The sequence below is a fragment of the Amycolatopsis sp. NBC_00345 genome (assembly GCF_036116635.1).
Classification (GTDB): Bacteria; Actinomycetota; Actinomycetes; order Mycobacteriales; family Pseudonocardiaceae; genus Amycolatopsis.
Genome location: NZ_CP107995.1, coordinates 3,884,730 through 4,346,102 on the forward strand (window position 1 = coordinate 3,884,730; position 461,373 = coordinate 4,346,102).

The window sequence follows — 461,373 nt, forward strand, 5'->3', positions numbered from 1 at the left end:
GCGAAACGGGGTCCGCCGAACTGGTCTGTGCTCCGGCGACGAGCGCGATGGCGGCCAGCCCCACCGCCCCCGCGGTGGCGGCGGCCGCCACCGCCGTTTTCCTGTTCCTTCTAGGGTGCCTCACGATGGTCCTTCCGGGTATCAACGATGATACGAACGGCGCCCGCCCCGTTCACGGAAAATGCGGGCGAATCCACGAAGGTAGTGCCGAAGTGATCGCTACCGATCAGTAAACTAACGATCCTGAACAAAGCGTTCAACACCTGACCGGCCGAATCCGGACGCCGGGCCGAAACTTGTCACCTCCGTGCACGTTCCCGGCGGAATTCCTGACATACCCGCGGTCAGGACCTGCCGGGCCTGGTCCGGCGGCTGCTGACGGGGGTGACAAGAAATACCCCGTCACCCCGCACGCGGATGGCAACACAGTTCACCGGAACAGCTGTTCCTTGCCCGGATCGGAACGCGAAGCTTAGCCTTCCGGCCATGAACCGATTGCACAATGCGGTGCGCGTTTCCGTGGTGGCCGCGCTCCTGTCGTGTTTACCGTGTGCCGTCCTCGGCTGCAGCTCCCCGACCCAGGCGTCGCCGGGCCGGCACGCCGACCCGGCCGCCGTCCGGTGGGCCGACACCGTCTGCGGCGGCGTCGCCGCGGGATCGGCGAAGCTCGGCACTCCCCCGGCCCTCGGCAACGCGAACCCGGCCTCGGACCGGGACGCCATGGTCGGTTTCCTCGACCGCCTGACCGCGGCACTGGACGACATGGGCCACGGCCTCACTGCCGCCGGCCAGCCGCCGGTGGCGAACGCCAAGTCCACTGTGGACAAGGCGCTGTCCTCGCTGCGGGAGAGCCGGAACAAGGTGGTGACGGTCCGGACGCAGATGTCCCAGGCGAAGGTGACCGACCAGGCCGGGCTGCGCCAGGCGGTCTCCGCGGCCGACACCACCATGAGCGGCCTGTCCGATCCGGGCGGGCCGGTCAAGGACCTCAAGGCCGACCCCGATCTGCAGCTCGCCTTCGACGAGTCCACAGTGTGCCAGCGCGTCTACGGGACGACGTCGTGAAGCGCCGGCTGCTGACCGTCCTGCTGGCACTGACCCTGGCTCCGGTGCTCGCCGCCACCTCGGCGACGGTGGCCGCCGGAGCCTCGGCGAGCGCACCCGCGGACGGGACCGGCCCGTCCGACGACTCGTTCTACGTGCCGCCGTCCCCGCTGCCCGAGGGCAAGCCCGGCGACGTGATCCGCTGGCGGCCCTCGGTGGCCGGGCCGCGCAAGGATTCCGTCAACGCCTGGCAGGTGATGTACCTGTCCACCAACGCGCTGGGGAAGCCGGACGCGGTGACCGGCACGGTGCTGGTGCCGAAGAACGCCGACCCGGCCACCGCGCCCATCGTCGCGTTCGCCCCCGGCACGCACGGGCCCGCGTTCTCCTGCGCGCCGTCGTCGATGATCGACGCGGGCGCCTTCTACGAACAGCCCGGGCTGGACGACCTGCTCGATTCCGGTTACGCCGTCGCGGTCACCGATTACGAGGGCTATCAGCCGGATCCGGTGACGACGTACGTGGTCGGCCGCTCGGAGGGCCCCGCGGTGATCGACTCCGTCCGGGCCGCGCAGCGCCTGAGCGCCGCGCACCTTTCCGGGAGCGCGAAAGTCGTGTTCCGCGGGTATTCCCAGGGCGGCGGCGCGGCCGCGTGGGCCGGTCAGCTCCAGCCCTCCTACGCGCCCGAGCTGGACCTCGTCGGGGTCGCCGCCGGCGGGGTGCCCGCGGACCTGGTCCAGGTGACGCTGCAGCTCGACGGGAAGTTCGGGTTCGGCGTGTTCGCCTACGCCCTGCTCGGCCTCGACCAGGCCTACCCCGAGCTGAAGCTGGATTCGTTCCTGAGCGACAACGGGCGGGCGAAGCTGGCCGAGATGAAGAAGAGCGCCTGCACGTTCGAACTGCTCACCACTTACGCGAACCAGAAGATCGCGGACTACACCACGAGCCCGGGCTACATCAAGCAGCCCTGGGTGACCCGGCTGAACGAGAACAAGCTCGGGGCCGACCCGATCAAGGTGCCGCTCTTCCTCTACCACGCGACCGCCGACCAGCTCGTGCAGTTCGACCAGGCCGACACCCTGCACCAGGCCTACTGTGCCGCGCACGTCCAGGAAACCTGGAAGACCTACGACACCGACCACATCACCCTGATCTACACGGGCAACGCCGACGTGCTCGCCTTCATCAAGGACCGCGTCGCCGGCAAGCCCGCCACCTCGAACTGCTGAGGCGGCCATGGCCCGGCCGGCGGAGCTGTACCGGTTCGCGACCGTGGGGCTCGCCGCCTACGGCGTCACCACGGCGACCTATTACCTGTTGAACCTCACCGTGCTCTGGCGGTTCCCGGTGGTCGCGCTGGCCGCCGCCACGCTCCTGTCCACGGCGTTCTCCTACCTGCTCTCGCGGCGATGGTCCTTCGCGGACCGTCGCCGCGGGCGCGGTGGACGGGAGGCCGCGCTGTTCGCGGCGGTCAACGCGGTGGCGTGGACGCTCGGGCTGGTGCCGGAGCTCCTGGCCCGGCACGTGCTGCACCTCGAAGTGCCGTACGTCAGCCATTTCGCGCAGCAGACCGCCGACCTGGTGGCCGGGCTGGTGCTCGGCACCGCGGCGGGCACGGTCTTCCGCTGGTGGGGCTACCGCCGCTGGGTGTTCCCCGGCGCCGTGCCCGCGGCGGGCCCGGACCGTCCTCAAACCACGGACGGGCCGGTCAGATCGACAGCGCTCAGATCGACAGCGCTTTTTCCGCCAGCAAGGACAGTTCCAGCCGCAGCCGTTCGTCCGGATCGTCGAGCCGATCGCCGAACAGCTCGCCGAGCTTCTTGAGCCGGCCCCGGACCGTCTGCGGGTGCAGGTCCAGCATCCGGCCAAGTTCCGGGGCGCTGCCCCGGGTCCGGACCAGGGCCAGCAGGGTATCGGCCAGCTGCTCGCGCCGGTGGCCCCGTACCCCCGCCAGCGGGGCCAGCGTCTTCTCCGCGAGCTGGGCGACCAGGAACTCGTCCGCCAGCAGCAGGAGCTTCGTGACGTGCTCCCGGCACCACACCACCGGGCCGGTGCCGCCGAGCAGGCCGCGCTCCGCCAGCTCGGCCGCGCGCAGGGCGATCCGGTAGGACTCCGCGGCGTCGGCGAAGCGCACACACGGCCCCACCGCGGCGATCCAGCCCGCGGGCAAGCGGTCGAACCCGGCCAGATCGGCGTCCGGGTCCGCGCTCAGCAGAACCGGCGACGGGCCGTCCGGATCGGCCAGCACGTGCTCGGGGATCAGGTCCGCCGGGAAGTCCGGGGCGCCGGCCCCGGCGCGGAACGCGACCGCGGCGACCCGGTCCGGGAGCGCCAGCCCCGCGACCGCGGCGAAACCGTCCACATCGGCCGGAACGCGGCCGTCGACCAGCGCGCGCAGGAGCGCGCGGTTGCGCTTGCCGTCGCCGGCCGCGGCCAGCTCGGCCGCGGTGTACCCCTCGGCGACCGCGGCCATCGACGTCTCCACATCGGCGAACATCCCCTCGGCCAGCAGGTACAGCACGTCCGCGGAAAACCCGTGTTCCCGTGCGGTGTCGGCGATCCGGCGCCAGGCGACCCGGTTCGTGACGCGCACCGCGGCCTGGACCGCCTCACGGGTCAGCCCGCGCTGGCACGCGAGACGGCCACGGCAGCGGAAGTCGGCGAGCCGTTCGGCGTGGCGCATGTCCTCGGAGCCGACCCGGTCGACGTCCCGCTCGATCGCCCGGCGCACGGACTCGACGGCCTCCGCGCGGTCCGCGCCGTGCACCCACTTTCCGGAGTATTCCGGGACTTCCCGTTCCAGGCCCTCGACGCACGCGAGCGCGATCTCCGGGATCCGGAGCCGCACGGCCGCACCGAGCTCGGGGGGAAGCTTCGACCACACGGAAAGACCTGACACGACCGAACTCTCCCCGCTCGATAATCGGCACCACGAGATAATCGCGCCCGCCGCCGCAGGCAAAAGCGGAACAGGCGGGAGCTTAGGACGTATTTCCTTTCCCGTCAAAGCACGCGCCGGCCATCGCCCCGCCGGGGAATCGGGTGCGCCGCGGGTTCGGCACTGGCGATAAGCTCGCCTCCCCCGCGTCTTCGCCGAAGGGAAGGTTTCGTGGTCGAGTACCGCAGTTTCCGTCTGCTCGCCGCAGTGCCGCGTGACTTCGGCGTGGCGCTCAGGCCGCACATCGCCTCCACTGTGGCCGCCATGATCCAGGAGGTGCGGGGCACGGTCCCGGACTACGCCCAGCCGTTGCGGGGCGTCTTCGGCAAGGTGCTCCTGGGGAGTGTCGAGTACGCCGTGCAGCACTGCGTCGACTCCATGGGGACGCCGGACCAGCCGCACGAGCACTGGGTCGAGTTCTTCCGCCGCCGCGGCCGGCTCGAGTTCACCGAGGGCCGCAACCTCGACGCACTGCAGGACAGCGCCACCATCGGGGCCAGGGTGGCGTGGCGGTCCATGCACCCGGCGGTGGTGCAGGCGGGCGTCGACCCCGACATCGTGTCCATCACCGCCGAAGCGATCTTCGCCTACGTGGACGAGCTGTGCGCCACGGCGATCGAGGGCTACCAGCGCGCGCAGGCGGAGGCCGAGGGCACCGTCCCGGTACGGCGCCGCCGCCTGCTCGAGCTGATCGCCAAGGCCCCCGAAGGCTCCGCGCGCAGCATCGCCGAGCTGGCCGGCGGCGCCGGGTGGCCGCTGCCCGAAACCGCGGCCATGGTGGCGCTGGAACGCCGGCCCGGCGCGGCGGAGTTCCCCGTGGACCTGCTCGGTGACGGCGTGCTGGCCGAGCTGGACGGTCCCGAGCCGCACCTGCTCAGCAGCGACCCGGACACCGACCTCGCCCCCCTGGCGGACCGGCTGGACGGCTGGCGCGCGGCGGTGTCCCCCGTCGTCCCGCTCGCCGACGCGCCGGCGGCGTTGCGCACCGCCCGGCGGGCGCTGCGGCTGTCCACGGCCGCGGTGCCGGGCCCGATCATCTGGTGCCGGGACCACCTCGCGACCCTCTGGCTGCTCGCCGAGGACTTCCTGGCGGCGGAGCTGGCCCGGCGCAGCCTCGACCCGTTCGCCTCGCTCGGGGAGAAGCAGCGCGAGCGGCTCAGCGAGACACTGCTGGTCTGGCTGGAGTCCCGCGGCAGCGCGCCGGAGATCGCGTCACAGCTCGGAGTGCACCCGCACACCGTGCGCAACCGACTCCGGCAGCTGGAAAACCTGTTCGGCGACCGGCTGCGCGACGCGGACGACCGGCTGGGCATCCAGCTCGCGTTGCGCGCCCAGCGGCTCATGCAGGCGCAGCTGCACGGCGACGACGAAAGCGGATGACGAGTAGCTAGTTCTCCCCCAGGGAAGGGGTTTCGCGGCCGTCCACTGTCACCGGCGCGCACGTTTCCGGATTTTTCCTTGGCGAGCAAGGAAACGGGGGCATCGCGGCTTACCGTGGTCGGGTGAGAAAGGCTGCCGATGCCCCGTGACGCTTTCCCCCTGATCCTGCACGGACGCCGGATCCAGGTCCGCGAGTACCGTCCCGCCGAATGCCGGCCCGACGAGGCGATCGTGCTGCTGCACGGGATCGCCGGCTGCGCGCAGACCTGGACACCGGTCCTGCGGCGGCTCGAAGAACGCGGGTTCCCGCACCGAGTACTGGCCATCGACCTGCCCGGGCACGGCGGCTCGGATTCACCGCGCGCCGACTACGGCCTCGGCACGATGGCGTCGGCCGTGCGAGACGTGCTCGCCCTGTCCGGCGTGCGGCACGCGACCTTGGTCGGCCACTCGCTCGGCGGCGGGATCGCGCTGCAGTTCGCCTACCAGTTCCCGCACCTGTGCGACCGGCTGATGCTGGTGAGCAGCGCCGGCCTCGGCCGTGAGGTCAGCTTCGTCCTGCGCGCGGCGACGCTGCCCGGGGCGCGGCTCACCCTGGCCCTCACCGTGAACCGCGGCACGCTCGCGGCCGCCCGGGCCGCCGCCCGGCTGGCCCGCGGCCTCGGCGGGAGCCTGTCTCCGGAGAGCCGCGAACTGGTCCGGCACCTGAGCTCGCTCGCCGACCCCGGCCGGCGCCGCGCGTTCCTCTCGATCGCCCGCGGTCTGCTCGATCTGCGCGGGCAACGCGGCAGTGCGCTGGAGAAGCTGTACCTCGCCGAGGGCGTGCCGACCCGGATCCTCTGGGGGGCGCGGGATCCGCTGATCCCCGTCGCGCACGGGCGCCAAGCCGCCGATCTCTTTCCGGAAATCGAGCTGACCATTTTGGAAAACGCGAAGCATTTTCCACATGTGATCGATCCAGACCGGTTCTGCACCGTGCTGACGGAGCTCGTCGACCACACCTCACCCGCGCGACTCGACGTATACGACGTCGCCGAGCGCCTGGTGGCCGCCGGCGAGCGGAAAGACCCGGGAGGAAAGTTGTCATAACCGCGCCATGCCGTTACGGCAGAAGTATCACTCATGATCACCGAGCGCCACCCGATCGGGTGTAGTCCAGATGGAGGACGCCCACAGCGGACCCGATGCTGTTGACAGTGCCGTTCGCTCGAATTTATGTTTCCCAGGCCCCGAAATCCGCATCGGTTTCCTCGGTGAAGAGGCCGACTTCGTTGTCATTGAGGACATCAGCCATGACCTACGTGGACAGTGGTCTCACGGCCGCCAGGACCCGGCCGGGACCCGGGCACGACGGCGGGATCCCCCCGGTTCCGTCCGCGCCCCGGCCGTCGATGGCGGTCGGCGTCACCGCCCCGAACCCACGCCGGCCCACGTCGTTCTCCGACGGCGCGGCCCTGCCCGGGAACGACGCGGCCCGGTTGTGGGCCGCACTCCCCCGCGAGCTGGCGATCCGGTTCAAGCCCCGGGTCAACCCGCTCGCCAGGGCGATCCTGCGGGAGGTCCAGCGGGCGGTGCCCGAGTACCGCAGGCCGCTCGAGGGCGGCTTCGGCCGGGTGATCACACAGGGTGTCCGGCAGTCGATCCTGCAGTGCCTCGAAAGTGTCGGCACGCCCGCCACCGCAGCCGGGCCCGCCGAGGCGTGGGCCGCAGTGTTCCGCAACCTCGGGAAGATCGAGTTCCAGGAGGGGCGCAGCCTCGACTGCCTGCAGACCGCCTACCGGGTGGGCGGGCAGGTGGCCTGGCAGCACATCTCCGACTTCGCCAGGGCGACCGGGCTGTCCGCGGACGCGCTGTGCATCGGCGCGGAGGCGACTTTCGCCTACGTCAACGAAATCTCCGCGCTGTCGATCGAGGGCTACACCGCCGCCCGTGACCGCGCCTCGGGCACCCGGGTCCGGCGGCGGCACCGGCTGCTGGAGCTGCTGCTGTCCGACCCGCCGCCGGCCCCGGGGGCGGTCGCGGCGCAGGCCGTCGCCGCCGAGTGGGCGCTCCCCGCCGAAGTCGCGGTGGTCGCGCTGGAGGCCCGGCCCGGCCGGGCCCAGGACGTCCCGCCCGACCTGCACCCGGACGTGCTCACCGTGCTCGACGGCGACGAGCCCTGCCTGGTCACCGGCGCCCCGCAACGGGACCTGCGAGACCTCGGCGCGCTCTTCCCCGGCCGCCGGGCCGTCGTGGGCCCCACCGTCCCGACCGCCGACGCGGCCCGCTCGCTGCAGTGGGCCCAGCGCACCCTGCGCCTGGTCCAGCGCGGCGTCCTGCCCGACGCGCAGCTCACCCTGTGCGCCGATCACCTGTCCACGCTGTGGCTGCTCGCCGACCAGTTCCTCATCCGCGAGCTGTGCGCCAAGAGCCTCGAACCGTTCGCCGGCCTGACGCCGAAACAACGCGCGCGGCTGGGCGAGACCCTGCTGGTCTGGCTCCAGACCCGGGGCGGCAGCGCGCCGGAAATCGGGAAACGGCTCAAGGTGCACCCCCAGACGGTGCGCTACCGCATGCGGCAGATCGTCGAGCTGTTCGGGGACCGCCTCGAGAACCCGGACGACCGGCTCGACCTGGAGATCGCGTTGCGCGCCCAGGCTCTGTTGGATTCCTGAAAGCGGCTGGATTCTTGACTCTGTTGGATTCTTGACTCTGTTGGATTCTTGACTCTGTTGGATTCTTGAGCGGGTGGCGCGTCACACGGCGGACATGCCGGTGACGCGCCACTTTCCCGCTTCCCGCTCGGCGGTGACGCTCAGCTGGGCGGCGCCGGTGTTCTGGCTGCCGTCACCGCGGACCCCGGTCTGGTCGAGGAACACCAGCGCCGCGGCGTGGTCGCCGTCGAGCAGCTTGATCCCCGACGCGACGGCCCGCGACGTCACCACCAGCTTCTGCCCGACGGCGAGCTGGCGCACCTGCCCGAACAGCTTGTCGTACTGACCCCGCGCCGCGCCGCTGAGCACCGCCTCGGCCGCCTGCTGGCTCTGGCCGGAATCGTCGTAGCGGTAAGAGAAAACGGTGCCGAGGGCGGCGCTGATCCCCTTGGCCGCGTCGGCGGTGCCGGCGGCGTCGACCAGCGCGGAGTTCTCCGCCGCCGCGGCGCGGACCCGGTGTGCCTCGGTGAAGCCCCAGCCCGCCGTTCCGGCCAGGACCACGACGAGCGCCGCGGGCAGCACCCGGCCGGCCCAGCGCCGTTTCACCCGGGAACCCTTGTCCGGCAACGGGATTTCGGGTTCGGTTTCGAGCGGCGACTGCGGCTCGTCGGCGAGACTGCGGACGGGGGCGGCGGCACGGATCCGCAGCCGCCCGGCCACTCGGGCAGGCCGCTTCGCCGGCTTTTTCGACTGGGCCTTTTTAGACTGCGGCTTTTTCGACTGCACTGTCATCCTGGTCATGAGTTCTCCTCCACCGGGACCTGGTCGAGCCCGGCCACCAGCCAGCCTCCGGGGCCTCGGGTCAGGTCGGCCTTGAACCGGTTGTGCTTCTCGACGGCCTGGCCGCCTTCGGGCGTGACGACCAGCTCGACCGAGACGATCAGCTCGGCGGTGCCGCCGGCCGCGTCCAGTCCGGTCACCGCGCCGTCGGTGACCGTGCCGGTGGTGACGGTCTTCGCCTGGGCGACGCGGTCGAGGTTGGCCTGCCGGCCCTGGGCCAGCTCGTCGTGCAACGGGCCACCGCTCACGTCGAGCCAGTGCTGGTACCCGGCCGCGGCCTGCCGGTAGTCCAGCGAGGTCAGCCCGGCGACCGCCGTCCGCCCCGCCTGCAGGGCCGAGTCCCGGGCACTGGCGCGAGTCATCCCGTCGTCGTGCGCCGCCTGCCACCAGTCGACCCCGCCCCAGGCCGCGGCCACGGCCGCCACGGCCACCGCCGCGTGCGGGAGCCACCTGAGACTCTTGACGGCGGGCATCTTGACTGCTGGGATCCTCACGGTCGTCCTCCCGGTGCGTTCTGCGAGCCGCGGACGTTCGTCGGGTCGCCCTCGGGCAGCGCGCACCTCGCGGAGGTGTTCAGCGGCCGCGTCGAGGTGTCGAGCCCGTTGCGGTAGGTGGTCCCGTATCCCGTGGTGCACGGCGGCGGGTCGAAGAAGTTCAGCGACAGCCCGACGTGCACCCCGTCCGGCCGCGCGACGGAGCCGGCGGCCGCGACCGCCTTCGGCGCGGTGACCAGCAGCTGCCGCACGCCGTCCTGGCGGCTGTCCAGGACCTGGGCGGTGGTGAGCAGGTTCGCCAGCATGATCCCGAGTCCCGGCCCGGATTCGCGGATGAGGTCCGCGACCTGGTCCGCGGCGGCCGGCACGGCGGGGATCAGCTTCCGGAGGTCACCGTCCGACTGTTTCATCGCCGCGGCCAGGAGTTCCGCGTTCGTGCCGAACTCGCGGATCGCGTCCGCCTGCTGCACCTGGGTGTCCAGCACCGTGCCGGCGTCGGTGATCAGCCGGGTCAGCGGCTCGACGTGCGCGCTCGCCGTCTGCACGAACTCGATCCCCCGGCCGACCAGCTCGTCGAGGGCGGGACCGGCGCCGGACGTCGCGTTGTACAGCTCGTCGACCACGGTGCGCAGGGCCGGTTTCGGCACCGAGTCCGCGAATGAGTCCACAGTGGACAGAACCGAGTCCACCGGCAGCGGGATCTCGGTGTCCTTCTGGACGATGACCGAGCCGTCGTGCAGTGCCGGGCCGCCGTCGACCCGGGGCCGGAGGTCGACGTACTGCTCGCCGACCGCCGAGCGGTCCGCGACGACCGCCTCGGTGTCCGCGGGCACCGGCGCCGTGCCGGAGTCGATGCGCAGGTCGGCCTCCATCCCCGCGGCGGTCAGCCGCAGGTCGCCGACCCGGCCCACCGGCACGCCGCGGTAGGTGACCTCCGCGTTGCTGAAGATCCCGCCGCCGGAGCTGAACTGCGCGGTCACGGTGTAACCGCGGTCGAGGAACACCTTGTCCAGGCCCGCGTAGGTGGCGCCGACGTACGCGGTGCCGGTGATCGCCAGCACCCCGAAGGCCACTACCTGGGCCCGGACCAGCCGGGAGAGCATCAGTTCCCCTTCCGGACGAAGGTGTTGAGGTAGTCGCCCCGGATGGTGTCCAGCGCGGCGTCGGGGAACGGGAAGGTGAACAGCATCTCCATCGCCTTGGGCAGCGCGTCGCCGGAGTCGGCGAGCCGGCGCAGCAGCGGCGCCAGCGCCTTCAGGTCGGCCACCAGGTCGTCCTTGCTCTGGTTGACGGTGCCGACGGCCACCGAGGTCAGGCCGTCGAGGGAGTCGAGCATGCCGGTCAGCGCGGCCTTCTGGTCGTCGAGCACCTTGATCCCGGGGGTGAGGCCGGTGAGCGTGGTGGTGATGTCCTCGCGATGGGCGTCCAGCGTGGCGGAGAGCTTCTGCACGCTGTCGAGCGCGCGGGTGATCTCGCCGCGCTGCTGGTCCAGCCCGGTCATCAGGGTGTTCAGGCTGGACAGCAGGCTGCGGGCGGCGGACTCCTTCCCGCCCAGCGCCAGGTTGAGCTGGTGGCTGATGTTCTGCACCTGGGCCACGCCGCCGCCGTTGAGCAGGAGCGACAGCGCGCCGAAGACCTCTTCGATCTGCGGGGTCAGGCTGGACCGGTCCAGCGGGATGACGGCGCCGTCCGCCAGCCGCCCGGTCGGCGTCGCGTCGGCCGGCGGGGCCAGCTCGACGAACTTCTCGCCGAGGATGCTCGCCTGCCGCAGCCGGGCGACCGCGTTGGCGGGAAGGGTGACGTCGTTGTTGATGGTGAGGACGACCACCGCGCTGCGGCCGTCCGGCGCCAGGTCGATCCGGGTCACCTTCCCGACCGCGACGTCGTTCACCTTGACCCCGGACTGCGGGACCAGGTCGAGCACGTCGGTGAAACTCGCGGTCACGTGCATCGGGTTCGCGCCCAGCGCGGCGCCGCCGGGCAGCGGGAGGTCGTAGACGTTGAACCCGCCGCTGCAGCCGGTGGTCGCGAGCACGAGCGAGAGAACGGCGATCCACCGTGTTGCCCGGTTGACTCGGGTTGCCCGTTTTTGGGCCACGAGTTTCATTTCTGCCCCGGGAATTCGAGGAGGTTGCCGCGGCCGTCGAGGGTTCCGGTCGCCGGGTCGTACGCACCGAGCAGGTTCGTCAGCGCGTTCGGCGCGGCGCTCAGCGCTTCGGCCAGCGACTGCTTCTGGTCGGAGAGCACCTTCGTCACGTCGGCCAGCTTGTCCACATCGGACTGGACCTTGCCCCGGTTGTCCTTGATGAACCCCTGCACCATGCCGAGCGCCTGGGTCAGCTCGTCGAGCGCGGCGGGGAACTGGTCCCGCTGGTCGGCGAGCACCTTGCTGATCGACGCCAGCTGCCCGGCCGCCTGCTTCACCTGGTCGTCGTTGGACGCCAGCATGGCGGTGAACTTGCCGATGTCGTCCACCGTGCCGAACAGGTCGTCCTTCGAGTCGCCGGCGGTGCGGGCGAGGTCGCCGAGGTTCTTGATCGCCTGGCCGACGAGCTTCCCGTTGCCGTCGAGGTAGGCGGCCGACGTGGTGAGCAGGTCGCTGACCGCGCCGTCCTTGTTCGCCCCGTTCGGGCCCAGCGCGCCCATCAGCTGTTTCAGGCTGGCCATGAGCTGGTCCACCTCGACCGGGGTCGCGGTCCGCTGCCGCGGGATCTCCGCGCCGGTGAACAGCGGGCCGCCGGTGTAGGGCGGGGTGAGCTGCACGTAGCGGTCGGCGACCAGGCTCGGGGTGATCACCGCGGCCCCGGCGTCGGCGGGCAGCTGCAGGCCGGGCCGGACCTTCATGGTCACCTTCACCTGGGTGCCCTGCGGCTGCACCGCGGTCACCGAGCCGACGGGCACCCCGAGCACCCGGACGTCGGAATTCGGGTAGATGCCGACCGCGGCGGCGAAGTACGCCGTCACGACCCGGTCCGACGGAGCGGTGACGAGCGGCCACACGCCGCACACGATCAGCGCGGCGGCCACGCCGAGGGCGAGCCGTCGGCGCAGGGTCCGGCGACGGGCCCCGGCCCCGAGATCGGCCAGCTCACCCTGCTCCAGATCAACCTGTTCTGAATCAGCGACGTGACGCGACATCAGCGTCCTCCGTTCGGTGGCGGCGCGCAGCTGCCCGGGGTGGTCCCGTCCGGGATGAGCCCGCACAGGTAGGTGTCGATCCAGTGGCCGTTGCCGAGCGCGTTGCCGAGCAGCCGGTAGAACGGCCCGGCCAGGCGCAGGCTGTCCTCGAGCTTCGCCTGGTTCTGCTGCAGCACCCCGGCGACGCGGTCGAGCTGGTCGAGCGCCGGGCCCAGCGTCTTCTGGTTGTCCGCCACCAGCCCGCGCAGCTGCGTCGACAGGCTCCGGATCCCGGTGAACAGCTTCGAGATCGAGTCCTTGCGGGCGTTCAGCTGCGTCAGCAGGGTGTTGCCGTCCCTGATCAGCGAGCCGATCTGGCCGGACCGGTCCGCGAGTGTCTTCGAGATGGCCTGGGTGTTCTGGAACAGCTTCACCAGCTCGTCGTCCCGGGAGGCCAGAGTCTGCGACAGCGCGGCCACGCCGGTGAACGCCGCGCGCACGTCCGCCGGAGCGGAAGCGCCGATGGTCCCCGACAGCGCCCGGAAAGCCTGCGCCAGCTGGTCGGTGTTGATCGAGCCGAGGGTGCTGCCCAGGTCGTTGAACACGGTCGTGACGTCGTAGGGCGAGCTGGTGCGCTCCAGCGGGATCGGCTTGCCCGGGTCCAGCTCGGTGCCGCCGACCGGGTCGAGCACCAGGTTCTTCTGCCCCAGCAGCGTTTTGATCTTGATCGCGGCGGTGGTGCGGTCGCCGACCCAGGTGTCCTGGACGCGGAACCGCACGTCCACGTGGTCCCCGGCCAGGTCGACGCCGGTCACCTCGCCGACCTTGACCCCGGCGACGCGGACCTCGTCCCCGGAGCGGAGCCCGGCCGCCTCGTGGAACTCCGCCTGGTACGTGGTGCCCCCGCCGATCAGCGGCAGGTCGCCGGAGAAGAAGGTGAGCAGGCCGATCACGATCATCACGGCCGCGGTCACCAGGCCGACCTTCATCGGGCTGCGGGAGCGGAACGGCTTGATCCGCGGCGCCCGGGAGACACGGTGGCCCCCGGAGTCCCGCCGGAGTTTCCGCAGCGGGTTCATCGGCACCTCTCAGCGGTCACGGGGATGCCCGGCGGCGGGCCGCCCGGGGCGGGCTTGGCGTCGGTCCGCACCGCGCAGAGGTAGAAGTTGGCCCAGGAGCCGTAGGAGAACAAAGTGCCGATGCGGTCGTACTTCGCCGGCAGGTTGTCGATGAACTTCTGGAACACCGGGGTGTTGTCGGCGAGGTTGCGGGACAGGTCGCCCAGCGCGGTGATGCTGTCGGCCAGCGGTTTGCGGCCCTGCTCCAGCAGCCCGGCCGTCGCGTTGCTCAGGTCGCCGAGGCCGCCGACCGCGCGCCCGATCGGGCCGGCGTCCGCGGCCAGGCCGCTGACCAGCCGCGAAGTCGTGTCGACCAGCGCGTCGAACTGGTCGCCCTGGGCGTTCACCGTGTCCAGCACCGAATTCAGGTTGCCGATCACCTGCCCGATCACCTGGTCCTTGCCGGCCAGGGTCGAGGTGAGCGACGCGGTGTGCTGCAGCAGGCTCTCGACGGTGCCGCCTTCCCCTTGCAGCACCTGGACGAGCTCGAACGACAGCTGGTTCACGTCGTCCGGGGAGAGGGCCTGGAACAAGGGCTTGAAGCCGTTGAACAACGTGGTGAGGTCGAGGGCGGGGGTGGTCCGTTCCAGCGGGATCTGCGCCCCGTCGGGCAACGGCGCCGGAGCCGGGGCTGGCCCAGGATCCACCGCGAGGTAACGCTGGCCGACCAGGTTGCGGTACCGGATGGTGATCGTGGTCGCCGCGGTCGGCCGGTGCGCGCGGTCCACCGAGAAGCCCACCTCCGCGACCCGCTGGTCGACGACCCGGATGGAGTCGACCTGGCCGATCCGGACCCCGGCCATGCGCACCTCGTCACCGGCGTTGACCGACGTCGCGTCGGTGAACCGCGCGGTGTAGCCCACGGCGTCCGGGGCCCCGCTGTTGGCGATGGTGACCGCGAGCAGCCCCGTCGCGAGGGCAGTCACGGCGAAGAAGATCAGTCCCTTGACCGCCGGCGCGAGCACACTCCTCATCGGACGGTCACCTCCGTCCCCCGCAGCGCGGGTCCGATCAGCACACTGCTCCAGCCGGGCACGTCGCCCAGCTGGGGACGGAGCAGTTCGGTCACGAGCGCGCGTTCACCGGCCGAGTTAGCCGGTCCGAGATCGCCGCCGTCATCTCCGGCTGCCCCGCCGGCTGCCACTCCGGCCGTCGCACCGCCGCCGCCTCCGCCGTAACACCGGGGTCCCCCGGTCGCGGTGAAGGACGGGGTGTCCCGCCCGGGCACGTACTTCTCCCGCGGGTCCTGGACGGTGAGCACGACGTGCAGCCCCGGCTCGCCGGTACCGGCCCCGAGTGCCTTCTCCATCAACGGTTTCAGCCGGTTCACCGCGTCGAAGAGGCAGGGGAACTCCGGCGAGTACTGGGAAAGCAGTTCCAGCGAGGACCGGCTCTCCGCGGACACCCCGATCAGGTTGTCCTTGTTCTTCCGGAGGAAGTCGCCCAGGTTCTGCGACGCGCCGGTGGCGCTGGCGAACAGGGAGCGCAGCCCGTCCTGGTCGTCGACGATCGTCTTCGAGGTCGTCGACAGGTCGGCCAGCGCGTGCAGGATGTCCGGCGCGGCCGTGGTGTAGACGTCGGAGGCGGCGGCCAGCCCGCTGAGGTCCTGCTGCAGCCGCGGGAGCAGCGGGTTCACCTGGGCGAGCAGGTTCTGCAGCTTGACGATGCTGTCCCCGAGGGGTTTGCCGCGGTTGTCCAGCGCCTGGGAGATGGCGCCGAGCGAGCTGTTGAGCTTCTGCGGCTGGACCGCGCGCAGCAGCGGCAGCAGGTCGTCGAGGACCCGTTCCACCTCGATCGCGTTGGAGGAGTTGTCCTGCGCGATCACGTCGCCCGCCCGCAGGTTCCCCTGGCCGGTCTGCGGCAGCACGAGGTCGACGTAGCGCTGGCCGAACAGGGTTTTCGGCAGCAGCCGGGCCGAGACGTTCCGGGGCAGCGCGCCGATCTTCGCCGGGTCCAGCGCGAGGTCGATCTCGGCGCCCGCCGGCGTGCTCCGCACTTCGCGGACCTCGCCGAACGGCACTCCGCGCACCTTGACCTCGGCCGTCGGCGAGAGCTGGCTGCCCGCCCGGTCGGTCTCCAGGCGGACCAGGTCGGAGTGGTCGAAGTCCTTGTCGTAGATCGCCACGGTCAGCCAGCCGAGCAGGGCGAGCACGACCAGGAAGGCGGCCCCGGCCAGTTGCGTGCCGAGCCGGTTCACCCGGACACCTTCACCGTGACCGTGGCGCCCCAGATCGCCAGCGACAGGAACAGGTCCAGCACGCTGATCAGCACGATCGAGGTGCGCACGGCGCGGCCGACTGCGATGCCGACGCCGGCCGGGCCGCCGCTGGCGCGGTAGCCGTAGAAGCAGTGGGTGAGGATCACCGCGACGCTGAACACCAGCACCTTCCCGAAGGACCACAACACGTCCTCGGGGGGTAGGAAGAGGGTGAAGTAGTGGTCGTAGGTGCCGCCGGACTGGCCGAAGAACACCACCGTGGTCACCCGCGAGCCGAGGTAGGAGATGAGCAGCCCCACCACGTACAGCGGGATGATCGCGACGAACCCGGCGATGATCCGGGTGGTCACGAGGTACGGCAGGCTCCGCACGGCCATCACCTCGAGCGCGTCGATCTCCTCGGAGATCCGCATCGCGCCCAGCTGCGCGGTGAACCCGCTGCCCACTGTGGACGAAAGGGCGAGTCCCGCGGCCAGCGGGGCGATCTCCCGGGTGTTGAAGTACGCGGTGAGGAAGCCGGTCATCGCGGAGATGTTGATCTGCTTCAGCGCGCTGAAGCCCTGCAGCCCGACGGTCACCCCGGTGAACACGCACAACCCGACCATGACCCCGACCGTGCCGCCGATCACCGCGAGCGCCCCGCTGCCGAAGGTCACCTCGGCCAGCAACCGCACGACCTCCCGGAAGTACCGGGTGAGGGCGACCGGGATCGCGGCGAGCGCGCGAATGTAGAACAGCAGCTGATCGCCGAGCGCGAACAGCCGTTCGCCCGGCTTGCCGAGAACACTGCGCAGGTCGGTCACTCAGGAACCCTTCGCCGGGACCAGCTGCAGGTACAGCGCGGTCAGCATGGTGTTGACGAAGAACAGCAGCAGGAACGTGATGACCACCGACTGGTTGACGACGTCGCCGACGCCCTTCGGCCCGCCCTTGGGGTTCAGCCCGCGGTACGAGGCGACCACGCCGGCGAGGTAGCCGAAGAGCACCGCCTTCACCGTGCTGACGATCAGGTCCGGCAGCTGGGCGAGGGCGTTGAAGCTCGACAGGTACGCGCCGGGGGTGCCGCCCTGCACGACCACCGCGAAGAAGTAACCGCCGACCACGCCGACGACGCTGACCAAACCGTTGAGCAGCACCGAAACACACACCGCCGCCTGCACCCGGGGGACGAGGAGCCGCTGCACCGGCGAGACGCCGAGCACCTCCATCGCGTCGATCTCCTCGCGGATGGTGCGGGCGCCGAGGTCCGCGCAGATCGCGCTGCCGCCGGCGCCGGCGATGATCAGGGTGGTCACGATCGGGCTGGCCTGCTGGACCACCACGAGCACCCCGGCCGCGCCGTTGAACTGCTCGGCGCCGATCTGGCTGGTCAGCGACCCGAGCTGCAGGGAGATGACCGCGCCGAACGGGATCGAGACGAGGATCGCCGGGGTGATGGAGACACTGGCGATGAACCAGAACTGCAGGACGAATTCCCGTACCTGGTAAGGACGGCGGCCCATCGCGACGAGCACGTCGAGGGCGAGCGCGCACATCCGGCCGAACTCGCGCAGCCCGTTCGCCGCCCGGCGCGGGACCTCGGTCAGCAGCGTGGTCATGTCCCGCACCCGTTCGGCGGCGCGCCGTTGCCGACGCAGCGCAGCACGAGGTCGGTCACCAGGGTGTTGCCCGGCCCGGAGACCAGCCCGCTGAACAGCCGGCTGAAGTCCTCGTGCCCGGTGCACCCGGCTAACGCCGGCATGGCGAACGTGGTCGACACCTTCGTCGGCTGCGCCGGGAACGCCAGTGGCAGCAGTCCCTTGATCTCCACCCGGGCCGGCTCGGCCGTGCGGCAGTCCGGGCCGACGTCGAGCGGGCGCCCGTCCACCCGGAGGTCCGACAGCTTCACGAAGACCGAGTTGACCACGTCGGTGTCCGCGCAGATGTCGGTCTGCACCGGGGCGCAGTCTCCCGTCCGTCCGGTGTGGACGGTCACGGTCCCGGTGGCGTCGCCGCTGGGCGTCAGCTCGACTGTGGCGGTGGCGGGCATGAAGCGGAAGGTGACGAAATAGCTCGAAGCCACCGGGACGCTCAGTTTTCCGGTGATCGGCACCGTGCCGTTCAGCCCGAGCAGCGCGCCGTCGAAGCGGCCGGGCGGGAAGCTGATGTCGGAGCCGAGTTTCGCGACCCGGCTGGTGGTCGGCTGCGCGTCGTCCCCGACGATGAAGCCGAACGGGAAGCGGATCCCGTCGGCCGGCGCCGCGGCCTGGGCGGCCGGGGGTGAGGCCGGTGGGCCAGGTGGGCTGCCGCCCGGCGCGGCGGCCGCCGGCCCCAGGACGAACGCGGTCGCGGCCACCGGCAGGAGCAGCGACAGCAGCGCGCGTGACCGCCTGAGCATGGATGGGTGCCTCGTTTCGCTTCGTCGCGGGAGAGCCGGTCCGGTCAAGCTACCCAGCATTTCCCTGCCCGGACAGGGAAATCGCGGCGCACCACGGCTGCGGGCAGTTCTTTGTCACGCGCGCGAACAGCGGCCCCGGCGAAAGTGTCACCCGTGGACGGACCGGCGTGAACGCCCCTTGTCCGGGTCTTTGCCGGTGGTTACGTTTCCGGTCGGGGGTTTTCCGTTCCGGGAAGGAGCGATCGTGAACCTGCCCGCCATCACCGTGTCCGGGCTGACGAAGACCTACGGCCCGGTCACCGCGCTCGACGGGATCACCCTGGAGGTCGCGCGGGGCTCGGTGCTCGCCGTCCTCGGCCACAATGGAGCCGGGAAGACGACGCTGGTCGGGATTCTCAGCACCCGGATCCACCCGGATTCGGGCACGGCGCGGGTCTGCGGGTATGACGTGGTGCACGACGGCGCCGCGGTGCGCCGCCGGATCGGGGTGACCGGGCAGTCCGCCTCCGTGGACGAGGCCCTGTCCGGGCGGGCCAACCTGGTGCTGATCGCCCGGCTGCTCGGCGCGTCCGCGGCGCAGGCCCGGCGGCGCGCGGCCGAGCTGCTGGCGGCGTTCGACCTCGGCCAGCTGGCGGAACGGCCGGCCCGGACCTATTCCGGTGGGCTGCGCCGCCGGCTCGACCTGGCGATGAGCCTGGTCGGCGCCCCGGACGTGGTGTTCCTCGACGAGCCGACGACCGGCCTGGACCCGGTCAGCCGGGCGGCGCTGTGGTCGGCGCTCGAAGACCTCGCAGGGCGCGGCACGACCATCGTGCTCACCACGCAGTACCTGGAAGAAGCGGACCGGCTGGCCGACCAGGTGGTGGTCCTCGGCCTGGGCCAGGTGACGGTGTCCGGCACCCCCGCCCGCCTGAAGGCCCAGCTGGGCGAGCGGATGGCGACCCTCACCTTCGGCACCGACCTGGTGCTGCGGCGCGGGGTCTCGGCGCTGAACCGGCTAGGCGTACACGCCGAGGTCGACGGCCTGGCGCTGAAGCTGCCACTCGCCGGGCGCGCGGACCTCCCGGTGATCGTGCGCGCGCTCGACACAGCCGGCGCGCCGCTACGCGACCTCATCGTCACCGAACCCACACTCGACGACGTTTACCTTTCCCTGCACCGGAAGGCGGCATCGTGACCCGGCCGGACACCGGCGACCTCTCCCGGGGACGACGGTCACCCTTCCCGGCGCGGGAGGGCGACATCGTGACCCGGCCCGACACCGGCGACCGCACCGCCGCCGTCACCGCTCCCCGGAGCGACGACGTCCACTCCTCCCGGCGCGGGAGGGCGGCATGGTGACCCAGCCGGACACCGGCGACCGCACCGCCGCCGCCGCCGTTCCCCGGAGCGGCAACGCCCACCCCTCCCGGCGCGGGAGGGCGGCATGGTGACCCGGCCAGACACCGGCGACCCCACCGCCGCCGCCATTCCCCGGGGCGACGACGCTAGCCCCTCCCAACACGGGAGGGCGGCATCGTGACCCAGCCAGACACCGGCAACCGCACCGCTGTCACCGTTCCCGGGGACTGGCCCGGCAGCAGCTTCGGCACCCAGGTCCGGGTCCTGACCGCACGTTCGCTGCGCGCGGCCTTCGCCGACCGGCGGCTGGTGTTCTTCGGCCTGCTCCAGCCGGTGGTGCTGCTGGTGCTGTTCAGCCAGGTGTTCAGCGGCGTCGGCGCGTTGCCCGGGGTGGCCGCCTACCGCGGCTACGTCAACTTCCTCGTGCCGGCGACGCTGGTCACCATCGCCACGACCACCGCGATGAGCTCCGGCGCGGGACTGCTGGCGGAGATCTACAGTGGATTCACCGGGCGCCTGCGGTGCCTGCCGATCACCCTGTTCGCCGTCCTGGCCGCCCGGACGCTGGCCGACACCGCGCGGCTGGCCGTCCAGCTGGTGGTCACGGTGCTCGCCAGCATGGTGTTCCTCGATTTCCGCCCGGCTGGCGGAGTCAGCGGGACGGCCGCGGCGCTCGCGCTGACCCTGGTGGTGGGCTGGTGCCTGAGCTGGGTGTTCATCGCCATCGCGACCTGGCTGCGCAAGGCCGAAACCCTGCAGGCGGCGTCGTTCGTGGTGATGTTCCCGCTGATGTTCTCCTCCAGCGCCTACATGCCGGTGGACACCATGCCGGCCTGGGTGCGTGTGGTCTCCGCGGCGAATCCCCTCACCTACGCGATCGATGCCACCCGCGCCCTCGCGCTGGGACGCCCGGCCGGCTGGGCGGTCCTGGTCGCACTCCTCATCGCCGCCACGGCCGCGACGGCGGGCGGGCTGATCGCCACCCGCACTTTCCGCGCACCCGCCTGACTCCAGTGGCCCACGGTCGGTGGCCCAGCGCAACCCCGCCCTCAACGGTCCGTGAAGGCCTCCTTCACCGCGTCCCACGCGGGTACAACAAATCTCACCTCAGGCAGTCAACGGACGGGTTGGACAACCGCAGCTCAGAAACCATCAGCGATCGGAGGTTCGCCATCCTGGGTGAGGCACAGACAGACTTCACAGCAATGTGCGTTCGGGCCAGTCTGGCGTTCACGCGCTCAGTTTCCCACACCGTCTTTCGAGGCATTTCCCGACACCGTTCAAGGACAGGTTGTGGATGACATTCACATTCCCGCGCCGAGAATCCTGCACCGCTGCTGATCCGGTGCCCTTTTTGTAGTCATCCATGGCCAGCAACCTAAGCCGGAAGGCAGCTAAAAGCATGTCTCACGTGGCGAGTTTACGGAGTTCATGTAGCAGGTAGAGCCGACTCCGAGGGTGCGGAAGGCGATGAAGTGCTCGACCTTGCGTTCGTAGCGCTGCGTCAAGCGCTGGCATCCGGCGAACTCGGCATGGTTCGTTCGATCGCCCCGTGGCGGTTTCCGAGTCCCTGGCCGGATTTGGCGCCTTTGCGGGCGATGCGGACCTTGATGCCGCGGCCGCGGACCCAGAACCGCAGGCCGGACTGGCGGCACCGCGGGTAACCCGGAACAGCCTCGGCCTCCTTATGTACACAGTGGACACTCCGATCAGGTTTGGCGGTGGTTGCATCTGATGATTGCTTTGATATTACAGGATTTCCTCGCTCCGTTGCGAGGTTTCGGATGCACCCGTTCGAGTGATGTATCGAACTGGTGTTCGAGGTATTGTCGTCTGCATGGGGATACCAGACCAGGTGCCGGAGTGGCGCCTTTCCGAGGAAGAACTGACCGCTGAACTTCTCACCACAGAGCGGGAATTGTGCCGCGTGTATGCGCGGATGCTGTCGTTGGTTGGCGAGGTGGATCAGCGTGGTGTGGCTGCGGGTAAGGGTTTTCGCAGTACTCAGGTGATGTTGGTGCGGTCGTTGCGGGTTTCGCCGAAGGAAGCCAACGCGCGAGTCACCCAAGCGACCGCGGTCCTGCCGGTGATGCGGAACGCCCTAGCCACTGGCGACATCAACCGCGAACATGCCCACGAGATCGCGTACGTCCTCACCCGCGCCCCGGATTCCGTCACCCCAGAGGAGCTGGCAGCCAACGAAATCACTCTGGTCGAGCTGGCCCATGAAGCTCCGCCCACGACTCTGCGCAAGGTAGGCCAGCGAATCCAGGCCTACTGGGACTTCGACAGCGTGGACCCCGACAAGCGGGAACAAGACCTGGCACGACCCCTCCGAGAGTTCCGCTACACCCGGACCCGGGATGGCCGGATGAAGTACACCGGCGAATTCGATCCTGATACTGCGACCCTCGCCGAGCAGCTCTTCACCGTGCTCGCGAAACCAGACCCTGCCGACTCCTTCGGTAACCCGGACCCGCGTACCCGGGCACAGCGCCAGGGCGACGCTGTCGCCGCGGTGTTCGATCTCGCCGCCCGCGCCCCAGACCTGCCCGTGAAAGCCGGTGAACGAGCCGTTGCCACCATCACCATCGAATTGAAGGACTTGGAGCGCCGGGCCGGAACCGTGATGCTCGACGGACATGACCCGATGACCGTCTCCCAGCTGCGTCGTTTGTGCTGTGACGCGAAAGTCCTCCCGGCGGTGCTCAACGGCGCTGGTGAAGTGCTGGACCTGGGCCGCGCCGTCCGGACCGCGACCCCCGCTCAACGACGGGCTTTGGCTGTGCGGGACAAGGGATGCACTGCCCCTTGGTGCACGAGAGGCCCGAAATGGACCACGCCACACCACATCGAGTACTGGACCAACCCTCACGGCGGCCCCGGCGGTCCGACGGACATCGGGAACATGGCGTTGATGTGCGACCGCGACCACCTCCTCGCCCACCACGGTGGCTGGGACATCCGGCTCCGCAACGGAGTGGTCGAGTGGATCCCGCCTGCGTGGCTGGACCCGCAACGAAGACCCCGCCGCAACACCGCCCACAACCCACCCCACACCCGCGCCGCCTGACCAGGCGGGCCACGTAAGCAGAGGGACTGTGACGCGAATGGTATTTCCGGCAGCGGTTGTCAGCAGGCACCGGATACCGGCGCCTGACTCTGCGCTACGAACGCAAAGCCGAGCACTTCCTCGCCTTCCTCATCGTCGGAGCCCCCTCACCTGCTACAAGAACTCCGCAAACACACCACGTGAGACAAGGCGGTTAAGGAGGCCTTCACGGACTTCAGGGAGCGGCGAGAGCCTCAAGATGGTCGGCGGCCAGCTCGGCGCCCCCGGCCGTGCGGAAGGACTCGGCGATTCCCCGCGCCGCGGCGCGGTATCGCGGACGGCCGAGCACCGCCGTCACCGCCGCCATGATGTCCGTGGCCCCGGCCCGGTCGAACCGGAGCCGGAGCCCCGCCCCCGCGGCCACCACCTGGTCGGCCAGGATCGACTGGTCGTCGCGGATCGGGGCGACGACCAGGGGCAGCCCGGCCGCCAGCGTTTCGCACACGGTGTTGTGGCCGCCGTGGCAGACCACCGCGGCCGCCTTCCCCAGTACCGCGGTCTGCGGAATCCGTTCCAGTGCAAGGATTCCTTCGGCTCCGATGGCACCACTCGGATCCACCACCAGCCCTTGGACCGCGGGCAGTGCCGACAGCGCCTCCGCGCTTTCGAGCAGGAACCGTCGCCCCGCCGGCGCGTTCGCCGTGCCGAGGGTCACCACCACCAGCGGGCGCCCGTCCAGCTGTTCCCAGGGGAACGGCAACTCCGGCGCCGTGGCCGGGACCGGGCCGACGTAACGCACGGCCGTGCCCGCCTTCGCCGCCGGCTGTCCCGCCAGCGCCCGTGTCGTGAACGCCAGCACCAACTGCGGCGAGAACCGCAGGTCCCCGATCTCGACGCCGTGGCGTTTACGCAGACGTGTCTGCAGCCCGTCGGCCCAGCTCCCGATCTTCGGCATCACCGCGAGTGGGTCGCCGAGTTCGGCCGAGGTGGACGCCGAAGTCGCCCACGGCAGCCCGGCCCGGGCCGCCACCAGCGCACCCGCGAACGCCTGCTGGTCCGCCACCACCACGTCCGGACCGAACTCCGAGACGGCGGCGGCGACCCCCGGCACCATGGCGTCGGCCAGCGGCACCAGGTACTCCTCCCACAGGTGCTTGAGAGCCGCGAACCCACGCAACCCGGCCGGCCTCCGCTCCACCGCGAACGGCGCCGAATCCCCCGCCGACAGCACCGGCAGCACTGGCAGCGGCGGCAGCACCGGCGCGCCGGCCGCCACCGGCACCCCGGTCAACGCCGGCACCCCGGTCAACGCCGACAACTCCGGCTCCGGCCCGCACCACGCCACCGTGTGCCCTCGACCCACCAACGCGGCAGCGACCCCGCGCAGCGGCGCGACGTGCCCGGCGAGCGGGGGCACGACCAGCAGGAACCTCATGCCGCGTGCCGGGCGATCCAGGTCAGCACCAGCTCCCGGACCGCGCGGTGCCGCTCCACGAGCACGGAGTGCCCCTGCCCCTCGAACACGTGCAGCTCCCCTCGGGGCAGCACCGACGTGAGCGCCTCCAGGTCGTCGGCCTGGTAGCCGTGGCTGCCGAGGATCGAGAGCACCGGGCACTCGATCGCGGCCACCTGTTCCGCGGTCAGCAACGGGCCGAGCGGCACCTCCTCGGCCATGGTGGTCGCCATCATCCGCTCGGCCGCCATCCGCGCGAGCCGCCGGTGGTGGGCGCCGAAGTTCGCCTCGATCCAGGCGAAGCTCTCCTCCCGCCGCAGGAAGTCCACTGTGTACCCGAGGATGCTGCCCATCTTCTCCGCCCAGCCCTCGGTGGCGGGCTCCGACTCGATGCACACGATGCTGCGCACGAGCTCCGGGTTCGCCGCGGCGAAGCTGTAGGCCAGCGTGCCGCCGAAGCTGTTGCCCACCAGGTGCACCGGCCGCTCGATCCGCAGCTCGCTCAGCAGGCCGCCGAGGTCGGCCACGAAGTCGGACAGCCGGTAGCCGGTCGCCGGGCGCTCGGTCCGGCCGTGCCCGCGCAGGTCGTAGCTGATCACGTCGATGCCCGCGGCCGCGATCGGCGGCGCCAGGGTCAGGTGGAAGCTCGCCAGGCTGTCGGTGCCCATCCCGTGCAGGAACACCACGGTCTCGGTGCCGCCCGCGGTGAGCAGCTGCACGTTGGTGCGCAGCCCGTTGACCGTCATCGTGGGCACGGACCACCACTCCGCTGCGCGACGAACCGGGCCAGGTCGCCCACGGTCAGGCCGATCACCTCGTCGAGTTCCTTCTCCGCCAGGTATTCGGCGAGGTTCACCTCCGGCCCGAAGTGCTCCGCGAGGATGCCGGCGAAGGTGACCAGGTCGATGCTCTCCAGGCCGAGGTCCTCGTGGAAGGTCGTCTCCGGGGTGATGGCGAAGCCGAGGACCCGTGGGTCGCCGGCCAGCTCGCCGAGCAGCCCGGCGACCACCTCGAAAACCGCGGGGGCGACGAAACCGGCGGGTGCGCGGTCGATGGTCATGACGTGCTCCTGTCCTTGACGTGCCAGGCCACGACGTGGCCTGGAATGGCTGCGCCGGGGCCGTCCCGGCGCAGGGTGATCGACGGGCTGCCCTCGGCGCGTTCGAGGGCGAGCGCGGCCGCGACGTTCCCGTCCCGGGCGAGGGCGACCTCCAGTTCGGGCAGCAGACGGCCGTGCCGGCCCGAGACCGAGCCGTCGTCGTGCACGTGGATCTCGGCCGGGAACAGCGGTTCGTCCAGCCGGGAGCGCACCGCGTCCTTGACCGCGATCCGCTCCAGCAGCCACGCCCCGCGGCGGCGCGATTCACACGCCGCGAACGCCACGCGCTCCTCGGCGTCGAGGTACATGCCGGCGTAGATGTCGCGGGCCGCCACCGTCGGCCAGCGGTCGGCCACCCAGACCCAGCCCTCGTCGTGCCGCTGCGACAACAGGTTCCGCTCGGGGAAGGCGTGCACCTGGTGCGCGGGACGGTCACACGGGAACCGCACGTCGGCCCACTTCCCGATCCGGGCCAGGACGCGGCCGTCCCGCACCAGCTCGGCGTCCATCTCCACCAGGTCGGCGTCGACGCGCCGGATCCGCACCAGGCAGCCGACCCTGACCCCGGGCCCGGGTTCCGGGCCGTACCAGGTGATCCGGCCGATCGAACGCGGGAACGCCAGCAGGCCGTCCGCCTGCCCGGCCATCAGCCAGCAGCCGAGCAGCTGCCCCACGTTGTCGAGCAGGCCGCCGGGCGCCGGCGGCACCACCAGCTCGCCGCGGATGTGCCGCTCCCCCAGCGCGTCGATCCGGGCCAGTCCCTGATACGCCGGGCCGTGGAACATCTCCCGCAGCCGGTAGATCTCGGCGGCGGGCAGCGGTGGCGGTTCCTCGGGCCCGGGCGGCGCGGCCGGTGCGGGCGCGGCGGGGAAGCTCGTGCCCAGCAGGACGCTCGCGCGAGCGTATGGTCCGATGTGGACGGTCACCAGGTCGCCCGTGCGGCTGGTGGTGACCGGGACCCGCTGGGCCGGCTCGGCGATCAGCCACCGGGAGAAGACGGCGTCACGCACCTCGATCGCCCGGCGGCCCGGGACGGCCCGTTCGGCCGTGCGGCAGGCCAGCTCGACCAGCGCCGTCGCGGGCACGACCGGGCGGAAGTCGGACTCGTCGGGCCAGCCGTCCCGCTGGCGGAAGAACCGGTGGTCACGCAGGTGGGGCATGGCCGCGAGCGAAACGTCCACTGTGGATTTCAAGGGGCCGGCCGCAGCGGCGATCACCTCCGCCGCGGTCTGCCGGGTCTCCTCCAGCAACGCGGTGAACTCGCCCGCGATCACGGCCGGGACCCCGGCGGGCAGCTGCGGCTCGGTTTTTCCCGCCCGGTCGAGCACACCGCGCGCGGCGTCCCCGAGCCGTAACAGGCCGGGGCCCGTGTTCAGCCGGATCCGCCGGGGCTCCAGCGCGGCGAAGTCGGGCTCGGCGCCCTCGGCCCACAGGGCGGTCGCGACCCGCCGCAGCTGGTCGAGCCCGGGCCGGGTCGTCGACGCGGCGGCGGCGACCAGGTGCGGCCGCTCCCCCAGCGTGTCGGTGACGAAGGAGCTGAGCTGCCCCGCCCCGACCTGGACGAAGGCGCGGAAACCCGCTTCGTACAGCCGTTCCGTCAGCTGGCGGAACCGGACCCGTTCGAGCAGGTGGGCCAGGTACAGCTCGCGCACCCCGTCCGGGTCGGCCGGGTAGGTCCGCGCCGTCGTGGCCGACCAGACCGGGATCTCCGGCGCTTCCAGCCGGAGGTCGCGCACGAGCCGGGTGAACGGTTCCAGGTGCGCCAGCAGGAACGGCGAGTGGAACCCGGACCGGAAGGACAGCACCCGGGTGACGATCCCGTCGGCCCGGCAGGACTCGGCGAACCTGGCCACGGTGCGCGGCGGCCCGCACACGACCGTCTGCCGGGTGGCGTTCTCGTGGGAGATCACCAGTTCCGCCGGGAGCAGGTCGGCGACGCGCCCGGCGGAGCAGCCGAGCACGAGGTAGTCCACCTCCGGCAGCTCGAACCCGTCCGGCCAGTAGCGGCTCAGCAGCTCGCCGAGCGGCGCGCCGGTGTACATCCCGGCGTCCTGCATCGCGGTCCACTCGCCGACGCTGTGCCCGGCCAGCGCGTCGGGCCGGATCGCGATCCGGCGCAGCGCGGCGCCCAGCACCAGGCCGGTCTCGGTCACGCTGGTCGCCCGGTCGAGCACCGTCCCGTCCGACCACCGGGGCCGGTCCAGCCCGAAGCGGCGCGCCACGTCGTCGCAGCGTGGTTCGGCGGCGTCTTCGAGCCCCGGGTAGAGGAACACCGTGCGGCCGGCCGGAAGCAGCGGGTCCACACTGCACCAGATGTCACCGATGCCGTGCCACGGCTTTCCGGTCCGCCCGGCCTCGGCCACCACCCGCCGGGCCATCGCCAGCTTCCGCTCGCTGGGCCCGGCGATGCCGATCCGGCAGCGTCCGGTGCCCGGCTCGTCCCCCGCGCGGTCGAGCCGGGCCAGCAGCCCGGCCGGTGAGTCCGCGGCCAGCCGCAGCACCCGTTCCGGCTCGTCGACCCGGGCCCGGCGCCGGGCGGCCTGGTCGGCGCCGGCCAGGACGACGTGGGCGTTGACCCCGCCGAAGCCGAACGCGTTGACCGCCGCCACTCGAGGCAGTCCCACCCACGGCCGGGCCTCGGCCAGCACCTCGAAGCGGGTGTCTTCCAGCAACGGGTGCGGCTCGTCGCAGTTCAGGGTGGGCGGCAGGACTCCGTGGTACAGCGCCAAAGCCGCCTTGACGAGCCCCGCGGCCCCGGCCGTCGGCATGGTGTGCCCGATCATGGACTTGACCGAGCCGAGCACCGCCCGCGGCCCGTCGGCCGGGCCGAACATCTCGGCCAGCGTCGTCAGCTCCACCGCGTCCCCGGCCGGCGTGCCCGTGCCGTGGGCCTCCAGCAAGCCGATCTCCGACGGGTCCGCGCCGCGCCAGGCCTGCCGCAGCGCCCGGACCTGGCCCGCGGTCGCGGGGCTGAGCAGCCCGGCGACCCGGCCGTCGCTCGACGTGCCGCTGCCGCGGACGACCGCGTACACCCGGTCCCCGTCGCGGCGGGCGTCCTCGAGCCGTTTCAGCACCACGATCGCGGTGCCCTCCCCGATCAGCATCCCGTCGGCATGCCGGGAGAACGGGCTGATCCGCTGGCTCGGCGACAACGCGCCGAGCTGGGTGAACAGCGACCACAGCGTGTCGTCGTGGGTGTGGTGGACGCCGCCGGCGAGCACCACGTCGCAGCGGTCGCGCACCAGCTCGCCGATCGCGTGGTCCACCGCCACCAGCGACGAAGCGCACGCCGCGTCCACGGTGTAAGCCGGGCCGCCGAGGTCCAGCCGGTTCGCCACCCGGGAGGCGGCCAGGTTGGGCACCAGCCCCGCCGCGGCCTCGGGCCGGAACTTCCCGAGTGGTTCGAGCAGGGCGGCCCGCACCTGCTCCATCAGCTCCGGGCCGGCCGAGGGGGCCAGGCCCGCGAGCACGCCGGTGATCTCGCGGACGGTGCGCACCCGCTGGTCGAACGCGCGCAGGCCGGGCGAAAGGTACCCGCCCCGCCCGAGCACGACGCCGACCCGCGCCCGGTCCCCGAGCCGTCCCGGCCCGCCGAGGTCGTCGATCGCGGCGGCGGCCACGGCGAGCGCGGCGATCTGGTCGGGCTCGGTGTTCGGCACGGCCGCGGGCAGCACGCCGAGTTCCGCGGGGTCGAACTCCAGGCTGTCGGTGACGAAGCCGCCCCGCAGACCGTGGGTCCGGTCGGGCGCGGCCCCGTCGCGGCCGTGGAAACCGGGGTCACGGCGGTCGGCCGGGATCTCGGTGATCGCGTCGGCGCCCGTCTCGACGTTGCGCCAGAACTGGTCGATCGTGGCGGCACCGGGCAGCAGCACCCCCATGCCGACGATCGCGACGCCCGGCGGATTCACCACAGCGATGCCGTGTAGAGAACCGCGCCGGCGGTGCCGTACGCGAGTTCGCGCAGCAGCGCGGCGGTCGCCTGCGCGGGGTCCAGCAGCTGGATCTCCCGCTCCTGGTAGTGCCGCGCCAGCTCCGGCGTCACCATCCCGGGGTGGTCGCCGACCGGTGCCCACGGTCCCCAGTGGACGGTCACGGCCCGCCCGGGCCACCGGCCGGCCATGGCCTCGAGGGCGTCGTTCGCCGCCGCGTAGTCCGTCTGCCCGCGGTTGCCGAGGACGGCGGAGATGCTGCCGAAGAAGACGACGAAGCCCGGCTTCGCACCGGTCCCGGCCAGCGCGTCGAACACGGCCTTCGCGCCGTCCACTTTGGTCTCGAAGACTTTTCGGAAGGAGGTTATGTCCTTGTCCTGCATGAGTTTGTCGTCGAGGATCCCGGCGGCGTGGACCACCCCGTCGAGCCGCCCGTGCCGGCTCAGCACGTCGCCGACCACGGCCCGTACCGCCTCCGGGTCGCGGGCGTCGATGGCCCGGTAACCCGGTTGGCCCCCGGCGGCGCGGATCGCGTCCACGGTCCGGCTGATCTCCTGCTGGGCGGTCGCGGTCCGGATCCGGCGCTCGATTTCCCGGACCGGGACGCCTTGGCCGGCCAGGATTGAGCGCAGGGCGGTGGGGTCTGTGGGTTCGGCGGGACCGGTGGGTTCGGCGGGCCATGGCGTGCGCCCCACCAGCTCGACCCGGCATCCCGAAGCGGCCAGGGCGACCGCGGTGTGCGCGGCGATCCCGCGTGCGCCGCCGACCATGAGCACCACCGACTCCGGTCCGAGGCCGAGCGCGGCCAGCTCGCCGCCGTCCGGTCCGGCCCCGGAGTAGGCCACCGGGCCGAGTTCTTCGGCACGGGGCACGAAGGTGTAGCGGCCTTCCCGCTCGTGTGCCACCACTGGCGGGCCGGCGCTGAGGGCTTCGTCGAGCAGTGCCTTGGGCACGTCCTGGGTCACCTCGACCAGCCGGGTCACCCCGGCCCGTTCGAGCGCGGCCGCCCGGACGAGCCCGCGCAGCCCGGCGGCCGCCGTCGTCCCGGGCGCCGCGGCGATCAGCACCGTGCCGGAACTGGCCTTGAGCACCTCGAACACCTCGGGGGCGATCGGCTGGTCCGAGTCCTGGAGCGCGGACAGGGAGACGGTCAGTTCTGCCTCGCTGGTATCCGCTTTCCGGCCGGGGCCGTCGGCGGCCACCTCGCCGCCGGCCTCGGTGAACAGTGTCCGGACTGCCTCGGCGAGTTCCTCCTGACCGGGCTCGTACCGCACGGCCACGGTCTTGCCCCGTACCCCGTCGGTGCCGGGCTCAAGCGGAGTCGGCGTCCGCCCGATCAGGTACCGCACCGGGGCGGCGCCGGCGGGAGCGAGCAGCTCCTCCAGGTGCGAGGCGAGTGCCTGGGCCGTCCGGTCACGGCTGAGCCGGTCGGTCCGGTCGTCGGCGGGAAGGCCGAGCGAGGACAGCAGGGTGCCGGCGATTTCCGTACGTTTGATCGAGTCGATGGACAGGTCAGCCTCGAGGTCGAGGTCCGCGGTGATCATCTCCTGCGGGTAGCCGGTGCGGTCGCTGATCACGCCGAGCACGGTGGACAGCACGTCCCGCGGTTCCGGCGGGGTCGCTGACGCGGATTCCCCTTCGCTGGAAGGAATCTGCCGGTCCGGGGCGACCGTGCCGATGGCGGTGGGGTTACCGGGGACAGCGGAGTCAGAGAGGTTGGCCGGGTTGGCGGGTGCGATGGTGCTGGCGGGTGCGAGCGGGTTGGCGGGTGCGAGGGGGTTGGCGGGAATCATGACGTTGGCGGGGACTGTGACATGGGCGGTGGCGGTGGCACCGAGGTACCCGAGCATCACCTCACGCTGAGCCGCGACCAGTTCGCGGGTGGTGCGCAGGAAGTCCACGATCGCGCCGGCCCGGCCGTCGACCGGCTGGCCCCACTGGGCCGGCTGGGCGGCTTGGGGCAGTTGGGCCGATTGAGCTGACAGGACCGGCTGGGCCGGGTGAGTCAGATGGGCCGACTGGACCGGCTGGCCTGACAGGACCGGCTGGGCCGGGTGAGCTGGCAGAACAGGCTGGGCCAGCTGGGCCGACTGAGCAAACTGGGCCGGTTGAGCTGGCTGAGCCCACTGGACCGGTTGGGTTGATTGGGCGGGCAGGCCGGGCTGGGCCGCCGGAGCGGTCCGGATCCGCCGGGCCGGCTGCAGGGCCGGTTCGGCGCTGCCGGGGGCACGGACCGAGCGCCCGTCCACGGCCCAGGCGGTGGCCGACGGCACCGGTCGTTCGCGGCCTTCGGTGAGTGGGCTGCTGTCGACCGCTACGCCGGCCTCGGCCAGCCGGGCCACCGCGGTCAGGAAACCGCGCAGGTCAGGTCCGCACGCGACGGCGGTGTGCGGGCGGTCGCCCAGGATCTCCGCGGTCAGGCGGGTCAGGACCCGGCCGGGGCCGACTTCCACGAAAGTGCGCGCGCCGGCCGCGTACATGTCCTCGATCTGCTCGGCGAACCGCACCGGTGCCGCGAGCTGCGCGGCCAGCTCGGCGCGGACGTCACCGTCATAGGGCCGCGCGGTGCGATTCGCCCACACCGGCAGCCGCGGGTCCGAAATGGACTCCGCCGCCAGCCGGACGGCGAACTGCTCGCTCGCCGCGGCGACGAGCGGGCTGTGGAACGCGCAGGCCACCGGCAGTCGCTTGGCCGCGATGCCATGTTCGCGCAACCGTCGCACCGTGCCGTCGACCGCGGTCACTGGGCCGGACAGCACCACTTGCTTTGGGCCGTTGTTGTTGGCCACCACCACGTCCGGGCCGAGCAGGTCCGGGGTGAGCGCGGCGAGCGGGGCCGCCACGGCGGCCATCCCGCCCGGCTCAGCGGATTCGGCCGCCTCGGCCATCAGCTGGCCGCGGGCCCGGCTCAAGCGGAGCAGAGCGTCGAAGTCGAACGCACCGGCGGCCGACAACGCGACCAGCTCCCCATAACTGTGCCCGGCCAGGAGATCCGGGCGGACACCCAGCCGGCCGAGCAACGTCGCGACGGCGATCTCGACCAGCCCGAGCGCCGGCTGCGCGAAACGGGTGTCCATCAGCTCGTCTTCCTGGCCCTGCAAGGCTTCCCGGTCGAACGCGCGGGGCGGGAAGGCCACCGCCGCCACGTCCGGGGCCAGCCGCAGCCCCTCGGCCAGCTCGGGGAAGTGGACGAACAGCTCACCGAGCATGCCGGGGCGCTGACTGCCCTGGCCGGGGAAGAGGAACGCCACCTTGCCGGGGTCGGCCCCCGCACTCGAGCTCGAGCCAGCCGCGCGCAAACCCTGTCCAACGCCCACAAGCCCACCCGACCCAATCCCCGCGCGCCTGCCCGGGCCAACGTCCGCGCTCCGGATCGCCGCAACCAGCTCTTCCGCCTCGCCGGCCCAGTCGCGGACGCCGTGGCCGCGGTCCGGCGCGACCGGGCCCGCGGCGAGCACCGCGTGGTAGTTCGTGCCGCCGAAGCCGAACGCGCTCACCCCGGCGAGCCGGGCGGGCGACGGCCACGGGCGGGCCGCGGTGGTGAAGGAGAACGGGCTGGTGGCCGGGTCCCATTCGGCGTTCGGGCGGTCCAGGTGCAGCGTCGGCGGGACCACCTCGTGCCACAGCGCGAGCGTCGCCTTGATCAGCCCCGCCATTCCCGCGGCGCACTTCGTGTGCCCGATCTGGCTCTTGACCGAACCGAGCGCACACGCGCCGGGCTCGGCTCCGGCCTCCGTGAAAAAGCCGGTCAGCGTCCGCAGCTCGGTCGCGTCGCCGACCACGGTGCCGGTGCCGTGCGCCTCCACCAGACCCACGTCGGCGGGCGAAACCCGGGCGTCGTGGTAGGCGCGGGAGAGGGCTCGTTGCTGACCTTCCGGCCGGGGCGCGGTGAGCCCGAGCGCCCGGCCGTCGCTCGCGGCGCCCACGCCCTTCACCACGGCGTAGACCCGGTCGCCGTCCCGCTGCGCGTCGGACAGTCGCTTCAACACCAGGCACGCCACGCCCTCGCCGAGCGCGATGCCGTCGGCCGCCGCGTCGAACGGGCGGCAGCGGCCGGTCGGCGAGAGCGCGCCGGCCGAGGTGAACATCAGGTAGTCGTGGACGCCGTTGTGGAGGTCGACCGCGCCGCACAGCACCAGCGAGCTGGTTCCCGCCCGCAGGTCCTTCACGGCCAGGTCGAGCGCGGCGAGCGAAGAGCCACAGGCGGCGTCCACGGTGTAGTTCGCGCCTCCGAGGTCGAGGCGGTTGGCGATCCGGCCGGAGATCACGTTCGCGAGCGTGCCCGGGAAAGTGTCCTCGGTCGGCGACGGCAACTGGGCCAGCAGCTCGGCCGGCACCTCGTCGAAGTACCCCTCCAGCAGCGAACGCACGGTACCCGCGTTGGACAGGTCGCCACCGGCCTCCGCGCCGAACACGACACTGGTGTGCTCACGGTCGAACGGGCGGTCGGCGTACCCGGCATCAGCCAGCGCGCGGGCGGCGATCTCGAGGGACACCAGCTGCGCGGGATCGATGCTGCTCATCGCCTTCGGCGGGATGCCGAACCGCAGCGGGTCGACCATTATTTCCGGCAGGAAGCCGCCCCACTTCGAGGTCGACTGTCCGAAGTAGACCTCCGGATCCCACCGTTCGGACCGGACCTCGGTGACGGAGTCCGTCCCCCGCAGCACGTTCGACCAGAACGCGGCCAGGTCCGGGGCCGCGGGGAACGCACCGGCCATGCCGATGATCGCCACATCACGGCCCGAGTCCGAGTCCGCGGCTGCAGCCACCTCCGCACGACCCGAGCCTGCGACGCCGTCCGCCTCGGAACGCGCGAATCCCGTCGCCTCCTCGGTAACCGACCGGTGCAACGCGGCGATCGTCGTCCGCTCAGTCCGCAAGACCGCCACCTGCCCCGCCATGAAGAGCCCTTCCTCCAGCTGACGCTCCGCGTCAACTTCACTCAGCTCCGAGCCGTCACGCACGATCCCCTTGCTGGCGATCCGCAGCCGTCCGGTGTTCAGCTCCTCCAGCCGTGACCACGCTTCCTGCGGCGGGATATCGCGCAGGCCGGCCTTCACCGACTCGAACTCCGCGGTGTAAGGGCTCGGCAGGCAGCGCGTCACGTGCCCGGGCGCGGTCTCCAGCGTCACCGTGCGCGAAGCGGCCAGCGCCTGGTCCTGGAACAGGCTGGTGATCGCCCCGTGCTCAACCGCTTCCCCGGTGAACAGGTAAGCGGTCCCCATCAGCACCCCCACCCCGGATCCGGCCGCGGCGAGCGGCTGCGCCATCGCGGCGACCATCGCGGCCGAGCGCGCGTCATGCACGCCCCCGGCGAACAGCACCTCGACGTCACCGGCGTCGCCGAGCACCGCCAGCTGCCGTTCCCACAGCTCGAAGCTGGACGACGGCCCGACGTGGCCACCGCATTCCGCGCCCTCGAAGACAAACCGGCGGACTCCGGCGTCGAGGTACTGCCGGAGCAGGATCGGTGACGGCACGTGCAGGAACGTCGCGATGCCCTCGGCCTCGAGCGACTTCGCCTGCCCCGGTTTGCCGCCGGCCACGAGCACACACCGCGGCCGGGCCCGCCGTACCGCGTCGAGCTGCGCGGCCCGCAACTCGTCCGGGACGAACCCGAGCAGGCCGGCGCCCCAAGGACGATCGCCGAGCCGGGCGGCGGTGCGCGTCAGCAGTTCCGTCGTCCCGGCCCCGCTCGCCATGGCGACGGCGACAAACGGGAACCCGCCCTCCTCCGCGACCGCCGCGGCGAAACCGGGCTGGTCGCTCACCCTGGTCATCGGGCCCTGCACCACCGGCAACGCGCTGCCGAGCGTCCGGAGCAGCCGGGCCCCCTGGTCGAGCGGCCGGGCCTCGGGCAGCTCGGCGCCGACGATCCGCCGTACCCCATCTTCGGTCGCGGCCGCGAGGACCACTCCGGCCGCGCCACCGGCGAGCGCACCCGCCGCGGTCCGCGAGCCCGGCACCCAGCCCCACACCGGAACCTCGAACGTGCGCAGAAGCTGTTGCAGCAGAACGAAACTGCTGAACTCACCGGCCCGGGCCACGAGTCCCACCGCCCCGCCCGCCACGGCCTCGGCCGCGACCCGCGGGTCGTCGACCTCGGCCAGCACGGGCCGGTCGCCGCGCCACGGGGCCGAGGTGCGCACCACGAAGGCCGCCCCCGATCCGGGCGGCAGCTCGTCGTCCGTCCGCACCCCGTAGGGCACCTTCACCCGGGCCGCGACCACGCGCAACGCCGCGGGGTCGGCACCGTCGAGGATCCCGAGCCCACCTCCGCGCGCGACCGCGGCGACGGTGCCGGGGTCGCCGATACCGAGGCACCGGGCCCGGCGGGCGTGCGGCGGCGAAACCAGCACCTTCATCGACGACCTCCTGCATCTGGCGAACGGGTTTCCCAGGAATAACGCATCCACGGCGAAAAGCGCAATACCGCGGCACCGAATTGTCTATTCAGTGTCCGGGACCGCCGGACGCCGAGCGCCAATGGTAGGGTCAGAAAGCCTTAAGCACCGCCAGAAGACCCACCTGACCAGCAGTTTTATCACGCTCATCGCAGTCACGGAAAAGGTTTTGATCACCAGCGTGACAATTCCTGGAAATAATGGAGGACATCGTGGAACTGACCGGACGGGTCATCGCCCTGACCGGTGCCGCGGACGGGATCGGGGCCGCCATGGCCCGCCGGTTCGCCGCCGAGGGAGCCGCCGGAGTCGTGGTGTCCGATGTCGACGCCGAAGGGGCGCGGCGGGTGGCGGCGGAGATCACCGCCCACGGGGGCCGGGCCGTCGCGGTCACCGCCGACGCGTCGTCCAAAAAGGACATCCGGATGATCGTCGACACGGCCAGGGCGGCGTTCGGGCCGCTGGACCTGTTCTGCGCGAACGCCGGAGTGGCCTTCGGCACCGGCGTCCACGCGGCCGAGACGCAGTGGGCCCGGTCGTGGGAGGTCAACGTGATGCAGCACGTCCACGCGGCGCAGGTGGTGCTCCCGGAGATGCTCGCGCGCGGTGACGGCTACCTGCTGTTCACCGCCTCCGGCGCCGGGCTGGTCGGCGCCCCCGGCGACGCGCCCTACACGGTCACCAAGCACGCCGTGATCGGGCTCGCCGAATGGCTCGCCACCACGTACCGGCCGCGCGGGGTCCGGGTCAGCGCCCTGTGCCCGCTCGGGGTCCGGACGGCGATGCTCGAACCCGGGATCGCCGCCCGGCACCCGACCGCGCTGGCCATCGCCGCGGCCGCCCCACTCCTCGAACCGGAGGAGGTCGCCGCCGCCGCGGCCCGGGGCATCGCGGCGGACGAGTTCCTGATCCTGCCGCACGAATCAGTACGCCACGACTTCGCCCGCAAGGCGGCCGCACCCGACGCGTGGATCGCGCGTTCGGCGAGCTGGGAAGGCTGAACCATGGAGTACCGCACGCTCGGCGCCAGCGGCCTCGCGGTGAGCGAGATCGCCTACGGCAACTGGCTGACCCACCAGGAGACCGGCTGCGTCGCGGCCGCGCTGGACGCCGGGGTCACGACCTTCCACACGGCGGCCGCGTGGGGTGGTGGCGCGGCCGAAGAGGCGTACGGCAAGGCGTTCTCCGGCCTCCGCCGCGACGACCTGGTGCTGTGCACCGGCGTGTTCTGGCCCGACGGCCCCGGGCCGAACGACGCCGGCCTGAGCCGCAAGCACCTGTACACGTCGCTGGCGTCGTCGCTGCGACGGCTGCGCACCGACCACGTCGACGTCTACCAGCTGATGCGTTTCGACCACCGCACGCCGCTGGCCGAAACGTTCCTCGCCCTGTCCGATCTCGTGCGGCAGGGCAAGATCCGCTACGTCGGGACGGCGGAGTGGACCGCCACCCAGCTCCTGGACGCGCACGCCGAGGCCGAGCGCTTCAATGTTCCGCTCATCTCGAACCAGCCCCACTACTCGATGCTGTGGCGGGTGGCCGATTCCCAGGTCATCCCCACCTGCGACCGGATCGGGATCGGGCAGTTCGCCTCGATCCCGCTCGCGCAGGGAGTCCTCACCGGCAAGTACCACGGCGCCACCGTCCCGCCCGGCTCCCGCGCGGAGGGCCTGGCCCCGGTCCGGCCCGTCCTGCTGCCGGACCTGCTCGAACGCGTCGGCCTGCTCCGCGGCGTCGCGGACGACGCGGGGATCACCATGGCCCAGCTCGCGCTGGGCTGGGCGCTGCAGAACCCGAGTGTCTCCGCGGTGGTCACCGGCGCCCGGACGCCGGACCAGATCAGGGAAAACGCGAAGGCGAGCGGCACCGTGCTCGACCTCGACACGCTCACCCGCGTCGACGAACTGCTCGGCAGCTTCATCCAGAGCGACCCGCGGCTGGTCTGGTCGCCGCCCTCACCGTGAACGCCGGTTTCACAGCCCGCGCAGCAACACCCGGAGACGGCCGTCCACCGGGTCGGGAACCAGGCTCCCGTCCACGGCGAACACCTCACGGAAGACCTGGCGTGTCAGCACTTCCGCCGGCGGGCCCGCGGCGGCGATCCGGCCGTTTTTGAGCGCGACGATCGTCGTCGCGTACTGGGCGGCGAGGTCGAGGGTGTGCAGGGCGGCGACCACTGTGACCCCGAGCGAGGCCACCAGGCTGAGCGCGGAGATCTGGTGCTGCGGGTCGAGGTGGTTCGTCGGCTCGTCCAGGACCAGCAGCTCGGGTTGCTGCGCGAGCGCCCGCGCCAGCAGCACGCGCTGGCGTTCCCCGCCCGACAGAGTCGACAGTGGACGGACGGCCAGCTCCTCGCAACCCGTGCGGCGCAAAGCGGCGGTGACGATCTCCTCGTCCTGCGCGCTGAGGCGGTCGAACCCGCCGAGGTGCGGGTAACGGCCGAGCCGGACCGCCTCGCGCGCGGTGAAGTCGTGACCGCCGTCCTGGTCCTGGCCGAGCACGCCGACCCGGCGGGCGATCGCCCGGTGCTTCGCCGTCCACACGTCGGCGCCGTCGAGCACCACCCGGCCCGCGGCGGGCGCGAGCGCGCGGTAGACGGTTTTGAGCACAGTGGACTTGCCACTGCCGTTGGGGCCCACGACGGCGACGAACTCACCCGGGGCGATCGTCAGGGTGACGTCCCGGACCGCGGGCAGCTCGGTATAGCCGGCGGTGACCCCTTCGAAGACCAGCTTCACGACACGCCCCCTTCACGCCAGGCCGACAGCGCCGCGCCGCAGGATGACCAGGAACAGCGGCACCCCGACGGCCGCGGTGAGGATGCCGATCGGCAGCTCGGTCGGGGCGAGCACCAGCCGCGCGGCGGTGTCGGACCAGACCACCAGCAACGCGCCCAGCAGCACGCAGACCGGCAGGGCCCGGCGGTGGTCGGCGCCGACGAGCAGCCGGGTCAGGTTCGGCACGATCAGCCCGACGAAACCGATGCTGCCGGACACCGCCACCACCGTGCCGGTCAGCAGCGCGACGATGACCAGCAGGACGGCGCGGGCCCGCCCGGCGTCGAGGCCGAGGGCCGCCGCGCCGTCGTCGCCGAGGACCAGCAGGTTCAGCCGTCCCGCCCGGAGTGCCGCCGCGACGGTGAGGACCAGCACGACCGCCGAGCAGGTCAGCGCGAGCGGCCACTGCGCGCCGGCCAGGCTGCCGAGGATCCAGAACAGGATCCGCTGCTGCGCGCCGACGTCCTGCGTGCGCAGCAACAGGAACGAGATCACCCCGGCCAGCAGCTGCCCGGTCGCGACGCCGGTCATCACCATCCGGCCGGGCTGGATCCGGCCGTGCACCCGGGAGAAGCCGAACACCAGCAACGCGGTGGCGACCGCGCCGCCGAACGCGGCCAGCGGCAGCGTCAGCAGCCCGGCCACCCCCGCGCCCGCGGTAGTGAGCACGAGGACCGCCCCGGCACCGGCCCCGGAGGTGAGGCCGAGGATGTACGGCTCCCCCAGCGGGTTGCGCACCATCGCCTGGGTCAGCAGCCCCGCGACCGACAGCCCGACGCCGACGAAGATCCCTTGCAGGACACGGGGAGCACGCAGGTTCCACACGATGAAGTCGTCCGGTCCGGCCTCGGCGCGGCCGGTGAGGTGACCGGCCACAATGGACGTCACCTGGCCCGGGGCGATGGACACCGGCCCGAGGCCGATCGCGACCAGCGCCGAAACGACCAGTACCGCGGTGAGCCCGGCCATGAGCAGGCCGAGAGGAATGCGCCCGAGCAGACCGCCGGCGCGCTCCCGGACACCACTCACGCCGCGGGTTTCCGCAGCGCCGCGGCGATCATGGCGACGGCGTCGCCGTTGAGCACGCTGGGCGAGAGCAGGATGCTCTGCGGGACCACGGCAAACCGGCCTTCTTTCACCGCCGTGGTGCCGGCGAGCACCGGGCTGCTGCGAATCGACGCGAGCAGTTCCTCGTCGCTGCCCGGCGAAAACCCCGACACGACCACGATCGCCTGCGGATCCCGGGTGACGACCTCCTCCGCGCTGAGACTGGCGAAGTCCTGCCCCGAATCCTGCGCGATGTTGCGGCCGCCGGCCAGGGTGATGATGCCGTTGGCGAGCCCAGTCCCGCCCTGCGCCGTCACCGGCTGCCCTGCCGCAGGAGGCGTGGACAGGGCCAGCGTCCGCACCGGCGTCGCGTTCCCGGGCTTGCCGAGCGACGATGTCAGCTGAGTGACCAGCTCGTCCCCGCGCTGCTCGACGCCGAAGACCTTCGCGACCTGATGGATGAAGGTGGTCGTCGCGGACAGATCCTGCACCGGCCCCGCACCGCTTTTGCAGGCTACTAAGGACTGTGCGCCGGCCTTCGCGAGCTGCTCGACCGTCGGCGTGCCGTCGAACCCGCCGAAACTGTAGCCGGAGATACCGACGACCAGATCCGGTTTCGCGGCGATCACCGCCTCGGCGTTGCCCTGTCCCTGGTCGAGCACCGGGATCGCCGACAGCTTCGCCCGCTCGTTCCCGCCGAAGGCCTTGAAGAAGTCCGGGGCGGCGGTGCCGACGATCCGGTCGGACACCCCCAGCCGTTCCAGGATCGCCGCCGCGCCACCGTCCATGGTGACCACGCGCTTCGGCGGTGTGGCCGGCTGCGGCGGAGCCGGGCAGGGCGGCGGCGCCGGGTGCCCACCAGCTTTTGCCGAAGCCGAACTCGATGCCGAATCCGACGCTGCGGCCGGCTGCCCCGGATCGGCGGACCCGCACCCGGAAAGTCCACACAGGACGCACAGGGCCACGATCAGCCAGGGCAGCGTTCTCACCGGGTTTCTCCTCCAGGTCACGGATCCGTTCACCAGCAGAAGTCGTTGGCCGGGGCGGCCCGGTTCCCCGGAATCGCCGAAGTGTCCCGTGACTCACGTCACCGTGGTCCTCCTGGAACCCACCCGATCGAGTGGACGACTCCTTCTCACGGGCTCGACGACGCACCAAGCCCGCCCGCTGACGAAAGGCCGACCACCGATGTGCGGAATCACCGGCTGGGTGTCCTACCACCACGACGCCCGGGAACACGCGGCCACGCTCGAAGCCATGACGGCCACCTTGGCCGCCCGCGGGCCCGACGCGTCGGGCACCTGGCTCGGCCGTTCGGCGGCGCTGGGCCACCGCCGGCTCGCGGTGCTCGACCTCGACGGCGGCGCCCAGCCGATGGCCGCCGGCGACGAGGTCGTGCTCAGCTACAGCGGCGAGGTGTACAACCACCATGAGCTGCGCCGTGAACTCCGCCGCCGCGGCCACGAGTTCCGCACTCGCAGCGACACCGAGGTCGTCCTGCGCGCCTACCAGGAATGGGGCGCCGGTCTCGCGTCCCGGCTGGAGGGCATGTTCGCCTTCGCCGTCTGGGATGGGCCGAACGAGCGCCTCGTGCTGGTCCGCGACCGGCTCGGCGTGAAACCCCTGTACTGGGCGGAAATCCCCGGCGGTATCGCGTTCGCCTCCGAGCCCAAGGCCCTCTTCGCCCACCCCGCGCTGACCGCGAGGGTCGACGCCGACGGCCTGCGCGAGGCCTACAGCCTGTTGTTCTCCACCGGCCCCACGCTCTGGCAGGGCGTGCGGGAGGTCCAGCCCGGCGGGATCGTCACCCACGACCGCGGCGGCCACACCGAGACCGTTTACTGGCGGCTGGAAGCGCATCCACACGACGACGACCGCGAAGCCACGATCGAACGGGTGCGCGACCTGGTCGGTCAGGCCGCGCTGAGCCAGCGGGAAGCCGACGTTCCGTTGTGCAGCCTGCTTTCCGGCGGCCTCGACTCCAGCGTCGTCACCGCCCTGATCTCACGCTCGATGGGCCCGGAGAGGCTCCGCTCCTACGCCGTGGACTACAGCGACCAGGCGGAACAGTTCACCGGCGACGTCCTGCGCACCGGCCACGACACGCCGTACGCCATCGAGGCCGGCGCGTTCATCGGCACCGAGCACCACACCGTCGTCCTCGACCCGCTGGCCCTGCTCGATCCCGGGAACCGGGCCGCGGTGGTGGCGGCGCGGGACTCCCCCATCGGCGTCGGCGACATGGACACCTCGCTCTACCTGCTCTTCGGCGAGATCCGGCAGCACTCCACCGTGGCGCTCTCCGGGGAGGCCGCAGACGAGGTCTTCGGCGGCTATCCCTGGTTCCACAGCCCGAAAGCGCTGGCCGCTCAGACTTTCCCGTGGCTGCTGGTGACCGGCGACGAGGCCGCGGTGCCGCTGCACCCCGACGTCGCCAAAACGCTGGACATCACCACGTTCCGCGAAGACACCTACCGCGGCGCCCTCGCCGCAGTCCCGCACCTCGACGGCGAAACACCCGTCGAGCATCGGCAACGCGAGCTGCAGCACCTCTCCCTGACCCGCTGGCTGCGGCAGCTGCTGCACCGCAAGGACCGGCTCAGCATGGCCCAGGGGCTCGAGGTCCGGGTGCCCTACTGCGACCACCGCCTGGTCGAGTACGCCTTCAGCGCGCCATGGGCGTTCCAGAGCTTCGACGGCCGTGAGAAGAGCCTGCTGCGCGCGGCCGGCACGGGTCTCGTCCCGGAATCCGTGCTCACCCGGCCGAAAAACCACTACCCGGCCACCCATCACCCCGGTTACACCCGCGGCCTGCAGGCCCTCGCCGCCGAGGCGCTCGGCGACGGGCAGGTTCGGTCGCTGGTCGACGAAACCCGCCTCAAACCGCTCCTGGCCGGCCCGCTGGAGTGGGGCCAGCGGCTGCGCCTCGAACGCGTCGTCGACCTCGCCCTCTGGCTGGACCACCACCACCCCGCGATCACGCTGTGAACCCCGGCGAAGGAACTGCCATGCCCGAAGAACCCGTCGCCCTCTACGGCGCGGAGTACAAACGCGACCCGTACCCGCTGTACGAGCGGATGCGGGCCGAGCGCCCGGTCCACCGCGTCGAATTCCCCAGCGGGGTCAATGCCTGGCTGGTCACCGGTTACGACGCCGCGCACGCGACGCTGAACGACCGGCGCCTCGGGAAGAACCACGCGCTGGGCAACGACGGCTGGCGGGCGCTGGCGTCGATCATGCCCGAGCCCCAGCACTCCCAGCTGCAGGTGCACCTGTTGCACCAGGACCCGCCGAAGCACACCGTCATGCGGCGGCTCGTCCTCGACAGCTTCGCGCCGCGACGCGTCGAGGCACTGCGGCCGCGGTTCCAGGAGATCGCCGACGCCCTCATCGCCGAGTTTCCCCCTGGCGACCGGATCGACCTGGTCCCGCGCTTCGCCGCGAAGTTCCCGTTCCTGGTGCTGGCCGAGGTGATCGGACTGCCGCCCGAGCTGGCCCGGGAATTCCGGCGGGACTGGGGCAAGGTCGTCGCCCCGGTCGGTCCCCAGGACCCCGGACGGCCGGAGTACGAGGCACTGCTGCACGGGCTGCAGGCCTACATCGCCGAAGTGGTTGCGGCCAAACGGGAATCCGGCGGCGACGACCTGCTGGCCACCCTGGTCACCGCGCAGGCCGAAGGGGCGCTGAGCACCGAAGAACTCGACTCGATGATCTTCCAGCTCCTGGTCGCCGGGCAGGACCCGGTCACCAACCAGCTCACCACGGCACTGGTCGCGCTGCTGCGCCGGCCCGGCCACCTCGACCGGCTCCGGGCCGAGCCCGCCCTGCTGCCCCAGGCGGTCGAAGAACTCCTCCGCCACGACAGCGCGTTCGAACTCACCACCTGGCGGTTCCTCGCCGAGGACGCCGAACTGCACGGCCGCCGCATCCCGGCCGGCGACTCGATCATCGTCTCCCTCTGCGCCGCCAACCGCGATCCCCGGCAGTTCGCGAACGCCGACGGGCTCGACTTCGACCGCGCCCCGAACCCGCACCTCGCCTTCGGCCACGGCGTCCACTTCTGCCCCGGCGCCGCCCTCGCCCGCGCCGAGCTGCAGATCGCCCTCGGCACCCTGCTGGCCCGGCTGCCCGGGCTCCGGCTCGCCGTCGACGAGGCCGAGCTGAGCTGGATCCCCGCCGTGCTCGGCCGGGGCGTCACCAGCCTGCCCGTCACCACCACCCGCTGACCACCCCCGGAGCCGATCTTGCTCAGCACCACCCGGTCCGCGGAACGGATCGCCGAAGACGTCCTGCGCCTCCTGCTGCCCCATCGCCGCGGGCCGCGCACCGACGACACCGCAGTGTCGTTCGACACCACAGCGTTCGACACCACAGCGTTCGCCCCGCAGCTCGGCCAGCTCGGCGGGTTCATCCGCGCCGGCCTGCCGATCCTGTTCACCCTGCCCGGATTCCCTTGCAAGTCACCGAATCCGGCGAAAGTCCTCGGCGTCCTGCCCGACGAAGGCGAACGGCTTTCCCTGCGGTTCCTCAACGCGCTCTGCGCCCAGGTCCAGCAGCTCCACCCGCCGGGCGCACGGCTGCTGATCTGCTCCGACGGCCACGTCTTCGGCGACCTGATCGACGTCCCGGACGACCACATCGACGCCTACGCCGCCGAGATCCGCGCGATCATCCACCGTGAACGGCTGGGGAACCTCACCACATTCGATCTCAGAGACGTGTTCGGTGAGCTGTCCTGCGCCGAAAAGCGCCGCCGCGTCGACGAGCTGTACGCGCCCACGCTCGCGGACCTCCGCGCCCAGGTCCGCGGCGACGAGCACACGCTGCGGCTCTACCGCGGCGTCACCAGGTTCCTGTTCGAGGACAGCGCCGGTTTCGAGGGCAGCCGGTCGGCGCGGCAACGGTCCTGCCGCGTCCGTGCCTACGGTGTCCTGCGGCGCAGCACCGCCTGGGGCCGGCTGATCGCCGAACACCACCCGGGCTCGGTCCGGCTGTCCATCCACCCGCAGCCCGCCGGCTCGGCCAAGTTCGGCATCCGGCTGCTCGACACGCCCGACCTGTGGACCACGCCGTGGCACTCGTGTGTGCTCCGGCACCGCGACGGGACCGCCGAGCTGCTCCCCCGGGCCCGCGCGGAGCAGCTCGGCACCGTGGTGCGGCGGGACGGGCGCGCGGACCACGTCGCCGCCCTCGGCTGAATCCGTCAGTCCTGCACCTCCCCGGCGCTGCCGAACGACCGCAGCCGCAAACTGTTGGACACCACCAGAACCGAGGACAGGGACATCGCCGCCCCGGCGATCAGCGGGTTGAGCAAACCGAGCGCGGCCAGGGGCAGCGCGGCCACGTTGTAGCCGAACGCCCAGGCCAGGTTCCCCCGGATGATCCGCATCGTGCCGGTGGCGAGCCGGATGGCGTCGGGGACGACCCGAAGGTCCTCGCGGACCAGGACCAGGTCGGCCGAACGCAGCGCGATGTCGCTGCCGTGCGCCATCGCCATGCCGAGGTCGGCGGTGGCCAGCGCCGGTCCGTCGTTGACGCCGTCACCGACCATCGCCACGCGGGCGCCCGCCGCCCGCATCGCCTCCACCTCGCGGGCTTTCTCCGCGGGCAGGACGCCGGCCCGGACCTCGTCCACGCCGATCTCGGCGCCGACCGCGCGGGCCGCGACCTCGTGGTCACCGGTCAGCAGCACGGTCCGCAGGCCCAGTTCCCGCAACGCGGTCACCGCCGCACGGGCGGACGGCTTCACCACGTCGCGGACCACAACCACCCCGGCTACCTCCCCATCAACGGCCACGAGCACGGGGACGGCGCCCTCGGCGTGCGCGGCGTCGACCTGGGTGGTCGCCTCGGCGGGCAGCTCGATCGCGCGCTCGCCGAACAGCCGCGCGCTGCCGACGACGACCTCGTGCCCGTCCACCTCGCCTTGTGCCCCAAGACCCGGCAACGCCTGGAACGCCGTCACTTCCGGCAGTTCGGCCACCTCGGCCCGCGCTCCGGCCACCACCGCGGCGGCGATCGCGTGCTCGGAACCGGCTTCGACGGCCCCCGCGAACCACAGCACCTCCCCGGCGGTCCGGGCGGCGACCGGGTGGCAGCCGGTGACGGTCATCCGGCCGGTGGTCACGGTGCCGGTCTTGTCCAGCACCACGGTGTCCACCCGGCGGCTCGCCTCCAGCGCGTCCGGCCCCTTGATCAGGATGCCCAGCTGCGCGCCCCGGCCGACGCCGGCCATCAGCGCGGTCGGCGTGGCCAGGCCCAGCGCGCACGGGCAGGCGATGATCAGCACCGACACCGCGGCCGTGAACGCGTCCCGCAGCGGATGCCCGGTCAGCAGCCAGCCGGCCAGGGTCAGCGCCGACAGCACGAGCACCACCGGCACGAACACCGCGCAGATCCGGTCGACCAGCCGTTGCACCGAGGCCTTGCGGGCCTGGGCGCGTTCGGCCAACGCGGTCATCTGCGCGAGCTGGGTGTGCGCGCCGACCGCCGTCGCGCGTACGACGAGCCGTCCGTCACGGTTCACCGACGCGCCGATCACCCGGTCGCCCACGCCCGTCTCGGCCGGCACCGGTTCTCCGGTGACCGCTGAGACATCCACGGTGGACTGTCCACTCTCGACGATTCCGTCGGCGGCGATGGCCTCGCCCGGCTTCACCACGAACAGGTCCCCGACCGCCAGCTCGCCGACCGGAACCAGGTGCTCGGCCCCGTCCCGCAGCACCCGGACCTCCTTCGCGGCCAGCGCGTCGAGCGCCGCGAGCAGGCCCGCCGCGCCCCGTCGTGACCGGCTCTCGAAGTACCGGCCCGCCAGGAGGAACGTCGTCACGCCGGCGGCGACGTCGAGGTAAACCGCGTCCGCACCCGGCGCGGTCGGCCCGAACCCGACCCAGTAGCCCGGTTCGTGGCCGCCGAACAGCGTGGCCCAGGCCGACCAGGCGAACGAGGCCAGCACCCCCAGCGACACCAGAGTGTCCATACTGGACGAACGGTGCCGCAGGTTGCGCAGCGCGGCGCGGTGGAACGGCAGCGCCGCCCAGAACACCACCGGCACGGCGAGCGCGAGGCAGAGCAGCTGCCAGCCGGGGAACCGCAGCGACGGCACCAGCGCCAGCGTGATCGACAGGTCTCCGAGCGGGACCGCCAGCACCGCGGCCACGATCAGCCGCCGGCGCAGGTCGCGCACCCAGACCGTGGTGAGGTCTTCGTCGTCCTCACCGCGGAGCCGGGCGCCGTAGCCGGCCTTGCGGACGCGTTCGAGCAGCACGTCGTCACCGAGCTCGGCCGGGGCCTGGACGGTGGCGCGCTCGGTCGCGTAGTTGACCGAGGCGCGGACGCCGTCGAGCTTGTTCAGGGTGCGCTCGACCCGGGCGGAACAGGCCGCGCAGGTCATCCCCGACACGGCCAGCTCGATCGTACGGACGTCCCGGTGGGCCGGGGGTGCGGTGGTCATGGGAGATCTCCCTGGGTTGACCGGACACTGTGGACGGTTGTGGAAGAAGAACAGGACAGCGGCGGACTCATCGGCGGCGCGTCGCGAGCTCGGCCAGCATCGCGTTGTAGGCGTCGAACTCGCCTTCGCCGTTGCGGTCGCTGCGGCGGGCGCGGCGCTCGTCGTCGCGTGCCCACTGCACCAGGAGCGCGACCACCATGACGACCATCGGCACTTCCCCGCTGGCCCAGGCGATGCCGCCGCCGAGGCGCTGGTCCGCGAGCAGGTCTCCGACCCACGGCAGCGCGAGGTAGTGGTAGTAGGTGTAGGCGATCACCGTCTGCTTGCTCATCAGGATCACGCCGAAAAACGCGTGGAACGGCATCACCGCGAACAGCATGCCCAGCCGCGCCAGGTGCGGGATGCGGCGCGGCGTCCGGTCGGCGCCGACCGCGACCCAGGCGAACAGGTAGCCGGTCACCAGGAAGTGGATCTTCATCAGCTGGTGCGACCAGTGGTAGAGCATCGCCTCACCGAACAGGCCGGAGAAGTACAACGCGTAGAACGACCCGGTGAACAGCACGGCCGCCACCGCCGGGTGCGCGAAGAACCGCGTCACCGGCGCGTGCAGCAGCGAGATCAGCCACTCACGCGCCCCGGGAACGTCGCCGTGCGCACCGGCCGGCAGGGCCCGCAGCGCCAGCGTGACGGGGCCGCCCAGCACCAGCAGCACGGGGGCGAACATGTTCAGCGCCATGTGCGTGATCATGTGCAGGCTGAACGTGCCCGGCGCGTAGACGCCGAAGCCGGACGACGTCGCCACCAGCACCACCGCCCAGCCCGCAAGCCACGCCACGGTCCGGCCCGTGGACCAGGCGTCGCCCCGTCGCCGCAGCCGCCGGACCCCGAGCAGGTAGGCGAGCACGGCGGCCAGCGCGGCCGGGCCGAAGAGCAGGTCGGGCCGCCAGTCCAGGGCCAGCCGGGCGAACGTGGGCGGGAGGTCGAGGCCGTAGCCCAGGATGGTCTCCTGCACCGTCGCCGGGTGGTTCACGAACGACGGCGGGAAGAGCACCGTCAGCGCGGCCGAGCCGCCGGTCGCGAGGCCCACCAGCACCAGCTCGGCGAGCAGCGTCCGGATCGGCGACCGGCCCGGCCGCCGGCGGGCCAGCACCACTCCCACGCCCGCGAACAGCACCAGCTCGACGGCCAGGAGCAAACCGTAACGGCTGGCCACTCCGTCCGGGCGGACGGCGACGAATCCCGCCACCGCACCGGAAACGCCGACCACGGCGAAACATCCCGCGGAGAGCCGGTGATATCGGCGCAGCACCAACGCGGACGGGCTCGGCGTGCGTCTGAGATAAACCAGGAACGCGACCAGCGCCCCCAGCCAGGCACTCGCCGCCGGCACGTGCCAGAACAGCGCGTTGGACGCCAGGTCGTGCCCGGCCCCGGTCGACGCGTGCCCCGCGGTGATCGGGGGCAGCAGTCCCACCGCCGCCGTGATCGCGGCCGCGACCGTGGTGCGCCAGGCCATCGCCTGCCACGACAGCACGGTGGCCACCGCGGCCGCCACCACGACGCACAGCCACGCCTTGGGCTCCTCGGCCGCGTCGACCGTCGCCGCCAGTACCGCCGGCCGTAACATCTGGGCCAGCGGCAGTCCCGCGGCGACCGCGGCGGAGAACGGCACCGCGACCACCGCCGCGGCCAGCCAGACGGCCGCGCAGCCCGCGCCGAGCCGGGTCGCCGCGTAAGCGTCGGCCGACAGCGACCCGCCGCGCCGCCCGGCCGCCACGAACGCCGAGAACACCAGCGCGCCACAGCATCCGGCCCCCGCGGCGTCCGCCACGAACCGGACGACCGCGAACCCGTACGTGGTCAGCGGCCCGGGATCGGCGTTGCCCACGGGCGCGTAGACGTCTCCCGCCGTGGCGACCACGAGCAGGAGCAGGGCGAGCCCGGCCACCACGGCCACCACGGCCACCGCCCGGATCCGTTGAGGTTTCACCCCGGAGGAGTCGGACAGCGTGGCGGCGAAGTTCCCGGTACGTGATCTACGCCTCTTCGGCCGGCCGCCGCGGGAGGACGCCGCCATGGAACGGCACTGTCCACAACGGACAGGGTCACATGGCGCTGTTGGTCTCGCCTTGCGCGCGCAGGAGGTCTTCGCGGGCCCGCGAGACCCGCGACCGGACGGTGCCGACCGGGCAGCCGCACACCTCGGCGGCGTCGGCGTAGGAGAGCCCGAGGAACTGGGTGAGCACGATCGCCTCGCGGCGGTCCTCGTCGAGGCCCGCGAGCAGCACGCCGAGTTCGACCACGTCCTCGAAGCCCGCCGACCGGCCCCGCGCGGTGTGGTCCTCGGCCGCGCGCTGCCAGTCCGCCGCGCCGGAGATCCGCGGCCGCACCGAAGCGGACCTGATCTGGTCGACGACGACCCGGCGCGCGATGGACAGCAGCCAGGTCCGTGAGCTCGACCGCCCGGCGAACCGGCGCAACGAGCCGAACGCCCGCAGGTACGTCTCCTGCGTGAGGTCGTCGGCCTCGGCCGGGCTCGTGCGGTGGGCCAGGAACCGCCAGACGTCGGCCTGGGTGGCCCGCACCCAGCGTTCCAGTGCGGCCTGGTCGCCGCGGGCAGCAGTCAGCGCGAGCGCCGTGATGCGCTCGTCCTCGTCGCCGTCCCTGCCGCTGGACACGCGCTCACGGTAATGCACGAGGGGCGCGGGAACTCCAGAGGGCGTCCGGGCGACTATGTAGTCGTGAGTTGTGAAATCTTCCGCGAAGCGCTGTCGGCCCGGCTGGACTCCGAGCCCGGCCCGCTGCCCGGGGACCAGGTCGACGCGCACCTGGCCACCTGCTCGGCGTGCCGCGGCTGGTACGCGCGCGGCGAGGCGCTGCGCCGCGCCATGCTGGTCCGCGCCGCCCCCGCGGTGCCCGACCTCACCGCGTCGATCCTGGCGCAGGCGCCGCCGCTGTCCCGGGAGAAATGGGGCCTGCGCGTGGCGCTCGGCCTGGTCGGGCTGGTGCAGGGCGGCCTGGCGTTCGCGCAGCTGCTGGGCATGGACACCGGCATGCACGGCGGCGCCATGACCGGGCACCTGATCAACGAGAGCGCGGCCTGGAACCTCGCCGTCGGCATCGGCCTGCTGTGGGCCGCCCTGCGCACCCGCGCCGCGGCCGGGCAGCTGCCGATGATCGCGGGCTTCGTGCTCGTCCTCACGGTCGTCACCACGTCGGACCTGATCGGCGGCCAGGTGACGGCCGGCCGGGTGCTCACCCACGTGTTCCTCTTCGTCGGCCTCGGCCTGCTGTTCGCGGTCCACCGGCAGCACCGGGCACGCCAGGAACCAGGCCCGGGCCTCGGCGACGAACTGGACACCGGCGCGGACACCCAGGTGCTGCCGGGCCGCGGCTCCCTCGGCCTGGCCCGGCCACCCGCCCGGCGGGGCCGGAACCAGCAGCGGCCGGCTGGGCGGCATCACGCCGCTTGAGCATTGCGCGGTGTGTGCATTGCGCCGCCTGTGCGTCGTGCCGCGGCCGAGCGCAGTGGCCGCTTTCGCCTGAGCCGCGCTCAGCCTCCGAGCACAGCTGGACGGGGTGTGTGAGCGGATCGCGGGCCGGTTCGCGCGGTCGGAACCGCGTAATCGGGCGCGGGAGTGTGTGTCCGGGCTGGTCGCGGTCTGGAGCGGAAGAATGGCTGGACGCTGGCCGAACAGGCCGGCGAAGTGTCACCGGACGGGATGCAGCGCCTGCCGCGCTGGGCGGGGCTGGGACATCGACGAGGTCCGCGACGACGTCCACCCGGGACGCGGCCGTGCCCACGGTGGACCTGCCGGCAGATCCGGGGTGATGATCAGGACTTGGTGGTGATTTCCACGAGAGTAGTGGGCGCGTGCTGAGGGTCGGCGCCTTCACCGAACGGCGCGTACCCCTCGGGTTCGAGGGTGTGGTCCTCGGTTTTCCCGTTGCTGGTCAGCCGCATCCCCACCGCGTGGGAGCCGGCTTTGCCGAGATACACCTTGGGGATTTCCACGGTCAACCAGCCCCCGGGCGCCGTGGAACGGAAGCAAATGGTGCCGAGCTCACGGGAATGGACTTCGATCAGGTCCCCGCCGCAGTCGGCGAGCATGATTTTCCCGTTTCCCTGGAGCAGTTTCACGTGCTTCTCGGCGAGGATCTGGTCCCGCCCGGGGTAGCTGTAGTCCTCGACCAGCGCCGAGGGCTGGTCCGAGGCAGCGTCGCCAGGGGCTGCGGCCCGCGCGGCCGGCCCGCCGTTCGCGACGCCCGTGCCGACGGCGGCGACCACGGCAGCTATCACGCTCGCCCCGATCCACACGGCGGCACTCCTCGCACCCCGTGCGCGCGCCACGCTCTTCCCCATTTCTTCCCCCACCGTCTATCTCACTACGGACAAGAGGTCCGTAGTTCCGAGAATCAATTCTCGGTCGTCGCGTTTCGGCTGATCCCCCATCGGATTCTTCCTCACGTTAGCGTCCGGCCGACATTCGGGTCAATGCGACACAGGACACACTTCGACATAATCCACCGTTGCGGGAAAAACTCCTTCTCAAGCTTGAACCATTCGGCTTACCGCAGTTGACCATTCGGCTCATCAGACTTGGCCGCCCGTGATTTCCAGGTGTACGTTCTGCATGCCTGAATGTATTTCATCAGCCGCGGTCGCGGCACTTTCTGGGTTCTATGTTGACGCTCCGTTCCCGGTCCGGGAGCGGTGTGGGGTGCGCACGGCCTGTGCGCGGACGCGAGGAGGGGCGCGTGGACACCTGGGGACACAGCGCGGGGAACAAGCGTGGCCGGAGACGGTTCCGGCCGCTCGCGGCGGCCGCACTCGCCGCCGCGGCGGTGATCGGCGGGTGGCAGATACCCGCTGAAGCCGTCGCGGCGCCGTACCTCGCGGACCGGGCGCAGGAGACGGTTTCGGTCCGGGGCTCGGCGGCCGCAGGTCTGGCCGGCACACCGGATCCGGCGGGAGCGCCGGTGTCGCAGCGGGAGCAGCTGGCTCGTGCCTGGCGGGCCGGCGGAGAGCAGGTCCGCGAGCGCGCCGGGGGTGCGTTGATCGGCAGCGACGCCGACGTGTCGGCGTTTCTGCAGCAGGACCTCGCCGCCGCGCAGCAGATCGACGACGAGCTGCAGGTCTCGCGGATGCTCGCCCATGGTGGCCCGTCGATCAAGGATGCCGCGGTCAAGGCGCTCGACGGCGGGCCCGCGGCGGTGCGCGCGTTCCTCGCCTCCGGATGGGCGACGCCGTACCAGTCGGACACGGAGATCCAGGTGTCCCGATTGCTCGCGTCCGGCGGGCCCGGGGTGAAAGAGGCCGCGACCAGGGCGCTCGACGCGCACTCGTACGCGGCGTTGGAGGACTTCCTCCGGCACGGGCAGTTCGCGGCCCGTGAGGACGACGACCGGGTCCGGGCCACGCAGATCATGGCCGCCGGCGGTCCGGAGGTGAAGGCCGCCGCGCAGCGGGCGTTCGACGACGGGTCGTATGCGGCGATCACCGAGTTCCTCACCCGCGACCAGTTCGTCGCCGCGGACCGGGACAAGCAGACCCAGACCGTCGCCGGCCTGGCCGAGGTCGCGAAACAGGCCCAGCTCCAGGCAGCTGCGGAGACCGCCGCCGCGAAGGCCTCGTCCGAACGGGCTGTGCAGGCCGCCGCGATGGCCAGAGAAGCCGCCGAGCGCGCCGCGCGGGAAGCCGACGCCGCGCAGGGCGATGCGGGTCGTGCGGCCGGTGCGGCATCGCGGGCAGCGGACGCCGCGGAAGGAGCCGCGTCCGCCTCCGCGCAGGCGGTGTCTGCGGCCCAGACCGCGCACTCCGCGGCGATGGCCGCAGTCGCCGCAGCGCAGCGCGCCGCTTCCGCCGCGGTGATGGCCGGGGACGCGGCCGCTGCGGCATACCGGGCGGCGAACGACGCCCGCGCCCACGCAGGTGAAGCGGAGACCGCTCGCAAGGCGGCGCAAGGCGCGCGGGACGCCGCACAGGGCGCACGCACCGCGGCTGAAGCGGCCGGGCATGCGGTGGAAGCCATCCAGGGCGCGCTCGGCGCCGCCAACTCCGCGGCTTCAGCTGCGGGCGATGCGGCGGCGGCGGCTGACGCAGCCGCTCGCGCCGGCAACGCGGCCGGGGCCGCAGGGAAGGAATCCGCCCGGGCACGGGCCGAGGCCGCGACTGCGCGGGCCGCGGCGGCGCGGGCGAACCGGGCCGCGAACTCGGCCCAGCGGCTGGCCAACGCCGCCGCCGAGGACGCGGGCGAAGCACGGTCGGCGGCGGCCAGCGCGGCCGTGCACGCCGACGCCGCCGCGCAGGCCGCGGACGAGGCCGCCCAGCACGCCGGGGAAGCCGACCACGCCGCCGAGGACGCGGCCCGGCACGCGGAAGCGGCGAAGAATGCCGCCGACGCCGCGTCGGGTGCGGCCGAGCAGGTGAAGAAGGTCGTGGCCATCGCGCGGCAGACCGAGGACGAGCAGCTCGCGATCCGCGCCGAGCAGGGCCGCGCCGACGCGCAGAAAGCCGCCGCGGACCTGCGCGCCCATCCCCAGTCCGACCCTGGAGTCGAAGACGCCCTCCCGGCCGAGTCGACGCGCGACGCCGACGTCCGGGGCTGGCTCGCGACCGCCCGCGACACCGGCACGTCCGCCGGGGACGCAGTGACCGCAGCGCGCAAGGCCGCGCTGCGGCTGGCGGAGAAGAGCAGCCCGTGGACGAACCGAGCCGCCTTCGCCGCTCTCGGCGGCACCGACGCCCAAGTCCGCGCCTGGGCCGCCACTGGCGTCGACACCGCAGCGGATCAGGACGACCGCGTCACCGTCGTGGCGATGGCAGTCCGCGGACCCGCCGCGCTCACCACCGCCGCCCAGGACACGCTCAAGGACGACCACGCCACCGTCCTGGGATTCCTGGCGAACCCGGACTACCCGGGCCGCAAGCAGGACGACGAGATCCAGGTCGCCCGCCTGCTGCACGACGCACGCCCGGCCATGAAGGACGCCGCGACCAAAGCTCTCGACGGCGGGCAGGCCGCGGTGACGGAGTTCCTGCAGCACGGCCAGTACCGTGCCCGCGAACTCGACGACGACCTGCAGACCACCCAGGTCATGTCCGCAGGCGGCCCCGAAGTCAAAGCTGACGCGCAGACCGCGCTCGACGGCACCCCGCAGATGCGCCACGACTTCCTCGCCACCGGACAACACCGCGCCCGGCTGCGTGACCAGGCCCGCGACGCCCACCGCGCGAGCATCGACCGGCTCGTCGCCGACGCGGCCCAGTCCGCCGCTTTGGCACAGCAGCAGGCCGCCGAAGCCGCCCAAGCCGCCGCCATCGCCCGCCAAGCCGCCGAGGAAGCCGCTGGATACGCCAAGCAGGCAGGCCTGGCCGCCGACCGGGCACGGGGCTACGCCAACGACGCGGCCCGCTCCGCCGACGCGGCCAACGCGTCCGCAGCCGCAGCCGCCGAATCCGCCCGGGTCGCGCGCAACGCCGCCAACCAGGCCGCCGCCGACGCCAAGACCGCCGACCACGCCGCCCAGCAGGCCGCGGCATCCGCCGCCCAGGCACGGGCATCGGCCAACGATGCCGCAGCTGACGCCGCCCGAGCCCACCGCGCCGCGCTCGACGCCGGGAAGGACGCCGCCGACGCCCAGAAGGCTGCCAACGAAGCAACCCAGGCCTTCCTCGACAAGTACCGTGCCGAGCAAATCGCCCACGCCGCACAAGGCAACACCAACACCGGCGGCCTGCCCGAGGGCTTCGGCGGCAAAGGCGGCCAGGCCGACTACGCCAACGGCACCCGCATCGTCGTGGTCGGCTCCACCTGCTACCTCAACGGCGTCCAACTGCCCGGGCACCTCGGCACCGGCAACTGTGACAGCCTCGCTCACGACTTCGATATCTGGCTCAGTGACCGGAACTTCAACTGGGACGAACTCGGTAAACTGCCCAACGCCGGCGTAGCCCTCCTGTCCGAATACTGCAGCTATCACCCCGACGCCTGCGGCCCCGAGCTGCGCGCGCTGCTGCCCCGATGGAACCTCCCCTTCACCTTCCCCCCGGGCCTCCCCGACGAACTCCGAAACAACCTGCACCGCCTCATCTTCGGTGACAGCAACAGCCTGGCCGAAGCCATCAGCGACCTCCTCGGCGAGACCGGCAACCTCGCCGACATCGCCCGCACCCGCGTCGGCCAGGTCCACAACTTCGTCACCAAGGACGGGAACCTGATCGGGAAGGAGAGCGCGCCGGGAGTCCAGATCGTCAGTCCCGACGACATCAGCCGACTGCGAGAACAGCTGACCAACCAGTTCGGACCACCTGACCGCGTACAGGAAGCAAAGGGGTGGCGAGAAACGTGGTACATGGGCGATGGTAAGAAGAACGTGACCTGGCGTGACTACTCCCGCACAGGCGGCGCGACCGTCGACTTCAACCAGTTCGAACCAGGCGACAATCTCGGCAGGTTGAAGCGTTGGCACTACGAGAACTAGCGAACGAACAGGGGACGAGGATGTCGATCGCCGAGACGACGCCGGAAGCGCGAGACGAGCTGGCGCGGCTGCAGGGACGCCTCGATCTGGGGTATGCCGGGCCCGGGCACATCGTTCGCGAGATCCTGCCCGGCGGCTATCCGGCCTACGTGCGGATCCTGCATCCGTTCGTGAACATGAGCAACGGGACGGACACGCGCACCTGGGCCAGCATGGCAGCCCAGATCGGCCTCACGCTCCACGGGGAGACGTACCACGGAACACTTGCCCGGGCCGACGTCACCGAAGGGCCCCGCCAGTGGCTGGCCGAGACCGGCCGCCTCCGTCTTCCTGTTCAGAACGCGCTGGCCAGTGTCCTGGCCGAGGTATCGGGTACCTCGGATGTCTACTTCGGATACATCCTCTCCGCTCAACTGCCCGGGTGGGACGAACCCATCGTCGCTACCGCACCACTGGACGGGCTCGAGGACCTGCAGCGCCGCCTCGACGACGAGGCCGATACCCAAGACGGCCCGGAATACTGGTGGCCCCGGGACCACGCCTGGGTCGTCTGCTCCGACTACGACCTGACCTCTACCTACGTGGCGTGCAGCGAGGACGTCGCGCAGGCGATCGTCGCGCATCCGGATATCGAGGCGTTGTACGTGACACCCGAGATGCGTATCGACTCCGCGTCGGACAGGTCGTGATCAATCAGGAAGCTCCAGATCGTGTACGCCTGCCAGGCCAAGGGGACGACCAGGACGCACACACAGTGCAGGCCACCATCACCGTCAAGGGCGCTCCCAGCCAGGTCTCTGCTAAATCGCAACCACGCACTGAATACAAGAAATGGAATACTTGTGCCCGGGAGACTATTAAACATCAGACGTACCGCGGGTGCGTTGTCTATAATCACAGCCGCACTGCTCACCGCATCCCCGGCATACGCACTCTCCGGAGGCGACGAAGTCACCGGTAAAACACAGCCATTCTTGGCACAGATCCAGATCGGGAACCCCGGAGATACGAACGCCAGATCCTGCTCCGGCGCTCTAGTAGCGCCGCAGTGGGTGGTCACCGCCGCTAGTTGCTTCGGCGGCACCGCTGCCAACGGGTACCAGGTGACCACGGGCAGCCCCGCGGCCCAGGCCACGCTGCCCGGCAAGCTCGGGGTCGCGATCACGCGCGTCGTCTCCCACGGCGATCGCGATGTCGCACTCGCCAGGCTCGCCTACAAGATGACATCTGTTGCACCCGCCACCCTGGGGAGCACAGCGCCCACCACCGGCGACTCCGTCAGCGCCTCAGGATACGGGCGCACCGCGACCGACTGGGTCCCCAATCTCCCCCGCTCAAGCGCCTTCTCCGCCGCAGTCGACAGTGACACGACCCTGTCGTTGGCAGGCGCCCAGGACACCTGCAAAGGCGACGCCGGCGGGCCGGTTCTGCGCGCCACCGCGACCGGCACCGAACTGATAGGGGTCAACAGCACTTCCTGGCAGCACGGCTGCCTCGGCGAAACAACCACCCGCCAGGGCAGCGAAGAAGCCCGCACCGACAACATCAGCGACTGGATTCGCTACCAGGTCGACCCGGTCAACTCATGGGCATTCCTACCGGGTTCCGGACCGTTCTTTCCGCACAGTAAGACAGTCACCTCTCGCGCAGCGACAGGCGTCGGCCATTCAGCCTCACTCACCGGCCAGCACGCCACTGACATCGTCGGGCGCCGCATCTCCGACAACGCTCTTGTCGCGTACCAGAACAACGGGAACACCACGGTCGACGACCACTCGCTGAAGGCCGGCGTGGTCATCGGAACCGGTTGGGACGTATACACCATGTTCCAGCAGACCGACATCAACGGCGACGGGGTTTCCGATGTCATCGCCCGAGGAACCGACGGCACGTTGTACGCCTACCTCGGCACCGGGAAGCTCAACGGGACCAGCACTTTCAATTCTCGCTTCATCGTCGGTCGCGGTTGGAACACCTACGACTCGGTCTTCGCCGCGGACACCAACGGCGACGGGAAGGCAGAACTGTTCGGCGTCAAAACCGACGACGTGGACCCGACTCAGCTCAGCATGTGGGGTTACACCAACACCGGGACCGTCAATGGGACCTCGACCTGGCAGCCTGGGGTGAAGGTGGCCACCGGAGAAAAAGAGGTCGTGCCCAGTGGGTTCGCCGACTTCACCGGTGATGGTAAGGCGGATCTCTTCCTGGAGACCAACTACGCCAACGGCGTCAACGATCTCGCCGTTCTGGACCAGTACGCCAACGGTGTCGACACCTCAGGAGCGCCGAAGCAGCCGGTCACCTACCGCGTTGGTTCAGGATGGACGCCGCAGCAGTTGCTCACCATCGGCGACATCAACGGTGACGGCCACCCCGACCTCATCGGCACGGCGACGGACGGCACTCTCAACAGCTACGTCCACACCGGAACCTTCGTCCGGGACTCAGGCCACGGTGCCGGCACCTTCGGCGCACCGATTCTCACCGGCCGAGCATGGAACGTATTCGACATCATCACCTGACATTCCGCTTGAGTCACTCCCCTCCGGTGAGCCCCCGGTCTGCTTACCGCGGACCGGGGACTCACACGAGAAGTTGGCAGGTCAGGGCAGGTGATCTGTGGCGTACTTCACGCGGTAGAGTGCACTTTGAAGCGGTGATCAATAGCTACTCTACGTCTCCCTCTCGGCTACACATTGTCAGTTATGTCAGCTGTGCGCGGGTACTGCCCACCGGACTTGGGGAACTCACATGTCGTCCACGATCGCAACGGAGTCGGCTGACTCGCAGCCGGACGCTGTTGAGGCGTCGCCGCGTCGCAAGCCCGTCCTCATCGCGTCTGTGGTCCTGACCGCCGTTTTCCTTGTCGGCGCCTGGGCAGCCTGGTTCTTCACCATCGATGACGCATTCATCAGCTTCCGCTACGCGAAGAACCTCGCCGACGGACACGGTCCGGTATGGAATCTGACCGGACAGCCGGTCGAAGGGTTCACCGACTTCGGCTGGGTCGTCTGGAACAGCGTCGGCTCACTGCTCGGTATCGCACTGCCGTTGTTTTCGAAATTGACAGCTTTGGTGTTCGGCGCCGCGACGTTGGCGATGCTCGTGTCCGCGGGTAAACGCCACGCCGGGCTGGGCGGTGCTGTGGTCGCGGGCAGCGCGTTCGTGCTCTTCGTGCCTACTTACTTCCACATCTCCAGCGGCTTGGAGACAACCGCCTTCGCGGCGGTCCTGCTGCGCATCGCCATCCTCGGCCTCCGTGTCCTGGACAGGCAACGCGTCCGCGACTGGGAGCTGCCTCTTCTGGTCCTGCTCATCGGCACACTGCGCCCCGAAGGGGTACTGGCCGCGCTCCCGGCCTTTGCGGTATGGGTGTGGCACGAACGCCGTCGTGTACCACCGCGGTGGTACACGACAGGCGCAGTACTGATCGGCGCCGGCTACTTCCTCTGGCGCTGGCGGTTCTACGGCCAACTCCTGCCCAACACCTTCTACATCAAATTCGGCGACCTCGACTCCGGCCGGCTCTGGACGGTCCACACCGCGGAGATCTTCCTACCGCTGATCCTGCTGACCCTCGCGTTGATCATCCGCCGCACCACCCGATCCGCGGGCCTCCTGCTCAGCAGCACGGTTGCGGTCACCTACGCCACCTACGCCGTGTCCGGCCCGACAATGGACTACCTCGACCGGTTCGCCGACCACGCATTCCCCGTTCTCTGCCTCGGCGCGGGTCTCGCGATGAAAGGCCTCGTACCCCGGGCCATTGCCGCGGCCGCCGGTGTCGTCGCGGTCGCCTGGGTCGCGATCGCCGGGGCGACCGCGGCCGACCTGCCACTGATCTCCAACTACGGCCCCGACCTTCAGCGCGCCCACGTTCCGATCGGCAAGGGTCTCGCGCTGGCCGACGTGCCACCCGCCGATCGCACCCTCGCTGTCAGCGATGCCGGTGCGATTCCGTACTACAGCGGCTGGAACGCGATCGACTACATCGGCCTCAACGACGCCGCCATCTCCCACGGCGCCGACCCGACCGCCGTCGTCACCGCCGCCCATCCCACAGTCGTCATCGTCACGGCCCCGAGCAGCACCATCCAAACCTCACGGTATGGCCTGCGCAACTTCGAGGCCACCGCCGGCTACCAAGAAGTCGTGTCCGTACCAGCACGCGACGGTTACTGGGAAAACGTGTTCGTCCTCCCCGCTTACGCGGACACCGTGCGCACCAACGTCGACACCGAGATCGCCAAGGCGCGAGAAGCGAACGACCCGGGTCAGCTGGAAGACACCATCCCCCGCTGGCTTTCACGACTTCAGCACGAACTCTTCGGCTAGACGCGCTGACGCTCAACTGAGCCTCACTCAGCCGCCGAGCGCGGTGGCCGCTTTCGCCTGATTGGTGCGAAAAGTGTCCAAATAGGACTGCGCCTGGGCGCCGGGCTTGGTGCCCTTGGCGAAGGCCTTCATGTTGCCCGGCCCGGTGTTGTAGCCCAGCGCGAGCAGTTCCGTGGTGCGGTAGGCACCGTGGGCCGAGGGGAGCTGGGCGGCCAGGTCGTGCAGGTACCAGGCCTCGGCCTGGATCGCCAGGTCCGGGTCGTCCGGGAGCTGGTCCCAGGACCGCCCGGCGAAGGGACGGCCGTGCTTGGTCTGGTCGAACGTCGCCTGGTGCATGTTCGCCACCCCGAACGCGGCGTCCGGCTTGATCTTCTGCCAGGCCCGTTCCAGCTGCGGATCGTGCGGCTTGTACGACTCGTTGTAGAGGATCGCCATCACCAGCTGCGGGTCGACGCCGGCCTCCTTGGCCCGGGCCCGGACCTGGGCGGCGTACCGCGACGGGTCCGGGTTCGTCATCGAGGACTCTGAGGAGCCGGCCGAAGAACTCGGCGCGCCGGCCGAAGAACTGGGCGCGGCGCCACCACCGGTTCCCGGGCTCGCGGTGCACCCGGCCAGCACCGGCACAGCCAGCACCGGCACGAGCACCCAGACCGCGAGCCACGACCGGTCACCACGACGCTGCTTCATCATTCCGCCTTCCGGCCGCTCACGCGGCGCCCACCCTGGGTGAGCGAGACTGTGCTTACTATGGGACATACCGATTCTGCGGACTTCGCGGCGGGGCCGAAGGAGATGAGATGTTCGGTTTCAGCCTGGATCACCTGATGGTCCTGTTGGTCGCCGGCCTGTTCGTCCTCGGGCCGGAGCGGCTGCCGGAGTCGGCCCGGTGGCTGGCGCAGGCCGTGCGCCGGGTCCGTGGTTTCGCCTCCGGCGCGCAGGAGCAGCTCCGGGCCGAGCTGGGGCCGGAGTTCCAGGAGCTGCGCAAGCCGCTGCAGGACCTGAAGGTGCTGCGGGAGTTCGACCCCCGGACCATGGTGAGCCGCTACCTGCTCGACGACACCGCCCCCGAGCGCCCGGCGGACGGTCAGGCCCTGGCCCCCACGGCGGTGTCCCCGCTGCGTCCCGGAGAACGGGCGCCGATCGATCCCGACGCCACCTGAGCCACGCCCGCAATCCGGGCCCGGCCGACAAGCCCAGGCCACGAACCCCGGCCGCTGAAGCCGCTGGTAGCCGGGTGCGGTGCCGACAGCGCGGCCGGACGCTCCGATGGATGTCAGTTGACGCACGGGATACCGCTGCCGTCGACGGTGCCGCCCTGCGGTCCGCTGCTCGCCGGCGGGTCCGGCGTGGCGGGCGGGGCCGAAGCGGTGGTGGACCCGCCGGAACCGGCATCGGCCCCGTGCGTCCCGAGCGCGGCCGGCAGGGTGAACCCGGTGCCGAGGGTGATCCGCACATGTCCTTGCGGGACACGGGAATTCGCGGCCACCGGCAGTCCGCCGAGCAGGGTGGCGGCGGTGTCGGCGTCGGCTTTCGCGCCGGGGCCGTAGGCGATCGACGACGCGGCGCCCGCGATGTTGGCCAGGTCGCCGGTGCGGAACCCGGACGGGGCCAGCGCCTGCGCCACCGTGGACGCCACCCCGCCGCGGCCGGTGGCGTTGCGGACGTCGATCGTCGCCGAAGCGTGTGGCGGCGGCGGGGCGGGCAGCCCGAACGCGGTGCGCACCGCGGCGCGGACCTGGTCGACGTCGACCTTGTTGACGTCCTGGCCGTCGACCTTCTGGTAACCCGCGATCGGCAGGGTGGAGAACTCCAGGTTGCCGCCCGTGAGGTTCTGCGCCTGGGTGGCGAAGGACAGGATGTCCCACCCGGCGGAGATCACCACGTCCTTCTGCGCGGTGTCGATCAGGTTCTGCAGCTTGGGCAGGTCGGTGAAGGTCCCGGCGCTGCGGAGCTTGTGCGCCACGGAGGCGAGGAACGCCTGCTGGCGGTGGGTGCGGTCGAGGTCGCCGTTGTCCAGCCCGTGGCGCTGCCGCACGAAGGACAGCGCCTGCGAGCCGTTGAGCGTCTGGTGCCCGGCGGGGAAGTCCGCGCCGGAGTAGCTGTCCTTGACCGGGTGGTTCAGGCACACCTCGACCCCGTCGAGCGCGGTGGCCAGGTCGTAGAACCCGGCCAGGTTGACCTCGGCGAACCGGTCGATCGGCACGTCCAGGAAACTGCGCACGGTCTCGAGGGTCTTCTTCCGCCCCGCCTCACGGCCCCGGTGCTCCAGCTCCGCCGGGTCCTTGACGCCCTGGGCCGCCAGGTCCTTCTCCGCGTAGAACTTCGCCAGCCCGTACGCCTCCTTGATCTTGGCGTGGGTGTAGCCGGGGATCCCGGTCACCGGGACGTAGTCGTCACGCGGGACCGACACCGCGCTGACCTTGCCGCCGCCGGCGGGGATGTGTATCAGGATCAGGGTGTTGGTGTTGTAGCCGCCCTCGGTGCCGTCGCCGGCGTGCAGCTGGTCGAGGATCTCCTTCGGCAGCTGGTTGCCGTCCTGGTCCTTGCGCGAGTCCAGCCCGATCAACAGGATGTTCAGCACCCCGCCGGCCGACTTCGGCGCGTCGGCGCCCAGCGCGTCCGACGTCTGCAGGCCGCCGACCAGGCTCGACAGCATCGTCGACGCGACACCGGTGCCCGCCAGCACGAGCGCCGCCACCACCGCCACCGCGGTCCGGCCCGCGATCAGCAGCGGACGCCGGCGCCGGCGGGCACGCACGACCGGGACCGGCTCGGTGACCGGCTCCCCGTCGCGGGGGTCCGCCGGACCGGGGCGGTGGGGCGAAGGCGGACGACCGGACGGCGGCATCCGATCCTGCTCGTAGGCCACGTCCACTCCATCCGCCCGGCGCCGTTCACCCCGGCGACAAACAACCAACCCGCTGACCTATCGACGCGCGGTTTCCCCCGCCCGTTGCCCGGCGGCCCCATGAAAGTGATCACAGCGCCGGGAAATCCCTCCGGCGAGGACTATCGACGGCGCGAGGTAAGGGCCCGGTAGGGTCTGCGCATGATCTTCACCGCGCCGCCCCTCGCCCCGACGAGCCTGGGGGTGGCGCCCCGGTGAGCGTCCATCCCGGTGGCGCGGGCAGCCCGTTCTGGGTGGAGCTGGCGACCGCCGACGTGGACCGGAGCAAACGGTTCTACCAGCTCCTGTTCGGCTGGGAATACCAGCACGTCAAGGATTCCCGCGGGCAGGACTACGTGCTGGCGCTGCTGGCCGGCGAGCCGGTCGCGGGGCTGCGGCCGCGCCCGGGCGCGATCCTGGACTGGACGCTCTACCTGGCCACCCCCGACCTGGCCTCCGCCTGCGCGCAGGCCGTCCGGCTGGGCGGCACCGTGCTGGAGACCCGCCCGGCCATCGTGCCCGGCGTCGGCGCCAAGCTGCTCATCGACGACCCGAGCGGGGCGACCGTCGGCCTCGTCCAGCCGGCCGTGGACTACGGGTTCACCGCCGGCGTGCCCGGATCGCTGGTGTGGATCGAGTTCGTCACCCGTCAGGCGACCGTCGCCGATCGCTTCTACAGCCACCTGTTCGGCTACACCCAGCGCCAGTTCGGTGACGGCAGCGCCGTCGACTACATGGTCTACTCCATCGGCCCGGACTCGGTGATCGGCCGGGTGCGGATGGCGCTCGACACCCCCGCGGACGTGCCGCCCCGCTGGATCGCGCACTTCGCCGTCGACCCCGAACTCGGCTTCGACCGGACGCTGCACCAGGCCCGCGGCGCGGGCGCCCGGCTCCGGTTCGCCCCCTACTCGTCCACTTTGGGCAAAGTCGCCGTGCTGTCCGACCCCACCGGCACGCGGTTCGCGATCATCGACCCGGCGCTCGCCTCGGACTGGGACTACCACTCCGCCGTCGATGACCCGTACGGCGACTGAGCCCGGGGTTACCCGCCGAACCACTCACGGATGGTGGCGCGGAGTGCCGCCGTGTCCGGCCGCGGCTCGCTCGATGCCCACGCCACAAAAGAATCCGGGCGGAGCAGGAGCGCGGTGACGTCGGTGTCCGCCTTGGCGCGCACCACTTCCAGACCGTCCACAGGCATACCGTCGACGTCCAGGTCGCCGCTTTCCGTCAGGTCGATCAGCAGTGGCCGGGCCCGCCGGACCAGCTCGCCGAGGCGGACCGTGCCGTCCGGGGTGTGCAGGTCGAGGTCCGGCGCGGGCCAGCCGGCCAGCGGGTGGGCGCCCTCGCCGACCGGGTAACGGACGTCCGCGCCCGCGACGAGGCCCGCGAGCGCCCGCACGACGCCGGGCTGGGTGAGCAGCTCGCCGAACAGCCCGCGCAGGCCGGTGACGTCCTCGCCGGGGGCCAGCAGCGCCGCCTGGGCCTGGGCGTACGTGATGGTCCGGTCCGCGATCGCGCGCCGCTCGGTCTCGTAGGTGTCGAGAACGTCGGTGTCCTTCGCAGCGGTGTCCTTGAGAGCGGTGCCCCGGAGCGCGGCCGCGAGCTTCCAGCCCAGGTTGATCGCGTCCTGCAGGCCGAGGTTGAGCCCGGTGCCACCGGCGGCGAAAACGTGCGCGGCATCGCCGACGAGGAACACCCGGCCGTCCCGGTACTTCTCCGCGACGCGCGTGTTGCCCCCGTTCATCCGGCGCAGCGCGTGCGGGCCGTCGCCGGGTGGCGGCCCGATCGGGACGTCGGCACCGAGCACGCGGTTGATGCTGGCGCGCATCTCGTCGAGAGTCATCGGCTCGACGTTCTCCGGCTCGTCCCACTCGACGGTCGCGACCAGCGGCGGGCGCCCGGGCAACGGCGCGTACGAGAACCCGCCACGCGCGGTCCGGACCGGCAGGAACGGCAGAACGGGCCCGTGGCCCGGCACGTTCAGCGCGCCGGTGGCCGGGTCGAGCCAGTCCGCCGGCACGGTGGCGTGCGCGCTGCGGCCGGTGCTCCGGTCGTATGTGACGCCGGGGAAGCCGATGCCCACGGCCTTGCGGACCGGGCTGTGCGCACTGTCGGCGCCGACGACGTACCGCGTGCGCAGCTCGTAGGCCTGCGAATCCGGGCCGCGGACGGTGAGCGTGACGCCGTCTTCGTCCTGGGTGAGGCCGGTGAACTCGTGGCCGCGGCGGATCTCGACGCCGAGTTCGAGGGCGCGTTCTTCCAGTACCTGCACGGTTTTCAGCTCCGGCACCGGCAGGTTGTAGATCGGGCTGTCGTCGAGGAGGCCGAGGTTGAGCGGCATCGCGGCGAACATGAAGTAGCCGTTGTTGGGCCGCGGCGGGCCGTCCTGGCCGCTGAGCGCCGCGAACAGCCCGCGCCGGTCGACCATCGGCACGACCTGGCCGACCAGTCCGTTCGACCGGGGTTCCGGGTTCGGCTCGGTGCGGCGCTCGAGCACCACCGGCCGGACGCCGCCGAGCGCGAGTTCACAGGCGGCCATCAGGCCGTTGGGCCCACCGCCGACGATCACCACGTCCATGGCTGTTCTCCTTTTCCGGGCAGGCCGGATAAGCCCGCCTTGGCGGGCACTGGGGGTGCTGGGTGCTGGGGTCAGCGCGGGTCGGGCGACCCGGCGCGGACCTGGTCGAAGACCTCGTGGAGCAGCGTGACGAGCGACCGGCCGGGATGCTGCGTCCAGTACGCCATCGCGGCGCCGAGCCCGGCCGCGACCACCGCGGCGACGACCTGCGGGTACAGGTCCTCGCCGGTGGTGCCGGTGCGGTCGGCGATGGCGGCGGTCAGCTCGTCCTGGGCCCGCGCGTGGGCGCGGAAAACCTCGTGCTGGATCGCGGGCTCGGCGAGCAGTTTCTGGAGCGCGGTGGCGTAACCGTCGTCGCGCGGCCCGGCTTCGGCCGCCTCGAACTGCGCGACGACGGCCACGACCAGCGCGTCCCAGAGCGGCTCCTCGGCCGGGCGTTCCCGCAGGACTTCGGCGATGCGCTGCCCACGCTCGACGTGCGTGGCGACGACCGCCTCGGCCTTGCTGGCGAAGTAGTTGCGGAAAGTGCGCTCGGAAACGTTCGCCGCGGCGGCGATGTCCTCCACCGACACGTTGTCCCAGCCCCGCTCCAGCGCGAGCCGGATCGTCGCGTGGCTCAGCGCGAGACGGGTCTCGCGCTTCTTGCGCTCCCGCAGCCCTTCTGAGGTCATGGAGACCACCGTAGCGAAACTTTCCGGAATTGCAAAGTTGCTAATCCGGAAAGTTTGACGCAGGGGTGGGGAGCGCCCTACCCCGCCTCCACCGGTCTGCCGGATGGGCCGTCGCGGTCCGGGCCGAAAGGCTGTCGAGCATGACCAAACCCTTGCGCCACAAGATCATCCCCGCGCTGACGGCCGCGACGTGCGCCGCCGCCCTGCTGTCCGTGCCCGCGGTCGCCGCCGCGGCGCCCGGCCGCGGCCCCCTGCTCAGCGCGGTCCCCGTGCAGAGCCTCGACCAGGCCGGGGTCCGGGCCACGCTCGACGCCACCCCGTTCGGCTCCGCCACCGCGCGGTACGGGGTCGACGCTTACCGCGTGACCTACCGGACGACCGATGTGCGCGACCGGCCGACCACCGCGAGCGGCCTGGTCGTGCTCCCCCGGACGACGAGCCCGCGCACCGCCGTGTACGAGCACGGCACCCGCAGCAACCGGGCCGACGTCGCCTCGGTGCAAGAGGACCTTCAGGACCGGCAGGCGGGACTGGTGCTCGGCGCGGCCGGGTACGTCGCCGTCCTGCCCGACTACCTCGGCCTCGGCACCGGGCCCGGTTTCCACCCGTACCTGGATTCCCGCACCGAGGCCTCGGCCACGCTCGACCTGCTGCGCGCGGCCAGGACCCTGACCGCGGACCGGGGAAAGCGGTTCGACCCGCGGGTCTTCGTGAGCGGGTTCTCCCAGGGCGGCCAGGCCGCGATGGCGGTCGGCGAAGCCCTGCAGGGCGACCCGGGCTCCGGTTTCCGGCTCGCCGCGCTGGCCCCGGTCAGCGGCCCCTACGACGCCCGCGGCGCCGAGCTGCCCGGCATCTTCGACGGCCGGGTCGCCCCGGACGTCGCGGTGTTCTACCTGTCCTACTGGACGGTCTCGATGAACCGGCTGTTCCCGTTGTACCGCAACGCTTCCGAGGTCTTCCGCGCGCCCTACGACCAGTACGCGGAGTCCCTTTTCGACGGATCGCACAGCGAGGAGGACATCTTCCCGCGGCTCGCCGCCACCCCGGCGGCGATGTTCACCGACAGCTACCTGAACCGGGTCCGGCACCTGTCCGGCCCCCTGCTCGACGCCGCCCGCGACAGCGACGGCACCTGCTCGGCCTGGCGGCCGCGCGTCCCGGTCCGGCTCTTCGCCAGCGCCGCCGACACCCAGGTGCCGATCGCCAACTCCCTGAACTGCCAACGGGATCTGCGGGCCCACGGCGTCGACGCGCCGCTCACCCGGCTCGGCTCCGCCGAGCACCTCGACACCCCCGGGGTCGCGCTGCCGCAGATCGTGCCCTGGTTCGACTCGCTGCCGGCCGGCCCGCGCTGACGGGCACCGGCGTCGCCCGGCGAGGTTTCAGCCTCCGGGGGCCGGGGTATTTCGACGCGGCACCAGGTCGGACTGACGAAGGGGCCGTGAACCACTCTTGAACAGCCTCGTCAGCCCGCGCCGCCGGTCCGGCGGCGCGCCGGCGCCACCACGGAGCCCCCCGTGACCGAGTTCGCCCTGACCGATACCGACGGGGAGCTGCTGCGCCGCGTGCGCTCGTGGGTGCGCGAACACCTCGCCGACCTGGACACGTTCGCCCTGACCGACGCCGTCCAGGTCGTCGACGAGCTGACCACCAACGCACTGAGCCACGGCCGCCCGCCCCAGTGCCTGCGCCTGCTGCGGCGCCCCGGCCGCGTCCGCGTCGAGGTCGACGACGGCGCCCTGGCCCGCGCCCGGCCCCGGGCGCCCAGCGTCACCGGCGGCCGCGGGCTGCTCCTCGTCGCCGCGCTCAGCGACGCCTGGGGCCAGTACGCCACCCCGACCGGGAAAACGGTGTGGGCCGAACTCCCGCTCACGGCTCCCGGCGAAGGAGGCTGACTCCCCCGGCCGCGCCAGACTGCTCGGCCGGGACCGACCACGAGAGCACACCGTGCCAAAGGGGACTTGATGACCGCCGACCCGGAAAGACGGGAGCCCGCCGCCACGGGCCTCGAACGCACCGCGCACGCCTACTGCCCCCGGTGTCATCCGGCCCCGCAGCCGGGTGAGGTCGTCATCGCGCTCTGCGGTGCCACCTACCCGTTCTGGGGCCGCCGCGACGCCCCGCTCAACACCTGCGACGCCTGCCGGGCGCTCGCCTCGGCAGCGGTCCTCGGCTGCGGCCACTCCGGCTGACACTGCTCCTGCCGACGCCGCTCCTGCTGACACCGTCCCGGCTGATACCGCACGCTCACCCGCCGATCGCGGCGCGGATGGTCGCCACCGCTTCGTCGATGTGCTCGCGGTGGGTGAGCGGGGACAGCACGCACAGCCGCAGCGTCAGGCGGCCGTCCAGCCGGGTGCTGGACAGGAAGACCCGCCCCGCGGACTGGATCCGGTCCAGCAGGGCCAGGTTCGCCGCGTCGTCGCCGTCGCGCAGGCGGAAGACCACAGTGGACAGTTCGGGCGGGTGCGGGACCTCCAGCGCCGGGTGCGTGGCCAGCTCGTCGTGCAGGTAGCAGGCCAGGTCCAGTTTTTCGTCCAGTGCCCGGCGGAAGGCGTCCAGCCCGTGCAGGTGCAGCGGCAGCCAGATCCGCAGCCCCCGGTGCTCCCGGGTCAGCTCGTAGCCGAGGTGGGCGTAGTCGGGCAGGGTGTCGCCGGCGGCGTCCGGCAGGTAGGCCGCGCGGTCGCCGGGGTAGGACGCGGTGAGCAGGCGGCGTTCGCGGACCAGCAGCGCGCCCGTGCCGTAGGGCAGGAACAGGCTCTTGTGCGGGTCCACGGTGATGGAGTCGGCGCGGCCGATGCCCTCGAGCCGGGCCCGGCCGCGGGTGGTGAGCTGGAAGAACCCGCCGTAACAGGCGTCGACGTGGAACCAGAGCCCGTGCTCGCGCGCGACGTCGGCGATCGCGCCGAGCGGGTCGACCGCGCCGGCGTTGGTGGTCCCCGCCGTGCCGACGACCAGGAACGGCCGGAGCCCGGCGGCGGTGTCCTCCTCGATCGCCGTGGCCAGCGCGACAGGGTCGAGCCGCCGCCCGTCCAAGGTCGGCACCAGCCGGACGGACCGCGCGGGGAACCCGGCGACATGCGCGGCCTTTGCGACGCAGTAGTGGGTCTGGTCGGACACGTAGAGCCGGGCGGTGCCGGGATCCGCGTCCGGGCCGAGCCGGTTCTCCCGGGCCGCCACCACCATCGACAGCATCGCCGCCGAGCCGCCGCTGGTGAGGATCCCAGTCGCGCCCTCGGGCAGCCCGAACAGCTCGCCCAGCCAGGTCAGCACCCCGTGTTCGAGCGCGACCAGGCCCGGCGCGAACTCGCCGATGGCGGTGAACCGGTTGAGCACCCGGGCCATCAGCTCCCCCACGGCCGAGCTGACCAGCCCGCCGCCGGGGACGTAGCCGAAGAACCGGGGGCTGGCCGTCTCGATCGCGGCGCCACCGGCCTTCAGCGCGAAGGACAGCACCTTGCCGACGTCGCCGGGGCTCTCGCCGGGCGGCTCGGCCACCAGGTCGACGATCTCGGGGGCGGCCGCCGTGCCGTCCACCGGCGCGTGCGGCAGCCCGTCGACGAACCCGGCGAGTTCAGTGGTTACTTGGTCGAGCAAAGAGCGGAAGTCGTGACCATTCGACTCAAGATGATCGAGCACGGCGGGGACGATAGCTGCTCGACTCCCGCATTTCCAGACCTCTTTTCCGGCCAGGACCGGAACAAGGCCGTGCCGGCCTCGCGAACGCCTCGGTCACGCCGACGACGGAGTGTGATGATGCGAGGGTTCTCCTTTCGGCCAAAGAGAACCTGACGGCCGATTGACCTTCACACACGGTGATCGACAAGCGGCCGGAACAACGGTCCGGCCCACAACTCCGGTCCCGTTCCCGCGCCGAGTCGCGGCGTTGTTTCCTTCGTTCACAGGAATGACCACGGACGTTCACAGGAATTACCGGAAAACCGGTGATCGAATTCTGCCCGAAAGACCCTCGGCGGGCAGGAGGCGGGTCAGGGTCCGGCTCAGGGTCATCCCTGATTTCCTCGGTAACCACTTGTTTGCGGCGCGCAAATACTGGACGGTGGTCCCATGCCCCACGAGTACGAGGACCTCGAACAGGTCATGTATCCCCTGGCCCGGCTCGGCCAGTCGATGCGCCGCGCGCAGACCCGGGCCATCGATCCGACCCGGCAGGCGATCCTGCAGCAGGCGGCGGCCAAGGGCCGGGTGCGGCCGTCCGAGCTGGCCGCGGAACTCGACCTGTACCCGTCGTCGATCACCCGGCAGACGCGGTCGCTGGAGGACGACGGGCTGATCGCGGTCGAGGCCGACCCGGCCGACCGGCGCTCCTGCCTGATCTCGCTCACCGAGCCCGGCTGGGACGAGGTCCGCCGGCTGACCCGGCAGGGCCTGGACCGGTTCGCCGAGTTCATGGCCGGCTGGGACGCCGAAGACGTGCGGACGCTCGGCCGCCTGCTCACCCGGCTCGAGGCCTCGGCGGACGCGGCCAAACGCCCGGCGAAGCGGCCGGGCGGACGGCCGTGGCAGCAGCGCGACGGGCAGGAGTGACATGCGCGTCCTGATCGCCGGCGCCGGGATCGGCGGACTGTGCCTCGCCCAGGGACTGCGTGCGGCCGGGGTGCGCGTGAGCGTGTTCGAGCGCGGCTGTGCTCTGGAAAACCGTGCCCTGGACAACCGGGGCCTCGAAGCCCGTGGCCAGGGCTACCGGATCCACATCGACGACCACGGCGGCGAGGCGTTGCGGCGCTGCCTGCCCGAGCACCTGTACCGCCTCTACCTGGCCACCTCCGCACGGCCGGGCGCGGGCCGGATCAGCACTCTGGGCACCGACCTGAGCGTGTTGTCCACCTTCGAGGCCGGGACCGGGAGCCCGCACAGCGCGGTGAACCGGCTGACCCTGCGGCAGATCCTGCTCGGCGGCCTCGGCGCGGATGTCCACTTCGGACACCAGGTGACCGCCGTCGAGCCGGACGCGGACGGCGTGCGGGTCCGCTTTGCCGGCGGCCGGGAGGATCGCGGGGACGTGCTGGTCGGCGCGGACGGGGTGAACTCCGTCGTACGGGCCGCGGTCGCGCCGGACAGCGCGCCGATCGACACCGGCTTGCGGTGTGTCTACGGCCGGACGCCGCTGGCCGCGCTGCCGGACCTGCCCGCCCGGTTCTTCGACGGGTTCACCGCGGTGGCCGGCGACACCGCGACGCTGGCGCTGGCCGCGTTCCGGGCGCGCACCCCGCCGGCGGACGCGGCCGCCGCCCTCGCGCCGGGCCTCGCGCTCACCCCGGTGCCGGACTACCTGATGTGGGCCGTCGTCGGCGCGGCGCCGCGCGAGCGGGAACCCGTTGCGCTGCACCGGTTCGCGCAGGGCGTGGTGCGCCGATGGCATCCCGAACTGGTGCGGATCGTGCGCGAGGCGGACGTGCCCGCGACGTTCCGCACGCCGATCCGGACGTCCCCGCCGGTCCCCCGCTGGCCGGCCGGGCGGGTCGCGGTGCTCGGCGACGCGATCCACGTGATGCCGCCCTCCGGCGGCGCCGGCGCGAACACCGCGCTAAGGGACGCGGCCCTGCTGACCGAGCGTCTGACCACAGTGGACCCGCGGGAAGCGATCGCCGCGTACGCCGACGAGATGCGGGAGTACGCCACCGCCGTCGTACACCGGAGTTACCTGGCCGCGGGACTGGCCCGCGGCCGCGAGTGAGGGGGAACCGATGAACCCGAGGATTCGCGCGCTGGCACCGTTCCTGCTGGACCTGGTGCTGCCGGTCGCGGCTTATTACCTGCTGCACAACGGGTTCGGGCTCAGCCCGTTCTGGGCGCTGGCCGTCGGCGGCCTGGCCACCATGGTGAACGCGGTGGTCACCACCGTGCGCCGGGGCCGGCTCGACGCGTTCGGCGGCCTGGTCGTGGTCGAGGTGGCGCTGTCGCTGGCGCTGCTGTTCGTCAGCGACGACCCGCGGGTGCTGCTGCTCAAACCGGCGTTCTACATCGCCGTCGGCGGCCTGTACGCGCTGGGGACCCTGGTCGTGGGCCGCCCGCTGGTCTACGAGTCCGGGAAACCGTTCGCCACCAAGGGAGAACCGCGGCTGGTGGCAGCCTACGAACGGTGCTGGGACACCTCCGCGCGGTTCCGCGCCGCGATCCGCTCGGTGACCGTGGTGTGGGGAGCCGGGTTCCTGCTGGACGCGGCGCTGCGGGCGGTCATCGTGTACCGCTTCCCGCCCGAGCGGGTGATGGACTCGCTGCTGCTTTCGCAGGCTCCGCTGCTGGCCGTGCTGGTGCTGGTGATCGTCTACACGCGACTCCGGATGCGCCGGGTCCGCCCGATCCTGCTGCGCGAACGCGACCGGCTGGCCGGCGCCTGCTGATGCTCACCGCTCAGCGGCCCGTTCGAGCGCGCGGCCGATCGCGCGCGCCCCGTCCGGGAACGCGCCGGGGTTCGGGCCCGCGTAGTTGAGCCGGATGAACTGCCCGGTCGGCTCGGCCGGGAACCATTCGCCGCCCGGCCCGATCACCACCCCGGCCGCGGTGCAGTCCGCCAGGAAGCGCCCGAGGTCCACGGTGTCCGGCAGGCGCACCCAGAGGTTCAGGCCGCCCTGGGGCAGCGCGTCCAGCCGGGCGCCGGGCGCGTGCTCGCCGAGGCTGGTGGCGAGGAGGTCCCGGCGCGCCTTGAGCTGGTGGCGGAGCCGGCGCAGGTGGGTCCGCCAGGCGGGCTGGGTGACGACGTCGAGCGCGACCGCCTGCAGCACCCCGCTGACGTACATCGATTCCGCCTGGGTGTCGGCGAGGATCCGCTTGCGCGCCGGGCCGCGGGCGATCAGCGCGGCCACCCGGACCGCCGGGGAGACGCTCTTGCTCAGCGAGCGGAGGTAGACCACGTGCCCGCCGTCGTCCAGCGCGGCGACCGGGCGCGGGTCGGCGGTGATGCCGAAGTCGTGCGCCGCGTCGTCCTCGATCAGGAACGCGCCGTGGTGCCGCACCACTTCCAGCACCCGGCCGGTCAGCTCGGGTGACCACAGCGCGCCGGTCGGGCTGGCGAAACTCGGCTGCGCGTAGAGGGCCCGCGCGCCGGACTGCTCGAACAACCGGGACAGCGCTTCGGGATCGGGGCCGCCGGGCCCGCTGGGCACCGGGACGAGGTCCACGCCGACCTGTGCGGCGGCCAGGATCGCGCCCCAGTACGTCGGCGACTCCACCAGCAACGGCCGCCCCGCCCCGGCGAGCGCGCGGAACGCGGTGCTCAGCCCGCCCTGGCTGCCGGGGATGACCACCACGTCGCCGGGGGTGACCGGCGACGTCCCGGCCGGGGTCGCCGACTCCAGCTCCGCCGCGAACCAGGCCTGCAGCGCCGGCAGCCCCGCCGTCGAGGGCCGGTCGACCGGTGAGTCGGAGCGGGCCGCGCGGGTGAACGCCGCGCGCACCAGGCGATCCGGCAGGAGCTCGCGGTCGGGATAGCCCGAGTGCAACGCGATCATGTCGTTCGAGACGGTCTGCAGCGCGGCGGGCTGGTCCGGGATCCGGTGGTTCGGCGAGCCGAGCGCGGCGGTCTGCCAGCCGTAGTCGTTCGGGCGCGCGGTCCGGGCGGCGCGGACGAACGTGCCCACGCCCGGGCGGCTCTCCACCACGCCGTGGGCGGCCAGGCGGCTCAACGCCTTCTGCACGGTCACCGGGCTGGCGCCGTATTGGGCGACCAATGCCCGCGTGGACGGCACCCGCGCGCCCGGCGGGGCCGTCGCGAGCCATTCGCGGAGTCCCGCGACAATCCGCGAGCTGCTATCGTCTGACATGAAGCTGGATAGTAGCGCTACTCAAAATGCGCCGACGGTGCTATCACGTGCCGGGCTCGGCTGGGGACTGCTGGGCGTCGCGGCGTTCTCTTTCACCGTGCCGTTCACCCGCGTCGCCGTGGCGGGCGGCGGGATGTCGCCGCTGTTCACCGGTTCGGCCCGCGCGGCCATCGCCGCGCTACTCGCCGCGGCCGCGCTGCTGATCACCCGGCAGCGCCCGCCCCGGGGCCGCCAGTGGGCCCGCACGGCGATCGTCGCGGGCGGGGTGGTGGTCGGTTTCCCGCTCCTCACGTCCTTCGCGCTCACCTCGGCGCCGGCCGGCCACAGCGCGGTCGTGATCGCGCTCCTGCCCGCCGCGACCGCGGTGACGGCGGTGCTCCGCGGGCGCGAACGGCCGCCGGTTTCGTTCTGGGTGATGGCGGCCGTGGGCGCGGCCGTGGCCATCGGGTTCGCCGCGGCGCAGGGCGGCGGGTTCGGCGGGCTGCACTGGTCCGACCTGCTGCTGTTCGGCGCGGTCCTCGCGGCCGCGATCGGCTACGCGGAGGGCGGGCTGCTGGCCCGTGAGCTGGGCGCCTGGCAGACCGTGTCCTGGGCGCTGGTGCTCGCGGCGCCGCTGATGGCCGGGCTCACCGCGGTCTCGATCGTCCAGCGGCCCCCGAGCGGCACCCCGGCCGGCTGGGCGGCGTTCGGCTACCTGGCGGTGGTGAGCATGTTCCTCGGCTTCTTCGCCTGGTACCGAGGGCTGGCGATCGGCCCGATGGCGCGGGTCAGCCAGGTCCAGCTCGTGCAGCCGGTGCTGACCATCAGCTGGGCCGCACTGCTGCTGCACGAACAGCTGGCCTGGCCGACCGTGCTCGGCGGCGTCGCCGTGGTCGTCTGCGCCGGGACCGCGGTGCGCGCCCGGGCCGGACGGGCGCGGTGAGACGTCCATAATGGACTCCGGCACTGGCCGCGGGCCCTTCGGGCAGATTTCACGGTCCGCCACGCCTTCCCCTCCCCCGGTGCGGCAGCATGATCGAAAAAGGAGTCACCCCATGAGCGAGCCGACGGCCGCACCGGGCACGTGGGCACTGGTCACGGGCTCGACCAGCGGGATCGGGCGGGCGACCGCCCTGACGCTCGCCGAGGACGGCTATTCCATCGTCGTCACCGGGCGGGACGCGGCCCGGGCGGCGGAGACCCGCAAGCTGATCGAGTCCGCCGGCGGCCGGGCCGTCGACCTCGTCGCCGACCTCAGCGACCCGGAGTCGGTACGCGGGCTGATCGCGCGGACGCGGGCCGCCATCGACGGGCCGCTCGACGTCCTGGTCAACAACGCCGGCGGCGGCGGATTCGCCCCCACGGAGTCGACGCCCGAGGAAATGTTCGACGCCGCCTTCACCACGCACGTCAAAGCGCCGTTCCTCCTGACCGGCGCGTTCGCCCCGGAGATGGCCGGCCGCGGCCGGGGGGCCATCGTCAACGTCGGCAGCCTCAGCACCACCATGGCCGCCTCGGGCACGAGCGCCTTCCAAGCCTCCAAGGCCGCGCTGAGCATGCTGACCAAGTCGTGGACCGCGGAGTACGGGCCCCGTGGCGTCCGCGTCAACTCGGTCGACCCGGGTTACGTGCTCACCCCGGTCAACGAGGCGATCCGCGACAGCTACGGCGGCTATCTCGCGTCCGTGCCCGCCGGCCGGGGCGGCCGGCCCGAAGAGGTCGCCGAGGCGATCCGCTTTCTCGTGTCACCACGGGCTTCCTACATCCAGGGTGTCGCCCTCACTGTCGACGGCGGCAAGACCTCCGTCGTCGCCATGTGAGCCGGGAAACCGTAACGCCACAAAACAAATCACCGAGTCGGTGACGCGGCGCCTTCGAACCGGGCGGAGGCGGCGCGCAGCGCGTCCAGTGCCGCGCGGACGCCGCCGTGGTCCTCTTCTCCCGCGCGGCAGACCGCGAGGATCGTGCGCGGCAGCACGGGGCGGGTGGTGAGGATCCGGACACCCTCGGGCACGGACTCGCGCGCCAGCCGCGGCACCAGCGCCGCCCCGGCGTTGCCCGCGACCAGCGCGAGCTGCGTCGGGTACCCGCCCACGGTGCAGCTGATCCGGGGGTCGAGGCCCTGCTTGCGCAGGACCTGCACCAGCCATTCGTAACAGCCGGTGCCCGCGGTCCAGGCGATCCACGGCACGTCGCCGACCTCGGCGAGGTCCACCGCGCGGCGGTGCGCGAGCCGGTGCCCGGCGGGCAGCGCGAGGTCCGCGACGTCGGAGAACAGCGTGATCTGGGTGGTTCCCGGCGGCAGCACGGTCGGCCGGTCCGCCCAGCTCTCCATGATCGCGAGGTCCAGGTCGCCCACCAGCACCTGCGGCAGCGTCTTTTCCGCCTCGCCCTCGCGCAACGTCACCTCCAGGCGCGGGTGCTGGGCGGCGAGCGTGGCCAGCGCCGGGGGCAGCAGCGCATGGACCGTGGTCGGGATCGCGCCGATCCGCAACGGCCCGAGCGCGTCCTCACGCAGCAGCTCCAGATCCGAGCGCGCCTCCGCGAGCTGGGCCAGCACCTTCTCCGCGTGCGCGGCCAGCACCTGGCCGGCGCGGGTCAGCCGGACGCCCCGGCCGCGCGGCTCCAGCAGCTCCTGCCCGGCCTCGCGTTCGAGCTTGGCGAGCTGCTGCGAGACGCCCGACGGCGTGACGTGCAGCGCCGCGGCCGCCGCGGCGACCGAGCCGTGCTGGGCGACGGCGTGCAGCGCCCGCATCCGATCAAGACTGAACACGGTAGTGATGCTACCGAATTTCGCTGAAGAACATTCGCTTGTCCTTGACAGTCCGGCCGCGCAGGCTGGAGGGGTGACCACGACCAGGCTCTCGCCGCGCCCTGCCCCGATCGGCCCGATCTCCGCGCTCACCGACCGGTTCGACCCGCGGCTGCTCGCCGCCGCGGGCGGTCTGTGCATCGCGCTGTCCTCGGTGTTCATCAAGGAGTCCGGGACCAGCGGGGCGACCAGCGCGTTCTGGCGCTGCCTGCTCTCGCTGCCGCTGCTCGCCGTGCTCGCCCGGTGGGAGCGGCGGCGCGCCGGCGCGCGGCCCAAGATCATGCTGCCGCTGCTGGCCGGCGGCGGCCTCGGCCTGGACTTCGTGCTGTGGGGCGAGGCGATCCCGCGCGTCGGGGCCGGGATCGCGACGGTGCTGCTGGCCGTCCAGGTGATCATCGTGCCGGCGCTGGCGTTCGCCTTCCTCGCCGAACGCCCCGGCCGCCGGTTCCTGCTCACCGTGCCGGTGCTGCTCGGCGGCATCGTGCTGGCGGGCGGGTTCATCGGCACCGCCGCCATCGGCGCGGACCCGCTGACCGGCGCGGTCGCGGCGCTGGTCGCCGGGGCCGGCTACGCCGCGTACCTGCTGCTGATCCGGCTCAGCAGCAGCCCGGGCACCCAGGTCCAGACCCTGTTGCTGGCAACGCTTTCGGCCGGCACCGTCGCGGTCGTGCTGGGGGTGCCGTTCCACCGGCTCGATCTGGCGCCCGGCTGGCCCGCGCTCGGCTGGCTCGCCTGCCTCGCCGTGGTCGGCCAGCTCGTCGGCTGGCTGCTCATCGCCGCGGCGCTGCCCCGGATGACCGCCACGCTCGGCGCGACGCTGATGCTGCTGCAGCCGATCGGCGCGGTGCTGTTCGGCATCGTGCTCCTCGGCGAGACGCCCAGCGTGCTGCAGCTGATCGGCTGCGCGGTGGTCCTTGCCGCCGTCTGCTTCGCCGGCGCGGGCCGCCGCGTTTCCCGGGAATGAGCGGGATTCACGCCGCCCAGACGGTGACGTCGAGGATCACGGCGTCCGCCGCGGTGTCGAGCAGGTGGAGGCGCAGCCCGGCGACGACCCCGTGGCCGAGGAAACACACGTCGCCACCGCCGGACGCGCTCACGTCGAGGACGTAACTGCTGGGCGCGGTGCCGTCTTGGCAGACCGACGGGGAGAGTTTGCTCGTCGCGGCCGAGAAGATCCCGGAGTCGGGCGGCGCGGTGTCCGCCGACAGCTTGCCCTGGCCGTCGTACCCGAGGTCGTACACCGCGGCCAGGCACTCCGCTTGTGGTTGGGGCGCGGGGCCGGCCTGCAGGGCGATGTCGGAGCCGTCGGGGAAGCGGCGGCAGACGGCGGCAAGGGCAGCGAAGTGTCACCGTTCCCGCCGCCGACCGGACCGGCCGGGGTGCTACCGCACGCGGCGAGCACCAGCGCCAGCAACGGCGCCGCGGCCAGTGCGACACGACGGCGGTTCACGACTGGTCCGGCCAGGACTGCTTTTCGGGGCTGCTCATACGGCGGTTCATACAGCGCAGTCGAACGGGTCCCCACCGCCGTTACCGCGAACGGACCAGGACGAACCCCATGGACGAACGCGTTTCAGGACCGCCGGCGCAGCCGCGACAGCAAACCCGGTGAACGGCGGGAGATCCGGCCGTCGACCGCGTCGGCCAGCAGGGTGGCGACCGTTTCGGCGGCGCAGGCCTTGTTCGCGCCGATACCACCGCTGGGGCCGCGCTTGATCCAGCCGACGACGTACGCGCCCGGCAGTCCTTCGACGCGGCCGGCGGAGTTCGGGATGGTGCCGGTGGCTTCGTCGAAAGGCAGGCCCGCCAACGGAATCCCGCGGTAGCCGACCGCGCGGACGACCTGCCCGGCGGCGATCTCCTCGGTTCCGGCAGCGGCGGTGACCCGGGTGCCGCGCACCTGCGCGTCACCGAGGATCTCCAGCGGCGCGGAGTGGAACCGGAGCACGATGCGACGCCGTCCGTGCGCGGGCGGCGCCGACCAGTCGACGGATTCCCGCGTGACGCCCTGGAGCAGGCTCGCCTTGTCGCCGGCCGTCGCGGCGTCGATGGCCTCGCCGGTACGCGGGTCGTGTGCGTCGACCACCAGCTCGACCTCGTCCTGCCCGGTCAGCGCGAGCAGCTCGGGCCGGGTGTACGCGGCGGCTTCCGGCCCGCGGCGCGCGAGCAGGACGACCTCCCGCACCTTGCTCGTCCGCAACCGCGCCAAGGCGGCCGGCGAGATCGAGGTGCCCGCCAGCGAGGCCGGGTCGGCGGTCAGGATCCTGGCCACGTCCAGCGCCACGTTTCCGTTGCCCACCACCAGGACCCGCTCGTCCGACAGGTCGAGCACGTCGGCCGCGACGTCGGGATGGCCGTTGTACCAGCGCACCACGGTGGTCGCGGCGACGCTGCCCGGCAGGTCCTCGCCGGGGATGCCGAGCGAGCGGGCGGCCGAGGCGCCGACCGCGTAGATCACCGCGTCGTGCCGCGCGGCCAGCTCCTCCGCGGTGACGTCCCGGCCCACCTCGACGCCCAGGCGCAGGCGCAGCCGCGGGTGGCTGTGGAAGCGCGCGAAGGTCTCGCCGATCTTCTTCGTCGACGGGTGGTCGGGCGCGACGCCGTAGCGCACGAGCCCGCCCGCGACCGGCAGGCGGTCGATCAGCGTGACCCGGGAATTGGTGTGCAGCAACAGGTCCTCGACCGCGTACATACCGGCCGGGCCGGTGCCGACCACCGCGACGTCCAGCGGCGCGAAGTCGCTCGGGATGCTGCGGCTGAACACCGGCGGGCCCCAGGCGTGGAAGTTCGGCGCCGGGTCGGCGGCCGCTTCACGGTCTTGCTCCGTGTAGTACGCGGCGTTGACCCCGGCGTAGGCCTTCAGCGGCGCGGTCAGGCTGTCCACCGGGAAGATCGCGTCGACCGGGCACGCGTCGGCGCACGCGCCGCAGTCGATGCAGGCGCGCGGGTCGACGTAGAGCATGTCGGTGGTGCCGAAGTCCGGCTCGTCCGGCGTCGGGTGGATGCAGTTGACCGGGCACACCGCGACGCACGAGGCGTCGTTGCAGCAGGTCTGCGTGATCGCGAAGGCCATGGCTCAGATCAGGTTCGCGCGCTGGTAGAACCAGGTTGCCGGCTTGGTGAGCAGCCCGGCCGAGCCGAGGAACTCCATCAGCCCGGCGCAGCTCGAGCGCATCATCGACTTGTGGTGCTCGTTCGCCTTCGCCAGGGGAATCGCGCGCTTGGCGTCCAGCCCGGCGTTGGCGTAAACGCCCCGGTTCACCATGCTGCCCACGATCACGTACGAGGCGATGGCCACCACCAGCGCGTTGAACTGGCGCCGAAGCCGGCCCGCCCCCTTCAGCCGCTCCCGGGTCTCCTCCCGGGCGAACTTCATGTGCCGCGACTCCTCGACGACGTGGATGTTGTTGATCGTGCGCACGAACGGCGCCACACGCTCGTCCCGCATCCAGTCCCGCTGCATCACGTCGAGGACCTCTTCGGCGACCAGGATCGCCGCGTACGCCGCTTCACCGACGGCGACGGCCTTGAACACGCGACCGGCCTCGACCACCAGCCGGCGCGGGCGGTACGCGGGCGCCCGCAGCTTCTCGGCGCCGCGCGCGAACATGATGGAGTGACGGCATTCGTCGGCGATCTCCGTGAGCGCCCACTGGAACGCGGGGTCGGTCGGGTCCTTCGCGTAGAAGTCCCGCAGGATCATCTGCTGCAGGATCATCTCGAACCAGATCCCGGTGCTCGCCACCGACGCCGCCTCCTGGCGGGTCAGCTCGCGCCGCTGCTCCTCGGCCATCTCGGCCCAGTAGGAGGTGCCGTACAGGGTGCTCCACTCGGGGCTCGCGCCGTGGCAGCCCACGTCCAGCGGCGTCTCCCAGTCGACCTCGGTCGCCGGGTCGTAGGACAACGTCGCCGACGACTCCAGCAGCCGCCGCGCCACCTCCTCGCGGCCGGACGGCGGCTCGTCGGCTCGATGCTGGGTGTCGACGCTGGTCATGGCTGGCTCCCCTGACGACGTACTTCCTGTTACTCCGGTTTACTGTTACCTAAGGTAACACAAACCCGCCGAGGTTCAAGAGGGCCCGGGGCCACGGGGTGGACAGGGAGAGCGCCGGTTGCCGATCATCGCCACCGACACCCACCAGGGAGCGTCTGCTCAGGACGGTCCACTCAGGACAGTTTGATCAGGACAGTTTGATCAAGACGCTGCCGCGCACTCCGCGCATACGCCCCACCACGTCACTTCGGCCTCCTCTACCCGGAAACCCGGTGCTTCAAGGGGGTCGAGGCACGGCGCGGCACCGACCGCGCACGGCACGTCCTGCATCCGGCCGCACACCCGGCAGACCAGGTGGTGGTGGTTGTCGTGCGTCTCCAGCTCGAACCGCGCGGGTGAGCCCGCCGGCTCCACCGACCGCAGCAGCCCGGCTGTGACGAGGTCTTCCAGCACGTTGTAGAGCCCTTGGCGCGACAGGCCGGCGCCGGCCCGCATGCCCTCGCCCCGGTCGTCCAGCGAGGCCGCGATCTCGGCCGCCGTCAGGTGCGGCCGCCGTCCAGTGGCCTCCAGCACCGCACGGCGGTGAGGGGTGTTGCGCAGTCCCCTCTCACGAAGCCGCGCACCGAAGTCCTCCATGTCCGCGAGGATACCGCCAGACTTGACTCAGTCAAAGGTGATGAGGAACGGCTCACACCCGGCCGAGCGCCACGACCGTCCCGTCATGCTTCTGACCAGCGCAAACACTCTGCTCGGCAGCCAGTCTTGAGTCATTATGAGAATTGACTAAGTCAAGTCTAGGGACTAGAAAGTTCCTCGTACCCAGCGCCACTTCACCGAGAGAGGAGCACCCGCGTGATCTGTCTCGACTGCGCCCGGCAGGACGAGGACCGGGCCGCCATCGGCTGCTGTGTCCACTGTGGAGCGGGCACCTGCCTGGCGCACGCGGCCGTGGAGCCGATCCCGCCCCAGAGCCCCGGTGTGCTGGTGCCGAGCCGGACCCGGCGCCGGGTCGAATGCCGCCTGTGCGGCGGTCCCCGGGCCGTGCCCGGGGTGAAAACCGGAAGAACCCTCGAGAGGAGCAGGACATGACCAAGACCCAGACCGCCACCACCGGTTTCGTCGCGTCGGCGGGGTTGAGCGACGCGCTGCAGCAGGTGCTCGTCGACCTCATCGCGGTGCAGCTGCAGGCGAAGAACGCCCACTGGAACGTCACGGGCGCGGGCTTCCGCAGCGTCCATCTCCTGCTGGACGAGGTCGTGGACGCCGTGAGCGGGTTCGCCGACGACGTCGCGGAGCGGATGCGCGCGCTGCACGCCACCCCGGACGGCCGCCCCGGCACCGTCGACGCCACCCGGCAGATCGGCGACCTGCCCGCGGGCGAGCAGCGGGTGCCCACGGTGCTCACCACGATGACCGAGCTGCTGGTCAACGCCGTCGAAGGCGTTCGCACCGTGCACGACGCCGTGGACGCCGAGGACCCCACCACGGCGGACCTGCTGCACACCGTGATCCAGGGGCTCGAGGAGAAGGCCTGGATGCTGCGCTCGGAGAACGAGGAGCACTGACCGCCGCCCCGGGCGGGCTAGCCGGACAGCTCTTCCGGGGTCTGCCGCCCTTCGATCACGGACCGCGCGACGGCGCCGAGTTCGACGCCACGGCTGCGCGCATAACGCCGCAGGATCGCGAACGCAGTGGTCACGTCGACGCCGAGCCGTTCGGCAAGGAAACCCTTCGCCTGCTCCACGACCACCCGGCTGCTGAGCGTTTCCTGCAGCTGCGCCGCCAGCGTCTCCTTGCGGCTGATGGAACGCTGCTGCAGTAGCCCGATCGTGGCGACGCCGGCGATGGTGCGCGCGATCCGGAGCCGGTCCGCCGGCAGCGGGCCGCCACGGGCGTGGAACAGGCAGAGCGCCCCGATGACGTCGCCGCGCAGTCGCATCGGCACGGCGTCGATTGCGGTGAACCGGGCCTCCGCCGCCGCGGTCGCGAACACCGGCCACCGCGTCCCCGTCCGCGCCAATCGGGGGACGCTGACGGTGGTTCCGGTGCGGAAAGCCGTGACGCACGGGCCTTCCCCGGAGCGCAGCTGGAGCATTTCCAGCCGACGCACCCGCTCGTCGGTGCCCACGATCAGCGGCGGCCACCCGGGTTCTCCGGGCAGCAGCACGCTGGCGGCGTCGACGTCGAGGATCTCGACGCACCGGTCCACCAGTTGCCGGAGGAAACCGGCGACCTCGAAGCCGTCGGCGAGGGTGTCCGCGATCCCGGCGACGGCTTCGAGCAGCCGGCCGCCGGGCGAGCCTGATTCCGTCAAAGGTCACGCCGTCCTTCACGAGGCGAAAAACCAGCGTTATCAACAAAACCGGGAAATCCGGCCGACCGGCACCGCCGAATGACGCAGACCCCGATCCGGCACCCGGAAGACCCCGTTCCCGGCGCGTTTCTTCGCCCGTTCCGGAATTGCCGGCGCCGGTTTCCGAAAAGCGCGGCGGATCGCCCCTCATCCCGGCCCGATACGCAGCCGCCCGCCCGATCCGCCGCGGATGCCGATCACCGGGCCGGGACGCCCACGAGGCTGTCCTGGAAGAACCCGGTCAGCTTCGTGACCGCGGGCGAGACGTACTCGTCCTTGTCGTAGAGGTCGACGTGGCTGGCGCCGTCGATCCGGAACAGCTCCTTCGGCGCCCCCGCCCGGGCCAGTGCGGCGGTGCTCATCGGCGCCGTGACCGCCTCGCTCCCGACGACCATCAGGACCGGGCGCGGCGCGATCAGCCCGATGAACCGGAAGGCGTCGAACTGCGCGATGCGGTCCACGCTGGACCAGGGCATGGCCTTCACCGAACGGGGGTGCTGCGCGCGGTCCGTGCAGTAGTACTCCCAGCCCTCGAACACGTGCTGCCCGCCCGCGCGGGCCTGCTCCTCGGACTCCGGGAAGATCGGGAACGCCGTCATCCCCTCCCCGCGGGCTTCGGCGGTGCGGGCTTCGGCCGCGGCGTCGAGCAGGCCCTGGAGGACCGCGGGGTCCTGCGTTCCGTCGGCACCGTCGCGGAACTGGGCGCCGATGTCGGCGGCGCTGACCGTCGCGACCGCCTTGATCCGGTGGTCGGTCGCCGCGGCGGGAACGGCGTAACCACCGGAGGCGCAGACGCCGAGCACGCCGATGCGGGCGGCGTCGACCTCGTCGCGCACGCTGAGGAACGACACCGCGGCCTTGATGTCCTCGATCCGGTGCGCGGGGTCTTCGAGCCCTCGCGGGGTTCCTTCGCTCTCGCCCTGGAAGGCGGCGTCGAACGCGAGCGTGACAAAACCCGCGCGGGACAGGCGTTCGGCGTACAGGCCGGACGCCTGCTCCTTGACGCCGCCGCCCGGGTGCCCGACGACGATCGCGGCGCGGGGCTCGGACGCCCTGTTGTCCCCGGAGTGGGCGCCGTCCGGGGTATAGAGGTGGCCGGCGAGCCGGAGGCCGGCGCTGTCGAAGGTGACTTCGGTCTTCACGTGCGCTCCCGAAAGGCTGGGGAATTCGGTCCCCACCAGCCTGCGGCGCGCGCGAACCGGGGGTAAGGACGAGTTCGTTCCGGGGGAATCCCCTGCCGGGGAAGAAACCTTCCCACCCAGCCACCCGCCTTCCCGCCGTACGATCACGGTCGTGAGCAGTGACCCGGGACCGGCGTCCGAGCTGGGCGAGTTCCTCAAGGCGCGCCGGGCTGCGTTGCGCCCGCGCGACGTCGGGCTGGACGGCACCGGCTCGCCGCGCCGGGTTCCCGGCCTGCGCCGCGAAGAGGTGGCCCAGCTGGCCGCCATGAGCGTGGACTACTACACCCGGCTGGAGCAGGGCCGGCTGCCCGCGTCCGCGGCCATCATCGCCGTGCTGGCCAAGGCCCTGCGGCTGGACGAGGACCAGCAGGCCTACGCCTACCAGCTGGCCGGGAAGACCCCGGCGGCCCCGCGCCGGCCGCGCGCGCAGCGGGTCACCCCGGCGATGCGGCGGCTGCTCGACCAGCTCGCCGGGACGCCGGCCATGGTGCTCGGCCGCCGGATGGACGTGCTCGCCTGGAACAGCGGCGCCGCCGCGCTGTACACCGACTTCGCCCGGTACCCGGAGCAGCACCGCAACTACGTGTGGCTCCTGTTCACCGACCCGGCCGTGCGGGCCCTGCACGCCGACTGGGAGCGCGCCGCCCGCACCGCCACCGCCACGTTGCGGATGGAGGCCGCCCGGCACCCCGGCGACCCGCGGCTGGCCACGCTCGTCGGCGAGCTTTCGGTGCGGGACGAGGACTTCCGGACCTGGTGGGCCGAGCACCGGGTGACCAGCACCGGCAACGGCACCAAGCACTACCGGCACCCGATCGCCGGCGAGCTGATCCTGGACTGCGACACTTGGGTCAGCCCCGAGGACGAGGACCAGCGCATCCTCATCCTCACCGCGGAGCCGGGAACGCCGTCGTACGACGGGCTGCGCTTCCTCGCCTCCTGGGCCGCCGAAGCGCCGACTCCCGGGAGAACTCCTTGACGACAGCAGTGGTGACCGGCGCGGCGAGCGGGATCGGGCGGGCACTGGCCCGGGCGCTGCACGACCGGGGCGCCGAGCTGATCCTGGCCGACATCGACGACGCCGCCCTCACCACGACCGCGGACGCGCTGGGCGCCCGCGCGGTCCCGGCCGACGTCTCGGACCCGTCCGCGATGACCGCGCTGGCCTCGGCAGCCGGCGAAGCCCGTCTGATCTGCCTCAACGCGGGTGTGGTGGGGCCGTCGCTGAGCGCACCGTGGGAGGTCCCGGCGGCGGAGTGGGACCGGGTGTTCGCGATCAACGTCGCGGGGGTGGTCAACGGGCTCCGCGCCTTCGTGCCCGGTCTGCTCGCCTCCGGTGAGCCGGCGCACGTGCTGGTCACGGCGTCGCTGGCCGGGCTCGCGGTGTTCCCCGGCGGTGGTGCGTACGGCCCGTCGAAGCACGCCGTCGCCGCCGTCGTCCAGCACGCGGCCATGGCGCTGGAAGGCACCGCGGTGCGGATCAGCATGATCTGCCCGGCCCTGGTCGCCACCGGGATGTCGGCCGAGGGAACCGACCCGGCCCTCGTCGCGGAAGAAGCCCTCCGCGCCGTGGACGACGGGGTGTTCGCCGTCGTCCCGGCGGAATGGCGCGGCGCCGTCGTGACCCAGGCGGAACGGCTCGCGGCCGGGCGGCCGCCGGTGCCGCCCGCGCCGGTGGGCTGAGCGGCTTCCCGGCGGCCCGCGGTCTGCCCGGTGTCAGGCGACGGTCACTCCGCCTTCGGTGGCGTCGGTGGAGCGGCTGAGTTCCGCCCAGGCGTCGAAGTCGTCCTGGACGCGTTGGCGCCCGGCGGTGACCAGGCGTAGCGCGTCCGAGCCGAGCAGGAGGTGCACGGGAGGCTTCTCCGCGTCCAGGATGGTGAGGATGGCGCCGGCCGCGCGATCGGGGTCGCCGATGCCCTGGCCCGCGAGGGCCCGGCGGCGGGTCCGGATCGGGTCGAACAGCGCGTCGTAGTCGGCGATGCCGCGTGGTGCGCGGACCAGTGACCGGCCGGCCCAGTCGGTTTTGAACGCGCCGGGAGCCACGGCGGTGACCCGCACGCCGAACTGGCCGACCTCTTGGGCGAGGGTGTCGGTGATGCCTTCCAGTGCGTGTTTGCTGCCTTCGTAGAACGCCAGTCCGGGGAAGGTGGTGTGCCCGCCCATCGAGGTGATGACGAAGATGTGGCCGCCGCGCCGTTCACGCATGCCGGGCAGCACCGCTTTCACGGTCGCCACCGTGCCGAACACGTTGACCTCGAACTGGCGGCGCAGATCGGCCATCGACGACTCTTCGAAGGTGCCTTCGAGCCCGTAGCCGGCGTTGGCCACGAGCACTTCGATCGGGCCCAGTTCCGCTTCGGCGGCCCGCACCGCAGGGTCGATCCGGTCCGCGTCGGACAGGTCGAGGACGAAGGCCCGGGCGCGATCGGGGTCCAGTGCCTCGAAGGCGGCCGCGTGCTGCTCGGAGCGCACGGTGCCCGCGACCCGGTGCCCGGCCGCCAGTGCTCGCCGGGCGATGGCCAGCCCGAGGCCGGTGCTGACGCCGGTGATCAGGAATGTCTTGCTCACTAGGGGTGTCCTCTCGTGGATGAGTGCCGGTGCGTGGGCACGGCGGCATCGGCCCCGCGGGTATGGCGGGGCCGGGTCTGGGTGGTGGTTTGCCCGGTGCGGGCGGTGGTCAGGACCCGGCGGCGGTGTCCCGGGCGGTCGCGGTGGCGGGTTCGCTGCCCCAGCTGGCCAGCAGTCGCAGGCGCTCCTGAGACGGCGAGCCGGACGGCGCGCTGTAGACGACGAGCGACTGGCCCGGGTCGGCGACCGCGGTGAAGATCTCGTACTGCAGTTCCAGGTCACCGGCGACCGGGTGGTGGAGGCGTTTGAGGCCGGTGCTGCGTTCCTGGACGCGGTGTTCCGACCACCACGCCGGGAACTCGGGCGAGCGCATCATCAGCTCGCCGATCAGGCCGGCGATGCGCTGGTTTCGCGGCTGGGCGGCGGCGGCCAGCCGCAACCCGTGCACGTAGTCGCGGGCGACGCGTTCCCAGTCGCACCACACCAGGCGGGCACGCGGGTCCAGCAGCGTCCAGCGCGCCATGCTGCGTTCCCGGCGCGGCAGCCCGGCCACATCGGGAAACAGCAACGCCCACAACGTGTTCCCGCCGACGACAGTGAGGTTCCGGTCGCTGACGAAAGCGGAAGCCAGCTCCATCGACTCCAGCACCTGCCGCAGCGCCGGTCGTAGCCGTGACGAATGCCCGGCCCGGTCCTCGTGCCCGGCGGTGGCGCCCGCGAGGGCGAACAGATGCCGCCGCTCGATGTCATCGAACCCCAGCGCGTCGCCGAGGGCATGCAGTACCTGTTCGGACGGCTGCCGGGCGCGGCCTTGTTCCAGCCGGGTGTAGTACTCGGTGCTCACCCCGGCCAGCTGCGCGACCTCACCGCGCCGCAGGCCGGCGACCCGGCGACCGCCGCCGAACTCGACCGGCAGGCCGATCTCCTCCGGTTTGAGCCCGGCCCGGCGGGCCCGCAGGAAGTCGCCCAAGTCGTTCTTGCCCATGCCCTGAGTCTGCTCCGCACCCCGCCGGCCGCCAAGGGCATAGCTGGCCCTGCCAGTACTACGCACCAGGTCGTGCGCGGCCGCGAGACTCGGTGAACTCGACGATTCAGCACCGCAGTACCCCGGCCGGCATCAGGCCATCCAGTCGCCGATCCGGTCCCACCACCGGTTGAGCTGGCGTTCGGCCATCCGGCGGGCGCTCAGATCTCCCGCGCACGCGGCGACCTCACGCATGAGCGCGATCTCGCCCGCCTCGTCGAGCCGGTGGCCGATCCGCCGGATCGCGACAGCGTTGGCCAGCGCCGCCTCCGGCGCCTCGTCCGAGGACACCAGGCGGTCCAGGTAGTTCTTGTCGCGCCGAAGGTTGCGCTGCCGTTCGTCCAGGGCGTCGTACTCGCGGTCGGCGGCAGCACAGAGCTCGACCAGACGCGACGCCGTGCCGAAGACATCGAGCGAGGTGTCCTCGTGCTCCGCGGCCGGCCCGGCTTCGAGGGCCGCCAGCCGATCAGGCGGGCAAGTGCGCCGCAGCAGGACGAGGGCGCTCCGGGTTTGCTCTGCCGTGAAACCCGACGCCACGAGACCGCGGGACAGCACGATGTTCAGCACCATCCGCAGTCCGGCGTCCGACAGCCGCCAGACGGTTGCCGCCGCGTCCTGCGCCACCTCGCGATCCAGGAGCAGGTCCGCGACGCGGTCAGGGACCAGCGCGGAATTGGTCACGAGGTGCGGTGAACGCAGGCACTCACCACGCACGGCGGAATCCGGGTGGTGCAGCAGCACGTAGCACCACATCGCCCGCATGAGGTCGTCGTCGCCGTTCACGTACTCGGCGAAGCCGTCGTCACCCGGGCGGACCGGCGGCATGGGCCGTTGCGCCAGGAACGCCTCGACATCGGGGTGGGCGGGCACTCTGACCGGTCCGCAGTCGTAGAGCTGACACGTCCACGAGCCGTCGAGCACGAGTTCGGCCGGCCGGCGGCCGTCGCCCGTCCTCTTACGCCAGAAGAACATTCGTATCGCCTCCGGCCGCCAAGGTAACGCGTGCCGCCGGCTCGGCCACCGTGGCCGGCAGGTTCAGGTCACGGCGATGAAGGAACCAAAGCCTCGTCCGGACGGCGGTCCGGCCGCCAGCCGCGCCAGGCGGTGTGGCGCAGGCGGCGCTCGCCGGGGGTGAACTGGCGGTAGACGACCTCGCCGACCAGGTTCGGCGTCACCCAGCGGGCGCCGCGGGCGCGGTCGCGCGGGACTTCGTTCGAGAACGGGCTTGTCTTGCGCTCCAACGGAGTCAGCTTCGCCTGGAGGTCGGCGAGGGTGTCCTGGGTGAAGCCGGTGCCGACGTCGCCGATGTAGAGCAGGTCGCCGGTGTCGCGGGCGTGCGCGCCGAGCAGCAGCGCGCCGATGGTGCCCTCGCGGTTGCCCTGGCCGGGACGCCAGCCGCCGACAACCACCTCCAGCGTCCGGACCAGCGGGTGCTTCAGCCAGTCCGGGCTGCGCCGGCCAGGGTGGTACTTCGACCGCCGGTCCTTGGCCACCAGCCCTTCGAGCCCGCGCTCCGCCGCGACATCCAGCAGGTCCCGCGGGCCGGTGCCGTCCGCCGCCAGGTCGGTGTGGGCGTAGGACGGCGTGATCGCGATCAGCCGGCGGTCCGGCGGTTCGAGGCCCTCGAGCACCTTCCGCCGCTCGTCGTAGGTCTCGCCGAGCAGCTTCTCGGTGCCGAGCTGCAGGACGTCGAAGGCGAAGTAGGCGACCGTGCGGCCGCTGGTGTCGTGGTTCTGCAGCAGCCCGAAGTCCGGCCGGCCGCGTTCGTCCAGCGCGACGATCTCCCCGTCCAGCACCGCGGGCCGGCCGCCGAGCGCGTCGCCGAAAGCGCCGGCCAGCTCGGGATAACGCGGGGTGAAGTCGATGCGGTTGCGGCTGGTGAGCACCGTGGTGCCGTCCGGCGCGACCCGCATGACGGCCCGGTAGCCGTCCCACTTCCACTCGTAGGCGTACTTCGGGTCGTCCGGCAGGCGGCCCCGGTCGGGGGTGGCCAGCATCGGCTCGATGCCGTCCGGCACCCGGTCACCACCGGCCATCGCGGGCTCCTTCCGCCGTCCCCACCGTAGATCGGACGGCCGTACCGCGCTTCCGCACGTGAAGGCTCCCGCGAATGGCCCAGCTTCACCTCGCGTGGTCATGGGTATTACGCAGGCGGACCCGTGTACAGACGAAGGAGCCGCGCCATGGAGCTGGCCGAAGCCACCGCCGTCGGACCACCTGCCGAACCGCGCACGGACTCGGTGATCGAGCAGGCCAGAGGCATCCTGATGGCCCGGCGCGACTGCACCGCCGCCGGTGCGCTCGCCGTCCTCCAGACCGCCGCGCACGACAGCGGCGCCACGGTCCACGCCGTCGCCGGAGCCCTCGTCGACGAGGTCGAGGCCCGCGCCCGGCACCGCCTGGACGACCTCGGCGCCGGGCTGGCCGGGGTCAGCCGCGCGCGGACTCCGGGATCGTGATCGGGGCGCCGGTCTTCTCCCGCACCTCGTCCGCCGAGACGCCGGGGGCGAGGTCCACCAGGCGCAGACCGTCCGGGGTGACGTCGAGGACGGCGAGGTCGGTGATGATCCGGTCGACCACCCCGGCCCCGGTCAGCGGCAGCGTGCAGGACCCGACGATCTTCGGGCTGCCGTCCTTGGCCACGTGATCGGTGAGCACGACGATCCGCTTTGTGCCCGCGACCAGGTCCATCGCGCCGCCCATGCCCTTGACCAGCGCGCCGGGCACGGTCCAGTTGGCGAGGTCGCCGTTGGCCGCGACCTGCAGCGCGCCGAGGACGGCGACGTCGACGTGGCCGCCGCGGATCATCGCGAACGACGTGGCGGAGTCGAAGAAGCTGCCGCCCGGCAGCACGGTGACCGTCTGCTTGCCGGCGTTGATCAGGTCCGCGTCCTCCTCGCCCTCGAACGGGAACGGGCCGAGGCCGAGGATGCCGTTCTCGCTCTGCAGGGTGACCCGGACGCCGTCCGGCAGGTGGTTGGCGACCAGGGTCGGGATCCCGATGCCCAGGTTGACGTAGTCGCCGTCGCGCAGCTCGCGCGCGGCGACGGCCGCCATCTCGTCACGGCTCCAGCCCATCGTCACGCCTCCGTTCCGGCGACGGGGCGCGGGCGCACCGTCAGCTTCTCGATCTCCTTGGCCCGGGCGCGGGCCGCCACCAGCCGGTTGACGTAGACGCCGGGGGTGATCACCAGGTCCGGGCCGACGTACTCGCCCTCGTCGAGCAGCACCTCCGTCTCGACCACGGTGACCTTGCCGCAGGTGGCGACGAGCGGGTTGAAGTTGCGCGCCGCGTACCGGTAGACGAGGTTGCCCGCGCGGTCCGCGGTGTGGGCGTGCACCAGCGCGACGTCGGCGATGATCGCGCGCTCCAGCACGTGGACCCGGCCGTCGAACTCCTCGTGCGGCTTGCCCTCGGCGACCGGCGTGCCCACGCCGGTGCGGGTGTAGAACGCCGCGACCCCGGCGCCGCCGGCGCGCATCCGCTCGGCGAGCGTGCCCTGCGGCGCGAACTCGACCTCCACCTCGCCGTCGAGGTACTGGCGCGCGAACAGCTTGTTCTCCCCCACGTAGGACGCGATCACCTTGCGCACCTGGTGGTTCTCCAGCAGCAGCCCGAGGCCGATGCCGTCCACGCCCATGTTGTTCGAGACGACCGTCAGGTCCCGCACGCCGGAGTCGCGGACCGCCTCGATCAGGTCGGACGGGATGCCGCACAGGCCGAAGCCGCCGACCGCCAGGGTGATGCCGTCCCGCAGCGCGCCGGCCAGCGCGTCGCGGGCGTCGTCGAACATTTGGGGCACGTTGTCTCCTTCAGGCGTCCACTGACCGGTCAACAGATCCGAGTCAAGTCCGCCCCAGCCGGGAGTTCAAGCTGGGGAAACGGTCTCGGGTCCATCTTTTCGGCAGGCGGACGCGAAATTCGCAGGTGTTCACTGAGTGGACATAGGATCCAGCGTATGTCTTCTCCCCACCGGCCGCCCCCGCACCTGATCGGCCGGGCGGCGGCCGTGCTGCGCGCGCTCTCGACCGGCGCGGACGCCGGCGTTTCGACCTCCGACGTCGCGCGGGCCACCGGCCTCGCCCGGCCCACCGCCCACCGGCTGCTCGTGGCGCTGCTCGACGAGGGCTTCGCCGACCGGGACCGCCGCAGCGGCCGCTGGCACCTGGGCCCGGAGCTGTACCTGCTCGGCGAGGCGGCCGCGGCGCGCTACGACGTGACGCAGCGCGCGCGGGAGAGCGTGCACCGGCTCGCCGCGGCCACCGGCGAGAGCGCGTTCTTCTCCGCCCGCCGCGGCGACGAAACGGTCTGCCTGCTGCGCGAGGACGGCGATTTCCCGATCCGCTCCTTCGTGCTCTACGAGGGCGCGCGGTTCCCGCTCGGCGTGGTCTCGGCGGGGCTCGTCGTGCTGGCCCTGCTCCCGGAGCGCGAGGTCGACGCTTACCTGGGCGGCACGGACCTCACCGCGCGCTGGGGCCCCGGGCACTCGGCCGACGCCGTGCGCGGCCGGATCGCCCAGACCCGCGAGCTGGGCTACGCCGTCAACCCCGGTCTGGTCGTCGAGGGCAGCTGGGGCATGGCCGCGGCGGTTTTCGACCCGGGCGGCGAACCGGCCTGGGCGCTGACGCTCACCGGCGTCGAGTCCCGCTTCCGCGCGGACCGGCGCCCGCAGCTGGGCGAACTGCTGCTGAAGGAGGCCCACGCGCTGACCACGACCCTGCGCCACGAGCCCCGGTCCTGACTCCTCGCCGCGTTCTGACGTGAAAACTTCAGGACTTGTCATTTCTGTCGTTTCCACTACATTGAGGCCGTGAACAGCTACGGCAGCCTCGCCCGGCTCGACCTGGCGGGCGAGACCTTCCTGGTGCACCGGCTGGACGCCGTGCCCGGCTCGGAACACTTGCCGCTGAGCCACAAGATCCTGCTGGAGAACCTGCTGCGCCACGAGGACGGGCGCACGGTGACGGCCGGGCAGATCGCCTCGCTCGTGCGCGGCCGCGTGGCCGGGGTGACCGACGTCCGTCGTCGGATTCTCGCCGTCACGCGTGTTTCTCCACGACACCAACGGAGTCCCGGTGCTGACGGACCTCGCCGCGCTGCGTGACGCCGTCGCGGAGGCGGGCGGCGACCCGGCCTCGGTGCGCCCGCGCATCCCCAGCCACCTGACCGTCGACCACTCCATCGCGACCGAGGTGTCCGGCCGCCCGGATGCCTTGCGCCGCAACGTCGAGATCGAGTACACGCGCAACGCGGAGCGGTTCCGCTTCCTCAAATGGGGCGAGCGGCTCGACGGCCTGCGCGTCGTCCCGCCCGGCACCGGGATCATGCACCAGGTCAACCTCGAGTACCTCGCCAGCGTGGTCGAGCGCCGCGACGGCTGGGCCTTCCCGGACACCTGCGCGGGCACCGACTCGCACACCACGATGGTGAACGCGCTGGGCGTGCTGGCCTGGGGCGTCGGCGGGGTCGAGGCGGAGGTCGCGCTGCTCGGGCAGCCGCTGAGCCTGGTCGTCCCGCCGGTCGTCGGCGTCGAGCTGACCGGCGCGCCCGGCCCCGGCGTCACCGCGACCGACCTGGTGCTCACCATCGCGGAAACGCTGCGGGCGCACGGAGTCGTCGGCAAGTTCGTCGAGTTCACCGGCCCGGCGGTGGCACGGCTCCCCCTCGCTCACCGCGCCACCATTTCCAACATGTGCCCGGAATTCGGCGCCACCGCGGCGATGTTCCCGATCGACGACGCGACGCTGGACTACCTGCGGCTCACCGGCCGCACACCTGAGCACGTGACCGCGGTCGAGACGTACGCCAAGGAGCAGGGACTCTGGCCCGAACCCGGCGTCAGCCTCAGCTACGACGAGCGGGTGCGGATCGACCTCTCCGCCGTCACCGCCTCGCTCGCCGGGCCGTCGCGGCCGCAGGACCGGGTCGCGCTCGCCGCCGTGCCGTCGAACGCCGCGGCGGCGATCTCCCGGATCGGGTCCACTTCGGACAGTACAGATGGCGCAGCCGAGATCCGCGACGGCGCGGTCGTCATCGCCGCGATCACCTCGTGCACCAACACCGCCAACCCGCACGTGATGGTCGCCGCCGGCCTGCTCGCGCGCAACGCCCGCGCCCGGGGCCTGACCACCAAGCCCTGGGTGAAGACGAGCCTCGCGCCGGGCTCGAAGACCGTCACCGAGTACCTGCGGCTGGCCGGGCTGGCCGAACCGCTCGACCAGCTCGGCTTCCAGCTGGTCGGCTACGGCTGCATGACCTGCATCGGCAACTCCGGGCCGCTGCTGCCCGACGTCGCCGCCGCCGTCGCCGAACGCGGTGTGGTCGCCGCGTCCGTGCTGTCGGGCAACCGGAACTTCGACGGCCGGATCAACAACGACGTCTCGCTCAACTACCTCGCCTCCCCGCCCCTGGTCGTCGCCTACGCGCTCGCCGGGTCGATCCGGCCCGACCTGACCACCGAGCCGCTCGGCACCGGCGCGGACGGCGAGCCGGTGTTCCTCGCCGACCTCTGGCCGGACGACGCGGAGGTCAACGCCGTCGTCGACGCCCGCCTCACCCCCGGGCTGTTCCGCGAGGCCTACGCGGACGTCTTCCGTGGTGACGAACGCTGGGCCGCCGTGCCCGCGGCCGGCGGCGACCGGTTCGACTGGCCGGCCGGATCGACCTACCTGCGCCGGCCGCCGTTCCTCGACGCCGTCGCGGAACCGGCGACCCCGCCTGGTGATCTCGCCGACGCCCGCGCCCTCCTGCTGCTCGGCGATTCGGTGACGACCGACCACATCAGCCCGGCCGGGCGCATCCCGGCCACGAGCTGCGCGGGCCGGTACCTGAACGGCCTCGGCGAGGCCGACCTGAACACCTACGCCTCCCGCCGCGGCAACTTCGAGGTGATGGTGCGCGGCGGTTTCGCCAACCCACGCTTGGAAAACCGGCTCGCGCCCGGGGAGCCCGGGACGCCCGACTTCACCCGCGACGGCCTCGTCGTCCCGGTGTACGAAGCCGCGCAGTCCTACGCCGCCGCCGGCACTCCCCTGCTGGTCATCGCGGGCCAGGAGTACGGGACCGGATCGTCGCGCGACTGGGCGGCCAAGGCCACCGCGCTGCTGAAGGTCAAGGCCGTGCTGGCCCGGTCGTTCGAGCGGATCCACCGGTCCAACCTGGTCCAGCTGGGCGTGCTGCCACTGCAGTTCGCCGACGGGCAGAGCGCCGAAACGCTCGGGCTGGACGGCACCGAGACGTTCGACCTGCTCGGTCTCGCCGAGGCTGTGGCCGATCCGGCGGCGCCGGTCACGGTCCGGGTCCGGCCGGTGGGGGCGCCTGCGTTCGAGTGCGATGTCCGCGCGCGGCTGGACACCCCGCAGGAGGCCCGGTATTACGCAGACGGCGGCGTGCTTCCCTACGTCGCCCGCCGGCTCCTGCGCGGCGAGCGTGGCTGAGGCGAACACCATCGGAAAGGATGCCCACGCATGAGCACCGCCCCCGAACCGGCGTCCGGCATCTTCACCGAGCCGGCCCCGGTTTTCTCTCCTGGGAGCCTGCGCGCCGCGCTCCGCGAGCACTGGCGGCTGGCCGGACCGGCGCTGAAGCCGCTCGACAGCGAACGCGACCTGAACGTGCTCGTCGACGGCCGGTTCGTGCTGAAGCTGTCCAACCCCGCCGAGCGCGCCGACGTGGTCGACATGGAGGTCCGCGCGCTGGACCACGTGCACGCCGTGGACCCCGGGCTGCCCGTGCCCGGTTCCGTCGCGACCAGGACCGGCGACGCGGTCACGCGGCTGGCCGACGACGCCGGCCGTGACTGCCTGGCCCGGCTGATCACCCTGCTGCCCGGCCGACCGCTCGAAGGCAAGCCGGTGGACGGCGGCCTCGCGGCGCAGGTCGGCGCGGCCGCGGCCCGGATATCTGTGGCGCTGCAAGGGTTCTTCCATCCCGCGGCGGGCCGCACCCTGATGTGGGACGTCCGGCGGACCCCCGAGGTGGTGGCCACGTCCGGGATCGGCACCGGCCGCCTGGGCGAGCTGGCCGCGCGGGTGTCACCGGCGCTCGACGCGACGGCCGCGCTGCCGTCCGGCGTCCAGCACGCCGACGTCACGCTCACCAACGTGCTGGCCGAGGCGGGCACCGTCACCGGCGTGATCGACTTCGGCGACATGCACCACACGGCCGCCGTCGCCGACCTGGCCGCCACGCTGGCCTCGGTACTGCGCCAGGCCGGGGAAACCTCGCTCTGGCCCCGGACCGAGGCCGTGCTCCGCGGTTACCAGCGGCACCGCGCGCTGGGCCCGGCCGAGGTCGCGGTGCTCGGCGAGCTGGTGATCGCCCGGCTGCTCACCACGCTGGCGGTGTCCGCGGCCCGGCGCGGGCCGCACCAGGACAACGCGCGCTACATCACGCAGTACGACCAGTCCAGCGAGCGGATGCTGAACCTGCTGGGCGCACTAACCCCGGACGAGCTGAGCGAACGGCTGGCGCGCCTGGCCGGGACCCGAGACCTCGCCGCCGCCGTCCCGGCCCACGAGCTGCCGGCCCGGCGCGCCGCGGCGATGGGCGGCGGGCTGTCCCCGCTCTTCTACCGGCGGCCGCTCGAACTGGTCCGCGGTGAGGGCGCCTGGCTGTACGCGCGCGATGGCACCCGGTACCTGGACGCGTACAACAACGTGGCCGTGGTCGGGCACGCCCATCCCGCCGTCACCCGGGCCGTCGGCGGGCAGCTGGCGGAGCTGAACACCCACTCGCGGTACCTGCACGGCGGCATCGTCGGCCTCGCCGAGCGGATCCTCGCGACCATGCCGCCGGGGCTGGACACCTGCCTGTTCACCACCTCGGGCACCGAGGCCAACGAACTCGCCTGGCGGCTGGCCACCGAGTACACCGGCGGCGACGCGGCGATCGTCGCCGAGCACGCGTACCACGGCTCGTCGAAGTGGATGGCGGACCTCAGCCCCAACGAGTGGCCGGCGGGCCACCGTCCGGACCGGGTGGCGACCTTCGCCGCACCCCGCGGCGCCGGAACCGTTGCCGCGCAACGAATCGCCACCGCGGCCGCGACCCTGCGCGACGCGGGCGGGCGCCCGGCACTGGTGCTCGCCGACTCGCAGTTCACCTCGGAGGGCATCCTCGACCCGCCGGCCGGGTTCGCCGCCGGGCTGGCCGACGGCGCCCACGCGGCCGGCGCGCTGTACCTGGCGGACGAGGTCCAGTCCGGGTACGGGCGCAGCGGCCCGCAGCTGTGGCGCTTCCGGCTCGCCGGGATCACCCCGGACCTGGTGACGCTGGGCAAGCCGATGGGCGCGGGCTACCCGATCGGCGCCGTGGTCACCCGGCGCGAAATCGCCGACACGCTGGCCCGCCGGTACGAGTACTTCTCCACCTTCGCCGCGACGCCGGCCGCCGCGGCCGCGGGCCACGCCGTCCTCGACGTGCTGGAGCTGACCGGCCTGCCGGCGCAAGCGGTCGAGACCGGCGCCCACCTGCGCCGGAGCCTGCGAGAGCTGGCCGAGGGCACGCCCGTACTCGGCGAGGTCCGCGGCACCGGGCTGCTCGCGGGTGTCGACGTGCTCCCCGGCGACGGGTCGACCTCGCGCGAGGTAGCCCGGTTCCTGCTCGACGGCCTGGTCGCCCGAGGCGTCCTCGCCGGCCTCACCGGACCTGGCGGCGACGTGCTGAAGGTGCGGCCGCCACTGGTCTGGGAGACCGGGCACGCCGACGAGTTCGTCCAGCGGCTTCACGAAGCCCTGCCACAGCAATGAAACCCGCTCCGTCCACAAAAGACGGCCCATTGCTCACCAGGTAACAGGCAGCTCGTACACCCCATACACCGATCCGTCATGCTTGAACGGGATGTCGGCAAGATCCCCGGCCAGCGCCAGCGTCGGGATGCGGCGGTAGAGCGTGCTGTACACGATCTGCAGCTCCAGCCGCGCGAGCTGCTGGCCGAGGCACTGGTGCACGCCGAAGCCGAACGCCACGTGGCGGTGGGCGTCGCGGGTGATGTCGAGGCGGTCCGGGTCGGGGAAGACGCTCGTGTCGCGGTTGGCGATGTCGTTGGCCAGGATCAGGCCCTCGCCGGCGCGCACGACCTCGCCGGCGATCTCGATGTCCTCGACCGCCACGCGCCGCCGCCCGTTGTGCGTGATGTTCAGGTAGCGCAACAGTTCCTCGGTGGCAGAGGCGACCAGCGCGGGATCGTCCGACTCGCGCAGCAGCGCCAGCTGGTCCGGGTGCTCCAGCAGCGCGAGCGTGCCGAGCGCGATCATGTTCGCGGTGGTCTCGTGGCCCGCGATGAGCAGCAGCACGCCCATCTGCGCCGCCTCGGCGCGAGTCAGCTCCCCCGCGGTGACCCGGGCGGCCAGCCCGGACAGCAGGTCGTCGGCGGGGTGGGCCTCCTTGTCGGCCACGAGCCGGTCGAGGTAACCGGTGAGCGCCTGGTGGCCCGCCATCCGCTCCTCGATGGTGGCGTCGCGCCGGATGATCACCTTGCTGTTGTCCTGGAAGAAATCGTGGTCGCCGTACGGGACCCCGAGCAGCTCGCAGATCACCAGCGAGGGCACCGGCAGCGCGAAGGCGTCGACCAGGTCCACCGGCCGGGGGCCGGCGAGCAGCCCGTCGATCAGGTCGTCGACGATCTTCTGGATGGCGGGGCGCATCGCCCCGACCCGCCGCATCGAGAACGGCGCGGTCACCATGCGGCGCAACCGGTTGTGCTCCGGGTCGTCCATCAGGATGAAGCTGATCCGGGAACCGCCGCCGCCCTTGGGCAACGGCGAGGGGCTCGGGTAGCCGGGCGTGTCGATGTCCGCGCTGACCCGCGGGTCGGACAGCAGCGCCCGCTGCTCGGCGTAGCGGGTCACCAGCCACGGGGTGCTGCCGTCCCAGAGGCGGACCCGCGTGAGCGCGGCCTCCTCCTGCTTGGCCCGCGCGGCGGGCGGCGGGTCGAACGGGCAGCCCGCCGCCCGCGTCATCGGGAAGTCCGGCACCTCGGCCGGGTTCGTCTCGACCGTACTGGTCATCGTGCGCTCCCAAGGGTGTTCGCGGTGAGGCCGTCGTGGACGGTGACGGGACGGGTCACGCGGTTTCGGCGACGGTGATCGCCGCCGCCGGGCAGACGTTCGCGGCCTCGCGGACCGTGGCGTGCAGCCCGGCGGCCGGCGACGCGTCGAGCAGGACCACGATGCCGTCGTCCTCCCGCTGGTCGAACACGTCCGGGGCGAGCAGCACACACGTGCCCGCGCCGCAGCACCGGTCTTCGTCGACGCTGATCTTCATTTTTGGTCCTCTCCTTCGGTTCTCCGCCGCCACGCCGTCACGGGCGGCCGCTGACCGGGGCCAGCCACAGGCCGGCCAGCGCGTTGATCAGGCCGGTGCCGGCGTCTTCCCAGCCACTGCGCGGGGTCGGGCCGCCTTCGGCGAGCGCGCGCTCGCGCTCGGCCCACATGTGCACCATCAGCTGGCGGGCCATGTCGGCGCGCTCGGCCCGCACCTCCGGCGGCAGGCCGGGCAGGCATTCGTTCAGGCCGCGCAGGATCCGCTGGATCGAGGGCACGCCGAGGGCCTCTTCGACCATGATCACGCGCAACGCCGGGTCGGTCATCACCTGCGCGCCGAACCGCGCGAACCAGGTCGGCGCCGGCAGCGTGGCCAGGTGGCCGGTGACCGGGCGCACCAGGCAGGCCACCCAGTCGCGGGCGGCGGCCGACTCGTCCAGCGCGTCGACCATCCGGACTCGCAGCACGTCGATCGGCCCGGCGTGCTTGCGCGCGATCGCCCGCACCAGGTCGGCCTTGGTGCCGAAGTGGTACCCGACCGCGGCGTTGTTGCCCTGCCCGGCGGCCTCGCTGATCTGCCGGTTCGAAACCGCATACACGCCGTGCTCCGCGAACAGCCGCTCGGCGGTCTCCAGGATCAGCTCACGCGTGGACCCGGAGCTTTCCGCGACCTTCAGGCGCACGGTCACCACCGCACCGGCAGCTCGCGTAACCCGCCGACGGCCAGGCCCTCGACGCGGCGCAGCTCCTCGGCCGGCACGGCCAGCTCAAGGGTGGGCAGCTTGCGCAGCAACACTTCCAGCACCACCTGCAGCTCGGTGCGCGCCAGCGCCTGGCCGAGGCACGAGTGGGCGCCGGCGCCGAAAGCCAGGTGGGGGTTGGGCGTGCGGCCGAGGTCCATCTCGTCCGCGCCGCCGAACGCCCGCTCGTCCCGGTTGGCCGCGGCCATGCTGCACATCACGGTGGTGCCGCGCGGCAGCACCGTCCCGGCGACCTCGGCCGGCTCGCTGAGGTAACGCGGCATGCCGATGCCGGGATTGGCGTCGAAGCGCAGCACCTCCTCGACGGCCGAGCGCACCAGCGACGGGTCCGCGACCAGCCGCTCCCAGCGGCCGCGCTCGGCCAGCAGCAGGCCCATCATCTTGCCGATCATGTTCGCCGTGGTCTCGTGCCCGGCGACGAGCAGCGCCTGCCCGGTCATCACCAGCAGCACGTCCGGCAGCGGCTCGCCGTCCTCGTCGGTCACCGCGATCAGCCCGCTCAGCAGGTCTTCGCCCGGCTCCGCGCGCTTGGCCTCGAGGTGCGCGGCCAGGTAGGCGGCGAACTCGGCCTGCGCCGCGTCCGTCTCCGCCTGCGTGTACCGGGTGAGGTTGAGCAGGTGGTCGGACCAGTGCGCGAACCGGTCGCGGTCGGCGTCGGGCACGCCCAGCAGGTCGCAGATCACCCATACCGGCAACGGGAAACCGACGCGCGCCTTGAGATCCGCCGGGCCACCGGCCGTCACCATCTCGTCGACCAGCCGCTCGGTCATCGCCGTGATCCCCGGGCGCAGCGCGGCCATCCGCTTGGCGGTGAACCACTTCGTGATCATCCGGCGCCAGCGCTGGTGCCCCTCGCCGGTCTGCGGCAGCGTGTTGGCCATCTCGCTGTTGAACACCCCGCCGGACTCGGAGTCGGTGAGCCGCGCGGCGTCGTCGGCGTTGAGCAGCCGGCCGAACCGGGTGTCCGAAAGCACCTGCTTGACGTCGTCGTAACGGGTGAGCAGGGACGCCTCGTCCCCGCTGGGCAGCCGCACCCGGGCGATCGGGCGCTCCTGCCGCAGCCGCGTCCACACCACGGGCGGCTCCAGCGCCGACGGGCCCGGGATCGGATAGCTCAGCGCCTGCTCGGACTGCCCCACCGTGTGTCCCCCTCAGTACCGGCCTCGACTTCATGATCAGTCAACCGGGCCTGCGTTCTTAAGTCAAGCAGTTGACTTAATACGACGGTGGGCCTCGCCTACCGGGCTCCCCACTCGCCGATGATGCGCAGCGTCCGCGAACGGCGCGTCTTCCGGCGGATTAGCCCCAGCACCAAAACGAAGGCCAGGATTCCGGCGCCGCCGAGCAGCCACGGCCAGCCGGCCCACGGGGTGTGGCCGTAGACCGTGACGATTTCGCTCTCCCCGGTCACCCTGGTGAGCTCGCGCGGAGTGGTGCCTTAGCCGGGCACCACAGGGAGGGCCGCTGATCGGCCGGCCGGTCACCGGCCGGGATCGGAATCCAGTTCACGCGACGGCGTCGAACTGACCGCCGGCAACGGAACCCCGCTGCCGAAAAGGGTGCGGCAGCAGTCCAGGAACGCTTCCGCGCGCCGGGTCAGGCGGGCGCCCGCGGCCCAGCCCAGGACCACGGGCGTGGTCGGCACGCGGTCGCGGATCGGGAGGGCGTGCACGGGCAGGCCTTCCACCGAGACGTCGACCGGCGGGCGCTGCACGGCGAGCGAATAGCCCAGCCCGCGCGCGACCATCGCGCGGGCCAGCTCGAAACTGCCCGCGCGGTGCGCCACCCGCATTTCGACGCCGGCCGCGTCGAACACCGACTGGAAGTACCGCGTGCTGGGCGGCACGTCGAGCAGGATCAGCGGCTCGCCCGCGAGATCGCGCAGCGCCACGGACTTCCGCCGGCCGAGGCGGTGCCCGGCGGGCAGCAGGACGGCGGGCGGCCGGTCGTGCAGCACGGCCACCTCGATGCCGGGCAGCAGGTCCTGCCGGTACAGGAAAGCCAGCTCGCACGTGCCGTCGAGCAGCCGCGCCTGCAGGTCCGGCAGGGTGCCCTCGACGAACTCCACCGCCACCCCGGGCTGTTCGGCGCGGAAGCCCGCGATCGCGGCGGGCAGGTGCAGTGCCGCGATCGGCGCGTAACAGCCGACGCGCAGCCGTCCCGCCGGCTCGCGGCCGAGGCGCCGGGCCCCCGCGGTCAGCTCGGTGACGGCGCCGAGCACCGACCGCGCCTCGGCGACGACCTGGCGGCCCGCGGGCGTCAGCGCGGTGCCGCGGCGCGGGCCGCGGATGACCAGCCCGGCGTCCAGCACCCGTTCCAGCTCCGCGACGCCCAGCGAAACGGCGGACTGCGAAACGTGGCAACGGGCCGCCGCGGCCGTCATCCCGCCGGTCTCCGCGATGGCGACCAGGTATTCGAGCTGCCGGAGCGAGACCGGGGGAAGACTCATGAGCCGAGCTTATGGGCCGGCCGAGTTTTCCGAACTGGACCAATGCGCCGGGCGCGTGCCAGTGTCGGTCGCGTGCCCCGAACCCACAGCCACCCCTTCGTCCCCTACTCGCCCCAACGCCTGTCGGACGGCGAAGGGCTGAGGCGTGGCCGGGAGCTGCACGAGCACCTGGACGCACGCCGTTCGGTGCGGTGGTTCTCCCCCGAGCCCGTGCCGTTGGCCGCGATCCAGACGGCGGTCCGCGTCGCCAACACGGCGCCGAGCGGCGCGCACCACCAGCCGTGGACCTTCGCCGCCACCAGGGATCCCGCGCTCAAACGCCAGGTGCGGGCGGGCGCCGAAGAAGAGGAGCGCCGGTTCTACCGCGAGCGCTCCGTCCCGCAATGGCACCACGCGCTCGCGCCGCTGGAAACCACTGAGGACAAGGAGTTCCTGGAAGTCGCGCCGTGGCTGGTGGTCGCCTTCGCGCAGAAGAGCACCCCGCTGCCGGACGGCGGGCTGCGCAAGAACTACTACGTCTCCGAGAGCGTCGGCATCGCCTGCGGCCTGTTCATCACGGCCCTGCACACGATGGGCCTGGCGACGCTGACCCACACACCCAGCCCGATGGCGTTCCTGACCGGGCTGTTCGGCCGCCCGGCCACCGAGCGGCCGTTCATCCTGTTCCCCGTCGGCCACCCCGCCGACGACTGCGAGGTGCCGGACCTGCGGCGCAAACCGCTGTCCGAAGCGCTGGTCGTCGTCGGCGAGGCGTGAGGCCGAGTCGTCGGGTCAGGCAGTCAGCGCCGCGAAACGCCGCAGCGTCTCCTCCTGGCCGAGGGCCTGGGTGATGGAGTGCAGGTCGGGGCTGCGGGTGGAGCCGGTGATCGCGATCCGGATGATCTGCGACGCCTCGCGGATGGAGCCGGGGAACGCGTCCGGGTCCTTCTTGAACTCCTTGGCGTTGCGGGCGAAACCGTGCTTGGCCGCGACGTCGCGGATCTGCTGGAACCACTCCTGGCCGTCGTCGAGCTGCCGGTAGTTCGCGACGAAGTCCGCGGCGACCGCGCGCACCACGTCCGGGGCGACCCCGAGCGCGGCGATGCGCTCGTCGTCCGGCCCGGTCACGGCCGCGTGCAGCTGCGGGAAGAAGAACCCGTAGACGGCGCGGAACTCGCCCCACCGCTTGAGGTCCTTGCGCGGGTTCTCCGCCCCGTCACGCTCGACGGCCAGCGCGCGCAGCGCCAGCTCCGGCTCGGCCTCCAGCACCGCGAGCAGCTCGGCGTCGAACTGCCCGGCCCAGGCGCGCACGGCGTCGAGGATGTCCTGGCCGGACAGCGTGGCGATGTGGTCGGCCGCGATGTCGTCGAGCTTGACCAGGTCGACCAGCGGGCCGGCGACGCCGCACTCCTCCAGGCGGATCGGCTCGGCCAGCGCCTGCTCCAGCGGCAGCTCCGCGAGCCGGCCGTTCGCCAGCCCGCGCAGGTAGTACAGGACGGCGTCGGCCGGGTAGCCGGCTTCGATGTAGAAATCGACCGAAGCTTCCGGGTCCTTGCGCTTGGACAGCTTGCGCTTGCTGCCGCCCTCCTGCTTCATCAGCGGGGCGATGTGCGCGTAGGTGATCGGCTCGAAGCCCAGCGCGTCGAACAGCTGCTGGTGCACCGGCACCGACGAGATCCACTCGTCGCCGCGGATGACCAGGTTGACGCGCATCAGGTGGTCGTCGACGGCGTGCGCGAAGTGGTAGGTCGGCAGCCGCGGGCTCTGCTCGGAGCTCTTGAGGATCACCACGTCGTTGCGGTTGGCCTCGGCCTCGATGGTGCCGCGGATGGCGTCGGTGAACCGGACCCGGGCGCCGGTGTCGTCGGGGGCGCGGAAGCGCACCACCCACGGCTCGCCGGCGTCGAGCTTGGCCTGCACGTCGGCCGGGCCGGCGTCGCGCCAGATCGCCCACGAGCCGTAGTAGCCGGTGGGCAGCTTGGTGGCCTGCTGGCGGGAGGTGATCGAGGCCAGCTCGTCCTTCGTGGCGAAGTCGATGTACGCGCGGCCCTCGCGCAGCAGGTGCCGCACGTAGCTGAGGTAGATCTCCTCGCGCGCCGACTGCTGGTACGGCCCGTAGTCGCCGCCGCGGGCGATGTCCTCGTCGGCGGCCAGGCCGAAGTAGGCGAAGCCGCGCTCGAACTGCTCCAGCGCGCCCTCGACCTCGCGCGACTGGTCGGTGTCCTCGACCCGCACCAGGTAACGGCCGTCGGAACGGCGCGCCACGTCCTGGTCGATGCCCGCGACGTAGATGCCGCCGATGTGCACGAACCCGGTCGGGGACGGGCCGAACCGGGTCACCTTGGCGCCGTCGGCCAGCTGCCGCGCCGGGTAGCGCCGCTCCCAGTGCTCGGGCTCGGGCAGGTCCGCGGGGAACAGGGCATCGATGACGGCTCGGTCCAGCATGGGCGTCGGCACTCCGGGCGGCTCTGGTCAGGCAGGGGCGGGGGAACCCCACCAGCCTATCGCCGCCGGTCGGCGGCGCTCCGGGCACCGTCGGCCGCTCCGGCGGGCCACGACCTGTCGCTCGCCCTCCGTTCGGCCGGGGCCCTGAAGGCCACCTTCAGGGTCCTATTTGCCCTCAAGGTGGCCTTCAGGGCACGTCCGGCTCACTGCGGCAGCGCGGTTTCCAGCGCGCGGATCACCTGGGTGATGTGCCGCCGGGTGGCCTGTTCGGCGGCCGCGGTGTCGCCGGAGCGCAGGGCGTCGAGGATTTCGCGGTGTTCGCCGAGGCTGGCCTCCGGGCGGCCGGGCACGGAGATGGTCACGTTCTGCCCGAGCTGCAGCTGCGCGCCGAGCAGGTCGGCGATCGCCAGCAGGCGGCGGTTCGGCGAGCCCTGCCAGATCAGCGCGTGGAACTCGCGGTCCAGCTCGGCGTAGCGGGTGACGTCGCCGTCGGCCAGCGCGGCGTGCTGGCCGTCGATCAGGTCGCCGAGCCGGGCCAGCAGCTCCGGCGGCCGGCTGCGGGCGAGGTCGCGGGCGGCGAGGGTGTCCACGGCGGAACGCAGCTCGTAGATGTCCCGCATGTCCGCCGCGGTCAGCTCGGCGACGAAGTACCCCGAGTGCGGACGGGAAACGAGGAAACCCTCGCGTTCCAGGATCGCCAGCGCAGCCTTCACCGGGGTCGGGGAGAAACCGAGCCGCTCGGACAGCGGGCGCACGGTGACGCGCTGGCCGGGCCGCAGCTCGCGCGTCAGCACCGCCTCGCGGACCGCCGCGTACGCCGCGCGGACCAGGCTGCCCGCTTCGGGAGGCCGGTCACTCACCTGTTCGCGTCCCCTCCCTCGTGATCAGATCCAATCCTGGCACGGCGGCCTCAGGCCGGCGGGATGGCGCCGTCCTTGGCCAGCAGCGGCGCGTCGACGTCGATCGTGTCGGGGTATTTGATCCCGGCGCCGGTGTTGAGCACCACGACCTCCTCGCTCCCGCCCAGCCAGCCGGACTCGCGCAGCTGGTCGACGGCGGCGAAGCAGGCGGCGCCTTCGGGACAGATGAACGTGCCCTCCAGCCCGGTGAGCCGGCGCTGCGCGGCGAGCAGGTCCTCGTCGGTGACGGCGACGGCGGTGCCGCCGGTCGCGTAGAGCGCGTCCAGGACCAGGAAGTCGCCGAGCGCCTTGGGCACGGTGATGCCGAAGGCGACCGTCCGGGCGTCCGGGAACGGCACGCTTTCGCGCGCGCCGCGGGCGAACGCCTCCACGATCGGCGCGCAGCCCGTGGCCTGCACCGCGACCAGGCGCGGCAGGTCGCCGGAGATCCAGCCCAGCTCCTTCAGCTCCAGCAGGGCCTTGTGGATCCCGATCAGGCCGACACCGCCGCCGGTCGGGTACAGCAGCACGTCCGGCATCCGCCAGCCGAGCTGCTCGGCGATCTCGTAGCCCATCGTCTTCTTGCCCTCGAGCCGGTAGGGCTCCTTGAGCGTGGAGACTTCCTGGTAGCCGCCCCGTTCGGCGACCGCGGCGGCGACGAGCTTGCCGGCGTCGCCGATCAGGCCGTCCACGCGGTACAGCTCGGCGCCGGCGGCCAGGCACTCCTTCATGGTGATCGCGGGCGCGTCGTCGGGCATCGCGATCAGGCTCTTCATTCCGGCCCGCGCGGCGTAGAGCGCCCAGGCCGCGCCCGCGTTGCCGTTCGTCGGCATCGCGACGCCGCGCACGCCCAGCTCCAGCGCCCGCGAGACGCCCACCGCGGCGCCGCGAGCCTTGAACGAGCCGGTCGGGACCAGCCCCTCGTCCTTCATCAGCAGCCGGGGCACGCCGGCCTGCTTGCCGTACGCGGGGGTCGGCAGCAGCGGCGTCATCCCCTCCCCGAGCGTCACCACGTGCTCGGGGAGCCGCACCGGCAGGACTTCGTGGTAGCGCCACAGGTTCGGCTCGCGCGTCGCGATTTCGGCGGGTGTCACGGTCTCGCGCACCCGCTCCAGGTCGTACCGCGCCAGCAGCGGCGCGCCCACCGCGGAGGTCCCGGCCACCCGGTCGGCCTCGGCGCGCTCCCCGGTCCGCGAGCACTCCAGATGACTGAGGAACGAGAACGTCATGCCGCCTCCAGGTCGGGAAAGTCCCGGACAGTTTGGATCCAAAACTCCCCCGAGGTCAACGGCGATCCACATCGTGGACGGCGACGGGCGGCGCGGTGCCCGTCGCCGAGGACGGCGGCGCGGCGAGCATCACCCCGGCCAGGAGCGCGATCCCACCCAGCCACAGCGCGAGCCGGACGAGCGATGAAACAGAGCAGATGATCCTCATGGACGGACTCCTCGTGGTATTCCCGCGAACCGTGAACGCCGCGGTTTCCGTTGACACAGAAGGGAATTCTCCCTATCACCAGGGTGCCCCGGCCGCCGGGGCGGAACAAGGAGTTTCCCGTTTCCGGAAACTGCGGGTCCGGGAAACGCGGTCCGCGCCAGGCTTTCGGCATCCCGTTTAGTCCACTTCGGACAGATAAGGAAGCGTTCCGCGGCTTCACCGGACCAAGTCGCGCTGAACTGACCGCGTTCACAACGCCAACCGCCCGCACCCCTCAGTCGCGCGACGCCAGCCAGATCCGGGCTTCCCCCAGCACAGCCGGGTCGAGGGTCACGCGGTACTCCGCCGCCTCGGCCCACCACCGGGCCGCCGCCACGCGGTCGCCCCGGGCCGCGGCGACGTTGCCGAGACCGAGCAGCGCCCGCGCCCGCTCGTAATCGCTGCCGGCCTGGTCCGCGATCTCGGCCGCGGCGGCGTACCCGCGCCCGGCATCGTCGGCCCGCCCGGCGCGGAAACACATCCAGGCCAAGCAGTTGGCCGACATCGCCTTGTCCACCGGGAGCTGGGCGAGGTCGTTCGCTTCCCCCGCCGAGGCAACAGCTTCGTCATGCCTTCCCAGCTCCGAGTACGCGTACGCGATCCCCCGCAGCGCGATCACGACGTTGCGGGTACGCCCGGTGCGGCGGTAGACCTCGAGCACCTGCCTCAGCTCGGCCAGCGCGGGCTCCGGCTCGCCGTCGTACAGCCGGGCCCAGGCGAGGCTGGACAACGCGTCGACCTCGCCGCGCTCGTCGTGCGCCTCGGCGAAACGCTCCTGGGCCAGCCGGTGGCAGCGGATCGCCTCGGCGGCGTCGCCGGACTCGACGTAGGCCATGCCCAGGTTGTTGAGGATCAGCCCGGTCGCGCCGGGGTCGTCCGCGGCCTCCAGCGCCCGCCGATGCGTGCGGATCCACGGCTCGAACAGCTTCTCGCGGAAGAAGAAACCGCGGAGCACGAACGCCAGCTGCCAGCAGCGGCTCTTCAGCCCGTGGTCCGCGGCCACCGCCACGAGGTCGGCCAGCACCGGCCACTGGGCACCGAGCCAGGCCAGTGCGCCGTCCGCGTCGGCGAAGGGCAGCCGCGATGGCCGTGCGGTGCCGGTCTCGGGCCGGAAACGGTGGGGCTCGGTCAGCTCGTCCGCGGCGAGGACGGTGCCCACGACGTGCTCGATCAGCCGCGCCACCGCCGCCGTGCGGTCGGCCTCCGCGATCTCCGGGAGCACGCGGCGCAGGGCGAACATCCGCATCAGGTCGTGCACCTCGACGTACCCGTCCTCGTCGCGGACCACGAGGTGCGCGTCGTGGAGCCGGTCGAGCAGCCGGTCCGCCTCACCCGCGCCGAGGCCGGCGAGCGCTTCGACGGACGCGCCCTCCGCCGCGGCGGCCGGGTGCAGCGCGAGCAGCCCGAACAGCTGCCGCTGGTCTTCGGGCAGCGCCGCGCAGGAAACGGCGAAGGCGGCCGCGACGCTGCGCTCCCCGTCGTCCAGCGCGCCGAGCCGGGTGTCCTCGTCGGCCAGGCGGTCGCGCAGCCGGGCGGCGGTCCAGCCGCCCGCGACGAACCGCGCGGCGGCGATGCGGACGGCGAGCGGGAGCCGTCCGCAGTAGTCGGCGATCTCCCCCGCGATGTCGTCACCGCCGCTGTCCCGGTCGCCGGCGATCGAACGCAGCAGGGCGACCGCGTCCCGCCGTGGCAGCACGTCGACCGGGAAGTGCCAGGCGTCGTCCAGCGCGGGGAGCCGCCCGCGGCTGGTCACGAGCACCCGCGAGGCGGTGCCGCCGGGGATGACGACGCGGACTTGGTCCGCGGTCCGCACGTTGTCGAGCACCAGCAGCACCCGGCGCTCACGCAGCTGGTCGCGCACCAGGTTCGCCAGGCCGTCCTCGTCCGCGGGCACCTGCGCGGGCGCGACGTCGAGCAGGCTCACCAGCCGGCGCAGGCCTTCGGCCGGGGAAAGCGCGTCGACGCCGGGCGTGTGGCCGCGGAAGTCGAAAAAGAGGCAGCCGTCGGGAAATGCGGGCAACGCGGCTCGCGCGGCGGCGACGGCCAGCGCGGTTTTGCCCGAGCCCGCCATTCCGTGCACCACGCCCACCCGCCCGTCCCCCGGGTCGCGCAGCAGCGCGGTCAATGCGGCCAGCTCGGCCTCGCGGCCGACGAAGAGCCGGCCGCCTGCTGGCAGTCCGACAATGCCGCCGGCGCTGCGGCGCGCGGCCGCGCGGTCGGTGACCAGCGCGAGCAGCTCGCCCTTGGCGTCGAGCGCCTGATCGCACGCCTTGGCCAATTCGTGGGTGACGCGCGATTTGCCCGTCTCCACCTTGCTCAGATATCCCTTGGTGAAATGAACAGCGGCCGCGAACGCGGTGAGTGAAATTCCAGCCGACATGCGGCGGCGCCTCAATTCTGTGCCAAAGTCAGCCATCTGATAATCATCCCGCATCCGGTGCCGGAAGTGAAGGTCGGCCGGCGGCCCGGGACCGCCGGCCTGGCACTGGTCAGCCGAGCAGCGAAAGCAGCTGGGCGATGAGGACGATGAGGTGCGTGTGCATCCGGCTTTCCTTTCTCGAGTGGACTCACGAAATCCCTGCGAAAAAGGGGTGAGCCGACTTGGTTCGCCGAAGGATTTCGACCACCCAAGCCTCACTCGGGAATAACCGGAAAGACAGGGGTTTCCCGTTGCCCAATAACAGGAAACGCCACTTACCGCCGATGACCTGCGTTGTTTCCTGATTCAGGAAACAGCCGGGAAACGGCTCCGCGGTCTCGTGGCGGGGAAGCCGCGTGAGTACACTCAGCGAGCATCGACCAGACGGGGGTGACGGCTTGGCTCAGGAGGCGGCCGGCGCGAAGATCGACGAGCTTTCAGCGGAGCTGAAGGCCCTTCGCAAAGGGCTGGGCATTCAGGCGAAGACCCTGCCCGAACACGTCGGCGACCGGCTTCGCCAAATCTGCGGCATCCAGGACGGGGACAGCCCCGGCACGATCCGCGACAAGGTGTCCGAAACGGTGCGGCGCCTGATCACGCGGCTTCCGGAGTCCCAACGGGAAGTGGCCCGGCTGGTCTTCGGCTTCGGCACCCCGGCCGGCCAGCGCTACACCGAACGGCTGGCGCGGCTCGGCACCGGCGCGGACCGCAACGTGCGCACCATGCAGCGGCGCGCCGACGACGTCGTCTACCTCATCGCCGAAACCGCGTACGCGGCCCCGGGCCGGCTGACCCAGGCGGGCCGCAAGGACCCGTGGCACACCTCGGCCCTGGCCGTGCGCCTGACTTTCGGCGAAGCCGGCGCGGAGGTGTTCGAAACGCGGCGGATCATCAGCCACGTCGATGGGCTGGAGGAGATCGAGCACTCGGTCTCGCTGGCCCGCCCGCTGCAACCGGGCCAGCCGCTGCCCACCCTCAAAGGCCTCGGCATCGACGTCGTCGCCGGCGGCGAAGTGCACTCCGTGCGGATGATCTCCTCCACCCGCGTGGCGTTCCGGCTGCGGCCCCCGCGACTTCTCGGCACGGGGGAACAACACGAGTTCTTCTTCCGGATCAGGGTCGACGAGTTCCCCTCGCCGTTCTACTGCTGCACTCCCGAGTACCCGTGCGAGAGCTTCGACCTCAACGTGCGCTTCGACCGCGGCCGTCCCCCGGCCAAGGTCTGGCGCATCGACGGCGAGTTCTCCAAGGACGCGGAAGACCCGCTGGCCCCGCGCAAACCGCTGTGGCCCGACAACGCGGGCGAGGTCCACACGAGTTTCCACGATCTGGAGCCGGCCCGGTCCTACGGGCTCGGCTGGCAGCCCGCGGTCTGACCCCGCCCCGCCCCCCGCCGGACCGCCGAGGGCCCGGGCGGCCTGCCCGTGCCCCGAAGACGCGCGGCGGTCCGGCGCCGTCCCCCCTCGCCGTGCCCGGATCATGCGCCTCCTCACCGGCCGACGGCCCCGGTCTCCAGCCTGCCGCATCACCCGGCCGAACGGAGCCCCGCGCGGCCTGACAAAACCACGACACTTCCGCCCGGGGATCTGACAAGCCGCGCGGCCGGTCCGGCGGCGGTTTCCGTGGGGCTGTTGGGGCTTGGGGCTAGTGGGGCCTGGAGAGCTGGTGGCGGAGGGCCTGCGACGGCGGCAGGTGGCGACGGCGGCGGCACCGGCGAGCTGCGCGATGTCGTCGGCGGGGGTGGCGGGCGGCCAGCGCAGCGGCGGCAGCAGCGGCAGCAGCGGCAGCGGCGGCGGCGGCGGCAGCGGCAGCGGCGGCGGCGGCGATGGCGGCGGCGGCGGCGATGGCGATGGCGATGGCGATGGCAGTAACGCAGCAGCGGCGAGCTGCGCAATGTTGTCGGCGGGGTCGGCGGGCGGACTGCGGCGGTGATGGCGGCAGCAGCGGCGGCACAGCGGTGGCGGCGGCAGCGGTAGCGGCGGCAGTGCGGCAGCGGCGAGCTGCACAACGTCGGCGGCGGGGTCGACGGGCGGCCAGCAGCGGCGGCAGCAGTGGTGGTGGCGGAGGCGGTGATGGCGGCCGCGATGCACACCGTCGTCGGCGGGGTCGGCGAGATCGGCAACAGCGAGATCAGCAACCCCGACGCGGAGCAAGCCCGGCTCAGCCGGCGAGCTGTACCTCGGCCCAGGTCGTCGAGCCGCGGGTGCCCCAGCTCGTGGCCACCTCGTCGACCAGCAGGCGGCCGAACGCGGCGTCCGCGGACAGCTCGGCGTCGGGGCGGGCGGCCGGGGCCACCCGTGAGACCTGCACCCGGAACCGCGACGAATCCCGTGAGAGCACCAGCGTGCCGAACTTGGCCCCGTCGCGCTCGGCGTCGGCGACCAGCTCGTCCACGAGCGAGACGACGTCGAGCACCACCTCGGGCGAAACGCCGGCGAGCATCGTGCTGATGGTCGCCGGGACCGCGGCGGAGGCCTCGGGCCCGGCCAGGATCGCGGACGAGGCCGGCTCGCTCGCGAAGGCAGGTTTCTCGGCCATCTTCGGCTCGCTTCCGGGGGTCTGGGAAAGGCGGAGCAGTAGTACCCACGGCGGCGCACTGACAAACAAGCCGCGGCAACCAAGCCGCGGCAACCAAGCAACGGCAACCAAGCGGCCCCGCCCCGCCACCCCCCGCCGTTTGTCCGTCAAGGCCTCCTTACCCGCGTCCTACGCGGGTAAGGAGGCCTTGACGGCGCACGCCCGTTTCCCGGCCGATTGGGCGAATCGGGTGACACGCGCCGCCGCGGGCAACCCGTTCCCGTGAGCGGCGCGTGTTCCGCGCACACCGAGGGACGCGACACCGAGGAACACTGGGGGATTCACCGATGATGAAAAGACGCCTGGGCACACTCGCCGCCGTACTGCTCGCGCTCGCCGCCGTGCCGGCCGCACCGGCGCTGGCCGGGACCGAGCCAGGGACCGGGCCAGGGACCGGGCCCGCGGCGTGCAGCTGGGACTTCGAGAAGATCGCGCCGCCGGACGGGTACCAGCCGCCGGACGTCAGGATCACCGGCACCGACAGCCACGGCAACTACTCCGGCACCGTGACCAACACCGCCACCAACAGCTTCCGGCTCGTGATCTGGACCGGCGGGCAGCCCCGGATCGTGCCCGAGATCGACGACTTCACCTTCCCGCAGATCGTCGGCGAGAACTCCGCCGGCACGGTGCTGCTGTCCGGCACCCAGCGCAGCACCTCGCGCAGCGGCGTGTTCCTCTACAACGCCGCCGGCGTGCTCACGTACCTGGCCGCCCCGCCCGGCTACCAGGCCAGCTACGCGGTAGCCCTCAACGAGCGCGGCGACGTGCTCGCCACCGGCCAGTCGGACAAGGACGGGCACGCGGTCACCCTGCTGTGGTCCACGCTCGCGGCCCGCCCGCAGGTCATCGACACCACCGTGGGACAGGGCATCGACCTCGACGACGACGGCACCGTGCTGCTGTACGACGGCAACAACAACCCCGGTCACCTCTGGCGCGGCGGCCAGGTCATTCCGCTCGGCGGGCCCGGCTTTCCCTTGCTGCTGGCCGGAATCCGCGGCGGTCACGTGATCGGCACCGAGATCGGCGCCTGGCCCGAGTCGCAGTCCGTGGTCTGGCACGCGCCCGGCGACGCCCGGCCGATCGAGGACGGCGGCACCGCCCAGGCGATCAACGCGAACGGCCTGATCGCCGGCAGCCGCGACACCCTCACCGGCCCGCCCGCCGTCTGGAGCGACACCACCCACCTGGCCGACCTGCCGCTGCCCGCCGGCTTCACCGATGACGACGACGTCTACGTCATCGGCGACGACAACACGATCTTCGGCCGCGTCAACGGCTACGGCCCGGTCCGCTGGACCTGCTCCCCGATCCACGCCTGAGCCGGTCGCCGCGCGTGACCCGTCGCGCCGCCGGTCACGCGCGGCGGGCCACGCCTGGTGAGGTCAGGCGCAGAGCCGGGTGAGCACCGCCCGCACGTCCGGGCGGCGGGCGGTGCCCCTCCGGGTCAAGGCGTAGACCTTGCGCGTGACCGGCGACGCTAGCGGGTGCAGGCTGACGTCGCCGTGCGCCTCCGGCAGCGCCATCCGCGGGACCAGCGCGGCCCCGGCGCCCGCGGCCACGAGCGCGGTGAGCACGGCGAAGTCGGTCGCCTCGGCGGCCACCTCCGGCACGAACCCGGCCGCGCCGCACGCGCGCTCGATCATGTCGTGACAGGAGAACTCCTTCGACGGCACCAGCCACGCACCCCGGCGAACCGCGCGAGCCGCACCTTCTGCCCCGGCGCGAGCCCCCGCTCGCGCGCCAGCTCCGGCGGCAGGGCGAGCAGCACGGGGTCGTCGGCGATCGGGTGCTCCTCGCAGCGGGCGGGCGACTCGCGGGGCAGCAACGTGTAACTGTGCACCAGCGCGACGTCCGCCTCCTGGCGCAGCAGCGTGCCGATCGCGAACTCCGGCTCCTGCTCCAGCAGCCGCAGCGCCACCCCGGGCACTTTGGTCCACAGTGGAGCCACGAGGGCCCTTGCGGCGGAAGGGAAGGCGACGATGCGCACGGTGCCGACGCCGTCCGCGCGCAGGGCCGCCAGCGCCGACTCCGCGGCGTCGAGGTCACTGAGGATCACGTCGGCGTGCGACACCAGCAGCTCGCCGGCCGCGGTCAGCGCCAGCCGGCGGCCGCGTTTCTCCAGCAGCGCCACGCCGGCCTCGCGCTCCAGCGCCGCGAGCTGCTGTGACACCGCGGGCCCGGTGAGCCGCAGTGCCTCGGCGGTCGCGGCCACCGTGCCGTGCTGCGCCAGCTCGTGCAGCAGCCGGAGACGGCGGACTTCAAGCATAAGCAGAGCTTCCTATTTGTCGTGGAAATACTAACTGGATCTACCACATTCTAACGCGCAGACTCGACCACGTGAACAAAGCGACATTCGCCCTCGGCGCGACCGTGGTGCTGTGGGCGTCGGCCTTCCCGGCGATCCGGGCCGGGCTCGACGGCTACGGCCCCTTCGGCCTTTCGTTCCTGCGGCTGGCGGTGGCGTCGGCCGCGCTGCTGGCCGCGGCGCCGTTCCTCGGCGTGCGGTTGCCGCGCGCGAAGGACCTCCCGCTGATCGCGGTGTGCGGGCTGACCGGCATGACGGCGTACCAGCTGCTGCTCAACTGGGGCGAGGTCCGGGTGCCGGCCGGGACGGCGAGCCTGCTGGTGGCCACCGCGCCGGTGTTCAGCGCGGTGCTCGCGGCCGCGTTCCTCGGCGAACGGCTGGGCGTGCGCAAGATCGCCGGCAGCGTCGTCGCGCTGGGCGGCTCCGCGCTGATCGCGCTCTCCGGCGGCGACGTCGGATACTCGACCGCCGCGTGGGTGCTCCTGGCCGCCGCGCTGGTGCAGGCCACGTACCACTTCGGCAGCAAACCGCTGCTGCGCCGGTATTCCGGCCTCGAAGTCGCCTGTTACGCCATGTGGACCGGCACGCTCTTCTCGCTCCCGCTGGCCCCGGCCGCCTTCCACGACCTCGCGTCGGCGCCGCCCGCGGCGGACGCGGCGGTGCTGTTCCTCGGACTGCTGCCGTCCGCGCTGGGTTTTGTGCTGTGGGGCTACGGCGTCGCCCGCAACACCGTCACCACGGCGACGGCCGCGCTCTACCTCGTGCCGGTCGTCGCCCTCGCGGTCGCCTACGTCTGGCTCGGCGAGGTCCCCGGGCCGGCCGAGCTGGCCGGCGGCGTGGTGAGCATCGGCGGCGTCGCGCTGATCGGGCTGCGCCGCCGGTCCCGGCCTGAAGTCCGTCAAGGCCTCCTTACCCGCGTCCGACGCGGGTAAGGAGGCCTTGACGGCGTCTCCCGCCGGGACCGGGCCGCGCGCACCGTAGCGGTTCCCACGGCGTCCACGCGTCTCGAAATGAGACTCCCGGAGGCGCGCGGGGGCGGTATACCGAGCTGTGTGCCACCGCGACGACCAGGCACACTCCGGATGCCCGACCAGGGAGCCCGCACATGACCACCCTCGATGCCAGTACCGAAAGCGTCCCCCGTGTCCCGGCCCAGCACACCGCCGAGGCCGCCCCAGCCGCGGCACCGGCGGCCGACCCGATGATGATCGGACTCCCCAGCTTCGTGGTGGGTTCGGTCGCGCTCGGCCTCGTCCTGATCGGGTACGTGCCCGCCTCGGCGGTCGGCGCGTCGCTCGCCGTCATCATCGCCGCGACGGGCATCGGCCTGCTGATCGCGGCCGGCTGGGCCGCCGCCGTCGGCCAGAGCGCCGTGGCCGGCGTGTTCGGCATCTTCTCGGGATTCTGGCTGAGCTACGCGCTGCTCGTGCTCGGCCTGACCCACAGCTGGTTCGGGATCGCCCCGGCCGCGGCCATCGACACCCAGGGCCTGTTCCTCATCTCGTGGCTGGTCGTCGTCGGCATGCTGACGCTGGCCACGCTGCGGCTGCCGGTGACGTACACGGTCCTGTTCGCGCTGATCGAGGTCGCGCTGGCACTGGTGCTGGCCGGCACGGTGAACGGCTCGGCGGGCACGCTGCAGGTCGGCGGCATCGTGGTGCTGGTGTTCGCCGCCGTCGGCGTCTACCTGTTCTTCGGCACGGCCTCGACGGCGACCGGCGGGTCCGCCCTGCCGCTCGGCCCGCCGCTGGTGCACTGACCCGATCCACCGGCGCCCCGGGACCGCGACCCCGGGGCGTTTCCCCGCGGCAGTGATCCCCGCCGCCCCTAGGATCCGGGGCATGACCGACGCCCGTGGATTCCAGGCCCTCTCCCCCACCTCACTCGCCGACGTGCTCGGCCGCGGGCAGGTGATGGACATCGGCATCCGTCCGCTGTGGTCACCGGTGCCGCGGGTCGCGGGCCCGGCGTACACGGTGCGCTGCCCGGCGGGTGACAACCTGATGCTGCACGCGGCGATCCACCGCGCCGCGCCGGGCTCGGTCATCGTCGTCGAGGCGGGCGACGTGGACTACGCGCTCGCCGGCGGCAACGTCTGCGCCGTCGCCCACCGCCGTGGCATCGCCGCCTTCGTGCTCGACGGCGTGATCCGCGACCTCGCCGAAGTCCGCGAGCTGGGCTTCCCCGTCTTCGCCCGCGGCGTGATCCCCGTCCCCGGCACCAAAGCCGCCGCCGTGCCCCTGAACGAGCCGGTCCGCTGCGGCGGCGTCACGGTGCACACCGGCGACATCGTGGTCGCCGACGAGGAGGGCGTCGTGGTCACCCCCGCCGCCCGCGCCGGGCAGGTGTTCGCCGACGCCTCCGCCAAGCAGGCCAAGGAAGAGGCCGAGACGCTGGACGACTGGGCGACAGCCCACCGCGACAAGGTCGAGAAGATCCTGCGCGAGCAGGGGTTCACCGGCTGACTCTCCGGCAGCGTTGCGCTCCGGGCAACGTTGGGCCGCTGGCCGCGCTGGGCCCCCGGCGCTGTCAGGCCCCGGCAACGTTGTGCCCCGGCGGTGTCGCACCTCCGGCGACGTTGGGCCATTCGGGCTAAGCTCCCCGCTGTCCGACGCCCGTCGTCCGCCCGATCCGCCGAGCAGGGAGCCCCGTGGCCACTCGCCCCGCCGTCCTCACGTTGTCGCGCTGGTGGCACGGGCTGATCGCCGCGGTGATCGCCGTGGCGCTGGTGATCCAGGTCGTGCTGGTGTTCCAGGGCGGCGCGGACGCGAACTCCGGCCAGACCGGCGAGGCCGCCGGCGTCGGGATCCGGCTGTGGCGGCTGTTCAGCTACTTCACCATCCAGAGCAACCTGATCCTGCTGGCCGCCGCGCTCGTGCTGGCCGCGCGGCCCGCGTTCGACGGCCGCGTCTGGCGGGTGGTGCGGCTCGACGCGCTGCTCGGCATCCTCATCACCGGCCTGGTGTACGCGATCGTGCTCGCGCCGCAGATCCACGTCACCGGCTGGGCGCTGGCCGCGACCATCGGCTTCCACTACGTCTCGCCGTGGGCCGCGGTCGCCGCGTGGCTGGTGCTCGGCCCGCGGCCCGGGGCAGGCGGCTGGGGCACGGTCGCCGCGGCATTCCTCTGGCCGGTGCTGTGGCTGGTCTACATCTTCGTGCAGGGCGCGTTCACGCACTGGTACCCGTACCCGTTCATGGACGTCACCGAAATCGGCTTCGGCGCGGCCCTGCGCAACGCGCTGCTGGTGGTCGTGGTCGCGCTGGTCTTCGCCGCGCTGGTGAAGCTGCTCGACCGAAAGCTGCCCGCCCTGACGCGTCGCCCGCGGGAGGACGCCGACCCGCCCGCCGGAACCCGGCTAGGGTCGGCGGCGGGGCACCCGGCCCGCGAAGGACGGAGCAGATGATGAGCAGGAACAAGCCCGGCGACCAGGAACCCGTCGACGCCGAGATCGTCGGGGAGACCACCACGCCCGCACCGGCCCTGCCCGCACCGGTGGCGCTGCCGGACCCGGACTACAGCGAAGGCGGCGTCCCGTCGTTCGACTCCGTCCGCGACCGCATCGAGAAGCGCTACGAGACTTCCGTGGGCGCCCAGGAGATCGCCGGCCTCGGCGGCAAGGAAGACCTCGCGTCGCTGGACAAGAAGATCGCCGACCGCGACAAGGCCGCGAAGGACAAGCTGGCCGAGATCCGCCGCGCGATGGGCCGCGAGTAGTCCCTTTCGCAGCACCGGGTCAACAGCGGGACAGCACCGGGTCAGCAGCGGGTCAGCCGGCCACGGGCATCCGCGCCCGGGATCGTGGTTGGATCACGGGTATGGCTTCCACCGTGCGTGTCCCCGGCCTCGTCCTGACCGAGCACGAGTTCCGGGTGCCCCTCGACCACAGCCGGCCGGACGGCGAGCGGATCACCGTGTTCGCCCGCGAGGTGGCCGACCCGGACGGCCTCGACCGCCCGTTCCTGGTGTTCCTGCAGGGCGGGCCGGGCCAGGAGGCGCCGCGGCCCGCCGGGTCGCCGCCGGCCTGGATCACCCGCGCCCTGCGTGACTACCGCGTGCTGCTGCTCGATCAGCGCGGCACCGGCCGGTCGACGCCCGTGGGCACGCTGCCGGGGAAAACGCCGGCCGAGCAGGCGGCGTACCTGACGCACTTCCGGGCCGACTCGATCGTGCGGGACGCCGAGCTGATCCGGGTCGAGCTGGGGGTGGACCAGTGGAGCGTGCTGGGCCAGTCGTTCGGCGGTTTCTGTGTGCTGAACTACCTTTCGCACGCGCCCGGCGGGCTGCGGGAGGCGTTCTTCACCGGCGGTGTGCCCCCGCTGCAGCCGGACACGGACGAGATCTACGCGGCCACCTTCGCCACGATCCTCGAGCGCAACCGCCGGTACTACGAGCGTTACCCGGCCGACCGCGAGCGCGTGCGCGCGCTGCACAAGCGGCTCGACGCGGGCGAGATCAAACTGCCCGACGGCACCCCGCTCACCTCGCGCCTGTTCCGGCTGCTGGGCAACGTGCTCGGCATGAGCGACGGCGCCGAGGCGCTGCACTACCTGCTGGAGCGGGACCCGGACTCCCCCGCGTTCGCGCACGACGTGGCGGCCGCATTGCCGTTCTCCGCGCGAAACCCGCTGTACGTCGTGGTCCACGAGGCCAGTTACGCCGACGGTGGCGCCACCCGCTGGTCCGCCGCCCGCGCCCGACCGGCCGTGTTCGACGAGGACGTGACGCTGTTCAGCGGTGAGCACGTGTACCCGTGGCTGCTCACGGACCTGCCCGGCCTGGCGCCGCTGCGCGAAGCGGCGGAGATCCTCGCCGAGCACGAGTGGCCCCGCCTGTACGACGCCGAAGCACTGCGAAACTGCGAAGTCCCTTGCGCCGCAGCCATTTACGCCGAGGACGCGTACGTGGACCGCGCCTTCTCCGAGCAGACCGCCCGCCTCATCCCGACCATGCGCCCCTGGCTGACGAACGAATACGAGCACAACGGCCTCCGCGCCGCGGGCGACGTGGTCCTCGGCCGGCTGATCGACCTGGTGCGGGGCCGCGCCTGAGTTCCATCGCTACCCGGAGGGCCGGTCAGCAGAGCGCTGGCGCACCACGGACCGCTGCTGGGCCGGGATACCGCTCCGGCTGAACGGGTCTTCGGTCACCTTGAGCCAGCTGCGCAGCCCAGCCGGGCTCCGCCGGGTGAGTTCCTCGTGCAGCGACAGCGCGTGGGTGCAGTGCTCGTGCCAGGTACTGGCGAGCGCGTCACTGGTGCGAGCCCGGCGCAGGTCCTGCCAAAGCAGGAGCTGGGCGTGGACGGAATGCCGGGCCGCCTCGTCGAGGGGCGCGGTGGCACCGGCCAGTGCGGCCGGGGTGCGGCCGTGGCAGGACGGGCACTCGCACACCCACAGGTGCTCGTGGTCGGGGGCGTCACGGAAGAGCCGTTCCAGCGTCTCGAGCCGGTGGTAGGTCAGCAGCGGACCGACGAACGCGGAGACGCCGGCGTGCCTCGGCGGGCCGGTTTCCCGCAGCGGGTAGATGTGGCGAAGACCGCTGTCGGCCCCGGTTGCCGCGGCGTGGGCGCCGTGACAGAGCGCCCCGAGCGCGGCAGCGTCCGAGCGGATTAGCAGCACCGGCACGCCCGCCGAATCCAGCAGGTTCAGGAACCCGCGTACTACGTATTGGGCGGCGAACGGGTCCGCCGGGTGCTCGATCCCGACGGCGACCGGCACGCCGTGCAGGGCGATCTGCGTGATCAGTCCTTCGAGGATTCCGGGGTAGCTGAACCACTCCGCGGCCAGCGGCAGCATCGCGACCACCGATGGCTTCTGTGCCTTGGCGGCCCGCAGGATCGTGCGCAGGCCGCGAAAGTCCCGGTAGGCGAGATAACCGGAGTCGGTGAGCGGGAGCAAACCCAGCTCCCGCTGCCGCCGGCACCAGGCGGGACGGATTCCGCGGCGACCGGCGACCCGCCGCCGTCCGGCGTACCGCGCGGCGTCACACAGGATGGGCCCGTCGAAACCGTTGCCCCGCAGCCGGCGCACGATGGGCTCGGGAGCGGGACCGGTGAGCACGAGCCCGGTGTCGTGTTCCTGGGCCACCGCCGCGGCGGCCACGGCCTGACCGGGCCGGCACTGGACCAGCAGCCGGCCGGAAATCCGTTCCAGGAGGAAATCCCGCATTGATCGACAGTGCGCCCCGCGCACGCGGCGTGTCACCGGTCGTCACGCGGATGCAGACCAACACCCGGCGGATGGCGCAAGGAGCCGTCGCGCAGCGCGCACGCTGAGGCGCCTGTGAGTGTTCGCCCCGCCTACGGATGAGCTTTCCCGTGCGATTCCCTACTTCTTCTGCGTTCCCCCGAGGGCTTGCAGCAGAGCAGTGCCGTCAGGCGAGCCGAGGCCGGTGCAAGCGTCCCAGCCGCCGGCGGCGGAGTAGGCGCCGTTGGTCCCGGTGGTGATGTCGCGGAAGCCGGGCTGGACGGCGCCCGCCTTCGCGCCGCCGTAGAGCTGGGTCTGGACTAGCCCGAACCGGCGTCCGGCCGACTGGGCGAGGCGGCAGAGCAGCGCGGCCCACAGCGGGGCGACCGCGCTGGTTCCGCCGATCACCGACTGCTGGCCGTCGACCAGGATCCGGTAGCCGGTCGCCGGGTCGGCGTTGCCCGCGACGTCGGGGACGCCCCGGCCGGTGCCGCCGCCGGCGCGCGCCGGCACGCCGGCCGAGGACTGGAACGCGGGGGGCGCGAAGGTGTCGCTGACCCCGCCGCCGGTCGAGCCGCCGCCGGAGGTGTTCCACACCGTTTCGGCCGTGATCGCGGTGGGCGGCGCCGCCTCGAGCCGGGTGCCGCCGCAGGCCAGGGCATGCGGGCTGGACGCCGGGAAGTCGACGTGCTGCGCGCTGTCGGACTGGCCGTCGGTGCTGCCGTTGTCACCGCTGGCGACGCACACCGTCACCCCGAGCGCGGCGGCGTCGGCGAAGGCCTGGTCCATCGCGGTCCGCGCTTGGCTGGTCCACGCGTCCTCCGACTGGCCCCAGCTGATGCTGACCGCGGTCGGCGTCGGGGTCGCGTGCACCGCGGTGCTCACGGCGTCGAGGAAACCCTGGTCGGTGTTCGGCGCGAAGTAGACGAGCTGGGTGGCCCGCGGGGCGAGCGCTCCGACGACCTCGATGTCGAGCATCACCTCACCGTCGGCCGACGAGGGGTCGCCGGTGGGCGCGTTCTTGGCGCCGTCGACCTCGACGGCGCTGACCTGCGGCGGGGTGATCTTGAGGCCGCCGAAGTAGGTGGTGAGGTCCTCGGGTTTGAAGCCGCCGCCCAGCTCGATGATCGCGACGGTCTGCCCGGTGCCGTCCGTGCCGTCCGGGAACGCGTAGAGCGTGCCCAGCTGATCCGGCGTGAACCCCTGGGCGTCCGCAGGCCCGGCGTGCAGGCGGAACTGGGCGCGCGCCTGGGGACGCTCGTCCAAGCCCAGCACCCCGACCACGACGTCCGCCAGCTCGGCGGGCAGGTGCAGGTCACCGGACCGGCCGCGGTGCTCGACGGCGGCACCGCCGGGGCTGGTGTACCGCACCAGGTTCAGCTCGGTCCCGAACACCGCCGCCATGGCCTGCGCCGGACCGCTGACGGAAACCCGCCGCGACCCGGCGTGCGTGCCCGTGATCGTGAGGCCCGCGCCGGTGAGCACCTCCCGCACGCGCTGGAGGTCGTCCTCGACCGCGCCGTACCGGTCGGCGAGCTCGTCCGGCGTGATGGTGTCAGGACCGGTCACCAGTTCCGGGTCGAGCTCGGCGCGCCGGCGGAGCAGCACCGTCGCGGTCACGGTGCTGCCCGGTTCGACCGGGCGGAGCACCTCGGCACCGGCCAGCACGGACCGGGCACTGCCGGGGAGGAGGACGGGCTGCGGTGCGTTCATCCCTGCATCGTCACCCCGCCCGGTGGTGGCCCCCAACCGCGAGACGGGTGACCCGGCCCAGTCCGTTACCGGGTCGATCTGGTAACGGACTCGGCGGCACACTGAGCCCATGGACTACGTCAGCCGGGTGCCCGCTCCGCCGCTCGACCGGTTCATCGACGACATCTACTGCCTGACCGGGGTGCCGCGCCAACGGCGGATGAACGTCCCGCCGATGCCGTCGGCGCACCTGTACGTCAACCTGGGCGAACCCGCCCGCCTGTGGGATTCCGACCCGTCGGTGCCGCCGGTGGTGCTGCCCGATGGCTGGTTCATGGGTGTGTGGACCCGGCGTTTCCGCTTCGAGTACCCCGCCCGGGTGCGGCTCGTCGGGGTGCACTTCAAGCCGTGGGGGATTTCGCCGTTCATCGGCCTGCCGGCAAGCGAACTGCGGGATCGATGGGTGCCGGTCGACGCCGTCTGGGGGCGGTCTTCGGACCGGATCCGCAACCAGGTCGGCGACACTGCGTCGGCGGCCGAGACACTGCGGGTAGTCGAGGCGGAACTGCGGTCACGACTGGCCGCGGCACCGTCGCGAGGTCTCGATCTGGTCCAGTACACCGCCGGGCGGCTGGCGACTTCCCACGGCACGGTCCCGGTCGCCGCGCTGACCGACGCCGCCGGGGTCAGCGCCAATCACCTGGCCGCGCAGTTCAAGGCTCACGTCGGGGTCACCCCGAAGCGGGTGGCGCGGATTTACCGCTTCGCGCGGGCGATCCTGTCCGTGGACACCCGGCGCCCGGTCGACTGGTCGGAGCTCGCGCACACCATGGGCTACTTCGACCTGGCCCACTTCAGCCGGGAGTTCAAGGACTTCACCGGCCACACCCCGACGGCGTACCTGGCCCTGCGGCGCCGATTCCCCGCCGAGCTGGAGTTCCCGCCGGACCGCGGCCCGATGCCCGCCGAGTGATTTCCTACAAGCGCGTCCGCCCCGGGACGACAAGGATCAGGGGCGAACGCGCAAGGAGACCCGAGGAGAACCAGTGGGCACGGTAATCATGCACAACGTGGTGTCGGTGGACGGTTTCATCGCCGATGTGAAGGACGACGTCGGGCCGCTCCACGAGTGGTACTTCAGCGGGGACACCCCGATCACCGGAGGCGGCGACGAGGAGTTCGATCATTCCGGGGCCGGAAACGCCATCAAGGTCTCCCGTGCGTCGGCGGGCTACGTCCGGTCGATGTGGGAGAAGGTCGGCGTGATCGTGATGGGCCGCCGCCTGTTCGACCTGGTGAACGGGTGGGAGGGCCGTCCGCCCACGGGCGACCACGTGGTCGTGGTGTCCCACCGGCCCAAGCCCGAGGGCTGGCACCCCGAGGCGTCGTACCATTTCGCCGGCACCGTCACGGCCGCGATCGCCAAGGCCCAGGAGCTCGCCGGGGAGCGGGCCATCGCGGTGAACGCCGGCGAGGTGGGCGGCCAGATCCTCGCCGCCGGCTTGGTGGACGAGGTGGCGATGGACGTGGTGCCGGTGGTGTTCGGGTCGGGCAAACGCTACTTCGGCGGCATCGACGGGCAGCTGCTGCTGGAGGATCCCCACGTGGTCGTCCAGGGCGACCGGGTGCTGCACCTGAAGTTCAACGTCCGCCGCTAGCCGGAGGCCGGTCCGGGGCTCACGGCTCTTCGGTCCACCGGTATCCGGCGAGGCGCATCCGCACCCCGTCCAGGACGAAGACGAGGCCGGCCAGCGTCATGAGCGCCGTTATGCCCAGCAGGACCCACCAGAGCGGGTCGTAGTCGGTGGCGAGCAGGTTCCCGGAGAAGCCGAGGCCGACGCAGCCCAGCACGAAGAAGAACAGCCCGTACAACAGGCGGTCCAGGGCACTGCGAAGGACGAGCACACCCCCGATTGTGCGGCCGCCCCGCGACCCGGTCCAGCTCCTTGTCACCAACCTGCCGCTAGACCACCAGCGAATGCACCGTCGTATAAGCGAACAACGCGCCGCCGACCCCCGCGGCGACGCTGACGACCACGTTCATCACCGCGGCGAAGTACGCCTTGCGCTCGGCCAGGCGGATCGTCTCGTAGCTGAACGTGCTGTACGTCGTCAGCGCGCCGCAGAACCCCGTGCCCGCGAAAGCGAGCACGGCGGACGGCAGGGCCGAGCCCGCGCCGGCCAGCGAGCCGAGGATGAGGCAGCCCACCAGGTTCACCGTGAAGGTGCCCCACGGGAACTCGGTCTCGTGGCGCGTTTGCACGGCGCGGTCGGTGAGGTAACGCAGCGGCGCGCCCAGCACGGCGCCCGCGAAGACCAGCAGCAGCGTCACGGCTCGACCGTCCTTTCCGGACGGACGGCGACGGCCCGGGTGAGCGCCATCCCCGCCAGCGCCGCGAGCAACGCGGCCACCACAGTGCCGCCGAGGTAGCCGAACGCGAGCTGCACCGACCCCGGCTGCAGCAGCCCGCGCGTTTCGACCGCATAGGTGGAAAACGTGGTGAACCCGCCCAGGATGCCGACGCCCAGGAACGGCCGCGCCAGCCGGTACACGGGGCGGATCTCGGTGATGACGACCATGAGCACGCCGATCAGGAAACACCCGGACACGTTGGTCACGAAGGTGCCCCACGGGAATTGGCCGGGCAGCGTCGGCAGCGCCGTGGCGAGACCGTACCGGGCCAGCGCGCCGAGGCCGCCGCCCAGCGCGATCGCCGCTAGCACCGGGCCCTGGTCCCGCAGGAACTCGCGGCGGTGGGATCGCACCCGGAGGTCTACGTCCGGGTCGATCGGCTCGGCCAGGTCACTCTGGTCGGCCGAGTCGCGCTGGTCAGCCGGGTCGGGCCGGTTGTTCTGATCGGGCCGGTTGTTTTGATCGGGCACAGCGTCTCCTACTCCGCTTCGGGCACAGTTCTCCCCGGTTCGAGTAGGGACTGTTGGCGGCGGTCGCCGCGGTTGTCCGGGAGACCCGGAACGGCGAGCCCCACCGCCGTGCCGGGGAGTCTACCGGCTCAGGACGCGGGGGCCCGCAGCGCGGTCAGCGCGGGCGCGAACATGGTGGTCTTGATCGCGCCGAGGGTGCCGCGGTCCTTGCCCGCCAGGTCGCGGACCACGCCCGTCGCCGTGTCGAGGAGGGTGGCCTCGTCCGCTGTCGCGTCGACCAGTCCCAGCTCACGGGCTTGCGGGCCGCCGAATCGCCGGCCCGTGGTCATCGACGCGACCGCGGCCGACGGCGTCAGCTTGCCCTGCAGCAGCGCCGCCATGCCGGGGGTGAACGGGATGTTGATGTCGGCTTCGGGGAAGCAGAAGTAGCCGCGGTCGGCGCGCATCACGCGGAAGTCGTGGGCCATGGCGAGCATCGCGCCGGCGCCGAAGGCGTGGCCGTTCACGGCGGCGACCGTGGGCACCGGCAGCTCCAGCACCCGCGCGAGCAGCTCCTGCACGGCCGCGACGTACGGGCCCGCCTCGTCGCCGTGGCTCATGAGCCAGTCGAGGTCGAGGCCGTTGGAGTAGAACTTCCCGCCGCCGACGGTGACGAGCGCCGCGGGCTCGGACCCGGCGACGACGGTGTCGAGCAGGGAAGTCGCCTGCTCCAGCCAATCCGGGGAGAACCGGTTCTCGCCATCGCCGAGGTTCAGGACGAAAACGGCTTCGTGACGGGACAGCTCGGGCATGAAAGGTCCTTTTCAGACGGTCGATATCAGACAGTGGTTTTCAGACAGTGGTTTTCAGACAGTGGGTGCTCGCCGCGGGCGGTCCGGCGGCGGCAAGGCGAGGACGGCGCGCACGGCAGCGGCCAGCCGCCGGCGCGCCTCGGGCCCCGCCGCGCCGTACGCGGCGAGGTCGCGTTTGAGCAGGGCCGTCGGCAGGTCGACGACGCAGGTGGTGATCACCTCGACGGCCGCGCCGTCGCCGCGCTGCCACAGCTCGCGCGCCAGGCGGACGAGGAGGCGGACGAGCCGTTTGTCGAGGGCGTGCAGGTCTTCGAGGACGTCCTCGGGCAGCTGCGGGCCGAGGATCCGATCGGGCGAAACGGTCAGCATCAGCCGCGCCGCCTCCGGCCGCCGCTCGGCAACAACGGCGGGCGTGTCCGCGGCGGCCACCACCGCGGCGACAGCGCGGGAATCCGCAGCGCCGGCGGGCCCCGTCACGACAGCGGCGCCAGCAGGCCCCGTCGCCGCGGCGGCGCCAGCCGCATCCGCAGCACCAGCAGGCAAGGCCGCAGCGCCTGGCACACCAGCCACCGCCCCGCCCACACCCAGTGCCCGGTCAACCAGCTGGGTCTGGACGTCGAGGAAGTACCCAGCCCCACGCAGCCACGCGCGCCCGATCAACGCGGGCAATGACCCGAAGCTGTGGTAGATCGTGCTGTTCGGCACCCCGGCCGCAACCGCCAGCCCCCGCACGGTCACCTCTTCAGGACCACGTTCGGCGATCAGCCGCTCGGCGACGTCGAGCAGCCGTTCGGGGTCGTGGATCCGAGGGCGGGGCACGAACCCGAGTGTAACGGAACAAGCGCTCCACAACCACCGGGCACCGCCACCCGGCCGACGCCGAGGGGCTGCGGATCCCGGCCACCGGCACGCCCGTCGTCACCCGCAGCGATCACCTTGACGCGGGGCCGTGCGCAGGAGGAATGTCGCATCCGACACCACCGTGGGGCGCCATTTCCGGCCGTATCCGGGCCGAATTGGCCTCGCCGCCAGCCCCGCTTCGGCCTTTCAGCGACGGAGGCGGTTCAGGTCATGCGGAAAACGGTGCCGATGGCCCTGTTGTGCGCTGCGATCAGCACAATCAGCACAATCGGGCTCACCACGAGTATCCCGGCCACCACGCCCGGACCAGGTCCCGTTTACCGGGACACGCATTACTCCTTCGCCGAGCGCGCGGCGGATCTCGTTTCCCGCATGACCCTCGAGGAAAAGGCCCGGCAGCTGAGCACGAACAGCGCGCCCGCCATTCCCCGGCTCGGCGTGCAGCAGTACACGTACTGGAACGAGGGCCAGCACGGCATCAACCGGCTCGGCGGGTCGACGAACCCGGTCACCCAGCCGGAGCAGGTGCACGCCACCAGCTTCCCGACGAACTTCGCCTCGAGCATGGCGTGGGACCCGGAGCTGGTCCGCCAGGAGACCACCGCGGTGTCCGACGAGGTCCGCGGCTTCCTCGACAAGTCCCTGTGGGGCACCAGCGCCAACAACCTCGGCCCGGACGTGAACGACTACGGCTCGCTGACCTACTGGGCCCCGACCGTGAACATGGACCGCGACCCGCGCTGGGGCCGCACCGACGAGGCGTTCGGCGAGGACCCGTTCCTGACCGGGCAGATCGCCGGCGCCTTCGTCAACGGCTACCAGGGCAACTCCGCCGACGGCACCCCGCAGAACGGCTATCTGAAGGTCGCCGCCACCGCGAAGCACTACGCGCTCAACGACGTCGAGCTCAACCGCACCGGCATCAGCTCCGACGCGAGCGACACCGACATCCGTGACTACTACACCGCGCAGTTCGCCGACCTGATCGAAAACGCGCACGTGTCCGGGCTGATGACGTCCTACAACGCGATCAACGGCACCCCGTCGGTCGCGGACACCTACACCGCCAACACGCTCGCGCAGCGCACCTACGGCTTCGGCGGCTACGTGACCTCCGACTGCGGCGCCGTCTCCACCACCTACCGCACCCCGCAGTCCGGCCACAACTGGGCGCCGCCGGGCTGGACCACCGACGGCAAGGACACCGCGGCCACCTGGACGAACACCACCACCGGCGCCAAGGTTTCCGGCCCGGCGGGCGGGCAGGCGTACGCGCTGCGCGCCGGGACCGCGCTCAACTGCCCCGGCGAGGAGAACTCCCTGCCGAACATCCAGGCGGCGATCGACGCCGGGGTGCTCAGCGAAGGCGTGCTCGACACGGCGCTGGTGCGCGTGTTCACCGTGCGGATGGCCACCGGCGAGTTCGACCCGGCCGGCAGCGTGCCGTACACGAAGATCACCAAGGACACCATCCAGAGCCCGGCGCACCAGGCCCTGGCGCAGCAGGTGGCCGACAACTCGCTGGTACTGCTGAAGAACGACCGCCAGGTGCTGCCGGTGAACCCGGCGAAGGTGAAGAACGTCGTGGTGCTCGGCGACCTCGCGAACAAGGTGACCCTCGGGGACTACTCGGGCGCGCCGGACGTGCAGGTCGGCGCCGTCGGCGGGCTGAAGGCCGCACTGCCGGGCGCGAACGTGGTGTTCGACGCCGCGGGCACGTCGACCTCGGCGACCGGACCGGCCGTGCTCAGCGACGCGACCAAGGCGGCCGTCAAGAGCGCCGACCTGGTGGTGGTCTTCGCCGGCACCGACGGCTCGGTCGCCAACGAGGGCCACGACCGCAGCACGCTCGCGCTGCCCGGCAACTATCGTTCGCTGATCACCCAGGCCGCCGCGGTCGGCAACCCGAACACCGCGCTCGTGGTGCAGTCCGGCGGCCCGGTGGTCCTGGACGACGTGCAGAGCAGCTTCCCGGCGATCGTCTTCTCCGGTTACAACGGCCAAGCACAGGGCGCCGCGCTCGCCGACGTCGTCACCGGGCGCCAGAACCCGGCCGGGCACCTGAACTTCACCTGGTACAAGGATGACGCGCAGCTGCCGCCGATGGGCGACTACGGCCTCACGCCGTCGGCGACCGGCGGGCTCGGCCGCACCTACCAGTACTTCACCGGCACGCCGAGTTACCCGTTCGGCTACGGCCTGAGCTACACGAGCTTCGGTTACTCCCCCGCGAAGATCGACAAGACCAGCGTGCCGGCCGACGGCACCGTGAACGTGTCGGTCACGGTCACCAACACCGGGAAGACGGCGGGCGCGTCGGTCGCGCAGCTGTACGCGGCCTCGCAGTTCACCGTGCCCGGGGTGGAGCTGCCGGGCAAGCGGCTCGCCGGGTTCCGCAAGACGCGGGTGCTCAAGCCCGGCGAATCCCAGTCCGTCACCATTCCCGTGCGGATCAGCGACCTCTCGCGCTGGGATCCGGGGCAGGGCAAGCAGGTCGTGGACGACGGGCAGTACCGGTTCCAGGTGGCGACCAGCTCGCAGGCCGTCGCGAGCACCGTGGCCACCACCGTCACCGGCACGATCACGCCGAAGGTCACCACGGTCACCGTGCAGCCGGAGGACGTCGTCTACCGGGCCGGGCAGACCTTCGACCTGACCGGCCGCAACCGGTGGATCACCGACGACACCGGGCAGCCGCACGCCGTCGCCGACCAGGTGGTGGCGGCCGTGCGCAACGACCAGTCCTTTGTGGACCTCAGTGGCGCGGCCGTCTCGTACGCCAGCAGCAACCCGGCCGTCGCGACCGTCGACGCGCACGGGCTGGTGCGGGCGGTGGGCGACGGCGTCGCGACCATCAAGGCGACCGTGGACGGGGTCACCGGCAGCGCGCCGATCGTGGTCGGGCACTCGCTGACCCTCGACGTCCCGCCGGTCACGCGGGCGGGCACGAGCGGCACCGCCACCACCACGTTCGCGAACGGCGGCACCACCCCGGTCACCGGCGTCACCCTCTCGCTGGCCGCGCCGTCCGGCTGGACCGCGACGGCGACGTCACCCACGACGTTCCCGCAGGTCGCGGGCGGCCAGACGGTGAAGACGACCTGGCAGCTCACCGCCCCGGCCTCGGCGCCACCCGGGACGTACGAGCTGTCCGCGCAGGCGAGCACGAGCGCGGGCACCCGCACGGACACCGGGCGCACCTCGGTGCCGTACGCCTCGCTCGCGGCCGCGTACAACAACACCGGCATCAGCGACGACAGCAACACCAAGGCGGGCAACCTCGACGGCGGCGGCCTGAGCTACTCCGCGCAGGCGCTCGCGGCGGCCGGGTTCCCGGCGGGCGGCACGGCGCAGCACGGCGGGATTTCCTTCGCCTGGCCGGGTCCGGGCCCCGACAACGTGCTGACGGCGGGCCAGTCCGTGCTGCTGTCCGGCTCCGGCACGAAGCTCGGCTTCCTCGGCACGGGCGACTCCGGCGCGCCGTCGGGCGGCGGCACCATCGTCTACACCGACGGCACGACGCAGCCGTACTCCCTCGGCTTCGACGACTGGTGGCAGTCGCAGAACCTGCCCGGCGAGGAAATCGCCGTGACGCTGCCCTACCTCAACAACGGCGGGGGCCAGCAGACGCAGAAGGTGAACATCTACTACGCCGCAGTACCACTGCAGGCGGGCAAGACCGTCTCGGTGGTGACGCTGCCGAACGTCACCGGAACCCTCACGCCCGGCTCCCCCAAGCTGCACGTCTTCTCGGCCGGGATCGGCTGACCGCACACGGCGACCACGTCGCACAGATGAGAAGCCGGCGGCTCCCGTCCCAGCCGGAACGGGAGCCGCTGTTTCCCTTGCCACTCCGGGTGTTGCCGGTCCGGCTCAGTGCGCCACGAAGACGCAGTTGTCGCCGCTGCGGTCCGGCACGTCCGGGTCGTCCAGCCACTGGCCGCCGGCGGCGAGGTAGCGGAAATGCAGCGTCGCGCCGGGGCGGACCTCCACCGCTGCCGAGCGGGTGCCGTTGGAGCGCTTCCGCAGCAGGTGCCGGCCGGGCAACCAGCCGTTGAAGTCACCGACGACGCTGACAGGTCCGGGCGGGGCTTCCTGCGGGAGGACGAAGGTGACCTTCCTCGCCCCGGTGCCGTCCCGGCCCAGGCTGGTCTTGATCACGCGCGCGATTCCTTTCATGGGGGGCGACTCGTCGGTGAGCCATTCCGGTTGACCCGGAAAGGGTTCCACGCCGCCGCGCGCGCCGGTGCGTGAACCGCGCTCCCGTCCGGGTGAACCGGGCCGAGGCACGGCGGCCGCGGACCGCCTTGACGGTCGTCCCCGCGAATCGTCGCTCCACATGCGACTCGACCGCGGGCCCGGCCGGGCCCGCGGTCAGCCGAACAACCCCGCCCGGACCGGGTTGCGCAGGGTGCCGAGCCCGTCGATCGTGATCGCCACCTCGTCGCCGGGCAGCAGCGTCACGTCGGGGCCGGGGACGGCCGACGTACCCGTCGCGAGGAGGACGCCGCGCGGGAAAACCTCGGCGCGGTACAGGTAAGCGGTCAGGTCCGTGAGCTTGCGGTGCAGGCGGGCGGTGGTCGTCTCGCCCGACCACAGGAGTGCGCCGCCGCGGTGGATCTCCACCGAGATCGCCAAACGGTACGGGTCCGGGACGCCCGTGGCGAGCACGATCCACGGGCCCGCCGCGCACGCGCCGTGGTACATCTTCGCCTGCGGCAGGTACAGCGGGTTGTCGCCTTCGATGCTGCGGGAGCTGACGTCGTTGACCACCGTGTAGCCGACGATCGCGCCCGCCGCGTTGCCGACGATGCCCAGCTCCGGTTCCGGCACGTCCCACGTCGAGTCCTCGCGCACGCCGATCGGGCGGCCCGGTCCCGCGACGCGCCAGCCGACGCTCTTGAAGAACAGCTCCGGCCGCTCCGCCTCGTACACCCGGGCGTAGAGGTCCGATGCCGTGCTCTCCTCCATCCGCGCCGCGCGCGACACCTCGTACGTCACGCCCGCCGCCCACACCTCGGTGTCGTCGTCCACGGGCGCCAGCAAGGAATCCGGGGCCGGGGCCGTCCGCGCCACGGCGGCCACCAGCGCGTCCAGCTCGGCGGCGGGCAGCGCCAGCAACGAGCCCAGCGTCGTGCCCGGCGGCAACGGCCCGGCGCCGGACTCGTCGGCCACCCACCAGCCCGACGTCGTCTTCATCAGCCGCGGCGCGGAAAGTACCGGGTTCATGGCCTGCCCTTCATGAGTCTCAGTGGGAACGGCCGTTAAGGCCTCCTTACCCGCGTCCGACGCGGGTAAGGAGGCCTTAACGGCAAGCGTCAGTGGGAATCGCGCGGCACGCCGGGGCCGCGGCTGCCGTGCAGGAAGTCGAAGTCCGCGCCCTGGTGCGCCTGCGTCACGTGCTCCGTGTACAGCCAGGTGTAGCCGCTCACGTACGGCGAGGCGGGCGGCTCCCACGCCTCGCGCCGCGCGGCCAGTTCCTCGTCGGAAACCCGCAGGGTCAGCGAGCGCGCCGGGGTGTCCAGCGTGATCAGGTCGCCGGTCCGCACCAGCGCCAGCGGGCCGCCGACCGCGGACTCCGGGCTCACGTGCAGCACCACCGTGCCGTAGCCGGTGCCGGACATCCGGCCGTCGCAGATCCGCACCATGTCCGTGACGCCCTGCTTGAGCAGCTTGGCCGGCAGCGGCACGTTCGCCACCTCCGGCATGCCCGGGTAGCCCTTCGGGCCGGCGCCGCGGATGACCAGCACCGTGTCCGGCGTGACGTCGAGGTCCGGGTCGTCGGCGGAGTGGTGGTAGTCCTCGGCGGTCTCGAACACCAGCGCCGGGCCGGTGTGCGTGAGCAGCTCCGGCGAGGCGGCGGACTGCTTGACCACCGCGCCGTCCGGGGCGAGGTTGCCGGTCAGCACCGCCGTGCCGGTGCCCGCGGGCTGGAACGGCTCGCTCACCGCCGTGATCACCTCGGTGTCCCAGCACTCGGCGCCGGAAACGTTGTCCGCCACCGGCCGGCCCGTCACGGTGATCGCGGTTTCGTGCAGCAGCCCGGCTTCGATCAGCTGCCGCATCACCACGGGCAGGCCTCCCGCGTAGCAGAAGTCCTCCATCAGGAACTTGCCCGAGGGCATCAGGTTCAGCAGCGTCGGCACGACCCGGCCCAGCTCGTCGAAGTCGGCCATCGCGAGCGGCACGCCCACCCGCCCGGCGATCGCCAGCAGGTGGATGATCGCGTTGGTCGAGCCGCCGATGGCCGCGTTGACCCGGATCGCGTTCTCGAACGCCGCCCGCGTCAGGATCTTCGACGGCCGCAGTTCCTCCTCGACCAGGGCGACGATCCGGCGGCCCGCGGCCTGCCCGGTCTCGAAGCGGCGCGCGTCCACCGCGGGCCAGGTGGCCGAGCCCGGCAGCTGCATGCCCAGCGCCTCGGCGAGGCACGCCATGGTGGACGCGGTGCCCATCGTCATGCAGTGCCCGTTGGAGCGGGCCATGCAGCCCTCGGCGAAGAAGCACTCCTCCTGCGTCATCCGCCCGGCTTTGAGCTCCTCCTCGAACTTCCACACGTGCGTGCCGGAGCCAACGTCCTGGCCGCGGTACTTGCCGTTGAGCATCGGGCCGCCGGTCACCATCACCGCGGGAAGGTCGACGCTCGCCGCGCCCATCAGCATCGCCGGCGTGGTCTTGTCACAGCCCGAGAGCAGCACGACGCCGTCGAGCGGATTGGCGCGGATCAGCTCCTCGACCTCCATCGCCATCAGGTTGCGGTAGAGCATCGCGGTGGGGCGCATGAGCGTCTCGCCGGTCGCCATGGTCGGGAAGGCCAGCGGGAAGCCGCCCGCCTGCCAGACCCCGCGTTTGACGGCCTCCGCGACGCGCCCGAGGTGCGCGTTGCACGGCGCCAGCTCCGAAGCGCTCGTCGCGATCCCGATCACCGGGCGGCCGTCGAACACCTCCGGCCCGAAACCCTGCGAACGCATCCAGGACCGGTAGATCATCCCGGCCCGGCCTGACTCGCCGAACCAAGCCGCACTGCGCTGTTCACCGATGCGCCTTTCACCCATGCCCACCACGGTAGGGGACCGCGCGGCTGAAAACTCGCTGAGAAGCCGGGCAAACGGGACACTCCTGGGGCCGTGCGCGCGTTGGACCGGATGAACGGCAACTTCGAGGAGTGTGTGCGATGAGCCTGATCGGAACGCTGGTCGGGTATGTCCTGACCCTGTTCATCCTGGTGCTCGTGGTGCGGATGGTGCTGGACTGGACGCGCCTGGTGACCACCGGCCCGGCCTGGCTCGGGCAGGCGCGCCGGCTCAGCCACCGCACCACCGAGCCGGTGATCGCGCCCGTGCGGCGGGTGCTGCGGCCGGTGCGGGCGGGCGGGATCGCGATCGACCTCGCGTTCACCGTGGTGTTCTTCGGGGCGCTGATCCTGCGGTCGATCGCCTTCGCGCTCTAGCCGGCTACCGGTGTTCCGGGTCGCTCCGGCTGCTCCCGGCGCCCGCCCCGACGCTCGACAACGGCTCGGTGCTGACCGCCTTCACGGCGCCGCGGCGCCGGGCGCGGAAGGCGGACACCGAGTCGTAACCCGCCATCAGGAAACGGTGCGCGGGCCGCTCCACCAGCCGGGTGAGGGCCCATCCGAGCAGCACGCCGGTGACGAGCATCGCGCCGGTCTGCACGGCGGTGCCGGCGCCCAGCGCGGCGAACCAGTGCAGCACCAGGTAACCGATCGCCTGGTGCGTCAGGAACACGCCGTAGGAGATCCCGGCGAACCACTGCACCGGCCGCCGCAGCCACTGCGGCACCACGCGGTCCCAGTCGGGCCCCGCCGCCACCAGCGAGACCACGGCGAAGCCGATGCCGACGCCGATCGTCGAGCCCCAGTCCACGGCCAGCCCGCCCGGCGTCCAGACCGCGCTGTGCAGCGCGTGCGCGACCAGGCAGACCGTCTCGAGCGCGAGGAAGTGCGCCGTCGAGATCCGTTTGGTGCACCACAGCCGGATCGCGACGCCGGCGACGAACAGGTGCCAGCGGTGGAAGCCGAACCCGTCGGCCACCGTGCGGTACCACTCCGGCGGCCCGCTGATCCGCCACGGCCACTGCGCGAGCGGCACGAGCAGCGCCAGCCACAGCAGCACGCGCAGCCGCGTGCCGTGCCCCCAACGGCTCCGGTACAGCAGCGCGGCGACGGTGAAGGCCATGAGCTGCAACGGAATCGTCCAGTGCGAGCCGTCGACGAACGGGAAGTCCGCGGGCTTCCAGTTCCACAGCATGAGCAGGTTCCCGACCAGGTCCCGCCACTCCGGCCGGAACCAGCCGGCCGGCGAGAGCAGCCGCAGGGCGGCGTAGATCACCACCACGGCGGCGAGGAACGGCGGCAGCAGCCGCGCGACGCGGCCCCACCAGTACCGGCCCAGCGGCCCGCGCCCGATCGTGACGCACGCGAAGTACGCCGAGATCACCAGCAGCAGGCTGGCCCCGACCTGGTACGGGAAGGTGAAGCCGCGGGCACCGAGCTCCGGGTGCACGACCACGCTCATGTACGTCGCGTGGTAGATCAGCACCAGCGTCACACAGCCGGCGCGGACGAGGTCCCAGCTGATCTTCCGGTTCGCCGCGCGCGGTGCGGCGAAGGAGTGGATCTCTGGCACGCCGCTCAGCGTATCCGGTCGGTCACTCAGGCGCCGAACCGGTCCGGATGACGGGAAGTCGTTGGCCCGTCCCGCTTCCTGGTACGGCTACCGGTCCGGGCGCCCGATCCGTGATAGTCGGTCCGGTGATGCGCGTTTTGCCCCAGACCGCCCCGCCCGAGGCCGAGCCCGCGGGCGCCTCCGTGCTGTACCGAGACGCCGAGGTGGCCCCGCTGCTGGGCTACCGGCCGCTGCTGCTGGACCTCGCCGTGCCCGCCGGCCCGCCGTCGGCTCCGGGCTGGCCCGTGGTCGCGTTCGTGCACGGCGGCGCGTTCGCCGTCGGCTCGCCCAAGCACGCCCCGCTCGGCCGGTATCTCGGCGAACGCCTGCTGGAAGCCGGTTTCGCCGTCGCGAAGGTCCACTTCAGACACAGCCGCGAGGCCGTGTACCCGGCGCAGCTGCACGACGTGAAGGCGGCGGTGCGCTGGCTCCGCCACCACGCGGGCACCCTGGCGCTCGACCCGGGACGGTTCAGCGCGTGGGGCCACGCGGCGGGCGGGCACCTGGCCGTGATGCTCGCGGTCACCGGGGACCGGCCGGACCTGGAGGGCGACATCGGCGTCACCGGCCCGAGCAGCGCCGTGCAGGCGGCGGTCGCGTGGAGCCCGCCGTCGGACTTCGCCCGGCTGCCGCCCCCGCCGCCCAGCTCGCCGTTCCACCGGACGGGTGAGGACCCGCACGCGTGGCTGCTGGGCGCCTCCCCCGCCGCGCACCCGGCGCTCGCCGCGGCGGCCAGCCCGCTCACCCACGTGACCGCGGCCGCCGCCCCGGTGCTGGTCGTGCACGGCACCGGCGACGACGGCGTCCCGATCGCGCAGAGCGAGGCGCTGGTCGCGGCCTACTGGCAGGCGGGCGCGGACGCCGAGTTCGCGTGGCTCGAGGACACCGGACACGTCTACGGCAACCGCACCCGCGCGGCGATGACCACGGCGGGCATCGAGTTCCTGCGCCGACGGCTCGGCCCGGCCTGAGCCCGGTTTCAGACGCTGGCGAGGTCCTCGCGCTCGACCGCGGTGCGGTAGAACGCGATCTTCATCCGGATGTGCTCCTGGTGCCCGCGCAGCCGGCCGATCTGGTCCTCGACCCGCTCCTCGTGCTCGCGCAGCACGGCGAGGCGCTCGGCGCGGGTGTCTTCGCCCTCGCGCAGGAGCGCGACGAACCGGAGCATCTCGGCGATCGGCATCTCGGTGTCGCGCAGGCAGCGCAGCAGGCGGAGGAACTCCAGGTCCTGGTCGGTGAAGCGGCGACGGCCGCCGGCCGTGCGGCCCACCTCGTGCAGCAGGCCGATCCGCTCGTAGTAACGGAGCGTGTCAATGGAGAACCCGGTTCTGGCGGTGACTTCGGCTGGTGAGTAGGAGTCCACCTACCCACCCTCGCACCTGGAGCGCACTCCAGGTCAAGCACCGGGTCGCCCGGAACTGCCCTGAAGGTGGCCTTCAGGGACGTAGGTGCCCTGAAGGTGGCCTTCAGGGCGTCCCACGCGGGTAAGGAGGCCTTGACGGACTTGACCCGGACCGCGCTCCGGGGTGTTCGCTCGAAGCCATGACTCGAACCATGACCGGGCTGGACGACCACCGGCCGCTGGGCCGCTCGGGCCTGCGCGTTTCGCCGCTGGCGCTGGGGGCGATGACCTTCGGCCACTTCGACCTCTGCTCCGACGACGCCACCTCCCGCAAGGTGTTCCGCACCTACCTCGAAGCGGGCGGCAACTACGTCGACACTGCCGACAACTACAGCGCCGGGCGCAGCGAGGAACTCGTCGGCGAGTTCCTGCGCGAGGTGCCCGACCGCGACGACCTCGTGCTCGCCACCAAGTACTCCGGCCCGCGGATCACCGCGGACGGGGTCGAGCACAACGTCGCCCGCCGCAGCAACGGGCGCAAGAACATGATCGCCTCGCTGGAGGCGTCGCTGCGCCGGCTCGGCGTCGACCACGTCGACCTGTACTGGCTGCACATCTGGGACGGCTACACCCCGGCCGAGGAGGTGGTGTCGGCGTTCGACGACCTGGTGCGCGCCGGCAAGGTCCGCGCGGCCGGGCTCAGCGACGTCCCCGCGTGGTACGCGACGAAGGCCGCGATGCTGGGCGGCCCGCCGATCACCGCGATGCAGCTGGAGTACTCGCTGGTGGAGCGCTCGATCGAGACCGAGCACGTGCCGCTGGCGCGGGAGTTCGGCATCGCGGTGCAGCCGTGGGGCGCGATCGGCGGCGGCTTCCTGTCCGGCAAGTACACCCGCGACGGCTCGGCCGGCGGCCGCCTCGCCGGCGAGGGGCACTCCGAGCGGCGCTGGGCGGTCCTCGACGTCGTCCGCGAGATCGCCGCGGCCGCGGGCTGCACCCCGGCCCAGGTCGCGATGCACTGGGTCACGCGGCAGCCGGCCATCGCGGGCACGCTCGTCGGCGCGCGGACGCCGGAGCAGCTCACGGACACCGTCGGCGCGCTGGCACTCGACCTGCCGACCGAGCAGCTGGACCGGCTGACCGAGGCCGGCGACCCCGAGCTTCCCTTCCCGCACAGCATCATCAAGCGCCACCGCGGCGGGGCGTAACCGGCGGTGGCGGGGATCGGGCCCGGCCCCCGCCACTGCGCGGGCCCCATGCGGCGAAGCGGGTCGCGACCATCGCCCCTTCAGCTGAGCGCCCTCCCGTGTCATCGTGAGACCACGAACAATTGGTCTGGACCTTAAGTCCGATGACGAGAGGAGCCACACGATGCGCGGTACCACGGTGTTGCCGGGGTCGCCCTGCCGGAGCCGGAGACCCGGGGAGCTGCCGATGCACCGGCTGGAGGTGCCGATGCCCAACGCGCTCCCGTTCGCCGTCGGCACGTTCGACGCCATGGGCCCGATGTCGCGCGCGTCCTTCCCGCACCGCCACACCTTCCACGAGATCGTCCACGTCACCGGCGGCTCGGGCACGCACGTCGTCGACCTCGCCCGCTGGGAGCTGCGCCCGCCGCACCTGTGCGTGCTCGGCCCCGGGCAGGTGCACCACTGGGAGAACGTGCGCGGGCTGTCCGGGTTCGTCGTCCTGTTCACCGAAGACTTCCTGCTGGACCATCCCGCCGACCGGGACCTGCTGCGCCGGCTGAGCGAGCGGCCGTGGCTGACGCTGGACGAGCCCGCCCACACCGCCACGGCCCGGCTGATCGCCGAGATCGAGAACGAATACCGTGGCGCCGCAACGGGTTCCGAGTCCGTCCTGCGGTCGCTGCTGCACGTTCTCGTCGTCCGCGCCGCCCGGCTGACGGACCCCGCCGGCACCGCGCCGCCCGCCCGCGCCGGCGGGGTCGCGGAGGCGTTCGCCCGGCTGGTGGACCGGATCGAGCCCGCGCTCTGGTCGGTCCGCGCGTACGCGGCCTGCATCGGCGTCACCCCGGGATACCTCACCGACGTGGTGAAGAACGCGACGGGCCGGACGCCGTCGGAGCTGATCCGGGAGACCCGTGCCCGTGAGGCGAAACGGCTGCTGGCCGGCACGGGCCTCACGGTGCGGCAGATCGCGGACCGCGTCGGCTTCGCCGATCCGGCGTACTTCTGCCGGTTCTTCCGCCGGGAAACGGGAATGAGCCCGGGCGACTTCCGCCGAGACGGCGACGTGCGCCGACTGGACCACCGGGCGGCCGCGCGGTAGTCAAGCCCGGCGCAGCAGCGCGAGCACCCCGTCCACCGCGCGGTCGAATTCGGCGGTGTCGCCGGCCGCCTTCGCGAGCACGTACCCGCCCTGCAGCACGGCGACGATGGTGGCCGCCGTCTCGGCCGGGGCCAGTTCCGGGCCGAACTCGCCGCGGTCGCGGCCCTCGGCGAGGACGCCGGCCAGCCGGTCGCGCAGCCAGCCGAAAGTCTCGCCGAGCGGCGCGTGCAGCACCGGGTCCGCCATCACGTCCGGGTCCTGCGTGAGCCGCCCGACGGGGCAGCCCTTCAGCACGTCGCGCTCGCGCCGCAGGTACGCCGTGATCCGCTCGACGGCAGTGCCCGGCGTGGCCAGCTGCCGCTCCGCCTCGGCGCGTAACTCCCCCGCGCTGCGCTCGATCGCCGCCCGCGCGAGGTCCGCCTTCCCGCTGAAATGATGGTACATGCTGCCCTGCCCGGCGCCGGCCCGCTCCTGGATCACCTTCGGGCTGGTGCCGACGTAACCCCGTTCCCAGAGCAGTTCCCGGGTGCTTTCGATGAGCCGTTCCGACGCGTCCACACCCAGACCGTACATACCAGTAGGTACAGGCACCAACCCTACTCGGTGACGTCCACGTCAGGCGCGCTGAGACGGACAAAAACCAACTATGTTCGCGAATTTTCAGAATGCGACTTACGTAGCTACCCGGGCACCGAGCCGGTCTGGTCTGCTCGGGAATGCACCTTTCCGGTCCCGAAGGGAGATGTTCATGCAGGTAGACGGACGTTCACTGGCACGACGGGCGGCACTGGCGCTCGCCGCGGCCGCCACGGCCGGAGCCCTCGCCGTCGTCGCCGCACCCGGCGCCTCGGCCGGCGCGGGGCCACTGATCGTCGGCGGCTCGCCGACCACCATCGACGACTTCCCGGCCACCGTGATCTTCAACGTCGACGGTGCGCAGCACTGCGCGGGCACCCTGGTGGCGAAGAACAAGGTGCTCACCGCCGCGCACTGCACCGACGGGGTCAAGGCCGCGCAGATGGAGATCATCGGCGGCCAGACCAAGTTCAGCGACACCACCGGCGAGAAGGCCGGCGTGAGCGACGTCTGGCAGAACCCCGCGTTCGACATGAACGGGATGCAGCACGACAACTCCGTGCTGACGCTGGACAAGGACCTGCCGTACAAGCCGGCGACGCTGGTGCAGTCGGCCGACGACGCGGCCTACAAGGCGGGCGCCGACGTCACCGTGGTCGGCTGGGGCACGACGTCGGAGGGCGGCGACGTCTCCGACCAGCTGCTCAAGGTCAACGTGCCGGTGGTGGACAACAACACCTGCGCGGACGACTACAGCAAGTCCGGCTCCAGCTACGACAAGGCGTCGATGTTCTGCGCGGGCGTCCCCGAAGGCGGGAAGGACTCCTGCCAGGGCGACTCCGGCGGCCCGGCCTACGTCGACGGCAAGCTCGCCGGCATCGTGTCCTGGGGCCAGGGCTGTGCCCGCAAGGACTTCCCCGGCGTGTACACCAACGTGGGCAACGACTACGCCACGATCAGCTCCCACATCGGCTGAGGCGACCCGGCGGCCCGGGTGTCTCCGCCCGGGCCGCCGGCCCCCGGCTCCGGCGATTTCCGGAAAGCCGAACGGGATCACGCGCGTATATGTCATGATCTGGACACATGACCACGAATCGCGCAACGGAGACACCATGTCCGCCCACATGGACCAGCTGATCGCCCAGTTCCGCAGCTTCCAGGCGAAGACACAGCAGGCCGAGACCCGCTTCGACGGGGTCGGCGACATGCAGGAGCAGATCGCCCAGGTCCGGACCAGCGTGACCGCGCCCGACGGCACCGTGACGGTCATCGCCGGGGCCGGCGGCAGCGTCACCGATGTCCAGCTCTCCCCGGAAGCCCTGCGCCTCGACCCGGCCCGGCTGTCCGCGACGATCATGAGCACCCTGCGCCAGGCCGTGGCCGGCGCCGTCCGGCAGCAGGCCGGGATCGTGGACGAAACGTTCGGCGAAGCACTCGGCGTCGACATCTCCGAGCAGGTTCGCGAAGCCCAGGCCGAGGCCTTCGGAACCACCGCGGACGAGCCCGCGTCACAGCAGCAACAGCCGGCTTCCCGGCCAAGCCGCGGCGCCGGCCCGGAGGACGACGACTACTTCGACGCCAACTCGTTCCTCCGCCGCTGACCGATCCGACCGAGGGAATTCCGCGATGCCAGACGGAATACAGACGAATATCGACGCGATCTCCGAGTACACCCGCCAGCTCCCGTACTACGAGCAGGAAGCGGGCAAGTTCGGCGGCAAGATCGACGCCGCCGACGTGGGCGACCAGGCGTGGGGGGTCGTCGGCATCTTCGCCAAGCAGGGCTACACCGACCACCTCGCCGACCTGCGCTCGCTGCTGAACGACCTGAAGGACGGCGTGGACGCGCTGACCACCAAGCTCGGCACGGCCGCGCAGATGTACCAGGGCGCCGAAGACGCCGGGAAGATCACCTTCGGCCGGTACGAGGCGGAGATCGACGCAGTGGGGAAGCCGGGCTCATGACCGAGAAGAAGAGCATCGCCGACACCCTGAACGTGTCGGCCTACGACGAGAGCACGGGCGCCAACCTCGACCGCGCGGCGAGCGCCGCCCCGGTGGCCGGCACCCTCTACGACTCCGGCAAGTCGATCGCCGGGCACGCCCAGCAGGCCGCCCAGGCGGACAGCCCGGGCGAGCTGGCGTCCGCGGGCGCCGCGCTGGTCGGCGACGGGGCGTCGTTCGTCGGCGCCGCGGCCGGCGACATGGTCACCTTCGCCATGGACCCGATCGGCTGGCTGGTCAGCCACGGGCTCAACATGCTGCTCGAACTGGTCCAGCCGCTGCAGGACGCGCTGCACCAGGTCACCGGCGACGGCCCGGCGATCGGGCACGCCTCCGAGAACTTCACCACGATCGCCCAGGGCTTCGTCGCGCTCGCCGAGGACTTCGAGCGGACCGGCGACACCGCGCTGGCCGACTGGGTCGACGACGCCGGCAACGCGGCGAAGGAAGCGCTCGGCGACTTCTCCTCCGGCATCCGCGGGGTCGGCTCGGCCGCCGGTTCGGTGGCCGAGGTGCTGCAGATGTGGTCGATGGTCATGGTGGTCATCGAAGAGGTGATCAAGGCGATCATCACCGAGCTGGTCTCCTGGCTGATCACCCTGTGGCTGCCCGCGCTGGCCGCGTCGGTGATCAGCTTCGGCGGCTCGGTCGCCGCGGCGATGACCGCGTCGATCGCCAAGGCGGCCAGCGTGCTGGCGAAGGTCACCCGTTACCTCGGCAAGTTCGGCAAGCTGCTTGACACCTTCATCGAGTTCCTCGGCAAGATCGCGGGGAAGATGGAGGTGTTCACCAGGAAGCTGCGGGTCGGCGTGATGCCCGGCGAGACCAAGTTCGGGCTCGGCGCGGCCGCGCAGGGCTTCCAGCCGAGCAACCGGATGCTCTCCACCATGTTCGGCACCTCGGTCGGCGCCGCCCCGCTGGTCGCGGGGGCGAGCGTCAAAGCCGGGATCGGCGCCGGGAAGGCGCTGGCCGGCGAAGGCAAGGAAGCGGTCAGCGCCGAAGGAGACACACCGTGGTTCGACAAGAGCGAAATCGGCGGGGACCAGAGCCCGGAGCAGACCCACAAGAACCTGGACATCTAGCCGCCGATCTGGGCGAGCTGGCCGGGCAGGCACCGACCGACGCCCGGCGCCGGGCGGGGCAGAAGGTCTTCGCCCACGAAGAACGCCTGGACGCCAAGCGGGACAAGCTCATGGTCCGTCCCGGGTTCCGGGAACGGGTCGAGACGCTGATGCGGGACCAGTGGCGTGAGCCGGTGATCGTGGTGCGCGTCCGCGAGGACGGCCTGGGCTTCGACGTGCCCGGCCGGCGCCTGGACGGGACGGTCAAAGGGAAGCGGCTCGTCCGGCGGTTCTTCTGGAACATCCTGCGCGGCCTCGGCGGCGGCGTGGCCTACGTCTTCTACTTCGCGAACGGCGCCGGTAGCGGCGGCGGGAAACTGGGGAGCCCGTTCCAGCGGGCGATCAGCGTCACCGGGCCTGCCGACGCGATGGCGCTCGGCCTGCTCGACCGGCTCCGCCCGGCGGACGGGCCCTGGCTGGCCTTCTCGCCTTCGCACGTCGCGCTGGTGGACACCGGCTCGACGCAGCGCGACCCGGCGGACGCTCCCCCGCCGGAGATCGTCTGGCAGGCCTGCACCCCGCAGGCGCTCGAAGTCAACCTCCGACGCCGCAAGCTGACCTGGCCGGACGGGTCCAGTTTCACCTTCCCGCTGCACGGCCGCACCGAGGAGCGGCACCTGCGCAAGTACCTCGAGGCCCCGGACATCGTGCACTGGAACGGACGGCCGGAGTAGCCGTCACTCCGGCCGCACCACGTCCATTGTGGACGAATCACCGAACTCCGTCTCGAACCGGGCCAGCAGGGTGCCCAGCAACGGGTTCAGCACCGCCAGCTGGTCCGCCGTCAGTGCGTCCGCGAAGAGGTCACGCTCGTCGGCGGTGCGTTTCCCCGTCGCGGCGGACCAGCGGCGGCGGCCCTTCGCGGTCAGGCGGACGGGACGGCTGCGGCCGTCCGCGGCGGCGACGCGCTCCACCAGGCCCGCGCGCGCCAGGCGGTCGATCCGGACGCTCACCGTTCCCGACGTCACGCCCAGGTGGTCACCCAGCTCCTTCGGCGTCAGCACCCCCGGCGCGCCGGAGCGGTGCAGCGCCGAGAGCGCCTGCCAGTCCCCCAGCGAAAGGTCGTGGGCGGCGGCCGCGCGGCGCAGCACCTGCTCGAATTGCCGCGACAGCCGGCCGATCCGCTGACGCGCCGCCTCCACCTCCGGGTCGACGCCCGCCGGCATGGCGCGGATCCACGCCGTCAGGTCCGCCGCGACCGAGTCCGCCTGCTCCACTGGACATCTCCTTGAGTCTCAAGGTACTTTTAACTTGAGACTCAAGATAACGTGTTCAAGGGGGTTTGTCATGACCGACAACGGAAATGGCCGGGTCTGGTTCATCACCGGGACGAGTTCCGGCTTCGGCCGCACGCTCGCCGAGGCCGTGCTCGCCCGGGGCGAGCGGGTCGTGGCCACGGCCCGTGACGTCGGCGCCGTCCAGGATCTCGCCGGCCGCGCGCTGGTGGCCCCGCTCGACGTCACCGACCCCGCCTCGATCCGCGCGGCCGTCGACACCGCGCTGGCGGAGTACGGCCGCATCGACGTCCTGGTCAACAACGCCGGCCACGGCCTGGTCGGCGCGCTCGAAGAACTGTCCGACGAGCAGACGCGCAAAGTGCTCGAGACCAACGTGTTCGGTGTGCTCGCCGTGACCCGCGCCGTGCTGCCGCACTTCCGCGAGCGGCGCAGCGGCCACATCGTGCAGCTGTCGTCCGTCGGCGGGGTCGTGGCCACCCCGGGGCACGCGATCTACGCGACGTCGAAGTTCGCGCTGGAGGGGATGTCCGAGGCGCTCGCCGGCGAGGTGGCGACGCTGGGCATCCGGGTGAGCATCGTGGAGCCGGGCCCGTTCCGCACCGACTTCGCCGGCCGGTCGATGGTGTTCTCCGACCCCATCGACGACTACCGCGAGACCGCCGCCAAGCACATCCGCGCCCGCTTCAGCAGCCAGGACGGGCAGCAGCCGAACGACCCGGCCCGCGCCGCCGACGCCATTTTCAAGCTCGTCGACACCGAGGACGCCCCGCTGCGGCTCCCGCTCGGCCCCGAGGCGGTCGGCGCCATCCGCAAGAAGCTGGAGAAGCAGCTGGCCGACCTCGCGGTGTGGGAGGCCGTCGCGGTCGACACCCGTTACGCGGACTGACTCAGAACCGGAACCGCAGCACACACGTCCCACGCCGGGAAAGCGCGGCGCTGCGGCCGCACAGCCGCGTGAACCAGCGCATCGCCAACGGCTGCAGCGCGACCTCCGGCGCGCGCGTGGCGAACACCTCGCCGGCCAGCCGCAGCTTCGGGTCCCAGCGCTCGGGGTCGTGCGGGTCGTCGAAGCCGGGATTGGCGACGACGCCGGCGATGGAGCCGGTGCCGCGGTAGTGCCGGATCGCCCAGACGTGGAACTTCGTGTAGCTGTTGAACGCGATCTCCCCGGACGGGAACCGGCCGGTGATCCCGTTCAGCAGCGCGACGAGCACGTCCTGGGGCAGGAACGCGACGACGCCGTCGGCGACCGCGACCACCGGGCGGCCGTCCGGCAGCTCGTCGAGCCAGCCGGGCTCGGCCAGGTCGGCGGCGACCGGGTGGGCGTTCGGGCGCGCGGGCAGCAGCCGGCGGCGCGCGGCGGTCACCGCCGGCAGGTCCACGTCGTACCAGTCCACTGTGGACGGCGGCTCGACGCGGAGGATCCGGCCGTCCAGCCCGGCGCCGAGCTCCAGCACCACCGCGTCGGGGTGACGGGCGACGAAGTCCCGTACGACGTCATCCAGGATCCTCGACCGGACGGCGATGTCGAACACCTGGCTCTTCACCAGCGGCGCCCCGGCGAGGTCGTAGCCGAGCGCCTTCGCGACGCCCTCGGCCGTCGGGTCGGCGAGCACCGGGCGCGGCGCGCGACTGTCGAGCGCCCGGCCGGCGAGCGTGAGGTACAGGCTGTTTTCGACGGGTGTGAATGTGGTCTCCATGGCCGTAGCTCCCTTTCTCCACCGCGAAACCTACGACCGTCGAGAGGGTTCGTCAAACGCGAATTCCCTTGTATTGCAATGACTGTCGCGAGTGCAACGCGCTCCCCGCCGTTGCAATGATGGCGTAGACTCGGGCCATGCCGGGAAGCCGACTGACCGAGGACGACCGCCGGGCCGTCGCCGAAGGACTCGCCGCCGGGTCCACCTACGCCGAGATCGCGCGCGGGCTCGGGCGGCCGACCTCGACCGTCAGCCGGGAGGTGCTCCGCAACGGCGGCCCGGACGCCTACCGCGCGGAGCGCGCGCACGTGGCGACGCGGGAGCGCGGCCGTCGTGTCCCGGCCGGCCCGCCCGCCGCGGCCGGGTTCGAGGAGCAGTTCGCGACGATGATGGTCCACACCGGACTGCCGCGGATGCCCGCGCGGGTGCTGGCCGCCCTGCTGACCCGCGACGAGGCCGGGCTGCCCGCCGCGGACCTGGTCCGGCACCTGGGGGTGAGCCCGGCGTCGGTGTCCAAGGCGGTGGCTTACCTGGAGCGCCTGCAGCTGCTCACCCGCGCCGGCGGCCGCCCGGAACGCTACTTCGTCGACGACGATGTCTGGTACCGCGCGTGCCGGCGCGAGGTGGAGGTCTGCGAGACCTGGGCCGCCACCGCCCACCTCGGCGCCGGGCTGCTCGGCGGCACCCCGGCGGGCAAGCGCCTGGCCGAGATGGCCGGCTACTTCGACCACGTCGGCGCCGACCTGGCCCGGGCCGCCGAGCACTGGCGCCACGTCTTCACCCGCACCGGCGCGCAAGGCTCGTGAGTGTTTATGACGGTTCTAACCGTCATAAACACTCACGAGTCGTTCAGCCGGCCGCGAACATCCCGCCGTCGATGGTGACCACGGTGCCGCTGATGTAGGAGGCCCGGTCGGACGCCAGGAACGCGATCAGGTCGGCCACCTCGCGCGGCTCGGCCACGCGGCCGAAGGGCAGGGCGGACAGCTGGCTCGCGACGCCGTCATTGGCCGCGGCCATCGCGGTGATCCGCTCGGTCGCGACCGGGCCCGGGTTGACGCCGACGACGCGGATGTTGTCGCGTGGGCCGGTGCCACCCAGTGCCTTGGTGAACGCCATCAGGGCGGCGTTCCCGGCGCTGCCCGCGATGTAGCCGGCGGTGGGCCGCTCGCCCGCCGCGCCGATGTCGTTGACGATCACGCCGTGGCCGCGTTCGCGCATCCGCGCGTAGACGAGCCGGGTGAGGTCGACGTAGCCGTAGACCTTGAGGTCCCAGCCGTGCCGCCACGCGTCGGCGCCGACCTGGTCGAGCGAGCCGGCCGGGATGTCGCCGGCGTTGTTGACCAGGATGTCGGCGTCCGCGGCGGCTTCGGCGAGCCGTTCGAGGTCGGCGGTCACCCGCAGGTCGACGACGTGCACGGTCACCTCGACCCCGTGGGCCTCCCGCAGCCGCCGGGCGAGGTCTTCCAGCGCGTCCGCGCCCCGCGCCGCGAGGTGCAGGTGGCAGCCCTCCCCCGCCAGTACCTCGGCGACGGCGGCGCCGATGCCCTTCGACGCGCCGGTGACCAGTGCGCGCTTGCCCTTGAGGTTCAGGTCCATCGATGTCCTCACGTTTTCGCTTCGTAGCCTGCGAAATCGAGGCTACTCACCCGGCGATCACGGCCAGGGAGTCCGACCACAGCCGGGCGGCGCGATCCGGGTCCAGGGCATACGCGGCGACACCCCGGCGGACGCCGGGACGGTGCTCCACGGCCACCTGGCAGTCCTCGAAGTACTGGCCCGTGACGCCTTCGACGAGCGGCGAAGCGGCGAGCAGCACCGACGTCGCGGCGCCCTGCTCGGCGTTCTTCCACGAGACGTCCGGGCTGCCCGGGTCGAAGGACGCGGGCGCGGCGGCGATGTCGCCGACGTGCCGGCTGAGCGCGGTGCCGGTGATCCGGCCGGGGTTCAGCGCGTTGACGGCGATTCCATCGGCACGCCAACGCTTCGCGGCCTCGACGGCGAACAGGATGTTGGCCGTTTTCGACTGGCCGTACGCCACCCAACGGTCGTACGGGCGGCGGTGGAAATGGATGTCGGCGAAGTCGACGTCGGCGTTCACGTGGCCGACGGAGCTCACCGAGACCACCCGCGCCCCGCCGGCGGCGGATGCGAGCGCGCCGTGCAGCCCGGTGGCCAGGGCGAAATGGCCGAGGTGGTTGGTGGCGAACTGCAGCTCCCAGCCTTCGGGCGTGCGCAGCTCCGGCGTCGCCATCACGCCCGCGTTGCCGACCAGGATGTCGAGCGGCCCCGTCCAGCCGGCCACGAACTCCGCGATCGACGCCCGGTCGGCCAGGTCCAGGCGGGAGACACGCGCGCCGATCGCGGCGGCGACGCGCTCGCCCGCGGCGACGTCGCGGACGGCCAGGGTGACCTCGGCGTTCGCGCTCGCCAGGGCCCGCGCGGTCTCGACGCCGAGCCCGGACGCGCCGCCGGTGACCACCGCGCGCCGCCCGGTGAGGTCGGCCCCCGCGACGACCTCCGCGGCCGTCGACGTGGCGCCGAAGGGAATGGTGACGGACATGGGTGCCTCGCTCCCGCAACGGGACCCGGACAACCGGAGCCGGGTCCGCTTACGTCCAGAGTAAGCGGACCCGGCTCCGGTTGGCTACCGGTGAGACGCGGCTCTCAGTCCGCGCCCTCCTCAGCCCCGAAAGCGCGCGGGTGACAGCGGCTCAGGGCAGAGCGTCGAGGAACGGCCGGTGCGCGTCCTGGAACGCCCAGCCGTAGTAGTGGTCCCAGTTGATCGACCACGTCATCAGCCCGCGCAGGGCCGGCTGCGCGCCGCCGCGCAGGGTGTAGCCGCCGCAGCCGGTGTTCTTCACCAGGCAGGTCACCGCGGCCTGGACGTCGGCCGGGGCGATGAAGCCGTTGCCCGCGCTGACCGCGGCCGGGAGGCCGACCGCGAGCTGGTCGTCCCGCAGGCCGGCGAAGGTCTTCCCGGTGTCCCCGACCGGGAAGCCCGCCTTGAGCATGTCGCCCATGGCGATCGGGAAGTCCGCGCCGCCCATGGTGTGGTACTGGTTGTCGAGTCCCATGATCGGGCCGGAGTTGTAGTCCTGGACGTGCAGCACGGTCAGCGAGTCGCGCAGCGCGTCGATCACGGGCAGGAACGCGCCCCGCCGGGTGTCACCGCCGTTGCTGCCGCCGCCGTAGAACTGGTAACCCGTCTGGACGAGGAACGTCTCGGGCGCCATGGTGAGCACGAACTCGCTGCCGTAGCGGGACTTCAGCGTCTTCAGCGCGGAGATCAGGTTGACCACCACCGGGGTGGTCGGGTTCTGGAAGTCGGTGTCGCCGGCGTCGAGGGTGAGGGAGTGGCCCTCGAAGTCGACGTCCAGGCCGTCGAGGCCGTACTTGTCGATGATCGCCGAGACGGAGCTGACGAACGCGTCGCGCGCGGCCGTCGTGGTGAGCTGCACCTGGCCGTTCGCACCGCCGATGGAGATCAGCACCTTCTTGCCCTGCGCCTGCTTCGCGCGGATCGCCGCGATGAAGTCGGCGTCGCTCTCCACGCCCGCGCATTCCGAGGCGGGACAACGGTTGAAGCGGATGTCGCCGGACGTCGGCGAGGTCGGCTCGCCGAACGCGAGGTCGATGATGTCCCACGCCGCGGGCACGTCGGCGAGCTTCACGTAACCCGAGCCGTTCGCGAAGCTCGCGTGCAGGTAGCCGATCAGCGAGTGCTTGGGCAGGGCCGCCGCCCCGGCGGCACCGGGCGCGGCCACCACCCCGGCCAGTGCCACGGCGAGGGCGGCGAGGAAGACGGACAGTCGGGAACGCCTCATAGCGGGCCTCCGGTGTCGGCGGGGAGACCTCATTGTCTGGACCACTGTGTGAAATGTCCAGACCATTCGCCGAAGCGGCGGGAATTTCCCGTGCAGTCCGCTGCGACCCGGAATCTCGCAGAGACCGCGGCGCCCCCGGGAACCGCGCGGTGGGCCCCGTGGCACCCGGCCCCGGCCCGCGTGGGCCGGAGAACCGCGGCGCCCGGTAGCCCCGGATGCCCCAGCCCCGGCGTGCGGGCCCAGTGCATCCGGAGCACCCCCGGTACCCGGAGCGCCGCAGTGCTCAGCCGAACTGGCCGACCTGGTACTCCCCCGCGGGCTGGCGCACGATGACGTTGAGCCGGTTGAAGGTGTTGATCAGGGCGATGGTCGACACCAGCGCGCCGAGCTGCTCCTCGTCGTAGTGCTTGGCGGCGTTCGCCCACACCTCGTCCGAGACGCCGCCCGAGTCGGCGAGCCGGGTGCCCTCCTCGGTCAGCTCCAGCGCGGCGCGCTCGGCCTCGGTGAACACCGTGGCCTCGCGCCAGGCAGCGACGAGGTTGAGGCGCGTCGAGGTCTCACCGGCGTGGGCCGCTTCCTTCGTGTGCATGTCGAGGCAGAATCCGCAGCCGTTGATCTGGCTGGCGCGGATCTCCACCAGCGCCTGCGTTTCGGCGGGCAGAGAGTCCACGATCACCTTCGACGCGGAGATCAGCTGCTTCAGGAACTTGGCCGTGGCCGGGTTGCCGAAGAGGTTCAGACGAGCATCCATGATGAGCTCCCCAAGTGGTGTCCGATGTTTTCCCCTCCTTGACGAACCGGGCGGGCGGGATGTGACAACATCGGTTGTGACCTGCGTCTCACGGGATTCACTGTCCTGGATGGACGGTCAGCCGCACGCCCTCGGCCAGGCGGTACGGCCGGTTGTCGACGATCGCGCCCAGCAGCCGGCGCAGGCGGGAGACCTCCGCCCGGACTGTGACGAGGTGCTCCGCATCGCCGTGCAACGCGCGGCTCAGCGCCTCGGCGGACAGCCCGTCGTGACCCGCTTTCCCCAGCAGCACCAGGATTTCCGCGTGGCGCCGGGTGACCGGCTGCCGCCAGCCGGTCTCCCCGGTCCGCAGGCTCAGCAACGGCGTGCGGCCGAGGTCGAGGTCCAGCACCACCTGGCGGCCGCGCTCGGCCGGGCGGACCAGCCAGCCGTCGCCGAGCGGCTCGGGCAGGCACGCGCCGAGGCCGGGCACCGCGAGGACCTGACCGGGGCGCGGCGCGGCGATCCGCTCGCCCACCGCGACCCCCGCGCTGTGCGCCACCCAGCCGTCGGCGTCCACCAGCAGGGCCGGGCCGGCGGCCAGCACCGGTTCTCCCGTCCGCCGCAGCCGTTCCAGGCGCTGCCGATGCGAATGCCACAGCTGCGACTCCGCCAGCCTGCGGCCCGTCTCCACCAGCGCGCCGACCGCCGGGTGCAGGGTCAGGGCCGGGCCGCTGACGTCGATCACGCCGAGCAGTTCGCCGGTGCGCGGGTCGTGGATCGGCGACGCCGTGCAGTACCAGGGGTGCTGGTTCTGCTCGAAGTGCTCACCCGCGAGCAGTTCGACCGGGGCGGCCTCGGCGAGCGCCGTGCCGATCGCGTTGGTGCCCACCCTGGCCTCGGTCCAGTCGGCGCCCTCGGCGAACCCCAGGGTGTCCGCGCGCCGCCGGACGGCCGAAGATCCTTCCCGCCACAGGATGACGCTGTCCGCGTCCGTGACGACCAGCAGCATGTGGCCGGCATCGGACAGCGCGCCGATCACCTGCCGGAGATCGCCGATCACGTGCCGCAGCGGCGAGGTGTGCCGGCGGCGCGCGACCTCCGCCTCGGACACGGAGTCCCGCGCGTTCATGCTGTCGGCGGTCAGGCCGAGGCTCAGTGCCCGGGACCACGACCGGGAGACGAGCGGGCGCGGCGGCACCGGCGGCCGGCCACCGCCGATCACGGCCTCGTGCATCCGCACCAGATCGCGGGCGTGGGCGGGCAGGCTGCGTCCCGGGGGAACCGCGCTGTGCCCGGCCACAGTCCACCTCCCGCAGCGTCCCGTCGGCGGTTCAGCATAGGTCGCCTCCGGCCCGGGCACAAAGCCGCCGACCAGTGCCGGGGCGTGCAACTCGCTGCAACCCCTTGCCGCCGGGCGACGCCAGGGCGTGTGATCGGGGTTACACCACGACACCGGAGTCAGGGAGTAGCCATGACGCAGACGGCCGACCGGATCGCGCCGGCGGAATCGCCACAGGCCCGGGTGGAGGACTGGCTGGCCCGGTTCGAAGCGGCGCTGACCGCCCGTGACATCGAGGCCGCGGCCGCGCTGTTCGCGGTCGATTCCTATTGGCGCGACCTGGTTTCCTTCACCTGGACCCTCAAAACCGTGGAGGGCCGCGAAGGCGTGGCCGGCCTGCTCGGCGGATGCCTGGACAGCACCGATCCCCGCGGGTTCCGCACGACCGAACCGGCCACCGAGGCCGGCGGCGTGACGGAGGCCTGGATCGAGTTCGAAACCGCCGCCGGCCGGGCGAAGGGCTACCTGCGGCTGAAGGACGAGGGCGCGTGGACGTTGCTCACGACCCTGCGCGAGCTCAAGGGGTTCGAGGAGCCGGAGCGCGACCGCCGGCCCCGGGGCGTCGACCACGGGGTGGTCCGGGGCCGCCGCTCCTGGGCCGAGAAGCGGGCCGACGAACGGGAGCGGCTGGGCGCCGAACAGCAGCCGTACGTGGTCGTCATCGGCGGCGGGCAGGGCGGCATCGCCCTCGGCGCGCGGCTGCGGCAGCTCGGGGTGCCCGCGCTGGTCGTCGAGCGCAACGACCGGCCCGGCGACTCCTGGCGCAACCGGTACAAGAACCTCTGCCTGCACGACCCGGTCTGGTACGACCACCTGCCCTACCTGCCGTTCCCGGAGAACTGGCCGGTGTTCGCGCCCAAGGACAAGATCGGCGACTGGCTCGAGATGTACACCCGCCTGATGGAGGTGCCGTACTGGACGAGGTCCACGGTCACGTCCGCCTCGTTCGACGAGCAGGCGCAGCAGTGGCGGGTCGTCGTCGACCGCGACGGCGCGGAGGTGGTCCTCACGCCGCGCCACCTGGTGTTCGCGACCGGCGTGTCCGGGAAGCCGAACGTCCCGTCGCTGCCCGGCATGGACGTCTTCGAAGGCGACCAGCACCACTCCTCGGCGCACCCGGGCCCGGACGCCTACGCCGGGAAGAAGGCCGTGGTGATCGGCTCGAACAACTCCGCCCACGACATCTGCGCCGCCCTGTGGGAGCACGGCGCCGACGTCACCATGGTGCAGCGGTCCTCCACGCACATCGTGAAGTCGGATTCGCTGATGGAACTGGGCCTCGGCGACCTGTACTCCGAGCGCGCGGTGCGGTCCGGCGTCACGACCGAGAAGGCCGACATGATCTTCGCGTCGATCCCGTACCGGATCATGCCCGCGTTCCAGACCCCGGTGTACGACCGGATCCGCGAGCGGGACGCGGACTTCTACGCGCGGCTCGAAGCGGCCGGCTTCGAGCACGACTGGGGCGACGACGGGTCCGGGCTGTTCCTGAAGTACCTGCGCCGCGGCTCCGGCTACTACATCGACGTCGGCGCGGCGGAACTCGTGGCCGACGGCAGCATCAAGCTCGCCCACGGCCAGGTCGACCACCTCACCCGCGACGCCGTGGTCCTGGCGGACGGCACCGAACTGGAGGCCGATCTCGTCGTCTACGCCACCGGCTACGGCTCGATGAACGGCTGGGTGGCCGACCTCGTCGGCCAGGAGACGGCGGACAAGGTCGGCAAGTGCTGGGGCCTCGGCTCCGCCACGACGAAGGACCCCGGCCCATGGGAGGGCGAGCAGCGCAACATGTGGAAGCCCACGCAGCAGGACGGATTGTGGTTCCACGGCGGGAATCTGCACCAGTCCCGGCACTACTCGCTGTACCTGGCCCTGCAGCTGAAAGCGCGCTACGAAGGGATCCCGACGCCGGTGTACGGGCTGCAGGAGGTGCACCACCGGTCCTGAGTCGCCTCCCTTGCGCCGTTAAGGACTCCTTACCCGCGTTGGACGCGGGTAAGGAGTCCTTAACGGCCAGTCCCCAGGCCCGCGATCAGGAGGCCGAGCGCGTACCGGCAGTCGTCCTCGACGGTGGCGCCCGACGCCCGGCGTTCGCGCAGCCCGCGGGCCATCAGCGGGAACGGGAACGTCTCGGCGGAGATCAGCGCCTCCTCGTCCGCGACGGCCGGGCGGGCCTGGTCCTCGGCGGCCCGGCCGAGCACGAGCTGGATCAGCACCCCGGACGCGCGCGTCGCGTCGGCGGCCGGGAAGCCGGCGTCGAGCAGGACCGCCACCGTCCGTTCCGCGAAGTCCCCGAGGGCGCGGGCGGCCATCAGGTCCGCGCCGAGCGCGACCAGCGCCGCGTCCCGGCGGGTGACGAGCGCGGTGTGCAACGCGAGGCCCGCGTCCGCCAGCCAGTCCTGCCACCGGCCGTCCTCGACCGGCGGCAGGCCTTCGACGACCGGGCGGACCAGCGCGTCGGTCATGTGGTCGAGCAGTGCGCGCTTCCCGCTGAAATGCCAGTACAGCGCGGGGGCCTGCACCCCGAGCCCGGCCGCGAGCCGGCGGACGGTCAGCTTGTCGAGGCCTTCGGCGGCCACCAGGTCCCAGGCGGCGTCCACGGTCGCGGCCACGTCGATCGGCATGCTTGACACCTTAACATGTTAAGGACAGGCTTCTCCTTAACATGTTAAGGAGGTTTCGGATGGACATCGACGTACTGGTGGCGGGAGCCGGGCCGGTCGGCTTGTTCCTCGCCGCGGAGCTGCGGCTGGCCGGCGCCCGGGTGACGGTCCTGGAACAGCTCGCGACGCCGTCGACGGCGCGGAAGGCGCGCGGGATCGGGGTTCTGGCCACGGAAGCGCTGGCCCGGCGTGGCCTCGGCGCGCGGCTGGCCGAGGCCGACGTCGAGGGAACCCGCGACCTCGAACGCGAGCACGGCAGCGTCCTCGGCCACTTCGCGGGCATCCACAAACTCGACCCGGCGCTGGCCGACCCCGGCCGCCACGCGACGCGCATCTGGCAACCGGAGCTGGAGCGGCTGCTGTCCGGGCACGCCGAATCCCTCGGCGTCCGGGTGGAGCGCGGCCACGAGGTCACCGGGTTCGTGTCCGATGTGGACGGTGTCACGGTCACCGCCCGCGCCGAGGCCGGGGAACGCCGGTTGCGCGCCGCCTTCCTCGTCGGCTGCGACGGCGGGCGCAGCACGGTCCGCAAGCTCGGCGGCTTCGCTTTCCCCGGCACACCACCGCTGCTGCGGACCGTTGCCGGACGCGTGCGGTTCGCCGAACCGGCCGGCGTCCCGGCAGCGGGCCGCTATCCGACGGGCGACTTCCTCCGGGGCGGGGACCTCGCGGGGGTGACCGAGCCCGCCACGGCCTCGCCCGAGGCCAAGGGACCGGTGTCCCCGGCCGAGCTGGCAACGGCCATCGAGCGGGTCACCGGCGTCCCGGTGCCCGTCGAAACGGTGGACGACGGGCGCCGGTTCGGCGACCAGGCCCGGCAGGTCACGGAGTACCGGCGGGGCCGCGTGCTGCTCGCCGGCGACGCGGCGCACGTGCACTCGCCCAGCGGCGGCCAGGGCCTCAACCTCGGCCTGCTCGACGCGGCGAACCTCGGCTGGAAGCTGGCCGCCGTGGCCGCGGGGACGCTGCCGGACGCCGTGCTCGACACCTACGGCGCCGAACGGCACCCCGCCGGGGCGGCGGTGCTGCGCAACACGCGGGCCCAGTCGGCGTTGCTCGCGCCCGGCGCCCACGTCGACGCGCTACGCGAGATCCTCGCCGAGGTCCTCGACCGGCCCGGCGCGAACCGGTACTTCTCCGAGCTGCTCTCCGGCACCGGGCTGCGGCACGATTTCCCTTACGCCGCCGGGCTTCCCTCGTACGTCGGGCAGCACTCCCCCGACCTGGAACCGGTAAACGACGATGGCCGCCGGTCGCGGCTGTCCGAGCACACCCGGACTGGGCGCGGGCTGCTCCTGCTGGGCCCCGGGGATCGCGGTCTGGCCGCGGCTGCCGACGGCCGCGTGGACGTGCTGGCCGTGCGGGACCCGCCTTCCCAGCTGATCCGGCCCGACGGCGTGGTCGCCTGGGCCGGGGATCCGGCGGTTCTGCCGATCGCGCTGGACACCTGGTTCGGCCGATCCCGGTAACTCTGGTGGGACAGAACACCAACCCGGCCCGGGGTTTCGGCGGTGAACCGATGCCCCGGGCCGGGTTGGTGGGTTACTGCTGGGAGCAGGTCAGCTGCCGGAGCCGCTGGCCGGACCCATGGGCTACCGCTCGAGGTGCGTCAGCCGACGGGACCGCTGGCCGGGACCACCGTCACGTCGTGCTGCTGGCCGGTCTGGCCGATGACGGTGACCGTGAGCTTGTCGCCCGGGTGGTGGGTGTCCATCAGGTTGGTGAGCGCGGTCGCGGAGTTCACGGCCTTGCCGTCCAGTGCCGTGATCACGTCGCCGCCGGTGAGGCCGGCCGTGGCCGCGGGGCCGCCCGCCACCACGTCCTGGACCTGCGCGCCCTGGCTGCCGGTGCTCTGGCCGGTGCCGCTCTGGCCCTGTCCCTGGCCGAGGCCGCCCTGACCGGTGCCGCTCTGGGCGCCGGCGTCGCTGACCGAGACGCCGAGGAACGCGCTCTGTCCGATGTGGACGGTGTCGGACGCGGTGCCCCCGACGATCTGGTGCGCGAGCGTGAGCGCCTGGGCGATCGGGATCGCGAAGCCCTGGTGACCGGTGCTCTGCTGGCCGGAGCCTTGCTGGCCGTCACCCTGCTGTCCCGAACCCTGCTGGCCGTCGCCCTGGCCGAGGCCGCCCTCGCCCTGCCCCAAACCGCCCTGGCCCAGGCCGCCCTGTCCTTGACCCAGCCCGCCTTGACCCTGGCCGAGCCCGCCGCGGCCCTGGCCGCCGTTGAACTGGTAGCCGGCCGACGCGGCGGTGTCGACGCCGATCACCTGGCCGTTGGCGTTCACCAGCGCGCCGCCGGAGTCGCCGGACTGGATGTCGGCGTCCACCTGGATCAGGCCGGTGAGCTGCTCGGAGGAACTGCTGGACTCGTCGGAGGCGGTGATGGACTGGTTCAGCGCCGTCACCTTGCCCGCGGCGGCGCTCGGGGTGCCGCCGGTGCCGCCGGCGTTGCCGATGCCGACCACCGCGTCGCCGACCTGCACCGACGACGAGTCGCCGAGTGACTCCGTGGCCAGGCCGGACGCGTTGGCGAGCTTGATCACCGCGATGTCGTGGCTGCGGTCGTAGCCGAGCACGGAGGCGGTGTAGGTCTTGCCGTTGCCGATGTCGGTCACCTTGATGCTGGTGGCGCCCTCGACGACGTGGTTGTTGGTGAGGATCTCGCCGTCCGCGGTCAGCACGATGCCGGTCCCCGCGGCGGCGGCGCCCTGGTAGCCCAGCTCGGTGTTGATGTCGACCAGGCCCGGGTTCACCTTGCCCGCGATCGCGGACGGGTTGATCGACGTGCTCGACGTCCCGCCCGGCGCGCTCTGCGAGCCGAAGTTCTGGTTGCCGCTCGCCGAGGACCCGCCCGGGGTCCAGACGAAGTGCCCGACGCCCAGCCCGAGCACCACGGCCAGCCCGATCGCCCCCACGGCGATCGCCGCGCTCCGCAACGGCCGCTTCGCCTGCTGCGGCCGGTGGTACGGCGTCTGCGGGAACTGCTGCGTGCCCGGGTACGCGCCGTACGCCGGGTATTGGGCGCCCGGGTACTGGTAGTGGGCGCCGGCCTGTGGGCCGCCCGGGTACCCCGCCGGCCCGGCCGCATACCCGGCACCGCCGGGCTGGCCGCCGGGGTAGTCAGCGCCGCCCTGTTGCCCGGCGGCGTACTCGGCCCCGGCCTGGTACGGGTATCCGGCCTGCTGCGCGGAGCCCGGGTATCCCTCGTAACCCTGCGGCGAGCCGCCCACGGCCTGACCGCCCGTGGCCTGACTGCCCAGCCCTTGCCCGCCGAGTCCTTGCCCGCCCAGTCCCGGCGCCTGTCCGCCCGGCGCTTCCCCCGCGCCCTGGGCCGACCACTCCTGACCGGGCTGCCCGGCCTGGTTCCGGTGGTCCTGCGGTCCCCACTGCCCGCCGGTCGCTCCCGGCTCCTGCTCGTTCATGTCCCGCTCCAGCATCGTCGTGGTCCGGCTGCCGCCAGGGACAAGAACACACCCCGTACCTGAGATTTTCCTTGCCGTGCTCCGTGCAGAACCTGTGGAGTTCGCCCGGGAGCCGGGAACACCCGGCAAATCTCCCCCATACCCACCAAATCAGGCAGTCCGTGGACCCGGCCGCACCGGCCCCGTGGCATTGCTAACTTGGGAGCATGAGCGAGTTGATCGAGGACGAGGCGGTCCGCGCCGAGCGGCTGCTGGACGCGCAGGCCAAGGCGGTCGAGCTGTTCGCGCAGGTGCAGGAGCGGGGCATCCTCGCGCCGGGTGTGCGCGAGGTCGAGGCGAGTGACGCCGTCCGCGACCTCGCCGGGGAGCTGTTCGGCGTGAAGCGCTACTGGCACAAGCGCATCGTGCGCGCCGGGGTCAACACGCTCAAGCCGTACCGCGAGAACCCGCCGGACCGCGTGATCGGCGAGGACGACATCGTGTTCGTCGACTTCGGCCCGATCTTCGAGGAGTTCGAGGCCGACTTCGGCCGGACGTTCGTGCTCGGCGACGACCCGGTGAAGCACCGCCTGCGCGACAGCCTGCCGGTGGTGTTCGACGCGGGCCGCGAGTACTTCGAGACGCACCCGGACGTCACCGGCGCCGAGTTGTACGCGCACGTCACGAAGCTCGCCGAGGAGGCGGGCTGGACGTTCGGCGGCGCGCACTCCGGGCACCTGGTGGGCCAGTTCCCGCACGAGAAGATCGACGGGGCCAAGATCGAGTCCTACATCGCGCCGGGCAGCGACCGGCCGATGCGCGGGCCCGACCGCAACGGGCAGGTGTCGCACTGGATCCTCGAGGTCCACCTCGTCGACCAGGAACGGCAGTTCGGCGGGTTCTTCGAGGAGCTGCTCGACCTCGGCCACGAGCGGTCCTGAACCGCGAAAACCGGTGTGTTCCGCATTCCATTCAGCCGCGCGCGACCTCGCCGGGCAGGGTGCCGTCCACGTCGGTGAAGCCGTAGCGCACGGCCAGGTCCGGGGTGGTCTCGACGCCACCGGAGTAGGTCATCACGGCGGGGTCGGCCGCCAGCGCCGTGATGCCGCGGCCGACGAAACGCGGCGACTCCGCGGCCCCGATGTCGAACAGGCCGCTGCCGGGGATCTCCAGCACCGCGCGGCCGTCCCCGGCGGCGCGGGCGCCGAGCGCGAGCAGTTCGGTCCGCACCAGGCCCGGCCACACGGAGACGACGGCGACGTCGTGCGGCCTCAGCTCCAGGGCCAGGTCCGCGGTCATCTTGTCCACGGCCGCCTTTCCGACGCCGTACACCGTGTTCTGCTGGTACGCCGCCGCGCCGGAGGAAGACACGTTGACGATCAGCCCGCGCCCGGCGGCGAACAGCAGCGGCGCGGCGAACACACTCGCCACGTAGTGCGAGCGCGCCCCGATGCCCACCACCTCGTCCCACACGGCCACCGGCAGTTCCCAGAACGGCCGGTTGATCCACGCCGCCAGGTCCGACGCCGAGAAGACGTTGTTCACCAGCACATCAAGACTGCCGCGCTCCTCGCGGACGCGCGCGAAGACCGCCTCAACCTGACTGTCGTCGTGGTGGTCACATAGCACCGCGACGCCGGTGCCGCCGAGGGCGGTCACCTCGTCGGCCGTCTCGCCGATCGTGCCGGGCAGCGGCCCGGCGGAGGTGCTGCGCCCGGTGACGTAGACCGTCGCCCCCGCGGCGCCGAGTTCGAGCGCCACGCCCTTGCCCACGCCCCGGCTCGCACCCGTGACGACGGCGGTCTTCCCGGCCAGTGGTCGGTTCATCGGTCTCCTTCGCTCGGCGTCCTCCCTTTTGATCATGGCCCGGCCGCCGCGCTGAAACCAGCAGTGGCCCCGCTCCACCCGGAGCGGGGCCACCGTCGTCACTGGATTTCAGTACCGGAACTGCTGCAGCTGCCGCCCGTCGGACGAGGGGACCCAGCCGGTCCGGGTGGCGGGGTCGAACTGCGCCGAGCGCTCGGTCAGCGAGTTGTACTCGCCGCCGAACGGGCTGGACACGAAGTTCAGCCCCGAAGCCGTCGACACCTGCTTGCCCGTGACCAGGTCCATCACCGCGAACTGGCTGGTCGCGTTGTTGTCCGTGTTCACCCCGCCCGGATGGCCGAACGGCGTGAGCACCGGCGGCGTGCGGAACGCCACCAGCCCGAGGTGGTGCGCGGAGTCGACGGCCAGGAACCCGCCCTGCTGCTGGCGGACGGCGGTCGTGCCCGCCGACGCGAGCGTGTCACCGGTGACTGCGGCCAGCGAGGACGTGCCGACGATGTTGACGCTCACCGACCGGTAGGTCAGCTGGTACAGCTTGTTCGCGCTCTCGTCGAAGGCGAGCCCGCCGGCGCAGATGCTGCCCGCGTCGGACGGCCGGATCACACCGGAGTCGAGGTTCAGGCTGGCCACCGCCATCGCCCCGCCGCCGAAGCAGATCGCGCTGGTGCTGGCCCGCGAGAGGTACACCAGCCCGGTCGTCCGGTCCAGCTCGATCATCTTGAACCCGCCCGCGGGCGCGCCCGGCGGATCGGCGGGCAGCGGCGTGCCGAGCTTGCCGTCGCCGAGGGCCAGCGGCAGCACGACATCGGCGTTGTCCGACGTGCGCTTGGCCAGGATCGCCGCGCGGTGGCGGGTGGGGTCCACCCGGCCGCCCTGCACCGTGTAGCCGTCGGCGGCCGCGGTGCCGACCGGCTTCGCCGTGGCCGTGTCGTAGGTCTCCAGCGACGAGCCGGTGCCGCTGAAGTGCAGCAGCGCCAAGCGATCCGCGTCCGCGCCGAGCACCTGGTACCCGCTGTCGGGCGACGGGTCGCTGGTGACGACCCGGCCGTACGTCCCGGCCGCCGCGTTGTACTCCCGCACGGACTCCCCCGCGCCAGGATCACGCAAGGCGACGTATGACGTGCCTTGCGCGGCCGCGGCGAAGCTCGTCACCGCGGTGTCGCCGGGCGCGTAACCGTCGTCGAAGGTGAGGAACGACGTCGGGGACGCCTGGCCGAGGACCCGGCCACTGCGGTCGGTGGCGAACACACGGACGTTGTACGACAGCGAGCCGCCGAGCCCGAGCTTCACCGCATCGAGGTCAGTGACCCCGTTACGCGACGGAAGCTGTTGGTAGGCAACCGATCCCGCACTCGGACCGCCCTGGTCCCGGCGGTCGCCGTTGGCGTTCGTGACGGTGTTGAGCGCGTTGAACAGCGTCGGCGCGGGCGCCGAGACCTCGACCGCGGCACCCGTCGCGCCCGGGACACCGCGGACGTCGTAGCCCAGTGAGAAGCCCGGTGCGGCGCGGGTGATCTCCACGTTGTGGGCCATCGCGCCACCGCCGGCAGCGAGCGTCGGCGCGTCCGGCCGCCGCTCGCCGGTGCCGCCGACGCGGACCGCGGTGAACTCGCCGTAGATCGGGTTGCCCGCGTTGCCGGTCACCGAGCGCTGCACGATGCCGACGCCGTAGACCCCGGCGCCGCCCGCGAACGCGGTGGCCGGGACCAGCACGTCACCCGAGGTCGCGGTGAGCGGCGCGACGAAGCCGGTGCCGAACAGCGGCGCGGTCACCGGGTTCCAGTGCCCGAGCGTGGAGACGACCAGCTGCGGGTTGGACAGGTTCCGCACGCCGGTGAGGTCGTAGTGCACCTTCACCGCCTGGCCCGGGGCCACGGTCGCGGGCGCCACCGGGGCCTGGGCTTCGGCATACGCGCCGTCGGTCGGGCCGAAGGTCAGCGTCTGCTTGACGGAGGCGGCCACCCACGGCCCGAGGCGGACCTCGAACGTGACCGGCACGGAACGGTCCTCTGTGGACAGTACGGGCAGGCCGGCGGCGGTGAGGATCTCCGTCGGCGTGAGCCGGACGGCGGGGACGTTCGCGGTGAACTCGTGCCCGCCGACCTTCAGCGCGTACGAGGCGCCCGGGGGCGCGCCCACCACGTCGGCGCCGACCGTGACCGGGCCGAGCAGGCCCTCACCGGTGCCGTCGGTCTGGAGGTCGATCCGGCCGCTGTCGGCGTTCTCGAGGAACTGGCCGCCCAGGCCGCCGGTGGTGACCCGGTGCGCGACCGAGACCCGCGAGATCGACGGGGCCCGCCAGCCGCCGAGCACGGACTGCACCGCGGCGGTGACGTCGATCTGCGGCCCGACCGTCACCGGCCGGTCGGCCTGCGGCGGGCTCGCCACCGGCCGCGCCGTGTGCTCCAGCACCGAGCGGACGGCGGCCGGGTCCATCGGCCGTCCGGTGGTCTTGGCCGCCTGCAGCACCACGGCCGCCGCGGCCGCGGTCATCGGCGCGGACGCCGAAGTGCCGCCGTTGAGCACCGGCGTCACGTCGTGGGCCGAACCGCGGAAGGTGTGCTCGTAGACGAGGATCCCGTCGCTGGGCGCGGAAACGTCGACGCGCGTGCCGAAGCCGGAGGAGAAGTTGCCGCCGCCGTCGGTGCGCGTGGTGGCGAAGGTCGGGTTGTGCGCGGCCGGGCCGCCGGCCCGCTGCGGCACCGCGAGGGTGTCGTCCAGCGTGGTGCCGCCGACCGCGATGGCGCCGCTGTCGGCGACCTGGCTGGGCGTGGTGGAGAACGCGTCGTCGTTGATGTCGGTGGTGGCGCGGGCGTCGCGCGTGACGTCGGTGGGCGTGCTGCCGCCGTCCGGGCCGACCGCGGCCGGGGTGTAGAGCCGGGTGCCGTCGTTGGAGGAGACGGTGACGACGATGTGGTACTGGCGCACGATCGTCGCGATCACGGCCTGGGTCACCGGGTCGTCTTCGAGGTAACGGCCGGGGAAGCCCGCGGTGTCGGTGCCGAAGCCGAGGCTCGCGGTGATCACGTCCGGCCGCGGCGTCTGGCGCGCGGCGGCCATCAGCGCGACGGCGATCTGGTCGGTGGTCGGCTGCTGCGGGACGACGAGCCGGTACTGCGCGCCGGGCGCGATGCCGAGCAGGTCGGTCAGGCCGGACCCGGTGGCGCCGGGGCGCTGCCGGTCGTGCGGCAGCGGGGCCATCACGCCGAAGTCCAGCAGCACCTCGCCGAGCCCGGGGTCCTGCTGCTCGGCCGAGCCGAGCGGGTCGAGCCGGCCGGACGGGCTCGCGGTGTAGGTCGGGATCAGCGGCATCGACGGCAGGTCGAGGTAGCGCTGCCCGTTCTGGACCACGGTGGTCGGGCCGTAGGTGCTGACGTAGCCGTCGCCCGCGTCGGCCATCGACTGGTCGGTGAGGTCGCCGACGGAGACGTTGGTGATGATCTCGCCGGCGCCGGGCAGCTTGCCCGGCAGCAGGCTGTACGCGCCGAGCGCGTTGGTGCCGCCGGCGTTGAGGTAGCTCTGGGCCGACGAGGTCACGCCGTAGTTCGAGGGCACCGGCGAGGGCGGGTTCTGGTGCGCCTGCGGCAGTTTCGCGGCTTTCACCGCGGGCTGCGGCACGGGCACCGGGCCGGTGGACATCGCGGAGACGCGCCGGTTCGGCTTGGCGCTGACGACACCGGGGGTGGCGGCGAGTGTCTTCGCCGCGGCCGCCGGGTCCTGGCCGCCGAGGTGGACGAGCACCGTCTTCGCCAGCGCGGGCACGTCGGTGGCGTCGGGGAACACCGGCTCGACGGAGGTGGCGCCGACCTTGCCGAAGGCCGCGTTCACACCGTCATCGGACGTCTTCGCGGCGCGGCGGCCGGCCGCCAGCGGGGCGCCGGTGATGGCGGTGTTGCCCGCGAGCTGCACCAGCACGTCGCCGGGCTGGGCGGGAGCGGTGGTCTGCGTGAAGGTGGCGCGCACGGCGTCGTCGGACGGCTCGAAGCCGCCGAGGGCCGAAGTTCCTTGCGGCAGCGCGAGAACGGTCTTCGCGAGCTGCTTTCCGTGGGCGTCGGCGCGGGTCGCGGTGCCGTCGGCGTCGAGGGTGATCGCGCCGCCGTCCGGCATCGCGATGTGTCTGGACGGCGGGGCCTGCGGTTCGGGTGGCGGGGCGGCGGTCGCCGGCGCGGCGGTGACCGCGGCGATGGTGACCGCCGCGGTGACGACGGCGAGCAAGCCGCGAAGCGGGTTCGTCTGCACGACGCTCCCTTTCTCGGGGTTCGGGGGGCTGGGATTCGGGGACTGGGCGGAACGACGGTGTTCGCCCAGTGATCGGATCAATTTCCCAGTCCGCGCGCGGCTGGCGCAAGATAGCCACCATGACCAATAGTCGCCAGGTGGCAGGTTCCCGCCAGCAGCTGCGGGACCTGGACGCGCTCGGCATCCCGGCCGCGGACGCGCGTGTGTACACCGCTTTGCTGGGCCATCCGCGCACGCGGGCCGTGGACCTGGCGGAACAATGCGGACTTTCCGCCCAGCAGGCGTCGCGGGCGTTGTCGCGGCTGGCCACGGGCGGGCTCGCGAGCCGGGTGCCCGGACGGCCCGCGCGGTACCTCGCCGCGCCGCCGGACATCGCGCTGGGCGGGCTCGCGGCCGAACGGGCCGCCGAGCTGCGCGGCGCGCGGGCCGCGATCGAAGACCTGATGGAGGTCCACCGGGAGGCCAGCCGGTTCACTCACCCGGCCGAGCTGGTCGAGGTCGTCACCGGCGCCGAGAACATCGACAGCCGGGTCCGCCGGCTGCAGGACAGCGCCCGGACGCAGATCCGCGGCTTCGACCGGCCGCCGTACGTCAGCGCGCCCGGCGGGAATCTCGGCCACGAGCACCGGCGGCTGACCGACGGCGTCGCCTACCGCGTGATCTACGACCGTGAGGCGATCGCGCTGCCCGGCCGGCTGCACGGCGACATCCTGGTCAGCGGCACCCACGGCGAGCGCTCGCGGGTGCGCCCGGAGCTGCCGATCAAGATGGTGCTGGCCGACGAGCAGACGGCCGTGATCCCGATCAGCTCCTCACCGCACGTGGTGGACGCGGCGTACATCATCCACGCGTCCGCCCTGCTCGACGCGCTGGTGACGCTGTTCGAAGCGGAATGGGACCGCGCGGTGCCGCTGAACGAGGCGCTGAGCCACGACTCCCCCGGCAGCGACCCGGAGACGAACGAACTGCTGGCGTTGCTCGCGGCCGGCCAGACCGACGCCGGCATCGGCCGCGCGCTGGGCTGGAGCCCGCGCACCACCCAACGCCGGGTCCGGCGGCTGATGACCGAGCTGAACGCCACCACGCGCTTCCAGGCCGGGATGAACGCCCGGGAGCGCGGCTGGCTCTGAGCCGCGGGAAACTCGGGAAACCCTGTGGCGCCTGGATTTCTACGCCGTCACAGGCCAGAAGACGGGAACTCGCCCGGCCCGCCGAAGCGGGCCGGGCGAGTCCGCGGAGATCCGCGCCAACGCGATCTCCGCCCGCCGCCGCGGAGCGGGCAGCTCCACGGCGGCGTCCGGGGCACGGCGGCAAAGCAGGGTGGGCCTGCCCGCGCCACGCACGGCCGATCCCTTGTCCGCCAAGGACTTCTCAGCTCACGTGCACGTAGTCCACCACGAGCTGCTGCGGGAACTGCGTGCTGCCGTCCGGGTCGCCCGGCCAGTCGCCGCCCACGGCGAGGTTGAGGATCAGGAAGAACGGGTGGTTGTACACCCACTGGTTGCCGTTGAGGTCCGCCGGTGTGCGGGTCTCGTAGGCGTTGCCGTCCACCGACCACGTGATGCTCTCGCCGTTCCAGTCCACCGCGTAGGTGTGGAAGTCGTCGGAGAAGTTCGGGCCGTTGTACGCGGCGCCGATGCCGTTGGCGCCGGAGTAGCCCGGGCCGTGGATGGTGCCGTGCACGGTGGTCGGCTCCTTGCCGATGTTCTCCATCACGTCGATCTCACCGTCGGTAGGCCAGTTGCTGCCGCCGAGCATCCAGAACGCCGGCCACATGCCCTGCCCGCGCGGCAGCTTCATCCGCACCTCGATGTGCCCGCCGCCGGTGGAGAACTTGCCCGAGGTGTTCAGCCGCGCCGAGGTGTACTCGCACGCGCCGTACCAGCAGTTGTTGCCGGAGTTCTCCTTCTTGGCGGTGATGACCAGGTGGCCCTGGCCGTCGAGCGCCGCGTTGGAGGCCCCGGAGGTGTACCACTGCCGTTCGTGGTTGTTGCCGCCGTTGTCGCCGGTCTCGTAGGTCCACTTCGAGCCGTCGGCCGGGCTGCCCGCCGGACCGTCGAAGTCGTCGGTGAACTGGTCCAGGACCTTCGCCGGAGCCGGCGAAGGGGCCGCAGTGCCGGCCGGGGTGAGCGTGACCGCCGCCGCCACCGAGAGCACTGCCGGAATCGCCAGCAGCCGCCACCGGGTGGAGGTCTTAAGAGACTTCATCGTCATCCCTCGTCCCTCGAGGGGAGGCCTGGCGGCGCCGCCCCGGGTTTGTTGTGGATGGCAACAAAGTATGCCCGCGCGGTTCTTCACAGGCAAGACAAGACGTGAGACATTTTCCGACATCGAGACGGGCAGGCCGGATCCGGGGTTCATCCGGGCAGAACCGCCCGATCCACCCGGCGGCAGCCCCCCGCGGCCCCGCCCCGGCAAAGTCCGTTAAGGCCTCCTTACCCGCGTCCCACGCGGGTAAGGAGGCCTTAACGGCGTCCTACTCGGGCAAGGCGGCCGGCCCGGATTCCTCCGTCAGCCACAGCACGCCGCTCGGCGGGAGCTGCAGCACGGCCGACGCGGGCTGGCCGTGCCACGGTTCCTCGACCGCCTCGACCGAGCCGAGGTTGCCGACGCCGGAGCCGCCGTAGGCCTCCGCGTCGGTGTTCAGCAGCTCGGTCCAGCGGCCCGCCGCGGGCAGGCCGACGCGGTAGTCGTGGTGCGGCACCCCGGCGAAGTTGGCGACGCAGGCCAGGCGCGAGCCGTCGGAGCCGATGCGCAGGAAGCTCAGCACGTTGCCGCCCGAGTCGTTCGCGTCGATCCACTGGAAGCCCTCAGGCCGCACGTCGCCGCTGAACAGCGCGGGGGTGTCGCGGTAGACCCCGTTGAGGGTGCGCATCAGGTCGCGCACGCCGCGATGCAGCGGCGCGTCCAGCAGGTGCCAGTCGAGCGAGCTCGACTCCGACCACTCCCGCGGCTGGCCGAACTCGCCGCCCATGAACAGCAGCTGCTTGCCGGGGTGCGCCCACATGAACGCCAGCAGCGAGCGCAGCCCGGCCGCCTTGTTCCAGTCGTCGCCCGGCATCCGCTCCCACAGCGAACCCTTGCCGTGCACCACTTCGTCGTGTGAAAGGGGCAGCACGAAGTTCTCACTCCAGGCGTACACGAGCGAGAACGTCATCTCGTTGTGGTGGAACGCGCGGTGCACCGGCTCGTGCCCGAGGTAGCGCAGCGTGTCGTGCATCCAGCCCATGTTCCACTTGAAGCCGAAGCCGAGGCCGCCCAGGTGCGTCGGGCGCGTGACGCCCGGCCAGGCGGTCGACTCCTCGGCCACCATCACCACGCCCGGGTGTCGCTTGTAGACAGTGGCGTTCAGCTCCTGCAGGAACCGCACCGCGTCGAGGTTTTCGCGGCCGCCGTACTCGTTCGGCAGCCACTCCCCCTCCTTGCGCGAGTAGTCGAGGTAGAGCATCGACGCGACGGCGTCCACGCGCAGGCCGTCGAGGTGGAATTCCTCCAGCCAGAACAGCGCGTTGGCCACCAGGAAGTTGCGCACCTCGTTGCGGCCGAAGTTGAACACGAGCGTGCCCCAGTCCGGCTGCTCGCCGCGGCGCGGGTCCTCGTGCTCGTAGAGCGGGCTGCCGTCGAACCGCGCCAGCGCCCAGATGTCACGCGGGAAGTGCGCCGGCACCCAGTCCACGAGCACGCCGATGCCGCGCTGGTGCAGGTGGTCCACCAGGTAGCGGAAGTCGTCCGGGTCGCCGAAGCGCGAGGTCGGCGCGTAGTAGGAGGTGACCTGGTAGCCCCACGAGCCGCCGAACGGGTGCTCGGCCACCGGCAGGAGCTCCACGTGCGTGAAGCCGGTTTCCTCGACGTACTCGGCCAGCTGGTCGGCCAGCTCGCGGTAGCCGAGGCCGGGCCGCCACGAGCCGAGGTGCACCTCGTAGACGCTCATCGGCGCGTCGGCCCAGTTCGTCGCCTCGCGGCGCGCGGCCCACTCCTCGTCGGCCCAGGTGTACTCGGACTGCGTCACCTTGGACGCGGTGGCGGGCGGGACCTCGGTGGCGAACGCCATCGGGTCGGCCTTCTCGTGCCAGTGCCCGTCCGCGCCGAGGATCCGGAACTTGTAACAGCTGCCGACCGCCACGCCGGGGATGAACAGCTCCCACACGCCCGACGAGCCGAGCGAGCGCATCGGGTGCCCGCGGCCCTCCCAGGCGTTGAAGTCGCCGATCACCCGCACCCCGCGCGCGGTCGGCGCCCACACCGCGAAGGACACGCCCTCGACGGTGCCGTTCGGGGTGTCGTAGGCCCGGACGTGCGCGCCGAGCACGTCCCACAGCCGCTCGTGCCGGCCCTCGCCGATCAGGTGCTGGTCGAGCTCGCCGACGGTGGGCAGCCAGCGGTACGGGTCGTCGGTGACGACGGTGTGCCCGTCGTAGTCCACCTCGATCCGGTAGTCGCCGGGGTGCTCGGGCAGCGGGGCCGCGAACAGCGCGTCGGCCACCCGCTCCAGCGGGAACCGGGCTCCGCCCGCCAGCACCGTGACGGCCTTCGCGCCGGGGTGCAGGACGCGCGCGAAGAAACGCTTGCCGTCCGAGTGCACGCCGAGCACCGAGTGCGGGTCGTGGTGGGACCCGGCGAGCAGGTTGTCGATGTCCTGCGGCGACGGGGCGGCATCGGGCAGGTCCCGGGGAGCCGTGGTCACTGGTCACTCACCTCCGTGCGTGATGCGGGCGATCGCCGCGAGCGGGACGGCCAGCCAGTCCGGCCGGTTCGCGTGCTCGTAGGCGACCTCGTACACCGCTTTGTCGAGTTCGAACGCACGGAGCAGCTCCCCGTGCTCGCGCGGGTCGCCGATCGGCGCGGCGGCGCCCCGGGCGTATCCCTCGCAGAAGGCGGCGCGGTTGCGGCGCGCCCACTCCAGTGCCCGCTCGGTCAGCGCCGGGTCGTCCGGCTGGCCGACGAGCAGTTGCTGGGCCGCGTAGTCGAACGAGCGCAGCATGCCCGCGACGTCGCGCAACGGCGAGCGCAGCGCGTGCCGCTCCGCCACCGGCGCGGCCGGCTCGCCCTCGAAGTCGAGCAGCAGCCAGCCGCCGACGGTGCGCAGCACCTGGCCGAGGTGCAGGTCGCCGTGGATGTACTGCATCGAGATCGGCGTGGCGCCCGGCGGCAGCTCGCGCACGGTGTCGAACGCCGCGCGCAGCTCCGGCACGTGCTCGGCCAGCTCCGGCACGTCGCGGGCGACCTCGTCCAGCCGGTCGGCCATCGCCTTCACGGTGCGGTCCAGCTCGTCGTCGTCCACCGGCTCGGTGCCCAGCGCCGACGCCAGGTCCGCGTGCACCTTCGCCACGGCCGTGCCCAGCCGCTCGGCCTCACCGGCGAAGTCGCCGCCCAGCTCCTCCGGGCGCAGTTCCGGCTCCGCCATCAGGTCGCGCACGCTGGTGGTGGCCATCGCCCAGCCGTCCACGGCGTCGGAGAGGAACACCTGCAGCATGCCGATGGTGGTGGGCTCGCCCGCCAGCTCGCCGGTGATCGAGCCGACCACCTCGGCGATGTGCTCGCAGCCCGCCGCCTGCAGCGCGCGGTGCAGCAGCAGGTCCTTGTTGGTGCCGGGGCTGAGCTTGCGGAACAGCTTGAGGATGTACTGCCCGCCGTAGACGAGCGAGGTGTTGCTCTGCTCCGAGGTGATCGGCCGGCCCCGCAGGCCGCCGGACAGCTGCGCGCCGGGCTCGTGCTCGAAGACGAGCGATCCGGCGCTCTCCTCGGCGACGATCTTGTCCAGCAGCACGGCGGTGAGGTCCGCGTCGCCGCTCGCCTCGTAGAAGTTCAGCCCGCCGTCGGCGCCGATCCAGGACGCCGACGCGATCTCCGGCGGGTGCGAACGACGGCCGACCAGCAGCTGGTACGGCTCCTGACGGTCCCCCTGGATCACCTCGACGACGACGTGCAGCAGCTGCGGGTCACCGTCGAGCAGGACCGTGACCCCGAGCGGCCGCACCGCGGTCACCGGCCGGTCCTTGCCCGCGAACCACCGCTGGGACGGCAACCACCCCGGGAGCTCGGTGACCAGCTCGTCGACCAGGTGACCGGGTTCGGTCAAGGGACTCACCTCATCTCGCCTTCGTCTTCCGGCTCGAGGAGCTGGAACCAGTAGAACCCGTGGCCGGGCAGCGTGAGCAGGTACGGCAGCTCGCCGATGCCGGGGAAGCGGACCCCGCCGGTCAGCTCCACCGGCACGCCGCCGCGGTGCGCGGCGAGGTCCAGCTCCACCGGCTGCGGGAAGCGCGACAGGTTGTTCACGCACAGCACCACGTCCTCGCGCCCGTCCGGGCGCCGCCACTGGCGCTTGTAGGCGAGCACGCTCGGGTTCGACCCGCCGAGGTCCACGAAGTCGCCCTCGGCGAACGCGTGGTGCTGCTTGCGCACCTCGATCATCCGCCGGGTCCAGTTCAGCAGGGACGACGCGTTGTTCGACTGCGCCTCGACGTTCAGCGCCTGGTAGCCGTAGACCGGGTCCATGATCACCGGCAGGTAGATCCGGCCGGGGTCGCAGGCGGAGAAGCCGGCGTTGCGGTCCGGGGTCCACTGCATGGGGGTGCGGACCGCGTCGCGGTCGCCGAGCCAGATGTTGTCTCCCATGCCGATCTCGTCACCGTAGTACAGAACGGGCGAGCCCGGCAGGGACAGCAGCATCGCGGTGAAGAGCTCCTGCTGGTTGCGGTCGTTGTCCAGCAGCGGCGCCAGGCGCCGGCGGATGCCGATGTTGGCCTTCATCCGCGGGTCCTTGGCGTACTCGGAGTACATGTAGTCGCGCTCTTCGTCGGTGACCATTTCGAGCGTCAGCTCGTCGTGGTTGCGCAGGAAGATGCCCCACTGCGTGCCGCTCGGGATCTGCGGGGTCTGCAGCAGGATCTCCGAGATCGGGAACCGCGACTCGCGCCGCACGGCCATGAAGATGCGCGGCATCAGCGGGAAGTGGAACGCCATGTGGCACTCGTCCCCGCCGACCGCCGGGTCGCCGAAGTACTCGACCACGTCCGACGGCCACTGGTTCGCCTCCGCCAGCAGGATCCGGCCCGGGTACTCGTCGTCGACCACCTTGCGGCAGCGCTTGAGGAACTCGTGCGTGCGCGGCAGGTTCTCGCAGTTGGTGCCCTCCTGCTCGAACAGGTAGGGCACGGCGTCCAGGCGGAACCCGTCGATGCCGAGGTCGAGCCAGAACCGCAGCACGTCCAGCATCGCATCCTGGACGTTCGCGTTTTCGTAGTTCAGGTCGGGCTGGTGGGAGAAGAAGCGGTGCCAGTAGAACTGGCCGCGCACCGGGTCGTAGGTCCAGTTCGAGGTCTCGGTGTCGACGAAGATGATGCGCGCGTCGGCGTAGCGGGAGTCGTCGTCGCTCCACACGTAGTAGTCGCCGTACGGGCCGTCCGGGTCCGAACGGGACTGCTGGAACCACGGGTGCGCCTCGGAGGTGTGGTTCAGCACCAGGTCGGTGATCACGCGGATGCCGCGTTTGTGCGCCTCGGTCAGCAGGTGCACGAAGTCGTCCACGCTGCCGAACTCCGGCAGCACGGCGCGCCAGTCGCTGATGTCGTACCCGCCGTCGCGCAGCGGCGAGGCGTAGAACGGCGGCAGCCAGAGGCAGTCCACGCCGAGCCACTCGAGGTAGTCGAGCCGGCCGGCCAGGCCGCGCAGGTCGCCGGTGCCGTCGCCGTTCGAGTCGCTGAACGCGCGGACGAGCACCTCGTAGAACACCGCGCCCTTGAACCAGTGCGGGTTGCTGGGCGCCTGCTCGGCGGACTCGAAGTCGCCCGCCTGCGGTTCGACCAGCATGCCGTCGGCGTCCATCGCCTCCCCGGTGTGGGGCACGCCGTCCAGTCCCAGAGCCGCGTCGGGCCGGTCACCCTCGTCCATGAACTCCACCTCGTCCCGCGTTCGCTGGGTACGTTCGATCGTCCCTGCCGCATGCCGCCGCCGCAGGGTGGTTGGTAGATCCGCTGTTGTTAGTTAGAGCGCGAGCCTTCGCCGGACGGCGACCACGTGGGCGACCGCGCGCCACGGTTCAAGCCGGACGAAGTTCGCCTGACCCCAGTCCCAGGTCTCCCCGGTGACCTCGTCGTGCGCGATCAGCCGCTCGTGCCACTCGAACCCGAGTGCTTCGAGGTCGAGCCAGAGGGTGCCCTCCTGGGCGCCGTGCGGGTCGAGGTTCACCACCGTCACCACGGTGTCGCCGGTGGCCGGGTCCTGTTTGGAGTAAGCGAGCAGCGCGCCGTTGTCGATGTGGTGGAACCGCAGCGACCGCATGCCGTGCAGCGCCGGGTGCGCGTGCCGGATCGCGTTCAGCTTGGTGATCCACGGTTCGAGCGAACGGCCCTCCGCCAGTGCCTTGGCGAAGTCGCGCGGGCGCAGCTGGTACTTCTCCGAGTCGAGGTACTCCTCGCTGCCCGGGCGCACCGGCTCGTGCTCGAACAGCTCGTAGCCGGAGTACACGCCCCAGGTCGGCGCCAGCGTGGCGGCGAGCGCGGCGCGCAGTGCGAACATGCCGGGACCGCCGTGCTGCAGCGACTCGTGCAGGATGTCCGGGGTGTTGACGAACAGGTTGGGCCGGCCGTAGTCCCAGTGCTCCACCAGGTCGACGCCGAATTCGACCAGCTCTTCCTTGGTCGTGCGCCAGGTGAAGTAGGTGTAGCTCTGGGTGAAGCCGAGCTTGGCCAGCCCCCACAGCCGGGCCGGCCGGGTGAACGCCTCGGCCAGGAACAGCACGTCCGGGTGCGCGTCCTTGACCGACTGGATCAGCCAGGCCCAGAAGTCCGGCGGCTTGGTGTGCGGGTTGTCGACCCGGAAGATGCGCACCCCGTGCGACACCCAGTGCAGCACGAGCCGCAGCACCTCGTCGTAGATGCCGCGCGGGTCGTTGTCGAAGTTGACCGGGAAGATGTCCTGGTACTTCTTCGGCGGGTTCTCGGCGTACGCGATCGAGCCGTCCGGCCGGGTGGTGAAGAACTCGGGGTGCTTGAGCACCCACGGGTGGTCGGGCGCGGCCTGCAGCGCGAGGTCGAGCGCGACCTCCAGGCCGAGGCCCTCGGCACGCGCGGTGAACTCGTCGAAGTCCTCCATCGTGCCCAGCTCCGGGTGGATCGCGTCGTGCCCGCCCTCGTCGGCGCCGATCGCCCACGGTGAGCCGACGTCCTCCGGCCCGGCGCCGAGGGTGTTGTTGGGGCCCTTGCGGTTCACTCGCCCGATCGGGTGGACCGGCGGCAGGTAGACGACGTCGAAGCCCATGCCCGCGACCCGGTCGAGTGCCTGGGCGGCGGTGGCGAAGGTGCCGTGCACCGCCTGGCCGTGTTCGTCGACACCGCCGGTGGAGCGCGGGAACAGCTCGTACCAGGAGCCGAACGCGGCGCGCTTGCGGTCGACCCACAGCTTGAGCGGCTTGCCCTTGGTGATCAGCTCGCGCACCGGGAACTCGTGCATGAGCCGGCGGATCTCCGGCGACAGCGCGGGGCCGACGCGCCCGGCCAGGTCTCGCTCGTCGTCGCGCAGCGCCGCCGCGGCGCCGGCCAGCAGGCCGCGCTCGGCCCGGCGGTCGGGGCGGCGGGAAACGCGGTCGAGCAGGCGGGCGCCGTTCTCGAGGTCGTTCTCCAGCTCGCCGGGCCCCTGCCCGGCCGCGATCTTGACCTCCACGGCGTGCTCCCACGTCGCCCAGGGATCGCTCCACGCGTCGACGCGGTAGGTCCACATGCCCTCGGCGTCGGGCACCACCACGGCGGCGAACCGGTCGAGCCCGGTGCCCTGTTCCACCATTCGGGTCTGGCGCGAGACCCGGTCGCCCGGCCCACGCCACGCGACCGTGGCGGAAACCGCGTCGTGGCCCTCGCGCCATACCGTCGCGGATACCGGGAAGTGTTCTCCCACAACGGCTTTGGCCGGATACCGGCCACAGCTCACGGTGGGGGTGACCTCGTCGATACCGAGCCGGCCGGTCATGGCAACGCCCCTTTTAACCGTATTCGTACTGTGCGGACGCGAGCACGGTCAGTCTGCCTGATTCGATCAAAGCCCTTGACAGCGGGGCCTTTCCCGAAGATACCCGCCACCCGGACGGGGGAAACCACTCCGTACGGCCGAAGTTCTTTCACGTTACGGGTTTCGCCGCGCCGGGACCCGCCGCGGCGAAACCGTGAACATCACGCGACTTTTGTGTTTCGCGCCCGCACCGGCGGCCGAAACTTCACTGCCACACCTCCGCCGCCCTCCGCCGCTCTCCGCCGCCTCTCCGCCGCATTGCGGGAAGCGCCCCAATGCCACATTGGTTGCGTTGAACGCACCCAATGTGGCGTTCGGTGCGTTCAACGCAACCAACGCCACATTGGGGTGCTTGAGGCGACCCACCGGACAGGCGAGCGGACGGGGGGCGGGGGACGGGAGACGGACGCGCGGGCGGGAACGAGCGGCACCGTCACGGCGTTTGCGGGCCTTCCACGATGTCGCGGGGAGCGCGCAGCAGGAGCAGTGAACGGGCCTCGACGGTGATCCGGCCCTTCGGCTCCAGCACGCCGGGGTGGGCGGGGGTGCCGTCGGCGGTGCTGGTGTCGAGGGTCGGCTTGTAGGTCTCGCCGTACTCGCGGCTGGGCAGCACGACGTCGAGCGGCTCGTCGCCGGCGTGCAAGACCAGCAGCCACGAGTGGTCGGTGACCAGCGCACCCTCTCGGTTGCGGGCCTGGCTGTTGGAGCCGTCGATCCACAGGCAGAGCGAACGGCGGTCCTCGTCGAACCAGTCGGCCTCGTCGAACTCTTCGCCGTCCGGCCGGAACCACACCAGGTCCGGCTTGCCGGTGACGGTGGTCCGGCCCTCGAAGAACTCCGGCTGGCGCAGCGCGGGGCTCTCGGCCCGGATGCGCACCAGCCGCCGGGTGAAGGCGAGCATCGGCTCCGACGCCGCCGACGGCGTCCAGTCGAGCCAGGACGTCTCGTCGTCGAGGCAGTAGGCGTTGTTGTTGCCGCCCTGGGTGCGCCACATCTCGTCGCCCGCGGTGAGCATCGGCGTGCCGGTGGACAGCAGCAGCGTGGCGAGCAGGTTGCGGGCCTGGCGGGTGCGCAGCGCGAGCACGGCCGCGTCTTCGGTCTCGCCCTCGACGCCGTGGTTCCAGGACCGGTTGTCGTTGGTGCCGTCGCGGTTGTCCTCGCCGTTGTCCTCGTTGTGCTTGTCGTTGTAGGACACCAGGTCCCGCAGTGTGAAGCCGTCGTGGGCGGTGACGAAGTTGACCGACTGCCACGGCCGGCGCAGGTTGTGGTCGTAGAGGTCCGACGACCCGGAAAGCCGGAAGGCTAGGTCGCGGACGCCGGTGACGCCGCGCCAGAAGTCACGCACGGTGTCGCGGTAGCGGCCGTTCCACTCGGCCCACTGCGCGCCGAAGTCGCCGACGCGGTAGCCCTCCCCCGTCGCGTCCCACGGCTCGGCGATGAGCTTGCAGCCCGAGAGCACCGGGTCGGTGGTGATGGCCGTGAGCATGGTCGAGTCGCGGTCGAACATGCCGCCGCGCGGGCGGCCCAGCGTGCTGGCCAGGTCGAAGCGGAAGCCGTCCACGCCCAGCTCCTGCGTCCAGTACCGCAGCGAGTCGGTGACCAGCCGGACGACGGTGGGCGAGCCCGCGTCGAGGGTGTTGCCGCAGCCGGTGATGTCGGCCATGTGCCCGCGCTTGGTGTGCAGGTAGTACGCCGGGGCGTCGAGCCCGCGCAGCGACAGCGTCGGCCCGTCCGGCCCGCCCTCGCAGGTGTGGTTGAACACGACGTCGACGATCACCTCGATGTTGGCCGCGTGCAGCGCCGCCACCATGGTGCGGAACTCCTCGACCTCACGGCCCGGCTCGCTCGCGTAGCGCGGGTGCGGGGCGAAGTAGCCGAGCGGCGAGTAGCCCCAGTAGTTGTGCCGGCCCGCGCGGATCAGCGACGGCTCGTCGGCGAACGCGTGCACCGGCATCAGCTCGACCGTGGTGACGCCGAGCCGGGCCAGGTGCTCGATCGACACCGGGTGCGCGAGGCCGAGGTAGGTGCCGCGCAGCGCCTCCGGGATGAACGGGTGCTGCTCCGTGAACCCCTTCACGTGCACCTCGTAGATCACCGACTCCTCGAACGGCACCTCCGGCTTGGCGCCGGTGTCCGGCCCGCCCGGCGACATCACCACCGAGAGCGGCACGCTGCCCAGTGAGTCCACAGTGGACGCCGGACCGCGGGCCGGGTCGCCGACGAAGCCCTGCGCGGCGTGCAGGTTCGTCAGCCGTCCGGTGACGCGGTAGGCGTACGGGTCCACGAGCAGCTTCGCCGGGTTGCAGCGCAGCCCGCGCGACGGGTCGTACGGGCCGTGCACGCGGTAGCCGTACCGCTGCCCGGGGGTGACGCCGGGGACCAGGCCGTGCCACACGCCGAAGGTGCGCTCGGTGAGCTCGATGCGGCGCTCGGAGCCGTCGTCGGCGATCAGGCAGACCTCCACCGCGTCGGCCACGGCGGAGGTGACGGCGAAGCGCACGCCGCCGGCCTCGGGGTGGGCTCCGAGCGGGAACGGTCGTCCGGCGAGGACCTGGGTGTCGGATGCGGGTCGCGTGGCCATGCCCCGATCCTTGCAAAGACCGGGGCCCGGTGGGACCTGAGCGGGTCCGGGTCAGGGGTGGCCCCTGGCCCGGGCCGCCCTCACGGACCGGTGGTGACCAGCGCGAACGACTCCCCCGGCAGGTGCACGGTGGCCCCGCCCGCGAGGTCGGGCCCGGGCGTGCCCCAGCTCAGCAGCACCTCGCCGGCTGTACCGCCCAGCGGGACGGTGACCTCCTCGGCGCCGAAATTGCACGCCAGCCGCAGCGCGCCGCGGTGCAGCACGAGCCACGACTCGTCCGGCGCGGCCTGCACCACGAGCCCGGCCAGCCGGGGGTCGGCCAGCTCCGGGCGCTCCCGGCGCAACCGGATCAGCGCCTGGTACAGCTCGAGCATCTCGCGGTGGCCGTCCTGCGCCGGTTCGGCCCAGTCGAGCCGGGAGCGGGCGACCGTGGCCGGGTCCATCGGGTCGGGCACGTCGGCCTCGCCCCAGCCGTGCCGGCCGAACTCGCGCCGCCGTCCCGTGCGCACCGCCTCGGCCAGCTCCGGGTCCGGGAACGAGGCGAAGAACTGCCACGGCGTGCTCGCGGCCCACTCCTCGCCCATGAACACCATCGGTGTGTACGGCGAGCAGAACACCACCGCCGCGCCGCAGGCGAGCTTGCCCGGCGAGACGGTGGCCGCGAGCCGGTCGCCGGTCGCGCGGTTGCCGATCTGGTCGTGGTTCTGCAGGTAGGCGAGGAACCGGTGGCCCGGCACCTTGTGTGTGTCGAGGGGGCGGCCGTGCGTCCGCCCGCGGAACGAGGACCAGGTGCCGGCGTGGAAGAACGCCTCGCGCAGCGTCTTGGCGAGCGCGCCCGGCGCGGCGAAGTCGGTGTAGTACCCGCTGGCCTCGCCGGTGAGCCGGACGTGCAGCGCGTGGTGCAGGTCGTCGGACCACTGCGCGCCCAGCCCGTAGCCCCCGCCGTCGCGCGTCGTGACGAGCTTCGGGTCGTTCTGGTCGGACTCCGCGATCAGCGTGAGCGGCCGCCGCAGCGCCGCGGACAGCTCCTCGACCTCGGCCGCCAGCTCCTCCAGCAGGTGCACCGCGCGCTTGTCGACCAGCGCGTGCACGGCGTCGAGCCGCAGGCCGTCGGCATGGAAGTCGCGCAGCCAGCCGAGCGCGTTGTCGAGCACGTACCGGCGCACCTCGTCGGAGCCCGGCCCGTCGAGGTTCAGCCCGGCGCCCCAGTCGGTGGCCCCGGCGAAGTACGGCCCGAACCGGTCGAGGTACGCGCCGGACGGGCCGAGGTGGTTATAGACGACGTCGAGCAGCACGGCCAGCCCGCGCGCGTGGCACGCGTCGACGAAGCGCTTCAGCCCGTCCGGCCCGCCGTAGGGCTCGTGCACCGCGCCCCACAGCACGCCGTCGTAACCCCAGCCCGCGGTGCCGTCGAAGGAGTTCACCGGCAGCAGTTCGACGTGCGTGATGCCGAGGTCGGCGAGGTAATCGAGCCGCTCGATGGCCGAGTCGAACGTGCCGCCCTCGGTGAACGTGCCCAGATGCAGCTCGTAGACGACGCCGCCGGGCAGCTGCCGTCCGGTCCACCCGCCGTCGGTCCACGCGAACGCCGAGTGGTCGTAAACGCGGGAGGCCTCGTGCACGCCGTGGGGCTGGCGCAGTGAGCGCGGGTCCGGCAGTGGCTTTTGGTCGGGCTTTTCGTCGTCGCCGAGCAGGAACGCGTAGTCGGTGCCGGTGACGTCGGCGTGCCACCAGCCGCCGGTGCCGGCCGTCATCTCGTGGTCGGCGCCGTCAACCCGCACCCGCACCCGCTCGGCGTCGGGCGCCCACACCGTGAACATCAGGAATCCCCTCGTACCAGCAAAGCCACCGGGTAGCGGTCGAACAGCGGCGCCGCGGCCGGCCGCTCACCGACCGTGTGGCCGGTGAGCGCATCGGTCCAGACGCCCTCGGTCAGCGGCAGCACGGTGTCGCGCCAGCCGCCGTCGCGCGCCAGCCCGACCGGCAGCCGGGTGACGGCCACGGCCAGGTCCTCGCCGCGCTGGAACGCCAGGAGGTGGTCCGCGGCGGCGCCCTCGGCGTGCAGCGGCCGGTAGCCGGTGAACAGCTCCGGCCGCTCGCGCCGCAGCGTCAGCGTCTTCTGCACCACGAGCAGCTTGGCCGCGCCGGTCTCGTCGACCTCCGGCAGCTCACCGGCCAGCACGCGACCGAGGATCTCGCGGCGTACGGCGTAGTCCACCTCACGCCGGTTGTCCGGGTCCACCAGCGACCGGTCCCACAGCTCGGTGCCCTGGTAGACGTCCGGGATGCCGGGGCCGGCCAGCTGCACCAGCTTCTGGCCGAGCGAGTTCACCCAGCCCGGCCCGCGCACGCGGCCGACGAACGCCTCGACGTCGGCGGCCAGCTCGGCGTCGCCCAGCACCTGCCCCGGCCACGCGGCGACGGCCCGTTCGAACGGCTCGTCGTGGTCGGTCCAGGTGGTGCGGAGCTTCGACTCCTTGGCCGCCTTGTCGAGGTAGCCGGCCAGCCGCTCCGCGCTGATCGGCCACGCCCCGACGAGCGTCTGCCAGGCCAGCAGGTTCAGCGCGGGCTCGTCGATCGGCCGGCGCGCGGTCCACCGCCGGACCGCGGCGGCGAACTCGCCGGGCACCTCCGACAGCACGGCGAGCCGGGCCCGGGTGTCCTCGGAACGCTTGGTGTCGTGGGTGGTCAGCGTGGTCATCGTCGCCGGGTACGCCGCGGCGCGGTTCTCCGCCAGCCCGTGGAAGTCCGCCACGCCGAGGCCGAACCGGTCCGGGTTGCCGCCGACCTCGTTCAGCGCGGCGAACCGGGTGAACCGGTAGAAGGTGGTGTCCTCGGTGCCCTTGGCCACGACCATGCCCGACGTCTGCTGGATCCGCGTGGCCAGCCCGCCTTCGGGCTCGCCGCGCACCTGCGTGTCCAGCGCGTCGAGCGCCGCGCCGAGGTCCGGCCGCCGGGTCCGCGCCAGTTCGAGTGCGGCGGCCCAGTTCTCACCGCCCTCGGGCAGGTACGAGCGGTAGACCGGGAACGCGATCATCACCTCGGCCACCGCGGCCCGCGCGGCCTCGGGCTCCACCCCCGCTGACGGTCCGTCGCTGCCCTGAAGGCCACCTTCAGGGACGTAAGTGCCCTCAAGGTGGCCTTCAGGGCGTCCGGTCAGCAGCGCGGCGATCCGGCGCACCTCGGCGACCAGGATCCGGTCGGTGACCAGGCGGCGGGCCTGCTCCTCGACGGCGTGGAAATCCGTCCGGCCGCCCAGCTCGGCGGCCAGCCGCGTGAACGCGGGGGCGGCGGCCGGGTCGACGAACACCCCCGCGATCTCCCGCAGCGCGTCGTAGCCCGTGGTGCCGTCCACCGGCCAGCTCTGCGGCAGCGCTTCGCCGGGGTGCAGGATCTTCTCGACCACGAGCCACGCGTCCGGCGCGCCCTCGCGCAGGCGTTTCATGTAGCCGCCGGGGTCGGCGAGGCCGTCCGGGTGATCCACGCGCAGCCCCTGGACGTCACCGTCGGCCACCCAGCGCAGCACCTCGCCGTGGGTCTCGGCGAACACCTCGGGCTTCTCGACGCTGACCGCCGCGAGGTTCGTGATGTCGAAGAACCGCCGGTAGTTCAGCTCCGCGTTGCCGCGGCGCCAGCCCACCAGCTCGTAGTGCTGGCGGTCGTGTACCTCCCGCGGGCTGCCGCCGCCGGTGCCGGGCGCGATCGGGAACCGGTGGTCGTAATACACCAGCTCGTCACCCTCGACGGCCAGCTCCGAGACAGCGTCATCGTCACCGAGGACCGGCAGCAGCAGGCGGGCGCGGCTCCAGTCGATGTCGAAGTACCCGGCGTAGGCGGAGTCACGGCCGTGCCGCAGCACGTCCCACCACCACGCGTCGGCCTTCGGCACCTCGACGGCCATGTGGTTCGGCACGATGTCGACGACCAGCCCGAGCCCGGCGTCCTTGAGCCGCGCCGACAACGCCTTCCTGCCCTCTTCGCCGCCCAGCTCGGGCCGCGCGCGCGTCGGGTCGACCACGTCGTAGCCGTGGGTGGAGCCGGGGGTCGCGTCGAGCACCGGCGACGTGTAGAGCGCGCCGACGCCGAGCTCGCGTAAGTAATCGACCAATTCGGCGGCGTCGCCGAAGGTGAACTCCGGCCGCAGCTGCACCCGATAGGTCGAGGAAGGCTTGGTCACGCGTCGTCCTCCCCCGCGGTCCGCTGGAGCACGACCAGCGAGCGCGCGGCCAGGTTCAGCTTGCCGCCGCCGGGCACCAGCTCGCCGTCGGTGTGCTCGACCTGGCCGGTCGCGGTGTCCACGACCACGGTCCACTCGCGGCCGTAGCCGTTGCCCGGCAAGGTCATCGCGATGTCCTCGTAGTGCGCGTTGAACGCCAGCAGGAACGAGTCGTCGACCACGCGCATGCCGCGCGGGTCGAGGTCCGGGATGCCCTCGCCGTTGAGGAAGATGACCACGGACTTGCCGAAGCCGTCGTCCCAGTTCTGCTCGGTCATCTCCTCGCCGGCCGGGGTGAACCAGGCGATGTCGCCCAGCTCCTCGCCCTTGCGGATCGGCTTGCCCTGGAAGAACCGGCGGCGCCGGAACACCGGGTGCCGGCGGCGGAACGCGGTCAGCCCGGCGGTGAACTCGACCAGGTCGGAGTTGGCGGACGCCAGCTCCCAGTCCATCCAGGACAGTTCGGTGTCCTGGCAGTAGGCGTTGTTGTTGCCCTCCTGGGTGCGGCCGAACTCGTCACCGTGCAGCAGCATCGGCACGCCCTGCGAGAGCAGGTTGGTGGCGAGCAGGTTGCGGCGCTGGCGGGCCCGCAGCGCGAGCACCTCCGGGTCGTCGGTCGGGCCCTCGACCCCGCAGTTCCACGAGCGGTTGTCGTCGGCGCCGTCGCGGTTGCCCTCGCCGTTCGCCTCGTTGTGCTTGTCGTTGTAGGACACCAGGTCGTTGAGCGTGAAGCCGTCGTGCGCGGTGACGAAGTTGATCGACGCGAACGGGCGGCGGCCGTCGTCCTGGTACAGGTCCGAAGAGCCGGTGATGCGCGAGGCGAACTCGCCGAGGGTGGCCTGCTCGCCGCGCCAGAAGTCGCGCACGGTGTCGCGGAACTGCCCGTTCCACTCCGTCCACAACGGCGGGAAGTTGCCCACCTGGTACCCGCCGGGGCCGACGTCCCACGGCTCCGCGATCAGCTTCACCTGGCTCACGATCGGGTCCTGCTGCACCAGGTCGAAGAACGTGGACAGCCGGTCGACGTCGTAGAACTCGCGCGCCAGCGCGGAGGCGAGGTCGAACCGGAAGCCGTCCACGTGCATCTCGGTGACCCAGTAGCGCAGCGAGTCCATGATCAGCTGCAGCGTGTGCGGGTTGCGCACGTTCAGCGAGTTCCCGGTGCCGGTGTAGTCCATGTAGTACTGCGGGTCGTCCTCGACGAGCCGGTAGTAGGCCTCGTTGTCGATGCCGCGCATGGACAGCGTCGGGCCCAGGTGGTTGCCCTCGGCGGTGTGGTTGTAGACGACGTCGAGGATCACCTCGATGCCCGCTTCGTGCAGCGCGCGGACCATGCCCTTGAACTCCTGCACCTGGCCGCCCTGCCCGGGCATCGCCGCGTAGCCGTCGTGTGGCGCGAAGTAGCCGATGGTGTTGTAGCCCCAGTAGTTGCGCAGGCCCTTCTGGTCCAGCCCGTGGTCGGTGACGAACTGGTGCACCGGCATCAGCTCGACCGCCGTGACGCCCAGCTTCTTCAGGTGCTCCACCACGGCCGGGTGCGCCAGCCCCGCGTACGTGCCGCGCAGCCGTTCCGGCACGAACGGGTGCGTCATCGTCATGCCCTTGACGTGCGCCTCGTAGATCACCGTCTCGTGGTACGGCGTGCGCGGCGCGCGGTCGCTGGCCCAGTCGAAGAACGGGCTGACCACCAGCGAGTACGGCACGTGGCCCGCGGAGTCGTCGTCGTTGCGCTGCTCCGGGTCGTCGAAGCGGTAGCCGAACAGCGCCTCGGTCCAGTCGACGCCCCGCGAAAGCGCCTTGGCGTACGGGTCGATCAGCAGCTTGGTCGGGTTGCAGCGCAGGCCGCGCTCCGGGTCGTACGGGCCGTGCACGCGGAACCCGTACCGCTGGCCGGGGCCGATGCCGAGCAGGTAGCCGTGGTGGACGAAGCCGTCCACCTCTTCCAGGCGGGCCCGCGTCTCCGTGCCGTCGTCGTCGAACAGGCACAGGTCGACGTGCTCGGCCACCTCCGAGAACAACGCGAAGTTCGTCCCCACCCCGTCGTAGGTGGCGCCGAGGGGGTAGGGCGTTCCTGGCCAGGGCCGCACGGGGCTCTCCTTGGTGCTTCGGTTCCGACGGAGGACTGATCTACCCACCGGGGCGGGTCTCGAACCACGATCCGCTATGGCAGCGGCCGGGCGGCCTTCAACGGGGCGACGGCCGCGTGCACACGGGGATCGGCGAAGAACCCGTCGACGGTGACGGGCAAGGGAATCCGCCAGTTAGGGTACTGGTCGACGGTGCCGGGCAGGTTCGGCTGCCGCCGCTGCCCGACCACGTCCGCGGGCGAGGTCAGGACCAGCCGCGACGCCGCCGAGGCCAGCAGCGTGTGCAGCGCCACGACCAGGTCGCCGTCCGGGATCCCTTCCCGCGCAACGAGGTCCAGCAGCGCGGCGCGCTCGGCCGCGGCCCCGGCGTACTCCTCGGCCACCGGCCGGTCGAGCAGGCCCAGCTCGGCGCGCACCCGCACGTGCTCGGCCGCCAGCCAGCCGGAGACCGTGGGCAGGTCGTGGGTGGAGATGCTCGCCATCGCCTCGGGGTCCCACTCCGCCGGGCGGACGAACGGCTGGCCGGGCGCGTCCCAGTCGCGCTGGAACCACAGCACGGCGGAGCTGAGCAGGCCGCGCGCGTGCATGGTCTCGGTGACGACGTCCTCCACCGTGCCCAGGTCCTCGCCCACCACGACGGCGCCGGCCCGGTGCGCCTCCAGCGCGAGCACGCCGAGCATCGCCTCGGCGTCGTAGTGCACATACGTGCCGCGGCCGGCGGGCTCGCCGGGCGGGATCCACCACAGCCGCCAGAGCCCGGCGATGTGGTCGACGCGGATGCCGTCGGCGTGCTGCAGCACCCCGCGCACGACGTCGCGGAACGGCGCGTACCCGGCCTCGGCCAGCCGGTCCGGGCGCCACGGCGGCAGGTTCCAGTCCTGGCCCTGCTGGTTGAACGCGTCCGGCGGCGCGCCGACGCGGACCTTCGCGGCGAAGACGTCCCGCAGCGCCCAGGTGTCCGCGCCGCCGGGATGGACGCCGACCGGCAGGTCGTGCACCACACCGACCGGCATCCCGGCCTCACGCGCGGTACGGCGGACGTCGTCGAGCTGCTCGTGGCAGAGCTGCTGCAGCCAGCCGTGGAACTCGACGCGCCCGGCCAGCTCCGCGCGGGCCGCGGCGACCTCGGGGCCGGACGGGTCGCGCAGCGGCTCCGGCCACTCACGCCAGTCGGCGCCGTGGACCTCGGCGAGCGCGCCGAACGTCGCGAAGTCCCGCAGGTCGCCGTCCAGCTCGACCGGGCGCGGGTGGTGCGGGCGGAGCAGTTCGAGGGCGCCGCGCTTGGCCGTCCAGACGGCGTCGTAGTCGATCAGGTCGCCCGTGCCGCCGGGCGCGAGGGCGAGCACCTTGGCGCGGGTGTCCTCGTCGGCGTTCGCGAAGGCCTCGGTCGCGGTGACGCGCAGGTAGATCGGGTTGGCGAAGCGGCGGCTGGACGGCGAGTACGGCGAGCGCTCGACCGGGTGCGCCGGGCTGAACGCCTGCACCGGGTTGACCAGCAGCACCCCGGCGTCCAGCTCGGCGGCCGAACGCCCGGCGACCGTCTTGAGGTCGCCGAAATCGCCCATCCCCCACGAATCGCCGGAGTGCAGCGAGTAGAGCTGCAGCATCCAGCCCCACGCGGGCGGCACGTCGGGCAGCTTCGCCGGGACGACGGCGAGCGGTACCCGCTGGTCGGCGGTGACGACGTGGTGCCAGCCCAGCGGCAGGCCGGCGGGCAGCGTGGTGCCGACGTCGCGGGTGGTGCCGTCCTCCAGCTCGACCGTGGCGGCCCGGCCGAGGTCCCGTTCTTGCCCCTCGCGGACGACGAGCGTCGGCGGCAGGGCGGTGCTGTTTTCGTTTTCGCGGACCGTGGCGAGCGCCGCTGCGACGGCCTCGGGGGTGCCGGCGTCGACGTCGAACTGCGCGAGCACCGCGACGACGACTTCGGCCTCGACCTGGACCTCGACCTGGTCGGAGTTCTCGTAGCGGGTGGCCACGCCATAGGCGGCGGCCAGCTCGGCCAGCTCGGGCGGGACGGCGTTCTCGGGTGCCTCGTCGGCGGCGGGGCTCTGCACCGGTCCAGTCTCTCGGGCGGTGCGGTGGCGCGCCAATCGCCCCTCCGGGCGGCACCCGAATGCCGAGCAAACGAAAGCGGTAACCGGCCAGTCGGGGGGCGTGCCGGCCGGTTACCGCCACACCACCACAGAGGGCGGCGCGGGACCGGAATGACGCGTGGCCCGGCAGTTCACCCGTTCGAGTGGTCCAGTCCTGCGGCTGAAGGACTCGTGAGTGGCTATGACGGTTAGAACCGGCATAAGCACTCACGAGTCCTTCAGCGGCCCCGGGTGCAGGTACGGCTCCGGCGGCATCACCGTGCTGTGCGCCCACGCCTGGAAGAACCCCGACAGGTCCTGCCCGGCGTCGTGGGCGGCGAGGCGCTCGAAGTCGGTCCAGGAGGCGTTGCCGTCGCGGTGCGCGGCGGTCCAGTGGTGGAGCAGGCCGAAGAACTTGCCGTCGCCCATGGTGCGGCGCAGCGCGTGGAGCATGAGCGAGCCGCGGTCGTACAGGGCGTAGTCCAGCGGGCGGTCCTTGCCCGGGTCGTACAGCGGCACCGCCCAGTACGCCGCTTCGCCGACGTGCTGGGCGACGATGTCGCGGTAGGAGGCGTCGAGGTCGGCGCCGTTCTCGGCCTCGTCCCAGAGCTGGCCGGTGTACTGGGCGAAGCACTCGGCGAGGCAGCCGTCGCGCCAGTCCGAAAAGGACACCGAGTCGCCGAACCACTGGTGGGCCAGCTCGTGCACGGCGGAGGCGTCGAAGAACGCGCCGTCGTAGGTCGGGCGGGTCTGCGTCTCCAGCGCGAGGCTGCCCTCGGTCGCCTCCGGCGCCACGACGATCGACCCGGTCGAGTCGAACGGGTACGGGCCGAACGTCTTGGCCAGGAAGTCCATGATCTTCGGCACCAGCGCCTCGGAGTCCGGCAGGTAGGTCGTGTTCTGCCCGTACGCGTTGATCACCGGCGTGCCGTCCGCCAGCTTCGACGTGTGCACGGTGAACTTGTCGATCGCCATCGTCGTGGCGTAGGAGACGATCGGGTGATCCTCGTTCCACCGGAACGTCTTCAGCCCGCCGCGCTCCGACGTCGGCCCCGGCAGCCCGTTGCCGATCACCGTCCACTCGGCCGGCACCGTCGCCTCCAGGTGCAGCGCGGCCTTGTCCGACGGGTGGTCGTTCAGCGGGAACCACGCGGTGGCCGAGTGCGGCTCGCCGGTCACGTCGACGCCGCCGCCCTGCAGCTTGTGCCAGCTCGCGCCCATCGGCCGGCCGGAGTAGACGACGCGTACCGCGAAGGTGCTCCCCCGCCGGACGCGCGACGCCGGCGTGATCACCAGCTCGTGCGCGCCCGACCGCGCGACCGCTCGCGCCGGCACCCCGTTCACCGTCACCGAGCTGACGGTGAAGCCCTCCAGGTCGAGGTTGAACCGGTCGAGGTCCTGCTTCGCCGACGCGTGCACCGTCGTGTCGCCGGCGAACGAATCCGGCTTCGCGGGGTCGTAGGAGACCTTCACGTCGTAGCGCGAGACGTCGTAGCCGCCGTTGCCGTCCTGCGGGAAGTACGGGTCGCCGACGCCGTCCGAGCCGATCGCGGGCGGTGGCGCCATACCGAGGGCGGCCGTGCTGCCGGCGACCAGCGCCAGCGCCGCGACCTTGTGCCACAACGGGTTCACTGCTTCTCCTTCAACGATCCGGGGTAGAGGTATGGGGCGGGCGGGATCACGGAGCTGTGCGCCCACGCCTGGAAGAAGCCGCCGAGGTCGTGCCCGTACTCCTGCGCCGCGAGGTGCTCGAAGTCCGCCCACGACGCGTTGCCGTGGCGGTGGGACGAAGTCCAGTCGCGCAGCGTCCGGAAGAACACCGCGTCGCCGACCGTGCGCCGCAACGCGTGCAGCATCAACGGCCCGACGGTGTACGAGCCGCCGTAGAAGGACTCGCCCGGGTCGGCCAGCGGCGTCTTCCAGAAGTCCGGGTCCGACTGGCTCGCGGTGACGGCGGCGCGGTAGTCGGCGTCGAGGTCGTGGCCCTCTTTCGCATCCCGCCACAGCCATTCCGTGTACGTCGCGAAGCACTCCTTCAGGCAGATGTCCGACCAGTGCGCCACCGAAACGCTGTCGCCGAACCACTGGTGCGCGACCTCGTGCACGATGGTGGTGAACTGCGCGGGCGCGACCCCGCCGGGGTACACCGGCCGGTCCTGCAGCTCGAAGCCGCCGCCCTCCTCGCCGGGGTAGAAGATCCCGCCGATCGAGGAGAACGGGTACGGGCCGTAGCGCGCGGTGAGGAAGTCCATCACCTCGGGCAGCCGGTCCTCCAGCGGCTTCGCGGACTCCGCGCCGGCCGTGTAGGCGTCGACGACCTGCGTGCCACTCGCGAGTTTCTTGGTGTAGACGGTCATCTGGTCGATCACGACGCCGGTGAGGTACGACGCCACGGGCTGGTTCTCCGTCCACCCGAACGTCTTCTTCCCGTCCCGCACCACGGGCGGCGACGGCACGCCGTTGCCGACCACGTTCCAGCCCGGCCGGTCCGGCAGAGTCACGGCGAGGTGGAACGTCGCCTTGTCCGACGGGTGGTCGTTCACCGGGTACCAGCTCGACGCGGAGTGCGGCTCGCCGAACGCGTGCACCGCGCCCTTGGCGTCCGCGGTCATCCAGAAGAACCCCGGTGTGCCGGAATACCGCACGCGCACGGTGAAGTGCCGGCCGTGCGGGAGCGGTTTCCCCGGTGTGATCACGAGTTCGTGCTCGCCGGTGCGGGTGAACGCGGCGGGCGCGCCGTCCACCGTCACGCCCTGCACGGTGAAGCCGTCGAGGTCGAGGTCGAAGCGGCTCAGGTCCTGCGTGGCCACGGCGGTGACGGTGGTGTCGCCGGTCAGGAAGTCCGGCTTCGCCGGGTCGTAGCCGATCGCGACGTCGTAGTGGCCGACGCGGTAGCCGCCGTTGCCGTCCTGCGGGTAGAGGGGGTCGCCGAGCCCGTCCGAACCCGGTCCCGGGACGGCGCTCGCGGCGCCGGCGGTGAGGACGAGGATCGAGCCGGTGGCGGCCGCGGCCGCCCATACTCTCGTGAACACGGCGCCAGACTCGCAGAAATCCGGCGGGTACCGGTCAGCAAGTTGTCAGGATCCGGTAATCCTTTCCCGGCCGAGCTTCCCGGCCAGCCGGCCGAGCCACGCCTCGACTTCGGCGGGCTCACGGTCGGGCAGCCCGAAGATCGTCTCGGTCACGCCGGCCGCCGCCAGCCGGTCGAGCAGCGCCGGGTCGGGCCGTGGCCCCAGCGCGGCCACCTCGGGCTCGCCCTCGCGGCCCTCCTCGCGCCAGATCCGCCGCAACAGCGCGACGTTCTCCTCGATGTCCACTTCGGACGGAGTGGTGAGCCAGCCGTCGGCCGAGCGCGCGATCCAGCGGAACGTCTTCTCCGTGCCGCCCGCGCCGACGAGCACCGGGACCCGCGGCTGCACCGGTTTCGGCCACGCCCAGCTGGGGCCGAACTCGACGAACTCGCCGGCGTAACTCGCCTCGTCGTTCGTCCACAGCTCGCGCATCGCTTCGAGGTACTCGCGCAGCGCGGTGCGGCGCTTCTTGCCCGGCACGCCGTGATCGGCCAGCTCGTCGGTGTTCCAGCCGAAGCCGACGCCGAGCGTCACCCGGCCGCCGGAGAGGTGGTCGAGGCTCGCGATGGTCTTGGCCAGCGTGATCGGATCGCTCTCCACCGGCAGCGCGACGGCGGTGGCGAGCCGGATCCGGGTGGTCACCGAGGCCGCGGTGGCGAGCGCGACCCACGGGTCCAGCGTGCGCAGGTACCGGTCGTCCGGCAGGGTTTCGTCCCCGGTGCGCGGATGGGGCGCCGAGCGCCGCACCGGGATGTGCGTGTGCTCGGGGACGTAGAAGGCGTCGAAGCCCGCGTCCTCCGCCGCCCGCGCCGCGGCCGCCGGGGTGATCCCCCGGTCGCTGGTGAAGAGCACGATCCCGTATCTCACCCCTGGCACATTATTAGAACGTGTTTCAGTTTGCAATGGGGCTCAGCTCGCCCCGGAAGCCACTGCGGCCGGCTGTCCCGTCTCAGGAGACGGCGGCCACCAGCTCGATCTGCAGCCGCCGGGCGGCCGGGCTCGCCGCGTAGCCGCGGGGAAGGGCGAAATCGACCCGGCGCTCGACCTCCACGTCGGTCAGGACCCGGTGCCAGACCCCGGAATCGCGGCCCTGCTCGGCGACGGCCCTGGGGAGGAACGCCAGCCCCACGTCGCCAGCGACCAGGTCGAGGGCCATGCCCCAGTCGTCGACCTCGCACACCTGCTTGCGGCGCAGCCCGGCCTCCAGGAAGAGCTGGTCGAGCTGCGTGCGCACCGCCCAGTACCGGGGCACGTCGACGAACCGCTCGTCCGCGAGGTCGCTCAGGGCGATCGACCCGGCATGCCGCAACGGGTGGCGGCGGGAGCCGGCCAGCACGAACGGTTCGGCCGCGAGCCCGGTGATGTCCAGCTCCTGCCGCGCGGCCTCGGTGGCGGAGAGGATGGCGCAGTCCAGCCGCCCGACGGTGATCAGCCGGACCATCTCCTCGGTCGGCAGCTGGGCCAGCCTCAGTTCGAGCCCCGGATGCAGCACGGTCATGCGGGAAAGCACCGCCACCAGCGGGACGATGTGCTCGACATGGGTGAACACGCCGATGCGCAACCGCCCGGCCAGCCGCCGGCTGACCTGCCCGACCGCTTCGTGGACGGAGTCGAAACCGCGCACTGCCTCGCGGGCCGCCGGGATCAGGGCGCGCCCTTCGGCGGTCAGCCGCAGCGGCCGGGTGCCCTTCACGTAGAGCGCGACGCCGAGATCGCTCTCCAGCGCCCGGATGGACGAGGACAGCCCGGACTGCACGATGAACTCCCGGCGGGCCGCCTCCGTGAAGCTGCCCTCCTCGACCAGCGCCAGGAAGTGCCTCAGCTGCCGGATTTCCACACCTACCATCTCCCCAAGAGATACCAGAGATCTTCAGATGCTCTGCCACGGATGGTAGCGCCGGACGACCATGGTCGGCATGGAACACGCCACGCAGCAGACGAGGCCGCGGCCGCCGGCCGCGGTCCCGGTCCCCGCCACCCCCGCCGGGGCCGGCCGGCACCTGCCGCCCTCCGCCGGATTCTGGGTGGTCGCGGCCGCCTACGCCGCGCTCAGCGCGTTCGGCACCGCCCCCACTCCACTGTGGACGATCTACCAGCAGGTGGACCGGTTCGGCCCGCTCTGGGTGACCATCGCCTTCGCGATCATGGTCGCCGGGATCATCCTCAGCCTGGTCTTCCTCGGGCACCTGTCCGACCGCCTCGGCCGGCGGCGGATCATCGCGCCCGCGCTGTTCCTCACCCTGGCCGCCGGTTACGTCCTGATCGCCTGGACCGGGCTGGCGGGCCTGCTCACCGGGCGGCTCCTGACCGGCCTCGGAGTCGGGCTGATGGCCGCGAGCGCCACCGCCTACCTCGCCGACCTCGACCGTCAGGCCCGGCCGCACGTCACCGCGCCGAAGCTCCCGGGGCTGGTCGCGGCCGGCGCGAGCCTCGGCGGGCTCGCGCTCGGCCCGCTGCTGGCCGGCGCGATCGCGGAATGGCTGCCGGACCCGCTGCGGACGCCGTACGTCATCCTCGGCCTGCTCGTGCTGGTGTGCCTCGCGCTGGTGCTGGTGACCCCGGAGACCGTCGACCTGGCCGCCGCGCCGCGCGCCGCCGCGCCCAGGATGAGCCTCCGCCCCGGGCGGCGCGCGGTGTTCACCGGCGCCACCTTGCTCGGGTTCGCCGCCTTCGGCGCCAGCGGGGTGTTCTCCTCGGTCGGGGCGCTGGTCATCCGCGACGATCTCGGCATCCACGACGTGTTCGTCGGCGGCCTGGCCACGTTCGCGGTGTTCGGGGCCTCTGCCGCGGCTCAGCTGGTCCTCGGGCGGCTCGGCCCCCGCCTGCTCACCTACCTGGGTCTCCTCTGCTACCTCGCGGGCCTGGCGGCGACGTCGGTGTCCATCGCGAACCCTTCGCTCGCGTTGTTCCTGGCCGCCGCCGCGGTGACCGGCGCGGGCACCGGAATGCTGTTCAAGAACGGGCTTTCGCTCTCCGCCGAGTCCGCGGCGCACGCCTCCCGGGCCGGCGTCCTCTCGGTGTTCTTCGTCGTGGCCTACCTCGGCATGGGCCTGCTGTCGATCACGTTCGGGCTCCTCGTCGGCAGTTACGGCTCGGCCACCACGATCATCGTGCTGAGCGTGGTGCTCGCCCTCATCGCGGTCGCCGGCACGGTGCTCGTGCCGGCGCGGCGGGTGCCGCCGGCCTGAGCATCAACCGGCCTTCGCCCCAGATTTCCTTCATCCGCACCGAATCCCTGAGGAGCACATCGTGTCCAGCCTGCTGATAGCCGACACCGAGGCCAGCGCGATCGAACTGCGTGACACCGAGACCTTCGAGCAGCTCGCCGTGCTGCCGACGCGGTCCATGCCCCACGAAGTCGCCGTGGACCGGCAGCGGGGGCTCGGTTACGTCAGCATCAGTTACGAGGACGGCTTCTACAACCATTACGAGAAGGCCTCGCACTTCCTGGAAGTGGTGGCGATCGACGGGCTGCGGCACCTGCGCAGCGTCGACCTCTCCCCGCACTGGGGGCCGCACGGGCTGCAGCTCTCGCCCGACCTGCGCACCATGCTGATCACCTGCGAGTCCCACGGCGGCGAGCTGATCGCGCTCGACCTCGAGACCGACGAGGTGGTCGGGTCGGTCCCGGTCGGCGCGTCGGGGCCGCACTGGCTCACGCTGACCCCGGACGGCGCCAAGGTGTTCACCGCCAACAAGGAGGACCCGTTCATCACCGTGGTCGACGTCGGGTCGATGACGGTCACCGGCCGGATCGAAACCCCGCACGGGACCGAGGGGATCGCCGTCTCCCCGGACGGCACCCAGGTGTTCGCGGCGAGCCAGCAGTCCCCGCACCTCTACCTCGTGGACGTCGCCACCGAGAGCCTGGCGGAGTCGCTCACCCTGGAGGAGGGGCCGGGCGCGGTCACGGTCACGCCGGACGGCCGCCGGGTCGTGTTCACCAGCTTCAACTTCGACGTCTGGAACGAGAACCCGGTGCTGCGCCAGGGGTTCGTCCAAGTGCTGGACCTCGCGAGCCGCGAGCTGGGGCCGCGGATCCCCGTCGGCCGCTTCCCGCTCAACGTGACGACCAACGCCGAGGGCACCACCGCCTACGTGTGCGACTACAAGGACAACACCGTCTCGGTCGTCGACCTGGACGAGATGGCCGTGACCGGCACCATGCCCGTCGGCGAGGGCCCGCACGGCATCGCCTGCCTCGACGCACCCACCAAGGACTGACCATGAAACTCGTCACCTTCACCCATACCGGACCGCCGTCGGTCGGGGTGCTGACCGCCGGCGGTGTCGCCGACGCGGGCCACCTGCTGTCCCGCGACGGCCGGGCCGAACCGATGATCGAACTCATCGACCGCTACGAGGACCTCCGGCCCGAACTGGCCCGCCTGGCCGCTTCCGGGCCGGCGACCCCCCTCGCGGAGGTCCGGCTCCAGGCGCCCCTCCAGCGGCCGGGCAAGATCGTCTGCTGCATCGGCAACTACTGGGAGCACGCCACCCGCGAGCCGCGGCCGCTCAACATGTTCCTCAAGAGCCCGGACTCGGTCCTCGGGCCGGAGGGCACCGTACGGCTGCCCGCCACCCGCGACCCGTGGATCTTCATGCACGAAGCCGAGCTGGGCGTCGTCGTCAAGGGGCCGGCGAAGGACGTGGCCGCGCCGGACTGGCGCCGGGCGGTGTTCGGCTACACCTGCTTCCTCGACATCACCGCGCGGGGCGAAGGCCGGATGACCTGGCGGTCCGGCAGCTGGATGGGGAAGTCGTTCGACACCTTCGCGCCGCTGGGGCCGTGCATCGTGACCGCCGACGAGATCGCCGACCCGCAGGACCTGCGCGTGCGGATGTGGAACGACGAACAGCTGCGGCACGACTACTCCACCGGCGACATGGAGCACCAGGTGCCGGAGATCGTCGCCTTCGCCTCCTCGATCATGACCCTGAACTCCGGCGACGTGCTGGCCTGCGGCACCAACCACGAGGGCCTCGGCGCCGTCCAGGACGGGGAACGGCTGGTGGTCGAGATCGGCGGGATCGGCCGGATGGGCGTCACCGTCAGCGATCCGCTGCGGCGGACCTGGGAGCGCGGCGTCTACCTGGGCGCCGACTCGACCAATCACGAGGCGGTCCGACGGCACCGGCCGCGAGAGGCGCACCTGCTGCGCGACGAGTCCTGACCGGATCCCGTCCCCCAGGAGGCAGTCGTGCGCTGGGACACCCACAACCACGTGGTTCCCGAGTCACTTGTGGACATCGCGAGGTCCGGTTTCCCGGTCTCCGTCGACGGGGACACTGTCACGGCCGACGGCGTCCGGTTCACGCTCACCCGTGAGTTCACCGATCCGGCGGTGAAGCTGCGCCGGCCGGCGGAAGCCGGCCTCGACGCCGCGGCGGGCGCGGTCGGCGTCGAGGCCGGCACGTCCGTGCTCGACCGCCCGCTGGGCACGGACGCGCCGTACGACAGGGCCTCGCCCGATCCCGTCGGCGCACTGCTTTCCGTGGTGGAGAAAACACCGCCCGGCAGATCATGGAAGACAACCCGGTACGTATTTTCGGTTTGACCTCAGCGGAACAGGAGCAATCGTGAACACGAAGGTCCAGCGGGTACTGGTGTCCGGCGGCGGGATCGGCGGCCTGGCGGTGGCCGGGGCGCTGGCCCGCCGGGGGGTGGCGGTCGACGTCGTCGAGGTGCGGGCCGACCTGGAGGTGACCGGGATCGGGATCAGCGTGCCGAACAACGCCCTGCGGATGCTGAAGACGCTCGGGGTGCTCGACGAAACCGTCGCCGCCGGGTACGTCTTCGACGAGTACGTGCGGCGCGACGCCGCCGGCGAGCAGATCGTCGCGCTCCCCTGTCCGTCCTCTTCGGACGGTGTGCCGGGGTACCTGGGCATCACCCGCGCCCGGCTCGCCGGGATCCTGCGCACGGCGGCGATCGCCGCGGGCGCGCGGCTGCGGCTCGGGGTCGAGATCGAGGAGTTCACCGAAGGCCCGCAGGCGGCGCAGGTCCGGCTGAGCGACGGCCGGGAGGTCGAATACGACCTGGTCGTGGGGTGCGAGGGCCTACGGTCGCCGTTGCGGACGCGCTTGTTCGGCGCCCAGGCCGGGCCGGTGTTCACCGGCTACTCGTGCTGGCGTGCCAAGCCGAAGATGCCCCGCCGGGTCGGCGCGATGACGAAGTTCGCGGGCGCCACGACCGACGCGGGCCTGGTGCCCCTCACCGAGGACGAGATGTACCTGTTCCACGTCACCGCCGAGCCGGGCAACCCCTACCACGAGCCGGCCGGCTGGCGGGACCTGCTGGAAGAGCGGCTGGCGGAATACACCGGGCTGGTCGCCGAAGTCCGCGAGAACCTGCCGCCGGCCGAGGAGATCATCTACAGCCCGCTGTTCGAGGTGCGCCTCCCGGCGCCATGGCACACCGGCCGGGCGATCGTGATCGGCGACGCCGCCCACGCCGTCGTGCCCCATCTCTCGCAGGGCGGGTCACAGGCGCTCGAAGACGCGGTGGTGCTGGCCGAAGAACTCACGCGGCGGACGCTGGCGGACGCGTTGCCGGCCTTCATGGCGCGCCGCTTCGACCGCGCCCGGCACCTGCAGCGCCTCTCCTCCACCATGCTGGTCCGGGAGATGACCGGGCCCCCCACCGACCGGGAAGAGCTGGGCGCCGAGCTGTCCCGGGAGATGGCGTCGGTCCGCGCCTACCTGGACCAGCCGGTCTGACGGAGGACCTGCGCCCGGCCCGGGAAGCCGCCGCGAAGCGGGGCTGGCACCGGGCTTGGCACCGGTTTGCCGATTATTCCGGCAAAACCGGTGCTTGACGCAGGGGCAGGTCGGGTACTCAACTGTAGGTGCGATCATCGGCCCGATCCGTCCCGAGGAGGGGTCATGCTGCCCTATCGAGACCGCAGTGTGCTGCGGAAGATCGAAGAAGAGCTGGCCGCGAGCGACCCCGCGTTCGTGGCCGCGTTGAGCCAGGGCGTGCCCCCGTCGCGCTCCCGGCTGTGGCTGACCACCCTCGTCCTGGCCGACGTCACCGTCGTGCTGATGGTCGTGTTCGGTCTGCTCACCGGCGGCACCGGCTTGTTCTTGTGGGGCTTCGCCGCCATCCCCGCGCTCGGGTGGGTCCACCACGACCTGCTCAAGCGCAAGCGGGAACGGCAGTCCGGCGAAGCGGGCTGAACCGGCCGGACCGTGGTGACGCACCGGAGGCACCGGTGCGTCACTTGCCTGCCGCCGCCCGTTCCAGCAGCGGGGTGATCCGGTACGGCACCATCTCGCGCATCACGAGCGCGTTGGTCGTCCGCTCGACGCCCGGGATCTCGAGCATCTGCCCGGCGATCCGGTACAGGTCGTCGGCGTCGGCCGCGACGACGTGCACCAGCAGGTCGGACGGGCCGGTCAGCCCGTGCACCCGCAGCACCTCCGGCACGGCGGCCAGCGACCGGCCGACGTCGCCGAGCAGCCGCTGCACGACCTGCACGGTGACGAACGCGGTGAGCGGGTAGCCCAGCGCCGCCGGGTCGATCCGGTGCTCGGCCGAGCGCAGCGCCTCGCCCTGCTCGAGTCGCGCGAGGCGGCTCTGCACGGTGTTGCGGGACAGGCCCAGCTCGTCGGCGAGCGCGACGGCGGTGGCGCGGGGCGAGCGCCCCAGGGCGAGCAGGATGCGGGCGTCGGTGGCGTCGAGCCGCTGGGCACTGGGCATGCTGCGCAGTCCTCTCCGCGCCCGCAGGCGCCGTTCTGGGCGTTCTGCTCAATGAGCGACGCTTCAGTTGTGCAGCCTACCCAGCTCTGTTGGACTGGAGGAGACGTTCCGCCCAAGAGAGGTCCACGACGACGTGAGCAGCCCCGCACCCGAGCGCACCAGCGAGACCGGAACCGACGTCCTGCGCGAGGTGCAGGACCGCGTGCTCTGGCTCTCCACCGCGATCATCGACCACGCCAACCGGGTGCGCCCCAACCCGACCGGGCTCAAGGTCGGTGGGCACCAGGCGTCCAGCGCCTCGATGGTGTCGATCATGACGGCGCTCTGGTTCGCCCGGCTGCGCGCCGAGGACCGCGTGTCGGTGAAGCCGCACGCCTCCCCCGTGCTGCACGCGATCAACTACCTGCTCGGCGACCTCGACGAGCGCTACCTGACGTCGTTGCGCGAGTTCGGCGGGCTGCAGAGCTACCCGTCGCGCTCGAAGGACCCGGACCAGGTCGACTACTCCACCGGTTCCGTCGGCATCGGGGCCACCGCGCCGTTGTGGGGCGCGATGGCCCGCCGCTACGTCGAGTCGAGCACGGGCGGCGCGGGCACCGGCCGCCAGTACTCGCTCGTCGGCGACGCCGAGCTGGACGAGGGCGCCGTCTGGGAGGCGGTGCTCGACCCGACCGTCGCCGAGCTGGGCGAAGTGGTGTGGATCGTCGATCTCAACCGCCAGTCGCTCGACCGCGTGGTGCCCAACATCGGCGCGACCCGCCTGCAGGGCATGTTCGACGCGGCCGGCTGGCAGGTGCTGACCGTCAAGTACGGCCGCCTGCTGCAGGACCTGTTCGAGCGCCCCGGCGGCGAAGCGCTGCGCAGCCGCATCGACGAGATGGCCAACCCCGAGTACCAGCGGCTGCTGCGCTGCACCCCGGCCCAGCTGCGCGAGCGGCTCGCGTCGCCGGAGCTGTCGCCGTTGCTGGACACCCTCGACGACACCACGCTGCACGCGGCCATCCGCAACCTCGGCGGCCACGACCTGCCGGCGCTGCTGGACGCGTTCGACGCCATCGACGACCGCCGTCCGACGGTCGTTTTCGCTTACACCGTCAAGGGTTTCGGCCTGGCCAGCGAGGGCCACCCGCAGAACCACTCGTCGCTGCTGACCGCCGGGCAGGTCGGCGAGCTGGCCGCCCGCGTCGGCACCTCGCCCGGCGAGCCGTGGCGGAAGTTCGAGGACGGCTCGGCCGCCGCCCGGCTGTGCGCGGACACGGCGACGCGGCTGCGGCGGGAACCCGTTGTGCCGCACCGGATTCCGCCGATCCCTGCGGACATCGGCCGGACGCCGTCCGGGCGCGCCACGACGCAGGCCGCGCTCGGGCGCGCGCTGCTGGACCTGACTCGTGAGGCGCCGGAGGCCGCGAAGCTGGTCGTCACGCTGTGCCCCGACGTCTCGTCGAGCACCAACCTCGGCGGCTGGGTCAACAAGGTCGGCGTGTGGTCGCCGCAGGAGCGCGTCGACTGGTTCGCCGACGACCCCGAGACGATCCTGCACTGGCGCGAGCGGCCCACCGGCCAGCACCTGGAGCTGGGCATCGCCGAGACGAACCTGGTGGGCGCGCTCGGCGAGCTGGGCGCGACCTGGTCGCGCTGGGGACGGCCGCTGCTGCCGATCGGCGTGCTCTACGACCCCTTCGTGGAGCGCGCGCTGGAGCCGTGGTCGTTCGGCATCTACGCGGGCGGGCAGTCGATCCTGGTCGGCACGCCCTCGGGCGTCACGCTGGCCCCGGAGGGCGGCGCGCACCAGTCGGTGACCACGCCGTCGGTGGGCCTGGAGCAGCCGGGCTGCATCACCTACGAGCCGGCGTTCGCGCTCGACGTGGAGTGGACGCTGCTGGCGTCGCTGGCCCGGCTCGGCCGCCCCGACGGGACCTCGGCGTACCTGCGGCTCTCGACGCGGCCGGTGGAGCAGAGCCTCGCCGCGGTGCCGTCGGACCCGGCGGCCCGCGAACGCCGCCGCCGGCAGGTCGTGGCCGGCGCGTACCCGCTCCGCACCGCCGCGGTGGCGAGCCCGGACGTCACGATCGTGACGATGGGCGCGCTCGTCACGGAGGCCCTCACCGCCGCGGACCGGCTGGACGCGCTGGGCAAGCACGCCGACGTGGTCTGCGTGACCAGCCCCGGCCTGCTGTTCCGCGCGCTGCAGGCCCGCGCCGGGCAGGGCAGTGCCGGACAGGGCAGTGCCGACACCTGGATCCTCGACTCCGCGCTGCCGGCCGAGCGGTCCGCCCCGATGGTCACGGTGCTCGACGGGCACCCGCACACCCTCGCCTTCCTGGCGAACGTGCACCGCGTGCGCGCCGCCCACCTCGGCGTCACGCAGTTCGGCCAGTCCGGCGACCTCGACAGCGTCTACCGCCACCACGGCATCGACGCGGACAGCATGATCCGCGCCGCGCTGGATGTGGCTGACTGAGCGGCTGCACCTCGTGGGGGTACGATCTGGAGGAAATCTCCACTTTCTATGAAGATCATCTCCACTCGTCAACGCGAGGTAGCGCATGACCGCCCCCAAGCCGCTCCGGGCCGACGCCCAGCGCAAGCGTGACGCCCTGCTCGCCACGGCCCGGGAAGTCTTCGGCACCGGCGGCTTCTTCGACCTGCGCTTCGACGATTTCGCCCGCCTGGCCGGGGTGGGCACCGGCACGCTGTACCGCCACTTCCCCACCCGGGAGGCACTGGCCGAGGCCGTCTACCACGAGGAGGTCGCCACGCTGCGCGACCGCGCCCGTCAGCTGCAGGCCACCCTGCCCTCGGAGGAGGCCTTGGCGACCTTCCTGCGCGTCATGGTCGACCACATGCACGCCCACCAGGGCCTCGCCCGGACACTGGCCACGCTCATGGCCGCCGGCTCGGGTGCGCTCGCCGAGGGCAGTCAGGCGTTGGAGCGGGCCGTCACCGATCTGGTGGCCGCCGCGGTGAAAGACGGCTCCATCCGCGACGACGTGGGCGCCGGTGCCGTCATGATGGCCCTGCACGGCATCGGCGCGGCCCATGACCGCCCCGACTGGCGGGCCGAGGCCGACGGCGTCATCACCCTCGTACTGGACGGGCTGCGACGCCCGGCGCGGTGAGGGTCATCGCTCCCCGATCATGATCAGCGACCGCGCGCCATGGCCCGCCCGCATCCGGGCGAACGCTTCGGGCACCTCGGCGAGCGAAATCCGGTGTGTCACCAGGGTTTCCAGGTCGAGCGCGCCGGAGCGGACCTCCTCGGCGAGCAGCGGGATGTCGCGGTCCGGGTCCGACGCGCCGTACACGGTGCTGGTGAGCGTGCGCGCGAAGTGGAAGATCTCCAGCGGGTTGAACACCACCTCCTGATCGCGCCGCCCGACGCCGACCACGGTGCAGTGCCCGCCGCGGCGCACCGAACTCCACGCGGCGCGGATCGTGGCGGCCGCGCCGACGCACTCGAACGCGTGATCCGCGCCGCGGCCCTCGGTCAGCCCGCGCACCGGCCGGGCCAGTTTGGCGTCGCTGAGCAGGAAGTGCGTCGCCCCGGCGGCCCGTGCCAGCTCCTCCTTCTCCGGCGAAACGTCCACAGCGATGATCGGCGACGCGCCCGCGAGCTTCGCCCCGAGCACCGCGCACAACCCGATGCCGCCCAGCCCGATCACGAGCACTGACTGTCCACTCCGGACCTTCGCGGTGTTGCGCACGGCGCCGATGCCGGTCAGCACGGCGCAGCCCATCAGCGCGGCCAGGTCCAGCGGGACACCGGCGGGCAGCGGCACGACGGACTTGCCGGGCAGCACCGTTTCCTCGGCGAAGCCGCCGACCCCGAGGACGACGTGCAGCTGCTCGCCGCCGACCTCCCCGCGGGGCAAGGTGGTGATCCCTTCGATCGCGGCGCACAGCCACGGCTCGCCGGCCCGGCAGAACCAGCACTCCCGGCAGGCCGCGGCCCAGTTCAGCACCACGCGGTCACCCGGCCGGACGTGCGTCACCTCCGCGCCGGTCTCGGCGACGATGCCCGAGGCCTCGTGCCCGGGCACGAACGGGTACTGCGGGCTCAGCGTCCCGTCCACCATGGACAGATCGGAGTGGCAGACGCCCGCCGCGGTGATCCGCACCCGCACGTCCGCCGGCCCGACGGGCGGCAGCGTGACGTCCAGTACCTCCGGCTCCGCACCCGGCTCGCGCACGACAACGGCTTTGACCACGGCGTCTTCTCCTTGTCCGGCACGGAAAAACGGATCAGAGCTGGATGGACTTGACCTCGGTGAACTCGGCCATCGCGGAGCGGCCCATCTCCCGGCCGACGCCGGACTGCTTGTACCCGCCGAAGGGCGCGAGCGGGTTGTACGCGCCGCCGTTGACGTCGATCTGGCCGGTGCGCACACGCCGCGCGAAGGCCAGCGCGCGGTCCGGGTCGGCCGACCAGACGGCGCCGTGCAGGCCGTAACGCGAGTTGTTCGCGATCCGCAGCGCGTCGGCCTCGTCGTCGAACGGGATGATCGACAGCACCGGGCCGAAGATCTCCTCCTGCGCGATGGTGGAATCCGGGTCGACGTCCGCGAACACCGTCGGCGCCACGAAATAGCCGGTGTCCAGCCCGGCCGGGGCGTCGGCGCCGCCGGTCACCAGCGTCGCGCCCTCGGCCACGCCCTTGGCGATGAACTCCCGGACGCGCTCGCGCTGCGCGGCCGAAACCAGCGGGCCGAGCTTCGTCTTCGGGTCCAGCGGGTCGCCGGGGGTGAAGCCCTCGGCGAACTTCTTCGCCAGCGCCACGGCTTCTTCGTGCTTCTCGCGCGGGACGAGCATCCGCGTCCAGGCCGTGCAGGTCTGGCCGCCGTTGAGGAAGGCGTTGGAAACGCCGACCTTCACGGCGGTCGCGAGGTCCGCGTCGTCGAGGATCACGTTCGCGGACTTGCCGCCCAGCTCCAGCGTGACCCGCTTGACCGAGCGCGCGGCCAGCTCGGCCACGCGGGTGCCCGCGCGCACGGACCCGGTGAACGACACGACGTCGACCTCCGGGTGCGTCGCCAGCGCTTCGCCGGCCACGGGGCCGAACCCGGTGACCAGGTTGACCACGCCGGGCGGGAAACCGGCCTCGTGGATCGCGTCGAACAGCTGGTACGCGCTCAGCGGCGCGACCTCGCTGGGCTTGACCACCACGGTGCAGCCCGCGGCCAGCGCGGGCGCGATCTTGCAGGTGATCTGGTGCAGCGGGTAGTTCCACGGCGTGATCGCGGCGACCACGCCCGCGGCCTCGCGCACGATGAGCGAGTTGCCGACCCGCTCGTCGGCCTCGTCCTCGGCGAGCAGGTCGACGAACGTCCGCACGTCCGTCTGCGGCAGCGCGGCCTGGATGCGCGTGGCCATGCGCAACGGCGTGCCGACGTCGCGAGCGATGGTCTCGCCGATCTCCTCGGCGCGCTTCACCAGGCCCTCGTGCAGGCGCCGCAAGCATTCCCCGCGCTCGGCCCGGCTGGTGGCGGACCACGCGGGGAAGGCCTCCCGCGCCGCGCGCACCGCGCGATCGGCGTCCTCGGCCGTGCCCTCGGGAATCACCGCCAGCACCTGCTCGGTGGCCGGGTTCTCCACCGCGATCGTGGCGCCGGCCCCCGGCACCCACTCGCCGCCGACGTACAGCACGTTGCGCTCTTCCACCGAGTCTCCTTCGACCGGAACCGTTCGCGACCGGACTCTATAGAAAAATGCGCCCGCCTGCCCAGTGCCGTTTTTCAGTGCCGTTCTTCAGCGCCGTTCTTCAGTGCGGGTTCGTCACTCGCCGGCCAGCACGCCTTGCGCGGCAAGGAAGTCGACGAGCAGGTCGCCGGCCTTGTGGATGTGCGCCCGCATGGCGTCGCGCGCGGGGCCGGCGCTGCGGGTCCGGAGCGCGCGCAGCAGCGGGCCGTGGTCGTCGCGGGCGGCGAGCGGCCAGCCGGGGATGTCGGCGTACGCGGTGAACGGCACGTACCGCAGCGTCAGGGACAGCATCCAGGTGAGCTTCGGCGCGTCCGCGGCGTGGTTGACGATCCGGTGCAGCTCGAAGTCGGCCCGCTCGGTCGTGCCGAGGTCGGCGGCGCGCACGGCGTCCTCCAGCTCCTCCTGCAGCTTCACCAGCGTGGCCAGCTGCCCGGCGGTCAGCCGCTCGGCCGCGCGGGCCGCCAGCTCACCGGAGAGGTAGGCCTGCATGTCGTAGAGGTCCACGACGTCCCGGCGCCGCACCGGCACCACGCTGAACCCGCGGCCGGGCCGGAACTCCACCATGCCCTCGCCGGTCAGCGACATCAGCGCCTCGCGCACCGGCGTCGCGCTGACGCCGAGCTGCTCGGCCAGGTGCTCGGTGCGCAGCCGCTCGCCACCCCGGACGGCGCCGGTCATGATCAGGTCGCGCACCTGCTTCGCCACCCGCGGGGTCAACCGCTCCCCCGGCTGCCGCGCCGCTCCCGCCTCACCCGCCTCACGCATGAAACGACCACCCTGCACGGATCCAGGCGACAATTCCCGTCATCGTAACCGCTCCCCCGCCACCCGGCGCGCGGTCGAACTCCGCGGCCGCGAACGTGACCCCAGTCACATTTGACCGTCCGGAGAACCGGCCACGCCGCACTGGCGACTACCCGGATGAGCCCCGGATCGCGGGGCCGGCCGATCAAGTGTCCGAAGTGGACACCGACTCAGGGGAGAAGTCATGGCGCTGACACGCAAGCAGGGAATCCTGATGACCGGAGCGGCCGCGGCGGTCCTGCTGACCGCGGGCACGATCGGCGTCGCCGGCGCTTCGACGAACCCGGCGCAGAACACGGGGAGCACGCAGAACATGGCACAGCACATGCAGAACGCGGCCCAGCAGCCGCCGAAGGGCGCCCGCGCGGTCGTCCAGGTCAGCCCGAACCCGACCACCGAACGAGGCCAGGAGATCACGATCACCGGCAACTGCGGCGGCGGCACCGGCTTGAAGGCCGTCGTCGGCGGTTCCTTCGAGCGCCCGACGCTGGTGAACATCACCATCCTGAAGAGCGACCCGGCGGGCTTCCTCGCGAAGGCCAACGTCGCGCCGAACATCGGCAACGGCGTCGGCCCGGTCCTGGTGGACTGCGGCGGCGAGGCCGGCGTGACCCTGCTCGTCACGCACGTCTGACGAGCGCGGGGGCGGCCGGGTGCGCACCCGGCCGCCCCGTCGTCCCGGTTCACCCCAATGGCCGCTTTCGCCGCTGTCAGCGCGCTGTCAGGCCACTGTGAGGTTGCTGTGCATCCGCCTTTCCATGATGCCCCGCGGCCCGAAGCGTGCTGATCTGGACAAGTGACGATCAACGTTTCCCGGGTGGTGCTGGCGGTCTCGACCGCGGCGATGCTCGTGCTGGCGGGCGGGGCCACGGTCAACCCGGCGGACGAGGCGACCGCGCTCGCCGCCGGTTACCCGGTTCCGACCCCCGGGCCCGGCGACGTCGCACAGCCCGCCCCGACCACCGCCTCCGCGACCACTGCCCCCGCAACCGCCGCGACGCCCGCGGTGGGCGCGTTGTTCTCCGGTGGCAACCACTTCTGCTCGGCCAGCGTGGTGGACAGCCCGTCCGGCGATCTCGTCCTCACGGCCGCACACTGTCTCAGCGGCGGGACCTCCGGTCTGACCTTCGTGCCCGGCTACCACGACGGCGTCTCGCCGTACGGCAGCTGGACGGTGACCGCCGAGGCGGTCCCCGCGGGCTGGACGGCGTCGGCGGACCAGGACCTCGATTTCGCGTTCCTCACCGTCACGCAATCGGGCAACCCCGCGTCGCTGGAGAGCCTGGCCGGAGCGAACCGCCTCGGCATCAGCCAGGGCTTCGTCAACCAGGTCACCCTCACCGGTTACCCCGACACCACCTCGGAGCCGGTGGTCTGCGCGAACACGACTTCGCAGTCGGACGTCTACCAGGAGCGCATCGCCTGCCCCGGCTTCCCGGACGGCACCAGCGGCGGCCCCTGGGTCACCGCCGCCGACCCGGTGACCGGGCTCGGCACCGTCGTCGGCGTGATCGGCGGCTACGAGCAAGGCGGCGACACCCCGGACGTCTCGTACAGCGCCTACTTCGACGGCGACATCCAGCAGCTGTACAACTCCGCGATCGGCTGACCGCAGCGGCTCGGCCTGGCGGCTGTCCGCCGTAGCGCTGTCGATCACATTCGCCGGAGTTGACCCGGAGTGCACTCCAGTTCCTAGCCTGGGGTCATGACCGTGAACCAGCAGCACAAGATCGGCTCCGGCTTCGGCTGGGGCAGCACCGCCACCGACGTCCTCACCGGGATCGACCTCACGGGCAAGCTCGCGATCGTCACCGGCGGCTACTCCGGCCTCGGCCTGGAGACCACCCGGGCCCTGACCGCGGCCGGCGCGCACGTCGTCGTCCCCGCCCGGCGCCCGGACGTCGCCGCGGAAGCCCTCGCGGACGTCGACGGCGCCGAAACCGCCGCCCTCGACCTCGGTGACCTGGAGAGCGTTCGCGCCTTCGCCGAAAGCTTCCTGGCTTCCGGCCGCCGCATCGGCCTGATCATCGACAGCGCGGCCGTGATGGCCTGCCCGGAAACGCGGATCGGCCCGGGCTGGGAAGCCCAGTTCGCGACGAACCACCTCGGCCACTTCGCCCTTATCAACCGCCTCTGGCCAGCCGTCCGCCCCGGCGCGCGGATCGTCTCCGTCTCCTCCCGGGGCCACCACTTCTCCGACATCCGCTGGGACGACCTGCACTTCACCGAAGGCCCCTACGACAAGTGGGAGGCTTACGGCCAGGCGAAAACCGCCAACGTCCTCTTCGCAGTCCAGCTCGACACCCTCGCCCGCGAAAGCGGCGTACGCGCCTTCGCCCTGCACCCCGGCGGCATCATGACGCCGCTGCAACGCCACCTGTCGCACGAGGAGAAGGTCGAGCGCGGCTGGATCGACGAGAGCGGCAAGCTGCTCGTCACGTTCAAGACCCCGGAGCAGGGCGCGGCCACCCAGGTGTGGGCCGCCACGTCCCCCCAGCTGGACGACCTCGGCGGCCTGTACTGCGAAGACTGCGACATCGCGGAATTCGCCGCCGACGACGCCGGCCCGGAGTCCGGCGTCCGCGGCTACGCCCTCGACCCCGCCCAGGCGGCGCGGCTGTGGGCCTTGTCCGCGGAACTGACCGGGGTGGACGCCTTCGCCGCCCACTGAACTGGGCCGGCGCCCGGCGCCCGTCGCTCGGGCTGGCGGCTCGGGGCTGGTGGGCTCGGGCTGGCGGCTCAAGACTCGGGGCCGGACGCGGCCGCCGGTCGTGAGTCCACATCGGACACACGACCGGGCCGCGACCGACCCGACCGGAGTCGTGCGCACACCTAGGCGGCAGAGTCGGCAGCCGACCAGCACCGCTCAGCGACACACCCTCAACGCGGCGGCAGAATCGTCACCTGAGCAGCACCGCCCGGCGAGCTATCCTCAACTCGGCGGCAGAGCCGTCACCTGGACAGCACCGCCCAGCGAGGCATCCTCAACTCGGCGGCAGAGCCGTCACCTGAACAGCACCGCCCGGCGATCGCACCGTCAGCTCGTCGGCGGCGTCGTCACCTGGTGCAGGGACAGGTCGGGCCCGGCGGCGGAATCCTCGGTCCAGGCGCCGGTGTCCGCGGTCCAGGTCTGGCCGGCGAAGCTGACCTTGTCGATGCCCAGCGGGATCGCGCGGGCGATCAGCCAGCTGCTGAACGCCCAGCCCTGCGCGGCCGGGTGGGGGCCGCTGAGCTTGGCCGTGCCGAGTTCGGCCTCCGCGGTGGTCACCAGGTTCGCCGTGGGCAGGCCGACAGTGAGGTTGCGGCAGGTCAGCGCCGCCGGGAACTCGCCGGTGAGGGCGGACGCCGCGGCGCGGGCCTCGGGCTCCCACTGGGCGTAGGCGTCGGGGGCGCCCGAGCGCTGCACGGACTGCGCGACCTCCGTGATCGGCAGCGTCTGCCAGTTGTCCAGCTCCACGAGCTTCTCGTAGAACGCCGTCGACGCGTAGACCGGGTCCTGCAGCTGCGCGGGCGTGCCCCAGCCCTGGCTCGGCCGCTGCTGGAACAGGCCGATCGAATCCCGGTCGCCGCCGCTGAGGTTGCGCAGCTTCGACTCCTGCAGCGCCGTGGCCAGTGCGATCGTCACGGCGTGCCCGGGCAGCCCGCGCTGGATCCCGACGGCCGCGATCGTCGCCGCGTTGCCCATCTGGTCCGGCTGCAGCGTGAACTGCGTGGCCGCGGCGGCGTTCGCGTCCTTCGGCAGCGAGACCGTGCACCCCGGCGTCGTGACGCCCTTGCGGTTGAGCACGACCACCACCACGATCACGGCCGCGAGGACCAGCACGACAGCCACGATCGCCGCCCGCACGCCGCACCCGCGCACCCGAAACCCCCACCCCTTGACAACACCGGACGGGGCAAGTCTGCCCGGGACCCCGGTGCGGTGAGCGTGTGGGTACGGCGCTGGGTCCTGGTGCTGGGCCCGGCGCTAGGACCCGGCGCCCAGGAAGATCGGGTTCGACATGGCCACCATCGCGTTGGGCGTGGTGGTGTTCGGCCCGCCCGAGGGACGGCGCACCTCCACCCGCACCCACCGGCTGTAGCGCGGGTACGTGGTCCAGGTGACCGTGGCGCGGCCCGACTCCGGCACCGTCTCGGTGTGCTCCGGCCCCAGCTGGTCGAGGAACGTGACGGTGGTGCCCGGCACCCCGCCCACCGTCGCGCTGACCGTGACCGGCGTGCCGGTGCCCGCGGCGAGCCGCTCCCCGATGCCCGCGCCGCGCCCGCCGCCGGTGACGCCGAACTCCAGGTTCACCGCCTGCGACTCGGCCAGCCACGAGCGCCCGGCCTTCAGCCCGGCGAGCAGCTCGGCCCGGCGCAGGCTGCCGGCCTGCACGACGGTGTGCGGCAGGGCGACGGTCTGATCCGGGTTGTGCGCGTCGGAGTCGCCGATCGCCGGGATCCAGCGGCCGCCGCGCAACAGGCCGTCCCAGTGCGTGACGCTCGCCTCGTCGTCCTGCGTCCACGGGCCGTTCCAGACCTCGACCAGGTCGGCGATCTCGTACGCGAACTCGTACGTGCAGCCGAAGCAGTTCGCGAACGGGTGCGCCGCGGTGACCAGGCCGCCCGCGCGGTGCACCTGGTCGGTGAACCGGCGGAAGTCGGCCGCGTCGGACGCGCGGTAGCGCCAGTCGATCCAGGTGCCGGCGGGCAGCCCGATCGCGGGCCAGTGCCCGGACCGGGTGGTGACCTCCTCGCCGTTCAGGATCAGCAGGTCGTCGGTGGCGTAGTCGCCCCACACCAGCTGCGAGCTGTTCGTGTTGTGGTCGGTGGACACGATGAAGTCCAGGCCGGCCGCGCGCGCGTCGGCCACCAGTTGCTCAGGGGTGCGCTTCCCGTCGGAGTGGACGGTGTGCAGGTGGCAGTCGCCGCGGTACCAGGACCGGCCGCGCTGGCGGGCGGGCGCGCTCTCCGGCGCCGGGTTCGGCCGGAACGGCGCGCCGTCCGGGCCGAAGGTCAGCGTGACGTCCACGCGGTAGTTCAGGCCCTGCGGCGCCACGGTGTACGGGCCGAGGACCACGTGCCAGCGCCCCGCCCGGACCGGCCCCGCGACGTACCCGGGCGTGGCCTCGGTCGCGCTGATCGAGAACCGGTCGCGGAACCCGCCGGACCAGCCGCGGAACCCGCGCGTGTTGCCCAGTTCGTGCCCCTCCGGGCCGAACATCCCGATGTCGCAAGCATTCCCGCGCACGCCGGGCGGCACCGCCGGCTTGTCGTAGGAGTAGACGACGTCGATCTGCTTGACCCCGCGCGGCACGTCCACGGGCAGGTAGTACCAGTCCGGCACGTCCGGCTTGAACATGCCGGTGACGGTCTTGGTCTGCTGCGACGTGCCGGGCGCGGGAGCCGCGAACGCGACGCCGGGCAGCAGCCCCGTCGCCGCCCCGGCCGCCACGATCCCGCCCGCGCGCAGCAGGTTCCGCCTGCTCAGATCCCCGGTGGACATGCACACCTCCGCATAGGAAAGACGGCCCGACGCTAGGCGCACCCGGCCGCGGTCATCAAGGACGCCCAGGTGAACACTCGGCGACCCGGTCGAGCCAGTCGCCGACCAGTGCTTCGAAGAGCGCCGGCTGTTCGAACTGGAGGTTGTGCCCCGCGCGGTCCAGCACCGCGTACGACGCCCGCGGGTAGTGCTCCAGCAACGCGTACTGGTCGGCGTACCCCGTGGAGGAGTCCTGCCGGCCGCACACGATCAGCGCCGGTTTCCGGTACGGCGGCCCGGTTTCCGGCGCGACGGCGAGCGGCCAGCCCGGCGCCATCCGCAGCAGCGCCGCGCGGTCGGCCACGGCGAGGCCGGGCGCGACGTCGGCGCGGAACCGGGCCAGCGTCTCCGCGGACTGGACCACCGCGACGCCGGTGTACTCGGCCGCCTCCGCCGGATCCAGCCCGGCGATCAGTTCGGGATCGGCGCGGAGCACCACATGGCCGGGCACGACGCGCCCGGCGTGCGGGACCGGCGGCCCGACCGGGCAGACCAGCGCGAGCCCCAGCACCTGCCCGGGCCGCTCCCGGGCGAGGCCGCGCGCGAGATAACCGCCGTAAGACTCGCCGATCAGCAGGAACGGCTCGTCGCCGAACAGCTCGTCGACCAGCCCGCCCAGCGCTTCCAGCAGGTCGTCGGAGCCGCGGGCGCGCCCGGCCGGCGAGCGCCCCATGCCGGGCAGGTCCGGGTAGATCCGGCGGTAACCGGGCCGGGTGGCGAAAACCGGCTCCAGGCAGCCGGTCATCAGCCGGTGGTCGGGTGTCCAGCCGTGGACTGCCAGCACCGGGCGGCCGGTGCCGTGTTCGAGGTGGTGAAGGTCGGTGCTCATCGCTCCCCCAGGTAGTCGTGACGTTGATCATCAGTACTACCCCACGCCACCGACAGTTTTCGCGAGATGAGCCGGAAACCCAGCAGTGGCAACACTTTCCCGCCGCAACGAGCGCACCACCAAGGACCCTCAGGCAGGCTTGCGCGGCCCCCGATACGGCAACGTCTGGCTGTAGACGACGTTGGTGGTCGTGCTGCCGAACTGCGCCAGCTCCCCCATCACCCGCTCCAGGTGCGCCATCGAGGTGGCGGCGACCTTCAGCGTGTAGCAGTCGTCGCCCGTGGTGCGGACGCATTCGAGCAGCTCGGTGCGCTCGGCGAGCAGCTGGTGCAGCGGCTCGTGCCGGTTGCCGGGGTACTTCAGCCGCACCACGGCGAGCACGGCGAAGCCGACCTTCTCCAGGTCCACTTCGGCGCGGTAGCCGCTGATCACGCCGAGGGACTCCAGCCGCCGCACGCGCTCGGTGGTGGCCGAGGCGCTCAGGCTCACGCGTTTGCCCAGCTCCGTGAGCGGGAGCCGGCCGTCCTGCTGCAGCTCGGCGAGGATCGCCCAGTCGGTGTCGTCGAGAGTCTCGGCCATCCCGGCAATCTACCGGCAGATCCACGGCGTCAGCGCGGATCTGCCGGAAGGAGTCTCTTCACCGATCGGCGCCGCCCGGATAGCGTTTTTCCCGTGCGACTTGGTGTGAACATCCCGAACTTCGGCCCCGGCACCGACCCGGGTGTGCTGCGGGCGTGGGCCCAGACCGGCGAAGGGCTCGGCTACGACCTGCTGATGGTGTCCGACCACGTGGCGGTGACCCCGGACGTCGCCGCGCAGTACCCGGCACCGTTCTACGAGCCGTTCACCGCGCTGTCCTGGCTGGCCGGCGCGACGACCAGGGTCCGGCTGGGCACGACCGTGCTGATCGTGCCCTACCGGCACCCCCTGCTGACCGCGCGGATGGCGGCGAACCTCGCCGACCTCAGCGGCGGCCGGCTGGTGCTCGGGGTGGGCGTCGGCTGGGCGAAGGAGGAATTCACGGCGCTGGGGGTGCCGTTCGAACGCCGCGGAGCCCTGACCGACGAATACCTCACCACGATCCGCGCGGCGTGGGCCGACGAGCGGGACTACCGCGCCGGCCCCGTGCCGCTGTGGATCGGCGGCGGCAGCGACGCCGCGTTGCGCCGCGCCGTCCGGCTCGGCGACGCCTGGCACCCGCTCCGGTTCGAGCTGCCCTGGCTGCGGGACGCGGTCACGCGGCTCAAGGCGTACGCCGACGCCGCGGGCCGGCCGGTGCCCGGGCTGGCCCCGCGGATCGTCCTGCGGCTCACGGACGAGCCGCTCGAGCAGCGCCTGGCCGGTGAGGGCACCGTGGACCAGGTGGTCGGCGACCTCGAGCAGCTGCGCCTGGTCGGCGCCGCCGACGTGGTGCTCGACCCGTTCACCGGTAACCCGGAGGAGACCCGGCGGCCCACCGCCGCCTGGCGGGCGCTCGCGACCGTCGCGGACGCCTGGAAAGCACACACCCAAGAACACACAGGGGAACGACCATGACCCACGACCTGCTCCGCCACGCGATCGGGCTGGCCGCGAAGGCCCGCGCGAACGGCAACCCGCCGTTCGGCTCGCTGCTCGCCGCCCCCGACGGGACCGTGCTGGCCGAAGCGCGGAACACCTCGGTCACCGACGGGGACATCACCGCGCACCCCGAGCTGAAGCTGGCGCGCTGGGCCGCGCGCGAGCTGGACCCCGCCACGGCCGCGAAAACCACGATGTACACCAGCTGCGAGCCGTGCGGGATGTGCGCGGGCGCGATCGAGCGCTCCGGCCTGGGCCGGGTGGTGTTCGCGCTCTCGACCGGGCAGCTGGGCACCCTGAAGCCCGCCGCCACGGGGGCGGGCTTCACGAAGGAGGGCCCGGCGTTGTTCGACGAGGCCAGGGTCCCCGTCGACGGTTATTACCGGTGAATCCCCCCGATTACTTATTACCCACCCCTGGGCGCGGCACCGGAATGTCAGCCGCGGGTACTGATCAATTCTCTTTCCGGTGTTCCGTGCTCGGTCCGCCGGCGCACCGGAACGCACGCCAGGAGCAGGGAAACCGCCACGACGCCCAGGAGCACGTGGCCGGCGAGGGCACACAATCCGCACAATGCGGTCCATAGGACGATCTTCATCAACCGAGTGTAGGGCGGCCCGGAATGGGCGGCGAAAAACTTGGGGAAGACTTAGGGTTTCGATCCTGAGACATTCCTTCACGCCGAAAACCCCGCCGATGGGCGGAACCCCGGGGCGATCCGGCTGCATGCCCTGAAGGCCACCTTCAGGGTCCGCTACGCCCTCAAGGTGGCCTTCAGGGCGCCCCGAGCCCGGGAAGTCCACAATGGACAAACCCCGGCCGGGCCCGGTTCCCGCGGGTAGGGGAGGATCGTCCCGTGCCCACTCCCGGAACCAGCGCGCTCGTGGTCGAGCTGCCCGCCGCCGAAGGACTGCTCGACGCCGCCCGCGCGGTGAACCCCGCGCTCGTGCGGCCGGGCCTGCCGCCGCACGTCACGGCGCTGTACCCGTTCCTGCCCGCCGCGCAGCTCACCGAGGAGGTCGACCAGGCCGTCGCCGCGCTCGCGCTTGAGCACGGCGCCGTAGACGTGCGCCTCACGGAACTGGTCGTCACGGCCGGGTTCGTCGCGGCCGCGGCGCCCGCGCTGCAACCCCTGGCCGACGCCGTCTGCGGGCAGTGGCCGGACGTCCCGCCCTACGGTGGCCGGTTCGGCCCGCGGCCGCCGGTGCACCTGACCATCGCGATGGGCGGCACGGACGCCGAGGACCAGGCGGTGGCCGCGGCGGCGAAAGCACTGCTGCCCGTCTCCGGCCGCGCCGAGACGCTGCACCTGGTGGTCCTCACCGAGCAGGGCTGGCAGCTCCGGCTGACTGCTCCGCTCGGAACGCCCGCGCGATAGCGCGCAGCCGCGCCACCTCGGCGGAGAACGCGGCGTCCCCGTCGGCGTCGGCGAGCGTCCCGGTCTCCGGCGGCGCTCCCGAGCGCGCCGTCCGCGCGGCCGCGTCCGGCGGCATCGACGGCGTGACCCCCGCGAGGATCAGCCCGTCGTTGACCTCGCTCATCGCCGTGAGCAGCCGCTCCCGGCCGGTGACGCCGGCGGCACCGAGCCGCACCACGTCCGGGAAGCGCCCGGTCAGGTGCTCCCGCAGCGGGCGCAACGCGGCGCGGGTGCGCGCGTCCCGGATCGCGCGGCCCGCGGCCGGCAGCGCGGGCATGGTCAGGCCGACCACGATCAGGAGCACCGAAACCGCCGGGAACCCGACGTCCAGCGAGCACTTGAGGTTCGAGAAGGCGCCGTGGCACGGGACGGCGACGGGGTGCGCCGAGTTCAGGTCCCCGATCACGGCGACGATCTTCCCGGCCAGGTAGGCCAGCGCGAACGCACACGCCACGAGCATCACGCCGAGTCCCGCCCGCAGCGCGCCCGTGCCCGCGCGGATCGCCCCGGCCGACACGATCGCGATGTCCACCACCGCGAAGCCCAGATACAGCGTGTACACGAAGATGTAGACCACCAGCGTCGGGTTCGAGCGGTACAGCTCGTCGAACAGCCCGATCCCCCTCGGCAGCCCGGACGTGGCGAAGAACGACGCCACCAGCACCACCAGCGCGACGGCGAGCGCGGCCTGCCGGCTCCGGCGGCGACGGTGCGCGACGCCGCCGATCTCCGCGACCGTGACCTCGATGCCGTACGCGGCCACCATCGTCGCCAGGTTCGACAACAGCCGCCCGAGGCTCGGGTAGATCCGGCTTTCGATCGCCTGCGCGCTGTCGGCCAGCAGGCAGAACGCCAAGCCGAGCGCGATCAAGGTGGTCGCGAGGCCCGCGCCCGCGCCGGTGCGCCGGGCCCGCGACGCGCGCCAGAGCCCGGCGGCCACCGCGAGCAGGCCGACCCCGAAGAAGAGGACGTCGATCGCCACCGGGCGCCTATCCGAGCAGCGACGCGAGCCGCCGCGCCTGGTCGGCGGACCGGCCGGACGCGCCGGGCCGCAGCGGCGCGACGCCGGCGGTGGCTTCGCTCATCAGCAGCACGGCGATCAGCTCGGCCTCGTATTCGTTGTCGTCGCTGGTCACGCGGGTGAGCAGGTGGGAGAGCAGGTGCGAGCTCAGGTCCGGCGCGACCGCCGCGGCCTCGGCCTTCGACATCAGGCAGACGCCCCGGTGCCCGCACAGCATGTGCGCGATCTCGTGGGCGATGATGTGGTCCTGGTGCAGCGGCGAAGTACCGGCGGTGTAAGCGATCAGGTCGTAGTCCGCACGCCGTTGCCAGGCCCCCGAGGGACGACCGGGCGCGTACTCGACGGCGACCAGGTCGATCTCCCGGCCGCGCCGTCGCTCCAGCAGGTCGACCCACGCGTTCATCGACCACGGGCGCGGCAGCGGGACGTCGCGCAGCAGGTCTCGCACGCGCGTCCGGGCGCGCGCTCGCAGGCTCGGGTCGATGACCCCTCCCGGTGCGATCGGCGGTTGGACCAGCCGGGTGCACTGGGCGCTGCTCGGTGTCCCGGAGGCGATCAGCATAGCGGGCGGGGCTACTCCGGCTTCCGCCCGCGACGGGACCGGTCGCGGCCCGCGTCGTAGCTGTTCAGCTGGTCCACCAGCGCGGTCACCGTCTCGCGATCACGCGGGGAAAGACGCATCGCGCGCTGGGCCAGGTCACGCGCTTCGGTGTCGCGCCAGGCCACCACGTCGGCGACCTGGCCGTCGACGCGCTCGGCCACGTCGTCGTCGAAGAAATAGGTGACGGGCACGCCGAAGAACCGCGCCAGCGCCTGGATGTGCGAGCGCTTCGGGTCACGCCGCGCGCCCACCGCGAGCTGCTGGACGTGCGTGGCCGACATGCTCACGCCGGTCAGGTCGGCGACCCCCTGCGCGATCTCGCGATAGGAGTACGGCTTGCGGTCCGGCGGGTGCACGGTGGCGATCAGATTCGCCAGCCGCTCGGCGAAACTGCGCTCGCCCTCGTCCGGTGCCTCGGCCATCAACGCCCCCAAACCGTCCTACGTCCGTGACGAGGTCGAGCATAACCGTCACGTAAACTTGACACCAGCTGTCCACTCAAGGATACACTCCGCACCGACGCCGTTAAGAAAACTAAACACGGTTCGTCCGCGTGTGGCCACTGGGGGTGGCCACACGCGGCCGCCCGATCCGCTCCACCAAGGGGGCGCACAGGTCGCGCAGGTAGGTTGTCCGCCATGTCACTCCCGAGCGGTCCAGACAGGACCTCCGTTGTGGTCACCGGCGGCAGCGGCTTCATCGGCCGCGCGGCCGTCCGCGCGTTCCGCGACCACGGTTTCCCGGTCACGGTCGTGGACCGGGTCCCGTACGAGACCACCGACGAAGGCGTCCGCGTGATCGTCGGCGACCTGCTCGACGCCGCCACCCGCGAAGCCGCGATCACCGCGGAAACCGCCGGAATCGTCCACCTCGCCGCGCTCACGTCGGTGCTGAAGTCGGTCGAACGCCCCGATGAGACGTTCACCGAGAACGTCACCGTGACCCACGAGCTGCTGGAGCTGGCGCGTAAGAACGAGGTGCCGCGGTTCGTGCTGGCTTCGACGAACGCGGTGATCGGCGACGTCGGCACGTCGACGATCACAGTGGACCTGCCGCCCCGGCCGCTCACTCCGTACGGCGCCACGAAAGCCGCCTGCGAAATGCTGCTGTCCGGCTACTCCGGCGCGTACGGCATGACCACCTGCGTGCTGCGGTTCACCAACGTCTACGGGCCCGGCATGTCCCACAAGGACAGCTTCGTCCCGCGCATGATGCGCGCGGCGCTGGCCGGCGAGGGCGTGCGTGTGTACGGCACCGGCGAGCAGCGGCGGGACCTCGTGCACGTGGACGACGTCGTGCGCGCGATCCTGCTGGCGTTCGAAAGCGGGTACAACGGCCGCGCGATCGTCGGCGCCGGGCACTCGGTTTCGGTGCTGGAGATGGTCGAAACGGTGCGCGAGGTGACCGGCGCCGAGCTGCCGGTGGAGCACGTCGCCGCGCCGGCGGGCGAGATGCCCGCGGTGCTGGCCGATGTCTCGGCGAGCGCGGAGACCATCGGCTTCACCCCGGCGATCTCGCTCGCCGACGGGCTGGCCACGGCGTGGAAGTACTTCTCGGAACTGGACCTGAAAGCGACCACGTGACCCTGTTCCTCCGCCGGCACGCGCTCCTGCTGGCCCTGCTCGCCGCGGGCACCGCGCTCCGGGTGCTGACCTGGGTGGCCTACCAGCCCGCGCTGCTCTACATCGACTCGTTCCGCTACCTGGGCAACCTCGGGCTGCGCGGCGACCAGATGAACCCGATCGGCTACGACCTCGTGCTGCGGCCGCTGCTGGCCATCGGCGGGCTGGCCTTCGTCGCGGCCGTGCAGCACGTCGCCGGCCTCGCGATCGCCGTCGGGATCTACGCGCTGGCCCGGAAACTCGGCGCCCGCCGGTGGGTCTCCGCGCTCGCCGCCGCGCCGATCCTGCTGGACGGCTACCAGCTGCAGATCGAGCAGAACATCATGTCCGAGGTGCTGTTCGAGGCACTGCTGCTCGGGCTGCTGTGGCTCCTGCTGGCCCGGGGGAAGCCGAACTGGCGGCGGATCGCGCTGGCCGGGCTGCTGATCGGGTTCGGCGTGCTGGTGCGGCTGATCGGGATCTCGCTCGCCGTGCCGTTCCTGCTCTACGTGCTCGCCGCCGGCAGCGCGTGGCGGCACTGGCGGGGCTGGCGCAACGCGGCCGCCGGGCTGCTCGCGATCGTCGTCGTGGTGGCGCCGTACGCGGTGGAAGTCAAGGCGCAGACCGGGAAATGGGGCCTGAGCGGGCCGTCCGGCAGCATGCTCTACGGGCGAGCCGCGGCCGTCGCGGACTGCGCGAACCTGCACCTCGACCCGACCCTGCAGGTGTTCTGCCCGACCCAGCCGATCCCGGAACGGCTCGTCGACAACTACACCCACGCCGACCAGGACCCGCTGTGGCCGGGGCCGCTGCCGCCGGGCGCCGACCGCACCGCGCTGGCGAACGAGTTCGCGCACGACGTGCTGAAGGCGCAGTGGTGGGACGTCACGAAGGCGATCATCGGCGACTTCTCCAAGAGCTTCCGGTTCACCCGCGCCACCGCGATCAACGACGTGCCGCTCGACCGCTGGCAGTTCCAGCAGACCTACCCGCTGTGGGCCGACCCGCCCGGCGTCGCGATGGTCACGCGGCAGTACGACGGCATCGACCCGACCGTGAACGAGCCGATCGCCGTGTTCCTGCGGGACTACCAGATCAACGGCGGGTTCGTCCCCGGCGCCGTGCTCGGCTTCTTCGCCCTGCTCGGCCTGCTCACCCTGCTGCGGCGCAAGAAACCACGGGACAAGGCGCGCGGCGGCGCCCTGTTCGCCGCCGGAACCGGGCTGTTCCTGCTCTTCGCTTCGGCCGTCTTCGAGTTCTCCTGGCGCTACCAGCTGCCGGCGCTCGTGCTGCTGCCGGTGGCGGGCGCGCTCGGCTTCACGACGCTGACCGCCGCCAGCCGCCGTCGGCTCGGGGCGTACCCGGACGCCGTGGACGACGGCGCGGTCGCGGACTTCGAAGCCCGGCACCCGGACACGAAACTGTCGGAGCTGACCGTGGTGATCGCCGCCTACAACGAGGCCGGCGGCATCGGGCAGGTGCTGGAGAAGATGCCCGACGAGTGCCTCGGCCTGCCCGTCGACGTCCTGGTGGTGGTCGACGGCGGCACCGACGACACCGCGCGGATCGCGCAGGAGCACGGGGCGTACGTCTGCGTCGCGCCGACCAATCGGGGCCAGGGTGCCGCGCTGCGCGTCGGGTACCACCTGGCCGCGAGCAAGGGCGCGAAGTACATCGTCACGACCGACGGCGACGACCAGTGCGACAACAGCGAAATGCCCGAGCTGATGGCCCCACTGCTCGACGGCAGCGCGGATTTCGTCACGGGCTCGCGTCGGCTGGGCTACGAAGAGGCCGACAGCCGGATGCGCTGGCTCGGCGTGCGGGTGTTCGCCTGGCTGGCTTCCGTGCTGACGTGGCGGAAAATCACCGACACGTCCTTCGGATTCCGGGCCATGCGGGCGGAACTCGCCTGCGCCGTCCCGCTCAACGAGCCGCAGTACCAGTCATCGGAACTGCTGCTGGGGATCACCGCGCGCGGCGCCCGCGTGCTCGAGCGGCCGATGAGCATGCGGCTGCGCAAGGCGGGCAAAAGCAAGAAGGGCAGCAGCCTGGTCTACGGCGCGAACTACGCCCGCGTCATGACGGGGACGTGGTGGCGGGGGTACGTGCTGCGCCGCGGCCGAACACGAAGCGGTCGAGCATCGTGAACTTCACGACGAACACCAGCGCGTAGCTGGCCACGTACGCGGCGTCGATGAGCACGACCCACCAGACGTGCGGCAGGCCCAGCGGCGCGAGCAGGTGGCCGGTGAGCGTGGTCAGGCCCACCGAGGCGAGCCCGCCGAGCGAAATCACGGCGACGTAAGGCAACAGCTCGGCACCGATCCGGGGACGGCCGCGCCGGCCCCACACCCAGCGACGGGTCAGGAAGAAGTTCAGCACGGCGCCGGCGGCGAACGCCAAAACGCTGGCCAGCCACGGTGCGCCGCCCAGCGCGAGCACCGACAGCAACGCAGCCTGGCTGAGCAGCGTCGCCCCGACCGAGCTGGTGGCGGCCCGAAAGAACCGGATTGTGCCGCGGCGCCGGGATCGGGGTGATTCCTCCGTCGTGCGAGGCTTCACCGGGTTGGTTACCGTCGTCATGTCCCCAGTCTCCCCTCGGCCGCTCCCGACGGCCGCCCGACCCCCCGACGCATAGGAGATTCACAGCTCATTGCCAGGCCATCATCAGCACCTGGTCGATAAGTTCGAGCGCGGCCATGGCGTCATGTACAAAGAGGAATCAGCGCGCTTGTCGCGTAAACGATACGGAAAGGCTCCTCAATGCGAGTGCTGGTTCTCGGTGGCGACGGATACCTGGGCTGGCCCACGGCACTGCACTTGTCGGACAAAGGCCATGAAGTGGCTGTTCTCGACAATTTCGCCCGGCGGCAGTACGACGTCGAACTGGAAGCCGAGAGTCTCGTCCCCATCGAAGACCTGGCGACCCGCATCGATGCCTGGCAGGAGGTGTCGGGCAAGAAGATCACCTCTTACGTCGGCGACCTGCTCGACGCGGAGTTCCTGTTCGAAGCGGTGCGCGAGTTCGCGCCCGACTCGATCGTGCACTACGCGGAGCAGAGTTCCGCGCCGTATTCCATGATCGACCGCGAGCACGCCGTCTACACGCAGAACAACAATGTGGTCGGCAACCTGAACCTGCTGTACGCGATCGCCGAGATCAACCCGGACATCCACCTGGTCAAACTCGGCACGATGGGCGAGTACGGCACGCCCAACATCGACATCGAAGAAGGCTGGCTCGACGTCGAGCACAACGGCCGCACGGACCGGATGCTCTACCCGAAGAAGCCGGGGTCGTACTACCACCTGTCGAAGGTGCACGACTCGCACAACATCGAGTTCGCCTGCCGCGTCTGGGATCTGCGCGCCACCGACCTCAACCAGGGGGTGGTCTACGGCCAGGAGACGCCGCAGACCACCCTCGACCCGCGCCTGGCCACCCGCTTCGACTACGACGGCGTGTTCGGCACGGTGCTGAACCGCTTCGTCATCCAGGCGGTGCTGGGCCAGCCGCTGACCGTGTACGGCAAGGGCGGCCAGACCCGCGGCCTGATCGACATCCGCGACACCGTGGAGTGCATCCGGCTCGCCGTCGAGAACCCCGCCGACCGCGGCGAGTTCCGCGTGTTCAACCAGCTGACCGCGACCATGTCGGTGAGCGAGATCGCCGACCTGGTGGCGGACGCCTTCCCCGGGCCGGTGCAGATCGAGAACCTGGACAACCCGCGCGTCGAGCAGCCGGAGCACCACTACAACGTCAAGCACACCGGGCTGGTCGGGCTGGGGCTGGAGCCGCACCTGCTGTCGGACACGCTGATCGAGTCGATGTTCGACATCGTCGGCGCCAACAAGCACCGGGTGAACGTCGACCGGATGCTCCCGCAGGTCCGCTGGCGCGGGGCGATCAAGAGCTGACGCGTTCTCCCTCTTGAAGACGCCGGGCCGCTTTCGTGGCCCGGCGTTTTTTCGTCAGTAGCGGGGCCAGGGGCCGAGCGGGGGCAGCGGGGCGGTGAGGCTCGCGCCGTTGCCACGGCCGGTGAGCCAGGCCGCGAGGTCACGGATGGGGCCGGCGACTCCGGTGTCCCCGGTTGGCGGGCCCCACCGGCGCGGCACATCGGTGGCCTTGAGGCTCGTGCCCGGCGGGATCCGCTCGCGCATGAAGCCGACGGCGTGAGCGGCGAAGTCCTCCGGCCAGTCGGCCGGGCCGATGCCGACGTCAGTGTCCACGAGGTGGATCCAGACCTCGCGCCAGCGCGTGTACACGGCCGGGGCGAAGGCCGGGCAGTCCTCGACCCGCGACCACACCCGTTCCAGGGCCTCGGCCTGGGTGGCGACGGCGGCGCGGTGCTCGTCGGCGGTCCGGCCGGCGGTGGCGTCGATGATCGCGTCCCGCTCCCCCGGCGCCCACATCGCGACTGCCTCGCCGCGCAACGCGTGCTCGACGACCCGGGTCCGTGCGCGCGCGGCATCGGCGAGGTGGGCGAGCACGTGGCCACGGGTCCAGCCGGGCAGCAGCGAAGGCCCGTGCACCGCGGCGTCCGTGAGCCCGGCGAGCGCGGCGCCGAACCGCCGGTGGGCCTCGGCGACGGCGGTGAGCGGTGGGGGCACGAGGTCCGATCGTAGCGGGCGGATCGTGGCGGCCGCCGGAATTGTCGGTGCCGGGTGGGATGCTTCTCCGGTCAGCCCCACCAAGGGGAGGGATCGACTGCGCGGTAAGGGAACAGAGGCAAGGAATCGTGGGGGAACAGGTGACAGCGCGCTGGAGCCCGGAGCGCGTCGTCGGGCTCGCGCCGGACCCGGCGTCAGCGAAGGCCGGGCGCGGGCAGGCGGCGCCGGCGAAGTGGTCCAGCACCGGCGCGTCGGGGCGGGCCGTGTGGGGCGCGTGCCAGGGCAGCGGGAAGAAGCCGTACCAGGCGGCGGTCGAGCTGGCCGGGCCCGCGTTCCGGTGCACGTGCCCGAGCCGGAAGTTCCCGTGCAAGCACGCGCTGGGGCTGTTGCTGTTGTGGTCGTCGGGGCAGGTGCCCGAGACCCCGGACGAGGCCGGGTGGGTGCGGGACTGGTTGGAGGAGCGTGCTTCTCGCGCCACCCGCGCGGAGAAGCGGCCGGACGCGCCGAAGGACCTCGAGGCCGCGGCGAAGCGCGCGCAAGACCGGATGGCCCGCGTCACGGCGGGCGCGGCCGAGCTGCGCGGCTGGCTGACCGACCGCGTCGGGGCCGGGTTCGCGGGCTTCGAGCGTGGTGGGGCCGAAGAGCTGCGCGGCGTGGCGGCGCGGATGATCGACGCGCAGGCGACGGGCCTGGCCGGTGGGCTGCGGCAGGCCGCGGGCCTGGTCGGCCGGGGCCGCGACTGGCCGGGTGACCTGCTGGCGGAGCTGTCGCTGCTGTACCTGCTCGCGGGCGCGGTGACCCGGCTCGACGAGCTGCCGCCCGGCCTCGCCGAGACGGTCCGCACCCGGCTCGGCTTCGCCGCGAGCACCGCGCAGGTGCTGGAGTCCGGCGAGCGCGTCGCCGACCAGTGGCTGGTCACCGGCGCGGTCGACGAGGAGCTGGACGCCCTCCGCACCCGCCACACCTGGCTGCGCGGGCGGCACTCCGGCCGTCCCGCGCTGGTGCTGTCCTTCGCGCCGCCGGGCCGTCCGCTGGACAGCTCGCTGCCGCCGGGCCACATCGTGCCGGGCGAGCTGGTCTTCTACCCGGGCTCGGTGCCGTTGCGGGCACTGGTGGCCGACCACACCGAGCCCGTCACGTCGCCGGTCCCGCGGGGTGACACCGTCGCCGAGGCACTGGCGTCCTACGCCGAGGCCCTCGCCGCCGACCCCTGGCTCGACCGCTGGCCCGTCCTCCTGGCCGACCTCACCCCGGCCACCCACCCGGACGGCTGGGCACTGTCCGATGTGGACGGCGCCGCCCTGCCCCTGACCCCCGCCACCGACCCGTGGCGCCTGCTGGCCCTCGCCGCGGAACACCCGGTGACCCTCGCGGCCGAATGGACCCCCGCCGGCCTCCGCCCACTCACCTGCTGGCACCCGAACGGCGCGGTGCGCCTGTGAACGAGCATCCCCTTCCGGCCGTGTTGCCCGGCGCCACCGCTTTTGCCGCGGTCGCGGTGATCGCCTCCGCCGCCGGCACGGTCATCGCCGCCCCCATCGCCGCGGCAGCGGCCGCGGTGGACGCCTCCGCGGGCACAGAGTTCGGTTCCGCCACAACAGAAACCCCTGCCACCACCGCGACCACCGGTAGCGCAGCGATCACGACCGCCACCACCCGCGACACCGCAGCAGCAGCCACGGTGGACGCCTCCGCGATCGCAGACCTCACCTCCGCCACAACAACAACCCCTGCCGCCACCTCCGCGAGCGCCGCCACTGCCACCGCCACCGCGACAACAGCCACGGCAACCACCTCCCCGATCACAGACTTCACCTCCGCCACAACAGAAACCCCCGCAACACCCGCCACCGCAGCCGCTTCTCCCACCGCGGCGACCCCCGCCACCCCAGCCGCTTCCGCCACCGCAGCAACCACCACCGCAGCCGCTCCTGTCACCGCGACAACCCCCGCCACCCCCACCACCGAACGGAGCCCTCTCCTGCCCCCGCGCACAACCCGTCCCCCGCTGGTCTCCCAGCACAACCCCCCACCCCAGGCGGTGCCCCGATGAAGGCCTGGGAGGACCTCGTCAGCACCGCCCTGCTCGGCACCCGCCGCCGGACGCTCGACCTCGCCGGGCAGCCGCCCGCGATCCGGGCGCTCACCGAAGGCGCCCAAGACCCCGCGGACGGGGTGCTGACCGCCGCCGCGCTCGTCACCAACTACCGCCGCGCCGGGCGGTTGCCGATCCCCGGGGCGCGGCGCGAGGACCCCGCCGAGCCGGACGGGCGGCCGTTCGTCCCGCCCGCGGCGCGCGAGCGGCTGGCCCGGCTGCTCCACGCGAACCGGCCCGAGCTGCTGGAGGAGTGGCTGAACGCCGTCGCCGCGACCGGTTTCCGGGTGCCGCCCGACCAGCTGCCCCAGCTCGCCGAAAACGCGCGGACGCGGGTGTCGCTGCGGGCGCCGCTGGCGGCGGTCGCCGGGGCCGTCGGCACCTGGCTCGGCGAGCGGAACCCCGACTGGGCGTTCCTGGTCGCCACGGTCGCGGACGACAACGACGACGCCTGGCAGTTCGGCACCCCCGCGCGGCGTCAGGCCTGGCTCGCGCGGGCCCTCGCCGAAGACCCGGCCGCCGCCCGGGCCGCGCTCGCGGCCACCTGGCGCAGCGAGCCCGCCGACCTGCGCGCCGCTTTCCTCGGCCTGCTCGGCGAGCACCTGGCCGAGGAAGACGAGCCGTTCCTCGACGACGCGCTCGCCGACCGGGCGGCGGGGGTGCGCGACACGGCCACGCACCTGCTCGGCCGGCTGCCCGAAGCGGACCTCGGCCGGCGAATGGCGGCGCGGCTGCAGGACTGCGTCACCGTCCGCAGCCGGGAGTTGCGGGCCGATGTCCTGCAGCTGACCCTGCCCGAGGCGGACGACACCCTCCTGCGCGACGGCGTCCGCGTACCGCACGGGCCGGACCAGGGCACCGGGCGGCTGCGCGCGATCATTTCCGCCACCCCGCTGGGTTTCTGGGCGAAGTTCGGCACGCCGGCCGACCTCGTCGGCATGCTCGTGGACGGCTGCCCGCTGCCGGTGCTGCGCGACAGCTGGGCCACGGCGGCGATCCGGCAGGGCGACGAGGCGTGGGCGCAGGCCCTCGTCGAGGCGGAGCCGGGCGGGCGCAGCACGGCCGCGCTGATCGGCGTGCTCGCCCCGGAGCGGCAGGCCGCCACTGTCGCGAAGCTCGCGCGGGGCCTCAAAGTCGAGGCCCTCACCCGGCTGATCCTCGACCTGCCCCGGCCCTGGCCCGAGGAGCTGGGCCGGGTGCTGCTCGACTGGGTCGCCGCCCAGCAGGACCACCGGCTGGTCGCGCACGCGGCCACCCTGATCGCCAAGGCGGTGCCGGCCGCCTGCCTCGGCCACCGCCTGGCTGTGATCCCCCTGCCCGGCGAGGCCGCCCCGTGGCGGCGCGCCGTCGCCGAAACCCTTACCTTCCGCCGCGAAATGCACGAGGAGCTCTCATGACGTCCGCAGTTCTCCGGCCCCACGCCGAGCAGGAGTACGCCGGCGAACTGGCCGCGCTGGCCGCGGCCGACGACCGGACCAGGCCGCCGTCGTGGCTGCTCTCGCCGTGGGCCGTGGTCACCTACCTGCTCGGCGGCCGGCTCGACGACGGCACCGAGATCACGCCCAAGTACGTCGGCCCGCGCCGGCTGGTCGAGGTCGCCGTCGCGACGCTGGCCACCGACCGGGCGCTGCTGCTGCTCGGCGTGCCCGGCACGGCGAAGACGTGGGTGTCCGAGCACCTGGCCGCCGCCATCAGCGGCGACTCGACCTTGCTGGTGCAGGGCACGGCGGGCACCGCGGAGGAGTCGATCCGCTACGGCTGGAACTACGCCCGGCTGATCGCCGAGGGCCCGAGCGAGCGGGCGCTGGTGGAGAGCCCGATCCTGCGCGCGATGCGTGACGGCAAGGTGGCGCGGCTGGAGGAGCTGACCCGCATCCCGGCCGACGTGCAGGACTCGCTGATCACCGTGCTGTCGGAGAAGACGCTGCCGATCCCCGAGCTGGGCAGCGAAGTGCAGGCGCGGCCCGGCTTCACGCTCATCGCCACGGCGAACAACCGCGACAAGGGCGTGAACGAGCTTTCCAGCGCCCTGCGCCGCCGGTTCAACACCGTGGTGCTACCGCTGCCGGACACCGCCGAGGCCGAGGTGGAGATCGTCAGCCGCCGCGTCGCCCAGCTCGGCGCCGCGCTGTCGCTGCCCACGGAGGCCGCGGAGCTGTCGGAGATCCGCCGCGTGGTCACGGTGTTCCGCGAGCTGCGCGCGGGCCGGACCGAAGACGGGCGCACGGCGGTGAAAACGCCGTCCGGCACGCTCTCCACCGCCGAGGCGATCAGCGTGCTCACCGGTGGGCTCGCGCTGGCCGCCCACTTCGGCGACGGCGTCCTGCGCGCCCAGGACGTGGCCGCCGGCATCCACGGCGCGGTCGTGAAGGACCCGGTGGCCGACCGCGCGATCTGGATCGAGTACCTGGAGACCGTGGTGCGCGAGCGCGACGGCTGGGCCGACTTCTACCGGGCGGGCCAGGAGATCAGCGGATGACCACCCACCTGCTCGGGATCCGGCACCACGGGCCGGGCTCGGCGCGGGCGGTGGCCACACGGCTCGCCGAGCTGGAGCCGGACGTGGTGCTCATCGAAGGCCCGCCCGAGGCCGACGCGCTGGCCGGGCTGACCGCCGACGAGGGCATGCGCCCGCCGGTGGCGCTGCTGGCGTACGCGGCGGACGACGTGTCGAGCGCCGCGTTCTGGCCGTTCGCGGTGTTCAGCCCGGAGTGGCAAGCCCTCCGGTACGCCGCCGCCGCGGGGGTGCCGGTGCGGTTCTGCGACCTGCCCGCGGCGCACCAGTTCGCGCTCGGCGACGGGGGTTCGGGCGACGGGGATTCCGGCGACGGGGGCGACGGCCGCTCCGGCGACCCGCTCGCCGAGCTGGCCGCGGCCGGCGGGTACGACGATCCCGAGCGCTGGTGGGACGACGTAGTCGAGTCGCGGCGTGACTCCGAGCCGCCGTTCGAGGTGATCGCCGAGGCGATGACCGCGCTGCGGGAGGACAAGCGGCCGGAGAACCTCCACGAGCGGCGGCGCGAGGCGTACATGCGCACGGTGCTCCGCAAAACGCGCAAGGAGGGCTTCGAGCGGATCGCCGTGGTCTGCGGCGCCTGGCACGTCCCGGCGCTGGCCGACCCGCTGCCGACGGCGGCCGCGGACCAGTCCGTCCTCAAAGGACTCCCGAAGCGGAAGGTGGTGTGCACCTGGGTACCGTGGACCCATGGCCGGCTCGCGACCGGCACCGGTTACGGCGCCGGCGTGCGCTCCCCCGGCTGGTACCACCACCTGTTCACCACGGCCGAGGACGTCACCACCCGCTGGCTCACACGCGTGGCGTGGGTGCTGCGCGAGGAGGACCTGCCGGTCTCCACCGCGCACGTGATCGAGGCGGTGCGGCTGGCCGAAACGCTGGCGACGCTGCGGGGACGGTCTTCGGCCGGGCTCGCGGAGGTCGACGCCGCCACCCGCGCGGTGCTGTGCGGGGGCGACGACGTGCAGGCCGACCTGGTCACCCGGCGGCTGGTGGTGGGCGAGCTGCTCGGCGAGGTGCCCGAGACCGTCCCGCAGGCGCCGCTCGCGGCCGACCTGATCGCCACCGCGCGGCGGCTGCGGCTCAAACGCGAGCCGGAGGTACGGGAGCTGGACCTCGACCTGCGCACGCCCGGCGGCGTCGACCGGTCCCGGCTGCTGCACCGGCTGCGGGTGCTCGGCATCCCTTGGGGCGCACCGGAAATCTCGGCAACGCGCAGCAAGGGCACGTTCCGCGAGACCTGGACGCTGTGCTGGGAGCCCGGCTACGAGGTGGACCTGGTCGCGGCGGCGGTGCACGGGACCACGGTTCCCTCGGCCGCGGCCACGGTGGTCCGCGAGGTCGTCGCCGGGAAGCCGCCGCTGGCCGACATCACCACGGCGGTCGAGGACTGCCTGCTCGCGGACCTGGGCGACGCGCTGCCCGAGGTGCTCACCGCGCTCGACACCCGGGCGGCGGCCGACGCGGACGTCGCCCGGCTGATGGCGGCGCTGCCCTCACTGGCGCGGGCGACGCGGTACGGCGACGTCCGCGGCACCGACACGGCGCGGCTGCGGGAGGTCGCGGACCGGATGCTCACCCGCGTCTGCGCCGGCCTGCCGCCCGCGACCCACGGCATCGACGAGGAGGCGGCCGAACGGTTCTGCCGCCTGATCGACGACGTGCACGAGGCGACGACCCTGCTCGGCGAAGCGGCGCGGGAGCGCTGGCTCTCCGCGCTGTCCGGCCTCGCCGGGCGCGACGCGCTGCCCCCGCTGCTGGCCGGGCGGGTCGTCCGCCTGCTGCACGACGCCGACCTGCTGGACGGCGCGGAGGTCGAGCTGCGGCTGGGCCGCGCGCTCACGCCGGGCGTCGAGCCGGCGGCGGGCGCGGCGTACGTCGAGGGCTTCTTCGCGGGCGGCGCACTGCTGCTGGTCCACGACGAGCGCATGCTGCGGGTGATCGACACCTGGCTGGGCGGTATCCCACCGGACGTGTTCACCGAGGTGCTTCCCTTGTTACGCCGTACTTTCGGCGCGTTCGCGGGTCCGGAGAAGCGGGCCATCGGCGAGCGGGCCGCCACCCTGTCCGGCGGCGCCCCGAAGGCGAAGGCGCCCACCGACGAGGTGGACGAGCCGCGGGCCGAGAGCGTCCTGCCCGTGCTGGCCACCCTCCTGGGAGTGACGTCATGACCGAACCGGCCGATCCCGACCGGCTGCGCCGCTGGCGGCTGGTGCTGGGCGGGGGCGACGACGGCACCGGCCGCGCACTGTCCGAAGAGGACAGAGGAGTCGACGCGGTGCTGTCGGCCCTCTACGACGAGCGCGAGGAGAGCACCCGCGGCGGCGACCGGCGCGGCGCGAACCTGGCGGCGTCGGCGCCACGGGTCGCGCGATGGCTGGGCGACATCCGGCGTTACTTCCCCGGCTCGGTCGTCCAGGTGATGCAGCGCGACGCCGTCGACCGGCTCGGGCTCACGCGGATGCTGCTGGAGCCGGAGCTGCTCAGTGCCGTCGAGCCGGACGTCCACCTGGTCGGCACGCTGCTCTCGCTGAACGGCGTGCTGCCCGAGGAGACGAAGGAGACCGCGCGCACCGTGGTGCGGACAGTGGTCACGCAGCTGGAGGAGCGGCTGGCCGAGCGGACCCGCGCGGCCGTGCGCGGTGCCCTCGACCGGGCGGCCCGCACCCAGCGCCCGCGCGCGGCCGACATCGACTGGGCGCGGACCGTGCACAAGAACCTGCGGCACTACTCCCCCGAGCTGAAGACCATCGTGCCCGAGCGGCTGGTCGGTTTCGGCCGGCGTCAGCACAGCGTGCAGCGCGAGGTGATCCTGGCCGTCGACCAGTCGGGCTCGATGGCGGAGTCGGTGGTGTACTCGGGCCTGTTCGGCGCGGTGCTGGCGTCGATGCGGGCGCTGAGCACGAAGTTCGTCGCGTTCGACACCGCGGTCGCCGACCTGACCGAGCACCTCGCCGACCCGGTCGACCTGCTCTTCGGCACCCAGCTGGGCGGCGGCACGGACATCAACCGCGCGCTGGCCTACTGCCAGGGCCTGATCGAGCGCCCGGAGCAGACCCTGCTGGTCCTGATCAGCGACCTGTACGAGGGCGGGGTGCGCGAAGACCTGCTGCGGCGCGTCGGCGAACTGGTCGGCTCGGGGGTCCAGGTGGTGACCCTGCTGGCCCTCTCGGACTCCGGCGCCCCGTTCTACGACCACGAAAACGCCGCCGCCCTGGCCGAGCTGGGCGTCCCGGCCTTCGCCTGCACCCCGGACCTCTTCCCGGACCTGATGGCGGCCGCCATCCGCCGTGAGGACCTGGCCCGCTGGTCGGCCACGGCGATGGCGACGTGACCCCGGGCAGCTCGTCGAGCAAAGCTCCGCAACCACGCCGAACAACCATTCGAGCGAACGGGCCTGGTCGGCCCGCAGCTCACCGGCACGGCGCAGACCCAAGGCAACCGCGGGACTAAACCGACCGGTCAGACTGTTGACACCGGTGTCACGCTTCGAGAGAGGACGGTAGCCATGAAGGTTCGCACGTCGGTCCGCTCCCTGGCCCGCCAGCCGGGCGCCCAGGTGATCCGCCGCCACGGCAAGGTTTTTGTCATCAACCGCGACAACCCGCGTAACAAGGCCCGCCAGGGCTGACGGGTTCGCGAGTCGCGCCGTCCGGTCTCCCGACCGGGCGGCGTTTTCGCGTTCGGGCGCCCGTATTCTCAGCGAACGACAGCGAACGGCCACGACGCTCGGGTCAGCCGTCGGCGAGGCGTTGGATGGTGGCGCCCAGCCAGGCCTGAAGCTCAGCGGAGTCGCCGAGTTCGGACCGCAGGACCCGGCGACGGGTCGAGACGCCGAGGACAAAAGCGTCGATCGCCGCGGCCCGGTTGCGGGCGTCCGCGTCGTCCAGGCCGCTGTCGCGCAGGTAGTGGTGCAGCGGCTCCAGCGAGTTCGTGTCGAGGAACGCGGCCAGGGCCTCCGCCGCCTCCGGGCGTTCACCGGACGCGCGTTGCAGCGCCAGCAGCGGATCTTCCCCGGGCGCACCGAACCAGCGCTGGACGATGCTCGCGGCGAGGCGCGAACCCAGCTCGGAACGGTCGCCGTCAAAGGAGTCCGCGACCGGGATCTCCACCTGGGTCGCCGCCAGGAAAAGGCCGTCCTTGCCGCCGAAATAGCGCGTGATGAGGTTCGGCGACACACCGGCCGCGTCGGCCACGCCTTTCACCGTGATCGCCGTGTACCCGGACCGGGCGAACTGGCGTTGCGCGTGTTCCAGGATCCGCTGCCGGGTGGCGGCCGCATTGCGCGAAGTCATGTGTACGAGCATACACATCTTGTGTACGCTGATACACATGAACGACGAGATGCGGGACCGACTCCGGCAGACGCGGCGGGTCACGACCCCGTGGAGCGACGACGGAACCCGCGGCATCACCGGCACCCACCTCGACAAGCTGCTCGAACGCTGGGCGAACGGCTACGACTGGGGCGTGCACGAGCGCCGCATCGACGGGCTTCCCTGGGTGACCGTAAGAGCGGGCGGCACCGAGCTGCGGCTGATCCACCAGCGATCCGCGGATCCCGGCGCACCGGTTGTCGTGCTGCTGCACGGCTGGCCCGACTCGGTGCTGCGGTTCGAGCGCGTCCTGCCTCTGCTCACGGACGTGCACGTGGTGGTTCCCGCGCTGCCGGGCTTCCCGTTCGCGGCTCCGCTCACCGCTCCCGGCATGTCGGTCAACCGGATCGCCGGGATCGTCGCGGACGCCCTGGACGAGCTCGGTTACCCGCGGTACACGGTGTCCGGCGGCGATGTGGGCGCCACCGTCGCGGAGCTCCTCGCGGCCGAGCACCCGGACCGGGTGGCCGCCCTGCACCTCACGAACATCGCCCCGCAGCACGCGTTCGCGGCGGACCCGGCGAAGCTCGCGCCCGACGCGGCGGCCTACCTCGGCCGGGCGGCGCAGTGGTTCCGGACCGAGGGCGGGTACATCGCGGAGCAGTCGACGCGGCCGAACACCCTCGCCGTCGCGCTGGGCGATTCACCCGCCGGCCTCGCGGCGTGGATCATCGAGAAACTCGAGTCCTGGTCCGACGGGCCGGCCTTCACCCCGGACGAGCTGCTCACCTGGGTCACCGCCTACTGGGTCACCGGCACGATCGGCACCTCGTTCGCCACCTACGCCGAACCGGTCACCCTCCCCGACCGGATCGAGACACCGACCGTGCTTTCGGTGTTCCCGCGCGACCTCAAGCCGGAGCCGCGAAGCTACGCCGAGGCGTTCCTGAACATCCGCGAGTACGTGGAACACGAAGCGGGCGGCCACTTCGCCGCCTGGGAACAACCCGAGGCCTACGCCGACGACGTCCACCGCGCGGTCAAGCTGGGCGGCTGAGAACGGCTCACGATATGACTCCGCCGGGCCGGGTCGGGGGGCACCGGCCCGGCGGAGAGTGCTGGTGGCGGTTCAGCGCAGCGCTACCACCTGAGTGGCGCCGAAAGTGCCCTTGACAGGCACCTTCACCGTGGTATGCCGCACCTTCACCTCGATGCTGTCCTGGAGCTGAGTCGGGTCGGAGACGGCGAGTGACCAGCCGCCGCCGGTTCGCCCCAGTGCGACCGACGCTGGTCCTGAGACAGCTACTTCGTCAACAGTACCCGCACTGTAGAAATTAGCCAGCAGGGTGTGGTCAGCCAGCCGGACAGCTTGCGCCGCAGCGGTGTTCGCACGAACACGCCAGGTGAGCAACGACGCGACAGTCCCCACCACCGACGCCGCCGGCAGCACCGCGTACGCGTAACGAGCGTCGGCGGGCTTCACCCCGTGCTCGATCACCAGCTTCTGGTAGCGCCGCGTGTACGGGTCCGTGGTGCCCTTGGTGTTGGCGCCCGTGTCGACGTCGCGCCAGGTACCGGTGCGATCTTCCCGCAACGCGGTGACCTGGGCGTCTTCGAGCAGCACGTAACCGGCGACGCCGTCGAGGTGCAGCCAGCGCGGCTTGCGCAGCGCGTTCGCCTTGCCCGGCGCGGTGGAGATCAGGCGGGCGTCGGCCAGCAAGACACCACGGCCGTTTTCGCCGAGATTGCGGTTCTCGACAGTGGTCCGGACCTGTTCGCCCGAGGCATCCGTGATCCCGGCGCCGAGGCAAACCACCCCGGACGGGGTGAAGAACCAGGACTTCTTCGCCGTCAAAGTCCCGTCGGCGGAAACGAAATCCATCGCGTACGCGCCGTGCCGCGCGTCCCAGCGGACGCCACCGACGTGGGCCTTGGTACTCAACGGCGTGGCGTCGAGCGCGCCCGCCGGGCCGGTCTTGGTGGTGGTGCCGGGCAGCAGCAGCGGGTCGACCGTCGGCCAGTACGCGTCGGAGTAGTGGCCCTTCGCGTTCGGCAGGAACGTGTAGAGCACGCCGTCGCCGACGTGCCAGCCGTGCTGGTTCATGCCGTTGATCGACTCGTACCGCGAGATGCGCGTGGAGCCGACGCCGAGCGCGCCGGACCAGCCCTCGGTCACGTGCACCATCCGGTCCTGCTGGCCGAAGATCCGGTGCGTGGCCACGATCGGCGCCGGCCGCACGCGGGCCGCCAGCATCTCCTGCGCGAGCTCGATGCCCGGCGTCGCCACCAGGTCGGGCCCGGGCGCGAACCGCTCGGGGTCCGGGATCTGCAGGAACGGCGCGTACGTGCCCTCACCGATCCACTTGGCCGCGAGGCCGGACAGCCCGTCCTTCGCCGCGCCGGTGGCCGAACGCGCGAGCACCAGCGTGGAGACGGTCAGCTGGTGGCCGATGTCGTGCCCGGTCTCGCCCTGCCGCGAGAGCATGCGGCCGCGCACCGGCTCCATCAGCGCGCCCGCGTAGACGAACGGCGCGAAGGTGTCGCCGACGAGCGCGTACACCTTCTGCTTGAGGTCGTCCGGCAGCGCGTAGCCGGTCCCCTCGGTGACGTGGATGGCGCCGGCCAGCGCGGTGAGCAGCACGATGCCGTAGTGCCCGGGGTACGGGATGGTGTCGTGCTGGATGAACGAGCCGTCGACGTGGAAGCCGTCGCCCGCGGCCTTGTCGAGCTTCGCGACGACGCTCGCCGCGCCGCCGCCCGCGACGTCGGTGATGGCGTCGATGCCCGTCTTGATCCACGCCGCGTCACCGGTCAGCGCGCCCGAGACGATGGAGATCAGCGCCTTGTCCGCCCGGTTCGCGCCGGTCTCGACGACCGCGGTGTTGTTGGCGCGCACGTTCGGGTTCCCCACGAACCGCTTGATCGGGCTGACGTAGCGGGCCAGCTCGTCGGCCGTCAGCTCGCCGGCGACCGTGACGAGCGTGTGCAGCACGTAGTACGGCACCCCGATCTCGTAGGTGTACCAGTTGCCGATCTCGCCGACCTGCGGGTTGTACTGGCTGGTGTAGATCAGCTCGAGCGCCGCCTTGATCCGCGCCAGCACCGCCGGGTCACCGGACAGCGTGCCGCCGGGGGTGCCCCAGTCGACCGCGATGGCGCGCAGCCGCCCGTACATCGACGTGGTGTAGTCGCTGCCCGGCCCCAGCGGCAGGTCGGTCCACAGTGGACCTCCGGTCACCGTCATGCTGTCGTTGTAGGACTTCGCGACCCGGCCCAGGTTCTTCAGCGCCGCCGTGCGCTCCGGCGACGGCCGGTTGATGCCGGTCTGCAGCTCGCGGTAGCCGGCCACGATGGCCTGGTACGGGTCGGGCGCGAGGCCCGCGGATGCGAGGCCGCCGGGTGCGAGGCCCGCAGCGAAAGCGGGCCGCACGGTGCCGGCCAGCGCGACCGCAGCGGCCGTGATGGCGCCGCCGCGCAAAGCAGTTCTCCGGTTTACGGGCATGACGATGCCTCCCAGGATCAAGACGTCCTTGGCTTGCGAGGGAACCTTGTGAGTGTTTATGCCGGTTCTAACCGGCATAAACACTCACGAGTCATTTCAGCGGGCCCCGTCCGTGCGCCGCGGCAGCTGCCACGGGTTGTCCTCGCGCAGCGGCTCGGGCAGCAGCGCGTCGGGGAAGCCCTGCCAGGCGACCGGGCGCTGGAACCGCTCGATCGCCGCGGTGCCGACCGACGTGGTCGTCGGCGCGGTGGTGGCCGGGTACGAGCCGCCGTGCTGCTGCGCCCAGCTCACGGTGACGCCGGTGGGCCAGTCGTTCCAGAGCAGCCGTCCGGCCAGCCGGGTCAGCGGCGCCAGCAGCGGGCGGACGTACTCGGCCTCGTCCTCCTCGCCCTGGATGGTGGCGGTGAGGCCCGGCTCCAGCGTCTCCAGCACCTCGATCAGCTCCGTCTGGTCGCGGTAGGTGACGATCAGCGACGCGGGACCGAAGTGCTCCTCGCGCACCGCCTCGCCGCCGGCCAGGAACTCCTTCGCGGTGGTGGCGAGCAGGCTCGGGGTGAACTCCTCGCCCTGGTGCGTGCCGTCCACGAGCGTCTCGACGCCCGGCGCCGAGCGCAGCTCCGAAAGCTTGTGCGCGAACCCGGACGCGATGCGCTCGTTGAGCATCGGCTGGCGGGCGACCCCGCCGACGGCCTCGCGCAGGGTGCCCTCCAGGCCGTGGCCCTCCGGCAGGAGCAGCAGGCCCGGCTTGGTGCAGAACTGGCCGGCGCCGAGGCTGAACGAGCCGCTGTACGCCTTCGCCACCGCCTCGCCACGCGCGGCGACCGCGCCCGGGGTGACCACCACCGGGTTGACGCTGCCCAGCTCGCCGTAGAACGGGATGGGAGTCGGGCGGGAGACGGCGATGTCGAACAGCGCGCGCCCGCCGGGCACGGAACCGGTGAACGACGCCGCGGCGATCCGCGGGTCCTTCAGTGCCGTGATGCCCTGCTCGAAGCCGTGGATCACGGCGAAGACGCCCTCCGGCGCACCAGCGGCGGCCAGCGCGGACACGACGATTTCGCCCGTGCGCGTGGACAGCTCCTCGTGGCCGGGGTGCGCCTTGAGCACCACCGGGCAGCCCGCGGCCAGCGCGGACGCCGTGTCGCCGCCGGCCACGCTGAACGCGAACGGGAAGTTGCTGGCCGCGAAGACCAGCGCCGGCCCGATCGGCACCAGCACGCGGCGGATGTCCGGGCGCGCGCCCATCGGCCAGTCCGCGTCGGCGTGGTCGACGGTCGCGCCGAGGAACGCGCCGTCGCGCAGCACCTGGCCGAACAGCCGCAGCTGGAACGTGGTGCGGGCCAGCTCGCCCTTGAGCCGCGGCGCGGCGGGCAGGTGGGTCTCGGTGTGGGCGAGGGCGATCAGCTCTTCGGCCTCGGCGTCGAGCGCGTCGGCGACGGCGGCCAGCCAGCCGGCCCGCTCGGCCGGGGTGGCGGCCGCGAACGGCCGGGCGGCGGCAGCGGCCGCGGCGAGGATGTGCTCGAGCTCCGGGGCGGAGGTCTCTCGGCTCATGATGGAACGGTTCTCCTCGGTGGATCCAGTTCGGGGCGGATCAGGCGGTTCAGGGCACGCGGTGGGCCGCCGCGGTGGCGGCGTGCAGGTCCGGCCGTCGGCCGGGTCCCGCCAGCCCCAGATGGTAGAGGTGCAGCTCGGTGGCCCCGGCTTTGCCGAGTTCGGTCACGTACGCCTCGATGTCGGGCACCGGGTTCGCCGCGACCGCTGTGATGTAGCTGCCGACCGCGACGTGCGCGGGCAGCGCGGCGCGGGCAGCGGCCACGGCGTCGACGCTGCCCTGCCCCGGCGCCCAGTTCTGCAGGACGACCGCGGCGGCGTCATCGGCCGCCGTCGGGGTGAGGCCGGGCAGCGCGCCGGTGACCCACGGGTCGAGCGCGCCGTGCAGCACGATCCGCGTGCCCGGCTCCAGCCCGGCCAGCACCGCGGCGCGCAACGCGTCGGTGGCCCGCTGGCGCCCGGCGAGCACCACGTCCTTCAGCGGCGCCGGGAGCCGGTCCTCGGTGACGCTCAGGTCGGCCGTGGCCAGCAGCCGCCGGACCTCGGCGCGCAGCTGCTCGCGCACGGTGGCGGCGTCAAGGCCACCGTCGAGCCCGTCCCAGCCTTCGGTGCAGGCCGCGCAGCAGCAGATCGACAGCAGCCGCGCCACGGCGGGCGCCCACACGCCGTCGGTCTTCTCGTGCTGGTGCTGGTGCACGACACCGAGCGGGCCGCAAGCTTCGAGGATCACCGACGACAGCTGCAGGCCCGCGACGGCCTCAGCCGTCAGCGTCGCGGCGTACTCGCGGACCGCGGGCTGCGCCGGGCACAGCGCCCACGGGTAGCTCTCGCCGAAGCAGTTCTGCACGGTGTACTGCGGGAAAGCGGTGCCCAGCTGCGAATTGTGCGTGAGCACGAGCCACGCGGCGGCCGGGACGCCGACGGTGTTCAGCAGCCGCACGGCGTCGCCGCCGCTGTCTGGCTGCGCGACCCAGTCCGCAGTGGACGGACGGAGTTCGTGACGCTGCCAGGCTTCCTCGCGCACCGGCCGGTAGATCGCGGCGTGCGGCGCGATCACCGACGTGCGGTCCTCGGACGACGGCGTGGCCGCGCGCGTGCTGTGGTAGGTCAGCGCCACCGCGACCTCGTCCACTTTGAGGTCGCGCGCCCGCTCGACGAAGCCGGGGTCGCCGAGCACGTCCCAGGAGTAGGCGTATCCGGTCACCTTCACGCGGTCACCACCTCGCCGTGTTCGGCTCGAACCCGGGGGTCCACTTGCGCATGTAGGTGACGTCGTCCCGCTTGGTCAGTCCACATCGGACGTAGTTCTCGTGCGCCGCGGCGAGCGCGTCGGGGTCGATCTCGATGCCCAGCCCCGGTTTGCCCGGCACCGCGACCGCGCCACCGGCGAACTCCAGCGCGCCGGGCGCGATCACGTCGGCGGTCTTCCACGGCCAGTGCGTGTCGCAGGCGTAGGTCAGGTGCGGCGTCGCGGCGGCGACGTGCACCATCGCGGCGAGGCTGATGCCGAGGTGGCTGTTGGAGTGCATCGACAGGCCCACGCCGAAGCTCTCGCAGGTCACCGAAAGCGCCTGCGTGTCCCGCATCCCGCCCCAGAAGTGGTGGTCGGACAGCAGCACGCCGATGGCGCGGGCGCGGAACGCCGGCTCGATGTCGCCGAAGTTCACCACGCACATGTTGGTGGCCAGCGGCATGCTCGCGCGCTCGGCCACCTTCGCCATGCCCTCGATGCCCGGCGTCGGGTCTTCGAGGTACTCCAGGACGCCGTCCAGCTCTTCGGCGACGCGGATGCTCGTTTCGACGGTCCACGCGGCGTTCGGGTCGATCCGCAGCGGGTGGCCGGGGAACGCCTCGGCGAGCGCGCGGATGCCGTCGACCTCTTGCGCCGGCTCGAAAACGCCGCCCTTGAGCTTGATCGAGCGGAAGCCGTACTCGTCGACCATCCGCTTCGCCTCGCCGACGAGCGCGTCCGGCGTGACGACCTCGCCCCAGCTGTCCTCCTCCGCGCCGATGTGGGCGCCGTACTTGTAGAACAGGTACGCGGAGAAGTCGACGGCGTCGCGCGCCTTGCCACCGAGCAGGTCGACGACCGGGCGGCCGAGGTAGTGGCCCTGCGCGTCGAGGCAGGCGACCTCGAACAGCGCGTACACGCTGGCGATCGTCTTGCGGATGGAGAACCCGCCGATCAGGCCGTGCTCGTCGGTCAGCACGGTGCCCGCGAGCACCCGCGTGATGATCCGCTTGAGCCCCGGCAGGTCGAACACGTCGTGCCCGGCCAGCTCCGGCAGCACCTTGCGCACCTCGCCGAGGAACGCCGAGTCGCCGTAGGACTCGCCGAGGCCCACGACGCCGTCTTCACACTGGATCTGCACCACGCTGCGCAACGCGAACGGCTCGTGCACGCCCATCACGTTCAGCAGCGGCGGGTCGGCGAAGGCGACCGGGGTGAGTACTACGTCCAGGATCTTCATCAGCGGCCCTCGATCCCCTTCAGCACCGCGAAACCGCCCTCGACGACCTTGCCGAGCCGGTCGATCTGCTCGGCGGTCGGCTCGATCAGCGGCGGCCGGATCGTGCCGACCTTGTCGCCGCGCAGCCGCGCGGCCGCCTTCACCAGTGAGACGGCGAAGCCCGGCGTCTCGTCGCGCAGCGCCACCAGCGGCAGGTAGAAGCCGGCGAGCAGGCTGTCCATCACGGCGGTGTCGCCCTCGGCGAGCGCGCGGTGGAAGCGGTGGGCGATCTCGGGCGCGAAGCAGTGCACAGCCGAGGAGTAGCGGGCGACGCCGATGGCCGCGTACGCCTTCGCCGACACCTCGGCGGTGGGCAGGCCGTTGAAGAACAGGAACCCGTCGGAACGCTCGGTGCCCAGCGACCGGATGGTGGTCACGATGCGGGTCATCACCTCGACGTCGCCGTAGCCGTCCTTGAGGCCGACCACCGACGGGATGTCGAGCAGCTTCGCGGCCGTCGGCGCGGTGAACACGCCGGTGCCGCGGTGGTACACGATTACCGGCACGCTCGTGTCGCCGACGGCGTAGCGGACGTAGTCGATGAGCCCGGCCTGCGGGCCGGTGACCAGGTACGGCGGGAGCAGCAGCACGCCGTCGGCGCCGCCGGCCTGCGCGGCCGCGACACCCGCGCGCGCGGCCGCGGCACCGCCGCCGGCGCCGACCCACACGGGCACGCGCCCGGCGGCCACCTCACGCGCTTTCGCCAGCACGGCCGCGACCTCGCCGGGCGAGAGCGAGCTGAACTCGCCGGTCCCGCAGGCGACGAACAGCGCACCCGCGCCGGCGGCCACGTGGCTCTCCACGTTCTCCGCGAACCCGTCGAGGTTCACCTCGAGGTCGTCGGTGAACGGGGTCAGCGGGAACGCCAGCAGGCCGTCCAGCTCGATCTCGGTCTGTGCCATCAGTTTCTGCTCTTTCCGTCCTCGTCGGGTGGGGCCGGGGCGGCGTGCCCGGCCCACGGGTTCGACGATCCCACCAGTGTCCCGCACACGCCCGGGACACCTCCGGTGTTCACATTCTTGAATGGAGTCTGTTATGGTGACTATGTTCATCCATAAGAATGCTGTTCGGGACGCTAATATGGCCGGAGTCACAAGTCAACGGCCGGTGGGAGGACGCACCATGCCGCAGAAGCTCGACACCGCGGTCGCGGCGAGCGGCACCACGCCCGGCGCGGAGCCCGCGGGCGTGAAGTCCGCGCGGCGCGCGATCGACCTGATCGAGACCTTCGCCGCGAACGACGTCTGGCTGTCGCTGTCGGACCTGCACGCGCGCACCGGTTTCCCGCGCTCCAGCCTGCACGGCCTGCTGCGCACGCTGCTGGAGGCGGGCTGGCTGGAGGCGGACGCGAACACCGCGCGCTACCGCCTCGGCGTGCGCGCGCTGATCTGCGGCACCGCGTACCTCGACCGCGACGCGATCGTCCCGTTCGCCACCGAGGCGCTGGAGCGCATCCGGGAGAAGACCGGGTTCACGGCGCACTTCGCGCGCCGCAACGCCACCGAGGTCGTCTACCTGGAGACGCGCGAGTCGCAGCACTCGACGCACCTCGTCTCGCGCGTCGGCCGCACGCTGCCCACCCACGCCACGGCGCTGGGCAAGGCGCTGCTGGCCGAGCTGACGCACGACGAGATCGAGAGCCTGATGCCGGCGGAGCTGCCGCCGCTCACCCCGAACACGATCACCGACATGGAAGCGCTGCACGCCGACCTCGCGCGCACCCGCGAGCGCGGGTACGCGGCCGAGAGAGAAGAAGGCACCCTCGGCGTCCGCTGTGTCGCCGCGGTGATCCCGTACCGCATCCCCGGCACCGACGCGATGAGCTGCTCGATGCCGATCGGCCAGGTCGACGACGCGGACGTCCAGCGCGTCGGCGAGCTGCTGGCCGAGACCACCGCCGAGCTCGGGCAGCAGCTGCGCCGGGCCGGCATCCGCTGACCGCCGCCACCCGTCCCCGGGCGCGGCGCCGGTCCTGACCGGCGCCGGGCGCGAGGGCGTTTCCCGTTCCCCGTTTCGAGAGGACCCCCATGGCAGACCAGCGCGTGCTGATCACCGGATCGGCAGGCATCGTCGGCACCCTGATGCGGCCGCGGCTGCGCCGTCCCGGCCGGGTGCTGCGGCTGCTCGACCTCGCCGCGCAGCCCGCCGCCGAGGACGGCGAGGCCGTCGAGATCGTGACCGGCTCGGTCACCGACCCGGCCGTGATGGCCGGGGCCTGCGCGGGGGCCGACGCCCTGATCCACCTCGGCGGGCACAGCCGCGAGAACTCGTGGGAAGCCACGCTGGACGTCAACATCAACGGCACCCACACCGTGCTGGAAGCCGCGCGCCAGGCCGGCGTCAAGCGTGTGGTCCTGGCGTCGAGCAACCACGCGGTGGGCTTCCGCCGCAACGCCGACGCGGGCGAGGGCGGCCTGCCCGCCGACTCCAGCCCGCGCCCGGACACCTACTACGGCGTGAGCAAGGCGGCCATCGAGTCGCTCGGCAGCCTGTACCACTCCCGGTTCGGCCTGGACGTGATCGTGGTCCGCATCGGCTCGTGTTTCGAGACGCCGCTGCAGCTCGGCCCGCGCGGGCTGACCACGTGGCTCTCGCCGGACGACGGCGCGCGGCTGTTCGAGGCCTGCCTGAGCGCTCCCTCGCCGGGCTACCGGCTGATCTGGGGCGTCTCGGACAACACACGGCGGATCTACTCGCTCGCCGAGGCCGAGGCGCTGGGTTACAAGTCCCTCGACAACGCCGAGGCCTACGCCGAACAGCTCGCGGGCAAGCCCGGCCCGACCGGCGCGGCCGCCGAGTTCGTCGGCGGCCCGTTCTGCACCGCGCCGCTGGGCGAGTTCAACCCGATCTGACCCCGAAGTGACTTGCCCTGAAGGCCACCATGAGGGACCTATATGCCCTCAAGGTGGCCTTCAGGGCAGGTAGCGACAGGACCCGCAGCCGGGCCCGGGCCGCCTACACTGGTCCGCACACCTCGAGGACGAGGGAGGACAGCGTGGGCGAGCTCGGGCCGGCCGACACCAACGGCATCCTCGACCTGCCCTGGATGCGCCCCGAGCGCACGAGCGCGGGACTGGGCTGGGAGCACGTCTACCTCTCCAAGCAGCACGAGCACCCGTACCGCGGCGAGTTCGGCGCCGCCCGCACGCACCAGCTGATCCTGCACCTCGCCGGTCCCGTCACCGTCCGCCGCCGGGCCGGCACGCCGGCCGAGCTGAGCCGCCGGATGCAGGCGCGTGAGCTGTTCCTGCAGCCCTCGGGCACCGACCTGTCCGTGGAGCTGGGCGGTGAGCTGGACACGCTGCACGTGTACGTCGCCGACACCGCCGTGCAGGAGGCCGCGGGCGCCGACGCGCCGATCCGGCTTTCGGAGGAGCTGGGCAGCGTCGACCCGCTGCTGGAGCAGCTCGTGCTCTCCCTCGACGGCGTGGTCCGCGAATGGGAGCCCACTGCCCGGACCTACGCCGACCAGCTGTGCGCGCTCGTCGCCGCCCAGCTCGCCCGCCGTCACCGCGCCGGAAGCGAACGTCCGCCCGCTGAACCGCCCGCACCCGCCGCGTTGTCGGACCACCAGTTCGCCCGGGTGCGGGAGCTGATGGCCGAACGGCTCGGCGAGCCGCTCGGGCTGGCCGACCTCGCGGACGCCACCGGGCTCAGCGTCAGCCGGTTCGCGCGCCGGTTCAAGGCCCGCACCGGCCTGCCGCCGCACCGGTACCTGCTGCGCCTGCGCGTGGAACAGGCCGGGCTGCTGCTGCGCACCGGCACCGAGCCGATCGCGGACATCGCCGCCCGCTGCGGTTTCTCGCACCAGGAACACCTCACGCGCGTGCTGCGCAGCCACCTCGGCACCACTCCCGCCGCCCTGCGCCGCGAAAGCTGAGCCGCGCGTTTCGTGCAGCCCGCACGGCCGGATCGTGCAGGAAACCACCGCGCGGCGCGCCGATACTCGACACACCCCGCGTGGAAGGACCATCGATGTTCAGCTACACCGCCAACCCGGCCCGGGTCGTCTTCGGCAGCGGCGCGCTGGCCACCCTGCCCGACGAGGTCCGCCGCCTCGGCGTGAGCCGGGTCCTGCTGGTGGCGAGCGCTTCGCGGGCGAAGCCGGTCGCGGCGGCGCTCGGCCCGCTGCTGGCCGCCGAGTTCCCCGACGCCGCGATGCACACACCCGTCGACGTCACCGAGCGAGCGCTCAAGGTTGTCGCGGACCACGACGTCGACGGGGTGGTCGCGCTCGGCGGCGGCTCCGCGACGGGGCTGGCGAAGGCGATCGCGCTGCGCACGGACCTGCCGCAGCTCATCGTGCCGACCACTTACTCCGGCTCCGAGATGACGCCCGTGCTCGGAGAGACGGCCGACGGCCGCAAGACCACGCAGTCGTCGCCGAAGGTGCTGCCCGAGGTGGTGCTCTACGACGTCGGCCTCACCCTCGGCCTGCCCGTGGCGCTCTCGATGACCAGCGGGGTCAACGCCATGGCCCACGCCGTCGAGGCGCTGTACGCGCCGCAGGCCAACCCGGTCGTCGACCAGTTCGCGCTGGAGGCGATCCGGCTGCTCGCCGGCGCCCTGCCGCGGATCGCCGCCGATCCGTCCGATGTGGACGCCCGCACGGACGCCCAGCGCGCGGCCTGGCTGGCCGGCGCCTGCCTCGGCTCGGTCGGGATGTCGCTGCACCACAAGCTGTGCCACACCCTCGGCGGCAGCTTCGGCCTGCCGCACGCGGAAACGCACACCGTCGTGCTGCCGTATGCCATCGCGTACAACGCTTCCGGGGCGCCGGAGGCCATGCGGCGGATCGCGGAAGCACTGGGCGCGCCGGACGCAGCGACCGGTGTGTACGACCTGATCGCCGGGCTGCCCGCGCCGCGCTCGCTGGCCGAGCTGGGCCTCGCCGAGGCCGACCTGGCCAAGGCCGCGGAGCTGGCGACCGCCGCGCCGTACCCGAATCCGCGCGAGGTCACCCGCGACGGCATCGAGGACCTGCTGCGCCAGGCTTGGGCGGGCGAGCGCCCGGTCGCGGCGGCCGGGAGCCTGCCGGACGTGCGCGCGCTGACCGGGCAGGTCGTCGACAGCTTCGCCACCACACCGGACCCACGGCTGCGCGGGCTGCTCTCGGACCTGGTGCGCACGCTCCACTCATACGTGCTGCGCAACGACCTCACGCAGGAGGAGTGGGAGTACGCGATCGGCTTCCTCACGCGCACCGGGCAGATCTCCAGCGATACCCGTCAGGAGTTCATCCTGCTGTCGGACACCCTCGGCGTGTCCAGTGTCGTCGACGTGCTCACCAACTCGCGCACGCCGGACACCACGCCGTCCGCCGTCCTCGGCCCGTTCTACGTGCAGGGGCCGCCGGAGACCGAGCAGGGCGCCGACCTCGCCGACGGGCTTCCCGGCACGCCACTGTGGACCGACGTCCGGGTCACCGGCCTCGACGACACCCCGGTGGCCGGCGCGGTGGTGGACGTCTGGCAGTCCAATGAGGACGGTTTCTACGACGTCCAGCTGCCCGACGTCGACGGCCCGGTGCTGCGCGCCCGCTTCCGCACCGACGACGGCGGGCGGCTGCGCTTCTGGACGATCGTGCCCTCGGCGTACCCGATCCCGGCCGACGGCCCGGTCGGGCAGATGCTCGACGCCGTGGGCCGGCACCCGTACCGCGCGCCGCACGTGCACTTCATGATCGCCAAGCCGGGCTTCCGGACGCTGGTCACCCAGCTGTTCGTCCGCGGCGGCGACTACCTCGACTCCGACACGGTCTTCGGCGTCAAGGACGGGCTGATCGTCGACTTCGCCGAGCAGTCGGGCCCCGCGCCCGACGGCCGCGAGCCCAGCGGGGGCTGGCGGCGCCTCGACTTCACCTTCCGCATCTCCCCCGCCGGCTGACCAGGGAACCGCCATGACGCACTTCGACACCGACGTCCTCGTGATCGGCAGCGGCCCCGCCGGCGGCACCGCGGCGCTGGCGCTCGCCACCTACGGCGTGCGCACCGTGCTCGCGACCAAATACGGCTGGACCGCCAACACGCCCCGGGCGCACATCACCAACCAGCGCGCGATGGAGGTGCTGCGCGACCTCGGCGTTGAGGACGAGGCGCTGGCGCAGGGCACGCCGCCGGAGCTGATGGGCGACACGGTGCTGTGCACCTCGCTGGCCGGCGCCGAGATCGGCCGGATCGCCAGCTGGGGCACCGGCGACCGGTCGGCCGCGGAGTACACCGCCGCCAGCCCGTGTCACCTGATCGACCTGCCGCAGACCTACCTGGAGCCGATCCTCGCCACGAACGCCGCCGCGCGCGGCGCGAAACTGAGGCTGGACACGGAGTTCCTGGACTTCACCCAGGACGCCGACGGGGTCGCCGCCCGGCTGCGCGACCGCGTGCGCGGCGACGAGTTCACGCTGCGGGCCCGGTACCTGATCGGCGCGGACGGCGCGCGCAGCCGCGTCGCCGAGCAGGCCGGCCTGCCGATCGCGGGCCGGACGGGCAAGGCCGGGAGCATGAACATCACGTTCACCGCGGACCTTTCCCGCTACGTCGCGCACCGGCCGAGCGTGCTGTACTGGGTGATGCGGCCCGGGGCGCACCTCGGCGGGATCGGCATGGGCCTGGTCCGGATGGTGCGGCCGTGGCACGAGTGGCTGCTGACCTGGGGTTACGACATCGAGCGGCCGCCGCCGGAGGTCGACGTCGCCGAGGCCACGCGGCTGGTGCGCGACCTGGTCGGCGACGAGGGCCTGGCCGTCGAGATCACCTCGACTTCACTGTGGACGGTCAACCACAACTACGCCACCGAGTACGCCCGCGGCCGCGTGTTCTGCGCGGGCGACGCGGTGCACCGGCACCCGCCGTCCAACGGGCTCGGCTCCAACACCTCCGTGCAGGACGCGTTCAACCTGGCGTGGAAGCTCGCCATGGTCGTGCGCGGCGAGGCCGGCGAAGGCCTGCTGGACAGCTACACGGCCGAGCGCGCGCCCGTCGGCCGGCAGGTGGTCGACCGCGCGAACCTGAGCCGCGACCAGTTCGGCCCGATCTTCGAGACGCTCGGCATCACCGGCGACACCGACGCGGACGGCATCACCGACGGCCTGGCCGCCTGCGTCGCACCCGACGCCGAGGGCGCCCGGCGTCGGCGGTTGCTGGAGAAGGCGATCGAGCTGAAGCACTACGAGTTCAACGCGCACGGCGTGGAGCTGGACCAGCGTTACGCCTCGGGCGCGGTGCTGCCGGACGGCGAGAATGCCTCCGGCGAACAGGACGCCGAGCTGTTCCACCGGCCCACCACGTTGCCGGGCGCGAAGCTGCCGCACGTGTGGCTGGTCGACGCCGGCGGACGTCGAGTGTCCACTCTGGACCTGGTGGGCCGCGGCCGGTGGACTGTCCTCACCGGACTGTCCGGCGCCGCCTGGCCCGACGCCGCGGCGAAGGCGGCGGCCGAGCTGGGCCTGGACCTGCGCGTGGTGACCATCGGCGCCCCCGGCGCCCGCGACTCCTACGGCGACTGGACCCGCGTGAGCGCCCTCGACGAAGCCGGCGCCCTCCTCGTCCGCCCGGACGGGTACATCGCCTGGCGGCACCCGGCCGTGGACACCGAGGCCGCGGCGGCCACGGCGCTGCTGACCGCGTTGCGCTCCGTACTGGACCGGGCGGGCAGCTGAAGCCGGGCGTGCTGCCAGTTCAGCCGACGGTGACCGCGCTGAAAGTGACCGGGATACGCGGCTTTCCGGTGTCGTCACCGTACGCGCCGCTGCTCGCGACGCCGCCGCGGGCGACCTTGTCCAGCACGGTCAGGCCGGCGTCGGAGATGCTGCCGAACACGGTGTAGGACGGCGGGAGCGGGTTGGTGCCGAACATCATGAAGAACTGGCTGCCGCCCGAGCCCGGCTGACCGGTGTTGGCGAGGGCGATCAGGCCGCGGCCGTAGGCCAGGCCCGGGAAGAACTCGTCGGGCACGGTGTAGCCGGCGCTGCCCGTGCCGTCGCCCGCCGGGTCGCCGCACTGCAGCATCTGCAGGTCCGTGACGCCGAGCCGGTGGCAGCTGGTGCCGGTGTAGAAGCCCTGCTGCGCGAGGCTCACGAAGCTCCCCACGGTGCACGGCGCCAGCGCGCGGTCGAGCGACAGGACGATGTCGCCGGCCGTAGTGCGGAGCGTGACGCCGACCGTGCCACTGGCCGGCTGCGGGCCGTCCGCGGGCCGGGTGGCCGGTTTCGCGCCGGGCCCACTCGGGTCGGCGGGGAAACTACAGGTCGACGGGTCCGGCAGCGGTGTCGTCCGGTGCGGCTCGGGGGTACGGGCGGTCGGGATGGTGATGTTCCCGGTCGGCGGCCCGCTTCCCGGCGGCGGCTCCATCGGCGATGACGTCTCGGGCCCGCCGCCGTCCACGGCCCGCCCGCTCCCGCTCACACTCTGCGACGACAGCAGGAACCCGGGCGTGACGAACCCGGTCACGGCAAACGCGGCCACCAGCACCACGACCACGGCCGCCACACCGATGACCAGACCGGTGCCCTTGCGAGACGGAGGCTGCGGCGGCTGCCAGTTCGGCGCGGCCCCCGGCTGCTGTTGCTGCCAACCGGCCCCGGCTCCCGGAGCCCCCGGCTGCTGCCAGCCCGGCCCACCTTCCGGCTGCTGCCAACCCTGCGTGCTTCCCGGCGACGGCTGCTGCCAACCCGCAGCACTCCCGGGCGCTGGCTGCTGCCACTCCGCCCCGGTCCCCGGCGACGACGGCTGCTGCCAACCCGGCCCAGCCCCCGGCCCCGGCGACACCGGCGGCACTCCACCGGAAACCCCGCCCGCCGCCGGTTCGCGCGGTGGCTGCGCGCCTGGCTGGTCCCCCGGTTGCTCCGGCCACGTCATCGGGCACTCTCCTCGCCTCGGTGCGGTCATTCTGCACCCCGCGCCCGCGGCCGGCTCAGGGCAGCGGCGGCAGAGCCGGAGTGTCGAGCCAAGTGGTGAAGAACGCGCTCAACGAGCGGCCCGCGTACGACTCCGCGAGAGCCACAAAAGCCTCCGTCGTCACGGTGCCGTGCCGGTGTTCCACCGCCCACGCCTTGACCAGCGCGAAAAACGCCGGGTCGCCGATTTCCGCGCGCAGGGCGTGCAGGGTGAGGCCGCCGCGCTTGTACACGCGCTCGTCGAACATGCGGGACACGCCGGGGTCGCTGATGCGCACGTCGCCCGGCTTGGCCTTCAGGCGGGTGTGCCACGTGCGCGCCAGCGAGCGCGCCGGCTCGCCGCCGGACTCCTCGGACCACAGCCATTCGGCGTAGGTCGCGAAGCCCTCGTTGAGCCAGATGTGGCGCCAGTCCGCCACGGTCAGGCTGTTGCCGAACCACTGGTGGGCCAGCTCGTGCACGACGAGCCGTTCGTGCGTGCGCCGTCCGTCGACGTGGTTGGCACCGAAGATCGCCATGCCCTGGGCTTCGATCGGGTCGTCCAGGTCGTCGTCGGTGACCACCACGACGTACTCGCCGAACGGGTAGGGGCCGAAGATCCGCTGCAGCGTCTCCATCATCCGGTCCTGGCGGCCGAAGTCGCGGGCGAACTGCCGGCGCAGCCGCGGCGGCACGGCGGCGCGCTGCGGCACCACCGGCACCGGCGTCTTGTTCTTGCCGAAGCCGATGAAGGCCCGCACCTGCGAGTGCGCGAACCAGCCGGCGTCCGGGCCCGCGACCAGCTCGACGTCGTCGTACCGGCCGATCTGGACGCTCATCAGGTACGCGGCCGTCGGCTCCTTGCGCTCGTACACCCACTTCGTGGTGCTCGCCGCGTTGTAGCGCGACACGAGGTCGCCGGTCACCGCGACCAGGTACGGCGAAGACGTGCTCACCGCGACCCGGTAGGCGGCCTTGTCCGACGGCTGGTCGTTGCACGGGAACCACGACGGCGCGCCCACCGGCTGGCTGGCCACCAGCGCGCCGTCGGTCAGCTCGTCCCAGCCGATGTCACCCCACCGGCTCGCCACCGGCGTCGGGTTGCCGACGTAGCGCACCTCGACCCGGAACTCCGTGTCCACCGGTACCGACTTCGACGGCCGGACCTGCAGCTTCAGCCCGCGCCGGGCGAACTTGGCCGGCTTGCCGTCCACCAGCACTCGCGAGACGCGGAACTCGCCGAAGTCGAGCGAGAGCCGCGAAAGCGCCTGCGTGGCGACGCAGGTGAGCACCGCGGTGCCGGTCAGCCGGTTGGGCCCGATGCGGTAGTCGAGGTCCAGGTCGTAGTGCCGGACCCGGTAACCGCCGTTGCCGTGGGCCGGGATGTAGGAGTCGCTTGAGGTCTCCGCGCCGGGAGCGGGGGTGGCTGGCTTCGAACTCACCCGCGCAGAACCCCGCTTTCCCGGACGTGATCGTCTACTGTGCAGTTCGTTGCTAATCCGACTACAGCCACGGCGGAAACGGGTTCCGGCAAGCAGATCGGCTGCAGCCCGTATCCGCCTGCTTCCGGTCGGATTGGTAACGCCAGCATCGCGCGGATCGGCCCCGGCCGCAACGCTCGCGCGCTCACCGTCGCCAGGCCGAGATCGGGTTGCCGAGCCAGCGGCCGTCCGCCGGCACCGCGTCGCCGCGGGTCACCAGCGAGCCCGGGCCGACGGTGGTGCGCGCGCCGATGCTTGCGCCCGGCAGCACGATGCCGTGCGGGCCGAGCGTGGCGCCCTCGTCCAGCGTCACCGGCGACATGCTCATGATCCGGTCGTGGAACAGGTGCGTCTGCACCACGCAGCCACGGTTGATCGTCGCGCCGTCGCCGAGGCGGACCAGGTCCGACTCCGGCAGCCAGTACGTCTCCAGCCACACCCCGCGGCCGATCTTCACGCCCATCGTGCGCAGCCACGCGGGCAGCAGCGGCGTGCCGCCGACGGACCCGATCAGCCACGGCACCGCGAGCGCCTCGACGAAGGTGTCGGCCAGCTCGTTGCGCCAGACGAAGGAACTCCACAACGGGTGCTCGATCGCGCGGAACTTCCCGACCAGCAGCCACTTCATCATCGTCGCGGTGAGCGCGGCGACGATCCCGGCCACCAGCAGCAGCGGGCCCGCGAGCAGCGCGGCGACCGCGAAGCCGAACACCGAAGCGAGCGCCATCAGCCCGGTGGCGACGCCGACGGTCAGCGCGACCGCGCACATCACCGGCACGATCCGGCACAGCTCCACGAACGCGCGCGCCGCCTTGAGGTGCAGCGCCGGCGTGTACGTGCGGCTGGTGTCGGAATCACCGACGGCCCGGCGGACGGGCAGCGGCGGCATGCCGAGGTACGACGAGCCCTTCTTCGCCTTCAGCGGCGTCGAGGACAGCACGCCCACCAGGCCGCGCTTCGGCACCGAACGGCCCGGCGCGGTCATCCCGGAGTTGCCGAGGAAGGCCTGCTTGCCGATCCGCGCGGGGGCCACGTGCAGCCAGCCGTGGCCCAGCTCGTAGGTCGCGACCATGGTGTCGTCGGCCAGGAACGCGCCACTGTCCACTTTGGTCATCTTCGGCAGCGCGAGCACGGTGGACGCCTCGACGTTGCGGCCCACCTTGGCGCCGAGCAGGCGCAGCCACACCGGCGTGAACAGGCTGGCGTACAAGGGGAACAGCCCCTCGCGGGCCATGCCCATCAGCCGCTCGGTGGCCCAGACCTGCCAGGCCAGGCGGCCGTGCACGGGGTGGTAGCCCTCGACCAGGCCGATGCCCAGCGCGCGGACGCCGGCCAGCACGAGCAGCGCGTAGGCGAGGAAGTACGCGATCGTGGCGACCGGGACGAACACCAGCGCCTGCGCCAGCGCGGCGCCCGGGGTCGTCGTGCCCGCGATGGCGTAACCGAGCACCGCGACACCCGGCAGGGCGGCGATCCCCGGCAGCACGCCGAGCACGAACGAGCTGACGCCGTAGACGGACGACCAGAAACGGGAGCGCGGCGGGCGGCTCGACGGCCACTTCAGCGCGTCCTTCGTGGTCCGCGCCGCGGGCGAGCCCGCCCAGTGCTGGCCGCCGGGCACGGCGCCGCGGACGGTCGACCCGGCCGCGATCTCCGCGCCCTTGCCGACGCGGGCGCCGGGGAACAGCGTGCTGCGCGCGCCGATCCGCGCCTCCGCGCCGATCCGGATCTTGCCGATGTGCACCAGGTCGCCGTCGACCCAGTGGCCGGACAGGTCGACCTCGGGCTCGATGGCGGCGCCGCGGCCCAGCTTGAGGAAGCCGGTGACCGGCGGCGGCGAGTGCAGGTCGACGTCACGCGAGATGCGCGCGCCGAGTGCCTTGGCGTACGTGGTCATCCACGACGCGCCCGCGACGCTGTCCGCGCCGCTGAACTCGGCGAGCTTCTCGGCCGTCCACAGTCGCAAGTGGACACTGCCGCCCCGCGGGTAGCTGCCGGGGCGGACGCCGGAGAGCAGCATCCTGGCCCCGCCCGCGGCGATCGCGATGCGCCCGGCCGGGCTGAACAGCACCAGCCACGCGAGCACGAGCCAGGCCCAGTTCAGCGTCGGCGCCCAGCCGAAGCCGGACAACGCCAGCACGTTCGACGCCGCGGCGGCCAGGCTCGCCCAGCGCAGCCCGGCCAGCCCCATCAGCGGGATCATCAGCAGCGTCTGGATCACCCCGGCGCGGCGCGGGGTCGGCGCGATCTCGCGCCGCTCGGTCTCCTGGCCGCTCAGCGCGTCGAGGTGCGTCGCCAGCGCGCCGAGCTTCGGGTACTGGTAGATGTCGTTGACCGACACCTCGGGGTGGCGGGTGCGGATGCGCGCGATGAGCTGCGCGGCGGTCAGGCTGCCGCCGCCGTGGGTGAAGAAGTCGGCCTTCGGGCTCGCCGCGGTGACTCCGAGGATCTCGGCCCAGCCCTCGGCCAGCCACGCCTCGGTGGCGGACAGCCCGGCCGCGCCGGCGTCCACAGTGGACAGCGGCCACGGCAGTGCGGCGCGGTCCACCTTGCCGGAGGTCCGGGTCGGCAGGTCCTCGACCACGGCCAGCAGCGGCACCAGCGCGGCGGGCAGCTGCCCGCGCAGCCGCGTCGCGGCGTCGTCGAGGTCCAGCTCGGTGCCGGCGGCCGGGACGACGTAGCCGACCAGGACCTGGTTGCCCGCCTTGGTCCGGCGGACCGCGGCGGCCGCGCCCTGGACGCCGGGCAGCGACTGCAGCGCGGAGTCGACCTCGCCCAGCTCGATCCGGCGGCCGCCGAGCTTCACCTGCTCGTCGAGCCGGCCGAGGAACAGCAGGCCCTCGGACTCGGCGCGGACCATGTCACCGCTGCGGTAGGCGCGCGACCAGCCGAGCGACGGCAGCGGCGCGAACTTCTCCGCGTCCTTGGCCGCGTCGAGGTACCGGGCCAGGCCGACGCCGCCGATGACCAGCTCACCGGTCTCGCCCATGGCGACCGGCTCGCCCTCGTCGTTGACCACGGCGAGCTGCCAGCCGGCCAGCGGCAGGCCGATGCGCACGGGGCCCTCGCCGGTCATCTGCGCGGCGCAGGCGACGACGGTGGCCTCGGTGGGGCCGTAGGTGTTCCACACCTCGCGGCCCTCGACGGCCACGCGCTCGGCCAGCTCCGGCGGGCAGGCCTCGCCGCCGAAGATGAGCAGGCGGACGTCCTCCAGCGCGTCGGCGGGCCACAGCGCGGCCAGCGTCGGCACGGTGGACACGACGGTGATGCCCTGCGCGACCAGCCACGGGCCGAGGTCCACGCCGGTGCGGACGAGCGCGCGCGGGGCGGGCACCAGGCAGGCGCCGTGCCGCCACGCGAGCCACATCTCCTCGCAGGAGGCGTCGAACGCGACGCTCAGGCCCGCGAGCACGCGGTCGCCGGGGCCGATCGGCTCGTCGGCGAGGAACAGCTGCGCCTCGGCGTCGACGAAAGCCGCGGCCGAGGCGTGCGTGACCGCGACGCCCTTGGGCTTGCCGGTGGAGCCGGAGGTGAAGATGATCCAGGCGTCGTCGGCCGGTCCCGGCCGCCCGTCACACCCGCCTGGGGTGCCGTGCACGGTGATGACGCCGTCGGTCGCGACGGCGGCGACGCCCGCCTCGCCGAAGACCAGCGCGGCGCGTTCCTCGGGGTCGTCCGCGTCGACCGGCACATAGGCGGCGCCGACGGACAGGGTGGCGAGGATCGCGACGTACAGCTCGGCGGTGCCCGACGAGACGCGGATGCCGACCCGGTCGCCCAGGCCGACGCCGTGCCCGCGCAGGCGGCCGGCGTAGACGTCGACCTCTTCGAGCAGCCTGCGGTAGGTCAGCGTGGTGGTGCCGTCGTCGACGGCGGGGGCGTTGGGGTGCTCCGCGGCCGTGGCGGCCAGCACGTCGAGCAGGGTGCGCTCGACGGCGCCGGGCCCGGAGCGGAACAGGGCGGGCGGGGCGACGAACGCGAGCGGGAACTCCGCGACAGCGGCGAAAGCGCTGTCGTGGTCGGCAGTCAAGGTCACAGCGTGGCCCCGGCCGGTCGAACGGGGACCCGTTTCGAACGGGAGACGTGCAGCATCGGATCGAGGGCGCGCAAGCCCATCACTCACCTTCCGCGAGCTTCATTCGGGCTGGCTCTCCGAATGAGGCGCCCGGGTGCAGGCCATCCACCCTACGGCAACATGAAGCCCAGGTAGCGCAAGGGTCACGGTTGAGTGTCGGACATCACCGGCCCCTGACCAGGCAAAGCAGGTCCGCCGGGGCGCCTGGGCACCCCGGCGGACCGGTGAAAATCTCAGCGGTTCTTGGAGGCCTTGCCGCCGGCCTTCGGGCGCGCCTTCTTCTCGCGGACGCGCACGTTCACCCGGACGGGGCTGCCGTCGAAGCCGAACCGCTCACGGAACTTGCGCTCGATGAACCGGCGGTACCCGGCCTCGAGGAAGCCCGTGGTGAACAGCACCAGCGTCGGCGGCCGGATGCCGGCCTGCGTCGCGAAGAGCACCTTCGGCTGCTTGCCACTGCGCACCGGCGGCGGGGTCGCGGCGATGAGGTCGGCCAGCCAGCCGTTCAGCTGGCCGGTCGGCACCCGCTGGTCCCACGACTTGAGCGAGGTCCGCAGCGCCGGCGCGAGCTTGCGCACCGAGCGCCCGGTGAGCGCGGAGATGTTGACCTTCTCCGCCCACGGCACCCGCACCAGGCCGCGGTCGAGCTCGCGCACCATGGCGTGGCGGCGGTCCTCGTCCACCAGGTCCCACTTGTTGAACGCCAGCACGCACGCGCGGCCGGCCTCGACCACCATGGTGAGCACGCGCAGGTCCTGTTCGGACAGTGGCTCGGCGGCGTCCAGCATCACGATCGCGACCTCGGCCGCGTCGATCGCCGTCTTGGTGCGCAGCGAGGCGTAGTACTCGGCGCCGTTGGCGGAGTTGACCCGCTTGCGCAGGCCGGCGGTGTCGACGAACCGCCAGGTCTCGCCGTCCAGCTCGACCAGCGAGTCGACCGGGTCGACGGTGGTGCCGGCGACCGAGTCGACCACCGAGCGCTGCTCGCCGGAGAGCTTGTTGAGCAGGCTGGACTTGCCGACGTTCGGCTTGCCCACCAGCGCCACGCGCCGGGGCCCGGCGGTGGCCCGCTCGCCCTCGCGCGGGGCCGAGGGCAGGGCCTTCACGATCGCGTCGAGCAGGTCGCCCGAGCTGCGCCCGTGCAGCGCGCTGACCGGGTGCGGCTCGCCGAGGCCCAGCGACCACAGCGACGCGGTGTCGGACAGCAGCCGGTCGTCGTCGACCTTGTTCGCGGCCAGCAGCACCGGTTTCTTCGAGCGCCGCAGCACCCGCGAGACGGCCTCGTCGGTGGTCGTGGCGCCCACCGAGGCGTCGATCACGAGCAGCACCGCGTCGGCGGCCGCCATCGCCAGCTCGGCCTGTTCGGCCACCGCGGCCTGCAGGCCGGTGGCGTCGGGCTCCCAGCCGCCGGTGTCGAGGAGCGTGAAGCGGCGCCCGCCCCAGTACGCGTCGTACGCGACCCGGTCGCGCGTCACCCCGGGCACGTCCTGCACCACGGCTTCGCGGCGGCCGAGGATCCGGTTGACCAAAGTGGACTTGCCCACGTTGGGGCGGCCCACCACGGCGAGCACCGGCTGGGCGAGGTTCGCCTCGTCGGCCGCCTCGCCCGCCTCGATCTGCGCGTCGAGCGCGGCGAACTCGGTCTCGTCGGACCACGTGCCGTCGACCTCGCCGACGCCGTCGAGTTCCGCTTCCGCCGAGGCGGGTTCAAAGCCTGTCATCGTTTCCCACTTCACCTACGGCGAGCCGATTCGGTTCTCGGCCCGCCAATCGTCCAAAGTCTTCACGAGCGCCGCGAGCTCCCCGCGGAGCTCCTCGGTGCCCTGGTCGAGCCCCGTCCGGCCGGGCCCCACCTTCGGCGTGAACGGCTCCCCCACGAGGATGTCCACGCGCGGGCGCCAGCGCCGCTTGCCGTCCGCGGGCTTCAGCGTCCCGCGGGTGGCGACCGGCAGCACCGTCGCACCCCCCGAGCGCACCAGCCACGCGGCGCCGCGCTCGGCCACGCCCACGTCACCGGACCCGCGCGTGCCCTCGGGGAAGATCCCGACGACGCCGCCCGCCTTCAGCACGCCGACCGCGGTCATCAGCGGCTTGCGGTCGATCTCGCCGCGCTTGACCGGGATCTGGCCGATCGCCCGCAGGAACCGCCCGGCGGCGCCCTTGAACATCTCGTCCTTGACCAGGAACGCCGAACGCCGCGGCAGCATTCCGAAGATCAGCTGCGGCTCGATCATGGAGCTGTGGTTGGCGACCACCACCACCGGCCCGGTGGCGGGCATCCGCTCACGGCCGTGCACGCGGATCCGGAACGCCGACCGCAGATGGTACCGGGCGAAGACCCGGCCCGCGTCGTGCAGGAGGCCGATCGCGCCCTCGGGGAGAGCGCTACCGGTCACCGCGCGACCTCGGCCCCGTTGACCTCGGCGGCCCCGGCGGCTTCGGTTGTTCCGATGGCACTGCCGGCTTCGGCGTCGCAGCCGTCGAGCAGGCCGCGACGGCAGGCGAGCTCGGACAGCGCCACGATCACCTGGTCGATGCTCAGCTCCGAGGTGTCGACCGGCACCGCGTCCTCGGCCGCGCGCAGCGGCGACGTCGCGCGCGTCGAGTCGAGGTGGTCGCGGCGCTCCACGGACTCGCGCGCGGCCTCGACCGAGGACTGCCGACCGGCGGCGCTGTCCTGGCCGCTGCGGCGCGCGGCGCGGACGTCGGCGGAGGCGGTGAGGTAGACCTTCAGCGGCGACTCGGGCGCGACGACCGTGCCGATGTCCCGGCCCTCCACCACGATGCCGCCGGTCTCGGCCAGCACGTCGGCGATGATCCGGCGCTGGCGTGACACGAGCAGCTCCCGCACCTGCGGCACCGCCGAAACGGCCGAAACCGCCTGCGTGACCTCGGGGCCGCGGATGTCGGCGGAGACGTCCTCGCCGGCCAGCCGCAGCTCCGGCCGGTCCGGGGTGGTGCCGATGGTGAAGTCGGCGTCGTGCGCGCGGTGGCCCACGGCGTCGGAGTCGGCCGGGTCGTCGCCGGCGCGCAGCACCGCGAGCGTCACGATGCGGTACATCGCGCCGGTGTCGAGGTAACCCGCGCCGAGCCGGGCGGCGAGCTTGCGCGCGACCGTGGTCTTGCCGGTTCCCGACGGGCCGTCCAGCGCCACCACACCACGTAGGGCTCCCGTCACCGATACTCTCCTCGCGTCGTCCTGCTCACCGTCTTCTCGCGTTACATTCTGCCCGCCGCCCGTCCCGGCCGGTCAGGCGGCTCACCCGCCGAAGCGGGCCACCAGCAGCGCCAGCCGTTCGGCGCGGTGCCCGGGGCTCAGGCGGCCGCCGCGGCCGAGGGTGACCAAGCCGTGCAGCGCGGCCCAGAACGTCTCGGTCAGGGCCCCCGGGTCCTGGCCGTCCGCGACCGGCTCGATGACCGCCTGCATCGCGGCGAACGCCGCGCGCAGGGCTGGTGGCGCGTCTTCGGTGGCGAAGGGCAGGTCGGACGCCAGCGTGAACATCGCGTCGTAGAGGGCGGGCTTCTCGTCCGCGAAGGCGACGTACGCCTCGGCGACCCCGCGAATGCCGCCGTCACCGACCTTGCCCACGTGCTCGGCGAACTCGGCGCAGCCTTCCAGCACCGCGGCCGACATGATCGCGTCCTTGCCCGCGAAATGGCTGTACAGCACGGGCTGGCTGTATTCGATCAGCGCCGCCAGCCGTCGCGTGGTGACGGCGCCCCAGCCTTCCGCCTCGGCGAGCTCACGGGCGGCGGTGACGATCCGCTGCTCCCGTTCCGACCGGTCGCGCTCCCGGCGCAGTCGCTGGTTCATGACCGGATTCTAGCACTGCTAGACAAACTAGCGGCGCTAAGTTAGCGTCGACAGCATTCCTAGCAACGCTAGATCCTTGGAGGAACCACCATGCTCGTCACCGCCTACGTCCTCGCCGGCCTCGTCGGGATCGGGATCATCTACGTCGGCCTCAGCTACCTGTTCGCCCCGGAGAAGACCGCGAAGGGCTTCGGCCTGGCCACGATCCCCACCGGCACCACGGCGTTCTTCCAGATCAAGGGCGTCCGGGACATCGGGACCGGCCTCGTGGTGGGCGCGGCCATGCTGGCGGGCGGGCCGCACGTGGTCGGCTGGGTCCTGCTCGCCGAGGCGTTCATCCCCGTCGGCGACATGCTGATCATCTTGCGCCACAAGGGAAGCCGCGCCGTGGCGTTCGGCGTCCACGGGCTCACGGCCGCCGTGATGGTCGTGACCACGTTGCTGCTCGTGCTCGGCTGAGCCGTGCGAAACGGACAATGGGTTACCGTGACAGGGTGAACGTCGAAGTCACCCCTCTGCCCGGAATCGGTGTCCGTAAGGACTTCGCCACCCGTAACGGCCGCCGCATCGGCGTCGTGACCCAGCGGGACGGCCAGATCGAGCTGATCGTCTCGAAGTCCGACGACCCGGACGCCTGCCTCGCCTCGCTGCCGCTGACCCCCGACGAGGCGGGCGCGCTGGCCAACCTGCTGGGCGCGCCGCAGCTGGTCGCGCAGCTCAACGAGGAGCACCGCGAGCTGCCGGGGATCAACACCAAGCAGCTGCCGATCACCTCGACCAGCCCGTTCGACGGCCGGACGCTCGGTGACACGGCGATGCGCACGCGCACCAGCGTTTCGGTGGTCGCGGTGATGCGGGCGGGCCAGGTGCACCCGTCGCCGACCCCGGACTTCACGTTCACCGCGGGCGACCTGCTGGTCGCGGTCGGGACTTCCGAAGGACTGGAAGCCGCCGCCAAGATCCTCAAGCACGGCTGATGGATCACACCGCACTGTCCTTGATCGAACTCGGAGCGGTCTTCTTCGGCCTCGGCGTGCTCGGCCGGCTCGCCGGCCGGATCGGCCTCTCCCCTATCCCGCTCTACCTGATCGGCGGCCTGTGCTTCGGCTCCGGCGGGCTGATCCCGCTCACCGACATCGGCGACTTCACCCACCTGGCCAGCGAGATCGGCGTGGTGCTGCTGCTTTTGCTGCTGGGGCTGGAGTACTCGGCGGCCGAGCTGTTCACCGGCCTGCGCAGCTCGTGGATGGCGGGCCTGCTCGACATCGTGCTGAACGCGGCGCCCGGCGCGGCGGTGGCGCTGCTGCTGGGCTGGGGCCCGATCGGCGCGATCGTGATGGGCGGCGTCACCTACATCTCCTCGTCCGGGATCATCGCGAAGGTGCTGGGCGACCTCGGCCGGCTCGGTAACCGCGAGACGCCGGTGGTGCTCTCCATCCTCGTGTTCGAGGACCTGGTGATGGCGCTCTACCTGCCGATCCTCACCGCGATCCTGGGCGGGGTGAGCTTCTTCGGCGGGCTGGAGGCGGTCGGCATCTCGCTGCTGGTGATCACCGTGGTGCTGGTGATCGCGCTGAAGTTCGGCCGGTACGTCTCCGCGCTCGTGGACAGCGACGACCGCGAGGTGTTCCTGCTCAAGATCCTCGGCGCGGCCCTGCTCGTGGCCGGCCTCGCCTCGGCGATGCAGGTCTCGGCGGCGGTCGGCGCGTTCCTGCTCGGCATCGCGGTCTCCGGGTCGACGGCGCACAACGCGACCCGGCTGCTCGAGCCGCTGCGGGACCTGTTCGCCGCGGTGTTCTTCGTGGTGTTCGGCCTGAACACGAACCCGGCGTCGATCCCGCCGGTGCTCGGCTGGGCCGTGGTGCTCGCCGTGGTGACGACGCTGACGAAGGTCGCCACCGGCTGGTGGGCCGCGCGAAGACAGGGCATCGGGAAGCTCGGCCGGTCCCGGGCCGGGGCCGCGCTGGTGGCCAGGGGCGAGTTCTCGATCGTCATCGCCGGGCTCGCCGTGACGGCGGGCGCGGTCGACGGCGAACTCGCCGCACTGGCCACGGCGTACGTGCTGCTGATGGCGATCCTCGGCCCGACCGCGGCCCGGATCGTCGAGCCCGTGGCCAAAGCGCTGCAACGGAAGAAGGCGGCCGCCAAGACCGCCCCGGTGACGACCAACTGACGCCCTGAAGGCCACCATGAGGGCATTTCGGACCCTCATGGTGGCCTTCAGGGATAGCGGCCGACCGGGTCAGCGGAGGTCGAGCGGTGCGCGGCCGTCGATGTGCGCGAGCGGACCGGCGGGTGCCGGTGCCGTTCGCGGGGCAGCGGGCACGGTGCCCACCAGCGGCACCTGCACCGCCGTCTTCGCGAGGTCGAGCGTCAGCTTCGGCCCCTTCGCCGGGCCGGTGATCTCATCGGTGTCGGTACCGCCGATGATCAGCGCCAGCGAGTGCCCCTGCGGCACCACGTGGTCGGTGCTCGCCAGCCGGAACGTCATCGTGTACGGCTTGCCCGGCGTCAGCGGCTGCTCCTGGCTCAGCGACTGGTAGTTCGCCAGGTCCGCCCAGCCGCGGCTGATCACGGTGTAGCCGACGTTCGTGGTGTCGGCGCTGGTCACCTTGTAACAAGCGTCGTCACCGGGCGCGTTCGAGCCCCAGCACGTCTCGTTGCTGCCGGTCTTGATGCCCTCGCCGGCACCCGCGTAGTTGCGGATGGTGGCGGAGCCGTAGTCCACGAGCATCGCCGACAGGCGCGCCGACGACGTGCTCGGCGTGGCCGTGACGGTGATCGACGACGTGCCCGAGACCTGCAACGGCGCCGAGAGCGTGCCGGTGCTGTAGAGCACGCGGTTCGCCGATGTGGCCGCGGGGCCGGCCGCCCACGCGTTTTCGCTGCCCTTGAGGTTGTCGGTGAACGACGCGGTGCCCGAGCTCGCGGACGTGCTCAGCGTGCCCACACCCGCCGTGCTGCCCGAGTGCGGCCGCAGCGTCGTCGCCGCGGCCCCGGCCGCCGGGTACGAGGACTGGTCGGCCCACTGGTCCGGCTGGCGCTCGACGGTGGCCATCGGCTGCTTCTCGATGCCGTTGTCGATGCCCATCAGGTAGTGGTCGAACCACTGGTGCAGCGTGTCCACCCACTCCGCGCGCCGATAGTCGAACGGGTCGACGTGCCCGGTCTGCGCCAGCCAGATCTTGCGCTGCACGCCGTTGGCCGCGAGCGCGTCCCACCACTGGCCGAAGTTGATGGTCTTGACGTTCAGGTCGTTCACGCCGTGCGAGACGAAGACGCTGGCCTTCACGTTCTTCGCCTGCTTCACGTAGTCGCGCTCGGCCCAGAGCGGGCCGTAGTCCCCGTTCGCGGTGGCGCCCTGCGCGAGCTTGCTGTTCTCCGCCGAGCAGTCCTGCCCGCCGTTGCGGGCCTCCACGGTCTGCGCGAGCCCGTCCGGGTCGAAGCCGAACGACGCGCCGTCGGACCGGTAGTAGTCGTACCAGGAGCTGATCCCGGAAATCGGCACGATCGTCTTCAGCCCGTCGACGCCCGTGGCGGCCACGCCGTTGGCGATCGTGCCGTCGTAGGACTTGCCGATCATGCCGACGCTGCCGTTGGTCCAGTCGGCGGTGACCTTGCTGCCGCCGGACTTCGCGCTGTAACCGGTGGCGCGCCCGTTGAGCCAGTCGATCACCGTCTTCGCGGACTGGACGTCGGAAGTCCCGCCGACGTCGACGCAGCCGGTGGAGCGGTTGGTGCCCGCCAGGTCCACGAGCACGACCGCGTACCCGCGCGGCACGAAGTAGTTGTCGTAGTACAGCGGGAAACCCACCGGGCGGCCCTGCGCGTCGTAGGTCTTGAACTCGCTCTCGTTGCCGCGCCCGACCGACGAGTAGTACGGGCTCGCGTCCATGATCACGGGGATCTTCGTGCCCTGCGCGGTGGGTTCCTTCGGGCGCACGATGTCGGCGGCGACGCGGTCCGGCTTGCCGTCACCGTCCCCGTCGCGCCCGATGTCCACCCACACGGTCTCGCGGACGGCGCCGGCGAAGTCGTACACCGGATCGGTGCCGGTGGCGGCGGACGCCGCCTGGACCGGGACCACGAGCCCCGCGGCGACGATCACCGCCGCACAGAGCCCTCTGAGCACACGCATGAAATTGCCCTCCCAGCCGTCTCGGATCCGATCAAGCTAGGAGGGCGGCCGCGCGGGCGTTAGGGCGGAAAGTGGGGATCTTTCCGACGGACCCCCGAACAGCTCAGAGTTTCACGGTGCGGACAGCCGGCTGCGGTGTCACCTCGGTGGCGTCACAGCTCGACCGTGCGGTACAGCGAGCCGACCTCGCCGCGGGTCAGGCGGCGGATCGTGCCGGGGCGCTGGTTGCCGAGCTGGACGTCACCGACCGCCGTGCGCACGAGCTTGCGCACCGGGTGCCCGGTGGACGCCATCAGCCGCCGCACGATGTGCTTGCGGCCCTCGTGGATCACCAGCTCCAGCATGGTCTTGCCGGAGTGCATGTCCTTAACCCGGAACTGGTCGACCTTGACCAGGCCGTCCGGCAGCTCCCAGCCGTTGCGGAGCTCCTTGCCGAGCCCGCGCGGCACGAGGCCGTCGACCTCGGCCAGGTAGGTCTTCAGCACGCGGTACGACGGGTGCATCAGCCGGTGGCCGAGGTCGCCGTCGTTGGTGAGCAGCAGCAGGCCCTCGGTGTTCTCGTCGAGCCGTCCCACGTGGACGACGCCGGGGGTCTCCTCCCAGCGGCCGCGCAGGTAGTCGCCGACGCACGGGCGGCCGCGGTCGTCCGACATCGTGGAGTGCACGCCCTTGGGCTTGTTGAAGGCGAGGTAGACGAGGTCCTCGCGGAGGTTCACGCGCGTGCCGTCGACGTGGATCACCGCCTCGACCGGGTCGACGCGGCGGCCCAGCTCGGTGACGACCTCGCCGTTCACCTCCACCCGGCCGGCCACGATCAGGTCCTCGGCCGCGCGCCGGGAGGCAACGCCGGCCTGGGAAAGGACCTTCTGCAGCCGGACGCCGTCGGGGTGTTCGTCAGATGTCATCGATGGTGTCCACTTCGGGTAGCAACGGAGCGATCGGGGGCAGGTCGTTCAGTGACGACAGCCCCAGTCGCTCCAGGAACAGCTCGGTCGTCACATACAGCGTTCCGGTCGTGTCGGGGTCGGTGCCCATCTCCTCGATGAGCCCGCGTGCCAGCAGCGTCCGGATCACGCCGTCCACGTTCACGCCCCGCACCGCGGCGACCCTGGCCCTGGTCACCGGCTGCCGATACGCGATCACGGCGAGGCTCTCCAGCGCGGCCCTGGTCAGTTTCGACCGCTGGCCGTCCAGCAGGAGCTTCTCCACGAACGGGGCGTAGGTGTCCCTAGTGTAGAACCGCCACCCTTCACCGACTCGCCGCAGGTCGATCCCGCTGACCCGCTCGGTGAACTTCTGCGCCATGGTCCGCAACGCGACGGTGACCCGCGCCACGGACTCCCCGACGGTGTCGCCGAGCGCCTCCTCGTTGATCGGCGAATCGACCACCAGGAGCAACGCCTCGAGCGCCGCCTCGAGCGCCTCGTCGGAACTGACGTCGGGCAACTCGTTCTCATCCCCGGCGGCGACCAGGCCGGACTCGGGGTCTTCGGGGGGAGGCTGGTCTTCGGCTGTGGGGTCAGTCGTGGGGTCAGTCGTGGAGCCGGCCAGGGGGTCGGCCGGGGTTTCTTGCGAGGTTGCTTCGGACTGGGCGTCTCCGGGCTGCGCAGTCTCGGGCTGGCCAGTCTCGGGCTGGGCGGCAAAGTCACTTTCGTCGGCCGTAGCAGCTTCGCCCTGCGAAGCCACCTCGTCCGAAGGCGCCGCTTCGCCAGACGAAACCGCCGCACCCTCCGAAACCGCTTCGCCTTCCCCCGTGGCGACATCGGCTGCGCCATTGTCGGCGTCGTCCGTGGCCGGATCGGTCTCGTCGGTCGCACTCACTTCGCCGTCCGAAGCTGTTTCACCCGAAGGCGTCGCTTCGCCCAGCGAAGCTGCTTCGCCCTCCGAGACTGCTTCGCTCGGTTCCACCGCTTCGCCGACCAACTCCGCCTCGCCGCCCGAAGGCGCTTCACTCGACGAAGCCACTTCATCCTCTGAAGCCGCTCCATCCCCCGAAGCCGCTTCGCTCAGTGCCACCGCTTCGCCAGCCAGACCTGCCTCACCTCCGGTAGCCTTTTCGCCCAGCGAAGCCGCTTCACTCTCCGAAGCAGCTTCACTTTCCGAAGCCACGTCGCCCTCTGAGACTGCTTCGCTCGGTACCGACGCTTCGCCAGTCAACTCAGCCGCACCGCCTGAAGGCACTCCGCTCGACGAAGCCACTTCGCCCTGCAAAGCTGCTTCGTTCGGTGCCACCGCTTCGCCAGTCAGCTCCGGCTCGCCACTCGAAGCCTCTTCGCTCGGCTTCGCCGCGTCGCCAGCAGCGTCCGAGTCGCCAAGCGAAGCCGCATCGTCAAGCGAAGCCGCGTCACCAGCCGTGCCCGCGTCGCCGCTCCCCTCCACTTCAGCAAGCTGACCGATTTCGGCCAGAGCATCAAGGTCGGGGATCTCGTCGTTGGTGGCGGGTGTGGGGTCTTCGGTGCTCACCCGTACTCCTCTTCCTCCGCCAGGGTGCGGTCCTGGTCCGCGGCGGCCGAGGCCTCCGCCATGGTGCCGCCCGTCCAGCGGACGTGCAGTTCGGCGAGGGCCTCCAGCTGTTCGAACTGCACCGAGGACTCCCGGTACAGCTCCAGCAGCGCGAGGAACCTCGCCACGATCTCGACCGTGTGCTCGCAGTCTTCGACCAGTTCCTTGAACGTCGCCTGCCCGGCCGCGGCCAGCTTGACCCGCAGCAGCGCCGCGTGTTCGCGCACCGAAACCCGGCCCATGTGCAGGTGGGCGAGCGACACCGTCGGCGGCGGTTTGGGGCGGAAGACCGCCACGGCGATCTCCGCGAACTTCTCCGGCGTCACGCCCAGCATCACCTCGGGCAGCAGCCCGACGTACCGCTCCTCCAGCGCCACCGAGCGCGGGTAGCGCCGCAGCGCGCCCTGCTCGAGTTCGCCGAACAGCGCCGCCACCTGCTTGTACGCGCGGTACTGCAGCACGCGCGCGAACAGCAGGTCCCGCGCCTCCAGCAGCGCCAGGTCGTCCTCGCTCTCCACCTCCGCCGCCGGCAGCAGCCGCGCGGCCTTCAGGTCGAGCAGGGTCGCGGCGATGACCAGGAACTCCGTGGTCTCGTCGAGGTTCCAGTCCGCCCCGAGCGCGCGCGTGTAGGCGATGAAGTCGTCGGTGACGCGGTGCAGCGCTACCTCGGTGACGTCCAGCTGATGCTGCGAGATCAGCTGCAGCAGCAGGTCGAACGGGCCCTCGAAGTTGGCCAGGTGGACCTTGAACCTCGACGTGCTCAGTTCCTCGGCGAGGCCTTCGGGGACGGTTCCGCCGTGCACGGTCTCGTGCTGGATCGGCGTGTCCGCCTCCGAACCCACCGAGACTTCCGAACCCACCGAGGCTTCCGGAGCTTCCGAGACCGCCGGAGCTTCCGGGGCCGCCGCGTCCGGCTCCGGCTGCTGGGCCGATGCCGGTTCGTCCATCAGCCCTCGGTTTCGCCTTCGTCGTCCTCGCCCGCGCGCAATCGCCGGACCAGCACCGACTCCTCGCCGTGCTGGTCGAAGTCCGCGAGCAGCACCGCCACGGCCTCGCGCACCAGCCGGCCGCGGTCGACGATCAGGCTGTGCTTGGCCCGCAGGTTCAGCCGGGTCTGCTCCATCGCGAGCAGCTCGTCGCCCGACACGTACACGGTGATCTTCGCGTCGTGCTTCGTGCGGCCAGAGCCGCTGCGCGCGGCGCTGCGGGAGAGCTGCCCGGACTCGGGGTCCGGCTCCGGGAGCGGCTCCGGGGGAGCGGGGACGGGCGGCCGGTCGAGCGCCGGCGTCGACGGGCTGGAGGTGAGGCGGAAGAGCTCCGACGCTCCGGGCAGGGAAGCGCGCCTGCTCACCGAGCGATCACCTCGCGGGCCAGCGCGCGATAAGCGGCCGCGCCGGCGGACTTGGGCGCCCAGGTCGTGATCGGCTCACCCGCGACTGTCGTCTCGGGGAACCGCACCGTGCGGTTGATCACCGTGTCGAACACGGTGTCGCCGAATGCCTCCACCACGCGAGCCATGACCTCCTTCGAATGCAGGGTTCTCGGGTCGTACATGGTGGCGAGAATCCCGACTATGTCCAGTTTGGGGTTGAGCCGTTCCTGCACCTTCTCGATCGTGTCGATCAGGAGCGCAACGCCTCGCAGACTGAAGAACTCGCATTCCAGCGGGATGACCACACCGTCCGCGGCGGTCAGTGCGTTCACCGTCAGCAGGCCGAGCGAGGGCTGGCAGTCGACAAGAACATAGTCGTAGTCGTTCATGACCGGACGAAGGACCCGTAACAACGTGTGCTCGCGCCCTACCTCTGCGACGAGCTGGACCTCCGCCGCGGACAGGTCGATGTTGCTCGGCAGCAGGTCAACGCCGTCGACGCGGGTTTTGCGGAGCACGTCCTCGACGTTGACCGAGCGCTCCATGATGACGTTGTAGACCGTCTGCTCGAGTTCGTGCGGCTGGATGCCGAGGCCGACCGACAGCGCGCCCTGCGGGTCGAAGTCCACGAGCAGCACCCGGCGGCCGCACTCGGCGAGCGCCGCGCCCAGGTTGATGGTCGACGTGGTCTTGCCGACGCCGCCCTTCTGGTTGCACATCGCGAGGACCTTGGCCGGCCCGTGCCGGTCCAGCGGCTGCGGCTCGGGGATCTCGCGCAGCGGACGGCCGGTGGGCCCGATCCCGCTCTCCTCGCGCTCCCTGGCCCGCGCCCGCGCTCTCTCCGCGCGGCTCAGCGGCCGGGCCGGCTCGTCGCCGTCGTGCTCGGCGGGAGTCGCGATGGTCGCGTGGCTGAGGCTCGCCGCGGCCGACCCGGCGGACGCGGCCGGCCTGGCCGGCTGGTTCGGCTGGTTCGGTGTCGACATGGCGGGAAAGCTCCTTGTCTCGGCAAAGTCCACGGCAGCCTATGCGCGGAGTCGGAGCCCCGGCAAAGCGCCGCGCCGGGGCGGCGGCGCGAAGTCACCACAGCTAGCTAATGCCCTTATGCGCCATTCAGCCCAGCGCACGGGGGTGTGCGGTGGCGTAGACCTCGCGCAGGGTGTTGACCGTGACGAGCGTGTACACCTGCGTCGTGGTCACCGAGGCGTGGCCCAGAAGTTCTTGGACGACACGGACATCCGCGCCGCCTTCGAGCAGGTGCGTGGCGAAGGAGTGGCGCAGCGTGTGCGGCGAGACGCCCGCGGTGATGCCCGCGCGCTCGGCGGTGTCCTTGAGCACCTGCCACGCGCTCTGCCGGGAAAGCCTGCTGCCGCGGGCGTTGAGGAAGATCGCGGACGTGCCGCGCCCGTGCGCCGCGAGCACCGGCCGGGCGCGCACGAGGTAGGCGTGCAGCGCCTCGACGGCGGGACGGCCGATCGGCACCAGCCGCTGCTTGCCGCCCTTGCCGTCGAGCAGCACGGTGCGGTCGCCGTCGTCCACATCGTCCACATCGAGCCCGACGGCTTCGGAGATCCGGGCCCCGGTGGAGTAGAGCAGTTCCAGCAGCGCCCGGTCGCGCAGCGCGCGCTCGCCCTCGGGCGGCGGGGTTTCGAGCAGCTTGAGCACGTCGGTCACCGGCAGCGCCTTGGGCAGCCGCTTCGCCGGCGCGGGCGGGCGGACCTCACGCGCCGGGTCGTGCTCGGTGATGCCGTCGGCGTGGGCGAACTTGTGCAGCCCGCGCACGGCGACCAGTGCCCGCGCGGACGAGGACGCGGCGAGCGGCCGGTGCTCGGCGTCGCCCTCGCGCAGGGCCGCGCCGAACGCCGTGACGTGCGCGGACGTGACGTCCGGGAACCGGGTGACGCCGGCCGCGGCGAGGTGCGCGGCGTACCGGCGCAGGTCGCGGGCGTAGCTGTCCAGGGTGTTGCGGGCGGTGCCGCGCTCGACGACGAGGTGGTCCAGGTACGCGGCGATCACCTCGTCCACCCCGGTCCTGCCCGCGCCCGTCACCCGGACACTCTATGCCGCATCCCGGCCCGTGGCCGCCGACGCGCGGCAGCCACGGGCGGGGACGGCTTCAGCCCTCGGCGCGGCGGCGGGCGAACCGGGTCGGCCGGTCGCGCCACGGCGCGTCGGCCGGGCGGGTCCGGGCGGCCCCGGTGACGACGGCGTGCGCGGCGAGCACGCCGGACACGGTCGCACCGTTCACCAGCTCGCCGGACAGCGCCATCGCGACGGCGTCGGCCAGCGGGAACTTCCGCACCACGAGGTCGGCCTCCTCCTCGCCGAGCACCTCACGGTCCACATCGGACACGTCACGGGCGAGGAACACCCGGACCACCTCGTCGGTGAACCCGGGCGACGCGGCGACGTCGACCAGCGTCGCCCAGTCCCCGGCGGCCAGCCCGGCTTCTTCGACCAGCTCGCGCTTCGCGGCTTCGACGGGCTCCTCCCCCACGTGGTCGATCAGCCCGGCGGGCAGCTCCCACAGCCGGTGCCCGAGCGGGTGCCGGTACTGGTGGACCATCGTGACCGCGCCGCCGGCGTCGAGCGCGAGGATCGCGACGGCGCCGAGGTGCTCCACGACCTCCCTGGCCGCGGTCTCGCCGCCGGGCATCACCACGTCGTCGATCCGCAGGCCGACCACCCGTCCGATGTGGACGACGCGGCTGCCCGCGACGGTGAACTCGTGTTTGCCCGGCTCGGTCACCGTGCCGCCACGGGGGCCTCGGCGAGCTCGACCGGCAGCCGTTCGGCGACCTTGCGGTCCACCACGGCCTTGACGAACGCGCTGAACAGCGGGTGCGGCCGGGTCGGGCGGCTCTTCAGCTCGGGGTGCGCCTGGGTGCCGACGAAAAACGGGTGCACGTCGGCGGGCAGCTCCACGAACTCCACCAGCCGGTCGTCCGGCGAGGTGCCGGAGAAGACCAGGCCCGCGTCGGAGAGCTGCTTGCGGTAGGCGTTGTTGACCTCGTAGCGGTGACGGTGGCGCTCGGACACCTCGGTGCCGCCGTACGCCTTCGCGACCTGCGAGCCCGCCTTGAGCTTCGCCGGGTACGCGCCGAGCCGCATGGTGCCGCCCATGTCGCGCTCGCCCGCGACCACGTCGCGCTGGTCGGCCATCGTGGAGATGACCGGGTGCTTGGTGTTCTCGTCGAACTCCGCCGAGTTGGCGTCCTCGACGCCGGCCAGGTGCCGCGCCGCCTCGATCACCATGCACTGCAGGCCGAGGCACAGGCCCAGCAGCGGGATGCCGCGGGTGCGCGCGTACTCGATCGCACCGACCTTGCCCTCGATGCCGCGGATGCCGAACCCGCCCGGGATCAGCACACCGTCCACATCGGACAGCACGGAGGCGGCGCCGGACGCGGTCTGCGCGTCGTCGGAGGCCACCCAGACGATCTCGACCTTGGCGCGGTGGGCGAACCCGCCCGCGCGCAGGGCCTCGGTGACCGACAGGTACGCGTCCGGCAGGTCGATGTACTTGCCGACCACGGCGATCCGCACGGTCTCGCTCGGGTTGTGCACCCGGTCGAGCAGGTCGCCCCACACCGTCCAGTCCACGTCGCGGAACGGCAGGCCGAGGCGGCGCACCACGTACGCGTCGAGCGCCTCGCGGTGCAGCACCTTCGGGATGTCGTAGATCGACGGGGCGTCCGGACAGGCGACGACGGCCTCGGTGTCGACGTCGCACATCAGGCCGATCTTGCGCTTGAGGTCCTCGGGGATCTCCCGGTCGGCCCGGCAGACCAGCGCGTCGGGCTGGATGCCGATGTTGCGCAGCGCCGCCACCGAGTGCTGGGTCGGCTTGGTCTTGAGCTCGCCCGAGGGGGCGAGGTAGGGCACCAGCGACACGTGCAGGAAGAAGCACTGGTCGCGCCCGACGTCGTGGCGCACCTGGCGGCACGCCTCGAGGAACGGCAGCGACTCGATGTCGCCCACCGTGCCGCCGACCTCGGTGATCACGACGTCCGGGGAGTTGCCCGCCTCGTCCGGCACCGCGGCGGCGGTGATCCGCGCCTTGATCTCGTCGGTGATGTGCGGGATCACCTGCACGGTGTCGCCGAGGTACTCGCCCCGCCGCTCCTTGGCGATCACCTCGGAGTAGACCTGGCCGGTCGTGACGTTGGCCTTGCCGTCGAGGTCGCGGTCGAGGAAGCGCTCGTAGTGCCCGATGTCGAGGTCGGTCTCGGCCCCGTCGTCGGTGACGAACACCTCACCGTGCTGGAACGGGTTCATCGTCCCGGGGTCGACATTGAGGTACGGATCAAGCTTCTGCATCGTGACCCGGAGCCCACGTGCGGTAAGGAGTTGCCCGAGGCTGGACGCCGTCAGACCCTTACCCAGAGAGGAGGCAACGCCTCCGGTGACAAAGACAAATTTGGTAGCCCGCGACTGAAGTCCCACGGGCCGCCAGCATATCCCACTTACGGCGAACCGCTCACCGGCGGGCACACCCGGGCGTTTCGCGGACCGGAACGAGCACGCCCGGATACCGGCCGGACAGGCGGCGCTAGGCTTCGGCGCGTGACGAATGCGCACGAAGACCACTGGATCGCGCCGGTCGCGACGGCTCCCCTGGACGCCGAAGTGCGCGTCCCCGGCTCGAAGTCGATCACCAACCGCGCCTACGTGCTCGCCGCGCTCGCGGGTGCCCCGACCCGGGTGCGCGTGCCGCTCGACTCGCGGGACACCCGCCTGATGCTCGGCGCGCTCACCACGCTCGGCGGCCGCTCGGAGGCGACCACCGACGGGTTCCTCGTGCACCCGCTGTCGGGCAGCCGCGCCGAGCCGGCGACGGTCACCCTCGGCAACGCTGGCACGGTCGCGCGCTTCACGCCCGCGCTGGCCACGCTGGGCCAGGCGCCGGTGCTGTTCGACGGCGACGAGGCGATCCGCCGCCGTCCCATCGGCCCGCTGCTGACCGCCCTGCGCCGGCTCGGCGCCCGGATCGACGACGACGGCCGCGGCGCGCCGCCGTTCACCGTCCAGGGCGACGCCGGGCTGCGCGGCGGCAAAGTGGACCTCGACTCCTCGGCGTCGAGCCAGTTCCTCTCCGCGCTCCTGCTGGCCGGGCCGTCCTTCGACCAGGGCGTGACCGTGCGGCTGGTGGGTGACGCGCCGCCCAGCGAGCCGCACATCGCGATGACGCTGGACATGCTGCGCCGCTTCGGCGCCACGGTGGCGCGCGAGGGCGCGGAGTTCCACGTCGCGCCGACGAAGCTGTCCTGCCCCGAGTACGTGGTGGAGCCGGACCTGTCGACGGCCGCGCCGTTCCTGGTCGCCGCCGTCGCCACGGGCGGCCGCGTGCGCGTGAAGGGCTGGCCGAAGCACACGACGCAGCCGGGCGACTGGCTGCGGACGCTGCTGCCGGCGTTGGGCGCTTCGGTCGAGCTGGACGCCTCGGGCCTGACCGTCACCGGGGGCTCGTCGATCCCGGGCGTGGAGCTGGACCTGCACGAGGTCGGCGAGCTGACCCCGGTGGTCGCCGCGCTGCTGTGCTTCGCCGAGGGGCCGTCGGTGATCACCGGCGTCGCCCACCTCCGCGGCCACGAGACCGACCGGATCACCGCGCTGGCCACGGAACTCTCCGCGCTGGGCGCCGCGGTCACCGAGACCGACGACGGCCTGCGCATCACCCCGGCGCCGCTGCACGGCGGCGTCTTCCACACCTACGACGACCACCGCCTGGTCATGGCCGCCGCCGTGCTGGGGCTGCGTGTGGAAGGCGTCCGCGTGGAGAACCCGGCCACGGTGGGCAAGACGTTCCCGGAATTCGTCGAGACCTGGACCGGGCTCGTGAGTGTTCAGAACGGTTAGAACCGGCATAGCCACTCACGAGCTGGTTCAGCCCGCCGGGCGCTCGCCGTCCGCGTCCTCACCGAACAGCGCCCGCAGGGTGACCTCACGGTTCACCCGGACGTGTTCGGCGGCGTACTCGCGGGCGCGCGCCCCGTCGCCGGACGCGATGGCGTCCACCAGGCGATGGTGCTCGTCGAGCAGGTCGGTCCAGTGCTCGTTCTGGCTGGTCAGCCAGCGGAGCCGGCCTTCGAGCGGCTGCAGCAGCGACGTGAGCAGGCCATTGCCAGCGATGGCGACGATCTCGTCGTGGAAGCGGCTGTTCAGCACCGCGATCCGCGCGGACTCGCCGCGGGCGGTGGCCCGGGCGGCGTCGGACAGCAGCCGCTCCAGCCGGCGCAGCTCGGGTTTGCCCGCGCGCGCCGCGGCCAGGCCCGCGGCCAGGCTCTCCAGCGCCTCGCGGACGTCGAACAGCTCCTCCACGTCCACCCGCGCCAGCTGACGGACCACGACCCGCCGCGGCGACTGCACCACCACGAAGCCCTCGGCCTCCAGGCTGCGGATCGCCTCGCGGACGGGCACGCGCGAGACGCCGAGCCCCTCGGCCAGCTCGCGCTCGACCAGCCGGTCCCCCGGCTTGAGCCGCCCGGTGAGGATCCGTTCGCGCAGCTCGTCACGCACGCGCTGCCGGGTCGCCGCGAGCGGCTGCCGCTCCGGGACTGTGGCCACTGATCCCTCCCTCACACCGCCGTAACCCGACGTACTGCGCCGATCGTTACCAATCCGACCGACAGTCACGGCGGAACGTAGGTCGCTTCCGGTTAACGGGTCGGCCTACTTTTCGATCGGATTGGTAACAGGAGCTTATCGGCCGGAGGGTTGACCCAGACGGACCTCGGGGTGATATTTGGGATACCAATTTTTGGGATACCAAAACTGCCCGGCACGTCGACCGGAGGCCCGCATGACCGCCGCCCCGCTCACCGGAACCCAGCAGGACACCGACCCGCCGCCCGACCCCGGGCTGTGGAACGAAGACCTCGCGCCGGCCAAGGACCGCCGCTGGAAGGTGTACGACATCTTCGCGCTGTGGATGTCCGATGTGCACAACCTCGGCAACTACACGTTCGCCGCCGGGCTGTTCGTGCTCGGGCTCTCGGCCTGGCAGGTGTTCACCGCGCTGCTGTTCGGCTTCGTGCTGATCTACGTCGGCATGAACCTGATGGGACGCATCGGCCAGCGCACCGGCGTGCCGTTCCCGGTGGTCGCGCGGATCAGCTTCGGCACGTTCGGCGCGAACCTGCCGGCGCTCATCCGCGCGGTCATCGCCATCTTCTGGTACGGCATCCAGACCTACCTCGCCAGCGTCGCCATCACACTGCTCGTGCTGGCCATCGACCCGGGGCTGAAACCGTTGACGGAGCACGGTTTCCTCGGCCTGCACGCGCTCGGCTGGATCTGCTTCATCGCGCTCTGGACGGCGCAGGCGCTCATCCTCACCCGCGGCATGGAGTCGGTGCGCAAGTTCCAGGACTGGTGCGGCCCGCTGATCTGGGCCGTGATGATCGCGCTCGCGGTGTGGATCCTGGCCGCCGGGCACTGGCAGATCTCGTTGACCAGCAGCCCGAAACGGCTCTCCGGCGGGGAGCAGGTGCGCCAGTGGTTCGGCGCCACCGGGCTGATCCTGTCCGTCTACGGCACGCTGATGCTGAACTTCTGCGACTTCTCCCGCTTCGCCCCGGACCAGAAAACGGTGCGGCGCGGCAACTTCTGGGGCCTGCCGATCAACTCGACGGCGTTCGCGCTGCTTTCGGTGATCGTCACGGCGGGCAGCCTGCAGCTGTTCGGCGAGGCGATCACCGACCCCGCCGAGCTGCTCGCCCGGGTGCACAACACCCCGGTGCTCGTCGTCGGCGCACTCACCTTCGCGATCGCCACGATGGGCGTGAACATCGTCGCGAACTTCGTCTCCCCCGCCTACGACCTGGCGAACATCTGGCCGAAGCGGATCTCGTTCACCGTCGGCGGGATGATCAGCGCCGTCGCCGCGCTGTGCGTGCTGCCGTGGAAGCTCTACTCCTCGCCCGCGGTGGTCAACTACTTCCTCGGCGGTCTCGGCGCGTTCCTCGGCCCGCTGTTCGGGATCATGATCGTGGACTACTACCTGATCCGGCGGGCCCGGGTCGACGTCGCGCAGCTCTTCGTGAAGGGCGGGCCGTACCACTACCGGCACGGCGTGAACCCCCGCGCGATCGCGACGTTCCTGCCCACCGCGGCGCTCTCGGCCGTGATCGCGCTCGTGCCGTTCTTCGCGCCCGCTTCGCCGTACTCGTGGTTCATCGGCACGGCGTCCTCGGGGCTGCTGTACTGGGCCGTCGCGCGGAAGCAGCGGGCGGCGGCCGCCTGATGCGCATCCTCGTCACCAACTGCAACACCACCGAGGCGATGACCAAGGAGATCGCGGCCGGGGCGCGCGCCGCCGCGAGCCCCGGCACCGAGATCCTGGCGCGCACGCCCGGCTGGGGCCCGGAGTCGGCGGAGGGCTGGCTCGACAGCTTCCTCTCCGCCGCCGCGGTGCTCGACCTGCTGCGTGGCCTCGACGATGCCGACGAGCCGTTCGACGCCGTGGTGATGGCCGGCTTCGGCGAACACGGCCGCGAGGGCGCGCGGGAGCTGCTCGACGTGCCGGTCGTCGACATCACCGAGGCCGCCGCGCACCTGGCGTGCCTGCTCGGGCGCCGCTACGGCGTGGTGACCACGCTGGACCGCACGTGCGGGCTGATCGAGGACAGCCTGCACTCGGCGGGCGTCGCGCCGAACTGCGTCGCCGTCGTCGGCGCCGGGCTGGGCGTGCTGGACCTGCGGGACGAGCGCCGTACCGAGTCCGCGCTGCTCACCGCCGCCCGCCGCGTCCGCGACGCCGGGGCCGAGGTGCTGGTGCTCGGCTGCGCGGGCATGACCGGCCTGGACCGCCGGATCTCGACGATGCTGGACATCCCGGTGGTCGACGGCGTCGCCGCGGCCGTGCGGCTCGCGGAGTCGCTCGTGGCGCTGAAGCTGACGACCAGCCGCGCGGGCTCGTACGCGCGGCCGTTGGAGAAGAAACGCACCTGGCCGAGCGGCTAAGCCACCTTCGCCGCCGCCCGCAGGGGCGGGCGTCCGGTCAGCACCTTGCTGCACGGGAGGCGCCGCAGGACCTCGACGATCACGAGGGTCAGCGCCACCGTGGCCGGGTAGACCACGATGGTCGTCCACGGAGCGCCCACCCCGTCGCCGACCAGGGCGATCAGCGGGCTGAGCAGGGCCAGCGCCAGCGGGTGCGAGAGGAAGATGCCGAACGACCGGTCCACCGCCCACGACACGAACCGGGAGCCGCGCCGGCGGCCTTCGCTCCAGCGCGCGCCCGCCAGGTAGATGGCCGCGATGGCCGCGACGAACCACGGGATCAGGTACAGCCGGAACGCGTCGCTCGCCACCTCCGGCCACAGTCCGTTGTGGACGTTCCAGAAGTAGCCCGCCTCGGCCACCCCGAGCGACGCCACCAGGCCGCCGACCACGAGCCAGCGGTGCCGGAGCAGCCAGCCGTGCACGGCCTTCAGGTGCACCCCCGCGACGGCGCCCAGCACCGAATAGAACTGGTACGGCAGCAGCGTCGTGTAGAACCGCGTGACGGTGGTGTAGTCGACGCTGGCGGGCGGGTGGCTCAGGAACAGCGTGACCGCGATCTGGATCGCGCCGGAGACGGCCAGCACCAGCCACGGCCGGCGCCGGATCACGCCCACCAGCTTCATCAGCAGCGGGAACAGCAGGTACACCTGCAGGGTCACGAGCAGGAAGTACAGGTGGTACCAGGCGGTCCCGGTCCCGATCTCGATCACCAGCGCCCGCAGCGCCGCGCCGGCCGACGGCGGCGGCTGCTCGGAGGTGGCCAGCGAGTACGCCCAGTAGACCACCGACCAGAGCACGTACGGCACCGCGACCAGCGGCACCCGGCGGCGCCAGAACTTCCCGACCGCCAGCGGCCGGTCCCGGTACTGGAAAACCAGCACGAACGTGCTCAGCGCGAAGAACGCCTGGCGGGTGAAGTGCAGCAGCCCCTCGATCGCGTCCGAGTGCACGTCCTGCGGGAACGTGGTGGCGCCCAGCACGTGCATGAAGATCACGAACGCGAAGGTGATCACCCGGAACAGGTCCAACTGGTACAAGTGGGACGGCCGGGTCGAAGCGCGCGCCGCCGGGCGGGCGATCTGGGTGGTGCTCATGGTTCGGGCACGCTCCTGGGGTCGGAGATGGTCTTGGCGCCAGACTCGCCACCCCGGCTGTGAATGGACTGTGTCGTCCCTGAGAGTCGGCTGTTCCATCGGGCCCCACGATGTCATTCCCACGACCGTGGCCGCCGACCGGAGTCCGGGTTCGGCGGTCCAGATCACAGTCGGCCGATTGACACCGGCCGCGCCGCCCAGCAGAATTCCGGGCGCCACAACCGCACCGCCGCCCGGTAGCCAGTGGGGAATCGTTGGCATCCCCGCGACCGAAAAGGGCGTTCGAGAAGTGCGAAGGCTATTACGCGTGCTCGGCACGACCATCCTCACCGCCACGCTCGCGGTCGTCCCGCTGAGCGGGGCGACGGCCGCCCCCGGGGCGCCGCACACCGTGGTGACAGACGGTAAGAAGCTCGCCGCCGTACGCGCGGCGCTCGACCACGGCACCGCGACCCCGGCGCAGCGGGCGGCCCTGAAGACGGTGCTGGCCAAGGCGGACGACGCGCTCACCGCCGGGCCGTGGTCGGTGATGGACAAGCCCACCACCCCGCCCAGCGGCGACAAGCACGACTACCAGAGCCAGGCGCCGTACCAGTGGGCCAGCAAGCCGAAGACCCCGGACAACCCGCAGGGCTGCCCGTACGTCAACCGCGACGGCCAGCGCAACCCCGAGGCCGACGCGATCACCGACCACACCTACCGGATGGTGGCGTGGGACGCGATCTACTACCTCAGCACCGCCTGGTACTACACCGGCGACGCGAAGTACGCGCAGCGCGCCGCGCTCGACATCCGCACCTGGTTCCTCGACCCGGCCACGCGGATGAACCCGAACATGACGTACTCGCAGATCGTGCCGTGCAAGGACACCATCTCCGGCACCGGCATCATCGATTCGACCCAGTCGTTCACCCAGGTGCTCGACGCGTTCGCGCTGCTCGACAGCGGGGCGCCCGGCTGGACCGGCCAGGACCGCTCGGGCGTCCGCTCGTGGCTCACGTCGTACCTGGGCTGGATGCAGACCAGCCCGCAGGCGAAGCTGGAACTGGCGGCCACGAACAACCACGGCACGTTCCTCGACCTGCAGAACGCCGCCACCGCCGCGTACCTCGGCAAGACCGACACGGCGAAGAAGATCGTGCGCGACGCGGAGAAGAAGCGCTTCCCCGTGCAGTTCGACGCGAACGGCGACCAGCCGCTCGAGCTGACGCGCACCATCTCGTGGCACTACGTGAACTTCAACCTCACCGCGTGGGGCCGGATGGCGGAGGTCGGGCACAACCTGGGCATCGACGTCTGGGGGTACCGGGCGGCGAACGGCGTCACGCTGCGCAAGGTCGTGGACCGGCTGATCCCGGCCGCGCTGCACGGCGCCGATTCGTGGCCGCACCAGCAGATCGGGGTCTTCGACCAGTCGATCGCCGCGGACATCTTCCACGCGGCCGCCGAGGAGGCCCACGACACCGCCGCGGCCGGCGCGCTGAAGCAGATGCCCCTGCCCGCCGGCGGCGACACCTGGGCGGTGCGCCTGTCCTGCTTCCCGCTCGACCCGCCGCTCAAGTGACACCGGGTCCGACCATCGGAGGGATTTCCGGACAACAGGGCCGATAGCGCCCACGCCCCGGAATTGGTCTAGTCCAAAGTATTGACTCTCCCCCAGCACGGGTTCACATTCAGGACGGGCTGGTACCGCTCACGTTGTGATCCACAGTTCGCGAGCCCCCTCCGCGCACCCCGGTGCGTGGCGGGGCGCTCGCCTGCGTGAGGGAGAACACCATGCAGCACAAGGTATCCAGACGGATGGCTTGGCTATCCGCGGCCGCCGCCGCGGTGGTCGTGGCCGGGCTGACGACACTCGGCGGACCGGCCGCGGAGGGCGCGGCGAACGCCCCGGCGGCGAGCCCCGCGGCGTCCGGCGGCACGCGTATCGCCTATTACGACCAATGGAGCATCTACCAGAACGCCTATTACCCGAAGAACGTCGACGCGCTCGCGAACAACGTCGACTACCTGCTCTACGACTTCGAGAACGTCGATCCGACGAACCTGACCTGTTTCGAGAACACCAAGGCCAGCACCCCGGACCCCGGCGGCGAGAACGACCCGAACGCCGGTGACGGCGCGGGCGACGCCTTCGCCGACTACCAGAAGTCCTTCGGCTCCGACATCAGCGTGGACGGCACGGCCGACTCGTACAACATGCCCATCGTCGGCAACTTCCACCAGCTGCAGGAGCTGAAGGCCCGCCACCCGAACCTGAAGGTGGTGCTCTCGCTCGGCGGCTGGACCTACTCGAAGTACTTCTCCGACGCCGCGGCGACCGACGCCTCGCGCAAAAAGTTCGTCAGCTCCTGCATCGACATGTTCATCAAGGGCAACCTGCCCTCGCAGGGCGGCTACGGCGGCCCCGGCACGGCGGCCGGCATCTTCGACGGCTTCGACATCGACTGGGAGTACCCCGGCGCGGCCGGGGGCCACCTCGGCAACCACGTCAGCCCGAACGACACCGCGAACTACACCGCGCTGCTCGCCGAATTCCGCTCGGAGCTCGACGCCCTCGGCGGCAAGCACTACTCGCTCTCGGCCGCGCTGCCGGGCGGGCAGGACAAGATCGCGAAGCTGCAGACCGACAAGATCGGCAACTACCTCGACTTCGGCGACGCGATGACCTACGACATGCACGGCGCCTGGGACGCGACCGGCCCGACGAACTTCCAGGACCCGCTCTACAGCTCGCCGAACGACCCGTCCGGCACCATTCCGCCGGGCACCGAGAAGTACACGATCGACTCGGTGGTGAAGGCTTACACGAACGGTGATCCGCCGTACGGCATCCCCGGCGGGTTCCCGGCGAACAAGCTCACGCTCGGCATCCCGTTCTACTACCGCGGCTGGACGGGCGTGCCCGCCGGCTCGAACCACGGGCTGTACCAGACGGCGTCCGGGCCATCGGCCGGTCATCCGTTGAGCGGCAACGTGCCCGGCGTCGCGATGTACAAGGAGCTGTCCGGGGTCGTCGACAACCCGGCCGACACCTTCTACGACCCGACCACCCAGGCGGCCTGGTTCTACGACGGCACGAACTTCTACGGCGGCTCGTCACCGCAGTCGATCAAGGCGCGCACGGACTACATCCACTGCAACGGCCTGGCCGGCGCGATGATGTTCTCCCTCTACGACCTGGACCCGGGCTCGACCCTGTTCAACGCGGTCGTCAACGGGCTCGCGAGCTCGACGCCGGACTGCTCCACTCCGCCGACCAGTCCCACGACACCGACGACACCGACCACGCCCACGACTCCGACCACGCCGACCACCCCGGGCGGCGGCTCGTGTTCGGCCACGGCGTGGAACGCCACCCAGGCCTACAACGGCGGCGCCGTCGTGTCCTACGGCGGCCACAGCTGGACGGCCAAGTGGTGGACGCAGGGCGACACCCCCGGCGGCAGCCAGAACGTCTGGACCGACAACGGCGCCTGCTCGGGCAGCGGCACCCCGACGACCGGGCCGCCCGGCACCTGCGCGGCCACGGCGTGGAACACCACGCAGGCCTACAGCGGCGGCGCGGTCGTGTCCTACGGCGGTCACAAGTGGACGGCCAAGTGGTGGACGCAAGGTGACACCCCGGGCGGCAGCCAGAACGTCTGGGCCGACAACGGCGCCTGCTGACGCCGACCCGCACGAGTCGGCGGCGGACCGCGGATCTCCCACCCTCGAAGAGATCGCGGCCCGCCGCCGACGTGCGTGGGGCGTTAGTTCCCGGCGGAGCTGACGCCGGGGGCGGGCGCCTGGGCGTTGCCGGCGATGCCGTAGCGGCCGGCCCCGCCGTCGAGCTGCTCGCGCAGGGCCATCAGCGTCGCGACCCGGCCGGCGGCCGAGTCCACGTTGTCCACAGTGGACAGGATCGAGGTGGCGGAGGTGTCGGCGCGGACCACGCCCAGCGCGCCGGAGCCGTCGGCCGAGCCCTGGTCGCCGGCCAGCACGGTGCCCGCGCCGGAACGGTCGAGCTGCGTCGCGAACCGGGCGATCGTCGCAGCCCGGTCACCCGCGCCGTCACCGGTCTCCTGCGAGCCGGTCAGCACGATCGCCAGCTGCGCGGGCTGCACGCCCTGGCTCGGCTTCACGAAACCGCCGTCGGTGAGCCCGCCCAGCGCGGCGGCCAGCTCGTCCCCAGTAGCCTGCGGCTTCGCGGTGGTCTTGTCGAGCAGCAGCACCGAGCCGAGCAGCGCGCCGGCCAGCGTGCCGGAGTCGCCCGCGGTCGGGAACTTCGACCCGGCCGGCTGCAGCCGCGTGACGACGTCGCGCAGCTGGTCGGCCTTGTCCGGGTCGGTGAACGCGCCGGTGAGCTGCAGCTCGCCGGTCACCGAAGCGCCGGACTGGGAGACCAGCTGCTTGAGCGCGTCGCGGTCGGCCGGGCGCGCGTCCTCGGTGGTCACGAGCACCACCGTGCGCTTGTCCAGCTGCCCGGCGACGACCTTGGGCCCCATGGAGCCGGCGAACGAGTCGGCGTCGGACAGCCGCGCGTTGAGCGCGTTGCGCTGGGCCTCGAGGTCGGAGACCTGCGTGCCGAGGTCCTTCTTCTGGTCCGACAGCCCCGACAGCAGCGAGCCGTTGAGCGCGGTGGACCCGAGCACCACGCCGACGGCCAGCGCGAGGAAGCACGCCGTGATGGAAACGATGTGGTAGCGCAGGGAAATCACCGGAAGAGCCCCTTCACCCAGGTCGTGAACGTGGTCCAGGTGTGCTGGATCCAGTCCAGGTAGACGGAGCCGACGTCGGAGACGAGCAACGCCGCGATCACCACGACGACGGCGGCGAGGACGAGCAGCGCGACGGCGCCCAGTGACACCCGGCTGCGGTGCAGCGTCGCGACGGCCTTGCCGTCGACGAGTTTCGTGCCCAGCTTCAGCCGGGTGAGGAAGGTCGAGGGGTTGGAGCCGGACCGGCCGTGGTCGAGGAACTCCCGCAGCGTGGCCTGGAACCCGACGGTGACCACCAGGCTCGCGCCGTGCGCGTCGGCCAGCAGCAGCGCGAGGTCCTCGGAATTGCCGGACGCGGGGAAGGTCACCGCGCCGATGCCCAGGTCCTGGATCCGCTCGACGCCGGGCGCGTGGCCGTCCGGCTGCGCGGGCACCACGACCTCGGCGCCGCTGCGCAGCGTCCCGGCGCCGATGCCGTGCGGGTCGCCCACGATCACGTCCGGCGTGTAACCCTGCGCGCGCAGGGTGTCGGCGCCCGCGTCGACGCCGACCAGCACCGGGCGGTGCTCGCCGATGTACTTCTTGAGCCGCTTGAGGTCCTCGGCGTGGCCGTTGCCGCCCGCGACGACCAGCACGTGCCGGTCGCGCAGCGGCATCCGCAGCTCCGGCACGCCGACGCCGTCGAGGATCAGCGTGCGCTCGCGGCGCAGGAACTCGATGGTGTTGGCCGAGAACGCCTCCAGCTGCGTCGACATCCCGGCCTTGGCCTCGATCATCTGGTCCGCGACGCTCTCGGGGGTCTGCTGGTCGCCGGAGGCGAGCTGCCGCTCCCCGAGGTAGACCGCGCCCTCGAACACCCGCAGCTTGGTGCCGTCCTTGACCGTGCGCAGCAGCTCGCCGCCGACCGAGTCGACCAGCGGGATGCCCGCGGCGACCAGGATCTCCGGGCCCAGGTTCGGGAACCGGCCGGAGATCGACGGCGACGCGTTGACCACTGCCGCGACCTCGGCCTCCACCAGCGCGTCGGCCGTCGCACGGTCGAGGTCGAGCTGGTCGAGCACCACCACGTCGCCGGCGCTGACCCGGCGCAGCAGCTCCCGCGTGCGGCGGTCGACGCGCGCGACGCCGGTGACGCCGGGGAGGGCTTCCTGGTTTCGCGCGAGCAGACCGGTGAGCTTCATGTGGCTGATGGTGACAAATTTGTGCGTGGGACGACGCACGACGCGCCGAAGCCGACGTGACTCATTGTGGTGAGCCATGTCGCCGAGCGCGTCCGTTCAGGGTTGGATGGTGGGTTCCGCCTGCTCGAACGCGAGGTTCACCCACGGGCTCGCGGGATCCTGTAGCAGCAGGTGGTGGACCCGCACCGCGGACAGGTACGCCTCGCCGAACTCCTCGTCGTCCAGGGCGAGCACCCGGCCCATCAGGTAGCTCGCGGACAGCTCGGCCCATGACTGGTGGTAGCGGCGGGCCACGGCGCCGGCCTCGAGCACCATCAGCTCGGCCGTCAGCGCGTCGCAGTGCCCGACCGCCAGGCCCCAGCGCGCCAGGCCGACCGCGCGGCCGACGTCCCAGCCGATCGTCGTGCCGACGGCGCCGTCCGGCGGCAGCACCTCGTCGGCCCGCAGCCGCTGCTCGTAGCGGACGATCCGGCCGACCGCCCGGGTCAGCGCCTCGGCCTGGTGCCCGGCGTCGTTCTCCGCGCACCAGTGCAGGACCAGCTCGGACCAGCTCACCGGGTCCAGGTCCTCGTCGTGCTGCGCCCGCAGGATCAGCACGAGGTTGCCCGGCGTCAGCACGTACTGGTCGCCGAGCAGCCTGGCCACCGCCCGCCGCCAGTCCGCCGCGTCGGTGACACCCCACCAGTCGCGCAGGCCGCGGACCTCGGCGACGTAGTCGTGATAACGCGGGTCGAGCACGTTCCACGGCTCGGCGGTGAGCGCGGCCTGCTGCGCCCCGCAGGCCAGCGCCTGCGCGACCGGGCCGTCGAAATGGCCGTAGCGCGCGGTGTTGAGCCGTTCCACCTGCTGCTCGACGGCCGTGACGCGGTCCGGGTTGGCGTCCAGCCAGTGCAGCACGGCCGCGCCGGTCACCCGCCACTCGCCGAGCGTGCCGCGGTTGAACACCACCTGGTCGTCGCCGGCCAGCCCGTGCAGCGCCCAGTCCAGGTCACCGCTGAGGAACACCACCTCCGCGCCCAGGTCGGGCAGCGCGCCGCGGGTGAACACCTGCAGCGACGGCTCGCCGTCGTGCTCGCAGCACGCTTTCGCGAACGACCACGAGCGCTCGTCGGCGAGCTTCTCGGCGTCCGCCCGGTGGATCGGCACAAACAGCTCCTCGTCGCCGAGCAGCCCGAGGAACCGGTCCAGGTCGGCATCGCGGCGCGCCTCGGCGAGATCGGCCTCTACATCGGCCACCGTGGCCCAGATCATGTGGTGTGGTCAGCCCTTCTTGGCCCGCTTGCGCTTCGGCGCCGGCGCCGACTTGTCCTTCTCCGCCACCGCCAGCAGCTCCTCGGCGTGGGCGCGGCCGGTCTCGGTGCCGTCCATGCCGGCGAGCATGCGCGCCAGCTCCTGCACGCGGTCGGCCGGCTCCAGCAGCTTCACGCCGCTGCGCGTGACCCCGCCGCTGGTGCCCTTGTCGACCACGAGGTGCTGGTCGGCGAACGCCGCCACCTGCGGCAGGTGCGTCACCACCAGCACCTGGTGGGTGCGGGCCAGCCGCGCCAGCCGCCGCCCGATCTCGACCGCGGCCCGGCCGCCGACCCCGGCGTCGACCTCGTCGAACACCAGCGTCTCCACGGTGTCGACGTTGGCCAGCACCACCTCGATGGCCAGCATCACGCGGGAGAGCTCACCGCCGGACGCGGCCTTGTGCACCGGCAGCGGCGGCGCGCCGTCGTGCGCGCGCAGCAGCAGCTCGACCTCGTCGACGCCCTCGGCGCCGGCGTGCACCGCGTGGCCGTCGATCGCGAGCGCCTGCCGGTCGCCGTGCTCGGCCGGGCGCTGCTCGACGGTGATCTCCAGCTCGGCCTGCCCCATCGCCAGGCCGGACAGCTCCTGGGTGATCGCCGACGCCAGCTCCGCGGCGGCCTTGCCACGCGCGGCCGAGACCTCGCTGGCGTACCCGGCCAGCCGCACCGCCAGCTGGTCCCGGCGGCCGGCCAGCTCGGCCAGCGCCTCGTCGGAGGTGTCCACGGACGCCAGCCGGCGGCGGGCGTCGTCGGCCCAGGCCAGCACCCCGTCGACGTCGGCCGCGTACTTGCGGGTAAGCCGCTTGAGGTCGGCCTGGCGCGCCAGCACCTTCTCCAGCAGCGCCGGGTCGGCGTCCAGCGTCTCGATGTAACTGCCCAGCTCGGTGCCGACGTCGCCGAGCAGCATCGACGCCTCCTCCAGGCGCGGCGCGAGGTCTCGCAGCACGGCGTCCTCGGCGGTGGCGAGCCGCCGGACCGCCTCGCCGACCAGCCCGAGCGCGCCCGGCGCGTCCGGGTCACCGTCCTGGGAGCCGGACACGGCGGCGTGCGCCTCGGTCGCCGACGAGCGCAGTTCGTCGACCGCGGCCAGCCGCTTGATCTGCTCGGTGAGCTCGACGTCCTCGCCGGGCTCGGGCGCGACGGCGTCGATCTCGTTCAGCCCGTACTTGAGCAGGTCGGCCTGCTGCGCCATCTCGCGCGAGCGGCTGGACCGCTCGCTCAGCTCGGTGATCACGGCCAGCCACTCGGCCCGGATCTCGCGGTACGCCGTGAGCGGCTCGCCCACGGACTCGCCGGCGAACCGGTCGATCACCGCGCGCTGCTCCGCCGGGCGCAGCAGCCGCAGCTGGTCGTTCTGCCCGTGCACGGCGATCACCTGCTCGGACAGGTCCGCCAGCACCCCGACCGGCACGGTCCGGCCGCCGAGGTGGGCTCTCGAACGCCCGTCGACGCTGACTGTGCGCAGCGCGATCACGCTGCCGTCCTCGTCGATGTCGGCGCCCGCGTCGGTGACGATCCGGCTCGCGGCCTCGGCCTTGCCGAGCGTGAACCGCCCTTCGACGAACGCCTTGAGCATTCCCGTCCGGACCTTGGAGGCCTCGGCCCGCCCGCCGGAGAGCAGGTGCAACCCGGTCACGACCATGGTCTTCCCGGCACCCGTCTCACCGGTCACGACGGTGAAGCCCGGGTGCAGTTCCAGCAGGGCTTCCTCGATCACTCCGAGGCCCTGGATGCGCATCTCGGCCAGCACGACGCCTACGGTAGCCGCCCCCACCGACGTTCCGTGCGCTCGACCACCGTTAAATGTTCTTTTCCCTGGTCGAACACCTGTGCGGGCGAGTCGCGGCGGGTCAGACCGCGCGGCCGCCGGTCCGGCGCTCGCGCCAGCTGCGCACCGGCAGGCCGAACTTGTGCACCAGCCGGTCGGTGAACACGCCGTCCCACAGCCGCACCAGCCGTACCGGCCGGTGCCCGCACACGACCCGCACCAGCGAGCCCGGCGGCATGTCGAAGCTGCGCAGCCCGTCGCAGGTCAGCACGGCCTTGGGGCCGGTCGGGTCGGTCGCCACGGTGATCACCGAGTCCGGCGAGACCACGAGCGGACGCGAGAACATGGCGTGCGCGTTGCTCGGCACCACCAGCAGCGCCTCGACGTCCGGCCACATGATCGGGCCGCCCGCGGAGAAGGCGTACGCCGTGGAGCCCGTCGGCGTCGCGCACAGCACGCCGTCGCAGCCGAAGGACGAAACGGGGCGGCCGTCGACCTCGATCAGCGCGTCCAGCACCCGCTCACGCGTGAACTTCTCCACGCTGGCCTCGTTGAGCGCCCACGTGCGGTACAGCTCCTCGCCGCCGGAGGTCACCGAGACGTCGACGGTCATCCGCTCCTCGACCTGGTACTCGCGGTCGACCACCTGCTGCACGGCGTCGGCGAGCGCGTCGGAATCGGCCTCGGCCAGGAAGCCGACGCGGCCCAGGTTCACGCCCAGCACCGGCACACCGGCCGGGCGCGCCAGCTCCGCCGCGCGCAGCAGCGTGCCGTCACCGCCGAGCACGAACACCAGCTCGGCCCCGCGCGCGGGATCGTCCTGCGGCGCGACGATCGTGCACGGCATCGTCATGCAGCCGTCCGGGTCGATCAGCTGCCGGACTTCTTCGTCGGTCACGCGCAGCCGGATGCCGGCCTTGCTGAACCGCTCGGAAACGTCACGCGCCGCGTCTCGGGTGGTGTCCCGGTCCGGGTGCACCACGAGGAGCACTTCACGTTCGGTGCTGGTGACGCCTCCGCGGGAGGAAGTACGTCGGCTGGGAGTCACTGGGGTCCTTCCTGGACGGCGGCCCGGACGAGCCGCTCGGCACTGTCCACAGTGCCATCGCCGGTGCCCCCGGCGCCCGTGTCCTGACGCCTAAGCCACACGAAGTACTCGACGTTTCCCGAAGGCCCCGGCAACGGGCTGGCCACCACTCCGCGCAACGCGAGCCCGAGCTTCGCCGCCGCCTCGATCACGCCGAGCACGGATTCGGCGCGCAGCTCCGGGTCGCGGACCACGCCCCCGCTGCCGAGGCGGTCCTTGCCGACCTCGAACTGCGGCTTGACCATGGGCACCAGGTCGCCGCCGTCGCGCACGCAGGCCACCAGCGCGGGCAGCACGAGCTTGAGCGAGATGAACGACAGGTCGCCGACCATGAGGTCGACCGGCCCGCCGAGGTCGTCCGGGGCCAGGTTGCGCACGTTGGTGCGGTCGAGGACGACCACGCGCTCGTCCGTGCGCAGCCGCCAGTCGAGCAGGCCGCGGCCGACGTCGGCGGCGATCACGGTGGCCGCGCCCCCGCGCAGCAGCACGTCGGTGAAGCCCCCGGTGGACGCGCCGGCGTCGAGACAGCGCTTTCCCTCGACCTCGAGCCCCTCGGGACCGAATTTCTCCAGTGCGCCAAGGAGTTTGTGCGCGCCCCGCGACGCCCAGCCCGGGTCGTCTTCGTCCCGGACGACGATGGGCGCGTCGGATTCGACGCCGGTCGCGGGTTTGGCCGCCACCATGCCGCGCACGGTGACCTTGCCGCCGGTGATGAGTGCCGAGGCCTGTTCGCGGGAGCGGGCGAGGCCGCGCCGCACCAGCTCCGCGTCCAGACGGGCCCGTCTGGGCACGGCGGTCAGACCTTGTCGATGCTGGACAGGGCCACGGTGAGCTCGGTGTGCACGGCCTCGAACCGGTCGACGTGCTCGGTCAGCGGCAGCGTGTTCAGCTCGTCCAGGCCCGCGACGGCTTCGTCGATCCCCGCGCGGGGATCGGTCTGCTGCGGCCCGGGGGCCGGCGGCGGGCCCGGGACGGGCCGCGGGACATTCGGGTACACGCCCGTAAAACTACCAGTCAGGCCAGCCCGAGCTCGGCCAGCGCCGCGGCCGCCGCGTCGCCGTCCGCGCGGACCGTGGTCACGCCCGTCTCCCACGCCGCGTGGCACAGCGCGCGCAGCAGGTCGAGGGCTGGGGCGTCACCGCCGCGGCCGCCGGCCACCAGCTCGTCCCCGGTGGTGACGTCCCAGCCCGGGCGCGGCCCGATCTTCAGGTCGTCGGCCCGCCGGGTCAGCGCGGTGAGGTCGGCGGCGAGGTGCGTCGGCCGTTCCGCCGCGATCGCGGTGAGCAGCCCGGCCGGCGTGGCGACGCCGGTGAGCACGGCGAGCGAGTCGACGCCCGCCGCGACCGCGCCGGCGATGTCGGTGTCGAGCCGGTCGCCGACCACGAGCGGGCGGCTCGCGCCGGCCGAGCGCGCGGCCGTCTCGAACAGCAGCGGCTGCGGTTTCCCGGCCACCACCGGCTCGGTGTCGGTGGCCGTGCGCAGAGCGGCGACCATGGAACCGTTACCCGGCAACAGGCCGCGCTCCGACGGCAGGGTGGCGTCGACGTTGCACGCCACCCAGAGCGCGCCCGCGCGGATGGCGAGACACGCCTCGGCCAGGTCGGCCCAGGCGTTGTCCGGCGAATGCCCCTGCACCACGGCGGCGACGTCGGGGCCGTTCTCGCGCACCGGCGTGAGGCCGGCCGCGCTCACCTCCGCCGCCAGCGACTCCGTGCCGACCACGAGCACCCGGGCCCCGGCGGGCAGGCGCTCGCCGAGCACGGCGGCGGCGGCCTGAGCGCTCGTGTGCACCTCCGCGGGCTCGGCCGGCAGGCCCAGCTCGCGCAGGTGCGTCACGACGTCACCGGGGGCCTTGGACGCGTTGTTGGTGACGAACCGGACGGCCGTGCCGTGCTCGCGCACCGCCTTGACGGCCTCCGGCGCGCCCGGGATCACCTGCGTGCCGTGGTAGACGGTGCCGTCCAGGTCGAACAGCACCGCGTCGTAGCCCGCGAGGAGCGCGTCACTCATTCGAGAGCTCCGCCGCCCGTTCCGCCGCGTCGGTCTCGTCCTCGGCGTCGGCCTCGGAGGCGTTGAGGAACCAGCGCACGGCTTCGTCCTTACGCCCGGCGGCCGCGAGGTTGTCGGCGTACGCGTAGAACAGGCGCGCGCTCCACGGGTCCCGCTTGCTGGGGATCAGGTCGGCGCTCTGCAGTGAAACGACCGCGGCGTCGAGCTGCCCGAGGTCACGACGCGCCCCGGCCGCGACGATGGCCAGCTCGACCTGCGTGCCCTTCGCCAGCTTCGTGGTGTCGGTTTCCTTCGCCAGGTCCAGTGCCCGCTCCGGCCGCCCCAGCGCCCGCTCGGCGTCGGCGATGATGGCGATGTGCTCGTCGCTGCGCGTCATGCGGCGCACGGCCCGCAGCTCCGACAGCGCTTCCTGCCAGTTGCCGGCGTGGTAGGCGACGAGCCCGAGCGCCTCCCGCACGATCGGCACGCGCGAGGCCTTGGCCTTCGCGTACTTCGCGTGCTCCAGCGCCGCCTCGGGGTCGCTGTCGATCAGCCCGCCCGCGGCGACCAGGTGCTTCCCGACGGTCTCCGCCAGCCCCTTCGGCAACGTCCGCAGCTCGCGGCGCGCCTCCTCGTCGAGGTCCGAGAACTCGATGTCCTCGGGCAGTTCGGGCGCGGCCAGCAGCTCACGGGCCATGGCCTCGTCGTCGAGCGTGGCATCCGCCCCGGCCCGCACGAAGCGGCTGCCCCGCTGCGGCCGGTCGTCCCGACGGGGCCGGTCGTCCCGCTGCGGGCGGTCATGACGCTGCGGCCGGTCATCGCGGCCACCGCGCTCGTCACGACGGGGCCGTTCGTCCCGCACATCACGCCGGGGACGATCGTCGGAACGGTCACCACGGCTGTCGCGGGTGCTGGTGCTGGGCCGGTCGCTGCGGTCACGGCTGTCCGAGCTGCTGCTCGGGCTGTTGCTGCTCGGCCGGTCGCCGCGGTCACGGCTGTCCGGGCCGCTGGTGCTCGGGCTGTCGCTGTTCGGCCGGTCGCCACGGTCGCCGCTGTCCGAGCTGCTGCTGCTCAGGCTGCTGGTGCTCGGCCGGTCGCCGCGATCGCTCCGGTCGGCCGTGTCACCACGGCTGCCTTCGCTGTCCTGGCCGGCTTCGCCGTCCTGGCCGGTCCGGTCGCGGCTGTCCGACTGGTCGTCGCGACTGTCCCGCTCGTCCCGGATGGGCCGATCGGCACTCTCAGCGGTGCGGTCATTTCGACCGGCCGCGTCACCATCGCCGGCCTTACCGTCGGCGGCACTGTCGGCGTCGCGAGCGGCACTGTCGTCCCGGCTCGGCCGGTCGCCGCTCTCGATGTCCTTGGCCGCGCTGCTGTCCTGGCCGGAGCCGGACTCAGCGGTGACGTCGTCCGTCGCGGCCTTCGCCGTGGCGGCCGGCTCGGAGTCCTGGCGAGCGGACGCGTCGGCACCACGCTCAGCCGAACTGCCACCGCCGGTCGAGCTGTCGCCGCCGGTCAGGCTGTCGCGGTTGCCGGCCGTCGGGTTGTCGTCGCTCGTCGCGTCGGCCGGGCTCGACTGCGGCCGGGCCTCCGAGGTGACGTCGTCGACGAAGGTGGACGACATGGTGTCGTCGGTGAGGTCGTGGTCGGCCGCGTCGAAGCCAGTGGTGTCGACCGTGCGGTCGCCCTGGTACCCACCGGAACGGCTGTCCCCGCGATCGTCCCCGGAGCGAGAACGGTCGTCACGCCGGTAGCCACCGCGGTCGCCCCGGCTGTCATCACGACTGGACGAACCACCGCCACGACGCTCGAACCCGCGGTCACTCCCACCCCGCGAGTCACGGGAACCGCCCCGGTCGTCGCGGCGGAAGCCGCTGCCGGGGCCACGGTCGTTCCGGAACCCGCTGCCACCACGGTCATCCCGACGGTCGCCACCACTGCGGAACCCACCGGTCCCGCGGTCGCCGCCAGTACGCGAGTCGCCCTTGTACCCACCAGTGCCGCTGCCGCCGCCCGTACGAGAGTCGCGGTCGCCCTTGTACCCGCCGGTGCTGCGATCGCCGCCAGTACGCGAGTCACCCTTGTAGCCGCCGGTACGGGAGTCGCCCTTGTAGCCGCCAGTGCCGCTGCCGCCACGGGAACCACTCGAGCCACGGTCACCCTGGTAACCGCCACTGCCGCCCCGGTCATCCCGACGGTCCCCGCCACTCCGGAACCCACCGGTGCCACGCTCGTCCCGACGGTCCCCACCACTGCGGAAACCACTGCCACGCTCGTCGCGGTTGTCCCGGTCGCCGCGGTAGCCGCTGGTGCTGCCGCCGCGCGAGTCGCTGCCCGAGCCCCGGCTGTCACGGAAACCGCCGGAACGGTTGTCGCCGCCGCCGCTGCGGAAGCTGCTGCCGCCACGGTCGTCGCGCGAACCGCCGGTGCTGCCACCGCGGTAGCCGCCGCCCGTGCCACGGTCGTTCTTGAAGCCGCCGCCGCTGCGGTCACTGCGGAAACCACCGCTGGAGCGGTTGTCGCCGCCACTGCGGAAGCCACCCGAGCCGGCACCGCGCGAGTCGCGGAAACCGCCACCCGTCCCACGGTCGTCCCGGTTGCCCTGGTAACCGCCCGAGCTGCCCTTGGAGTCGCGGAAGCCACCGGAGCCACGGTCATCACGACGGTCGCCCTTGAAATCGGACTTGCCCTGGTAACCACTCGAGCCGCGGTCGCTCTTATAACCACGGTTGCCCTGGTAACCGCCGGTGCCACGGTCGCCGCCAGTGCGTGAATCGCGGTCACCCTTGTAGCCACCCGTACCGCGGTCGCCGCCGGTACGCGAGTCGCCCTTGTAGCCACCGCTGCTGCGGTCACTGCCGCCGCGGGAGCCACTCGAACCGCGGTCACCCTGGTAACCGCCACTGCCACCGCGGTCTTCCCAGCGACGCCCGGAGTCCTTGCGGTCGCCGTAGGCGGACTTGCCCTGGGGACGGCTGGCTCCACGGTCGTCGGAACGCCCGCCGCCACGGTTGTCGTAACTGCCGCGCGAGCTGCCGCCGGAGTCGCCGCGGTAACCGCCGGAGCGGTTGTCGTCGCGGTTGCCGGCGTAGCCGCCGCGCTGGTCACGGGGACCGTCACCCTGCGAAGTCCGGCCCTGGTAGCCGCCGGTGCCACGGGCACCCGCGCCACGGTCGTCACGCCGGGGGCGTCCCTGGTGGCTGCTGTCGCGTCCGCCTCGGTCCTGCCGGGCGCCGCGCCGGTCTCCCCGGGGCGCCTCCGACCGGTTGCCGCGGGAGCCTTGGTCGCGGCGAGCCGACCGCGACCCATCATCCTCTGAGTCACGTCGACCGAACTCGGACACCTGGCCTCCTGCCATAGAAAAAGATCTTGGTTTCGTACGTATGGCCCGCTAGGGAGCCAACTGACTATCCTACGGGTCCACGAGGACCACCCCCCGGGCGGCGTCGTCGCCGGCTCCGGGGCACACATAGCAGTAGGGCCCCGGGAGGACTGGGAAGTCCTCGACCGGGGCCCTACTGTTTCATGTTGAGTTCGGCGGCGTCCTACTCTCCCACAACCCTTCGGTTGCAGTACCATCGGCGCTACCAGGCTTAGCTTCCGGGTTCGGAATGGGACCGGGCGTTTCCCTGGCGCTATAACCACCGAAACACTACGAAACAACACACACCCACCATCAACATTTCGATGGTGTCGGTGTGGTGTTTCAGAGCTGTAGAGTGGATGCGTAACATCTTCGTGGGCAAGTCCTCGGCCTATTAGTACCAGTCAACTCGATAACACATTACTGTGCTTCCATCTCTGGCCTATCAACCCAATGGTCTCTTGGGGGCCTTAACCCACACGGGGTGGGATACCTCATCTTGGAACAGGCTTCCCGCTTAGATGCCTTCAGCGGTTATCCCTTCCGAACGTGGCCAACCAGCCATGCCCCTGGCGGGACAACTGGCACACCAGAGGTTCGTCCGTCCCGGTCCTCTCGTACTAGGGACAGCCTTCCTCAAGTATCCTACGCGCGCGGCGGATAGGGACCGAACTGTCTCACGACGTTCTAAACCCAGCTCGCGTGCCGCTTTAATGGGCGAACAGCCCAACCCTTGGGACCTACTCCGGCCCCAGGATGCGACGAGCCGACATCGAGGTGCCAAACCATGCCGTCGATATGGACTCTTGGGCAAGATCAGCCTGTTATCCCCGGGGTACCTTTTATCCGTTGAGCGACACCCCTTCCACCAGGTGGTGCCGGATCACTAGTCCCGACTTTCGTCCCTGCTCGACATGTCTGTCTCACAGTCAAGCTCCCTTGTGCACTTGCACTCAACACCTGATTGCCAACCAGGCTGAGGGAACCTTTGGGCGCCTCCGTTACTCTTTAGGAGGCAACCGCCCCAGTTAAACTACCCATCAGGCACTGTCCCTGAACCAGATCATGGTCCGAGGTTGAGATTCCCAATTCGACCAGAGTGGTATTTCAACAACGACTCCACCACCACTAGCGTGATGACTTCACAGTCTCCCACCTATCCTACACAAGCCGAACCGAAAACCAATACCAAACTATAGTAAAGGTCCCGGGGTCTTTCCGTCCTGCCGCGCGTAACGAGCATCTTTACTCGTAGTGCAATTTCGCCGGGCCTGTGGTTGAGACAGCCGGAAAGTCGTTACGCCATTCGTGCAGGTCGGAACTTACCCGACAAGGAATTTCGCTACCTTAGGATGGTTATAGTTACCACCGCCGTTTACTGGCGCTTAAATTCTCAGCTTCACCCCCGAAGGGATTAACCGGTCCTCTTAACGTTCCAGCACCGGGCAGGCGTCAGTCCATATACATCGTCTTGCGACTTCGCATGGACCTGTGTTTTTAGTAAACAGTCGCTTTCCGCTGGTCTCTGCGGCCACCCACCCCTAGCTTGCAAGAAGCTTCAGGATGTTTGGCCCCCCTTCTCCCGAAGTTACGGGGGCATTTTGCCGAGTTCCTTAACCACAGTTCACCCGATCGCCTTAGTATTCTCTACCTGACCACCTGTGTTGGTTTGGGGTACGGGCCGTGCATGCACTCACTAGAGGCTTTTCTCGGCAGCATAGGATCACTCTACTTCGCCTCAAACGGCTACGCATCACGTCTCAACCTATATGGAACACGGATTTGCCTATGTTCCGGCCTACACGCTTACACCAGGACAACCATCGCCTGGCGGAGCTACCTTCCTGCGTCACCCCATCGCTTGACTACTACGAAATCAGGTCCCACGCTCCACAATCCCCACTCAACCCGAAGGCATCACAGGAACGCTTTGGGTGGTTAGTATCAAACGCCTCGTCATGGGCGCACATGCTCGGGTACGGGAATATCAACCCGTTGTCCATCGACTACGCCTGTCGGCCTCGCCTTAGGTCCCGACTTACCCTGGGCGGATTAGCCTGGCCCAGGAACCCTTGGTCATCCGGCGGCAGAGTTTCTCACTCTGCATTCGCTACTCATGCCTGCATTCTCACTCCCACACCCTCCACGACTCGTTCACACGGCCGCTTCCCTGGATGCAGGACGCTCCCCTACCCATCAACACGACTACACCCTTACTGCAAGAGCAAGGCGGATCTATTGTGTCAATGACACAGCTTCGGCGGTGTGCTTAAGCCCCGCTACATTGTCGGCGCAGGACCACTTGACCAGTGAGCTATTACGCACTCTTTCAAGGGTGGCTGCTTCTAAGCCAACCTCCTGGTTGTCTGGGCAATCCCACATCCTTTCCCACTGAGCACACACTTAGGGGCCTTAGCTGGTGTTCTGGGCTGTTTCCCTCTCGACGACGAAGCTTATCCCCCGCCGTCTCACTGCCACACTCTCACACCACGGTATTCGGAGTTTGGTTGATTTCGGTAACCCGGTAAGGCCCCTAGACCATCCAGTAGCTCTACCCCCGCGGTGAAACATGTGACGCTGCACCTAAATGCATTTCGGGGAGAACCAGCTATCACGGAGTTTGATTGGCCTTTCACCCCTACCCACAGCTCATCCCCTCAGTTTTCAACCTAAGTGGGTTCGGGCCTCCACGACGTCTTACCGTCGCTTCACCCTGGCCATGGGTAGATCACTCCGCTTCGGGTCTAGACCACGCGACTATACTCGCCCTATTCAGACTCGCTTTCGCTACGGCTACCCCACACGGGTTAACCTCGCCACGCAGCACTAACTCGCAGGCTCATTCTTCAAAAGGCACGCCATCACCGTAACGTCTTACGACATGCTCGGGCTCTGACGGCTTGTAGGCACACGGTTTCAGGTACTCTTTCACTCCCCTCCCGGGGTACTTTTCATCTTTCCCTCACGGTACTAGTCCGCTATCGGTCTTCAGGAAGTATTTAGGCTTACCGGGTGGTCCCGGCAGATTCACAGCAAATTCCACGAGCTCGCTGCTACTCGGGAACACCACCAAAAACCACAACACAAGCTTTCGCGTACGGGGCTCTCACCCACTCCGGCCCGCCATCCCAAACGGTTCCACTAACTCATGCGTGACTTCGAAAAAATGTCAGTTTCTTCAAGGTGGGTCCCACAACACCGACTACACAACCCCTGACAGGTATCACATGCAATCGGTTTAGCCTCTTCCGCTTTCGCTCGCCACTACTCACGGAATCACGGTTGTTTTCTCTTCCTACGGGTACTGAGATGTTTCACTTCCCCGCGTTCCCTCCACACCGGCTATATATTCACCGGCGGGTAACACCACATCACTGGTGCTGGGTTTCCCCATTCGGAAATCCTCGGATCACAGCTCGGTTGACAGCTCCCCGAGGCTTATCGCAGCCTCCTACGTCCTTCATCGGCTCCTGAAGCCAAGACATCCACCATGTGCCCTTAACAACTTGACCACAAAGATGCTCGCATCCACTCTACAGTTCTCAAACACCACACCAGAAACAACAGTGTGTTGCCTCAGGACCCAACAGTGTGCGTAGTGAACATGCCCAGACCCGACCCGGAAACCCGACTTTCCACGCGACACCCGAAAGTCTCGCAGTACTCGCCGGCGACCGCAGTCACCACCTGAACACCTAGACCAGTAGTTCCACAATTCCTTGAGCAAGCCCGGCAACACCACAGGCGGGTGTTAAACCGTGCCCACCCCACACTCTGGTTCCGGGTATCCCGGGAGCATGGATGTGTTGTGCTCCTTAGAAAGGAGGTGATCCAGCCGCACCTTCCGGTACGGCTACCTTGTTACGACTTCGTCCCAATCGCCAGTCCCACCTTCGACCACTCCCTCCCCTTGCGGGGTTGGGCCATGGGCTTCGGGTGTTACCGACTTTCATGACGTGACGGGCGGTGTGTACAAGGCCCGGGAACGTATTCACCGCAGCGTTGCTGATCTGCGATTACTAGCGACTCCGACTTCACGCAGTCGAGTTGCAGACTGCGATCCGAACTGAGACCGGCTTTAAGGGATTCGCTCCACCTCGCGGTATCGCAGCCCTCTGTACCAGCCATTGTAGCATGTGTGAAGCCCTGGACATAAGGGGCATGATGACTTGACGTCATCCCCACCTTCCTCCGAGTTGACCCCGGCAGTCTCCCACGAGTCCCCGCCATAACGCGCTGGCAACGTAGGATAAGGGTTGCGCTCGTTGCGGGACTTAACCCAACATCTCACGACACGAGCTGACGACAGCCATGCACCACCTGTACACCAACCACAAGGGAAGCCCCATCTCTGGGGATGTCTGGCGCATGTCAAGCCCAGGTAAGGTTCTTCGCGTTGCATCGAATTAATCCACATGCTCCGCCGCTTGTGCGGGCCCCCGTCAATTCCTTTGAGTTTTAGCCTTGCGGCCGTACTCCCCAGGCGGGGCGCTTAATGCGTTAGCTACGGCACGGACAACGTGGATGTCGCCCACACCTAGCGCCCAACGTTTACAGCGTGGACTACCAGGGTATCTAATCCTGTTCGCTCCCCACGCTTTCGCTCCTCAGCGTCAGTATCGGCCCAGAGACCCGCCTTCGCCACCGGTGTTCCTCCTGATATCTGCGCATTTCACCGCTACACCAGGAATTCCAGTCTCCCCTACCGAACTCAAGTCTGCCCGTATCGACTGCACGCTGAAGGTTAAGCCTCCAGATTTCACAGCCGACGCGACAAACCGCCTACGAGCTCTTTACGCCCAATAATTCCGGACAACGCTTGCACCCTACGTATTACCGCGGCTGCTGGCACGTAGTTAGCCGGTGCTTCTTATCCAGGTACCGTCACTTGCGCTTCGTCCCTGGCGAAAGAGGTTTACAACCCGAAGGCCGTCATCCCTCACGCGGCGTCGCTGCATCAGGCTTTCGCCCATTGTGCAATATTCCCCACTGCTGCCTCCCGTAGGAGTCTGGGCCGTGTCTCAGTCCCAGTGTGGCCGGTCACCCTCTCAGGCCGGCTACCCGTCGTCGCCTTGGTAGGCCATTACCCCACCAACAAGCTGATAGGCCGCGGGTTCATCCTGTACCGCCAGAACTTTCAACCAACCCCCATGCGAAGGTTGGTGATATCCGGTATTAGACCCCGTTTCCAAGGCTTATCCCAGAGTACAGGGCAGATTACCCACGTGTTACTCACCCGTTCGCCACTCATCCCCGGCCGAAACCGGTTCAGCGTTCGACTTGCATGTGTTAAGCACGCCGCCAGCGTTCGTCCTGAGCCAGGATCAAACTCTCCAACAATGAACAGTTCGATCGAGACTATTTCTCAATCATTCTCAAAGGAAACCCCAACGAGGGGGTTTCATATAAGCTCTACTGGCTTAGTTCACTAGCACACTGTTGAGTTCTCAAGCAACACACCCCAGCAAAAACCAGAACCCATCAGGCCCAGCCTCAACCGAAGCAGTCATTCCTAGCAGTTTTTGGTGAGACACCCACTCAATCACCTTCCGGTGAGAGCTTGGTTCGTGTCCCGGCGGCCACCCGGTTTCCCTGGCGACTTGGAGAACTTTACATGGCCGTCCGGGGCCCGAAACAGGGGGGTACCTTAACCGCGTTCCCGCAGGTCAGACCCCTGTTTCGGGCCGAGGGCCGGGATCAGGCCCCGACGCTCACGCCGGCGACGTTGCGCTTGCCCTTCCGCACCACGAGCCAGCGGCCGTGGAGGGCGTCCGCCGACGTCGGCTTCCACTCCTCGTCGGCGATCTTCACGTTGTTCACGTACGCGCCGCCCTCCTTGACCGTGCGACGCGCGGCGCCCTTGCTGTCGACCAGGCCCGCGGCCAGCAGGAGGTCGACGATCGTGCCCGACGGCGCGACCTCGCCCGTCGGCACCTCGGCCATGGCCGCGTCGAGCGTCTTCGCGTCGAGTTCGCCCAGCTCACCGCGTCCGAACAGCGCCTGGCTGGCCGCGATGACCTGCCGGGTCTGGTCCTCGCCGTGCACCAGGTTGGTGAACTCCTCCGCCAGCCGCTTCTGCGCCGAGCGCAGGTGCGGCCGCTGCTCGGTGTCCTCGGCCAGCGCCGCGATCTCCTCCTGCGTGAGGAACGTGAACATCCGCAGGTAGCGGATGACGTCGGCGTCCCCCACGTTCACGAAGTACTGGTACCAGGCGTAGGGCGAGGTCATCTCCGGGTCGAGCCACAGGTTCCCGCCGCCGGTGGACTTGCCGAACTTCCGGCCCTCGGCGTCGGTGACCAGCGGCGCCGTCAGCGCGTGCGCGACGCCGCCCTCGACCCGCCGGATCAGGTCCGCGCCGCCGACCAGGTTGCCCCACTGGTCCGAGCCGCCGACCTGCAGCTTGCAGCCGTACTGCCGGAACAGCTGCAGGTAGTCCTGCGACTGCAGCAGCAGGTAGCTGAACTCGGTGTAGGACATCCCGTCGCCTTCGAGGCGGCGCTTCACCGTCTCCCGGTTGAGCATCACGTTCACCGAGAAGTGCTTGCCGACGTCGCGCAGGAACTCCAGCACGTTCTGCCGGCCGGTCCAGTTGAGGTTGTTCTCCACGACCGCGCCGGTCGCCGAGTCGTCGAAGTCCACGAACCGCTCCAGCTGGCCGCGGATCCGGCCGGCCCAGTCGGCCACCACGTCGAGCGTGTTCAGCGTGCGCTCGCCGTTGTCCCGCGGGTCGCCGATCATCCCGGTGGCGCCGCCGGCCAGCACGATCGGCCGGTGCCCGGCCCGCTGGAAGCGCTTGAGCATGAGCAGCGGGACGAGGTTGCCGGCGTGCAGGCTGGGCGCGGTCGGGTCGAAGCCGCAATACAGGGTGAGGGGACCTTGGTCGAGTTCGCGCCGCAGGGCGTCGATGTCGGTGGACTGCGCGATCAGGCCGCGCCAGGACAGCTCGTCAAGGATGTGCTCACTCACACCTGTAGATACTCCCGCACCAGGTCAACCGACTATCCCGCGGGGCGCGCCTGCCGCCGCTTGCCGCCGCGGCGGTAGGCCGAGACGGCGGGTGAGCCGTCGGCCCAGAACCGCCACGGGGTGTCCATCGCCATCGCGACGCCGACGCGTGGCCCGCTGCGGATGTGCTCGGCGGGCACCCGCTCCCCCACGCGTAGCCGCACCGGCGAAGACGGGTCGGTGAGGTCGACGCCGTTCTCCGCCCGGTCGATCCGCAGCACCGACGTCAGGATCGCCGGGCCCTTGGCCAGCTCGCCGGTCCCCCGCGCGTCCGGCCGCCGTTTCCGCACCAGGTCGAGTCCTTGGACCACCTCGCCCGCGCGCAGCAGCACCGCGCCCGGCTGGCCCTCTTCGGTGCCGACGATGTTCGCGCAGAAGTGCATGCCGTAGACGAAGTACACGTACAGGTACCCGGCCGGCCCCCACATCACGGCGTTGCGCGGCGTCTTCCCCCGGTAGCAGTGCGACGCCGGGTCGTCGGCCCCGCGATAGGCCTCGACCTCCACCAGCCGGACGCCGACGGTGCCGTCGGGCCCGTCGGCCTCGAGCACCGCGCCCAGCAGCAGGTGCGCCAGGTCGACCGGGTCCAGTGCCAGTTCCTCGCGCCGGAACAACCGATCCACGTGCGCTCCCCTCGTCCGCCACCAGCGTAGCCAGCGGTTCCCGGCCACCAGCACTTGAGCGATCGCTCAATCATGCGCTAGCGTTTGAGCAGTCGCTCAAAACCGGAGGGAGGCTCGTGATGAGCCGAAGAGCGCTCTACGTGGAGACGGTGATCCGCACCGACCTCGACACCCTGTGGGCCCACACCCAGGACCCCGCGCTGCACCAGCGCTGGGACCTGCGGTTCGGCGAGATCGCGGCGACCGGGCCGGGCCGCTTCGCCTACCGCACGCGGGTCCTCGGCCTGGCCATCGGCGGAACGGGGACACACGCCGGCGAACGGCGGCGCCCGGACGGCACCCGCACGTCCGCGCTGAAGTTCGGCTCCGGCGACCCGCGCTCGCTGATCCGGTCGGGCGCCGGTTACTGGCGCTACACCCCGGACCCCGGCGGCGTCCGGTTCGTCACCGGCTTCGACTACGAGACCCGCTGGGGCCCGGCCGGGCGGCTGGCGGACCGGGTGTTCCGGCCGGCGTTCGGCTGGGCCACGGCCTGGTCGTTCGACCGGCTGCGGATCTGGCTCGAGACCGGCACCCCGCCCGAACGGCAGGCGTGGCTCGCCCCTTCGGCCGCCCGCTGCCGCCGCGCTCCCGCCCGGCGCCGCGACGGCGTCGCCCCGTCCCTGCTGACCACCCTGGAGCGACCATGACCGGCATCTTCGCCCGCGCCCTCGGCGACGGCTTCGCCCGGCTGCACCCGCGGATGCGGGAACGCCTGACACTGTCCACTGCGGACGGTGTCGGAATGATCGGGCACGGCGTGATGGACGAGATCCGCCGCGGCCCGGCGTACCTCGGGCCGTTCCTGCGGCTCGGCGCGAGCCGGCACATCCTGTTCCCCGAGCACGGCCGGAACGTGCCGTTCACCATCGAGAACTACCCGTACGTCGACTCGCACGGACGCGAGACGGTGTCGTTCGTGCGCACCTTCGAGCTGCCCCGGCGACGGCGGCGCTTCGACGCGCAGATGGTCTACGCGGGCGGGCGGATCGTCGACTACCTGGGCACGCACCAGCATCTCGCGGTGGACCTGGACATCCGGGTGCGGCCGGACGGCGGGTTCCGCATCCGCTCCGGCGAGTTCCGGCTGGGCGAGGGCCCGCTGCGCGCGGTGCTGCCGCCCGCGACGGTCGGCGTCGCGCAAGTGGACGAGTGGTTCGACGAGGCGAGCGGGCTGTTCCGCATCGAGGTCGCCGTGGTGAACCCGCGGCTGGGCCTGCTGTTCGGTTACCACGGCTCGTTCGCGGCCCGGTTCGTCGACCTCACGACGGGGGTGAGCGGCGCGGTGAAACCCCTGCGTGAGAAGGTCCTGGACTGATGACCAGCCGCCGGAGCTCCAGCTCGTCCGAGACGAAACAACGCCTCGTCGACGGCGTGCTGGAGACCATCCGGCACCAGGGCATCACGGCCGTTTCGGCGCGCACGGTCGCGGCCGCCGCCGGCACGAACCAGGCGCTGATCTTCTACCACTTCGGCAGCGTCGAGGAGCTCGTCGCGCAGGCGTGCATCGCCGCGACTGAGGAACGGGTGGCCGCCTACCGCGAACGCTTCGAGTCCGTCGGCACCGTCGGCGAGCTGCTGGAGCTGGGCCGAGAAGTGCACGCCGGGGAGCGCGCGGAGGGCAATCTCGCGGTGCTGGCGCAGACGCTGGCCGGCGCGCAGGGCGGCGGGCGGCTCGCGGAGGCGACCCGCGAGGCGCTCGACAAGTGGGTGACCGAGGTGCGCGCGGCGCTGGAACGGGTGCTGGCGGGCTCGCCGATCGTCGAGCTGGTCGACCCGGACGGGCTCGCGCACGCCGTGTCCGCCGGGTTCCTCGGGCTGACGCTGTTCGAGTCGGTCGACCCCGAAGGCGGGCAACGGGCGCTCGACGCACTGGGCCGGCTGGCCACGCTGGTGGACGTCGTCGAGGGCCTCGGCCCGGTCGCGACCCGCGCGGTCCGCGCCCGGCTGCGTAAGGCCGGACGCGCGTGAACCGGGGCGGTCCCGTGACCGCCCCGGACCGCCTTACTTAAGCCACTGCCGATGGGTCGCCGCCCGCTCCACGAGCCGTTCGCGCTGTTCGGCGACCCGCTCGGGCGCGGTGCCGCCGCGGGCGTTGCGCGAGCGCACCGAGCCCTCGACGGTCAGCACCTCGCGCACGGCCGGCGTGAGCGCCGGGTTGATGGCCGCGAACTCCTCGTCCGTCAGCTCGTCGAGGCCGACGCCGCGGCCCTCGGCGACCCGGACGCTCTCCCCCGCCGCCTCGTGCGCGACGCGGAACGGAACCCCTTGGCGTACCAGCCATTCCGCGATGTCGGTGGCGAGCGTGAACCCCGCCGGGGCCAGCTCGGCGAGCCGGCCGGTGTGGAAGGTCAGCGTGGCGAGCATGCCCGCGATCGCCGGGAACAGCAGCTCCAGCTGCTCGACGGAGTCGAAGACCGGCTCCTTGTCCTCCTGCAGATCGCGGTTGTAGGCCAGCGGCTGCGCCTTGAGCGTCGCCAGCAAGCCGGTGAGGTTGCCGATCAGCCGGCCCGCCTTGCCGCGCGTCAGCTCCGCGACGTCCGGGTTCTTCTTCTGCGGCATGATCGAGCTGCCCGTGGCCCACGCGTCGTCGAGCGTGACGTAGCCGAACTCGGCGGTGTTCCAGATGATCACCTCTTCGGCGACCCGGGACAGGTTCACCGCCAGCATCGCGACGGAGAACGCGAACTCGGCGACGAAGTCCCGCGAGGCGGTGCCGTCGATGGAGTTTTCCACGCTCGTGTCGAAGCCCAGCTCCGTCGCGACGGCCTCCGGGTCGAGCCCGAGCGACGACCCGGCCAGCGCACCCGAGCCGTAGGGCGACTCCGCCGTGCGGACGTCCCAGTCACGCAGCCGCGAGACGTCGCGCAGCAGCGCCTGGCCGTGAGCCAGCAGGTGGTGCGCGAGCAGCACGGGCTGCGCGTGCTGAAGGTGGGTGCGGCCGGGCAGGATCACGTCCGGGTGCCGCTGGGCCTGCGAGACGAGCGCGTCGACGACGTCGAGCGTGCCCGCGACGACCCGGCGGGCCGCGTCACGCAGCCACATCCGGAACAGCGTGGCCACCTGGTCGTTGCGCGAGCGGCCGGCGCGCAGCTTGCCGCCCAGCTCGGTGCCGGCCCGCTCCAGCAGGCCTCGCTCCAAGGCGGTGTGCACGTCCTCGTCGGCGACGGTCGGGGTGAACGCCCCCGACTCGACGTCGCGGGCCAGCGCGTCCAGCGCCTCGAGCATGCCCGCCAGCTCGGCGTCGGTGAGCAGCCCGGCCTTGCGCAGCACCCGCGCGTGGGCCCGTGAGCCGGCGATGTCGTACGGCGCCAGTCGCCAGTCGAAGTGCGTCGACGCGCTCAGCGCCGCCATCGCCTCCGCCGGGCCGCTGGCGAACCGCCCGCCCCACAACTGCACCGGCTGGTCTTTCCCGCTCACTGCTTGCCTCTCGTCGTAACGCCCCGGTCTGGTACCCGGGCTTTCCTGGTCAGGTCCCGCTTCGCGCTTCGGTGGCGAGGCGGGAATCCGTTCACTCCGCGTTCAGTGCGGACGAGCGCTGCGCGAGTGCGGCGAAGCGTTCGGCCAGATCCTTCCCCGTCAACGGCTCCCGCGCGATCACCGCGACCGTGTCGTCACCGGCGATCGAGCCGACGACCTCCTCCAGCGCCGCCCGGTCGATGGCGCTGGCCAGGAACTGCGCCGCGCCCGGGGGCGTGCGCAGCACCGTGAGGTTGCCCGAGGAATCCGCCGAGACGAGCAGCTCGGCCAGCAGTTTCGCCAGCCTCGCCGTGCCGCCCTGCACCCCGCGCACCGGGCTGCCGTCCTCCGGGATGACGTAAACCGGGGCACCCGAGTCGGCGCCGCGCAGCTTGACCGCGCCGAGCTCGTCCAGGTCCCGCGACAGCGTCGCCTGCGTGACCTCGATGCCCTCGGCCGCCAGCAGTTTCGCCAGCTCGGTCTGGCTGCGGATGGCCATCGTGGACACCAGCTCGGTGATCCGCGCCTGGCGCCCGACCCGGCTACTGGTCATCGGCCCAGCTGCCCGAACAGCCAGACGAGCAGCGCCTTCTGCGCGTGCAGCCGGTTCTCGGCCTCGTCCCACACGGCGCTGGCCGGGCCGTCGAGCACCTCGTCGGTGATCTCCCAGCCGCGGTGCGCGGGCAGGCAGTGCAGCACGATCGCCTCGTCCGCGGCGCGCTTGAGCAGCTCGGTGTTGACCTGCAGCGCGCGGAACGGGCCGATCCGGTCGAGGCCGTCGTTCTCCTGGCCCATGGACGTCCAGGTGTCGGTGACCAACACGTCGGCGCCGTCGACCGCGGCGTGCGGGTCGGTGAACACCGTCGCGCTGCCGCCGGTCGGGGTGGCGCGGTGCTTGGCGTCGAGCACCACCTGCTGGTCGGGCTGGAAGCCCTCGGGCGAGACGACCCGCACGTGCATGCCGGCCGTGACCCCGCCGAGCAGCAGCGAGTGGGCCATGTTGTTCGCGCCGTCGCCGAGGTAGACCATCGTGAGCCCGGCGAGCTTGCCCTTGCGCTCGCGGATGGTCATCAGGTCGGTGAGCACCTGGCACGGGTGGAACTCGTCGGTGAGCGCGTTGATGACCGGGATCGACGCGGCCGAGGCCATGGCGTCGATGCGCTTCTGCGCGAAGGTGCGCCACACCACGGCGTCGACGTAGCGCGACAGCACGCGCGAAGTGTCCTCGATGGTCTCTTCGCGGCCGAGCTGCATCGAGCGGCCGTCCACGATCACCGGGTGCCCGCCGAGCTGGCTGATGCCGACCTCGAACGAGAACCGGGTGCGCGTGGAGTTCTTCTCGAAGATCGCGGCGACCGTCTTGCCGGCCAGCGCCTTGGTGCCGAGCGGTTCGGCCTTGAGCTGGTCGGCGAGGTCGAGCAGCACCGTCTGCTCGTCGGGGCTGACGTCGTCGTCGCGGAGGAAGTGGCGGGGCATCAGTCGGTTTCCTTCGTGGTGGTGGTCTTCGTGGTGGCGCTGTCAAGCGCGCCGGGGAGCGCGGAGAGGAAGCCGTGGGCCTGCTTTTCGTCGAGCACGAGCGGCGGCGCGAGCCGGACGGTGTCCGGCGCGACCGGGTTGACCAGGTATCCCGCGTCCTGCATGGCCTTGGCCACGGCGGCGGACACGGGCTTCCGGAGCGTGATGCCGAGCAGCAGGCCGGCGCCGCGGACACCGCCGACGAGCGGGTGGCCCAGCGCCTCGACTCCGGCCGCGATGTCCTTGCCCAGTGCGGAAACGTGGTCGAGCAGGCCGTCACGGGCGATGGCGCGCAGCACCGCGAGACCGGCCGCGCAGCACACCGGGTTCCCGCCGAACGTGGTGCCGTGCTGGCCCGGCTTGAGCAGGTCGCCCGCCGGGCCGACGCCGATCACGGCGCCGAGCGGCAGCCCGCCGCCGAGGCCCTTCGCCAGCGTGATCACGTCGGGCACGATCCCGACCTGCTGGAAGGCGAACCAGGTGCCGAGCCTGCCGATGCCGGTCTGCACCTCGTCGAGCACGAGCAGCGTGCCAGTGGCCTTGGTGATCTCCCGCGCGGCCTGCAGGTAGCCGTCCGGCGCGGGGACCACGCCGGCCTCGCCGAGCACCGGCTCCAGGAAAACGGCCGCGGTGTCGGTGTCGACAGCCGCGCGCAACGCCTCGACGTCGCCGAACGGCACGTGCGTGACGCCCGGCAGCAGCGGCGCGAACGGGTCGCGCTTGGCCGGCTGGCCGGTGAGCGTCAGCGCGCCCATCGTGCGGCCGTGGAACGCGCCCTCGGCGGCGACGACCTTGGCGCGACCGGTGAGCCGGCTGATCTTCAGCGCGGCCTCGTTGGCCTCGGCGCCGGAGTTGACGAACAGCACCTTGCCCTGCCCGGTCAGCCCCGCGACGTCCAGCAGCGCCTCGGCGAGCTCGACCGCGACCGGGTTCACGTACAGGTTCGAGGTATGGCCCAGCGTCGCGATCTGCTCGCTGACGGCGCGGACCACGTCGGGGTGCGCGTGGCCGAGCGCGTTGACGGCGATGCCGCCGACGAGGTCGACGTACTCGCCGCCGTCGGCGTCCCACACCTTCGCGCCCTCGCCGCGGACCAGCGTGAGGCCGGGGGTGCCGTAGTTGTCCATCACGGCCGACTGCCAGTGCTGCCGGCCGTCCACATTGGACGTCAGAGAGGTCACGGGAGCTCCGTTTCGGGAAGGACCATGGTACCGATGCCGCGGGAGGTGAACACCTCGAGCAGCACGGAGTGGGCGAGCCTGCCGTCGATCACGTGGGCGCCGCGCACGCCGCCGCGGACCGCGCGGACGCAGGCCTCCATCTTCGGGATCATGCCGCTGGCCAGGCCCGGCAACAGCTTCTCCAGCCGGTCGACGCCGATGCGGTCGATCAGCGAGGTGCGGTCGGGCCAGTGGGCGTAGAGGCCTTCGACGTCGGTGAGCACCACGAGTTTCTCGGCGTCCAGCGCGGCGGCCAGCGCGCCGGCCGCGGTGTCGGCGTTGACGTTGTGCACCACGCCGTCGATGTCGGGGGCCACAGTGGACACCACCGGGATGCGCCCGGCGTTGACGATGTCGAGCACCGCGTCCGGGTTCACCGCCGCGACCTCGCCGACGAGGCCGATGTCGACCTGCTCACCGTCCACAGTGGCCTGTTTGCGCTGGGCGGTGAACAGCCGCGCGTCCTCGCCGGAGATGCCGACGGCGTACGGGCCGTGCGCGTTGATCAGCCCGACCAGCTCCCGGCTGACCTGGCCGACCAGCACCATCCGGACGATGTCCATCGTCTCCGGCGTGGTCACGCGCAGGCCGCCCTTGAACTCGCCCTCGACGCCGAGCCGGGTGAGCATCGCGGTGATCTGCGGGCCGCCGCCGTGCACCACGACCGGGTGCAGGCCCGCCAGCCGCAGGAACACCATGTCCTGCGCGAACGCGGCCTTGAGGCGGTCGTCGATCATGGCGTTGCCGCCGTACTTGACGACCACCGTGGCGCCGTGGAACCGCTGCAGCCACGGCAGCGCTTCGATCAGCACCTCGGCCTTCTCGGCCGCCGTCGTGAGCCGGTCGTCCGCGGAGACCAGCGCCTCGGGGCCGGTCACGACGAGTACGCGCTGTTCTCTTCGACGTACCCGTGCGAAAGGTCCGTGGTGTAGACGGTCGCCGCGGCGTCGCCGACCCCGAGGTCGACGACGATCACGACGGCGCGGCCCGAGAGGTCGGCGGCCGAGCGGTCCTCGGCGGTGGTCCCGGCGGCGAACAGCGTGACGCCGTTGATCGTGATCGACAGCGTCTCCGGGTCGATGCGCGCGGGCGCGCGGCCGAGCGCCATGGCGATCCGGCCCCAGTTCGGGTCGGAGCCGAACAGCGCCGTCTTGACGAGGTTGTCCTCGGCGATGGTGCGGGCGACCACCTCGGCGTCGGCCTCGGAGGCCGCGCCCTGGACGGTGATGTCGACGTCCTTCGTCGCACCCTCGGAGTCCGCGCGCAGCTGCAGTACCAGGTCGCGGGCCACGGTGGTGAGCAGTTCGGTCAGCTCGGCTTCGGCCGGCTGGGCGCCGCTCGCGCCGGAGGCCAGCACGAGCACGGTGTCGTTGGTGGACGTGCCGCCGTCGACGTCGAGCCGGTCGAAGGTGACGTGCGTGGCGGCGCGCAGGGCGCGGTCGAGGGTTTCCTTGTCCACTACGGCATCCGTGGTGATCACGGACAGCATCGTGGCCAGGTTCGGCGCGAGCATGCCGGCGCCCTTGGCGAAGCCGCCGACGCTCCAGCCGTCCGCGTGCTTCGCGAAGGCCTGCTTCGGCTTGCTGTCGGTTGTCATCACGCCGGTGGCGGCGTTCAGGCCCGCCTCCAGGCCGGTGTCGAGCGCCTTGACCGCACTGTCCACACCGGACAGGACGGCGGCCATCGGCAGCCGCTCGCCGATCAGGCCGGTGGAGCACACGGCCACCTCGATGGCCCCGGCGCCGAGCACCTCGGCCACCTTTTCGGCGGTGGCGTGCGTGTCCTGGAAGCCGCCGGGGCCGGTGGCCGCGTTGGCGCCGCCGGAGTTGAGCACGACGGCCTTGAGCTTGCGCTGCTTCAGCACTTCCTGCGACCACAGCACGGGCGCGGCCTTGATGACGTTGCGGGTGAAGACGCCGGCGGCGACGTCGAGCGGGCCGTCGTTGACGACCAGCGTGAGGTCGAGCGCGCCGGAGGCCTTGATGCCGGCGGCGATGCCGGCGGCGCGGAAGCCCTGGGGGCCGGTGACGGTCACGGTGCCACTCCCACGGTGGAAAGTCCGGTGGCCTCGGGGAAACCGAGCGCCAGGTTCATCGATTGGACGGCACCGCCCGCGGTGCCCTTGGTCAGGTTGTCGATCGAGGTGACGACGACCAGCCGGCCGGCGTCGGCGTCCACCCCGAGCTGCAGGGCGACGTTGTTCGAGCCCAGCGTCGCGCTGGTCGCGGGCCAGACGCCCGGGGGAAGCAGCTGCACGAAGGGTTCGGCGTCGTAGGCCTTCTCGTAGACCTCGCGCGCGGCGGTCTCGTCGACGTCACCGGCCAGCGGGGCGCTGGCGGTGGTGAGAATGCCGCGCGGCATCGGCGCGAGGACCGGCGTGAACGACACGCTGACCTTCACCCCGGCCGCGGCGGACAGGTTCTGGGCGAACTCCGGCGTGTGCCGGTGCGCTCCGGCGACGCCGTACGCGCTGGCCGAGCCCATCACCTCGGAGCCGAGCAGGTTCGGCTTGAGGCTCTTGCCCGCGCCGGACGTGCCGGTCACGGACACGACCGTGACGTCCGGCTCGACCAGCCCCGCGGCCAGCGCCGGCGCGAGGGCCAGCGAACCGCCGGTCGGGAAGCAGCCGGGGACCGCGACGCGCTTGGTCCCGACGAGCTTCTCGCGCGCGCCAGGCAACTCTGGCAACCCGTAAGGCCACTGGCCGGCGTGTTCGCCGCCGTACCAGCGCTGCCAGTCGGCCGGATCGGCGAGCCGATGGTCGGCACCGAGGTCGACGACGAGCACATCGGGCCCGAGCCGCGCCGCGATCTCCGCCGAGTGGCCGTGGGGCAGCGCGAGGAACACGACGTCGTGTCCCGCGAGCGTGTCGGGGTTCGTCTCCGCCAGCAGGCGCCCGGCCAGCGGCACGAGGTGCGGCTGGTGGGTGCCCAGCGTGGTCCCGGCGCTGCTGGCCGCAGTCAGCGCGCCGATCTCGACCTCGGGGTGGGTGAGCAGCAGGCGCAGCAGTTCGCCGCCCGCGTACCCGCTCGCCCCGGCAACCGCGATCTTCACCGTCATACGCATGATTATGCACGACGGTGCAATCTCAAACAAACAGGGTTTGGCCTGGCGCCCTCGCCGCCTGCCACGCCGGCCGACGGCGGACGCTCCGGCGCGGCTGCTCGCCTTGTTGCCACCGCTCCGGACCCCGCGCGGGTGACTGGACAGCGAACTCGCGGACGGCACATCCCCAGCCCGGCAAGCCCTCACACCCTCACGCCTCAGTACCGAAGCCCGCGTCGACACCGCGAAGCGCGCACCCCAACGCCTCTCGAGCGTCACGGTGCATGCCCCGCTTGCCGGGCCCGTCGCGGTGCATGCCCGCATGCCTGACCCGGCGCGGTACATCCCCGCAGCCTGACTCATCACGGTCCATGTCAGCGGCATGACCCGTCGCCGTGCAGGCCCGGATACCTGGCCCGTCGCCGCGCATGCCCGCAATCTGGTCCGTCGCGGTGCATGCCCGCAGCCCGATCCGCCGCCGTCCATGCCGCAGCCCGACCCATCGCGGTCCATGCCAGCGGCATGACCCGTCGCCGTGCAGGCCCGGATACCTGGCCCGTCGCCGCCCATGCCCACAGCCCGACCGGTCGCCGTGCATGCCCCGCAACCTGACCCCGGGCATGGCAGCCGCACCCTCAGCCGAGCGCCCTTGCCCAGCCGACCGACCACACAGGCCGTCACGCTTCGATACCACCACCTCCCCGCATCTCGACCTCCACTCGACCTCCACTCAGCTCCCCGTCAACGGCTCCTCCCCCGGATGCCCGCACCTGAGCACGCTCGGCGTACCGGAGCGGGCATCCGGGGCGGACTCAGAACTCGTCACCTCCCGGCTCCTCGCGGAGGCTGGGCGGCATCGGCAGGTGGTTGCCGGGTTTCTCCGGATCACAGCCGACCCGGGGCAGGCGGGCGCGGATACCACCGGGGGTGCGCTCGAAGTCACGGGCCAGTTCGGCGACCGGGTCGCCCGCCAGCCAGCGGCGCTCCAGCTCCGCGTCCATCTCCTCGCTCCACGGCCGGCCCTGCTGGGCGGGCCGTTGCCCGGTTCTTCGGCGACCGGCACCACCTCCGCCGGCGAAGGCCAGGAGACTGCCGCCGAGCAGTTCGGCCACCGCCGGCACCGCGGCTGTGTCGAGTTCGAGCCGGCCCTCCGCGACGAGCTCGCCACTGGGGCCCTCGCCACCCACGGTGACGACGACGCGTTGCTGTTCCGCCGCGCCCGTGCGGGTGACGACGGTGATTTGGTACTGGACGTTTCCCGACCGGATCTCGGTCCGGTGCTCTTCGATGATCGTCATGCCGGGACGGTAGCGCCGACCCCCGACAATTTTCGCTCACGGGGTGTGCGCGGGCGGCTGCGCTCCGAAATTGTCGGACCCCCGTCGTACCGTCTCCACCGACCACGAACAGCGACCGAGGAGGCTCGGTGAGTGAGGGAAAAGAACGGTGCCCCGGTCTGGCGAACCAGACCGGGGCACCGGGGAGAACGGCTCAGAAGTGCAGCAGCCGCGCGAGCGCGTCCTGCTTGATCTGCGCACCTGGCTGGGCGTCGGCCTTGGGCTGCCCGCCCACCGCCGCTCCGGCCGGAACCGGCTGGGGCACCGGATCGCACTGCGCGTCGGAATGGTTGCCCGGCGTGCGCTTCGGCAGGTTGCCGGTCGCGAGGTAGTCGGCGACCTTGTCGTCCACACACGCGACACCGGACAGCGAGCCGGCGTGCGTGGTGCCGCCGGGCGCGCTGATCAGGCTCGACTTCGGGAACAGCTTCCGCACCTCGAGGCTACCCTCGTACGGCGTCGCCGCGTCGAGCTCCTCGCTGATCAGCAGGGCGCCGTCGACCTTGCTGCCGTCGACGTGCACCGGCTTGCCCGACTTCGCCGGCCAGTTCGCGCACGGGGCGTTGAACCACGCGTTGCCCCACGTCTCGAACGGCGCCCGCGAGTAGGTCGTCCAGTTGTCGATGCGCCAGCGGTTCCAGTTCGTCGGCCACTGCACGTCGGAGCACTGCACGGCGCTGTACACGGCATAGCCGTTGTCGTCGCCCGGCGGGTTCGAGTCGTCGTAGAGCGCCTTCAGCGTCTGCCAGTCACCGCGGTGGACCCAGCCGTCGAACGCCTTGGCCATGTCCTCCCAGCCGAACACGTAGTAGCCGGCCTGCAGGAAGACGTCGGTCCACTCGTCCCCGCCGATCACGCCGCCCGCGGGCGTGCGGTCGAGCTTCTTCTGCTGGTCGTACCAGAGCTTTTCCACGGCCGCGGCGGTCTTGCCGAGGTGGTAGACGCTGTCGTACTTCGCGAGCCAGCCGAAGTAGATCTTGATGTTGCGGTCGAAGGCCACGTCCTGGTCGAGGTTGGCCTGGTACCAGACGTTGCGCGGGTCGACGTTGCCGTCGAGCACCATGCGGCGCACGTTCCCCGGGAACAGCGTGCTGTACACCTGCCCGAGGTAGGTGCCGTAGGAGAAGCCGTAGTAGTTGATCTGCTTCTCCCCCAGCGCCTTGCGCAGGCTGTCCATGTCCTGCGCGACGTCGGTGGTCTTGATGTGGTCGAGGATCGCGCCGTTCTTGGCGCAGGCCTTGGCGTAGCCCTGGGACTTGTCGAGCCAGGCGCGCTCGATCTGCGGCGTCTTGGGCACGTACGGCGTGCGGTCGTAGCCGAAGTAGTTCCCGTCGCAGGTCACGGCCGGCTTGCTGGAGCCGACACCGCGCGGGTCGAACCCGATCCAGTCGTAGCTGTCACCGGCGTGGTTCGGCACGGCCTGCCCGAGCCGCGACAGGCCGAGGCCGGAGCCGCCGGGACCGCCAGGGTTCACGAGCATGATGCCCTGGTACTGGGCAGCCTTGTGCTTGATGCGGGAGACGGCCACCTGGACCTTGGCGCCCGCGGGCTTCGCGTAGTCCATCGGGACCACGAGGAAGCCGCACTCGGCGCCGGCGTTCTTGAGGCTCGCCGAGGTGCACTCTCCCCAGCTGATCGGCGCCGGCGTGAAGTCCGGTGTCCTGGCCGGTGCCGCCGTGGCGGCGGGAGCGGCGGCCATCGCACCGGCCGCGACAGCCGCGGCGGCGAGGACGGCAACGATTTTCTTCACAGAGTTCCTTTTCGTCCGCGGGCAACCCGATTTCGTCGAAACTACCGACAACCCGCAACAATCTCCTCGCACGACACGAGTTACGCCATCCACCTTTCGTCGGTATTTGGCGCTACGGAGGTGACCTCGAATGGGCGCGGACACCGCGTTGATCTCAGCCATCCGAACAGGACTCGCCGAGCTGGCGGATCCGGTGCGGGCGCCGGTCATGCAGGCGTACATGAAGTCGGCGATGCCGTTTCGCGGAGTGCCCAAACCGCAGCGGAGCGTGCTGATGAAAGGCGTACTGGCCGCTCACCCGTTGCCCGATCGGGTGACATTCACGGCGACCGTTCGGCGGTTGTGGCGGGACGCCGAATTCCGCGAGGAAAGGTACGCGGCAATCGATCTTTCCGGGCACCGCGCCTACCGGGGCTGGCAGGATCCGGACCTGCTCGGGCTGTACGAGGAGATGATCGTCGGCGGAGCCTGGTGGGACTACGTGGACGAGCTCGCGATCCGCCGGGTCGGCCCCATCCTGCGCGGTGACCGGGCCGCGGTCACGCCGATCCTGCTGCGCTGGGCCACCGACCCGGACCGCTGGCGCCGCCGCACGGCCGTGATCTGCCAGGTGAGCGCGAAGGAGGACACCGATCGGGTGCTGCTCACGTCCGCCGTCGAGGCCACCATCGGCGACCCGGACTTCTTCCTGCGCAAGGGCATCGGCTGGGCCCTGCGCGACTACGCCAGGACGGCGCCGGACTGGGTCCGCGCGTTCGTCACCGACCACCCGGACCTGTCCGGACTGTCCACACGGGAGGCACTGAAGCACTTGTCCTGAGGGGTCCGCGAAAGAGCGAAGCACGGGAGGAAATTGGAGACAGCCAAACGCGGCGGGAAAGCCGCAGTTCGCGAGCGCCGCAGGCACAGCCGGGGAGCGGCAGGCGCCGGGAACGCAGCCGAGACGCGACGAGCTCCGCAGACACGGCCGCAACACGGCAAGCGGTGCGGGCACGGCCGCAGCACGGCAACTGGTTGTGGGCACCGCGAGCACCACGGGCACAGGCACGGCAACTGGTTGCAGGCAACGGCAAGTACCGCGGGCACCGCCGGGAGGCGACCGCTCAGCCGGGCAGCAAGGCGGGCTTCAACCTTCGGCACGCTCCCGCGTACACGACCAAAGCCGTAGGCAGCGTTCAAGCGGCCCGGAAGCCGTGAGCATGTCGCCGGGTGGCGGGACGGGTGAGCGGGAGCATCAGGCCCGGAAACGCCCGTGGGCCGGGAGCCTGCGCAGGGCAGTGCTCCCGGCCCACGGGAGGCCGGTACCGGGATGGCGCGCGCCGCCCCGGCGAGAGGTCAAGCGCGGAGGATGGCGCCGAAGCGCTCGCCCGCCGCGGCGATCGCGGCGTCGCGGGCCTTGGTTGCCTCGTCGATGGTCAGAGTGCGGTCCGGGGCCCGGAAACGGAGCTTGTAGGCCAGGGAGCGCTTGCCTTCGCCGACCTGTTCGCCGGCGTAGACGTCGAAGAGGGTGATCTCTTCGAGCAGGTCGCCGGAACCGGTGCGGAGGACGTCGGCGAGATCGGCCGACGGGACGTCCGTCGCCGCGACCAGGGCGACGTCGAGGAGCACCGGCGGGTAGGCCGACACGCTCGGAGCCGGGCGCGAGTCCGGGAGCGGGATCGCGTCCAGGTCCAGCTCCATGGCGACCGTCCGGGGCGGCAGGCCGAGGGCCTCGACGACCTTCGGGTGCAGCTCGCCGGCGTGGCCGACCGGCCAGTCGCCCACCCGCAGCTGGGCGCAGCGGCCCGGGTGCCACGGCAGGAGGTCGGCGGATTGCACCGTCAGCTCCACGCCGGCGGCCTCGGCCACCACGCGCGCGGCTTGCACGGCGTCGGCCCAGCCGGCCTGTTCGCCCTCGCCCCACCAGCCGGCGCGGCGGCGGCGGCCGGTGAGCGCCACGGCGACGTGCACCGGCTGGGCGGGCACCGCCGCTTCCAGGACCGCGAGCTGCTCGTCGGTGGGGCGGTGCCCGACCCCGAGGTCCGGGACCTTGAGCTGGTGCGGCTTCGGCAGCACGACCTGGCCGATGTTGAACAGCGACACGTCCTTCATGCCGCGGGACACGTTGCGCTGCAGCGTGTCCAGCAGGCCCGGCAGGAGCGTGGTGGTCATCCGGTCGTGGTCGGCCTCGAGCGGGTTGCGGACGCGCACGGTGGTGCGGCGGACGTCGTCGGCGGGCAGGCCGAAGGCGTCCCACACCGAGTCGGAGACGAACGGGAAGGGCAGCACCTCGACGTACCCGTCCTCGGCGAGCGCGCGGGCGACGCCACGGCGGCGGCGCTGCGTGTCGGTGAGACCACGGCCGGCGGGCGCGGTGGGCAGCTGCGACGGGATGCTGTCGTAGCCCTCGAGCCGCAGCACCTCCTCGACCAGGTCGGCCGGCTGCACGAGGTCGCTGCGCCAGGTCGGCGGGGTAGCCGTGACGAGGGAGATGCCCGCGTCGCTGGTGCTGACCGTGACCTTGCAGCCGATCTGGGCGAGCCGCCGCACGGTGACGCCGCGCTCGTAGCGCACGCCGGCCATCTGGTCGGGCAGGTTGATCGGCATGGTGACCGGCGGGTTCAGCGCGACGCCGCCCTCGTCGGTGCGGCCGGGCTGGATCGCGGCGTCGCCGTACTGGCGCAGCAGGCGCGCGGCCAGCTCCACCGCGGCCGCACACAGCGCCGGGTCGGTGAACCGCTCGAACCGCTTGGCCGCTTCGGAGAACAGCTTGTGGCGACGGGCCGTGCGGCTGATCGACGCGGGGTTCCAGTGCGCCGCCTCGAGCAGCACGTCGGTGCTCTCCGCGGTGATCTCGGTGCTGGCGCCGCCCATGGTGCCGGCCAGCGAGATCACGCCGCTGTCGTCGGCGATCACGATGTCGTCGGCGTCGAGCTTGCGCTCCACGTCGTCCAAAGTGGTCAGCTTCTCGCCCGGCTTCGCGCGGCGCACCACCAGGTCGCCCTGGATCGCCGAGGTCGCGAACGCGTGCAGCGGGTGGCCGACCTCGAGCATCACGTAGTTGGTGACGTCCACCGCCAACGAGATCGACCGGACCCCGGCCAGCATCAGGCGCCGTCGCATCCACCACGGCGTGGGCGCCGTCGCGTCGAGGCCTTTCACCCGGCGCAGCACGAACCGCGGGCAGCCCTCGGGGTCCTCGACCCGGACCGGCCACGCGTCGCCCTCGGACGCGGGGATCTCCACCGAGGCCGGGTCGCCGAACGGGACGTCGAGCGCGTTGGACAGCTCTCGTGCCAGCCCGCGGATCGACAGCGCGTAACCGCGGTCGGGGGTCGGCGTGACCTCGATGACGGTGTCGGACAGGCCGAGCAGTTCCTTGGCGTCGTCACCCGGGCTCGCGGTGCCCGAAGGCAGCACGAGGATGCCGGTGTGGTCGTCGCCGAGGCCCAGTTCCTTGGCGGAGCAGATCATGCCGTCGCTGACGCGGCCGTATGTCTTGCGCGCGGCGATCGCGAAGTCGCCCGGCAGCACCGCGCCGGGCAGTGCGACGACGACCAGGTCGCCCTCGGCGAAGTTGCGGGCGCCGCAGACGATGCCGCGGGTCCGGATGCCGTGGGGGCCCTCGTCCTCGAACGGGGCGTCGTCGTCCTCGCCGTCATCCTCGGCCGCATCCGCTGTGTCCGCGGTGTCGTCATCGGACGCGTCCTCGCCGACCTCGACGCGGCAGAAGCGGACCGGCTTCTTGAATTCCGTCAGCTCCTCGATCTCGGCCACGCGGCCGACCACGAGGGGGCCGGTCACGGGGCCGAGCTCGCTCAGCTCGTCGACCTCGATCCCGATCCGCACGAACGCGTCGGCCAGGTCCTGGGGCGTGACCTCGGCACCCACGTCGAGGTGCTCGGTCAGCCAGCTCACCGGGACTCGCACTACGCCTCCGTTCCGAAGGGAAGGGTGAAACGGACGTCGCCCTCGACCATGTCGCGCATGTCCGGGATGCCGTTGCGGAACTGCAGGGTCCGCTCGATGCCCATGCCGAACGCGAAGCCCGAGTACACCTCGGGGTCGACGCCGCAGGCGCGCAGCACGTTCGGGTTGACCATGCCGCAGCCGCCCCACTCGACCCAGCCGGGGCCGCCCTTCTTCTCCTCGAACCACACGTCGACCTCGGCCGACGGCTCGGTGAAGGGGAAGAAGTGCGGGCGCAGGCGGGTCTTGGAGTTCTCGCCGAACATGGCGCGCGCGAACGCGTCGAGCGTGCCCTTGAGGTGCGCCATGGTGATGCCCTTGTCCACCGCGAGGCCCTCGACCTGGGTGAACACCGGGGTGTGCGTGGAGTCCAGCTCGTCGGTGCGGTAGGTGCGGCCGGGGCACACGACGTACACCGGCAGCTCGCGGTGCAGCAGGCTGCGGGCCTGCACCGGCGAGGTGTGCGTGCGCAGTACCAGGCCGGAGTCCTCTTCGCCGACGTAGAAGGTGTCCTGCAGCTGGCGCGCGGGGTGGTCCTTGCCGAAGTTCAGCGCGTCGAAGTTGAACCACTCGGCCTCGAGCTCGGGGCCCTCGGCGACCTCGTAGCCCATGGCGACGAAGGCGTCGGCGACTCGGTCGGAGAGGGTCGCGATCGGGTGCCGGGCACCGCGCGGGACCTGATCCCACGGCAGCGTGACGTCGACGGCCTCCTCGCGCAGCACATGCTCGTCCCGCTCGGCCTGCAGCACCGCGCGGCGCGCGTCGAAGGCGGCCTGGACCGCCTGGCGCGCCTCGTTGACCCGCTTGCCCGCCTCGGCCTTCTCCTGCTTAGGCAGGCCGCCGATCTCCCGGCGCGCGAGCATCAACGGCGCATTGTCACCGAGGTGGGCCGGCTTGACGGCGGCGAGCGCGTCCAGGTCGGCCGCCGCCGCGAAGGCCGCTTCGGCCGCCTTGATCGCCGCGCGCAGGGTTTCCGGTGCGAGCACTTCGACCGGCTTGTCTGTGGCTCCGGACATGACTCCTCGGCGTCCACTGGGACTGGTTGGGCGGCGGCACGCGGGCGGGAAGCCGCACGTGCACATCGGGCAGCCCAGTCTAGGGGATCGGCCACCCGGCCCGGCCGCTCACCCTCCGCTTCCGGAGCGGTCGCGCCGGATCACCGCGCCCGGCCCCGGCGCCGCGCCGAGGATCGGGTGACCCACCGGGTGTCGGCGCGGCGCGGAGATCCACCGCAGGCCAACGGCGGTCGGCGGCCAGTCCGGCAGATCATGGCCGGGCGACGGTCGATCCGGGGGTGACGGGCCGACCGCCGAAGCGTGGGCCGGCGGGCGGAGAGCCGCCCAGCGGAGGACGGGCCGGCGGGCAGAGGGCCGACAGGTGGGCGGAGATCGGTCCGGCGGCTGACGGGTCGACCGGCGAAGGGCAGTCCGGCGGGCGAAGGGTGGGCCAGCGAGTGGAGGGCGGTCCGGCGGGCGGAGGGCGGGCCAGCGAGTGGAGGGCGGTCCGGCGGGCGAAGGGCGGTCCGGCGGGCGAAGGGCAGGCGAGCGAAGGGCACTCCGGCGGCTGGCCGGCGGAGGGCGAACCAGCGGAAGGTCGGGCCGCGGAGGGCCGACCGGCGAAGCACGGTCCGGCGGGCGAAGAGCAGTCCAGCGAGCGAAGAGCAGTCCGGCGGCTGGGCGGCGGCTGGGCGGCGGAGGGCGAACCAGCGGAGGGTCGGGCCGCGGAGGGTCGGGCCGCGGAGGGCCGACCGGCGAAGCGCAGACCGGCGGGCGGGCGACAGGCCAACCCAGCAGACCGAGCGGGGAAGCCGCAACAGAGGGAGCCCGAGCCAGGAAGCGAGAAAGCCGAACCGGGATTCAGTGGTGAGTAGCCATCGCGGCGGTGTACACGCAGATGGCGGCCGCCGTGGCCAGGTTGAGGCTTTCCGCCTTGCCGTACAAGGGGATCTTCACCGCGGTGTCGGCGGTAGCGAGGACGTCGGCGGGGAGGCCGTGGGCTTCGTTGCCGAAGATCCACGCCGTGGGGGCGTCGAAGGCGACCGTCTCCAGGGAGGTTTCCGCGTAGCCGTGGGCGGCCAGGGTGCGCAGGCCTGCGGTCTTCAGGGTCTCCAGGACGAAAGCCACGTCGCGGGCGCGGGCGATCGGGACGTGGAACGTGCTGCCGGCGGCGGCGCGGACGCTCTTGCCGTTGTGCGGGTCGACCGTGTCGCCCGCCAGGATGACGGCGTCGGCGCCCGCGGCGTCGGCCACGCGGACCACCGTGCCCGCGTTGCCGGGCTCCGCGACGTCCACCAGGACGACCACGAGCCGGGCGCCGGGCAGGACTGTCTCCAGTGGACGGTCGACCAGGGAGCAGACGGCCACCAGGCCTTGCGGCGTCACGGTTTCCGACAGGCCGTCGGCCGCTCGATCCGTGATCGGCGAGACGCGGACGCCCGCGGCGCCGGCCGCGTTCAGCAGCGCGGGGTGCGCCGTGGCGGCGCGGTCGGTGACGAACAGCTCGTGCACCGTGCCGTACTCCAGCGCGGCCTCGACCGCGTTGGCTCCCTCGGCCAGGAAACGGCCGGTCTTGTCCCGTTCCGCGCGCCGCGTCAGCTTGCGCGCAGCAACGACCCGGGGGGTCCGTTCGGTGAACGGCTCCGCCCCGGGTCGTTGAGAACTGCCGGTCAGGCCGACTTCGCTTCGCCGGTGTTGACGTTCGCCTTGGCGAGCTCGGCGAGCGCCGTGAAGGCGGTGGCGTCGTTGACCGCGAGGTCCGCGAGGATCTTGCGGTCGACCTCGACACCCGCGGCCTTGAGGCCCTGGATGAACCGGTTGTAGGTCACGCCGTTGGCACGAGCGGCCGCGTTGATCCGGGTGATCCACAGCTGGCGGAAGTCACCCTTGCGCGCACGGCGGTCGCGGTAGGCGTAGTTGAGCGAGTGAAGCGTCTGCTCCTTGGCCTTGCGGTACAGCCGCGAACGCTGGCCGCGGTAGCCGCTGGCCAGTTCGAGAGTTGCGCGACGCTTCTTCTGGGCGTTGACCGCCCGCTTGACGCGTGCCACTGGTCCATCCTGTCGGTTTCGGGGGGCGCGGAGACCCCGGAGTGGTTGGTGCGAGTACGGGGAGAGTCAGATCCCGAGCAGGCGCTTGACCCGGCCGGCCTCGGTCTTGGAGAGCTCCGTGGTGCCCTCGAGACGGCGGGTGAGGCGGTTGGACTTCTTCTCCATCAGGTGGCGGCGGCCGGCCTTCTGGCGGCGCAGCTTGCCCGTGCCCGTCACGCGGATCCGCTTGGACGTGCCTTTGTGCGTCTTCATCTTCGGCATGAGTTGTCCTCTTCCGTGCGGCGGCACACCGGCTGCCCGGTGTGCCGCTGACTGTGCTGGTCGGCGCTTGGAGGCGTTACGCCTCGGGAGCCTCGGCCTCGGCCTTGACGACCTTCGGCTTCACGTTCTTGTGCGGGGCCAGCACCATGATCATGTTTCGACCGTCCTGCTTGGGCGTCGACTCCACGAAGCCCAGCTCGGTCACGTCGTCGGCGAGCTTCTGCAGCAGCCGGAAACCGAGCTCCGGCCGGGACTGCTCACGCCCACGGAACATGATCGTGACCTTGACCTTGTTGCCGGCCGCCAGGAACCGCGACACGTGACCCTTCTTGGTCTCGTAGTCGTGCTGGTCGATCTTCGGCCGCAGCTTCTGTTCCTTGATGACGGTCAGCTGCTGGTTGCGGCGGGACTCGCGGGCCTTCTGCGCGCTCTCGTACTTGAACTTGCCGAAGTCCATGAGCTTGCATACCGGCGGACGTGCCTGCGGAGCGACCTCGACCAGGTCGAGATCGTTCTCCTGTGCCAGCCGCAGCGCATCCTCGATCCGGACGATGCCGACCTGTTCGCCGTTGGGCCCGACGAGTCGGACCTCCGGCACCCGGATACGTTCGTTGATGCGTGTCTCGGAGCTGATGGGGCCTCCTTGGTCCGAGTGATTACTTCTCGTTTTCGACCTGGTGCCCACAATGAATCAGGCCCCGCCACCGGTTGTCACCGGTTCACGGGGCCCGCTCTGTCTCCGATCGCGCCCGGTCGTGCTGACCGAACGCTTCGCCGCGAGTGGAGAAAACCGGAAGGCATTCACCGCTTCGACGAGACCGGACCCGGACACCTGAGCGGTGACGCGGGTGGGAGCGGGGCTCCACTTGCCGCCCCCGATCGCTCAGGGGCTGGTCGCTCGTGGAAGGGTACCAGACGTGTCAGATCAACCTTCGCCACCGCCCCCCTATTCCCCGGACGTCCGCGACCTGGAGGACATCCCGAGCGTCGAGGTGATCAGCCGCGCGGCCGTGATGCTGCTGTCGGCGGGCGCCGAGCGCCTCGGCCTGGCCGACGCCGACCCGGCCACCTCGCCCCACCGCGACCTGGACGAGGCCCGCCGGCTGATCACCGCGCTGGCCGGCCTGATCACCGCCTCGGCGGAGTACCTCGGCCTGCACGCCGGCCCGTTGCGCGACGGCCTGCAGTCACTGCAGAAGGCGTTCCGCGAGGCCTCCGTCGTGCCCGACCCGCCGGGCCAGGGCCCGGGCGAGAAGTACACCGGCCCAGTTTACTGAGCGTCCTTTCCGAAGGCCCGTCCGCGTACAGCGGGCGGGCCTTCGTCTTACCCAGCGGCAGACGACGGCGGGGCCTTGCGATCGCCGCCTCACGACATCTAACATGTTAGATGTGAGTCCCCTTCCGAAAGTCAGCCGGCCGCTCCTGCGCGACGAGGCGTACGAGCGGATCCGGCACGCGATCATCGACGGCAGCCTGTCCGCGGGCACCCCGCTGCGGGACGCCGACCTCGCCGAGCAGCTCGGGCTTTCGCGGGCGCCGGTGCGCCAGGCGCTGCTCCGGCTGGCCGAGGACGGGCTCGTCGACTCGAAGCCGCAGAGCTACACGCGCGTCGCGGAGTTCGTGAGCGACGACGTCCGCGACGCGGTGCAGCTGGTCCGCGCGCTGCACGAATTCGCTGTGCGGCAAGCACTCCCCCGGCTCGGCCCCGCGCACGTCGCCGAGATGCGGGCGGCCAACGAGCGGTTCGCGGCGGCCGTCGAGAGCCGCGACGTCGCGGCCGCGATCGAGGCCGACGACGAGCTGCACGACGTGCCCGTCCGCGTGTGCGGCAACCGCGCTGTGGCCACGACGCTCGGCCGCTACACACCACTGCTGCGGCGGCTCGAATACGCGCGGTTCAGCTCATTGCCCGCGCACCGCTCGGTGCAACGGCACGCCGAGCTGATCGACGCCCTCGCCGGCGGCGACGCCGAACGGGCCGCCGCCGTCACCTCGACCATCTGGTCCGACCTCGAGAACCTCCTGGAGACGCCATGACCCTCGCCGACTTCGCGCGCTTCCCGCTGCTGATCGGCCCGTCTCCGGTGCACCGGCTCGACCGGCTGACCGAGCACCTCGGCGGCGCGGCCGTGTGGGCCAAGCGGGAGGACCTCAACTCCGGCCTCGCCTACGGCGGCAACAAGACCCGCAAGCTCGAGTACCTCGTGGCGGACGCGCTCGCCCAGGGCGCGGACACGCTCGTCTCGATCGGCGGCGTGCAGTCCAACCACACCCGCCAGGTCGCGGCCGCGGCGGCGCGCGCCGGGCTGAAAGCCGTGCTGGTGCAGGAAAGCTGGGTCGACTGGCAGGACCCGCTGCACGACAAGGTCGGCAACATCCAGCTCTCGCGCATCCTCGGCGCGGACGTGCGGCTGGTCGACGCGGGCTTCGGCATCGGCTTCAAGGAGAGCTGGGAACGGGTCGTCGCCGAGATCGAGGCCGGAGGCGGGAAGCCGTACGCGATCCCGGCCGGCGCCTCGGACCACCCGCTCGGCGGGCTCGGCTTCGCGAACTGGGTGCACGAGCTGGAACTGCAGGAGCAGGAGCTGGGCGTCTTCTTCGACACCATCGTGGTCTGCTCGGTGACCGGCAGCACGCAGGCGGGCATGGTCGCGGGCGTCGCGCTGAGCGGACGGCCGCGGAAGGTGCTCGGGATCGACGCCTCGGCCAAGCCCGGCGAGACGCGCGAGCAGATCACCCGGATCGCGAAGGCGACGGCGGACCTCGTCGGCGCGCCCGGCATCGGCGAGGTGCTGCTGGACGAGCGTTACCACGCCGGCGTCTACGGCGTTCCCGACGAGTCCACTCTGGACGCGATCCGCACCGCCGCGCGGCTGGAGGGCATGATCACCGACCCGGTGTACGAGGGGAAGTCCATGGCCGGGCTGATCGACCTGGTGCGCAGCGGCGAAATCCCCAGTGGCTCCAATGTGCTCTACGCCCACCTCGGCGGCCAGCCCGCGATCAACGCGTACACCAGCGTGCTGGGCTGACCACGGTGCCGGGGCCTTCAGCGGGGCCCCGGCACCGGAGGTGTCAGTCGAGGACGGCGAGCACGTCGATCTCCACCAGGAGACCGGCGGGCAGGCCGACGTACACCGTCGTGCGGGCCGAATGCGGGGCCTCGCCGATCAGCTCGTTGTAGACCTCGTTGAACGGGCCGAAGTGGCTCGTGTCGGTGAGGTACACGCGCACCATCACGGCGTCGTCGAGGCTCGAGCCGCCCTCCGCGAGGACCGTCCGCAGGTTCTTGAACACCTGCCGGGTCTGCCCGGCGATGTCGTCGCCCACGATGGCGCCGGTCGCCGCGTCGAAGGCGACCATTCCGGCGACCTGGAGGATGTTGCCCTTGCGGACGGCCTGCGAGAACTTCGCCGGCGGCTTCGGCGCGTTCTCGGTGGTGATCGCCGTCTTGCCCATCATAACCCCTTTCCGTTCTCCGTCCATCCACTGTGGACGGAAGCTTCCTTCGTGGCCGTCAGCAGCTCCGGCACGAGCGCGAGCAGGCCTTCGTAGTCGAGCAGCACCTTCGGCACCGACATCGACGCGGCGGCGAGCACCTCGCCCCCGCCGCCGCGGATCGGCGCCGCGACGCAGTGGATGAAGTCCTCGTGCTCGGCGTTGTCCACCGCGTACCCGCGCTCGGCGACCTTGTCCAGCTCGGCGAGGTACGCCTCGGGCGAGCTGATCGTGTTCGGTGTCAGCACCACGTAGTCGATGGCGCGCGCGAGCGCCTCACGCCGTTCGCGGGGCATCGCCGAGACGAGCACCTTGCCCACCGCCGTGCAGTGCAGCGGCGCGCGTTTGCCGATGCGCGAGTACATCCGGACCGAGTGCCGGCCCTCGTACTTGTCGATGTAGACGACCTCGCCGTCCTCGTACGTCGCCAGGTGCACGGTGTGGCCGGTGCGCTCGTTCAGCGCGGCGAGCGCCTCGGCCGAGCTGCGCCGGACGTCGCGGTCCTCCAGTGCCTGGCTCGCCAGGTCGAACAGCGCGCTGCCGAGCCGGTAGTAGCGGGTCCCCTCGCGGCGGACGAAATGGTGCGACTCCAGGGTGCGCAACAGCCGCAGCACGGTGGTCTTGTGCACGCCGACCTCTTCGGCCAGCTGGTCCAGCGTCTTCGCGCCGCGCGCCAGCCCGGCCAGCAGGGTCAGCGCCCGGTCCAGGCTCTGGCTCATGCCGCCTCCACCCTCGTGAGTGGCGATGACGGTTCTAACCGGCACGAACACTCACGAGTCATCAGGCCGCGCCCTCGGTGGTCAGCCGCGCCGCTCGCCATTCGTCCTCGTCGGCGCACAGCAGTGATTCCACCACGTCCGGGGCCAGCGGCGTGCCGACGTCGTCGTGGGTCAGCAGGGTGGCGGCGGCCTGGAGGTGGCCGCGGCGCAGGCGGGTCGCCGGGTCGGCGCCGCGGAGGGTGGCGGCCAGGAAGCCGGCGGCGAACGCGTCCCCCGCGCCGACGGGCTCGACCACGTCCACGCTCAGCGCGGGCGCGAACAACGGCGGCGCGGCGCCCTCGACCAGGGTCGCGCCGTGTTCGCCGTGCTTGACGACCAGCGTGCGCACCGCGGGCAGCAGCTCGCGCAGCCGTCCGGGGTCGCCGGTCCCCCACACGCGCGCGGCCTCGTCGTCGCCGGTCAGCACGAGGTCGGCCCTGGCGGCCAGGTCCGCGAGCACGGAGACGTCGCGGCCGGCCCACAGCACCGGGCGGTGGTTGACGTCGAAGGACACCAGCGTGTCGCCGCGCGGCGCGTCGAGCAGGGCGCGCACCAGCGCGAGGCAGCTGTCGGACAGCGCGGGCGTGATCCCGGACAGGTGCAGCACGCGGACGCCGCCGAGGTCCAGCCGGGACAGCAGGCCCGGCCCCATCCCGGACGCCGCGGAGCCCGCGCGGTAGTACCGCACCGGGCTGCCCTGCGCGCCGCTTTCCTTGATGTACAAGCCGGTCGGGCGCACCGGGTCGACCGCGACGCCGCTGACGTCGACCCCGGCGGCGGCGATCTCGCGGACCAGCGCGCGGCCGAATGGGTCGTCGCCGACCGCGCTGACCCAGCCGCTGCGCACGCCGAGCGCGGGCAGGTGACAGGCGACGTTGGACTCCGCGCCGCCGATCGTGCGCAGCCAGCTGCGGACCTCGTCCGGCGGGCCGGGCTCGGCCGGCACGAACAGGGCCATCGACTCGCCGATGCAGAGCACCTCGGGCGCGCTGGTCACTGAATGTCTCCCCGTTCTTCACCCCGTTGACCTGTAGCGACCCGGATGCTACACCTATGTCGCGCATTCTGCGCAACGTTAGTTGCAACATACGCAACCGAGGTCGACCACCCATGCACAGTTCCGAGAACGCCGCTTTGACCGCCGCCGTCCGCGCCGGCCGCGAGGAGCGGATCGACTGGCGGTTCCGGTCGATCGCGCCCGCGCTCGCCGGGCTGACCCTCGACGAGGCCGCGGCCCGTCGCGCGAACCTGTTCGACGACGGCTTCTTCGGCCCCTTCGTCGTGCTCGACGCCGCCGCGCTGGAGCACAACCTGGCGACGATGGCCGCCTGGTGCGCCGCCCGCGGGATCACGCTCGCGCCGCACGGGAAAACCACGATGGCGCCGGAGCTGTTCGCCCGCCAGCTCGCGCACGGCGCGTGGGGCCTCACCGCCGCGAACGCCGGGCACCTGCGGGTCTACCGCGCGTTCGGGGTGCCCCGGATCATGCTGGCCAACCAGCTGGTCGACCCGTCCGCCCTGCGCTGGCTGGCCGGGGAGCTGGCCGCGGACCCGGGTTTCGAGTTCGTCTGCTGGGTCGACTCGGTCCGCGGCGTCGAGCTGATGACCGAGGCGCTGGCCGGCTCGCCGCGACCGGTCGACGTCCTGGTGGAGCTGGGCGCGGACGGCGGCCGCACCGGCGTCCGTGACACGGCTACCGCGCTCGCCATCGCCGAGGCGGCCGCGAACAGCCCGGCGTTGCGGCTGCGCGGCACCGGCGGTTACGAGGGCTCGCTTTCGCACGGCACCGACGAAGCGGCGCTGGCGAAGATCAGTTCCTATGTGGACGAAATGCGTGAGCTGACGATCTCGTTGGCGGGCAAGGGATTGTTCGCCGAAGGCCCGGTGCTCGTCACCGGCGGCGGCAGCGCGTACTTCGACCGCGTGGCCGACGAGCTGACCAAGCCCTGGCCGGACGGCCTCGACGTGCTGCCGATCCTGCGCAGCGGCGCCTACGTGACCCACGACGACGGCTTCTACCGCGAGATCTCCCCGCTCGGCGAGCACCCGCGCATCGCCGGGGTCGAGGGCTTCCGCCCCGCGCTGCACGCGTGGGCGCAGGTGACGTCGAAGCCGTCGGACACCCTCGCCCTGCTCACCGCGGGCAAGCGCGACCTGCCGTTCGACGAGGGCATGCCGGAGCCGCAGCTGTTACGCCGGAACGGCGTCGTCACCGAGCTGACCGGGCACACCGTGCCGAAGATGAACGACCAGCACACGTTCCTGACGCTGCCGCCCGGTTCGCCGGTCGACGTCGGCGACTGGGTGCGGCTGGGCCTCTCGCACCCGTGCACGACGTTCGACAAGTGGCCGCTGGTCCCGGTCGTGGACGCCGACGGCGAGACCGTCACCGGCTTCGTCCGGACGTGGTTCTGATGGACCTGGTGATCCGCGGGGCGCGGGTCGCCGACGGCACCGGGGCCGACCTGGCCCGCCACGACGTCGGGATCACCGACGGACGGATCGCCGACGTCGCCGCGCCCGGCTCGTTGACCGGCGGCCGCGTCCTGGACGCCGACGGGCTCGTGCTCGCGCCGGGCTTCATCGACATGCACTCGCACTCCGACCTGCAGCTGCTCGCGAAGCCGGACCATCTCGCGAAGGTCTCCCAGGGCGTCACGACCGAGGTGCTCGGCCAGGACGGGCTGTCCTACGCGCCGGTCGACGACACCGTGCTCGAAGCCCTGCGCCAGCAGCTCGCCGGCTGGAACGACGACCCGGCGGGCTTCGACTGGAACTGGCGCTCGGTCGGCGAGTACCTGGACCGCCTCGACGCGGGCGTCGCGGTGAACGCCGCCTACCTCGTGCCGCAGGGCACCGTGCGGATGCTCGCGCTGGGCTGGGAGGACCGGCCCGCGACGGACGCGGAGCTGGCGCTGATGAAGGACCTGGTGGCGACCGGACTGCGCGAAGGCGCCTTCGGGATGTCGTCCGGCCTCACCTACACGCCCGGGATGTACGCCGACACAGCCGAGCTCGTCGAGCTGTGCCGCGTGGTCGCCGAGCACGGCGGCTACTACAGCCCGCACCACCGCAGCTACGGCAAGGGCGCGCTGGAGGCGTTCGCGGAGATGGTCGACGTCTCGCGCCGCTCGGGCTGCCCGCTGCACCTCGCGCACGCCACGATGAACTTCTCCGTCAACAAGGGCAAGGCGCCGGACCTGCTGAGGCTCCTGGACGACGCCCTCGACGACGGCTGCGACATCACCCTCGACACCTACCCGTACCTGCCCGGCGCCACCTACCTGTCCGCCCTGCTGCCGAGCTGGGCCACCGAGGGCGGGCTGGCCGCGACGCTGGCCCGGCTGTCCGATGTGGACACCCGGGAGCGGATCCGCGCCGAGATCGAGGAGTCCGGTTCGGACGGTGCGCACGGCGTGCCGATCGACTGGGACGCCATCGAGATCAACGGCGTCCGCAACGCGGGCAACGCCGCGCTGGTGGGCCACAGCGTCGCCGCGTCCGCGCGGGCTGCCGGGCGCCCGCCCGCGGAGCTGTACTTCGACACCCTGCTCGACGAGCGCCTCGGCACCTCCTGCCTGATGCACGTGGGGCACGAGGAAAACGTGCAGGCGATCATGCGGCACCGCACGCACACCGGCGGCTCCGACGGCCTGCTGGTCGGCGACCGGCCACACCCGCGCTCCTGGGGCACGTTCCCCCGTTACCTGGCCCGCTACGTCCGTGACCTGGGCGTGCTCGGGCTGGCCGACTGCGTCGCGCACCTCACCGGGCGCGCGGCACGGCGGCTGCGGCTCGCCGACCGGGGGCTCGTCCGCCCCGGGTACGCGGCCGACCTGGTGCTCTTCGACCCCGAGACGGTCGCCGACACCGCGACGTTCGACGCCCCGAGGCAGCCCGCCGAAGGGATCTCCCACGTCTTCGTGAATGGCGTCGCCGCGATCGAGGACAGCCACCCCACCGGCGCACTGGCCGGCCATTCTCTTCGTCACCCCGGGAGGGGCCGATGATCCACTGGCTGCACACCACCACGGGCGGGCTGCTCACGCTCGCCGCCGTCTCGATCGCCGTCCTGCTCGTCCTGATCATCAAGGTGAAGGTCGAGCCGTTCATCGCGCTGATCGTGGTGGGCCTGCTCACCGCGCTGGCCGCCGGGCTGCCCGTGGGCACCCTGGTCGGCACGGCCCAGAAGACCTCGGACTCCTTGCTGGAGAAGGGGTTCGGCAGCATCCTCGGGCACATCACGGCGATCATCGGCCTGGGCACACTGCTGGGCTCGATCCTCGAGAAGTCCGGCGGCGCCAAGGTGCTGACGGCGGCGTTGCTGCGCTCGTTCGGCGAGAAACGCGCCCCGCTGGCGATGGGCCTGTCCGGCCTGATCTTCGGCATCCCGGTGTTCTTCGACATCGGCATCTTCGTGCTGGCGCCGCTGGTCTACGCCGCGGCGAAGCAGGGCGGCCGCTCGATCGTGCTGTACGCCATGCCGTTGCTGGCCGGCCTGTCGATCACGCACGCGTTCATCCCGCCCCACCCCGGCCCGGTCGCGGCCGCCGGGCTGCTGCACGTGGACCTCGGCTGGCTGATCCTGATGGGCGCGATCTGCGGCATCCCGGCCTGGTTCATCGGCGGCATCCTGTACTCGACCTGGATCGGCAAGCGGGTCAACGTGCCGCTGGCCGAGGAGTTCGCCAAGCTCGCGGGTGACGCCGAAGACGAGTCCGAGAACCCGCCTTCGCTGGGCCTGGTCAGCGGCATCATCGCGATCCCGCTGGTGCTGATCCTCGCGGGCACGTTCGGGAGCATCCTGCTGCCCAAGAACTCCAGTGCCGCCGGGGTCGCGGCCTTCCTGGGCACCCCGGCGATCGCGCTGACGATCGCCACCCTGCTGGCGTCCTGGCTGCTGGGCCACCGCCGGGGCATGACGGGCGCCCAGCTGGGTGAGCTCTCGGCCGCGGCGCTCCGGCCGGTCGCGATGATCCTGCTGGTGGTCGGCGCGGGCTCGTTCTTCGGCGCCGTGCTGTCCGCGACCGGCATCGGCCAGGCCGTGGCCGGTTCGCTCGGCGACGCCGGGCTGCCGGTGATCCTGGCGGCGTACGTGATCAGCTGCGGCATGCGCATCGCGCAGGGCTCCGCGACCGTCGCGATCGTCACCACCAGCGGCATCATCGCGCCGACGGTGGCGGAGCTGCACTACTCGCAGGCGCAGCTGGCCCTGGTCGTTGTCGCGATCTCGGCGGGCTCGATCATCGCCTCGCACGTGAACGACGGCGGGTTCTGGATCGTGTCGCGCTACTTCGGGCTGACCGTGCCGAACACGCTGAAAACCTGGACCGCGCTGGAAACAGTCCTTTCCGTCAGCGGTTTCGCCGTGGCAGCATTGGCCATGCTAGTGGTCTGAACCACATCCGGTCCCCTCACTGTTGGGAGATACCACGATGTCAGGACTTTCCCGTCGCACCTTCCTCGGCGCGGCCGGCGTCGCGGGCCTCGGCACCGTTCTCGGCGCCCAGCTCGCGAACGCCGCACCGCCGCGGTGCCGTCCTTCCGCCGGCACGACCGCGTACGTCGGCAGCTACACCAGCACCCCGCCCGCCGGCCACGGCCTCGACGTGGTCAGCCGCGCGGGCTCCGCGCCGGCGCTCACACCGGTCCGCACCGTCACCGGCGTGCCGGACGCGTCGTGGTTCGACCGCAGCCGCGACGGCCGGACCCTTTACGTCACCAACGAAGGCGACCCGGACGGCTCAGTCTCGGCGCTGGACATCAGCGACGTGACCAACCCGAAGCTGCTGGGCAGCACGCCGTCGAAGGGCAGCGCGCCGACCCACCTTTCCGTGCACTCCAGCCAGAAGTACGTGCTGGCGGCCAACTACGGCTCGGGCAGCGTGGTCGTGCTGCCGATCCAGGAGGGCGGCAAGCTCGGCGCGGCGACGGACCTGCAGCAGCACGTCGGGCCCGAGCGCGACCCGCACGCGCACCAGGTGATCAACGACCCCACCGGCCAGTGGGTGCTCTCGGTCGACCTCGGCGCGGACTCGGTGTACGTCTACACCCTGGACGTCGCCACCGGGAAACTCGCGCTGCACCAACAGGTCACGCTCCCCTCCGGGGCCGGGCCGCGGCATCTCGCGTTTCACCCGAACGGCCGATTTGCCTACCTCGCGCAGGAGCTGCGGCCGGAGATCACGGTGCTGAGCTGGGACGCGGCCGCGGGCAAGCTCACGCCGATCGCGGTTGTCCCCGCGGTGCCCGCGGGCAGCACCGGCGACCTGTTCCCCGGCGAGATGGCGGTGTCGAAGGACGGGAAGTTCGCCTACGCCACCGTGCGCGGCCCGAACACGATCACCACGTTCACCGTCTCCGGCGACGGCTCGGCGATCACGCTGGCGTCCAGTGTGGACACCGGCGGCAACTGGCCGCGTCACCTCGCGCTCTCCCCGGACGAAGCCTGGTTCTACGTGTCGAACCAGCGCTCCGGCACCGTCACCTGGCTGCCGCGCGACGCCTCGACCGGCCTGCCTGGGGCGGTCGCGGGGTCGCTTGCCGTTCCGTCGGTCAACTCGGTTTTCTTCACTTAAGCCAGCACTGCTCGTGAGTGTTTATGACGGTTAGAACCGTCATAAACACTCACGAGCCCTTCCCACCTGGAGCCCATCCATGAGACTGCGCCGCACCTTCACCGCCGTCGCCGCGCTGGCCCTGCTGGCCGGCTGCGCGCCCACCCAGTCCGCACCCGCCGCGTCGGGCGGCGACGAACAGACCGGCACCCTGCGGGTCTGGCTGTTCGACGAAGCCAACCGCGCGCCCAAGGAGGCGGCGGTCAAGGACGCCATCACCGAGTTCAAGGCCGCGCACGCCGGCGTGGACGTCGACGTGCAGTGGGTGCCGGTCGAGGGCCGGGCCGACAAGTTCTCCGGCGCCTTCAACGACCCGTCGAACGCCCCCGACGTCGCCGAGTTCGGCAACACCGACGTGGCGAGCTACGCCCAGACCGGCGCGCTGTCCGACCTCACCGGCGACATCGCGTCGTGGAACGAGGGCAAGGACCTGCTGCCGACCGTGCTGGACACCGCCAAGGCGAACGGCAAGACCTACGGCCTGCCCTGGTACACCGGCATCCGCGCGCTGTACTACCGCACCGACGTGTTCACCGAGCTGGGCCTCAAGCCGCCGGCCACGCTCGCCGAGCTGACCGAGGACGCGCGCAAGATCCGCGCGGCCAAGCCCGACCTGTACGGCATCTCCGTCGGCGGCAAGTACACCTACGCGATGCTGCCCTACATCTGGGCCAACGGCGGCGAGATCGCCAAGCAGGACAACGGGAAGTGGACGTCCACTGTGGAGGCCGACCCGGCGAAGACGGGCCTCACGGAGTACGCGGGGCTGCTGAAGGACGACATCTGCCCGCCCTCGGCCTGCGCGAACCTCACCGGCACCCAGAGCGTGACGGCGTTCGCCGGCGGCAAGGCCGGCATGACCATCGGCGGCGACTTCAACCGCAAGGCCGTGGAGCAGGGCGCGGTGAAGGGCAAGTACGCCGTGGTCCCGCTGCCCGGCACCACCCCGGGCTCGGTGGCGCCCGCGTTCGCCGGCGGCAACCTGCTGGGTGTGTTCGGCGCGAGCAAACGCCACGGGCTCGCGGTGCAGTTCTCCGAGCTGCTGGCCGGCGCGAAGTACCAGGAGAAGATGTACAACGCCATGGGCAACCTGCCCACGCTGGGCAGCGTGCAGGAGAAGCTGGCCGCCGGCGACCCGTCGCTGAAGCCCTTCGTGGACAGCCTGAAGGCCGGCACGAAGTTCGTTCCCGCGACCCCGGCGTGGTCGAAGATCGACAGCCAGAACGTGCTGCCCACGGCCGTGCAGCAGATCGCGACCGGCGGCAAGGACCCGGCGGGCGCGCTCGCCGACGCCGCGGCCGCGATGAACAAGAACTTCGGCTAGCCGCCGTGGTCACGCAGCAACTGCCCGTCGCCGCCCCGGCCCCGCCCGCGCCCCGCCCGGCCCGGCGGCGCCGGGACGGCCGGGCGGCCGTGCTCTACCTGCTGCCGGCGGGGATCCTGCTCGCCGCGCTGCTGGTGTACCCGATCTACCAGCTGGTGCTGATCTCGTTCTACGACTACGGGCAGCCCCAGGCCGCGGGCGCGGCGCCGCTGGTGTTCCTCGGCTTCGGCAACTACGCGGCCCTGCTGTCCGACGTGCAGTTCTGGACGGTGCTCGGCAAGACCGTCGGGTTCGCGGCCGCTTGTGTCATCGGCAGCCTGGTGGTCGGGACGGCGCTGGCGGTGCTCGCCAGCCGGGTGCGCGCGGTGCCGCGGACGCTGCTGTTCCTGGCCGCGCTCGGCGCGTGGTCGACGCCCGCGATCGCCGGCTCGTACGTGTGGCTGTTCCTCTTCGACACCGACTTCGGGCTCGTCAACGAGGTGCTGTCGGGAGTCGGCTTCAGCGGGATGGCGCACCACTCCTGGACGTTCGGCACCTTCGGCGCGTTCGGGCTGGTGGCCGCCGAGGTGATCTGGTGCTCGTTCCCGTTCGTGCTGGTGACGATGTACGCCGGGATCAAGGCGATCCCGGAGGAGGTGCTGGAGGCGGCTTCACTCGACGGCGCTTCGCTGTGGCGCTCCACCTGGACCGTCGTGCTGCCGATGGTGCGGCCGTTGCTGATGATCGCGACGATCCAGTCGATCATCTGGGACTTCAAGGTGTTCACCCAGATCTACGTGATGACCAACGGCGGCGGCGTCGCGGGGCGCAACCTCGTGCTGAACGTCTACGCCTACCAGCAGGCCTTCGCCGGGCAGGAATACGGCCTCGGCTCGGCGATCGGAGTCGTGATGACTGTGCTGCTGCTGTCCATCACCGGGCTGTACGTCCGGTCCCAGCGCCGGAGCGAAGCATGGCTGTGATGACCGCGCGGCGGGTGCGCCGCCCCGGACGGCTGGTGGCCGAGATCATCACGGTGGTGGCCGCCGGGCTGGTGGCGTTCCCGCTGTACTGGATGGTGCTCTCGGCGTTCAAGCCGGCCGGGGAGATCCAGACGGCGAACCCGAAACCGTGGACGCTGGCGCCTTCGCTGGACAGCTTCGAACGGGTGCTGACGGTGTCCGGCTTCGGCCGGTTCTTCCTCAACAGCCTGGTGGTCGCGCTGGCCGTGGTGGTGCTGTCGCTGCTGTTCTCGTTCCTGTCCGCGGTGGCGCTCACCCGGTTCCGCTTCCGCGGCCGGACGGTGCTGCTGGTGATGATCCTGGTGGCACAGATGGTGCCGGTGGAGGCGCTGACCATCCCGCTGTTCTTCCTGATGCGCTCGATCGGCGCGGTGGCGCCCGAGTTCGGGCTCAACGAGCTGGGCTCGCTGGTGCTGGTGCACCTGGCGTTCAGCCTGCCGTTCGCGATCTGGATGCTGCGCGGCTTCGTCGCGGCGGTGCCGGTGGAGCTGGAGGAAGCGGCGAAGCTGGACGGCGCGTCACGGATGCGCTTCACCTGGCAGATCCTGTTCCCGCTCGTCACACCCGGGCTGGTCGCGGTGAGCGTGCTCGCGTTCATCCACGCGTGGAACGACTTCCTGTTCGCGAAGACGTTCATCATCTCCAAGACCGAGAACCAGACGCTGCCGCAGGCGATCCTGGTGTTCTTCAAGCCGGAGGACACCGACTGGGGCGCGGTGATGGCGTCGTCCACCCTGATGACCATTCCGGTCCTGGTGTTCTTCGTGCTGGTGCAACGCCGGCTCGTCGCCGGGATGTCCGGCGCGGTGAAAGGCTGATCATGCCCGGATTCGACACCCTGCTCCCCCGCCCGGTCGCGGTTTCCGCCGCGCCGGGCACGTGCCCGTGGCCTGCGCCGGTCGAGGTGCGGGCCTCGCCGGAGCTGCCCGCGGAGGGCTACCGGCTGGAGATCAGGCCGGACGGCGTCACGCTGTCCACCGCGGACGCGGCCGGCGAGGTCTACGGACGCCAGACGCTGCGGCAGCTCGCCGGGCCGGACGCGTACCGGGCCGCGCCGATCCACAGCGGACTGACGCTGCCCTGCGGTGTGGTGGAGGACCACCCGCGGCACGGCTGGCGCGGCTGCCTGCTCGACGTCGCCCGGCATTTCCGGACGAAGGCCGAGGTGCTGCGGTTCGTCGACCTGCTGGCCGCGCACAAGCTCAACGTGCTGAACCTGCACCTCACCGACGACCAGGGCTGGCGGATCGAGGTGCCGCGCTACCCGCGGCTGACGTCGGTCGGCGGCTGGCGGCGCTCGTCCATGGTCGGGCGGCACGACGGCCCCGAGCGCGACGGCCGTCCGCACGGCGGCTTCTACACCACCGACGACCTGCGCGAGATCGTCGCGTACGCCGCTTCCCGGGCCGTGACGGTGGTGCCGGAGATCGACGTTCCGGGCCACGCGCGCGCCGCCATCGCCGCGTACCCGAAGCTGGGACCGGATCCGGACGCCGACTGGGAGGTGTGGACTTCCTGGGGCATCAGCACTTCGCTGCTCGACCCGACGGAGTCCACATTGGACTTCTTTCGCACCGTGTTCGACCACGTGCTGGACATCTTCCCGTCGCCGGTGATCGCGCTGGGCGGCGACGAAGTGCCGGGCGCGACCGAGGAGCACAGCCGGTTCGTCCGCGAGATCGCCGCGCACCTGGTGTCGCGCGGGCGGCAGCCGATGGGCTGGGACGAGGTGCTGGAGATCGACGGCCTGCCAGCCATGCTGATCGGCGCGTGGCAGTCCGACGCCGCCGGGGAGCGCGCCGCGGCGCTCGGCCACGACGTCGTGCTCTGCTCGGAGGAGCACCTGTACCTCGACCACCGCCAGTCGGATCACCCGGACGAGCCGATCCCGGTCGGCTACCTGCACACGCTGGAGGACGTGTACGGCTACGAGCCGGCGTTGACCGGTCCCCGGCTGCGCGGTGTGCAGGCCCAGGTCTGGACCGAACACCTCGACTCGGTGCGGCGGGTGGACTACGCGGCGTTCCCGCGCCTGTCCGCCTTCGCGGAACTCGCGTGGAGCCCGCCGGGGCGCGACTTCGCCGAGTTCCTGCCCCGCCTGCGCGAGCACCACCTGCCGCGCCTGGACGCCCTCGGCGTCGAGTACCGCCCCCTCGACGGCCCCCACCCGTGGCAGACCCGCCCCGACGCCCCGGGGCGGCCTCGCTGAGCCCTGCCGCCGTCCGGGTGAAATCGGGCGATCCCCCCATCTCGCCGTGACCGGCGGCGGCAGACTCCGGTCGAGATGACGAGGGGGAGATCGTGAAAAGACTTGCCGGGAAAAGACTCGGGATGCTCGCCGCGCTCGTCCTGCTGGCGCTCGGGACGCTCACCCCGGTGGCGTCGGCGGCACTGCAACCGGGCTACGGCAAGCTGACCGTGGAGCCCGCGGACCCGAACCGGCAGTACCGGGCCATGCCGTCGCTGCAGTGGGTCACCTGGCAGGACGCCGCCGGCACGACCCGGCACCGGCTGATCCGCAGCTTCCTGGTCAGCGAGGACGGCGGCAAGGAAGTCCATTCCCGCCTGGAGTACCGGGACGACGCGGGCCGCTGGCAGGCGGCCTTGGACGCCGTCACCGGGCAGCAGTTGCAGGGGATGTCGACCACCCAGTTCATCACCGCCGCCAACGGGGTCGCGACGGGCGGGAAGTACACCCTGTTCGAAAGCCTCGGCCGAGTGGACGCTGGGAAGCGTCGCGTGGTGCGGTGGGACTCAGTGGACGGCGGGGCCAGCTGGACCGTCGGCTCGGCCGGTATCGACATGGCCGGCGCCACCATCGTCGCCGGCAAGACCGGGCGCATGTTCCAGGGCGTGCTCACCCTGCCCAACGGGGACCTGGTCGTGCCGTTCTACGCCGAGCACCAGGGCGAGCTCTCGGCGGCCTACCTGCTGACGATGCCGAAGGGCGGCAGTAGCTGGACTCGCGCGGCCACCCCGTTCCTGTCCCCCACCTACAGCTACAGCGAATCCACCGTCACCCGCCGCGCCGACGGTCGGCTGCTGATGATCACGCGGCTGGACGAGCAGGTGGGCGTCTACTACTACAGCCGGCTGCTGGGACGGATCACGAACGGCCCGGTGAACTCCGCGGCCGACCTCGCCACCGCCGGCTGGGGCGCGGCGTTCGCGGTGAAGGTGCCCGGCGCCCCCGACGCGAACTCCGTGCGCGGTGCCGCCCCGTCGGTGCACACCATGCAGGACGGCATCTTGATGCTGGTGTTCGGCCGGATCGCCAACAACGTCGCGTTCAGCTACGACAGCGGGGCCACCTGGACCGGCCTGCACCGGTTCTACGACAACCGGCCGTCCGGCTGTTCCGGCGGCCTCGGGAACCACCCGTGCGACACACTCGGCTCCAGCGGGTACATCGGCGTCGCCGTCACGGGTCCGCGCACCGCCACCTTCTACGGCGACAACTGCCAGTCGGGCTGGGGCTGCAAGGCCGACTACACCTACACGCACGGCCGGACCAGCAGCCTCTGGACGCAGTCCTTGGAGCTCGCCTGAGCCCGGCCGTACACCTCGTTATACAGACTTCAGCCGGTACCAGACCTCGGGGCGGCCCACCTGGCCGTACCGCGGCTCGCGCTGGGCGAGGCCGTTGTCGGCGAGGTATTCGAGGTAGCGCCGCGCCGTGACGCGGGACGCGCCGATCGCGCTGGCGGCGGCGCCGGCGGAGAGCCCTTCGCCGGCGCCGGCCAGCGCGTCGGTGATCGCCTCCAGGGTCTGGGCGCTCATGCCCTTCGGCAGCGGCGGGTTCTCGGTGGTGCGCAGCGACGCGAGCGCGCGGTCGATCTCGGCCTGGCCGCCGGCCTCGCCGGAGGTCTGCCGGAACTCCGCGTACCGCTCCAGTTTTTCGCGCAGTGACGCGAAAGTGAACGGCTTCAGCAGGTACTGCACCACCCCGACGGACACCGCCGCCTTCACCAGCGCCAGGTCCCGCGCCGAGGTCACCGCGATGACGTCGATGGGCAGCCCGGCCGCGCGCAGGGAGCGGCAGACCGCGAGCCCGTGGGTGTCGGGCAGGTAGAAGTCGAGCAGCACGAGGTCGACGGGCTCGCGCTCGCAGAACCGCAGCGCGTCACCGCCGGAGTGCACGACGCCGGCGACGGCGAAACCCGGCAGCCGCTCGACGTAGACCCGGTGCGCCTCGGCGGCCACCGGCTCGTCCTCCACCACCAGCACGCGGATCACCGTGGCGCCTCCTGTTTCGGCAGCCGGACCGTGAACACCGCGCCGCCGTCCCGGCCGACGTCGACACTGCCGCCGTACCGCCGCACGGCCTGGCCGACCAGTGCCAGCCCGAGCCCGTGGCCCTCGGCCGCCTTGGTGGACCAGCCCCGGCGGAACATGTCCCCCACAGCCTCCTCCGGCACGCCGGGGCCGTTGTCGGCGACCCGGAGGAACAGGTCGCCGTCGTCGGAGCGCGCGGTGACGACCACCGCGGGCCGCCCGCCCGAGCCGCGCACGGCCGCGTCGATGCCGTTGTCGACCAGGTTTCCCAGGATGGTCACCAGGTCCCGGCCGGTGATCGCCGGGCCGAGGTCCTCGATCACCGTGTCCGGCGTGATGGTGAACTCGACCCCGCGTTCGCTCGCCTCCGCCGCCTTGCCCAGCAGCAGCGCGGCGAGCACGGGCTCGGCGATCGAACTCACCACCCGGTCGGTCAATTCCTGGGCCAGCGCCAGCTCCGCCGTGGCGAACTCGACCGCGTCCTCCGGTCGTCCGATCTCCACCAGAGAAACGACCGTGTGCAGCCGGTTCGCCGCCTCGTGCGCCTGCGACCGCAGCGCCTCCGCGAGGCTGCGCGCAGTGGTCAGCTCGCCGGTCAGCGTCTGCAACTCGGTGTGGTCGCGCAGAAGCACCACGGTGCCCTGCGCGCGCCCGCCCGAGCGCACCACCGTCGTGCTGACCACGAGCACCCGGGAATCGGTGACGTGCAGCTGTTCGGTCCGGGTCGGTTCGATCGGCGTCGGCTCGGTCCGTGTCGGCTCGGCCGGCCCTGTTTCGGTGGCGGTGAACGCGGCCACCAGCTCCGGTGGCAGGCCCAGCTCGCCCAGCGGGAGGCCCACCGGGTCGGCGTTGAAGCCGAGCAGCGTGCGGGCGCCGTCGTTGCACAGCCCGACGCGCCCGTCGCGGTCGACGAGAAGCACGCCTTCGCGGACCGAATGCAGCACGGCTTCGTGGTATTCGAACAGGTTGCTCAGCTCGTCGGGCGCGATGCCGCGGGTCTGCCGCCGCAGCCGGGCGCTCACCAGCCAGCCGCCGCACGCACCGACCAGCAGCACCGCGGCCGCGACCCCGACCAGCGGCCAGACCCGCTCCTGCAGCTCCGCGGAGATCGCCGCGATCGTGATGCCCACGGCCACCAGCGCGACCACCCGGTGCTGCGCGTCGAACACCGGCACCACCGCGCGGACCGACGGGCCGAGCGAGCCGGTGTAGGTCTCGGTGACGACACCGCCCTGCTGCGCGGCCTCGATGTGGCCGATGAACCGCAGCCCGATCAGCGACGGGTTCGGGTGCGTGTAGCGGATGCCCGCCGGCGACATGATGGTCACGAAGTCCACGCCGGTGTCGGCCAGCACCCGCACCGCGAACGGCTGGAGCGTCGCGCTCGGGTCCGGTGTGGACACCGCGCGGGCGATGTCGGGGGCGTCGGCGATCGCGCGCGCCACCGAAAGCGACTGCTGGCTCGCGCGATCGTTCGTCGTGCGGCGGGAGTCGAAGTAGGCGATCGTGATCCCGCCCGCGACGAGCACGAGGATCACGGCCAGCTGCAGGACCAGCAGCTGACGGGCGAGACTCCACCGGCTCGACCGGGTCCGTGACGTCGTGGGCACGCGCCCATATCAGCACACCCGGCCCGGCCCGCCGGGACCCGGTGTCCGAACCGGACCGGGGCGATCACGCGAACTCAATGAACACAACGGTGACGCTGGTCATATATTCGCCGCATAGTGACCGACGTTCCACCCCCCTCGAGCTGGAGGCAACGGTGCCTACACCACCGACCCCCGACGCGTCCGCGCCGAAGCGCGACAAGACGCGTTACCTGTACCTGGCCGTGATCATCGCCGTGGTCCTCGGCGTCGCCGTCGGGCTGCTGGCGCCGGGCGTCGGCAAGCAGCTGGCCCCGCTGGGCACCGGCTTCGTCAACCTGATCAAGATGATGATCTCGCCGATCATCTTCTGCACCATCGTGCTCGGCGTCGGCTCGGTCGCGAAGGCGGCGAAGGTCGGCAAGGTCGGCATCACCGCACTGGTCTACTTCATCGTGATGTCGACGTTCGCGCTCGCCATCGGCCTCGTCGTGGGCAACCTGCTGCACCCGGGCGCCGGGCTGCACCTCAACCCCGCCGACGTGTCCAAGGTGCACGACCAGGCCAAGGGCGCCGAGAGCGGCGTCGACTTCGTGCTCGGCATCATCCCGACGAGCTTCGTCTCGGCGTTCACCGAGGGCCAGGTCCTGCAGACGCTGCTGATCGCGCTGCTGACCGGGTTCGCGCTGCAGAAGCTCGGCCCCCGCGGCGAGCCGATCCTGCGCGGGATCGAGCACATCCAGCGGCTGGTGTTCCGCGTCCTGTCGATGATCATGTGGGCGGCGCCGGTCGGCGCGTTCGGCGCGATCGCCGCCGTGGTCGGCGCCACCGGCTGGGGCGCGCTGCGCAGCCTGCTGGTGATCATGCTCGGCTTCTACCTGACCTGCCTGGTGTTCGTGTTCGGCGTGCTCGGCGCGGTGCTGTGGCTCGGCGCGCGGGTGAACATCTTCCGGCTGCTCAAGTACCTGGGCCGCGAGTTCCTGCTGATCCTGTCGACGTCCTCTTCGGAGTCCGCGCTGCCGCGGCTGATCGCGAAGATGGAGCACCTCGGCGTCAGCAAGCCGGTCGTCGGCATCACGGTGCCCACCGGCTACTCGTTCAACCTCGACGGCACCGCGATCTACCTGACCATGGCGACGCTGTTCATCGCCACGGCGCAGGACGAGCCGCTGGCACTCGGCGAGCAGATCACCTTGCTGCTGTTCATGATCCTCGCGTCGAAGGGCGCGGCGGGCGTCAGCGGCGCCGGCATCGCCACCCTCGCCAGCGGCCTGCAGTCGCACCGGCCGGAGCTGGTCGACGGCGTCGGGTTCATCCTCGGCATCGACCGGTTCATGTCCGAGGCCCGCGCGCTGACGAACTTCGCCGGCAACGCCGTCGCGACCGTCCTCATCGGATCGTGGATGAAGGAGTTCGACCGCGGCAAGTCGCAGCAGGTGTTCGCGGGCAACGCCCCGTTCGACGAGGCGACCCTGCTCGACGAGGCCCCACCGCCCCCCGCCGAGGCGAAGCCCGAGCCGGTGGCCGCGGGCAGCTGACCCGTTTCGCGGCCGCCGGGTCTCCCTGCCCCTCGGCGGGCGCGAAACGCCGGTGTGCCGTGGTCCGTGAGCGTCCCCCGTGCCCACGGACCACGGCACACACTCAGGTCCGGGCCGGCTTTGCTTTGGTACCGGCCGGTTTTCAGCAGCCGGCGTGCCCGTCGTAGGCCTCACGCGCGACGGCGATCGCCTCGCGGTGCCGCCCGGCCCAGTCCACCAGCCCCGACAGGCTGTCGTAGAGCTCGCGCGCCATCGGCGTCGCCTCGTACTCCACGCGCGGCGGCACGGTCGGGTAGACGGTGCGCTCCAGCAGCCCGTCACGCTCCAGGTTCCGCAGCGTCAGCGTGAGCATGCGCCGGCTGATGCTGGGCATCGACCGCTCCAGCTCGGTGAACCGGGCCGGGCCGCGGGTCGCCTCCAGCAGGATGCCGATCGCCCACTTGCCGCTGATCCGGTTGATCACCTCGAGCACCGTGCACGCCGCGAGTTTCGCCGGGTCCACGGCGCCGTCCTGGTCGGTCACAGCGATGTTCCCCTGGGACATGAAAGTGCCTCCTTCCGCGCTGTCCGATGGTCACACAAGATGGTCGCTGTAACAAGAGATGCCCCAGGCACGACCTGGGGGAACTCTTCGATGACCGTTCTGGGAGGACCGAAATGCCGGAAGTCGCCCGTTCCCGGGCCGTGGCGCTGGGAGTGCTCTGCGCCGCCTCGATGATGGTGGTGCTCGACAGCAGCATCGTCGCGGTGGCCCTGCCGTCGATCCAGGCCGAGCTGAGATTCTCCGCCGCGGGGCTCGCGTGGGTGGTGAACGCCTACCTCGTCGCGTTCGGCGGGCTGCTCCTGCTGTCCGGCCGGCTGGGCGACCTGCTGGGCCGCCGTCGGGTGTTCCTCGCCGGGCTGGTGCTGTTCACCGCGTCGTCGCTGATGGCCGGGCTCGCCACGAACGCCGGGGTGCTCGTCGCGGCGCGGTTCGCGCAGGGGGTCGGCGGCGCGCTCGCGTCCGCGGTCGTGCTGGGCATGATCGTGACGATGTACCCGCCGGGCGCGTCCCGGGCCCGCGCGATCGGGGTGTACAGCTTCACGCAGGCGGCGGGCGCGTCGATCGGGCTCATCGCCGGCGGCGCGCTCACCCAGGCGCTGGACTGGCACTGGACGTTCTACATCAACCTGCCGATCGGCGTCGCGGCGCTGGTGCTCACGCTGCTCGTGGTCGAAGCGGACCGCGGCACGGGGTCGCGCTCGGGCATCGACGCCCTCGGCGCGGTGCTCGTCACGGGCGGCGTGATGCTGCTGGTGTTCGGCATCGCCGGGGCCGGCGACCACGGCTGGACGGCCGGGACGGTGCTGCCGCTCGCCGCCGCCGTGGCGCTGCTGGCCGGGTTCGTGCTGCGCCAGGCCCGCGCGCGAACGCCGCTGCTGCCGTTGCGGCTGCTGCGCGTCCGCGCGGTGGCGGGCGCGAACCTGACCATGGTGCTGATGGTGGCCGGGTTCCTCGGCTTCCAGTTCGTCACCGCGCTGTACCTGCAGAAGGTGCTGGGCCTCGACGCGCTCGGCACCGGCCTCGCGTTCCTGCCGACGCCGGTGATGATCGCTCTGTGCTCGCTCTGGCTGTCCGACCGGCTCAGCGCGCGGTTCTCCCCGCGGGCGGTGCTGGTGGCCGGGCTGGTGGTGGTGATCGTCGCGTTCGGGCTGCTGACCCAGGCGCCGGCCGAGGGCAGCTACTTCGTCCACGTGCTCCCGTCGCTGGTGCTGATGGGCTGCGGCGCGGGCACGGCGATCCCGGCCCTGATGGGACTCGCGATGTCGGCCGCCTCGCCCACCGACTCCGGCGTCACGTCGGGCTTGATCAGCACCACCCAGCAGGTCGGCGGGGCCATCGGCACCGCTGTGCTGGCCACCGTCGCGGCCTCGCGCACAGCCGGGCTGACCACCGCGGGCGTCTCGTCGCGGGAGGCGCTGACCTCGGGGTATCAGCTCGCGTACGGATTCAGCGCCGGGCTCGTGGCGCTCGCCGCGGTAGTGGCCGCGGTGGTGCTGGCCCGCCGTCCCCGAGCGGCGGAGGAGACGCCGGAGCTGTGCGTGGCGGGTCAGGCGAGGTAGGCCGCCAGGCCGCGGTGGCCCCGGCGCATCATCCACGCGTGGTTCGCGCGGAAGAACGGCCGGGCCACCACGTCCAGCTTGCGCAGCAAGGGTTTCCGGGCCCGCACCTGCTGCGTGATGACCAGTCGGGTGCCCTCGCCGACCGGCTGCACGTCACCGGTGAGGAAGCCCTCGAGGTCGCCGGTCAGCCGCACGCGGACGTGGCCCGCGTGCGGGTCCTGCTGCTCCCGGTGCATGGCGATGACGATCCGGTACGGCAGCTGCGAGCGGCAGACCAGCTCCGCGGTGTCGCCGTCGACCTGCCGCACCGACCGGACGTCCGCCCACCAGCACGGGTAGGACTCCAGGTCGACCACGGCGTCGAAGACGCGGGACGCGGGCGCGGCCGGGAGCCACCACGTGCTCCGGAACCGGTACTCCGCGCGCACGGCCCCGGCCCCGCTCAGACCCGGGCCGAGACCAGGTCGCGGCCGTCGAGCGTGACGATGCCGACCGAGCCGACGTCCCCGGGCGCCACGACCGCCGAACCGTCGAAGCCCGTCGACGACGCTTTCCCGGACACCTGCCAGCTGCCGGCCACCCACTGCTCGCCCGTCTTCGACGTGATCACGAGCTGGCACTTCTCGCCCACGGGAATGCCTTTCACCGCCACGTGCACCTTCACCCAGCCCGCCGCCGGGATCACCGACGCCGTCAGGCTCGCGCCCGTGGCGGCGTTCGTCGCGGCCACCTCGCGGGTGCCGGGCACCGGGGCCTGCGCGACCGGCGTCGGCGCCGGTGCTGTCTGCCTGCCGATCACCACCCCGCCGCCGACGGCGACCACCGCGATCACCGCGGCCGCCGCGAGGGTGAGCCCCCGGCGTGTCCCTTTCCGCTGTGGGGCCGGCGCCTCGGTACGGATCTGGCGCAGCGTGCGCTGGAGCAACAGGTCGCCGTCGTCGGGAGGGCCGTCGAGGAACGCCTCCGACGGCACGGCGTCGAGGGCTTCGCGCAACGGGCCGAAGTCCCGCAGCTCGGCGCGGCACTGCTCGCACGTCGCCAGGTGCCGTTCGAACTCGTGGGTGTCGGCCGGGTCCAGCGCGCCGAGGACGTAGGCACCGAGCTGCGTGTGCTCCTGTTCCACCGCGTTCATCCCACTGCCTCCGTTCCGGCGCTCACCATCGCCGCGCGCAACGCCCGCAGCGCGTAGTACGTCCGGGATTTCACCGTCCCGGGAGCGATCCCCAGCAACTCGGCCGCCTCGGCGACCGACCTCCCGCGATAGTAGATCGCCACCAGCACGTCGCTGTGCTCCGGCGACAGGCCTTCGAGCGCGCCCAGCACCGCCATCGAGTCGACCACCCTCTGCGCATGATCCCGCTGCACCGGCGGCGCGGCCAGCCCCTCCGGCTGCTCGGCAACCTCCGGCGGCCGCGACGCGCGGGCCCGCGCCCGGTCCGTGACCAGATTGCGCGCCACCGTCAACAGCCAGCCGCGCACCGACCCGCGACCGTCCACGGTCAAGTCACCGGCGTGCTTCCACGCCCGGACCAGCGTCTCCTGCACCACATCCTCGGCGGCCGCGGGGTCGCCCGTCAGCCGGGTCGCGTAGGCCAGCAGGCTCCGTCCGTGCTCGGTGTAGAGCCGCTCGACCAGCTCCTCACCCGCGACCCGCCGGGCCCGCCCACGTCCGATCGCCACCCTCGACCTCCTGGCGGTGTTCGGGGCCGGCGCGGTTAGTGCTGTGCTTTGGGACGCTGTGTGTCGGGATGCGGTGTCTCGGGCTGCTGCACCCTGGACCGCTGCATCTTGGGCCACTGCGACTCGCGCCGCCGCACCCTGGGCCACTTCACCCTGGACCGCTGCACCCTGGACCGCTGCACCCTGGACCGCTGCACCCTGGACCACTGCACCCTGGACCACTGCACCTCGGGGCACTGCGACTTGCGCCGCTGCACTTTGGGCCGCTGCACCTCCGGCAGCAGTGCCCCGGGGCACTGCATCTCCGGCCGATGCACCTTGGGCCACCGCACTCCGGACCGCCGTATCCCGGACCGTCTCGGCCCGGACCGTCTCGCCCCGGACCGCCGTGCCTCGGGCAGTCGCGGCCCTGACCTTCGCGGCCCCGGCCGCGAAGGTCGGTCGTCCCAGTGCCACCGCCGTGTTCACCCGGGAGCCGCCCCCTTTCGGTGTTCCGTGCCGGGTACGGATTCCCAGCACCCTCCACACGGACGCCGGCGCCGAACGGTTCACCGGCGTGGTCCCGGTCACCGGAACGTGTCTTGTCGCTCACGGGGCGCGGTTCCTAAGCTGGCCCGGCACCGCCGCCGCCAGCACGTTCCGGAGGCCTGCCGTGCCCGTGAAGTCCCGCCGCCCGACACTCGCGCCGGCCGCCTCGATCCCGCCAGCCAACCCGCGCACGGGGGCAGCCTCACTCGTGCGGGCCGATCGGCTCGCGCCGCCCGCCTTGCTCGCGCCGCCAGCCTTGCTCGCGTCGGCCACCCTGCTTGCGTCGGCCGCATTGCTCCCGCCGACCACCCTGCTCCCGCGGGCCGCCTCGCTCCCGCCGACCAGCCTGCTCACACGGGCCTCTTTGCTTGCGAAGGCCGGCTTGCACACTCTGGCCGCACTGTTCGCGCGAACCTCCCGGCTCACACAAGCCAGTCGGCTGGTGCCGGCCGCCCTGCTCGCATCGGCCGCCCTGCTCGCCAGCTGCTCGTCCCCCACACCGCCGACCGCCCCGTCATCAGCGCCGCCAATCGGCCAATCCCCGGCCCTCACCGCGACGCTGACTTCCCCCACGGACATCGTCCTGCGCTGGCCCGCAGCCGACCCCGGCGCGGCCGGTCACCGGCTCGAGTACGCCAACACTCCGGACGGCCCATGGACAACACTGCAGTTCCTGCCCCAGGACCAGACCAGCTACACCCACCCGAACCTGATCCCGGAAACGCCGTTCTACTACCGCCTCCAGCCGTTCTCAGGCCCGGTGTCAGCGGTGGTGAAGGTCGAATCCACCGCACCCAGCCGGCCCTCCAGCGCGGGTGCGTCCACCTCGGTCCGGACTCCCGGCGACGCCGCCGCCCCCACGGACCTGCACGCGACCCCGGGCGAGGACACCAGCGTGGTGTTCACCTGGACCGACCACACCACCGACGAAGCCGGCTTCCTGCTGGAACTCCGCAAGCCCGGCGCGACCGGCTTCACCCCCGTCGAGGTGACCGACCCGAACACGACGACCTGCGCCCTGTCCCTGCTGCCCGGCGAACAAGGCGCCGACTTCCGCGTACGCGCGCTCGCCTACGGCCCGCTGTCACCCGTCGTGCACCGCACCACCGGCAAAGACTGACCGCCGCGAGCGCCCCGGCCCCGGCGGCGGCTCCCGCGGGAACAGCCGCCGAGTGCGTCAGGCCGGGTTCAGCACGGTACGGAGGTACTCGCCGGTGTAGCTCTCCGGGACCTCCGAGAGGTATTCGGGCGTGCCCTCCGCGACGACCATGCCACCGCCCGAGCCGCCCTCCGGGCCCATGTCGATGACCCAGTCGGAGGTCTTGATGACGTCGAGGTTGTGCTCGATCACGATCACCGTGTTCCCCTTGTCCACCAGCCCGTTGATCACGCCGATCAGCTTGCTGATGTCCTCGAAGTGCAGGCCCGTGGTCGGCTCGTCGAGGATGTAGACCGTCTTGCCGGTGGAGCGCTTCTGCAGCTCGCTCGCCAGCTTCACGCGCTGCGCCTCGCCGCCCGACAGGGTCGGGGCGGGCTGGCCCAGCCGCACGTAGCCGAGGCCGACGTCGACCAGGGTCTGCAGGTGCCGGTGGATCGCCTTGATCGGCTCGAAGAACCCGGCCGCCTCCTCGATCGGCATGTCCAGCACGTCGGAGACGGTCTTGCCCTTGTAGTGCACCTCGAGCGTCTCGCGGTTGTACCGCGCGCCCTTGCACACCTCGCACGGGACGTAGACGTCCGGCAGGAAGTTCATCTCGATCTTGATCGTGCCGTCGCCGGCGCACGCCTCGCAGCGGCCGCCCTTGACGTTGAACGAGAACCGGCCCTGCTGGTAGCCGCGCACCTTCGCCTCGGTGGTGGCCGCGAACAGCTTGCGCACGTGGTCCCACACGCCGGTGTAGGTGGCCGGGTTGGACCGCGGGGTCCGCCCGATCGGCGACTGGTCGACGCGCACCAGCTTGTCGAGGTTGTTCAGCCCGTTGACCCGCGTGTGCCGGCCCGGCACCTGGCGCGCGCCGTTGAGCTTGTTCGCCAGCACCTGCGCCAGGATGTCGTTGACCAGCGTGGACTTGCCCGAGCCGGACACGCCGGTGACCGACACCAGGCAGCCGAGCGGGAACGACACGTCCAGCCCGCGCAGGTTGTGCTCCCGCGCGCCGACGACCGTCAGCTGCCGCTTCTTGTCGATCGGCCGCCGCAGGGCGGGCACCTCGATCCGGCGCCGCCCGGACAGGTAGGCGCCGGTGATCGACTCCTTGTTCTTCAGCATCTTCTTGTACGGTCCACTGTGGACGATGTGGCCGCCGTGCTCGCCCGCGCCCGGGCCGATGTCGACCACCCAGTCGCTGGAGCGGATGGTGTCCTCGTCGTGCTCGACCACGATCAGTGTGTTGCCGAGGTTGCGCAGCCGGGTCAGCGTCTCGATCAGCCGGTGGTTGTCGCGCTGGTGCAGGCCGATCGACGGCTCGTCCAGCACGTACAGCACGCCCACCAGCCCGGAGCCGATCTGTGTGGCGAGCCGGATGCGCTGCGCCTCGCCGCCGGACAGCGTGCCCGACGCGCGGTCGAGCGAGAGGTAGGTGAGCCCGACGTCGAGCAGGAAGCGCAGCCGCGCCTGGATCTCCTTGAGCACGGCGCCGGCGATCATCGCCTCGCGCGGGCCGAGCACCAGCTCGTCGAGGAACCGCGAAGCCTCGTCGATGGACAGCGCGCAGACCTCGGCGATCGAGCGCTCACCCTGGGTGCCGTGCTCCAGCGTGACGGCCAGGATCTCCGGCTTGAGCCGGGTGCCCTGGCAGGTCGGGCACGGCACCTCGCGCATGTAGCCCTCGTACCGCTCGCGCATGAACTCGGACTCGGTCTGCTCCTGGCGCCGCTCGAGGAACGGGATGACGCCCTCGAAGGCCGCGTAGTACGAGCGCTGGCGGCCGTAACGGTTGCGGTAACGGACGTGCACCTGCTCGTCGACGCCGTGCAGCACCGCCTTCTGCACCCGCGCCGGCAGCTTGCGCCACGGCGTGTCCATGCGGAAGCCGACGGCCTCCGACAACGACTCGAGCAGGCGGATGAAGTAGTCGGCGCTCTGGCCGCCGGCCCACGGCGCGATCGCGCCCTCGCCCAGCGACAGCTCGTCGTCGGGCACCACCAGCTCCGGGTCGACCTCCTTGCGGATGCCGATGCCGGTGCACTCCGGGCACGCGCCGTAGGGCGAGTTGAAGGAGAACGAGCGCGGCTCGAGGTCCTCGATCGCCAGCGGGTGCCCGTTGGGGCAAGCCAGGTTCTCGGAGAACCCGCGCACGCGGTGCGCGTCGTTCTCCGGCAGGTCGACGAACTCCAGCTCGACCAGGCCGTCGGCCAGCCGCAGCGCGGTCTCCACCGAGTCGGTGAGCCGCTGCCGCGAGCTGGTCTTGACGCTCAGCCGGTCGATCACCACGCCGATCTGGTGCTTCTCCTGCTTCTTCAGCTTCGGCGGGTCGGTGAGCGGGTGCACCGTGCCGTCGACGACCACGCGCGCGTAGCCCTGCTGCTGCAGGTTCTGGAACAGGTCGAGGTACTCGCCCTTGCGCCCGCGCACCACCGGCGCGAGCACCTGGAAGCGGGTGCCCTCGTCCATCTCGAGCACCTGGTCCACGATCTGCTGCGGCGTCTGCTTGCTGATCAGCTCGCCGCACTTGGGGCAGTGCGCCTTGCCCGCGCGGGCGTAGAGCAGCCGCAGGTAGTCGTAGACCTCGGTGATCGTGCCCACCGTGGAGCGCGGGTTGCGCGAAGTGGACTTCTGGTCGATCGACACCGCGGGCGAGAGGCCCTCGATGAAGTCGACGTCGGGCTTGTCCATCTGCCCGAGGAACTGCCGGGCGTACGCCGACAGCGACTCGACGTAACGCCGCTGTCCCTCGGCGAAGATGGTGTCGAAGGCGAGGCTCGACTTGCCCGACCCGGACAGGCCCGTGAACACGATCAGGCTGTCGCGGGGCAGGTCGAGATCCACGCCGCGGAGGTTGTGCTCGCGGGCACCGCGAACAACGAGGCGATCAGCCACGCCCACGTCCCTTCAGTTTCATTCTCAGCTGCGGAGGCCGGCCCGGTGGAAGTCCTGCACGAGCGGCCGCGTCCATGCTAGGACGGACCACCGACAAAAACGGGCTCCGCCGTCTCGACCTGCGGTTTTCCGGCTTCCTGGCGGGTGGCCGGGCCCCAGTGGGCGGGTCGCTCCGCCGGCCGGGACGCCGATGTCCGGCAGGAGCACAGGCCAGGAGGTGACCCGTTCCTGGTGCACCAGCTAGAGACGATACGAGACCCCGCCGAGGCCGGTGACCGCCGGGGCGACCCGCGAAGCCCAGTACAAGTCCTCCACGAGGATACCGATCACAACGAGCCACCGCCGGTACGAGCATCAACACCCGGACGAGTCACACCACCACACGATCGGTGCGAAATGGTCGCGGCGGCGTTCGTCACGAGCCGACGTGTGCGGGTGGAAGCGGCGGCGCCACCCCGGCTACCGTGTGCTCTCGTGAACATCGTCGACTCTTACACCGGGCACGTCGAACCGGGCGGCGACGCCGCGCGACGCACGCTGGACGCGCTGACCATCACGAAGCTCTCGGTCGGGCCGATGGACAACAACGCGTACCTGCTCGTCTGCCGCGCCGAGAACGAAGCCCTGCTCATCGACGCGGCGAACGACCCGGAGCGCATCTCGGACCTGATCGGGCACGGTCCGGAGCGCCCGGCGCTGCGCACCGTCGTGACGACCCACCAGCACCAGGACCACTGGCAGGCCCTGGGCGCGGTGGCGGGCGCGAACGGCTCGAACACCGCGGCGCACCCCCTGGACGCCGAGCCGCTGCCGATCCCCCCGGACTTCCTGGTGGAACACGGCGACGCGCTGAAGGTGGGCCAGGTCACCCTGGAGGTGATCCACCTGCGCGGCCACACGCCGGGCTCGATCGCCCTCCTCTACCGCGACCCGGCCGGCCACCCCCACCTGTTCACGGGGGACTCGCTCTTCCCGGGTGGTCCTGGGCGGACAACAAAACCCGAAGACTTCAACAGCCTGCTCGGCGACCTGGAGTCGAGGGTCTTCGGCGAACTCCCGGACGACACCTGGGTCTACCCCGGTCACGGCGACGACACCACCCTCGGCGACGAACGCCCCAAACTCGGCGAGTGGCGCGAACGCGGCTGGTGACCTCAGTTGGGGCCGGCTCTGACCTGCGCTGAGCGACTCCCTTGCCTTGGATCAGTCAAGGTCGCCGCCAGCACGGTCGAGGATGCCCGGTGACGGCTACCGCCGGACACCCTCGACCGTCTCGCGAACGTCCACAACCGCGGTGCCGCACCTGACAACCGTGGAACTTCAGCCCCTCCGGCGCCAAGAAGCTCCTGCCACCGCGCCTTTATGCCACCAGCGCAGACTCTTCCACGTCTTGGCGCAAGTCGTCAGCTGTCGTCAGAACTCGAGGCGATCAGCCCTCGGCACCTACCGATCACGCGGCAGTACGCAGTCGTTTTGCTTCAGCCTTGGCCATGAACGGGATCTCGGCGAACGTGAGCTTGGTTCGAAGGTGACGGCTCTCGCGCTCAAGACGAAGCAGCCCGATCTGCGACATCGTGAAGAGCTGGTCCACGTCCCACGCACGGCCAGCGATCGCCAACACGATGCCCGACGGCTCGGTTCGGAGCCGCGTACCGTCGATTTCAGACACCTTGGCATTCAGCTGCTGCAGGGCCTCCGGCTCCTCCCTCAGCGACCAAGCAGCCGTACTCGCCTGTGTGTAGAGGTGGCTAGCCGCCGTCGCGCGCCCGAGCCACTTGATGTGCACAAGTTCGTCGCCCGGCCCGACTACATCACACAGCTCAAACCGCGGGTGGAACGGAGTCCGGGCCAGATTCCTGTCGAGGCACACGTAGCCCGGCTGCTTCGCGACCAGTTCGCAGTAGCGGTGCTCATCATCCCGCTTGCTCGTAGGCACCCACAGCGGGAATGTGAGGTCTGCACGGTGAGTGAGCAGGTCGGCGACCTGTGATCGAATCTGCTCGAGGTATCCGTCGCCGATGCGGTACCAATCACCCTGGTGGTAGCAGTACTTCGCACCGTCGACCGAGGCTTCGAACGCGAACCACTTCCGCAGAGGCGTCACCAGCCCCGTTTCTTCGACACCTTCGTCGTCCGCGCAGACGAATACGCGTCCGTTGCGCAGTACTTTGACTCGACGTGCCTGATCGATACTGGCGAAACGATTTGCCAGGACGGTCAAGTCGTCGTCGGGAGTGAACACCACCGGTCCGCCGCGCCCGAACTGCTCAACCCTGAACGACCCGGCCGCTTCGACGTCACGAGTGACGGCAGACGGCCACGCCAAGCCGAAGGGGCCGGCGAACTGGTCGCCTCCCAGAGCCCTGGCCAGCAATCCCTCGAGCTGATCGATGAGCCGGCGGTTGCTCTTGTCCACCCGACGCACCTGAGCAAGCACACGCAATGCCGAGTGCTCGTCCGGTTCGTCGACGATCGTTGTCAGCGCGTTCAAATCCCTGAGCAAGGACCCCGGGGAGCTCGGCAACGGCACCGACAGTGAATTCCCGGCCCGGATCTGGTGGAAACGATGAGTTTCAACCTCGTAGGTGAGGCCGTCGAGGGCGGCCGGCCCTGACACTCGGGTCACGACCTCGCCGTAGGGCTCGATGCCGAAGCCACCGAGGTCACTGCCGCCGGGGAGCGACGTCAACGTAGACCGCGCCGAAGCGTCAAGCGCCGCACTGAAGACGGAGCCGATCCGCTCGGCGTTGAGCCTCCGGATCCCGAACAGCAGACCGAAGGCCTGATCGATCAGTTCGTCTTCGATCAACTGGTACCCGGATCCCCACGTCAGCGCGTAAGTCCAGTCGCCTACGGGCAAGAGAAGTACCGCATACGGCTGACTACCGGGCATGTCGAGCCGGTAGCCAGTGAGAGATTCGACGTGGACGGACCAGGTCGGTCGTTCTGATCGGCGGGTACCGACGACCAAGTGCCCGACGACATCTCCGACCTCGACCGGGGCGTCGTACTCGACGCCATCGGTGGATGACAGCAGGCATTGGGCCAGTTTTCGGCCGCCTTCAAGGCGGTAGACCGTCGTCTGACGGCAAGTGGTGCGCAGTGGCATGATCTTCTTCCCGAAACAACAGGGCTCGGGCATCGTCGTGTAAATCAGTACTGGCGCATCACGCGCATCAGTCCTAAGCTCACGACGATCCCTAGCTTGAGCAACTTGGTGTGGTTCAGCTATTCAGTTGGGACGTCACGCGGCTCCTTGTTGGCGCAAGGAGCCGCGTACCCCGCTCATGACGCGTGGCGCATCTTCAGGATGAGCCCGCCGGAGCCGTTACCGTTGGGTAGCGAGTTCTTAGACGGTGAGCGGCGTCACCCTAACGACGAGCGGTTGCCACCTGCGGTTAAACCAGTCAGTGGCATACCGCCCGAGACCTGTCACTGCGCGTCGCGATCGATCTTCAAGTTTCACTGGAAGTAGTGAACCTTCTAAGAAGGCTCGGCCAGCTCGCGGACCGCACTAGACAGGCTCGAGGATTCCGACACAGCTTGGACCGTCCTTCCGCGATGATGTAGGGCAGCGGCCCGTCCCCCTACAACGGGCCGCCACGGACAACAATGCGCGACGACGCGGGAACGAAGCTGTCGCAAACCTGGAATGCCCTGGTCGAAGCTCGGCAAGTAGCCCAAAGACGAAGGAGGACACGCACAGCCATGCCCGTGGCGTTCCGCATCCTCGGTGACACTGAGGTGCTCATCGACGGCGAACAGAGGGCCATCGGCCACTCTCGCCAGCGCAACGTCCTGATCGCGCTACTGGCCGACGCGAACCACGCGGTCACCGTTGAGCAACTGGTCGAGCGAGTGTGGGGCGAAGGCGCTCCCCACCGGCCTGTCAGCACCCTCTACACCTATGTCTCCCGCCTACGGCGAGCGTTGGCAGGCATTGACGAGATCGCAATCGCAAAACAAGGCGGCGGGTATGTACTTCGAGTCGATCCGATGTGCGTGGACCTACATGTCTTTCAAAGCCTCGTAGCCAAGGCCGCCGTCAGCGACGACGTCAGCAGGTTGGCGTTGCTCGACCAGGCACTGGCACTCTGGCGGGGTCCGATGCCGGATGGTCCGGACACGACGTGGTTCGTCGAGCTGCGCGAACATGCGCACCGCCAACGCTGGACGGCGACGTTGGACCGCACTGACCTGGCCCTGCGTGGTCATGGCCAGACTGTCTCGCTTCCAGACCTCACCATGCTGGTCCAGAAGCATCCAGTGGACGAACGCCTCGCCGGGCAGTTCATGATCGCCCTCGACCAAAGCGGAAACCGAGGCCACGCTCTTCAGCATTACGTGCAGATCCGTCGCCATCTTGCCGACGAGCTCGGAGTGGATCCGAGTCCTGCCCTTCAAGCAATCCATCAGACGATCTTGACCCGCGAGGTCGAACACGCGGCCACTCGGCCGATCTCGACAGAGCCTGCCCCATCGGCCGTCACAGCGCGGATGCTTCCGGCCCAACCGCGGTCGTTCACCGGCCGCGAAGACCAGATCCGTCAATTGTTGCGCGACGTGACACCCGATCATCGCGGAACCGACGACGTCTCCCCGTCAGGGATCTGCGCTATCGACGGTATGGCCGGAATAGGCAAGACCGCGCTCGCTTTGCACGTAGCCCATCGTGTAGCCGACCAGTTTCCCGACGGGCAGTTCTTCCTCGACCTCCAGGCCCACACGCCTGGCCAAGTTCCCCTCGATCGCGATGATGCTCTGTCTCTCCTGCTAACTGCCGCAGGGGTCGATCCGAGCGCAATCCCGGTCGATCTCGCCGCACGTTCCGCGCTTTGGCGAGACATCACGGCCAAAAAGGCCGTACTGATCGTCTTGGACAACGCAGCCGATCACGACCACGTTCGCCCCTTGCTACCGGACTCTCCGCGGTCGTTGATTCTGATCACCAGTCGCCGCCGCCTCGAAGCGATCCAGGACACTGAGTCACTGTCTCTAGCCGTACTGCCACCCGTCGAAGCTCAGGACTTGTTCGTTCGTGTCTCCAGAACGTGCGAGGAACGCCCCGAATTGGTCGAAGCACTGACAGAGCTCTGCGGACGCCTCCCGCTGGCCATCACCCTGCTGGCCGGCCGGCTGCGGCACCACCAGTCGTGGACGTTGCAATACCTCTTCGACAAGGTCACCAACACTCGAGACCGACTCACTGAACTGCGAGCAGAGAACCTGGGCGTGGCAACCGCCTTCGACCTGTCCTATCAGAACCTGCCCGCCGACCTCCAGCGCCTGTTCCGCCTACTGGGAAACCACCCGGGGCCTGACATCGATGTCCATGCGGCCTCGGCTCTCAACGGTTGCGAGGCGGCGACGACAACCGAACAACTCGACGCGCTCTACACACACCACCTGATCGAAGAACCGACTCCAGGCCGATACCGATGCCACGACCTCGTCCGCCACTACGCCCGCACGCTGGCGATCAGCGACGACACGGCCGAAGACCGCGACCACACCCTCGCCCGACTGACCGCCTACTACCTGCATACTTGTGTTGCCGCGAACTTGTACCTGCCCCAATCGCTGACACCGCTGCCGGTCCCCGCCAATCCAGCCAATCTGACAACTCGGACCTTCACCAACGCTCCCGACGCCTACCGCTGGCTGGAAGGCGACTACCCCAACGCTGCAGCCTGCGTCACTCATCCCTCGGCCCGAAACAACATTCGTGACACCATCGCATTGTCAGGCGCAGTTTTTCCCTACCTCCGACTTCGTGGCTTCTGGCATCTCGCACTCACAGTGAACCAGTCAGCCCTCGCTACTGCGCGTGCCGTCCAGGATCGCCGCAGTGAAGCGCTGGTGCTGAGCCGCCTAGGGCATAACCAGGTCCTGACCGATGATTACCCCAGCGCAACGCAAAATTTTCTGCAAGCGCACGAGATCTTCATTCACATCAAGGATCTCGCTGGTCAGGCCGTTGCCCTGCACCACCTGGGAAGCATGCGTTACCTCACCGATGACGTGCTGGGTTCGGCTGAACTTTTGACTCAAGCACACACGCTTTATTCACAGGTCGGCGACCTTCGCGGCATGACCCAGACTCTGGTAGACCTCGGCCAGGTCCAATACCTGACCGGTGCATACGAAGCTGCCTTGGAGAACCTTCACTCAGCTTACGAGATGTCTTTCAGACTAAGCGATCGCGGTTGCCAATCGGCAGCTCTCAACAATCTCGGTCAAGTCCATTATCTCATCGGCCAACGAACCCTCGCAGCAGAGCAACTGGCGCAGGCCTACGTCATCTCACTCGATCTGGGAGACCGAATCGGACAAGCGCAAATCCTGGTAGACATCGGGCAGATCCACTACAGTGAAGGAAGATTCGACGAAGCGCTCACGACCCTCGACACTGCTAGAGCTATATTCGTTGAACTCAACAACAGGCTAGGTCACGCGCACAGTCTCTACCACATCGGAAAGATTCAGCACCAGCAAGGAGAATTGACGACCGCACGCACAAATCTCAACCAATCCCACGCATTCTATTTACACTTGAGAAACAACGTCGGCCTTGCTGAAGTCAACAATGAACTCGGGGAAATATCATCCAGCGAGCAGATCTTCCATGAGTCGCTCGACCATCATCGCGAAGCTTTGCACCTGGCGCAGCATTGTGGACTAAAGGCCGAAGAAGCGCGTGCGCTTCGAGGAATCGGCAAGTCCCTCACTGCATACGGAAACCACAAGGAAGCCGAGGAAATCCTCACTCGCGCTCACGTTATCCACGCGTCGCTGGGAACCGCCAGGGGGATATAACCTGATGCGCATACGAGTCCGCACAGGTCAGTGTCGCCACCCCGGCTTCAACCGCGACGAGCTTGAGCCACAGACACACTGCTGCCCCAGCGGCCCTGCGGACCCCTTGCGGTTCAGCGGGACACCACTCGGCGCGGAGCAGCCGAAGCTGGCCGAATGGCGCGAACGCGGCTGGTGAGCTGAACTGGTCGGGCAGGGGCCGCCTCCCTCCCGGGGGGACCCCGTTCGTCGGGGGCCGCAGCGCTGTGGTCCCCGACGGAGGCCGGTGAGCCCTAGAGCCGAGCCCGGTCGAGCACCTCCTCCGGCGTTAGCGGGCTGCGCGGGTGATGGCTCAGACAGAGCGGGGTCAGAACCTTCTGCATGCTGAAATTCTCCGCGGTGACATAGAACTCGCCCGACGACAGCCGGCCGAGGTCGTGGAGGTCGCGCCCCTTGCTGCGGGCCATTTCCCTCGTCGCCTCCAGGTGTGCCGGCGAGTTCTGGCGGCCGAAGAACTGCGTTGTCGCGTTGCCGGCCACCCGATTGTGCACGGCTTTCGGTGCCTGGGTGGCGAGAATCAGCCCCAGGCCGTACTTCCGCGCCTGCGACGCCAGCCGGATGCTGCTCTCGGTGCTGGGCGTCTTGCCCGCGGACGGGGCGAGGTCCTGCGCCTCGTCCATCACGAGCAACCCGCCCAGCGGGCGGTCGCCGGCCGGATGCCGTTTGATCCACGCGAACAGCTCCACCTGCAGCCGATTGACGAAGATCTGACGCTCCTGCAGCGAGGAGAGCGCGTCGAGATTGACCACCGAAACGCGGGCCTTCTTCCCGGCCGACGGCGCCAGCAGCTCCCCGGGGTCGACCGGATCGCTCGTACCCTCCAACGAGGGGTCGTTCACCTGCGCGGCCCGCAAGGTGTTCGCCAGATCGGCCGCGATCACGGCAGCGTTGTCCTGCGTGCTCACGCCGTCCGGCAGATCGGCCAGGACGGAGATGAACGCGTTCAGGTCCCGGCCCCCGGTCTTGCCGTAATACCGCAAGGATTCTTTGAGCACCGCCCGGCTCCGTATCATCTTCGCCGTGGTTCCCTCCACCCGCGCACTACGGGCCAGCAGGCTGACTCCCTCGCGGATCGCGAAGTCGAACTCATCGACATCGTCGCGCACTTCACCGAAATCAGGCAGGGGCGGGAAGGCCAGTGGGCGGCCGGTTCTCTTGCCCGGGGTCCACACGATCACCTCAGTGTCGTCGAGGTATCGCCGCGCCTTCTCGGCATCCCCCTGATGCCAGCTTTCCGGCACCTGCGGCCACGCATCGCCGAGACGCGTCAGGTCGTTGTTCGGATCGAGCACGATCGAGGAAACACCGAGGAGCGCGCACTCTTCGACAAGCCGGCGGATCAGCACCGTCTTACCCGTCCCGGAGCCCGCGAAGATCATCACGTGCTTCCGCAGCGATTCCAGCGGGATGCCGACCACAGCCTGATCAGCCACGAGTCTTCCCACCGGCACCATGGGCACACCGTCGTCAGGCTCGGCCGCCGGTTCCGGGAGCCCGGCCGCCTGCACGGCGGGAACATCGTCGAACGCCGTGTGCTCCCGCCGCGGCGTCTCCGGCAGGACCGTCGAGAACAGCTCGGTACCGGCGGACGGTTGCCTCGCCGCGAGCCAGTCGTACAGGCCGGGCCTCTTCTCCTCCAGCATCACCCGTAACGCGGAGAAGACCCGTAGGTCAGGCTCCGTCAGGGGCACTGACAGGCCACCGGCGTCGCTGAGCTGCTTGAGGTGCTCCTGAGTGGCCGCCCCCCGTGACCACGGGACGTTGCGGACGAGCACCAGCTTGCGATGCGGCAGCTGGATCCCGGACTCCTTGATTGCCTTCTTCAACCGGCTGACCGCCGCCCCGGGGTTGTTGCTGGCGACCGCGCGGAACGACCAGTGCTCCTCGGCCTCCTCTTCCGCGTCGATCGTCAGGCGAAGCCGGGCGTGCAGAAGCGCGGGCTGGGTCGTGGAGACCGGGTCCACCGACCACTCTTTCTCCGAACCTCGCTCCAACGTCCACGCGGTCAGCCCGGCCGAAAGCAGGCCCGGCACCAGCCGGTCCTCCATCGTCGCGTTGAGCGGATCGGTCACATCGGCGCCCCGCCTCAGCTCTTCGAACCGGTTGTCGAAGGGCGTCAGGTCGGCCGTGATCGGTACGGACAGCTCGCCGGAAAGGAAACCCCGGTCCGGCGGGCTCTCGACCGCTGCTTCGGCGAAGGCGGCCAGGTCGTGGATCTCCCCATTCCGCAGGCAGAATTCGACGTGCTGGTCGATGCGGTTCAAGATCTGGCGCGGGGTGTACTGCTGTACATCGGCGAAGGCCGACTCCCCCACCGGCCAGGTTTCGTGGGGCGGGACGAAGCCGATCCGCGAGAATGTGTGGGCCAGTCGGGAGAAGACGAGCTGTCGCCCGGTCCGGCGGTCGGGGATGCGGGAAAGCGGCTGTGACGGGAAAAACCGGTCCTTGACCGTATCGGGGGCTTTGTCCCTGATGGTGTCCCAGGTATGCGGCAGACAGGCGACGATCGTGAGCGTACGACGGGTTTCCTCGCGCAACTGCATGAGGCCGTTCGCGATCTCGCCGATCATCACGTCGACAGCCCCTTGCTTCCGGGATTTCTCCAGGCCGGCCGTCTCCTTGTCCGACATGGCAACGAGCGTGTCGATCTGGTCGACCGCGATGACACTCGGTCCGGTGAGCGAGAGCAGCTTCGACACTTCGGACACCACCTGCTGCGGGGTCGGTGGACGGGCGCGGAAGCCCCACCGCGTCCGTTCCTCGACGGCAAGTTCGGCAGGCGAAGTCAGATAGTCGCGGCCGATGGTGTTGAGCCCGGGGTGTGCGCAACCGAATAGCGCGAGCGCCCGGAACGTGTCCTGGCACTCCATCATCACCCGTCGGTCGAACCGCCGCAACGCGATGATGAGCTCGTCGAGGTTCTTCGGCTCCAACCGCTCTTCTCCGAGAAGCGGGGCGATCAGCAGCGACGGCACGCCAGCCTTGGTGACCAGCCGGTTGAGGAAGGTGCCCAGCTGGCTCTGTCCCTCTTCGCCGTCTTGGATCAGTCCCTTCTGCAGCGAGTCGACGATGGTCGACCAGAAGTCGTCGCAGCTGCCGAGGTTGCTCAGGAAGAAATAGCCCCCGCGCGTCCGCAGTTGCTGCCGGATCCAGCCGAGCAAATGGGTCTTTCCCGCCCCTTTACGACCGCGGAGCACCACACCGATCGGGCTCCGGCCGTTGCCGTCCCTGGCGTCACGAACGCCCTTGAGGATCATCGCCTGCGCGTCGGCGTTCAACGACCCGATGTGGACCGGCGGGTCGGTCCACACATCCTCCTGGGTGAGGGTCGTCTCGAAGTGCAGCTCCTTCAGCGCGTCCCGCTGCTCCGAATCCATCATTCCGCCATCGCGATCAGGTGGTTGTCCTCACCGCCGATTCGGACCGCGGCCGCACGATCGGCGGCAGTGAGAGTCTTCTGGTTGGACTCGGGTATGAGCGTGACATCCTTAGCGCCGTCGAGTGCGATCAGCACCTGATCGACTTCCTCGCGCGGGGCCTCACCCAGCATGGAACGCAGGTCGGTCAGGCTGACCCAGGCGCTCGGCTCATCGGCCAGCTCGTGGTATCCCTTGCGGATCAGTTCGGCAAGGTCGACGAAGACCTCGGTCACCCCGATCTTCCGGCGCTCGAAGAACGCGTCCAGCCGGGAGAAGACCAGATAGAGGACCCGCTCGAGCGGTCTGGCGTCTTCGGCGGCGCTCTCCGACAGCTCGTCTTGGCACCACCGCCAGCCACGATCGGTGAGGCTGTGGCGGAAGGCAGGCCCGACCTTCACACTCTCCACCAGTTGCTGCTCGTTCAGGCCGCGGCGGTCCGCTCCCACGAGTGTGAGGCCGCAGAGAGCGCGAAGCTCCGGGTTCGTCACGTCACGAGCCAGCGCCATCAGCGCGAACAGCACTTCACGCTGCGACAGCTTCAGCTTGTCCTCCGGCATTACGCCACTCCTTCTGCCTGTGTCGATGTCGAAGTACGGGTCAGTCGAGTACGTCGAAGCCCGTCGCGTCGGAGACGCGCAATTCGGTTCGCCTGCTGTGGATGGTCACGACACCCTCGACGCGGACACGACGCTCCTGGAGTTGCGCGCCCAGAGCGGCGTCGTAGACAGCGCGGTCGGGCAGCCGCACGTGGAGCACTCGTCGCGAGGTGCCGGCCAGTGGTGTATCGGCCCGGACGTCGATCGTCCATTGATCGCCGTCCGGCTGGTCGCGGTGCAGGGTTTCGATGAGGCCCGTCGCGGTGATGACGGGCTGGGTGTCCAGGGCCGGAGTCGCGGTATGGGGGAGCCTTTCGTCGGTCACGCGGAACTGGCGGAGCTTCTCGGCGGTCGCGCGGAAGCGGGGCCCGGCGTCCTCCTCGAATCGGTACGTCGCCTCCGGCACGTCTGACGGCAGGCTGCGTGACCAGCCGAAACCGATCTCGAACGGACGCGCTCCGGACTCGTCGGCCAGCTCGCCCAGCGCCTCACACAGAGCCGGCGACAGCGAGTCCGGTGACGGCTCTCTCTGGTCGCTCAGCAACGAAACCGCGCCGTGCAGCTCGCGGGTCACGAGCCGGCCCAGCGGCGGCCGCTGATCTTCCGGCGCGTCGAGCGGCACCCGGACCGGGATGATGTAGCTGCCGGGGCGGCCCGCGCCGATCTGGATCCCGGCCATGAACCGGTCGACGTCCGCCGTGCCGCCCCCGAAAACCGCGGGGTTCCGCTTGAAAACAGCACGAGTCGCCTCCAGGAAGGTGTCGCCGACGCCGGCGATGACACCGAGCGTCTGCTTCAAACTCGCGAAGCCGGAGGACGGTCCTGTCGGGAAGATCGTGAACTGCTGGGTGTCGGCCGGCGCGGAGCTGATCTCCTGGGCGATGTCATCCCGCGTACGGCCCTCCACCATGACGAGCACGTCGAGGATCTCCCGCACGCGCAACGCTCCATCGCCCATGCCGTCCCGGGCGGGGACCAGGACGTCGGCACCCTCGCGCGTCCAGATCGACGCACCGCGCCACTGGAGCGGGCGGAGCTGCCAGCCGGTTCCCCGCAGGTAGTCCGCGATATCCGAGACGCCGAGTTCAGCCCGCATGCGACGCCCCGTCGAGCGGCTGCACCGAGCAGACCAGCGCGCGCAGGCTGCGGACGGTCAGCACGTTGGCGACCGGCACCCGCACGGGGCGGCTGCGGTCGGGGCTCGGCTCGTCGACGGGGGCCTCGTCGCGGCCCGACCAGTAGTAGGCCAAGTGCCGGAAGAGCATTCCGTCCGTGCGGAATTCGGCGTACTCCTCGATTTCCTGCGGGACCCTGACCAGCACCAGATAGCGCGGGATGGTGAAGTCGTCGCCCGCGATCCGGTTGAATTGCACCTCTGTGATTCCGGCGAAGTCCCATTCCGCTGCGGATGGCACCTCGCGCGGGTCCGGCCACGCCCGAATCTGCACTTCGATACCCGGCGAAGCGACGCCGTTCACGCGGCCGGGGAAACGAATACCGAGGTCGATTCCGTCGCGCTCGAGGTTGTAGGCGCGCACGAACAGGCCGGCCGCGGAGGCGAGCGTGCGGACGTAGTCCTCGCCGAAATTACCGTGACGACCCAAGGCTTCCAGCACACAACCTCCCCCGGCTGTGATCATGAAGAGCGGCGGAGGAGAGCTTACGCGGCGGCCTATTGGCTGTCAGCGGCCGAAACCCGGATGGCCCACCGGCGGCAACGATCGAGAAACGAAACCAGGTGACGAACCACAACCTCATTCCGGGTACTGATTCCCGGACAGAACCGCGACAGAAACCGGAAAAGCGCAGGTCCGCCGGGTCGCGTCGGCCACGCACGCGACCCGGCGGAATGATCGACTTCACTCTTGACGCTTATTTACGGCGGGAATTGTCCCGCCCACGCGCGGACGGGAAATGGCACAATCGGCGGCTTTACCCGCGCTCGTACGGCACCTTCTCCCCCGCTTCCACCGCGAACGGCAGGCGGTTGCCCTCGGGCGGGAGCGGGCAGGTGGCGAAGTCCGTGAAGGCGCAGGGCAGGTTGACGGCGCGGTTGAAGTCCAGCGTGACCGTGCCGTCGGCGGACGGGGTGGCGACCGGGAGCGAACGGTTGGCCGCGTACGTCGTGACGCCGCTGGTGGCGTCGGTGAAGAGAATGCTGAGGCCGCCGTTCTTTCCGTTGAACGCGGTGAGCGTGTGCTCCTCGCCGCCAAGTGTGAAGCGGACCAAGCCGGGCGCGGTGTAGACGTGGCTGAGCCCTTCGACGACAGCGCCGACGGTCGTGGGCCGCGGCGAGTCGAACGGCTCGAACCGCGCCGTCACGACCCATTCCGGGTCCGGCTCGTACGACGGGACGCCGTGGAAGGCCCCCAGCACCGGCGCCTTCGGGTCGTGCACGCGGATCAGGTACCCGGACCGGCGGGCGATCTCGACCTCGAGGTCACCGGCCGTCACCCGGGTGCCGGCGCCGCTGTTGACCAGCTCGAACCGGCGCACGGCGGTGATCGGCTCGCCGTCGTGGACGAGTTCGCCCCCGCTCGGGTCGACGTACGCGGCGTCCGCGTCCTGCCACCAGCGGCCGGGCAGCCCGGCGTATTCGCGCGGGGCGTCCTCCAGCCAGTCGAGCGAAACGAGCGCCAGCCACCCGTACGGCTCAGCGAGGTCGGTTTCGCGCTGGGTCTTCCAGTCCTGCCACTCGCGGGCGAAGTCCACGGTCATCATGTGCCCCTTCCGTCGGCTCTGCTGCTGCCAGGGGAACGTCCGGGAGCGCGGGGCATTCCCGTTCCCAGCATGCGGGCACACCACTCGTAACGGACCGCGTCCGGCGGGCGACTACCTGGCGCTACCAGGAGGTCGACGATGTGGTCGCTGTTCACCAAGAAGGCACCGGCGGTGGCCGCGCCACCACGGCCGGCGGCCGTGCGGACGCCACCGCCACCGCCGCGGAACGCGCCGAAGTACCTGCCCTTGCCGGACGACGGACGGTTCCCGGTCGCCGGGGAATCGCACTACCAGCCGGCCCTGTTCGCGGCTGCGCGTGGCCAGGTCGCGGGCCAGGAATTCGACGAGCACCTCCCCGTCACGGCGGCGCTCACACCCGAGCCCGAGAACGAGTGGGACCACCAAGCCGTACGCGTCGACGTCCTGGTCGGCGGGCGGCCGTTGAAGGTCGGCTACCTGCCACGGGAACTCGCCGCCGAGTACCAGCCTTCGCTGCTCACTCTGCGGGAACGCGGTCTCGTGGGCACGTGCGCCGCGCGGATCACCGGCGGCGGCGAGAGGTTCTACGGCATCTACCTGCACCTCTCCCGGCCGCGCGATCTGCAGGTCGCGCTCGGGCTCGCGGAACCGTTCGTCGCCCGCCGGACGGAGGGCGCCGTCCTGCTGCGCAACGACTGGTCGTGCACGGTGACCCAAGAGCACGCGCACCAGGACGTGCTGGCGCGCTACGCAGCGGCTCCCGGCGACGAACCGCGGGCCGTGATCGCGTCCCTTTCCTTCTGCCGCATCGAAAGCGGGAAGTACCGCGGGCAGGAGGCGATCGAGGTCCGGCTGGACGGGGTGCGCGTCGGCCAGCTGACCCACGCCATGTCCCAGCGGTACGGTGACCAGGTGCGGGCGCTGGCCGGCCAGGGGCTCGCAGTCACGTGTGAAGCGTTCACGATCAGGACCGCCAAGGGCGTCGAGGTCGAACTGCGCATGCCGCCGGGCCGGTGAACCGATCGCGCGGGGTGCGGCCGCGGGCCATGCGGCCGAGCCTCCGCGGCTTCCGCCGGCCGGATCGGTAGGGTCGCCGCGTGGCGGAGGACAACGAACAGGCCGTGGAGATCTACACCGACGGCGCCTGCAGCGGCAATCCCGGACCCGGCGGCTGGGGCGCGTACCTGCGGTACGGCCGGCACGAGCGCGAGCTGTACGGCGGCGAGACCACGGTGACCACCAACAACCGCATGGAGCTGATGGCGCCGATCCAGGCGCTGGAGAGCCTCAAGCGCCCGTCGGTGGTGCGGATCTACACCGACAGCACCTACGTGCGCAACGGCATCACGCAATGGGTGGCCCGCTGGAAGAAGAACGGCTGGCAGACCCAGGCCAAGCAGCCCGTGAAGAACGCCGACCTCTGGCAGCGCCTCGAATCCGCAGGCGAGCGCCACCAGGTCGAGTGGCTGTGGGTCAAGGGGCACGCGGGCCTGCCGGAGAACGAGAAGGCGGACCAGCTCGCCGTGCGCGGCGCGAAGGAAGCCGCCGAGTCCGGGGTACGGCGCGCCCGGGCGTGATCCTGGCCGGACCAGCCTGACCTCGGCCACTGAGCCCGGGGACCGACGCGCTCGCGTGTGACCTCCGAAGTGCGCCCTACCCGGGCATGATCGTGGCCGGACCAGCCTGACCTCAGCAGCCTGGGACCGGCGCGCTCGCGTATGACCCCGAAGCCGCGCCCCGCCCAGGCGCGCCCCAGCCCGGGCACATCCCCAAGCCCACCGCACCCGAGTCGATCCCCGTCTACCTCGCGCCCACCGACAATTTTTTTTGTCTTGACAACCACAACCTTCGGCAAGCAAGCTGAACGCACCCGAAGGAAGGATCACCAAAATGCCGAAGCACACCACCGTCGCCGAGTACGTCGCCGCGCAGCCAGACGGGCTGCGGGACGTGCTGGAGCAGCTCATCCCCCTCGTCGACGCGGCGATGGGCGGGGCCGGGGCGCTCTGGCACGGGGCACCAACCTGGAGCGCGGGCGCCGCGCCGGGCAAGAGCCCGGTCTGCATGACCAAGGCGTACAGCTCGTACATCGCCTTCACGTTCTGGCGCGGGCAACTGCTCGGCGACACCAAGGGCGGCATCCAGCTCGAACCCGGCGCGCGCGAGATGGCGCACGTGAAGCTCCGCAGCCTCGACGACATCGATCCCGCGTTGTTCGCCACCTGGATCGCCCGCGCGAAGGAGCTGGAGACACAATCGGTCGTGTGAGCACCTCCTGCCCCTGCGGCCTCGGCGAGCCGTACGACCTCTGCTGCGGCCGGTTCCACGACGGAAGCCGGCCCGCGCCCACCGCCGAGCTGCTGATGCGTTCGCGTTACTGCGCGTTCGCCGTCGGGGATACCGCGTACCTGCTCGAAACCTGGCACCCGACGACCCGGCCGAAGCGGCTGCGGCTGGACGACGGGCAGAAGTGGACCGGGCTGGAGATCATCGGCCGCACCGGCGGCGGGCTGCTGCAGAACGAGGGCACCGTCGAGTTCCGCGCGCACTACCGGCTCCAGGGCCGGTCCGACGCGCAGCACGAGAACAGCCGCTTCGTCCGCGAAGCAAGTCGCTGGTTTTACCTCGACGCGCTCTGAAAGCGTGCTAAACAAAGCGGCGATGGGGAAACTGACCCGCCGCACCCGGGCCAAGGCGGACTACCTGACCTTCGTCGGCTCCGGTGAGTGGCCGGTCGCCGTGTCCGCGATCGGCGTGGTCCTCGGCGTCGTGACGGTGCTGCCCAGCGCGTTCGGCGTGGCGCTTTCGATCGTCGCGCTGGCACTGGGGATCGTGACGCTCGTGCGTGACGTCCGCCTGCTGCGCCGGCGCTGGGCCGGTTACGAGTTCACCGCCATCGCCGCCCCGTTCCCGACGGCCGAGCTGCCGCCGCCGCCCGCGTACCCGGGCGCGGAGTACCTCGCCGTGCCGGCCCGGGGTACCGCGCTGGTCAGCGCCGCGATCGACACCGCGCTGAGCGACGAGACCTTCGGCATCACCGTCGCCGAGGAGCCCTACCGGCTGCCGCCGAAGCTCAAGGCCACCGCGCCGCACGTCCTCCCGCTGCGTGCCCGCGGCCGCCTGCTGTTCAACGGCCCGATCGTCGGCATGCGCGGCGAACCACTGCCCGTCACGGGCGCGCGCCCGGCACCGATCGTGCTGCATCGCGCCCGGTTCTTCGACGCCGTCTGCTCCAACGAGCTCGCCTCGCTGCGGATCACCAGCGCCGGAACCGGTGAGGAGTACGACCTGCGCCGCGAGGAGCTGGCGGACTCCGCCGGCGCGCTGCGGACGCTGGCCGGCAGCTCGCTGGCCGAGCTCGTGGGCGTCTCGACGATCGCGTTCACCACCGACGGCAAGCTCGTCGCCGTCCGGCAGTCGGCGCGGAACTCGGTGAGCGGGCTGCTGCTCGCGCCGTCGGGCAGCGGTTCGCTGGAGCCGCGCGACCTGCGCACGGCCGACGGCGGCGAGCGGCGGCTCTTGCACACCGCCGTCGGCGCGGGCATGGAACGCGAGCTGCGCGAGGAATCCGGCGTACGCGCGGACGAGATCACTTCGACCCGTCTCACCGGCTTCGCGCGTTGGATGGAGCGCGGCGCGAAGCCGGAGTTCTTCGGCGTCACCACGCTGTCCGTCGACAGCACCACGCTGGCCGAGCGCCGTCCGCGCGGCGCGGAGCGGCTGTACAGCGCGGGCGTGACGATGCTGGACGTCGACCTTGCCGGGCTCGGCCGCGAACTCGAAGCCGGGACGGCGTTACCGGACGCCCTGCCCGCGCGGCTGCGCGACGACGGCTCCCTCCCGCTGTTGCTCTGCCTCCGCGCCGCGGCGCTCGCGCTGGTCAGGCAACCGGACAAAAAGACCCGTTGAGGGCTGTTCCGGGAGTGACCGGGCGGCTACTATCACCGGCAATCGTTAGGGAACTTTACTAACAATCGCCGCCCGTGATCCCCCGCCGCCAGTGCCCCAGGAGGAGCGCTCGTGACCCATCGCCGGCCGAAGATCCCCGTACGGCTGCTCGCCGTCGTGACACTCGCCGTCGCCGTGAGCGGCATAGCCGTTCCCGCCGCCACCTCCGCCGCCGGGCCCGAGCCGGCCCGCGCCGTCCTGTCCGTCGGCGCCGCGGCCGGGACAGCGGTCCCGGTCCCCGGCTACCTCATCCAGTCCTCGGCGCGGGTATCCGACGACGCCGCCGTCTCGAAACCCGGCTTCCCCGTCAAGGGCTGGTACCCGGTGGGCGCGCGCTCGACCGTCTACGCCGGGCTGCTGGCGAACGGGAAGTACCCCGACCCGTTCTACTCCACCGCCATGAAGAACGTGCCCACGGCGGACTTCAAGGTGCCCTGGTGGTACCGCACCGACCTGACCCTCGACGACCCGGCGCAGCGCACCTACCTCGACTTCAGCGGCGTGCTGTCCAAAGCGGACGTCTGGGTCAACGGCACCCGCGTCGCGACCAAGGAGCAGGTCAACGGCGCCTACACGCGGCACGACCTCGACGTCACCGCGCTCGTGCACGGCGGCACCAACAGCGTCGCGTTCAAGGTCTACCCGAACGACCCGGACAAGGACCTGTCGATGGGCTGGATCGACTGGGCGCAGACCCCGCCGGACCAGAACATGGGCATCGTGCGCGACGTGCTGGTACGCCGCGGCGGGCCGGTCGCGCTGCGCGGCGGGCACGTGGTCACCAAGCTGGCCGTGCCCGCGCTGGACCACGCCGGCCTGACCGTGAAGGCCGACGTCCGCAACGATTCCGCGAACGCGGTGCAGGCCATCGTGTCCGGCACCGTCGCCGGCCGTTCCCTCAGCCAGCCGGTTTCGCTGGCCGCACACGAGAAGAAGACCGTCACGTTCCCCGTGGTGGGGCTGGACAAGCCGGATGTCTGGTGGCCCGCGGGCATGGGCGGGCAGCCGCTGTACGACCTCGATCTGACCGCGAGCGTCGACGGCACCGCGTCGGACTCCGCGCACTCGCGCTTCGGCGTCCGTGACGTCCAGGCGCCGCTGAACTCCAGCGGTGGCAGGCAATACTCGGTCAACGGCCGCCCGCTGCTGATCAAGGGCGGCGGCTGGTCGCCGGACCTGCTGCTGCGGTGGAACCCGGTCCAGGTGGCGGACAAGCTGGCCTACGTCAAGGACCTCGGCCTCAACACCGTGCGGCTGGAGGGCCACATCGAGCCCGACGAGTTCTTCGACCTCGCCGACGCCATGGGCATCCTCACCATGCCCGGCTGGGAGTGCTGCGACAAGTGGGAGGGCCAGGTCAACGGCGACGAGAAGGGCGAGCCCTGGACCGAGGCCGACTACCCGGTCGCGAGCGCGTCGATGACCGCCGAGGCCGAGCGGCTGCGCGATCACCCGAGCGTGCTCTCGTTCCACATCGGCAGCGACTTCACCCCGGACGCCCGGATCGAGAAGGGCTACCTCGACGCGCTCGCGGCCGCGGACTGGCCCGCGCCGGTCGTCTCCGCGGCGTCGGCGAAATCCTCGCCGCAGCTGGGGAAGTCGGGCATGAAGATGAACGGCCCGTACGAATGGGTCCCGCCGGGCTACTGGTACGACAAGGCCCACGCCGACGGCGGCGGCGCGTGGAACTTCAACTCCGAGACCAGCGCGGGCCCCGACATCCCGACGATGGACACGCTGCGGCGGATGATGTCGGCGAGCGAGCTGGACACGCTGTGGAAGAACCCCGCGGCGCCGCAGTACCACCGCTCGCAGTCGGAGACCTTCGCGAACCTGAAGATCTTCGGCGACGCGCTCGCCGGCCGCTACGGCAAGCCGTCCGGCCTGGCCGACTTCGTGCGCAAGGCGCAGCTCGCGCAGTACGAGAACGTGCGCGCGGAGTTCGAGTCGCATTCCCGCAACTACACGGACGCCTCGAACCCGTCGACCGGGCTGATCTACTGGATGCTCAACAGCGGGTGGACGTCGCTGCACTGGCAGCTCTTCGACGCCTACCTCGACCAGAACGGCGCGTACTACGGCGCCAAGAAGGCCAACGAGCCGCTGCACATCCAGTACTCCTACGACACGAAGTCAGTGGTCGTGGTGAACTCGGACCACGCCGCGGCGGCGAACCTGACCGCGTCGGTGCAACTGTACAATGTGGACGGAACGCAGAAGTTCAGCCAGCGCAAGACCGGGCTGTCCGTGGCCGGTGACGGCGCCAAGGCCACGGCGCTCACGATCGGCGCGGTCAGCGGGCTCTCCCCGACGTACCTGGCGAAGCTGGTGCTCACCGACGCCGCGGGCAAGGAGGTGAGCCGCAACGTCTACTGGCTCTCCACCAAGCCCGACACCATCGACTGGGCGAACAACGACTGGTACTACGCGCCGACCACGTCGTACGCGGATCTCTCCGGTCTGAACAGCCTGCCTGCCGCCACTGTCGGCGCCACGGCGAATTCGGTGCCGAACGCGGACGGCACGACCACCACCACGGTCAAGCTGACCACCACCTCGTCCGGCAAGGCCCCGGCCTTCTCCGTCGACGCCCACGTGATCGGCGCCGACGGCGCCCCGGTGCTGCCGGTGCGCTGGACGGACAACGAGGTCAGCCTGTGGCCGGGCGAGTCCGTGACGCTGACGGCCACCTACCGCACCGCGGACCTCAAGGGCGCTGCCCCGCGGGTACGGGTGTCCGGCTGGAACACGGGGACGCAGACGGTCGGCTGAGTCTGGTGGCGGGGCGGGCTTCCTGGACGGAGGCCCGCCCTCGCCCGGGCCCGACCGGACCTGGCCGGGTCCGGGTCCGGGTCCGCAGAGCCGACCGCACCGGGCCCACCGCACCCCTGTCCGCAGCAGAGCGCGGCTCCGGCTGCTGCTCACCGATGCCAGTCGCTCTCCGATGCGACCATCGCCGCACAGCGCAGAAGCCGCAGAGACCAACGCCCAAGATCACTCCCCCTCCCACAACAACCGCTGCTCCCGATCCGGATCCGGCACCGTCCGGGTGACGTCGTCGAACACCCGGGTGATCCGGTGATCCGGCTCGTACCGGGGCCAGCCGGGATCGCCGGTGGTGACGAAGCCGAGCCAGGCCTCGAACATCTCCGTCGCCACCGTTTGCAGGCGCTTGGGGTCCGGCTTCTTCGCGGCGAACAGGAAACGCCAGTTCCGGTTGGCCACGTCGTCGAACATCAGCAGCAGGTCGAGGCCGTGCGGGGCGCCGAGGCCTCGGCCGCGTGGGGCGATCCGCCAGTCCAGCCGGTACATCCAGGCCGCGCCGCCCGCCGCGTGCTGGGTCTCGGCCAGGCGGATCGCGGGCAGCCACCAGTCGCCCGCGGTCAGGGCGCGGTTGCGGGCCTGGTCCTCGGGCCAGTCCGGCAGCAGCGCGCGGTACGCGGCGGTCATCCGTTCGATCGCGGCGGCGCCGAGCATCGTGGAGCCCGAGCCGAGCAGCTTCGCGCCGCCGCTCTGCAGCCAGGAGAACAGGTCCTGCTCGTCGGCCGTGGTGCCGGTCAGCACCCGGACGTCCCGCGCCGCCCCCTCGGCGACGGCCTCCCCCGGCCGCTCCGGCAGCAACGAGCCGTCGACGACCACGCGGTAGGTCACCAATGTGCCCGACGCGGCCGCGACCCGTTGCTGCGCCTCGAGAATCCTCGTCACCGGCAAGGTCGCGAGCGCTTCGGCCGGCGCGTCGAGATCCGCCAGCACCGCCGAAGCCACCGCGGCGCCCTCGGCCGGCGTGTGCACCACGGACCCGACGCCGGTGCCGCTCTGCACGATCGCCTGCCGGAACAGCCCGCGCGCGGCGGGCACGGCCAGCAGCGTGCCGACGGTCCGGCCGCCGTTCGACTGCCCGGCGAGGGTGACCCGCGCCGGGTCGCCGCCGAACGCCCCGGCGTTGTCCCGCACCCACTCCAGCGCGAGCACCTGGTCGCGCAGCGACAGGTTCCCGTCGGACACCCCCGGCAGGTGCAGCAGGCCGAGCACGCCCAGCCGGTACGCCACCGTCACCACCACGACACCGCGCCGCGCGTACGCCGACGGATCGAACTGGTGCGGCGCGCCCATCACCCCGCCGCCGCCGTGGATCCACACCAGCACCGGGTACGACCCGGGTTCGGCCGGCGCGTACACGTTCAGGTACAGGCAGTCCTCGTCACCGGTGAAACCGCGCCCGCTGAGCTCGGGCTGCGGCGCCCGCGCGGCGAACCTCGTGGCGTCACGAACACCCGCCCAGCCCAGCGCCGGGCGTGGCGCGCGGAAGCGCAGCCCGCCCACCGGTGGCTCGGCGTACGGCACACCGAGGAACACCGCTGTCCCGTTACGGGTCTCCCCTCGCACGGCCCCGCCGCGCACCTCGACTGTCATCACGCGGGCCAGCCTAATGATCACCACCGACAGTTCCGGGGCTCCCGCGAGCACGATCGCGAGGTTCCGGGTGATGATTACCCCGTGGAGATCGCGGCAGGGTTGGTCGGACTGGTCGTGACGGTTCTCCTCGTCACGGCGATCGCGCGGCGGCTGGACTGGTCGGCGCCCCTGTGCCTGGTGGCGGTGGGGGTCGCCGCCTCGTACGTGCCCGGGGTGCCGGAGTTCCAGCTCGACCCCGAGGTCGTGCTGCTCGGACTGCTGCCGCCACTGCTGTATTCGGCCTCCATCCAGACGTCGCTGATCGCGTTCCGCAAGCTGCGCGGGCCGATCGCGCTGCTGTCGGTGGGCCTGGTCGTGTTCACCACGTTCGGCGTCGGGCTGGTCACCTGGGCGGTGGTGCCCGGGCTGCCGCTGGCCGCCGGCATCGCGCTGGGCGCGGTGGTGGCGCCGCCGGACGCCGTGGCCGCGAGCGTCGTCGCCCGCCGGGTCGGCATGCCGCGCAAGCTGGTGCGGCTGCTGGAGGGCGAGAGCCTGTTCAACGACGCGGCCGCGCTGGTCGCCCTGCGCACGGCCATCGCGGCCGTCGCCGGCTCGGTCACGCTGTGGCAGGTCGGGCTCGACTTTCTGCTCGCCGCAGTCGGTGGCGCCGTGGTGGGCGGTGTGATCGGCGTGGTGGCGTCCTGGGTCCGGGCGCGGATGGACGATTCGGTCAGCGACACCGCGCTGTCGTTCGCCGTGCCGTTCGCCGCCTACCTGGCGGCCGAGGCGGTGCACGGCTCGGGGGTGCTGGCAGTGGTCGTCGCCGGGCTGATCCTGGGCCACCGGTCGCCGCGGATCCTGTCCGGCTCCTCACGGCTGGCGAGCAGGCTCAACTGGCAGACGGTGCAGTTCCTGCTGGAGAACATGGTCTTCCTGCTGATCGGCCTGCAGCTGCGCCGGATCCTCGCGGAAGTGGCGAAGAGCGGGCTGTCGTTCGCGCAGCTCGTGGGCATCTGCGCCGCGGTGCTGGGCACGACGATCGTGACGCGGGTGCTGTGGATGATCGGCATCGGCCTGTCCAAGCGGCTCAGCCACCGCCTGCACTCCCTGCGGACGAAGATCTGGCCGTGGCGCTACTCGGCGGTGATCGCGTGGGCCGGGATGCGCGGGGTGGTGACGCTCGCCGCCGCCTTCGTCCTGCCCGCCGACACCCCGCAGCGCGCGGTCCTCGTGCTGGCGGCGTTCGTGGTGGTGGCCGGCACCCTCGTGGTGCAGGGCATGTCACTGCCCCTGCTGGTCCGACGGCTGCGGCTGCCCCGGCCGGACCCGGCGGAGGACGCGCTGCAGGAGGCGGCCGTGCTCAACGACATGACCCGCGTGGCGCTGGCCCGGCTGGAGGAGCTGCGCACGCCCGACGACCCGCCCGAGGTGATCCAGCGGCTCCGGGACCGGCTGCAGTACCGCGCCGACTCGGCGTGGGAGCAGCTCGGACGGCAGAGCGCGCTCGCGGAGACGCCCAGCGACGCCTACCGCCGGTTGCGCGTGCAGCTGCTGGAGGTGGAGCGTGAGCAGTTCCTGAGCGCCCGCGACAACGGGACCGCCGACGACGACGTGTTGCGGCGGGTACTGGCCCGGCTCGACATCGAGGAATCGATGCTCGACCGCGATGAGGAGGGACCGCTGGTGGACGAACGTGAGCTGAGCACCCCGGCCGCCACCGCCGGCTCGTGCAAGCACCTTTCGCACGAGTGGAAGCCGGTCGAGCCGAGTACCGCCGACAGCTGCGCGGCGTGCGTCGAGGAGGGCACGACCTGGGTGCACCTGCGGATGTGCATCAAGTGCGGCAACGTCGCCTGCTGCGACTCCTCGCCGCGCAAGCACGCGACCCAGCACTTCCACGACAGCAGGCACCCGGTGATGCGCAGCTACGAGCCGGGTGAGACCTGGCGCTGGTGTTTTGTGGACCTGCAGCTGGGCTGAAACACCGGCCGGCCTGGGGGGGTTGCCGATCCGGCCAAAAGTAGGCGGATCGAACGGTGACCGCCGGTATGCGGCCGATTCCGCCGTGACTGTGGTCGGATCGGCAACGAACGGCACAGCTAGGGTCGGTGTATGAGCACGCCCGAACAGGAAGTCGAGTACCGCCAGTTCCGGTTCAGCCCGCCGGCCGGGGCCACCGAGATCTTCCTTGTCCGCCACGGTGAGTCGATGCCGGCGCGGGCCGGCGCGCCGTTCGACCTCGTCGACGGCCAGGCCGACCCCGACCTCGCGCCCGAGGGCCGCGACCACGCCAGCCGCGTGGGCGCCCGGCTGGCGGGCGAGCGGATCGACGCGCTGTACGTGACCACGCTGCGCCGCACCGTTCAGACGGCGGCGCCGCTGGCGGAGAAGCTCGGGCTGACGCCGTCGGTCGAGCCGGACCTGCGCGAGATCCACCTCGGCGACTGGGAAAACGGCCTCTTCCGGCGCCACACCACCGACGGCCACCCCATCGTCGACCGGCTGTGGGCCGAGCAGCGCTGGGACGTCATCCCGGGCGCGGAGTCCGACGAGGCGTTCGGCGCGCGCGTCCGCGCGGCGCTGCTGCGGATCGCCGCGGCGAACCCGGACCGCCGCGTCGCGGTCTTCACCCACGGCGGCGTGATCGGCGAGGTGTTCGCGCAGGCGAGCCGCGCCGTCGACCGCTTCACCTTCCTGAACGCGGACAACGGGTCGGTCTCGCACCTGGTGATCGACGGCGACCGGTGGATCGTGCGGCGCTTCAACGACACCGCGCACCTCGAAGCCCCGCTCGGCTAACGCCGGGCGAACCACCGGGCCCTGGCCGGCCGCTCGTCACGGCGGACCCGCCCAGCCGCGACGAGCTGGACCGTCGTCAGCACGGCCACCGCCTCGGCGGCGAGCAGGCCGAGCAGCACCAGCACCTGCGTCGTGCCCGCCTGCAGCGGGCTCGCGCCGCCCAGCAGGACGCCGACGTACGCGCCGGGGAGGGTGACCAGGCCGACGGTGCGCGTCTGGTCCAGCGCGGGGATCAGGGCCTGCCCGGCGGACGGGCGGCAGATCTCCAGTGCGGCCGCCCTCGGCAGGAACCCCAGCGCCAGCGCGGCCTCGTACTCGCCGTGCCGGGACTTGAGTTCGTCGAGGGCGCGCCGGGCCGCCTGCGACGTCGCGGTCATGGTCCCGCCGATCACGATGCCCGCGACCGGCACGACGGCGATCGGCTCCGGCGGGACGACGCCCGAGCCCAGCACCAGCGCGAGCACCGGCACCACCCCGGACGCGATGGCGGCCGCCACCCACGGCAGCGATTCGCGCGGCACCCCGATCCGCGACGCCGACGTGAAGACCGCGATCGAGAACATCAGCAGGATGAACAGCCCGGTGAGCCAGCCCGAGCGCAGGATCACCGTGATCACCAGCGAGACGAGCGCGAGCTGCGCGACGGCCCGGACCGCGGCGATCAGCACCGCCCGCCCCTGCCCCAGCTCGCCGAAGCGGACGACGGCGCCCCCGGCCAGCGCGAGCACGACCAGCACCACCAGCAGCGCGGGCCCGAATCCGATCGCGGCGTTCACCCCGGTGATCCTGCCCGAGCCGGGCAGATCACGGCGCTCGCGCCCTGGGCGCGGCGCGAGCCAGGCTCACGCGGTGCAGCTGAGCTGGCGGCCCTCCCCCGAAACGGACTTCTCGGCGACGACCACGCCGTCCACGACGATGCGGCAGGTCAGCTCGCCCGGCCCGGCGTTCTGCGCGGCCAGGCTGGAGAACTCGACCTGGTCGGCCGGGCCGGTGCGGGTGACCGTGACCGACCACGGCGCGGTGACCGCGGCCAGCTGCTCGAGGTCCGCGCCGCTGGCGACGTAGGTGAGGTAACGGGCGCCCCCGGCCGGGCCGAGGAGCTGGTAGACGACGGTGTGCGTGGCCAGCTGGACCACGGGCTCGGCCTTGGCGATGCCGACGATCGGGGTGGCCGGGCCCTCGTCGGCCGCGGGCGCGGCCTTCGGCATGACGTAGGAGGCCACGGCGAACGCCACCGCGATCACGCCGATCACGACCACGACGCTGCCTGAAGGCCGGAGGCGGCCCGGGCCGGTGCGGCCCGGCGTGGACTCCGGCGGGGTCGTGGTGGGAACACTCATGGAGAGGTCTTCTCTCGTTCGAGCGCACTTCCATCGAGTACGACGTCTACTTCTCGTCCGGACGTCACGCGGCGTTAGCCGAGTCGGGAAAGTTACCGCAACTTCACCCTTTCGGGTGTCTCCGCGAGTCACAGACCAGCAGGCCACCACGCACGATGCCGATAACAGTGTCGTGGCACCCAGTCACGGAGCGTCAGGGTGGCAGTCAGTCCACGAGGCCGGCATCGGCGAGCATCCGCAGGACGCGCCGTCCCGCGGGCGGGCACGCGTCCGCGTCGGCGGAGGCCAGCCACGCCGCTTCGGCGATCTCCGCCGACGGCACCGGTTCACCTTGGTGGTCGGCGGTGTAACAGGTCATGTGCACGCGGCGGCCGTCGGCGAACCCGTCGGCCTGCTCGTCGAGCAGGGTGAAGAGGCGGAAGCTCAACGGGTCCAGCTCCACGCCCAGCTCTTCGCGGATCTCGCGGCACAGGCCGGCCACGTCGCCCTCGCCCGGCTCGCGCTTGCCGCCGGGCAGGTAGAACTTCGCCTTGCCGCTCGTGCGGACCGACAGCAGCCGCCGGTCCCGGACGTGCACCCAGGCCAGCGCGTCGATCGGGTTCATGGCTCGCATTCTGTCGTACCCACCGGGGATGATCTCAACTGTGTTTTCGCCAGCCCCGTTTTCGCAAGCCCCGTATTCGGAAGCCCCGCCGCCGGAACCGCTGCGGCCGCTCGTCCGCTGCCTGTGGCGGTCGGCCCCGCGCGGGCCCCAGCGGATCGTCCCGGACGGCTGCCTGGACCTGGTCGCGGGCGACGGCGAGGTGTTCGTCGCGGGGCCGGACACCGGCGCCTGGTCCTCGCTCACCGCGCCCGGCGCGGTGCTGCACGGCCTGCGCTTCCGGCCCGGCGCGGCGGCCGGCGTGCTGGGCGTGGCGGCCGACGAGCTGCGCGACACCCGCGTCCCGCTGGCCGAGCTGTGGGGCCACGAGGGCGCGGTGCTGGCCGCGCAGGTGCTGGACGGCACGCTGTCCCTCGCCGACGTGGCGCGGCGGCGGCCTGCGGAGCCCGACCCGGCCGTCACGGCGGTGGTCGCGCACCTGGAGCGCGGCCCGTCCCGCGTCGGCGCGCTCCCGGCGCCGCTGGGTCAACAGCAACGGTACGAACAGCAGTTGGGTAAACGGCAGCTGGGCGAACGGCAGCTGCGGCGGCGGTTCACCATCGCCGTCGGCTACGGCCCGGCCACCTACCTGCGGGTCACCCGGTTCCAGCGCGCGATCGCCGCCGCACCGCGCAGCACGGGACTCGCGGAGCTGGCGGCCACGGCCGGGTACGCCGACCAGGCGCACCTCGCGCGCGACTGCCGCGCCCTCACCGGCTTGACGCCCAGCGCCTACTTCTCCTGAGCCGCCGCCCGCTGGTGCGCGGCGAGGAAGTGCTGCAGCTCCACCGTCGCCGGGTGCAGGGCGCGATAGCGGGCGTAGAACTCGTCGTAAACGTCCGCGCGAGCCGGATCCGGCTCGACGACCGTGGCGACGGGGTTCCAGGCATCCACATCGGGCTCCAGACCCACCGCGACGGCGGCCAGCAGCGCGTCGCCGAACGCCGCGCCGATCGTCTCGGCCGGCACGTGCTGTCGGGCCCTGGTCACATCGCTGACGATCTGGGTCCACACCCGACCCTGGGTCCCGCCGCCGACCGCGACCAGCCGCCGACCCGCCGCCTCGCCCATCGCCTCCAGGTTGTGCCGCACCCCGTAGGCGGTCCCCTCCAGCGCCGCGCGGTACAGCTCGGCGCGGCCGTGCGACGTCGTCAGGCCGGCCACCACCCCGCGCGCGTCCGGGTCCGGCACCGGCGTCCGCTCCCCCGCGAAGTACGGCAGCATCAGCAGCCCGCGGCTCCCGGCGGGCACGCCGTCGGCCGCGGCGACCAGGCCGGCGAACTCGCCGCCGACCAGCTCGCGCAGCCAGTCCGTGATCGCGCCGGACGTCGCCATCCCGGCGGCCAGCGAGTACGTGCCGGGGAACGCGCCGCGGGTCGCCCACAGCCCGGGCACCGGGCGGGGCCGCGCCGCGGTCTGGATCAGGAACATCGTGGTGCCGTACATGACCATCGTGTCGCCGGGCGCGCGCACTCCGGCGCTGGCGGCCTCGGCCCAGGCGTCGACGGTGCCGGCGGTGACGGGCAGCCCGGCCGGGAGCCCGGTCGCGGCCGCCGCTTCGGCGGTCACGGTGCCGGCCACCTCCGTCGGCCACGCGAGCCGCGGCAGCGTGACGCCGGGCGCGACCAGCCGTGCCCAGTCTTCGGCCCACGCCCCGGCGCGCAGGTCGTACATCGGGTCGCACTGGCTCGCCGAATGGTGGTCCAGCACGTACTCGCCGGTCAGCCGCAGCACCAGGTACGAGCTGGCCATGAGGAACAGCTCGGCCCGCGCGGCGACGTCCGGCTCGTGCCGGGCCAGCCAGCGCCACTTGGGCCCGACGGCCTGGCTGGACAGCGCACTGCCCGAACGCTCCACAATGGACTGATCGCCCAGCTCCGCGGTCAGCTCGGCGATCTCGGCGCTCGCGCGCGTGTCGACGCCGTAGAGGATCGCGGGACGCAGCGGGCGGCCGCTCGCGTCCGCGGGCAGCAGCACCGGGCCGATGCCGCTCACGGCGAGGCCCGCCAGCGGCCGTTCGCCCGCCGCCGCGACGAGCTCGCGGCACAGCGAGACGAAGTCGTCCCACCACACCGCTTCCGCGTCGTGCTCGAACCAGCCGGGGTGTGGGCGGGAGGTGGTGTGCGCGCGGCCGGCGCGCGCAAGTATCGTCCCGTCCGCACCGACCAGGACGCCCTTGGAGCTGGACGTGCCGATGTCGATACCGAGCAGCAGGCCCGGATCCACCGCGACTCCCTGGGTAAGGTTACGGTAAACGATTACCCGGGACGCTATTCTCGACGCGACAGGGTGTCAAGGAAGCCAGGGACGAGGAGGTCGTGGTGGCCACCATCAGCGACGTCGCCGCGCGGGCCGGGGTCTCCACGGCGACCGTGTCGAGGGCGCTGAACGGAAAGTCCACTGTGGACCCGGAGCTGGCCGCGCGGGTGCTGGTGGCCGCCGAGGAGCTCGGCTACCACCCGAACGGCCTAGCCAGGAACCTGCGCCGCCAGGAAACGGCCGTGCTCGCGCTGATCATCTCCGACGTCGAGAACCCGTTCTTCACGGCGATCGCGCGCGGGGTGGAGGACCTCGCGCAGGTGTCGGGGTACTCGGTGGTGCTGTGCAACTCCGACGAGAACGAGGACAAGGAGCGCCGCTACATCGACGTGGCGCTGCAGGAGCGGGTCGCGGGCGTGGTGCTGTCGCCGACGGGGCGCTCCACCAACGTCGAGCACCTGCGCCGCCAGGGCACGCCGATAGTGGCGGTCGACCGCCCGCTGAACGGGCCCGACGGCGACCAAGTCCTCGTCGACACCCGCCGCGCCGCGCGCGACGCCGCCCGTCACCTCTCCGCGGGCGGCTACGGCCGGATCGGCTGCCTGAGCGGCCCCGCGGGCGTGCGCACCGCCGACGACCGGCTCGCCGGCTTCCGCGACGCCGTCGGCGAGGACACCACACTGTTCCGCCGCACCGAGTACCGCGCGGAGGGCGCCCGGCTGGCCGCGCTGGAACTGCTGGACCTGCCCGAGCCGCCGGACGCGCTGCTGGTCGCCAACAGCACCATGACCATCGGCGCGCTGCAGGCCCTCACCGGCCGCGGCCTGCGCCCCGGCCGTGACGTCGGCATCGTGTCCTTCGACGACGCCCCCTGGGCGACGCTCATCGACCCGCCGCTGACCGTCGTCGCGCAGCCCGCGTACGACATCGGCCGCGTCGCCGCGCAGCTGCTGCTGGCCCGCATCGCCGACGGGACCCGCGCGCCCACCACGACCACGCTGGAAGCCCGGCTGATCGAACGGCAGAGTTCCCGCCGCTGAGCCGCGGGCGGGCCGAAGACTTCACGCGGGGGCGAATCCGGCCGCGAACCGGCCCGGACGAACGACGTGCCTGGTGGGCCGACGTGACGCCGGCCCCCAGGCACGCCCCACCCCCTTGTCCCCCCAGCGCCGGTGGCCCGAAGGACACCGGTGCCGCAGCAGCCCGAGGCGGAAATCGATCCTCAACGGAACGTAAATGCGCCACGTCGGGGTGTCAAGCGCACGAAAGCCTGGACAACCGGGTCACGTCCCGGGCACACTGTCCCCCAATCGCCTACGCATCGTGTTTGATGCTGTGCACTCCGTGTCGATCTCTGGTGAATTCACCCACAGATCCGGTGAAGAACCGCACGAACCCGCACATGCGAGCTACTCTGAGCGCATGTCACCCGCGCTGGAGAACGTCCTCGCCAAAGCCGGCCTGAAGGCCGACGCGAACGAGTTCTTGACGCTCGTGGAGGACGCGGCACGCCGGCTTTCGCCACCGAATCCGGACCCGTCCCACTACTTTTCGCCCGACCAGCGGGCCGCGCTCGCCGACGTCGGGCTCGACCTGTCGCCGCGGCATGAGAACGAGCCGGACTTCCGCGCGCGCACCGTCGCCGCGCACGCCGTGCTCGCGGACTCCGCGTTGAACGTGCTCGAGGCCGCACAGGCGCTCGGCGTCGACGACAGCCGCATCCGGCACCGCCTCAAGGAGGGCCGGCTCACCGGCTGGAAGGACCAGGGCTGGCGCCTGCCGTCCTGGCAGTTCAACGGCTCGGGCGTGCTGCCCGGCCTCGAGGTCGTGCTGCGCGCGGTGCCCGAGGACCAGCCCGCGCTGGTCGTCGCCGCGTTCATGAACACTCCCCAGGCCGACCTGGTGATCAGCGACCGGCCGGCGACGCCCCGGCAGTGGCTTCTCTCCGGCGGTGACCCCGAACAGGTAGCCGGTCTCGTCGCCACGCTGGGCTCGCCGTTCTAGGCTGAGCCGAAGAGCAAGATCACCCACACAGGACGGACGACCCCCGACGCATGGCCCGGCTCCCCCTGCCGCCCGCACGATCCGCCCTGGTCAAGGAACTTGACCGGAGCCACGACGTGGTTTCGGTGCAGCCCGAGACCAGGCTGGTCCGGATCTTCACCGCGCACGGCAACCACCCGCAGCAGTGGAACACGTTCCGCTACACCGGCCCGCTCCCGCACGGGCGGTTCGACCAGCAACCGCCCGGCCGTGGCGGTCAGCCGGTCACCGACCCGGCCAACGGCGTGCTGTACTTCGGCCTGACCGTGCGCACCAGCGTCGCCGAGGTCTTCCAGACCAGCTCCACCGTCGACCGCAAGACGCGCGGCCCGCGGCTGGTGGTCGTCCGGCCGACCCGCACCCTGCGGCTGCTCGACCTGACCGGCCTGTGGCCGACGCGGGTGGGCGCGTCGCAGGAGATCTCCAGCGGGCCGAAGAAGATCACCCAGGCCTGGGCCCGCGCGATCCGCACGGCTCTGCCCGACCTCGACGGCCTCTGGTACCGCTCCTCGATGGACGCCGGCGACCCGTCGCTGTGCCTGTGGGACCCGCCCGCGGGCGCGGCGCTGCCGATCGCGCCGGACGTGCTGCTGCCCCTGGACCACCCCGGCCTCGACGTGCCGCTGGGCCGGGTCTGCGAAGAGCTGAACTACACCCTGCTCAACTAGCCTGCTCAAGGAAGCGCCGGGCCCTCGCCGTGACCATCCCGGCGAGGGCGCCTGCCGACCGCCTCAGCCCAGGTGCCGCGACCACCACTCCAGCACGGCGTCGAACCGCTGCACGCGGTGGCGCGGCCGGCCCGAGCGGGAGAGTTCGTGGCCCTCGCCCGGGAACAGCAGGAACTCCGCATCCGCGCCGGCCTTGCGCAGGGCCACGAACATGCGCTGCGCCTGCTCCAGCGGGCACCGCCAGTCCTGCTCGGAGTGCACCACGGCGAACGGGATGGAGATCTGGTCCGCGTAGGTGAGCGGGCTGCGATCGCGCTGGACCTCGGGGTCGGAGCCGATGTAGGAGTCGACGAAGGTGTAGCCGATGTCGGAGCTGCCGACCATCGAGTCCCACGCGTTCACCGCGCGCTCGCTCCAGGCGGCCTTGAACCGCTCCGGGTGGTGCGAGGCGACCCAGCTCGTCATGAACCCGCCGTACGAGCCGCCCATGATGCCGGTCCGCGCCGGGTCGAGGTCGGGCCGCTCCAGCGCCTTGTCCAGCAGCGCCAGGACGTCGTCGACGTCGACCGTGCCGAACCCGTGCGTGATGGCGCGGCCGTGGCTCTGCCCGTAGCCCGCCGAGCCGCGCGGGTTGCCGAGCACCACGGCGTAACCGGCGGACGCGTACACCTGCGCCTCGTCGAACACCGCCCAGTCCTGCTGGGCGAACGGGCCGCCGTGCACGACGCGCAGCACCGGGTGCGGGCCCTCGCCCTCGGGAAGCACCAGCCAGCCGTGCACCGGGTAGCCGTCGGGCGCCGTGGTGTTCAGCTCCACGACCTGGCGAAGACCCTTGTCCCGCAACGTCTTCGAGTAGTCCGTGAGCACGCGGGGGCCGCCGGCAGCGGTGAGCACCACGACGTCACCGGAAGTCTCGGGCGTCGCGACCACGGCGACCACCGTGTCACCGTCCGCGGCGAACCCGCGGACCGCGAGGTGACCGCCGTGCAGCACCCGCAGACTGTCCAGCGGCGCCGCGTCGGCCGTCACCGGCACCGCGCGCAGCTCGGCCGCGCCGCGGTTGCGCACGACCACCAGGACCTCGTCCCCGAGCGGGACGGCCGGTCCGGCGCCGTCCTCGATGTCGACCGTCTCGATGTCGGTCAGCCGGCGCGCCTTGACCGGGCCGCTATCGCCGAGGACGGCGGCGTACAGACCGGTGTTGCTGGCCTCGAAGTGACCGTCCTCAAAGGACGAACCGTAGAAGAACAAGGTGCCGTCCGGACCGAACACCGGCAGCCCGGCCCACCCTTGCCCCCGCACGAGCAGTTCGGGATCTCCGCCGCCGGACGGGAAGGAAACCAGATCGAACGTGTCGGTCTCCACCCGGTCCCAGTCCTGCGGCACCGTGACGATCACGCGCCGGCCGTCGGGCGTCCACACGGGATAGTCAACGGAGTAGGCGGCGGGCGAGACGGGCTCCGGCTCGGCAGCGGCAGTCTCGATGTCCAGCACGAAGAGTCGCTTCACCTGGTCGCGCAGGAAGCCGATGTCGTCGAAGCGGTAGTCGAGACGCGTGATCCGGCGCGGGGCCTCGGCGGGCGGCTCCGGCGTCTTGCCGTCGGCGTCCGCCGTGCCGTAACGGCCCGCCTCCGGCAGCCGGGCGGTGAACGCGAGCCGGCGCGAGTCCGGCGCCCACACCGGCGCGTCGGCGCCCAGCTGCAGCGACGTCAGCCGCTGGGCCTCGCCGCCGCCGGACGGCATCACGTGCACCTGCGGGCTGCCGTCGGCGCCCGCGCCCTCGCCGGCGCGGAGGAACGCGACCCAGCGCCCGTCCGGCGAGATCGACGGCGCCGAGTCGTGCGGCCCGTGGGTCCACGGCGCCTCCCCGCCGCCGAGGTCCACCCGGCGAAGCGCGCTGTGCCCGGAGTCGGACTCCAGGTCCGGGCGCTTCACCGCGGTGAGCAGCAGCTCACCCCGCAGCGCGGGGCGGCCGGGGACGACGAGGGCTTCGATGTCGGCAGGACGCATGCCGACGACCGTACCGGATCATTAGCAACGCGAACGACCTATTTGGCGGACAGCTCAGCGCGTTCGTCACGCTTGGCCTTCGCCAGGCTGGCCACCGTGGTCACGGTCAGCACGACCACGATCACGCCGAGGGAGACCCAGTTGTTGATGTCCAGCCAGTCCGGCGCCACGTGGTACTCGTGCAGCGCGTGCACGAACAGCTTCGCGCCGATGAAGGCGAGGATCACGGCCAGCCCGTAGGTCAGGTACACCAGCTTCTCGACCAGCCCGCCGAGCAGGAAGTACAGCTGGCGCAGGCCCATCAGCGCGAACGCGTTGGCCGTGAACACCAGGAAGGCCTCCTGGGTGATGCCGAAGATGGCCGGGATCGAGTCCACCGCGAAGAGCAGGTCGGCCGAGCCGATGGCGACGATCACCACGAGCATCGGCGTGATCATCCGCTTGCCGTTGACCTTGACCGTGTACTTGTGCCCGTGGAAGTCGTCGGTCACCGGGAAGAACTTCCGCACCGCCCGGGTGACGGCGTTCTCCTTGTACTCCTCTTCCTCGTCCTTCTTGCGCAGCATGCTGACCGCGGTCCAGATGAGCACCGCGCCGAAGAGGAAGAAGACCCACACGAACTCCGCGATGAGCGCGGCGCCGACGGCGATGAAGACGCTCCGCATGGCCAGCGCGAGCAGGATCCCGACCAGCAGCACCCGGTGCTGGTGGATCGCCGGCACCTTGAACGAGGCCATGATGATCATGAAGATGAACAGGTTATCGACGCTCAGCGAGTACTCGGTGATGTACCCGGTGAAGAACTCGACCCCGGAACTGTGCCCGGCGAAGACCCAGACACCGATGCCGAAGAGGACCGCGCAGGCGACGTAGAAGATCACCCAGCGGGCGGCCTCACGGGTGGTCACCTCGTGCGGATTGTGGTCGACGATGAACAGGTCCACCGCGATCAGGGCGAGAATGCCGCCGACCGTTGCGATCCACAGCCACAGGGGGACAGTCATGAAACAACCTCCGGATAGTGCACAGCAGCAACTAACCGGAGGTCTCTTCCGCCGCTTCACCAGCGACCGACGGTGCCGGGGGGCTGAGCCACCGTGCTGACGACACCGCCGCGAAGGAATACTCCCCTCACAGCGAGTTCAGTGTGCCGGTTACGGCGCGCAAACGCCAGCGGAGGTTGCCCGCGTCACCAGTCCGGCGGTGTCAGCCAAGTCACGACCCTCCCGGACGGGTGACGTGCGCGGCCGGGATGTCGGATTCGTGTGAGCCCGGGGCGACGTTCTCAGCAAAACTCCCATAGCGTCGGCGCGTGCCCCGAATCCCGCTCCCTCGCACGCGCGGCTCCCGTATCACCGCGCTGGCCGCGGTCGTGGTGGTCGTCGCCGCGGCCGTGGTCGTCTGGACGACCAGCGGCTCGCCGCCGTCCGCCGTCCGGACCCAGGACGCCGTCCTCGAGCTCCCGGCCGCGCCGGGCTCGGCGGACCAGGTCCGCATCGACACGACCACCTACCTGCCCGCGAAGACCCCCGCGCCCGCCGTCCTGCTGGCCCACGGTTTCGGCGGGGACAAGTCCAGCGTCGACCCGCAGGCCCGTGAACTGGCCGGCCGCGGCTTCGTCGTGCTGACCTGGTCGGCGCGCGGCTTCGGCCGCAGCACCGGCAAGATCGGCCTGAACGATCCGGACGCCGAGGTCGCCGACGCCAGCCGGCTCGTGGACCACCTGGCCGCGAGCAAGGAGGTGACCACCGACGCGAAAGGCGACCCGAAGGTCGCGGTCACCGGCGCGTCCTACGGCGGCGCGCTCTCCCTGCTGCTCGCGGGCACGGACAAGCGGATCGACGCCGTCGCGCCCGTGATCACCTACAACGACCTGGCCCAGGGCCTGGTCCCGAACGCGGCTGCGGCGCAGCCGCCCGCGGCGGCCACCCCGGCGGCCGGCGAGTTCGCCCCCGACGGGGTGTTCAAGAAGACCTGGGCCGGCATCTTCTTCTCGGCCGGCTCCGGCGCGCCGTCCGGCGGGACCTCGTCCGCCGAAGCCCCCGAGGCCGGGCAGGAGACGAACGACTCCGGCACCTCGGCCGGCGGCTCGGGCACCGCGCCGCAGGCCGCGGCCCCCACGGCAGGCGGCCAGGCGTCGCAGCTGCCCGCCGCCGACCCGTGCGGCCGGTTCACCGCCCAGGTCTGCCAGGCGTACACGGAGCTGGCGACGACCGGGAAGGCGAGCCCGCAGACCATCGCGCTGCTGCACCGGGTCTCCCCCGCGTCCGTGACGAGCAAGATCACCGCGCCGACGCTGCTGGTGCAGGGCGAGAGCGACACGCTCTTCGGCCTCGACCAGTCCGACGCCACCGCGCGCCAGATCAGCGCGGCGGGCGGCAAGGTGAAGACCATCTGGTACACCGGCGGCCACGACGGCGGCACCCCCGGCCCGCAGCTGCGGGCCAAGATCGGCGACTTCCTCTGGTACTCGCTCACCGGCGAGGGCAGCGACCCCGGCACCGGCTTCAGCTACGACGTGCAGGGCACGTTGCGGGCCAACGGCACGCCGTCCGTGCGCACGGTCAACGCCGACGCCTACCCCGGCCTCACCGGCCAGGGCACGGAGCGGCGGCAGGTCGCGCTCACCGGCCCGGTGCAATCGGCGGTCCGTCCCGCGGGCGCGAGCCCGGCCGCGGTCAGCGGCATCCCCGGGCTGAACGGGCTCGCGGCGAGCTCGTCCCGGCTGACGCCGCTGTTCAGCATGGACCCGGCGGGCCAGGCGGCCCAGTTCGGCACCGCGCCGTTCGGCAGCCAGGTGCTCGTCTCCGGATCGTCCACAGTGCGCCTCCAGGTCGCGGCCGACCCGGCGCACCCGCTGCCGGAGGCGGTGCTGTTCGCGAAGCTCTACGACGTGGGCACCGACGGCGCCCGGGTGCTGCCGGCCAACGCCGTCGCACCGCTGCGGGTCAGCGGGCTGCCCGCGGACGGCACCCCGGTCGACGTGACGGTCACGCTGCCCGGCATCGTGCGGCCGATCGAGGCGGGCCACTCGCTGCGGCTCGTGGTCGGCACCACCGACCAGTCGTACTCCGTGCCGGGCCAGCCCGGGGTGTTCCGGATCGGGCTCGCGCCCGGCTCGTCGCTCGCCGTGCCGGTCGTGCCCGGCGTCTCCGTCGGCACGCCGGCGCCGGCCGGGCAGCTGATCGGCATCGGCGTGACCCTGCTGGCCGCCGTCGCGGCGCTGGCGTTCGCGGCGCTGCGACGACGGCGCGCGCACGACGTGGACCCCGAGCTGGCGCGCACCCCGCTGGTGATCAGCGGGCTGCGCAAGCAGTACGCGGGCGGCTTCGTCGCGGTGAAGGACCTGTCCTTCCGCGTCGAGCCGGGCCAGGTGCTCGGCCTGCTCGGGCCCAACGGCGCGGGCAAGACGACCACGCTGCGCATGCTGATGGGCCTGATCACGCCGACCGAGGGCGAGATCCGCGTGTTCGGCCACCGGATCACGCCGGGCGCGCCGGTACTGTCCCGGATCGGGTCCTTTGTGGAGGGTTCCGGCTTCCTGCCGCACCTGTCCGGCCGGACGAACCTGGAGCTGTACTGGGCGGCCACCGGACGGCCCGCGGAGAAGGCGCACTTCGCCGAGGCGCTGGAGATCGCCGGGCTCGGCGACGCCGTGGAACGGCGCGTGAAGAACTACAGCCAGGGCATGCGGCAGCGGCTCGCGATCGCCCAGGCGATGCTCGGCCTGCCGGAGCTGATGGTGCTCGACGAGCCGACCAACGGGCTCGACCCGCCCCAGATCCACCAGATGCGCGAGGTCCTGCAGCGCTACGCCGCCACGGGGCGCACCGTGGTCGTCTCGAGCCACCTGCTGGCCGAGGTCGAGCAGACCTGTTCGCACGTCGTCGTCATGCACCGCGGCACCCTGGTGGCCTCGGGCGAGGTCGGCGAGCTGGCGGCGGCCAGTGGCGAGGCGACGTTCCGGGTCGACGACCCGGCCGCGGCCGCCGCGGCGCTGAAGGCCGTCGGCGGCGTCACCGACGTCGCGGTCGAAGGCGAGCTGGTGCACGCGAACCTCGACGGGCTGCCGCGTGCCGAGGCCGTGGCGACCCTGGTGCGCGCGGGCGTCGCGGTGGAGCAGGCCGGGCCACGGCGCCGGCTGGAAGACACGTTCCTGCAGCTGGTCGGAGAGAACTCATGAACGAGACCAACGGCTCCGGCGGGGTGCACACCGACCCCGCCGCGCTGCAGGAACTGAGCGACCTCGCGTCGCACGAGCGGGCGGAGGTCGGCCCGGACGGCGCCGTGGCCGGCTACCGCGCCGACCGCACGCTGCGGCTCGGCGTGGAGCTGAAACGCCAGCTCAAGCGGCGGCGGACCCAGCTGGTGCTCGGGTTCGTCGTGCTGCTGCCGTTCATCCTCGTGGTGGCGTTCGAGATCGGGCAGTCGAACCCGAACGCCCGCTCGGGCGGGTTCGTGGACCTCGCGACGGCGAGCGCGCCGAACTTCGTGGTGCTCGCGCTGTTCGTGTCCGGGACGTTCCTGCTGCCGATGATCGTGGCGCTGTTCTTCGGCGACACGGTGGCCAGCGAATCGTCGTGGTCGAGCCTGAAGTACCTGCTCGCCATCCCGGTGCCGCGACACCGGGTGCTGCGGCAGAAGGCGATCGTTTCGGGCCTGCTGTCCGCCGCGGCGCTGGTGCTGCTGCCGCTGGTCTCGCTGCTGGTCGGCGTGATCTGGTACGGCACGGGCGACGCGATCAGCCCCACCGGCGACTCGGTGACCTTCGGGCAGAGCCTGGTCGCGCTCGTGCTGTCCATTGTGTACATCGTGGTGCAGCTGGCCTGGGTGGCCGGGCTGGCGCTGCTGCTGAGCGTGTCCGTCGAGGCGCCGCTCGGCGCGGTCGGCGGGGCGGTGCTGGTGGCGATCCTGTCGCAGATCCTGGACCAGATCACGGCGCTGGAAGGGCTGCGGAACTACCTGCCCACGCACTACTCGTTCGCCTGGATCGACCTGATCTCGACCGACGTCGACTGGTCGAACATGGCCAGCGGGGCGCTGTCGTCGCTGATCTACGCCACGGTGTTCCTGCTGCTGGCCGGCCGCCGGTTCGCGCGCAAGGACATCACGAGCTGACCCGCCGTCCTCCGCGCCGCCCGCCGTCGTCCGACGCGGGCGGCCGGAGGGCGGTACGGTCGCCCGCGTGACGATCCAACTCGAACTCGACGCCGGCGTCGCCGTCGTCACCATCGACCACGGCCGCGGCAACACCCTCGACACGGCCACCTGCCGCGAACTCGTGCTCCAGCTCGGGGCGGCCGAAGCCTCCGACGCCCGGGCCGTCGTGCTCACCGGGACCGGCTCGATGTTCTCCGCGGGCGTCGACCTGCTCAGCATCGACGAAGGCGGCGCCGGCTACGTCAGCGAGTTCCTTCCCGCGCTGTCCGACGCGCTGCTGGCGGTCTTCGGCTTCCCGCGGCCGGTGGTGGCCGCCGTCAACGGGCACGCGATCGCGGGCGGCCTGGTGCTGGCCGCCGCGTGCGACCACCGGGTGCTCGCCGCCGGCCCGGCCCGGCTCGGCGTCACCGAGCTGCTCGTCGGCGTGCCGTTCCCGATCGCGGCGCTGGAGATCCTGCGCTGCGCCTACGGCACGACGCCGTTGCCCGGCCTGATCTACAGCGGCGCGACCGTGCCGGGCGAGGACGCGCTGTCCCGCGGCCTGGTGGACGAGATCGCGCCGGCCGCGGAGGTGCTCGGCCGCGCCCGTGAGCTGGCCACGCGGCTGGGCGAGCTGCCGACCGAAGCTTTCGCGCACACCAAGGCGCAGCTGCACCGGCCCTACCACGAGCGGATCGCGGAGAGCCGGCCGTCGGACGACGACAGCGTCGAGCGGATGTGGCGCTCTGAAGCCGCACTCGCCGCCGTGAAGTCCTATGTGGACCGCGTACTGCGCGCTCCGGCCTCCTGACGCGCCCGGCTCCGGACCCACGGGGAAAGACCCGCCGTTGGTGGCTTGCCCAGGCCCGGGCAGTCTGTGAGGATCCGACAGCCGAGGATGGCCCGGGTGTTCGGAGGACAATTTGCGCAGGCTGCTCACCGTCTTCTCGACAGTTCTGCTCTCGGCCGCGGCCATGGTGGGGTGGCGAACGCCGCTTCCCCTGGCGGCCGCGACATCAAGGCCGCGCTCGCCACGGTGCCGGGGCTGACGGTCGTGTCCGAGGACCCGGCGCCGGCCGGGTTCCGCTTCTTCGAGCTGACGTTCACCCAGCCGGCGGACCACCGGAACCCGCACGGGCCGGCGTTCCAGCAGCGGTTCACCCTGCTGCACCGGGACTTCAGCGCGCCGACGGTCGCCTTCACCAGCGGCTACAACGTCTCCACGGCGCCCAACCGCTCGGAGCCGACGCGGATCGTCGACGGCAACCAGCTCTCGATGGAGTACCGCTACTTCACCCCTTCGCGGCCGGAGCCGGCGAACTGGGCGCGGCAGCTCACCATCTGGCAGGCCGCGGCCGACGAGCACGCCGCCGTGCAGGCGTTCAAGCGGATCTACCCGGGCAAGTGGCTGGCCACCGGCAGCAGCAAGGGCGGCATGACGGCCACCTACTTCCGCCGGTTCTTCCCCGGCGACGTCGACGGCACCGTCCCCTACGTCGCGCCGAACGACGTGATCGACCCGCTCGACCGCTACAACGAGTTCCTGGCGAACGTCGGCGACCCCGCCTGCCGCGCGTCGCTCAAGGCGATCCAGCGTGACGCGCTGAAACGGCGGGTCGAACTCGGCGAGCTGGCGAAGGCCGACGCGGCGGAGAAGGGCTACACGTTCTCGATCGTCGGCTCGGCGGACAAGTCGCTCGAGATCGCGGTGATCGACTCGTACTTCGGGTTCTGGCAGTACCAGCCGGCGTCGGCCTGTGCCTCGGTGCCGAAGCCGGGCGCGCCCGCGGCCGCTGTCTGGTCCTGGTTCGAGCAGGTCGAGAGCCTGAACACCTACTCCGACCAGGAGCTGGAGCCCTACATCCCGTACTACTACCAGGCGGCGGTGCAGCTCGGCTCGCCCGAGGCGTACGACAGTTACCTGCGTGACCTGCTGCGCTATCCCGGCGCCGACGTGCCCGGGACGTTCGTGCCGGCTTCGGTGAAGCGGCCGCGCTTCGACTACCTCGCGATGCCGGACGTCGACTTCTGGGTGAAGACGCAGGGACGGCAGCTGCTGTTCGTGTACGGCTCGAACGACCCGTGGGGCGCGGAGCCGTTCGAACTCGGCTTCGGGAGCAAGGACTCGTACCGCTACTTCGTGCCGGGCGGCAACCACGGGTCGAACATCGCGCAGCTGCCCGCCGCGCAGGCCGCCGAGGCGACGGCGACGATCCGCCGCTGGGCGGGGCTGCCCGCTCAGCCGTCGCCGGCCGCCCGGTCGGCGACCGAGGGCTTCGCCGGCTTCCCCGGTTTCCCCGGTTTTGACGCCGACCCGCTGACGGCCGAGCGGCCGCCGCTCTAGGCCGCACGGTTCCGGGCGGCGGGCCGCTGAGTGTCCTTATCGGACTGTCCGGCCGAGCACGTTCTCCAGTGCCTCGTGCCAGGAGTCCTCGTCGGGAGCGCACAGGAGGCCGCCGCCCATCCGGCCGGGGTCGAAGGGCGAGCCGTCGAAGTGGGCGCTGAAGCCGCCCGCTTCACGGTGCAGGAGCCAGCCCGCGGCGTGGTCCCACGGCATCAACCGGTTGTAGCACAGCAGATGGACGCGGCCTGCCGCCGCCAGCAGGTACTCGTGGCCCGCGCAACGGAACCAGGTGTAGCCCGCCAGCTTCAGCAGGTTCGCCACCAGGGTGCTCCGCAACGGCTCGGGGGCGAACCGGGCGCCGGCGATGGCCTCCATCCGTCCCAGCGGCACGGGGTCGGCGACCTTGAGCCGCTGGGAAGCTTCGCCGGGCCGGCGCAGCCACGCGCCCGCCCCGGCGACGGCCATCGCGGACGTCCGCGTGATCGGATCGTGGATGACCGACCCCACGATCCGCCCTCGGTCCATCACGGCGGCCATGACCGCGAACAGCGGGAGGCCGGACACGAAGTTCTTCGTCCCGTCGAGCGGGTCGAGCACCAGCGCGGACTCCGAACGCAGCTGCGCCCGCAGCACCTCGTCCGAGCCGGCCGACTCCTCCCCGATCACCACCGTTCCCGGCCACTGGTCCCGGACCGCCGCGGAAATCGCCTCCTCGGCCGCCCGGTCGGCGACGGACACGACGTCGAACTCGGAGGTCTTCTCGGCGATATCAGCAGCGGCAAGGTGGCCGAACCTCGGAACCAGCTCCCGGGCGGCGACCGTGGCGATGATGCCTTCCAGGAGTTCGATGTCCATGGCGCCATCGTCCGCTACGGGCCACTGTGGATCAGCGCGGCCCACAGATCGGGCCGGTCGGGGTACTCGGCGCGCAGGTCGTGGGTGACGCGGTGCAGGATCGTGGCCGCGTGTTCGGCGATGGGTGTGGTGGGCAGATGGCGGTAGAAGGCGGCTGATGCCGCGGCCGCGACGCTGTCGTTGAGCGGCCAGAGGCCGGCGATAACGTGCCGGAACCCGGCGAGGTGAAAGGCGGACGCCAGATGCAGCGCCTCGTCGACGTTCCGGGTTCCGGGGTGCGCGGTGGAGCACGCGGACAGGTAAGCCAGTTCGGCGTGAGCGAGGCGGAGGCGGGCGATGCCCGGCAGCGGCAGAACGCCGTCGTACAGGCATAACCCGCTCTGGGCGGGGGCCGAGAGGTCGGCGCTGGCGTGGCAGGCGAAGTGTGTCCAGGTCGCGTCCTCCAGCGCAGCCAGGACCCGAGCGGCTGTGGCGTCCTCTCCGGTCAGCGGCGACGTGCTCGGATCGCGCGCGAGCAGGGCGGCGGCCTCCGCGGCGGTGCCCGGCAGATCGGGCAGCCCGGGAGTACTGGCGAGGGCGACGGTGAGCTGGCGGCGGGTGGTCGCCGACGGCCGCCCCCGGGCGTGGGCGAGAGCGCGGATAGTCGGTGTGTACGAGGACACGACCAGGTCCAGGGCTCCGGGACGGCCGGGGTGACCGGCGGCGTGCAACGGGAACAGGCCGAGCAGCCCGGTCGGCATCCACCACACTCGGGGCAGCGCGTCGTCCGGGGTGACCAGGGTGTCGAGGATCGGCGCGACGGCCGCGTCCCACAACCAGGCGAGGACGTCGGCCAGCACCCGCTTGGCCCGTAGCGCGCCCGACAGCGAACTCCCGTTGTGGTTGGCCGCCAACAGTTCCTGGGCCCGGGACTCCACTTCGGCGAGCGTGAGGTCCGGCAACGCGACGCCGATGGTGGTGTCTCCGGTGACGACGATCGCGTCGCTGCGGTACCGGCCGGCGTTGACCACCACGATCGTGCCGCCGGCCGCCGCGGACTTCAGTTCGGCGATCCGGGGCGGCAGCTGGAACCGCGCGAAGCCGGGCTGGCTGCGGATTTCGGCGAGCAGCGTGTCGTGCTCGGCCCACCGTTGCCTGCGCTCCCGGATGTCGCCGGCCGCGCTGTCGACGATGTTGAGCCGGTCCCGGATCTGCTGGAATCGGCCGGCCAGCCCGGGATGGGCCTGGCCGAGGTCGGTGAGATCCGTGCGGGTGTCCATGGCGGCGGCGAGGACCGCGCCCCGGCCGAGTTCGGCCGCCTCCACGGCACCGGCGGCGTCGCCGAGGGCGCAGTGCGCGGCCACCGCGTCCCCCACCAGTTCGCCCCGGTACTTGCCGACCTGGTAGTCCTGGTCTTCCCAGCGGCCCTCGCGAGGAACCACGAGCGGCACCATTTCCACCGCGGAGTCGAACAATTCCACCGCGATGGCGTGCTCGTTCATCGCGTGCGCGAGCCGCCCGACCTGGCCCGCCGCGTAAAGCCGCTGGGCCGGCGACGCGGTCGTCGCGCGGGCAACCTGCGTTGCCAGGTCTCGCAGTGTCGTCTGGTCGACGGCCAGGCCGGTTTCGTGCAACCGCCGCAGATAGGCGTCGCCGAGGTGGCCCAGATATGCGCAACGCACGGGATGGTCGGGAGCGCAGGTGGCAACGGCCTCCTCGAACAATTCGATGGCCCGGTCGAGGTCCGGCGACCGCAGATCGCGCTCGAATCGCAGCAGATGGCCCTGGGCGAGATTGGCCAGATTCCCGCCTCGGTTGACCTCGTTCCCCAGGTGTTCTTGGGCGCGTTCGCCCCACTCGATGGCCCGGTCGAGATCCGCCGGCACCCCGGTCCGGCGAAACCGGACGCTGTGGGCGATGCCGAGGTTGGCGAGGTGCCCGCCGTGGGTGGCGGGAGTGACCGACCACGCGGCCGTCACCGCTAATGTCCCGAGGTCGATGGCGCGATCGAGATCCGCCAGGGAATCGGTGCGCTCGAACCGGATGCGGTAAGCGATACCGAGATTGGACAACGCGGCGGCGTGACCGCGCTGGCCGGCCGGCAACCCCGCCAGGCCCTGTTCGCCCAGCTGGATGGCCCGCCGCAGGTCCGCCAGCACCCCGTCCCGCTCGAACCGCCGGAAGTAGGTGAGGCCGGCATCGCCCAGCGCCATCGGGTGTTCGGGGTCGCTCGCCGGCATCGCCTCCAGCGCGCGCTCGCCCAGTTCGACGGCGTGATCGAGGTCGGCCGCCGTCCCCAGCCGCTCGAACCGGGAGCGATAGGCGATGCCGAGCTTGGCCAGGACGTCGCCCCCGCGCTGGGGATCGTCCTCCGGCAGGGCCCCGGCGACGTGCTCGAGCAGGTCCGTGGCCCGCCGCAGGTCCGCCGCCGTCTCGGTGCGCTCGAACCGCAGCCAGTAAGCGAACCCGAGCGCCGACATGAGCGCCAGGCTGCTCGGATCGTCTACAGTGGACACCAGATGTTCGTACAACTCGATGGCGCGATCGAGGTCGGCCCGCGTACCAGTGCTCCGGTACCGCTTCTCGTGGTTGAGGGCGAGGCTTGTCAGCATGGGCACCGGGCCGGTGCCCATGGCGTTCAGTGCCTGCTCGAACCGGTCGATGGCCAGATCGAGATCCGCCGGCGCGCCGGTCCGTTCGAACCGGGTGTGATAGGCGGTGCCGAGGTTGGACAACATTGCCGAACGGTCGGGGATGCCGGTCGCGGCGGCGGCCACGGCCTGCTCGCCGCGCTCGATCGCCTGGCCGAGATCCGAGAGCGCTCCGGTGTGCCGGAATCGCTGCTGGTAGCAGACGCCGAGGTTGGACAGCAACTCCGTGCGTTTGGGATCGTGCGTGGACATGGCGGCGAGTGCTTGTTCGAACAAGCCGACGGCGCGATCCACGTCCGCGGGCACCCGGCTGAGGGCGAAGCGCCGGTGACAGGCCCGGCCGAGATCGGACAGGAACACTGCCCAGTAAGGGTTTTTGTCGTCGGCGGCAGTGATCGCCGTCGCGCCCAGCTCGATGGCGCGGTCGAAATCCTCCAGCGTCTGCCGGTGCTCGGCCCACCACAGGAGGCACACGAACAGCCAGTACAGCCGTTCCAGCCGCTCCGGATCGCCGGCCACCGTGGCGTCGACGCCCTGTTCGCACAGTGCGATCGCGGGTTCCAGGTCGGCCGGCGCGCGGGTCCGCTCGAACCGGCGGAGATGGACGGTGCCGAGGCAGCAGAGCAGCGAAGCCCGCCCGGGAGAATCGGCGGGAACCGCGGCCAGAGCGGGTCCGCCCAGCTCGATCGCCCGGTCCAGATCCGCCGGCGACCCGGTGCGCTCGAACCGCGACCGGTAGGCCTGGCAGAGGTTGACCAGCGGCCCGGCCGGGTCGCGGCGGTCGATGACGGCCAGCGCCGCTTCGTTCATCTCGATGCCGCGGTCGAGATCCGGCTGCGCGCCGGTGCGCCCGAATCGCAGCAGGTAAACCACACCCAGCGTGGCCGGGATGACGGAAGGGTCGAGGTAGCCGCTCGCCCCCGCCGTCCGGGCTTGTTCGCCGAACTCGATCGCGCGCTGGAGATCGTCCAGCGCGCCCGTGCGCTCGTACCGCTGGTGGTAGGACGTCGCGAGGTTGAACGCCATCGGTTCGCGGTCTTCGCCGGGTGCGGCGGCCAGGGCTTGCTCGCCCAGTGCGATCGCGCGGGCCAGGTCGGCCGGCGCGCCGCCGCGGTTGAACCGTTTGCCGTAGGCACCGCCCAGGTCGGACAGGTACATCGCGCGAGCGGGGGCGTCGGCCGGCAGGACGCCGACCACCGGCTCCATCAGCTCGATGAACCGTTCCAGGTCCGCGGGCAGGCCGCGGAACTGGCAGGCGTACGCGAGGCCGGTCTGCACGAGTGCTCGATCGGGATCGTCGCCCCGCATGACGGTGAGGGCTTGCTCCCCCAGGTCAATGGCCCGGTCCAGATCCGCCCGGCTGCCGGTGCGCTGGTACCGGGCCTGGTGGGCGTCGGCGAGATTGGACAGCGCCTTGTCCCGGTCGGGGCTGTCTCCGGACGTGGCGGCCAGCGCCTGCCCGCCCAGCTCGATCGCCCGGTCGAGGTCCGCCGCCTGCTCGGTTTGCTCGTACCGCCGCAGGTAGCAAACGCTGAGGTTGCCCAGTTTTTCGATGCGATCCGGGTCATCGGCCGGGGCGGCGGCGATGGCTTGCTCGCCTACCTCGACCGACCGCGTCAGGTCGGCCGCGTTGTGGTAGAGCTCGTGCCGGGCGAGGTAGGCGAGGCTGAGGTTGTAGAGCAGCAGCGGCCGGCTGCCGTGGTCGGCGGAGACGGCGCCGGTCAACAGGATGATGGCCGCGTCGAGCAGGTACGGGTCGTCGACGGCCTGGCCCTCGCGAGCCAGGTCGAACGCGATCTTCCCCTGGACGACGGGATCAGCGTCCGGCCCGAGCACCTCGCGCATGTTCTCGGGAAGCACAGCCGTGGTACCGGCCAAGGGCAGGAGGTGGACAACGAGGCGAGCCAGCTGCCCGAGCCGGTCGGGACCGGGGGCCAGCACGGAAAAGCGCAGGTAGAACAGCCAGCCCAAGGTGTGGGAAGCCACGGCCAGCCGCTCCTCGTCCGCGGGCGTGACGTGGACGGCGTCGGGCGGCTGGGCGGCCCGCCACAGTTCCGAGGCCTCGGCCGCCATCGAGTCGCTCAGCAGCTCGTCGGCCTGGCCCTGCTGCTGGCAGACGGTCAGGCGCTGCCGGAACCCGCGCACCAGGTCGTCGAATGACATCGGTCCCCCATGCCGTCCACGTGCGTGCCGATGGGCGACAGTATCGCGGTGGGCGGGTTGTCGGCACCAGAATGGGCCGAGTGGGACCGCCGGTCTGGGATCTGCTGGCGCAGAGAGAAGTCCTTGCTGGAACTCCTGCGCTGGCCGGCCGGGACCGATCAGGAATGCCGTACTAGGCGGCGGTGGTCCGGGCCCGCGGAAAACCGTGGCCCCGGGCCGAAACCACCACGGCGAGCACGGGGGCCAGCAGCACCAGCACGGTCCACGGGAAAACGCGCGCTCCGAAGGCGTCGAGCAGGATCCCGCCGGCCACGCCGCCGGCGGCCATCGCCGCGTTCCACAGCGTTACGAGCATTGCCTGGGCGGCGTCGGCCTGCTCGCCGCCCGCGTCGGCGGCGGCGGTCTGCAGGAGCGTCGGGACGCCGCCCCAGCCGAGGCCCCAGAGCGCGGCGGCGACGTAGACGAGTGCCGGGCTGCCGCCGGTGAGGGCGAGGACCGCGGCCGCCACCGCGACCAGCACGGCGCCGGCGAGGGTGAGCACCCGCAGCCGCCGGTGGATGTGCGCGCCGACCACCGCGATGCTCACCAGCGAGGCGAGGCCGAACACGAGCAGCACGAGATCCGTTTGCCCGCCCAGGCCCAGCGTGCTCAGGAAGGTGGCCACGTAGGTGTAGAGGATCGTGTGTGCCAACACGAAAACGAGCGTCACGGCCAGTACCGGGGTGACCCCGGGGACGGTGAGGGCCCTGAGCACCGGCGCCTTCTCGTGGCGTCGCCCGGGCCGGTCCGGGACGAGCGCCGCGATCCAGGCGATCGTGCCGACAGCGAGCACCGTCATGGCGAAGAACGGCGCGCGCCAGCCGAACGCGTCGCCGGCGAACGTCCCGGCGGGCACGCCGAACGACAACGCGACCGGGATACCGGTCATGACGAGCGCGATCGCCTTGCCCCGCAACGGTTCCGGCGCGAGCCCGCGCGCATACCCGGCGAGCAGCGCCCACGCCAGCCCGGCCGCGACCCCGGCCACGAAGCGGGCGGCCATCGTCAACGGGTAGCTCGCCGAGACGGCAGTGACGGTGTTGGCCACGGCGAAGCCCGCCATCGCGGTGAGAAGCAAACGCTTGCGGCCCCAGCCCGAGGTGGCGGCGGACAACGGGATGGCGGTGAGCGCGGTGCCGAGCGCGTAAACCGTGACGGCCTGCCCCGCCGCCGGCTCGCCGACGCCCAGCCCGGCGCTCAGGCCGGGCAGGACGCCGGCGGGCAGGGTCTCGGTGAGGCTGGTGAGGAACACGGCCGTGGCCAGGGGCAGGAGGGCACGGGTGGGGAGCTGGTGGTTGAGCTTGCGGTCGGGCTGGTGGTTGGGCTTGCGGTCGGGCTTGTGGTCGGGCTGGTGGCGGAGTTTCTCGGGGAGGTTGTGGTCGGGCTGGTGGTGGGGCGTCTGGTGGACTCGCATGGTCGTATGCTCAAACCATCACATGGATGTGAGGGTCAATCCGGCGACGAGTGAGGCGGCGCACATGCGCATCGGGGAGCTGTCCGCGCGGACCGACACACCACGTCGGCTGCTGCGCTACTACGAGGAGCAACGGCTGATCGTGGCGAGCCGCTCCCCCAACGGCTACCGCGAGTACGACGAGCCGACCGTCGACCGCGTGCTGCAGATCCGCGGCCTGCTCGACGCCGGCCTGCCGACGCGGATCATCAAGCAGATCCTGCCCTGCCTGGGCAAACCCCGCGCCCTCTACTTCCCCGACGCGACCCCGGAAATGATCGCGACGCTGGAACACGAGCTCGACCGCATGACCACCCGCATCACCTGCCTGACCCACAACCGCGACGCGATCGGGGAATACCTGGACGCGGTCAGGGACGGGAATCCACCGGACGTACTCGTCGACGCACCGGCCTGACGCCTGACGCCGCTCCCTGAATAGCAGGACGGCGGCGGCGAATGCTCGCAGTGTGTCCTTTGTGGATTGCGAACGTCCACGGCGGCGGAGCGAGGGTTCAGGGGCGGCGTGACTTCGGCAGCTTGGCCACTACCGCGTCGTAGGAGGCGTCCAGCAGTTCTGCCAGCTCGGCGGGCGGCACGGCGGCGGAAGCAGCGCCGGCGGTGAGGGCGACGCTGTTCCAGCCATAGCGGCCAAGGTAGGCCATCACCGAGACCGCGGACGGGTGGCGGGCCCGCAGTTCCGCGGCCTCCTCCTCGGTGGCACCGCACTTCAAGCCGACTGAGGGCGGGTCGTCCTGGCCGATGAAGGCGAAGGCCTTGCCGCCGACCTTCGCCACGAGGACGTGGTCGCCGAAGGGGTAGGTCTCCTCCGCGCCCGGCTTAGCCAGGCAATAGGCGATCACGTCCTCGACGGTCATGGGCTTGGCGGTCACGTGCGGCCGCCGCTCATGGGCTCGACTGCCACGCGCGCGGCAGTCACGTGCGCGGCAGTCACGTGCGCGGCAGTCACGTGCGGGACGGCCGCAGGCGCGGCGGTCACGCGCGGACGGCGGTCGCGGGAGCGGCGGCCGTCGCGGGAGCGGCGGCCGTCAACGGGCCGGCACCGATCGCGGGCCGGGCGGCGGCAGGCGGCGGCTCACTTGATTCCCGCGGCGTCCATTCCGCGCAGTTCCTTCTTCAGGTCGGACACCTCGTCGCGCAGGCGGGCGGCCAGTTCGAACTGCAGGTCGCGGGCGGCCTGCATCATCTGGTCGGTCATCTGCTGGATCAGGTCGGCCAGCTGGGCCCGCGGCATGCCCGACACGTCCTTGTCGACGAGCATGCCCGAGCTGCGGACGCGGTCGCCCTGTTCTGGTTTCTTGCCGCGTGAGGAGTTTCGGCCTGAGCCGCCGACGGCGACCGTTTCCTCGGAGTCCTCGGCTTCGCTGTAGACGCGGTCGAGGATGTCGGCGATCTTCTTCCGGAGTGGCTGCGGGTCGACGCCGCGCTCCTCGTTGTAGGCGACCTGCTTGGCGCGGCGGCGGTCGGTCTCGTCGATGGCGTGCCGCATCGAGTCGGTGATCTTGTCGGCGTACATGTGGACCTCGCCGGAGACGTTTCGCGCCGCGCGGCCGATGGTCTGGATCAGCGAGGTGCCGCTGCGCAGGAATCCCTCCTTGTCCGCGTCGAGGATCGCGACCAGCGACACCTCCGGCAGGTCGAGGCCCTCCCGCAGCAGGTTGATGCCGACGAGCACGTCGTAGTCGCCGGCCCGCAGCTGGCGCAGCAGCTCGACGCGGCGCAGCGTGTCGACCTCCGAGTGCAGGTACCGCACCCGGATCCCGAGCTCCAGCAGGTAGTCGGTGAGGTCCTCGGACATCTTCTTGGTGAGCGTGGTGACCAGCACCCGCTCGTCCTTCTCCGCGCGCTCGCGGATCTCGTGCACCAGGTCGTCGATCTGGCCCTCGGTCGGCTTCACCACCACCTTCGGGTCGACCAGGCCGGTCGGGCGGATGACCTGCTCCACGAACTCGCCGCCGGCCTGGCCCATCTCGAACGGGCCCGGCGTCGCCGAGAGGTACACCGTCTGGCCGATCCGGTCGGAGAACTCCTCCCAGGTCAGCGGCCGGTTGTCGGTGGCGCTGGGCAGCCGGAAGCCGAACTCGACGAGGTTGCGCTTGCGCGACATGTCGCCCTCGTACATGCCGCCGATCTGCGGCACCGTCTGGTGCGACTCGTCGATGACCAGCAGGAAGTCTTCCGGGAAGTAGTCGATCAGCGTGGCCGGCGCCGAGCCGGACGGCCGCCCGTCGATGTGCCGCGAGTAGTTCTCGATGCCGGAGCAGAACCCGACCTGGCGCATCATCTCGATGTCGTACGCCGTGCGCATGCGCAGCCGCTGGGCCTCCAGCAGCTTGCCCTGGCGCTCCAGCTCGGCCAGCCGCTGCTCGAGCTCCGCCTCGATGCCCTTGATCGCCCGCTCCATGCGCTCCGGGCCGGCGACGTAGTGCGTGGCCGGGAAGATCCGGACCTCGTCGATCTCGCGCACGATGTCGCCGGTGAGCGGGTGCAGGTAGTACAGCTTCTCGATCTCGTCGCCGAAGAACTCGACCCGGATGGCCAGCTCCTCGTACGCCGGGATGATCTCCACCGTGTCGCCGCGCGCGCGGAACGTGCCGCGGGCGAACGCGATGTCGTTGCGCGTGTACTGCACGTCGACCAGCGCGCGCAGGAACACGTCGCGGTCGAGCCGCTCGCCGACCTTCAGCATCGAGGACCGGTCGAGGTAGGACTGCGGCGTGCCCAGCCCGTAGATGCAGGACACGCTGGCCACCACGATGACGTCACGGCGCGAGAGCAGGTTCATCGTGGCGGAGTGGCGCAGCCGCTCGACGTCGTCGTTGATCGACGAGTCCTTCTCGATGTAGGTGTCCGTCTGCGCGATGTACGCCTCGGGCTGGTAGTAGTCGTAGTAGCTGACGAAGTACTCGACCGCGTTGTGCGGGAACAGCTCGCGCAGCTCGTTGGCCAGCTGCGCGGCCAGCGTCTTGTTCGGCGCCATGACCAGCGTGGGGCGCTGCACGCGCTCGATCAGCCACGCGGTGGTGGCCGATTTGCCCGTGCCCGTGGCGCCCAGCAGCACGATGTCCTTCTCGCCCGCCCGGACCCGGCGCTCGAGCTCGTCGATGGCCGCCGGCTGGTCACCGGCGGGCTGGTAGTCGCTGATGACCTCGAACCGGCCGCCGGACCGGGGGACGTCGGAGACCGGCCGGAAGTCGGACTGGGCGAGGACGGGGTGTTCGGTTGCGAAAGCCACGAGAACCAGAGTAAGCCGACCCACCGACAGTTTTCAGTCGCGGAGTCGGTGAAGGGCCCGCGACCTGCGGCGAAAGGGGTTTCAGGCGGTCCCGCGGACGCCCGCGCCGCCTGGCCCGTTCAGCAGCTGCAATCACAACCACAGCAGTCACACCCGTCGCACCCATCACATCCGCCGCAGTCACAGCCGCCACAGTCGCAGTCCCAGGAGCCGTGGGGCTTGCCGCTCCACGGGCCCGGGAACGGGTCGCGGCAGCAGAACTGGCAGGAGCAGCACATGTACGTCGCGACCAGGCAGCCGAACGCGACCCCGCGCCGGCGCGGCGGCAGTGCGAACTTCGGTGTCCAGCAGCCACCCCCGTCGCCGTTCTCCGGGCCGCGGCCGCGGCGCTTCGACGGCGGCTGGCCCGGCGGCTCCGAACCCGGCTGACCCGGCGGAGTACTCGCTGGCGCAGCCGGGTTCGCGCCCGAGTGCGACTCGCGGTGGTACGGGAACCCGTCCGGCGACTGCAGCGGCCCCGGCCCGATCCAGCCGGGCGGCGGCTCCTGCCGGTGCCCGAACGCGCGGCGCACGGCCTGGCGCAGCTCGTGCACCAGCAGCGCGTGCACCAGCGCGGGCTCGGTGAACTCCGCCTCGCGCAGCGCCAGCTCCACGCCGAGCACGGCGCCGTCGACCAGCCGCCGGGCCTCGGCGAGGCTGGTTCCGGTGGCGGACAACGGGTTCCAGCCGCCGTCGGCCTCGTCCGCGGCCTGGTCCTCCACCGCGTCCAGCAGGTGCGCGACGCGGCCGAACAGGCGGCCGGCCTCGGCGAGCGGGGCGGCGTTGGCCGGGCGGCCCGCGAGCACGGCCGTCTGCGCGAAGGCCGCGGACGCCGCCAGCTCGGCCGGCTCCGTCACCAGCAGCACGGAGTCGCCCGCCCGCGCCGCGCGTTCCAGCTCGCCTTGCCGTCCGACGGCCTCGGTGAGCACAGCCGTGTCGAAGCCGACGCGTAAGCCGGTGCGGCCGCCCTGCACCGCCCACCGCCGCGCGACGCGCCGGGCCGCGCCGGCGACGGGACGGCGGCCGAACGCGCCGTCACCGTCCTCGACGTGGTCGCCGACCTTCGCCGAGGCCAGCACCAGCGACACCGCGGCCGCGAGCTGCGCGCCCTCGCCCCGCGCGACCGACGTCGTCCGCATGCCCCGCAACGGGCACGGGCCGGCCTGGCGGCGTCCGCCCGCCCGCGGCGCCTGGGCCTCGACGAGGGCGGACACGACCAGCCCGTCGTAGTTCGTCACGACGCGCGCGAGCTGCCCGTGCTCGTCGCGCAACGCCAGGCAGAGGCCGCACAGGTGAGCCAGCCAGTCCGCGTGCAGCCGCGCGGACAGCCGGTGCCGGCACGGCCGGATGATCCCGAACAAGAGCCCCCCAAGTAAGTCCGGTGCACCCTAGCCAGCCGTGCACCCGGCCGGGTGCGGGTTGACCGATCCGTGACGGGCCCGGGTGAGAAACGTCCGGTTTCACCGCCGCGCAAGGCAAGATGAGCGGATGACCGACCTGCACCCGCCGAAGGTGGAGACCTTCGACCCGGCCGCTCGTGTCAACATCGACCCCAAGGGCGTCACGCGGGAGGTGGAGGAGTTCCGCGAGGAGCCGTTCGGCCTCTACCTCGCCCGTCCCACGCCCGGGCGCGCCCAGTTCCGCTACCTCGAGTCCTGGCTGCTGCCGGAGCTGGGGCTGCGCGTCACCGACTTCTGGTTCAACCCCGGCCACGAGCGGGACCAGGACTTCTACCTCGACGTGGTCCGCGTGCGCCGCGACGGGGCCCGCTGGATCGCCACCGACCTCTACCTCGACCTGGTGCTCAAGGACAAGGTGTCGGTACGCGTGATCGACAACGACGAGCTGGTCGCGGCCGTCGCGGAGGGCCTGCTGCCGCAGTCCGAAGCCGAGTACGCGCTCGAAGCCACGTACGCCGCTGTCGAGGGCCTCGCCGGGCACGGTTACGACCTCGCCGCCTGGCTGTCCACAAAGGACGTCACGCTGACCTGGCGGCGGCACCCCTAGCCGCCCGCATCCACCGATCGGTGGATGCCCGCCGCCTGCTGGTGGAGCCGGGTTCTGGCCGTTCCGGCGATCCGCGCGACCCCTTCCCCACGGGAGTCTCTTCTCGACGAACCGATCGAGAGGGGAGGGCGCGATGCCGGTCATCGAAGTCCAGGGCCTGCACAAGCGGTACGGCGCCAAAGTAGCGGTGGACGACGTCTCGTTCAGCGTGGAGCGCGGGGAGATCTTCGGGATCCTCGGGCCCAACGGCGCCGGCAAGACCACCACGGTGGAGTGCCTGGAGGGGCTGCGCGTCGCCGACGGCGGCACGCTCTCGGTGCTCGGCCTCGACCCGCGCGCCGACCGGGGCGAGGTGCGCCAGCGCGTCGGCATCCAGCTCCAGGAGAGCCAGCTGCCCGACCGGCTGCGGGTCCGCGAGGCGATCGACCTGTACGCCTCCTTCTACCGCACGCCCGCCGACCCGGAGAAGCTGCTCGCCACGCTGGGCCTGGCCGACAAGCGCGACACCGCGTACAAGAAGCTCTCCGGCGGACAGAAGCAGCGGCTCTCCATCGCGCTCGCGCTCGTGGGCAGCCCGGAGATCGCCGTGCTCGACGAGCTCACCACCGGCCTCGACCCGCAGGCGCGGCGTGACACCTGGGACCTGATCGAGGCGGTGCGCGACCGGGGCGTGACGATCCTGCTGGTCACGCACTTCATGGCGGAGGCCGAACGGCTCTGCGACCGGATCGCGGTGATCGACTCCGGCCGCGTGGTCGCCATCGACACGCCCGCCGGGCTGGTCGGGCGGGTCGACGACGAGCAGCGCATCCGCTTCCGCCCGTCGGCGCCGGTCGACGTGGCGCAGCTCGATTCGCTGCCCGACGTGCTGAAGGTCGAGCGCCACGGTGAACGGCTCGTGGTGACCGGGCGCGGCAACGCGCTGCACACCGTCACGTCGTTCCTCGCCCGCAACCAGGTGATCGCCGGCGAGCTGCGAGTGGACCAGGCGGATCTCGACGACGCGTTCGTCGCGCTGACCGGCCGGAAACTGGACTGAGGGGACCACACAGATGCTCACCAAGATGACCGCCGTGGAGGCGAAGCTGTTCCTCCGCGACCCGGGCGCGCCGGCCACCGTGATCGGCATCCCGCTCGCCCTGATCCTGGTGTTCGGGTTGATCCCGGGCACGAAGAACCCGAGCGCGCAGTTCGGCGGTCAGTCGCCGTTGTCCACGCTGATCGCGCCGATGGCGGTGGCGATCGTCATCGCGATGCTCGCGGTGACGCTGTTCCCGGCCGCGCTGGCCGGCTACCGCGAAAAGGGCGTGCTGAAACGGCTTTCCGCCAGCCCGGTGCCGCCGGCCCGGCTGCTGGCCGCGCAGCTGATCGTGAACCTCGTGGCCGCCGTTGTCGTGATCCTGCTCGTCGTGGGGGTGGGCAGGATCGCGCTCGGCATGGCGTTGCCGCTGAATCCGGGCGGCTTCGCGCTGTCGGTGGTGCTGGGCGCGGCGTCGCTGTTCTCGGTGGGCCTGCTGGTCGCCGCGTTCGCGCCGACGGCCAGGGCCGCGAGCGGCATCGGGGCGCTGGTGTTCTTCCCGATGCTGGCGCTGGGCGGGGTGTGGGTGCCGAAGGAGCAGCTGCCGGTGTTCCTGCAGCACGTCGCCGACGTCCTGCCGCTCGGCGCGACGATCAACGCCCTGCGCGAGACCGCGGCGGGGCACGCGCCGGAACTGCTGCAACTGGGCTCGATGGCCGCGTTCACCGTGGTCTGCTCCGTGCTCGCCGCCCGATTCTTCCGCTGGGAGTGACGATGACCGCGACCGCTACCACCGTCCCGGCGACGCGCGCCGTGGCCCCGTTCGCCCGCAAGCCCGTGCTCGTCCTCGCCGCCCTGCTCACCGCGCTGCTGGCCGTCACCGCGAACCGCTACGGCTACATGGGCGACGAGCTGTACTTCCTCTCCGCCGGACGCCACCTGGCCTGGGGGTACGTCGACCAGCCGCCGCTCCTGCCGCTGCTGGCCCGCACGATGGACGCGCTCGTCCCCGGTTCTCCGTTCGTGCTGCGGATCCCGGCCATTCTGGCGATGGCCGCCGCGGTGCTGTTCGCCGCGCTGATCGCCCGCGAGTTCGGCGGCGGGGCCAAGGCGCAGACCCTGGCCGCGGCGACGCTGGCGGTGTCGACCCAGTTCGTCGGCAGCGGGCACTACCTGGCGACCTCGACGCTCGACCCGTTCCTGTGGACGGTGCTGCTCTGGCTGCTGGTCCGCTGGGTCCGCACCCGCGCCGACGGCCTGCTGGCCTGGGCGGGCGTGGTCACCGCGCTCACGCTGTACACGAAGTTCCTGATCGGCGGCTTCTGGCTGGTCGCCGGGATCGTGTTCCTCGTCTTCGGCCCGCGTGAGCTGTTGCGCCGGCCGAAGCTGTGGCTCGGCGCCGCGATCGCCGCGGCGGCGCTGGTCCCGACGCTCGTCTGGCAGGCGACGCACGGCTGGCCGCAGCTGGGCATGGGCGAGGCCGTCTCGCGGGAGGTCAGCGACTATCTGGGCGGACGGGTGGCGTGGCTGCCCGAGGCGCTGCTCGTCGCCGGATTGCCGATCGGGGCCGTGCTCCTTTGTTACGGCCTGTGGCGGCTGCTGCGCTCGGAGCGGCTGCGGCCGTACCGCTTCGTCGCCTGGACCACGCTGGGGCTGGCCGTGGTGTTCGTCCTGGCCAACGGCCGCGCGTACTACATCGCGGGGATGTTCGCGCCGTGCTGGGCCGCGGCCGCGGTCGAGCTGGAAAGCGGCCGGGCTTCCCGGTGGTGGCGCTGGATCGCGACCTGGCCGGTGTACCTGCTGGCCATCGTCCTCACGGTGCCCCAGTCGTTGCCGGTGTGGCCGCAGGCGTGGCTGACGGAGCACCCGGCGCTGCCGAGGTCGATCCTCGCGTCCGCCGAGATCGGCTGGCCGGAGACGGCGCGCTCGGTGGCGGACGCGTTCGCGAAGGTCCCCGACCCGGCCCACACCGCCGTGGTCACCGAGTCCTACTGGACGGCGGGCGCGCTGGACCACTACGGCCCCGCGCTCGGCCTGCCCGAGCCGGCCAGCCCGAACCGCGGGTACGCCACGCTTGTCGTGCCGCCGGATTCGGCCCGCGACGTGCTGTTCGTCGGCACCGACCCGCGCCCGCTGCTGGGCCACTTCGCGGATCTGCGCCCGGCGGGCCAGGTGGACACGGGCGCGGCCAAGCCGAGCGTCGAACAGGGCTTGCCGATCTGGCTGGCGAGCGGGCGGCTCCAGCCGTGGCCGCGGATCTGGCCCAGCCTGGTCACCACCTGACGTGGTGTGCCCGGCGCCACAGCGAGCGGCCCGGCGCCGGGCCCGCCCCCGTAGGGTGCGGCTCGTCGGGCCCGAACAGCGGACGGGGAGCAGGATGGAAGCCGTGACCACGGCCGGCGCTCGCGCCAAGCCCACCGGCGACGTCGCGGAGTTCGCACGGCTGCCCGTGACGCTGCTCGCGGCCGGCACCGCGGCGGTCCTGCTCGCCACCGCCGGCCGCTACGGCTACTTCGGCGACGAGCTGTACTTCCTCGCCGCAGGCAAGCACCTGGCCTGGGGCTACGCCGACCAGCCGCCGGTGCTGCCGCTGATCGCGTGGCTGATGAACACGATCGCCCCGGGCTCGCTGGTGGTGTTCCGGGTCCCGGCGATCCTGGTCACTGCCGCGGGCGTAGTGGTGACGGCGCTCATCGCGCGGGAGCTCGGCGGCCGGCGCCGGGCGCAGACCCGCGCGGCCGCCGCGTTCGCGATCTGCGGCCAGTTCGTGGGCAGCGGCCACTACCTCGCGACGTCCACTGTCGACCCGGTGCTGTGGACGGTCGCGCTCTGGCTGCTCGTGCGCTGGCTGCGGACCCGGGACGACAACCTGCTGCTGTGGCTGGGACTGGTCACCGCCGTCGCGCTCAACGTGAAGTTCCTGATCGGCGCGTTCTGGGCCCTGGCCGCGCTGACCTCGCTCGTGTTCGGCCCGCGTGACCTGCTGCGCCGGCCGAAGCTGTGGGCGGGGGCGGGAATCGCCGCGCTGGCCTGCGTTCCGACGCTGTGGTGGCAGACGGCCAACGGCTGGCCGCAGCTCGGCATGGGCGACGCGATCGCCAAGGAGGTCGACCAGGGCGGCGGCCGCGCGGAGTTCGTCCCGGGCCTGCTGGCCGGCGCCGGGCTGGTGACCGGCGCGTTGGGTGTCCTCTATGGACTGACCGTGCTGCTGGGCGCCAAACAGCTGCGGCCGTACCGGTTCCTCGGCTGGACGACGCTCGGGCTCATCGTCGTGTTCATCGTCGCCAACGGGCGGTTCTACTACGCCGCGGGCATGTTCGGCGTGCTGTGGGCCGCGGCCGCCGTGCACCTGGAGAACCGGCAGCCCGCGCTGTGGTGGCGCTGGGTGCCGACGTGGCCGGTGTTCGTGCTCTCCGCGTTGTACAGCCTGCCGTACGCGCTGCCGGTCTGGCCGGCGCAGTGGCTCGTGGAGCACCCCGACGCGCCGCATCCCGCGTACGCCATCGAAGAGGTGGGCTGGCCCGACCTGGCGGACTCCGTCGCCGGTGCGTACCGGCTGCTGCCGCCCGCCGAGCGCGAGCACACCGCGCTCGTCACCGCGGGCTACTGGCAGGCGGGCGCCCTCGGCCGGTACGGACCGGAGCGTGGCCTGCCCGAGGCGTACAGCCCCAGCCGCGGCTTCTGGTACTTCGGACGTCCCGCCAACGACATGGACACCGTGCTCTTCGTCGGCAACGACCCGTCGAAGCTGGCGAAGCACTTTCAGTCGGCGAAGATCGTGGCACGGGTCGACAACCGGCTCGGCGTGCCCAACTCCAGCCGGACCATGCCGATCTGGCAGCTCAGCGGGCGTCTTGACGCCTGGGCCGTGATCTGGCCCCAGCTCAAGGACCTCAAGGCATGAGATTCCAGCGGGCCGACGACGTGAAGGTGGACTGGGGCCGCTCGCTGATGCCGCCGCTCGCGCCCCGGCCGGGGGGCTCGGGCCTGCGATGGCACCAGTGGTTCACCCGGGTGGAGACCGTGTTCGGGTTCGTGCTCCTCGTCGTCCCGGTCCTGCTCACCACGCTGCCCGCGAACCAGACGGCCGGGCACCGGGCGGTCACGCTGGCCCTCGCGGGCGGCGCCGCGGTGTGGCTGCTGCTCACCACCGTGCTGCCGCGCCCCGGCGTGCGCGAGCGCCCGGTGTTCGCCGCGCTGACCTTCGTCGGAGTGGTGAGCTTCGCGACGGCGCTGCAGGCCCGGGAGTCCGCCTTTTTCGTCTTCATGATCTTCGCGTTCTTCGCCGCCATGCGGATGAGCCCGGTGCCTGTGGCGATCCTCGGCGTGGGCGTCACCTCGCTGCTCATCAACACCGTCTCGGTCGGCGGGCCGGTGCACTCGCTGACGACCTCGCCGGGTGTCATGGTGACGCTGATCCTGGTGCAGACGGCGGCGATCGGCGGCGGGGGCGCGGTGTTCGCCGCCGTCGGGCGGCAGAGCCAGGAACGCAAGCGGATGCTCGACCAGCTGGCCGCGGCCGAGGCGGAAAACCAAGGCCTGCAACGGCAACTGCTCACCCAGGCGCGTGAGGCGGGGGTGCTCGACGAGCGCCAGCGGCTGAGCCAGGAAATCCACGACACGCTCGCCCAGGGCTTCACCGGCATCATCACCCAGCTCGAGGCCGCCGCCCAGGCCGAAGCCGACCCGGCCGAGTGGCGGCGGCACCTCGCCACCGCCACCGAGCTGGCGCGGGAGAACCTCACCGCCGCCCGGCGGTCCGTCGGCGCGCTGCGGCCGGAGCCGCTGGAATCGGCGACGCTGCCCGACGCGCTGGCAGAGGTGACGCGCCTGTGGGGCGAGCGCACCGGCGTCCGCGCGGGCTTCACCGCCACGGGCACCGCCGAGGCCCTGCACCCCGAGCTGGAGGCGACCCTGCTGCGCATCACGCAGGAAGCACTGTCCAATGTGGCCAAACACGCGGCGGCGGACCGGGTGGGGCTCACGCTGTCGTACATGAGCGACGAGGTGACGCTGGACGTGCGCGACGACGGCGTCGGCTTCGACCCCGACGCCCCGCCCCCGGCGGAGGGCGGGTTCGGGCTGCCCGGCATGCGACGGCGCGTCGAGCGGCTGGCCGGGACCCTGCACGTGGAGTCCGAGCCCGGCGGTGGCACGGCGATCTCGGTGAACCTGCCCGCCGTCCCGGCTGCGACACTGCCGGAGGGGACACTGCCGGAGGGCATCGAGAACGAGGGGGCGTCCGCGTGACGATCACACTGCTCATCGCCGACGATCACCCGGTCGTCCGCGACGGCCTGCGCGGCATCTTCACCGGCGAGCGCGGTTTCGAGGTGCTCGGCGAGGCCGGGAACGGCAGCGAGGCGGTGGCGCTGGCCGAGTCGCTGAAGCCCGACGTCGTCCTGATGGACCTGCGCATGCCCGGCACCGACGGCGTCGCCGCGATCACCGAGCTGGGCCGCCTCGGCAACCCGGCGCGCGTGCTGGTGCTGACGACCTACGACACCGATTCCGACGTGCTGCCGGCCATCGAGGCGGGCGCGACCGGCTACCTGCTCAAGGACTCCCCGCGCGAGGAGCTGTTCCGCGCCGTCCGCGCGGCCTCTCGCGGTGAAGCGGTGCTCTCCCCCGCCGTCGCCAGCCGGATCATGGGCCAGATGCGCGCGCCGGCGAAGGAACCCTTGTCCCAGCGCGAAATCGAGGTGCTGTCGCTGGTCTCCCGCGGCTCGACGAACAAGGACGCGGCGAAGAAGCTCTTTATCAGCGAGGCCACCGTGAAGACCCACCTGCTGCACGCGTACGCCAAGCTCGGGGTGAAGGACCGCGCGGCCGCCGTCGCCGTCGCCTTCGAACGCGGGCTGCTGGGTTCCTAGCCCCACAGCTCCATTCCCCGGTCCCCGATCCGCTCGGCCACCCGGGCGAGGAACTCGCCGACGGCCAGGGCCGCCACCTTCCGGCCGTCGCGCAGGCGAGGGGCGACCAGCCCACCCGCGGCTTCGGCCGCGCCGAGCACCGCCTGGTACGGGACGAGGCGGCCGGCTCGGACTCGGGCGCCGAGGCTGCCCCGGTCCGGGCCGGCCAGCTCGGCGCGCAGGCCCGCGTCGAGGCACCGTCGCAGGAGTTCCGACGCCTCGGGGAGCTGGGCGTCGGACACCGGCAGGACCAGGACCTGGACCGGCGCGAGCCACGGCGGGAACGCGCCCCCGTGCTCCTCGACCAGCTGGGCCATCGCGCGCTCCAGGCTGCCGAGCACGCTGCGGTGCACCAGCACCGGCCGGTGCGCGGCGCCGTCCGGGCCGGTGTAGCGCAGGTCGAACCGCTCGGGCTGGTGGAAGTCGGCCTGCACGGTGGACAGGGTGGACTCGCGGCCCGCGCTGTCGACGACCTGGACGTCGATCTTCGGGCCGTAGAACGCCGCCTCCCCCGCCACCGCCTCGTACTCCATGCCACTGCTGTCCAACGCTTCGACGAGCAACGCGGACGCGCGGTCCCACTGCTCGGCTGAGCCCGCGTGCTTTCCACCCTCGCCGGCCAGCGAAAGCCGGTAGCGCGCCGGGCGGAGGCCGAGGTCCCGGTGGACGCGCCGGATCAGCCCGAGCGCGCCGTGCACCTCGGCGGCGGCCTGGTCCGGGGTGCAGAACAGGTGCGCGTCGTTCAGCTGGATCGCGCGCACCCGGTTCAGCCCGCCGAGCACCCCGGACAGCTCGGCCCGGTACATCCCGCCCAGCTCCGCGATCCGCAGCGGCAGCTCGCGGTGGCTGCGCGCCCGGGAGCGGTAGACGAGCGCGTGGTGCGGGCACAAACTGGGCCGCAGCACCATTTCCTCGCCGCCGACGGCCATCGGCGGGAACATGTCTTCGCGGTAGTGCGCCCAGTGCCCGGACCGCTCGTACAGCTCGCGTTTGCCGAGCACCGGCGAGTACACGTGCTGGTAACCCGCGCGGCGTTCGAGGTCGCGGACGTACTCCTCCAGGGTGTGGCGCAGCGCGGCGCCGTCGGGCAGCAGGAACGGCAGGCCGGCGCCGATCAGCGGATCGGTGGCGAACAGGCCCAGTTCTCGGCCGAGCTTGCGGTGGTCGGGCATCGTGGTCTCCTCACGGGCGGGAGACGGGTGACCACACGGCGAAGCCCCGGGGCACCCGCCCCGGGGCTTCGCTCTGCTCAGGTGTCAGCGCGCCGGGTCGGTCTCCGGCGTGGTCGTCGATGCGGCGCGCTTCATGCGGGAAACGCTAACCGCGGCCGTGGCCCGCGCGCATCCGCTTTTCACGGTGTCCAGGACGTCTGCGCGGCCCACGCCTCGGCGCGGGTGAAGGCGGCGTTGACCCAGCCCTGCTTCTCGTCGGCGTAGCGCTCGATAGTGCCGTCAGCCGCGTGCTTACGGGCGAGCTGCTGCTTCAGCTCCGCGTACGCGTCACGCTCCGCCGGGTGCGCGCGGATCCAGTCGCGGAACAGCAGGGCAAGCCGCCACGAGGGCGTCTCCGGCGAGCGCACGTGCACGTTCACCGCGCGCTTCGGATCCGCGCCGACGTGCACCCGCTTCGGCCACGGCGCCGCGCCGTCCTCCTGCGGGTCGTCGACCCACTCGCCCTCCAGGAGCGGGAACCCGGCGTCGGAGATCGCCCCGGCGAGCGCGTCGGCGTCGGCCAGCGACGGCACGGTCAGCTGGAGATCGAGCACGTCCTTCGCGGGCAGCCCCGGCACGGACGTCGAGCCGAGGTGGTCGGCGCGCAGCAGCCGGTCCCCCGCGGCCTGCCGCAGCCGGGCGAGCTGGCGCTCCGCCTGCATCGGCCACGTCGTGTCGTACGGCGAGATGACCGGCGACATCGGCGGGCGCGGCCGGCGCAGCCGCACGTTGGCCTCGAACGGCACCAGCCGGTCCGCCCACAGCGCGTCGACGTCGGCGAGCACGATGTCCTGGGCCCCGCCGTTGTCGAGCCAGACGTCGGCGACCGCGCGGCGCTGGGCGTCGCTGGCCTGGGCGCGGATGCGGGCGCGCGCGTCGTCCTCGGCCATGCCCCGGGCCTCGACCAGCCGCCGGACGCGGACCTCCATCGGCGCGTCGACGATCACCACGAGGTGGTACGCCGGGGCCAGGTTGCCCTCGACGAGCAGCGGGATGTCGTGCACGACCACCGCGTCCGGGGCCGCCTCGGCCATCAGCTCGGCGGTGCGCGCGCCGACCAGCGGGTGCACGATCCCGTTCAGCCGCTTGCGCGACTCCTCGTCGGCGAACGCCTTCGCGGCGAGCGCGGGCCGGTTCAGGGAGCCGTCCTCGGCGAGCACGTCCTCGCCGAACGCCGCCACGACCGCGGCCAGCCCCGGCGTGCCGGGCTCGACGACCTCACGCGCGATCCGGTCGGAGTCCACGAGCACCGCGCCGTGTTCGGCGAGCCGGGTGGCCGCCGTCGATTTCCCCGCGCCGATTCCGCCCGTCAAACCCACTCGCAGCATGGGGGTCACCCTAACCAGACCCCGGCCGTCACCCGATCAGGGGAGGTCAGCCGTCGTGCACGTGCACTCGCACGGGTGGACGCACACCTCAAGTGGAAAAGCAAGGACATAGTGGCGGGCAGCTCTCCCTGATTTGGGTGACACGCCGGGCCATTACCTGGATTTATCGCCGCGGGTGCGTAGCGTGCGCGGCGGACGGGTCGCCCACACGGAGGAACGATGGCGGATAAGCACGTCGGGAAGCACCGGCTCGGCACACCGGGGCTGGTGCACTGCGTCGGTTACCACCCCGTGGCGGTGGCACTGGCCGAGTACCGGCGGACCTGGTGGAGCGCGTTACTGGTCCCCGCCCAGCACAGTTTCGCCGGACTGCGCCGCCGTGCCCGCGCCGCGGCACTCGAACGCATCTGGGTCCCGGCGGTCGTCCGCGCCACCTGACCGAAGCCCTTCAGCGGCGGGCGGTGCGGAAACGCGCCCGGTACGCGCCCGGCGGCACGCCCAGCTCCCGGGTGAACACCCGCCGCAGCGTCTCCGGGGAGCCGAAGCCGGTCCGGCGGGCCACCACGTCGAGCGGATCCGTCCCGCGTTCGAGCAGCTGGCGCGCCGCCTCCAGGCGTGTGCTCTCCACGAACCTCGCGACCGACGTGCCCGCCTGCTCGCGGAACAGCCGCGTCAGATGGCGGACGCTGACTCCCGCGCCGTGGGCCAGCGAGGTCAGGCTGTGGTCCCCCGCGGGATCGGCCGTGACGCGGTCCATCAGCCCCCGCAGCAGCTCGTGAGCCGCCGGTCCGGCGGTGAGGCGCACGCTGAACTGCGACTGGCCGCCCGGCCGCTGCAGGAACACCACCAGGTGCTTCGCCACCAGCCGGGCCGCCTCGGCGCCCAGGTCCTCCTCCACCAGCGCCAGCGAGAGGTCGATGCCCGCCGTGACGCCGGCCGAGCTGAGCACCGGGCCGTCGCGCACGAAGATCGCGTCGCTGTCCACGTCGACGGCCGGGTAGCGGCGGGCGAGCTGGTCCGCGAACTCCCAGTGCGTCGCCGCGCGACGGCCGTCCAGCAGCCCCGCCGCGGCCAGCGCGAAAGCGCCCGCGCAGACCGACGCCGTGCGCCGCGCCTGCCCGGCCAGGCGGCGGACCTGCGCCAGCAACGGCTCGTCGGCCACCGTCGCCTGCCAGTGGGGACCGCCGGGCACCACCAGGGTGCCGTCCTCGACGGTCACCTCCTCCAGCGCGACGTCCGCGCCGAGCCGCGTGCCGGTGGTCGTGCGGACGTCGGCGCCGCCCGGGGACGCGGTCAGCAGCTCGTACTCCGCGCCGTGCTCGTTGGCCATGCCGAACACCTCGAGCGGGCCGGTGACGTCCAGCAGCCGCACCGAGTCGTAGACCACGACCACCACCCGTCCGGAGCGCATGCCCCCAGCCTCGCCGTCCGGGCGACCCGGGCGCAACACGCCCTCAGACCACCCGGGTGTCGATGGTGATCTCATGGGTCAGCGTCCGGTGCACCGGGCACTTGTCCGCGATCTCCAGCAGCTTCGCGCGCTGCTCGTCGTCCAGGTCGCCTTCGAAGGAGATCTCGCGGGTGATGCGGCTCAGCATGCCGACCTCCGTCTCGCAGCGTTCGCAGTCGCGCGCGTGGATGCGCTCGTGGCGCAGGCGGACGGTGGTGCGCACGAGCGGGATGCCCTTGCGGTCGGCGTACATCCGCAGGGTCATCGCCGTGCAGGAGCCCAGCGAAGCGAGCAGGAGGTCGTACGGTGTCGGTCCCGCGTCGTCGCCGCCCACCGACCGCGGCTCGTCGGCGGCGAACTCGTGGGCCGCCGTGGTGATCCGCTGGGTGTAACGGCCGCCGCCCGCGTCGGTGACGACAACGGTGCCGGGCTCCGGCTGGGTCATCCGGTCATTCCTCCCACTTGGAGTTCTCGATGGTCTCGACGAAGTCCTGCCGGACGAAGCCTGGCACAAACCGCGCCAGCACGTCGGCCTTGACGTTGCCGAACGTCGTTTGTGGACGGTCACGGATACCGTCGGTGAACGCCGCGAGGATCCGCCGCTTGAATTCGGGCCGCGGGTGGGCCTCGACCACGGCGGCGCGGGCCTCGGCGCCCAGGTCCTCGTAGCCGATGCCGAGCACGTCGTACTCCACGCCCGCCGTGACCAGCGCGACCTCGGGCTCCAGGTGCGCCGGGATCTCGGGCGTGGTGTGCAGCGCGATGGCCGTCCACGCGATCCGCGCGCGCTCGGCGGCGTCGTCGTGGGCGTCGTGGGCGAGCAGGAACCGGCGGGCCTCGTCGGCGCCGTCGAGTTCGAAACGGCGGTCGGTGCGGTGACCGGCGACGAGGCCGACGTCGTGGAACAGCGCGGCGACGTAAAGCAGCTCCGCGTCGAACTCCAGCCCCCGACGCTCGCCCTGCAGCGCGCCGAAGAGGAAGACGCGCACGGAATGGTCGTAGAGCAACGGACTCGCGGTGTCGCGGACGAAATCGGCCGCGTCCGTGGCGAGTTTGCTGTCCGGGATTCGCACACCCGCTATCCGGGTAACCGAAGGGGAGGTCATGGCCGGGCCTTTCCGCGTTCCGGCACCGCATGGCCGGGCATCTACGACGGTGCCAGCGCCCGGGCGGACCGGCCCGGTGTCCATGGGACGAAGATCCCACAGATCCGGCCGCCGGGCGAAGTTCCCAAGACGGCGCGGATATCGTATCTTCTGCAGGCGTACACGGACTTGAACGTTGTCCTACGCGGCACCTGCGAAGGGGGTGAGGGTATGGCCACCCGGCATCTGTCCGTGCAGCCCGCCGAGCAGAACACCCGCAAGCGGTTCCTCGACGCGGCGCTGGCGGTGCTGACCGACCGGGGCGTCGCCGGGCTCACGGTGCGCGGGGTCGCCGAGGCGGCCGGCGCCTCCACCCTCACCGTGTACACCCGCTTCGGCGGGCGCACGGGACTGCTCGACGCCTTGTACGAACGCGCTTTCGACCTGATGCGCGAACAGCTGCTCGACGTGCCGCCCGAGACCGAGAACGGCCTCGCCGACCTGCTCGAGGTGGCGCTGGCCTACCGCCGCTTCGCACTGGAGAACCCGGCTCGCTACGCGTTGATGTACGAGCGGTCGGTCCACGACTTCGACCCGGACCCGGAGCTGCGCAAAGCGGTGATGCGGACGACGTTCGTGATGTTCGTGGACAAGATCCGCCGGGTCAGTGAGCCCGGTGTGGACCTGCAGGAGCTCGGTTACCTGCTGTGGACGTCGATGCACGGCCTGGTCAGCGTGGAGCTGACGATGCGCGCGCAGACCCCGCTCAGCGACTGGTTCATCGACAGCACCGACGAAGCCAACGAGCGCGTCTACCGCGCCGGCGTGCTGGCGATGTGCACCGGCCTCGGCCTCCGCTGACGGCGTCTTCCGCCGAACCCCGCGCTGGTAAACGCTGCACTTGAAAAACACTGCACTGAAAACACTGCGGCCCCGGTCCGAATCGGACCGGGGCCGCAGTAGTTCTTACGGGGCTAGATCACGCGCCACCGGAGAGCTTCTCGCGGAGCGCCGCGAGCTGCTCGTCGCTGGCGAGCGTGCCGCCGCTCTTGGCCTCGGCCGGAGCGGAGGTGTAGCTCTGCTCGCCGCCGTCACTGCTGCTGCTACTGCTGCTGCTGGTGACACCGGTCGCGGCGTCGGCCGCCGCTTCCGCGTCGGCCTCGGCGGCCTTGACGACCTGCTTCATGTGGGCCTCGTAACGAGTGTGCGCCTCGGCGTACTGGCGCTCCCACTCCTCACGCTGCTTGTCGAAGCCGTCCTGCCACTCCTGGGTGTCCGGGTCGAAGCCTTCGGGGTAGATGTAGTTGCCCTCGGCGTCGTACTCGGCAGCCATGCCGTACTGGGTCGGGTCGAACTCGGTCTCGGTGGTGACGCCCTCGTTCGCCTGCTTCAGCGACAGCGAGATGCGACGACGCTCGAGGTCGATGTCGATGACCTTGACCATCACGTCGCCGTTGACCTGGACGACCTGCTCCGGGATCTCCACGTGGCGCTCGGCCAGCTCGGAGATGTGCACCAGGCCCTCGATGCCCTCCTCGACACGCACGAACGCGCCGAACGGGACGAGCTTGGTGACCTTGCCCGGCACGATCTGGCCGATCGCGTGGGTGCGGGCGAACTGGCGCCACGGGTCTTCCTGGGTCGCCTTCAGCGACAGGGACACGCGCTCGCGGTCCATGTCGACGTCGAGGACCTCGACCGTGACCTCCTGGCCGACCTCGACGACCTCGGACGGGTGGTCGATGTGCTTCCAGGACAGCTCGGAGACGTGCACCAGGCCGTCGACGCCACCCAGGTCCACGAAGGCACCGAAGTTGACGATGGACGACACGACGCCCTTGCGGACCTGGCCCTTGGCGAGCGCGTTGAGGAACTCGCTGCGCACCTCGGACTGGGTCTGCTCCAGGTACGCGCGGCGGGACAGGACCACGTTGTTGCGGTTCTTGTCCAGCTCGATGATCTTCGCCTCGAGCTCACGGCCGACGTACGGCTGCAGGTCGCGCACACGGCGCATCTCGACCAGCGACGCGGGCAGGAAGCCGCGCAGGCCGATGTCCAGGATGAGGCCGCCCTTGACGACCTCGATGACGGTGCCCTTGACGGGCTCGTCCTTCTCCTTGAGCTCCTCGATCGTGCCCCAGGCGCGCTCGTACTGCGCGCGCTTCTTGGACAGGATCAGACGGCCTTCCTTGTCCTCCTTCTGGAGAACCAGGGCTTCGACCTCATCGCCGACGGTGACAACCTCAGCCGGGTCGACATCGTGCTTGATGGAGAGCTCGCGCGAGGGGATGACACCCTCGGTCTTGTAGCCGATGTCGAGCAGGACCTCGTCGCGGTCGACCTTGACGATGGTGCCTTCGACGATGTCGCCATCGTTGAAGTACTTGATCGTCTTGTCGATCGCTGCGAGGAAATCTTCCTCCGACCCGATGTCGTTGATGGCGACCTGGGGGGCGCCGGTCGGCGCGGTCGGGGCGGTGGCGGTGTCGGTGGTCATTAGGCGGGTTGCTCCGGTGGATGGGATCGTAGGGTTTGTAGTTGGCCGCGCAGCGAGCGGCGAAAACGAGGCATGCGACGACCCTGCTACAACGTCCGGCGAGCAAACGTCCCAGTGAACGACCGCGGCATGACCCGCTAACGGTGCGCGGCCCCGGCAGGTGATGAACCCAGGCAGCGCGAACCCACTGCGCTAACACTTATCGTACGCGGGCCACGGTAGGGGACACAATCAGGGTCTCCCACCCAGCCGCTACCCTCTGCGCAACGTCGACTCCGGCCCCGACATTCCCCGAAGGACCACCATGCCCGAGCCCGCAGCAGTGCCGGAGACAGTGCCGGCGGCGGTGCCCGAAGCGGACCGCCACGAGCACGCCGAGCAGCAGCTCGGCACCACCGGCGTCGGTTACCGGACGGTCGGCGGCGCCGAGGCCGCGGCCGCGAACCTCGCCTGGTGGGACGCCGACGCCGACGACTACCAGGCCGCCCACGGCGACTTCCTCGGCGACGCCGACTTCGTCTGGTGCCCCGAGGGCGTGCGCGAGGCCGAGGCGCACCTGCTCGGCGACGTCCGCGGCAAGCGCGTGCTCGAGGTCGGCTGCGGCCAGGCCGCCTGCTCGCGCTGGCTCGTCTCGTCGGGCGCGGACGCCGTGGCCACCGACCTGTCCGCGGGCATGCTCCGCCACGCCCGCGAGGGCAACGAGCGCACCGGCGTCCGGGTCCCGCTCGTGCAAGCGAACGCCGAAGTACTGCCCTTCGCCTCCGGCAGCTTCGACGCCGCCTGCTCGGCGTTCGGCGCGCTGCCGTTCGTCCCCTCGCTCGAGACGGTGTTCGCGGAAGTCCGGCGGGTGCTGCGGCCGGGCTCGCCGTGGGTCTTCTCGGTGACTCACCCGATGCGGTGGATCTTCCCGGACGACCCGGGCCCGCAGGGCCTCACCGTCACGCAGCCCTACTTCGACCGCACGCCGTACCTGGAGGTGGACGACGCGGGCGAGGCCACCTACGTCGAGTACCACCGGACCCTCGGCGATTACGTGCGCGCGCTGGCCGGGACCGGGTTCGCCCTGGAGGACCTGCTGGAGCCGGAGTGGCCGGCGGGCCACACCCGGACCTGGGGCCAGTGGAGCCCGTTGCGCGGCAAGCTCTTCCCGGGCACGGCGATCTTCCGCACCCGCCTCGCCTGAGCCGCGGCTACGCTCCGGCTCCGTGGCCACCACCGAGGGCATCGCCCGCTTCACCGCGCTCGACCCGATGCTGCCGCCGCCCGCGCCGGCCGCGACCGGCGGCCGTGTCGAGGCGACGACGGTGGACGGCGTGCGGGTGACGGCCGGCGTGCAGCACCACCGGCACGGGCCCGGCGACGGCGCGCTGCTGTGGTCGGCGGCCGAGGTCTGGCAGCTCTTCCCCGACGCGGACACCGCCGGCACCGAAGGCTTCGACCTGCTGCTGGGCGCGCTGCGGTCCCGATTGGACACCGAGGCGCCGGGTGCCGACTCGGCCTGCGTCGTGAACTGGCCGAGCCGCGACGCCGAGGCGATCCGCGCGTTCCTCGACCACGGGCTGACGCCGCTGGCCGCGCTCGCCGTGCGGACCGACGGCCCGCCTCCGGCCTTGGCCCCGGGTGACGCCGCCGTCCGGCTCGCCGGCCCGGCCGACTTCGACACCGTGCTGGCGCTCTGCACGGCGACGTTCGACTACACCGGGCTCGTCGCGCACCGGCGGCGGGAGCAGACCGCCGAACTGCTCGCGCCCGCGCTGCGCCACGCGCTCGACGAGCCCCTGACCTGGCTGGCCGAGGCCGACGGCGAGCCGGTGGCCCTCGCGCAGTGCGCGTGGGTCGACTCGGGCGAGGGCGCCGAAGCGGCGGAGCTGCTGCCGTCCGGGCGCTGGGGCTACGTCAACAACATGGTGACCACGGCCGGGCACCGCGGCTCCGGCGTCGGACGGGCGCTGATGGCGCACGTCCACCGGGAGCTGCTCGGCGCGGGCGCCACCGCCACGTACCTCTACTACAACCCGACCAACCCGCTCTCGTCGGTGTTCTGGCACCGGCAGGGCTATCGTCCACTGTGGACGTCCTGGGAGGCGCACCCGGCGTCCGCGCTGCGGTGACCGCCCGGCTCGCGTCACCCGGTGGTGTGACGTGCACCCACCCGGCTTGCCGCCCGTCGGCACCGGGGTCTAGCTTTTTGAACTGACTGGTCAGTTCAAAAGAGGCAGGAGCTCCCCCGTGCAGGTACGAGCCGACCGGGTGTCCTTGACGGGCGCCCACGGTTTACTGTTGCCGCCCACCTCGCTGACCGCCGAGGACGGCTGCCTGACGCTCGTCCACGGTGAGCCCGGCGTCGGCGTCACCGCGCTCGGCCTCGCGCTCGCGGGCCGGGTCAAGCCGACCACCGGCACCGTGACCACCGACGCGGGCGGTGACCTCCGCGACCTGGTGGCGGTCGTCGACGCGCCGGGCGTGAGCGAGCCCGACGAGGCGCTCTTGCTGCGCGTGGTCGCCGGCGAAGAGCTGGCGCTCGCCCACCGCCCGGCCGGCAAGGAGGACGTCGCGCGCTGGCTCGCCGCGCACGACGCCGCGCCGTTCGCGAACAGCCGCTTCGAGAACCTCGAGCCCGCGCTGCGCACCCGGCTGCTGGCCGCGCTGGCCGCCGAGCGCACGGGCACCCGCGTGCTCGTACTCGACGCCCCCGACCGGCACACCAGCGACGTCGAGTCGTGGACGGCGGTCGCCAGAGAGCACGCCGAACGCGGCCTGGCCGTGGTCGTGCTCGCCGCGACCACGCCGGTCTCCGCCCTCCCCTACCCGCCGGCCCGCATCGGGTCGGCCGACCAGCCCGAACCGGTGCGGCTGCTCGTGAGCGCCGAAGGTGACAGCACCGAAGGAGACGAAGAGGCATGACCACCCCCGACGACAAGCGCGCCGGCGGGCTGAACGCCTTCCGCATCGCGCTCAACGAGCTGCGCCGGCTGTCCGCCGGCACCCTGCCGAAGCTGGCGATGGCCGCGCTCGTGCTGGTGCCGCTGCTCTACGCGTCGTTCTACCTGTACGCGAACTACGACCCCTACGGCCGGCTCGACAAGCTGCCCGCCGCCGTCTACACCACCGACGCCGGAGCCAAGGACTCCGGCGGCGCGGAGCGCAACATCGGCCGCGAGGTCACCGACGAGCTGACGAAGTCCGGCACGTTCCAGTGGCACGAAGTGTCCGAAAAGGACGCCAACGACGGCGTGCGCGACGACAAGTACTCCTTCGCCATCGGCATCCCGCGCGACTTCTCCGCCGCGTTGCTGTCCTCGGGCAACTTCACGCCGCAGCAGGCCACGATCACGCTGTCCACCAACGACTCCAACAACTACCTGGCCGGCACCATCGCCAAGCAGGTGGCCGACCAGGTGCGCAAGACCATCCAGGAGAAGGTGGGCAGCGAGGCCGCCGACCGGTTCCTGGTCGGGTTCTCCACCATCTACGGCAAGGTCTCCGACGCCGCGAACGGCGCGCAGCAGCTCGCCGACGGCGCGGCGAAACTGCAGACCGGGCAGAAACAGCTCGCCGACGGCGCGAGCCAGCTGGCCACCGGGTCCGGCACCCTGGCCACCGGGCTGGGCACGCTGAAGTCGAGCACCGCCGAGCTGCCGAGCCAGACCCAGAAGCTCGCGTCCGGCGCCGGGCAGGTCGCCGACGGCAACCAGAAGGTGGCCGACGCCGCCTCGGTCGCCGCGTCCGCTTCGTCCGACATCCAGGGCAAGCTCGACAGCTACCGCACCCAGCTGAGCACCGACCTGCACAACGCCGGGCTCACCGACGCGCAGGCGAACGAGATCCTGGACCGGGCCGACCAGCTGCGCTCCCCCGTCGACCAGGCGAACACCAAGATCCAGGCCGCGAACGGCGACCTGGCGAAGCTCGCGAGCGGCGCGCGCCAGGTTTCGGACGGCGCGCAGCAGCTGGCCGCCGCCTCGCCGCAGCTGACCAGCGGCATCGCGCAGGCGTCCGACGGCGCGAACCAGCTGCGCGACGGCGCGGCGAAGCTGAACGACGGGGAGAAGACCGCCGTCACCGGCACCGACCAGCTCGCGACCGGGGCCACCCAGCTGCGCGACGGGCTCTCGGCCGGGCTCAAGCAGATCCCGAACCCGGACGACCCGACCCGGACGGCCACGGCGAACACGATCGCCGACCCGGTCGCGGTGACCTCCAACGGCGTCGCGTCCGCGGGCACCTACGGCGCCGGGCTCGCCCCGTTCTTCATCTCGCTGGCGACCTGGATCGGCGCGTTCGTGCTGTTCCTGCTGATCCGGCCGCTGTCCACGCGGGCGCTGACCGCGGGCGCGTCGCCGATCCGGGTGGCGCTGGGCGGCTGGCTGTCCTCGGCCGTGCTGGGGATCGCGCAGGTGGTCGTGCTGTTCGCCGCGGTGACCTGGCTGGTCGGCATCCACATCGCGCATCCGTTGGGCGCCATCGGTTTCGCGATACTCGTGTCACTGGCGTTCACCTCGGTGGTGCACGCGCTGAACGCGTTCTTCGGTGCCGTGGGCAAGTTCCTCGGGCTGGTCCTGCTGGTGCTGCAGCTGGTCAGCGCGGGCGGCACGTTCCCGTGGCAGACGATCCCGGACGCGCTGTACCCGCTGCACGTGGTGCTGCCCATGGGCTACGCGATCGACGGCTTCCGCCACCTGCTCTACACCGGCGCGTCGATGCAGATCCTCGGCGACATCGGGGTACTGGTGGCCTACCTGGTGGGCGGGATCCTGCTGTCCACGCTGGCCGCGCGCAAGCACCGCGTGTGGTCGGTCTCGGCGCTCAAGCCCGAGCTGAGCCTGTAGCACCCGCGGCCGTGAGAGAGACGACCAAGCAGAAGCTCTTCGAGGCGACCCTGCGGCTTTCGGCCAGCAGGGGCCTCGTGGGGCTGACCGTGGACGACATCGCCACCGAGGCCGGCGTCGCCAAGGGCACCGTGTACTACAACTTCGGGTCCAAGGACGGGCTGATCGACGGGCTGCTGCGGTACGGCGTCGACCTGGTGGCCGGGCGGCTGCGGGCAGCGGTCTCGGACGCCGACCCGCTGACCGTGATCGAGGCCCAGATCGACGTCACCCTGGCGTTCATCGCGGAGTACCCGGGGTTCTCGCAGATCCTGGTCAGCGAGCTGTGGCGGACGCCGGGCCAGTGGCACGACACGCTGGCCCTGCTGCGCGAGGAGCTCATCTCGATCGTCAAGGGCCAGCTCCAGCGCCTCGACGAGGCCGGGCGGCTGCCCGCGGGCGTCGCCATCCCGACCGCCGCGGCCGGGCTGTTCGGCACCATGCTGGTGGTGGCGCTCGACTGGCAGGTCTTCCAGCCGGGCCGCACCCGTGACGAGGTGCGTGACGCGGTGATGGTGCTGGTCCGGGGCCTCGGCCGCGCCTGACTTGCCGCCCCGCCGGGCAAAGTCCGTCAAGGCCTCCTTACCCGCGTCGGACGCGGGTAAGGAGGCCTTGACGGACTTCCTGAGGTCAGTTGCAGTTGGCGCAGCAGCCGCAGCCCTTGCCGGTGCACGCGGAGCAGCAACCGTGACGCATGACGACCTTGAACAGCCGCTTGATCATCTCTAGTCCTCCGTTCGATCGACACCTGCGCATATGACGCTAAGTGCTGCCGCGGTGGCCTCGGTACCGCCGGGCGGGCGGGTGACCGGGTGAATCACGCCGCGCGAGCAGCGGCGCCGGGCCGGTCCTCACTGTCCACAAGGGACGTCCAGCCACTCGCTGCGCGGGACGGCGCGGCGGGTGTCCTCCAGCCGGCTCAGCAGGGTGTCCAGCTGCCCGGGGTCGTTCACGTACTCGAGGACCGCGCGGTAGAACGCGCCGGTCATGGCGGCGGGCATCAGGTCGGAGGCGTCGAAGCACACCTGCGACTGGCCGGTGAGCGCCTCGGCCACCTTGCGCTTGACCGGGTCGCCGTAGACCGACTGGCCGACCTTCGCACTGGCCGAGAACGCGCTGGCCGAGGCGATGCCCGGCCAGATCCGCTGCGCCTCCGGCGTGACCAGGAACTCCATCAGCCGGCGGGACTGCGGGGTGTCGTGGAACATACCCGCGAGGTCCGCCGACACCACCGAGACGGGCGGGCCGGGGAAGCGGAAGAAGTCGTAGTCGGTGCCGGGACGCGGCGCCTGCCCGGTCCCGGTGCGCATGGCCTGGTAGCTGCTCATCACGAACGAGCCCTCGTGCTCCATCAGGCAGCCCGGCGGGTCGGTGAACAACGGGCGGCCCGCGTCGCCGAAGTCGGTGAGCAGCGCGGCCGGGGCCCCGCCGTCGATCCCGCCCGGGTGCACCACCAGCGCGCCCCAGTCCAGCCAGGCCTGGCGGACCTGCGGCGAGGTCCACGGCAGCGTGCCCGCCGCCCACTGCCGGTAGGCCGCCGGACCGGCCGAGTGCAGCAGGATGTCCTCGATCCAGTCGGTGCCCGGCCAGCCCGAGACCGGCGGCGCGGCCAGGCCGAGGCACCACGGCGTGCCGCCGTTCGCGCTCTGGTGCTCGGCGAGGTTCAGCAGCTGCGGCCAGGTCGTCGGCTTCGCGCCGGGCAGTGCCGGCGGGTGGTACCAGATCTCGCTCTTCAGGTCGGCCTTCACCGCCACGGAGTACAGCTGCTGCTCGCCGACGCGCTGCAGGCTCACCCACTGCTTGCCGTAGAAGTCCTCGGCCTGCCGTTCCAGGAAACCGAGCGGCTGCAGCTCGTGCCGCCGCACGTAGCCGGCCAGCGAGCCGGGGCTCGGCAGCACCGCGATGTCGGGCGCCGTGCCGCGCTGCAGGTCGGCGGCCAGCACCTGGTCGAGCGCGCGGGTGCCCTGGTAGTCGACGGTGATGTGGGTTTCGTCCTCGAACGCCTGCAGCACCTGGTGGAACGCCTCGCCCTCGGCGTCGGTCCAGGACGCGAGCACGCTCACGCTGCCACCGTCCGAAGTGGCGGAACAGGCCGTGCTCACGCCCAGCACGAAAACCACGGCCAGCAGGGCCAGCCGGCGCCGCAACGGGCTTCTCGGCGACCGTGCTTTCATCGGATTCCCCCGGTTTCTCATGGCTCGTACCGATATTCGTCGATGCGCCGGTACAGCCCCCACACCACGAGGCCCGCGGCCAGCACCACGCCGACGGGCACGAGCACCGGCAGCCCGCCGGACTCCGCGGCCGACGCCGCCTGCGCGGTCACGGCCTTGGCCGCCGCCGTCACCCGGTCCGTGGTGTCCGGCGCGGCGGAGACCGGCCGGATCGCGGCCTCGAAGTCGTCCACAGTGGACCCGCAGCCGGTGGCGCCGCACTGCTGCCGCACCAGGTTCGCGAGCCCGGACTGCCCGTTCGCGTCGGTGGCGGCCACTTCGGCCTGCCGGACGGCGAGCGCGTCGTCGACCCGGGCACGCACGTCGTCGAGCCCGCCCGCCAGGCCGAGTGTGGCGGACAGCGCCACCACGACGCCGGCGGTGAGCACACTCGCGCCCAGCAGCAGCGGGTTGAGCCGGCGGCGGAACCGGCCGCGCAGGTACAGCTGGGTGAGCACCAGCAGGACCAGCAGCAGCACGGGCGGGATGAGCCACAGCGGGAGCAGGCCCGCGCTCATGCCGTCGCCGGCCAGCTGGCGGTCGAGCGCCGCGCGCTCCTGGCCCTGCAGGTCCACCAGCTGCGCCAGCACGCCGCCCGGCGCGTGCAGCAGCCGGGAGGCGTACCAGAGGTCGGCGAGGCCGACGGCCGCCGAGCCGGGCTGCCGGAAGTGCGCGTCGGCCTGGCCCATCGCGCTCGCGTACGCGGTGACGAGCCCCGCCACGACCTGCGGGGTGCCGCCACTGGCCTCGTCCGCCTGGTTGAACTCCGCGACCTGCGCGAGGCTCTGGCTCGCCGCGGCCATCTCGTTCTCGTAGTCCTGCCCGGGGCCGGCGAGCTTCGCCTCGCCCGAGGCGAAGCTGGACACGGCCGCGGCGTCGGCGGACACCAGCGCGTCACGAGCCGCCGCGACCGCGAGGATCGCCTGGCTCGTCCGGGCCTGCACCAGGGCGGCGGTGTCCACCACACCGGTGACCGCGAGGTACGACGTGACCAGCGTCAGCACCGCGCACCCGAGCAGGGCCGCGCGCAGCCGGACCAGCGTCACCCGGGTCGTGGTCCTCACGCGGTGTCCCCTTCGGCCAGCGGCTCCCCGCAGGCCTCGCAGAAGTCCGCCGGCTGCGGGGTCAGCTCGGCGCAGACCGGGCACTCCAGCGGTTCGGCGCCGGGCCGCGCCTCGGCGGCCTTCGGGGTGTCGCCGCCGACGTGGGTGACGCGTGAGATCAGCAGGTTGAGCAGCTCGCTGCGGGTGACGTCGGGGCGCAGCTGGACGTCACCCGCGGCGGCGTCGACGACTTCCACGATCCGGCGGAGCCGCTTGAGGATCTCCTCGTTCCCGGTCTCGGTGGCGATCCGGGTGGCGCGGCCCCACGCGATGCGCGCGCCCGCGTGGTCCCCGGCCACGTAGGCGTCGCCGCCCTCGGTGAGCGCCTCGCCGAGTTCGGCCTGCACGGTGTACTGCAGCACCTTCGGATGGATGAGCGTGGGCGGCACCGGGTCGTGCGTCCAGCGGCCCAGCACCGGCACGGGCGGTTCCCCGGCGCCGTCGACCTCGACCCAGGCGAGCTGCCGGTCGCGGTCGTAACTCGGCACGAGGTCCTCGGCGAGGTCCACCGCGATCTGGTACTCGCGGGTCTCGGCCGCGCCCCAGGAACCGAGCGACAGCACCAGCTCGCCCTCGCCGTCGGGCACGCAGCGCGAGGTGAGGTCGTAGGTGTTCGGGCGGACCTGCTTGACCGACCGCAGCCGGCTGTAGCCCATCGTGCCGATCCGCAGCCGGACGTCGGGCACGACCTTCGTCAGCGCGGCGTCCACCAGCGCGCGGAAGTCGGCGACCAGGTCCTCGTCGTGCACGACCGAATCGACGCCGCCGCGCAGCATCGTGACGATCTCGGTCAGCTCGGTCTGGTCCCAGCCGTCGCCGATCCCGCGTGCGTCACAGACGAACTCGCCTTCGCACGCGCTGAGCACCCGCTGAAGCTCTTGGCGCGACTGCGATTCGTTCCGGCCGTCGGTGAGCAGGATCGCGTGGCGGACGGCGCCGGGCGCCAGCGCGAACAGGTCCCGGGCCAGCGCGAGCCACTCGCCCATCGCCGTGCCGCCCACCGCCGCGAGGCGCCCGACCGCCGCCGTGGCCGCGCGGCGGGTCTCGTCCGACGCCGTGGCCAGCCAGGGCCTGTCCGGGTAGACCAGCTCCGCCCGCCCGGTGCCGCGGACGACGGCGAAGCGCGTGCCGTCCGGGAGCACCGAGATCGCCGCGGCCGCCGCCCGGCGCGCGGCGCCGATCTTCGTCGGCGGGTAGCGCATGGAGCTGGAGCAGTCGACCAGCAGCACCTCCGCCGCGCCGTGTTCCGCCGGCGGCGGCTCCGGCTCGCCGTGCGCCGACACGGTCACGATCGCCTGCATCTCCCGGTCCTCGACGCTGAGGAACCGGTTCTGGTGGACCTCGATGTCCAGCCCCACGCCCATTTTCGCCCCCTCGTTCCCGTTCGTCAGAGCCAGTGGTTCCCGTTCGCTAGAGCCAGGTCACCGGCCGGGTCGCGTTGGCCCGGTCGACCAGCACGTCGTGGTGGGCCGTGGTGGCGGCGTACCGGCCGATCCGGCGGTAGGAGCCGTCGAGCAGCAGCCGCAGCCCGCGTTCGTCCGGCCGGTCGCCGAGCACCGGCCCGGGCGGCAGGCCGTGCAGCCCGGCGAGGACGCACAGCAGCGCCGTCTCGCGGACCTCGGCCGTGAGCCGCTCCATGGTGTCCTCGTCCAGCTCCAGCGCGGACAGCCGTTCGACGGCCTCGGTGAGGTCCGCGGTGCCGGGCAGCCCGTTCCGGCCCGGCAGCACGCCGGCGTGCACACGGACGCCCGCGATCCGCGCGGCCTCGTCGTGGCGTGAGTACTCCGGGACCTGGTCGAGCAGCCGCACCGCGGCGGCGCGGTCGCCCCGCTTCAGCTGCCCTCGGGCGAGCGCGAACGCGGCGTTGACCTGCAGGTGGTCACGCACCCACAGCGCGTCATGGAACGGCGCGGCGCGCCGTTCCACACCGTCGAGGTGCTCGATGCAGAGCCCGAGGGCGAGCTTCGGCGTCTCCTCACCCGGGAGGTCGCGGTAGACCTGGTCGAACCGCACCCGGGCGCCGGGGACGTCCCCCGTCGTCAGTGCCACCAGGCCGCGGTACCACGCGATCCGCCAGTCGTGCTCGGCCCTGGCGCCCAGCAGCCGTGCCGCCGCGGTGACGCAGGCGCCCGCCCGTCCGACCGCTTCGCCCGTCCTGTCCATTTCGGACAGTTCGAGCAGGGCGCGGCAGCGGCGCAGCTCCACCTCGACGGAACGGCCGGGCCGGTCCAGCTTCTTCAGCAGCCGCGCGGCGTCCGGGGCGCGGACGGTGCGCAGGAAGGTGATCTCGGCGTCGTGCGGGTCCTCGCGGGGGACGGGCAGCCCCAGCGCGATCTCCCGCGGGGTGGGCAACGCGTCGAGCGGCGCCGCGGCGCCGCCGGTCCAGTGCTCCAGGGGCGGCGCCTGGCCGAGCCCGGCGTCGAGCAGCACGGCGGGCTCGGTGAAGAGCGTGGAGATCGCCGGCCGCGATTCACGGTCGCGCAGCGAAAGGATCTCGTGCAGCACTCCGTCGAGCTGGACGAGCATCTCCTGCGCGGTGGCGAACCGGTGGTCGAACCCGCCGGTCGCGCGGTCCAGCACGTGGGTGAACGAGGTGACGCCGAAGGCGATCGAACGGTCCTCCGGACGCGGCCAGCCGTCGCTGGCGAGGAACAGGTCGCGCAGCGTCGCGCCGACGGTGTGGAGGTCGGACCGCACCGTGAGCCCGTGGTCGGCCAGCTCCGCGTCGCCGATCTGGAACCGCGGGTTGCCGACCACCGGGCTGGTCTGGTCGCCGACCTTGCGGATCGCGCCGAAGTCGATCAGCTTGATCCGCTTCTCGCCGTGGATCACGTTCTGCGGGCTCATGTCGCAGTAGAGCAGGCCCTGGGAGTGCAGGTAGTCCAGCGCGGTCAGGATCTCCCGGCCGTAGGCCACGACGTGCTCCACGAGCAGCCGGCCCTCAGGGGCGTCGAGCGCCGCGCGGCCGCGCCGCATCACCTCGGTGAGCGGCAGCCCGTCGACGAACTCCATCACGATGTAGCGGGCGTCCGCGCCGCCGTGCGGGTCGGGATGCGTGACGACGTCGTGGATCCGCACGATGTTCGGGTGCTCCAGCGCGGTGAGCACCTGGCTCTCGGTCTCCGCGATGCGCACGGCCGCCTCGTCGCTGGTGTTGATCAAGCCTTTGAGCGCGACGTAGTTACCGAGCCGGATGTCCTTGCCGAGGTAGACGAAACCGAGCCCGCCGCGGGCGATGCAGCCGTGCACCTCGTACCGGCCTTCCACCAGGTCGCCGGCGAAAAGCTTGGGAGAGAAGGAGAACGGCGTCCGGCACCGCGGGCAGAAGCCCTCCGTGCGGGCCGGGTGGCCTGCCCCCGAGCGCCCGACCGGGATACCGCAGCCGCGTTTGCCGCAGTGCCGTTCCTGCTCGCTCACGTGCGGTTCGGTGATCACCCGGCCGGCGAGGTCGGGCAGCACGACCACGGGCAGCGGCACGTACTCGCCGCCGGTGCCGTGGCCCGCGGTGTGCTGCGCCCGGGTGGCGACGGTGCTGGTGATGCGGCTCGGGCGCTCCCCCGGCCCGGGGATGACCAGCGAGACGGGCCCGGGACCCGGCGCCGCGGGGGCGGGCTCGGGGTCGCCGGGTTCCCAGCCGCACTTCTGGCAGAACCCCGTGCGGCCGATCGTGCCGTCGCAGGCCTCGCGGGGGCAAGTCGTCACGCGGGTTCCCCCTCGTCTCGGCCGCAGATGGCGTCGCCGTACTCCTCGACCGCGGCCGTCGCGGCAGCGAGGTCGCACCGGCCTTCGTAGAGCAGCCGCCAAGCCTTGGCGTACAAGACATCCAGGAGCGGGTCTTCGACGAGCCCGAGCTTGCGGGCCTTGTCGCTGTAGCTGTCGAGGCGGAAGCGGAGCGCGGTGCGCTGCTCGATCAGGTCGTCGAGGCGCGTCTTCGCCGCGTTCCCGGCGGTGAGGTCGGCGGCGACGCGCTGCTCGACCTCCCCGACGTGCCGCCCCGCCCACTCGACGTCTCCCTCGTCGGCGGCCGTGCGCAGCTGGTTGACCAGGCCGCGGCGGCGCGGCGACCGGGCCGGCGGCTCCGGCTCGCCGTCGAAGCGCTCGCTGACCGTCACGGCGTGCTCCTCCAGCGCGGCCAGCTCCGCGACCGCCTTGTCCAGCAAGGAGATCCGGCTCGCGAGGCCGCCGGGCGGGACGGCGCCGGCACTCAGCGAACGCAGCGTGCTGAACCCGGGTGAGGACTCGCGGCGGAAGCCGAGCGCGAGCCGCAGGCCGAGCTGCCCGGCGCGGTCGGCCAGTGGCGCGATCACCTCGCCGACCAACCGGTCCGGCTCCACGGCGTCGTCGATCGCGGTGACGACGACGGTCCGGACCGAATGCGAGACGGGACCGCCGTGGTCCGGCGTGAGCTCCAGGCGTTCGGCGAGACGCCGGCGGACCTCGTCGACGGACTTGCCCGCGGCGTCCACGGCGAGGTCGACGCTGCCCGAGGGCGGAACCGTCCCCTCGGGCACGGTGTCGCGCAACGAACCGGCGGCGGCCGCGCGCTCCCGGTCCCCCAGCACCACCCCGACGTCGAGCGCCACGGCCCTGGCCGAACCGGGTTCGCCGGTGACCAGCACCCAGACGGGCGGCCCCGCGCTGTTCGCCTTGTCGCGCAACCAGTCGGCCAGCTTCCGCGCGAACAGGAGGTCGTAATCCGCGTCGTGGGGAGCGCTGCCGAAGGCCGTGCTGAAAGTCGGGTCGACGGCGGGGCTGCCGTCGCCCCAGTCGCGCACGCCGCCGAGGTACCCGAGCACCGTCTCGACCGGGATCATCACCGAGGCGGGGTCGCCTTGGGCGACGTAGCGGCCGACGACCATGCCGACGACCCGGCCGCCGGGCTCTTCGATCACGGCCGTGCCGCTGTACCCGGCGTCGATCGGCGGGTATTCCGGCCGTCGGGTCAGCTGTATCCATTCGCCGCCGGGGCCGGCCTCGCCGGTCAGCGTGCCTCGGTACCACAGCCCGTCGTCCGCTCCGGGCGGGAAGCCGTACGCGCGGACGGGCAGCTCGTCGGGCAGCGGCATCCGGTGCAGCGGCGCGGGGAACACCCCGGGCTCCGGTGCGGCCAGCCGGAGCAGGGCGACGTCACCGCGCTCGTCGGGGCCGGCCGGCACCCAGCCGCCCTCGACCACCTTCGCGATGCCGACGGGGGTGTCCGGCAGCCCGACGAAATCGGCGAACAGCTCGGCCTCCGGGCCGCCGGCCTGCTCGACGACGTGGGCGCAGGTAAGCAGGTACTCCTCGTCGAGCATGGTGCCCGCCCCGTGGATCCGGCCGTGACGATCGCGCAGCCGGACCCGCCAGCGTCTTCGCTCGGCCTGGTAACCCACGCCGGGGACCCTACGCCGGGCGACGGCGCCGCCGGGGCGGCTTCACCGAAAGTGGCCCATGCTGGAGCAGCGGCCTCACCCGTTCGGCTCTGTCGCCCGGCCCGTTCGCCGAATTCCTGGACTACGGTTAGGGATTCGTCATGCGACCGGCGTCGGAGGGTGGGCTTCTCGGTGTCCGGCAATGGAGTTCTCGCGGGCCAGTCACGGCATTCGGCCCTTCACCGCCCCCGCATCTCGGCGACGGCCTGGAGTTCCTGGCACAGCACCTCGGCTCCGGCCCCGAAGAACGCGTCGTCGAACTCCCGCGCGATCGCCGCGGCCCGCTCCGCGAGCACTCGCCCGTCCCGGCTGAGCGCGACCCGCACCGACCGCGCGTCGGACTCGTGCGCGGTCCGGCTGAGGAGCCCGCGTTTCTCCAGCAGCCGCAGCACTTTCGACGTCATCATCCGGTCGGCGCCCGCCTGCTCCGCGACCTCCTGCTGAGTGGCGGGCCCGGCCCGGCGCTCGAGCCGGTCCGCCGAGGACAGCAGGAGGAACTGCGTGGGCGTGAGCCCGAGCGGCCGCAACCGGACGTCGAGCTGCGCCCGCCAGGTGAGCGCCGCCTGGTGCAGCCAGAAGCCGGCCGGGGGTGCGGATTCCTTGCTGGGCGGGGGTTTTTCGGGGGTCGGGGGCGGGTCGGAGTTGTTGAGGGGTGGGTCTGGCGCAACGATTTCGGCGGCCGGTGGGGATGGTGTTGGGTGGGCCGCGGACGGATTCGGTGCGGGCGTCTCGGTGGGCACCGGGGGTGGCATGGAGTCGGCTGCGGACAGACGCGGTGCAAGCGCTTCGGTGGGCACCGGCGGTGAAATGGGGTCGGCTGCGGACAGACGCGGTGCGAGCGCTTCGGCGGCCACCGGCGGCCGAGCGGGGGTTGCGGTGTTCGCGGCCACCGGCGGCAAAGCGGGGGTTGCGGTCTTGGCGGCCACCGGGGGTGGAGCGAGGTCGGCCGCGGGCGGATTCGGGGTGGTGGTGTTGGCGGGTGCGGAATCCGTAGTGGGACTGTGGTGATACGGGAGGTTCCTCAGCGCGGTCGTGGCGGATCCTTTCGCGTGGGTGGTGTCCGAGATCTGGTACATCATGTCTGCCGATCGCGCGGGGCTACGGCCGTCCGGGTGAGACGGCCGCGGGCGCGCGGTGGTCGGCGAGCGGCCAGTGGCAGGATGTCTGCCGATCGCGCGGGGCCGCGGCCATCAGGGTGGGGACGCCGCCTCGGTGAGGCCGGCTACGGCCGTCCGGGTGAGACGGCCGCGGGCGCGGTGGTCAGCGGGCGGCCAGTGGCAGGTCGAAGCGGCCGAAGACCCAGGTGCCCGGGGCGCCGGGGTCGTCGCCGGCCCAGAACTCCGTCCAGTGCTCGGTGAATTCGGCGGCCGACAGGTAGCCGTCGCCGTCGCGGTCGAGCATCGGGAAGATTTCGTCGGTGTCGGTGCCGGCGCCGTTCCAGGTTTCGATCAGGCGGCGGTACTCGCTCTGGGAAATGCGGCCGTCGCCGTTCTCGTCGATCGCCTCGAACATCGCGCCGGCGGTGCCGATGACCGCGTCCGGCATGTCCCCCAGCTGCTCCACGACGAGCAGCACCTCGTCGAGGGTCACCTTGTTGTCCCGGTTGATGTCGGAGGCGGCGAGCAGGGTCGTCCACCAGCCCATCATGATCTCCGAAAGCCGCTCCGCCGCGGGCGAGCCGACGTGCGCTCCGCGCGCGGCGACCCACCTTTCGGCGAGGGCGGCGAAATCGGACTCGGTGAGGAATCCGTCCCCGTCGACGTCCATCGCGCCGAACACCGTGGTGATCTTGCGTCTCTGCAGTTCGCTCGCCATCGTTCGTCCCTCCCGGTCCCCCTTGGCCGGGGACCCGCCGGAGAACTCAGCGTTGTCCCGCACCAAGATCACCACTACCGGCAGGTGGGTTCGGCGGCGACACGGACCGGTGATTCGCGTGGTGACTGGATGTGTTCGCAAATTTTCGCCACAATCCGAAGCTATGTGGTGACCCCGGTCGTCCTGCCGGATTACGCAGAAACGCCGGAAGGCTCCCTTACCGTTGCGGGTGAAGAAGCCTTCCGGCGAAATGTGGTGAAGCGCTGGAGTTAGTGAGCGGCCTCGTTCCAGGAACGGCCGTAGCCGATCGAAACCTCCAGGGGCACGGCCAAAGCGTAGGCCGAGCCCATGCCCTCGCGGACCAGCTTCTCGACCTCGGCGCGCTCGCCGTCGGCGATTTCCAGGACCAGTTCGTCGTGCACCTGAAGGAGGACGCGGCTGTGCAGGCCCGCCTTCGCCAGTGCGCGGTGGACGTTCAGCATCGCGACCTTGATGATGTCGGCGGCGCTGCCCTGGATCGGCGCGTTCAGGGCCATCCGCTCGGCCATCTCGCGGCGCTGGCGGTTGTCGCTGTTGAGGTCCGGCAGATAACGGCGGCGGCCGAAGATCGTTTCGGTGTAACCGCTCTTCGCGGCCTCGCCGACAACCGACTGCAGGTAGTCGCGCACCCCGCCGAAACGGGCGAAGTACGCCTCCATCTGCGATTTGGCGTCCTCGGTGGAAATCCGCAGCTGCTGCGAAAGCCCGTACGCCGAGAGCCCGTACGCGAGGCCGTACGACATGGCCTTCACCCGGTAACGCTGCTCCGCCGTGATCTCCTCGGCCGGCACCGAGAACGCCCGCGACGCGACGAACGTGTGCAGGTCCTCCCCGCTGTTGAAGGCCTCGATCAGGCCCTCGTCCTGGGACAGGTGCGCCATGATCCGCATCTCGATCTGGCTGTAGTCCGCGGTCATCAGCTCCGCGTACCCCTCGCCGACCACGAACGCGTCGCGGATGCGACGGCCTTCCTCGGTCCGGACCGGGATGTTCTGCAGGTTCGGCTCGACCGAGGACAGCCGCCCGGTGGCCGCGATGGTCTGCTGCAGCGTGGTGTGGATGCGCCCGTCGTCGGCGACCGACTTGATCAGGCCCTCGACGGTGGTGCGCAGCCGCGTGGCGTCGCGGTGCTCCAGCATGTGCTGCAGGAACGGGTGCTCGGTCTTCTCGAACAGGCTCTGCAGCGCCTCGGCGTCGGTGGTGTAGCCGGTCTTGGTGCGCTTGGTCTTCGGCATGCCCAGCTCGTCGAACAGCACCACCTGCAGCTGCTTGGGCGAGCCGAGGTTGATCTGCTTGCCGATCACCTTGTACGCCTCGTCGGCGGCCTGCGTGACCCGGCTCAGGTAGTGCGCCTCCAGCTCGGTGAGCTGCTCGACGTCGACGGCGATGCCCGCGGCCTCCAGCTCGGTGATCACTTCGAGCAGCGGCAGCTCCAGCTCGGCGAGCAGCTTCGACCCGCCCAGCTCGTCGAGCTCCTTGCCGAGCGCGGCGGCCAGCTCGAAGACCGCGCGGGCCTTGACCAGCTCCTCCTGGATCTCCTTCTGCTCCAGCTCTTCCGCGCCGCCGTCGAGCAGCGACAGCTGGCCGTCGCCCTCGCCCGACTCGGACCGCAGCTCACGGTGCAGGTACCGCAGCGCCAGGTCGTCCAGCTCGAAGGTGCGCTGGCCGGGCCGCACCAGGTACGCAGCGAGCGCGGTGTCCAGCACCAGCCCGGCGAGCGTCCAGCCGCGGGCGCGCACGGCGTGCAGCGGCACCTTCAGGTCGTGGCCGATCTTGCGGACGCCGGCGTCCGCGAGCCACGCGGCGAGCGCGCGGTCGTCGGCCTCGTCCATGGTCGTGACGTCGAGGTACGCGCCCTCGCCGTCCGGCGTCGCGAAGGCGATCGCCCGCAGGTCCGAGCGGACCGACGTGCCGGTCGAGCGGAAGGACAGGGCCACCGGCTCGCCCGCGCCGGCGTGCGCGGTGAGCCACTCGGCCAGCCCGCCGGGCGCGAGCGCGGAGCCGGAGACCTCAAAACCCTCATCGGCCTCGGGCTCGGCGCTGCTCAGCGTGGCGAAGAGCCGGTCGCGCAGCACGCGGAACTCCAGCTCGTCGAACAGCCGGTGCACCGCGTCGCGGTCCCACGGCCGCAGCTCCAGCTCTTCGGGCACCTTGTCCAGCTCCACGTCGCGGACCAGCTCGGTGAGCTGCCGGTTCAGCGTGACCGACGACAGGTGCTCGCGCAGCGAGTCGCCCACCTTGCCCTTGACCTCGTCGATCCGGTCGATCAGGTCGTCGAGCGAGCCGAACTGGCGGATCCACTTGGCCGCCGTCTTCTCCCCCACTCCGGGGATGCCCGGCAGGTTGTCCGACGGGTCGCCGCGCAGCGCCGCGAAGTCCGGGTACTGCCGCGGCGTGAGGCCGTACTTCTCCTCCACCGCCTCGGGGGTGAAGCGGACCAGGTCCGACACGCCGCGCTTCGGGTACAGCACGGTGACGTGCTCGTTCACCAGCTGCAGCGCGTCGCGGTCGCCGGTGCAGATCAGCACGTCGAAGTCCTCGGCGGCGGCCTGCGTGGTGAGCGTGGCGATGATGTCGTCGGCCTCGAAGTTCTCCTTCGTCAGCGACGGGATGCCCAGCACCTCGAGCACCTCCTTGACCAGGTCCACCTGGCCGCGGAACTCGTCCGGCGTGGTGCTGCGGTTGGCCTTGTAGTCGGCGAAGGCCGCCGACCGGAAGGTCTTGCGCGAGAGGTCGAACGCCACCGCCAGGTGGCTCGGCGCCTCGTCGCGCAGCAGGTTGATGAGCATCGAGGTGAACCCGAACACCGCGTTCGTGACCTGCCCGGTCTTGGTCTTGAAGTTCTCCGCGGGCAGGGCGAAGAAGGCACGGTAGGCCATGGAATGACCGTCGATGAGCAGCAGCCGCGGCCGCTCGGCCGTGCTGGTGGCGGCCGTGGCGGCCGTGGTGTCGCCGGTGGCGTTGGCTACGGTTCGGTTCTCACTCGGGCTCACGGGAGCGAGTCTAAGGTGAGGGTCCGACACTCTTACGGGTCGCATAGGTTGAGGAGCAGCGCGTGACCGAGCAGGCCGGCGACATCAAGCTGGGGAACTACGCGGGCATCGACCCCGCGGCCGCCGACCAGCAGCTGAACGACAAGATCGGGCTGAAGCTGGTCGAAGTCACCCCGGAGCGGGTGGTCGCCACGATCCCGGTCGAGGGCAACCTGCAGCCGTACGGGCTGCTGCACGGCGGGGCGAACGCGACGCTGGCCGAGTCGATCGGCTCGACCGTCGCGGCGCTGAACGCGGGCCCGGACCGGGCCGCGATGGGCCTGGAGCTGTCCTGCACGCACCACCGGGCGGTCCGCTCGGGCACCGTCACCGGGGTCGCCACCCCGCTGCACGTCGGCCGCGGCACCATCACCGTCGAGATCGTGCTGACCGACGACGAGGGCAGGCGGACCTGCACCGCCCGGCTGACCTGCGTCGTGCGGGACAAGCCGCCGGGCGCCTGAGCCCGGCGGACCTCGACCTCAGACCGGTGCCGGCGAAGCGTCCGGTGACTCGGACGAGTAGCGCGGAAGGTGCTTGCCGAGGATGTCGGCCAGTTCCTGGGCTTGGCGGACCAGGTCTTCCCGGTAGCCGATGATGTCGTTCCAGTACAGGCAGAGGGTGCCGCGCCGGGTGTCGCCGGTGCGCACCGGCAGGCCCAGCCAGCTGTGGAAGCCTTCGGAGAGAACGAGATCGGCCACGGATCGGAACAGCGGATCGGTTCGGGCGTCGGCCACGAAGACGTGCTGGTGGTGTTTGACGATGTTGGGGAGGACGACCCCCTCGGCCTGGCCTTTGATGCGGATTTCCTCGACGTAGCGGGATGAGAGACCCCGCCAGCGCATCGCGGACGGCCACGGGGACAGCGTCGCGTCGGCGGGCCGGACGTCCCCGGTCGCCACGTGGACCCGGTCGGCGCCCAGCGACGCGGTGGCCACGTCGCAGGCGAGGTCGAGCAGTTCGGCCATACTGCCGGCCTTCGACGCCTGCTGGTCGAACTGCTCGAAGTGGTCCGGCCGGGCAGCGGAGCCGCGGGTGACCGTCTCGACGACGTGCGTCGAGAGTGACTCCTTGATTCCAGGCCCCTGCTCGACGTGGCGGACGTAGAACTCGAGCGCGTCGCTGTCGGATTCGAACGACGCCAGGACGATCAGTTCGTAGGCCCCGGTGGTCAGGTGGACCGCATCCACCTGGGGCATCGACGCCAGGCGGTCGGCGACGACGAACCGCTGGCCCGACTCGACCCGCACCAGGACGATGAGCCGCGACGGAGGCGCTTGGAGGTCCATCGTGGCCACGACCCGCATGCCGTCGCGCTCGATCAGTCGGCGGATCCGCTGGCGCACGGTCTTCTCCGACACCCCGGCCTGGGCGGCGACCTCGAGGTTGGACATGCGCCCGTTCCCGGTCAGCAGTCCGAAGATCTTCTTGTCCAGCGCGTCGAGCTCGCGCACACGAACCTCCTTGACTCGGACGCCGTAGCACCACCAGATCCGGATATCGACCACCGTAGCCGATATTCGGAGTCGGCCCGCACGGGACCTCCACGTTGACTTTCCCTCTCAGGCAGGGTACCTGTGGGGAGTCCGAATATCGTCGCGTTGGGTCGAAATTCGGACCACAGCCGGTGAACCAGGAGAGGACGCAGCAGGGCATGCGATTCGCCTTCAGGACCGCCCCCCAGAACACCACCTGGGCCGAGTTACTGGCCGTCTGGCAGGCGGCCGACGACATCGAGGTGTTCGAATCGGGCTGGACCTTCGACCACTTCTATCCCATCTTCTCCGACAGCCGGGGGCCGTGCCTGGAAGGCTGGACGGTCATGACCGCCCTGGCCCAGGCCACCCGGCGGCTCCGATTCGGCACCCTCGTGACCGGGATCCACCACCGGCATCCCGCCGTCCTCGCCAACATGGCGACGGCCCTCGACATCATTTCCGGAGGCCGGCTGGAGCTGGGGCTGGGAGCCGGCTGGAACGAAGAGGAATCGGCCGCCTACGGCATTCCGCTCGGTACGCCCGCGGAGCGCAGCGACCGGTTCGAGGAGGCCTGCGAGGTGCTCACCAGCCTGATGAGCCAGGAGACGACCACCTTCCAGGGCAAGCACTACCAGCTCACCGACGCCCGCAACGAACCCAAAGGCGTCCAGCGCCCCCACCCGCCCATCTGCATCGGCGGCAACGGAGAGAAGCGCACCCTCCGCACGGCGGCCCGTTTCGCCCAGCACTGGAGCTTTCTCGGCGGGACTCCGCAGGAATTCGCCCGCAAGAGGGACGTCCTCCATGCCCACTGCCACGACCTGGGCCGGGATCCGAGCGAGATCCTCCTGTCGAGCCCCGTGCTCTACGACGGAGACGCGGGAGCCACCGCCGCATCGGCTGCCGCGCTGGGAGAGGAAGGGCTGGGGCTCGCCATCATCCCCCTGAAGCCGCCGTTCGACCCGGCGGTACTCGAGCCGCTCGCCTCCGCCCTTTCCGCGATCGGCCAGTAGGAAACCAGGAGAACCGACACCCATGATCGTCGACGTACACGCCCATTACCTGCCCACTTCGTATCGGCCCATGCTGGAAACGCTGACCGCGACGTCCGGGAGGCCGACCGCGCCCGCGTCGAACCCGACACCGGACGCACGTCGGATATTCGCAGCGATGTCCGATGCACCGGGGATGATCGACCAGCGTATTGCCATGATGGACGATGCCGGAGTGGAACGGCAGATTCTCTCTCCTGGCAGCATGGCACCTTACGCGACAGACTCTCGGCTGGCAGTCGAGGCGGCACATATACTCAACGACAGTTACCGCGAGCTGACCGATTCACGCCCCAGCCGATTCTCCTCCCTCGTTTCCCTGCCCTTGCCACATATCGACGCGTCACTCGAGGAGATGCGGCGCGGGCTGGACGAGCTGGGCATGGTCGGCGTGGCCTTCAGCTGTTCAGTGTTCAACCGCTCCACAGCCGAAGAGGAATTCGAGCCGCTGTACGAGGAGATGAACGCGCGCGGAACGACCCTCTTCTTTCATCCAGCGCAAAACGGCATCTGTTCACCGTTCATCAATGACTACGGCTTCACGGCGGCGGCCGGGGCCTCCCTGGAGGACACCGCCATCGTCCTCCATTTGATCAAGCGGAACATCCCGGCCCGCTACCCGGACATCAAGATCGTCATTCCCCATCTGGGCGGCCTGATCCCCATGCAGCTGGCGCGGCTCGATGGCCAGGCCAGCACGCCGGACCTGCTCAGTCCACCCAGCGTGATGGCTCGCAGCCTCTACTACGACACCGTCGGCTGGGGTTCACAAGCCGCTCTCCGGTGCGCCTGCGAAGCCTTCGGCGCCGACCACCTCGTGCCGGGAAGCGACTTTTCCGCCCTGCTGACGGTCGAGTCCTACCGGCGGACGTTCGAGTACATCAAGGAATCCCGGTTGCCCGACGAGGAAATCGAGAAGATCCTCTACCGCAACGCGTTCACCCTGTTCGACTTCGACAAGGCGCCGCCCCGGATCAGCAGGAAAGACGAAATCGCGGAGGTGGAGCATGGACGCGCTTGAGGCGATCGGGTCGGCCATGACCATGCGGTGGCTGTCCGAAGAGCCAGTGCCGGACGAGCTGATCGAGAAACTGATCTGGGCCGGCACCAGGGCGTCGAGCCCGGAGAACTCTCAACTCTGGGACTTCATCGTGGTCAAGTCGCCAGAACAGCGTGCGCGCCTGCACGAAACCATTGTTCCCGACCTCTCGTCACTCAACCCCGTCCGCGAGAGGCTGGCCGGTGCCGCCGACCCGGTGAAGCGTCGCATGGGAGAGAGTGGCTATCACCTGCTGGCCACTCTGCGAGAGGCTCCGGTCCTCATCTTCGTTTGTGGATCATCGTTGATACCCGGCGATCCAAGGGAGGACCGATACCAATACGCCGCCATTTACGGAGCCGCGCAGAACATGCTCGTAGCCGGACGGGCGCTGGGCCTGGGAGTCGCCCCGACCGGCATCCACAACCTCAACGGCAGGGGCGTCCGGCAGGTGCTCAAGGTGCCGGATCACAAGATCATCGGCGTGACCATGGCGGTGGGGTGGCCGGCCCGTCCGTTCCGCCCGGTCAACCGGAAGCCGATCGCGGACGTAATGCACTTCGATGCCTGGTGAACGATTCCCCGCCATCGTTCGGCGACTTCCGGCAGGAGGACAACGATGGGCCGGGTGATCATCGCCGGTGCGGGAATTGTCGGGTTGAGCACCGCGCTTTCCTTGCGCCGGGCGGGTTTCGCGGTCGCGGTCCGGGAGCGGGCGCCGCGGATCCGGGAGACCGGCGCCGTTCTCGGGGTGTGGCCGCACACGATCCGTGAACTCGAACGACTCGGGCTCGGCGCGCGGCTGGCCGAGATCAAAGCGGAACGGAGTTTCGTACGCTATCGCGATTTCTCCGGCGCCGAGTTCGCCAAGACCGAAATGCCTCCGGCCCGGACGGTGCATCGCCGCAGGCTCAGTGCGTTACTCGCCTCCGCCGTCGGTGCGGACGACCTGCGAACCGGCAAGGAACTCGTCGATTACGCCGAAGACCGTGATGGCGTCACCGTTTACTACGCCGATGGCGACCACGAACGCGCGGACCTGCTCGTCGGTGCCGACGGCCTGAATTCGCGGGTACGCGCGATTCTCGCCCCGGGCACCGAGAGCCGTCACCAGGGCGGGCACCATGTGTGGCGGGCGGTACTGCCCTTCGACGGCGAGATCGGCGATGCCTGCCCCGTGCTCGGGCGCGACCGCACCCGGGGGACGCTCATGCGCCTCGCCGACGGTTCCTGCTGCTGGGTGATCGCCCAGTTCGGCGCCACCACCAGCAGCACCATGAACAGCAAGGAAGAAGCCCTCGCCAGGGTGCCGAACCTGCACGACGGGACCTGGCCGTTCGCGCTGCGCGAGGCCGTCCTGGCCACCCCGGAAGACTCGGTCCTGCACAGCCGGGTCGCCGTGGTGCCCGCCCTTTCCCGCTGGGCCGGCGAGCGGGTCGTGCTCGCCGGAGACGCGGCGCACGCCATGTCCCCGCACATCGGGTCCGGGGCCTCGCTGGGTATCGAGGATGCGCGTGTGCTCGGTGACTGCCTCAGCCGCGCCGATATCGCACCGGCATTGGCCGCGTACCAGGACAACAGGCTCGACCGTTACCGGCAGGTGCGACGGCACGCGGACGCCATGGCCGCGGCGCCGACACCGTTGTCCTATGTGGAACGATTCGCCGAATACCTGAGCTGGCTCCACACCAGCCGAACCAGCCCGGTTGAGCGGTGATCGAGACATAGAGAAAGCCCCCTCGCGCGAGCGAAGGGGCTCTCCGGAAAGACCGTCCTCAGCCGACGCCGAGGTAGGCCTCCTTGATGCTGTTGTCGGCCAGCAGTTCCTTGCCGGTACCGGACTTGGTGATGTGCCCGGTCTCCAGCACGTACGCCCGGTGGGCCCGCGACAGCGCCTGCTGCGCGTTCTGCTCCACCAGGAGCACCGTGGTGCCCTGCTTGTTGATCTCCGTGATGATCCGGAAGATCTGCTGGATGAACTGCGGCGCGAGCCCCATCGACGGCTCGTCCAGCAGCAGCAGCCGCGGCTTCGCCATCAGGGCGCGGCCGATGGCGAGCATCTGCTGCTCGCCGCCGGACATCGTGCCGCCGACCTGGGTCTTGCGCTCCGCGAGCCGCGGGAACAGCTCGAAGACGCGGTCGAAGTCCGGCTGCAGGTTCTTCCGGTCCTTGCGTGCGTAGGCGCCCATGTCGAGGTTCTCGAGCACCGTCATGCCGGGGAAGATCCCCCGGCCCTCGGGCGACTGCGAGATCCCGCGGACCACGCGCAGGTCGCCGCGCAGCCGGGAGATGTCCTCGCCGTCGAAGCGGATCGAACCACCCGAGAGCGGCCGGATGCCGGAGATCGCCCGCATCGTGGTCGACTTCCCGGCCCCGTTGGCGCCGATCAGCGTGACGATCTCGCCCTCGGCGACCGTGATGGACAGCCCGGACACGGCCTGGATCCGGCCATAGTGGACGGACACATCGGACAGCTCAAGCAACGTCATCGTCGGGAACCCCCAGGTAGGCGGCGATCACGGCGGGGTTCTCCCGGATCTCGGCGGGAACCCCTTCCGCGATCTTCTTGCCGAACTCCAGCACCACGATCCGGTCCGTCACGCCCATCACGAGCTTCATGTCGTGTTCGATCAGCAGGACGGTGTAGCCGTCGTCGCGGATCGTCCGGATCAGCCCCATGAGCTCTTCCTTCTCCGCCGGGTTGAACCCGGCGGCCGGCTCGTCGAGGCACAGCAGCTTCGGCTCGGTGGCCAGCGCCCGCGCGATCTCCAGGCGCCGCTGGTAGCCGTAGGGCAGGTTCTTCGCCCGGTCGGCGGCGCGGTCGGCGATGCCGACGAACTCCAGCAGCGCCATCGCCTTCTCGATCCCGGCCTTCTCCTCGCGGTGGTGCCGTGGGGAGCGCACCAGCGCGCCGAGCAGGCTGGTGCGGTGCCGCGCGTCGGTGCCGACGACCACGTTCTCCAGCGCCGTCATCTCGCTGAAGAGCCGGATGTTCTGGAACGTCCGCGCGATGCCGAGCTGCGTGATGGTGTGCCGCGTGGCCTTGCCCAGCGGTTTGTCCTCCAGCAGCACCTGGCCCGAGCTGGGCCGGTAGACGCCGGTCATCGCGTTGAAGCAGGTGGTCTTGCCCGCGCCGTTCGGCCCGATCAGGCCGAGGATCTCGCCGCGCCGGATGTCGAACGACACCGCGTCCAGCGCGACGAGCCCGCCGAAGCGCACCGTCACGTCGTCGACGCGCAGCAGGGTCTGCCCCACCGCGACGTCCATATCACGGTCCGGTGCGACGACCTCGGCGACCTCGGCCTCGTGCTCGGCGAGCTGGCCGGCGCTCATCTGGGCGACCTCGGCCACGAGGCCGCCCTCGGCCGGGACCTCCGGTCCGGTGCCGTTGCCAGGGACGGTCATGCCTTATCTCCCGGGTTGTCCGTGGCCAGCGAGCCGTCGCTGCTGACCTGCTCGCCCTTGCCGAGCAGCCGCTGGTACGCCAGCCTGCCGTAGGTGAGCAGCCGCTGCCGCGCGCCCAGCAGGCCCTGGGGGCGAAAGATCATCAGGACGATCAGCGCCAGGCCGAAGATCAGGTACTTGTACTCCGCGATCGCCTGGAACCGCAGCGGCACGTAGGCCACCACCACGGCGCCCAGCAGTACCCCGACCTTGTTGCCCGCGCCGCCGAGGATCACCGCGGCCAGGAACAGCATCGACGTCACGACGTCGAACTTCTGGTTGTTCACGAAGCCCAGCTGCCCCGCGTACAAGGCCCCGGAGAGGCCACCGACCGCGGCACCGCTGACGAACGCCCAGATCTTGAACTTGAACGTCGGCACGCCCATGATCTCGGCCGCGTCCTCGTCGTCCCGGATCGCGACCCAGGCCCGGCCGACGCGGCTGCGCTCCAGGTTCCCGACCACGAACAGGATGATGATGATGATCGTGACGCACAGCCAGTACCACGGGATGCCGTCGGAGTTGTTGAACAGCGGCGTGCCGTCGGCCTTGGCGCCGGGCGGGTGCCCGACTCCGGAGAACCCGCTGTTGCCGCGCAACGGCTCGATGTTGTCGGCGAGCAGGCGGACGATCTCCCCGAACCCGAGCGTGACGATCGCGAGGTAGTCCCCGCGTAATCGAAGCGTCGGCGTCCCGAGGATCACCCCGAAGATCATCGTGATCACCATCGCGATGGGGAGCACGACCAGGAACGGCAGCTTGGACAGCGACGAGTCGGGACTCGTGAACAGCGCCATCACGTAGGCGCCGATCGCGAAGAACCCGACATAACCGAGGTCCAGCAGGCCCGCCTGGCCCACCACGATGTTGAGCCCGATGGCGACCAGCGCGTAGCGGGCCACCTCGAACATCGCGATCGGGAAGTTGTAGCCGGGCTGCGTGGTCAGGATCGGCGGGTTCAGGATCGGCAGCAGGTAGATCAGCACCACCAGCGGGATGAGGATCGCGCACTGCTGCAGCCGGCTGAGGTTGTTCCACCATTCGCGGACCGGGCGGCGGCTCTTGGCCGGCGCCGGCGCGGGAAGAGTCGTCGTCATACCCGTGCCTTTCCGAGCGACTCACCGAGGATGCCGGTGGGCCGGATCATCAGGACCAGCACCAGCAGCGCGAAGGCGACGACGTCGCGCCAGCCACCGCCGAACAGGGACTGGCCGTAGTTCTCCGCGACACCGAGCAGCAGCCCGCCGAGCAGCGCGCCACGCAGGTTGCCGATACCGCCCAGCACCGCCGCGGTGAACGCCTTGATACCGAGCAGGAATCCGCCCTGGTACCACGCGCCCTGCGGGATCTTCATCATGTAGAACAGCGCCGCCGCGCCGGCCAGCAGACCGCCGATCAGGAACGTCGTGGTGATGACCCGTTCCTTGTTGACGCCCATCAGCGTCGCGGTGTCCGGGTCCTGCGCCACCGCGCGGATGCCGCGGCCGAACTTGGTCTTGTTGACGAAGTAGTTGGCGCCCAGCATCAGCACGACCGAGGCGACCACCGTGATGATCGTGACGTTGGTGACGCTGCCGCCGAAGATCGTGAAGACCTCTTCGTTGCGCATCAGGCGGATGCCCTGCTCGGCGTTGCCGCCGCGCCAGATGAAGATGAGCTGCTGCAGCACGAAGGACGCGCCGATCGCGGTGATCAGGAAGACCAGCTTCGGCGCGCCGCGTTTCCTCAATGGACGGTAGGCGACCCGTTCCAGCACCACCGCGGTGCCGCCCGAGACCGCCATCGACACGATCAGCGCCAGCAGCAGGAACCCGATCAGCTCGAAGACCGGGAGGTCGGGGGTGCTGCCGGGCCGGAAACCGAGGCCGTAGAAGGTGAACCACGTCGCGTAGGCGCCGTAGATGAACACCTCGGAGTGGGCGAAGTTGATCAGCTTCAGCACGCCGTAGACGAGGGTGTAGCCCAGCGCCACGAGCGCGTAGATACTGCCGTAGGCGAGCCCGTCGATCGTGTTGTCCCAGAACTGGTCCAGGAACGACTTCACGTCGAAGGTGATCCAGCTGCCGCCCTGTGCCAGGACGAGCGAGCTCAGCTCATGAGTCATCGACACACTAGTTCTCCATGTGGGTCCGGGGTGCGCGCCGGGCGGGGTCTAGCCGCCGAGCGTGCACCCCGGTAACTGGAACGGAAGCGTTGCGCTACTTGATTTCGGTGTTCCGGACGATCTTCCCGTTCTCGACCTTGTAGGTCCACACGGTGGTCGACGACAGCTCGCCGTGGTCATTCCACTTGAAGTGCTTGGTGATGCCCTGGCCGTCGTAGTTCTTCACGAAGTCGAGCAGGCCCGCGCGGTCCTTCTTGCCGGAGTCGATGCCCTTCAGCAGGATCGTCGCGAGGTCGTAGGCCTCGGGCGAGTAGGTGCCCGGGTCCTTGCCCGCCTCGGCCTTGTACGCGTCGCTGAACTTGGTGAACTGGTCCGCCGGGACGCAGGGGCAGGTGAAGTAGGCGTTCTTGGCGGCGTCACCGGCGCCCTTGACGAACTCGTCGTCCTTCACGCCGTCCGGGCCCACGAACTTCGCGGTGACGCCGGCGTCGTTGAGCTGCTGCGCGAACGGCGCCGCCTCCTGGTAGTACCCGGAGTAGAACACCGCGTCGGGCTTGTCGCTCTTGATCTTGTTGACCACGGCCGAGAAGTCGGTCTGCTTGGTCTTGACCTTGTCCTGGCAGGACAAGGCGCTGCCGAGCGCCTTGATGGTCGAGGCGGCGAGGCCGGTGCCGTAGTCCGAGTCGTCCTGGATGACGCAGACCTTCTTGGCGCCCAGCTCACCGGTCATGAACTTGGCGGCGGCGGGTCCCTGGGTGTTGTCGTTGCCCAGGCCCCGGAAGAAGGTCTTCCAGCCGTTCTCGCTCAGCGTCGGGTTGGTGGCCGACGGGGTCACGGTGACCAGGCCGGCGCTGTTGAAGATGTTGCCCGCGGCCTTGGACTCGCCGGAGAACGGCAGGCCCACGACGCCGATGATGCCCGGCGTGTTGACGATCTGCGTCACGATGCCGGGTGCCTTGTCGGGCGTGCCCTCGGTGTCGAACTGCTCCAGCTTGACCTGGCAGCCCGCGTTGGCCTTGTTGTGCTGGTCCACGGCGAGCTTGGTGCCGTTGAGGATGTTCTGGCCCAGCGCGGCGTTGGCGCCGTTGATGGTGCCCGCGTACGCGATGGAGGTCGGGGCACACTGCGCCTTGCCGTCGCCCGCGGGGTCGGCCGCATCGGCGGCGGCCGACGGGGCCGCGGCCTGCGGCGCCGAGCTGGCGTCACCACCCGAGCTGCTGTTGTCACGCGCCGCGCACGCGCTGAGGGAGATGACCCCGGCGGTGGCCAGCACGATGACCTTCGTGAGTCGTGCTTTCTGCACTCGTTCCTCCAAATGCCAACCAGCCGCCCGGATGAACGGCCTGTCCCTGCGTGGGACCTGACTGGCCGCTGAAAGTAGCCGCCCGGCGGGGCGTTGCACAGAGTCACGCAGAGTCTTGTATCCACATCGTGACGGTCGTCACGAGTATTAACGGACGATTTACACCCGATCGTCTCATTGTGACAATCGGGTGATAACCCTGAGTACTCGGTAACGCCACTGCTGGACCATTGACCACCGGCCTGGTCTAGGTCGGCAGTCTAAAACGCGTCACTCCCCGGATCGGCTGGAACGCACGAACTCCCGGCTCCCACGGTAGCAAACCTGCCCTTTCCTCCCTTTCCACCGGCCCGGCCCGGCCGGCGGCAACCCTGGGTAGGGCAAAAAACGGGCGCGACCCCTCGGTCGCGCCCGTTTCGGTCCTGCTGGTGCGAAGCTCAGCCGATGCTCTCCACCACGGCTTCCGCCACCGCCTTCATGGTGGTGCGGCGGTCCATGGCGGTCCGCTGGATCCAGCGGAAGGCGTCCGGCTCGGTGAGGCCCTGGCGGCTCATCAGCAGGCCCTTCGCCCGGTCGATCACCTTGCGGGTCTCGAGCCGGTCGGTGAGGCCCGCGACCTCGGCCTCGAGCGCCTGCAGCTCGGAGAACCGGCTCACGGCCAGCTCGATGGCCGGCACCAGGTCGCGCTTGGCGAACGGCTTGACCAGGTAGGCCATGGTGCCCGCGTCGCGGGCCCGCTCGACCAGGTCGCGCTGGCTGAACGCGGTGAGGATGACCACGGGCGCGATCCGGTCGCCGGTGATCTTGGAAGCGGCCTCGATGCCGTCGAGCTTGGGCATCTTGACGTCGAGGATGACGAGGTCGGGCTTGAGGTCCGTGGCCAGCGCGATGGCCTGCTCCCCGTCACCGGCCTCGCCGACGACCTCGTAGCCCTCTTCGCGCAGCATTTCGACGAGGTCGAGCCGGATCAGCGCCTCGTCCTCGGCGACGAGCACCCGACGCTGCGGCACGGTGACGGCATCGCTGGCCTCGGTAGCCGGTTCGGTCACCGGGGTCCTCCTGAAGGCTCGGCGGAACGGTGGACACGCGGTAACCCGCGAACCCGAAGCCTACCGGGAACGATCCAGTAACCAAGATGGCGTTCACCACGAAGTGGCGGGCGTGACACCTCCACGACCTCGCGAGCCGGGTTTCGGGGCGTCCAAATAGCACAGTCGCGCCGGATAACACAGGGGCGTCCGAAAACACGGGCCCGATAACACAGGGGCGCGCGAACAGCTCAGCCCGCGCTCTGCCGATCGGGCTCGATGAGGGCGACGACCCGCTCCTGCTCGCGTGAATAAGGAGCGCCGATGTACTTCGCCGAGATCCGGTCGACGACCTCCCAGGCGGCGTCGCCTTCGAGCCACTCGACGACCCGGCCGCGGACGAGCACCGGCTGGAACGGGTTGTCGGCCGGGGTCAGGGAAAGCGCGACCCGCGGGTCGCGCCGGAGGTTGCGGGCCTTGCGCGAGCCCGGGCCGGTGAGGATCGCGACGTGGTCGCCGTGGGTGCCGATCCAGACCGGGACGGAGTGGGGGCCGCCGTCGGGCAGGACGCTGGCGAGGTGGGCGATGGGGGTGCCGTCGAGCACGCGGCGGACGTCGGGGTCGAGCATGGTGGTCAGCTCCTTTGATGACTACTGGGCAGGTAATTCAGGCCTTGTGAGTGTTTATGACGGTTCTAACCGTCATAAACACTCACAAGGCCTTCAGCGCTGGATCTCATAGTGAAGGTGGGTGACGCCCGGGGCGGGCACCGCTTCGACCAGCCGCAGCCGGACGTGCGCGGGCAGCTCCCGGAAGAACGGCCGGCCGGCGCCGAGCAGGATCGGCACCTGGTGCAGCACCAGTTCGTCGACGAGTCCCGCCTTCAGCGCCTCGGTCACGACTCCGCCGCCCATCAGGGCGACGTCCCGGTCGCCGGCGGCCTCGCGCGCCGCCGCGATCGCGTCCTCGATGCCGGTGGTGACCAGGGTCTGCCGCTCGCTCATCCCCGGCACCGGCCGGTGGCTGAGGACGAACAACGGGGCGGTCGGGTGGGGGCTGCCGCCACCGAACCCGTCGGAGTCGTCGTAGGTGGCGCGCCCCGCCACGGTCGCGCCCACCCGTCCGGCGAGGGCGTCGAAGACCCGTGCGCTGGGCTCGCTCAGCTTGAACCCGCCGAACAGCCGGCTGGGCGTGTCGCCGTCGGAGTACCAGTCGAAGAGCGCCGTCCCGTCGCCGAGCCCGCGCCCGGTGCCGGGGTTCCGGCCGGTGATGTACCCGTCGACCGATACCGCGAGGGCGCTGAAGACCTTGCTCATCGCCGTGGTCCTTTCCGAAGTTCCTTCAGGAGACTCAAGGACCGTAGCATCCAAGGTTCCTTAAGGGAACCCAAGCGGGTAGGCTGGGTTCATGCAGCGTACGAACTTCGGCGAGATGGCGTGCTCGATCGCGCGGACGCTCGACGTCATCGGGGAGCCCTGGTCGCCGCTGATCCTGCGGGACGTCTTCGTCGGGGCGAACCGGTTCGAGCAGATCCAGGCGGACCTCGGCATCTCCCGCAAGGTGCTGACCGAGCGGCTGAACCACCTCGTCGAGCGCGGGGTGCTCGAACGCCGGCCCTACGACCAGCGGCCGCGGTACGAGTACACGCTGACCGGGAAGGGCGCCGAACTCGTCGACCTGCTGATGGTCATGGTCGGCTGGGGCGACCGGTGGCTCGCGGGCGAGGCCGGCCCGCCGGTGCTCTACCGCCACCACGCGTGCGGCGAGATCAGCGGTGTCGACCTGCGCTGCGCCCATTGCGGCGAGCCGATGCACGCGGGCGACATCGACGTCCTGCCCGGTCCCGGGGCCGGGCCCGGCCCTGGCGGCGCCGAGTAGCCGGGCGCCCCGGCCGTCAGTTCCCGGCGCGCCAACCGTTTTCGAGAAGGTCGAACGCGGCGTCGACGGTGCGGACCGGGTCGGCCGCCCGCTGGGCGAGCGCCGAAGCCTCCAGCGCGAGGTGGGCCAGCGCGGCACACCGCGGGTCGGTTTCGGGAACGCCGAGATCGGCGGCGATGGCGCGGCACAGGGCGCCCTCGTGGCGCATCCACATCTTGTGCCAGTACTCGATCAGCGCCGGCGTGCCCTGCACGAGTCCCATGAAGCCGGCCGCTTCCTCGCTGCCGGCGCCGTATCCGATCCGGCCGCGCGTGTACTCCCGGAGCGCGTCCAGCAACGAGGTGCCGGGCGGCCGGTCCTCGACCACGGCGATGAGGCGCGCCTCCACCTCGGAGTCCATGTCGAAAACGAGGGCTTCCTTGCTGGGGAAGTGTTTCAGCAGCGTCGTGGTGGACACGTCGGCGGCGTCGGCGATCTCGCGGACGGTCACGTCGTCGTAGCCGCGCTCGAGGAACAGGCGCATCGCCGCGTCCGCCAGCGCCTGGTGGGTGGCCGCCTTCTTGCGCTCACGCCGGCCGGGCCCGGTTTCGGTGGTCGTCATTGCTTCACCGTAACACGAGGTGCACGGTGTTCAAAGTTGTACGGTTGCACTTATTGTACAGATGTGGTTTTCTCGTTCCCGGCCGCACCGGAGGAGATCGGCGCCGGTCCCCGATTTCCCTTCGACACCAAAGGATCGAAACCATGTCTGTCTCGGAAGCCAGTACCGCGGAGGCACCGCCGGCCGGGCCGGCCAACGTCCGCTGGACCCTGCTCGGCGTGATGCTGGCGATGCTGCTGGCCGTGCTCGACACCAACGTCGTGGGCACGGCCATGCCGACGATCGTCGGCGACCTCGGCGGGCTCGGGCACATCTCCTGGGTCGTGACCACCTACGCGCTGACCACGGCCGTCTCCACCCCGATCTGGGGCAAGCTCGGTGACCTGTACGGGCGCAAACGCTTGTTCCTCGGCTCGATCGTGCTGTTCCTGGCCGGTTCGGCGCTGTGCGGGATCGCCTGGTCCATGCCCAGCCTGATCGGTTTCCGCGCCCTGCAGGGCGCGGGTGCCGGTGGGCTGGCCGCGGGCGCGCTCGCCCTGATCGGCAGCCTCGTGCCGCCCCGCGAACGCGGCCGCTACCAGGGGATGACGGCCATCGTGATGGCCGTCGGCACCGTGGCCGGCCCCTGGTTCGGCGGGCTGCTGACCGAGCACCTGGGCTGGCGGGCGGCGTTTTTCGTCAACCTGCCGCTCGGGGTCATCGCGTTCGTCTGGGTCGCGGTTCTGCTTCACCTGCCCGTCGTCCGCGGCCGCGCCCGGATCGACTGGGCCGGGATGCTGCTGCTGACGGTGGCGATCACCGCGTTGACGCTCGGCGCGTCGTGGGCCGGCAGCACCTACGCGTGGTCTTCGTGGCCGATCGTGTCGCTGGCCGTGCTCGCGGCGGCCTCGATCGCCGGGTTCGCCGCCTGGGAGAAACGCGCCGCCGAACCCGTGCTGCCGCCGAGGATGTTCACCGGGCAGCGCAACTTCCCGCTCTCGATCGGGACACTCGCCGCCGTCGGCGCGGTCATGTTCGCCTGCACGCTCTACGTGCCGCTGTTCCAGCAGACGGTCCAGGGCGCCTCCGCCGCCGGCTCCGGCCTGCTCCTGCTGCCGATGGCCCTGCCCGTCGCGGTCATCTCGACGCTGGCCGGCAAGTACATCTCCCGCACCGGCCGGTACCGGGTCCTGCCGATCCTGGGCGCCGCGCTGCTCACCATCGGCACGTTCCTCCTGTCCACTATGGACACGGATACCTCGTTCGGGCTGACCAGCGTCTATCTCGCCGTCATCGGCGCCGGCCTCGGGCTGACCATGCAGGTGTCCGGCACGATCGCGCAGAACAGCGCCCAGCCCGCGGACATGGGCGCCGCCGCCGCGGCCATCACCCTGTTCCGCACGCTCGGCGGCTCCGTCGGCGTGGCGGTCTTCGGGGGCCTGCTGACCTCCGCCACCACGAACGCGGCACCGCCGGTCTACCACCAGGCCCTGGCCACCGGCACCTCGCACATCTTCCTGCTCGCCTCGGCCGTGTGCGCCGCCGCTTTCGTTCTCGCCTGCTGCGTCAAGGAAATCCCCCTGCGCAAATGACCTCCCCGGCCCACGAACCCGGCCCACGAACGGAGAACCACCCCCGCAGCACCGAGGTGTTCCGGCTGCTCGGCCTGGCCGACGAGGTGGCGGCGCCCAGCCGCGGCTCAGCCCCACGATGCGGGACCGGCTGGCGCAGCACGCGAAGGTGGCCGAGCTGAGCCCGGGGCCCAATGTCCTGTGCCCGCAGGACGTCCTGGAACCGGTGCTGCGCAAGGCCGCGCTGGAACGGGGTGTGTCCCTGCGGTTCGCCACCGAGCTGACCTCGTTCACCCAGGACGAAACCGGCGTGACGGCGTGGCTGCGCCCGGCCGGCGGGCCCGACGTGGAAGTCACGCTGCTGGGCCGGATGCACTGGGAGTCCGGGACCGGTTCTCCACCGGGCGGGTGTTCCTGGCCGGCGACGCCGCGCACGTGATGCCGCCGATGGCCGCGGCCGGCGCCAACACCGCCATCGCCGACGTGGCCAACCTGGCCTGGAAGCTCGCCGCCGTCCTCTCCTGCCAGGCCGCGCCGGCCCTGCTCGGCACCTATCACGCCGAACGCCACCCGGTCGGCTACGCGACCGCGGCAGCCTCCAGCGAGGTCGCCGGCCACGTCGGCGACATGCTCGCCACCGTCACCAACGGCGACGGCCTGCGCCGGCACCCCACCGCGACCCTGTTCGGCACGCAGTACCACGACGGCGCTTTTGTGCCCGATCACCGCGGCCCGGCCCCCGCCGACCGCTGCGCCCCCGAGGGCCGGCCGGGCACCCGCGTGCCGCACGCCTGGCTCGACGCCACGACGTCCACCATCGACCACGCCGGCCCCGGCCTGACCCTGCTCACCGGGCCCGACCCGGACCGGTGGACCGCCGAGACCGCCGTGGGCGAAGACGGTGCCCTGCTGCTGCGGCCCGACGCGATCGTCGCCTGGCACTCGTCCTCGGGGGTGCCGCTGGCCGAGGCGCTCGGCCAGGTGCTCGGCACGGTTTCCGCCTAGATTGGCGGGATGACTTCCACCGCTGAGAAAGCCGTGCGCCTGCAGGAACTCCACGCGGCTCCGGAGCTGCTGCTCGTCGTCAACGTCTGGGACGCGATCACCGCGAAAGTCGTCGCCGAGACGCCGGGCACGCAGGCGCTGGCCACGCCGAGTCACGGCATCGCCGCCTCGCGCGGCTACCCGGACGGCGAGAAGATCCCCCGCGACGAGATGATCGCCGAAGTCGCGCTGATCGTGCGGACGGCGGGCGACCTGCCGGTCACCGCCGACCTGGAAGCCGGCTACGGCGACCCGGGCGGCACCGTCGCCCGCGCGATCGACGCCGGCGCCGTCGGCTGCAACCTCGAGGACCAGATGAAGCCGCTCGCCGAGTCGGTGAAGGCCGTCGAGTCCGCGGTTGCCGCCGCGCAGTCGGCCGGGGTCGACTTCGTCCTCAACGCCCGCACCGACGCGTTCGTCAAGGGCGCCGGCCGCGACCCCGAGGAGGTGCTGGCCGAAGCGATCACCCGGGGCCGCGCGTATCTCGACGCGGGCGCGTCGAACTTCTTCGTGCCGGGGAAGCTCGACGCCGATCAGGTCGGCCGGCTGGTCGAAGCGCTGGGCGAGCGCAAGGTCAACCTGATCGGCATCCCCGGCTCGATCCCGCTGGACACCGCGCGGAAGCTCGGCGTCTCCCGGGTTTCCTACGGGCCGTGGAGCCAGAACGTCGCGCTCACCGCGTTGGCCAAGCTCGCCGAGGACGTCTACGCGGGCGGCGGGCTGCCGGCCGATACGCGCAAGCTGAACTGAGCCTCTTCAGCGGCGGCGTGATGAACGCGATCCGGTCGGCTCGGCATCCGATGCGCTGTCGGCCGGATTCTCTTCGAGATTGGCGACCAGCCTTCTCATCAGGTCCAGAAGAAGATCGACTTCTTCGGCGCTGAAGCCTTTCAACGCCTGATCGTTGGTCTCGAACATCGCCGAGCGCACCTGCGTGAGCTTGGCCCGCCCGGTCTCGGTCAGCGAGATCAGGCTGACCCGCCGGTCGTGCCGGGCGGGGCCGCGGCGGATGAGGCCGTCGCGGTCCATCCGGGCGAGCAGCTGGGCCATGGACGGCTGCTCGATCCGGGCCAGCACCGCCAATTCCTTCTGTGACAACGCATCGGCCTTGCTCAGCGCCGCCAGCACGGGCATCTGCGCGAAGGTCAGCCCGAGCGGCCGCAGCCGCTGGTCGTTGATCCGGGTCAACGCGCGCGAGGCGATGTTGATCAGGGCGGCGGGCGCGGAGTCGAACCTGGGGTGCGTCACGCGCCAAGTGTATAGGTACCTATTGACCAAATCCATAGGTACCTATACGGTCCAAGTACATAGGAACCTATGCACTTGGACTTCAGACAGGGGAACACTCGTGATCATTCGCAACGTGACCGTCATCGACGGGGAGGCAGCCGACCCGATCACCGGCGCCGAAGTAGTGGTGGCCGACGGTCGGTTCAGCGCCATCCGCCCGGCGTCGGACGCGCCGCCGGAGGACGGCCCCGTGATCGACGCGCGGGGCGGCTACCTGGTGCCGGGCCTGTGGGAGAGCCACACCCACCTGAGCGGTTTCGCCTATACCAAGCCGGAAAACGAGCGCGCACAGTACATTTCCCAGCTGCTCACCGACTTCCTGGACACCGGGGTGACCCGCGTCGTCAACCTCGGCGGTCCGCTGGACACCGAACTCGCCGCCCGCGCCTACCGCGACCAGGCCACCGACGCCGCGGCCGGGCTGTTCTTCGCCGGGCCGGTGTTCACCGGGATCGGGGGCTGGCCGACGATGGGCGACCCGGAGCGGGCCGCCATCGCCTACCAGACCGACAACGCCGACGTCGCCTATCGTCAAGCACTGGAGCTGGCCGACCAGGTCGACTTCATCAAATGCATCTACGACGGCGAGCCCGGCGCCCCGGACAAGCTGCCTTTCGACGCCCTCAAAGCCATCGCCGCGGCCGCGCACGAGAAAGGCAAAAAGGTACTCATGCACGTCCACCAGCGCGCCGATCTGGAGGACGCGGTGGCCGCCGGCGCGGACGGCATCGAACACGCTTTCCACCCACAGGACCCCGGCAGCACCGCGGAAGCCCGCGACGTCGCCGCGCTACTTGCGGAGACGAACACCTACTACTGCCCCACCCTGGTCACCTGGGAGCAGTTCGCACGCAACGGCGACGCCGCCTATCTGCAGGAGCTGGTCGACGACGGCATCGCCACGCCCGAGGACATCCCGCGGATCACCGCCCGCCCGGGCTACGGGCGCCTGTTCCCGCGCCATTCCGCGGAGGAGTCCCGCGTCCGTTTCGACTACGCCATGCGCACGCTGGCACTGATGCACGACGCGGGAGTGAAGATCACCGCGGGCAGCGACGTGGCCATCTTGATCCCTACGCCGCCCCTGGCCCTGCTGCGAGAACTGCAACTGCTGGCCAAGGCCGGACTGCCGCTGCCCGCGGTCCTGGCGGCGGCCACCCGGCATTCGGCCGAAAAGATCGGCCAGCAGGCGACGGCCCCGGGAACGATCACCGTCGGATCCGTCGCCGACGCACTGCTGCTCGACGCCGACCCCTACGCGGACATCACGCACCTGACCAACCGCTCCCACCACATCGGGACCTTGCGGGCCGGGCGGCCGAGCTGGAGCGAAGGCGGGCCCGCCGCCTGACCCGGCGGCGCGCTACTTGTACCGCGGGCTGGTCGAATGCCACTCGAACCCGCCGCCCATCCACGCCCGCAGCCCGTGCAGGAAACGCTGGAGCTCGCCGGAGGCAACGGGTTCCAGGCCCCGGTGGGTGGACTGGAAGTCGCGGACGATCCGGTTGTGGAGGTCGACCGTGATCTCGGTGGCCTCTTCGATCGGGCAGGAGCGGTCGGCGGCGACCTGCAGGACCATGTTGGCGGGCGGGTTCTCGTCGGCGAGGTCCTTCGCCACCGAGTGCAGGTCGTTGACCAGCACCGACGCGGTGCCGGCCTGGATGGCGGCACGGCGGACGCGCGGCTCGTAGAACAGGTTGGCGGTCAGCTCGTAGCCGCCGAGGACGTCGATCAGGGTCATCGAGGTGTAGAAGCTGTCGTGCTGGCGGGCGGCGAGGTACTCCCACGCGGGCGGGGGCTCGTCGTTGTGCTGCCAGGCGGCGTAGGCGTTCCAGATCGCGAACATCGTGAAGGTGGAGTAGTTGACGCGCTGGACCTGGGCCGGGCTGCCGTACTGCCGCAGGTGGTCGACGCCCGAGCGCAGCGCGACGAGAACCCGGTCGCTGCCAAGAGTTTCGTCGAGTTCGCGGCTGAACTCGCCCGCCGGCGGCACCGGGTCCATCGCCGCCATCGCCAGCGCCAGGCGCGGAGGGAGCTTCTCCGGGACGGCGCCGAGGGCGGTGTCGTCGGCGTAGAGGTCGTCCGCGGCCCACCACGCCGCGTTGAGCTTCGCCGAGATCAGCAGCCGGTCGGGGTCCTCGCAGTCCGGGTGCGCGAGCATGACCAGCCGCCCGAACCCGGCCTTCCCGAGCTGCCGCGCCTCCTGCTCGTCGAAACCGCACTCCCCCGCCCACGCGATCAGCCGCCGGTCCACCTCCTCGGCCAGCGGGTCGTTGATCCGCTCCGTGACCGGGCAGTACAACGGCGAGGCGCTGCCGTCGCCCCACGTCCGGTACGCATACGCGGGATCGGGTTCCCCGGCGCCCGGCCCGGGGTCGTCCGCCACGACCTCGGTGAGCCGGGCGCCGAGGCGCGCCGCGGACGTGCCCAGCCCGGTCGGGCCGGCCAGCAGGGTGGACAGGGCGCGGTGCGGGTCCGTCATCGCTTCACTCCGGGGTGTCCTCGGGTCTCTCAGACGCGGTCGGCCGCGATGAGCAGGTAGTGGAAGCTGCCCTCGCGGTAGGCGGTGAGGAACGGGCCCTCGATCCCGGTGGCCACGGAGGACTTCGCGCGCAGCTCCCAGTACGGGATGGTCTGCGCGGTCAGGTCGACGACGGAGATGGGCACCATGTTGTTCGCCGTCATGGCCTTGAAGTACGCGCTGCGCGGGTGGATGTTGCAGGTGTAGTGCTGGTCGATCTGCGCGACCGCCTTGGACCGGCCGCCGGTGACGTCGTTGTAGCAGCCGGTGATGGTGACGTAGCGGCCGCCGAACTCCAGCTGCCGGGAGTGCTCGGCGAACAGCTCGAACAGGTCGACGTACATGGTGCTCTCGTTGTTCCAGATGGCCCGGCGCGAACCGGTGCCGAAGCCGGTGTCGAGCATGTTGCGGAAGTGGTAGCGGACCTGGGCGTCCACTCCCCGCGCCTCCGCTTGGCCGTTGGCGAAGTCGACCTGCTTCTGCGAGATCGACACCCCGTCGACCTGGCAGCCGAACCGCTCGTGGGCCATGATGCTGCTGCCGCCCCGCCCGCAGCCCGCGTCCAGCAGCCGGTCGCCGGGCGAGACGTCGCCGAGGTGGTCGAGCAGCACTTCGGCCTGCGCCGTCTCCAGCCGGTGCAGCTCGGCGATCATCCGCTCGTCACGGGTTTCCCCGGGCCCCGTCAGCACGGACTGGTCGACCTCGCCGATGCCGTAGTGGTGGTGGTAGAGGCCGTCGACGTCCCCCAGCCGCAGGTTGACCGGGTCTTTCTCCTTGTTCCAGTAGGACGCCACGGACTTCTGGTAGTCGGTGCGCAAGACCTCGGCGGGGGCGGGACGGGCGATCGTCACGGGTGTGGTTCCTTTTCTTGGGGGACGGTGGTTTTTCCTGCCGGTTCAGCGGGCGATCTCGACGTTCTCCAGCACGCCGAGCGCGTCCGGGACCAGCACCGCGGCCGAGTAGTAGGCGCTGACCAGGTAGGACGCCACCGCCTGGTCGTTGACGCCCTCGAACCGCACGTTGAGGCCGGGCTGGACCTCGTCGGGCAGCCCGGTCTGGTGCAGCCCGATCACCCCGTGGTCCTCCACCCCGGTCCGCATCGCGAGGATGGACGAGGTGCCGGCTTCGGAGACCGGGATCTTGTCGCACGGCAGGATCGGCACGCCGCGCCACGCGGACACCGCCTTGCCCTCGACCACGGTGCCCTCCGGGTACAGCCCGCGCCGGGTGCACTCCCGCCCGAACGCGGCGATCGCGCGCGGGTGGGCGAGGAAGAACTTCGTCTTACGGCGGCGGCTGACCAGCTCGTCCAGGTCGTCGGGGGTCGGCGGGCCGGAGCGCGTCTGGAACCGGGACTTGAGGTCGGCGTTGTGCAGCAGGCCGAACTCGCGGTTGTTGACCAGCTCGTGCTCCTGCCGCTCCCGCAGGGCTTCGGTGGTGAGCCGCAGCTGCTCGTCGAGCTGGTTCATCGGGTCGTTGTAGAGGTCGGTGACCCGGGTGTGCACACGCAGGATGGTCTGCGCGACGGCCAGCTCGTACTCCCGCGGCGAGGTCTCGTAGTCGGCGAACGTGCCGGGCAGCAACGGTTCCCCGTCGTGGCCCGCGGACATCTCGATCTCGGACTCGCCCTTGGCGTTCTGCGGTTTCCCGCCCTGCGCCAGCATTTCCCGCACGTGCTCGCGCAGCAGCTCCGAACGCCCGTTGAGGTCGGCGAACGCGTCGGCGCGCAGGGTCAGCACGATCACCGGGGTCACCGCTTTGACCGTGAACGGCCAGTTCCGGCTGATCCCGCTGAGCAGCTCGTCGCCGAAGTGGTCCCCGTCGGCCATGGTCCCGAGGGTGATCTCGTCGCCGTACTCGCCGGGCGCCACCTTGGCGACCTTGCCGTGCGCGACCAGCACGACCTCGTCCAGCGGGGTGCCGTGGCGCACGATCACCTCGCCGGCCGGGTACTCGTGCTGCACGAACCGGCCGGCCAGCGCGGTGAGGGTGTCCTCGTCGTCGAAACCGCGCAGCAGCGCCAATTCCGCCAGTTCCTGCGGCACGACCCGGACGTCGGCGCCGACGTTGGTGAAGCTCACCCGCCCGTCACCGATGGTGTAGGTCAGCCGCCGGTTGACCCGGTAGGCGCCACCGGCGGCCTCCACCCAGGGCAGCATCCGCAGCAGCCACCGCGGGGTGATGCCCTGCATCTGGGGCCGGGTCTTGGTCGTCGTCGCCAGGGTGCGCGCGGCGGCCGTGCCCAGGCTCAGCCGGGCTTCGGCGGCGAGCGGTTCGGTGGCGGTCATCCTTCGCGGCCGATCTCCGCGGCTTCGAGCACGGCCAGCGCGTCCGGCACCAGCACGGCGGCCGAGTAGTAGGTGCTCACCAGGTAGGAGATGATCGCCTGCCCGGAGACGCCCATGAACCGGACGTTGAGGCCGGGCTCGTACTCGTCGGGCAGCCCGAGCTGGCGCAGGCCGACCACGCCCTGGTCCTGCTCGCCGGTGCGCATCAGCAGCACCGAGCTGGTGCGCGTCGGGCTGACCGGGATCTTGTTGCACGGGTAGATCGGCACCCCGCGCCAGGCCGGCACCTTGTGGCCGCCGATGTCCACCCCGGTCGGGTAGATGCCCGCCTTGCTGCACTCCCGGCTGAACGCGGCGATCGTGCGCGGGTGGGCCAGGAAGAAGCCGGGATCCTTCCACACCAGGGAAAGCAGCTCGTCGAAGTCGTCCGGGGTCGGCGGGCCGGTGCGGGTCGGGACGCGCTGGGCGAAGTCGGCGTTGTGCAGCAGGCCGAAGTCGGTGTTGTTGACCAGCTCGTGCTCCTGCCGCTCGCGCAGCGCCTCGATGGTCAGCCGCAGCTGCTGCTCGGTCTGGTCCATCGGCTGGTTGTAGAGGTCGGCGACCCGGGTGTGCACCCGCAGCACGGTCTGCGCGACGCTCAGCTCGTACTCCCGCGGCGAGGACTCGTAGTCCACGAAAGTGCCCGCCAGCAACGGTTCCCCGTCGTGGCCGGAGGAGATGTCGATCTCCGCCTCGCCGTGGTCGTTGGCCGCCCCGCCCGTCTCGGACGCGCTCTCGATCTGCGCCCGCAGCGAGTCGGACTGCTCCAGCACCTGCTCGAACGCCTGGCGCGACAGCGTCAGCACGGTGCCCGAGGTGATCGCCTTCGCGGTGAACTCCCAGATCCCGTCGCCGGCGAGGAGCACCTGCGCGCCGAAGTAGTCCCCGTCCTTCAACGACCCGAGCGTGGTCTCGTCGCCGTACTGGCCGGGTCCGGTCTTGCCGATCTTGCCGTGCGCGATGAGGAAGACCTGCTCGGCCCGGTGCCCGAACTCGACCAGCACGTCACCCGGCTCGACCTCCTGCTGGGTGAAGCGGCGTGCCAGCTCCGGGAGCACCTCCTCGTCCTCGTACCCCCGCAGCGGCGGCAGCTCCCCCAGCTCGGCCGGGACGACCCGCACCTGCTCGCCCGCTTTTTCGAACGTCACCCGCCCGTCGCCGACGGTGTAGCTCAGCCGCCGGTTCACCCGGTAGGCGCCGCCGTTGACCTGCACCCAGTCGAGCGCCTTCAGCAGCCAGCGGGACGAGATCCCCTGCATCTGCGGAACGGACTTGGTCGTCGTGGCCAGTTTGCGCGCCGCGGCGCGGCCCAGGCTCAGCTGCGGATTCCCGGCATCCGGCGCGCTGCCGGCCGCGGAGGCGTCCGATTCGGTCACGGTCACAGTGAAATCCACCCATCGTCAATGTCAATCCAGGGGACAGAAATACGAAGATCAGCAGAAAACAGCGGCGATTATTTGTTCGGTTCAGCGGCTCCGCCTGGTCCAACATAACAAGCCGGATTAGCCGCGCAAGGACACGTTCGAGTCACCACCCGGGTCACTCGAATGCCGCGTTTCGCCCGACGCCCACTCAGGCGGGGCCTGTCGCCGTGTCGAGGCGCCCGATCGGCCTAGCAGCTGGAACGGAAGTGTCACCGGGAAACACTCAAGGACCCGGCGCGTACCCGGCCCTCCGTCGACCGAGCGAACGGTTACCCGAATACGACACAAATCGGACGTGGTGAATTACGTCCGATTTCCTTTAACGGACGCCACGTCAATACCGGTTATGTTCGCCGTGAACGCAAAAAAATGCCCGGCCGGGTGACGCCGGATCACACGCAGTGAAAACGAATTCGATGTCGCGACAACCGGGCTACTCCGCCTGGCCTCACCGGCACGGGGCCGTGCCGGCACCGCCGTCCTCGTCGGCGCGGTGTGTCCAGCTCAGCGGGCCGAGGCGCTCAGCCCGCCGTCGACCGGCAAGCAGACCCCGTTGACGTAAGCGGCCTCGTCGGAGGCCAGGAACACCGCCGCGTTCGCCACGTCCCACGGGGTGCCCATCCGGCCGGTCGGGCTGGCGCGGTGCCGCCGGGCGGCCGCCTCCGGATCCCCCTCGCCGCCGTGCAGCTGCCGGCCGGCCATCGGGGTGTCGATCAGCCCGGGCAGCACCGCGTTGACGCGGATCCCTTGCGCGGCATGGGCCAGCGCGAGGGCGACCGTGAGCTGGTTGACCGCGGCCTTGGCGGCCATGTAGGCCGGGTAGTCGTAACCGGTGTGCCGGATGCTCGCCAGCGAAGACACGTTCACGATCGCGCCCCGCCCGGCCGCGATCATCTGCGGCAGAGTGTGTTTGCAGGCAAGGAACACCCCGGTGAGGTTCAGCGCGATCGCCCGGTCCCAGCCGGCCAGGCTCAGCGCGTCCAGGCCGCCCACCACGGCGGCGCCCACGTTGTTGTGCAGGATCGACGGCGGGCCCAGGCGTTCGGTCGCGGCCGTGACCGCGGCCGTCACCTCTTCTTCGGACGTGACGTCCGCGGCGAGCGGCACCGCCACGCCGCCGTCGGCACGCACGAGCCGGGCGGTTTCCTCCGCGCGCTCGAGGCTGACGTCGATCGCCGCGACCACCGCGCCCGCCCGGGCGTAGCTCACCGCCGCGGCGCGGCCGTTGCTGACCGCGGCGCCGCTGGAGCCCGCGCCGAAAACCAGGGCCACCCGTCCCCGCAAGCGATCCACCGGGCGTCTCCTCCCCCATCGGGTGCGCGACAGCTAGCATCGGCGCCATGACCTGGTCCAGGATGCCGCGCCCGCGCCGGCCGGGGAACGACATCGTGTCGCGCAAGCCGCTCCCCGCATTCCACGGTCTGTCGAAGCCGGCCGGGAGCCGGCCCCGCCCGTGACCGCGGTCAGCCGTCCGGTCGCCGAGGACCTGCGGCGGCTGCTCGACGATCTCGCCGACGAGTTGCGGCGCTCGGTGGTGGTCAACGACCCCCTCGTCCACGTGCTCTGCACGAGCCGCCACTTCGGCGACGAGGACGAGCTGCGCATCCGCGCCGTGCTCCAGCACGACGCCGGCGCGGAGGCCAGCCGGTTCATCCTCGGCCAAGGCGTCACCCGCTGGCCCGGTGCCGGAATGCTGACCGGGAACCGCGCGCTCGGGATGCGTCCCCGGCTCTGTGTTCCGCTGCGCGAGCACGGCGAACTCCTGGGCCTGCTCATGGTGATCGACGCCGGGCACACGCTCACCCCCGCCGAGACCACCCGGATCGAAGAGGTCTCCCGGGTCGCGGCCGCCCTGCTGCACCAGGACCGCTTGAGCACGGACGACGGACGGCAGGCCCGGGACCGCGCCCTGCTGCAGCTGCTGGGCCCGGACGCCGCGGACCGCGACCGGGCGATGCGGACGGTGGCCGGCGACGGACCGCTGGCCGACGCCGCCCACTCGACGGTGACCGTGGTGCAGCTGAACGACCCCGCCGTGCCGGAGGCGGAGCTGGAAGCCGCGCTCCGGAGCGTGCTCGAATCGGCCACCCGTCACCAGTCCCAGCGTTTGCAAGGGGTGGTCGACCACGGCCGCGCCGTGCTCGTGCGCACGGCCCAGCACCTCGACCGGGGCGAGCTCGCCGAGCAGGCCGGGCGGATGGCCGCCGGGCTGGAACAGCTCTGCTCCGCGTCGGGGTCCCACCGGACGGCGGTGGCCGGGATCGGCGATCCGGCCCCGGGGCTGCGGTCGGCCTGGCGTTCCTACGCCCAGGCCAAAGTCGCCGCACGCGGGGCGACGCTGCTGCGCGACGCAGGCCCGGTCGCTGAGTGGGCGGCGCTGGGCGAGTACGCCGTCGTGCTCCAGCTCCCGGACTCCGCGCTCACCCCCGCGCTGGTCCCGGAACCGGTCGCCCGCCTGCTCGACGACCACAAGCGACCGCACCTGGCCGAGACGCTGCGCGCGTACCTCGAGCACGGCTGCTCCATCTCGCGGACCGCGGAAGCCCTGCACCTGCACCGCACGTCGCTCTACTACCGCCTCGACCAGATCCGCGCCGTCGTGGGGCTCGACCTCGACGACGGCGCGAACCGGCTGCTGCTGCACCAGGGCCTGCTCCTGGCCGACCTCATCCGCCCGCCGGGTCGCTGACCGTCGCCGCGGAGTCCCCGGCCAGCCCGTCGGAGAAGTCGTGGCCGAGCGTCTCCGGCAGGCCGAGCACACTCACGAAACTGACCACCCCGAGCCCGATCAGCAGCACCGAGACCGCGGTCGACGAGCCGGTCCACGACCAGAGCGCGGTCGACACCAGCGGCACCACCCCACCGCCGATCACGCCGGAGACGCTGTACGCGATCGAAGCGCCCGAGTAGCGGTACCGAACGCGGAACAGCTCCGGCAGGTAGGCCCCCATCGGGCCGTAGAGCATGGCGAAACAGAGCAGCCCGCCGGTCAGGCCCAGGGTGAGCAGGACCGGATTTCGCGTCTGCAGCAACAGAAAGAGCGGGAACGCCCAGACGACCACGGCGACCGCGGCCCCGGCGCTCAGCCGTCTCCGGCCCCACCGGTCCGACCGCATCGCGAACACCAGGGTGGCGCCGCCCATCACCGCCGCCGCGATCAGCAGCCCGACCAGCAGCGTCATCCTGGGGATGCCCAGCGCCGAAGTGCCGAAGGACAGGCAGAACGTGGTCACGGTGTAGAAGAGCGAATGCGCGAGCACAAAGGACAGGGTCGCGAGCACCAGGGCCCGGGGCTGGCTGCGGAGCAGTTCGAACAGCGGGACCTTCGCCTGCTCGGTCTGGTCCAGCGCGGCCTGGAACACCGGCGTCTCGGCGATCTTCAGCCGGATGTAGAGCCCCACGACGAGCAGGACCGCGGAGAACAGGAACGGGATACGCCAGCCGTAGGCGAGGAACGCGCCGGCCGGCATCACCGCGTTCAGCACGATGAAGAACACGTTGCCGAGGATGAACCCGATCGCGGGCCCGAGCTGCGGAAAGGCCGAGTAGAGCCCGCGGCGGCCTTCGGGCGCGTACTCGGTGGACATCAGCACCGCGCCGCCCCATTCGCCGCCGAGCCCGATGCCCTGCACGAACCGCAGGACCGTCAGCAGCACGGGCGCCCACAGGCCGATGGAGCCGAACCCCGGGATCAGGCCGACCGCGACCGTCGAAAGGCCCATCACCAGCAAGGACACCACGAGCATCGACTTGCGGCCCACCCGGTCGCCCCAGTGCCCGAACAGCGCGGCCCCGATCGGCCGCGCGAGGAAGCCCACCGCGAACGTGCCGAGCGAGGCGAGCACCCCGGCCGTCGAGGAGAAGGTCGGGAAGAAGACCTTGCCGAAGACCAGCGCCGCGGCGGTGCCGTAGATGTAGAAGTCGTAGAACTCGATCGCGGTGCCGATGAAACTGGCGACCGCGATCCGCGACGTCCCGACGTGGTCGGTGGTGGCCATGACAACTCCAGGTCCCGTCGTGTGCTCCGACTCGGCCAACGCGGACGACGCCGGGCGGCCCGGCCCCCGCGCGCCGTCGCGCTGTCCCCGGACATGATCACCGGCTGCCGGTCGCGGGGCGACCACATCCTGCCGGAAAACCCGCCGCGCCGTTCGACAGTTCGTCGGATCCCCGGTCTTCGGCGCCGTGACCAGCGGGGAGACGTCGCGGCGCCGGCCTCGAACCGGCCGCCGAGGCGTGGGCTCTCGGCCCGGTCACCCCGCTGGGCCGGCTCACGCTGAGCATCTGCGCGGCCGTGGGTTTCCCGCCGTCGATCGCCGCGGTGGGTGTCAGCAGTCGGTCCGGCCGGTGCCCGCCTCGTGTGAGATGGGCACCAGCCGGCCGCTGCTCAGCCCTTCAGGTTCTGGTCGAGGAAGTCGACCAGCGGCGCGGCGATGTTCGCGGCCGTCCACTGCAAGGCGCTTTTGGTGTCGCCGGTGAAGGACAGATCGCCGTGGCCGGCGCCGTCGACGACGTAGCGGGTGCTCTTCACCCCGGCCGCCCGCAAAGCGTTGTGCAGCATGAGGGTCTGGCTGGGCGAGATCAGCGTGTCGGCGCTGCCGTGGAAGATCACGAACGGCGGATCGGTGGCCTTGATGTGGGTGATCGGGTTGGCCGCGGCGACGGTCGCCGGGGTGTCGGCCACCGGCTGGGTGCCGGCCGGCCCGTTCACGTACTTCCCCACGACGGTCATCATCTGCGCCGCCGCCTGCTGGGACGCGGGGTCGTAGTCCGACTCGATCCGGGACAGGTCGGACGCGCCGAACTTGTCGACCACCGCCTGCACGTCGCTCTTCTGGTCGAGGTTGTCCCCCACGTCGTACTGCTTGTCGCCGTTGGTCACCCCCACCATCGCCACGACGTACCCGCCGGCCGAGTCACCCCAGACGCCCACCTTGCCCGGGTCGATCTGGTACGTCGACGCGTGCGCCCGCAGGTACCGGATGGCCGACTTCACGTCGGCGACGCTGTCGGCGTAGGTCGCGCCGTCGGGCTGCACCCGGTACTGGACGCTCGCGACGACGAACCCGGCGTCCGCGGCGTAGGTGCGCAACGGGAGGTTGCCCTCCTTGCCCGCCTGCACGAAACCGCCGCCGGGCACGTAGACCACCAGCGGCTTCGGGCCCGGGGTCCGCGGCACCTGGATGTCCATCAGCAGCTGCTTGGCCTGGCCGTTGGCGAGCTTCGGCGAGGCGAACACGACGTTGCTCTTGGTGTCCACCTGGACTTTCCCGCACTGGATCTGCTGGGCGGGATCCGGCTTCAGCACCGTGCTGGTGCTGGTGTCCACCGGAACCACGAGCTTCACCTGAGGGGTCGACCCGGCCCCGCCGGGCGGGTTGACCGGCATCGGGCTGCTCGGGCAGGCGGATGACGACGTTGGGCTGGGCGGTGCCGAACTGGGCGAAGCACCGGTCGAGCCGCCCGAACACGCGGCGACGGCGAGCGTCGCCACCACGGCGAGCGCGCCCAGGGACAGGCTGGCTGATCGCATGAGGGACTCCTGGTGATCACGTGAATAGGTCATGGTGGGCGGAAAACGGTCGGCGATGATGGACAAGTCAACCGAAGACCACCGCCTGACGGTGTGCTCGTCCGAGTGAAAAGCTCCCTCGTTCGTGCCCACCGTATCATATCGTTAACCATTCAACTATCAGTTGACCATACCAGCGGTGCCGGCGATCGGCAGGTGGATCGCGGACAGATCACAGTCGACCAGGTAGCCGGCCGCGCCCGGGTTGCGGTCGTAGCGGGGGTACGCCCCGCCGGAGACCTGGATCCGGATGCGGTGCCCGGCGCGGAAACGATGGGCGCACGGGCTGGTCTCGATGTCCAGCTCGACCATGGCGCCGCCGCCGTCGGACCGGCGGAAGCTCTCGGAGATGTTCCACGACCGGCCCCGAGTGTCCACATCGCACACCCGGACGAAAATGCCGTTGTCCGCGTGGTGATCGCGCAGGGCCAGGTGCAGCCGCGCCGGGCCGAACACCTCCACGTCCCCCGGCAGCGGGGCCGAAGTGAAGGTGATCACGTCCACCCGCTCTTCCAGCTTGCGGTTGTCAACGCTGCCCGCGCCGGGCGACATGTGGTGCCCGGCCACCGCGGGCGTGGGGTCGGCCGGGTCGTAATGGAATTCGACCAGGCCCTTGCCACGCGTCTCGGGCAGCGAGCCGTCCGCGCTCGGGTACAGCGTCCATTCAGCCGTCTTCGGCGGCCAGCTCGGCAGGCTTCGCCACTCGTCGGCACCGGTGACGTAAATCCGGACCTTCGAGTCCCGGCGCGCGCCCGTTTTCCCGACGTGGCAGTCGAACCAGGCCAGGGCGTCCGCGTCGGCCACCTTCGCCGACTTGACCGCCGTGTCGAGGTGGGTCCACGGGCCCACGGTCAGGCCGACCTCGGGATTGTGCCCGGACAGAGCGAAGTACTGCTCCATCGTCTGCTCGAGGAAAACGTCCCGCCACCCGCCGACGAGCAGCGTCGGGACGGTGACGCCGGCCAGGACGGACCCGGCCCGGTACGGATCCCAGAACGGATCCCGGAGATCGTCGTGAGCCAGCCACTCGGGGAACCACGCGCCTCTTCCGTCCAGCGCGGCCGCCGCGGCATCGGCCGCGGAAGACGGGCGGCTGAGTGCCGCCGCCGTCCGCCTGCGCGCGGAGACCATCTCGCGCAGGCCACGGAACCCGCCGGCCCCCTGAGCCCCGACCGCCGCGCTCCAGCCCAGGAAGTCGGCCAGCGCGACGGCGCCTCCGCCGCGTACCGCGCGGGCGAAGTCGTGCGGCCCCACCACGATGACACACGCGCGCAGCTCGGGCGGCGGGTCCTGGAGCAGCGCCCACTGCGTCCAGCCGAGGTAGGAACCGCCCAAAGTGGCCAGCCGCCCGTCGAACCACGGCTGCGCGCGCAGCCAGGCCACCGCGTCCTGCGAGTCCGCGGTTTCCTGGGCGATCGGCCGGAACTGCCCGGTGGAGCCACCGGTGCCACGGACGCTCTGCACGACGACGTGATAACCGCGCCCGGCCAGCATCCGGCCGTGGAAAAGGCTTTCCGGCAATCCGCGCCCGTACGGCGACCGGACGAGCACCGTTCCCAGCGCGTCGCCCACCGGTGCGTAGTGGTCGGTCACGAGAACGGCGCCGTCCCGCGTGGGCACTTCGAGGCCGCGCTCGACGGTGTACCGGTTACGAGCGGGCTCCAGGCCCACCACCTTGCTCTGCAAGCGGTCCACTGTCCGGGCCGGCCATCCGGCGATTCTGGTCTGGGGCATGCTTTCTCCTTCGGATCCGATATAGTAGATAAGTAGTCTACTGGTTGACGAAATGAGGTGGCCATGGCCGAGGGCGAGACAATGGCGAGGACGTGGGATCAGTGGCGAGCGGCGCGCCCCGATCTCGACCTGGCCCCGATGACGCTCTTCGGCGGCCTCAAACGCGCCCACGCCATGCTCGAACTGCTGCTCGAACCGGTCTTCGAAACCTCGCCGATCAGCTCAGCCGAGTT

Annotated in this window: 391 protein-coding genes, 3 rRNA genes and 3 pseudogenes (2 of these 397 running past the window's edge); 172 read left to right on the top strand and 225 right to left on the bottom strand. The window is 71.6% G+C overall.

Annotated elements, in window-relative coordinates; translation table 11 throughout:
* Positions 1–124, bottom strand: partial view of a DUF6801 domain-containing protein gene (locus OG943_RS17065; RefSeq protein WP_442874731.1) — the start only. The gene continues 1,130 nt to the left of window position 1, outside the view; 124 of the gene's 1,254 nt are visible here — the first part of the coding sequence; it begins with the start codon at positions 122–124; its stop codon lies beyond the left edge, outside the window.
* Positions 125–486: 362 nt separating this feature from the next.
* Here OG943_RS17065 and OG943_RS17070 point away from each other — a divergent pair, with 362 nt between their 5' ends.
* From OG943_RS17070 to OG943_RS17080, 3 genes are read left to right on the top strand one after another with little or no spacing between them, the layout of a single operon-like run.
* Positions 487–1,065: a hypothetical protein gene (locus tag OG943_RS17070; protein WP_328610760.1), complete on the top strand. Its 579-nt coding sequence runs from the start codon at positions 487–489 to the stop codon at positions 1,063–1,065.
* Positions 1,062–2,273 (top strand): lipase family protein, encoded by a 1,212-nt coding sequence (locus tag OG943_RS17075; RefSeq protein WP_328610761.1) that lies wholly within the window; start codon positions 1,062–1,064, stop codon positions 2,271–2,273. Before OG943_RS17070 ends, OG943_RS17075 begins: the two co-directional genes overlap by 4 nt.
* A 7-nt stretch (positions 2,274–2,280) precedes the next feature.
* Positions 2,281–2,868, top strand: a complete 588-nt coding sequence (locus OG943_RS17080; RefSeq protein ID WP_328610762.1) for a GtrA family protein — start codon at positions 2,281–2,283, stop codon at positions 2,866–2,868.
* Here OG943_RS17080 and OG943_RS17085 read toward each other — a convergent pair.
* A complete protein-coding gene (locus tag OG943_RS17085) occupies positions 2,768–3,943 on the bottom strand; it encodes a helix-turn-helix domain-containing protein (protein WP_328610763.1) in 1,176 nt (391 codons plus the stop codon). The genes OG943_RS17080 and OG943_RS17085 overlap by 101 nt on opposite strands.
* 210 nt (positions 3,944–4,153) lie before the next feature.
* Here OG943_RS17085 and OG943_RS17090 point away from each other — a divergent pair, with 210 nt between their 5' ends.
* From OG943_RS17090 to OG943_RS17100, 3 genes are all read left to right on the top strand, one after another.
* Positions 4,154–5,362 (top strand): PucR family transcriptional regulator, encoded by a 1,209-nt coding sequence (locus tag OG943_RS17090; RefSeq protein ID WP_328610764.1) that lies wholly within the window; start codon positions 4,154–4,156, stop codon positions 5,360–5,362.
* 138 nt (positions 5,363–5,500) lie between these two features.
* Positions 5,501–6,451: an alpha/beta fold hydrolase gene (locus OG943_RS17095; protein ID WP_328610765.1), complete on the top strand. Its 951-nt coding sequence runs from the start codon at positions 5,501–5,503 to the stop codon at positions 6,449–6,451.
* 365 nt (positions 6,452–6,816) lie between these two features.
* Complete coding sequence (locus OG943_RS17100; RefSeq protein WP_442874792.1) at positions 6,817–8,016, top strand: helix-turn-helix domain-containing protein; 1,200 nt, start codon at positions 6,817–6,819, stop codon at positions 8,014–8,016.
* A gap of 81 nt (positions 8,017–8,097) precedes the next feature.
* Here the strand turns inward: OG943_RS17100 and OG943_RS17105 are convergent, their stop codons facing one another.
* The 11 genes from OG943_RS17105 to OG943_RS17155 all read right to left on the bottom strand — a co-directional run bounded on the left by OG943_RS17105 (position 8,098) and on the right by OG943_RS17155 (position 18,159).
* Positions 8,098–8,796 (bottom strand): hypothetical protein, encoded by a 699-nt coding sequence (locus tag OG943_RS17105; protein WP_328610767.1) that lies wholly within the window; start codon positions 8,794–8,796, stop codon positions 8,098–8,100.
* Positions 8,793–9,329: a hypothetical protein gene (locus OG943_RS17110; RefSeq protein ID WP_328610768.1), complete on the bottom strand. Its 537-nt coding sequence runs from the start codon at positions 9,327–9,329 to the stop codon at positions 8,793–8,795. The genes OG943_RS17105 and OG943_RS17110 overlap by 4 nt, the downstream gene beginning before the upstream one ends.
* Positions 9,326–10,432 carry an MlaD family protein gene (locus OG943_RS17115; protein ID WP_328610769.1) on the bottom strand — a complete coding sequence of 369 codons (1,107 nt, stop codon included), beginning with the start codon at positions 10,430–10,432 and terminating at the stop codon, positions 9,326–9,328. The genes OG943_RS17110 and OG943_RS17115 overlap by 4 nt, the downstream gene beginning before the upstream one ends.
* Entirely contained in the window at positions 10,432–11,436 is a 1,005-nt protein-coding gene (locus OG943_RS17120) for an MCE family protein (RefSeq protein ID WP_328610770.1), read from the bottom strand. Before OG943_RS17120 ends, OG943_RS17115 begins: the two co-directional genes overlap by 1 nt.
* Positions 11,433–12,467, bottom strand: coding sequence for an MCE family protein (locus tag OG943_RS17125; protein WP_328610771.1), 1,035 nt, complete (start codon positions 12,465–12,467; stop codon positions 11,433–11,435). The genes OG943_RS17120 and OG943_RS17125 overlap by 4 nt, the downstream gene beginning before the upstream one ends.
* A complete protein-coding gene (locus tag OG943_RS17130; protein ID WP_328612084.1) occupies positions 12,467–13,435 on the bottom strand; it encodes an MCE family protein in 969 nt (322 codons plus the stop codon). Before OG943_RS17130 ends, OG943_RS17125 begins: the two co-directional genes overlap by 1 nt.
* Before the next feature lie 86 nt (positions 13,436–13,521).
* Positions 13,522–14,538 (bottom strand): MlaD family protein, encoded by a 1,017-nt coding sequence (locus tag OG943_RS17135; protein ID WP_328610772.1) that lies wholly within the window; start codon positions 14,536–14,538, stop codon positions 13,522–13,524.
* Positions 14,535–15,761, bottom strand: coding sequence for an MCE family protein (locus OG943_RS17140; RefSeq protein WP_328610773.1), 1,227 nt, complete (start codon positions 15,759–15,761; stop codon positions 14,535–14,537). Before OG943_RS17140 ends, OG943_RS17135 begins: the two co-directional genes overlap by 4 nt.
* The gene (locus OG943_RS17145) at positions 15,758–16,585 is read right to left on the bottom strand and encodes an MlaE family ABC transporter permease (protein ID WP_328610774.1); all 828 of its coding nucleotides are present in this window, start codon (positions 16,583–16,585) and stop codon (positions 15,758–15,760) included. Before OG943_RS17145 ends, OG943_RS17140 begins: the two co-directional genes overlap by 4 nt.
* On the bottom strand, positions 16,586–17,380 hold the full coding sequence (locus tag OG943_RS17150) for an MlaE family ABC transporter permease (RefSeq protein WP_328610775.1): 795 nt from the start codon (positions 17,378–17,380) through the stop codon (positions 16,586–16,588).
* Positions 17,377–18,159: a hypothetical protein gene (locus OG943_RS17155; RefSeq protein ID WP_328610776.1), complete on the bottom strand. Its 783-nt coding sequence runs from the start codon at positions 18,157–18,159 to the stop codon at positions 17,377–17,379. Before OG943_RS17155 ends, OG943_RS17150 begins: the two co-directional genes overlap by 4 nt.
* Positions 18,160–18,403: 244 nt before the next feature.
* Here OG943_RS17155 and OG943_RS17160 point away from each other — a divergent pair, with 244 nt between their 5' ends.
* From OG943_RS17160 to OG943_RS48370, 5 genes and pseudogenes are all read left to right on the top strand, one after another.
* Positions 18,404–19,336: an ATP-binding cassette domain-containing protein gene (locus OG943_RS17160; protein WP_328610777.1), complete on the top strand. Its 933-nt coding sequence runs from the start codon at positions 18,404–18,406 to the stop codon at positions 19,334–19,336.
* Positions 19,333–19,500 (top strand): hypothetical protein, encoded by a 168-nt coding sequence (locus OG943_RS17165; protein ID WP_328610778.1) that lies wholly within the window; start codon positions 19,333–19,335, stop codon positions 19,498–19,500. Before OG943_RS17160 ends, OG943_RS17165 begins: the two co-directional genes overlap by 4 nt.
* Before the next feature lie 177 nt (positions 19,501–19,677).
* A complete protein-coding gene (locus OG943_RS17170) occupies positions 19,678–20,508 on the top strand; it encodes an ABC transporter permease (RefSeq protein ID WP_328610779.1) in 831 nt (276 codons plus the stop codon).
* A gap of 829 nt (positions 20,509–21,337) precedes the next feature.
* Positions 21,338–22,573, top strand: a complete 1,236-nt coding sequence (locus OG943_RS17175) for a DUF222 domain-containing protein (protein ID WP_328610780.1) — start codon at positions 21,338–21,340, stop codon at positions 22,571–22,573.
* 68 nt (positions 22,574–22,641) lie between these two features.
* Positions 22,642–22,742 (top strand): annotated as a pseudogene (locus OG943_RS48370) (IS5/IS1182 family transposase); the annotation flags it as partial.
* A 45-nt stretch (positions 22,743–22,787) separates the two neighbouring features.
* On the opposite strand, the gene OG943_RS17180 reads toward OG943_RS48370, so the two are convergent.
* The 5 genes from OG943_RS17180 to OG943_RS17200 are packed head-to-tail and all read right to left on the bottom strand — an operon-like array spanning position 22,788 to position 35,401.
* The gene (locus OG943_RS17180; protein ID WP_328610781.1) at positions 22,788–23,987 is read right to left on the bottom strand and encodes a glycosyltransferase; all 1,200 of its coding nucleotides are present in this window, start codon (positions 23,985–23,987) and stop codon (positions 22,788–22,790) included.
* Complete coding sequence (locus tag OG943_RS17185) at positions 23,984–24,760, bottom strand: alpha/beta fold hydrolase (protein WP_328610782.1); 777 nt, start codon at positions 24,758–24,760, stop codon at positions 23,984–23,986. Before OG943_RS17185 ends, OG943_RS17180 begins: the two co-directional genes overlap by 4 nt.
* Positions 24,748–25,065 (bottom strand): phosphopantetheine-binding protein, encoded by a 318-nt coding sequence (locus OG943_RS17190; protein WP_328610783.1) that lies wholly within the window; start codon positions 25,063–25,065, stop codon positions 24,748–24,750. The genes OG943_RS17185 and OG943_RS17190 overlap by 13 nt, the downstream gene beginning before the upstream one ends.
* Positions 25,062–29,015 carry a beta-ketoacyl synthase N-terminal-like domain-containing protein gene (locus OG943_RS17195; protein WP_328610784.1) on the bottom strand — a complete coding sequence of 1,318 codons (3,954 nt, stop codon included), beginning with the start codon at positions 29,013–29,015 and terminating at the stop codon, positions 25,062–25,064. Before OG943_RS17195 ends, OG943_RS17190 begins: the two co-directional genes overlap by 4 nt.
* The gene (locus OG943_RS17200) at positions 29,009–35,401 is read right to left on the bottom strand and encodes an SDR family NAD(P)-dependent oxidoreductase (protein ID WP_328610785.1); all 6,393 of its coding nucleotides are present in this window, start codon (positions 35,399–35,401) and stop codon (positions 29,009–29,011) included. The genes OG943_RS17195 and OG943_RS17200 overlap by 7 nt, the downstream gene beginning before the upstream one ends.
* Before the next feature lie 251 nt (positions 35,402–35,652).
* Between OG943_RS17200 and OG943_RS17205 the strand changes: the two genes are divergently transcribed.
* Positions 35,653–36,441 (top strand): SDR family oxidoreductase, encoded by a 789-nt coding sequence (locus OG943_RS17205; RefSeq protein ID WP_328610786.1) that lies wholly within the window; start codon positions 35,653–35,655, stop codon positions 36,439–36,441.
* Positions 36,442–36,444: 3 nt separating this feature from the next.
* Positions 36,445–37,404 carry an aldo/keto reductase gene (locus OG943_RS17210; protein WP_328610787.1) on the top strand — a complete coding sequence of 320 codons (960 nt, stop codon included), beginning with the start codon at positions 36,445–36,447 and terminating at the stop codon, positions 37,402–37,404.
* Positions 37,405–37,413: 9 nt separating this feature from the next.
* Here OG943_RS17210 and OG943_RS17215 read toward each other — a convergent pair whose 3' ends face one another.
* From OG943_RS17215 to OG943_RS17225, 3 genes are read right to left on the bottom strand one after another with little or no spacing between them, the layout of a single operon-like run.
* Complete coding sequence (locus OG943_RS17215; protein ID WP_328610788.1) at positions 37,414–38,178, bottom strand: ABC transporter ATP-binding protein; 765 nt, start codon at positions 38,176–38,178, stop codon at positions 37,414–37,416.
* A gap of 12 nt (positions 38,179–38,190) precedes the next feature.
* Entirely contained in the window at positions 38,191–39,246 is a 1,056-nt protein-coding gene (locus OG943_RS17220) for a FecCD family ABC transporter permease (protein ID WP_328610789.1), read from the bottom strand.
* Positions 39,243–40,052 carry an ABC transporter substrate-binding protein gene (locus OG943_RS17225; RefSeq protein ID WP_328612085.1) on the bottom strand — a complete coding sequence of 270 codons (810 nt, stop codon included), beginning with the start codon at positions 40,050–40,052 and terminating at the stop codon, positions 39,243–39,245. The genes OG943_RS17220 and OG943_RS17225 overlap by 4 nt, the downstream gene beginning before the upstream one ends.
* 400 nt (positions 40,053–40,452) lie before the next feature.
* Here OG943_RS17225 and asnB point away from each other — a divergent pair, with 400 nt between their 5' ends.
* From asnB to OG943_RS17240, 3 genes are read left to right on the top strand one after another with little or no spacing between them, the layout of a single operon-like run.
* Complete coding sequence (gene asnB, locus OG943_RS17230) at positions 40,453–42,252, top strand: asparagine synthase (glutamine-hydrolyzing) (RefSeq protein ID WP_328610790.1); 1,800 nt, start codon at positions 40,453–40,455, stop codon at positions 42,250–42,252.
* Positions 42,253–42,272: 20 nt separating this feature from the next.
* Entirely contained in the window at positions 42,273–43,490 is a 1,218-nt protein-coding gene (locus OG943_RS17235) for a cytochrome P450 family protein (protein WP_328610791.1), read from the top strand.
* 18 nt (positions 43,491–43,508) lie between these two features.
* A complete protein-coding gene (locus OG943_RS17240; protein ID WP_328610792.1) occupies positions 43,509–44,462 on the top strand; it encodes an isocyanide synthase family protein in 954 nt (317 codons plus the stop codon).
* A 5-nt stretch (positions 44,463–44,467) separates the two neighbouring features.
* Here OG943_RS17240 and OG943_RS17245 read toward each other — a convergent pair whose 3' ends face one another.
* The 3 genes from OG943_RS17245 to OG943_RS17255 form a co-directional block, all read right to left on the bottom strand.
* Positions 44,468–46,717, bottom strand: a complete 2,250-nt coding sequence (locus OG943_RS17245; RefSeq protein ID WP_328610793.1) for a heavy metal translocating P-type ATPase — start codon at positions 46,715–46,717, stop codon at positions 44,468–44,470.
* Between the two features lie 67 nt (positions 46,718–46,784).
* Positions 46,785–48,683 carry a cytochrome c oxidase assembly protein gene (locus OG943_RS17250; RefSeq protein WP_328610794.1) on the bottom strand — a complete coding sequence of 633 codons (1,899 nt, stop codon included), beginning with the start codon at positions 48,681–48,683 and terminating at the stop codon, positions 46,785–46,787.
* Positions 48,684–48,822: 139 nt separating this feature from the next.
* Positions 48,823–49,395, bottom strand: coding sequence for a sigma-70 family RNA polymerase sigma factor (locus OG943_RS17255; RefSeq protein ID WP_328610795.1), 573 nt, complete (start codon positions 49,393–49,395; stop codon positions 48,823–48,825).
* Between the two features lie 63 nt (positions 49,396–49,458).
* Here OG943_RS17255 and OG943_RS17260 point away from each other — a divergent pair, with 63 nt between their 5' ends.
* Both OG943_RS17260 and OG943_RS17265 read left to right on the top strand, forming a co-directional pair.
* Positions 49,459–50,190, top strand: coding sequence for a zf-HC2 domain-containing protein (locus OG943_RS17260; RefSeq protein WP_328610796.1), 732 nt, complete (start codon positions 49,459–49,461; stop codon positions 50,188–50,190).
* Positions 50,191–50,287: 97 nt separating this feature from the next.
* A pseudogene (locus OG943_RS17265) lies at positions 50,288–50,536 on the top strand (IS701 family transposase); the annotation flags it as partial.
* Positions 50,537–50,552: 16 nt separating this feature from the next.
* Here OG943_RS17265 and OG943_RS17270 read toward each other — a convergent pair.
* Positions 50,553–51,035, bottom strand: a complete 483-nt coding sequence (locus tag OG943_RS17270) for a hypothetical protein (protein ID WP_328610797.1) — start codon at positions 51,033–51,035, stop codon at positions 50,553–50,555.
* A gap of 440 nt (positions 51,036–51,475) precedes the next feature.
* Between OG943_RS17270 and OG943_RS17275 the strand changes: the two genes are divergently transcribed.
* The 4 genes from OG943_RS17275 to OG943_RS17290 all read left to right on the top strand — a co-directional run bounded on the left by OG943_RS17275 (position 51,476) and on the right by OG943_RS17290 (position 59,539).
* Positions 51,476–55,201, top strand: a complete 3,726-nt coding sequence (locus tag OG943_RS17275) for an ALF repeat-containing protein (protein ID WP_328610798.1) — start codon at positions 51,476–51,478, stop codon at positions 55,199–55,201.
* Between the two features lie 20 nt (positions 55,202–55,221).
* Entirely contained in the window at positions 55,222–55,890 is a 669-nt protein-coding gene (locus tag OG943_RS17280) for a hypothetical protein (protein ID WP_328610799.1), read from the top strand.
* Between the two features lie 153 nt (positions 55,891–56,043).
* The gene (locus OG943_RS17285; protein WP_328610800.1) at positions 56,044–57,726 is read left to right on the top strand and encodes a trypsin-like serine protease; all 1,683 of its coding nucleotides are present in this window, start codon (positions 56,044–56,046) and stop codon (positions 57,724–57,726) included.
* Between the two features lie 229 nt (positions 57,727–57,955).
* The gene (locus tag OG943_RS17290; protein ID WP_328610801.1) at positions 57,956–59,539 is read left to right on the top strand and encodes a hypothetical protein; all 1,584 of its coding nucleotides are present in this window, start codon (positions 57,956–57,958) and stop codon (positions 59,537–59,539) included.
* A gap of 27 nt (positions 59,540–59,566) precedes the next feature.
* On the opposite strand, the gene OG943_RS17295 is transcribed toward OG943_RS17290, so the two are convergent.
* Positions 59,567–60,226, bottom strand: coding sequence for a transglycosylase SLT domain-containing protein (locus OG943_RS17295; protein ID WP_328610802.1), 660 nt, complete (start codon positions 60,224–60,226; stop codon positions 59,567–59,569).
* 110 nt (positions 60,227–60,336) lie between these two features.
* Between OG943_RS17295 and OG943_RS17300 the strand changes: the two genes are divergently transcribed.
* Positions 60,337–60,699: a Sec-independent protein translocase TatB gene (locus OG943_RS17300; RefSeq protein ID WP_328610803.1), complete on the top strand. Its 363-nt coding sequence runs from the start codon at positions 60,337–60,339 to the stop codon at positions 60,697–60,699.
* A gap of 113 nt (positions 60,700–60,812) precedes the next feature.
* Here OG943_RS17300 and OG943_RS17305 read toward each other — a convergent pair whose 3' ends face one another.
* Positions 60,813–62,408: an LCP family protein gene (locus tag OG943_RS17305; RefSeq protein ID WP_328610804.1), complete on the bottom strand. Its 1,596-nt coding sequence runs from the start codon at positions 62,406–62,408 to the stop codon at positions 60,813–60,815.
* A 233-nt stretch (positions 62,409–62,641) separates the two neighbouring features.
* On the opposite strand from OG943_RS17305, the gene OG943_RS17310 reads away from it, so the two are divergent.
* A complete protein-coding gene (locus OG943_RS17310; RefSeq protein WP_328610805.1) occupies positions 62,642–63,463 on the top strand; it encodes a VOC family protein in 822 nt (273 codons plus the stop codon).
* An 8-nt stretch (positions 63,464–63,471) separates the two neighbouring features.
* Here OG943_RS17310 and OG943_RS17315 read toward each other — a convergent pair whose 3' ends face one another.
* Positions 63,472–65,010 (bottom strand): FAD-dependent monooxygenase, encoded by a 1,539-nt coding sequence (locus tag OG943_RS17315; RefSeq protein WP_328610806.1) that lies wholly within the window; start codon positions 65,008–65,010, stop codon positions 63,472–63,474.
* A 71-nt stretch (positions 65,011–65,081) separates the two neighbouring features.
* Positions 65,082–65,681: a TetR/AcrR family transcriptional regulator gene (locus tag OG943_RS17320; RefSeq protein ID WP_328610807.1), complete on the bottom strand. Its 600-nt coding sequence runs from the start codon at positions 65,679–65,681 to the stop codon at positions 65,082–65,084.
* Positions 65,682–65,821: 140 nt separating this feature from the next.
* Between OG943_RS17320 and OG943_RS17325 the strand changes: the two genes are divergently transcribed.
* The 3 genes from OG943_RS17325 to OG943_RS17335 all read left to right on the top strand — a co-directional run bounded on the left by OG943_RS17325 (position 65,822) and on the right by OG943_RS17335 (position 67,873).
* Positions 65,822–67,036: an alpha/beta hydrolase family protein gene (locus OG943_RS17325; protein ID WP_328610808.1), complete on the top strand. Its 1,215-nt coding sequence runs from the start codon at positions 65,822–65,824 to the stop codon at positions 67,034–67,036.
* A gap of 162 nt (positions 67,037–67,198) precedes the next feature.
* A complete protein-coding gene (locus OG943_RS17330) occupies positions 67,199–67,576 on the top strand; it encodes an ATP-binding protein (protein ID WP_328610809.1) in 378 nt (125 codons plus the stop codon).
* A 69-nt stretch (positions 67,577–67,645) separates the two neighbouring features.
* Positions 67,646–67,873 carry a hypothetical protein gene (locus OG943_RS17335; RefSeq protein ID WP_328610810.1) on the top strand — a complete coding sequence of 76 codons (228 nt, stop codon included), beginning with the start codon at positions 67,646–67,648 and terminating at the stop codon, positions 67,871–67,873.
* A gap of 55 nt (positions 67,874–67,928) precedes the next feature.
* On the opposite strand, the gene OG943_RS17340 is transcribed toward OG943_RS17335, so the two are convergent.
* Entirely contained in the window at positions 67,929–69,320 is a 1,392-nt protein-coding gene (locus tag OG943_RS17340; RefSeq protein WP_328610811.1) for a pyridoxal phosphate-dependent decarboxylase family protein, read from the bottom strand.
* Positions 69,321–69,749: 429 nt separating this feature from the next.
* Here OG943_RS17340 and OG943_RS17345 point away from each other — a divergent pair, with 429 nt between their 5' ends.
* Genes OG943_RS17345 through OG943_RS17355 form a run of 3 tightly spaced genes read left to right on the top strand, consistent with a single transcriptional unit; the run spans position 69,750 to position 72,046 of the window.
* A complete protein-coding gene (locus OG943_RS17345; protein ID WP_328610812.1) occupies positions 69,750–70,229 on the top strand; it encodes a MarR family winged helix-turn-helix transcriptional regulator in 480 nt (159 codons plus the stop codon).
* Position 70,230: 1 nt separating this feature from the next.
* A complete protein-coding gene (locus OG943_RS17350; RefSeq protein ID WP_328610813.1) occupies positions 70,231–71,379 on the top strand; it encodes an FAD-dependent oxidoreductase in 1,149 nt (382 codons plus the stop codon).
* Positions 71,380–71,389: 10 nt separating this feature from the next.
* Positions 71,390–72,046, top strand: a complete 657-nt coding sequence (locus OG943_RS17355) for a VC0807 family protein (protein ID WP_328610814.1) — start codon at positions 71,390–71,392, stop codon at positions 72,044–72,046.
* 3 nt (positions 72,047–72,049) lie between these two features.
* Here OG943_RS17355 and OG943_RS17360 read toward each other — a convergent pair whose 3' ends face one another.
* Complete coding sequence (locus tag OG943_RS17360) at positions 72,050–73,465, bottom strand: aminotransferase-like domain-containing protein (RefSeq protein ID WP_328610815.1); 1,416 nt, start codon at positions 73,463–73,465, stop codon at positions 72,050–72,052.
* Between the two features lie 37 nt (positions 73,466–73,502).
* Between OG943_RS17360 and OG943_RS17365 the strand changes: the two genes are divergently transcribed.
* Both OG943_RS17365 and OG943_RS17370 read left to right on the top strand, forming a co-directional pair.
* Complete coding sequence (locus OG943_RS17365; RefSeq protein ID WP_328610816.1) at positions 73,503–74,387, top strand: DMT family transporter; 885 nt, start codon at positions 73,503–73,505, stop codon at positions 74,385–74,387.
* A 112-nt stretch (positions 74,388–74,499) separates the two neighbouring features.
* Entirely contained in the window at positions 74,500–75,264 is a 765-nt protein-coding gene (locus OG943_RS17370) for an SDR family NAD(P)-dependent oxidoreductase (RefSeq protein WP_328610817.1), read from the top strand.
* Positions 75,265–75,293: 29 nt separating this feature from the next.
* Here the strand turns inward: OG943_RS17370 and OG943_RS17375 are convergent, their stop codons facing one another.
* Positions 75,294–76,217, bottom strand: coding sequence for a LysR substrate-binding domain-containing protein (locus OG943_RS17375; protein WP_328610818.1), 924 nt, complete (start codon positions 76,215–76,217; stop codon positions 75,294–75,296).
* Between the two features lie 73 nt (positions 76,218–76,290).
* Between OG943_RS17375 and OG943_RS17380 the strand changes: the two genes are divergently transcribed.
* Positions 76,291–77,220, top strand: coding sequence for a DMT family transporter (locus tag OG943_RS17380; RefSeq protein ID WP_328610819.1), 930 nt, complete (start codon positions 76,291–76,293; stop codon positions 77,218–77,220).
* A gap of 7 nt (positions 77,221–77,227) precedes the next feature.
* On the opposite strand, the gene OG943_RS17385 is transcribed toward OG943_RS17380, so the two are convergent.
* The 4 genes from OG943_RS17385 to OG943_RS17400 all read right to left on the bottom strand — a co-directional run bounded on the left by OG943_RS17385 (position 77,228) and on the right by OG943_RS17400 (position 80,886).
* Entirely contained in the window at positions 77,228–77,497 is a 270-nt protein-coding gene (locus OG943_RS17385; protein WP_328610820.1) for a hypothetical protein, read from the bottom strand.
* Between the two features lie 332 nt (positions 77,498–77,829).
* Positions 77,830–79,329 carry an FAD-dependent oxidoreductase gene (locus tag OG943_RS17390; RefSeq protein ID WP_328610821.1) on the bottom strand — a complete coding sequence of 500 codons (1,500 nt, stop codon included), beginning with the start codon at positions 79,327–79,329 and terminating at the stop codon, positions 77,830–77,832.
* A gap of 3 nt (positions 79,330–79,332) precedes the next feature.
* On the bottom strand, positions 79,333–80,250 hold the full coding sequence (locus OG943_RS17395) for an AurF N-oxygenase family protein (protein WP_328610822.1): 918 nt from the start codon (positions 80,248–80,250) through the stop codon (positions 79,333–79,335).
* A 201-nt stretch (positions 80,251–80,451) separates the two neighbouring features.
* Positions 80,452–80,886 (bottom strand): Fur family transcriptional regulator, encoded by a 435-nt coding sequence (locus OG943_RS17400; RefSeq protein ID WP_328610823.1) that lies wholly within the window; start codon positions 80,884–80,886, stop codon positions 80,452–80,454.
* 216 nt (positions 80,887–81,102) lie between these two features.
* Here OG943_RS17400 and OG943_RS48375 point away from each other — a divergent pair, with 216 nt between their 5' ends.
* Both OG943_RS48375 and OG943_RS17405 read left to right on the top strand, forming a co-directional pair.
* Complete coding sequence (locus tag OG943_RS48375) at positions 81,103–81,339, top strand: DUF2180 family protein (RefSeq protein WP_442874733.1); 237 nt, start codon at positions 81,103–81,105, stop codon at positions 81,337–81,339.
* Entirely contained in the window at positions 81,336–81,815 is a 480-nt protein-coding gene (locus tag OG943_RS17405; RefSeq protein ID WP_328610824.1) for a Dps family protein, read from the top strand. The genes OG943_RS48375 and OG943_RS17405 overlap by 4 nt, the downstream gene beginning before the upstream one ends.
* Positions 81,816–81,832: 17 nt before the next feature.
* Here the strand turns inward: OG943_RS17405 and OG943_RS17410 are convergent, their stop codons facing one another.
* Together OG943_RS17410 and OG943_RS17415 are read right to left on the bottom strand one after the other, a co-directional pair.
* Positions 81,833–82,564: a GAF and ANTAR domain-containing protein gene (locus OG943_RS17410; protein ID WP_328610825.1), complete on the bottom strand. Its 732-nt coding sequence runs from the start codon at positions 82,562–82,564 to the stop codon at positions 81,833–81,835.
* Positions 82,565–82,800: 236 nt separating this feature from the next.
* Entirely contained in the window at positions 82,801–83,745 is a 945-nt protein-coding gene (locus tag OG943_RS17415; RefSeq protein WP_328610826.1) for an alpha/beta hydrolase, read from the bottom strand.
* Positions 83,746–83,896: 151 nt separating this feature from the next.
* On the opposite strand from OG943_RS17415, the gene OG943_RS17420 reads away from it, so the two are divergent.
* Together OG943_RS17420 and OG943_RS17425 are read left to right on the top strand one after the other, a co-directional pair.
* Positions 83,897–84,763, top strand: a complete 867-nt coding sequence (locus OG943_RS17420; RefSeq protein WP_328610827.1) for a helix-turn-helix domain-containing protein — start codon at positions 83,897–83,899, stop codon at positions 84,761–84,763.
* A complete protein-coding gene (locus OG943_RS17425; protein WP_328610828.1) occupies positions 84,760–85,467 on the top strand; it encodes an SDR family NAD(P)-dependent oxidoreductase in 708 nt (235 codons plus the stop codon). The genes OG943_RS17420 and OG943_RS17425 overlap by 4 nt, the downstream gene beginning before the upstream one ends.
* Positions 85,468–85,500: 33 nt before the next feature.
* Here the strand turns inward: OG943_RS17425 and OG943_RS17430 are convergent, their stop codons facing one another.
* The 4 genes from OG943_RS17430 to ligD all read right to left on the bottom strand — a co-directional run bounded on the left by OG943_RS17430 (position 85,501) and on the right by ligD (position 89,412).
* Positions 85,501–86,352 (bottom strand): oxidoreductase, encoded by an 852-nt coding sequence (locus OG943_RS17430; protein WP_328610829.1) that lies wholly within the window; start codon positions 86,350–86,352, stop codon positions 85,501–85,503.
* A gap of 109 nt (positions 86,353–86,461) precedes the next feature.
* Entirely contained in the window at positions 86,462–87,337 is an 876-nt protein-coding gene (locus tag OG943_RS17435) for a helix-turn-helix transcriptional regulator (RefSeq protein ID WP_328610830.1), read from the bottom strand.
* Between the two features lie 132 nt (positions 87,338–87,469).
* Positions 87,470–88,348 carry a hypothetical protein gene (locus tag OG943_RS17440; protein WP_328610831.1) on the bottom strand — a complete coding sequence of 293 codons (879 nt, stop codon included), beginning with the start codon at positions 88,346–88,348 and terminating at the stop codon, positions 87,470–87,472.
* Between the two features lie 68 nt (positions 88,349–88,416).
* On the bottom strand, positions 88,417–89,412 hold the full coding sequence (ligD, locus tag OG943_RS17445) for a non-homologous end-joining DNA ligase (protein ID WP_328610832.1): 996 nt from the start codon (positions 89,410–89,412) through the stop codon (positions 88,417–88,419).
* A 147-nt stretch (positions 89,413–89,559) separates the two neighbouring features.
* Here ligD and OG943_RS17450 point away from each other — a divergent pair, with 147 nt between their 5' ends.
* On the top strand, positions 89,560–89,835 hold the full coding sequence (locus OG943_RS17450; RefSeq protein WP_328610833.1) for an ANTAR domain-containing protein: 276 nt from the start codon (positions 89,560–89,562) through the stop codon (positions 89,833–89,835).
* Here the strand turns inward: OG943_RS17450 and OG943_RS17455 are convergent.
* On the bottom strand, positions 89,807–90,454 hold the full coding sequence (locus tag OG943_RS17455; RefSeq protein ID WP_328610834.1) for a CoA transferase subunit B: 648 nt from the start codon (positions 90,452–90,454) through the stop codon (positions 89,807–89,809). The two genes, OG943_RS17450 and OG943_RS17455, sit on opposite strands and share 29 nt — an antisense overlap.
* Before the next feature lie 2 nt (positions 90,455–90,456).
* Positions 90,457–91,170 carry a CoA transferase subunit A gene (locus tag OG943_RS17460; RefSeq protein ID WP_328612086.1) on the bottom strand — a complete coding sequence of 238 codons (714 nt, stop codon included), beginning with the start codon at positions 91,168–91,170 and terminating at the stop codon, positions 90,457–90,459.
* A gap of 165 nt (positions 91,171–91,335) precedes the next feature.
* On the opposite strand from OG943_RS17460, the gene OG943_RS17465 reads away from it, so the two are divergent.
* From OG943_RS17465 to OG943_RS17475, 4 genes are all read left to right on the top strand, one after another.
* Positions 91,336–92,118, top strand: a complete 783-nt coding sequence (locus OG943_RS17465; protein WP_328610835.1) for an IclR family transcriptional regulator — start codon at positions 91,336–91,338, stop codon at positions 92,116–92,118.
* A gap of 69 nt (positions 92,119–92,187) precedes the next feature.
* Positions 92,188–92,481 (top strand): hypothetical protein, encoded by a 294-nt coding sequence (locus OG943_RS48380; protein ID WP_442874734.1) that lies wholly within the window; start codon positions 92,188–92,190, stop codon positions 92,479–92,481.
* Positions 92,453–94,813 carry an aconitate hydratase AcnA gene (gene acnA / locus OG943_RS17470; protein ID WP_442874735.1) on the top strand — a complete coding sequence of 787 codons (2,361 nt, stop codon included), beginning with the start codon at positions 92,453–92,455 and terminating at the stop codon, positions 94,811–94,813. The genes OG943_RS48380 and acnA overlap by 29 nt, the downstream gene beginning before the upstream one ends.
* Before the next feature lie 30 nt (positions 94,814–94,843).
* A complete protein-coding gene (locus OG943_RS17475; protein WP_328610836.1) occupies positions 94,844–97,126 on the top strand; it encodes an aminotransferase class III-fold pyridoxal phosphate-dependent enzyme in 2,283 nt (760 codons plus the stop codon).
* A 33-nt stretch (positions 97,127–97,159) separates the two neighbouring features.
* Here the strand turns inward: OG943_RS17475 and OG943_RS17480 are convergent, their stop codons facing one another.
* From OG943_RS17480 to OG943_RS17505, 6 genes are all read right to left on the bottom strand, one after another.
* Positions 97,160–98,386, bottom strand: a complete 1,227-nt coding sequence (locus tag OG943_RS17480; RefSeq protein ID WP_328610837.1) for a cytochrome P450 — start codon at positions 98,384–98,386, stop codon at positions 97,160–97,162.
* Between the two features lie 55 nt (positions 98,387–98,441).
* The gene (locus OG943_RS17485) at positions 98,442–98,642 is read right to left on the bottom strand and encodes a ferredoxin (protein ID WP_328610838.1); all 201 of its coding nucleotides are present in this window, start codon (positions 98,640–98,642) and stop codon (positions 98,442–98,444) included.
* Between the two features lie 37 nt (positions 98,643–98,679).
* Complete coding sequence (locus OG943_RS17490; protein WP_442874736.1) at positions 98,680–99,330, bottom strand: TetR/AcrR family transcriptional regulator; 651 nt, start codon at positions 99,328–99,330, stop codon at positions 98,680–98,682.
* A complete protein-coding gene (locus OG943_RS17495) occupies positions 99,327–100,541 on the bottom strand; it encodes a cytochrome P450 (RefSeq protein WP_328610839.1) in 1,215 nt (404 codons plus the stop codon). The genes OG943_RS17490 and OG943_RS17495 overlap by 4 nt, the downstream gene beginning before the upstream one ends.
* A gap of 98 nt (positions 100,542–100,639) precedes the next feature.
* The gene (locus tag OG943_RS17500) at positions 100,640–100,813 is read right to left on the bottom strand and encodes a hypothetical protein (protein ID WP_328610840.1); all 174 of its coding nucleotides are present in this window, start codon (positions 100,811–100,813) and stop codon (positions 100,640–100,642) included.
* Positions 100,814–100,882: 69 nt separating this feature from the next.
* Positions 100,883–101,851: a LysR family transcriptional regulator gene (locus OG943_RS17505; protein ID WP_328610841.1), complete on the bottom strand. Its 969-nt coding sequence runs from the start codon at positions 101,849–101,851 to the stop codon at positions 100,883–100,885.
* Positions 101,852–101,923: 72 nt separating this feature from the next.
* Here OG943_RS17505 and OG943_RS17510 point away from each other — a divergent pair, with 72 nt between their 5' ends.
* On the top strand, positions 101,924–102,607 hold the full coding sequence (locus OG943_RS17510) for a nitroreductase family protein (protein ID WP_328610842.1): 684 nt from the start codon (positions 101,924–101,926) through the stop codon (positions 102,605–102,607).
* A 15-nt stretch (positions 102,608–102,622) separates the two neighbouring features.
* Here OG943_RS17510 and OG943_RS17515 read toward each other — a convergent pair whose 3' ends face one another.
* The 5 genes from OG943_RS17515 to OG943_RS17535 form a co-directional block, all read right to left on the bottom strand.
* Positions 102,623–104,275, bottom strand: a complete 1,653-nt coding sequence (locus tag OG943_RS17515) for a glutamate--tRNA ligase (protein WP_328610843.1) — start codon at positions 104,273–104,275, stop codon at positions 102,623–102,625.
* A 203-nt stretch (positions 104,276–104,478) separates the two neighbouring features.
* On the bottom strand, positions 104,479–105,135 hold the full coding sequence (locus OG943_RS17520) for a GntR family transcriptional regulator (RefSeq protein ID WP_328610844.1): 657 nt from the start codon (positions 105,133–105,135) through the stop codon (positions 104,479–104,481).
* Positions 105,136–105,185: 50 nt separating this feature from the next.
* A complete protein-coding gene (locus OG943_RS17525) occupies positions 105,186–106,403 on the bottom strand; it encodes a threonine synthase (RefSeq protein ID WP_328610845.1) in 1,218 nt (405 codons plus the stop codon).
* A 55-nt stretch (positions 106,404–106,458) separates the two neighbouring features.
* Positions 106,459–106,611 carry a hypothetical protein gene (locus tag OG943_RS17530; protein ID WP_328610846.1) on the bottom strand — a complete coding sequence of 51 codons (153 nt, stop codon included), beginning with the start codon at positions 106,609–106,611 and terminating at the stop codon, positions 106,459–106,461.
* A 274-nt stretch (positions 106,612–106,885) separates the two neighbouring features.
* The gene (locus OG943_RS17535) at positions 106,886–109,084 is read right to left on the bottom strand and encodes a tetratricopeptide repeat protein (RefSeq protein WP_328610847.1); all 2,199 of its coding nucleotides are present in this window, start codon (positions 109,082–109,084) and stop codon (positions 106,886–106,888) included.
* A gap of 383 nt (positions 109,085–109,467) precedes the next feature.
* Between OG943_RS17535 and OG943_RS17540 the strand changes: the two genes are divergently transcribed.
* A complete protein-coding gene (locus OG943_RS17540; RefSeq protein ID WP_328610848.1) occupies positions 109,468–110,445 on the top strand; it encodes a hypothetical protein in 978 nt (325 codons plus the stop codon).
* A gap of 289 nt (positions 110,446–110,734) precedes the next feature.
* A complete protein-coding gene (locus tag OG943_RS17545) occupies positions 110,735–111,001 on the top strand; it encodes a hypothetical protein (RefSeq protein ID WP_328610849.1) in 267 nt (88 codons plus the stop codon).
* Between the two features lie 228 nt (positions 111,002–111,229).
* Here OG943_RS17545 and OG943_RS17550 read toward each other — a convergent pair whose 3' ends face one another.
* Positions 111,230–111,607, bottom strand: coding sequence for a hypothetical protein (locus tag OG943_RS17550; protein ID WP_328610850.1), 378 nt, complete (start codon positions 111,605–111,607; stop codon positions 111,230–111,232).
* Positions 111,608–111,933: 326 nt separating this feature from the next.
* Between OG943_RS17550 and OG943_RS17555 the strand changes: the two genes are divergently transcribed.
* Positions 111,934–112,971, top strand: a complete 1,038-nt coding sequence (locus OG943_RS17555; protein WP_328610851.1) for a hypothetical protein — start codon at positions 111,934–111,936, stop codon at positions 112,969–112,971.
* A 63-nt stretch (positions 112,972–113,034) separates the two neighbouring features.
* On the opposite strand, the gene OG943_RS17560 is transcribed toward OG943_RS17555, so the two are convergent.
* Both OG943_RS17560 and OG943_RS17565 read right to left on the bottom strand, forming a co-directional pair.
* Entirely contained in the window at positions 113,035–113,295 is a 261-nt protein-coding gene (locus OG943_RS17560) for a LysR substrate-binding domain-containing protein (RefSeq protein WP_328610852.1), read from the bottom strand.
* Positions 113,292–113,918: a LysR family transcriptional regulator gene (locus tag OG943_RS17565; RefSeq protein WP_328610853.1), complete on the bottom strand. Its 627-nt coding sequence runs from the start codon at positions 113,916–113,918 to the stop codon at positions 113,292–113,294. Before OG943_RS17565 ends, OG943_RS17560 begins: the two co-directional genes overlap by 4 nt.
* A 71-nt stretch (positions 113,919–113,989) precedes the next feature.
* On the opposite strand from OG943_RS17565, the gene OG943_RS17570 reads away from it, so the two are divergent.
* The 6 genes from OG943_RS17570 (at position 113,990) to OG943_RS17595 (ending at position 119,008) form a co-directional block, all read left to right on the top strand.
* Positions 113,990–114,889: a DMT family transporter gene (locus tag OG943_RS17570; RefSeq protein ID WP_328610854.1), complete on the top strand. Its 900-nt coding sequence runs from the start codon at positions 113,990–113,992 to the stop codon at positions 114,887–114,889.
* 173 nt (positions 114,890–115,062) lie between these two features.
* Positions 115,063–115,716, top strand: coding sequence for a GPR1/FUN34/YaaH family transporter (locus OG943_RS17575; RefSeq protein WP_328610855.1), 654 nt, complete (start codon positions 115,063–115,065; stop codon positions 115,714–115,716).
* A gap of 82 nt (positions 115,717–115,798) precedes the next feature.
* Entirely contained in the window at positions 115,799–116,422 is a 624-nt protein-coding gene (locus OG943_RS17580; RefSeq protein ID WP_328610856.1) for an RraA family protein, read from the top strand.
* Between the two features lie 185 nt (positions 116,423–116,607).
* Positions 116,608–117,363, top strand: a complete 756-nt coding sequence (locus tag OG943_RS17585; protein ID WP_328610857.1) for a Pr6Pr family membrane protein — start codon at positions 116,608–116,610, stop codon at positions 117,361–117,363.
* Positions 117,363–117,674, top strand: a complete 312-nt coding sequence (locus OG943_RS17590; RefSeq protein ID WP_328610858.1) for a hypothetical protein — start codon at positions 117,363–117,365, stop codon at positions 117,672–117,674. The genes OG943_RS17585 and OG943_RS17590 overlap by 1 nt, the downstream gene beginning before the upstream one ends.
* A 101-nt stretch (positions 117,675–117,775) precedes the next feature.
* Complete coding sequence (locus tag OG943_RS17595) at positions 117,776–119,008, top strand: alpha/beta fold hydrolase (RefSeq protein ID WP_328610859.1); 1,233 nt, start codon at positions 117,776–117,778, stop codon at positions 119,006–119,008.
* Positions 119,009–119,017: 9 nt separating this feature from the next.
* Here the strand turns inward: OG943_RS17595 and OG943_RS17600 are convergent, their stop codons facing one another.
* Both OG943_RS17600 and OG943_RS17605 read right to left on the bottom strand, forming a co-directional pair.
* Positions 119,018–120,124, bottom strand: a complete 1,107-nt coding sequence (locus tag OG943_RS17600; RefSeq protein WP_328610860.1) for a hypothetical protein — start codon at positions 120,122–120,124, stop codon at positions 119,018–119,020.
* Positions 120,125–120,283: 159 nt separating this feature from the next.
* On the bottom strand, positions 120,284–121,855 hold the full coding sequence (locus OG943_RS17605) for a S53 family peptidase (RefSeq protein ID WP_328610861.1): 1,572 nt from the start codon (positions 121,853–121,855) through the stop codon (positions 120,284–120,286).
* Between the two features lie 109 nt (positions 121,856–121,964).
* Here OG943_RS17605 and OG943_RS17610 point away from each other — a divergent pair, with 109 nt between their 5' ends.
* Positions 121,965–122,807, top strand: a complete 843-nt coding sequence (locus OG943_RS17610; RefSeq protein ID WP_328610862.1) for a helix-turn-helix domain-containing protein — start codon at positions 121,965–121,967, stop codon at positions 122,805–122,807.
* 73 nt (positions 122,808–122,880) lie between these two features.
* On the top strand, positions 122,881–123,492 hold the full coding sequence (locus tag OG943_RS17615) for a dihydrofolate reductase family protein (RefSeq protein ID WP_328610863.1): 612 nt from the start codon (positions 122,881–122,883) through the stop codon (positions 123,490–123,492).
* A gap of 19 nt (positions 123,493–123,511) precedes the next feature.
* Here the strand turns inward: OG943_RS17615 and OG943_RS17620 are convergent, their stop codons facing one another.
* The 5 genes from OG943_RS17620 to OG943_RS17640 form a co-directional block, all read right to left on the bottom strand.
* Positions 123,512–123,739: a hypothetical protein gene (locus OG943_RS17620; protein WP_328610864.1), complete on the bottom strand. Its 228-nt coding sequence runs from the start codon at positions 123,737–123,739 to the stop codon at positions 123,512–123,514.
* A gap of 58 nt (positions 123,740–123,797) precedes the next feature.
* Complete coding sequence (gene crcB, locus OG943_RS17625) at positions 123,798–124,166, bottom strand: fluoride efflux transporter CrcB (protein WP_328610865.1); 369 nt, start codon at positions 124,164–124,166, stop codon at positions 123,798–123,800.
* On the bottom strand, positions 124,163–124,717 hold the full coding sequence (locus OG943_RS17630; protein ID WP_328610866.1) for a FluC/FEX family fluoride channel: 555 nt from the start codon (positions 124,715–124,717) through the stop codon (positions 124,163–124,165). Before OG943_RS17630 ends, crcB begins: the two co-directional genes overlap by 4 nt.
* A gap of 128 nt (positions 124,718–124,845) precedes the next feature.
* Entirely contained in the window at positions 124,846–125,508 is a 663-nt protein-coding gene (locus tag OG943_RS17635) for an enoyl-CoA hydratase-related protein (protein ID WP_328610867.1), read from the bottom strand.
* A gap of 54 nt (positions 125,509–125,562) precedes the next feature.
* Positions 125,563–126,327, bottom strand: coding sequence for a helix-turn-helix domain-containing protein (locus OG943_RS17640; protein WP_328610868.1), 765 nt, complete (start codon positions 126,325–126,327; stop codon positions 125,563–125,565).
* 414 nt (positions 126,328–126,741) lie between these two features.
* On the opposite strand from OG943_RS17640, the gene OG943_RS17645 reads away from it, so the two are divergent.
* On the top strand, positions 126,742–130,137 hold the full coding sequence (locus OG943_RS17645) for a glycoside hydrolase family 3 C-terminal domain-containing protein (RefSeq protein ID WP_328610869.1): 3,396 nt from the start codon (positions 126,742–126,744) through the stop codon (positions 130,135–130,137).
* Between the two features lie 105 nt (positions 130,138–130,242).
* Here OG943_RS17645 and OG943_RS17650 read toward each other — a convergent pair whose 3' ends face one another.
* The 3 genes from OG943_RS17650 to OG943_RS17660 form a co-directional block, all read right to left on the bottom strand.
* Complete coding sequence (locus tag OG943_RS17650; protein WP_328610870.1) at positions 130,243–130,530, bottom strand: isoamylase early set domain-containing protein; 288 nt, start codon at positions 130,528–130,530, stop codon at positions 130,243–130,245.
* A 213-nt stretch (positions 130,531–130,743) separates the two neighbouring features.
* Complete coding sequence (locus OG943_RS17655) at positions 130,744–131,598, bottom strand: fumarylacetoacetate hydrolase family protein (protein WP_328610871.1); 855 nt, start codon at positions 131,596–131,598, stop codon at positions 130,744–130,746.
* An 89-nt stretch (positions 131,599–131,687) separates the two neighbouring features.
* Entirely contained in the window at positions 131,688–133,424 is a 1,737-nt protein-coding gene (locus OG943_RS17660; protein ID WP_328610872.1) for an IlvD/Edd family dehydratase, read from the bottom strand.
* A 119-nt stretch (positions 133,425–133,543) separates the two neighbouring features.
* Here OG943_RS17660 and OG943_RS17665 point away from each other — a divergent pair, with 119 nt between their 5' ends.
* Positions 133,544–133,819, top strand: a complete 276-nt coding sequence (locus OG943_RS17665) for a YggT family protein (RefSeq protein ID WP_328610873.1) — start codon at positions 133,544–133,546, stop codon at positions 133,817–133,819.
* Between the two features lie 4 nt (positions 133,820–133,823).
* Here the strand turns inward: OG943_RS17665 and OG943_RS17670 are convergent, their stop codons facing one another.
* Complete coding sequence (locus OG943_RS17670) at positions 133,824–135,014, bottom strand: acyltransferase family protein (RefSeq protein ID WP_328610874.1); 1,191 nt, start codon at positions 135,012–135,014, stop codon at positions 133,824–133,826.
* 128 nt (positions 135,015–135,142) lie between these two features.
* On the opposite strand from OG943_RS17670, the gene OG943_RS17675 reads away from it, so the two are divergent.
* Positions 135,143–136,024 (top strand): alpha/beta hydrolase, encoded by an 882-nt coding sequence (locus OG943_RS17675; protein WP_328610875.1) that lies wholly within the window; start codon positions 135,143–135,145, stop codon positions 136,022–136,024.
* 8 nt (positions 136,025–136,032) lie between these two features.
* On the opposite strand, the gene OG943_RS17680 is transcribed toward OG943_RS17675, so the two are convergent.
* Positions 136,033–136,416: a MerR family transcriptional regulator gene (locus OG943_RS17680; RefSeq protein ID WP_328610876.1), complete on the bottom strand. Its 384-nt coding sequence runs from the start codon at positions 136,414–136,416 to the stop codon at positions 136,033–136,035.
* A gap of 179 nt (positions 136,417–136,595) precedes the next feature.
* On the opposite strand from OG943_RS17680, the gene OG943_RS17685 reads away from it, so the two are divergent.
* Positions 136,596–137,603 (top strand): aldo/keto reductase, encoded by a 1,008-nt coding sequence (locus OG943_RS17685; RefSeq protein ID WP_328610877.1) that lies wholly within the window; start codon positions 136,596–136,598, stop codon positions 137,601–137,603.
* Positions 137,604–137,829: 226 nt separating this feature from the next.
* Positions 137,830–138,687: a helix-turn-helix domain-containing protein gene (locus tag OG943_RS17690; RefSeq protein WP_328610878.1), complete on the top strand. Its 858-nt coding sequence runs from the start codon at positions 137,830–137,832 to the stop codon at positions 138,685–138,687.
* On the opposite strand, the gene OG943_RS17695 is transcribed toward OG943_RS17690, so the two are convergent.
* Complete coding sequence (locus tag OG943_RS17695; protein ID WP_328610879.1) at positions 138,688–139,245, bottom strand: TetR/AcrR family transcriptional regulator; 558 nt, start codon at positions 139,243–139,245, stop codon at positions 138,688–138,690.
* A 190-nt stretch (positions 139,246–139,435) separates the two neighbouring features.
* Here OG943_RS17695 and OG943_RS17700 point away from each other — a divergent pair, with 190 nt between their 5' ends.
* The 5 genes from OG943_RS17700 (at position 139,436) to OG943_RS17720 (ending at position 143,062) form a co-directional block, all read left to right on the top strand.
* Positions 139,436–140,239: a S1 family peptidase gene (locus tag OG943_RS17700; protein ID WP_328610880.1), complete on the top strand. Its 804-nt coding sequence runs from the start codon at positions 139,436–139,438 to the stop codon at positions 140,237–140,239.
* 136 nt (positions 140,240–140,375) lie between these two features.
* Positions 140,376–140,864, top strand: a complete 489-nt coding sequence (locus OG943_RS17705; protein ID WP_328610881.1) for a YbaB/EbfC family nucleoid-associated protein — start codon at positions 140,376–140,378, stop codon at positions 140,862–140,864.
* Positions 140,865–140,889: 25 nt separating this feature from the next.
* The gene (locus tag OG943_RS17710; protein WP_328610882.1) at positions 140,890–141,228 is read left to right on the top strand and encodes a hypothetical protein; all 339 of its coding nucleotides are present in this window, start codon (positions 140,890–140,892) and stop codon (positions 141,226–141,228) included.
* Positions 141,225–142,349: a hypothetical protein gene (locus OG943_RS17715; RefSeq protein ID WP_328610883.1), complete on the top strand. Its 1,125-nt coding sequence runs from the start codon at positions 141,225–141,227 to the stop codon at positions 142,347–142,349. The genes OG943_RS17710 and OG943_RS17715 overlap by 4 nt, the downstream gene beginning before the upstream one ends.
* 110 nt (positions 142,350–142,459) lie before the next feature.
* Positions 142,460–143,062 (top strand): hypothetical protein, encoded by a 603-nt coding sequence (locus OG943_RS17720; RefSeq protein WP_328610884.1) that lies wholly within the window; start codon positions 142,460–142,462, stop codon positions 143,060–143,062.
* A 3-nt stretch (positions 143,063–143,065) separates the two neighbouring features.
* On the opposite strand, the gene OG943_RS17725 is transcribed toward OG943_RS17720, so the two are convergent.
* A complete protein-coding gene (locus OG943_RS17725) occupies positions 143,066–143,605 on the bottom strand; it encodes a MarR family winged helix-turn-helix transcriptional regulator (RefSeq protein ID WP_328610885.1) in 540 nt (179 codons plus the stop codon).
* A gap of 70 nt (positions 143,606–143,675) precedes the next feature.
* On the opposite strand from OG943_RS17725, the gene OG943_RS17730 reads away from it, so the two are divergent.
* Positions 143,676–144,512, top strand: a complete 837-nt coding sequence (locus tag OG943_RS17730) for an oxidoreductase (protein ID WP_328610886.1) — start codon at positions 143,676–143,678, stop codon at positions 144,510–144,512.
* Between the two features lies 1 nt (position 144,513).
* Here OG943_RS17730 and OG943_RS17735 read toward each other — a convergent pair whose 3' ends face one another.
* Positions 144,514–145,326 (bottom strand): class I SAM-dependent methyltransferase, encoded by an 813-nt coding sequence (locus tag OG943_RS17735; protein ID WP_328610887.1) that lies wholly within the window; start codon positions 145,324–145,326, stop codon positions 144,514–144,516.
* A gap of 137 nt (positions 145,327–145,463) precedes the next feature.
* Here OG943_RS17735 and OG943_RS17740 point away from each other — a divergent pair, with 137 nt between their 5' ends.
* The gene (locus tag OG943_RS17740; RefSeq protein ID WP_328610888.1) at positions 145,464–146,132 is read left to right on the top strand and encodes a GbsR/MarR family transcriptional regulator; all 669 of its coding nucleotides are present in this window, start codon (positions 145,464–145,466) and stop codon (positions 146,130–146,132) included.
* A 43-nt stretch (positions 146,133–146,175) separates the two neighbouring features.
* On the opposite strand, the gene OG943_RS17745 is transcribed toward OG943_RS17740, so the two are convergent.
* From OG943_RS17745 to OG943_RS17765, 5 genes are all read right to left on the bottom strand, one after another.
* On the bottom strand, positions 146,176–146,925 hold the full coding sequence (locus OG943_RS17745; protein WP_328610889.1) for a short-chain dehydrogenase/reductase: 750 nt from the start codon (positions 146,923–146,925) through the stop codon (positions 146,176–146,178).
* A gap of 46 nt (positions 146,926–146,971) precedes the next feature.
* Positions 146,972–147,889 carry an SDR family NAD(P)-dependent oxidoreductase gene (locus OG943_RS17750; RefSeq protein ID WP_328610890.1) on the bottom strand — a complete coding sequence of 306 codons (918 nt, stop codon included), beginning with the start codon at positions 147,887–147,889 and terminating at the stop codon, positions 146,972–146,974.
* A gap of 151 nt (positions 147,890–148,040) precedes the next feature.
* A complete protein-coding gene (locus OG943_RS17755) occupies positions 148,041–149,153 on the bottom strand; it encodes a chitinase (RefSeq protein ID WP_328610891.1) in 1,113 nt (370 codons plus the stop codon).
* A 283-nt stretch (positions 149,154–149,436) separates the two neighbouring features.
* On the bottom strand, positions 149,437–149,904 hold the full coding sequence (locus OG943_RS17760; protein ID WP_328610892.1) for a carboxymuconolactone decarboxylase family protein: 468 nt from the start codon (positions 149,902–149,904) through the stop codon (positions 149,437–149,439).
* Between the two features lie 97 nt (positions 149,905–150,001).
* The gene (locus OG943_RS17765) at positions 150,002–151,186 is read right to left on the bottom strand and encodes a transcriptional regulator (RefSeq protein WP_328610893.1); all 1,185 of its coding nucleotides are present in this window, start codon (positions 151,184–151,186) and stop codon (positions 150,002–150,004) included.
* A 171-nt stretch (positions 151,187–151,357) separates the two neighbouring features.
* Here OG943_RS17765 and OG943_RS17770 point away from each other — a divergent pair, with 171 nt between their 5' ends.
* A complete protein-coding gene (locus tag OG943_RS17770) occupies positions 151,358–153,175 on the top strand; it encodes an NAD(P)/FAD-dependent oxidoreductase (RefSeq protein ID WP_328610894.1) in 1,818 nt (605 codons plus the stop codon).
* Positions 153,176–153,234: 59 nt separating this feature from the next.
* Here the strand turns inward: OG943_RS17770 and OG943_RS17775 are convergent, their stop codons facing one another.
* A complete protein-coding gene (locus OG943_RS17775) occupies positions 153,235–153,852 on the bottom strand; it encodes a TetR family transcriptional regulator (RefSeq protein ID WP_328610895.1) in 618 nt (205 codons plus the stop codon).
* A gap of 59 nt (positions 153,853–153,911) precedes the next feature.
* Here OG943_RS17775 and OG943_RS17780 point away from each other — a divergent pair, with 59 nt between their 5' ends.
* Positions 153,912–155,360 (top strand): FAD-dependent monooxygenase, encoded by a 1,449-nt coding sequence (locus OG943_RS17780; protein WP_328610896.1) that lies wholly within the window; start codon positions 153,912–153,914, stop codon positions 155,358–155,360.
* Positions 155,361–155,500: 140 nt separating this feature from the next.
* Here the strand turns inward: OG943_RS17780 and OG943_RS17785 are convergent, their stop codons facing one another.
* Complete coding sequence (locus OG943_RS17785; RefSeq protein WP_328610897.1) at positions 155,501–157,312, bottom strand: S1C family serine protease; 1,812 nt, start codon at positions 157,310–157,312, stop codon at positions 155,501–155,503.
* 206 nt (positions 157,313–157,518) lie between these two features.
* Between OG943_RS17785 and OG943_RS17790 the strand changes: the two genes are divergently transcribed.
* The gene (locus OG943_RS17790) at positions 157,519–158,232 is read left to right on the top strand and encodes a M24 family metallopeptidase (RefSeq protein ID WP_328610898.1); all 714 of its coding nucleotides are present in this window, start codon (positions 157,519–157,521) and stop codon (positions 158,230–158,232) included.
* 31 nt (positions 158,233–158,263) lie between these two features.
* Here OG943_RS17790 and OG943_RS17795 read toward each other — a convergent pair whose 3' ends face one another.
* On the bottom strand, positions 158,264–159,118 hold the full coding sequence (locus OG943_RS17795; RefSeq protein WP_328610899.1) for an SDR family NAD(P)-dependent oxidoreductase: 855 nt from the start codon (positions 159,116–159,118) through the stop codon (positions 158,264–158,266).
* Between the two features lie 108 nt (positions 159,119–159,226).
* Positions 159,227–163,357 carry a S8 family serine peptidase gene (locus tag OG943_RS17800; RefSeq protein ID WP_328610900.1) on the bottom strand — a complete coding sequence of 1,377 codons (4,131 nt, stop codon included), beginning with the start codon at positions 163,355–163,357 and terminating at the stop codon, positions 159,227–159,229.
* Between the two features lie 119 nt (positions 163,358–163,476).
* Between OG943_RS17800 and OG943_RS17805 the strand changes: the two genes are divergently transcribed.
* Complete coding sequence (locus OG943_RS17805; protein WP_328610901.1) at positions 163,477–164,487, top strand: helix-turn-helix domain-containing protein; 1,011 nt, start codon at positions 163,477–163,479, stop codon at positions 164,485–164,487.
* Positions 164,488–164,731: 244 nt separating this feature from the next.
* Here OG943_RS17805 and OG943_RS17810 read toward each other — a convergent pair.
* The 14 genes and pseudogenes from OG943_RS17810 to OG943_RS17875 form a co-directional block, all read right to left on the bottom strand.
* A pseudogene (locus OG943_RS17810) lies at positions 164,732–165,565 on the bottom strand (glycoside hydrolase family 16 protein); the annotation flags it as partial.
* 268 nt (positions 165,566–165,833) lie between these two features.
* Entirely contained in the window at positions 165,834–168,041 is a 2,208-nt protein-coding gene (gene glgB, locus OG943_RS17815) for a 1,4-alpha-glucan branching protein GlgB (RefSeq protein ID WP_328610902.1), read from the bottom strand.
* A gap of 3 nt (positions 168,042–168,044) precedes the next feature.
* Positions 168,045–169,436 (bottom strand): maltokinase N-terminal cap-like domain-containing protein, encoded by a 1,392-nt coding sequence (locus OG943_RS17820; RefSeq protein WP_328610903.1) that lies wholly within the window; start codon positions 169,434–169,436, stop codon positions 168,045–168,047.
* 5 nt (positions 169,437–169,441) lie between these two features.
* The gene (treS, locus tag OG943_RS17825) at positions 169,442–171,250 is read right to left on the bottom strand and encodes a maltose alpha-D-glucosyltransferase (RefSeq protein WP_328610904.1); all 1,809 of its coding nucleotides are present in this window, start codon (positions 171,248–171,250) and stop codon (positions 169,442–169,444) included.
* A 93-nt stretch (positions 171,251–171,343) separates the two neighbouring features.
* On the bottom strand, positions 171,344–173,323 hold the full coding sequence (locus OG943_RS17830) for a maltotransferase domain-containing protein (RefSeq protein WP_328610905.1): 1,980 nt from the start codon (positions 173,321–173,323) through the stop codon (positions 171,344–171,346).
* A gap of 472 nt (positions 173,324–173,795) precedes the next feature.
* Complete coding sequence (glgX, locus tag OG943_RS17835) at positions 173,796–175,943, bottom strand: glycogen debranching protein GlgX (RefSeq protein WP_328610906.1); 2,148 nt, start codon at positions 175,941–175,943, stop codon at positions 173,796–173,798.
* A gap of 80 nt (positions 175,944–176,023) precedes the next feature.
* Positions 176,024–177,766 carry a malto-oligosyltrehalose trehalohydrolase gene (gene treZ / locus OG943_RS17840; protein WP_328612088.1) on the bottom strand — a complete coding sequence of 581 codons (1,743 nt, stop codon included), beginning with the start codon at positions 177,764–177,766 and terminating at the stop codon, positions 176,024–176,026.
* Complete coding sequence (gene treY / locus OG943_RS17845) at positions 177,763–180,120, bottom strand: malto-oligosyltrehalose synthase (RefSeq protein WP_328610907.1); 2,358 nt, start codon at positions 180,118–180,120, stop codon at positions 177,763–177,765. The genes treZ and treY overlap by 4 nt, the downstream gene beginning before the upstream one ends.
* Positions 180,117–182,246: a glycogen debranching protein GlgX gene (gene glgX, locus OG943_RS17850; protein WP_328610908.1), complete on the bottom strand. Its 2,130-nt coding sequence runs from the start codon at positions 182,244–182,246 to the stop codon at positions 180,117–180,119. Before glgX (OG943_RS17850) ends, treY begins: the two co-directional genes overlap by 4 nt.
* A 74-nt stretch (positions 182,247–182,320) precedes the next feature.
* Positions 182,321–184,300, bottom strand: coding sequence for a 4-alpha-glucanotransferase (gene malQ, locus OG943_RS17855; RefSeq protein WP_328610909.1), 1,980 nt, complete (start codon positions 184,298–184,300; stop codon positions 182,321–182,323).
* A gap of 246 nt (positions 184,301–184,546) precedes the next feature.
* Complete coding sequence (locus tag OG943_RS17860) at positions 184,547–185,950, bottom strand: M1 family metallopeptidase (protein WP_328610910.1); 1,404 nt, start codon at positions 185,948–185,950, stop codon at positions 184,547–184,549.
* Positions 185,947–187,350 carry a M1 family metallopeptidase gene (locus OG943_RS17865; protein ID WP_328610911.1) on the bottom strand — a complete coding sequence of 468 codons (1,404 nt, stop codon included), beginning with the start codon at positions 187,348–187,350 and terminating at the stop codon, positions 185,947–185,949. Before OG943_RS17865 ends, OG943_RS17860 begins: the two co-directional genes overlap by 4 nt.
* A 45-nt stretch (positions 187,351–187,395) precedes the next feature.
* Positions 187,396–188,256, bottom strand: a complete 861-nt coding sequence (locus OG943_RS17870) for an LLM class F420-dependent oxidoreductase (RefSeq protein ID WP_328610912.1) — start codon at positions 188,254–188,256, stop codon at positions 187,396–187,398.
* An 82-nt stretch (positions 188,257–188,338) separates the two neighbouring features.
* Positions 188,339–189,235 (bottom strand): LysR family transcriptional regulator, encoded by an 897-nt coding sequence (locus OG943_RS17875; protein ID WP_328610913.1) that lies wholly within the window; start codon positions 189,233–189,235, stop codon positions 188,339–188,341.
* Between the two features lie 70 nt (positions 189,236–189,305).
* Between OG943_RS17875 and OG943_RS17880 the strand changes: the two genes are divergently transcribed.
* The 6 genes from OG943_RS17880 (at position 189,306) to OG943_RS17905 (ending at position 194,568) form a co-directional block, all read left to right on the top strand.
* The gene (locus OG943_RS17880) at positions 189,306–190,577 is read left to right on the top strand and encodes an MFS transporter (protein WP_328610914.1); all 1,272 of its coding nucleotides are present in this window, start codon (positions 189,306–189,308) and stop codon (positions 190,575–190,577) included.
* A 61-nt stretch (positions 190,578–190,638) separates the two neighbouring features.
* On the top strand, positions 190,639–191,613 hold the full coding sequence (locus OG943_RS17885; RefSeq protein ID WP_328610915.1) for a YncE family protein: 975 nt from the start codon (positions 190,639–190,641) through the stop codon (positions 191,611–191,613).
* Positions 191,614–191,615: 2 nt separating this feature from the next.
* Positions 191,616–192,563 carry a fumarylacetoacetate hydrolase family protein gene (locus OG943_RS17890; RefSeq protein ID WP_328610916.1) on the top strand — a complete coding sequence of 316 codons (948 nt, stop codon included), beginning with the start codon at positions 191,616–191,618 and terminating at the stop codon, positions 192,561–192,563.
* A gap of 27 nt (positions 192,564–192,590) precedes the next feature.
* Entirely contained in the window at positions 192,591–192,947 is a 357-nt protein-coding gene (locus OG943_RS17895) for a hypothetical protein (protein WP_328610917.1), read from the top strand.
* A gap of 22 nt (positions 192,948–192,969) precedes the next feature.
* Complete coding sequence (locus tag OG943_RS17900; RefSeq protein ID WP_328610918.1) at positions 192,970–194,109, top strand: FAD-dependent monooxygenase; 1,140 nt, start codon at positions 192,970–192,972, stop codon at positions 194,107–194,109.
* Between the two features lie 165 nt (positions 194,110–194,274).
* Positions 194,275–194,568, top strand: coding sequence for a DUF3040 domain-containing protein (locus OG943_RS17905; protein WP_328610919.1), 294 nt, complete (start codon positions 194,275–194,277; stop codon positions 194,566–194,568).
* A gap of 40 nt (positions 194,569–194,608) precedes the next feature.
* Here OG943_RS17905 and OG943_RS17910 read toward each other — a convergent pair whose 3' ends face one another.
* Positions 194,609–195,091: an Lrp/AsnC family transcriptional regulator gene (locus OG943_RS17910; protein ID WP_328610920.1), complete on the bottom strand. Its 483-nt coding sequence runs from the start codon at positions 195,089–195,091 to the stop codon at positions 194,609–194,611.
* Positions 195,092–195,224: 133 nt separating this feature from the next.
* Here OG943_RS17910 and OG943_RS17915 point away from each other — a divergent pair, with 133 nt between their 5' ends.
* Both OG943_RS17915 and OG943_RS17920 read left to right on the top strand, forming a co-directional pair.
* A complete protein-coding gene (locus tag OG943_RS17915) occupies positions 195,225–197,552 on the top strand; it encodes a transketolase-like TK C-terminal-containing protein (RefSeq protein ID WP_328610921.1) in 2,328 nt (775 codons plus the stop codon).
* 85 nt (positions 197,553–197,637) lie between these two features.
* Positions 197,638–198,210, top strand: a complete 573-nt coding sequence (locus tag OG943_RS17920; protein ID WP_328610922.1) for a TetR/AcrR family transcriptional regulator — start codon at positions 197,638–197,640, stop codon at positions 198,208–198,210.
* Between the two features lie 3 nt (positions 198,211–198,213).
* On the opposite strand, the gene OG943_RS17925 is transcribed toward OG943_RS17920, so the two are convergent.
* The 3 genes from OG943_RS17925 to OG943_RS17935 all read right to left on the bottom strand — a co-directional run bounded on the left by OG943_RS17925 (position 198,214) and on the right by OG943_RS17935 (position 201,553).
* Positions 198,214–199,299 (bottom strand): Zn-dependent alcohol dehydrogenase, encoded by a 1,086-nt coding sequence (locus tag OG943_RS17925; protein WP_328610923.1) that lies wholly within the window; start codon positions 199,297–199,299, stop codon positions 198,214–198,216.
* Between the two features lie 34 nt (positions 199,300–199,333).
* Complete coding sequence (locus tag OG943_RS17930; protein WP_328610924.1) at positions 199,334–200,749, bottom strand: aldehyde dehydrogenase family protein; 1,416 nt, start codon at positions 200,747–200,749, stop codon at positions 199,334–199,336.
* Positions 200,750–200,863: 114 nt separating this feature from the next.
* Positions 200,864–201,553: a GntR family transcriptional regulator gene (locus tag OG943_RS17935; protein ID WP_328610925.1), complete on the bottom strand. Its 690-nt coding sequence runs from the start codon at positions 201,551–201,553 to the stop codon at positions 200,864–200,866.
* Positions 201,554–201,776: 223 nt separating this feature from the next.
* On the opposite strand from OG943_RS17935, the gene OG943_RS17940 reads away from it, so the two are divergent.
* From OG943_RS17940 to OG943_RS17950, 3 genes are all read left to right on the top strand, one after another.
* Positions 201,777–202,226, top strand: a complete 450-nt coding sequence (locus OG943_RS17940; protein ID WP_328610926.1) for a hypothetical protein — start codon at positions 201,777–201,779, stop codon at positions 202,224–202,226.
* A gap of 162 nt (positions 202,227–202,388) precedes the next feature.
* Positions 202,389–203,201, top strand: coding sequence for a trypsin-like serine peptidase (locus OG943_RS17945; protein WP_328610927.1), 813 nt, complete (start codon positions 202,389–202,391; stop codon positions 203,199–203,201).
* Positions 203,202–203,297: 96 nt separating this feature from the next.
* Positions 203,298–204,263: an SDR family NAD(P)-dependent oxidoreductase gene (locus OG943_RS17950; RefSeq protein WP_328610928.1), complete on the top strand. Its 966-nt coding sequence runs from the start codon at positions 203,298–203,300 to the stop codon at positions 204,261–204,263.
* Positions 204,264–204,629: 366 nt separating this feature from the next.
* Here the strand turns inward: OG943_RS17950 and OG943_RS17955 are convergent, their stop codons facing one another.
* The 4 genes from OG943_RS17955 to OG943_RS17970 form a co-directional block, all read right to left on the bottom strand.
* Positions 204,630–205,439, bottom strand: a complete 810-nt coding sequence (locus OG943_RS17955) for a hypothetical protein (RefSeq protein ID WP_328610929.1) — start codon at positions 205,437–205,439, stop codon at positions 204,630–204,632.
* Positions 205,440–205,559: 120 nt separating this feature from the next.
* Complete coding sequence (locus OG943_RS17960) at positions 205,560–207,077, bottom strand: CehA/McbA family metallohydrolase (protein WP_328610930.1); 1,518 nt, start codon at positions 207,075–207,077, stop codon at positions 205,560–205,562.
* A gap of 55 nt (positions 207,078–207,132) precedes the next feature.
* On the bottom strand, positions 207,133–207,945 hold the full coding sequence (locus tag OG943_RS17965; protein ID WP_328610931.1) for an alpha/beta fold hydrolase: 813 nt from the start codon (positions 207,943–207,945) through the stop codon (positions 207,133–207,135).
* 129 nt (positions 207,946–208,074) lie between these two features.
* The gene (locus tag OG943_RS17970) at positions 208,075–208,524 is read right to left on the bottom strand and encodes an Lrp/AsnC family transcriptional regulator (RefSeq protein ID WP_328610932.1); all 450 of its coding nucleotides are present in this window, start codon (positions 208,522–208,524) and stop codon (positions 208,075–208,077) included.
* A 93-nt stretch (positions 208,525–208,617) separates the two neighbouring features.
* Between OG943_RS17970 and OG943_RS17975 the strand changes: the two genes are divergently transcribed.
* The 3 genes from OG943_RS17975 to OG943_RS17985 all read left to right on the top strand — a co-directional run bounded on the left by OG943_RS17975 (position 208,618) and on the right by OG943_RS17985 (position 210,883).
* The gene (locus tag OG943_RS17975; protein WP_328610933.1) at positions 208,618–209,481 is read left to right on the top strand and encodes an LLM class flavin-dependent oxidoreductase; all 864 of its coding nucleotides are present in this window, start codon (positions 208,618–208,620) and stop codon (positions 209,479–209,481) included.
* Complete coding sequence (locus tag OG943_RS17980) at positions 209,478–209,894, top strand: nucleoside deaminase (RefSeq protein WP_328610934.1); 417 nt, start codon at positions 209,478–209,480, stop codon at positions 209,892–209,894. Before OG943_RS17975 ends, OG943_RS17980 begins: the two co-directional genes overlap by 4 nt.
* A 467-nt stretch (positions 209,895–210,361) precedes the next feature.
* Positions 210,362–210,883, top strand: coding sequence for a 2'-5' RNA ligase family protein (locus tag OG943_RS17985; protein WP_328610935.1), 522 nt, complete (start codon positions 210,362–210,364; stop codon positions 210,881–210,883).
* Here OG943_RS17985 and OG943_RS17990 read toward each other — a convergent pair.
* The 3 genes from OG943_RS17990 to OG943_RS18000 are packed head-to-tail and all read right to left on the bottom strand — an operon-like array spanning position 210,825 to position 212,966.
* Positions 210,825–211,904 carry a hypothetical protein gene (locus OG943_RS17990; RefSeq protein WP_328610936.1) on the bottom strand — a complete coding sequence of 360 codons (1,080 nt, stop codon included), beginning with the start codon at positions 211,902–211,904 and terminating at the stop codon, positions 210,825–210,827. The genes OG943_RS17985 and OG943_RS17990 overlap by 59 nt on opposite strands.
* Positions 211,905–211,911: 7 nt before the next feature.
* Positions 211,912–212,505 carry a hypothetical protein gene (locus OG943_RS17995; protein ID WP_328610937.1) on the bottom strand — a complete coding sequence of 198 codons (594 nt, stop codon included), beginning with the start codon at positions 212,503–212,505 and terminating at the stop codon, positions 211,912–211,914.
* 11 nt (positions 212,506–212,516) lie between these two features.
* Positions 212,517–212,966, bottom strand: a complete 450-nt coding sequence (locus tag OG943_RS18000) for a helix-turn-helix transcriptional regulator (protein ID WP_328610938.1) — start codon at positions 212,964–212,966, stop codon at positions 212,517–212,519.
* 216 nt (positions 212,967–213,182) lie between these two features.
* Between OG943_RS18000 and OG943_RS18005 the strand changes: the two genes are divergently transcribed.
* The gene (locus OG943_RS18005; RefSeq protein WP_328610939.1) at positions 213,183–214,127 is read left to right on the top strand and encodes an NAD-dependent epimerase/dehydratase family protein; all 945 of its coding nucleotides are present in this window, start codon (positions 213,183–213,185) and stop codon (positions 214,125–214,127) included.
* A complete protein-coding gene (locus OG943_RS18010) occupies positions 214,124–216,295 on the top strand; it encodes a glycosyltransferase (protein WP_328610940.1) in 2,172 nt (723 codons plus the stop codon). The genes OG943_RS18005 and OG943_RS18010 overlap by 4 nt, the downstream gene beginning before the upstream one ends.
* On the opposite strand, the gene OG943_RS18015 is transcribed toward OG943_RS18010, so the two are convergent.
* Positions 216,225–216,731 (bottom strand): GtrA family protein, encoded by a 507-nt coding sequence (locus OG943_RS18015; RefSeq protein ID WP_328610941.1) that lies wholly within the window; start codon positions 216,729–216,731, stop codon positions 216,225–216,227. The genes OG943_RS18010 and OG943_RS18015 overlap by 71 nt on opposite strands.
* Before the next feature lie 180 nt (positions 216,732–216,911).
* Between OG943_RS18015 and OG943_RS18020 the strand changes: the two genes are divergently transcribed.
* On the top strand, positions 216,912–218,066 hold the full coding sequence (locus OG943_RS18020) for an NAD-dependent epimerase/dehydratase family protein (RefSeq protein WP_328610942.1): 1,155 nt from the start codon (positions 216,912–216,914) through the stop codon (positions 218,064–218,066).
* 54 nt (positions 218,067–218,120) lie between these two features.
* Here the strand turns inward: OG943_RS18020 and OG943_RS18025 are convergent, their stop codons facing one another.
* Positions 218,121–218,759 (bottom strand): maleylpyruvate isomerase family mycothiol-dependent enzyme, encoded by a 639-nt coding sequence (locus OG943_RS18025; RefSeq protein ID WP_328610943.1) that lies wholly within the window; start codon positions 218,757–218,759, stop codon positions 218,121–218,123.
* 140 nt (positions 218,760–218,899) lie between these two features.
* Between OG943_RS18025 and OG943_RS18030 the strand changes: the two genes are divergently transcribed.
* Positions 218,900–220,201 carry an SWIM zinc finger family protein gene (locus OG943_RS18030; RefSeq protein ID WP_328610944.1) on the top strand — a complete coding sequence of 434 codons (1,302 nt, stop codon included), beginning with the start codon at positions 218,900–218,902 and terminating at the stop codon, positions 220,199–220,201.
* On the opposite strand, the gene OG943_RS18035 is transcribed toward OG943_RS18030, so the two are convergent.
* Positions 220,164–220,679, bottom strand: a complete 516-nt coding sequence (locus OG943_RS18035) for a hypothetical protein (protein ID WP_328610945.1) — start codon at positions 220,677–220,679, stop codon at positions 220,164–220,166. The genes OG943_RS18030 and OG943_RS18035 overlap by 38 nt on opposite strands.
* Positions 220,680–220,808: 129 nt before the next feature.
* Here OG943_RS18035 and OG943_RS18040 point away from each other — a divergent pair, with 129 nt between their 5' ends.
* The 5 genes from OG943_RS18040 to rpmJ all read left to right on the top strand — a co-directional run bounded on the left by OG943_RS18040 (position 220,809) and on the right by rpmJ (position 227,000).
* The gene (locus OG943_RS18040; RefSeq protein ID WP_328610946.1) at positions 220,809–222,251 is read left to right on the top strand and encodes a DUF5691 domain-containing protein; all 1,443 of its coding nucleotides are present in this window, start codon (positions 220,809–220,811) and stop codon (positions 222,249–222,251) included.
* The gene (locus OG943_RS18045; RefSeq protein ID WP_328610947.1) at positions 222,248–223,333 is read left to right on the top strand and encodes an ATP-binding protein; all 1,086 of its coding nucleotides are present in this window, start codon (positions 222,248–222,250) and stop codon (positions 223,331–223,333) included. Before OG943_RS18040 ends, OG943_RS18045 begins: the two co-directional genes overlap by 4 nt.
* Positions 223,330–225,540, top strand: a complete 2,211-nt coding sequence (locus OG943_RS18050) for a DUF5682 family protein (protein WP_328610948.1) — start codon at positions 223,330–223,332, stop codon at positions 225,538–225,540. The genes OG943_RS18045 and OG943_RS18050 overlap by 4 nt, the downstream gene beginning before the upstream one ends.
* Positions 225,537–226,703, top strand: a complete 1,167-nt coding sequence (locus OG943_RS18055; RefSeq protein WP_328610949.1) for a VWA domain-containing protein — start codon at positions 225,537–225,539, stop codon at positions 226,701–226,703. Before OG943_RS18050 ends, OG943_RS18055 begins: the two co-directional genes overlap by 4 nt.
* Positions 226,704–226,877: 174 nt before the next feature.
* Positions 226,878–227,000, top strand: coding sequence for a 50S ribosomal protein L36 (gene rpmJ, locus OG943_RS18060; protein WP_328610950.1), 123 nt, complete (start codon positions 226,878–226,880; stop codon positions 226,998–227,000).
* Positions 227,001–227,103: 103 nt separating this feature from the next.
* On the opposite strand, the gene OG943_RS18065 is transcribed toward rpmJ, so the two are convergent.
* Positions 227,104–227,664 (bottom strand): TetR/AcrR family transcriptional regulator, encoded by a 561-nt coding sequence (locus OG943_RS18065; RefSeq protein WP_328610951.1) that lies wholly within the window; start codon positions 227,662–227,664, stop codon positions 227,104–227,106.
* Positions 227,665–227,701: 37 nt separating this feature from the next.
* Here OG943_RS18065 and OG943_RS18070 point away from each other — a divergent pair, with 37 nt between their 5' ends.
* Positions 227,702–228,742, top strand: coding sequence for an epoxide hydrolase family protein (locus OG943_RS18070; protein ID WP_328610952.1), 1,041 nt, complete (start codon positions 227,702–227,704; stop codon positions 228,740–228,742).
* Positions 228,743–228,814: 72 nt separating this feature from the next.
* On the opposite strand, the gene OG943_RS18075 is transcribed toward OG943_RS18070, so the two are convergent.
* From OG943_RS18075 to OG943_RS18095, 5 genes are all read right to left on the bottom strand, one after another.
* On the bottom strand, positions 228,815–231,187 hold the full coding sequence (locus OG943_RS18075; protein WP_328610953.1) for a polysaccharide lyase 8 family protein: 2,373 nt from the start codon (positions 231,185–231,187) through the stop codon (positions 228,815–228,817).
* Positions 231,188–231,283: 96 nt separating this feature from the next.
* Positions 231,284–232,738: an aldehyde dehydrogenase (NADP(+)) gene (locus OG943_RS18080; RefSeq protein WP_328610954.1), complete on the bottom strand. Its 1,455-nt coding sequence runs from the start codon at positions 232,736–232,738 to the stop codon at positions 231,284–231,286.
* Positions 232,739–232,787: 49 nt separating this feature from the next.
* Entirely contained in the window at positions 232,788–233,948 is a 1,161-nt protein-coding gene (locus tag OG943_RS18085; protein WP_328610955.1) for a hypothetical protein, read from the bottom strand.
* Between the two features lie 4 nt (positions 233,949–233,952).
* Positions 233,953–235,209, bottom strand: coding sequence for a glucarate dehydratase family protein (locus tag OG943_RS18090; protein WP_328610956.1), 1,257 nt, complete (start codon positions 235,207–235,209; stop codon positions 233,953–233,955).
* Positions 235,209–236,150, bottom strand: a complete 942-nt coding sequence (locus OG943_RS18095) for a 5-dehydro-4-deoxyglucarate dehydratase (RefSeq protein ID WP_328610957.1) — start codon at positions 236,148–236,150, stop codon at positions 235,209–235,211. Before OG943_RS18095 ends, OG943_RS18090 begins: the two co-directional genes overlap by 1 nt.
* Before the next feature lie 220 nt (positions 236,151–236,370).
* Here OG943_RS18095 and OG943_RS18100 point away from each other — a divergent pair, with 220 nt between their 5' ends.
* From OG943_RS18100 to OG943_RS18120, 5 genes are all read left to right on the top strand, one after another.
* Positions 236,371–237,186: an IclR family transcriptional regulator gene (locus OG943_RS18100; RefSeq protein ID WP_328610958.1), complete on the top strand. Its 816-nt coding sequence runs from the start codon at positions 236,371–236,373 to the stop codon at positions 237,184–237,186.
* Between the two features lie 89 nt (positions 237,187–237,275).
* Entirely contained in the window at positions 237,276–238,100 is an 825-nt protein-coding gene (locus OG943_RS18105) for an NAD-dependent epimerase/dehydratase family protein (protein ID WP_328610959.1), read from the top strand.
* Between the two features lie 143 nt (positions 238,101–238,243).
* Positions 238,244–239,128: an AraC family transcriptional regulator gene (locus tag OG943_RS18110; protein ID WP_328610960.1), complete on the top strand. Its 885-nt coding sequence runs from the start codon at positions 238,244–238,246 to the stop codon at positions 239,126–239,128.
* Between the two features lie 95 nt (positions 239,129–239,223).
* Entirely contained in the window at positions 239,224–241,134 is a 1,911-nt protein-coding gene (locus OG943_RS18115; RefSeq protein ID WP_328610961.1) for a maleylacetate reductase and hydroxyquinol 1,2-dioxygenase domain-containing protein, read from the top strand.
* Between the two features lie 13 nt (positions 241,135–241,147).
* Complete coding sequence (locus OG943_RS18120) at positions 241,148–242,905, top strand: FAD-dependent oxidoreductase (RefSeq protein WP_328610962.1); 1,758 nt, start codon at positions 241,148–241,150, stop codon at positions 242,903–242,905.
* A gap of 19 nt (positions 242,906–242,924) precedes the next feature.
* Here OG943_RS18120 and OG943_RS18125 read toward each other — a convergent pair whose 3' ends face one another.
* The 7 genes from OG943_RS18125 to OG943_RS18155 form a co-directional block, all read right to left on the bottom strand.
* The gene (locus OG943_RS18125; RefSeq protein ID WP_328610963.1) at positions 242,925–243,734 is read right to left on the bottom strand and encodes a peptidylprolyl isomerase; all 810 of its coding nucleotides are present in this window, start codon (positions 243,732–243,734) and stop codon (positions 242,925–242,927) included.
* Positions 243,735–244,158: 424 nt separating this feature from the next.
* Positions 244,159–245,562 carry a M1 family metallopeptidase gene (locus OG943_RS18130; protein WP_328610964.1) on the bottom strand — a complete coding sequence of 468 codons (1,404 nt, stop codon included), beginning with the start codon at positions 245,560–245,562 and terminating at the stop codon, positions 244,159–244,161.
* A gap of 184 nt (positions 245,563–245,746) precedes the next feature.
* Entirely contained in the window at positions 245,747–249,637 is a 3,891-nt protein-coding gene (locus tag OG943_RS18135; protein WP_328610965.1) for a Pls/PosA family non-ribosomal peptide synthetase, read from the bottom strand.
* Between the two features lie 272 nt (positions 249,638–249,909).
* Positions 249,910–251,397, bottom strand: a complete 1,488-nt coding sequence (der, locus tag OG943_RS18140) for a ribosome biogenesis GTPase Der (protein WP_328610966.1) — start codon at positions 251,395–251,397, stop codon at positions 249,910–249,912.
* A 15-nt stretch (positions 251,398–251,412) separates the two neighbouring features.
* Positions 251,413–252,072 carry a lysophospholipid acyltransferase family protein gene (locus tag OG943_RS18145; RefSeq protein WP_328610967.1) on the bottom strand — a complete coding sequence of 220 codons (660 nt, stop codon included), beginning with the start codon at positions 252,070–252,072 and terminating at the stop codon, positions 251,413–251,415.
* Complete coding sequence (cmk, locus tag OG943_RS18150) at positions 252,069–252,833, bottom strand: (d)CMP kinase (RefSeq protein WP_328612089.1); 765 nt, start codon at positions 252,831–252,833, stop codon at positions 252,069–252,071. Before cmk ends, OG943_RS18145 begins: the two co-directional genes overlap by 4 nt.
* Positions 252,834–252,935: 102 nt before the next feature.
* Positions 252,936–253,490, bottom strand: coding sequence for a TetR/AcrR family transcriptional regulator (locus tag OG943_RS18155; protein ID WP_328610968.1), 555 nt, complete (start codon positions 253,488–253,490; stop codon positions 252,936–252,938).
* A 90-nt stretch (positions 253,491–253,580) separates the two neighbouring features.
* On the opposite strand from OG943_RS18155, the gene OG943_RS18160 reads away from it, so the two are divergent.
* The 3 genes from OG943_RS18160 to OG943_RS18170 are packed head-to-tail and all read left to right on the top strand — an operon-like array spanning position 253,581 to position 255,663.
* Positions 253,581–253,949 (top strand): DUF4267 domain-containing protein, encoded by a 369-nt coding sequence (locus tag OG943_RS18160; protein WP_328610969.1) that lies wholly within the window; start codon positions 253,581–253,583, stop codon positions 253,947–253,949.
* Positions 253,950–253,984: 35 nt separating this feature from the next.
* Positions 253,985–254,467, top strand: coding sequence for a cation:proton antiporter regulatory subunit (locus OG943_RS18165; RefSeq protein WP_328610970.1), 483 nt, complete (start codon positions 253,985–253,987; stop codon positions 254,465–254,467).
* Positions 254,467–255,663 (top strand): cation:proton antiporter, encoded by a 1,197-nt coding sequence (locus OG943_RS18170; protein ID WP_328610971.1) that lies wholly within the window; start codon positions 254,467–254,469, stop codon positions 255,661–255,663. The genes OG943_RS18165 and OG943_RS18170 overlap by 1 nt, the downstream gene beginning before the upstream one ends.
* A 69-nt stretch (positions 255,664–255,732) precedes the next feature.
* On the opposite strand, the gene OG943_RS18175 is transcribed toward OG943_RS18170, so the two are convergent.
* The 9 genes from OG943_RS18175 to OG943_RS18215 form a co-directional block, all read right to left on the bottom strand.
* On the bottom strand, positions 255,733–257,628 hold the full coding sequence (locus tag OG943_RS18175) for a Xaa-Pro dipeptidyl-peptidase (protein ID WP_328610972.1): 1,896 nt from the start codon (positions 257,626–257,628) through the stop codon (positions 255,733–255,735).
* 152 nt (positions 257,629–257,780) lie between these two features.
* Entirely contained in the window at positions 257,781–258,533 is a 753-nt protein-coding gene (locus OG943_RS18180; RefSeq protein WP_328610973.1) for a pseudouridine synthase, read from the bottom strand.
* On the bottom strand, positions 258,523–259,179 hold the full coding sequence (gene scpB, locus OG943_RS18185; RefSeq protein WP_442874793.1) for an SMC-Scp complex subunit ScpB: 657 nt from the start codon (positions 259,177–259,179) through the stop codon (positions 258,523–258,525). Before scpB ends, OG943_RS18180 begins: the two co-directional genes overlap by 11 nt.
* Positions 259,180–260,087: 908 nt before the next feature.
* Entirely contained in the window at positions 260,088–261,077 is a 990-nt protein-coding gene (locus OG943_RS18190) for a segregation and condensation protein A (RefSeq protein WP_328610974.1), read from the bottom strand.
* The gene (locus OG943_RS18195; protein WP_328610975.1) at positions 261,077–261,481 is read right to left on the bottom strand and encodes a cobyrinic acid a,c-diamide synthase; all 405 of its coding nucleotides are present in this window, start codon (positions 261,479–261,481) and stop codon (positions 261,077–261,079) included. The genes OG943_RS18190 and OG943_RS18195 overlap by 1 nt, the downstream gene beginning before the upstream one ends.
* Positions 261,478–262,485: a ParA family protein gene (locus OG943_RS18200; protein ID WP_328610976.1), complete on the bottom strand. Its 1,008-nt coding sequence runs from the start codon at positions 262,483–262,485 to the stop codon at positions 261,478–261,480. Before OG943_RS18200 ends, OG943_RS18195 begins: the two co-directional genes overlap by 4 nt.
* 127 nt (positions 262,486–262,612) lie before the next feature.
* Complete coding sequence (gene xerD / locus OG943_RS18205; protein ID WP_328612091.1) at positions 262,613–263,515, bottom strand: site-specific tyrosine recombinase XerD; 903 nt, start codon at positions 263,513–263,515, stop codon at positions 262,613–262,615.
* Between the two features lie 100 nt (positions 263,516–263,615).
* On the bottom strand, positions 263,616–264,248 hold the full coding sequence (locus OG943_RS18210) for an NUDIX hydrolase (RefSeq protein ID WP_328610977.1): 633 nt from the start codon (positions 264,246–264,248) through the stop codon (positions 263,616–263,618).
* On the bottom strand, positions 264,245–265,945 hold the full coding sequence (locus tag OG943_RS18215) for a CTP synthase (RefSeq protein WP_328610978.1): 1,701 nt from the start codon (positions 265,943–265,945) through the stop codon (positions 264,245–264,247). Before OG943_RS18215 ends, OG943_RS18210 begins: the two co-directional genes overlap by 4 nt.
* A gap of 120 nt (positions 265,946–266,065) precedes the next feature.
* Here OG943_RS18215 and aroA point away from each other — a divergent pair, with 120 nt between their 5' ends.
* Positions 266,066–267,358 carry a 3-phosphoshikimate 1-carboxyvinyltransferase gene (gene aroA / locus OG943_RS18220; protein ID WP_328610979.1) on the top strand — a complete coding sequence of 431 codons (1,293 nt, stop codon included), beginning with the start codon at positions 266,066–266,068 and terminating at the stop codon, positions 267,356–267,358.
* 27 nt (positions 267,359–267,385) lie between these two features.
* Here the strand turns inward: aroA and OG943_RS18225 are convergent, their stop codons facing one another.
* Positions 267,386–268,066, bottom strand: coding sequence for a GntR family transcriptional regulator (locus OG943_RS18225; protein ID WP_328610980.1), 681 nt, complete (start codon positions 268,064–268,066; stop codon positions 267,386–267,388).
* Between the two features lie 235 nt (positions 268,067–268,301).
* Between OG943_RS18225 and OG943_RS18230 the strand changes: the two genes are divergently transcribed.
* Positions 268,302–269,744, top strand: a complete 1,443-nt coding sequence (locus OG943_RS18230; RefSeq protein WP_328610981.1) for an NCS1 family nucleobase:cation symporter-1 — start codon at positions 268,302–268,304, stop codon at positions 269,742–269,744.
* Positions 269,744–270,463 (top strand): aspartate/glutamate racemase family protein, encoded by a 720-nt coding sequence (locus OG943_RS18235; RefSeq protein WP_328610982.1) that lies wholly within the window; start codon positions 269,744–269,746, stop codon positions 270,461–270,463. The genes OG943_RS18230 and OG943_RS18235 overlap by 1 nt, the downstream gene beginning before the upstream one ends.
* On the opposite strand, the gene OG943_RS18240 is transcribed toward OG943_RS18235, so the two are convergent.
* A complete protein-coding gene (locus tag OG943_RS18240) occupies positions 270,460–271,599 on the bottom strand; it encodes an acyltransferase (protein ID WP_328610983.1) in 1,140 nt (379 codons plus the stop codon). The genes OG943_RS18235 and OG943_RS18240 overlap by 4 nt on opposite strands.
* A gap of 307 nt (positions 271,600–271,906) precedes the next feature.
* Between OG943_RS18240 and OG943_RS18245 the strand changes: the two genes are divergently transcribed.
* Positions 271,907–273,163, top strand: coding sequence for an alginate lyase family protein (locus tag OG943_RS18245; protein WP_328610984.1), 1,257 nt, complete (start codon positions 271,907–271,909; stop codon positions 273,161–273,163).
* Between the two features lie 236 nt (positions 273,164–273,399).
* Positions 273,400–275,268, top strand: coding sequence for a glycosyl hydrolase family 18 protein (locus OG943_RS18250; RefSeq protein ID WP_328610985.1), 1,869 nt, complete (start codon positions 273,400–273,402; stop codon positions 275,266–275,268).
* An 83-nt stretch (positions 275,269–275,351) separates the two neighbouring features.
* On the opposite strand, the gene OG943_RS18255 is transcribed toward OG943_RS18250, so the two are convergent.
* The 14 genes from OG943_RS18255 to OG943_RS18320 form a co-directional block, all read right to left on the bottom strand.
* Positions 275,352–276,299, bottom strand: coding sequence for a copper transporter (locus tag OG943_RS18255; RefSeq protein ID WP_328610986.1), 948 nt, complete (start codon positions 276,297–276,299; stop codon positions 275,352–275,354).
* Positions 276,296–277,480 carry a putative cytokinetic ring protein SteA gene (gene steA / locus OG943_RS18260; RefSeq protein WP_328610987.1) on the bottom strand — a complete coding sequence of 395 codons (1,185 nt, stop codon included), beginning with the start codon at positions 277,478–277,480 and terminating at the stop codon, positions 276,296–276,298. Before steA ends, OG943_RS18255 begins: the two co-directional genes overlap by 4 nt.
* 96 nt (positions 277,481–277,576) lie before the next feature.
* Positions 277,577–278,731, bottom strand: coding sequence for a DUF1266 domain-containing protein (locus OG943_RS18265; RefSeq protein ID WP_328610988.1), 1,155 nt, complete (start codon positions 278,729–278,731; stop codon positions 277,577–277,579).
* A 9-nt stretch (positions 278,732–278,740) separates the two neighbouring features.
* Entirely contained in the window at positions 278,741–280,522 is a 1,782-nt protein-coding gene (gene recN, locus OG943_RS18270) for a DNA repair protein RecN (protein WP_328610989.1), read from the bottom strand.
* A 100-nt stretch (positions 280,523–280,622) separates the two neighbouring features.
* Entirely contained in the window at positions 280,623–281,588 is a 966-nt protein-coding gene (locus OG943_RS18275) for an NAD kinase (RefSeq protein WP_328610990.1), read from the bottom strand.
* Complete coding sequence (locus tag OG943_RS18280) at positions 281,585–282,418, bottom strand: TlyA family RNA methyltransferase (RefSeq protein WP_328610991.1); 834 nt, start codon at positions 282,416–282,418, stop codon at positions 281,585–281,587. Before OG943_RS18280 ends, OG943_RS18275 begins: the two co-directional genes overlap by 4 nt.
* Before the next feature lie 5 nt (positions 282,419–282,423).
* On the bottom strand, positions 282,424–282,624 hold the full coding sequence (locus tag OG943_RS18285) for a hypothetical protein (protein ID WP_328610992.1): 201 nt from the start codon (positions 282,622–282,624) through the stop codon (positions 282,424–282,426).
* A gap of 17 nt (positions 282,625–282,641) precedes the next feature.
* Positions 282,642–283,637 (bottom strand): HAD-IIA family hydrolase, encoded by a 996-nt coding sequence (locus tag OG943_RS18290; protein WP_328610993.1) that lies wholly within the window; start codon positions 283,635–283,637, stop codon positions 282,642–282,644.
* Positions 283,630–286,956, bottom strand: coding sequence for a hypothetical protein (locus tag OG943_RS18295; RefSeq protein WP_328610994.1), 3,327 nt, complete (start codon positions 286,954–286,956; stop codon positions 283,630–283,632). Before OG943_RS18295 ends, OG943_RS18290 begins: the two co-directional genes overlap by 8 nt.
* A gap of 189 nt (positions 286,957–287,145) precedes the next feature.
* A 5S ribosomal RNA gene (gene rrf / locus OG943_RS18300) occupies positions 287,146–287,262 on the bottom strand.
* An 89-nt stretch (positions 287,263–287,351) separates the two neighbouring features.
* Positions 287,352–290,489 (bottom strand): 23S ribosomal RNA (locus OG943_RS18305).
* Between the two features lie 307 nt (positions 290,490–290,796).
* Positions 290,797–292,317: ribosomal RNA gene (locus tag OG943_RS18310) — 16S ribosomal RNA — on the bottom strand.
* The 16S, 23S and 5S rRNA genes sit together here, the layout of an rRNA operon.
* Positions 292,318–292,674: 357 nt before the next feature.
* Positions 292,675–293,943, bottom strand: coding sequence for a tyrosine--tRNA ligase (gene tyrS / locus OG943_RS18315; RefSeq protein WP_328610995.1), 1,269 nt, complete (start codon positions 293,941–293,943; stop codon positions 292,675–292,677).
* Between the two features lie 32 nt (positions 293,944–293,975).
* The gene (locus OG943_RS18320) at positions 293,976–294,605 is read right to left on the bottom strand and encodes a DNA-3-methyladenine glycosylase (RefSeq protein WP_328610996.1); all 630 of its coding nucleotides are present in this window, start codon (positions 294,603–294,605) and stop codon (positions 293,976–293,978) included.
* Between the two features lie 119 nt (positions 294,606–294,724).
* On the opposite strand from OG943_RS18320, the gene OG943_RS18325 reads away from it, so the two are divergent.
* From OG943_RS18325 to OG943_RS18335, 3 genes are read left to right on the top strand one after another with little or no spacing between them, the layout of a single operon-like run.
* Positions 294,725–295,294, top strand: a complete 570-nt coding sequence (locus tag OG943_RS18325; protein ID WP_328610997.1) for an SRPBCC family protein — start codon at positions 294,725–294,727, stop codon at positions 295,292–295,294.
* Complete coding sequence (locus OG943_RS18330) at positions 295,291–295,962, top strand: DUF4166 domain-containing protein (protein ID WP_328610998.1); 672 nt, start codon at positions 295,291–295,293, stop codon at positions 295,960–295,962. The genes OG943_RS18325 and OG943_RS18330 overlap by 4 nt, the downstream gene beginning before the upstream one ends.
* Positions 295,962–296,615 carry a TetR/AcrR family transcriptional regulator gene (locus OG943_RS18335; protein WP_328610999.1) on the top strand — a complete coding sequence of 218 codons (654 nt, stop codon included), beginning with the start codon at positions 295,962–295,964 and terminating at the stop codon, positions 296,613–296,615. The genes OG943_RS18330 and OG943_RS18335 overlap by 1 nt, the downstream gene beginning before the upstream one ends.
* Before the next feature lie 33 nt (positions 296,616–296,648).
* Here the strand turns inward: OG943_RS18335 and argH are convergent, their stop codons facing one another.
* From argH to OG943_RS18380, 9 genes are all read right to left on the bottom strand, one after another.
* Positions 296,649–298,064 carry an argininosuccinate lyase gene (gene argH / locus OG943_RS18340; RefSeq protein ID WP_328611000.1) on the bottom strand — a complete coding sequence of 472 codons (1,416 nt, stop codon included), beginning with the start codon at positions 298,062–298,064 and terminating at the stop codon, positions 296,649–296,651.
* A gap of 91 nt (positions 298,065–298,155) precedes the next feature.
* Positions 298,156–298,656, bottom strand: a complete 501-nt coding sequence (locus tag OG943_RS18345) for an arginine repressor (protein ID WP_328611001.1) — start codon at positions 298,654–298,656, stop codon at positions 298,156–298,158.
* Positions 298,653–299,579: an ornithine carbamoyltransferase gene (gene argF / locus OG943_RS18350; RefSeq protein WP_328611002.1), complete on the bottom strand. Its 927-nt coding sequence runs from the start codon at positions 299,577–299,579 to the stop codon at positions 298,653–298,655. The genes OG943_RS18345 and argF overlap by 4 nt, the downstream gene beginning before the upstream one ends.
* Positions 299,579–300,799 carry an acetylornithine transaminase gene (locus OG943_RS18355; protein ID WP_328611003.1) on the bottom strand — a complete coding sequence of 407 codons (1,221 nt, stop codon included), beginning with the start codon at positions 300,797–300,799 and terminating at the stop codon, positions 299,579–299,581. Before OG943_RS18355 ends, argF begins: the two co-directional genes overlap by 1 nt.
* On the bottom strand, positions 300,796–301,716 hold the full coding sequence (gene argB, locus OG943_RS18360) for an acetylglutamate kinase (protein ID WP_328611004.1): 921 nt from the start codon (positions 301,714–301,716) through the stop codon (positions 300,796–300,798). Before argB ends, OG943_RS18355 begins: the two co-directional genes overlap by 4 nt.
* Positions 301,713–302,873, bottom strand: a complete 1,161-nt coding sequence (gene argJ / locus OG943_RS18365) for a bifunctional glutamate N-acetyltransferase/amino-acid acetyltransferase ArgJ (protein ID WP_328611005.1) — start codon at positions 302,871–302,873, stop codon at positions 301,713–301,715. The genes argB and argJ overlap by 4 nt, the downstream gene beginning before the upstream one ends.
* Positions 302,870–303,898, bottom strand: coding sequence for an N-acetyl-gamma-glutamyl-phosphate reductase (gene argC / locus OG943_RS18370; protein WP_328611006.1), 1,029 nt, complete (start codon positions 303,896–303,898; stop codon positions 302,870–302,872). Before argC ends, argJ begins: the two co-directional genes overlap by 4 nt.
* Positions 303,899–304,695: 797 nt before the next feature.
* A complete protein-coding gene (locus tag OG943_RS18375) occupies positions 304,696–305,181 on the bottom strand; it encodes a helix-turn-helix domain containing protein (RefSeq protein WP_328611007.1) in 486 nt (161 codons plus the stop codon).
* 193 nt (positions 305,182–305,374) lie between these two features.
* A complete protein-coding gene (locus OG943_RS18380; protein WP_328611008.1) occupies positions 305,375–306,970 on the bottom strand; it encodes an alpha/beta hydrolase in 1,596 nt (531 codons plus the stop codon).
* 130 nt (positions 306,971–307,100) lie between these two features.
* Here OG943_RS18380 and OG943_RS18385 point away from each other — a divergent pair, with 130 nt between their 5' ends.
* Complete coding sequence (locus OG943_RS18385) at positions 307,101–307,790, top strand: DNA alkylation repair protein (RefSeq protein WP_328611009.1); 690 nt, start codon at positions 307,101–307,103, stop codon at positions 307,788–307,790.
* A gap of 515 nt (positions 307,791–308,305) precedes the next feature.
* On the opposite strand, the gene pheT is transcribed toward OG943_RS18385, so the two are convergent.
* From pheT to infC, 6 genes are all read right to left on the bottom strand, one after another.
* Positions 308,306–310,879 (bottom strand): phenylalanine--tRNA ligase subunit beta, encoded by a 2,574-nt coding sequence (gene pheT / locus OG943_RS18390; protein WP_328611010.1) that lies wholly within the window; start codon positions 310,877–310,879, stop codon positions 308,306–308,308.
* A complete protein-coding gene (pheS, locus tag OG943_RS18395) occupies positions 310,879–311,934 on the bottom strand; it encodes a phenylalanine--tRNA ligase subunit alpha (RefSeq protein WP_328611011.1) in 1,056 nt (351 codons plus the stop codon). The genes pheT and pheS overlap by 1 nt, the downstream gene beginning before the upstream one ends.
* 840 nt (positions 311,935–312,774) lie before the next feature.
* Complete coding sequence (locus OG943_RS18400; protein WP_328612092.1) at positions 312,775–313,587, bottom strand: TrmH family RNA methyltransferase; 813 nt, start codon at positions 313,585–313,587, stop codon at positions 312,775–312,777.
* Positions 313,584–313,961, bottom strand: coding sequence for a 50S ribosomal protein L20 (gene rplT, locus OG943_RS18405; protein WP_091617049.1), 378 nt, complete (start codon positions 313,959–313,961; stop codon positions 313,584–313,586). Before rplT ends, OG943_RS18400 begins: the two co-directional genes overlap by 4 nt.
* A gap of 66 nt (positions 313,962–314,027) precedes the next feature.
* Positions 314,028–314,222 carry a 50S ribosomal protein L35 gene (gene rpmI / locus OG943_RS18410; RefSeq protein ID WP_328611012.1) on the bottom strand — a complete coding sequence of 65 codons (195 nt, stop codon included), beginning with the start codon at positions 314,220–314,222 and terminating at the stop codon, positions 314,028–314,030.
* Between the two features lie 76 nt (positions 314,223–314,298).
* On the bottom strand, positions 314,299–314,907 hold the full coding sequence (infC, locus tag OG943_RS18415; protein WP_328611013.1) for a translation initiation factor IF-3: 609 nt from the start codon (positions 314,905–314,907) through the stop codon (positions 314,299–314,301).
* Positions 314,908–315,139: 232 nt separating this feature from the next.
* Between infC and OG943_RS18420 the strand changes: the two genes are divergently transcribed.
* The 3 genes from OG943_RS18420 to OG943_RS18430 all read left to right on the top strand — a co-directional run bounded on the left by OG943_RS18420 (position 315,140) and on the right by OG943_RS18430 (position 317,254).
* The gene (locus OG943_RS18420; protein WP_091617046.1) at positions 315,140–315,499 is read left to right on the top strand and encodes a DUF1844 domain-containing protein; all 360 of its coding nucleotides are present in this window, start codon (positions 315,140–315,142) and stop codon (positions 315,497–315,499) included.
* A 112-nt stretch (positions 315,500–315,611) separates the two neighbouring features.
* Complete coding sequence (locus OG943_RS18425) at positions 315,612–316,259, top strand: GntR family transcriptional regulator (protein WP_442874738.1); 648 nt, start codon at positions 315,612–315,614, stop codon at positions 316,257–316,259.
* Positions 316,256–317,254 carry a 1-aminocyclopropane-1-carboxylate deaminase gene (locus OG943_RS18430; RefSeq protein WP_328611015.1) on the top strand — a complete coding sequence of 333 codons (999 nt, stop codon included), beginning with the start codon at positions 316,256–316,258 and terminating at the stop codon, positions 317,252–317,254. Before OG943_RS18425 ends, OG943_RS18430 begins: the two co-directional genes overlap by 4 nt.
* A gap of 43 nt (positions 317,255–317,297) precedes the next feature.
* Here the strand turns inward: OG943_RS18430 and OG943_RS18435 are convergent, their stop codons facing one another.
* The 3 genes from OG943_RS18435 to OG943_RS18445 all read right to left on the bottom strand — a co-directional run bounded on the left by OG943_RS18435 (position 317,298) and on the right by OG943_RS18445 (position 319,436).
* On the bottom strand, positions 317,298–317,681 hold the full coding sequence (locus OG943_RS18435; RefSeq protein WP_328611016.1) for a RidA family protein: 384 nt from the start codon (positions 317,679–317,681) through the stop codon (positions 317,298–317,300).
* Positions 317,681–318,439, bottom strand: coding sequence for an IclR family transcriptional regulator (locus OG943_RS18440; protein ID WP_328611017.1), 759 nt, complete (start codon positions 318,437–318,439; stop codon positions 317,681–317,683). Before OG943_RS18440 ends, OG943_RS18435 begins: the two co-directional genes overlap by 1 nt.
* A 61-nt stretch (positions 318,440–318,500) precedes the next feature.
* Entirely contained in the window at positions 318,501–319,436 is a 936-nt protein-coding gene (locus OG943_RS18445) for a sugar kinase (RefSeq protein ID WP_442874794.1), read from the bottom strand.
* A gap of 152 nt (positions 319,437–319,588) precedes the next feature.
* Here OG943_RS18445 and OG943_RS18450 point away from each other — a divergent pair, with 152 nt between their 5' ends.
* From OG943_RS18450 to OG943_RS18490, 9 genes are all read left to right on the top strand, one after another.
* The gene (locus tag OG943_RS18450) at positions 319,589–320,893 is read left to right on the top strand and encodes an amino acid deaminase (protein WP_328611019.1); all 1,305 of its coding nucleotides are present in this window, start codon (positions 319,589–319,591) and stop codon (positions 320,891–320,893) included.
* Positions 320,893–322,488 carry an N-acyl-D-amino-acid deacylase family protein gene (locus OG943_RS18455; RefSeq protein ID WP_328611020.1) on the top strand — a complete coding sequence of 532 codons (1,596 nt, stop codon included), beginning with the start codon at positions 320,893–320,895 and terminating at the stop codon, positions 322,486–322,488. The genes OG943_RS18450 and OG943_RS18455 overlap by 1 nt, the downstream gene beginning before the upstream one ends.
* The gene (locus OG943_RS18460) at positions 322,485–323,876 is read left to right on the top strand and encodes a GntP family permease (RefSeq protein WP_328611021.1); all 1,392 of its coding nucleotides are present in this window, start codon (positions 322,485–322,487) and stop codon (positions 323,874–323,876) included. The genes OG943_RS18455 and OG943_RS18460 overlap by 4 nt, the downstream gene beginning before the upstream one ends.
* 37 nt (positions 323,877–323,913) lie before the next feature.
* On the top strand, positions 323,914–325,056 hold the full coding sequence (locus tag OG943_RS18465) for a lactonase family protein (RefSeq protein WP_328611022.1): 1,143 nt from the start codon (positions 323,914–323,916) through the stop codon (positions 325,054–325,056).
* A 79-nt stretch (positions 325,057–325,135) separates the two neighbouring features.
* A complete protein-coding gene (locus tag OG943_RS18470; protein ID WP_328611023.1) occupies positions 325,136–326,419 on the top strand; it encodes an extracellular solute-binding protein in 1,284 nt (427 codons plus the stop codon).
* Between the two features lie 5 nt (positions 326,420–326,424).
* Complete coding sequence (locus OG943_RS18475) at positions 326,425–327,381, top strand: carbohydrate ABC transporter permease (RefSeq protein WP_328611024.1); 957 nt, start codon at positions 326,425–326,427, stop codon at positions 327,379–327,381.
* Positions 327,372–328,238 carry a carbohydrate ABC transporter permease gene (locus OG943_RS18480; protein WP_328611025.1) on the top strand — a complete coding sequence of 289 codons (867 nt, stop codon included), beginning with the start codon at positions 327,372–327,374 and terminating at the stop codon, positions 328,236–328,238. Before OG943_RS18475 ends, OG943_RS18480 begins: the two co-directional genes overlap by 10 nt.
* A 2-nt stretch (positions 328,239–328,240) precedes the next feature.
* Entirely contained in the window at positions 328,241–329,629 is a 1,389-nt protein-coding gene (locus OG943_RS18485) for a beta-N-acetylhexosaminidase (RefSeq protein WP_328611026.1), read from the top strand.
* 122 nt (positions 329,630–329,751) lie between these two features.
* Positions 329,752–330,969, top strand: coding sequence for a sialidase family protein (locus tag OG943_RS18490; RefSeq protein ID WP_328611027.1), 1,218 nt, complete (start codon positions 329,752–329,754; stop codon positions 330,967–330,969).
* Positions 330,970–330,987: 18 nt separating this feature from the next.
* Here OG943_RS18490 and OG943_RS18495 read toward each other — a convergent pair whose 3' ends face one another.
* Both OG943_RS18495 and OG943_RS18500 read right to left on the bottom strand, forming a co-directional pair.
* Complete coding sequence (locus OG943_RS18495) at positions 330,988–331,656, bottom strand: response regulator (RefSeq protein ID WP_328611028.1); 669 nt, start codon at positions 331,654–331,656, stop codon at positions 330,988–330,990.
* Positions 331,653–333,305 carry a sensor histidine kinase gene (locus tag OG943_RS18500; RefSeq protein ID WP_328611029.1) on the bottom strand — a complete coding sequence of 551 codons (1,653 nt, stop codon included), beginning with the start codon at positions 333,303–333,305 and terminating at the stop codon, positions 331,653–331,655. Before OG943_RS18500 ends, OG943_RS18495 begins: the two co-directional genes overlap by 4 nt.
* Positions 333,306–333,460: 155 nt before the next feature.
* Between OG943_RS18500 and OG943_RS18505 the strand changes: the two genes are divergently transcribed.
* Entirely contained in the window at positions 333,461–334,822 is a 1,362-nt protein-coding gene (locus OG943_RS18505) for a cation:dicarboxylate symporter family transporter (RefSeq protein ID WP_328611030.1), read from the top strand.
* Positions 334,823–334,964: 142 nt separating this feature from the next.
* On the opposite strand, the gene OG943_RS18510 is transcribed toward OG943_RS18505, so the two are convergent.
* The gene (locus OG943_RS18510) at positions 334,965–335,366 is read right to left on the bottom strand and encodes a winged helix-turn-helix transcriptional regulator (RefSeq protein ID WP_328611031.1); all 402 of its coding nucleotides are present in this window, start codon (positions 335,364–335,366) and stop codon (positions 334,965–334,967) included.
* Positions 335,367–335,479: 113 nt separating this feature from the next.
* Between OG943_RS18510 and OG943_RS18515 the strand changes: the two genes are divergently transcribed.
* Positions 335,480–336,925, top strand: a complete 1,446-nt coding sequence (locus tag OG943_RS18515; protein ID WP_328611032.1) for a DHA2 family efflux MFS transporter permease subunit — start codon at positions 335,480–335,482, stop codon at positions 336,923–336,925.
* Here OG943_RS18515 and OG943_RS18520 read toward each other — a convergent pair.
* Genes OG943_RS18520 through OG943_RS18530 form a run of 3 tightly spaced genes read right to left on the bottom strand, consistent with a single transcriptional unit; the run spans position 336,913 to position 338,605 of the window.
* Positions 336,913–337,353 carry an SRPBCC family protein gene (locus tag OG943_RS18520; RefSeq protein WP_328611033.1) on the bottom strand — a complete coding sequence of 147 codons (441 nt, stop codon included), beginning with the start codon at positions 337,351–337,353 and terminating at the stop codon, positions 336,913–336,915. The genes OG943_RS18515 and OG943_RS18520 overlap by 13 nt on opposite strands.
* 14 nt (positions 337,354–337,367) lie before the next feature.
* Complete coding sequence (locus OG943_RS18525; protein ID WP_328611034.1) at positions 337,368–338,057, bottom strand: anti-sigma factor family protein; 690 nt, start codon at positions 338,055–338,057, stop codon at positions 337,368–337,370.
* Positions 338,054–338,605 (bottom strand): sigma-70 family RNA polymerase sigma factor, encoded by a 552-nt coding sequence (locus tag OG943_RS18530; protein WP_328611035.1) that lies wholly within the window; start codon positions 338,603–338,605, stop codon positions 338,054–338,056. Before OG943_RS18530 ends, OG943_RS18525 begins: the two co-directional genes overlap by 4 nt.
* Before the next feature lie 970 nt (positions 338,606–339,575).
* Here OG943_RS18530 and OG943_RS18535 point away from each other — a divergent pair.
* Positions 339,576–340,253, top strand: coding sequence for a fibronectin type III domain-containing protein (locus OG943_RS18535; RefSeq protein ID WP_328611036.1), 678 nt, complete (start codon positions 339,576–339,578; stop codon positions 340,251–340,253).
* Positions 340,254–340,310: 57 nt separating this feature from the next.
* On the opposite strand, the gene uvrA is transcribed toward OG943_RS18535, so the two are convergent.
* Positions 340,311–343,172, bottom strand: a complete 2,862-nt coding sequence (gene uvrA / locus OG943_RS18540) for an excinuclease ABC subunit UvrA (protein ID WP_328611037.1) — start codon at positions 343,170–343,172, stop codon at positions 340,311–340,313.
* 474 nt (positions 343,173–343,646) lie between these two features.
* Between uvrA and OG943_RS18545 the strand changes: the two genes are divergently transcribed.
* The gene (locus OG943_RS18545) at positions 343,647–344,324 is read left to right on the top strand and encodes an MBL fold metallo-hydrolase (RefSeq protein ID WP_328611038.1); all 678 of its coding nucleotides are present in this window, start codon (positions 343,647–343,649) and stop codon (positions 344,322–344,324) included.
* 298 nt (positions 344,325–344,622) lie between these two features.
* Here the strand turns inward: OG943_RS18545 and OG943_RS18550 are convergent, their stop codons facing one another.
* Positions 344,623–346,281, bottom strand: a complete 1,659-nt coding sequence (locus OG943_RS18550; protein ID WP_328611039.1) for a TIGR04141 family sporadically distributed protein — start codon at positions 346,279–346,281, stop codon at positions 344,623–344,625.
* A 599-nt stretch (positions 346,282–346,880) separates the two neighbouring features.
* Between OG943_RS18550 and OG943_RS18555 the strand changes: the two genes are divergently transcribed.
* Positions 346,881–349,988, top strand: a complete 3,108-nt coding sequence (locus OG943_RS18555; protein ID WP_328611040.1) for a BTAD domain-containing putative transcriptional regulator — start codon at positions 346,881–346,883, stop codon at positions 349,986–349,988.
* Positions 349,989–350,260: 272 nt separating this feature from the next.
* Here the strand turns inward: OG943_RS18555 and OG943_RS18560 are convergent, their stop codons facing one another.
* From OG943_RS18560 to OG943_RS18580, 5 genes are all read right to left on the bottom strand, one after another.
* Positions 350,261–353,404 (bottom strand): ATP-binding protein, encoded by a 3,144-nt coding sequence (locus OG943_RS18560; RefSeq protein ID WP_328611041.1) that lies wholly within the window; start codon positions 353,402–353,404, stop codon positions 350,261–350,263.
* Positions 353,404–354,003, bottom strand: coding sequence for a hypothetical protein (locus OG943_RS18565; RefSeq protein ID WP_328611042.1), 600 nt, complete (start codon positions 354,001–354,003; stop codon positions 353,404–353,406). Before OG943_RS18565 ends, OG943_RS18560 begins: the two co-directional genes overlap by 1 nt.
* Positions 354,004–354,043: 40 nt before the next feature.
* Positions 354,044–355,138, bottom strand: a complete 1,095-nt coding sequence (locus tag OG943_RS18570; RefSeq protein WP_328611043.1) for a hypothetical protein — start codon at positions 355,136–355,138, stop codon at positions 354,044–354,046.
* Positions 355,128–355,658: a DUF4365 domain-containing protein gene (locus OG943_RS18575; protein ID WP_328611044.1), complete on the bottom strand. Its 531-nt coding sequence runs from the start codon at positions 355,656–355,658 to the stop codon at positions 355,128–355,130. Before OG943_RS18575 ends, OG943_RS18570 begins: the two co-directional genes overlap by 11 nt.
* A 316-nt stretch (positions 355,659–355,974) precedes the next feature.
* Positions 355,975–356,763 carry a DUF1684 domain-containing protein gene (locus OG943_RS18580; RefSeq protein WP_328611045.1) on the bottom strand — a complete coding sequence of 263 codons (789 nt, stop codon included), beginning with the start codon at positions 356,761–356,763 and terminating at the stop codon, positions 355,975–355,977.
* A gap of 138 nt (positions 356,764–356,901) precedes the next feature.
* Between OG943_RS18580 and OG943_RS18585 the strand changes: the two genes are divergently transcribed.
* The 6 genes from OG943_RS18585 to OG943_RS18610 all read left to right on the top strand — a co-directional run bounded on the left by OG943_RS18585 (position 356,902) and on the right by OG943_RS18610 (position 363,462).
* Complete coding sequence (locus tag OG943_RS18585; protein WP_328611046.1) at positions 356,902–357,759, top strand: HIRAN domain-containing protein; 858 nt, start codon at positions 356,902–356,904, stop codon at positions 357,757–357,759.
* 80 nt (positions 357,760–357,839) lie between these two features.
* Entirely contained in the window at positions 357,840–358,319 is a 480-nt protein-coding gene (gene rnhA / locus OG943_RS18590) for a ribonuclease HI (protein WP_328611047.1), read from the top strand.
* A gap of 313 nt (positions 358,320–358,632) precedes the next feature.
* Positions 358,633–359,010, top strand: coding sequence for a DUF1801 domain-containing protein (locus OG943_RS18595; protein ID WP_328611048.1), 378 nt, complete (start codon positions 358,633–358,635; stop codon positions 359,008–359,010).
* Positions 359,007–359,381 carry a YchJ family protein gene (locus tag OG943_RS18600; protein ID WP_328611049.1) on the top strand — a complete coding sequence of 125 codons (375 nt, stop codon included), beginning with the start codon at positions 359,007–359,009 and terminating at the stop codon, positions 359,379–359,381. Before OG943_RS18595 ends, OG943_RS18600 begins: the two co-directional genes overlap by 4 nt.
* Positions 359,382–359,403: 22 nt before the next feature.
* Positions 359,404–360,651 carry a hypothetical protein gene (locus OG943_RS18605; protein WP_328611050.1) on the top strand — a complete coding sequence of 416 codons (1,248 nt, stop codon included), beginning with the start codon at positions 359,404–359,406 and terminating at the stop codon, positions 360,649–360,651.
* Positions 360,652–360,762: 111 nt separating this feature from the next.
* Positions 360,763–363,462: a glycoside hydrolase family 2 protein gene (locus OG943_RS18610; RefSeq protein ID WP_328611051.1), complete on the top strand. Its 2,700-nt coding sequence runs from the start codon at positions 360,763–360,765 to the stop codon at positions 363,460–363,462.
* Between the two features lie 222 nt (positions 363,463–363,684).
* Here OG943_RS18610 and OG943_RS18615 read toward each other — a convergent pair whose 3' ends face one another.
* The gene (locus OG943_RS18615; RefSeq protein ID WP_328612093.1) at positions 363,685–365,103 is read right to left on the bottom strand and encodes a carboxylesterase/lipase family protein; all 1,419 of its coding nucleotides are present in this window, start codon (positions 365,101–365,103) and stop codon (positions 363,685–363,687) included.
* 84 nt (positions 365,104–365,187) lie between these two features.
* Between OG943_RS18615 and OG943_RS18620 the strand changes: the two genes are divergently transcribed.
* The gene (locus OG943_RS18620; RefSeq protein ID WP_328611052.1) at positions 365,188–367,065 is read left to right on the top strand and encodes a Na+/H+ antiporter; all 1,878 of its coding nucleotides are present in this window, start codon (positions 365,188–365,190) and stop codon (positions 367,063–367,065) included.
* Positions 367,066–367,197: 132 nt separating this feature from the next.
* Positions 367,198–367,884 carry a histidine phosphatase family protein gene (locus tag OG943_RS18625; RefSeq protein ID WP_328611053.1) on the top strand — a complete coding sequence of 229 codons (687 nt, stop codon included), beginning with the start codon at positions 367,198–367,200 and terminating at the stop codon, positions 367,882–367,884.
* Here the strand turns inward: OG943_RS18625 and OG943_RS18630 are convergent.
* The 3 genes from OG943_RS18630 to OG943_RS18640 form a co-directional block, all read right to left on the bottom strand.
* Positions 367,881–368,660, bottom strand: coding sequence for an ABC transporter permease (locus OG943_RS18630; protein WP_328611054.1), 780 nt, complete (start codon positions 368,658–368,660; stop codon positions 367,881–367,883). The genes OG943_RS18625 and OG943_RS18630 overlap by 4 nt on opposite strands.
* 66 nt (positions 368,661–368,726) lie before the next feature.
* A complete protein-coding gene (locus tag OG943_RS18635) occupies positions 368,727–369,224 on the bottom strand; it encodes an MmpS family transport accessory protein (protein ID WP_328611055.1) in 498 nt (165 codons plus the stop codon).
* Positions 369,225–369,429: 205 nt separating this feature from the next.
* Positions 369,430–369,828 carry an NUDIX hydrolase gene (locus tag OG943_RS18640; protein ID WP_328611056.1) on the bottom strand — a complete coding sequence of 133 codons (399 nt, stop codon included), beginning with the start codon at positions 369,826–369,828 and terminating at the stop codon, positions 369,430–369,432.
* 121 nt (positions 369,829–369,949) lie between these two features.
* On the opposite strand from OG943_RS18640, the gene OG943_RS18645 reads away from it, so the two are divergent.
* Positions 369,950–370,609 (top strand): helix-turn-helix domain-containing protein, encoded by a 660-nt coding sequence (locus OG943_RS18645; protein ID WP_442874795.1) that lies wholly within the window; start codon positions 369,950–369,952, stop codon positions 370,607–370,609.
* Here OG943_RS18645 and OG943_RS18650 read toward each other — a convergent pair.
* Entirely contained in the window at positions 370,597–372,090 is a 1,494-nt protein-coding gene (locus OG943_RS18650) for an FGGY-family carbohydrate kinase (protein ID WP_328611058.1), read from the bottom strand. The genes OG943_RS18645 and OG943_RS18650 overlap by 13 nt on opposite strands.
* Positions 372,091–372,185: 95 nt before the next feature.
* Here OG943_RS18650 and OG943_RS18655 point away from each other — a divergent pair, with 95 nt between their 5' ends.
* From OG943_RS18655 to OG943_RS18665, 3 genes are all read left to right on the top strand, one after another.
* Positions 372,186–373,163 (top strand): LacI family DNA-binding transcriptional regulator, encoded by a 978-nt coding sequence (locus OG943_RS18655; RefSeq protein ID WP_328611059.1) that lies wholly within the window; start codon positions 372,186–372,188, stop codon positions 373,161–373,163.
* A gap of 382 nt (positions 373,164–373,545) precedes the next feature.
* A complete protein-coding gene (locus tag OG943_RS18660) occupies positions 373,546–374,127 on the top strand; it encodes a DNA-binding protein (protein ID WP_328611060.1) in 582 nt (193 codons plus the stop codon).
* Positions 374,128–374,177: 50 nt separating this feature from the next.
* Complete coding sequence (locus OG943_RS18665) at positions 374,178–374,834, top strand: RES family NAD+ phosphorylase (RefSeq protein ID WP_091617004.1); 657 nt, start codon at positions 374,178–374,180, stop codon at positions 374,832–374,834.
* 63 nt (positions 374,835–374,897) lie between these two features.
* Here the strand turns inward: OG943_RS18665 and OG943_RS18670 are convergent, their stop codons facing one another.
* Positions 374,898–376,844, bottom strand: a complete 1,947-nt coding sequence (locus OG943_RS18670) for a S9 family peptidase (protein WP_328611061.1) — start codon at positions 376,842–376,844, stop codon at positions 374,898–374,900.
* 38 nt (positions 376,845–376,882) lie between these two features.
* Positions 376,883–377,848, bottom strand: coding sequence for a TerC family protein (locus tag OG943_RS18675; RefSeq protein ID WP_328611062.1), 966 nt, complete (start codon positions 377,846–377,848; stop codon positions 376,883–376,885).
* Positions 377,849–378,156: 308 nt separating this feature from the next.
* On the opposite strand from OG943_RS18675, the gene OG943_RS18680 reads away from it, so the two are divergent.
* The 4 genes from OG943_RS18680 (at position 378,157) to OG943_RS18695 (ending at position 384,327) form a co-directional block, all read left to right on the top strand.
* A complete protein-coding gene (locus tag OG943_RS18680; RefSeq protein ID WP_328611063.1) occupies positions 378,157–381,027 on the top strand; it encodes an alpha/beta fold hydrolase in 2,871 nt (956 codons plus the stop codon).
* Positions 381,024–381,962 (top strand): ABC transporter permease, encoded by a 939-nt coding sequence (locus tag OG943_RS18685; protein ID WP_328611064.1) that lies wholly within the window; start codon positions 381,024–381,026, stop codon positions 381,960–381,962. Before OG943_RS18680 ends, OG943_RS18685 begins: the two co-directional genes overlap by 4 nt.
* Before the next feature lie 67 nt (positions 381,963–382,029).
* Entirely contained in the window at positions 382,030–382,794 is a 765-nt protein-coding gene (locus OG943_RS18690) for an enoyl-CoA hydratase/isomerase family protein (RefSeq protein ID WP_328611065.1), read from the top strand.
* An 87-nt stretch (positions 382,795–382,881) separates the two neighbouring features.
* On the top strand, positions 382,882–384,327 hold the full coding sequence (locus OG943_RS18695; protein WP_442874740.1) for a S28 family serine protease: 1,446 nt from the start codon (positions 382,882–382,884) through the stop codon (positions 384,325–384,327).
* Between the two features lie 36 nt (positions 384,328–384,363).
* On the opposite strand, the gene OG943_RS18700 is transcribed toward OG943_RS18695, so the two are convergent.
* The 3 genes from OG943_RS18700 to OG943_RS18710 all read right to left on the bottom strand — a co-directional run bounded on the left by OG943_RS18700 (position 384,364) and on the right by OG943_RS18710 (position 391,428).
* On the bottom strand, positions 384,364–385,182 hold the full coding sequence (locus OG943_RS18700; RefSeq protein WP_328611067.1) for an inositol monophosphatase family protein: 819 nt from the start codon (positions 385,180–385,182) through the stop codon (positions 384,364–384,366).
* Positions 385,183–385,196: 14 nt separating this feature from the next.
* On the bottom strand, positions 385,197–389,975 hold the full coding sequence (locus OG943_RS18705; RefSeq protein ID WP_328611068.1) for a CHAT domain-containing protein: 4,779 nt from the start codon (positions 389,973–389,975) through the stop codon (positions 385,197–385,199).
* A gap of 172 nt (positions 389,976–390,147) precedes the next feature.
* Positions 390,148–391,428: an MFS transporter gene (locus OG943_RS18710; protein ID WP_328611069.1), complete on the bottom strand. Its 1,281-nt coding sequence runs from the start codon at positions 391,426–391,428 to the stop codon at positions 390,148–390,150.
* Positions 391,429–391,492: 64 nt separating this feature from the next.
* On the opposite strand from OG943_RS18710, the gene OG943_RS18715 reads away from it, so the two are divergent.
* Positions 391,493–391,885 carry a MerR family transcriptional regulator gene (locus OG943_RS18715; protein WP_328611070.1) on the top strand — a complete coding sequence of 131 codons (393 nt, stop codon included), beginning with the start codon at positions 391,493–391,495 and terminating at the stop codon, positions 391,883–391,885.
* Between the two features lie 97 nt (positions 391,886–391,982).
* Here the strand turns inward: OG943_RS18715 and OG943_RS18720 are convergent, their stop codons facing one another.
* The 3 genes from OG943_RS18720 to OG943_RS18730 form a co-directional block, all read right to left on the bottom strand.
* Positions 391,983–392,345 carry an MmcQ/YjbR family DNA-binding protein gene (locus OG943_RS18720; RefSeq protein WP_328611071.1) on the bottom strand — a complete coding sequence of 121 codons (363 nt, stop codon included), beginning with the start codon at positions 392,343–392,345 and terminating at the stop codon, positions 391,983–391,985.
* A 218-nt stretch (positions 392,346–392,563) separates the two neighbouring features.
* Positions 392,564–394,723, bottom strand: a complete 2,160-nt coding sequence (gene uvrB, locus OG943_RS18725; RefSeq protein ID WP_328611072.1) for an excinuclease ABC subunit UvrB — start codon at positions 394,721–394,723, stop codon at positions 392,564–392,566.
* 119 nt (positions 394,724–394,842) lie between these two features.
* On the bottom strand, positions 394,843–396,123 hold the full coding sequence (locus OG943_RS18730; RefSeq protein WP_328611073.1) for a DUF5685 family protein: 1,281 nt from the start codon (positions 396,121–396,123) through the stop codon (positions 394,843–394,845).
* Between the two features lie 127 nt (positions 396,124–396,250).
* Here OG943_RS18730 and OG943_RS18735 point away from each other — a divergent pair, with 127 nt between their 5' ends.
* The 7 genes from OG943_RS18735 to OG943_RS18765 all read left to right on the top strand — a co-directional run bounded on the left by OG943_RS18735 (position 396,251) and on the right by OG943_RS18765 (position 403,660).
* The gene (locus OG943_RS18735) at positions 396,251–396,769 is read left to right on the top strand and encodes a DUF402 domain-containing protein (RefSeq protein WP_328611074.1); all 519 of its coding nucleotides are present in this window, start codon (positions 396,251–396,253) and stop codon (positions 396,767–396,769) included.
* A gap of 133 nt (positions 396,770–396,902) precedes the next feature.
* Positions 396,903–397,808, top strand: a complete 906-nt coding sequence (locus tag OG943_RS18740; protein WP_328611075.1) for an ABC transporter ATP-binding protein — start codon at positions 396,903–396,905, stop codon at positions 397,806–397,808.
* Positions 397,809–397,821: 13 nt separating this feature from the next.
* Positions 397,822–398,559 (top strand): ABC transporter permease, encoded by a 738-nt coding sequence (locus OG943_RS18745; RefSeq protein ID WP_328611076.1) that lies wholly within the window; start codon positions 397,822–397,824, stop codon positions 398,557–398,559.
* Between the two features lie 2 nt (positions 398,560–398,561).
* Entirely contained in the window at positions 398,562–400,070 is a 1,509-nt protein-coding gene (locus OG943_RS18750; RefSeq protein ID WP_328611077.1) for a glycosyltransferase family 39 protein, read from the top strand.
* A gap of 103 nt (positions 400,071–400,173) precedes the next feature.
* Positions 400,174–401,691, top strand: coding sequence for a glycosyltransferase family 39 protein (locus tag OG943_RS18755; RefSeq protein WP_442874741.1), 1,518 nt, complete (start codon positions 400,174–400,176; stop codon positions 401,689–401,691).
* Positions 401,688–403,037, top strand: coding sequence for a sensor histidine kinase (locus OG943_RS18760; protein WP_328611079.1), 1,350 nt, complete (start codon positions 401,688–401,690; stop codon positions 403,035–403,037). Before OG943_RS18755 ends, OG943_RS18760 begins: the two co-directional genes overlap by 4 nt.
* Entirely contained in the window at positions 403,034–403,660 is a 627-nt protein-coding gene (locus tag OG943_RS18765; protein WP_328611080.1) for a response regulator transcription factor, read from the top strand. Before OG943_RS18760 ends, OG943_RS18765 begins: the two co-directional genes overlap by 4 nt.
* On the opposite strand, the gene thrS is transcribed toward OG943_RS18765, so the two are convergent.
* Both thrS and coaE read right to left on the bottom strand, forming a co-directional pair.
* Positions 403,657–404,952, bottom strand: coding sequence for a threonine--tRNA ligase (gene thrS / locus OG943_RS18770; RefSeq protein WP_328612094.1), 1,296 nt, complete (start codon positions 404,950–404,952; stop codon positions 403,657–403,659). The genes OG943_RS18765 and thrS overlap by 4 nt on opposite strands.
* A 98-nt stretch (positions 404,953–405,050) precedes the next feature.
* Positions 405,051–406,238 carry a dephospho-CoA kinase gene (gene coaE, locus OG943_RS18775; protein WP_328611081.1) on the bottom strand — a complete coding sequence of 396 codons (1,188 nt, stop codon included), beginning with the start codon at positions 406,236–406,238 and terminating at the stop codon, positions 405,051–405,053.
* A gap of 219 nt (positions 406,239–406,457) precedes the next feature.
* Here coaE and OG943_RS18780 point away from each other — a divergent pair, with 219 nt between their 5' ends.
* Complete coding sequence (locus OG943_RS18780) at positions 406,458–406,676, top strand: hypothetical protein (RefSeq protein WP_328611082.1); 219 nt, start codon at positions 406,458–406,460, stop codon at positions 406,674–406,676.
* A gap of 10 nt (positions 406,677–406,686) precedes the next feature.
* Here the strand turns inward: OG943_RS18780 and OG943_RS18785 are convergent, their stop codons facing one another.
* Genes OG943_RS18785 through OG943_RS18795 form a run of 3 tightly spaced genes read right to left on the bottom strand, consistent with a single transcriptional unit; the run spans position 406,687 to position 408,761 of the window.
* Positions 406,687–407,649, bottom strand: coding sequence for a GlxA family transcriptional regulator (locus OG943_RS18785; RefSeq protein ID WP_328611083.1), 963 nt, complete (start codon positions 407,647–407,649; stop codon positions 406,687–406,689).
* 43 nt (positions 407,650–407,692) lie between these two features.
* Positions 407,693–408,133: an OsmC family protein gene (locus tag OG943_RS18790; protein ID WP_328611084.1), complete on the bottom strand. Its 441-nt coding sequence runs from the start codon at positions 408,131–408,133 to the stop codon at positions 407,693–407,695.
* 4 nt (positions 408,134–408,137) lie between these two features.
* Positions 408,138–408,761 carry an HD domain-containing protein gene (locus OG943_RS18795; protein WP_328611085.1) on the bottom strand — a complete coding sequence of 208 codons (624 nt, stop codon included), beginning with the start codon at positions 408,759–408,761 and terminating at the stop codon, positions 408,138–408,140.
* Between the two features lie 243 nt (positions 408,762–409,004).
* Here OG943_RS18795 and OG943_RS18800 point away from each other — a divergent pair, with 243 nt between their 5' ends.
* Positions 409,005–409,634, top strand: a complete 630-nt coding sequence (locus tag OG943_RS18800; protein ID WP_328611086.1) for a TetR/AcrR family transcriptional regulator — start codon at positions 409,005–409,007, stop codon at positions 409,632–409,634.
* A gap of 118 nt (positions 409,635–409,752) precedes the next feature.
* Here OG943_RS18800 and rpsA read toward each other — a convergent pair whose 3' ends face one another.
* A complete protein-coding gene (gene rpsA, locus OG943_RS18805; RefSeq protein WP_328611087.1) occupies positions 409,753–411,270 on the bottom strand; it encodes a 30S ribosomal protein S1 in 1,518 nt (505 codons plus the stop codon).
* Between the two features lie 304 nt (positions 411,271–411,574).
* Here rpsA and OG943_RS18810 point away from each other — a divergent pair, with 304 nt between their 5' ends.
* The 5 genes from OG943_RS18810 (at position 411,575) to OG943_RS18830 (ending at position 416,683) form a co-directional block, all read left to right on the top strand.
* A complete protein-coding gene (locus tag OG943_RS18810) occupies positions 411,575–412,453 on the top strand; it encodes a class I SAM-dependent methyltransferase (protein WP_328611088.1) in 879 nt (292 codons plus the stop codon).
* A gap of 67 nt (positions 412,454–412,520) precedes the next feature.
* Positions 412,521–413,381 (top strand): GNAT family N-acetyltransferase, encoded by an 861-nt coding sequence (locus OG943_RS18815; protein WP_328612095.1) that lies wholly within the window; start codon positions 412,521–412,523, stop codon positions 413,379–413,381.
* 118 nt (positions 413,382–413,499) lie between these two features.
* Positions 413,500–414,174, top strand: coding sequence for an ABC transporter ATP-binding protein (locus tag OG943_RS18820; protein ID WP_328611089.1), 675 nt, complete (start codon positions 413,500–413,502; stop codon positions 414,172–414,174).
* Between the two features lie 29 nt (positions 414,175–414,203).
* Entirely contained in the window at positions 414,204–416,099 is a 1,896-nt protein-coding gene (locus OG943_RS18825) for a YhgE/Pip domain-containing protein (RefSeq protein WP_328612096.1), read from the top strand.
* Positions 416,100–416,110: 11 nt separating this feature from the next.
* Positions 416,111–416,683, top strand: coding sequence for a TetR/AcrR family transcriptional regulator (locus OG943_RS18830; protein ID WP_328611090.1), 573 nt, complete (start codon positions 416,111–416,113; stop codon positions 416,681–416,683).
* 306 nt (positions 416,684–416,989) lie between these two features.
* Here OG943_RS18830 and OG943_RS18835 read toward each other — a convergent pair whose 3' ends face one another.
* The 8 genes from OG943_RS18835 to polA all read right to left on the bottom strand — a co-directional run bounded on the left by OG943_RS18835 (position 416,990) and on the right by polA (position 429,712).
* Positions 416,990–418,312: an ABC transporter substrate-binding protein gene (locus OG943_RS18835; protein WP_328611091.1), complete on the bottom strand. Its 1,323-nt coding sequence runs from the start codon at positions 418,310–418,312 to the stop codon at positions 416,990–416,992.
* Between the two features lie 17 nt (positions 418,313–418,329).
* Positions 418,330–419,415, bottom strand: coding sequence for a hypothetical protein (locus tag OG943_RS18840; protein WP_328611092.1), 1,086 nt, complete (start codon positions 419,413–419,415; stop codon positions 418,330–418,332).
* Positions 419,412–420,818 (bottom strand): VWA domain-containing protein, encoded by a 1,407-nt coding sequence (locus OG943_RS18845; protein ID WP_328611093.1) that lies wholly within the window; start codon positions 420,816–420,818, stop codon positions 419,412–419,414. The genes OG943_RS18840 and OG943_RS18845 overlap by 4 nt, the downstream gene beginning before the upstream one ends.
* A gap of 46 nt (positions 420,819–420,864) precedes the next feature.
* The gene (locus tag OG943_RS18850) at positions 420,865–423,156 is read right to left on the bottom strand and encodes a serine/threonine-protein kinase (RefSeq protein WP_328611094.1); all 2,292 of its coding nucleotides are present in this window, start codon (positions 423,154–423,156) and stop codon (positions 420,865–420,867) included.
* Positions 423,153–424,826 carry a S1 family peptidase gene (locus OG943_RS18855; protein WP_328611095.1) on the bottom strand — a complete coding sequence of 558 codons (1,674 nt, stop codon included), beginning with the start codon at positions 424,824–424,826 and terminating at the stop codon, positions 423,153–423,155. Before OG943_RS18855 ends, OG943_RS18850 begins: the two co-directional genes overlap by 4 nt.
* A gap of 218 nt (positions 424,827–425,044) precedes the next feature.
* Positions 425,045–425,605 (bottom strand): MarR family winged helix-turn-helix transcriptional regulator, encoded by a 561-nt coding sequence (locus OG943_RS18860; RefSeq protein ID WP_328611096.1) that lies wholly within the window; start codon positions 425,603–425,605, stop codon positions 425,045–425,047.
* Between the two features lie 520 nt (positions 425,606–426,125).
* A complete protein-coding gene (locus OG943_RS18865; RefSeq protein WP_328611097.1) occupies positions 426,126–426,680 on the bottom strand; it encodes an EF-hand domain-containing protein in 555 nt (184 codons plus the stop codon).
* A gap of 269 nt (positions 426,681–426,949) precedes the next feature.
* Positions 426,950–429,712, bottom strand: a complete 2,763-nt coding sequence (gene polA, locus OG943_RS18870) for a DNA polymerase I (RefSeq protein ID WP_328611098.1) — start codon at positions 429,710–429,712, stop codon at positions 426,950–426,952.
* A 62-nt stretch (positions 429,713–429,774) separates the two neighbouring features.
* Between polA and OG943_RS18875 the strand changes: the two genes are divergently transcribed.
* Complete coding sequence (locus OG943_RS18875) at positions 429,775–430,215, top strand: PaaI family thioesterase (RefSeq protein ID WP_328611099.1); 441 nt, start codon at positions 429,775–429,777, stop codon at positions 430,213–430,215.
* Between the two features lie 18 nt (positions 430,216–430,233).
* Here OG943_RS18875 and OG943_RS18880 read toward each other — a convergent pair whose 3' ends face one another.
* Positions 430,234–431,205 carry an AsnC family transcriptional regulator gene (locus OG943_RS18880; RefSeq protein WP_328611100.1) on the bottom strand — a complete coding sequence of 324 codons (972 nt, stop codon included), beginning with the start codon at positions 431,203–431,205 and terminating at the stop codon, positions 430,234–430,236.
* Between the two features lie 200 nt (positions 431,206–431,405).
* On the opposite strand from OG943_RS18880, the gene OG943_RS18885 reads away from it, so the two are divergent.
* Genes OG943_RS18885 through OG943_RS18900 form a run of 4 tightly spaced genes read left to right on the top strand, consistent with a single transcriptional unit; the run spans position 431,406 to position 435,037 of the window.
* Positions 431,406–432,242 (top strand): LLM class F420-dependent oxidoreductase, encoded by an 837-nt coding sequence (locus OG943_RS18885; RefSeq protein WP_328611101.1) that lies wholly within the window; start codon positions 431,406–431,408, stop codon positions 432,240–432,242.
* Positions 432,243–432,264: 22 nt separating this feature from the next.
* Complete coding sequence (locus OG943_RS18890) at positions 432,265–433,302, top strand: amidohydrolase family protein (RefSeq protein WP_328611102.1); 1,038 nt, start codon at positions 432,265–432,267, stop codon at positions 433,300–433,302.
* On the top strand, positions 433,289–433,894 hold the full coding sequence (locus OG943_RS18895) for a nitroreductase family protein (protein WP_328611103.1): 606 nt from the start codon (positions 433,289–433,291) through the stop codon (positions 433,892–433,894). Before OG943_RS18890 ends, OG943_RS18895 begins: the two co-directional genes overlap by 14 nt.
* Positions 433,895–433,939: 45 nt before the next feature.
* A complete protein-coding gene (locus tag OG943_RS18900; RefSeq protein ID WP_328611104.1) occupies positions 433,940–435,037 on the top strand; it encodes an FAD-dependent oxidoreductase in 1,098 nt (365 codons plus the stop codon).
* 58 nt (positions 435,038–435,095) lie between these two features.
* Here the strand turns inward: OG943_RS18900 and OG943_RS18905 are convergent, their stop codons facing one another.
* From OG943_RS18905 to OG943_RS18940, 8 genes are all read right to left on the bottom strand, one after another.
* Positions 435,096–435,809 carry an ABC transporter ATP-binding protein gene (locus OG943_RS18905; RefSeq protein WP_328611105.1) on the bottom strand — a complete coding sequence of 238 codons (714 nt, stop codon included), beginning with the start codon at positions 435,807–435,809 and terminating at the stop codon, positions 435,096–435,098.
* Positions 435,796–436,725, bottom strand: coding sequence for an ABC transporter ATP-binding protein (locus tag OG943_RS18910; RefSeq protein WP_328611106.1), 930 nt, complete (start codon positions 436,723–436,725; stop codon positions 435,796–435,798). The genes OG943_RS18905 and OG943_RS18910 overlap by 14 nt, the downstream gene beginning before the upstream one ends.
* Positions 436,722–437,861: a branched-chain amino acid ABC transporter permease gene (locus OG943_RS18915; protein ID WP_328611107.1), complete on the bottom strand. Its 1,140-nt coding sequence runs from the start codon at positions 437,859–437,861 to the stop codon at positions 436,722–436,724. The genes OG943_RS18910 and OG943_RS18915 overlap by 4 nt, the downstream gene beginning before the upstream one ends.
* Positions 437,858–438,868, bottom strand: a complete 1,011-nt coding sequence (locus OG943_RS18920) for a branched-chain amino acid ABC transporter permease (RefSeq protein WP_328612097.1) — start codon at positions 438,866–438,868, stop codon at positions 437,858–437,860. The genes OG943_RS18915 and OG943_RS18920 overlap by 4 nt, the downstream gene beginning before the upstream one ends.
* A 94-nt stretch (positions 438,869–438,962) precedes the next feature.
* Entirely contained in the window at positions 438,963–440,141 is a 1,179-nt protein-coding gene (locus OG943_RS18925; protein WP_328612098.1) for a branched-chain amino acid ABC transporter substrate-binding protein, read from the bottom strand.
* A gap of 467 nt (positions 440,142–440,608) precedes the next feature.
* Entirely contained in the window at positions 440,609–441,220 is a 612-nt protein-coding gene (locus tag OG943_RS18930; RefSeq protein WP_091616968.1) for an ANTAR domain-containing response regulator, read from the bottom strand.
* Positions 441,221–441,450: 230 nt separating this feature from the next.
* A complete protein-coding gene (locus tag OG943_RS18935) occupies positions 441,451–441,828 on the bottom strand; it encodes a PPOX class F420-dependent oxidoreductase (RefSeq protein WP_328611108.1) in 378 nt (125 codons plus the stop codon).
* A 93-nt stretch (positions 441,829–441,921) separates the two neighbouring features.
* Positions 441,922–442,515, bottom strand: coding sequence for a dihydrofolate reductase family protein (locus OG943_RS18940; RefSeq protein WP_328611109.1), 594 nt, complete (start codon positions 442,513–442,515; stop codon positions 441,922–441,924).
* Between the two features lie 91 nt (positions 442,516–442,606).
* On the opposite strand from OG943_RS18940, the gene OG943_RS18945 reads away from it, so the two are divergent.
* A complete protein-coding gene (locus OG943_RS18945) occupies positions 442,607–443,077 on the top strand; it encodes a winged helix-turn-helix transcriptional regulator (RefSeq protein WP_328611110.1) in 471 nt (156 codons plus the stop codon).
* 16 nt (positions 443,078–443,093) lie between these two features.
* Here OG943_RS18945 and OG943_RS18950 read toward each other — a convergent pair whose 3' ends face one another.
* The gene (locus tag OG943_RS18950) at positions 443,094–443,678 is read right to left on the bottom strand and encodes a TetR/AcrR family transcriptional regulator (protein WP_328611111.1); all 585 of its coding nucleotides are present in this window, start codon (positions 443,676–443,678) and stop codon (positions 443,094–443,096) included.
* Positions 443,679–443,821: 143 nt separating this feature from the next.
* Between OG943_RS18950 and OG943_RS18955 the strand changes: the two genes are divergently transcribed.
* The 4 genes from OG943_RS18955 to OG943_RS18970 all read left to right on the top strand — a co-directional run bounded on the left by OG943_RS18955 (position 443,822) and on the right by OG943_RS18970 (position 447,022).
* Positions 443,822–445,249, top strand: a complete 1,428-nt coding sequence (locus OG943_RS18955) for an MDR family MFS transporter (RefSeq protein WP_328611112.1) — start codon at positions 443,822–443,824, stop codon at positions 445,247–445,249.
* Positions 445,250–445,367: 118 nt separating this feature from the next.
* Positions 445,368–445,667: an FAD-dependent monooxygenase gene (locus OG943_RS18960; protein ID WP_328611113.1), complete on the top strand. Its 300-nt coding sequence runs from the start codon at positions 445,368–445,370 to the stop codon at positions 445,665–445,667.
* Positions 445,637–446,233, top strand: a complete 597-nt coding sequence (locus OG943_RS18965) for an FAD-dependent monooxygenase (RefSeq protein WP_328611114.1) — start codon at positions 445,637–445,639, stop codon at positions 446,231–446,233. Before OG943_RS18960 ends, OG943_RS18965 begins: the two co-directional genes overlap by 31 nt.
* Before the next feature lie 9 nt (positions 446,234–446,242).
* Positions 446,243–447,022 carry an isocitrate lyase/PEP mutase family protein gene (locus OG943_RS18970; protein ID WP_328611115.1) on the top strand — a complete coding sequence of 260 codons (780 nt, stop codon included), beginning with the start codon at positions 446,243–446,245 and terminating at the stop codon, positions 447,020–447,022.
* 6 nt (positions 447,023–447,028) lie between these two features.
* Here OG943_RS18970 and OG943_RS18975 read toward each other — a convergent pair whose 3' ends face one another.
* On the bottom strand, positions 447,029–447,520 hold the full coding sequence (locus tag OG943_RS18975) for a MarR family winged helix-turn-helix transcriptional regulator (protein ID WP_328611116.1): 492 nt from the start codon (positions 447,518–447,520) through the stop codon (positions 447,029–447,031).
* Positions 447,521–447,635: 115 nt separating this feature from the next.
* Here OG943_RS18975 and OG943_RS18980 point away from each other — a divergent pair, with 115 nt between their 5' ends.
* Positions 447,636–448,913, top strand: a complete 1,278-nt coding sequence (locus OG943_RS18980; RefSeq protein WP_328611117.1) for an amidohydrolase family protein — start codon at positions 447,636–447,638, stop codon at positions 448,911–448,913.
* A gap of 12 nt (positions 448,914–448,925) precedes the next feature.
* On the opposite strand, the gene OG943_RS18985 is transcribed toward OG943_RS18980, so the two are convergent.
* From OG943_RS18985 to OG943_RS19005, 5 genes are all read right to left on the bottom strand, one after another.
* Entirely contained in the window at positions 448,926–450,044 is a 1,119-nt protein-coding gene (locus OG943_RS18985; protein ID WP_328611118.1) for a family 2 encapsulin nanocompartment cargo protein terpene cyclase, read from the bottom strand.
* A gap of 29 nt (positions 450,045–450,073) precedes the next feature.
* Complete coding sequence (locus OG943_RS18990) at positions 450,074–450,934, bottom strand: geranyl diphosphate 2-C-methyltransferase (RefSeq protein WP_328611119.1); 861 nt, start codon at positions 450,932–450,934, stop codon at positions 450,074–450,076.
* Between the two features lie 45 nt (positions 450,935–450,979).
* The gene (locus OG943_RS18995) at positions 450,980–452,371 is read right to left on the bottom strand and encodes a family 2B encapsulin nanocompartment shell protein (RefSeq protein WP_328611120.1); all 1,392 of its coding nucleotides are present in this window, start codon (positions 452,369–452,371) and stop codon (positions 450,980–450,982) included.
* The gene (locus OG943_RS19000) at positions 452,368–453,792 is read right to left on the bottom strand and encodes a family 2B encapsulin nanocompartment shell protein (RefSeq protein ID WP_328611121.1); all 1,425 of its coding nucleotides are present in this window, start codon (positions 453,790–453,792) and stop codon (positions 452,368–452,370) included. Before OG943_RS19000 ends, OG943_RS18995 begins: the two co-directional genes overlap by 4 nt.
* 546 nt (positions 453,793–454,338) lie before the next feature.
* Positions 454,339–455,127 (bottom strand): SDR family NAD(P)-dependent oxidoreductase, encoded by a 789-nt coding sequence (locus tag OG943_RS19005; RefSeq protein ID WP_328611122.1) that lies wholly within the window; start codon positions 455,125–455,127, stop codon positions 454,339–454,341.
* A gap of 160 nt (positions 455,128–455,287) precedes the next feature.
* Between OG943_RS19005 and OG943_RS19010 the strand changes: the two genes are divergently transcribed.
* Entirely contained in the window at positions 455,288–456,523 is a 1,236-nt protein-coding gene (locus tag OG943_RS19010; RefSeq protein WP_328611123.1) for a helix-turn-helix domain-containing protein, read from the top strand.
* On the opposite strand, the gene OG943_RS19015 is transcribed toward OG943_RS19010, so the two are convergent.
* The 3 genes from OG943_RS19015 to OG943_RS19025 form a co-directional block, all read right to left on the bottom strand.
* Positions 456,501–457,832, bottom strand: coding sequence for an MFS transporter (locus OG943_RS19015; RefSeq protein WP_328611124.1), 1,332 nt, complete (start codon positions 457,830–457,832; stop codon positions 456,501–456,503). The genes OG943_RS19010 and OG943_RS19015 overlap by 23 nt on opposite strands.
* 389 nt (positions 457,833–458,221) lie before the next feature.
* Entirely contained in the window at positions 458,222–459,367 is a 1,146-nt protein-coding gene (locus OG943_RS19020; RefSeq protein WP_328611125.1) for an alpha/beta hydrolase, read from the bottom strand.
* Between the two features lie 159 nt (positions 459,368–459,526).
* A complete protein-coding gene (locus OG943_RS19025) occupies positions 459,527–461,140 on the bottom strand; it encodes a CocE/NonD family hydrolase (protein WP_328611126.1) in 1,614 nt (537 codons plus the stop codon).
* 63 nt (positions 461,141–461,203) lie between these two features.
* Here OG943_RS19025 and OG943_RS19030 point away from each other — a divergent pair, with 63 nt between their 5' ends.
* A protein-coding gene (locus tag OG943_RS19030) for a MarR family winged helix-turn-helix transcriptional regulator (RefSeq protein ID WP_328611127.1) crosses the window boundary here: on the top strand, positions 461,204–461,373 show its 5' portion. It continues 337 nt past the right edge of the window; only the first 170 of its 507 coding nucleotides appear in the window; the start codon lies at positions 461,204–461,206; the stop codon falls past the right edge of the window.

Excerpts from the sequence above, each read along its gene's own strand:
- OG943_RS17070 (WP_328610760.1), top strand. The coding sequence starts at position 487 with ATGAACCGATTGCACAATGCGGTGCGCGTTTCCGTGGTGGCCGCGCTC.
- OG943_RS17080 (WP_328610762.1), top strand. The coding sequence starts at position 2,281 with ATGGCCCGGCCGGCGGAGCTGTACCGGTTCGCGACCGTGGGGCTCGCC.
- OG943_RS17095 (WP_328610765.1), top strand. The coding sequence starts at position 5,501 with ATGCCCCGTGACGCTTTCCCCCTGATCCTGCACGGACGCCGGATCCAG.
- OG943_RS17105 (WP_328610767.1), bottom strand. The coding sequence starts at position 8,796 with ATGACCAGGATGACAGTGCAGTCGAAAAAGCCGCAGTCTAAAAAGGCC.
- OG943_RS17115 (WP_328610769.1), bottom strand. The coding sequence starts at position 10,432 with ATGCTCTCCCGGCTGGTCCGGGCCCAGGTAGTGGCCTTCGGGGTGCTG.
- OG943_RS17120 (WP_328610770.1), bottom strand. The coding sequence starts at position 11,436 with ATGAAACTCGTGGCCCAAAAACGGGCAACCCGAGTCAACCGGGCAACA.
- OG943_RS17125 (WP_328610771.1), bottom strand. The coding sequence starts at position 12,467 with ATGTCGCGTCACGTCGCTGATTCAGAACAGGTTGATCTGGAGCAGGGT.
- OG943_RS17130 (WP_328612084.1), bottom strand. The coding sequence starts at position 13,435 with ATGAAGGTCGGCCTGGTGACCGCGGCCGTGATGATCGTGATCGGCCTG.
- OG943_RS17135 (WP_328610772.1), bottom strand. The coding sequence starts at position 14,538 with ATGAGGAGTGTGCTCGCGCCGGCGGTCAAGGGACTGATCTTCTTCGCC.
- OG943_RS17150 (WP_328610775.1), bottom strand. The coding sequence starts at position 17,380 with ATGACCACGCTGCTGACCGAGGTCCCGCGCCGGGCGGCGAACGGGCTG.
- OG943_RS17155 (WP_328610776.1), bottom strand. The coding sequence starts at position 18,159 with ATGCTCAGGCGGTCACGCGCGCTGCTGTCGCTGCTCCTGCCGGTGGCC.
- OG943_RS17175 (WP_328610780.1), top strand. The coding sequence starts at position 21,338 with ATGGGGATACCAGACCAGGTGCCGGAGTGGCGCCTTTCCGAGGAAGAA.
- OG943_RS17180 (WP_328610781.1), bottom strand. The coding sequence starts at position 23,987 with ATGAGGTTCCTGCTGGTCGTGCCCCCGCTCGCCGGGCACGTCGCGCCG.
- OG943_RS17190 (WP_328610783.1), bottom strand. The coding sequence starts at position 25,065 with ATGACCATCGACCGCGCACCCGCCGGTTTCGTCGCCCCCGCGGTTTTC.
- OG943_RS17200 (WP_328610785.1), bottom strand. The coding sequence starts at position 35,401 with ATGAAGGTGCTGGTTTCGCCGCCGCACGCCCGCCGGGCCCGGTGCCTC.
- OG943_RS17210 (WP_328610787.1), top strand. The coding sequence starts at position 36,445 with ATGGAGTACCGCACGCTCGGCGCCAGCGGCCTCGCGGTGAGCGAGATC.
- OG943_RS17225 (WP_328612085.1), bottom strand. The coding sequence starts at position 40,052 with ATGGACGGTGGCGCGGCGGCGATCCTGGAACGGCTGGGGGTGTCCGAC.
- asnB (WP_328610790.1), top strand. The coding sequence starts at position 40,453 with ATGTGCGGAATCACCGGCTGGGTGTCCTACCACCACGACGCCCGGGAA.
- OG943_RS17235 (WP_328610791.1), top strand. The coding sequence starts at position 42,273 with ATGCCCGAAGAACCCGTCGCCCTCTACGGCGCGGAGTACAAACGCGAC.
- OG943_RS17245 (WP_328610793.1), bottom strand. The coding sequence starts at position 46,717 with ATGACCACCGCACCCCCGGCCCACCGGGACGTCCGTACGATCGAGCTG.
- OG943_RS17280 (WP_328610799.1), top strand. The coding sequence starts at position 55,222 with ATGTCGATCGCCGAGACGACGCCGGAAGCGCGAGACGAGCTGGCGCGG.
- OG943_RS17290 (WP_328610801.1), top strand. The coding sequence starts at position 57,956 with ATGTCGTCCACGATCGCAACGGAGTCGGCTGACTCGCAGCCGGACGCT.
- OG943_RS17295 (WP_328610802.1), bottom strand. The coding sequence starts at position 60,226 with ATGAAGCAGCGTCGTGGTGACCGGTCGTGGCTCGCGGTCTGGGTGCTC.
- OG943_RS17300 (WP_328610803.1), top strand. The coding sequence starts at position 60,337 with ATGTTCGGTTTCAGCCTGGATCACCTGATGGTCCTGTTGGTCGCCGGC.
- OG943_RS17315 (WP_328610806.1), bottom strand. The coding sequence starts at position 65,010 with ATGGACGTGGTGATCGTCGGCGGTGGGCCCAACGGCCTGATGGCCGCC.
- OG943_RS17320 (WP_328610807.1), bottom strand. The coding sequence starts at position 65,681 with ATGACCTCAGAAGGGCTGCGGGAGCGCAAGAAGCGCGAGACCCGTCTC.
- OG943_RS17325 (WP_328610808.1), top strand. The coding sequence starts at position 65,822 with ATGACCAAACCCTTGCGCCACAAGATCATCCCCGCGCTGACGGCCGCG.
- OG943_RS17335 (WP_328610810.1), top strand. The coding sequence starts at position 67,646 with ATGACCGCCGACCCGGAAAGACGGGAGCCCGCCGCCACGGGCCTCGAA.
- OG943_RS17345 (WP_328610812.1), top strand. The coding sequence starts at position 69,750 with ATGCCCCACGAGTACGAGGACCTCGAACAGGTCATGTATCCCCTGGCC.
- OG943_RS17350 (WP_328610813.1), top strand. The coding sequence starts at position 70,231 with ATGCGCGTCCTGATCGCCGGCGCCGGGATCGGCGGACTGTGCCTCGCC.
- OG943_RS17355 (WP_328610814.1), top strand. The coding sequence starts at position 71,390 with ATGAACCCGAGGATTCGCGCGCTGGCACCGTTCCTGCTGGACCTGGTG.
- OG943_RS17360 (WP_328610815.1), bottom strand. The coding sequence starts at position 73,465 with ATGTCAGACGATAGCAGCTCGCGGATTGTCGCGGGACTCCGCGAATGG.
- OG943_RS17370 (WP_328610817.1), top strand. The coding sequence starts at position 74,500 with ATGAGCGAGCCGACGGCCGCACCGGGCACGTGGGCACTGGTCACGGGC.
- OG943_RS17390 (WP_328610821.1), bottom strand. The coding sequence starts at position 79,329 with ATGGCCTTCGCGATCACGCAGACCTGCTGCAACGACGCCTCGTGCGTC.
- OG943_RS17395 (WP_328610822.1), bottom strand. The coding sequence starts at position 80,250 with ATGACCAGCGTCGACACCCAGCATCGAGCCGACGAGCCGCCGTCCGGC.
- OG943_RS17400 (WP_328610823.1), bottom strand. The coding sequence starts at position 80,886 with ATGGAGGACTTCGGTGCGCGGCTTCGTGAGAGGGGACTGCGCAACACC.
- OG943_RS17405 (WP_328610824.1), top strand. The coding sequence starts at position 81,336 with ATGACCAAGACCCAGACCGCCACCACCGGTTTCGTCGCGTCGGCGGGG.
- OG943_RS17435 (WP_328610830.1), bottom strand. The coding sequence starts at position 87,337 with ATGGGCAAGAACGACTTGGGCGACTTCCTGCGGGCCCGCCGGGCCGGG.
- OG943_RS17440 (WP_328610831.1), bottom strand. The coding sequence starts at position 88,348 with ATGTTCTTCTGGCGTAAGAGGACGGGCGACGGCCGCCGGCCGGCCGAA.
- ligD (WP_328610832.1), bottom strand. The coding sequence starts at position 89,412 with ATGGCCGGTGGTGACCGGGTGCCGGACGGCATCGAGCCGATGCTGGCC.
- OG943_RS17450 (WP_328610833.1), top strand. The coding sequence starts at position 89,560 with ATGGAGCTGGCCGAAGCCACCGCCGTCGGACCACCTGCCGAACCGCGC.
- OG943_RS17455 (WP_328610834.1), bottom strand. The coding sequence starts at position 90,454 with ATGGGCTGGAGCCGTGACGAGATGGCGGCCGTCGCCGCGCGCGAGCTG.
- OG943_RS17460 (WP_328612086.1), bottom strand. The coding sequence starts at position 91,170 with ATGTTCGACGACGCCCGCGACGCGCTGGCCGGCGCGCTGCGGGACGGC.
- OG943_RS17465 (WP_328610835.1), top strand. The coding sequence starts at position 91,336 with ATGTCTTCTCCCCACCGGCCGCCCCCGCACCTGATCGGCCGGGCGGCG.
- OG943_RS17475 (WP_328610836.1), top strand. The coding sequence starts at position 94,844 with ATGAGCACCGCCCCCGAACCGGCGTCCGGCATCTTCACCGAGCCGGCC.
- OG943_RS17480 (WP_328610837.1), bottom strand. The coding sequence starts at position 98,386 with ATGACCAGTACGGTCGAGACGAACCCGGCCGAGGTGCCGGACTTCCCG.
- OG943_RS17485 (WP_328610838.1), bottom strand. The coding sequence starts at position 98,642 with ATGAAGATCAGCGTCGACGAAGACCGGTGCTGCGGCGCGGGCACGTGT.
- OG943_RS17505 (WP_328610841.1), bottom strand. The coding sequence starts at position 101,851 with ATGAGTCTTCCCCCGGTCTCGCTCCGGCAGCTCGAATACCTGGTCGCC.
- OG943_RS17515 (WP_328610843.1), bottom strand. The coding sequence starts at position 104,275 with ATGCTGGACCGAGCCGTCATCGATGCCCTGTTCCCCGCGGACCTGCCC.
- OG943_RS17525 (WP_328610845.1), bottom strand. The coding sequence starts at position 106,403 with ATGACGTTCTCGTTCCTCAGTCATCTGGAGTGCTCGCGGACCGGGGAG.
- OG943_RS17530 (WP_328610846.1), bottom strand. The coding sequence starts at position 106,611 with ATGAGGATCATCTGCTCTGTTTCATCGCTCGTCCGGCTCGCGCTGTGG.
- OG943_RS17535 (WP_328610847.1), bottom strand. The coding sequence starts at position 109,084 with ATGCGGGATGATTATCAGATGGCTGACTTTGGCACAGAATTGAGGCGC.
- OG943_RS17550 (WP_328610850.1), bottom strand. The coding sequence starts at position 111,607 with ATGGCCGAGAAACCTGCCTTCGCGAGCGAGCCGGCCTCGTCCGCGATC.
- OG943_RS17555 (WP_328610851.1), top strand. The coding sequence starts at position 111,934 with ATGATGAAAAGACGCCTGGGCACACTCGCCGCCGTACTGCTCGCGCTC.
- OG943_RS17560 (WP_328610852.1), bottom strand. The coding sequence starts at position 113,295 with ATGATCGAGCGCGCGTGCGGCGCGGCCGGGTTCGTGCCGGAGGTGGCC.
- OG943_RS17565 (WP_328610853.1), bottom strand. The coding sequence starts at position 113,918 with ATGCTTGAAGTCCGCCGTCTCCGGCTGCTGCACGAGCTGGCGCAGCAC.
- OG943_RS17575 (WP_328610855.1), top strand. The coding sequence starts at position 115,063 with ATGACCACCCTCGATGCCAGTACCGAAAGCGTCCCCCGTGTCCCGGCC.
- OG943_RS17580 (WP_328610856.1), top strand. The coding sequence starts at position 115,799 with ATGACCGACGCCCGTGGATTCCAGGCCCTCTCCCCCACCTCACTCGCC.
- OG943_RS17590 (WP_328610858.1), top strand. The coding sequence starts at position 117,363 with ATGAGCAGGAACAAGCCCGGCGACCAGGAACCCGTCGACGCCGAGATC.
- OG943_RS17595 (WP_328610859.1), top strand. The coding sequence starts at position 117,776 with ATGGCTTCCACCGTGCGTGTCCCCGGCCTCGTCCTGACCGAGCACGAG.
- OG943_RS17600 (WP_328610860.1), bottom strand. The coding sequence starts at position 120,124 with ATGCGGGATTTCCTCCTGGAACGGATTTCCGGCCGGCTGCTGGTCCAG.
- OG943_RS17605 (WP_328610861.1), bottom strand. The coding sequence starts at position 121,855 with ATGAACGCACCGCAGCCCGTCCTCCTCCCCGGCAGTGCCCGGTCCGTG.
- OG943_RS17610 (WP_328610862.1), top strand. The coding sequence starts at position 121,965 with ATGGACTACGTCAGCCGGGTGCCCGCTCCGCCGCTCGACCGGTTCATC.
- OG943_RS17635 (WP_328610867.1), bottom strand. The coding sequence starts at position 125,508 with ATGCCCGAGCTGTCCCGTCACGAAGCCGTTTTCGTCCTGAACCTCGGC.
- OG943_RS17645 (WP_328610869.1), top strand. The coding sequence starts at position 126,742 with ATGACCCTCGAGGAAAAGGCCCGGCAGCTGAGCACGAACAGCGCGCCC.
- OG943_RS17655 (WP_328610871.1), bottom strand. The coding sequence starts at position 131,598 with ATGAACCCGGTACTTTCCGCGCCGCGGCTGATGAAGACGACGTCGGGC.
- OG943_RS17660 (WP_328610872.1), bottom strand. The coding sequence starts at position 133,424 with ATGGGTGAAAGGCGCATCGGTGAACAGCGCAGTGCGGCTTGGTTCGGC.
- OG943_RS17665 (WP_328610873.1), top strand. The coding sequence starts at position 133,544 with ATGAGCCTGATCGGAACGCTGGTCGGGTATGTCCTGACCCTGTTCATC.
- OG943_RS17675 (WP_328610875.1), top strand. The coding sequence starts at position 135,143 with ATGCGCGTTTTGCCCCAGACCGCCCCGCCCGAGGCCGAGCCCGCGGGC.
- OG943_RS17685 (WP_328610877.1), top strand. The coding sequence starts at position 136,596 with ATGACTCGAACCATGACCGGGCTGGACGACCACCGGCCGCTGGGCCGC.
- OG943_RS17690 (WP_328610878.1), top strand. The coding sequence starts at position 137,830 with ATGCACCGGCTGGAGGTGCCGATGCCCAACGCGCTCCCGTTCGCCGTC.
- OG943_RS17700 (WP_328610880.1), top strand. The coding sequence starts at position 139,436 with ATGCAGGTAGACGGACGTTCACTGGCACGACGGGCGGCACTGGCGCTC.
- OG943_RS17705 (WP_328610881.1), top strand. The coding sequence starts at position 140,376 with ATGTCCGCCCACATGGACCAGCTGATCGCCCAGTTCCGCAGCTTCCAG.
- OG943_RS17710 (WP_328610882.1), top strand. The coding sequence starts at position 140,890 with ATGCCAGACGGAATACAGACGAATATCGACGCGATCTCCGAGTACACC.
- OG943_RS17715 (WP_328610883.1), top strand. The coding sequence starts at position 141,225 with ATGACCGAGAAGAAGAGCATCGCCGACACCCTGAACGTGTCGGCCTAC.
- OG943_RS17720 (WP_328610884.1), top strand. The coding sequence starts at position 142,460 with ATGGTCCGTCCCGGGTTCCGGGAACGGGTCGAGACGCTGATGCGGGAC.
- OG943_RS17730 (WP_328610886.1), top strand. The coding sequence starts at position 143,676 with ATGACCGACAACGGAAATGGCCGGGTCTGGTTCATCACCGGGACGAGT.
- OG943_RS17735 (WP_328610887.1), bottom strand. The coding sequence starts at position 145,326 with ATGGAGACCACATTCACACCCGTCGAAAACAGCCTGTACCTCACGCTC.
- OG943_RS17740 (WP_328610888.1), top strand. The coding sequence starts at position 145,464 with ATGCCGGGAAGCCGACTGACCGAGGACGACCGCCGGGCCGTCGCCGAA.
- OG943_RS17745 (WP_328610889.1), bottom strand. The coding sequence starts at position 146,925 with ATGGACCTGAACCTCAAGGGCAAGCGCGCACTGGTCACCGGCGCGTCG.
- OG943_RS17750 (WP_328610890.1), bottom strand. The coding sequence starts at position 147,889 with ATGTCCGTCACCATTCCCTTCGGCGCCACGTCGACGGCCGCGGAGGTC.
- OG943_RS17755 (WP_328610891.1), bottom strand. The coding sequence starts at position 149,153 with ATGAGGCGTTCCCGACTGTCCGTCTTCCTCGCCGCCCTCGCCGTGGCA.
- OG943_RS17760 (WP_328610892.1), bottom strand. The coding sequence starts at position 149,904 with ATGGATGCTCGTCTGAACCTCTTCGGCAACCCGGCCACGGCCAAGTTC.
- OG943_RS17770 (WP_328610894.1), top strand. The coding sequence starts at position 151,358 with ATGACGCAGACGGCCGACCGGATCGCGCCGGCGGAATCGCCACAGGCC.
- OG943_RS17775 (WP_328610895.1), bottom strand. The coding sequence starts at position 153,852 with ATGCCGATCGACGTGGCCGCGACCGTGGACGCCGCCTGGGACCTGGTG.
- OG943_RS17780 (WP_328610896.1), top strand. The coding sequence starts at position 153,912 with ATGGACATCGACGTACTGGTGGCGGGAGCCGGGCCGGTCGGCTTGTTC.
- OG943_RS17785 (WP_328610897.1), bottom strand. The coding sequence starts at position 157,312 with ATGAACGAGCAGGAGCCGGGAGCGACCGGCGGGCAGTGGGGACCGCAG.
- OG943_RS17790 (WP_328610898.1), top strand. The coding sequence starts at position 157,519 with ATGAGCGAGTTGATCGAGGACGAGGCGGTCCGCGCCGAGCGGCTGCTG.
- OG943_RS17795 (WP_328610899.1), bottom strand. The coding sequence starts at position 159,118 with ATGAACCGACCACTGGCCGGGAAGACCGCCGTCGTCACGGGTGCGAGC.
- OG943_RS17805 (WP_328610901.1), top strand. The coding sequence starts at position 163,477 with ATGACCAATAGTCGCCAGGTGGCAGGTTCCCGCCAGCAGCTGCGGGAC.
- treS (WP_328610904.1), bottom strand. The coding sequence starts at position 171,250 with ATGGACGAGGGTGACCGGCCCGACGCGGCTCTGGGACTGGACGGCGTG.
- OG943_RS17830 (WP_328610905.1), bottom strand. The coding sequence starts at position 173,323 with ATGACCGGCCGGCTCGGTATCGACGAGGTCACCCCCACCGTGAGCTGT.
- glgX (WP_328610906.1), bottom strand. The coding sequence starts at position 175,943 with ATGGCCACGCGACCCGCATCCGACACCCAGGTCCTCGCCGGACGACCG.
- OG943_RS17875 (WP_328610913.1), bottom strand. The coding sequence starts at position 189,235 with ATGGTAGGTGTGGAAATCCGGCAGCTGAGGCACTTCCTGGCGCTGGTC.
- OG943_RS17880 (WP_328610914.1), top strand. The coding sequence starts at position 189,306 with ATGGAACACGCCACGCAGCAGACGAGGCCGCGGCCGCCGGCCGCGGTC.
- OG943_RS17890 (WP_328610916.1), top strand. The coding sequence starts at position 191,616 with ATGAAACTCGTCACCTTCACCCATACCGGACCGCCGTCGGTCGGGGTG.
- OG943_RS17905 (WP_328610919.1), top strand. The coding sequence starts at position 194,275 with ATGCTGCCCTATCGAGACCGCAGTGTGCTGCGGAAGATCGAAGAAGAG.
- OG943_RS17910 (WP_328610920.1), bottom strand. The coding sequence starts at position 195,091 with ATGCCCAGTGCCCAGCGGCTCGACGCCACCGACGCCCGCATCCTGCTC.
- OG943_RS17920 (WP_328610922.1), top strand. The coding sequence starts at position 197,638 with ATGACCGCCCCCAAGCCGCTCCGGGCCGACGCCCAGCGCAAGCGTGAC.
- OG943_RS17935 (WP_328610925.1), bottom strand. The coding sequence starts at position 201,553 with ATGCGTGAGGCGGGTGAGGCGGGAGCGGCGCGGCAGCCGGGGGAGCGG.
- OG943_RS17940 (WP_328610926.1), top strand. The coding sequence starts at position 201,777 with ATGGCGCTGACACGCAAGCAGGGAATCCTGATGACCGGAGCGGCCGCG.
- OG943_RS17950 (WP_328610928.1), top strand. The coding sequence starts at position 203,298 with ATGACCGTGAACCAGCAGCACAAGATCGGCTCCGGCTTCGGCTGGGGC.
- OG943_RS17960 (WP_328610930.1), bottom strand. The coding sequence starts at position 207,077 with ATGTCCACCGGGGATCTGAGCAGGCGGAACCTGCTGCGCGCGGGCGGG.
- OG943_RS17965 (WP_328610931.1), bottom strand. The coding sequence starts at position 207,945 with ATGAGCACCGACCTTCACCACCTCGAACACGGCACCGGCCGCCCGGTG.
- OG943_RS17970 (WP_328610932.1), bottom strand. The coding sequence starts at position 208,524 with ATGGCCGAGACTCTCGACGACACCGACTGGGCGATCCTCGCCGAGCTG.
- OG943_RS17980 (WP_328610934.1), top strand. The coding sequence starts at position 209,478 with ATGACCCACGACCTGCTCCGCCACGCGATCGGGCTGGCCGCGAAGGCC.
- OG943_RS17995 (WP_328610937.1), bottom strand. The coding sequence starts at position 212,505 with ATGCTGATCGCCTCCGGGACACCGAGCAGCGCCCAGTGCACCCGGCTG.
- OG943_RS18000 (WP_328610938.1), bottom strand. The coding sequence starts at position 212,966 with ATGGCCGAGGCACCGGACGAGGGCGAGCGCAGTTTCGCCGAGCGGCTG.
- OG943_RS18005 (WP_328610939.1), top strand. The coding sequence starts at position 213,183 with ATGTCACTCCCGAGCGGTCCAGACAGGACCTCCGTTGTGGTCACCGGC.
- OG943_RS18015 (WP_328610941.1), bottom strand. The coding sequence starts at position 216,731 with ATGACGACGGTAACCAACCCGGTGAAGCCTCGCACGACGGAGGAATCA.
- OG943_RS18020 (WP_328610942.1), top strand. The coding sequence starts at position 216,912 with ATGCGAGTGCTGGTTCTCGGTGGCGACGGATACCTGGGCTGGCCCACG.
- OG943_RS18040 (WP_328610946.1), top strand. The coding sequence starts at position 220,809 with ATGAAGGCCTGGGAGGACCTCGTCAGCACCGCCCTGCTCGGCACCCGC.
- OG943_RS18045 (WP_328610947.1), top strand. The coding sequence starts at position 222,248 with ATGACGTCCGCAGTTCTCCGGCCCCACGCCGAGCAGGAGTACGCCGGC.
- OG943_RS18050 (WP_328610948.1), top strand. The coding sequence starts at position 223,330 with ATGACCACCCACCTGCTCGGGATCCGGCACCACGGGCCGGGCTCGGCG.
- OG943_RS18055 (WP_328610949.1), top strand. The coding sequence starts at position 225,537 with ATGACCGAACCGGCCGATCCCGACCGGCTGCGCCGCTGGCGGCTGGTG.
- rpmJ (WP_328610950.1), top strand. The coding sequence starts at position 226,878 with ATGAAGGTTCGCACGTCGGTCCGCTCCCTGGCCCGCCAGCCGGGCGCC.
- OG943_RS18065 (WP_328610951.1), bottom strand. The coding sequence starts at position 227,664 with ATGACTTCGCGCAATGCGGCCGCCACCCGGCAGCGGATCCTGGAACAC.
- OG943_RS18070 (WP_328610952.1), top strand. The coding sequence starts at position 227,702 with ATGAACGACGAGATGCGGGACCGACTCCGGCAGACGCGGCGGGTCACG.
- OG943_RS18075 (WP_328610953.1), bottom strand. The coding sequence starts at position 231,187 with ATGCCCGTAAACCGGAGAACTGCTTTGCGCGGCGGCGCCATCACGGCC.
- OG943_RS18080 (WP_328610954.1), bottom strand. The coding sequence starts at position 232,738 with ATGAGCCGAGAGACCTCCGCCCCGGAGCTCGAGCACATCCTCGCCGCG.
- OG943_RS18090 (WP_328610956.1), bottom strand. The coding sequence starts at position 235,209 with ATGAAGATCCTGGACGTAGTACTCACCCCGGTCGCCTTCGCCGACCCG.
- OG943_RS18095 (WP_328610957.1), bottom strand. The coding sequence starts at position 236,150 with ATGGCACAGACCGAGATCGAGCTGGACGGCCTGCTGGCGTTCCCGCTG.
- OG943_RS18100 (WP_328610958.1), top strand. The coding sequence starts at position 236,371 with ATGCCGCAGAAGCTCGACACCGCGGTCGCGGCGAGCGGCACCACGCCC.
- OG943_RS18105 (WP_328610959.1), top strand. The coding sequence starts at position 237,276 with ATGGCAGACCAGCGCGTGCTGATCACCGGATCGGCAGGCATCGTCGGC.
- OG943_RS18115 (WP_328610961.1), top strand. The coding sequence starts at position 239,224 with ATGTTCAGCTACACCGCCAACCCGGCCCGGGTCGTCTTCGGCAGCGGC.
- OG943_RS18120 (WP_328610962.1), top strand. The coding sequence starts at position 241,148 with ATGACGCACTTCGACACCGACGTCCTCGTGATCGGCAGCGGCCCCGCC.
- der (WP_328610966.1), bottom strand. The coding sequence starts at position 251,397 with ATGACAGGCTTTGAACCCGCCTCGGCGGAAGCGGAACTCGACGGCGTC.
- OG943_RS18155 (WP_328610968.1), bottom strand. The coding sequence starts at position 253,490 with ATGAACCAGCGACTGCGCCGGGAGCGCGACCGGTCGGAACGGGAGCAG.
- OG943_RS18160 (WP_328610969.1), top strand. The coding sequence starts at position 253,581 with ATGCTCGTCACCGCCTACGTCCTCGCCGGCCTCGTCGGGATCGGGATC.
- OG943_RS18170 (WP_328610971.1), top strand. The coding sequence starts at position 254,467 with ATGGATCACACCGCACTGTCCTTGATCGAACTCGGAGCGGTCTTCTTC.
- OG943_RS18175 (WP_328610972.1), bottom strand. The coding sequence starts at position 257,628 with ATGCGTGTGCTCAGAGGGCTCTGTGCGGCGGTGATCGTCGCCGCGGGG.
- OG943_RS18180 (WP_328610973.1), bottom strand. The coding sequence starts at position 258,533 with ATGACATCTGACGAACACCCCGACGGCGTCCGGCTGCAGAAGGTCCTT.
- OG943_RS18190 (WP_328610974.1), bottom strand. The coding sequence starts at position 261,077 with ATGGACGAACCGGCATCGGCCCAGCAGCCGGAGCCGGACGCGGCGGCC.
- OG943_RS18200 (WP_328610976.1), bottom strand. The coding sequence starts at position 262,485 with ATGTCGACACCGAACCAGCCGAACCAGCCGGCCAGGCCGGCCGCGTCC.
- OG943_RS18230 (WP_328610981.1), top strand. The coding sequence starts at position 268,302 with ATGACCGCCGCCCCGCTCACCGGAACCCAGCAGGACACCGACCCGCCG.
- OG943_RS18235 (WP_328610982.1), top strand. The coding sequence starts at position 269,744 with ATGCGCATCCTCGTCACCAACTGCAACACCACCGAGGCGATGACCAAG.
- OG943_RS18240 (WP_328610983.1), bottom strand. The coding sequence starts at position 271,599 with ATGAGCACCACCCAGATCGCCCGCCCGGCGGCGCGCGCTTCGACCCGG.
- OG943_RS18250 (WP_328610985.1), top strand. The coding sequence starts at position 273,400 with ATGGCTTGGCTATCCGCGGCCGCCGCCGCGGTGGTCGTGGCCGGGCTG.
- steA (WP_328610987.1), bottom strand. The coding sequence starts at position 277,480 with ATGAAGCTCACCGGTCTGCTCGCGCGAAACCAGGAAGCCCTCCCCGGC.
- OG943_RS18265 (WP_328610988.1), bottom strand. The coding sequence starts at position 278,731 with ATGATCTGGGCCACGGTGGCCGATGTAGAGGCCGATCTCGCCGAGGCG.
- OG943_RS18290 (WP_328610993.1), bottom strand. The coding sequence starts at position 283,637 with ATGAGTGACGCGCTCCTCGCGGGCTACGACGCGGTGCTGTTCGACCTG.
- OG943_RS18325 (WP_328610997.1), top strand. The coding sequence starts at position 294,725 with ATGAGCCGAAGAGCGCTCTACGTGGAGACGGTGATCCGCACCGACCTC.
- OG943_RS18330 (WP_328610998.1), top strand. The coding sequence starts at position 295,291 with ATGACCGGCATCTTCGCCCGCGCCCTCGGCGACGGCTTCGCCCGGCTG.
- OG943_RS18335 (WP_328610999.1), top strand. The coding sequence starts at position 295,962 with ATGACCAGCCGCCGGAGCTCCAGCTCGTCCGAGACGAAACAACGCCTC.
- OG943_RS18345 (WP_328611001.1), bottom strand. The coding sequence starts at position 298,656 with ATGACCAGTAGCCGGGTCGGGCGCCAGGCGCGGATCACCGAGCTGGTG.
- argF (WP_328611002.1), bottom strand. The coding sequence starts at position 299,579 with ATGCCCCGCCACTTCCTCCGCGACGACGACGTCAGCCCCGACGAGCAG.
- argC (WP_328611006.1), bottom strand. The coding sequence starts at position 303,898 with ATGACGGTGAAGATCGCGGTTGCCGGGGCGAGCGGGTACGCGGGCGGC.
- OG943_RS18375 (WP_328611007.1), bottom strand. The coding sequence starts at position 305,181 with ATGACGATCATCGAAGAGCACCGGACCGAGATCCGGTCGGGAAACGTC.
- OG943_RS18385 (WP_328611009.1), top strand. The coding sequence starts at position 307,101 with ATGGGCGCGGACACCGCGTTGATCTCAGCCATCCGAACAGGACTCGCC.
- pheS (WP_328611011.1), bottom strand. The coding sequence starts at position 311,934 with ATGTCCGGAGCCACAGACAAGCCGGTCGAAGTGCTCGCACCGGAAACC.
- rpmI (WP_328611012.1), bottom strand. The coding sequence starts at position 314,222 with ATGCCGAAGATGAAGACGCACAAAGGCACGTCCAAGCGGATCCGCGTG.
- OG943_RS18430 (WP_328611015.1), top strand. The coding sequence starts at position 316,256 with ATGACCCTCGCCGACTTCGCGCGCTTCCCGCTGCTGATCGGCCCGTCT.
- OG943_RS18435 (WP_328611016.1), bottom strand. The coding sequence starts at position 317,681 with ATGGGCAAGACGGCGATCACCACCGAGAACGCGCCGAAGCCGCCGGCG.
- OG943_RS18440 (WP_328611017.1), bottom strand. The coding sequence starts at position 318,439 with ATGAGCCAGAGCCTGGACCGGGCGCTGACCCTGCTGGCCGGGCTGGCG.
- OG943_RS18445 (WP_442874794.1), bottom strand. The coding sequence starts at position 319,436 with ATGGCCCTGTTCGTGCCGGCCGAGCCCGGCCCGCCGGACGAGGTCCGC.
- OG943_RS18450 (WP_328611019.1), top strand. The coding sequence starts at position 319,589 with ATGCACAGTTCCGAGAACGCCGCTTTGACCGCCGCCGTCCGCGCCGGC.
- OG943_RS18455 (WP_328611020.1), top strand. The coding sequence starts at position 320,893 with ATGGACCTGGTGATCCGCGGGGCGCGGGTCGCCGACGGCACCGGGGCC.
- OG943_RS18460 (WP_328611021.1), top strand. The coding sequence starts at position 322,485 with ATGATCCACTGGCTGCACACCACCACGGGCGGGCTGCTCACGCTCGCC.
- OG943_RS18465 (WP_328611022.1), top strand. The coding sequence starts at position 323,914 with ATGTCAGGACTTTCCCGTCGCACCTTCCTCGGCGCGGCCGGCGTCGCG.
- OG943_RS18470 (WP_328611023.1), top strand. The coding sequence starts at position 325,136 with ATGAGACTGCGCCGCACCTTCACCGCCGTCGCCGCGCTGGCCCTGCTG.
- OG943_RS18480 (WP_328611025.1), top strand. The coding sequence starts at position 327,372 with ATGGCTGTGATGACCGCGCGGCGGGTGCGCCGCCCCGGACGGCTGGTG.
- OG943_RS18485 (WP_328611026.1), top strand. The coding sequence starts at position 328,241 with ATGCCCGGATTCGACACCCTGCTCCCCCGCCCGGTCGCGGTTTCCGCC.
- OG943_RS18490 (WP_328611027.1), top strand. The coding sequence starts at position 329,752 with ATGCTCGCCGCGCTCGTCCTGCTGGCGCTCGGGACGCTCACCCCGGTG.
- OG943_RS18510 (WP_328611031.1), bottom strand. The coding sequence starts at position 335,366 with ATGTCCCAGGGGAACATCGCTGTGACCGACCAGGACGGCGCCGTGGAC.
- OG943_RS18515 (WP_328611032.1), top strand. The coding sequence starts at position 335,480 with ATGCCGGAAGTCGCCCGTTCCCGGGCCGTGGCGCTGGGAGTGCTCTGC.
- OG943_RS18525 (WP_328611034.1), bottom strand. The coding sequence starts at position 338,057 with ATGAACGCGGTGGAACAGGAGCACACGCAGCTCGGTGCCTACGTCCTC.
- OG943_RS18550 (WP_328611039.1), bottom strand. The coding sequence starts at position 346,281 with ATGCCACTGCGCACCACTTGCCGTCAGACGACGGTCTACCGCCTTGAA.
- OG943_RS18555 (WP_328611040.1), top strand. The coding sequence starts at position 346,881 with ATGCCCGTGGCGTTCCGCATCCTCGGTGACACTGAGGTGCTCATCGAC.
- OG943_RS18560 (WP_328611041.1), bottom strand. The coding sequence starts at position 353,404 with ATGGATTCGGAGCAGCGGGACGCGCTGAAGGAGCTGCACTTCGAGACG.
- OG943_RS18565 (WP_328611042.1), bottom strand. The coding sequence starts at position 354,003 with ATGCCGGAGGACAAGCTGAAGCTGTCGCAGCGTGAAGTGCTGTTCGCG.
- OG943_RS18570 (WP_328611043.1), bottom strand. The coding sequence starts at position 355,138 with ATGCGGGCTGAACTCGGCGTCTCGGATATCGCGGACTACCTGCGGGGA.
- OG943_RS18580 (WP_328611045.1), bottom strand. The coding sequence starts at position 356,763 with ATGATGACCGTGGACTTCGCCCGCGAGTGGCAGGACTGGAAGACCCAG.
- OG943_RS18585 (WP_328611046.1), top strand. The coding sequence starts at position 356,902 with ATGTGGTCGCTGTTCACCAAGAAGGCACCGGCGGTGGCCGCGCCACCA.
- OG943_RS18595 (WP_328611048.1), top strand. The coding sequence starts at position 358,633 with ATGCCGAAGCACACCACCGTCGCCGAGTACGTCGCCGCGCAGCCAGAC.
- OG943_RS18605 (WP_328611050.1), top strand. The coding sequence starts at position 359,404 with ATGGGGAAACTGACCCGCCGCACCCGGGCCAAGGCGGACTACCTGACC.
- OG943_RS18615 (WP_328612093.1), bottom strand. The coding sequence starts at position 365,103 with ATGACAGTCGAGGTGCGCGGCGGGGCCGTGCGAGGGGAGACCCGTAAC.
- OG943_RS18625 (WP_328611053.1), top strand. The coding sequence starts at position 367,198 with ATGAGCACGCCCGAACAGGAAGTCGAGTACCGCCAGTTCCGGTTCAGC.
- OG943_RS18635 (WP_328611055.1), bottom strand. The coding sequence starts at position 369,224 with ATGAGTGTTCCCACCACGACCCCGCCGGAGTCCACGCCGGGCCGCACC.
- OG943_RS18640 (WP_328611056.1), bottom strand. The coding sequence starts at position 369,828 with ATGAACCCGATCGACGCGCTGGCCTGGGTGCACGTCCGGGACCGGCGG.
- OG943_RS18660 (WP_328611060.1), top strand. The coding sequence starts at position 373,546 with ATGTCACCCGCGCTGGAGAACGTCCTCGCCAAAGCCGGCCTGAAGGCC.
- OG943_RS18665 (WP_091617004.1), top strand. The coding sequence starts at position 374,178 with ATGGCCCGGCTCCCCCTGCCGCCCGCACGATCCGCCCTGGTCAAGGAA.
- OG943_RS18670 (WP_328611061.1), bottom strand. The coding sequence starts at position 376,844 with ATGCGTCCTGCCGACATCGAAGCCCTCGTCGTCCCCGGCCGCCCCGCG.
- OG943_RS18675 (WP_328611062.1), bottom strand. The coding sequence starts at position 377,848 with ATGACTGTCCCCCTGTGGCTGTGGATCGCAACGGTCGGCGGCATTCTC.
- OG943_RS18685 (WP_328611064.1), top strand. The coding sequence starts at position 381,024 with ATGAACGAGACCAACGGCTCCGGCGGGGTGCACACCGACCCCGCCGCG.
- OG943_RS18695 (WP_442874740.1), top strand. The coding sequence starts at position 382,882 with ATGGCCCGGGTGTTCGGAGGACAATTTGCGCAGGCTGCTCACCGTCTT.
- OG943_RS18700 (WP_328611067.1), bottom strand. The coding sequence starts at position 385,182 with ATGGACATCGAACTCCTGGAAGGCATCATCGCCACGGTCGCCGCCCGG.
- OG943_RS18705 (WP_328611068.1), bottom strand. The coding sequence starts at position 389,975 with ATGTCATTCGACGACCTGGTGCGCGGGTTCCGGCAGCGCCTGACCGTC.
- OG943_RS18710 (WP_328611069.1), bottom strand. The coding sequence starts at position 391,428 with ATGCGAGTCCACCAGACGCCCCACCACCAGCCCGACCACAACCTCCCC.
- OG943_RS18715 (WP_328611070.1), top strand. The coding sequence starts at position 391,493 with ATGCGCATCGGGGAGCTGTCCGCGCGGACCGACACACCACGTCGGCTG.
- OG943_RS18720 (WP_328611071.1), bottom strand. The coding sequence starts at position 392,345 with ATGACCGTCGAGGACGTGATCGCCTATTGCCTGGCTAAGCCGGGCGCG.
- OG943_RS18735 (WP_328611074.1), top strand. The coding sequence starts at position 396,251 with ATGACCGACCTGCACCCGCCGAAGGTGGAGACCTTCGACCCGGCCGCT.
- OG943_RS18740 (WP_328611075.1), top strand. The coding sequence starts at position 396,903 with ATGCCGGTCATCGAAGTCCAGGGCCTGCACAAGCGGTACGGCGCCAAA.
- OG943_RS18745 (WP_328611076.1), top strand. The coding sequence starts at position 397,822 with ATGCTCACCAAGATGACCGCCGTGGAGGCGAAGCTGTTCCTCCGCGAC.
- OG943_RS18750 (WP_328611077.1), top strand. The coding sequence starts at position 398,562 with ATGACCGCGACCGCTACCACCGTCCCGGCGACGCGCGCCGTGGCCCCG.
- OG943_RS18760 (WP_328611079.1), top strand. The coding sequence starts at position 401,688 with ATGAGATTCCAGCGGGCCGACGACGTGAAGGTGGACTGGGGCCGCTCG.
- coaE (WP_328611081.1), bottom strand. The coding sequence starts at position 406,238 with ATGCTGCGAGTGGGTTTGACGGGCGGAATCGGCGCGGGGAAATCGACG.
- OG943_RS18780 (WP_328611082.1), top strand. The coding sequence starts at position 406,458 with ATGGCGGATAAGCACGTCGGGAAGCACCGGCTCGGCACACCGGGGCTG.
- OG943_RS18785 (WP_328611083.1), bottom strand. The coding sequence starts at position 407,649 with ATGCGCTCCGGACGGGTGGTGGTCGTGGTCTACGACTCGGTGCGGCTG.
- OG943_RS18790 (WP_328611084.1), bottom strand. The coding sequence starts at position 408,133 with ATGACCCAGCCGGAGCCCGGCACCGTTGTCGTCACCGACGCGGGCGGC.
- OG943_RS18800 (WP_328611086.1), top strand. The coding sequence starts at position 409,005 with ATGGCCACCCGGCATCTGTCCGTGCAGCCCGCCGAGCAGAACACCCGC.
- rpsA (WP_328611087.1), bottom strand. The coding sequence starts at position 411,270 with ATGACCACCGACACCGCCACCGCCCCGACCGCGCCGACCGGCGCCCCC.
- OG943_RS18810 (WP_328611088.1), top strand. The coding sequence starts at position 411,575 with ATGCCCGAGCCCGCAGCAGTGCCGGAGACAGTGCCGGCGGCGGTGCCC.
- OG943_RS18815 (WP_328612095.1), top strand. The coding sequence starts at position 412,521 with ATGCTGCCGCCGCCCGCGCCGGCCGCGACCGGCGGCCGTGTCGAGGCG.
- OG943_RS18835 (WP_328611091.1), bottom strand. The coding sequence starts at position 418,312 with ATGAAAGCACGGTCGCCGAGAAGCCCGTTGCGGCGCCGGCTGGCCCTG.
- OG943_RS18845 (WP_328611093.1), bottom strand. The coding sequence starts at position 420,818 with ATGGGCGTGGGGCTGGACATCGAGGTCCACCAGAACCGGTTCCTCAGC.
- OG943_RS18865 (WP_328611097.1), bottom strand. The coding sequence starts at position 426,680 with ATGGCGAGCGAACTGCAGAGACGCAAGATCACCACGGTGTTCGGCGCG.
- OG943_RS18885 (WP_328611101.1), top strand. The coding sequence starts at position 431,406 with ATGCGATTCGCCTTCAGGACCGCCCCCCAGAACACCACCTGGGCCGAG.
- OG943_RS18890 (WP_328611102.1), top strand. The coding sequence starts at position 432,265 with ATGATCGTCGACGTACACGCCCATTACCTGCCCACTTCGTATCGGCCC.
- OG943_RS18895 (WP_328611103.1), top strand. The coding sequence starts at position 433,289 with ATGGACGCGCTTGAGGCGATCGGGTCGGCCATGACCATGCGGTGGCTG.
- OG943_RS18900 (WP_328611104.1), top strand. The coding sequence starts at position 433,940 with ATGGGCCGGGTGATCATCGCCGGTGCGGGAATTGTCGGGTTGAGCACC.
- OG943_RS18905 (WP_328611105.1), bottom strand. The coding sequence starts at position 435,809 with ATGACGTTGCTTGAGCTGTCCGATGTGTCCGTCCACTATGGCCGGATC.
- OG943_RS18910 (WP_328611106.1), bottom strand. The coding sequence starts at position 436,725 with ATGACCGTCCCTGGCAACGGCACCGGACCGGAGGTCCCGGCCGAGGGC.
- OG943_RS18915 (WP_328611107.1), bottom strand. The coding sequence starts at position 437,861 with ATGACGACGACTCTTCCCGCGCCGGCGCCGGCCAAGAGCCGCCGCCCG.
- OG943_RS18920 (WP_328612097.1), bottom strand. The coding sequence starts at position 438,868 with ATGACTCATGAGCTGAGCTCGCTCGTCCTGGCACAGGGCGGCAGCTGG.
- OG943_RS18935 (WP_328611108.1), bottom strand. The coding sequence starts at position 441,828 with ATGCTCGACCCCGACGTCCGCCGCGTGCTCGACGGCACCCCCATCGCC.
- OG943_RS18940 (WP_328611109.1), bottom strand. The coding sequence starts at position 442,515 with ATGAGCAAGGTCTTCAGCGCCCTCGCGGTATCGGTCGACGGGTACATC.
- OG943_RS18945 (WP_328611110.1), top strand. The coding sequence starts at position 442,607 with ATGCAGCGTACGAACTTCGGCGAGATGGCGTGCTCGATCGCGCGGACG.
- OG943_RS18950 (WP_328611111.1), bottom strand. The coding sequence starts at position 443,678 with ATGACGACCACCGAAACCGGGCCCGGCCGGCGTGAGCGCAAGAAGGCG.
- OG943_RS18955 (WP_328611112.1), top strand. The coding sequence starts at position 443,822 with ATGTCTGTCTCGGAAGCCAGTACCGCGGAGGCACCGCCGGCCGGGCCG.
- OG943_RS18960 (WP_328611113.1), top strand. The coding sequence starts at position 445,368 with ATGCGGGACCGGCTGGCGCAGCACGCGAAGGTGGCCGAGCTGAGCCCG.
- OG943_RS18970 (WP_328611115.1), top strand. The coding sequence starts at position 446,243 with ATGACTTCCACCGCTGAGAAAGCCGTGCGCCTGCAGGAACTCCACGCG.
- OG943_RS18985 (WP_328611118.1), bottom strand. The coding sequence starts at position 450,044 with ATGACGGACCCGCACCGCGCCCTGTCCACCCTGCTGGCCGGCCCGACC.
- OG943_RS18995 (WP_328611120.1), bottom strand. The coding sequence starts at position 452,371 with ATGACCGCCACCGAACCGCTCGCCGCCGAAGCCCGGCTGAGCCTGGGC.
- OG943_RS19015 (WP_328611124.1), bottom strand. The coding sequence starts at position 457,832 with ATGGCCACCACCGACCACGTCGGGACGTCGCGGATCGCGGTCGCCAGT.
- OG943_RS19020 (WP_328611125.1), bottom strand. The coding sequence starts at position 459,367 with ATGCGATCAGCCAGCCTGTCCCTGGGCGCGCTCGCCGTGGTGGCGACG.
- OG943_RS19025 (WP_328611126.1), bottom strand. The coding sequence starts at position 461,140 with ATGCCCCAGACCAGAATCGCCGGATGGCCGGCCCGGACAGTGGACCGC.